Source organism: Candidatus Nomurabacteria bacterium, assembly GCA_023898525.1.
Taxonomy (GTDB): domain Bacteria; phylum Patescibacteriota; class Minisyncoccia; order Phycocordibacterales; family UBA918; genus OLB19.
On the sequence record CP060227.1, the window covers coordinates 632045 to 1087875 of the forward strand.

Consider the following 455831-nt stretch of genomic DNA (forward strand, 5'->3'; position numbering starts at 1 on the left):
AAATGCTTGCAATATCAGATATGCGTGCTAGTATAGCCAGACTTTAAATATAGATATTTATGGCAAAGAAATGCGACATCACTGGTAAAAAGACACAGATTGGCGGCAAGTACAGCAACCGTACTCGTGCGACTCAATTCAATCCGTCTGGAAAAACCAAGCGAGCACCAAACCTACAGAAGAAGCGTATTTACGTAGCTGAGCTAGGTAAGTCTGTTACGGTAACAGTTTCAGCTAAGGCTCTACGTACGATTGCAAAGAACGGTGCGTACAAGACTTTGAAAGAAGTAAACCTGGTGTAACCCACTTAAAAAGGCCGGCCCCGTAGGGGCCGGCCTTTTTAAGTGGGTTACACCCCCCCTCTACTCCTCTACCCACACATCCTTCCCATCGGTTTTAAATACTATCGTTCCTATATCAGCCGTGTTAAAAATGTCCACACCTCTGCTCTCAGCTTTTTCTATTACTTCCTTATGTGGGTGACCGTAGCGATTATCCTGACCGGCCGAAACAACCCCGTACTGAGGATCAACTGTATCTAAAAATTCATCAGCCGTTGAGGTACGCGAACCATGATGTCCAAATTTCAAAACTTCGCTCTCCAAAGCCTCGCCAAAAGTATCTACCAAATACTTTTCAATACTAACCGGTGCGTCACCGGTCAACATAAACTCCACTTCTCCATAACGTAGCTGAGCGACTATTGAAGAGGTGTTACTTTCTAAGTCTGTTACATCTCCAGCTGGCGACAAAATCAAAACTGAAGTTGATGCTCCCAGAGCCAATTGTTGACCAGCAGTCGCGTAACTAATGGCTGTTCCCTCGTTGCTAACTGCTAGGTTAAACGCGTCTATTGTCGCGGTTTCTCCTTCGTTATTTGTTCTAATTATGTTTGCAACCTCGTATCGCTTAAGCACATCTACCAAACCACCGATATGGTCTTTGTCGGGATGAGTCGCTAAGACCACATCCAAACTTCGATCAAAAAGCGGCATTTGTTTACCGAGCTCTCGTAATACAGCATTATTTGCTCCACCATCAATCAAAGCCTGTACTCCGTCTGGCGTTTCAATGTAAATTGCATCCCCCTGCCCCACATCAAGAAAAGTAACCGTTAAATATGGAGAGTCTGTGTTGTATGTGAACGCCTGCTCACTCATTCCACTATAAGAAGTGTTTATAAAACAACACAGCATTACAATCAGCAATGTCACTAAAACAAAAGATCTAGTTAGCAGAATAGAGTTAGACATTTATTTCTTTTTCCTCACAAGCGCATACAAAACCAGTGCCGAGATTGCTCCAAGTGTATCCATTAACATATCTTTTTGGGCATCCCAAATATCACCTTGTGAACCAAGGAAAGCGGCGCTTGCATCACCACCATAAGTAGCTGCAAACCACCACTCAAACATTTCATACACGGCCGCTACTGAAATTATAAAAAACAAAGGCGTGAGATACACCAACCAACGGGTATTAGCTAACTTTCTAACATTCAAATACTCAGCTAAAGCAAAGGCGTAAAATCCAACCGTGAAGTGAGCTACTCGATCATACATATTTCTTTCAAAACCAAACAGATCATTAAACCAATCAAACGGTACTCGCTCGAAAGTAAAGTATCCACCCACTGTATGCATAAATATCAAAACCGACATCAAGGCGTAGCTGGTATTAGAAAAACGTACGCCTCTAAAATACAAAACCACCAAGAAAAGTACGATCAAAAATATCGGTAAATTTTCAGCCAACCAAACATCGCGACTATAAGGCTCAATACCAAGCCAAATAAAAACTAACAAATAAGTTGCTAATAAAATTTTAGGAAACTTAGAATTATTTATCATTACTTAATTCTAACTAATGCTTTATTAAAATTACCAACTTTGTCACACTTTGCTTCACTAGAAATAAACTGATGTGATAGAATGAAGATTATCTGAGTGTTTACTAACATATATAAAAAGTTCTTTATCTATGAATTACGAAGCCAAACAATTCGACATTCCTGAACTTACAGGTATCAGTCAAGAAACCATCACCGAGCACCTTGGTCTCTATCAGGGATATGTTAAAAGTGTAAATCTCATCCGTGAAAAAATGGATGCCTACTGTAACGACCGAGACAACAATCAATACGCTATCAATGAAATGCAACGCCGGCTTGGTTTTGAATTTGGTGGTATGCGTAACCACGAGTATTACTTTTCTCAATTTGAAAATGGACCAAAGTCACTTCCAGACGGAAAGCTAAAAGATATGTTTATCGCTCGTTGGGGTGATGTCGACAACTGGTATCACTGCTTTGAACACCTTGCTCTTACCCGTGGCGTTGGTTGGGCTATGCTCTATATCGACCGACAAACCAACCAGTTGGTACAAACTTGGGTAGATGAACAACACCTTGGCCAACTAGCTGACCTTGATATAGTCCTAGCTCTTGATATGTGGGAACACTCATATATGCTTGACTACCCACCAAGCAAGAAGAAAGAATACATCACCGCTTTCTTCAATAACCTTAACTGGGAAGTGGTAGCTAGTCGGGTGGAATGCAAGCATGACTGTGATCCTAGCTGTGATTCTTGTAAGGCGGAGTAAAGAAAAACACAAACAGCCGGAGACAAAGTCGCCGGCTGTTTGTATGTTTATTACAATCCCAAAACTTTTTTTAGCATCTTGTCTACATTTGCTTGGTCAAATTCTGAAATATAACCCAACTCTCCTAAAATTACTTTTTTATCTAAAGTAGCTATCTTGTCACAAATAATACCTGATTTAACCTTAATTCCATTTTCTTCATTTGGATGCAAAACAACTAAACTTTTAACACCAGCAGTTTTTATTTTTGATGTAATAAAAACAACGATTACATCACTAGATTTCTCTTTGGAGATAATTAAAGCCGGTCTTACCTTACCTCCTGAAAGGTCAGTAAAAGGAAAAGGAACAAGAACAATCGTCCCTCTCTTATACATAACGCTTTTTTAGATCATCAACTGAATAAATATCAGGTTCATTCTCTAGAAAAGAAAAGCTTTCTGAATAGGTGTTCACATTGGTAATGTCACTAACGTCACTTCTGTACTCTGAAGGAAATTTGATCAGTAAAACCTCAGGGTTATTTCTGCGACCGATTGCAAAAACACCCCCCGTTTCTTTGACGGAGTCTATGAGCTTGGCAATTTGCTTTCTGGCATTTGTTGTAGTAATCATTTTCATACTTATATTGTACATTTTGTACAAAATATAGTCAACCTGCGTAAAGAGACAGTATTTATCGAAAGAAAATTGGTGTATCGGAAGAATCAGACTTACTTACTGTCTGATTTTTCTTTTTAGCTTCTTCCTTTAACCCAGTCACAAACTCATCTGTTTCTTCGACAATAGTCCAGTTACTTAGGTCGTCTATCTCTGATTTTTCTCCACTCTCTCTAGAATTAGAGATCAATTCAGCAGCTAGATCTCCTTGCCCCACCACTGGATATTTTTGGTAGAGATACCAAAGTGTAAAACCAAGTGTTATGTAAGCGACAGGTACAACAAGAAAAGAAAAGGTTGGTACCTCTGTGGCAGCAAAAGGTATCTCTGCAAACCAAAGTGCGACGCTATTGATATAAGTAAGCGACCAATAGGTCGGGATAGAAACTAATCAAGTCAACTTCATGGAGACAAACCCCAGCATCCCGGTAATAAAAGTAAGAAGCATCGCTACCGGTACCATCGGCAACACTAGAAGATTCACCAAAACAGACACTACAGAAAACTGCCCAATCTGATAAAGTAAAAGTGGCAATACGGCAATCTGGGTAGCGATGGTCGCTGTCAAGAACATCCGTGCTCCAGCTAGGTTGGGTATCTTGGTAAATAATCGCTCAAGCTGAGGAGTGAGTAGGATAAGTCCAAGCGTAGCCATGAACGAAAGTTGAAAACCAACGTCGTAAACCAAAAGCAGTGGGTTGAATAAAAGCATAATAAAACCAGCCACCAAGAGAGCACGAAGTACTAAGTAAATTCGCCCCGTCGCCTGCGCTATTAAAAGTAAGCTGGCCATAATACTGGCGCGCACTACCGTAGCCGACAACCCCACCAAAAGCGCAAAAGAAATGATAGCTAAAATACCAAACACTGTACGCCACCGCCTCGATAAGAAATACCCTAAGACCAACATCACAAATGCCACCACGAGCATAATGTTGTAGCCGGACAAAACCACAATATGAATGATTCCCGTTTTCCGAAAAGCTTCTTCGAGCTCATCACCGAGAGCCTGCTTTACCCCGAGCAAAAGCCCTTCACCAAGACCAACTGCCGGCTCAGCTATTACCTTTTCTAGATTATCCATAAAGGCAGACTTGAAGTTAAGGAGTTTAGAAATAACCAAGTTACCCTTATCATGGTCTACAACCTCAACCTCAGCAAAAGATATCTGGTATTCCACGCCCTGCGCTAACAAATATCCTTGGTAGTTAAAGATTCGTCCAAAGTCTGTTTCAAAATTTTGTGGTGCAGATAGCTTGCCGTTTACCTCTACCGCGTCACCATAAGCGACCGAAACATAGCGATCGGTAGTGACCAAAAGTACATCTGCACCAGTATCAACAAAAAGCCTAAGACTATTTTCTCTCTGGTCTGGCTCTTTTGTCACTACTCCAGTCAAAGTCATCTCTTCTCCCACTTGTTCTTTGAGAACCGACTGTCCAAACTCTGACTTTGTATATTCCGTCCGTACTACTCCAGACAAAAATCCCAAAACCATTACAGAAAACACCAACCACCCAATCAGCTCACCACCAAACAATCTTGATCGATACCAAAAAAGTCCGCCAAGCGCGGATAATAGAAGTATGAAGCCAAAAGTCGGTAAATTAAAGGTGGCAAACGTTGTGACAAGCACTCCCAAAGTGAAAGATAGGATAAAACTGTACAAATAATAAAACGACATAATAATTACTTAGTTCAAATTATAACAAGCGACTATATTTCCTATTACATTAATATAATTTTTTATTTATAAACTTAAAAAATTTGTTATTATATTCACTAAATTACAATTAACCGCAATCACCGCCGTGCTCAAGCTAATTACTGTAAATATAGAAAAAGAGAAACATTACGATACTGTACTTCCCTTTTTGGACAGAGAAGATCCAGATGTGATTTGTACCCAGGAAGTACCAAAAGGTTTTCTAACCCACCTAGAAAATAGAGGTTACCAGACCGCCTATGCTCCCATGGGTATATATGATGAAGATGGAATGAATAAAGAAATAGTAATGGGAGTAATGTTAGCGTCAAAATTTCCTTCTACCAGTAAAATAAATTACTATCATCGAGGCTCTCCAGAGATTGTTAAATATGAAAATGACAGAAAAGAAGAGACGGAATCTTATCCCTATATTATAACCAATATCGAAACCCCTTCTGGTATATACAATATCGCCACCACCCACCTTATGGACACCAAGGATGGTCATGAGGATGTTTTTCAGATAAGAGGTATGACGAGACTTCTAGAATTACTAGCCAAAGAGGAACCTCATATGATATGTGGTGACTTCAATATGCCTCGCGGTTACAATTCTTTATACGAAAAAGTTACTAAATATTACAAAGATAACATTCCAGCAAAATACAAAAGTAGCTTGGATAAAAATCTCCACAGGGCGGGAAATAAGGAGATAAAACAGCCGATCTTTGATGAGTATATGGTTGATTATATTTTCACTCAAACACCGTATGAAGCAAGGGACGTGAGGTTGGAATTTGGAGTTAGTGACCATGCGGCAGTGGTGGCTAATATTTTGAAAGTGACTGACTAAATATATAAAAAATAACCGCGCCTATGGTGTCCGGGCGCGGTGTGCTTGGTTGCGGTGTTTTTTACGCCGCTATAGATCTTTTTCTTGGAGTTGACACTTCAGCAATATTGCCCGTGCAAGCAGGTCTGCGTGTGAGTGTGATTTATTTAAGTCATCCACAATAGCATTAAGTTGGGTGAATGTTTCTGTGCGCTCATCAGGAGTAAAAGACCGAGTATTTAGTAGTCTGTTACCAATCCTACGAAGAGCAGCTTCTATTCTTTTCGTCGGTTCATGTACAACGGTACTCTTTTTTAGCATATAAGCCTGTGGATTCACTATAGTCTCCCTACGTTATTTTAAACTCAATTATTTAAATTGAGGCCAACGCAAACTTTAACAGATAAAACTGAATGTTGTCAACCCTTTGTACGATCTCACCACCTTTGAGACTCTATCTCATAATGTTCTCTATAATACTCCATGGGCGACAAAAGACCCAGTCCTTCATGCGGTCTCTCATGGTTATACCAATACAACCATTCATTCAGTGAATCATTGAAGTCAGGAATACTATCTCGAAGCAGGGATCGGTGATAAATAATGTGTTCTTCTTGAACGGTACGATTGAATCGCTCTATATAGGCATTCATCTTAGGACAACGTGGATAAGTGTGATAATGGTTGATGTTAAGAGTTAAACAAGCTTCGTGGAAGTATTTAGCGAATTCTGAACCATTATCAGTCTGTATCTCATCTATACTAAAAGGGGTATAGTGTATAAGTTGTTTTAGAAAGTCTCGAGCACTATTTGAAGAATGACTGGTATAAGTACGAGCGTAAGCAAACCGTCTTTCTATGTCTATGGCGGTGAGTATGTACCGTTTAGTGCCATCTATGTGTCTCACGATAGTGTCTATCTCCAAACCTTGTTTTTGTGGTCTTCTTTGTTTTTTAACCTTGGTTTTTCTTTGTTCTTTGTGTGTACCACTCTTAGCGTACCAAGAGAGCTTAACTGGATTCGGTAGTCTACCTAGTTCTTTAAGATCACTGATACAGCGATTAACATAGGAAACTGACACCTTGAATCCTTCCTTCTTCAATAGCGGTACCAGCTTTTTCCCACCAATCCGTGGTCGCTTAGTACGCCAGTTGATAATAGCTTGCTCTAGTGGTGGTGATATCTGTCTCACTCTTCGTTTCTTAGGAGCAGTACTCTTGGGGTCTAGGGCTTGGATATTACCATTACTATCATTTAGTTCTTTTTGCCATCTAAATAAAGTTGGTCTAGATACGCCAAAAGCATCTTTGGTGGTATTAGTACCATGTTTTTGCCAAAACGTGAGTATTTTAACTCTTCTTTCGACCTCCTGTTTGTTTTTCATTGTCTGCCACTTTAGAGCACTATCAGCCGCTTTGGCAAACCCTCTGGTGTTCCTTAAAATGTTATGTATTCTCATTACTCCTTATTTAAGGAGTCTCATATGTATGTGAGATTATTCACCCTTGGTATGGGTACTTATGTATTTCAAGCTTTGTCTGTGACATGTTTAAAATAATAAGAGGGTTAACATTCATTTCAAAACTCGTGTTTGAAATATTCGAATGTTAACCCTCTGCGCCCGGTCGCTTAGTTAGCTAGGGCGCACGCCGACGCGGCCAGTTACTTGAAAAATAAAAAATGACTATAGGCGTTTATGGACGCCGGGCCTGCTCTGCTTGTATGCATGGCTAGTACTCCTTTTTTGCAAGTTGATCTTTGCTTCCGACTCGGATGAGCCGGAAGCCCTTTTTTCTCTATTCTAAAAAATTTACTCTATCATCCGGATCTTTCGTCCAGAGGTCTTTAGGAGTTTTCTCTTAAAGACCTGTGTATCATAGCATACTTGAAATATTTGTCAAGGGTTGGTGAGGAGGGTAGAACCATAAAAGCGGAAAAATCCTTATTTATAAGGATTTTTCCGCTTTTATGGTTCTGTCTGTACGGGAAAAATCTCTTCTCGAAACCCTCTATCACGATGCATCTATGCAAAAAAGAATCCCCCAGACACGTGGTCCGGGGGTAAGGAAAAAATAATGAAAGCTGTTACTCAACAGCCTCAATAAGATATCACAATGTAAGATTATAGGCAAAATTGGAGGATGTAAAACGGTGTTTATTCTCCATCCATCGCTTCGTTAGCCAGTCTGTCCGCTTCTTTGTTCTGGGCTCTTGGGATGTGAACAAAAGAAAGGTTAGGAAAATTAGATACGCGTAAGTTATGTATTTCAATAAACATCGGTACCAATCCTGGTTCTTTAATCTGGTATTCAGCGTTAAGTTGCTTTTTTACCAACTCACTATCCATACGCATTTCAAACTGCATTTCTTTGGTTTTTTTTCCGTATATCTGTTTCAGAGTTTGTAGGGCCAACATTACACCGTAATATTCTGCAAAATTATTGGTAGCGTTGCCGATAGATTTTTTAACTTCTCGTACCACCTCACCATCCTTGGTAATTTGCACTCCGACTCCAGCTGGTCCTGGATTGCCACGGGCTCCCCCATCTGTAAAAGTCACTATTGTTTCCATATCGCTTGAGTGTAGCAGATTTCTACTAAAAAGACGATTAGCCTTTGTTTTATATGACATCAATCACTCGCAGTCGAATCTGCATCCGGCCCATAAAAAAGCTTTCTTCTAAGTGAGCCAATATTGATACGGCTTTAGCCGTGGTTGGGGTAACAGTAAAATTCTCTGGTAGTTTAAAGAAAGCAATCGCTTCTTTGGCCAGTCCGGTAGTCTCAAAAGTCAATTTGGTATGATCCTTGGCCTTACCAAATACCGTTACTTCTTCTGGCTTTACGTTACTTATAAGATAAAGAGGTTTGGCGTTATCGGCCCCAAACGGTGCACAAGCTCTCTGAGCTTTAAGTAATTGATTATTGATCATGTCTAAAGTAATTTCCATATCAACCGAAAGTGGTTCATGCACTACTGCTTCAGTACCTAGAGCCTCGTGGGCCTTTTGTAGAGCTTCGGTAAAAAAGTGTATTTTTTCTTCGCGCACGGTGAAACCGCCTGAAGCGTGATGTCCTCCAAACTCATAAAAGATTTCTGGAACAGCTTCCATTAATTTCACTACACTTACTTCTCCACCGGAACGACATGATCCTTTAAACATACCGTTGCCATCCTTGCCCCAAAGAAAAACCGGACGTTTGTATTCTTCCGCCAGCTTATTAGCCGACAAACCGACCAAAGACGGTCGCCAATTCGGATTACCCATGGCAAATACCGCTGGTATTTCTTCTAGTAATTCCAATCGCTTATGGAGCTCTTTAGTCATTTGGGATACTGCCGTCTTGCGCTCGGTGTTTAGTTTTTCTAGATGCAACATTCTCGCCTCTGCCTCACCTTCATCAGTGGTTGAAAGTAGAGTAAAGGCATCTTCTGGCGTATCCATACGCGAAGCAGCATTGATACGCGGACCGATAGTAAAACCAATGTCGTCTTCAGATAAATACCGTGGATCAACCTTTTGTTTTCTAAGAAGTTTTTGTAAGCCCGGCCGACGTGTCTTGCGTAAAACCCTTAGGCCATAATGTGCTAAGACTCTATTCTCACCACGAAGCGGCACCATGTCTGCTATGGTGGCGACCCCTACCATATCAAGCCACCATTTTTCCTGCCCAACATTTATCTCAAAGTTACCCCGAGCAATCAGAGCTTGTACCAGCTTATACATCACCGCCGCTCCGCAAAGACCAGTAAAAGGATAAGTGTTGCCAATTTTTGGATTTACCACCGCCACCGCTTCTGGCAATTTTTCCTTTGGTTCATGATGATCAGTAATAATCACATCTATACCTTGCTCTTTAGCCACTCGTACCGCTTCAAAATCCGTCGTACCGCAATCAATAGTGATTATCAGTGCTGGGTCACTGTCTTTATTAATGGACAAAACCGCTTTTTCACTTAAACCAAAGCCGTCATAATGTCGGTGTGGAATGTAATTAGAAAAATTTTCAAACCCAATCGCTTTAAAAAAATCATGGAGCACCACCCCGCCTGGAATACCATCACAGTCATAATCACTATAAATAACCACCTTCTCATCATCAGCAATAGCTCTTAGAATTCTCGCTACTGCCTTTTCCATATCATGAAGCAGGAATGGGTCATGGAGATGTTCGTCGTAAGAAGGGTTTAAAAATTTCTCCACCTCGTCTTTAGTTTTAAGGTCGCGGTTATAGAGTAGTTGACCTAGTGTTTTGTCGCTTACCCCGAGATCACCGAGCTCGTTGTCTAGAATAGCCTCCTTGACTGTAAATAGAGTCATTTCCTGTATAGTAGCACGGTAGCAATTTGCGGTATACTAGACACATTATGGATGATATTTTTTTGAAAATAATAAACCGCGAAATACCGGCGTATATAGTTTATGAGGATGATAAGGTAATAGCTTTTTTGGATATTAATCCAGTAAACAGAGGCCATGCTTTGGTGGTACCTAAAACCAAGTTCAGAAATATTTTAGACGGCGATTCAGAAGTATTGGCTCATATGATGAAAGTTGCGCAAAAGATAGCCCAAGCACAGATGAAAGAACTAAAAGCTGACGGTGTAACCATAGTTATGAACAACGAACCAGCTGGTGGTCAAGAAGTCTGGCATGCTCATTTGCATGTGGTACCGAGATTTGATAATGATGAGGCATATCAAAAACCAAGACATGTGGCTTGTACAGACGAAGAGTTTGTGGAAGTTAAAGAAAAGCTAAGCGAAGCTTTAGCTTAATAATCTGTACGAGATTTTAAACTCATGAATATTGTCACTGTAGATACTCACAAGACCATTAGAAAGCTAATGGAAAAAGGTTATACCGAAAAACAGGCGGAAGGTTTTGTTGAAGCTTTAACTGAAAGTGACTTAGTTACCAAAGATTATTTAGACAGTAAATTAACTGAGTTACGTCTAGATATAAGAGCTGAAATGTATAAGGCTCTTCTGATACATGGTTTGATAGTAGTAGCGACTATGATAGCTGTTGCTAAGGCTTTTTAGTTGTTGGAGTGTAGAATGAATGCAAAGGGCCGGAAGCGAAGCTTCCGGCCTTTTATCTTCCAACTTTACTAAGCTCGCAAAAGTTCAATCGCTGGTGTAGTACCGTGTTCTAGGAAAGTTAACATTGCTCCCCCGCCAATTGAAACAAATTCAAATTTTTGTGCCAGGTCAAGTTTATTGACCGAGGCGACTGTATCTCCTCCGCCAATCACGCTGATACCTTCTGCCCCAGCTACAATTCTAGCTAAGGCCTCAGTTCCTTCGCTGTAGCCAAATTCGTAGTTACCAAATGGACCGTTCCACAACACGGCACAGGCTTTTTCTAGATATGGCTTTAGCATCATGATGGTTTCTTCACCGAGGTCAAAGATTTTTTCATCGGGAGAGACACTGTCAGCTGACTTCGTACTTTTGTTTCCATCTGTTCCTTCTACTACCACATCTACCGGTACCATAAGTTTTTCACTCCACAAGAATGGGCTGTCTGCTAAAGATATGTCTGAAACTAAAGATTTACCAATTTCCAAACCACGCGCTTTCATTACATCGTGTGCTAAAGCTCCACCAATGAAGATGTGGTCATAAAGGGCGAGATATTTTTCTACTAAAGGCATCTTGGTTTCAAACTTTGCTCCTCCTAAAAGTAGAATAGACGGTTCACAGGGATTCATCATCTTAGTCAGATGTTCTACCTCTTCGGCTAAAGTCATGCCGGCATAAGCTGGTAAAAGTTTACCGACTCCATAAGTAGAAACATGTTCGCGGTGCGCGGCAGCAAAAGCGTCATTGACATAGATGTCACCAAAATTAGCAATGAACTCAGCTAGATCTTTGTCATTTTTCTCCTCACGCTTATCTTGCCTTAGATTTTCGCACATCACTATATCGCCTTCTTTCATACTGTCTCTGGTATCTGTGAATTTTGTTTCGGTTACCTTCCCTCCCCAAGTCATTGGTAACACCTCGGGTTGATTAAAGTAGTCAAACACTGGTTTTAAAGTCTCGTGTTCTTCGCGGCCAATATGGGAAATAATTATGGTTTTGGCTCCCTGTTCTCGCAAAAAACGCAAAGTAGGCATGGCTCTTTTTAGTCTGAAATCATCTCGAATTGTTCCATTATCAAGTGGTACATTAAGTGAAGATCTAACCAATACATACTTCCCTTTCAGATCTTGAACATCTGTAATCAATTTCAAATTCATATTCAAATTTATTTAAACTAATCAATCGCTGCTTTCACAATACCAGCAAATTCAGTCGCCTTTAGACTAGCCCCGCCTACCAAAAAGCCATTCATTCCACCTTGTTCGTGAAGATTTTTGGCCAAGCTGGCCTTGACTGATCCACCGTAAAGCAGATGAATGTTCTCAGCTGTCTTTCGATCATAAAGCTTGGTTAAGGTGCTCACAATAAATAGCTGCATCTCTTTCACATCTTCTGCTGTAGCTGTTTTGCCTGTACCAATGGCCCAGATTGGCTCATAAGCAATCACCACCTTTTTGAGTTCAGTTGAAGAAAGGTCTTCAGCGAGGGCTTTAATCTCATTTTCTACTTCACCGAAGAAAGCCCCTTGATCGTCGCGTGATCTTTCACCAATACAAACGATTGGAGTCATTTTCTTTTTCAAGACCGCTTTGATTTTAAGATTCACATCTTTGTCAGTTACTCCTAGCTTGCGGCGTTCAGAATGTCCGATGATCACATAACTTACTCCAAATTGTTCCACCATTCCCGGAGCAACCTCACCTGTAAATGGACCTCTTTCTTCATAAAATACATTTTGTACCCCGATTTTAACCTCATTATTTTTAACTGTTTTGGCTACTTCTGGTATAAAAATAACCGGTGGAGCGATTGCTACAATAGCCTCGGTAATCTTGGCTACTTTCTTTTTAGTTTCAGCAAATAAGGTTTTAGCGTCAGATAATTTGGTTGGATTTAATTTCCAGTTGGCTACAATCAGTGGTTTATTGGTCTTCATACCCAAAATTGTATCACATTAGCAGATAAACAAATTTACCGCGTTATTCCTGATACCAATCTCTAATGACAAAACCACCACTAGGACCGCCGGTAAAGACAACATTCATCAGACCAGTGTCGTAAGTAATATCTGAGTTATTACCGACTTCTATTCGGTGTCCAGTCACTGACTTTAAAAAGATTTGATTACCAATCTCAATTTTTCCGTGACCAGCGTACAAGAGTAGGTCACCACTGGATGACTGTCCTATGTTTATGGCCGTTACTGCTCCGCCCAACTCCGAAGATTCGTTTTGTGATAATAACATAATAAAAGATGATGGGTGACCAGAACCCTCAAATTCGGTTGAGTTGGCGATAGATATTTTGCTACTGCTTAATCTGTCTGCCGGGTTGTCAGCTATTAATTGGACACTTCGCCCGGTTAGTGACGGATCAACTTTTAGTTTTGGTCCTTGTTCTAATGATATATTACCGGTGACCCAAATTGATCCGGTAAGGGTCACTACGGTTGAAGCGCCAGTTTTGCGAATGCGTAAGTTACATTCAATTTTTACATTTCCAAGACTAGTGTCGCTGTCTATTAGATAATCTCCGCCTGAACACATTGAACTAGGTATAATTGATCCGTCCTCTATTATTTTATTTTCCCAGGCAGTTACTTCAGTATCATCAATTGGTAATGATGCTGGGTCAATTGTGGTATAGGGAGAGCTAGTTCCATCAACGGTATTGCCCGACCCGACATTGAAGTAAGCGTCCCCTTCAATGTGTGAGCCGTTTAAGGTATTAGCCCAAGCTGAACCGGTGGCGTGGATATTGGTAATTGAACCTGATGGTCCGGTGGAAACAGCGTCCCCTTTTATTAGTGAGCTACCCTGTCCGTTTATTGGACCGTTAGAAAAAGCGTTACCGGTGATCATAGCGCTGTTTGTTAGTTCAAATCCTCCGTTCCCAGTCTGTAGTCCATAGTTAAAGGCGGTTCCTGCGCCCAGTCCGAGGATGACGGTGTCTATTTTGTTGGTCCTGCCTACTTTAGCGTTTGTTTGTATTTTATATTCATCGCTGGCTGGAATATATGAGACTGTAGTGGTTGCTATGCCGGCCACTTCAGTGATAACGCTGTTAGTTAATGTTTCGCCGTCCATTAACCTAAAAGTAGCATCTTCCAAAGAAGATTCGGATGAGAGGTAAGTTTGTTTGGCTGAAGATAAGGAGCTGACTGCCAGCATATCACTTGTGATTGATCGACTAAGCAAGAAGGTTAAAGCGCTAGAAGCCATTACAAAAAACATTATAAAAAGTAACATAGCTGCCCCGGTTTGTGATTGTTTATTATGTACTTGCATATGAACCTCTGATTATAGCGCCACCGCTCACTGACCATGTCTCGGTTTGGTTACCGATATTGGCTTCTAAATCCAGGCGAACTCGGATCAGTTCCTTGTTGTTTAAGGTATAGTGATAAAAAGTTGACCCGACTACGTCTACATTGGCTGTAGTTAGAGTACTTTCTAAAACTCCATTTTTGTAGAGCTCTAATTGAGTGCCGTTTTTCATAATTTTAGTACTGTTTGCATCCTGGGTTAAAATTATTACACCAGCGGTAGATGAGGCGAGTACACTTCCGGCTAAGGTAAGGGTGTCAGCCTGCCTGGCTTCAATTAGTATTCTTTCTATAGCAGCTGTACCAGAAGCTAGTAATTCTTGTTTTAATTTATATTGCAGTAACAAATCGTTAAGAGAAAAAAGTAGACCAATAGCACCACCGCTAATCAAGACAAAAATAAATATATAAACTAAACTTTCTATTAAGGTAAAGCCGGCTTTGTTATTTTGTTTTAGATGTAATTTCATAGGCGGTGTTTATTATGGAGTAGGCAGATTAGCTAGTAATGCCTTGTAAGTGGTGGTAGATTTTCCATCAGACACATAAATAAAAACCTTTCTCATATCTACGTCAGCCGTTGCTCCCGGGGTGGAAGAGGCCACAATATCGTTTGAACCGTCACGGTAAGCATATTGTAGTGAGAAACTGCGAGTGTAGTCATTGTTGATTATTTCTGGAGTTCCAGAGATTGCTAAGGTAGTGGTTGATATATCAAGAAAATATGTAGTATCTAGAGACAGGCTGCTAATATTGGTCCAAGTTTCATCCCGTAGAAGTCGTATTATTTCGTAGCCTTCTTCTGCCAAGTATATTTTTTTTGTTTCACTCAAGATAGTGTTTCTTGTGCTGGAAAATTGTGTGACAGATAATCCAACAAAGATTCCAATTATAGTAATAATTGACACACCCAATATGACTTCAATTAATGAAAAGCCATTGTTATATTTTGTGGTCCAGTTCATTTCTTTTATTCTACCAGACCAGCTTCCTGAATAGTGATGGTGGTGGTGGAATTTAGAGCAGTGTCTCCCACTGCTATCGTGCCGGTGGCACTAGGAACACCGGTTAAGCGGGCAAACATAATATCGCTAGAACTATCTGATAACTGTGTCAGGAGATTGGTTCTCAAAAAAGTGAAAGTTAGATTGTTTGGGTCTGACGGGTTATATGAAGCACCTTCAAATACAGTAATGCTACTAGTTGCAACATGGACACCGAATTGTGTATCGGTTTCTGCCGAGAGAGTTTTTTGTCTAGCCTCTTTAATTAGAGAAGAAATTTCTAAAGCATTGGAGCGGGCTATTTGCAAATCTCGGTATTCTTTTAAAGACGAAAAACTCCAGAGAGCCAATAGAGTCATTAAAAGAAGTGTTACCAGCAGTTCAATTAATGTAAAGCCATTTTGCATAAGTTAAGGTTTATCCGCCAAGACCATCTGAGATTGAATAGATAGGAGATATAACTGCTAAGGCAAAGAAGCCAACACTGGCACCGATTACAACCATTAAAAGCGGTTCAATAATAGTCGACATGTCTTTAGTTTTTCTTTCCACCTCACCTTCATAAAAAACAGCTAACTCGCCCATCATGCCGGATATTTTTCCAGTTTCTTCACCCACCAAAATCATTTCTCCTACTAAAATAGGGTATAGCTCGGAATGTTCAATAAATGTGTCGGATAAAGCAGAGCCCTTTTCAACCGAATCGCGAGCCTGTTTGATGACTTTTTTGTAGTATACATTTTGAATAACATCAGTTGTTATTTCAAGTGATTGCACCACATCTACACCAGAATCAAGAAGAGAAGCTAAGGTCCGAGCGGTTTGGGCAGAGTTGGCCTCCTTAGCCATGGTACCGATAAGTGGTAGTCTGACTACGGTCCAAGAGAAAATCTTTCGACCGATTTTGGTTCTAAGAAAATAAATTACTCCCGCTACTAAACCTATTAAGCCTCCGATTGTAAGAAGAATATTGTTGTTAATAAAATTACTTAAAGCAATAAAAAACTTTGTTGAGGCCGGTAGTTCCATATCGCCATTCTCAAAAACAGAGAGCAGAGTTGGCATTACATAAATCATCATCAAGATTCCTATGACCACCATGATGGAAATAACAATAGCCGGGTAGATCATGGCACTTTTTATTCGTTTTTTCAGACTGGAAGATCGCTCCATCTGTATGGCAAGAGTTTGTAGTGCCTCAGCCAGTCGCCCGCTTTCCTCTCCGGCCCGCACCATGGCCACGTACATGTCGTTGAAGGTCTCTGGAAACTCTTTAAGAGCAGCATTAAACTGGTCACCATTGTTTATTTTTTCTACCAGTACCGCGATTGTTCCTTTTAAGCGCGGATTGTCTGTTTGTCTCTGGATAACTGACAATGATCTGGTTAGGGTTAATCCAGCAGTAATCATTGAACCGAGGTTTCGTGTGACCATGACCAACTCGTCAGCGGAAACTCGGCTAAGTAAGTAATTTATCTTTTCAATATTTAGCAATCTAACCAATTTTAAGGAAGATTCTTCTTCGATGCTTGCGACTTTGTGGCCGGCTTGTCTAGCTATATCATAAACAGCGTATCGGTCGTCAGCGGTAACGGTTTCGGTTACGTTTTTGCCCTCCTCATCTTCACCGGTGTACTTAAAGGTCGGCATATTTTATTCATTGATTACTCGTAGAACTTCCTCAATACTAGTGAGTCCACGAGCTGCTTTGTAGATACCGTCTTCTATCATAGTTAACATCCCTTCTTTCCGAGCTTGTTTTTCTATATCGTCACTGGTTTTTCCGGAAATAACCATTTCTTTTATGGTTGGAGAGACTTCAAGTACTTCATGTATACCCATGCGTCCCTTGTATCCATCTTCTGTTTCGCCTTTTTCTTTAGGTCGGAAAAATTCTACATCATTCCAAGTGGCATCATCTTTGATTATCTTTTCTTCTTTTAGAGTGTTAAGAACTATGTCCATGTCTACTCGATCGGCTAGTTCTGAGCGTTCTGATTTTGATAAAGTGTATGGAATTTTATCATCAGCTAATTTGCGGACTAAGCGTTGTCCAATCGCAACCCGTAGAGTTGAAACTAATAAGAAAGATTCAACCCCCATATCAATCAAACGAGCCACTGTTCCGGAAGCTGAATTGGTGTGGACGGTCGCTAGCACCAAATGTCCAGTCAAAGCGGCGTTTATGGCTAGGCTAGCAGTTTCCTCGTCACGAATCTCCCCTACCATAATAATGTCTGGGTCCTGACGCATTAGTGACCTGAGTCCAGCGGCAAAAGTAAAACCAATATCCGGCTTAACCTGGCTTTGGTTGATTCTAGGCATTTGGTATTCAATCGGATCTTCAATGGTTGAGATATTAACTTCTGGAGTGTTAAGTAAATCAAGTACGGTATACAAGGTGGTAGATTTACCGGAACCAGTTGGACCGGTTACCAATATAATACCGGTGGTAGCTCGGGTTGCTTTATGGATTCGATCCAAGGTAGAGCCGTGAAATCCAATTCCTTCAAGTGAAAAACCGCTACGGTTTTCTCTAAGTAGACGCATTACTATTTTTTCTCCGTAGAAAACCGGTAGCATAGAGACACGAAAAGCCACCTTTTGCCCGTCCATTTCCATCTTAAAGCGACCGTCTTGTGGTAAGCGCTTTTGGTCCAACTTCAGGTTAGACAAAACCTTTATTCTGGCCGCAATGGTGCCGGCGGCATGTTTTGGTAGCTTCATCGCGTCGCTTAATATACCGTCGATCCGATAACGTACAATCACCTCTTCCTCATTTGGTTCAATATGTATATCAGACGCACCTTGAATAATGGCATGTCTTAGTAAGGTGTCAACAATTCTCACTACCGGTAAATCTTCAGCGATTTTCTTGAGGTCTTTTTCACTCAACTCTTCCCCGTTCTCTTCCGCGATTACTTTTAGCGCTGAAGCATCTTTCATAATAATGTCACCAAATTCATCTTTTAGATTTTTCTGGTACTGACGCAGAGCAGTCCGCATTGATTCGGTGTCAGTGAGGCGTGGGAGGATTTTAAAGCCCACTTTCTTTTTAACAAAGTCAATCGCTGGTAGATCGTTGGTATCAAGCATGGCCACCTCAAGCTCCTTGTCGGTTTTTTTGTAAGCGATGATGTTGTGATTTCGGGCGACTGGCTCTGGTATCAGAGAAAGAATTTCAAAATCAATTTTAACGTTTTTAAGTGAGATAAAAGGAATACCAAGGACATACGACTCAATGCGTCGCATATCGTCTTCGGTCATATAGCCTTGTGAAATAAAGGCTTCAGCCAAAGTCCGACGCTCATCCTTGGCGACTTTTTCAGCAGACGCAATATCAGCCTTCTTGATGAGACCGGCATCAAGTACAAAACGTTTCAGTTGTTCATCTTGTATACGCACAACAATTCCCAAAGAGCTTTTAGGCCTCTTATGGTTCCATTGTATCATCAAAAAATTTTGTCTTAACAAAATTTACACAGGATAAGAAAACAGCTTACTTTTACTTAAGTAAGCTGTTTTTCATAAGACGAAAACCAATAACAAGTAAGAGGTCAAAAGTGGAATAACCACACTCCATGGCGTCAGTACTATTGTAAGAGCTATTACTGCAAGTACAGTAACAAAAATAAGAGCTAGGCACCCGGCAACTATAACTAAATGTTTATCGCTTACATGATGAAACCACAATCTCCCTCCTGTACCATAAAAAACATATACAGCTTTTCCTAAACTTTCTCGTAGATGTTTATAGAAAAAGATTTTAAAGTTGTGAAATTTTTCGCAAACCTTAAAGTTAAATTTCCAAATCAGATCATAAATAAAGAGACTTACTCCCCATCTTTTAAGGTCGACAAACATATCTTCAATAATTTTTCTCACTTATTTTCTCCTTAAAATAAAAGGACATGAGTCAAAAGCAAAACGATTCGTATTAAAGCATTTAAATAAATAAAAGCAACAAATTTTCCTAAATTTATACTAATCTGTAAAAACCAATGTTAAAATAACTACTATATGAAAGAATCTATACCAAACAATCAAGAAAATCTTACCCAAAATCAGACCTTTAGGTACATTTGTGGTTTGGTAGAAAAAACCCCAACAGAAATGTTGCGAATTTTAGAGGAAAAAGATACTGATAACCAAATATTAAATTTAATTACAAATTTAATGTCAGAATATGAAAAGAATGATCCTAATAGTCAACCTGTTAAGAATAAAGGGGGTATGGCTATTGCAGAGGCAATAAAAATGCGGAAAGAGACAGAAAACCAGTTTGTTGCGGTACTTGAATCTATACTACAGAAAGAGTAATCATACATTTTAGCTACGTAGCTTTACATTCCCTCAATCTGGTATATAATACAACCACTGATTGAATGCTCGGCGTCCGCCGGGCATTCTTCGTGAGGGTGAAATTATGTTGATAATAAAGGATGTTTTATCCATTGAAATTAGTTTTTAAAAGATAATCAAAGAAATACCATGTTTGACTTAAAAGTTATAAACTCGGTCTTGGCTGAACTTGAGGAAGAAAGAGGAATTCCTAAAGAAAGAATGATTGATGCGATCGAGCAGTCGCTCGCCACTGCCTACAAAAAGGAGTTTGGGAAGCGTGGGCAGATTATTACCGCTGACTTTGATCTGAATACTGGTGATGTTACTTTCAATCAGGTTAAGATCGTGGTTGATGAAAGTATGTTGAAGCCAGAGGCTAGTGAAGATGAAGAGGAGGTTGAGGCTGAGGTGGAAGAAACTGAAAGTGAAGAAGATACTAGAGTTCGGTTTGATGAAGAGAAGCACATAATGATCAATACTGCACGTATGATCAAGAAAGATGTTGAGTTGGGCGAAGAGTTGGTCTTCCCTCTTGAATCCAAAGATGAGTTTGGTCGAATTGCGGCTCAGACGGCTAAGCAAGTGATTGTGCAAAAAATGCGGGAAGCAGAAAAAGAAGCTGCTTTTGCTGAGTTTGGACAGAAAGCTGGCGATATCGTGGTTGGTCAGGTGCAGCGTTTTGAGCGCGGTAATCTATACGTGGATCTTGGTCGAGTGACTGCTCTCATGCCTTACGAAGAGCAAATTCCTAAAGAAAGATTTAAGCCGGGAGAGCGGATTCGCGCTATTTTGCTGGCTGTCGAGGAAACTCCGCGGGGTATTTTCTTGAAACTCTCACGTTCTCACCCTGATTTCCTTACTGGGCTATTTACCATTGAAGCCCCTGAGCTTCAGACTGGCGCTGTCGAGGTAAAGGCGGTTGCACGTGAAGCTGGTTCACGTTCTAAGATTGCTGTCTACGCTCAAGATCAACACATTGATCCGGTTGGTTCAATGGTTGGTCAGCGGGGTGTACGAGTATCAACTGTGATGAGTGAGTTGGGCGGTGAGAAGATCGATATCATCGAATGGTCACCAGAACCAGCTGAGTTTATTGAGGATTCATTATCACCAGCTGAGGTTATGGAGATTCAGATTGTGTCTGAACCTGATGAAGAAGCTGGTGAACGAGGACATGCGATTGCTATCGTTTCTCCTGATCAGCAGTCTTTGGCGATTGGTCGCGGTGGACAGAATGTTCGATTGGCGGCCAAGCTGACCGGTTGGAAGATTGATATTGTGTCAGCGCAAGGTGGCGAGGAACTGGCTACAGCAGACGAGACCGGGCACGTTGAGATTGAAGCTCCGGCTGACACTCCGGTTGGTGAGGACATTGATGTTTTGGAAAACGAAGATGCTACCACCACGAAAGAAGAGTTATCAAGCGATGATGAGCCAACTAAAGATCGTGACGTAAATCCTGATGATGAAGAGTTCGATGAGATTGACACACCGGAGGAGGCCGAAGCTGAATTAGCAGATACAGAAGATAAAAAATAATTTTTATGAATCTACTACATGATATAGACCCGGGAAATAAGGAAGCAATGAATGTTATTGTCGAAATTCCTAAATTTTCTAAGAACAAATACGAAATCGACAAAGAAACCGGTATGATCGCTCTTGATCGGGTGATGCACACAGCTCAGGACTACCCTTTTGATTATGGTTTTGTACCACAGACTTTGTTCGATGACGGTGATGCACTGGATGTAGTTTTGCTTACTACTTACCCACTGGCTCTGGGGATCTTGGTAAAGGCGCGTCCGGTCGGAATTATGGAAATGGTTGACGGGGGTGAACGTGACGATAAGGTGTTGGCGGTACCAGTAGACGACCCACGGTTTGATGAAGTACGAGATTTAAAAGACGTAAACAAGCACTTTGTCAAAGAAATGACTCACTTTTTTGAAACCTACAAGAAGGTGCAAAATAAGGAAGTGTCAGTCGGAGAGTGGCGTGGTAAAGAAGAAGCTATGCAAGCCTTTGAAAAGAGTCGCGAAATGTATGAGGCTGATAAAACCAAGGCGTAAATTATTGCGTAACTTAGCTTTTGTGTATACCCCTGTTTGCCTACGGCAAACAGGGGTATACTAATATTTAATGACTACCAAAAGTGCCTTTCTTTCTTCAATTATCGTATGTATAACCAGTATTCTACTAGTAGTGTTTTTTACCAGCTCGGTTGCAATAGCGCAGACTGGTGAAGAAGAAATGTCTTCAGCCACTACTACGGAAACTTCTTTAGAAGACGAAACTGCAAGTGTATCTACAACCACTTTAGCTACGACGACGAGTGTAAATTCTGGTACCAGTTCGTCGGTTGAGTCGGCGGCTGCTTTAAATCCATCAACTGTTACTCCCTCAGAATTTACTCTTAGCAAAAGCAAGCAACAACGTGTAACCAATCTTGCAGCCAATATAAGTAACCGGATGGAGGCCGCTATGGCAAGACATGAAAATATTATTAAGCGGTTAAATTCTCGCCTGTCAAAAATGGAACAGTCTGGGTTAAATACAGATGCTGCTAAGGTGCAGTTAGAGACCGCAGTCAATACATTGGCTGAAGCAAAATCAAGTATTCAAGATATCGATAAGCTGGTTTACAACACTGTCACCTCGGTTACACCAAAGGTGGAGTGGTTGTTGCTTCGTGATACATATGTAAATACAGCTGAGTTAATAAGAGAAACCCAAGCGGAGCTTTCGGATACGGTGACGATGTTAAAAACAGCTACTCTGATACCGGATGAAGTCGATGACAACAGCTTGTCTTCGTCGACAGAGTTCATTGAGTAATAATATTTTATGAAAGAAAAACCAGACTTACCTATCGCTAACATTACTATACCCAAGTATTTTTTTCTGACTGTCTTGATATTGGTGATGCTGGGTCTTGTTGTGGCTTGGTACTTATCGACCAAGCCGACGGGGGTAGCTGATATAGAGATAGTGCCAGCTCGTCCAACTGCAGAGGTAAACAAGGAGCCGGAGAGTGCAACCGCCTACGCTCAAGTACAGAGCTTTGGTGTGATGAGTACATCGGACGAGCTTTCGGCCATTGAAGCTGATCTTGAGAGTACCAATCTAGATGCTTTGGTTTCGGAGTTGAATGCGATTGAGGCGGAGCTGGAGTAAAATAAACCACCGCTTTGCGATAGCGGTGGAATTTCATTACAAAATCTATGGCCGTGTTAAATGTCGTTAAAGTGAACATTTAAACCATAGTATTCATTTATTATTTTTTTGAAGAATGCAGTCAGTGCTTCAAAGGCCCGACTGTCTCTTTTTTGATACGCGTTATTTACCAAGACGTAAAGTAGCGCGATCTTTTTATTACTGTCCAAAATAGCGCACAACGTTTCTGGCAAACCAGCCTTAGCTTCTTCTATATCAGACTCTGATATAGAGTTAAGTGTACGCACTAAGTCTCCGCTAAAAACTAAAGGATCATAAGTCTGCATTTTCGTTCTCCCAAAAATTCAGTTAGACAGACTGATAGTCTAACACTAAAATATAGATTGTCAATAGCAAAAAACCTTTGTTTTAATTTGCATTTATTTCAGATATCCGTACACTACCCCATACTATGTCTACACATTCACATAATCACAATATAGATTTTAAGACTGCTTTTACAGTCACTAACGAAGAAAAATCACAGGTAAAGATTACCGGTGAAATCCCTTATGAGGAACTGGCCAAGGAAAGATTAGCGGCTATTAAGTCACTAGGAAAAAATGTTGAAATAGACGGCTTTCGAAAGGGTCATGTACCCGAAGCTGTTTTGGTAAAACACATTGGTGAAATGGCTATTTTGACCGAAATGGCTGAACGTTCTATCTCCCACATGTACCCTCATATATTGGAGGAGCATAAGATCGACGCGATTGGTTACCCAAAAATCGAAATTACTAAGATTGCTCCCGAAAATCCACTGGGCTTCACGGCTACCGTAGCGATCATACCGGAGGTTGGGTTGCCTGACTACAAAAAAATCGCTACTGCTCACAATGCAGAGAAGGGGTCAGCTGATGTGACTGATACGGAGCTAGAGGACAAGATCAAGGATATACTGCGTCAAAAAGCAGCTTATGAGCGATTGCAGAAAAAAGCTGCTCAAAAGCCTGATTCGACCGAAGTAACCGACCTTCCTACTCCGGAAACTGTGAACAAGGAAGATGAAGAGCTTGATATTGCGGAATTAACCGACGAAGTAGCTAAATCGCTTGGTCAGCCGGGACAATTTACTGACGTGGCTGATTTCAAGGCTAAGTTGCGTGAGCATTTAGAAATAGAAAAAAAGCGTGAGGTAGCGGCAAACCATCGAGCAAAACTAACTGACGCTATTATTGAAATGAGTACTATCGAGTTGCCGCAGATCTTGATTGATTCTGAGCTCAACCAAATGTTTGCACAGATGGAAGAAGATTTGAAGCGGTCTAATCTCAAAATGGAAGATTATCTAAATCATATTAAGAAGACTAAAGAAGAAATCCAAAAAGAGTGGACTCCAGCCGCCGAAAAAAGAGCAAAACTACAACTAATCTTGAATGAAATTGCTAAAAAGGAAAAGATTATACCTGATGCGGAATTGGTAGAAAAGCAGGTAAAAGAATTATTGGAAATGTACAAAGATGCAGACGAAATGAGAGTTCGTACGTATGTCGGTACAATTTTAACCAACGAAGCAGTTCTGGCGATGTTGGAAGGAAGAGACGACGAAAAGAAAGAAGATAATAAAGATAAAAAGAAAAAGGATAAGGAGGAATCGAAATAATATGTGGTGAAAAAACTGGGCGTCCGTAGGGCGCCCAGTTTTTTCTTTACGTTCGCTCTAAATCTGCTAACATAATAACCATGGAAAATAAATCACAAACAGAAAAAATTCAATCTACCTTGGTACCGATGGTAATCGAAAAAACCCAAGGTGGTGAGCGAGCTTTTGATATTTATTCACGCTTACTCAAAGAACGAATCATATTTATAACCGGTCAGATTGAAGACCATATGGCTAATCTGGTGGTGGCGCAGCTTTTGTTTTTAGAGGCTGAAGATCCTAAAAAAGACATAATTATCTACGTCAATTCCCCAGGCGGTAGCGTAACGGCGGGTATGGCTATTATCGACACGATGCACCATATCAAGCCGGACGTGGCGACAGCTTGTGTAGGTATGGCAGCTTCAATGGGTTCCATGATTCTTTCTCAAGGAGCTAAAGGCAAGCGCTATATTCTGCCAAATGCTGAAGTGATGATTCATCAGCCAATGGGCGGCGCTTATGGGCAGGCTACGGATATCGATATCACAGCCAAGCATATCTTGAAGACTAGAGATCGTTTAAACAGAATGTTGGCCAAAGCTACCGGTCAAAAACTAAGTAAAATTGAGCAAGATGTTGAACGAGACTTCTTTATGGATGCTGAGGAAGCTAAAGCGTATGGTTTGATAGATCAGATTTATAAATAATCTATCTTTCATGAAGTAAAACAATAAAGGGCCGCGAGCTTCGCTCGTGGCCCTTTATTGTTTTACTGTCTCGTTTTATGTTTTACAACCTGCTATAATTTTGCTAAGGTACGCTCGCCTATCAGTCACGGTTGAAAAGACATTGATTTTACGAATATTTAGTAATTATATAAACACAGACCATGCCATCATTAACTACTGTGCTTATGCTCATTGCAATCCTTGGGCTAGGCATAGCTGCTGGCTACTATCTGCGCTATCTCCAGGCTCTGTCAAAGAAAACATCGATAGAAATAGAAATTAAGGAACGCCTAGTTGAAGCAGATAAGCATGCCATCGAAATAATCGAGAAGGCCGAGGAAAAAGCGTTAGTAATTGAGGAAGAGGCCAAAAAAGAAAGAAGGAGTCGAGAAGAAAAACTGGCTCTCAAAGAGGAACACCTTTTAAAAAGAGAGGATCTTTTTGATAATCGTCAGATTGATTTAGATTCACAACGTGAAGCTTTGCAAAGTAAAATCCAGGAAGTTAAAAGTATTAAACTTCAATTAGACGAAAGAAAAAACGAGATTGAAACTAAGTTTGAAGAAGTTGCTGGTCTATCTAAAGATGAGGCCTATAACTTAATTATCAGTAAAGTTGAAGCGGAACGGGCTGAAGATCTACGTCAACATATAGAAAAGATAGACCGCTTGGGTACAGAGAAGTTTGAGGCGGAAGCCCAGAATATTCTCCTGGCTGCTATTCATCGTCTTGGCAACAATATGCCTACTAATGTCATGACTTCGCACGTAGAGATTCCGAGTGATGACCTAAAAGGTAAGGTTATTGGTAAAGAAGGTCGTAATGTTCGAGCCTTTGAGCGAGCAACTGGAGTCGATGTTTTGATTGATGAAACACCCGGTTATATTGTTCTATCTTCTTTTGATCCGATTCGTCGTGAAATCGCTCGGGTTGCGCTTGAGGCTCTACTCAAAGATGGTCGTATCCAACCAGCTAAGATTGAAGAGTCAGTAGACAATGCCCGCAAGGAAGTGGCTACCATAGTAAGGAAGATGGGTGAAAAAGCCACTTATGACGCTGATGTGCCAAATCTTCACCCAGATTTAGTTAATATTGTCGGTCGGCTACATTTTCGTACTAGCTATGGTCAAAATGTGCTCTGGCATTCAGTGGAAATGGCTCATATTGCAGCGATTATTGCAGAGGAGGTGGGTGCTGATGTGGCGGTAGCTAGAGCGGGAGCTCTACTGCATGATATTGGTAAAACAGTCAGTCATGAGGTGGCAGGTACTCATGTGGAGATTGGTATTCGGATTCTACAAAAATACGGGGTTGATGAAAAAGTCATTTTGGCGATGCGAGCCCATCACGAAGAGTATCCATATGAAACCCCTGAGTCGATTATTGTTCAGGTGGCTGACGCCATCTCAGGGGGAAGGCCTGGGGCTAGACGTGACTCGATTGAAAATTATGTCAAACGCTTGGGAGATTTAGAGACCATTGCCACAGCCATCAAGGGGGTAGATAAAGCGTTTGCCATTGCCGCTGGACGGGAGGTGCGGGTTTTGGTAAATCCTGAGTCACTGACTGATTTTGAAACTCATACTTTAGCTCGCACTATAGCGACAAATATAGAATCAAAACTACGTTATCCTGGTGAAATCAAGGTCCACGTGATCCGTGAGACCAGAGTCATTAGTTACGCTAGATAAATCTTCTTTTAAGTAATAAAAACCCCACAGCGTAGCTGTGGGGTTTTTATTACTTTTTCGCCACGACAAAAGTTGTGTAATTAAATTTTAGATCTTGAATTGACTCTTCAATAATATCTAAGTCGTAGAGTTTAGCGCATTGTTTGGCGGCGATGATGGCGGTTGTTTCTGGTAGTAGGCCAGCCTGTAAATCAATGGCAGCTTGCGCTGTATCAGCATATGGCACTATATCCACTTCCGGCCACTTACGCTTTATGTACATTCGGCATTGTTTTAAGGCTTGATCGTGAGAAGAGATACTGTTTATTTGTGAGGCGGTAACCCCCTTTTTTACCAATAGAGTGTGGTGGATATCGAGTTCAAACATTTCTTCAATCTGGAACTGATATTTCGCCATAGCGTACACGGCTTCGATTACAATACCACCGTTACTATTTTCGATTGGAAATACACCGCGCTCAATGAGCCCTTCGTTTAGTTGATTCAAAACATTCTCGGCTGAAACAAGCGGCAAAATCACCCCTTCAGGTAAATTGTGCTTCTTTAAATACATCTCTCCGGCCTGCTCTGAAAAGCTGCCAGAAGCTCCCATTACACCAATTTTCATATCGCCACATCATAACACAACCTAACCTGGAAAAAGTTTCAAAAAAATTACAGCACAAAAAATGTAAACAGGTAAGACGTGGCAGCTTATATAGCTTGCTATATAATGTAGACAAGCCATTTTACAGGCGCGTGTGAGTAAAACCTCTACACATTTTAATCGCTCTAAAAATATAATTTTTCAGAATCTATGAATAAAGCAGACATCATCAGTGCCGTACATGAAGTACTTGGTTCAACAAAGGCTGATGCAGAGCGCGCAGTTGATAAAGTTTTTAGCAGTATTGAAGCAGCCATGAAAGATGGTGACGCTGTATCAATCGCTGGCTTCGGTATATTTGAAGCTAAGCTTCGAGCTAAGCGTGAAGCTCGTAATCCACGAACTGGTGAAACAGTTATGGTGCCAGCAATGCGAGTGCCAAAGTTCCGAGCTGCTAAGGCTCTAAAAGACTCAGTTAAATAAACCTGAGTGTAATAAGGAAAAAACTGGGCGCCCCGTAGGGGCGCCCAGTTTTTTCCTTATCCACACTAGTATCAGTAATCTAGTCATGATAAAATTACTAACGTAGCGGAGGTAATACGCTATGTGGAAATACGAAGTATTCCTCGCTATTTCCCATCACAATTGTAAAAATCCCCTCAGCCATGGGGATTTTTACTTTCCAACCTCTAAACCCCTTCATGTTACTATTAATTTATGTTTACAGTTATTATCAACGACTGTCGCGATGACAATGCGCGAGCTCGCCAGACCAGTCGGGTTGGATCACTGGCTTCAACAAACATCTCCTTTATTGGAGTGGATAGCGACCTAGAGGCTGGCATGCAACTAATTGACGTTCTTGATGCCACTACCGGCCGTGAAGGCTTGGTATTGGTTAATGTGGCCCCTCGTGGAGACCATGCCAGTAAATGGGAAAACGGCACCCCTTTTGCTTATTTTTGGTACAAAAAAACTCTAGTCATTACATCTGTCGATGGATTTGCTTTATCAGCTGTTAAAAAATTAAATTTAACGAACCAAATAAATTTGTTAGATATCCACGAAACTACAGAGGCTATGTTGAAGGCCAATTTTATTACAGAGGCAGAGGCGAAGCGCATTCCCTACAGTCAGTTTCGTAGTTTTGATTTTACTCCCAGAGCCGGTGTATTTATGATGCAAGGAAATCATCTGCCAAGTGCAAGTTTTGATTTAGATGACGTACCGGATTTACCAAGGGCTGTCTGGGCCATTGATAATTTTGGCAATTGTAAGACAACTCTAACCCCTGAAGATATAGATACGAACAAAGAAACGCAAACACGCTATGGCTCACTTCCCTATTTTGAAAAATTACGTGATTTATCTGACGGAGAAACAGCCCTTGTTAGAGGCAGCTCAGGCCTAGACGATACTCGTTTTCTGGCTGTAATTACTCAAAGACGCAGCTTTGCTAAAAATAACAACGTAATGATTGGTGATGATGTTTTCGAAGATAAGTCCTATTTTAGACAAGCAACAGAATAGAGATAATATTATATTAAACCACCAAATGAAACCATATAAGTATTTATAAAAGCTGGGATAACAAAAGCCAGTCCTATCATCGGCAGTACCACAACCGCTATAGTGGTCCACATAGTTATTAAAAAATACTTCCTTGTCTTTTCTACCGACTCATAAATAGCTTCTATTTTCTCTCCTTGTTGATCTAGTTGTTCTTTGATGGATCGTTCCATAATTAAAATATATTGTAACATTGTGTGTCATTTTTAAGCAAAAATTATAGGCGCAATTTTTAATTGCGCCTATATAAAACATATACAATTCTTCTATGAAACTTTTTTAAGTATAAAGAAATGTCCAGAACTATAACACGATGTTTCTTGATTAGTGCGGGGCTTGATATCATAAATACTTAAGCCAGAACCATGTAATGATTCTACATGAATTGTATATCTGCAATTCTCTTTTGTTATGATTTCAAAATTAAGCACAGCTAACATATTACCAAACTGGTCTTCAGTGTCAGCCAAATATAAGAGAAAAGCTAAGGCTTCCCCGGGTGACAAAAAGGCTAAATCTTCCTCTGCTCCCTCCTGGAAAATGTCTACGTCGTTTTTAGAACTCACTTGATTTGAATTTACAGTAACAAGTAATGGCTTAAATTTCCTACATACAGCATCCTCTTCGATAAGACCAAAAAAAGTTTCCAATATTTGTAACGGAGGGTATGATCCAAACCTTGGTTGCACCAAGTTATCAAAGACGTCAATCCCAGATATGTTTAGTATTTTTTTTAAATCATCAACTGAGTCCGGTATAGATATCAGCTCAAGAGTTTTAGTCATTATTTCCACCTCTCAAAAGTTATTTGTCGAATTTACACTAAATCTAGCAACTCTTATATCACAAAATACAAGCACTCGCTACAGCCATGTAGCGAGTGTGATATGAGGTTAAGCAATATTCCAGATAACCGCTCCTCTTCTAGCCTTTTCTTTTACAAACCGCCAGATCTTGGCATCATAAAAAGGAGCGGAGGGATACGGAGGGTATTCTCTAGCCACTTCCTCGGATTTTTCAATGACCGTGTACTCTACATCATGTAGCAAAAAACCCAAACTGACTCCACATACTTTAGTCTTTGGCCAAGCTTCTTTTAAACAGCCAAAAGTAGTCCCAGAACCAACCGCTACCCACACTTCTTCGGGAGAAGTAATTGTTTCTTTCGCCAATTTTATCAATTCAGTCCGAAATAACTCACAATTAAATCCGATTGGTAAGTGGAAGGCTTCATTCTCTCTAGCCCAATTTTTCACCAAGTTGCCCACTTCATGTTGTTTTCTGACTTTATTAGCAAAATGAAAGAAAACATTCGGAAAATCTTTTAGATACTCAGTTACGTATGTATATCTTGGGTTACCAGCTAAAAATATATGCGCTTCTTTTCCCATCTTCATCGCAGCTATAGCTAAAGCCAGACCAGAGTGACCATACTCATGGACCGCACAAGCTATTTTAATTTCTGAAATATGGCGCAAGGCCTCTTCCAGTGCCAAATGTTTAATTCCACCGGGAACCAAATCACCCCGTACCACCCTAAAACCATCTATTTTATGAACCGATAATTTATTCATCATCTTCTCCTACTAAAGTTAACCTACTTTTACTTCCTTCTGCTCTAAAGTCGTTGCCAATAGCTATAATTACTAACTCTGATAAAGCATCAATGGCATGTGGTACATTACTGGGAATCAAGTATATAAGACCGGCTTTCAAGTCAATCTTGGTATCAAGATAAGTCAAAATACCAAGACCGTATGTCACCACCAAAATATGCGATCCAACATGAGTATGAAGACCGACTTTTTCACCAGCGGCAAAGCGTATCAAGCTAGCACCAAAGGGTTTATCGCCGCTTTGGTCAAAAATTAACGACAATGCTGTTGCATCACTCTTTACCATTTGAATTGGTTGCTCGCCTTTCATCGGTGTTAGTACCCTATCCTTCATCTCTGCCCAAGTAGCTGATTGAAAATTATTAAATGCGTTCATAATTCTATTCTTGACTTTAAAACAGTCCACCAATATACTTACAAATAAATAACGAGTGGCAAATACCACCACAGAGTGATAAGGGTCACCATAAATAGCAAATATGGAATACCAAGAAATACTACAGACATTAGGCTTAGCCAAAAATGAAGCCAAGATTTACGAGACTTTGATTCGTCGCGGAAATTCTTCGGTTAGTACAATATCTGAAAAATCAGGGGTACATAGACGCAACGTCTATGATTCTTTAAATCGTCTTATGGAAAAAGGATTAGTTATTGAAGTAGTAGATTCCAAAGAAAACATTTATCAAGCAGTCGAACCTAGAAAATTACAAGAAATTTTAGCCGAAAAAACCAAGCAACTTGAAGCCGCCCTCCCCTCTCTCGATAAACTTTACTTTAGTACGCCATCTGAATACCGAGTACAAACCTACCGTGGCAAGGAGGGTTGGAAACAATACATGAGAGACATACTGCTGGTAGAAAAGCCTTTCTATTCAATTGCTGCTCAAGGAGCCTGGCTTGATGAACGAGTAACCAACTTCATCCCCGGATTTCTCACCGGGTTAAAGAAAAAGAAAATAAAAATGTATCATTTATTTGATTATGAAGTAAAAGCAGCTAGCCACCCGATTATTCAGCATGTAGGTAAACATTATAAGTTTTTACCAAAAAAGTACGCCACTACTTCCGGTATCGATATCTTTGGCGACCGAGTAAATATCATGCACCATCAATATCTCGGTCAAGTCGGTGAAGTTGATGAGATCATGTTTACTGTTATTCAAAATCAAAACCTAGCCGACTCTTTCAGAACCTGGTTTCAGTACATGTGGGACTTTTGTCCTGAGATTAAAGACTGATTAATATAAATAACAATTACCATCCAAACTCTGAATAAGTAATATTATTCCTATAATTTTCAATACCGGCTTTCATGAAGTCAATTGTGTTGTCTGGTAAATTATCTAAATCAAACCAATCAAGACCATCACATTTATGTGGCTCACAGTTTTTTATCTCGCCCTTGTATGATTTTGTGGTCATAAAAAAATCTACACGTACATCTTTCTTATTATCCCTATACATCACATGAACCACTTCCAGATCTTCTGGTTTTATATCAATTCCAATTTCTTCTTTTGTTTCCCTGGCACAGCCTTCCTTGGCTGTTTCGGCGTTCTCTATGTGTCCAGCGGGAACTCCATAAAACCCATCCATAAAACCGGTTTTGAAACGACGCCCTAATAGAATCTTATTGTCTTTAATTAACAGTAAGTATACTGAACCGACGCAAGTAAAATCTTTTTTCATTTCTACAAGTGTAGCAAATGCAAAACTTGAAGCAAGTTGCGCACAATACGGGTGTACTTTGGTTAACTTTTAAAGGTACATTATTATGAAAACAGACATTAACAAAGAACCATCATTCAGAGGAACTGGAGAAGACATTCCCCACGAAGGTGCGGAAATAATTGAAAGAAATGCCATCAACGCTGTCGTTTGTAACCCAAAAACAGGTAGATATATGCTATTAAAATGGAAAGATCTACCTTGGATAGCTTTTGTTTCAGGTGGAATTGAAAAAGGACAGACTGCCGAAGAAGCGGTCAGAACTGAAGTCAAGCAGGAAACCGGTTACATAAACCTTAAACTCATAAGCGTATTACCTCGCTACAATGCCTTGTTTTGGCACGGAGGAAAAAAGGTGAATTGATTAGCTAGATTTCAAATTTCTTATTTGAACTAATAGATTACGAAAAGGTTGAGGTTGATTCAGACGAACTGGCTCGTCATGAGGAGATTTGGCTAACTTTGGATGAACTTAAGAAAACAGATTTACAAGAAGGTCCACGATTCCTTTTGGATCATATAATTCAACAAGGATTGTAGCCCGCCTATCTGACACGATAAAACCCGCACGGTAGTAGATTGTGCGGGTTTTTGCTGGATTAGCTTTAGTTCATTGAGTCAAGCTCTAATAAAGATGTGATGTGTCGAATCACCAAAAGTATAAACTTGGATAATCTGATATGTTTTAAACGCAATTATTTTGCGATAAATCAGACACTTATACTTATCTGGTAATCCAAGCGGCTTTTCTTCTACAGTAAAATTATGGTGCCAGGTTATGATGTTCTTGTAGAATTTATCTAATAAAAGAACACTGGTTGGTAAAAAGACTATAAGCAAGGTTTTGGTCAGTGATAAATCACTGAAAAAATACAATGTTAAGGTACCCACGACCAATATTTCACACAGCCACCAAAATAACCTAAACCATCTAAAGTTTCTGAGCTCTATTATGAGCCTCAGCCACCCTGGTGCCACCCTGTAAGTAAAATATTCATAGCAAGTATCTGCAGGATGTAACCTTAAACTTTCCAAGTACACCCATTCTTGATCCAATTGCTCAGCTAATATAGCAGCTTCCGTTCTGGCCTCTTCTGTGTCTACATGTTCTGGTATACCCATTTTTCACTTCTCCTATTAGAAGTTAAAGAAAAAACAAATTACTACGTCTACTGACTGAGATTATACTATTTTGAGGGTTTGTAAAGATACAATGGCCAATAATAAAAAGAGTGTGAATCACGTTTGAAACACACTCTTTTGGTTTATTATTAGTGATGATGGTGAAGGCCTCCGGAAATTAAGCCAAAGGTAATACCACTAAGAATAGCTGACCAAATACCAAAAAATGGATCATAGACAGTGCCATACCCTGGGTAGGGGTCAGCAAATATTATCGGATCATTATAATATCCCCAGTAACCAGGCTGTGGCGGTATGTTGTATCCGTAGTCATAATAACCACCCATTCCTCCATAATAAGGATGAGGTGTAATAACACAGGCTGATGAAAATGACGCCATTATTAACACCGTAACAACAATTATTAATTTTTTCATGATGAAACCTCCCGTAAAAAGAAACGTTTAGAACAATTTTATCTTTATTTAATAGTTTAGTTTGGAAGAATTGTCAACTCATGTCTTTGAAATGATTAGTAAGTGTTACTTTTTTTATGGTGATTAGTTTTAAACATTTCCGCCAACTTTAAAACACTGGGAAATACATCAAGCTTCCTACAATCTTCCAAGTCAACAAAACGAAGTTCTGTACACTCGTCAGATGGAGTGAAGTTTAAATCTTCTAATGTAGTTTCGTATAAAACATTAGCAAACCTAACACCATCACTCTCTCGCCTATCTGTAAGAAAGTAACTGGGTGTATCCGCTACAAAAGTAACCTTAAGTCCTGTCTCTTCTTTAATCTCACGTTTTAGATCTTCTTGTGCTGACATACCCCAATCTAATCCTCCGCCAAGTAGTTCCCAGTTACCGTTTTCTTCTTTGGCAACAAGAAATTTGTTCTTGGTCTCATTTAGAACCAACGCCTTTACACTAACACGATAAAAACACTCGGGTATTGAACTCATATGAAAATATTTAGGTTTTTAAGAGGTGCCAAGACGCGTTGTCTCCGGCTCTGTGTGAAGATAGTTTACTTGATTTGATAGAAGATAGCAAAATTGTTTATTCAAAGAATATACCCCACCTTTCAAGGTGGGGCTATTTCGATACAATAGTAGGTAATGTCACCAATTATAAAAAAGTCACACAGTGCTAGTGAACTAGTCTACCACTTTGTTTTCCCTGTGAAATACAGAAGAAAGATATTTACCGAAGAAAACGAACCAACCCTGAAGGAGTTAGCTTTGGAATTAGAAAAACGTTACGAACTCCACTTTTTAGAGATAGGTATAGATAAAGATCATGTTCACTTTCTTATCCAAGCAATTCCAAGCTATGCTCCTTCGTATATTGCCAATACTGTTAAAGGAAACATTACTAAACGTTTTTTCTTGGCTCATCCAGAGGTAAAGATCTTTCTCTGGGGTGGTAACCTTTGGACTGATGGCTATTACGTTAATACTGTCGGTAACGCTAATATGTCTATTGTTAAAAACTACGTACAGAATCAAGGTTTACCTGAATACAAACAATTACACCACCAAACTCTCTCGTTGTTTTAACTTAAAACTCTCTTCATGTGCCACTGATACCCCGTGTCTTCAGGCCGGGGTAGTTCATTGACCCTATAAACCCCCAGCACAGCTGGGGTGTACATTTAAAGACAACGTCGTATTACGATTAAGTCCTCCCTGACAAGGGAGGACTTAATCGCTTAATACATAATACGTATGTCATATCACAAACGTACCATTAGAACATTATCACACTGTTTCTACGATCTGATATATCACATCGTCTGGACACCTAAATACCGAGGTAAGGTACTGGATAAACCAAAAGTAAAACAAGAAGTCAGTCGCACCATAGGTCAAATATGCAAATGGAAACAGTGGGAAATAATAGAGTTAAACATCCAAGATGATCATATCCATCTTATACTTTTAACTTCACCACGTTACTCCATATCGTATGTGATGCAAATAATCAAAGGAAAATCATCAGCTTGGATGAAGAAGAAAATCAAAAACACCGATAAACTCTATGATCGAGGTTCACTCTGGGCCAGAGGTTATTTTGTATCAAGTATTGGTCTAGATGAACACCTGATACGTCGCTACGTACGTCATCAGTACGATAAGAATCAACTAGAACAACCATCGTTGTTTAATCTCTTTAAGTGATGCTGGCATCGCCAGCTATTATGAAGCCACTGGACCTTAGTCCGGTGGTTTGTCACTTCCTGATGTAAATTTGTATAATTTTCTGTCGTCTGACCAGGTTTCTAATGTGCACTGAATATCACTAAAAACAATTATATACTCCCCTATCAAGGGGTACATATTTTTCATATATTTATAGTTTGGATATACTTCTGGTTCTTTTTTATTAGTCATAAAAGGTTGGGTATATTTATCATATATAAAATAATTCCAACTTAAACATGAGGCCACAATTTTACAGATTATTCTATAGAAATATCTTCTGGTTTCCAAAAACATCTGCAATGTTTACTTTTACAATCTCTAATATGAGCATTATTCATGACAAATGAAATTTCTTTAGGAGTAGAAAAAGGATATGCTTTTTGACTCATTTCCTTACATATGTCACAAACGTACTCATCCTCTGCAGTAAATAATCGAACGCTTTTTACAACTCCTGATTGTGACATATGCCTTATGTTGTTTCTAGCTTCATGTAGAGAACCCTCATAATCTTGACCATTATTTTTTAATGCCCATTCATGCATAATAAAAGGTAAATCTGATTTCTTAACCCATTTCTTTTCTCCAGAAACTAAAGTTCTTGCATAGATATCCTCACCACATTTTGGACATTTTTTCTTTCTTGTTGGATTACTTACGTCCGTATTGCAATAAGGACAATTTGTATATGTTTTTAAAACGGTTTCCTTTTTGAATAAGCCAAACATTATATATTGATTATAACAAAGCGGGTGAGAAGAATCGGTCACCTTCGCATCAATATTTTGTTCGACCAAGGGTCTCCAAAATATTGTGCTACGCGACCCCGTCGCTTCATACCGAAGCAAAAAGTGTTTTGCTTCAGGCTTCGCATGAAGCTCTTTTCGATTCTTCTCACCCGCACAAATGGCCGGCCGAAACGCGAAAGCGTTTCGGCCGGCCATTTGTGCGGGCTATTCAACGATGTTCGAACTTTTTTAATGAAAATGACCACCCCAAATTGAGGTGGCCAAGGAATTATTGGAATGGATTTTCCATTCCAAAAGTAATTAAAGGTGTTCCGTTATTGATTACATCTTTTGAAACACCGTATTTATCTTCATAGAGCTGGTCTACCGCGCAAAACTTTGCATCAGACCACTGAAACCCCAGTTTTTCAGACACTGTTCTCACAACATCCTCTGAAACACCCTCAACCTCCACGAATGAATCGAGAAATGGCCATGTGTCTATTGTCACTTCGACACCATCAAGCAACCAAAGCTCCCTCAAGGTTTCTTGATAAGCCTTTCGTACACACCCAAGCGACTCGAGCAAGAGTTCAGCGTTTTCGAATGAGTCCACTTGTACACAGACCTCTTTTTGGTCATGTATAGCATCACCTCCTACTGATTTAACACTGACTGTGATTTTATCTGACTCGTCTCGTACACGAGCCCATCCATTTACCACCTGCGAGGTTGCTGGAAGATTGAAAACACTTCTCTTCTGCAAGAATTCACTCTTTTGAAGTTTCGCTCCAGCAGATGAAAGTTTTTCTCTGATTATCTCTTTATCCACCTTAACAAAGGTAGCTTCGTATTCGATTTGCATATTTTCTCCAACTGGTTTCAAATTCTCCACAAAATTTATATCACAAATATTGTGTTTGTAAATATCTAGAAATTATTCGCACTTATCGAATGTAAAGTAACGGAAGTTCGACACATCGTAACCATAATTCTCAATAATTTTCTTTGGGTCTATAAAAAGCGCCTTGTTCCAATCTAATCCTAACTTTTCAGCAATATCTTTGACGTGTTGCTCTGTATCTCCCTCAATTTCAAGCATTGGTGGTATTTTTGGCCAAGAATCAATATCTAATACCACGCCATCAAACTTAATCTTTCTCCTCTTTTTCTGCTGAACTCTGAAAGGTATAAGTTCCATTTTTTCTAAAAAGGCTTTGAGCTGCTCTGGCTTATCTACTGTAAATTCTATTTCTTCTGCACCATCAATTGTATCTGCTGTGATTTGCTTGTGGGTAAAAATGTGTTTTCCATCATAGCTTCTAATACGTGCGTATCTTCCAGTAGGACTCCAAGTCAAATCCTTATCATAAAAAATTGTCTCCTCGAGCAAATGTTCACCCAAATCAACACCGCCAAGTGAAACAGCTTTTGCAACAATCTCCTCGATGTCTATCTCAATAAATCTTGCTTCTATTTCAGTTACCATATATCTCTTTAATTATCTCTTCTAATAACCATCATTTGTTTTGTGTCTCTAATACCAGCATTTGTCATACTGTCCATAAATTGACTGTACTCTTTGCGTTCAACAGATTCTGAAGACTCAATCACCAAAGATTTTTGTTCGTCTGAAAGCGAAACCACCATTTCTATCATTTCTCCAAGACTACGATAAGTATAAATTTCAGACCCCTCCCTTCTTTGCCAAGCGTCAAAAATAAAAGATTCCTGACCTAGTTCTTGAATAGCAGACTCAAGTCTTGACTGCTCGTACGCACCAGACTCGATTTCACCTAAAATATGTTTGAGTGATTCTCCATATTTTTGAAGTAACGCATAATCTAGAAAAGAAACGACGTGTCTCTGCATTTCTCGATGGTAGTGGACTGAAGCAACAGCCTCTGCTCCCTCTCCAATATTCCACATTTCATCAGATACCTGATTTACCTTAAGAAATTTCTCTCTAAAGCCACTATCAAAATTTTTTAAGAAGTCTATTAGCGCCGGATTATACTCACCAGATAACAACTCTTGTGAATTATCAGGCAGTCCAACATCACGATAAAAAATACGACCACCTTCAGTTAAGTGTGCCGTAAGCTTATCAAAAACTTCTCTCAAGTAGTCACTAACACTTACAGTTCCTTCAAGAAAATCTTTATTGTATGAGATAACTTCGTGAATAACCGCAGAAACATTTATCGCAGAAAATGACCTTTCCGCAAACGGAAGCGCTGTTAAATTGGCAGCTACTCCAAACACTTTATCTTCTGGCTTATGAACACGTCTAACTAATGGTTCTAGAATATCAATTGCATACACTTCTAAATCAGGGTCTTTTATATCACGTTTTATTTTTTCAACCCCTTGACCACCACCAACACCAACCTCCATAACCCGAACCGTTCCGTCAATCCTGGGTAGCGACTCAGAATCTAATGCTTTAATGAGCATTCCAACCTTTTCATCAATACCGCCTTTAAGCTGTTCAAGATATTCCGTGTCACCTTTTTCGTTTTTTGAGAAAGTTTCCATAAAAAAGCAGAGGGTACTAGCCCCTCTGCCCAATCATACTATGCTCATCACTAGAATGCCATTTTAACGACCATTTCTGTACATTGCTCAACTGAAAAACTCTTAGTGTCGAGCGAAACAAATGGCTGCTTTTCAAGAACCAAATTCCTGAACAAAGCTTGTGTTAAATCAAACTGTTTATCCAGAACTCTTTTGTCACCAGCATCCATACCTCGAGCAACTATCCGCTGGATTTGTGTGTCGGCGTCAGCCACCAAAAGTACAGTCAGGTCTGGTTTAAGAATGGTTGCAAAATCATCGTCAGTGACCGTTGCACCCATTACCTGATGATAAGTGAGTGTGCTAATCCAGTAGCGGTCACATATCACGTGTTTACCAGAACGCACTAACTCGGAAACCTCTTCTGAAGCATCCTGAATTGCATTCCGATAGAAAGCATAGTGTTCATCAGCACTAGCATCTCTATGCAACTTTTCGCTGTATTTTTGATACTTCTTCGGCGGCGTAGCATATGCAACCCCGCCAACCTTATCAGCGATACGTGTAACTAGCGTGCTTTTTCCTGTGCCATCAGCACCTTCAAGTACAAGGAACATTTTTCACCTCCAGATTTAAGGAAAATTTGCTAGCGTAAAAATAGTACAATAATTTTAATATGTCAATGTTTGTTTCTCAATCTCAGAAAGGACAGTTGAGACGGAGATTTTAAAATTGTCACCAACCTGAACCCTATATAAAGGTAGTTCAGCATCTTCAAACACATCATCTACAAGTTGGTCGCGTTCCATACGGCTAGGCTTGTTGTGTGAACTTCCATCCAGCTCAATTGCAATTAGTGGTGTCATCTTGTCGTTACAAATCAAAAAATCAACGTGTTTAGGTAGTATCTGGTTACGCCTCTGATAGTAACCATTTCCGTTCACTACATCCACTATGTCAGCTATACGCATTTTAGGAAAAATAAATAAATTGTCTGGTAGGCCAGATAGTAAAGATTGAAATAGAGCCATTTCACTATCGTTCATGACCACTGCTTTCTTTTTGTATTCACGTTGCTTTTCAATAACCACTTCTTTAACCACCTTTTGTTTAAAGGGCGAAATTAACTTAAAGAATAGCCACTTAATGAACAAAGCACAAAGCAGCAAGAAAATGACCAGAAAGACCAGATTGAAAAGTAGTTGTAGTAAGTTAGTTTCCATACCTGCTAACTATAGTATGTAGAACCAGAGGTAGCAATTACATACGCTGTGTGTAATGAAACCACGGTTACTAGTTAAGTTTGGAAATACAATCCGTAAACTACGAGAGGAGCGTGGTTTGTCCCAAGAACGGTTAGGTGAGATAGCCAAAGTTCACCGCACCTATGTAGGAATGATAGAGCGTGCAGAAAAGAACATCACTTTCACAAACATTGAAAAATTTGCAAAAGCCCTTAAAGTAGACATCAAAGACTTATTTTAAGGATGGAAACTGCAAATATACTAGACAGAAAACTTGCTGCTATAGAAACCAGTCAGACTGACACTGACTGTTTTAAGCATATCCACGGCTACATAAAATACATACTCGAAACACCAGAGCTGAAAGCAATTCTTGATACTGAAGAAAAAGATTTCTACAGAAAAGTTAAGTTCACAGATGACAATATCAAACTAGAACAAGCTAATTATTATCAAGCGTATTTTGTTGCATCGTACGTCCGTATTTATCTCCCAATCGAACACTACTGGAACAGCAACGAACAAGATGAAAAACAAGACCCTGTTGCACTGCTTTTAATTTGGGGGCCAAAACACCCACGAACTATGAAATGGGTGAACGGTCATGATTTCTTTTCTAAAAGAGAACAGCTCAAACAACTTAAAAGCTATTGGCAGTGGTTTGATGGTCAGCGTGATTTTTACATCAGTGAAATCAAAAACCTACACCTTGCCTTGATTACAGAATTATCTAAACAGAAAGCATTGCCAACTGTGGCCGATGAAAAGCCAGATGTTTTTCAGATGAACTTAGAAACAGGCGACTTTAATCTTGGTGGTGTTACTGGAACGTTGAACATAACAACCCAAGAATTTAGAGTGATGGCAAAATTATATACAGCACCCAATCATCGTATGCCATATCTTGATTCAAAGAATATACCCCACCTTTCAAGGTGGGGCTATTTCGATACAATAGTAGGTAATGTCACCAATTATAAAAAAGTCACACAGTGCTAGTGAACTAGTCTACCACTTTGTTTTCCCTGTGAAATACAGAAGAAAGATATTTACCGAAGAAAACGAACCAACCCTGAAGGAGTTAGCTTTGGAATTAGAAAAACGTTACGAACTCCACTTTTTAGAGATAGGTATAGATAAAGATCATGTTCACTTTCTTATCCAAGCAATTCCAAGCTATGCTCCTTCGTATATTGCCAATACTGTTAAAGGAAACATTACTAAACGTTTTTTCTTGGCTCATCCAGAGGTAAAGATCTTTCTCTGGGGTGGTAACCTTTGGACTGATGGCTATTACGTTAATACTGTCGGTAACGCTAATATGTCTATTGTTAAAAACTACGTACAGAATCAAGGTTTACCTGAATACAAACAATTACACCACCAAACTCTCTCGTTGTTTTAACTTAAAACTCTCTTCATGTGCCACTGATACCCCGTGTCTTCAGGCCGGGGTAGTTCATTGGTTAGATGCCTGAAAACAAATGCCACAGAGGCTTCAAAAACAGATAAAAGAATGCTTGGTACAGTGATTCGTAACATTAAAAGACAGCTTGGTATTCTTCCAGAAGATAAACGAGTGAACGAGGACATCTTCCATAATGAAATGAAGTTTGGCTATCGGCTTGAAATAAAAGGTTAATTTCTTTTCCATAACATTTCCATATCTTTTCCGTACCCTTTCGAGGGTCTTTTTTATATCGTGCTGGCATGAGTTTCAGCCAAGGATTAGTAGAACAGTACCAGCGATACATGGAACGTCGTTGTGGGGTTTGTATTACTCACGAACAGGCGCAGCTACACCTTGCTTCCTTAGCACGACTCTATACAGCAATTTCTTTTTCGCAAGACTCTGGCGGTGGTCGCGTGCGGCTTTCGCCTCACCCTCACCCCGAGGCGGGGTGAGGCGAAAGGCCGCGTCGCGGCCTTTCTGCGCAGCAGAAAGTGACTTGATTTTATATACACATAGTTCGACATCATTTATGAGTAGACCACGCACCAGTCATTACAAAATTGTTATTTCAGGACACATTGTTGAGGCAATGCAGTATGCCAAAGCAGTTGGCTACAGTCTTGAGTCAAGTAAAAAGCAGGCACCGTATCGCAAACGACGAGCTTTAGCTGAGCAAGAGATAACGGCTAGTTCACTCAGTCGGACAAAGAACAGGCTAATTCGATTGGTGAACGCTAATTGTTTTATGTGGACTGATATAGACGGACAGATAATTAAACCGCAGTTTCTGACCTACACTATCCACGAAAATATTAAGACAGTTGAACAAGCTAACCCGCTTTTCACCAACTACATCAAACGACTGAATTACCATACCTACGGCACTAAAGCATCGGTAATTAAATACGTGGTTGTGCCTGAGTTTCAAAAACGTGGGGCAGTTCACTATCATGCAGTGTTCTTTAACCTGCCTATGATTAACTCGAGGAGAGAATATAAAACGGGTGAGTTTGCAAAAGTTTGGGAACATGGATATATCAAAAAACGAAACATAAGCAAAGTACCAAATGTTGGTTTGTATATGACTAAGTATATGACCAAAGATGCCATGGATAGACGACTAGTTGGCAGAAAGAAATATTTTTCTAGTCGAGGCTTGTTAAAACCAGAGGTAATTACCTATGAACATTTAGCGGGGGATATGATGGACTACTTGTCAGAACTAAAACCAATGCACGCTTATATCACGTCACCTAATGATGAACGTCCGTTTGTTGAGAACCCTACTTTTTGCGCGACATACAATCTATCCACTGAACAGTTGCATGATTTACGAAATTTCTATACCCTCGATAGTGCTAACTTAAGGTAGCGTATGAAATACATCCTTTATTGTCGAAAATCACAAGAGTCAGAGGATAGACAAGTGCAGTCACTTGAGGCGCAAGAGCGTGAACTGAATGACTTTGCTAAACGTCATAGTTTGGACATTGTTGGTGTGTATCATGAGAGTCGGTCTGCTAAGACGGTCGGTCGTCCAGTATTCAATGAGGTGATTAAGAAAATACAATCAGGCAAGGCTGATGGTTTGCTTTGTTGGAAACTAGACCGCTTAGCGCGTAATTTCATAGATGGTGGGCTTGTCATTGACCTATTGCAGCACTCAGTCATTAAAAGTATTCAAACCCCTGCTAAAGAATATCTACCAACTGACCCTGTATATCTGATGGTGTTTGAGCTTGGCGTGGCTAATCAATTTTCTCGCGACCTGTCTGAAAACGTAAAGCGTGGCAATCGTGAGAAAATTCGCAATGGTGGCTGGCCTGGATTAGCACCTTTTGGTTATCTAAACGATAAGGCAGAGAAAACGCTTTATGTTGACCCCGACCGTGGGCCATACGTACAGCAGATGTATGAACTCTACGCCACTGGTTTGTATAGTCTTAAAGAGCTGTCCAATGAGCTTTATGAGCGAGGATTACGCACCAAGCAAGGCAACAAAGTCCATTGCGGTACCATCAGACATATTTTGCGTAACCCAATGTATCACGGCGTGATTCGCTACCGTGGCAGCTATTACCCAGCTAACTTTACTAGCATTACCACCAAAGACCTTGTACGACAAAAGCATGAACGTCATGGACGGTAGTGCAAAACCGCGGAAGCAAAAGCACCTCTTTCCCTTAACTGGATTGTTTACCTGTGGTGTCTGCGGATATGCCGTGACCGCAGAGAAACAAAAAGGTTACACGTACTACCACTGCACTAACGGCAAGGGAATTTGTGACCAAAAGAAACTATTCATTCGTGAGGAAAAACTTGATGAGCAACTGGCACCAATCTTTGATGATGTTGCATTTGACGAGGAACTAATTGAAATGATGTATCAGGCGGCACTTGAGCAAATGGAACATGACGACCAGTTCAACACCGCAGCTATTGAGAAACTAGAAAAGGAATTGGCCGCAATCAAACTAAAAGATAATCGCTTACTTGATGCTTTCTTAGCTGAAAATATTGAAAAGGATATTTACGATGCAAAACAGGCAGAAATAAAGCATGAACGGATTGCACTAGAGAAACAATTAGCTGGAATGCGCCAAAATCACCAAAACCCCTACGCAACTATCGAACGGGCAAAAGAGTTGTTTTTGTTTAGTAATAGAGCCAAATCTGAGTATGCGAATGCCGTTCCTGAGCGAAAACAAGAAATCGCTTATGAGTTACTATCGAACGCTTTACTGAAAGACCGAAAAATGGCTCAACCACAACTTAAAAGCCCTTACGATATGCTCGCAAGGACTCCTAAGAATGCTGATTTTGCAATTATGTGCGGGTGAGAAGAATCGAACTCCCGACTACTGCTTGGAAGGCAGTCGTTTTACCACTAAACTACACCCGCAAATATACATTTCATTTTTTCCTCTTTTGCGTGAGAAACTATAGCATTTTTATCCTAAAATTTCCACAAAACCTGATATACTTGTCTCTATGCATTATCTTGTCGACCTGGTTACGGCTGTACTTGTAGGATACTTGGCGTTTACTAATTTTTTGGCAGATAAACTAGAGGTTGTCTTTTTGGCTTCTGAGGAGATTACTATCCCGATAGAATATGGAGGAGAAATCACCCTTCCCTCTTTACCAGCTCCGATTGAAGAGGCTGGCTTGTCCGATCTTCTTTTAAAGAGTAAAGAATACCAGCAAGCGGCAACGATCGGCTCAAGTGTTAATCGTACTATTACCGACCCAGCAAAAGCTCTGGTTAATATTTATTGTACATTTACCAGCTCTAGCACTATACGTACCACTACCGGTACCGGATTTTTTGTTCACAGTGATGGTGTCATTATGACCAATGCGCATGTAGCTCAATATTTATTGCTTGATGACACAGATTTATTTGGTGAAGCAGAATGTTTAATCCGCACTGGTAACCCTGCTAAAGCTGAGTATGTCGCCGAGTTGCTTTATATATCCCCGAGCTGGATACAAAAGAACGCCAGCACCATCGATTCCTCGTCTCCGAATGGTACAGGAGAGCGTGATTATGCTCTTTTGTATGTTACGAAGTCGATCACAAATACACCTTTACCGGCAAGGTTCCCAGCCTTGGCGGTTAATATTGATTTACTGCCGGTCAGTTATCGGGGGCATAAAGTTCAGGCGGGTGGTTATCCGGCCACAGATCTATTAAATGGTGATACGAATAGCCCGCTTATACCTAAAATAGCTTCAACAACCGTTTCAGAGCTTTACACCTTCGGATCTAACTATGCTGATGTCTTTTCGGTTCGCGGTAGCGTGGTCGGGGCGGCGGGTTCCTCTGGTGGTCCAATCGTAGACGTAGACGGACGGGTTGTGGGTATGATTGTAACGCGTGGTGATGATAGTATTGATGGAGCCGGCAGCCTCAGGGCTATTACCCTTTCACATATTCACCGAACCATAATGGACGAGACTGGATTTTCATTGGCCAGAAATCTTGGCGGTAATCTAGAACAGCGTTCGTTGATTTTTTCACAGACATTAGCTCCTTTTTTGGTCAGAATACTTTCTGAGGAAATTAGTCACTAATTCACAGTTTTTATTTGATGTTACATTTAAGTGACGTTAACATACATGTCTACATAACTTTTGTTATAAGTTATGTGTGTGTTCTTTTAAACAATTGATCATTGTTTTAAGGAAACCGCGAGTATTTTAGTACTCGCGGTTTTCCTATTGTGTTGTGCCTACATGCTTAAATTCGTCCGATTTCACTCTGTTTGCCACCATTTTACTAAAATTAAACAGTATCTTATTTGACTGTATGTCGTCTTTAAATATTTCTTCTACAGCCGCACCGTCTGGTAAATACCCAGGAGATTCTTTTATTCTTCCCATCATATCGCCATAGGTTAGTTCTGGGTGAAATTGTACGGTGTAAATATTTTTCTTGTAGCGTAGTGCTGAAACTTCACACTTATCACCCCCGCTCATTAATAATACTGCGTTATCTGGAATCCGATCCAGTATATCTTTGTGCGCATAATGAGCATCAAAGGTATCAGGTAAATCAGTAAATAAAAAATACTCATTCTTATCAACTAAAAGCTTAACTTGGTGTGTACATGTCTTTTTCTGTTGTTCTGAGTAGCACACTTGGGCCCCGGCAAAAGCGCCTAGCAACTGATGTCCATAACAGATACCAAGGGTTGGGATATCATTATCAAAAATATATTGAAACAGTGGTCGTAATTGACCTAAAAGTTCGTAAGAAATACGTCTTTTTTCATCGTCTTCACAGCGATTACCATCAAAATCAAATTCTCCGGAACCACCCAAAATAACCCCATCATAGCCAGACATTATGACTTCCGGAAAATTCCAGTCGATAGTCTTATCTAGAGCGTCAATAAAGTCTACGTCTGTATTCCCTTTTATTTCACGCCGTATACAAGTCTGCTCCTGCTCAATTGAAGCTTGGTTTTTTCTGAATTGTATACTAAGGATTTTTTTCATGATAAAAATAAATTATAAACAAAAGTTGTGGTTGCGTAAAATCAAGGACTCTAAGTGACTGTTAAAACAAAAGAACCGACCTAAAGGTCGGTTCTTTTGTTTAAAGTATTCTAGCTACCTACACGCCAACCGACCAGCTTGTGTAGCTGAAAATCCAAAAGAGCACAATAGCAATAACTTGCTTTACTTCTGTATTTGGAACGGTTGTGGCAATAGCTTGCATAATTTCAAGTATAATCAGTTTTAGTTTACTGTCAATTTTTGCTCAAAATAAAACTTAGGTAATAGACTTTGTCAAAATAGTCTGGGTTGGGTAAGCAAATTCTATCCCTAGCTTTTGGAAGCGCTCCATCAAAGAGAAGTTGAATATTTGTTGCACATTAAGGTAATCGTTGTGGTCTGGTGATTCAATGTAATAAACAATCTCAAAGGTTAAAGAAAAATCGCCAAAGGTAGTGAAGTGGACTCTGTCTAATCTACCACCTTCCAGATTATTAAATATCTCTATCACTTCGGTTTCAATTTGCTTTAATTTCCCGAGCGGTGTTTCATAAAGTACACCAATTTTGGTCACTATGCGGCGCTCCTGCATTTTCTTGTAGTTATTTACTCGGGCGGAAGTCAGCTCCATGTTGGAAATAACTAGTTCCTCTCCTTGTAGAGTCTTTATTCTGGTTGATTTGACGCCAATCTTTTGAATGGTACCAGAGTCGTTTCCTACTACCACGAAGTCCCCAATCCGGAACGGTCGGTCCAAGTAAATAGAGAATGAAGCAAAAAGGTCAGATAAAATTCCCTGCAAGGCCAAAGCGACGGCCAAACCGCCTATACCTAAGCCGGCCAAGAGTGAGGTAACCTCAATTCCTAGGTTAGAAAGTATAAATAGTATACCTAGTACCCATAGTATGATCCGTGCTGCCAGATCCACCATATGAGAAGCGGTGGCTGATCCCGGATCTACTTCCCCATCACCGTCATTGTCTCTCTCTAGAAAGCGTGAAGAAAAGTAGCTCACAAATTTAAGAGCAATTTCTATCAACTGCCAGACGACTGCAAATAGAAAGACCGCGGTAATTGTTTTATCAAACCAATTTGGTACAGAAACCATTTGTAAGGCGAAGAATAGCGAGGCGATAGTATAGACCCAGACTCTGATTCCCTGCACGGCAGCGATAACCACATCATCGATATCGGTGCCGGTCTTGCTTGAAAGTTTATGCAAATGCTTTATCACTACATTGCGTATTACCCAAAAAGCAAGGGTGAGAACTATAAAAACAATAAAAGCCGCCAACCAAGAACCAACTTGTAGCTCACCTAATACAGGTAGAGTGTAGGTGGCATTGGACAGGGAGGCTAAAAAATTATTGGTATCAAACGGGTTCATAAATATGTGTAATATAAAAATTGAGTGTTAATTTAGTAACCCTAGCAAATACCAATAAAAATAACAACAAGCCACATCTTGTTGCTGATGTGGCCTTGGTTTAATTTAGTATAAGGGTTTTTAGTATGACTTCTTGACTTTCACGGGATGATCACTTATTCCTTCATGTTCGAAACATGGAAGTTTACGTTTACAGACACCATTGGTGTCAAAAAGTTTGTCACCTCCTTTTCCGACCAGGCCTTGATCTATCTTTTCGTAGGTTTGATCTGAATGATTAAGCACTACACCACTCACAGTTGAATCACCTTTTTTATCTGACATTTGCATTCCCCTTCTAAAATTATTTAAAGGACTTTCCTCTTACCCCGCAAGGGATAAGTATATTTTCAATCTATAATCGTTGTGATTACGGACTGATGAAAAATTTTTGTAAGAAAATTTTTCATCAGTCAACAATTCCTCTCTACCAGAAACAAAACCGGCCCTTTTTGGGCCGGTTTTGTTTCTGGTTGTTCTAAATATATTTTTATATATTTGAACCGACAAACCGACCCTGATCGCTGACAATCCACCCGAGCACGAGAACAATCACTCGCATGGTGCGCTTGAATGAGTAAATGTTTGTCGAATTACTCTGCATAAGTTTTAGTATATACCCATAAAGATGAGTGTCAAATATTTTTCCACTGCTTGATTATAAATATAACCGCACATGATCTGGTCGTGTGCGGTTATTGATTTGATAATATGGGAGTGCCTATTTGTCTCCATGGGTAGTCTCTCGTTGGATTATTTTTTGACGCGTTTCAATAAACTTTGCCATTATTTTTGCCCTCCTTAATCCTTCGTCAATAGGCTCTGTTGTGTCAGTTGGCAATTGGTTTTGAAATTGGTTAGTATCTTTTTTGTCCATTATCTTCCCCTTAAGTAGGATTATATTAAAAGAACTATATTCAGCCGTTTGATTACGGACTGATGAAAAATTTTCTTAAGAAAATTTTTCATCAGTCAATAAATTGTGAAGTAGAACAAAAATCCGGCCAGTGGCCGGATTTTTGTTCTACTTCGCATTTTCTTATTTCATTAAAAACAAAACCGACCAGCTCATAAAGCCAATAATAATGCTAATAATTGAAATAATTATTTGCGGTATAAAGCTATATGAAATGGTCGCTGTTTTCGCCCTCATCATTACAGTATATTTGGTATGTCTATTAGTGTCAAATATATGTACGATCTCACCACCTTTGAGACTCTATCTCATAATGTTCTCTATAATACTCCATGGGCGACAAAAGACCCAGTCCTTCATGCGGTCTCTCATGGTTATACCAATACAACCATTCATTCAGTGAATCATTGAAGTCAGGAATACTATCTCGAAGCAGGGATCGGTGATAAATAATGTGTTCTTCTTGAACGGTACGATTGAATCGCTCTATATAGGCATTCATCTTAGGACAACGTGGATAAGTGTGATAATGGTTGATGTTAAGAGTTAAACAAGCTTCGTGGAAGTATTTAGCGAATTCTGAACCATTATCAGTCTGTATCTCATCTATACTAAAAGGGGTATAGTGTATAAGTTGTTTTAGAAAGTCTCGAGCACTATTTGAAGAATGACTGGTATAAGTACGAGCGTAAGCAAACCGTCTTTCTATGTCTATGGCGGTGAGTATGTACCGTTTAGTGCCATCTATGTGTCTCACGATAGTGTCTATCTCCAAACCTTGTTTTTGTGGTCTTCTTTGTTTTTTAACCTTGGTTTTTCTTTGTTCTTTGTGTGTACCACTCTTAGCGTACCAAGAGAGCTTAACTGGATTCGGTAGTCTACCTAGTTCTTTAAGATCACTGATACAGCGATTAACATAGGAAACTGACACCTTGAATCCTTCCTTCTTCAATAGCGGTACCAGCTTTTTCCCACCAATCCGTGGTCGCTTAGTACGCCAGTTGATAATAGCTTGCTCTAGTGGTGGTGATATCTGTCTCACTCTTCGTTTCTTAGGAGCAGTACTCTTGGGGTCTAGGGCTTGGATATTACCATTACTATCATTTAGTTCTTTTTGCCATCTAAATAAAGTTGGTCTAGATACGCCAAAAGCATCTTTGGTGGTATTAGTACCATGTTTTTGCCAAAACGTGAGTATTTTAACTCTTCTTTCGACCTCCTGTTTGTTTTTCATTGTCTGCCACTTTAGAGCACTATCAGCCGCTTTGGCAAACCCTCTGGTGTTCCTTAAAATGTTATGTATTCTCATTACTCCTTATTTAAGGAGTCTCATATGTATGTGAGATTATTCAATATAAAAAAGAAAGCCGCGAGATAAATTCGCGGCTAAAAAGATACTGCAACACAATTGATCAGGCGGTCGCTACAGATGTGGCTAAAGCCGTCTCTGCCGGAGGTGATACTTTTAAATACTCAATATCACTTACAAATAGCCATTTTGCGTTATCTGCACATGAGTTATATAAGCCGAGATCTGGGTATAAGCCTATATCACCTTGACTGTTCCTGTAGAGTAGTAATATGGACCCTTTTGTCGTCTTTAAGCCCTCAAGTTTGAAGGTATCACCGTATACAAAGTAGTTCTCATCTTGTAACAGGTATTTCTGCAAGATATCTGAGTGAACAGAACAGATGGCATACATCAGTCCGTCAGGTAGTTTTTGCAGACTGCATTTCTCTGCCGAGTCAAATACATCTCCTCTATTCGCGATATTATCCTCAGACAATTTCTTAAGCTCACCAATTGAAAGACACTTAATCGAAACATTGATTATATCGACATTATTAACATTACTTAGCTGAAAAATCTGTTTTTGATTTTGTAAAGAATCAGCTATTATTACAGGTTGACTTGTAGAACCTACTCCTAAATGAACTGTTATAATTGGCCACATAAAATTCATGATCGTTCTCCTTTAAAATGCTGTTTAAAAAATAAATCTTTAATCACAGCCGTAGGTACTAATTTAAATTGTAAATAAGTAACTGCGGCTGTGATCAATAGTGCACATGGGAACGTCGATGTCTGATGATTGTGATAAGTTTTAAAGTACACTACTTCTTCCCTATCTGGGCAAGTTTTGGTCCGTCTTTGGTTACGGACCGGTGGAAAATTTTTAAGCTTAAAAATTTTCCACCGGTCAACAATCATAACTAACAAAAAAACCGGCTCTTGGCCGGTTTTTTTGTTAGTTTACACTCACTAATTAAAACAACCGACCGAGCCGCTCACCAAAAAACCAAAAATATACAAATGTACTCATTGGCTTCATGTTTACATCAGTTATTTTATTAGTCTGCATTGCCTTAAGTATATTCCCTTTTTAATAAGTGTCAAATTTAGTTTCGTCGGTCTGTTGTTGTTGTTTGGTCTGATGATTCAGTATTCTTAGTACTGGTGCCGGTGTCTTCATCAATTTCCATCGGTTCTGAACTGGTACTAGTAGTGCTGGTGGTAACTTCAGTCGTTGTAGCCGTATCTGGTAAGCCCGTCTCTTTATCAGCGTTTATGAGTTTAATGATTTTGTCTTCATCAGCATCAAGAGCTACCCAAGAATCTTGTAGTAGAGCGTGAATTTCATGAATTGATGATTCAGCTTCACCTAAGTCATACTCTTCAGATTCAGGATTCAAGTTGAGTGTGTCTAGCTTTTCTTCACTTTCCCTTACTACCTGACTAATTTTATCATTTATTTCTAGTGAATCACTCGTTTCCAAGGCTTTATTTATGTAAAGGATAAGTCTTTCACTTTCCTTGACCAAGGTTTGTACTTGCTCACGCCTTTCTTCTTCGGTAAGGGTTACAGGTACGATCTCATCTACGGTCAGAGTTTCTCTAACGTCAATATTGGTCATAAAGACAATCAGCTTCTGTATCTTCTGTAGCGTTTCAACTAGCCCTTCCCTAGTTTCAGTGGTGGCAGATTCTGGATCTTGGATCAAGGTTGCGGTTTTCCGTTCAATATCTTCTAATCGTCTTTTTATATCAGCTTTTTCTTCGTCAGTAGCATTTTCTTCAATATTATTTAAAAGCTCATAAGCTCGTGTCGTTTCACTTTCTACCCTACCTATCAAGCGCTCATATGATGGTAATTCTTCTGACTCAGAAAGATGCGACATAGCTAGAACATCTACAATCTTGTCGGTGTTATTTTTGGGTGTAGTGCTGGCTTTTTGAGTACTTTTCAGTGAAGTGGATTGGATATCCAGAGTAGTGTCTAGTTGAATGGTGGCTAAAATAGCTGCTTCTTCATCGGTTTGTTTTATGTTCTCTATTTCCTTTCTGGCGTTTTCGCTGTGTACACGAACCGCTTCTGCAACACTTTCTTCAATTTCTTCAGTCATCTTTCCCTCACTAGCCAGCAGTCTTGCTTCGGCAATACGGCGGTTTAGACGCTCTGTTTCCCAAACAACCTTATCGTAAGAGCTTCTAGCTAAAGTGCCACGGACTTCTTCGTTAAGATTTACTTTGACTGAGTACAAAACATCACCTGGCACAGCTCTCTCAGCTACATATGGTATAACCAAAACTAGGGTTGCCATCACTGCTCCAGACCATTGTAAAAACTTCCACTTATGAATATGTAAAGTCTTTACAACCATGTCTTGAGCAACATTTTCGGAAGAAATAACAGTATTTGTCTTAGGTAATGGATGGTATTCCATATACGAAACCAACCGCTCACGCAGCTCACGCTTTTCACCCTCTTTCATTTTGAGTGAGTCGGCTTTCTTATTTAATTGTTCGCTAAAGCGTTTCATTTTATTTTTTTCCTTTTTTTATTACCTCACTTTTTTCTTCCATCTTATCTCTCAACATCTTTAGCCCACGATGCAGTCGGACAGAAACCACATTTTCTGATTCTTCAATCAACTCACTTATCTCTTTTGGACCTAACCCATCCACAAACCTAAAGGTTATAACTTCTCGGTACGTATCTGGTAATTCAGCAAGCAATTCAAAAGCTTTTCGACCGTCAATTGTTGCTGCCAACGCTTCGGTATTATTTTCGGTCAAGTCAGCAAACGAACCCTCGTCCACTCCCTCAGCTTCAAATAATGAATCCAGTGATAACTCTTTTTGCTTACGGTATGAGTCAATTATCAAATTATTCAAAACTTTATATAAAAATGACCGATAAGCATCTATTTTGTGCCCTGCTCTAATGTATGTCCACACTTTAGTAAAAGTGTCTTGAACAATATCAATCGCTTTTTCACGGTTGTTAACACGAATAACAGCGTGGCGAAACAGTGCATCGCTATATTCATCGAAAGCTTTTAAAAAACTATCCTCTTGGCTTTCAGTTATGTCGTCTGTCTGTTTTCGACCCGCCATATGAAAACCATTATACAAGTAGACGTACCGATACCCTAATTCTTACTGACAACTTGAAAAATGATAAACTCTTAGTATTTTGATCTAATACCTTCTACTAATTCTGGGAATTCTGTTAATAGAAAGTGGTTTTTGTCCTCAAAAGACACAAGATTAGCCTCCTCTAGATGATTTCTGTAGTTTAAAAACTCCTCATAAGGCACTACGAAATCGTCTTTTGAATGCCATATATTCACCTCCTTAACCTGTTGACTTAAATCGGAGAGTTTGTCCATGTTAAATAGAAAACTAGCACAGTCTTCCCCGCTCGAATGAGGCTTGACCTCCCCGCTTGGTGCTCCTAAGATATATAGTGATTTTATTTTGTGGGGAAATTTATTTTCACTTAGATATTTGGCCAAGAACACCCCTCCGAGTGACCAGCCTACTAAGGTTACCTCATCCCTAATAAACTCAAGATGTCGCTCAAACCATATTTTCCACTCCTCATATCTGGCGTTTTGTTTGTTTGGCATGGAAGGTGAAAAAACCTCGAAATCGTCTCCTAAATCTTCAGCTAAAGTGGCCGGCCAAAAGCTTTTCGTTTCTGCACCAGGCAAATTCCTTATTGGCATTGTACGAAGTGCTTGGAGGAAATCCTCGTGTTTGGAGTATGAGTCACCGCCATGTATGTATAGTACTTGCTTTTTCATAACCACTCATTTCTGCGGAACAATATCACTAATGAAATAAGCATAATGGTACTAAATCCTAAGATGATGAAAAACATGCTTGGATTGTCTTGCATTGGCAATGCAACATTCATACCGTACATTGAGGTTATAACTAGTGGTATGGTCAAAAGAATTGTCAAAACAGTAAGTATTTTTAGGGCGTTATTAAGACGGCTGGTCATGATGGCCTCAATTGAACCGCGAATATTTTGAATGGTGGTAAGAACTGATCGGGCGGAATTTACCACCTGACTATTGGCTATAACCAGGTCTTGCATAATCTCTAGATCTTCTTCAAAAAAATGCATGTAACTGTTATTGCCTGTCACCTTCTGTAGCCAGGTGTTGGTCGGGACTAAAGCGTCTACCATATTATTGAGGCTACTTTCATATCCTACCAGTCTTTCGATATCCTTTGGTCCAATCCGACTAAGCCTTACACGGTCTTTGTGCACCGCTTTTTGCAGACGCTTGAGCTCGCGATCAAAAGAATTAGTAAAAATGCTCATCAAATGTATGAAAAACTTGGTTTTTTGGGTAGTGTGAACTGTCTCATGACCGGAAATTATTCGACTAAACTGAGGTACCTCTCGAATATGAATGGTCATGACAAAAGTACTGCCTACTACTATTAGTATAGGTGCGGTAACGTCAACCTGGTTTTGGTTCTCTGCTCGATACGGATACCTGGTAAAAAAGTAAGTAGCGTTGTCGGTCTTCTCCATTCTAGGTATTTCGTACAAGTCTTTAGCATCAGCCAAAATATCTTCATCTAGTGAAAACTTCTCTACTAGCTCACTCAACTCATTATCGGTAGGTTCTGATACATTGATCCAGACACCAGAACGTGGCTTATCGATTTGTTTTAGTGAGTCATCTTTAAGGGTACGGAAATAGTATGTGATCATCGTCTAATATAATGCCCTATTTAGAGGTATTTGCAAAATAGGTATCTGAATAAAATCTAGTTTAGAGAACATAAACACTCGCTTTTTTTTAAAATGAGTGTTATTATCATCGCACAAAAAAATAATCGGGGTGTAGCATAGTGGTAGTGTACGCGGTTTGGGGTTCTTTTTTAATTTCATAGCCTTTTTAGTTAAGTCGGGGTGTAAGCAAAAGCTTTCACCCCCGAGCTCGAAACTTAAATGCAGTTTGCGCTTAATTTCTCGCTCGGGGTGTAGCATAGTGGTAGTGTACGCGGTTTGGGACCGTGCGGCCCGGGTTCGATTCCCGGCTCCCCGACTTAGCCTGAAAGGTTATGAAATTAGAAAGGAATTAGTAATAGTAAACAAAAATTAACGTGACTCAAATAAAGAATTTGGGCAGTTCTTTATTTTAGTTTAAAAACAACAAAAATGTTCCACGTGAAACATATATTTATCGTTACACATGAAACGAAAATAAATATTTATACAATTATAATTGCAGCAATTAATCCAATATAACATTCGGTATATATTTTACCGTAGAAAACTTTTCACGTGGAACAACTTTTACAGCCACAACATCAATTTGCCAGTCTAAATCACACTTATTTTCTGTTAACCAGGATTCTATAGTTCTAGCCAGCTTTTTTATCTTAAATTCATGAACATTATCCTCCGGACGCCAAGTTTCATGTGTAACACCAGTTATAAGATCGGATTTTGTTTTATATGAAACCGTTTTTACCTCAATGAAATGTATTTTATCTGTTCTACGTGTAACAATGTCAATTTCACCCCATTTTTTAAGGTAATTGTATTGAACTACCTTAAATCCTTTGTTTTCCAGGTATTTACCGGCTAATTTCTCTCCTAAGTAACCTATTTCTTTATTTTTCTGCTTTTTGCTTAGATTCCGTTGCACATGGAACATTATAGCATTACTGCAAGTGTAATATTTCGTTTCTTATGGAACAATAATTATAACGTTCCACGTGAAACGCTTAATATTTAGAAATAATTGTTACATATATAAAGGACGTTATTTAAAGCCATATATTGTTTTGTCCTTTATAAAAGACATTGTCCGTTATCCACCTATACACTGTCTTTTCCACAGAAATCGTTGTTATTTATTTGTTGTCTCGTCAGCAAATACATTTCCACTATTGCGTACAATTGTTGCTTTATTTTCTCTAAAAAATAGTTTATTGTATCAGTAAAGGTCCCCCCCCGATGACAAGAACCCCTGGGTTCTTCCGCAAGGATAGTCGGGGGGGTCATTGTTTTTATATATTTAATAAAAATACTTTTCTCCGTTTCTAAAAATATCAAACTCACTCTTAACATTGTGCTTAATCTCGTTGTATGGACGTAATTCATTATCAGTCCATTTCTTTTTCATGGCCCAACAACAATAATCTGCTATTTGGCAATTAACATCTGACTTAGTCGAATGAAAATACATGTAGGGAACTAAACCAAAATGTGATTTTATATATTGCTTGATAGACTTAGTGACAAATTCTCTTTTTTTATTAGGTAACGCTTGATCTAATACTACCACGACCTTTTTTATACCTAAAGATGCTCGAATTTTTAAATATCGGTGACAGACATACTTCAATAAAGTTTCACATAATTGTTTATAAAATTTTTCGTGAACCTGTTCAGTTTTAATCTTTAAAAATCCAGTTTTACTACTTTCGGCCATAACTTCTTCATATAAAGTAAAATTGGCTTTTCTTTTCTCTGCTATAACACTATCTATTTCATAGTCTGGAAGATCTTTAATTTTTTCGTAAAACTTGTTGCGTACCACTTGTGCATCAACAGTGGCGTGAAAATATTCAATATTATAACCTTCACAAAGAAGTTCATAACGTGCAGAAAGAGGTAAGTCTCGTCTATTTAAAGGATGAATTGTACTAGCTGCGGTCAATATAAAAAACTTACTTCCTTTGTTTGAAAAAGTAAAATCACCTGATTCATCAATAAATATATAAAGTATATTATCTTTTTTCTCTTGTTCTGCCATAAAGATTAAAACATTATAGCAGTTTAGTAGCACGCCCCTTAGAACGAAACTTATACAGGGAGAATCGTCCCGGAATAGCGGCTATTTTGTTTCGTTTCACTCACAAAATAGACTCGCTTTCCTGGACGGCTTCTCCTCGTTTTGTTCGCTAAGAAAGCTCACAAAACATCGTCCGAAGCTTCGATTCTCCACGTAAAGCATGAAAATTTTGCTCTGGCCGTACGAACAAAAATGGCGCCAATTGTATCGATGTTTTTATAGAAAGAGGGAGAATCGGTCACCTTCGCATCAATATTTTGTTCGTTCTGCGAACTCCAAAATATTGTGCTACGCGACCTCGTCGTTCCGTTCTGATTCTTCGTACCTCAGAATCAGGCTTCGCACGGAACTCTTTTCGATTCTCCCTGGCCGCTACCAACGGCAAAGGCCCAGAAAGTATCCACTTTCTGGGCCTGCCGATTGGTGCGGCCAGGGAGAATCGAACTCCCGACTAATCCTTGGCAAGGACTCATTATACCACTTAACCATGGCCGCATTTTATATTTATTTTTGTAGGTCTTTTGAAGCTAACTCAAGCCAATGCATAAGCTTTTTCTTCAAAAGCGTACTGCCGATTATAGTATTACCAACGCCAAAATGCAACGCCTTTTTACTACCACCGTTAATAAATTGGTTTTTGTAAAATTGACTGACTGATAACTTAATCTTTCTACTCCAATGTTTCATCGCTTTTACCTCATCCATATCAGGGTAGAGAAGTAACCAAAATCTAAACGATGATTTTTCTACTCCCAAAAACTCCGTAGCGAATTTTATAAAAATACTATGCAGTTCAGTTTGGCCAGTGGTAAGGCGGATAAGGTTCTTGTGTTTCATATCACCCTCACACCTATAGAGCATTAGGCCAGAGACAAACAACGGGGAATTAAGGTAATGCTTATACTCAGTCTCTGCCAAACGCAAAATCTCCTTATATTGAGCCGTTCTTTCGGCATTTCGTGCTTTGTTTACCAGCTTTATTCTTCCTACATTATCTTTATACGCTCTATCTAGATTAGTCTTGGCTATACGTTTAGAAAACCCTTCATCTTTAAGCCAATTTGAGACCGTGCCACGCGAAACATCACAGATCTTAGCAATTTCGGTGTAAGTAAAACCACGTTTTCTAAAAGCTATAGCTTGTTCATATGCTTCTTTTTTATAAGTTACGCGTGAATTTACCATACCAAAGTTTGTATATTATATACTACTACAGTTGTTCATTTTTAGGTTATAAACAATGCATCCAAACAAAAAACCTCCCTACACGAGTTTTCGTGAGGGAGGTTGTAATATTAAGAAAGATATAATTCCATAAATCGAATTAAGAGCTTTCTTTTTACATCCAAAACATCAGGCACCTTATCGTAAAGTTCTTTCACCACCAGCCTATCCTTAGTAATTTCAGCTTCACGCAATACTAACTCAATAACCTTATCTTGCCAGATTTGTTGAGATTTTGTTCTCTTAGGTGATTCCTGATACTTTTTAAGAGCACTATCCAATGAAAGACATTCAGGAGCATTTCTTTGAGCATCTTCGTCAGCTAACTCAATCAGCCTATCATTCCATATTTTATTGCCAACTCCTCCGCCATAGTACCTTTGTGTTTTTTTAGCCGCTTCTTCAATAGAAGTGCATAGCGGAGCTTGTATGCGCGCATCCTGTTCATAGAGTTGATTTATATTAAGATACCATACGTTAAGTATCTCAGCGGGCGGCTCGGCACTTCCAAGGCGTAAGTAACCCATACTCCAATCCGAAAGGTATTTAAGTAGAGCTTGCCTTATTTCTGGATATGACTTATAACCACTTGCTTCTTTTCTTACAAGATCTATAGCCATCTGCTTGAAGTAATCTGAGACGTCTTTTTTTATACTCTTTAACCTATAGTACAAAATATAAGCTTCAATTGATTTGTCACACACATAATTCAATGGAAGTTCCAATAAACGCATTAAGGCTTTTTTACCAAGTTCTCCGTGTTCAATACCCATCCAAACTAATTCACGGGTATAAGAGAAAGGTATCTGTGGCAATACTCCGTCCACTTTCTGTGTACATAATGTCTCCGCACGCTTAAACCAAACCGAAACAATACTACTGCCACGCGGAGAAATTCTTATTTCATTTATCACTTCCTTTATATCCTTACAAGCTTTAGCCTTGATTGATATTCTTACCAACAGTAACACTTCATGTAACGTAGCAATATAATTCTTAATATCATCAAACATTTTAGTCTCCTTATTTTTAGAGAAATTTCACATTAACCACACAGCCATTTTCCGCAATTCTAATATCTAGTATTTTTACATATGACCGTTCTCTTATGGGTTTTATAATCATAAACGTATCATTCTTTGTTACTCTAATAGAATCGTTTATACCATAAGATCTGAATAGACGGGTGATGGTAACTGTTTTATTTTCATGACATCACGTAATCATCACTTGACTTATTTTTTCACCTATAAAGTTATAACCAGTATAAACACTACCTCCCAACCTCACTTCTTTAGTTTCACCCAAAGCCATAACAGGAAAGGTGAGCGCGAGTACAAAAAGAAATAACAGAAATTTAAGTTTCATTTTAGATCTCCTTCTTTTGTTAAAAACTCCAACATTTAAAGAAAATTGGAATTTTAGATTTTAGAATAGGCTACTGTTAATACTAAAATGCACAACATTATCATCGCCATGACTAATCTTATTAGGAACCCATATTTACTCTGTTCAGCATCTTTTTCCTTCAGTATATCTTTCTCGCCAGACAATGCCGCATCAATTCTCTCGAAATAAATATCGATCGCTCTGGAAATAAGTCCTGAAAGCACAAAAGCTAGAACAAATAGACAGTATTTTATAATATAAGCATATTCGGACATTTTTATCTCCTTTATTATCAATGAACCAGTCAACAAACTTCATGTATTGCTGACTTGGCAGTATTAGACCACGAAATAGTGTTTTTGCGGCAAGTGTGCGACAAAATTTTATCCAATAAAAACCTAAATTAACGTTATATTTGGTATTGTGTATATTATGTCGGTTTATATCGACAATAATTTGTATCAGTGCTATGCTTTCTCTATGGAAAAAGAGAGATTAATAAAGACTATTCATAAAGCTGGACTGTCTGAAAAGGCGGCGGCTGTTTATGTGACCCTACTCACCGAGGATGGCGCTTTTCCTTCTCATATAGCCAAACAAACCAAGATCAAAAGGAGTACCGTCTACGACATCTTACTAGAGCTTAGTATCAAAGGTTTGGTTAGTGAACTTAAAAAACGAAACAAAAGCTTTTATGTAGTAGAAAACCCCAAAAGACTTATCCGCCTAGGAGAAAAGAAGATAATTAACGCCAAAGAAGACCAGCAAATACTGCAGGATATCTTTCCGGAAATTGAAGGGCTTTATTCCGGAGTTACCAATCGACCAAAGGTTTCGTACTTTGAAGGAGTTGAGGGGGTAATGTCTATATACGGAGACCACTTAGCGACCAAAACAAAGTACGAGATGCTTGGGTTTGTAAATGTGGCTGAGCTAATGGAGTTTTTACCTCTAAAAGATTATCGGGAATACGTAAAAGCAAAAGAAAAAATCGGTATCACCACCAGAGGTATTATACCCGACACTAAAGAAGACCGTTCCTACGAAAAAACCGTCTATTTAACGGCCAAGAAAAAGATTATTCCAACCGTACGATATATACCAAAAGCGGACTTCAATTGGAAAGCCGACCTTACCATCTATGACAAAAACAAAGTCTCAGTGGTCACTTTTGATAAAGAAAGAATTACGGGCATCATTATAGAAAACGAGACAATTTACGGAATGATGAAAATGATCTTTGAACTGGCTTGGAAGGGAGCGGGGAAGTAGTTGGTTTATTTTCTTTATAAAAGACGAAAATCGAGTTTGTATTACATAAAAAATAACCGAGGAACGACCTTTTCCTGTCGCTACTCGCTCCTCTTTAAGGTCGCACCTCCGTTATTTTTTAACCACCCCTCACAAACTACATAGAATCCCACAAAAGATCATAAACAAGCTTATGAAAATCAGCTAATTCCTTGGATTCCATTACTATCGCCATTGATTCTTTCCATGAGGCAATTAGGACTTTGTTGTTGTAAACATTGATTTCCGGGCTAAAAGTCATTTTTTCTTCCGGTAAGAACTTAGTAGTGCGCATTTCCTCGCTGTCTTTACTAGCGCGGTCAAAAGAAGCTTCATTTTGGGGAAGGATGGCTCTAATATGAATATTCGCCTCAGCTCGGCGTTTGTAGTAATCGGGGAAGAAATTGGGGAGACCTTTGTGCATTTCCTCCACGTTGGCATAGGCTCGTATTAGTCCATCAGCTTGCAGAGAGTCTTCATAGGCCTCACGCATGCCTTTTTCACCCTCATAGAAACGGACTTTTGGCTTGTTGACCGAATGGAGATTTTGGATTGAGATCAATTTTGGCATTATTTTACTGACTTTCTCTTTCTGAAGGTCAATTTTTTTGCTAAATTCACGTTTTTCTCGCTCCAGATAATCAATAAGCTTATCCGGAGATAGGGCATAGTAGTAGGTTTTACCGGCTTTTTTGATCTTAGAAACCACCCCTTTATGCATTAGAGTCTCCAAAATATCATAAACCGTCGTTCGATTGACGTCGGTCTCTTTGGCTATCAGTGAAGCAGTAGCTTGATCGGACTTAATTATAGCTAAATATATCTCTACTTCTTTTTCAGAAAAACCTAATTCTTCTAATATTTCTTTTATCATTACCTCATCTTAGCAGATTGTTGTGGATTTGTCACCGACAGTTATTTATTGATATTTAAGGAGTAAATATACAGTATTACCATATAAATTTATATATACTCGACATTACTTAGTATTAAGTAATAAAATCATAATTAGTCAATAAGTTCTTTGACTAATTCTTACATCTAAAAGGAGACTGGCATGAATAATAAAGTATCTTCTTTTCCTTGGCCTTTAATGGTTTTGCTATTAATAACGGTTGGATTAGCGTTTTTATCAGATTATTACGACAACAACACCGAGCCTAGGAAAAGTTGTATTCCTAAAGAAACAAGAGTAAATATAACCTACTTCCCATGTACTGGCGAAAAACTCTTCGACAAATTAGAAGAGTTGGGTATTTCTAACGTATCCTGTGTAAATTGCACAGCAAGGGGATGTTACGTGACTTTGAGCAAGGAGAAGAAAGATGATCAAGAAATATAACTGGGTACTAAGTAAGGACATAGAAGCATATCTTTTATTCGTGCAATTCTGCGTATTGATGACATGTCTATACTATGCCCCTCCAAAACCTATAGGGCTTATTCCTACAATAATCTATATTTTAGGAGTAAACGCCACAGGATCATACGTTATGGCCGTGTTATTTTGGTTAGCCAACTGGAGAGAAAGGTTTATACCTCTAGTTATCTTTAGTGTTTCACTCACCATACTCTTTGTTTTATTGTTATTTATCCAAGGAGGTTATCATGCGTAGTGAGGACTATTGGGAAGAAGAACAAAAAATAGACAGGATCTACAAAGTCTGCATATGGATATGGTGTATATTGCCATTTGTAATAGCGGTGTGTTTTAACTTTCTACCAGATAAGACTGTTGGGAAACCGACTTACTTTTTAGTCACCGTATTGCTTATTGTGGCGATGCATACCTATTTCTTTGCCACAGTATCTCTCAAGGTGTATGTGTTTGATGTGCAAAGTAGCTCGTTAAAATGTCGCTTTATTGTACTCAATTGTATTAGTGTCTTGGGAACAGTTCTACTTTCTCTAGTATTGTTGTTGCTAAACTGGTTGTAATCAAAACCCAAGTTTGACCTTATAGTCAGACTTGGGTTTTATTTTGCCTCATATAGACTCTTGGTTAATCTTTCTCACCCATAACAAATTGACAACCATTTGGTCCGGCCGTGGTCGAATGCGGGGCATTGGCTGGAATATTTGCTCGATCTCCGGCTTTAAGTTCTTTTGTTTCACCGTTTATCGTCACTTCCAGCATACCTTCGGTTACAAAAAGCGCCACGTTATACGAATGAGTATGTGTTTCATGGGTAGCACCTGAAGCTTCACTTTCCTCGTAAATAGTTATGAAACCTTCTTTTTCTAGGGTTTGTATACAGCGCTCGGAGAGTTCCATGCTTTGATTCTACCACAAATAGCAAAGATTCTGTGTTTCACTTATAAAATAAACGTCTCAACGACTTTTTTGTTTAGTTTTAGTTAAAATACTGCTTTTCTACCTACCCCTATCGTGAGCGCTTGGGTAAAAAATTAAAGTTTCATAGGTGAGAAGAGGGTGAGGAACGGTTTATCTAAAAAAATACAGAATATTAAGTCAACATTCAAAATATTGACCGGCTCCAGGAGCAGTTATATATTATAAATATGAACAAGAGCTCTACTAAAAAAACAAAAAAAATAGTTGATTCCATAGAAAAAAAATATGGTGTTGATTTGCAATACAAAACAGACAAAGAACTTCACGATCACCTAAAGAAAAGTGGTGTTCCGTCACTTTCTCGTCTTCTTAAAATAGTTCATCAGTAATAAACTTATTCCATGGAGACTAACTTTATAGTCGATAATAAGTTAAGAAAACGCATAGAAGATTCGGTTGAATATATTTTGTTTCTATACATAACTACCGAAAATCACAAAAGTAACACCTACAAATCAGAAACTAACCGAGTAATAGTTTTATATTGTGTTGCCATAATGGAAGCGTTGATGTTTCTAATATACGAAGAACAAGAGAAAAGGATACAAAAGTTGGAATATAAAGAAAGTATTATCGTACCTAAAAAGTATAATCATAAAGATTATAAAAATGGTGAAGTAGTAATATCGGTACGGTGTAGTAAAGAAAAAACTGAACCAGAAATCGGTTTTGTGGAACTATTAGATTTTCTCAAGGACTGTAAAGTACTTAAAGAAGAAACTGTGACTAGAATTAAGAATATTAACCAGCAGAGAAATACGTTTCATCTTAGAAAGAATAACTTACCCGATTGTAGCAAAGAAGACGTTGAAGAAGCTCTCTCACTTCTTTTTTTAACGATAGAACACACCCCACGGTTTATAAGAAAAGGTAACTGACTACACTTTTCTTAATTTCAAATTCAAGCGGCTGGAATACTCGCCATTTTTAGCATCATATTTAAGACAAAGTTCTTCAGGTATCATTGGTTTTGAAACTTCAACCACTTCAAAACCAACACTTCTAAATATTCTTAAATATTCAGTCTCCGATCGGTGTACAGGATTTATCTTTATACCCGTATCGCCAATTTCGTCTTGATAACGTTTGTTATCAACACTTTCTAAAGAAAACTGTTTACAAATTTTGTCTGGATTAGGTACTGAAACAATTAAGAAACCATCAGTTTTGGTTATTTTATAAAGACGTTTCACAGTTGATTCCAAATCTTCGATAAACTGAAGTGAAAGTTTTGCAAAAATAACATCGTATACTCCCAACTCATATGGAACAGAGTCATTGCCATCCCAAACCACAAACTTAACTTCCGGATTTTTAATTCTTGCCATATCTATCATGGGCGCTACGTCTGTTCCTATAACACTGTCTGCTTTTTCAGTTAGTAGTGAAGTAAATTCTCCTGTCCCACAACCAAAATCCAGCATTGATCCAACATCGGCTGGCAATAGTTCCACAAGATCAGGAAAATTGACCTCGTACTCATACCAAGCCCAATCTCTATCAACGGCTTTTTCTGCGTACTCTGCAATAGTTTTGTTATCTAGCCATTCATTCATGGGTTTATGGTAGCATGCAATCTTTTTGTTTGATATAAATTTCACTATAAAAAGAATCTTGCCACCAGGACTCGGCGGCAATTCTAAGTAAAATCTATAGTTTGAAATGCCATTTTCAAATTACACCACATAATTCATATACTGTACGTATGTTGCAGGGGAAACTAGTTGATATAATACAAACACAAATAGCCTGCAGTAGTTGAAAATTACAGGCTGTTTGTAAATTTATTCAACGAGTGAATACTTCGAGTATACATCAAGTAAAAATTTGGTCAACGAGAGGTATTCACACATAAAACTTTGTAATAAATATGCAAACAAGAATACGAGGAAATAGAGATGGATTAAATAGACGAAACGAAAGTTACAATTTCAAAGGAAGGAATTATAGTAGATCTAAAATGGTAAAAAGGGTAGAGAGAGGACTTCATCCTGAAAATATGGTTGTAAAAATAAATAATCGTAAGTACGTTAAAGATAAACCAGATTCTTCAAAAAGGGATAATGTTAATCGTTAAGTAAAAACTTCCTTTTCGTATAATCAGGAATTATTTGTGGTCACGAATCACTAAGTATATTTGTTCGTCTACGACTCCAAATCTACTAAGTGTTCTCGACCCGCCAGGACTCGCTCCTTACAGGAGCAGTACCCCAATTGGCTGGATTGGTTCGCTCCACTCCCAATCCAGCTCAATCGGGCTTCGAGTCGTGCTACGGCTTTTTCTTCCACTATCGTTTCAGAAAAACCCTGCACCTGGCGGGTGCACAGAAAATGTTAAAGACCAGCGTTTTAGCTGGTCTTTAACATTTTCTGTGCACCCGCCAGGACTCGAACCCAGAACGACTGATCCGAAGTCAGTTGTGATATCCATTTCACCACGGGTGCATCTATTTATTTGCTTCCGCTATCTTTCAGTGTCTAACATCATACGGTAAATATAGGAAAAAGCAACGATTTTCTGTTACAATGACCACATGATCAATCCTCAAGATATACCATTATTTGTACGAAGAGTTGGAGACGAGCTAGAAAAAGCTGGTTTTGAGGCTTATTTGGTAGGTGGTTGCGTACGCGACCTACTTTTGGGTAAAAAGCCAAAAGACTGGGACTTCACCACCAACGCTCACCCAGACCAAATTCAAGCTATTTTTCCAGACAGTTTTTGCAATAATGACTATGGTACGGTCGGAGTGAAAAACAGTGATGAAGAAGCTGAAGCTAGTCTACAAGTAGTCGAAGTTACCCCGTACCGCAGCGAAGGGGAATACAGTGACAAAAGACGTCCAGACAGCGTTACTTTTGGTGTTTCTTTGGAAGAAGACCTAGCTAGACGAGATTTTACTGTCAACGCTATCGCTTACCGCATAAAAGACCAAAAAACCGTTGATTTATATGACGGAGTTGAAGATTTGAAAGCCAAACGCCTAAAGGCAGTCGGTGACCCAGACAAACGTTTTTCAGAGGATGCTCTTCGTATGATGCGCGCGGTCAGGCTAGCGGCTGAGCTTGATTTTGTTATAGAAGGGGAAACTCTTGCTGGTGTTACTAAAAACGCTGCATTACTCAAAGAAATAGCGATTGAAAGAATCACCACAGAGTTTGTGAGAATCATTGATTCAAACAACCCAATGCAAGGGATCGTCTTCCTAGAAAAGCTTAACTTACTTGAATATATCATTCCTGAACTACGAGAGGGGATTGGCTGTGAGCAGGGCGGTATTCACGCCTATGACGTCTTTGAGCACTTACTACGCACTATGCAAGCAGCGGCTGACAAGGGTTATTCCACCACCATGCGTATCGCCGCCTTACTACACGATGTAGGTAAGCCAGCCACTAGACGAACTGGCGGCAAGAACAAAATGTATACTTTCTTTGGCCACGAAGTGGTAGGAGCGAGAATGACAAGAAAAATCCTAGACCGCCTTAAATATCCACGCGAAGAGTCACAAATTATCGAAAAATTAGTACGTTGGCACATGTTTTTTGCTGATCCGGACCAGATCACACTATCAGCAGTGCGTCGCACTATTGTCCGAATCGGAGAGGATCAGATTCAAAACCTCCTTAATTTAAGAGTTTGTGACCGTATTGGTACCGGTAGACCAAAAGAGCAACCATTTAGATTCCGTAAATACAAAGCCATGGTAGACGAAGCGCTTCGTGACCCGATATCAGTCAAAATGCTGAAGATAAATGGCAACCGCATCATGGAAATAACCGCTGAAAAACCAGGGAAGAAGCTAGGTTATGTCCTCCATGCTCTTTTGGAAGAAGTGTTAAACGATCCTAGTAAAAACACCGGAGAATACCTAGAAACCAAGGTTTTAGAGCTCTATAAGCTACCTGAGGAGGAATTAAAGGCGTTAGCCGACGCTGGCAAAGAAAAACAAGCCGAGGAAGAAGCTGAGGCTCTAAAGGAGATAGCGAGGGAACATAAAGTGGGGTAAAAAAATCAGCACCCTCGTTTCTACAACAGAGGGTGCTTTTATAATGAATGAACAAATTGACTATAATAGGTAGTAAATACCTAGAATACCTATTATAATCCCTACCACTAACCAAAACTTGACACCTACTCGATTTTTCTGAGCCATCTTTTCCTCCCGAATAAACTGGTATAAGTAATTACAATTATAACATCTGCATAGTTAAATTATACAAAGAAAAAAGGCCTGGGGGAATCGAGAGTGAAGATGTGGTTTGTTTCACTGCCGATGCCCTCAGGCCTTTGATTAAGATGAGCTTTATATTATTGGTGGGTATCGTACCCAAGTTGGCGCTTATTTAAAATTTGAAGCTAACCTTGATCCAAAGCTCTACGTTGTTGTTTTGAGAAATAAATGTCTCTTATACATTATTTTGAAAGAGTTGTTCTTCAAAATTTAGGATAAGGATATTTCTCTTAGGTGGGATGTTATGAACATTTTTTGTTTTGAGTTATTGGAGGTAATCTCAATTGTTTTTATAATGTACTCTTTAAGAGGTATCTCCAGAGTTTTGTTTCAAAATTCATTTTGATACAAAACTCTGGAGATTCCTGCTCGCCCTCTCTGGGCCTACGTATATAGTATGTCCTTTATAAAAGTCTGTAAAGGACAGATGTGTGTATAACTGGGGATAACATTAGGGGCATGTCCTTTATAAAGGACATGCCCCTGGCAACGTTGTAATTCAATGTTATTACACAGCCAGCTCAATGGAGACCGGACAGTGATCTGAACCCATGACCTCAGCGTGTATCCTGGCGTATTTGACTAAGGGAACTAGGTCATTACTAATTAGAAAATAATCAATTCTCCAACCTACATTTCTAGCTCGGGCGTTGGCAAAATGAGACCACCAAGTGTAGTGACCGTTGTCCTTTTCGAATAGTCTTAGTGTGTCAACAAATCCACTTTCTACTATGTGGTCAAAACCGGTACGTTCCTCAGTGGTAAAGCCCTTTTTGCCCTTATTTTCCTTTGGTCTAGCGAGATCTAGTTCTGTATGGGCAACATTCAAATCTCCGCCAAAAATGACCGGCTTACTTTTTTGCAGTTCTAGTATATATGTTAGAAAAGCTTTATCCCAGGCTTCGCGCATGGGAAGGCGTGAAAGATCGTCTTTGGCGTTTGGGGTGTAGACAGAAGTGACGAAATAACCTTCAAATTCAAGAACAATTACCCGTCCTTCTTCGTTAGTGTCGCCGTATACATCTTTGAGGAAGAATTGTTTTTCTATATGTTCCGGTAGGCCGCAATAGACTTCAAGGGGGGTGTGTTTGGTAAAAATAGCGGTTCCTGAATAACCTTTTCGCTTGGCTGAGCACCAATATTCTTCATATTCTTCAAAATCAACCTCGATTTGGTCATGATTTGCCTTGGTTTCTTGCAAACATAGGATATCTGGCTGATGGTCTTTGATAAAAGCCTGCAAGGCTCCTTTTTTATAGACTGAGCGGATGCCATTTACGTTCCATGAGTAGATTTTCATGGGTATAATATAGCATAAAGGTGGGGTTCGGTGCCGTAGGCGCCGAACAAACGGCTTTTCATAATGGTGATTATTTAATATAATTATTGTTATATGGACAATAATCAAAATAACCAAGAAGCAGCTAGTGAAAATACTAGTAATACCACCAACACTGCGGAGAGAACAACGAGCAACGAATCATCCTACGTGTTAAATCACACTACCATGATGGCGTCTTTATCATATTTAGGTCCGCTGGTACTTATTCCGCTTCTAACTAATCGCGATAACCCTTTTGTACTCTTCCATATCAAGCAAGGATTGATAATTATCGCGATTGGTTTGATTGCACATTTCTTCTTTATGATTATGTGGCTTTATCCAATATTAACGTTGATTGATATAGTCCTTTTTATCTTTTCCGTTATAGGTATCCTTAATTCTCTACAAAAGAAAGAAGCACCATTGCCGTTTATTGGGCAATTGGCGACCCATATAAAACTATAATTGTCTCTTTACCCTTGTATTTAAATCTAATTATGATTTAATAACGGAAGCGAAACCAACTCCTTGAGGTAAGGTGTGAAAACATTGATCAGGTGAAGTGACGTTTTGTAGTTAAAAAGTATAAATAAAAAATAATGACAGGAACAATTGTTCGCAAGCGCGATAATGGTTATGGTTTTATCAAGCCAGACCAAGAGGGTGAAAAGGATGTATTCTTTCACGCTCAATCATTAGTAGATGTTGCTTTTGACGACCTACAAGAAGGAGACCGAGTTTCTTTTGATGTAGAAGAAGGTCAAAAAGGTCCAGCTGCTGCTAATGTTCGCCGTAGCGATACTCCAGCTCCAACTCCAGCTGCATAGTAGGGTTGAAAGCTAATAAACACAAAGCCGTGGTTTAACCGCGGCTTTGTGTTTATTAGTTTGGATGAAAAACTATTTGGACGTGTATACTTATAGTTAATGCTCTTTGTTTCGATCTTACATCACTATTTATTGTGGCATTATTCTAAGGCCTTCGCGGAGATTTTTCATGTTTGGAATAACTTTTTTTGGTTTGTCGTTCACTTTTTTTCACTGCCCCAACTTGTCAAATCTTATTTTGCACCTTGGAAAAGGATAGTTGAAGATCGTGGTAAAAAATTTAATTTTGAAGATTGGGCCGGGTATATCATTATTGGCATTGTTTCACGAATTATCGGGATTATTCTTCGTACGATAGTGATTCTGGTAGGAACAGCGTTATTGGTACTTCTTTGTGTTGGGATTGTTGTGGTTTATTTGTTTTGGCTTTTTGCTCCAGCTTTTTTGGTAGCTAGTTTGGTCTATGGTTTTGTTTTAATGTTTTCTTACTCATAATATTTAGGTATGTATACTCTGGCTGAAGACATAAAAAAATATGCACCTGTACTTTCATTAGTAAAGATACTTTCAAGGCGTACTCTAAGTACGTTACGAATAATATTTTTTACTCTAGCTGTCATCGCCGCTCTTGTAGCTGTCGGGTTTCATTACTTTATACCGACCGCACCAATTTCTTTGTTGTTAGGCATAAGTTTGATTTTTTCTGGTCTTTGGCTTGAGCAGCTTTTAATTTTTAGTTATCACAACAGCTACTATTTCTTTGGCCTCAATTCTATTATCGGTCTGGAAGATGAAAATATAGCTGGCGCAACTTATGAAGTGGCTGAGGCCATTGGTAGACAAAAAAACGACATTACTAAAGCCTTCTGCACTTCAAGGCTCGGGACTATTGTGCTTTTGCGGGCGGGGATTAGTGCCGATATGCTTGACACTTTCTTTAGGTCTCAGAGAGCTCTTATTTCTACTGATATGGTACCACTTCCGTCTAATCAGATTTTTACTTTGATTACGCTTGGTAAATATATTTTGCAGCAAGATAGTGCTTTTAAAAAACTGCTGAAGGAAAATGGTGTTGCCGACGAAATTTTTGTTGGTTCATTGGAGTGGGTTGTTGGTAGTCACTTACAAGAAAAACGTCTTGAACGCTGGTGGGGTAAGGATAATTTGTCGAAAACTCAAGGAATTGGTCGCGAGTGGGCCTTTGGTACTGCTTATATTTTGCAAAAGTTTTCTCGTAGTCTACAGGTTGGGGCTGTTTACTCTGGTTTGTCTGATGGTGACTCAGCTTTTACTAATGAAAAAATTGAGGAAATTGAGGTTGCTTTAGCTAGAGCAAAGGCGTCCAACGTACTTATTATTGGTGAAGCGGGCGTGGGCAAGATTGACTTGTTGCTTGAGGTCAATAGGCGGATTCGTCTAGGTAAGTCACTGAGTGCGATTGAGAACAAACAAATGATCCTACTTGATACCAGTCGTTTATTTGCTACCCATCATGACAAACAGGCTTTAGAACTAACAATCCTTCAGCTTTTTACCGAAGCAACAAAAGCCGGCAATGTTATTATGGTCATTGAAAATCTAAGCACTTTAATTCGTGAGGCTGAAGCAATGGGTGTATTTATTCCAGAACTGATTGACCCTTACTTGGCTACGGACAACCTCCATGTGGTTGCTACTGACACGCCCGGTTCTTATCATACACATCTAGAACCGCTCGGGGCTTTCGCTAGACGTTTTGCTGAAGTGTTGATTGATGAACCAAATCTGGCTAGTACTACCAGAGTACTCCAAGGAGTGGCGCTCCAAAATGAAAACCGTTATCAAACCTTGTTTACCTATGCCGCACTTAAGGCGGTCACTGAGTCGGCAGACCGCTATATTGTTGAAGGGAAGATGCCAGACAAGGCGATTGAGCTTTTGATTGATATTGCCACCAGAGCCAATCAAGCTGGGGTTGGTGTTATCACAGATGACTATGTTTATCAGGTGGTTAGTGACAAAACTGGTATTCCAGCTGGTCCAATAGAAGAAAAAGAACGTGACTTACTACTTAATCTGGAAGACAGGTTACATGAGCGGGTGATTGGTCAATTGGGAGCAATTGATGCGATTGCTGGAACAATGCGTCGGGCAAGAGCTGGAATTCAGTCAGCTGACAAACCAATTGGCTCCTTTTTGTTTCTTGGTCCAACTGGTGTTGGAAAAACAGAGACGGCCAAAGCCTTGGCCTTTGTCTTCTTTGGCGACGAAAATAAAATGCATCGTATTGATATGTCTGAATTTAGTGGGGAAGATGCCTTGGAGCGGCTTATTGGTAATGGTGAAGAGTCTGGAATATTACCAGACATGTTGCGTGAGCATCCTTACGCTGTACTTTTGCTTGATGAGTTTGAAAAAGGATCAAAGGCTGTGCATGATGTATTTCTTCAAATATTGGACGAAGGGGTGTTTACTGACGCTAGAGGTGAGAGAGTAAATGCTCGAAATACCATTATAATTGCCACCTCAAACGCTGGCAGTCAACTAATCATGGACACAATTGAACAAAGGAAAGAATTGTCGACCCTACAGCAAGAAATTGTTGACCATATTATAAAAGAAGGTATTTACCGTCCTGAGTTAGTCAATCGTTTTGATAATACAATAATATTTGAACCTCTCAAAATTGAAGAGCAGGGACAGGTGGCTGGTTTAATGCTTAAGGGGCTTTATGAAAGAATTAAGGACAAGGGGTACGAACTTGTTGTTACTCGCGATTTAATGGATGTCTTGGTGGAAAAAGGTTACGACCCGCAATTTGGAGCTAGACCGATGCAGAGAGTTTTGCAAAATCTGATTGAAGAAAAGGTGGCGGAAAAGATGATCAGCGGAGAGGTTAAAGAAGGTGATACTATTACTCTAACCAAGGCTGATTTTAGTGAGGCAGAGCTAAGTAACTAGTTTTTAAATATTTTAACACTTAAAAGTTAACAAGCTAATCATTATTTGATTAAGGATAATTAGTCAACCTTGGAGAACTAACATATAATATGTATATATGAAAAATATTATAGTTATTATTGTAGTTGCATTATTGGTAATTGGGGGGGCGGTTTTTTATTTTTATTCTAATCAAGACGGTGCTTCTTACACTAAAGATGAAACAGAAAAAGTTGTTGTTCCGGATGTTGAGCCGGTAACATCTGATGACATGGTTGATGAGTCAGCTACTGCAGTTGAAGAAATGGATAGTCGAGGACCGATTAGTACTATTGGAAAATCAGCTGGTGGCGAGGATATCTTAGCTTATCACTTTGGCGACGGTGACCAAGAGCTAATTTTTGTTGGTGGTATTCATGGTGGTTATTCATGGAATACTGCCCTAATGTCTTTTGAGATGATTGATTGGCTGAAGAGTAATCCTAGCGTAGTTCCCGAAAATGTAACAGTTACTGTTATTCCGGTACTTAATCCTGATGGTCTTAAAAAGGTAACGGGTACATCCGGTAAGTTTACCGCTGCTCAGGTTGTTGCTTCAGATGCGGTAAAGACGGAAGGGCGTTTTAATGCCGACAATGTTGACTTAAATCGTAATTTTGATTGCGAGTGGCAGCCGGTTGGTACCTGGCAAGACCGAGAGGTTAGTGGAGGAAAAACCGTTTTCTCTGAGCCGGAGACCCAGGCTTTAAGAGACTATGTAAAGAAGAATCAGCCGACGGCAGTTGTTGCTTGGTATAGTGCGGCTGGTGGTGTGTATTCATCTAGTTGTAAAAATGGTATCTTGCCTGAAACTAAGACACTAACTAATTTATTTGCTAAGGCGGCTGGTTACCCAGCGTATGAAGAGTTTAATTATTACGAAATAACCGGTGACATGGTTAACTGGTTAGCGGGACAGAATATTCCGGCCATTAGTGTTCTATTAACTACTCGTGAAAATACTGAGTGGAGCAAGAACAGGGCTGGTATTGAAGCGGTCCTTAAGCACTACGCTGAATAATGATAATGGATCAAGAACAAAAGAAATCACTGCCGCTAGTTATCGTTCTAATAATTGGTGCGATTGCTATAGTGGCCGCTGGATTTATGCTGGTGGAAAAGAAAAAATCAACCTTGCCAGAAGTGTCAGATATAAGTACTTCGACTATTATCACTAGTGATGATACTGAGCCTTCTAATATAAGTACGGTGGGGCACTCGGTGGAAGGAAGGGTAATTGAAAGTTATTCTTTCGGCACGGGTGACACAACACTTTTGTTTGTTGGCGGTATACATGGCGGTTATGAATGGAACAGTACTCTTTTAGCTTATCAGTTTATTGATGAACTGGAGACCGATCGGATTAAAGTACCAGATACATTGAAGATAGAAATTATTCCCGCTCTTAACCCTGACGGACTATATAAGATCGTTGGAAAAGAGGGACGTTTTACCGCCCAAGATGTAATTTCTAGTGACGTTAATGTAATCGCTACTGGACGCTTCAATGCCAATAACGTTGACTTAAATCGTAACTTTGATTGTAAGTGGAAGCCAACTAGTACTTGGCGTGGCAAGGAAGTGGATGCTGGTGACAATGCTTTTTCAGAACCAGAAGCGGCTGCTCTTAGAAACTTTGTAGAAAAGACAGATCCAGCAGCTGTGGTCTTTTGGCACAGTCAGGCTAACGCGGTCTATGCTTCAGAGTGTGAAAATGGAATTCTGCCAGAGACATTATCTCTTATGAATACATACGCTAACGCTGCACTGTATAAGTCAGTTGATAGTTTTGATGCTTATCCAATTAGCGGTGATGCTGAGGGTTGGCTAGCTTCTATCGGGATTCCGGCCATCACAGTAGAGCTTAGTTCTCGTGAGGGAATGGATTGGTCTAAAAACAAAAAAGGTTTTGAGGCGGTGGTGGGGTTGTATAGTATAGCGAGGTAGGGTGAAGAACGAATAAATTAAAACACCCCGCTGCCGTAGGCAGCGGGGTGTTTTAGTTTATTTAGACATCAAGATCGTCGGAGTTTTTACTGGTCTCTGAAGATGGTATGAAATCGTTTTTGTTATTTGGTGATTTATTAGTTAATCCTGCGTTTTGCTTTTCCAGTAGAGCGGTTGTGATAAACAGAACGCCAATTCCCAAGAAGGTAACGATACGCCACAAGAGTTCCATGCTCCAGACGTCGATGATTACGAGTCGTGCTACCACAAATATCAACAAGGCTTGACCAGCTCGCTTGTAGTCACCCCTTTTAGTTCTCTTGCCATATTGGTATAAACCGAGTCCAATTACTGTGAAAACAAAGAGAGAAAGTGCCACTGCCTTGTCGGGATTTAAAAATGAATGTGTAAGTGACCAAAAGTAGCCAACGGCAAAAAGTGAAGCGGTAATTAGAATGGTTTTGCTCCAGGATGTAACTTTTTCCCGATCTTCAGGGTTGGTGGTGCGATAATACTTGCGTAGACCGACCCCGATTAAGGTCATGATTGTTATAACTATAAACAGACCCAGAGGTTTTATTACCTCAGATTGTTCCCAGCCAGAGAAGTCAAAGGAATCAAAAGATAATAATAATGGCAAAATTAGTGCCAGAAGAGCAACGCCAACCCACTTAAGATTAGTTTGCAGAATGGTAAATAGTGAGATAAGAGCATAAAGAATAATAATGTAAGAGCTGTAGGTTAAAACAGAACCAACAGGGTACGGTAACCAGCTATCAAAAATAGCTGACAAAGCAATGAATATATATGATATCGTAACCACAATCATTACACCCAACGAGCGCTTAAGAGATTGATTGTATTCGGCCGTGAATATTTGAGTAAAGAGTAGGGTGCTCAAAATCATTACACCAAACATTACACCGACACCAAATCCGTGAATATGAAATATTCCCTCGCGCCAAGCTGGGGAGGTGAGGGAGGAAAGGCTGGCCATGATTGGAGGAATTAAGGTGAGACTGGTGGCTACAATTACTCGACTGGCTAGCTGACGATGAGTGGTGTAGTAAATTCCAGCGAGAGACATTAGTGCCCAAACAACATACAACATCACTAGGGCAGTATCGCCACTAAATATAGAAGAGGTGACTTGGGCTGACACACCTAAAGTGTAAAAATAACCAATGGCGCCAAATAGTCCGGCCAAGGGTCGGTTCCAGCGATAGACGGCCAAGGTTTTATTATGTGAAAGCCAAAGGGCACTGATGATAAACGAAGTCATAACTGAATAGAGGACAAAAGCGTCGGCGTGCAGGATTCCGTATTTCCAAGCGACTGTGTCGAAGGAAGAAAGAGAGGTGATGAGAGGTAATAGGTAGCCAAAAGCAACGAGGCGCATGACGCGTTCTGGTAAGCCAAGGTACGTGACGATAAAAAAGACAGCCGTAATTTCTATGGTGTAAGCTAAAATTTCTGTGAAGCCAGAGAATACAAAACTGGTGGCGATAAGGAGACTGACCAGTGAAAAGGCAATATAAGTCGCGGTGATGTTGATTGGATAATTTCGTACCAAGGACAAATAAGCTACTCCCGCTAGAGCAATAGTTGCAATTGTAGTGGCCAATCCTGCACTAAGGGCAATTTGTGAAGCAAAGAAAACAAAAACCAGACCGGCAATAGCTAGACTAAGAACATCGGTGGTGCGTGCTTCCTTGGTTTTTATAAAACTCATGGTTACGCTAACGAAAAATAAAATAGTAAAGATGACAACAAAGAACCAAAGAACATTACCGTTCATGTAACTCAGAAGTCCTAATTCATAAAAGCTGACACCCAACGTTAAGATCATCGACAGAGTTCGCCATTCTTGTTTGACGCCAACAAACAAAAGTCCAACCGATAAGATTAGTAGATAAGTGAGGATCCAAGCTCCTTCACCCGCGACTCCTACTAGCATTGGAATTAAGAGTCCGGCCAAGGCGGTCACGATTGCCAACCATTTGGTATTTGTTTGCCATGATACATATATAGTATAAACGAGACCAATGACAAGAAGACCAAGGGCCAATACTGGCGGTAGTGGTGTGGCGATAATTTTGGCAGTAAAAATGGTGGCACTGATGATTCCGGTACCAAGTGCGGTTAGTACTACATACTCAGTGGTTGATATACTGGCTCGATAAAAACCAACTAGATAGGCCAGTAAAGCCAAAACAAAGCCAAGTAGAAGCAAAACCAGTGGTGAGAAAACGCTTTCTACCACCGCGTAAGTTACCAGCCAAACCGCGCCCAAGAAAAAGATGATGCTACCGATCTTGATTAGTGTGTTTTCTCTAAACCAACTGACGAGAAAGAATTCCTTGTCTTCTTCCTTAGATGCAACTTCATGTACAACTTTTGGTGCGTAGTCTACTTCAGTTGAAGATGCGAACTGGTCAGGTGTATTGTCAGTCTCGGTTTGGGCTGGTGGAGGTGGTGTAAGTGGAACGTTCTCACGTTGTTCACTTACCAGATCTTTTTCGTCGGAAGCAACAGCGGTGGAAATCAAAGGCTTTATTTTTTTCTCTAGCTCATTGAACCTCTCCTTAAGTTTTAAGTGTGATAAAAATAGCGCGAATAATAAAATCGTTAATATAAAAGTCATGATAAATATAGATTATGCTTCTAGTATGAAACACGGATAAAGAATAGACAGTACTTTTTATCCCCAGTGAAAATGGAAAATGTGTGAGTTTGAAGTGTAAGGATGAAAAGCACCGCGCCTACGGCGCGGGACTTCCAAATAAAAATAACGAAGGTGCGACCTTGAGGAGAAGTCTGTGACGGAAAAGGTCGTTTTTTGGTTATTTTTATCAATATTCAATTCTTAGCACACATATCATATGTATAACCTTTTCAAAAATGCTATACTCTCGCCATTATGGAAACTTGGTTTATTTTTGCGGTTGTATCCCTCGTCTTTTCCGGACTTCATATTTTTGGACAAAAAGTAGGAGTGGCCCGAAACTATAATTCTAATTTACTAAATGGTGTCAGCTCTGGAATAGCTTGAGTTGTTACTTTTATAATAGCTGGTTTCGTTGAAGGTTATAGTGAGATATCTTGGATAATCTTAGGTTTCGCTTTACTTAGTGGAGTAATATATCTATTTAATTCCAATTTACGCATGGATTCTCTCCGTTATATAGATACTACAATTGCTTTACCAATACATAAATTTATCAGTCCGCTATTTGCTTTACTTATAGGAGCAATGGTATTCAACGAACACTTAACCATATCTGAATGGGCCGGTATACTCTTTGGAGTTTTAGTGCCGTTACTACTTATAAATAGAATTGAAAACAATCGACAGGAAAATTTAAAACGTGGATTAATTCTCATAATCATCAGTGCATTTTTATCTGGCATCGGAGCAGCAATTTATAAACTAGGAGCAAATTTATTTTCAGCTGTACTTTTGTTTGCCGGTATTGCAAACATATTACTAGCCACCGCTAGTTTAGTTTTACACAAAAATAATAGATCAAAATCTAACACCGTAGAAGTAAAACCGCTTGATAGTAGTTTTTTCAAACTAGCATTCATTATTGGTCTTATACAAATGACAGCTTTTACCACTTTAATGATGTCATTTTCACACAACGGACCTTTAGCTGTCGTCTACACCATCACCTCACTCTACATTGTTATCCCAATCGTACTTTCAATTATTTTTTATAACGAACACTGGAACACTAGAAAGGTGGTGGCGATTGTACTTTCTATCTTGGCGGTGGTGTTGATGGGGTAGGCTATAAATAAAAAGACAGCCTATGCAGGGATACGCATAGGCTGCTAAGTTCTCAGAGATCAAATCAATTACCGCTGTGTAAAACCTCATTGAGAGTTATTTTATTAGGTTTATCCTGAGCTTCAACTTGTCCTGTTAGACCATTGCGCCAGAAAGTTATACCGTCAACACTAGAAAGTTCCTTGGCTTTAATTTCCTCACCTTTGTAGAAGAGTTTCATACCAGCGGTTACATAAAGACCAGCTTCAATAACACAGAGATCGCCAAGTGATATACCTGTACCAGCATTAGCACCTAAAAGACATCCTCTTCCGATAGTGATTTTTTCTTTACCACCACCAGAAAGTGTGCCCATTATAGATGCACCACCACCGATATCAGTTTGATCACCAACCACTACTCCCGCTGAAATACGACCTTCGACCATAGAAGTTCCAAGTGTTCCTGCATTGAAGTTTACGAACCCCGCATGCATCACCGTAGTACCCTCTGCCAGATAAGCACCTAGTCTTACATTAGCAGCATTGGCTATACGAACCCCCGAAGGAATTACATAATCTACCATCCGAGGAAACTTATCCACTGCATTAATATGCAAAGGATGCCCTTGGATTTGAGCCTGTAGCTGTCTTTCCTCAAGTTCAGCCAGATGAATCGGTCCTTCATTAGTCCAAGCAAGATTTTTTAGTACACCAAAAATACCATCTAAGTTTATTTCATTTGGCTTAACCTTTCGATGGCTGAGTAAATGTAAACGCAAGAATGCATCAGACACAGTCCTAGGACCAGTATCATAATCAGGGACATCAATAAAGGTTACAACAACAACTTTTTTACGAACACTACTTTTCTCAAAGGCTTGCGCTGCTTCGTACATAGTCTTGATAGCCTCAATGTTTTCATGAAACTGACCATCTTTTATAAACGGTGCAAACTTGCTTAAAATTTTAGCAAGTATTTCACTACTGACCTTATAGGTTTCAGTACCATATACCCCGACCACATCAGCTAAAATAGCTGCAGTTCCGTAGCTACCTTTATATTGTGGTAAAGGAAAAAAGGTATCAAGTATTTCTCCATTTTTATCTACATGTGCTATTCCCAACCCAAAGGCTAGAGGTCGTCTGTAACCAGCACGCTTTTCAATTTGTGCTACAAACTGATTAAAATCATCTTTTGTGATAATTTCTTTATTCATTATTTTCTCCCGAAAATTTTGTTGGAAAATAACTGTCTTGAACAGCCGAAACAACAATACCACGTTTGTTATTTTTGTGCAGAAATTTAATATAGGTAACGCCTGAGGATAATGTGCTTATGCTAATAATTATTTTTTATGATTTTCTGGTTTGAACATGTCCGCTAACTTTGTTACTGAAGGGAAGACTTTGAGATTTGTAATGTCTTCTTTGCTAACAAATCTTATCTCTACACATTCATCAGATGGGGTGAAGTCGAGACTGTTGAACTTAGCTTCATACAAAACATTTACAATCCAAAAACCAAACCTTACACTTTTGTCAGTTACAAAGTAAGAAGGTCTATCTGCCATTTCAGTTATCAAGAGACCTGTCTCTTTTTTTACTTCGCTTGTTAACATTTTTTGTATAGTCTCACCCCAATCAAGCCCACCACCTGGCACATCCCAATAATCATCCTTATCCTTACAAATTAAAAATTTGTCTCTGGTTTCATTTAGCACTAGTGCCTTTACGCTTACTCGATAAAAACATTCTGGTATCTCGTTCATAGTTGATGGAGTATACATTGGTTATAAATTTACTCAAAATTATTTTTTGAAAATTAAATTTTGATTTTAGAATTTTAATTGAAATTTTCTACTTCCGCTTCGAGTGGAATTTTTTGTGGACGGCTCTTAGGTGTGCGTCAGTGACGTGAGTGTAGATCTGAGTGGTACCGATGTGTGCATGACCAAGGAGCGCCTGCACTGAGCGGAGGTCAGCACCGTTGCTTAAGAGGTCAGTCGCAAAACTGTGACGGATAACGTGCGGAGTAACTTTGCGTACAATACCAGCTTTGGCGGCGTAGCGTTTGAGAAGTCTTTGTACTGCGCGCGGGGAGATGCGTGCGTCCTCACCGACATGAGCCTTTTTACCGTAGCGAATGAAGAGAGCATCGTCCATGTCTTTGCGAGCCGCTAAATATTTTTTGATCGCTGACTTGGCTTCGTCGGACAAAAACACCACCCGGATTTTGTCACCCTTACCTCTGACGGAAAACTCATCACGAGACAAATCGATATCATCAATCGACAAGGAGCAAAGTTCAGAAATACGCAGACCGGTCGAAAACAGAAGTTCCAAGATAGCTCGGTCACGCTTACCTTCGAGGCTGTCCGTTGATGGTGCATTAAGAAGACGATTTAGTTCCACGGTCGAGATTAGGTCCAGTGAGCGCTCGGGAATTTTGGCTAACTCAATTCTTTCGGGTGATAAAGATTCTACACCCTGCTTACGTAAGTACTTGAGAAACGCGCGTAAAGCAATGAGATAATAGTTCTGAGTCCGACGTTTCATGGGTTCTGTTTTACCACCAATTTTGGTTCCGGCTTGACGGTTTAGGTAGAGTCGAAATTCACGCACCTGTTTCTCGGTAATATCTCTAGGGAGTTTTGCCTTACTAAAATCAAAAAATCTGGATATGTAGCGATCATAATTCTCCACCGTCTTTACACTTCGTCCCCTCTCGATTTCCAAGTACTCTAGAAATTGTTGTTTTAGTTCGACAAGCTTCATACCCACTATTATACATAGTAAAATTAACCATGGCTTTGACAGCCTGTCTAACTCTTGGCCTGACTTGCTTTTATTCTTTTTTTATGCTATAGTAATTCCAACCTTCGCGGTTATCACTGCGTACTCCTTATAGGCACTCACGGTGCGTATCTAGTATAAGAGAGACGTTTCACAAAAATTTTATGTTAACAAAAAGAGTAAAGGAGAATGTATTAAAGAGTAATCGTCGTCATGATGCTGACACCGGTTCACCGGAAGCTCAGGTGGCGCTACTCACCAGACAGATTGAAGAACTTTCAACTCACTTGCGCAAGCATAAGAAAGATTTTCACTCTCGTCGTGGACTATTACAGATGGTAGCCGACCGACGCAAACATCTTAAGTACCTAGAGAAGAAAGACGAGAAAGCCTATAAAGCTACTCTCAAGAATCTCGGTCTTAAGCGATAAAACATTATGCTCCGCTCTGGAGCATTTTGTTTTTTCGAGCTATAGTGTAGTCAGAAGGTTTTTAATAATTATAAAAAGTATTTTAATAAATTAATTCATGAGAATAATTAGACACCCCGATCAACGGGTGGCAATTTTGATAGACACACAAAACTTATATCACAGCGCGAAGAATTTATATAAGTCAAAAGTAAATTTTGGTGCGATTATAAAAAGTGCTTTGGGTGGTAGAAAATTAATTCGTGCCCTGTCTTATGTGGTCAACACTGAGAGTGGAGAGGAGAGTGCTTTCTTCGAGGCATTGGAGAAGGTTGGAATTGAGATCAAGACCAAGGACTTACAAATTTTTTATGGTGGCGCCAAAAAAGCCGACTGGGATGTGGGAATCGCGATAGATGCTGTCAAACTGGCACATAAAGTTGATTCAATAATTTTGGCTAGTGGTGACGGAGATTTTATTCCTATGGTGGAATATGTAAAAAGTCAGGGTTGCCAAGTTGAGGTGATTACTTTTGGCCGATCGGCTTCATCTCGTTTGCGAGAAGTGGTAGATGACTTTATCGATATGGATGAAAATCCGCAAGAATTTTTAATTGGCTACAAAACTGGACGTCGAAAAACAGGATCTAGAAAGCAGGTAAAAAAAAGACAGGCAAGAACTGATGATCTATAGAATTCTGAATCCAACACATAAAACGCGACTAGGCACTTGTGCCTAGTCGCGTTTTTGTTATGCTCATAGTTATTAGCGACAAGCTCTTTTGATTAGTAGATTTCAAAACCTTGAAATCTAAAACCAGAAGGGGTTGTCATAAGTAAAAAGAATAATCATGCAAAAAGAAATATTTACAACTAAACTTGGAGAGAAAACTTTGACTGCTGAGTTTAATGACATGACAGCGCAAGCTAATGGTTCGGTCATTATGACTTATGGGCAGACAGTCGTATTGGTAACTGCAGTTATGGGAAGTCGGGACACAGACCTACCATACTTCCCATTGTCGGTGGAGTTTGAAGAAAAATTTTATGCCGCCGGTCAAATTCTCGGCAGTCGATTTATGCGTCGTGAAGGTCGACCGAGTGACGAAGCGATTTTATCAGCTCGTATTGTTGACCGTACCATTCGTCCACTTTTTCCTTCTCATCTAAAAACTGATGTACAAGTAGTGGTGACTGTACTAGCGATGGGTGAAGATGATCCAGACGTTCTTGGGGTGATTGGTGCATCGTTGGCACTTAGTGTTTCTGATATACCTTGGCAAGGTCCGGTTGGGGCAGTTCGTATTGCTAAAAGTGCAAGTAAAGACGAACTTATAATTAATCCAACTTATAAGGAGCGTGATGCTGATGACCTAGAATTTGAGATTTTGGCTTGTGGTAAGGACGGAAAAATTAATATGATCGAAACTGGTGCTAACGAAATTAGCGAAGATAAAATAATCACAGCGTTGGAAGTCGCCTCGTCTCATCATTTGGTGTTAGAAGAATTTCAAACCAAAATTATTGAGAAACTTGGAAAAGAAAAACGTGTAGTGGAAGAGCCTGTTTTGCCAGAGAGCTTAGTAAGCTTATATAATTCAGTTTTTAAAACTCAGCTGGAAGATACTATGTTTAGTAATCGGGCCGGTAAAGATCATATATATGAATTAAAAAAAGATTTTCTAAAAGCCGTGGGAGAATTAGAAGATGATGTTAGCGAAAAATTGGCCGGGCATTTCTTTGAAGATATGATAGACCTAGAGCTTCACAAGGGTGCGGTGTTGAATAATAAGCGGGCGGATGGTCGAAGTATGGACGAGGTTAGAGAACTGTATGCACAAGCTGGGGGAGTATCACCGGTTCTTCATGGCTCGGGAATTTTTTATCGTGGTGGTACTCGCATTTTTTCTGCTTTGACTTTAGGTGGACCGGATGCAGCACAAATGATAGACACCATGGAGGAGCGTGAGGTGAAGAAGCGCTTTATGCACCATTATAACTTTCCTCCATTTTCTGTTGGTGAAACCGGAAGGGTTGGTGGATTTAATCGTCGCATGATTGGCCATGGGGCATTAGCGGAAAAAGCACTACAGCCAGTTGTGCCGGATAAAGATGCCTTTCCGTACACCATTCGGCTGGTATCAGAAACTATGTCAAGTAACGGATCAAGTTCGATGGGGTCAGTTTGCGCTTCGACCTTGGCCTTGATGGATGGTGGTGTACCAATCAAGCGACCAGTAGCCGGTATCGCCTCAGGAGTTATGATTTATGAAAACGGCCATGCTCTCCTTACCGATATCCAAGGACCGGAGGATGAATTTGGAGACATGGACTTTAAAGTAGCTGGGACCACAGAGGGAGTAACGGCAATTCAAATGGATGTAAAGGTTGATGGAATCAGTATACCTATATTAGGTGAAGCCTTGGAAAAGGCTCGGTTGGCACGTCTACATATATTAGATACCATGACCGCTACTATAGATACCCACCGACCGCACATTTCTCCGAATGCTCCTGAGGTAATTAGTTTAAACATATTACCAGAGCAAATTGGTTTGGTCATTGGTTCTGGCGGTAAGACCATAAACGCTATAAAGGATGAGTCAGGGGTGGAGGAAATCAATATTGAGGACGATGGCACGGTCTTTATTACCGGAAAAAATGGCACTACAAAACTAGCTAGTGACAAAATAAAGTCTCTTACCAAACGTTATGAGGTAGGTGAGCGAGCTGAGGCTACTGTAGTCAAAATAGCCACTTTTGGTGCTTTTGCCAAACTTGATGATTATAATGAAGGTTTGATACATATATCAGAAATTGCTCCAGAGCGGATTGAGTCAGTCGAAGGTGTGCTTAAGGTTGGGGATGTTGTTCCGGTCGTGGTTTCTAAAATTGAAGACGGTAAAATAGGATTGTCAATAAAGAAAGCAGATCCAGATTTTATGGCTAAAAAAGCCACAGGTAACTAGTAACAAATCAGCGTTTTTGTGAGATACTAGTAACAATGGACAATCAAGAAAAGACAAAGACAAAATTGTCAGGTCTTAGAACCTTCTCTTCTGACCAAGCCCGACATGAAGGTAAAATACAAGGTAAAACAAGCAAAGTAACACCTTCACTACAGGCTATTGTTGATAGTCATATTGAGAAAAATGACTCTCAGGATCTTAGGTCTGAACTTGTCAATTTACCGGCCAACTACAATACTGCTTCTGGTCCAAAAGCTCACGGTGGTGCCTCGTGGGTGAGTCTATCTGACACAGTTTCAGAAAAAAACCATACCAAGAATAATAAAGTGGTTATTGATAATGAGGGCGCTGGGTCAGCCACGATAATTACTGATACCAAGAAAGATCGCTTTAATGTATTTACTGCAACTATTGAATCAATCAAGAGTTGGTTTAAAGAAAAAAAGGCTGAGCGACAAGCAAAAAAAGCTCCTAAATATACTGTACCTGAAACCACTAGGCGAAAAGGTGTAATTCAAAAGGCCACTTCTCAAACCGGAAAGATTATATCTGGAGATCATGAAAATATTCAGGAGCGAATTCGTGAGCGACATAGCAAAAAACAGGATGAGCATAATGAGCATAATGTTCCAAACAAAACCAATAACACGGTAGATGATTCTCCTGAGACTATTTGGACACCAGACACTGATACCATGTATGAACTTCTTGAGGAGAAGACCGGAGAAGATGCTGTTGTTTCAGCTAAGCAGGAACAACCAAAAGGGTTTGTAACGACACAGAATGAAATTATAGTTAACAATCTAGATGAAGTAAAAAGGTCTGAAGCGAAACAGAAAGAAGCTCATACTAAAGCAGTGTCTAAGAAGGACTTGGTTGAAGAGCGAGAGGTTGATGACGGGTCAAAAGCGTGGGAAGCGGCAAGTAAGTCAGGTGAGGTTCAGGTTAGACCAGAATCACAAGAACAAGGGGGTGGTAAACCGGTTACATCAGATAAGAAAGAAGAGACCGCTTCGTCATCAGGTGTTTCCGCTACTTTAGCCGATCAGGTCTTACCAAGGTCCAAGGGACAACAATCTAATTCGTCAGCTCCTAATAGAGAGCACAAGGGCTTTTTCCTCTCAGCTAACACCAACACGGTTTCTTTTGTAGTGTCGGCTGTTTTTATCGTTTTAGTAGCAGGTGGTATCGGTGGTACTATTTGGTATCATAATAAGGATAAAATTAGTGTAGTACAGGTTGAGGAATACCCGCGAGTTATTAAAGCGGCTGAATTAAATTTGCTCTATCAACCAATAACCAACAAAGAAGACTTTATTCAGCGTATCATCACTGAATATGAGGCGGATGATTATACGGTTACACAGTTTGCCTTCACAACAACAGCTGAGAAAAACAACCTAATAAAACCCAGTGCACTTTTGTCATTCCTGGGTATTGAACTAGATAGTAACTTTAAACAATCTATCAATTACTTGTATTTTGGTGGGATACAATTCACTGATCCATACATCGCTCTTAAGGTGGCAGACAATGTTGCGGGAATTGGTGGTATGTTACTTTGGGAGGATACCATGCGTGATGATTTGGCTGATGTTTTCCAATTACCCACTGATGTTCCGGTTGTGACGGATACTTCCACCTCTTCCGAACAACTTTTGTTTATTGAGGAAAAGGATAAGTCGCAGGTCACTTATGTTGATGCTACTATTGGAGGGGTTGATGTTAGGGTTCTAAAAAATTCAAACGGTGAAGAAGAACTTATCTATGGTTTCTTAGATAGTAATACTATAATAATTACGAGAAGCAGTACTGCTCTTGGAAAGTTACTAACCTTAATTAACAACTAATATTATGACTGACATAAACGGCTACAAACAAAAATTAGAGGAACAACTCGTACAAATTACCGGTGAGCTTGAGTCTTTAGGGGTACAAGATAAGCAAACAGGTGATTGGATTGAAAGACCGGCAGATCACCAGGTGGAGGCTGATATGAACACCGAAGCTGATATATCGGAAGAACAAGAGGAGCGTCAAGCTACGCTGAGTGATCTTGAGATTGAATACAGAAATATAAAACGAGCTTTAGAAAAAATTGAAGCTGGGACTTTTGGAATTTGTGAAATTGACAATCATCCGATAGAAGAAGATCGCCTAGCTTATAAACCAACCGCTCGCACCTGCAAAGAACACATGAACGAAGAACAGAATCTGCCACTATAAGTTATAATATGTACTAATGAGCGTTGCCTTAGTACATACCATTCAACCACATATTCTATCTGGCACGTTAGTCAGAATTGAAGCAGACCTCGCCCGAGGTCTGCATTCATTTTCGATCGTAGGTTTGGCTGGCAAAGCCATCGAGGAGTCTAAAGATCGTATCAGTAGTGCTATCAAGCATTCGGGCTTTGAATCTCCTAAGAGCAAGAATCAAAAAATTACCATCTCACTGTCACCAGCTGACCTGAAAAAAGAGGGTCCACTTTTTGATCTGCCAATTGCCATTGCTTATCTGGAAGCGGCTGGAGAACTTAGCGGAAATCAGGATATTTTGTACGTAGGAGAACTAGGACTAGACGGTAGTCTAAGACCGATTCGAGGAGTCTTAAATATCACTATGGCCGCCAAACAAAATGGCTATAAGCAAATAGTTGTTCCATGGAATAATGCTAAAGAAGCAGCTTTAATAGACGGAATAGAAGTCTTTCCAGCTAAAACCTTAAGTGAAGTAATAAGGCATATAGATAAAAGTCACCCTGAACATAGTACTATAAATATTCAACCAACAACCAACCTAGACGATAATAATTGGACGGAAGGCAAGGTAACTCTAGAGGACATCAAAGGACAAGAAAGTGCCAAAAGAGCGCTTATCATAGCGGCCGCCGGCAGGCATAATGTTATTCTGGTTGGTCCGCCCGGTACTGGTAAGACTATGTTAGCCCGTGCCTTTCAGGGACTTCTGCCACCCTTATCTAGAGAGGATGCGTTGGCTGTCACCGCTATTCATTCATTAAGTGGCAGCGGGGAAGCTATTACCAGCACACCACCATTTCGTGCTCCACACCACACCGCTTCGCACACAGCCCTGGTTGGTGGTGGTACCAATCCTAAGCCGGGCGAAGTGACCCTAGCTCACAAAGGTGTTTTATTTATGGATGAGTTTCCCGAGTTTGAAAGACGAAGCCTAGACGCACTTCGCCAACCACTTGAAGATAGAGTGGTAAGTATTTCTCGTATTCAAGGCACTGCACTTTTTCCGGCTGACTTTATTTTAGTTGCGGCTATGAACCCTTACCGTGGTACTGAAGACGGGACTACTAACTTAGCTCGCGCTATGCAAGAGACTTACAAGGGTAAAATTTCCGGACCAATCTTAGACCGCATTGATCTTTGGATTGAAGTACCACATATTGATTATGAGACCTTGTCTAACTTGAAACGAACTATCGGAGAGACAGACAAAGCAAGAAAAGAAATCGCTACCGCGCGCACTCGCCAAAGTAACCGCTTCGCGGGCAGGGAAGCAAACACCAATGCCGAAATGACCAGTCGCGACATTGACCATACTATTACTTTGAGTACGGAAGTATCAGATCTTTTAAAACTTTCTTCCCAAAAACTAAACCTCTCACCCCGCAGTTATCATAGACTGATCAAAGTCGCTCGTACCATTGCCGACTTAGACGAAACTGATGACATAGGAACTAAGCATGTACTGGAAGCGTTGCAGTATAGAGTGCAAGTTTAGAATAAGGGTAATATTTGCTAGAATAAATGAAATGCCAAACCCTGAAAAACTAACCTTATTCCTAAATTATGATAGCGAAAGATTTGAAAATATTGACGAATAAAAAGATTTATATGGAACGAGTATTTAACTTAAAAACAAAAGATAACAAAAAGATCTATTGTTTTCACAACACTGGAACCAAAAAGAATAAGGCCGTAGCAGTGGCAGTGCATGGCCTTACAGGCAGTCCAAACGAAAGAAGCCTCTACAATGCAGCTCACAATTTCCCTAAAAAGGGTATAGATGTTTTTAGATCGGCATTTTACTGGTGGTCTGATAAAAAGCACCGTAAGTTAAGTGAATGCTCTCTAGCGACCCACGCTAATGACCTCAATACCGTTCTTAGATATTTACGACCCAAGTATCAAAATATTACTGTTATAGGTCACAGTATCGGTAGTATTGTAATTTTAAAGGCAGATAAATCGCTTTTTGACAACGTTATATTATGGGAACCATCGTATTTGGAAAAAGGAATAAAGCAGGAGTTAAGTAAAATTTAATTTAACAACCAACACTTTTGGTTGGTTAGAGATAGTTTTGAATATTTGTTAAGTGGAGAATTTGTTGATGAGTGGGAAAAATTTAATGCTAAAAACGAACTGGATATTGTTAGTAAACTAGAAAAGCCAATCAAAATCATTGCTGCTAAAAAAGGAATACTACTTAAGGGGAGTAGAGCTTATTACAAAGCCGCCAAAGAACCAAAGGAGCTCACCATAATAAACGGTGCTACTCACTGCTTTGACGAAGAGGGGACAGAAACAGAGTTGTTGAAAGAAACGTTATCTTGGATAAAGAAATATTCTAAGTAACATATGAAAACCCCGCGCCGTAGGTGCGGGGTTTTCATTTTATTTTACTTCCAATTCATTTAGGTTAGAAAGGGTTCTTTGCTCCACGGACTTCAAAGTGAAGATGGGGGCCGGTAGATTTTCCGGTGCTACCCATGGCTCCAATAGTCTGTCCTTGGCTGACGTAGGCTCCGACTCCAACATCGTTTCGAGAAAGGTGGGCGTAGAGGGTTTGAGTGCCATTTTTATGTTTGATTACAATGTATTGACCATAGCCTCCGTTCCAACCAGAACTCTTAGAAACAATAACTTCACCGGCCGCAGCTGCTCTAATAGTTGAACCAATTGATCCAGCTAAGTCTACTGCGTTATAACCGTGAATACCTTGTGTTTTTACTGCTCCGGGGGCTGGGTGAGTAAAGCCAGCGCTACTGGCGGAGGTAGAGCCGGAGGTTTTAGTCGGCTTAGCTGAAGTGGTTATGGCCGGAGCTGAATGAATAGCACCACCAGGTACAACAATCACAGAACCAACTTCAAGTCCATCAGCGCTGGCCAATTGATTATAAGAAAGAATTTCTTCAGCATCACCCTCGTATTTTTTAGCAATTGAATTTATGGTGTCACCTTTCTTAACTACGTGACGAACTCCGGCTATTGGCAAAATGATCAAAGTTTGTCCGGCACGGATACTGGTGGCTTTAGTCAAATCGTTGGCCCAAAGTATAGTGTTTACCGTTACTCCATACATCTCGGCTACGTGTGACAAGGTATCGCCTTCGCGAACGGTGTAGATGCTGATTTCACCGTTTGAAGTGCGATTCAAGGCGATCACATCTTCACCAACTGGTCCGGAAGATACCAAAACTCCATCATCGACTATTATTTCAGCTCCGCCACGTCCGCCAAGTGATGAATCAGGGGCTTGGTTGGCTGATAGTAAAGGAATATCAATTGGTGAAGTGGCTGCCGTGTTATTTGAATCTGTTTCAAGTGGGGTAGTTGAAGATTTATCAAAAAAACCAGCCTTTACTGACAAAGGAATTATGATTATTGAGAGTATAAATACATATTCAACTACGACGCTTAAGTTCGAATACGGTGCTCTTTTATATGTCGTCTGATTGGTTTCTGAAGAATTGTTATTAGAATCAGACTCTTGAATGTTAGGTTGAATACTAAATCTATTTAAGGACTCACCGCCACGCTGACACTACAGTAAATTTACCGGAAATAAAAAAGACGTAAAACGCCTCTTTTAAACTACTACCTTATCTAATTCAAGGTATGACTGTAATTTTACTAGACGTACAACCAATCGCAATTGACGAATTCACATTTTTCTTAGAAATTGTAGATAGGTCGTATTTAACTTTATTTTTAGCCTCGAAATATCTATTGACAAGTATGCGATAAAGTCTTGCAAAAATATGAGTCCAGGAACGCGTGATCAACAGGTTGTGAAGAGGGTGGCATGGTATAGTAGTGTTTCATGTCTGATCAACCATATTTAGAAGGGCTAAATTCAGCTCAACGGCAGGCAGTTTTGGCTACTGAAGGTCCACTTTTAGTCTTAGCTGGTGCCGGCTCTGGAAAAACTAGAGTAATTACTCATCGGATTGTTCATTTACTCCACCAAGGAGTTGCACCGTATAACATATTAGCGGTAACTTTTACTAATAAGGCGGCTAAAGAGATGCGCGAAAGGGTTGAGGTTCTAATAAAAAAGTATCCACCCAGTGAGCGAGCGGTTATTGATGCTCTGCCAACCGTTGCTACATTCCATTCTTTGGGGGTGCGAATCTTGCGTCAATATCACGAAACTCTTAATTTGCGTCGTCATTTTACTATCTATGATCGGTCTGACAGTTTGCGTACGGTCAAAGCGGCTTTGGAGAGGGGTGGTTATAATCCAAAAGAGTTTGAACCAAAAAAGATCTTAAGTAAAATCTCACGAGCAAAAGGTGACGCTAAAACGATCAGTGAGCTGCGCGAGTCTGCCAAAAGTTTGCCTGACCAAGTAGCAGCTACTGTGTGGGGTCATTACGAAGATATCCTTAAGCAAGAGCATGCTTTGGATTTTGATGATCTTCTCACTAAAACATTATCTTTACTCCAAAACTATCCTAAGGTTAGGGAAGAGTTGCAAAATAAATACAAATACATTCACATTGACGAGTATCAAGATACTAACGCCGTGCAGTTTTCTATTGCCAAGCAGTTGGCAGGAGAGGTGAAAAACATCTGTGTAGTGGGGGATATCGACCAAAATATTTATTCTTGGCGCGGTGCTGACATAAAAAACGTCTTGCAATTTGAGCGTGAATTTGCTGGCGCAAAAACAATTTTGCTTGAAGAAAATTATCGTTCAACTAAAACTATCATTGCGGCCTCAAATGATGTAATAGAAAAAAATAAAAACCGCGTGCCAAAATCGGTATTTACCAGCAATGATCATGGCGAAAAGATTACTCTCTATGCGGCTATGACAGGAATTGATGAGGCAGAGTACATAGCTATGACGGCGCAATCATTGATCGAAGAAGGGGTTAGTCCAGCAGAGATTGCGGTTTTATACAGAACTAATTTCCAGTCCCGGGCTTTAGAAGAAGCTTTCTTAAATTGTGCTGTGCCATACCAGCTTCTTGGCACTAAATTCTACGAGCGTAAGGAGGTTAAGGATGTTTTGTCTTATCTACGCCTAGCTCTAAATCCAGGTAGTACAGCTGATCTGGCTAGGGTTATAAATGAACCGACCCGTGGTATTGGTAAGGTGACAATGCTTAAAGTTATAGAAGGTCGGCGGTCAGAATTAACCGGAGCAACTCTTGAAAAAGTTAGTCGCTTTGATCAGTTAATGAGTGACATTGCAGATGAGGCTAGGACGAAACCTTTGTCTGAGACGTTAAAATTTATTATCAAACGGACGGGTATAGAAGCTGATTTAAAAAAGAAAGGGACAGAGGATGATTTGTCTCGCTTGGAAAACTTGCAGGAATTGGTCACTCTTGGCCAGCGTTACGATGAGCTTGGTCCGGAAGAGGCGGTTGAACAGCTCCTGGAAACAGCTAGTCTGCAAAGTGATCAAGACGAATTGAAAGATAAGGATGAACATGATGCGGTACGTCTTATGACCGTGCATGCGGCAAAAGGATTGGAATTTTCTTATGTATTTATCGCTGGATTAGAAGAAGGGTTGTTCCCGCATGAACGCTTGGATGATGCTGGGATTGACCATGAGGAAGAAAGAAGGTTGTTTTATGTGGCATTGACACGGGCTAGCAAGAAACTTTATTTAACTTACGCCCATATGCGCACTATCTACGGTAGTCAGCGGGTGAATATACCATCTTCATTTTTGAATGACATAAGTACAGAACACGTAGAAAGCGGTAACCCTAATGGTTATGGTGATTCTTCCGGCTACGAAACTACTATTTTTCTTGATTAAACTTAAGATTAAAGGGGCAAAACCTTCGGTTTTGCCCCTTTAATCTTGTAATTCTATACCTATATAATGTATGCTCAGCGTATGAATAGAAGTAAGGGTGGAGATAATGGTGTTGAAAATCAATCAGACAAATTTGTTCACAAAAAATCTTTGGGGCAGAATTTTCTTACCAGTGATGTGGTACCTAGGTGGATGTGTGAAGCCGCTAAGTTAGAAGCGGATGATGTGGTTTTAGAAATTGGTCCGGGAACTGGTATGTTGACCAGAGCTATATTGGCTCATGGAGCGCGGGTAATAGCTATCGAAGCTGATCAGCGGGCGGTGGAAAGTTTGAATAATACTTTTACTGATTACGTAAAAGAACAAAAATTAACAATAATTCATGGTGACGTCAGAGAGGTTACTCCTAACAACCTTGGTCTTAAAGATCATGGTTTTAAAGTTATCGCTAATATACCTTATTATTTGTCTGGTTATTTACTTCGGCAGTTATTGGAAACCGATATACAACCGATTAATTTGACCTTTTTGATTCAGAAAGAGTTAGCCGAGCGGATTGCTCGCGACGCAAAAGAGTCGATTTTGTCATTGTCAGTAAAGGCTTTTGGTTCACCGGTTTATATTAAAACAGTCACTAAAGGGCATTTTAATCCAAAGCCAAGGGTTGATTCGGCTATATTGAGTATTTATGACATAAACCGTGACAGTTTTCAGGCCTTGGATCTCAAGTTGTTTTTTCGGTTGGTTCATCTTGGTTTGGGTAATAAACGCAAGCAATTGTTAAGTAACTTAAGTCGCGAGTATGACCGTCCATTGCTTACCTCAATTTTCTCTTCTTTGTCTATACCAGGTGACGTAAGGGGAGAGGATTTGTCCATAGAGATATGGTTAAGGTTAGCAAAAGAACTATCGACGTCGAGAAACGTTATCGAAACAGAGCAATAACAACTAACTACAGAAAAGATTGTAGTCGTCTATACACAGAGAAGTAATTAGTACCGTGTGTTCCTGGTGTATTTACCTGCTATAATGTTTTTATGCTGCAAAAACTAGACTCAAAAATTATTGGTGCCTCTGTTATCGGGTTTGCCATGGTGGCCGGTGCTTTAGTAATAAATAATATGAATAGAGAGGTCGCACAAACCCCCTCAGAAGATGCCTCGCTGGCGGTTGTGAATGAAGCTCCACCTCGTAACTTCATTGAAGTTAAAGACTCGAACGATGATGGTTTGGAAGATTGGCAGGAAGAGTTTTTGTCAGCAGACAAGATTGTTATTTCCAGTACAACTGAGAATTATACTCCACCGACCACGATAACTGGACAGATGGGTATTACTTTAATCAGAGAATTGTTGTCATCTAAAGTCTATGCACCATTTGGTTCATCTAATGATGAAATTGTTGATGACTTAGTTACAAATTTAGCCGACAAAGCCAATGATAAAATATATGATCAGCGAGATATCACTGTCACAGACGATATGTCTGATGATAGTATTCGCAACTACGGTAATGCCTTAGCAGCAGCTATTATTGATAATGGTGTCAAAGGAGCTGAGACTGAGTCTGTGGTTCTTCAACGTATTATAAATGGTCAAGATGATAACGGTATCGAAAAACTTCAGACCTTAGCTGATATGTACGAGAAGACATTAAATGATACGTTGGCTATACTGGTGCCACGTTCTTTTGTCAAAGAGCATCTTGATCTTATTAATGTTTATAATGCCTTATTTTATGATGTTGATGCCATGGCTAAACTTGAAGAAGATCCAGCTTTAACCTTGATACGCATGAAGCGTTACGAAGATGATGTTAAGGGGTCTTACTATGCTTTTCAAAATGTTTATTTGGCACTAGAAAAACACGTGGAGGTCTTTAAGGAAAATGATCCGGCAATTATCTTTATACAGTTTAGTCCGGATTTTAAACGTCAATAAACTTGATATTATGCCCACCCTCCACCACCTCCTCCAAACCACCCTCACCTTCCTCTTCACCCTCACCCTCTCTTTTGTCAGTGTATACATCCCTCAACCATACCACCAAGTCAACCACGCCGAAGCCGGAGTCGCCACCTTCAGTGGTCAGTTGATGGGTCTGGCCGAACAAGCCGTCAGTGCCGCCGCCAACGTGATGTCAGCGGCTATTGAGTCGGTCATCAGATTCAAGGAACTAGTCTGGGACCCCTTAGCCTGGAGTGTGGCCAAGGGCATGATCGCTGTCATGACTGCCAGTGTGGTCAGGTGGATCAACTCCGGTTTCCAAGGTTCCCCCGCCTTTGTCCAAGACCTGGAATACTACCTCTCCCGGGTTGGAGACCGAGTCTTTGGTGAATTCGTCAACGAACTCGGTATCGCCCCCTTTGTCTGCCGCCCCTTTAGACTTGACCTCCAAATCGCCCTCAACATCGGCTACCAAAGACACTACCGCGCCGGTTACCCAATTGGCGCCACCTACTGCAGCCTCGAAGGTGCTCTTGCCAACATCGACAACTTTGTTAACGGTAGCTTCAATGACGGTGGTTGGGACACTTGGTACACTGTCACCACCAGACCCAACACCTATACCCCCTATGGTAACTTCCTCTCCGTCAGTGGTGAAGCGGCTCTCAGAATCAACAACCAACAAGTTAACGCCACCCGTTTCCTAAACTTCGGTGACGGTTTCATGTCCAAAGCCATCTGTTCCCAAATCCCCATCATCACCGGCGGAGCGATTACCAGAGAACGTTGTGCTGTCTCTACTCCGGGACAAGTCATCAACCAAACTCTTAACCACCACCTTGGGGCCGGTCTCGACAGCCTCATCGCCGCTGATGAGATCGGTGAGATCATTGGTGCTCTGGTGGGCCAACTGGCACAAAAGTCCCTGGAAGGCGCGGCCGGACTCCTTGGTCTCTCTGGTGGTACCGGCTACACCGACCCTAGCTACGGTACCTCCTACCTGGATGCTGCTATTACCGAACAAACAGCCAGTTCTGCCGAAGCGGCTATCATCACCAACGCCAGCTCCACCAACGCCTACAACCAAGCGGCCAACCAAGCCGAACAACAAGGACAACAAAGAGCTGATAATGCACAGGCGGGAGCGGATAGTACGACGAATACTGGTAATACCGAACAACTATTGCAACAACTGATAGACATACTGGGAAGCGGAACTGTGATCACCCCAACTGACCCTAACACCACCACCCCACCAATTGGTCTTAGTGGTCCAATTGGACCGCAACCAATCACTGCTACTCCACTTTCCAGTGGTACCATCTTCGCTGCCCCTAATGGTTCCGGTACCGCTTGCTCTGAGGCGATGCCGTGTGATATTTGGACGGCTATTGGTAAGGCAGGGGCGGGAGATGTGGTATTCCTAAGAGGGGGAACTTATCAGGTAACACAAAACATTCCTTTCTATAAACAAGGTACAGCCTCTAATCCAATAGTATTTGAAAGTTATCTGGGAGAGAAAGCGGTGTTTGACGGTAGTCAGCATGCGAAGGGGACTGGTGTACTTATACGAGTAAACGGAAAATACAATGTTCTTAGAAATATCGAAATTAGAAACATGCCAAGAGAAGGTATCTTTATAGAAGGTACAGACAATATATTGGATGGTGTATATGTTCATGGTAGCACCCTAGATGGCATCAAAGTCTTTAGTCCATACGCCAACTATCCGTACGGACAATACGGCTCTCGCAACACCATCCGCAACTGTATTGTCCACGACAGTTCTGATGCTGGATTAACCAGCGCCGGATTTGCTGACGGTGGACAGGCTGATGGTGTGTCAATAGCCTCTGGTGACAGTAACCGAGTGGAACATTGTTTGGTCTACCACAACTCTGATGACGGTATAGATGCTTGGCGTTCTACCAACACCTACTTTGGCTATAATATTGTTAGCTCTAACGGTATTGCTAGTGGTGACGGGAATGGTATTAAGGCCGGAAGTTCACAAGGTCAAAGCTTCAATACTCTGGCTGAACGTAATATTGTCTACTCTAACCGGGCTACTGCTCTGGACTATAATGGAGGTACTAATGCTACTTTCCGCTATAATACCACTTGGCAAAATGGTCAAGCCCACACCTTCGGCGACGCTATCAATTCTGCTACTGCCAACATCTCCTCTAACGAACCTCTTGGCTTCATCTCCTCTGGCGCTCAATCTAAAGTCACCAACAACTCCTGGCAACGCTCTGGCACCGTCCAGTTCATCAGCACCAACCCAAGCTCACCAGACTTCTTAAGACCAACCGTGGGTGGAGGTTTTGAGGACATTGGAGCGTATGCGCAGTAGTGTTCTAAAGAATAGTGAACTATTACTTTAATATCTGTGAGTGGTGTGATATATTTAAATAAGGAAAGTTGTTTGTGTTTCCTGCTCCTTTGACTATTTTTTTTGTGGAGGTTATCATGAATAAGAAAACACAAGGCGGTAGTGGTGGTGCTTTTCGACCTAATAATGATGGTATTTCGTCAAGCATCCCCGGGTTTTTAGGTTATGGTGGCTCAGCTTATGTTTGCGATTGCGGACAGTGCGGATATTGCCAGCAGAAGGCAAAAACTTGATTAATCGGCCTATTAAGAGGAAATCTCGGCTGTTTCGGCAGTCGAGATTATTTTATTTGTGGAGGGGTTTACCCCGCAAAAAGACAAAGTCTTTTTGCGGGGTAAACGGTTGCCGAATATCTCTAAATACCGTATAGTATCGACGTTAAGCCTATTTGGCTTTTTCTTTTCTCCAAGACCACGCATTTGTGTTCTGTTGGTATGAAAGGGAGTATCACATTATTAATAGATACATATATTAAGTATTAAGTAATTTTTTAGTAAATTTTATGGCACGAGAATTTCCAATTGATCGCATGCGCAACTTCGGTATTGTGGCGCACGTGGACGCTGGTAAAACTACTACCTCAGAACGCGTACTTTTCTATACCGGTATGAGCCACAAGATCGGTGAGGTGCACGATGGAGCAACTGTTACCGACTGGATGGAGCAGGAGCGAGAGCGTGGTATTACTATTACCGCGGCGGCTATTTCTTGTAACTGGTCAAAGACGATGGAGGCTGACCGCAAGGACAAGAGCAAAATGTTCACTTTCAACATTATTGATACTCCGGGACACATAGACTTTACAGCTGAAGTGAAGCGCTCCATGCGTGTGCTTGATGGCGCGGTGGTGGTATTTGATGGTGCAGCTGGAGTGGAGCCACAGACTGAGACTAACTGGGGTTACGCTGACGAAGCTAATGTACCGCGTATTTGTTTTATCAACAAGATGGACAAGCTGGGGGCTGACTTCGATGCTTCAGTAAAATCCATTCACGATCGTTTGTCTAAGAAAGCAGTACGTATCCAGCTTCCAATTGGAGCAGAAAATGACATGAGTGGAGTAGTGGATCTAATAACCATGAAAGCTTATCGTTTTGGTGGTGAGATGGGAATGGATGTAACTGAGGAGGAAATCCCGGCTGATTTGCTTGATGAGGCTAAGAAATGGCGCGGTGAGTTGATTGAAAAGGTGGTAGAGCATGACGACGCTTTGATGGAAGCTTATCTGGGAGGTGAAGAGCCGAGTCTAGAAGATCTTAAGAAGACTCTACGTAAGGCTGTGATTGCTAATGAGATATTTCCGATTATGACCGGTACTGCCCTAAAGAACATTGGTGTACAACTTGTACTTGATGCGGTGGTTGATTATCTGCCTTCACCGGTTGACTTGCCAGCGGTACAAGGGATTAATCCAAAGAATGATGAAGCGATTGAGCGAAAAGCTTCAGACGACGAACCTTTCTGTGCTCTAGCTTTCAAATTGCAGGATGACAAATTTGTTGGTCAGCTGGCTTTCTTCCGTGTTTACTCTGGTACAGTCAAGTCTGGTTCTTATATTCTAAACGCTTCAACTGGGAACAAAGAAAGAGTCGGACGTATCGTGCGGCTTCAGGCTGATAAGCGAACTGAAATTGAAGAAGTATACGCAGGAGAAATTGCGGCGGCCGTAGGTATCAAGGAGGTAAAGACTTCACATACTCTATGTGATGAGGCTAATCCGATTATTCTTGAACAAATTACTTTCCCAGAACCGGTGGTGGCCCTACGAGTAGAGCCAAAGACCAAAAATGACCAAGAAAAGATGAGTACTGCTCTAAAGCGCTTGTCTGATGAGGATCCGACCTTTAAGGTGTCTACCGATGAAGAAACTCTCGAAACTATTATTGCCGGTATGGGTGAGCTACACCTAGATATTATCGTAGATCGTATGAAGCGAGAGTTTGGAGTTGAGGCCAACATCGGTGCGCCACAAGTGGCTTATCGAGAGACTATCCAAGGTTCAGCTGAGGCAGAACACAAGTATGTCAAGCAGTCTGGTGGTCGTGGTCAGTATGGTCACGTGAAGATTCGTATCAAACCACTTGAGCCTTTAGCTGAAGATGAGACAGTGGCTAAAAATGTAACTCGTGAAGATCACTTTGAGTTTATTAACAATATTAAGGGAGGTGTGATTCCGCAGGAATATATTCCAGCTGTGATGAAGGGTTGTAAGGAAGCAATGGCTCGCGGTTATGTGGCTGGCTACAAGATGGAAGATGTATCAGTCGAGCTCTTTGATGGTTCTTACCACGATGTAGACTCCTCAGAAATAGCTTTCAAACTAGCTGGTATTAACGCTTTCAAAGATGCGGCCAAGAAAGCTAATGCGGTTATTCTTGAACCAATTATGAAGGTGGAGGTACGTACACCAGATGAATATATGGGTGACATCAATGGAAATATTTCTTCAAAACGTGGACAGGTTGAAGGAACTGAAGAAATGGGTGGACGAACTATTGTACACGCTAAAGTGCCACTGTCTGAGATGTTTGGTTACACCAATATTCTACGCTCTATGACCCAAGGTCGTGCCTCTATGACTATGGAGTTTGATCACTATGAAGTCGTACCACCAAACGTAGCGATGGAAATCAAAAAAGCTCGTGGTGTTAAGGATGAGGGATAGGAAAGAGTAAAACACTGACTAATGCAAAGAAAACCGCACACCCGAAGGGTGTGCGGTTTTCTGTTGGCAAATTAATAAGACCCCAGTTTTATTGGGGCCTACTTTAATTTTGGATTAAAAATCTAAATAGCCATTGGCTCATTAAGTAGTAGTGAATCAACGCGTCTTGCATAATAAACATATACAGTCACTACAACATTTACGAATATCAGTTATCACAATGTGTTGTTTGGTTACTGATACCCCGTGCCTTCAGGTCGGGGTAGTTCATTATATAGGAGTAAACTAACGTTGGGCTATACTTTTAAGGTTAGTAACTGTAGGTCTTGCAAATCCCTGAGACTTTGGTACTATTGCCGAACCGCATACAGCTTAGTCTGTTTTTGTGGAGCGAACATAGTACTGCTCTTTCACACGTTCTCCGTGTCCATTCTAAGCGCGATTGTTCTCGCGCCGCCTAGAATGTACGCTGGAGACACAGCTTTTTAGCGTCTGTGTGCGGAATTATAATTATTAATTTATCTTTCATAATATGGCAGATGCATTTGATCGTTCAAAGCCGCACATTAACGTAGGAACCATTGGTCACGTAGACCACGGTAAGACTACTTTGACGGCTGCAATTCTTAACACTCTTAACACTCGCGGTAATGGCTACTCAGCTAACGTGAAGGCTGTTGAGGATATTGATAAGGCACCAGAAGAAAAAGCTCGAGGTATTACTATTTCGCTCTCACACTCTGAGTACGAAACTCCAAATCGTCACTATGCGCACATCGACGCGCCTGGTCACGCTGACTACATTAAAAACATGATTACTGGTGCTGCCCAGATGGATGGCGCTGTACTTGTGGTAGCTGCCACTGATGGTGCGATGCCACAAACTCGTGAGCACGTTCTTCTTGCTAAGCAGGTTGGTGTACCAAAGATTATTGTTTTCTTGAACAAATGTGACATGGTAGATGATGAGGAAATGATCATGCTTGTTGAAGAAGAGCTTCGTGAGCTTCTAACTAATAATGGTTTTGATGGAGAAAATGCTCCAATCATAAAAGGTTCTGGTCTTAAGGCCCTTGAAGACCCTTCTTCAGAGTGGGGTGACAAGATTATTGAGTTGGCTGATGCTATGGATTCATACTTCCCAACACCGGAACGTGATCTTGATAAGCCATTTTTGATGCCAATTGAGGACATCTTCTCAATTGAAGGACGAGGTACTGTAGTAACTGGTCGTGTAGAGCGTGGTGCTGTAAAGGTTGGTGAAGAAGTAGAAATCGTTGGTATCAAGGATACTACAACCACTACCGTTACTGGTGTAGAAATGTTTAACAAGCAACTAGACGCTGCACAGGCTGGAGACAACGCTGGTATCTTGCTTCGTGGTACAAAGAAAGAAGATGTACACCGTGGTCAGGTATTGGCTAAAAAGGGTTCTGTAACTCCACATACTGAATTTGAAGCAGAAGTATACGTGCTTTCAAAGGATGAAGGTGGACGTCACACTCCTTTCTTCACTGGTTACAAGCCACAATTCTACATCCGAACTACTGACGTAACAGGAGATGTAACTCTAAACGAAGGTGTGGAAATGGTTATGCCAGGTGATACTGCAACCTTTAAGGTGAAATTAGTAGCTCCAGTAGCGCTTGAAGATCAACAAAACTTTGCGATTCGCGAAGGTGGTAAAACAGTTGGTGCTGGTGTGGTAACTAAGATTATCGCTTAAATTAATTTTTAGTTTAAACACAAAGTACTTATGGCAACAGATACTACAAAAAAAGACGTAAAGCCCGCTGCTGGTGAAATAAACAAGCTACGCATTAGGGTCCGCGCGTACGAAAATAAGATCCTTGATGCAAGCACTAAGCAGATAATTGATACAGCTCTTCGGTTTGACGCCAAAGTAGTTGGTCCGATTCCACTACCGACCGAGATTAAGAAATATACAGTCAACCGTTCTACGTTCGTGTATAAAGACGCGCGAGAACAATTTGAAATGCGAATGCATAAGCGAGTGATTGATATTCTTAATCCAAGTCCAAAGGTGGTAGAAGCTTTGACCAATCTATCTTTACCGTCTGGAGTAAATATCGATGTGAAGATGATGTAGTAGTGTTTGCCAAAACAAAACAAAAGCCCCGCGCCTACGGCGCGAGGCTTTTGTTTATTGCAAATATGTTGTATAGTTTTGGATACTTTGTTCTTTTTGAGGTCTGTTTATGGAAAATAAATGTGATAACTGTAGTGAGTTTGCATTAAATATATGTGAATGGGATGGTGATTGTATGGGCAGGGTTTATGTTTTTAGAGCATGTTCTAAAGAGTGCAAAGAAATTATTGTACAAAGATTACAGCAAGAACATTTATGCTCATCTGATGAGCGGGGTTTCTTTTGAGCGCTTTTTTTTCTAAAAAAAGCGCTCTTTGCTTGCAAAAGGTTGAAAAATCAGTATACTAGCCACAGCTTTTAAAGACCTACGTACAGGAGGTGAGAAATCACTCCTAGACCAATGGGCACAAACCGCGTGATTTACGTTGGACTTTGTGTTCGCGTAATCACGCGGTTTGTTATTGGGTCTTAGAGCTAATTATTAGTTTAGTTCACAGTAAATGAAATTCATTATTGGAACCAAGGCGGGCATGACCCAGGTCTTTGATGAAAATGGTGTGTGTAAAGCCGCCACTATTCTCAAAGTTGAACCAACTCGTGTTACACAAGTGAAGCGAGTGGACACTGATGGGTATGACGCTGTTCAGTTAGCTACCGGTGAACAAAAAGATCATCGAGTGGTGAAGGCACAAAAAGGTCACTTCGGTGCCGGGGTTCGTTATGTAAAGGAATTCCGACCAAAAGTAAATGAAGCTAACACTGTAGCGGATGTTGCAAAAGACTCAACTTTTGATGCGTCAATTTTCAGTGCTGGTGACACTATCGTTGTAAAGGCGGTATCTAAGGGTAAGGGTTTCCAGGGAGTGGTTAAGCGACACGGCTTTGCCGGAGGTCGTCGTACTCATGGACAAAAACACTCAGAACGTGAGCCGGGATCTATCGGAGCTACCGGTAACCGAGTGTTAAAGGGAACTAGGATGGCTGGTCGTATGGGTAGTGATACTATTACGATTAAAAATCTACGAGTTTTGCAGGTTAACCCTGACGAAAATATATTGCTCGTTTCAGGAGCAGTACCAGGTCGAAAAGGAACATTAGTAGAGGTGCGTGGCATCTAAGTTTAAGCATTAATATATGGACGCAAAAATATATTCAACCGAAGGTAAAGAGACTGGAAAGATTACTCTTCCGGAATCTGTCTTTGGCGTAAAGTGGAATGCTGACTTGGTGCACGAAGTAGTGGTTGGTATGCAGGCAAATGCTCGCGAGTCAGCTGCTCACACCAAGGATCGTAGTGAGGTAAGTGGTGGTGGTAAGAAGCCTTGGAAGCAGAAAGGTACCGGTCGTGCTAGACACGGTTCACGCCGATCTCCGATTTGGACTGGAGGAGGAGTGACTCATGGGCCACGAAATGAAAAGGATTATTCAGTCAAGATAAATAAGAAAGTACGAGCGAAGGCTTTGGCAACAGTGTTGTCTCGCAAGCTAAGTGACGCCGAGGTTATCTTTGTTGATTCTCTAAATTTCGCAGAGCCAAAAACCAAGGATGGCAAGCAGGTCATCAAGGCTTTGGCAACTGGAACTAACCAAGCTTCACTGGCTACTAAGCGCAAAAATACGGCGCTTGTAGTTCTTCCGACTCGTAACGAAGCGGTGGAACTTAGTTTCCGTAACTTTGGCAACATTGAAGTGGCGCAAGCCAAGGACATCAACCCAGTTGATCTTCTTACTTACAAGTACGTAGTAATAGCTGAGCCAGCTAGCAGTGTAGAGGTTTTCTCTAAGCGAGTGGGCGGTTCTGCAGTTGCTACTAAATAATTAATTAACTATGGCTCTCTTTAGTCGAAAAGAAGAAAAGAATGAAGAGCAAGCTAAGACTGCTGTGGTGGCTAAGGCTAAGGCCAAAGCACTACCGGTAGATTACAATCTTTCTGATGTAATCAAGGGTCTTAGAATTACTGAAAAAGCGGTAAAGCAAGGTGACCAGAATGTTTATACATTCAATGTAAACCGAGCTGCTACTAAGTTTCAGGTTCGTGATGCAGTCAAAGCGCTCTACAATGTGACGCCGGTGAAGGTTAACATCGTCAATAAAAAGCCAGCGGCGCGTTTGTCTGGTTCGAAAAACAAAATGGTGAAAGTACCAGGATCGAAAAAAGCTTACGTATACCTTAAGAAAGGTGACACAATCAATCTTGTTTAATTTAGCGAACTTCGCGAAAAAATTATTATCAGTTAGGAAGATAAGAGAATAATACTCACTATTTTCTAACCAAAAGTTATGAAAAAATATAAACCAACTTCGGCTGGTCGACGTGATGGGTCGGTCATCGAATATAAGAAAAAACTTACATCAACTGACAGTAATCCGTACAAGCGGTTGACTGTCGGAAAGAAAAATACCGGAGGACGAAATAGCCAAGGTCGTATTACTACTCACTACCGTGGTGCTGGTAACAAAAAGAATTATCGAATGGTAGACTTCCGTTATGATAAGAAGGATATTCCAGCTAGAGTAGAAACGATTGAGTACGATCCTAACCGCTCTGGTTTCATCGCTCTTGTTGTTTATAAGGATGGTGAGCGTCGCTATATTTTGGCGCCACAAAAACTAAAGCAGCACGATGAAATTATCACGTCTGAAAAGGCTAAGGTCAAAGTCGGTAATCGCTTACCACTTGGCACTATTTCGGTTGGTACTTTTGTCTACAACGTAGAAATCAAGCCGGGGGCTGGTGCTAAGCTAGCTCGTTCAGCTGGTAACTACGCTGAAGTGGTAGCACAAGATGACTCATACACTCTGCTTAAGATGCCGTCGACTGAAGTACGTCGTGTATCAGCTAGTGCTTGGGCTTCAATCGGTGCTGTATCAAACGAAGAGTACCGTTTGGTAGATATCGGTAAAGCTGGACGTGCTCGTCATAGGGGACTTCGTCCGAAGACTCGTGGTGCGGCTCGTAACGCAGTTGATCACCCACACGGAGGTGGTGAAGGACGATCACCACGTGGACACCGTCGTCAACGAACTAAACAAGGTCGTCCAACCGGAAAGGGACAAAAGACTCGTTCACCAAAGAAATACTCAAATGTATTTATTGTTTCTCGTCGCAAGCCAGGCCGGCTGATGGGCGGAAAAAGATAAAACAAAAAACCTACGCGAAAAGCGTAGGTTTTTTGTTTTAGCACTGTGCCTGCGCACAGTGCGTATCTTTTTCCGAGCCGCAGGCATGTTTTTATTTTATTTCCTAAAAATAAAAACGGCCGAGGCGGGGTCGCGAGTACTTACTAGAATTGGAGTGTTAACGAACAATTATAGTTAGTAACTTGTGACGAAAGAGGTAAACCAAAAAAACTTACACAGAAGTGTTTTTGTTGTGTTAGAAAATACTTGCTTTTGACCGTTAAAAATGTAAAGTGTTCCCAATAGACTCTATTCCAGAGTCCTTTTATGTTCCTTAAGGAGATCTTTATCATGAGTACAGAAAACCGAAAAGTCGTTAAGCTTGGTGATACTTTTGTTGCTTATATAGACGATAGTACTACTTGTGTTGGTATCGTTATTGAAAATGGTGTGGGTAGAAACAATGAGTCTTCACTGGTACTGGTATTAAGTTGGTTGACTACTACACCAAATCGTTTACCTGCTGCTGATGTTTTTGATAGACTTGGAGAAAGCTATGGATTTCCAACATTTAAAGAAATAAAAACGAGATTTATTTTCCCGTATACTTTTGAAAACGAAATTAAATTATGTGAAAAACAGAGTAATGAATGGTGGGAAGAATTTCAGGATGGAGTATTGCGTGAAGGTTGTAATTTGGTTGCGCGATATTTTAGTCCTAAAAATTCTTATGTGTTGACGTGTGTGGATGCTTCGCAGAAACTTATGCAAGGTATTGATCTTACTACAGACGATAAGTTTAAATATTTTGGAACGGAAAAACTTCTCCTGCTGTGGGCTGTGCTTTTTCGTAAATTTCCAGATAAAGTAATACAATATCCTACTGAATTCCATTCCCAATCCGATCATACGGTTTATCGTGTTACTCTTGAAGGAGAATCTGTTAAAATAAAAACCGAAACTCGAGTTTAATAAAAAGTTAGCCATAATACGTACAGTGTTATGGCTAATTTCTAAATCGTAATTACAATCACTACCCATACAACTCACTATGCGTCCCAATCGCTACAAACCTCACTATCTCATTTTTTTCTATAATTACATATATCGCTCTAGTATCTCCAGTCACATCTATACTAAAATAACCTCGCCATTTTCCGGAGAGTCGGTGATTACGCAGACTTGGATCTTGTGGGGTTTCAATAAATTTTTCTAAGACAACAATGACTTTCTTTTTTGTAGCTTTGGGAAGCTTTGCAAAGTCTTTCTCAAAACTTTTGGAAAGAATATATTGCATACTAGAGAGATTTTAGGTGAGTGATGAGGTCTTTTTCAGACTTGAATGGACCGACAAAGTCACCAGCTTCATATTCTTTTTGGGCTTGTTCCAAGATACTTTCTAGGTATGGGGCAGGGCGGTGATTGCTAGCGGAAAGGGTGATTTCTTTATCGCGAACAAATTGCTTAAGAAAAGCATTGATTACTGTACTGAGTGGTACACCAAGTTCTTCGGCTACTTTTTTAGCTTCTTTCTTCAGAGCTTTGTCGGTTTTTACATTTAGGATAGTGTGTGTATTCATATATACTAAAGTATATATTTTGGTATATATAGTGTCAAGTAATGACAGGAACATTTTTGTTAAACGGTATTAAAAAATAATTGAAAAAGAACTTAAAAAACAATTATGATACTATTTAATCAGAACTAATCTAATTGAACGGAGGGTTCTTTATGAGTGAAAAGGAGAAATTCATTGCTGATGTAATGATTCGTTATAACTGGAGCAGAAAGGATGCAGAAGAAACTTGGTCAAAGTCACAACTTATAAAATATTGGTTACTTTTTATTTTTGTTCCACTTCTTGCAACTTTTACCTCAGATTTTTTTGTAGTTAAGTCTGAAACCTTAATTGAATTTTTAGGTCAATTTTTAATTTGGTTTTTCTTGTCTTTACTGTGTTTGTATATGAGTTAGAGAGTAATAAAACCACTGTGTAGAGCAGTGGTTTTTATTTAATTATTTTAAAAATGTTTACCTCAACGCCCTCCGCCATCCAGCTTCCACTGCTTCTTTCTCCGTACAAAACCACTGCTCCCCTTTATCTTCGGAGATAATTGTCTTAGTGTAATATTGCTGTCCCGGTACGTGATAAATTTTTTCACCGCTTTTACTGATATTTCCTTTTATTAAGCAATTGGAAGTATTTGTTGTAACTACTTCGCTGGTATTGGTATTTTGGTTTGTATCTAACGTGTTGATGCTAGTAGGGCTAGCTTCAAAATTATCACAAGCACCATCTGCCCAGAGACCAACTTTGTTTTCTTTGGCGTAGGTTTCGGCGGCTTTGTACTTCGCTTGTCTATCATAGGGGAGGTTATAGGTATACTCATAGGCAAAACCAGAACGGATCATGGTTTCACCAAAGTCACTACTGTCTGGGAGGCTTATGTAGGCAAGGGTACGACCATATTTATCATAAGTACCTTGACTGTCATCGTAAGTAATAATTACTTTTTGGTCGCTCAGTAATCTTTTGGCTTCAGCAGAAGCTTCTCGGCCAAAACATTCTACTGTTTTTTCAGGATGAACTGTTTCGGGGGTATTGATACCAATTACTCGTATGGTTTCTATTTTTCCATTTAGGTCAACTTTGACCGTATCACCATCTACAACATACAGAACCTTGCCCCCGGTTCCACTTGTGTCGGATAGATTGTTCTGTGTCTCGATGCTGTTATTGCTTGTACTGGCGCCGCCTATAACCAAGGCCTCTTGTGAGGTGGGTTCTGGCTTCGTGTTGATGGTAGCCTCGGGGTTGGTTATCTCTGGTGGCTGGTTTTGTTGATCTTTTGGTTCAGGTGTTATGAGTGCCAAGACAAATAAAAAGGCAATAATATAAAAAGTTTTGTTTTTAAGTTTACCTAACATGCGGTAGTTGTCTTTGGCTAAAAGTTTTTATAAGTCTTATCATTTCTTCTACTTATTTCCAAAATATCTATTCTGTCGCGATTGGCTAAAAAGATTATACGAATTTTTTCTTTACGTACTCGAAAAACATCTGAATAACCAACCAACTTTTTTACATCGACCTGCTTTGTTTTACCCTCTTTTATGAGTTCAAGAATATCTGACAAGTCACTCAGTTCCTTGTTTGATAGTTTTTTAAGAAACTTTTCGTTTCTGTCCATGTGATTTTATTGAGGCTAACAATTCATCAATAGGCATACCTGTGCCAATTTCTTTAGGGAAGTCTACTATTGTTTCCCATCTTGTCTCGGAGTCATTATCGACTGGTGTTAATTTGAAAAGGGGGGTGGATCGGCGAAACACAGTTATAGACTCACCTTTGTTAACGCGAGCTATGTATTCTTCCATGTTCTCCCTCAACTCTTTTAAGCCAATCGTTTTAGTATTTTTTGCTTTTATAGGCATGATTAGTAAGTTTATCTTAAGATAAACTTTGGATCAATATCTATACTCCCGGTTTTTTCTCTCTTGTTCTAAAGCTAAAACCGGCTAATTTTTTGTGTAAAGAAAGGGTATGAAATATATGAGGAGCCAGCTCTCCGTTACAGTGTACCGCTACTTTTTGGGTGCTTTGGCCGCTGATAATCAATTCCATGCCGGCGGTAGTGAAGACTCCGGTTATATGACGTTTGCCGGTTTTGCTACGTCTTCTTTTAATAATTCCCGGAGAAACTAGAGTTACTCCAGGAATTGTTTCCAGTATTTGTACGACCCCCTCTGCCGTTTCGGTGAGGGTGGTGTGTGTCCCTCCACGAATTTTTTTCATGCTTATATAATGACATGAATTTGATTCTGTGTCTAGGATTTTACTAGTCTGAATTCAAATCAAAGACCACAGCGTATTACGCCGTGGCTTTTATAATGAGTTATTTCATCAATGGACTTTGTATCATCATTAGGTGTCGGTCTACCCACTTACCTTGTTTAAAAACTGACTTTGGTACAGTACCGATATGAGTGAAACCGCATTTTTGGTAACATTTCATACCGCGTGGGTTGGTGCTCAGGACAGATAGGGTTATAGTGCGCAACCCTCGTTGTTTGAAAGACCAGTAGAGCATGGTCTCAAGAGTTTGCGTGCCATAGCCGTTACCCCAGTACTCTTTGTTGCCAATAGCTATGCCGAAGGAACCTTCAAGATGAACATTGTTTATTCGGTCAATTCCTGTGGTACCAATCAGCTTTTGGTCTTTTCTGTGGTATATTCCCAGCTGCAGCTTTTTATCATTTTTGTACATTTTTGAAATGTAGTCCTTCTCAAACTCGGTAGTGATTGGAAATTCGCCGCCGTTTAGAAATTGGTTAACCTCAGGATCTTGAAACCACTCTAGGATTTTGTGTGCATCATGTTCTTCCAGTAAAACTAAGTCAAGGTCCTTGGTGGTTAGAAAAACTTGCTGCTTGGTTTTAATGATTGTACTCATTTAAAAGATCTCCTTATATATTTATTAGTAAAAACTGAAAGTCAAAATAAATAACCTCGACATCCAGTCGAGGTTATATTTTTTTAAATATAGAGACTTTTAATTAATTAAAACCATAACCACGACCAGATACCGGCGATGAACTTATCGTCATGACTGAATATGACACGATAAAGAACTCAGTAATCACTGAAGTGTTCTTAATTAGGTTGTGGTTAATAATATTTTGCATGTATTAATGAAGACGGGTGGCGTCGGGGTTTCTTACGGTTATTTGTTGTTAATCTTAATTAATAAGATGGTACAATAATGAGTAATAAATTATTTGTTAAGCCACGTTTTATCATGCAAGTTCAAAAAGTTTCGCTTTCAGTTTTAGTTATCAGCTTTGTATTCGCCTTGCTTTTCTTCCTAGCCCCATCTTTTTCTTATGCTCAAGCAGTGGAAGACTGTCAATTTAGCCGCACCTTGGAGGATGGGGTTGATGGTGAGGATGTGCGCTGTTTGCAAAGGTATTTAAATGCTTCTGGTTTTCAAATTGCGGAAAGTGGCCCGGGGGCACCAGGAGGTGAAACTTCGCTTTTTCGAACTTTGACCAGGGAAGCGGTGGTTAAGTGGCAGCAGGCTAAAAAGATAACCCCGGCTAGTGGAGTGTTTGGAGATAAGTCTAGAGCGGTCTATATGATGGATGTCTTGGCTAAACTTCAATTAGAAAAAAGTAAACAGGAAGCACCTTTGGTGACGATTAATCCTATATCTGTAGTTAAACCACAGCCGACTGTTGTGGCCCAAGTAACTAGCTCTAATACCAAGGACAAAGAAGAGGCAGAAAGACAAATAATATTTGTTTTGGCTATGATAATCGACGCTTACGAAGAAATAGGTAATATACGTAGTGATGATCCAGACGAAGCTGCAGATATTGATGAAGATGTACAGAGTGCTTTGAGAGACTTAGGTGATGTCCTCGAACAATACTTTGACGGAGAATTTAAGAGATCTAAAAGTTTAGCCCTTGATGTGCTGGATGATGCGACTGATTCTTTTGAGGACGCTGGTGGTGAGTCAGATAAAAGCAAGGCCGAAGATATCCTTGATGATGTCGAAGATTTATACAATGACATTGATGATTTGATTGACGAGGCAGAAGACGAAGATGAAGAAGTGGGTGATGCTCCTGACTTACTAGGTGAAGCGAAAGATCACTTGGATGATGCCAAAGATGCTTTCGATGATGGTGTATATAGTCAGGCTATTAGTGACGCGCTTGATGCTGAGGAGCTGCTAGAGGAAGCCCGTGGCGAGATAGATATAATTTCAGAAAATGATGCAGAGGCGTTTGTTGAAGATGTGCGAGATGAGCTAGGAAATGCTAGGGATGAGGTAAGTGACTCTAATGCAGACAGGGATGATGTAGAGGAAGCCGAGGGTCTTCTTGATAGCGCGGAACGTCGTCTAAAGAAAGCTGACATAGCTGTTGATGAAGAAGATTTTCGTAAGGCCGCTGATCTGGCGAAAGAGGCAGAGGAAATGATAGACGAGGCCCTTGATTTGGTGGATGGGTCAACAAAACGTGACGATGATGATAAGGCAGAAGATGCTTTAGATGATGCTAAGGATGAGCTGGGAGATGCTTGGAAAAAAGCAGAGAAGGCAAGTGATAAGGGAAAAAGTACTCGTAGTACAGAAAAGAAGTTAGCTAAGGCCGATGATCTATTGGACGAAGCGGGAGATGCGCTGGATGATGAGGATTATGATGAGGTGCTAGATTTGGTAGATGAGGCACTAGACTTGATTGATGAAGCTTTGGATGAGATTTAGGATTAAGTAAAATAATTCATAAAACAAAAAACGGTTTTCGCTTTGCGAAAACCGTTTTTTTCATTGTCGTATCATTATTTTTTATATATACTCTACGTAGATGTGGATAGTATTTTATACGTTTTTAAATTGTTTGGAGGCAATAGCTGTGAATACTTATGAACAAGCTTTACAATATAGAGCAAATTGTTTGAGGAAATTTGCTGACAGTCATCCAGAGTTGTGTGACCAGTCAGGGGAGGCTTTTTGGCCAATTCCGGTCATGATGTCGCTTATTTTTTCCAGAGGAATTAATTTATTGCAGGAAGAAATTGTTTAACTATACGCACAAAACAATTGGCCGTTAGCAGAAGAGGTGTCCAAGATAAGAAATTTACTGGTCAAATTAGCTGCTGAGGGTGATTTAGGGGAAGATCATGTCGCTCCTTATCTAGCAGATCATCCAACACTACCCTCTTCTTTTGGTGACGGTCATTTTTTTGAACATTATCAAAAAGTCTTAAAACTCAACGATCCATTTAAGATACTTGGTTTTTTATACAGTATTGAAGTTGGATCGCTCGAGTTTGTGAAAGTTTTGGTAGAGAGAGGCTTGGTTAAGGAAGGTGGTTTATTTGCAAAAATACACTTGAAAGTAGAGGAAAAGCATCGTAATTTAGCGATTTCAATTAGGGAAATGGTTATGCCTGAAACTTTTCGCAATAAATATAGGGCCGGTTTTGTGGGCGGTTGTGAGCTTCATGACGCTATGTATAAAAAAATAGCCAATAGTTAGAAGGTTGTCGGCTATGATTTAAGGCGGTTTTCGCTTTGCGAAAACCGTTTTTTTGTTGACTATATTAGTAAGTTTTTGTATTGTTTGGGCTGGTTTAATGTTATGAGGGTTTGTTGTAATGAGAAAGAGAACTGGTATATATTTCGGTTATTTTACAGATGTGAGATTTAAAAATGGAAGTTATCATTTTGAATTTACACATCATAAACATGTTAGTTTAATAGAAGTACCAATCGATATTGTCTGTAAAAAAAAGTGTGGATGATAGTTTTCAAGTTAAGCTTGTAATAACTAGAGAAAGGAGAGAACCTGTAAGGCAGTTAATAGTCGACAATACTTTGGTTGTTGTTGAATTTGAAGATGGAAACCTGAAGGAAGTATACACACTCAGTCCTCAGGGGGTCTATGGTATCCCTTCTAAGTCTTAGGTCTTAAGCCCGACAGTCGCAAAGCGACTGTCGGGCTTGTTCATTTCATTGACTTTTTTCTTTATTTCCAGTATTCTAGCAGGCGTTCCAACCTCAGTGAGGAATTAAGGATTCTATCTAAATCCTTATGTGTCACCTCACAAAAGTTATGAAGTTTAAGGGTTGGGAACCTCTGTTAAGGACGGCCGTTACCTTTCTTTACAAGAGGTTCCCAAAACGCACTGAATTTTTTATGAAAGTGTGTATTTATTCGTATTAGTTAAGTATATGTCACGATCACTCTATAAAGGACCATATGTAGATGAGAAGTTGTTGAAGAAGATCGCCGGAAAAAAACCCGGAGAGGGTGGTGTCATCAAAACTTGGGCTCGCGCATCAGTGATTTCGCCTGAGATGGTAGGCTTTACCTTTGGTGTCCACAACGGAAAAACTCATATTGAAGTTTTGGTAGCAGAAGAAATGGTAGGCCATCGGCTTGGTGAATTCTCTCCAACTAAGAAGTTCCATCGTCATGGAGGTAAGATGCAGAAAGAACTAGAACAGAAGAAGAAGGAAGCAGAAATTGCTGCTGCTAAAGCCGCTAAGTCTGCTGCCACTAGTAAGAAATAGTTTATGAAAGCAATTCTAAAAAATTACCGTCAGTCACCACGCAAAGTTCGTTTGGTCGCTGATGTGGTACGAGGAAAAAAAGTTGCTGACGCGCTAGCTACCCTACGATTTGTAGATAAGCGAGCGGCCGGCCCATTTGCAAAGGTGATTGAGTCTGCGGTTGCTAATGCTGTTCAGGCAGGTAAGCAAGCAGATAAACTCTTTGTTAAGAAAGTAGCGGTCGATAAAGGAATGGTATTGAAAAGATTCATGCCTCGTGCTCGCGGTTCTGCGTCACGCATTAACAAGCGAAATAGCCACATCTCAGTTGAGTTAGGTGAAAAATAATATTTATGACACACGTAGCACATCCATATGTACAACGTATTGGCGTAAATCGCGATTGGAAGAGTCGCTGGTTTACAGCTGATCCAAAGAAGTTTCGCGAGTATCTACGTTCAGATGCTGCTATCCGAAAGTTTCTTCATAAGAAACTTAAGGGCATGTCAGTTGATACTGTAGAGATTGAGCGAAATCAAAAAGAGGTTCGTATTATTATCAAGACTTCACGACCAGGTTTGATTATTGGTCGCAGTGGTGAAGGAGCAACTAAGCTAAAGAAAGAAATTGATCTATTACTTCGTTCACAAAAATTGACTGACAAACCGGAAGTCAAACTTGATATTGAAGAGGTTCGTTCTCCAGAGTCTAGTGCCAACATTGTTGGACAAATGATTGCTGAAGGACTAGAAAAACGTATTACTTTTCGTCGAGTGATGAAGCAGACCATTGAAAAGGTGATGGCTAATCGCGATGTTCAGGGTGTACGTATTATTCTTTCCGGTCGTCTTGGTGGCGCTGATATGGCCAGAAAGGAGGAATTAAAGAAAGGTCGAATCCCACTACAAACTTTGCGCGCTGATATTGACTTTGCTCGTGTTACTGCCAATTTGCCTTATGGTGCCATCGGTATCAAGGTTTGGATTTACCGCGGACAAGTCTTTGCCGATCGTCGTGGTGGTCAAGTTGAAGCCGCGACACGCGCAAATCACTTAGACCATAAAGCGTAATCATACTGAATTATGTTATTTCCAAAAAAAGTAAAACATCGCAAGTGGCAGGTTGGGCGCAAGAGTCCTGAGAAACTAAGTCGACCAGATACTCGTGGTATCACTGTTGCCTTTGGTACTTACGGACTACGCGCTACTTCACCGTCTCGCGTAAAATCAAATCAAATTGAAGCAGCTCGTCGAGTGATTTCAAGAACCTTAGGTAAGACCGGTAGAATTTGGATTAGAATTTTCCCTGATCAGCCAATCACTAAAAAAGCGGCTGAAGTACCGATGGGTAAAGGAAAAGGAGATCCAGAGTACTTTGTTTTTGAAGTACATCCTGGTCGAATTCTTTTTGAGGTCGAAGGAGTACCAGAAGATTTAGCTCGCGAAGCCTTTCGTAAGGCGGTAGCTAAGCTCCCATTACAAGGTAAACTCGTGCGTCGCGAAGAAACGACAGCGTAATAATCTGAGCTTATGATAAAAATGTCAGACATAAGAAGTAAGACGGATGCGGAGTTGACTGAGATCGTAAAATCCGCCCGTGAGACTGTTCGCGCTGAACGTTTCAAAGATAAATTTAGTCGAAAGGCCGGTGTGATAAATGATGCTAAGCAAGAAATTGCCAGAGCTCTAACTGAACTATCAGCCCGTCGTCGTAATAATGACGCCAAATAATAAGTATGACAACAGAAAATACAACAACTGTATCAAATCGTCGTACCTTGCGTGGCACTGTGGTTTCTACCAAAATGCAAGACACTATCACGGTAGCGGTCGAGCGTTATGTGAAGCATCCAAAGTACAAAAAGTTCATGCGACGCACGAAGAAATATTTGGTACACGATGCAGGTAATACTGCAAAAGAAGGAGAAGTGGTCGATATTAAAGAAGCACGCCCGTTTTCAAAGCGAAAGCGTTTTGAGCTCGTAAAGACAAAATAATATGATCCAACCACAAACAATAGTAAAAATCACTGACAACTCAGGTGCCAAAATAGGACGTGTTTTCAAGGTGCTAGGTGGTTCAAAGAAACGCTACGCTGAGCTTGGGGAGATGGTGGTACTGTCAGTACAAACAGCTGAGCCACGTAAGCAAGTGAAGAAAAAAGATGTTGTGTACGGGGTCGTCGTACGTCAGCGCAAGCCATTTCGTCGCAAGGATGGTTCCTATGTGAGCTTTGATGACAATGCCGTGGTGCTTGTCGATAAGGTTAAAAAAGAACCAAAAGCCAACCGTGTGTTTGGTCCAATTCCTCGCGAATTATCTGAGGCTGGTTATCAGAAAATAGTTTCACTTGCACCTGAGGTGGTATAAGTAGACTAGTTAAATAGTATAACTATGAAAATCAGAAAAGGAGATACAGTACAAATACTTGCCGGAAAAGATAAAGGTAAGACAGGAACAGTCCTAACCGCCTTACCTAGAACCGAACAGGTTATTATTGAAGGGGTAAATGTAGTCAAGAAACATCAGAAGAATCGTCGAACTCGTTCCCAAGGACAAATTATTGAGAAGAGCTTGCCGATACACGTATCAAATGTTGCCCTTATGGAGGGTGATAAGACTGTACGTGCCGGATATAGCTTTGAAGGTGAGGGTGAAAAGCGAAAGAAAATTCGCGTAGCTCGACCTAGCGGTAAGAAAATATAGTATGGAAACGATACAAACACGTATTAAAAATGCCTACGAGGCTATGAAAGGTGACTTTGGCTACAAAAATGTCATGCAGGCGCCGAAGATTGAAAAGATTGTGCTTTCAGTTGGTACTGGACGAGTACAAGACAAAGCAAGAATTGCTTTAATCCAAGATCGTCTAGCTCGCATCACCGGACAAAAAGCGTCACCTAGGCCAGCTAAGAAATCAATTGCTTCATTTAAGCTTCGCGAAGGTGATGTGATCGGTTACCAAGTGACTTTGCGAGGAGCGCGCATGCGACATTTTCTTGATAAGCTGATCAATATCGCAATCCCTCAGACTCGCGACTTTCACGGACTTAAGGTGACAGCGATAGACGATATGGGTAACTACACTATTGGAATCAAGGATCATACGATCTTTCCGGAGTGTAGTGATGAAGAGCTTAAAGATGTCTTCTCATTAGCTATCACTTTGGTGACTACCACCAAAGACAAGAAAGAAACTGAAGCCTTCTTGCGTCAGATTGGTTTGCCGCTTAAGAAGGAAGAAGAGGGTAAATAATAATTTGGTTTTTTTAAACTTGATTTTAGTTACCAAGACACGCAAAAACGCCGCCCATATATGGGCGGCGTTTTTGCGTACTTAAACCGATTATGAAAAAAGTAAAATACATGCTATATATAAATCAGATTAACTAGACATAAGGAGATGTTATGAGTTCTGATTATTTTCAGGGAGTAGTTCTGCTACTGGTGTGTTTGCTACTATTGATACAGCCTATTATGAAATGGTATGCGTACTATACACCAAAGTACAGGCCGACTTTAGGCGGATTAAGAGAGCTTTGGAAAGAGTTAAAAAAGGATGTTTTTGGAGTTACTTTAGAATTAAATGGTGAGAAGGTGTCTGAAAATAGACTAAAAGAACTGATTGAGTCTCGTGGTTATATGAGTTCAGATTGGTCGGCCATTTTTACATATATACCTAGTCTAGAGCAAGGGATGCATGGTTCAATTGATTTCCGTGCTCTAGATACTGAACCCAGGAAGATTCATTTTCGTTCAAGCCAAAGCAATACTACGGTAACTTCAAACTGGGCTTTTGGTCTTAGGAAAGACGATATAGAAAAATTTAAAACAATCGCTAAATATGGGATATCTTGTCCACCTCGGTGGCAGAAGGTTGTCTTCTATCTTGCACCGTCTTTTTATGTAAAAAAATATTTTCAAAGTTAAGTATAATATGTTCGTTTAAGCGCCGCGTTTACTGTGGCGCTTTTTCAAATCAGGGTTTAAAAAATGTTATTATATTATGCATTATGTACATAATATTTGATATCGGGGGGACAAAGACACGGGTGGCGGCAAGCGAGGATCTTAAGACTTATGGTACGCCACTAAAATTTGACACCCCACTAAATTATGGAGAAGCAATTGCGGTAATCAGTAAGGCAATAGAAGAAGTTAGTCAGGGTAAGGAAATTAAAGGAATGGCAGGCGGAATTCGTGGTCGACTAAGGCGCGACAAGAGTGGACTCATGGGTGAGGTGGTTTTGACCGATTGGGTGGACAAGCCATTGGTTGATGATCTAAGTAAGAAGTTTGGTGCGCCGGTTTTCATAGAAAATGACACGGCTATTGTGGGTCTTGGAGAGGCTGTTTTCGGTGCCGGGCACGGCTATGATATTGTAGCCTATCATACGGTCAGTACTGGAGTTGGAGGAGCTAGATTGGTTGGAGGGAAGGTTGATGTGGCTAGTATTGGCTTTGAACCTGGACACCAGATTCTAGATTTAGATCAGAGTATTTTTGGTAAAGAAACTTTGCATACACTAGAAAATCTGGTTTCCGGTACCGCTCTACAAGATCGTCGAGGAGTGAAGCCTTACGAAATAGACCAGTCTGATCCGGTTTGGGATGAGTTGGCTTATTATTTGGCGGTTGGTCTTCGCAACACCATTTTGTACTGGTCGCCGGACGCGATTGTGCTTGGTGGTTCAATGGTGGTGGGTGATCCGCGTATTTTTAGAGAGGATATTATAAAACATACCGAAAAAGTGCTAGACGGCTTTGTACCGTGTCCACCTATTCTTGATGCGACTCTAAAAGATGAAGGAGGTTTATATGGAGCGATAGCACTGTTGTCAGAGAAGCTTGGTAAGTAGGTTTGGTTTTAAAAGGTAAAAAAAGTAAGAGGGTAAAACAAGTAGGGTGGCCGAAGGCCGCCCTACTTGTTTTACATAGTAACAGCAATTAATACACGTAAGTATTGCTATAATTATCTTATGTCAAATCCAGAAATAATAAAGTATGTAAAACAGCAGCTATCAGCTGGGTACTCTAAAGAGAAAATAATCAAAGTTCTACTTTCAAGTGGTTGGAAAAAAGAAGATATTGACAATGCTTTTATAGAGGCTGAAGGAGGGGTTTATGAGTTAAATCAAACCGAAGGCATTACTGACTTACGGATAAATAACAGTTTGGAAGCTGCAGATAAAGAAGTTGTGGAGAAAGAAACTATTTCTGAGATAACTGAACCAAAGGCTAACTTAACACCGGTTTTTAGTATTAGCGACAGTAATTGCCGGAGTTACTTTGTTTGGGGTTATTCAGATTAGCTACAATCAATCAATAATATTTAATATTTTTAATCTCTTTGCCATACCAGCTTATGTGGTGGTCGGTATCTTGGTGTTTATATCACTGCGAATATTTAAACGTTTGTACAGAACTACAGGTAAATCCATCCGGTCTTTTTTGATGATTTTATCCACATACTTTTTAAGTATAATCGCTCTCATATATTTGTTTTATTTAGGAGTTGAACTCTATTCGGTTAACATACCCGGCACATCTATGTGGGGTTATTTCTTTGTAGCTGCGACTGCTGTACAGATATCTTATGCTGTATTTCATCTAGGTCTTGTCCTATTGATGGTTTTAATGATTAAGAACATTAAGAAAAAGCCAGTATCGGCATCGGCTGCTGAGTCGAGTCCAATGTTTGTGAAGATAAGTAATGTGACTATATCTATTGCTGTGTTGTTGCTTATTTATTTTCTGGGTTTGGTGTCTCCGCTTGCAAAAATGACGGGGTCGCAATCTTTATGTAGCCTCGTTTACCATACACATGTTAAGACAGAGTGTTTAACGGAAAACTCTATAAATATTAAGGATTCGGTTTATAAAACTGAAGCGGGTAATTTTGGTGTCATTGTCGATGATGAAATGATAGGTGATATTGAAGTGGTGGGCGATAAGATAGTTTATACTCTCGTGGAGCGTGAAATGGGCAATACTGTTGTATCTGTTGTTTATGATGGTAAGGTTTTGGGTGAATATGAGGCTGTATACAGACTTACAGACCTAGATGGCAAATTAGCTTACTTGATTGAGAATAAAACAGGATCCAGAAGCCCGTATACTCTATTTTATGATGGAGAAAAATATATGGATCTCAACAAAGATGTTTATGATTTAACAAATATAAATGGAAAGGTAGCCTTTAAGGTATATGATATGAATAACCCTTACGTATACTTTGATGGGAAGAATTATAACAATAATTATGTTTATGTAGATTTACTTATTGCTTATTCTGGTCAGCCAGCCTTTGTCGGCAAAAGAGATTCACAATATTATATTGCAATAGGAGACCAGGAGTTTGGTCCTTATTCAGGTATGGGTACTTTGGATGAGAAAGACGGACACTTGTTTTCATTAATTATAAATAACGGAGACCTACAGGCTTTTGTGGACGGACAAGTTGGTTGGATAGGAAAAAAGTATAATGATGATAAGATCACATCCTTTGCTAATAATAGTAGCTTAGGAAAGGTGAGAAGGATAGTTGATCTAATTGACGGTCAGTTATCAACTGTTGTCAGCAAAAACGGTAAGGGCGTATTAGTTGTTGGAGATCAGGAAGTGACAGAAGTAGCCTCTTATGATTCCGGACCATATATTATTGACGGCAAGTTAGGTTACTTGGCTTTAAATAGCGACGGTTCATCACAATTTATGATTGATGATCAGATGGTGCCTAATAATATCTTTAATGAGCCTGTCTATGATGTGGCTGTATCAAAGTCAGGTAAAATTGCTGTCCAAACCAAAGATAAAAATGACGTTATCAGGGTCTATGTTGATGGACAGATTGTATATGAAGGAGGTGCTAGTATTAACAGTATACAAAAAGGTATAAATTTTGTAGGAGATAAGTTGCTTTTTAGTATCACAGGAAGTGATGGGGTTTCGGATCTTTGGTATAACAACGCAATTATTAAAGGTAATTATCTAAATTTTAAACAAACTATTGCTTTGAATGATAAGTTATTGATTTTTGCAGAGAAAAAAGATGGTAAGGGTATTATTTTGTTAGAACAGTGATTTTAGTATGTGACTATAAAACAAGTGGGGCGGCCGAAGGCCGCCCTACTTGTTTTCTCAAACCAAAAGTGTAACATTGCAAATCTGAATAACAACTGGTTCTTTGGAGGGTAAGATGAAGATCAGAACCATGCTCCTACTGTTCTTGGTACTGCTATCACCAACCTGTGTTAAGGCAAAGATTGTTCACATAGAGCATTTTATATTAGTAGCCAATATAAATATTCACAGCCATCAGCTCCCTGGCTTAAGGTACTGTGTTCAAACTGTGAGCCGACCGGTTTATATAGATAACCTCGGTCACCCAGTCCTGGGTGTCAGAAAGGTAGAAATAAGGTGTCATAATTAAGTTAGTATATTAGGTGATAAGGTTAAGTAAAAATCCCCGACCGGTGCGGGGATTTTTTTAGTTATGAGCTGAGAGAAAGTATAGCTGCAACTCTTTCTTTCGTTTCGGTGTACGAATCATTTCCTGGATCTAACTCTATTGCCATTTCTATAAAATATAATGCCTCGTTGTTATTTTGTAATGACAGTATTGATCCCAAAACATAAGCAGCTTTGGCCAAGTTAAGCTTATGTTTCTCTTGGCAATCACAATCCATCTCTTTTGAGGTGTTGTATTCTTCAGAAGCGTTTCTAAAAGTTTGGCGGGCAAAGGCCTCGGCCTCTGTCTGCTTCCCTATAGATACAAAAGCGTGGATCTTGTCATAATGTACAATTACCTCGGAACAACTTTCTTTATAAATAAAAAACAACGAAATAATCAACGGCATTACAGCTACAAGAATCGTTATTATTTTCTTCATCAGCTTTTCCTTGTACTTAGTTGAACAGATTTACGGATAACAATACAACATAAAAGATAAAAAACAACCCCGAAACGAGTTCGGGGATTTTGGGTTTATATCTTATAGCTCTTTTATCTTTCCAGAAGGATAAGCGATAAATAAAGGTCTATGATCCTGGATTTTTATTGTATAAGGATCGACCTCTAATACTTTTATTGGTTTGTGAAGAATTTTCGATAATTCCAGAAAATTTTTATGGGAGCGAGGAAATGCGCCAAGATCCTCATAGTCTTTAATCTCTAGAGGTAGTTCAACTTCTGCATATTTAAGTGTATGTCTGTTCAATCCACCCCAACTAAAATTAAAAGGAAAGTTTCTAGGTACTGGCTCTGTTTGAGGGTTAAAAACCGGACGTAACATTTGTGGTGTTACTCCAATGGCTATTAGGAGATCTTCTAAATTAACGTCATAGTCTTCACCAATAAATATGTAGGTGTGCATGTCGATTCTATTGCAATGTGACTTTGCATCAAAAATAAGTATATCAGCCTCTACAAATTTTTGCCTTATTTCTACATACAGTTCAGCAATTTCTTTTGTATATTCATATCCCATTTCTTCTCCTTTCAATGAGTATTTGTAAAAAATTACATTTACGAATTTCCTTAAGTATTTAATAACGAATTAGTAGAAAAGTCAATGGTTTGTAATAGATTGAAACGATTGACAATACCTATATTTCTGATATTCTTCTTGGCAAGGCGATGGGTGGGTAACTCGTAAGAAAACCTGGCCGGAGCTGCTTGATTTGCCCAAATTTGAATAAATTTATGAGCAAATTAAGCGATTATCAGGAAGTAAGTCACGACAAACTACGTGATACTACTTCATAGAAATAACTAAATAAAAAGTGGCGAAAATTTCAGTAAAGGTTCGCGCTACGCGCGAACCAAAATTCGCTTCCAGAGTCGTAAGACGCTGTAAGTTGTGTGGTCGCAAACACGGATACATGCGGGATTTTGATGCCTGCCGAATCTGTTTTCGCGAGTTAGCCCATGAGGGACATATACCAGGTATAAAGAAATCATCATGGTAGGAGATATTATTGGCGACATGATCATTCGTCTAAAGAATGCCGGAGTGGTAGGTAAGAAAGAGGTAGAAATGCCTTACTCTAAGCTTCGTCATGCGGTAGCGGATAAACTGGTCGCAGCCGGATATATAGAGAAGGCCGAGCAACAAGGAAAGAGGGATAAGGTTCAAAAAACCTTAGTGGTGACTTTGAAGTATGAGGACGGACGACATCGAATTGATGGTGTTAAACGTATCTCAAAACCAGGTCGTCGCCTATACACAAAGGTCGCAAATATTCACAAAGTTAAGTTTGGTAAAGGGCATATGATCCTATCTACACCAGCTGGTATTCTCACTAATGAGGAGGCTAAGGCTAAAAATGTAGGTGGTGAACAGCTTTTTATCATTTGGTAAACGTATGAGTCGATTAGGAAAACAACCAGTAACCATTCCAGCCGGTGTCACAGTTACTTGTGATGGTGGATTACTAACGGTAACCGGACCAAAAGGTACTCTAAAAAGAGACGTTAAGTCAGATGTGGTATTTGCAATTGATGGTAATACTTTGACTCTAACACCAAAGGACACTCCAGACGCACCTGCTTTGTGGGGTACTTATGCCGCTCATGTACGCAATATGATCAAGGGTGCAACCGAAGGTTTCACCAAAATTCTTGATATTGAGGGAGTTGGGTACAGGGCTGAAGTTAAGGGTAATACTTTGGTACTTAACATGGGCTTTTCACACCCCGTACCGCTAGAAGTGCCAGAAGGATTGTCGGCTGTTGTCGAAAAGAGTTCTATCACTCTAAGTGGAGCTGATAAGGACTTGCTCGGGCAATTTGCTGCCAATGTACGTAAAGTACGAAAACCAGAGCCATACAAAGGTAAAGGAATTCGATACCGAGGAGAGTATATTATTCGCAAACAAGGTAAAAAGGCTGCGTAAGGCCGTAATTCAATTTGAGCTATGGAAAAAACACAGTATAAAAATACAAAGCGCGCCTCTCGTCACAATCGAATTCGCGCCAAGGTAACTGGAACAGCTGAGCGTCCACGACTAGCTGTCTTTAGAAGCAATCGCTTCATCTATGCCCAGCTAATCAATGATGTAACAGGGAAAACTTTAGCAGCAGCCGATTCTCGGAAAGTTGAAGGAAAGACTTTGACTGAGCGAGCTAATGCTGTTGGTACAGTAATTGCTAAAAAAGCTAAAGAAGCCGGAGTAGAAAAGGTGGTCTTTGACCGCGGAGGATATCGTTACCAGGGGACAGTAGCGTCACTAGCTGATAGTGCACGAGCTGGAGGTTTGGTATTTTAAAAAATTAAACTAAAAAATAATGTCAGAAACAAAACAGCAGGAAGCTACAACTGACTCAGTGTCAGAAGCAGAAGTGGCAACAGTCGCTTCGACCGATGCACCAGCTGTGCCTGAATCAGGAGAAAAAGGAACTGAACGAAACGGGCGCGGGCGCAGAGGTCAAGGAGGAAACGAAAGACGAGGTCAGCGTCGTCCCAGGCGTGGTGGTCGCCCAGAGAGGGTTCGCCCAGAATTTGATCAAAAAATTATCAGTATCCGTCGAGTTACTCGTGTGATGGCCGGTGGTCGTCGCTTCAGTTTTTCAGTGTCGATGGTGATTGGTGATAAGAAAGGTAAGGTTGGTGTTGGTATCGGTAAGGCTGGTGATACACAGCTAGCTATTGAAAAGGCGGTACGCGACGCTAAGAAGAACATGATTGTGGTGACTATGAACAAAGATAGTCATATTCCCCACGATGTACATACTAAGTATGCATCTAGTGAGGTGATGATTATGCCGGCTCCCGGTCGTGGGTTGGTGGCTGGATCTTCAGTGCGTACCGTACTCGAACACGCTGGAGTGAAGGATGTTACTGCAAAAATCTTTTCACGCAGTAAGAACAAACTTAACAACGCTCGTGCTGCAATCGAAGCACTTAAACTTCTAAGAAAAAACTAGTATGCAGTTACATGAACTAAAACCTACTTCCGTCAAAAAGACCGCCAAGCGTATTGGTCGGGGCGGAAAGCGAGGTAAGACTTCAGGTCGTGGTATGAAAGGGCAGACCGCCCGTGCTGGAAACAGTACTCGTCCAGAAATCCGCGAGCAGATCAAGAAGCTACCAAAGCTTCGAGGGCACGGTGTAAACCGCGCTCGCACTGTAAACAGCGGTAAGGAGGCAGTGGTGGTGGTGAACTTAGCTCGCTTAGAAGCAGTGTTTGCTTCAGGTGATACTGTTTCACCTAAGACACTGGTAGCCAACAAGGTGGTATCAGCAACTTCTAAGAAAGCTCCTCTGGTAAAGATTCTTGGGACTGGTGAAATCACTAAGAAATTAACGATTGAAAATTGTCAGATATCAAAATCAGCCGAGGAAAAGATCGAAAAAGCTGGTGGAAAGATTATAAAATAGGTAATATAAGGGTATGCAAACATTTTTTCGTAAGCTCACTCTAATCTTTACCGAACCAGCAATTCGCAATCGTGTTTTAGTGATTTTAGCCGCTTTGGTTATCTTTAGGCTTTTGGCTTCTATTCCAATTCCGGGCGTTGACCAAAACGTGCTACAACAATTCTTTAACAACAACCAATTTCTTGGTCTTTTGAACATCTTCTCTGGAGGTGGTTTGGCCAACTTGTCGATTGTGATGCTTGGTGTAGGCCCTTTCATTACAGCTTCTATTATCATGCAGCTTATGACAGTGATGTCGCCGAAGATAAAGAGCTTGTATACAGAGGAAGGAGAAGCGGGGCGGGCTAAATTTACACAGTACAGTCGTCTTTTGACATTGCCTCTAGCTATTTTGCAGGGATTTGGTTTTCTAACTCTTTTGCAAAGCCAGGGGGTCATTAGCGGATTGTCCACCTTTGACTTTATAGTCAACGTGATCTTGATTACAGCCGGTTCAATGCTGCTGATGTGGATTGGTGAACTTATCACTGAGTATGGTATTGGGAACGGTGTTTCCATCATCATCTTCGCCGGTATTGTGGCTACTTTGCCGTCTACCGTTAGTCAGTTGTCATTTACTTTTGACCAATCGCAGCTACCGCTTTACATTGGTTTCTCATTGGTGTCATTACTTATCATTTATGCGGTGGTAGTTATGACCGAAGCTGAACGTCCGGTGCCTATCACTTACGCTAAACAAAGCCGTGGGGGTATGACTTATGGAGGTAGCTCTTCATACTTACCACTTCGTCTAAACCAGGCTGGTGTGATTCCAATCATCTTTGCTCTTTCTATCTTGCTTTTCCCGCAAATGGTATTGAATATTCTCACGGCTTTTGATTTGCCGTGGGTGGCTGGAGCAAATGAAACCGTTACTGCTTTGATGAATAATCAATTTGTGTACGGTGGAATTTACTTTATCTTGGTATTTCTGTTTACTTTCTTCTACACAGCTATTACCTTTGACCCAGAGTCTGTAGCGAAGAACCTACAGCGAAATGGTTCGTATGTACCGGGTATTCGTCCGGGAGCACAAACTTCAGAATATCTCGGTAATTTGATCACTAGGCTGACCTTGGTCGGAGCGACTTTCTTGGGCATCGTGGCTATTGTTCCAATCGGAATGCAGATGGCAACCGGTATTGCTGCTTTAGCTATTGGTGGTACAGCCGTCTTGATTGTGGTACAGGTAGTACTTGATCTGATTCGTCGTCTTGATGCTCAGGTATCAATGCGTGAGTATTAGAGTCAGAACTCACACACCTAGCGAACTTCTTCGTTAAAACTATGAAAAACAAAAGGCCGGCCCCTACGGGGCCGGCCTTTTGTTTACAATTCATCATATATATGTTATAAAGTCTATCAGGTTTTGTTTTGATTAACTCCAACTAGGAGCAACTAAAATGGATAAACTATATCCTTTAATTGTGCTTGCGGGGACATTGGCTATATTCTTACCGGGAACCATTTATTATGCTTGTGAAATTATAAAATATATAGCAACACTCAAGGCGGGTAAATAACTTTATTAAAAAGAGTGACCAGAAGACTGTATTGTGATTAGCGATATGGTCTTTTTTGTTTCTAATACTTATCCTTAAAAGAATATCCCAAGGGTACGGCACTGTGAACTGGTTTCCAGGTGTCGGTCTTTAGCCACTGACGATAGGTATCAAATACAGTCAAGGCCACTGTTTGTGGGGAGTGTCGCGAGGTGTCGATGACTAAGTCAAAGTGTTCTGGGTTGTATGGGTCAACACCGTAAAGCTCTCGAAAACGTGAACGCTCAGTCTCCATACGATTCTTTACTTGCTTGGCTACACTATCCAGAGACTCAGCCACCTCACCGCTCTTGGTACGCATATTGTTGCTAACCGCGTCTTTGTAGATACGCACGGTGGCGACTTGGATATCAAGGTCTAGATAAACTTTAAATGATTCTGGTAACCAATAAAAGCCTAAACGTGAATCAATGACAATGTCTTTCTTATTTCTTAGTTTTCGCAGATATTCATCAATTTGCGTATCCAGGTTATGGTCATCGAGGGCTTTGGCATTGTATTCGGCTAGCGTCATCCCTTCGCGGGCCAAGATATTACGCACCATATCACCGGAAGAGTGTCTGGTATAACCTAAGAGTTCTGCTACTTTGTCGGCGGTCGAGGATTTTCCACTGCCTGGCTTGCCGGAAATTGTGATGATATGCTTTCGGTTCATGATGCTTGTAGCATACCATAAATATTGTTGCGAAGAAGGCAAAAAACTGGTACTCTCGGATGGCATGTTAGACAATATAAACGGCCATGTCTTGATTGTAATGGCGCCAACAGGTAGCGGGAAGGGAACTTTAATTAAAGAAGCTCTAAAAACATTTCCAGACTTATACGTTACTATTTCGTGTACGACACGGGCAATGCGTCCAGGTGAGGTTAATGGTAAGGACTACTACTTCATTTCATCGACTGACTTTGACCAAAAGATTGCTGACGGAGAATTTTTGGAATGGGCGACATTTGGTAATAATCGTTATGGTACTCTAAAGAGTGAGATTATACCGCGTTTACAGGATGGTCAGGTGGTGATTGCAGAAATCGATGTTCAGGGAGTTGAGCAGTTACATTCTCTTATAGCAAAAGATCACATCACGACAGTCTTTATTGAAGCGGGTGGATGGGAAAATCTCAAAGCGCGAGCGCTCGCGCGAGCTCAAATGAGTGAAGAGGAGCTACAAGCACGTTACGAACGTTATTTAGTAGAAGTAGCTTCGAAGGATATTGCTGACGTAATTATCGATAATTCAACAAATGATTTTACTCCTGCTAAAGTCGCTTTCTGTGAACTGGTTGAGTCATTGAGAAATCGTGTTTATAACGATTAACAGTTTGTTTGTATTTATTCATATACTAAAAATATGGAACCACTAACCTTAATATTTATCGGTCCGCAAGGTAGCGGCAAAGGAACCCAGATTAGCAAAATAAAATCAGTAATTACCAAGCTTGATCCAAATCGCAAGTTGCTCGATATACAAACCGGTCGATTATTTCGCACTCTTACTGATAAGCAAGATACCTTTGCGCAAAGAAAAATAAAAACCTCACTAAGTGCTGGAGTTTTGCAACCGGATTTCTTAACCTACGTTTTGTGGGGACAGGAAATGCTTCAAGAGTTAGATCCTGATAGCCATTTGCTAATCGATGGTTTTCCACGCACGGTGGCACAGGCAAAGACTTTAGCGGGAGCGTTTGAATTCTTTGAACGCAAAAACATTCACTTGATAAACTTAGATACACCGGAAGATATTGTTAAAGAGAGAATGAAAAGCCGAGCCAGAGCCGATGATACTCCGGAGTCGATTGAAAGTCGTTTGCGCTGGTATCGCGAGCACGTTTTGCCGGTAATTGAATACTACAGAGAAGCGTCTAACGTAACCGTTCATGACATAAAAGGTGATGAAAGTATAGAAGACGTGCACAAACAAGTTATGTTTGCCCTTAAATTAAACTAATTATGATTACCAAAAAAACACCGGAAGAAATTGAAATATTAAAAGAAGCTGGTTCAATATTAGCCAAATGTCTAAAAGAGTTGGCGAAAGAGGCAGTAGCTGGAAACACTACTTTAGATATTGATGATCGGGCGATGGAACTGGTCGAAGAGTACGGGGTAGAGCCGGTACTTTTGGGTTATCATCCTGGTTTTGCTGATCGGGCTTATCCAGCTGCTATTTGTGTATCGGTCAATAATTGTGTTCAACACGGTATTCCCAGCGAGGAGTTAAAGCTAAAGGAGGGTGATGTTGTGAATATTGACATGTCGATTGGTCACAAGGGAATGGTGGTGGACTCTGGTATCACTGTGGGTGTTGGTGAGATTTCTGCGGATGCGCGGAAACTTTTAGACGTCACGAGAGAAGCTTTAGCTCATGGCATAAAGGCAGCTAAGCCCGGCAATCACATCGGAGACATTAGTGCGACTATTCAAGAGTTTGTAGAGAGTCGCGGACTTTCGATAGTAGAGGAGCTGTGTGGACACGGAGTCGGGTACGCTGTCCACGAAGATCCAACTATTCCAAACTTTGGCAAAGCCGGTACTGGTCCCAAGATAGAGGTGGGGCATGTTTATGCGATTGAGCCGATTGTAAATTTCGGAAAGAAGGACGTGTACTTCGATGACGAAGGTGACGGCTACAGTGTCTATACCAAAGACGGCTCTATTTCTGCACACTTCGAGCACACTGTGGCGATTACTGAGAGTGGTCCGGTGATAATGACTAAGGAATAGCTTCAAAACTTAACTTTTGAAAGAGTCGGTGTATACTTTTGGTATGAATACTATCGCTATTGATACTTATAAGATGATAAATAAGCTTACGGCAAAAGGTTTTACCACTGAACAAGCTGAGGGTATTATCGAAACTATTACTGAGAGCGACCATGTAACTAACGGTTCGCTTAAAAGTATGCTCCAAGAGACAGCGCAGGAATTGAAACTAGAGATGAGAAGTCAACGAGTTAATACCATAAAATGGGTGGCCGGTATGCTGCTGGCTCAAGCCGCTTTGGTGGCAACTTTAGAAAGGTTGTTGGATTATACCAAGACCTGAACTGTAAGGGGGTAGTAATTATTTACTGCAAAATTAATTGCCTCGTTTAATCAATGTATTCAATTTCTACTTTTTGTTATAAAAACCGCCCTGTGTTTGGGCGGTTTTTACTGAGTGTCTAAAATTCAAAATATCAATAGACCGTTATCAAAATCTCTAAAGAAATTACAGACTCCAATAATAGCCATTGTCATTACTATCAAATCCAAGGATGAATCTAGGTTATGTCCAGTATAACAACCAGTATTAGCTTGATCGATAAGTAATTGGGCGCCGCCACTGGCGTTTGGTACTTTGATGTGAAATAATTTGCCATACAATCGTATTTCTAGACCGCTTGCTATCGGATCAAATTTACCAACTTTGTTGTTGGCTGCTTCCCAGGATGGTTCTGTCAGTAGACAGCGTCTCTTAAACAGATCTTTTTCTAGTTTCCCGAAAACAATAGTTTTTGCAATGCTATTAAGCAAATTAATCTTAGTGAGAATCGCTGGAGATAATTCTAGATTCAGATCCGGTTTAATATTATAGCTGCTGTAGCCAGAACCAGTAAATGTTTTCAGGAACATCTGCTGCTGGATGCTGTTTAACGCAAATTGGTTTTCTGATCCACCTGCTTGAGTTCTAAATGTTTCCGCAATACTTTGTGTCAGTATTGACAATGCTTCAGCCGCGCGATTGAGTTTCTGAAAATCAGGATAAACTGTTGCTGGAGCATGTGGTCTGTCGGGACCCAGAAAAGGAAGATAGATTGTAAATGAAACCGTATCACCACCAAAAGTCACCTCAACGTCATCGATACGTTTTAAAGTAAGTATCTGTGTTAGATCCGGGTTATTTAGGTCTAATAAAGCATTATACATAGACATGCTGGTAATCAATTTTATTCCTTCTTCCGTCACCTTAAACTTTGTAAATTCTGGACTACCATTAGCATTAGATAATATTGAATATGTCATCGACATCTCCTTTGTAAAAAGGGTTTTATGAAAATTGCTTCTGAGCGCTAGATTACCATAAAATTGTCTGGTGTAAATAAGAAAACCACCCGATGATGCTTGGGCGGTTTTGTGTTGCATTGTAGTCTTTAGGATTTATTTTTTTTCAATGTAAGTCTGTTTTAAAAACTTATCCCAAAATAGACTTAAAGCAACAAGTAAGATTACTTGTTGCAGAGTTGAGGTCAATCCAAAACTGCTGTAGATATTGCCGTTGGCCGATAGTGTATATGGCTGCAGATATGTTTCGCTTTCCGGATTGGGTATATTTACATTTAGTTGACCATTAACGATCTGAATTAAAAAACCGTTATTTCCTGAGTTGGACCGCTGTAATATATCATACCGAGCAGATGAATCATTTACCGTGAGTCTGGTGTGGTGTCGTAGCGCCTCTTTTTCACAATGACTAAGTAATTTTTTACCCCCTGGTGAAACGGCTCCACTAATAATTTCCATTGCTGGGTTTGTAAAGTTGACGATAAGATCCAGACTAACCCGATTGAGATTTCTAGTGGCCACCACCTCTACAAACATTAATTGTAGATCAGAACTTAACGCTAACTCTCTTATTTTATCTTGATCAGTAGTGTTTAATTCTACTATTAGATTGTTTAGGTTGCGCGTTAGGTTAGCTAACATTGATACTACCTCACCCAGGGCAAAGTTCGGGTATTGTTGATTACCTTGTTTTGCTTGACTAAAGTAAGGGAGTTTGATTCCAATTTCTGCCTGGTTATTCCCGTATAAGGTATCCATATTTTGTGGTTAAAGATACTCTTTAACTGATCGTTTCCTTGTCCATTTAAAACATGAATAAGCAATTTGTTGCTGATTATTACGACCAGGCCACTTTCAGTTGCAATGATTTTGTACATTTCTGGTATGTCACCATTAAGTTTTCCTAATTCCATCTTCCTAACTCCAAAAAAAAGTTATTGAAAACTACTTCCGCCAGCTAAATTACCACACATATAATTTAAAGCAATAGCTTGAATAATGGGCATTAAATAGCTATACTGCCAGTAAATTTTAAACAAATATTATGAAAAAATTACCACATCAAGAGAGGACTTTTATTATTTTAAAACCAGATACGGTTCAGCGTAGTTTGGTTGGTGAAGCGATCAAGAGAATCGAGCGAACCGGTCTTAAGTGTACAGCTATGAAGATGTTTGTGCCGGACGAGGAAAGACTGCTTAAGCACTACAACAAATCTGACGAGTGGTTTTTGAAAAAGGGAACTAACGTCGTGGAAGACCTTAAAGCTCAGGGTTTGCCGGTTGATAAGGAGCCGATTGAGTACGGCCGTGACATTATCCGTACTATCGTAACCTACATGACAGCCGGTCCGGTCGTGGCGATGGTTTGGGAGGGTAATCAGGCAGTCAAGGTCGTGACTAAGATTGTTGGTACCACTGAGCCTGCTACTTCAGATGTTGGAACTATCCGTGGTGATTATACAATTGACTCCTATGGGCACGCTTCATTTGAGAATCGCGCCGTGCGAAACTTGGTGCACTGTTCTGATGCGGTGGAGGAAGCCGAACGAGAAATTGCGATTTGGTTTACTGAGGGTGAGGTTATGCAATATGCTACTGCTCAAGAAAGGATTATGTATGATGTAAACTTGGATGGTAAGGATGAGTAATTGAGGGGTTGGGATGAGGAAATCAAAGACCGGAAAGCGAAGCTTTCCGGTCTTTGATTTTTATAAATTGCCTAAAAATACGTTCGGGTGTAAAATTACTGAAGGAACCACAAATAACGTATGTTCCGATTAAACATACACGCAGGGTTGCCAGCAGTCGCAAGTGATAATGAGAACTTTATGGAGAATTTCATAGAGATTTCAGACCTCATTTGGAAATGGTACCCACCTGGATTTTCCAGGAGCATGCGTAAGTGGTTCCCGTGAAAAAACACCTCGATGAGAGGTGTTTTTTCACGCTCATTTAGAGTATTATAAAGTTATGATTAAGAATATTTCTTTGTTGACAGTGGTTGTGTTGTGGTTAGTATTTGCGACGGCTCATGCTTTCTTCAAAACAACAGAGCTATATTGGTTTTATCTATGGCTTGATATCCCGATGCATTTGGCTGGTGGTTTTTTAGTGGTGATGACTTGGTTTGTTTTGCAAAGGAGGTTTATAGCGGGTGAAAAAATTTTTAGTCAAAAATTTTTTCACCCGCTCATCATCCTCGCCATCATGATGGTTGCTTGGGAAATATATAAATATATGATTGGCGATATTGTTATGGACAATTATGTATCCGATACCATCCTTGATCTGATAATGGGTACGGTAGGTGGACTAATTGCTTTTAAGTTATTCTTATCACGTACAATAGACAAATAATTTATGCAATCAACTTTAGGATTTTACGGAGGAGTAGGGTCGGTGACAGGGGCAAATTTTATGTTAGACACCGGTAAGGTGGCTATCTTGGTTGATTGTGGTTTGGTACAAGGGGACTGTTTTGCAATGGAGAAAAACGCTGAGCCTTTTGTTTATGATCCAGCTCATATTGATGTGCTACTGGTCACTCATGCGCACGCTGATCATATTGGTCGTATTCCTAAGCTGGTACGCGATGGTTTTAAGGGAGTTATTTATAGTACCGAGCCGACCAGAGAGTTAACTGGTGTGATGTTGCAAGACGCTCTTAAGGTAATGGAGTATGAGGCTAAGCGTTATGGGGTAGAGGTTTTGTATGATAAACACAACATCGACTCAGCGCTTGGACTGTGGCAAAGTGTTGACTACGAGGAAGTGATTGGCTTATCAGACAATGTTGAGGCCTGGTTCACCGACGCGGGTCATATACTAGGATCTGCTATGGTACATCTAAAACGAGGTGATAAGAAAATAGTCTTTACAGGTGATATCGGCAACATACCCCAACCGCTCCTTAAGGCGCCAGTTATCCCTAAGGATTATGATTATCTGGTAATGGAAAGTGTGTATGGTGATCGTTTGCACGAAGAGGTGGAAGAAAGAACTGCCTTACTTCGACATCATATAGAAGAGACACAAAAGAGAAAGGGAACACTGATCATCCCGGCTTTCTCCTTAGAACGTACGCAAGGTATGCTCTATGAAATTAACAACATGGTGGAAGCGGGAGAGGTTGATCCGCTGCCTGTCTTTCTTGATTCACCACTCGCCATTACAGTTACTGATATTTATCGTGGGTTTACTCGGTACTTAAGACCAGAGATACAAGACCAAATAAGAAACGGCGATGACATATTCGATTTTTCCGGTCTTAAGTTTACCGAAACTAAGAAAGATTCTGAATCAATTTCGCGGGTTGACGATCCAAAGATTATTATTGCCGGTTCTGGTATGAGTCATGGTGGCCGGATTTTAAAACACGAAAGAGACTATCTTGGTGATCCAAAGACAACTCTGCTTTTGGTTGGTTATCAGGCAGTGGGTAGTATGGGTAGGCTGCTCCAAGACGGAGCTAAGACTATAAATATAGACGGTAGCAAGGTGAAGGTGCGGGCTCAGGTGGCACAAATCCGTGGTTATTCCGGACACGCTGACCGAGACCAGCTTTTGGAGTTGGTGGCCCATGGTGGTGACAAAGCCAAACAAATATTTGTCACAATGGGGGAAGAGCGTTCGTCACTGTTTTTGACTCAGCGCTTACATGATTATTTAGGCTTAAATGCCGTAGCGCCGGATCTGAATCAGGAAGTAGTGATAGAGTTTTAAAAAACTAAACCCCCGTGCCGTAGGCGAGGGGTCAATCCATCTTTTATGATTTTTGTTAATATAACAAGCTCCTAATACACACACCATCAATAAAATCAGGCATAATCTCTACATTTCATTGCTATAATAATAAAATAACCCACATTATCTATGCCCACCCTCCACCACCTCCTCCAAACCACCCTCACCTTCCTCTTCACCCTCACCCTCTCTTTTGTCAGTGTATACATCCCTCAACCATACCACCAAGTCAACCACGCCGAAGCCGGAGTCGCCACCTTCAGTGGTCAGTTGATGGGTCTGGCCGAACAAGCCGTCAGTGCCGCCGCCAACGTGATGTCAGCGGCTATTGAGTCGGTCATCAGATTCAAGGAACTAGTCTGGGACCCCTTAGCCTGGAGTGTGGCCAAGGGCATGATCGCTGTCATGACTGCCAGTGTGGTCAGGTGGATCAACTCCGGTTTCCAAGGTTCCCCCGCCTTTGTCCAAGACCTGGAATACTACCTCTCCCGGGTTGGAGACCGAGTCTTTGGTGAATTCGTCAACGAACTCGGTATCGCCCCCTTTGTCTGCCGCCCCTTTAGACTTGACCTCCAAATCGCCCTCAACATCGGCTACCAAAGACACTACCGCGCCGGTTACCCAATTGGCGCCACCTACTGCAGCCTCGAAGGTGCTCTTGCCAACATCGACAACTTTGTTAACGGTAGCTTCAATGACGGTGGTTGGGACACTTGGTACACTGTCACCACCAGACCCAACACCTATACCCCCTATGGTAACTTCCTCTCCGTCAGTGGTGAAGCGGCTCTCAGAATCAACAACCAACAAGTTAACGCCACCCGTTTCCTAAACTTCGGTGACGGTTTCATGTCCAAAGCCATCTGTTCCCAAATCCCCATCATCACCGGCGGAGCGATTACCAGAGAACGTTGTGCTGTCTCTACTCCGGGACAAGTCATCAACCAAACTCTTAACCACCACCTTGGGGCCGGTCTCGACAGCCTCATCGCCGCTGATGAGATCGGTGAGATCATTGGTGCTCTGGTGGGCCAACTGGCACAAAAGTCCCTGGAAGGCGCGGCCGGACTCCTTGGTCTCTCTGGTGGTACCGGCTACACCGACCCTAGCTACGGTACCTCCTACCTGGATGCTGCTATTACCGAACAAACAGCCAGTTCTGCCGAAGCGGCTATCATCACCAACGCCAGCTCCACCAACGCCTACAACCAAGCGGCCAACCAAGCCGAACAACAAGGACAACAAAGAGCTGATAATGCACAGGCGGGAGCGGATAGTACGACGAATACTGGTAATACCGAACAACTATTGCAACAACTGATAGACATACTGGGAAGCGGAACTGTGATCACCCCAACTGACCCTAACACCACCACCCCACCAATTGGTCTTAGTGGTCCAATTGGACCGCAACCAATCACTGCTACTCCACTTTCCAGTGGTACCATCTTCGCTGCCCCTAATGGTTCCGGTACCGCTTGCTCTGAGGCGATGCCGTGTGATATTTGGACTGCAGCGGCTAAGGCCAAGGCGGGAGATGTGGTATTCCTTAGAGGGGGAACTTACAATATTACAAGGCGAATAACTATGGATAACCAAGGTACCGCCTCCAACCCGGTGATCTATGAGAGTTACCCAGGGGAGAAGGCGGTGTTTGATGGTAGTCAGCATGTAAAGGGGACTAATGTTTGGTTAAGAATCTCTGGCAAGTTTATCAAGTTGCGTAACTTAGAAGTTAAAAACATGCCAAGAGAAGGTGTGTTTATAAGTGGTACTGATAATATAGTCGAAGGTTTAAATGTTCATGGAAGTGGTCTGAGCGGTATACACATATTCAGTCCCTATGAAGCGTACCCTTATGGTCAATATGGCTCTAGAAACACAATTATTAACAATACTGTTTATGACAGTTCAGATGTAGGTCTTGCTTCTGGCGGTATTGGTAATGGAGGAAACGCAGATGGCATAAAGATTTCAAGTGGAGGTGATAACAAAATAAAGAACAATCTAGTATACAAGAACTCCGATGATGGTATTGACGCTTGGCGATCGACCAATACTTATATTGGTTACAATATTGTTCATTCAAGTGGTCTTGGAGATGGTGATGGTAACGGTATTAAGGCTGGAGGTAAGTCTCCTAGTTCAGGTACATATGTTGAACGAAATATATCATACTCAAATAAGTCAAGTGGTATTGATCACAACACAGGTGTTAATTTAACTTTTATCAATAATACTACCTGGAATAATCCTGTTGGTTATAGAATAGGTTCTGATACAAAAGCTATTAATAACATCGCAGCAGAAACCAGTATATTTGGTGTCGGTACCCAAACCAACAACTCCTGGCAACACTCCGATACTCTTCAGTTCATCAGTACCGACCCTAACTCACCTGACTTCTTAAGACCGACAGTTGGAGGAGGATTTGAGGATATTGGAGTGTATGGTACCGGTGGTGGTACTACTCAGACACCTACTCCACCAACCCCAACCCCTACTCCAATTGGTCTTGGTGGCCCAATCGGCCCACAACCAGTCACTGCTACCGCTCTAGCTAAAGGTACTATCTTTGCTGCCCCTAACGGCTCCGGTACCGCTTGCTCAGACGCTAATCCTTGCGACATCTGGACAGCAGTTGGCAAAGCGGGTGCAGGGGATGTGGTGTTCTTGAGAGGGGGAACATACAGGTTAAATGGTATTTTAGACATATCAAAGCACGGTACCGCATCAAACCAAACCCGATAACATTTGAAAGCTACCCGGGGCAGAAAGCGGTGTTTGATGGCAGTAATCATCCTCGTGGTGCTAATATTAAAATTAGAATTAGCGGTAGCTTCATTCATTTTAGAAATATTGAAATCAGAAATATGCCAAAAGAAGGTATAATGATTGAAGGTTTTTCTGGAACCCAAACAGCTGGTAACGACAATTTAATTGAGGGAGTTACCGTGCATAATAATGGATTGTCTGGAATACATGTATTTAGTCCTTACGATGAATATCCATATGGTGCCTTTGGCTCACGAAATGTTATACGAAATTGTACAGTCTATAGAAATTCTGATTATACTGGTGATCCTACTAGTGGCGGTAATGCAGATGGTATTAAGATATCTAGTGGTGATTCAAACCGTGTCGAAAACTGCATAAGCTATGAAAACTCTGACGACGGAATTGATGCGTGGCGATCTACTAATACTTACTTTGGTTATAATATTTCCTATGGAAACGGTATCAATAACCCAGGTCATGATGGTAATGGTATAAAGGCTGGCGGCATATCAGCGATTACTAATGGAACAATTGTCGAGAGAAACCTAATTTATAATAACCTAGGTTATGGTGGTATTATTCATAACAATGGTAAGGATCTGACATTTATAAATAATACTGTATGGAATAATGCGAATTATAGTATTGCTCATTCAAAAGAGGTGGTTAGTCGCAACAATATAGCTGTTGGACAGTTAGGGCCTAGTAATCCAGCGGTAGCTACCAACAACTCCTGGCAACGCTCCGGCACCGTAGAGTTCATCAGTACCAACCCAAGCTCACCAGACTTCCTAAGACCAACCGTCGGGGGAGGGTTTGAGGATATTGGGGTGTATGCGCAGTAGATACGGTAATTAATATAGAGTAAATAGTAGATAAGTAAAAAGAGCGCACCGCGCTCTTTTTACTTATTTACTTAACGTTCTCTACAATTCTTGCAAAAGCTTCTGGTCGGTCTTTTGCGATAGTGGCTAGAACCTTACGGTCTAGTTCAACATTTTTGTCCTTAAGTTGCTTTATAAAACGGCTATATTTTAGACCAAGAGCCATCAAAGCGGCGTTGATACGAACTGTCCAAAGGCGACGAAAATCATTCTTTCTATCCTTACGGTGGGCAAAAGCGTGTAGCTGTGCATGATAGATAGCTTCGCGGGCTACTCGCTTTTTCTTTGATCGTTGTAGACGATAGCCTTTAACTTCATCAAGAATATTGCGTCGTCTTTTCTGGGCCATTAGGCCTCCTTTTACTCGTGCCATATTATCTGTTTATTACTACTAAAATTTGAGATTACGCACCGGTCTTTGGTAGAAAACGGCGAGTAATACGCTTACTAAGGGTAAGAGTCTGGGCGCGTTTGCGGCGCAGGCGCTGCTGTCCGCTCTGGCGAGCGTTGAAGTGGTTTTGTCCGGGTTTACGAGCCACTAACTTACCATTTTTTGTCACTTTTATTCTTTTTGTGAATGATTTATTTGTCTTCATAATTTAATATCTTTGCTAGATTTGAAGTGACAGAACTATAGCGTATCTGAGCATCAATGTCAAAGCTTTTTCTAGCTTAAATCATCCCACCCTCAAGTAGGTCGTCCAGGCTCTTTTTCTTTGATTTTCCAACAATTTTTTCCTTGTTAGTAACTTCTTTTTTAGTATCAGCTTTTAGGACCGGTTTACTATTACCACCTTTTTGCCCAGCCATTCTTTCGAGTGTGATAGTGAAACCTTTAGGACTTTTTTTTATTTCGTCGGCTACTTTATATTCGGCTGGAATTATCTTTAAAAATCTGTCTAAACGCTCTTTGAGGAAGTTTTCTTCCATATATTTGTAGCGACCCCAGAGGAAGAGATCTATTTTTACTCTGTGTCCCTCTTCTAGCCACTCTGCCACCCGTTTAGCTTTTAGTTGTTGATCGTGTTCACCAGTACCAATTTTGACTTGAACACTCTTGGTCTCTGTGACATGGGACTTGGCCTTTACTTCACGAGCTTTTCGGCCGGTTTGATAGCGGTATTTACCAAAATCCATAATTTTAGCCACTGGAGGAGTCGCGTTTGGAGAAATTTCAATAAGGTCCAAATTGCGTGACTCGGCTTCTTTTAACGCTTCCGGCACACTCAAAACACCCAAGTTTTCACCTTCGGGTCCAACGACTCGCAATTCTTCAGCTCTAATAGCCTGATTGATACGAGTTCTATTTTTGTTGTAATTGGTGTAAGGTTTTGACAAGAAAATTTGGCTTAATGAATAATAATCTAGCTTTAACTGAGATGTGCCTTGTGAACTACTGATTTTTGCAGTACCAACGTCAGGCAACTATTGGTTGACAAACTTTACCATAATTGTCACTTTAAGCAACTACTTTTTAACAACATCATAGATATCGACATGCTGATAACTAATTAGGTATATACATCGGCTAATGGTGATACAATAAAGTTTAATATGTCTAGACTAAAGTCTAATGATGCTGAGACTGCAAAGCGTGCCCCGAGAAGGCAGGTCTCTAAAAAAACTACACCAAAAATCAAAAAGAAAGCAGTTCCTGCGCCAGCTCCCGCTATACCGATACCTAGGGTGGTTGAAGTTGATGGTGTTGATTCGACTTTTGAAAGAAAGGCTCCTACAACATTAGGAGTGTCAACCGGAAGTAAGTCTCGAGTTTCTAAAAGAGGAGTAATAATAGTTGCTGTGTTAATTGTTGTTCTCGGTGCAACTTTATGGATTGGTTTTTCGGATAAAGGCCAAATTGATGTTTCAGAAAAAATAGCTGAACGAAATGCTAAGATCGCTAGTGGTGATACAAGTTCAATAGAGGAGAGCCCTCGTGGTGGCAGTCAGGTTATTCCGGTTCAAAATACTACTCCGAGTGTTCCTAATGGCGGCTTGCGTGGGAGAGGAGTAGGTACAGCTAAGGTTAGTCAGCCACCGGTTGAGGATTCAATTGAATCTGCCAGCAGCACCGCTACTAGTACCGCAACTAGTACGGATGTTTCTACTAATGAAGAGGGTAATAGTACTTCAACTGAATCGGGTGCTACAGCCGGAGAAACTGAGGTGGTGAACGAGACTGGTGCGGATCAGGTTACTACTGAATAACATTCCATTTTTGTCAGTGTAATTTTTACGAGCCCTTCTCAGATCTTTTAGCTAAACAGGCAGTGCACTGACAATTAGCTCGACCAATGATTTCATCCAAATACCACTTGCCGTAGTTGTAAGTAATTTCATCTCCAACTTTAATTTTTTTAGTAGCGTATATAAAGATGTGTTCCTCCTTGTCGTCTATTTCTGGTTTGCTGTTTGGTTTACAGGAATGGTTTATATAACGAGCCAAGTTTTCCCGGCCCTTAGCATCAATTGTCCATTCGTCATTAAGCTCGAATAGATATTTACCGCCACGTCGGTTGGCTTCGTCTTCAGAAATTTTTTCACCGGTATACTCAATAATAAAATCACCTTTTTTAAAATCTCGATTAGCAAATAAACCAAGACCAGTGTTTGTTTTCTTTACATTTACGTCTATGTTTTCCATGATCTAAGTATTATAGTTCCTTGAGGTTTGTTTTTTGGATTGTTTTAAACAGGAAGAAAAAAATGCTGGCAATATTTTTGTTATCATTATCGGTATGAATCGGGTTCTTGAGAAGTACATTAGAGCAGCTGATTATTTATCAGCTGCCCAGATTTATTTGCGTGATAATTTTCTACTTAAAGAGCCGCTCAAGCGAGAACATATAAAACCCCGCTTGCTTGGACACTGGGGTACTTGTCCAGGAATAAACTTCACCTACGCACATCTCAACCGGGCTATCATTGAGCATGATTTACAAATGATGTTTGTGCTTGGTCCGGGACATGGCTTTCCGGCTGTGCAAGCCAATCTTTTTTTGGAGGGTACATTATCTAAATATTATAGTGATATTACTAAGGACAGTAACGGCATTGCCGAAATAGTTGGTCGTTTTAGTTGGCCGTACGGTTTTCCGAGTCATAGTAATCCAGAAGCACCCGGGGTGATTCTTGAAGGTGGAGAACTCGGTTATTCATTGTCGACTTCTTATGGTGCTGTTTTAGATAACCCTGATTTAATTGTTGCCTGTTTGGTTGGTGACGGCGAGGCAGAGACAGGACCGATCGCTACCGCTTGGCATTTAAATAAACTAATTGACCCAGCGACAAATGGTGCAGTTTTGCCTATATTACATCTCAATGGGTATAAGATTTCTGGCCCTACTTTCTTTGGTCGAATGAATAATGAGGAATTGGAAGCGCTCTTTAGAGGTTATGGTTATGAACCACACTTTGTTGACGCTTATACCGATGAAGATGTTCATGAGACTATGAAAGATACTCTTGATAGAGCCGTATCAGCCATTCGTTTTACTCAGCATTGTGCCCGAGAAGGTAGTCTGCACGACAATCCCCGTTGGCCGATGATTATCCTTCGGACTCCAAAAGGGTGGCATAGTATTGCTCAGATTCGTGATAAAAAAATTGAAGACAATCACTATTCACACCAGGTTATTGCTGATGGTGCTCTCCATAATGAGGAGGAGTTTGAATTACTTGAAAACTGGCTTCGTTCCTATAACTTTAATGAGCTGTTTGATGGTGAAAAATTTGACTCAGATATTGAGTCCCTAATACCAAGATCTGATCGCAGGATGGGGGACAATAAGCATGCTTTTGGTGGTGATCCCTACTATCAGCCACTCAATCTTCCGCAACTGACAGATTATGCAGTAAGTGCTACCTGTAGTTTGGATGACCCGATTTGTGGAGAGGTTAGCAGTATGGAAAAAATTGGTGCCTACCTTAGAGATACGATGCGTAACAATGAAGCTAATCGTAATCTTAGATTATTTTCTCCCGACGAAACTTACTCCAACAAGTTACAAGCGGTTTTTGAATATACTAACCGTACTTTTGTATGGCCGCACAAAGATTGGGACAGAAACCTGTCCCGAGACGGGCGTGTTATGGAAATGTTGTCAGAACACAGCCTCCAAGGTCTGTTGCAAGGCTATGTTTTAACAGGTAGGCATGGTGTGTTTGCTTCTTATGAGGCTTTTATACAAATTGTTTCCAGTATGGCTGATCAGTACGCAAAATTCCTAAAGATTGCGCGCGAGGTATCGTGGCGAGGGACGATTTCGTCTCTCAATTACATACTGACTTCAACTGGCTGGCGACAAGAACACAACGGCTTCTCTCATCAAAACCCTGGTTTTATTGATGGAGTTTTGCAGCGACAAGGCTGTTTTACCAATGTCTACTTTCCAGCTGATGCCAACACGGCCTTAGCAACTTTTAGGCAAATGCTTCAGTCTACTAAGGAAATAAATGTTTTAGTTTGTGCTAAACGACCGTTACCAATCTGGAGAACGGTCGAAGAGGCGGAAAAAGATGTTAGGGAAGGTATATCAATCTGGGATTTTGCTAGCGATGATGATCCTCACGTTGTCTTGGCGGCGGCTGGTGATTATCCGACACAAGAGGTGTTGGCGGCGATCAGTATTGTTCGCCGAGAACTACCGGATCTTCGTATGCGCTTTGTAAGTATTACCTCGCTATCAGCACTGGGTATGGGTAACTCAGAGTGTCGTATCTTAGCTCATTCTTTTGAGGATTACTTTACGGAGGATAAACCAATCATAATCAACTTTCATGGTTACCCGCAAACAATGAAGCAGGTATTGTTTGATTATGGTTGTGACGCTGGTCGGGTACGAGTTCATGGTTATGAGGAGTCTGGTTCCACCACTACCGCTTTTGATATGATGGTTCGTAATCGGGTTGATCGCTTCCATTTAGCTATGGAAATATACGCGCAGGCAGCTCATCAGGAGGTGACTGATGAGGAGACAGCCAGGCGTTTGACAGACTCCCTTCATGATAAGTTGGCTGAACACCGTACATATATTATTGAACATGGTGATGATCCAATCGAAATAGCAAATTGGGTATGGCATTCACGTTAATTGTAAATCCGGGCAGTTCCTCAAAAAAATTTGCTTTATACAAAGATGATAGTCTTTTAATAAATGCCTATGTTGAGGGAGGGGCTGACGGCTATTGTATCAGTACTTTTGTCAAAGGGGTTCAACATGAGCGCAAAAATCTAAATCGACATCTTTTTTTAGAAAGCTTGGTTGACTTTATAAAAACAGCTGAATCCTTGGGAATCATTACTCAGCGAGAAGAGATTACCAAAGCAGCGGTTCGGGTGGTGGCGGTCGGTACCTATTTTCAAGAACATAAAGAAATTTCTGATGAATATTTAAAAAAACTTCAGGCGCATGAAAGTGTAGCTCCGCTTCATATTCCTCATTTGTTGCAGGAGATAAAGGTTATTAAGAAAGAATTACCGTGGGCTAAATTGATTGGGGCGTCGGACAGTGCTTTTCATCGAACAATGCCAAAATTGTCCCGCAGTTATTCTTTGACAGATGAAGAAGCTGAAAAGTATGATTTGTTTCGGTTTGGTTTTCACGGGTTGTCAGTCTCGTCGGTTGTTCGTCGTACTCATGCTGTGACGGGCAAAGATCCGTTACGGGCGATTGTTTGCCACATCGGTAGTGGTGTTAGTGTTACGGCCGTAAAAGACGAACAAAGTTTTGATACCTCTATGGGATACAGTCCTGGTAGTGGTCTAATTATGGGTAGTCGAGCCGGTGACTTAGATGTCGGTGCGATGCTGTATTTGATGCAGTGTAAAAACCTAAAACCAATTGATGCCATAACTTATATGCAGACTCAAGGTGGGCTTTATGGTCTAACTGGTGAAAAAGACCTAAGGTTTCTACTTGAAAAAAGAGCACAAGGTGACACTCGGGCAGCTTTTGCGGTGGATAGTTTTGTATATCAGATCAGAAAGAAAATTGGTAGTTATATGGCGGCTTTGGGTGGGATTGATTTACTCATTTTCACTGCTACCGCTGGCGAACGGAGTCCGGTTTTGAGGGGGTTGGTCGTCGCGGGTCTTTCAGAACTGGGTGTGGAAATAGATGATGAAAAAAATGAGTTATGTGTCAGTCGAGATGGAATTATTAGTAAAATGGAATCAAAGATTAAGATTGCGGTTATAAAGACTGATGAAGCAAGCGAGATTAATTTTGTTAGTAAGGTTATTTAATAATCTAGCTAAAATTAATTGATGTTAAAATAAAACATGTCTCGAAGAACAAAAAATAAATACCCATTATTTGCACTTGCAGAAGCCGCTCTTGCTTTTTTGATTTTGTTTTCAATTTTGGTTGCACTTGTTTTATTTTATGATTTTTCAAATACCAACCTTGGCGTTCTATCATTCATTTTGGCGCTAACGGTCTCTGTTTTGATTGCCAAAAGTATTTATGATTTGGCAATGGAAGGAAGGCAAACATCAAGTGATTTTGGTTTACACAAAAACAGTTCTTCCAATACTCTACTTACTGAAGTTTATGACCGGAGCGTGGTAGCTTATTTGCTTCTCAATAAGCAAGGGAAGGTCGTTTCGGCTAACAAAGCAGCGGCTCGGCTTTTGGGGAGGTCATCTACTGCATTAAATGGAGCTTCTTTTTTTTCTTGTATCAATACAAGTCGGACCGAACATTTGATTTTACTAAAGGAGAAGTTTCGGAATGGAGTGGTGGTAGCTGAAGAAGAGATCGAAATCAGTCATGGCGCCGGATCCTACTGGGCACTACTATCTATATCATCATTAAAAAAGGAATCAGGTGAAAATCTAAGTTTGGTCACCTTACTTGACATAACTAGGCAAAAAGAAATTGATCTTGCTAAATCAGAATTTGTGTCTTTGGCTTCTCATCAGCTGCGTACACCAATAGCGGGTATGCGCTGGAGTGCTGAGTTGTTACTTATGGATGGGGCTGAGTCTCTGACCAAGCAACAGCAAAGGTATGTTGGGCGGTTGCTTTTGAATGTCGAGCGAATGGGAGATCTAGTTGACGACTTCCTACAAGTATCGAGGTTTGATTTAGGAACCAGAGTCATTCAGCCTGAGGTGGTAAAAATTCACGACCTGATGGATGATATTTTAAGTGAGCAAATAATTGTTGCCAATGGCAAGAATATTAAAGTTAAAAAAGAGTATGATGCTGATGTGTCTGAGGTTGTTACCGACAAGCAGCTCTTACGTATGATAATAACTAATATATATTCCAATGCACTACGCTATTCCCGTAGTGGCGGTGTCGTATCAGTTGCTTTTCGGCGCGAGAAAGACAATTTAGTATTCTCTGTTGAGGATACCGGAATCGGTATACCGCTAGTTGATCAGCCAAGGATATTCACTAAGGTTTTTAGGGCCAGTAACGCTTCGCGTGAAGTACCAAACGGGACTGGGCTCGGATTGTATATAGTGAAAAAAGCAGTCCAGGTTTTACGGGGTCGTGTTACCTTTGTTTCAACCGAAAATGTAGGGACAACTTTTACTGTAGTTATACCAATTGCTTTATAAAGAGTAGATGGTAATAGAACCTCAGTCCGAAGTATTATCTTGATTGGTGTTCAGTTTTCTCTCGATATTAGAAACGATGTCTTTAATACCGCACCTCGACTTATGGATGATATCTTCTTCAGCGATATTTAATTCTGGCGCGGACTCGGAAGAGAAATCAGAGGCGGTCAAAAAGAGTACCTTAGCTGTTTGGCCCCAAGTATCAGTCAATAATTTTTTTAGTAATTCTACACCATCCATATCTGGTAGTCGCAAATCAAGTAGTATCAAATCTGGTTTTTGGTGCAAAGCTGCCTCCAACCCCTCTTTGCCTGTTAAGGTTTTTAGGGTTCTATATCCTTTTAGGGTCAATATGTCTTCCAGAGAGTCGGCTAGATCAATTAAGTCTTCTATAATTAAAATAGTTTTTGGTACCATACTTAAATAAGTATACATTAATATGGGTGACGGGTACAATTAAGTGATTTTTTGCAAATAGGATAGTTCCAAAAACAAACTATATTTTGAGGTGGGTATAGACATTTACCATTATTCCAAATCAGAGTAAAATAGTGCGATATGAATAAAAAAACATTAGTGTATACGTTGGTAGTATTGGTAGCTGTGCTTTTGGTCGGTTACTTTTTTGTAAAGCCTATGTTGCAGGATCGTACAATAGTAACTGATACTATGCAGAGGATTGATAACAAAGATTTAGATTTTTCATTCGCTTTTCCAAGTGGTGAAGGAGCACTGACTTCAATTGAGTCAACACCGGAACAACTAGCTGGTACTCCATTACAACATATGTACGTCTTAATGGAAAACAAGGCTTATCTAGAATTTCAATCGGCTCCGTCTGGTCAGATGAAGACTCCGCCAGCCATCAGTGTGTTGGTGTTTAATGAGACAGAAGAAGATCAAACCGCTGCTACTGGAGCCCCCACTGCTTATGACAAGATTCGACTTTGGGCCAATAAGAACGATGGCTACACTAATATTAGTTCAGCTAGAGATGGTGTTGAGGAGCTAAAGATTGATGGTGTACCATCTGTTAGGTATGCAAACCAAGGCCTATACAAGCAGAATGTTTCAATTGCTCGCACTGGTGGCAGGTTTTATTTGATTGTTGGTCAGTACGAAACCGAGGGTGATTATCTCAGTACAGTTTACCAAGATTTGATAGACTCAATCATCTTTGAATAATTAAATTACGTAGAATATAAAACCGAAAACACACCCTAACTAATTGGTTTAGGGTGTGTTTTAATCTGTTCTTGCGTTTAGTAGTAGACTAAGATCGGTTGTGTTTACTTTGCCGTCTTGGTTAAAGTCAAATTGCGAATTGTGGCCAAGAAACTTAGACATAAAAATACTGATGTCAGCGAGTCCAATTTTGCCATCATCATTTAGGTCATAATTTGGTGTTTCTTCAAGAATTGTAACTAGGCTGTTTTTGTCTTCTTCTTTTCTGTCAGAGCCTAGGCTTAGGTTTTTTGACTGGGTTTCTAGTGAAATGTCGGTAAACAGGGCATCGATCGTCGGAGCTAGCTTAAGCTCAGAGCCAAAACCATCATGGGCCAAAACCATGGCGTTAACTATTTTTACTTCGGCTTGGCCAATATTAATCGGGACAAAAGTAATGGTGAGTAGAGTGTCTTTACCGATAAAGCCACCGGGCTTGGTGGTGCCACCAGCGAAGTTGATTGTTCCATCACCATTTTCATACCAAGGTTTCGTAACCCATAAGTCAGCAATAGATGTATTGTAATCTATAGAAGCCACCTCTAGTACTTCATTATTGAATTCAATTAATCCACTGTATGCGTTGGCGTTGGTACTGCTCTCAACTACTACTTGCACCGAAAAAGGTTTGTCAATTACTGAGACAGCTTTATTGGGTTCAAGTGCTATTGATGCTACTGGCTGGTCTGTTGTTGTAACAACGGCTGTCCAGACACCAATTAACCCGAGAATTGCAGCTCCTACTAGAAGTTGAGCAAGATTTGTAGATATCATATCATTTAGTATTTAGATAAAATTAATTCTAAATTACATGGTACTTTGTTTGTTGAAGATTAACAACTCTATTATGCAGGTGATATACATGTGCTATTATTCCTATATATGTTTTTCTTTAGCAGTAAACCAAAAAGAGTAACGAAGGAGGAGTGGGAGAAGATAAGAATTAACCTTTACGGAAAATTAGACGAAAGAGAGCGAAATGAATTAGAAAAATTTTTCCGGGCCGACTTATACGAAGAAGGAAGAGAGTCCGGCATCACCAGAGCCGAGTTTGAGGCGGGGATGGCGTGGCTCCGGGCCAACCCGCGTAAGCATGAGTTTGAGGAAAATGATTTGGAGCAAATCGAGAAGTACTTTGAGGAACACCTTAAAGATTAATTAATATTTTAAGGGTAAATATTAAATCTGTGCCGACTTACCGGGTTTGATAAGAGATTTGAATATTCCTTGTACTAGGAGTATGGTTGTAAGTATATGCTTAAGAATAAATACTTCTGGGGACTGGTTTTAATATTAATAATAGTTGGTTCTATTTTCTTCTGTATCGGTGGTAAGACTTTGCCGAGCAAGATGGTGGAAGGTGAGATTACTCTCTACCAAGTAGCTTTCAGTGGCGAGGTGGCGGACAGAGCTTACATAGATGTTCCGTTTAGGGTGGCGAGTGAAGCGGTGCGACACCTAAATATCGGTATTGATTTTAACGGTGATGGAGTGATTACTCCATCTGATGATAATAGTAATGAGTGGGTAGTAAGAAACGTTGTACCAATAATATCAGCTGGTGAACATTTGCGCTTCCTGATTGAGCTTAAAGGAAATGAGATTAAGGAGAGTGACAAAACTGAAGTGGTCTTTTTCTACTCCAAGGCACCGCTGCCTGCGGCAGCGGTGCAGTACGGAGAATCTGACATTAAGTTTACCTCTGAACGGGCTCGTATTACCTCAGTTCAAGTAGACAATATGCAAACTTCCTTATATGTAGACGAGGAGAATAACAAGCGTACCGGCCCTTCGGTTATCGACGCAAACGAGAAAGTTGTGGCAGATGATTTTTCACTAATAAATACAGCGAACTCTCAGACTGATCGCCCAGACTACTACAATGCCAGTCACGATGGGGTGCCGGACCAAGATCAAGAGTACAACGAATGTAGCCCAACTTCAGTCGCCAATTCCTTTACTTGGTTGGCTAAAGAATATGGTTTTGAGGACCTAATGCCGGAAGATATTGGTAGTACGATTGATGAACTCAAGGCTGACTTAGATTGGGACAGTGGGACTAATGATGAAGATATTATTCCAGGCAAGCAGATGTTTGTTGATAGGCACAATTTGCCGATTGAAGTACATCAAATAGGTTTGCAAAACGATCAGGATATTCATTATCAGATTTACGAAGAGTTAAAGAAAGGCCAAGCGGTAGAAGTGTCGCTACAGTTCTACAAGCGTGATGAAAATGGTAACAAGAAAAAAGCGGGCGGACATATGGTAACTGTCACTGGTGTGTCTGGTGGTCCTGATTTTAAAGGAATTCGTTTCAATGATCCGGCGACCGAACATGCCGAGTCTGGAAGTGGTGAGTTGTATGAGCTTAAAGGTAACAAGTTAAAAGGATTTTGGACTGATAAAGAAGTAGAGATTGAGTACGCTTATGCCCAGTCACCAATTACCAGTGTAACTGACGGTACTTGGGTAATGCCAAGCGGCAAGGCTTTCTTGGTGGGGCAGGATCATGTCTTGAATGCTGGTGGGGACGTAGTAGCTAAAGGTATTTCACGCTTTGGATTTTTTAACAGCTTTATTGATCACCCCGGTGATCATTATGTGGGAGATCGCTTTACAGTGGTGGCTACAGTGGTCATGCGAAATGGTGAGCGGCAGTATATGTTTTATACTGATGAGGATGGTAAAAGTCAGGCCTACTGGCACGCAGCAAAAGGTCCGTGGACTTTAGATGGAGTCATAACTGGCGGTGGACCAATCTCTCCGGGTCGCCTGGTAGGGCGTCCGACTGTAACAACAGTAAATGGTGATCGTTATCGACTGGAGCAGACTTATCAGTGTGTTGAGCCAGGCTTGGCCAAGGTTACCTACGAAGCCAATGTGACTTGGACGGTAGAGGATTCCGGTCAGCTTCCACCGGACATGGCGAAAAGGTACGAAGATCAATTGAAACCAGAAGCAACCTTCAAGATTAATTCACCGATTTTCCAATGTCTAACTCAAGACGTAGGCTTAATAGATGAACCGACAGGTCTTTCTTTACCAGAGCCTAAGCCAGTCTGCGAAGGGGTTGAAGAAAATCCGGAAGGTAAAGAAATAGAGGTCTTAAAGCTTGGTAAGGAGTGTTATCCAAAAGTGCAGTTTCATGTAGGGGGAGCAATGGATCCCTGTCAGGCTGAACATTGGCACGCCGGTGGCAAAGTATTTTCACTCTTAGGTACCGAGACAGAGGACCCCAACCCGAATGCTTGTGGCTTTGGAAAGTTAAGTGAAGTTAAAGTCGAGAAGATCAAAATTAGTCCTGACACCGCCGCTAAATTTCTTGGTGGTGTCCTAGATGATGCTCACAGTTCTCATGATGAAGGCGAAGTGGAATACACTGACTTTAATTATAACGGGTATAGTGATGGGTTTGATTATAAGGTAAACGGCAATATCGAGTACGGAGGGTACGATGTAGAAGTTAAGGGGAATTAATTGACTAAAATTTTAACGACTGGCTTATCCAAGTAAAGCAAGGGATAGTATGGATAGCGTGATGGCGATAGCTTTTTGGAGATTCCAATGCTCGTTGTAGAAAATTATCGAAAGTATAATTGGTATCAGTATATATAAAGAATGAATGGTTTGGACAATTCCTAAGGTGCCGCCTTTAGTATATGCGTATAAAACTAAGTAAAAAGCCAAACTAATAAAGATGGAGCGTAGTGAAGAGTGTAATATTAGTTTGAAATTAGAATCTGTTTTTATATGATTAAAAGTAGGTCTAAATCCCTGTTTAAAGATTATTGTAATTAAGGTCCCTATAAATACACCTACTGAAGAGTAAAAAAGTGCGACTAGAACTTGGATTCCGGAATCTATAACGAATTTACCCACGGCAGCAGCTAGGGCGGAAACTAAGGCGGTAAGGAGCACGAAAATTAGTCCAGCCTTCAAATTATTTTGCCGGCCGTTTTCGGCTTTGGTAATTAGCATAAGAGGCACGGTTAGTCCCAAGACCATTCCAAGCCACTCAGTTGAAGTGAAGCTTTCATTAAACCAAATAATGCCAAATATAATAGCTAATCCTGGAGAAAGTAATTTAAAAAGAGGGAAGAATATAGTGGAATCGACATGACGAAGAGCATACACTTTCATAATTCCTCCCAAAGAAGCAATTATTCCACCGATCGTCATCATTAAAGTAAAAAAATTAATTTGCCATATTGAATAATTTAGTATCAAGGCAATGGGTATGATGAGTATTGAAGATGATAGTCCGCCATAAAGTATGAAAACTTCAGCATTGTATCCACGACTTGCCGCTATTTTAAAGTAGAAATTACTGACTCCGGCCAGTACCGCAGCCAGTACTGCTGCTATAAACCAAATTTCCATCGAGTAAGTATAGCAGCCGTATTATGATAAGTTAATAAGGTTTACTTATTTAAAAAACACCCGTCACTTAAATAGTGACGGGTTAATGAATTTTTCTTATCATAATTTAAGCTCAAAAACGAATACTAACTTTAACACTACCTTTTACCAGATCTGGATCAGCGAGACGAGCGGTTACTTGACTGGTGAGGCGTAAGACCGGATTAATTCTCATACCAAAACCAAATGAACCATATTCATCGTTATTAGCTCGTCTAAGATTGCCGTGTAAGCTAAACAAGCTATTAAGTGGATATTGGTAAGAGACTGTTTTAGTCATAAAATCACTATTATTAGTATAGCGCCCCGTTAAGTTTATGTTCTGTCTTAAGTTGCCATACCTAAAATTCATCATGACTCTAGAATTATCGATAAATTCATCTGTGTCATCAAACCAATTAAAAATTGTTTGATTTGTTACGTTGCCGGATACAGCTAACGGAAACCTTGTCCGGCTTTGACCCAGATCAGGAAGTGTCAAATTCTCGTTATTTTCTAGTATAGTAAGTGAAGCGTTACTGTTGCCGATGTCTCTCGGCTCTGTTTTTGCTACAACGTTTTGTGTGCCATATATGAACAAAAATATTACATGAACACAGATAAATATACGTTTATACATTGGTTTATCCTGAAAGAACAAGAAATAACTAAACCCCATCTGATAAGCTGTCATAAAGCATTTAACTTTAAAACTAAAGCCAAATTAGTATTTAGACACTATCATTAGAGTGGTTCATCTAGTTGACGTGATAATCCGGTGTTTCTTACATTCTCCGCCCATAAAACTCCCAGAATGGTTTAAGTGCTGTATTGTTTAACAGCTTAATTCAATTAAGGTGTCCCATGCGGGTGGTAAAAATGGTGCTATACTCTGATGATGGAATATCTGCCAAACCTTAGCGTCGTTGTGCTATTTCAACTTATTTTCTTTATCGTTCACGCGGCGGTGGCTAAGGAAAAAGCTAACATTTTCAAATATTTATCTATTGGTATTTTGCTCGGATTGCCGTTTGGCATTGCTTTTGATTTCATTTTCGGCAAGTCAATTGGTGTGTTTGATTATGGGGCCGGTTTTGTGCTTTGGTTTTTGTTTGTAAATGGGTTTCTGTCGTACGGAATTATGATGGCTAATGTATTGTTGCTAAAACACTACTCACTGCTTCAGGTGTATCTCTGGTCCATTGCTCTTGGTTTCACTTATGAAGTTGTAAATTGGAAATTTCCGGTGTGGGAATGGACTTTTTCTTCCGAAACTATCGAATACTTGGTCGTGATTTTTGCCGCTTACGCCGGACTGACTTGGCTGATGATGGGTTGGCTGAGATTGGTGAGGGGTATTAAGTTTAAATTATTCTAGTTTTATTTTCCAAACCTCGCCAGAAGAAGTAAATAGCAATAAAGAAGACCGCTTGTAACAAAATGATTGTGTTCAAAAGGCCAATCTTATCAGCGATTAATCCAGTTAGGTAAGCGATGATAACGTAGATAATGCTACCACCTAGTCCGACCAAACTCCCCATGGTTGCCCGCTGTTCCTTAGTATATTTAGCTTGTAGCAGATCCTCGGTAGCAATTTCACGTACTCCATAGCTAATACTGGTAATTATATCCATAAAGAAGGCGGCTATAGGCGTATAAATAACAGCTAACACCGAAACTGATATTTTTTCAAAAATATTTAAATGCACCAGTGATTTTTTAATACCAATTTTCTCTACTATGAAATGGTTAGCATGCATAATTAATCCGGTGATAAAGCTACCAAAAGTTATGATTAGACTTACTAGCCAATCAGGCATAAGGGAAGAAAAGAAAAGAGAGCGAAAGCGGTATTCTGCGTTACCTACTCCCCGGGAAAACATTTTTCCTAAGCTCAAGTCTCTGAGCGAAGTGTTACTTTTAAATTCTTTTAATGCAGTCTTTAGATTGTAGTAAATATTACTTTTGTTTGGCTTGAATTTTTTAAGATCGGTCAATAATAATGATAAGACTAAACCGATAAACATAATAACTGCGGCGGCTAACAAAGTGGCACGAATATCGTAAAAATAAATAATAAGAGTACCAATAAGACCGGCTACTACTAAAGAATACATACCTTGAGCTCGACGTTTACCTTCAAACTTTTTATATAAATTTGTCTTTCCAGACACTTCTAGATTTTCATAGACAAAAGCTGAAATAGTACCACTACCGAGTGAAATGGATAATCCTACCAGAATAGCACCGAGTACTAGGTAGATAGTGGAGTCAGCAAGAGAGTAGAGTAGTACAGCTAAGAAGTTGGTCAGCATATAGAGAATTATGGTCTTTTTGCGTCCGATATGATCCGAGAGTATTCCGGTCGGTACTTCCATAAGGCTACTGGTAGCATGCATGATAGCGAACACGGTCATGCCTGTAGCATAGGAGTTTGTAATAGTGACAAAGAAAATGACTAATACTCCCTCAAAAGTTCTAAAGCTATACAAGAAAGCTAGAATATTTAAAAGTTTTAGATTTTTCTCAGCTTGCAATAACATATCCAAGGTCTGATTGTAGCATCTTTTGAAGAAAGTTTAATTTTTTAACAAAAAAGAACCCTCGTCGTAAAGACGAGGGTGTAACTTGAGATCTTATCAGCCAGATCTACACATTATCAGCAATATCGCACAGAAAATGGGGTCACAGAAAATGGGGTCAGCCACCATTTATTTTATATCTTCTTTCTATATATAAGGGAATTGAACCTCCAAGTTACTTAGCAGATTTTTTTACAAAGTAAAAAATCTGCTAAGTACCTGTAGGCTTTGAAACAGTGTTTAGACACTGTTTCAACAGCTGTTTTCAGTTCTAGGAAATGAACTGAAAACATGCCTGCGACCGTTTCAATTACCGCGCGAATGAAGCAGTTCATTCGCTCCCATCTACACTAAAAAACAAAAAACGCTCATTTGAGCGTTAATGTTTTAATTTGTGGAGATGGGGGAATCGGTCACGAGTTACTAAGTATAATCTTTCGCTCCGCTCAGATTCTACTAAGTACTCTCGACCCCAGCTCATTTGTGGCAAAGCCACATCATTCCGCTTTTCAATTCTCGACGCACAGTGCGCAGGCACTGTGCTCCATCTCCACAAATAATAAAAGCCCCAAAATGGGGCCTTATTAATTATTTGTGGAGATGGCGAGAATTGAACCCGCGTCCGAATTAGGGTGTGATCGTGAGTCTACAGTGCGTAGTTAGTTTTTTGGATTTAAAATCATTTGCTTATGAACTGACAAAACACAAATGACTCGAGTTGTTTAATTCTTAGAAACCTATGACAACGACAAAGGCTTCCAAAGTCTCGTGGCTATTCTACAAGTATCAGCGTATGAGACCTTTACTGAACCTGCATCATTCCGGCTAGCGTAAGTTTACGCAAAAGCGGGAGCGAATCCAAATGCGTTAGCATAAGGACTTGGTATTGCTTTTTTTGCAAATACAAAGTGGAACCTTTTAACGAATTGATTGCCTGTTTCGACACTGCACACAACCGACACGACTAACCGTCGATGCCTAGCATCCCCAGTCACGATTTTAGCGAAAGCCTTCGCTAAAATCGTGACTGGGAACGGCGTGTAGTTTTAAATTGTCAATTTACCACTTTTTTCATTATACCATATTTTGCCATTTTATACAAATGAGTGACCTTGAATCACCACCCTAATTGCACAGACCATCACTTCCAAAATATCTGATGTGGAGACTTGAAATTATGTCTCTTTCTAGGACGATGATTTATACGACGAACCGCTTCAGAAAGTTCTTGTGGAGTAATGGTGTTGAAATCCAAGTCTTTCGGAAAATATTGTCGAAGTAGCCCGTTAGTATTTTCATTGGTACCACGCTCCCAAGAGTGGTATGGATAAGCAAAGTACACAGTCATACTCGTTTGTTTCTCAAACCGTTCCCAGTCACTGAACTCGGTACCGTTATCAAAGGTAGCGGTCTTTCGTTTGTTTTTGGGTATACGCCTGAATTTTTCCACCGCCAGTTTAGTGAGTAAAGTAGCATTTAATTTTGGCAGAAGATACGCAATTAGATACCCGCTTCTGCGATCAACGAAGGTGACAATACGTACTCGTTTGTCTCTTCCCAGCATAGTATCTCCCTCCCAATCTCCCAAACGGGAGCGACGTTCAATAATGGGCGGTCGTTCATCAATACGACGTTTCTTGGCTCTTTCACGAACTTTTTCACGTATTTTGGTGCCTCGTTTGCGCCGATACTTGCCTTTCTGAGAACGAAGAAATTGTTTAAGGTGTGGAGCTCGTTCGTTAATGTATCGGTAGATAGTGCTCGCAGAGATGTCATCACGTACTCCGACTATCTGTTCCGGTGAGTAGTGTTGTTTTAATAATCGTTTCACTTCTCGTAATAATACTCCTTTGAGTATTCTAGTACCTTCCATAGCAATGATACGTGCCTGTTTTTTCTTTCTGCGAACCTCGCGAGCATCGTATCTATCCCGACCACCATACGCTTTAATATGTCTATTAACCGCACTTGGATCTTTGTTGATAATGTGCGCAATCTCCACTCCTGAGTATCCCGCTTTGAGCATACGTGAAATAACCGGCCAGTCTTCCGGTCCTATTTGTTTGTGTGACATACAAAAGCAGTATGTATGTCATCTTGACCTGTGCAATTAGGGTGCAAAGGATTGTGCAATTAGGGTGAGAATTCAGGGACACAAATTACTTATTGATTATTGTGGAAAATAACCTAGGAACGACCTTTTTCCGGAGCTCAATCGCTCCTCTCTAGGGTCGCACCTACTTTATTTTCATTATAGTACCTTTGGCAGATTTTATTGATTGCTATAATTCTCATCCTAATTGTGATGAAGGATGAGGGATGTTGAAAATAAATTACCCGGCAAACGCGTGAGCCTTTGCCGGGGGGTGGGTTCGTCTGAAATTATATTTATATTATACTGTAATTAGTGCATATCTTTTATCTGTTTTTTGTATATGTAATTATTACAGGTTATGTTTCTTGTGTAAAAGATTGCGGTAAAATCATAGCTCTTCATAATTCATAATAAAGTCTATCTTTTATTTTTTCGTATTTGCAATACTTACATTCTGTTATTACTCTATAGATATCCATTCCTTGTATATAGATTCTATGTAAAGCAAACCATCTTTTGCATTTCGGACATCTTTTCTCCCAGAAAATCATACACAAGGTAATAATTACTGGAACTAAAAAAATAGCAGTAAGTAAAAATTGCTCATCCATTTTGGAACCTCCTTTATTTTATTGACTCTTTAGAATACGCTCGATATTTCTCTTCGTATCCCGCTCTTTTAGCTTTTCGCGCTTGTCGGCTTTTTTCTTACCGCGTACCAGCGCGATTTGTAGCTTGATCTTTCTGTTTTTACTATACCACTTAATTGCCACTATTGTCAAACCTTGCTGTTCGCCTTTTTGTACTAGTTCTTTGAGTTCTTTTTTGTTTAAAAGTAATTTGCGGGTACGTTCTGGGTCGTAGTTTTTTGGAGTGTTGGGAATTTGGTAGGGACTGATAGAGGCACCAAGTAGCCAAGCTTCGCCACCACGAATTACAACATAAGCTCCATTTAGACTGGCTTTGCCATTTCTGATCGCCTTGACTTCAAAGCCATTCAAAACAGCCCCAGCTTCAAAGGTGTCCAGGATTTCAAAATCAAAAGTGGCTTTTTTGTTGCGAATATAATCAGTCATATTTATGTATATCCATAATACTATAGTGGTTGTGGGAGGATTGGGCAAATAAATATTAGTGTTTGGAATCGTATGTACTCGTAATATATGTATTTTTATGTATAATGCACGATACTATGTCAAAAACAGAAAAAGAAAAAGTGGAAACAACTGAAACTGATACAAATTCCGCTATTAATAATGAAAATAAACAAGATAAATCAACTGAGCCTAAGGCAGTCGATGATAAAAAAGGTGTTGATAAGAAAGGGCAAGAAAAGCCTGGGGCAATGAAAAGAATCCGAGGAGCTGGTCAACAGATGCCAATCGGCGCTGGAAACTTTTGGAACAACATGTTGTCGACAGTGTTGTTGCTGGTTTTGATTACACTAGTCTTCAGTCACCTGACTGATACACAACAGAAGCCGGAAGAAATTTCGCTTTCTGAAGTAGTGACGCAGGTAAAGGCTGGTGAGGTGAAGGAGATAATTGTGCGTGGTAGCAAGCTCGAGATTAACTATACCGACGAAACCCGTAATTCGGCTGAGACAAAGAGGGAAACAGACGCTTCTGTGACCGAGTCTTTGACAAATCTGGGAGTAACTACTGATCAGTTGAATGCCATAAAGATAGACGTACAACGTGAGACTGGTTTTGGCTACTGGCTTGGACAATTTGCACCGTTTATTTTCCCGCTGCTGTTTTTGATTATCATCGTTTGGTTTTTCATGCGGTCAGTTAAAGGGGCTGGTATGCAGGCTCTTAATTTCGGTTCAAGTAAGGCACGGATGATTGACCCAAATGACACCTCACAAAAAGTTACCTTTAAAGATGTGGCGGGGGCTAAAGAAGCTAAACAAGAACTTGAAGAGATAGTGGACTTCCTTAAAAATCCAAAGAAGTTCCTGGATATTGGTGCAGAGATTCCAAAAGGGGTGATGATGATGGGGGCGCCGGGTACCGGAAAGACATTGTTGGCACGGGCGGTAGCGGGAGAGGCTGGAGTGCCTTTCTTCTCTATCTCTGGATCAGAGTTCGTAGAGATGTTTGTGGGGGTTGGTGCTTCGCGAGTGCGTGACTTGTTTTCTATGGCTAAAAAATCAGCGCCGGCAATTATCTTTGTGGATGAGATTGATGCAGTGGGACGGGTTCGTGGTACGGGAGTGGGGGGAGGTAATGATGAGCGTGAACAAACCTTAAACCAAATCTTGGTTGAGATGGATGGTTTTGAGCCAAATGCAAAGGTGATTGTCATGGCAGCTACCAACCGTCCGGACGTGCTTGATCCAGCACTCCTTCGTCCTGGCCGCTTTGACCGACGGGTTACAATTGACTTACCAGACCGTAAAGACCGTGAAGAAATTCTAAAAGTGCATGCCCGCAAAAAACCACTTCAGGATGACGTGAATCTAGAGATAGTGGCGCAGCGTACACCTGGTTTTTCTGGTGCAGATCTGTACTCTCTCATGAACGAAGCGGCCATCTTAGCGGCCCGTGAAAAGAGAAATAAGGTTGGACAATTTGATGTTATCCGTTCAATCGAAAAAGTGATGCTCGGTCCAGAGCGTAAGAGTCATGTACTTTCTAAGCGCGAGCGATTGTTGACTGCTTATCATGAAGTAGGACATGCTTTGGTAGCGTCTGTCTTGCCTTATACTGATCCGGTGCAGAAAATTTCAGTCATCTCTCGTGGACGAGCGGCCGGTTATACTCTCAAGTTACCAGATGAGGATCGACGAATGCACACCAAGAAGGAATTCTTGGATGATATCGCAATGACACTTGGTGGCTATGTGACTGAAGAAATGATCTTTGGTGACTTGACTACCGGTCCAAGTAACGACTTGCAAGTGGTGGCGAATATGGCGCGAGACATGGTCACTAAGTATGGTATGAGCGAGCTCGGTCCGATTGCTTTTGAAGGGACTGGCGGAAGAATGATCGGTGGCGGTATGAGTGAGGATAGGGGTTACTCACCTCAGGTAGCTAAAGCAATAGATGATGAGGTGAAGAAAATAATCGAAGAAGGAAAAGAAAAGGCGCGAGAAATTTTGACGAAGTATCGCAAGGCGCTTGACGTTATTTCTCACAAGTTAGCTGAAGTAGAAACATTGGAAAGAGAAGAGTATGAAGCGCTCCTAAAGCAAGAAGGTGTTGAGATCAAAGATGTTTATAAGGAGCAAAGGGAAAAAGAGGAGAAAGTTGGTGACCCAACCAAAGCTCTAGAGCTTGACCCGGATGGTGACACTTTGGCGGATAAGTAAGATATTTTAAAAAGAATTGAAAAAACGGTCGCTTGCGACCGTTTTTTTGATAGTTCAATGAACTGTCTCGCCAAATTTCAGAGCGTCAATGATTATTTCTGATGGTATGGTTATATTGTTTTTTTCAATGAACTCTAATATTAATCTTAAGTGTTCTTCAGGCACTCCGTCAGATAATTCGTGTAACAGTTTGATTATAAAATTTTCTTTATCAATAATATCTAAACTGTTGTCCAATAAAGATTTAAAGTTAAAAAAAACTAGGGCAAAGGCTTGATTACTGTTATTGTTGTCTATAAATAGACCGTATAAGTTGTTGTTACCTATAAGATCTATTCTGCACGGATTCAGTTCACTGTATTCAACTTTTTCGGTCTGTACAAAAAGGCAGTCTAGGTCAGGTCTATAAATTGTCCCTTGCTCCAATATTAGTAATTGGTTGATTATTTCACTTTTATATATGTTTTCACCATATACATCATCATTATCACCAAAAAACGAAAATATATCTGCATTGTTCATGTACTTTTCCTCCTTGTATGAGATTGTGTTTATGTCCAAGGTTCAAACTCTTTTTACTCTATCACAAACTTAAAAAGTAAAAAAGCAGACCGTAATGGTCTGCTTATGTTTTGATACTGATCTTAATCTTCTTTTACAAACCAAAGTTTTGGATTTGTTAAACAAAGCCATAAACATTTTGTATAGTACAAGGTGATAGTTTTTAAATATTTTCTAGCTACTTTTTTTAGAAAGATAGACAAAATTTCCCTGAGCCACATTTCGGTTAGTAAGACTGGTACCAATTTTACATTATGCAAATCTTTTGGTAGGTCAAGTTGAAATCCGACTACCATGTCTGGAAAAGGTATGTGGTTGCAAGTTATTACTTCAAGACAACAACTAACCCTTTTGTATTTAAAAGACCAGCCAACTATAAAAACTTCAATTCCTTTTATACTTCGGTTTGGGTCACCTGATCTAACATAGCTAGCAAATGGTTTAAAAGGACCAAATTTATGATATTTTTTTACGAATTTGTAAAAGTGATCCCAAAGAGGACCTTCTTCCGCTATTACTGGTAATTTTTTTTCGTATACTATCGGTAAATGTTTTGTCTCCATTGGGACACCTCCTTGTTTTGGTTGAAAATAGTGCTTCCAAAAACTAATACTAGCATTATATTTGAGTGTAAGCAAAAAGATAGATTTAGTGGTTAGTTTAAGGTTGGTTGAAGTTTAACGTTGTGTTATGAGAAAATTCCCCTAGTATCTAAACACTTCACCATTGTATAATTCAAAGATATTTTAAAAATAAATTTATTTACTTCATGAAAATTATTGGCGGTTTCTTTTTAAGGGTGTTTGGTGCATTGATCTTCACAGGTCTTATTTTTATATTGTATGGTTGGCAGCAAGTGGCTTTGGCGGCGTCACTTAGTGATCTTGGTCCCCAGACAGTTGAGTCTACTCCTTTAAGTCAAGGGACTCTTTTTGTAGCACCAGACGGAAGTGGTACTAATTGTACAGAAGTGTCTCCGTGTAGTATTTGGACGGCAAACGGCAAGGTTGTGCCGGGTGACGTGGTTTTTTTGCGGGGAGGGACTTACGCTTTAGATAAAAAAGTAAATATGTACCACACAGCTACGGCTGCTAATCCAATAGTATTTGAAAGTTACCCGGGAGAGTGGGCGGTGTTTGACGGTGGTCAGAACGAAAAAGGGTTGAAAGTTTTTTTACAGCTAACTGGAAAACATATTCAGCTACGTAAGTTTGAAGTCAAAAACATGCCGGTCCAAGGTATCTGGATTGGTGGTACAGATAACTTACTTGACGGTATACATGTGCACCATAATGCTTTGAGTGGTATTCAGGTCTATAGCCCCTACGATCAGTATCCATATGATGCCTATGGTTCTCGAAATGTTATTCGCAACTGTACTTCTCATGACAACTCTGACGCTGGGCTAACTTCATCCGGCTTTGGTGATGGAAATAATGCTGATGGTGTAGCAATCTCTTCTGGTGAAGGTAATAGAGTTGAGCATTGTTTGGTCTACCATAACTCCGATGATGGTATCGACGCCTGGCGGTCAACTAATACTTATTTTGGTTACAATATTGTTCATTCCAATGGTTATGCTAGCGGTAATGGTAATGGTATAAAGGCTGGGTCATCACAAGGACAAAGTTTTGGTACTATTGTGGAGCATAACTTGTCATACTCAAATGCTGGATATGGTGGCATTATCCATAATGGAGGAGTAGACCAGACATATATTAATAATACGACTTGGAATAACGCAACTTACGGCCTGGTTTTATCAAAGGAGGTAACAGCTCTTAATAACGTAACCACAGACCCGCTTGGTCCAAGTAATCCAAAATACGCAGACAACAACTCTTGGCAACGCACCGGTACGGTGGAATTTATCAGTACCAACCCAAGCTCTTCGAGTTTCCTAAAACCAATAGCCGGTGGAGGTTTTGAAGATATTGGGGCTTATGCTGGAGTATCGAGTGGTGGGACAACAGTGTCTCTATCAGATCTGGTAGTGGAAAGTTTGTCGTACGACGAAAGTACTGGAAAGTTTACCGCAGTAGTAAAAAATCAAGGGGCGGCCGCTACACCAAGTAATAAGAGTATAGGAGTAGCCTTCTTGGTAGATGATATTGAAAAGGTCCAAGGGCAAACCTCTGGCCCGTTGGCTGTAGGAGCATCAGTGAGTATTGTTAGTGGTAGTGTTTATACAGTATCAGAAGGCTCACATACATTAACTGCCAAAGTTGATAGCAATGGTAATATTTCTGAGTCTAATGAATCTAACAATAATTTTAGTCAAGACATTACAATTGCCGGTTCGTCTTCAAATATCTCTGTTGGTACAATAGATGGCATCGGTCCACAACCCATCACCCCAACTCCTCTTAGCCAAGGTACTATCTTCGTTGCACCAAATGGTACTGGAGCTGCCTGTACTGACGCCAATCCTTGTGACATCTGGACTGCTATTGACAAAGCTGTAGCTGGAGATGTCGTTTTCCTTAAAGGTGGTACTTACCAAGTAACTAAGAACATTTACCTCAATAATATTGGTACTGCTTCCAATCCGGTGATCTATGAGAGCTATCCAGGACAAAAAGCGGTGTTTGATGGAGCTAGTCTGCTAAGAGGAAGCTGGACTCAATTATTAATCACGGGTAAATATATACACTTACGCAATATAGAGGTAAAAGGAATGCCTAGATCTGGTATTGAGATTAACGGTACTGATAATATCGTTGATGGTATACACTCTCATCATAATACTCTGTCTGGTATCAGTATATACAGTTCTCCTAATGGTGATGATAAGCCTAATGCTGGTTCCAGGAATATTATGCGTAATTGTATTGCGCACGATAACTCCGATGCTGGTTTAACTGGTAGTGGTTATAATGACGGTAATAATGCTGACGGTTTGAAGGTTCATAGTGGTTTTGATAATAGGGTTGAAAATTGTCTGGTCTACAACAATTCTGATGATGGTATTGATACTTGGGTGTCGGTGGGAACTTATGTTGGTTATAGTATCTTCTATTCTAATGGTTTAGCGGCAGGTGATGGTAACGGCATCAAAGCTGGAGGTATCAAAGCTGGCACTACTGTTCAGGGTAGAAACGCTTACATCGATCACAACATATCTTATTCTAATCGGAGTAGAGGTTTGGATACAAACCAAGGAAAAAATGTTACTTTCATCAATAACACCACTTGGAATAACGCTGCTAGAGGAACTTTTGCTGGTGATACTACAATGAAAAATAACATATCTACCGACACTAAAATTTGGTCAGTTGATGCTGGTATTCAAGTAAACAACTCTTGGCAACGCACCGGTACGGTGGAATTTATCAGTACCAACCCAAGCTCTTCGAGTTTCCTAAAACCAACAGCCGGTGGAGGTTTTGAAGATATTGGGGCTTATGCTTCTATGGTTTCGTCGAATTCGTCCAGTAACGGCAGTAACACACAAGGGACAAGTTTAATTAATAACACTACTTCTAATACGACTAACTCATTGTCGTCTGGTGGTGGTTCTGGTTCTTCTAATACAGCAAATTCAAGTAATGACAATTTATCTAATACTTCAACGGGAGATAGTGTTGCACCGACTGAATCTCCAATTACCACCAATAGTCTTAATAATTCAGTGATGGCAAGTACCCAGCCGATTTTAACTACCAAGATGGGTATTGGTTCAAGAGGATCAGAGGTCAAACTACTCCAACAATTGTTGAACAGAGATCCTGTCACTCAAGTGGCTGCTTACGGTGACGGCTCCAAGGGTAATGAAACTGATTTTTACGGAACATTAACCGCGGAAGCAGTTGGAAAGTTTCAAATTAAATATGGAGTATTGCAAAGCAGAAACGAAGAAGGTTATGGAAATGTCGGTCCTCTTACACTAGCAAAGCTCAATGCGGTGTTTTCAACTCCGAGCCCTTCCGCTGAGCTTGTTGGACAAGCTTTACTTATGCAGCAGATAAATGACTTACTAAATCAGGTGCGATATTTGCAGTCATTATTGGCCCAGAAAATGAACGGCAATATCGGGACTGTGTTTACTAGGAATTTAGCTTACGGATCAGAAGGTGAGGATGTTCGTCGGTTGCAAATAAAACTAAATACAGATTTGGAAACCCAAGTTTCGCTGACTGGTGATGGGGCACCTGGATTGGAGACGACTTTCTTTGGTAAGGGTACTGAGGCGGCGGTTAAACGCTTTCAAGAAAAGTACAACATTATTAATTACGGAACACCAGAGACCACCGGTTACGGAGCCTTTGGTCCGGCCACTAGAGTAATGATGGAGAGCTTGTATTAGGATTTGCCCAAAAAAGTTAAAGGTAGGAATTGAAACCGTACCCGAAGTCGAGTGCGGTTTTATGTTTGTTAAAGAATATCTTCTTTGACTATTAGTCCGTCTTCCATTCTTACTATCCGATTACAGTGCTTGGTATACTCTTCTTCGTGAGTGACCATAACTATAGTTTGACCTTGTTTATTTAAAAGACCCAATAGGTCAATGATGGCGGCACCGGAAACCGAGTCAAGATTAGCGGTCGGTTCGTCGGCAAAAATAATTTTAGGATTACCAACAATCGCTCTAGCGATGGCTACACGTTGTTGTTCACCACCGGATAATTGAGAGGGAAGATTCTCATCTTTCCCTTCAAGATCGACGGCGCTCAGCATATCGGAAGCCCTGTCTCGAGATTCGTCCCAGTCATTACCTTTCATTAGAAGGGGGAGCATAACATTCTCAATCGCGCTTAAGTCGGGTGCCAAGGCATAATCTTGGAAGATATAGCCAAGAGTATTAAGGCGGAATTCTGTTTGGTCACTTTCTGGTAGTTGACTGACATCAACGTTGTCGATAATGATGGTACCTTCGGTGGGATGATCAAGGACGGATAGCTGATACATAAGAGTGGACTTACCAGCCCCGGATTTACCCATGATGGCAATGAATTCACCTTCAGATACAGTAAAATCGACTCCTTTAAGTACATGGGTTGAGACATCGCCGGTAGTAAAAGTTCTATGAATGTTTTTTGCTTTTATTAGTTTCATAATATTTTTATTTTCTACCTAGGATAGAGTTAAGAGTGTTTTGTCTAGTGATCAGCCAGGCAGGTAAAAAGCCAGCAATCAAGGTGGTGAAGAAGAGAGTGACGAATTTATAAAAAGTGAGAACCGGATCAGCTACTAAGATACCTTCACTGAAAGGGAATTGTATCGGGTTGATCTCAAAATATGGGATTAGTACACCATAAGTTAGTAGGGCACCTAAAGCCGATCCAATTAAAGCGTAAAAAGCAGCTTGTAGAACATAAGCAATTTCAATTGCCCGCTCGCTAATACCTATACCTTTTAAGATACCAATATTACGGCGCCTTGATAAAGCGTTTATAAAAATGATTATGAAGATGGTAATGGAGGCAACTACTAAGCCAATTGAGCCGATAAAGTTACCGAGCAAATTAAAGGTCTTTTTTATATCAGCAATAAATTTTGGTGTTCCTTCTTCAAAGGTTTGGATTTTAGCGTATTCATCCAAGCCGCTTCTGACCAGTGCTTCTTTCACGTTAGAATTTTTAGTTGGGTCAGCGATTTTGACGGCTATCAAATCAGCGTTCTGGTCAATTCGTCCAAATAGTCTTCGAAACTCTCTTTCGGAAATATAGGTGTTTAAGTTTACGTCGTCGACTTTAGATTGCAAAATTCCTTTGACGGTAAATTCTTTCGATATGTCACCAGCCGTTAGTCTGACACTATCACCAGGGTGAACGTCTTCAATAGTTTCAAAAATGTCACCGTACAACTCAGCGTACTGACTTAGATAATAGGCGCCAATCAAAATCATACCTTCTTCGTTTGGGCTAAGATATTCTCCCTCCACGACAAATTCACTTAAATCTGATGTTTGATTTTCGGTTATGGGATCTACGCCGGATACTTTGACATTGGTTACATCAGCATCTCCTTTTAAATCCCTTCTTTCTTTGTAGTTGGCTTCCAATTCACCGACACCAAGGTAGCGAACAGATCTAGTGGTAACTTCTGGGTATGTATCGAGTTCACGGACTATGGCTTGGGTGTTTACTATATGATCTTCATCACTTTTGGCTGAGACAATTAAGTCACCCATGGAGTTTTCGCGAACAGCATTTTCGGCTCCGGTAATTAGTCCAACCAAAACACCTGATACCGCTATCAGGTTTAGAAAAGTCAGCATCATGACAAAAATAATTAGAGCTGTAGTCCAAAAGCTAGCTCGTTGAATCTGTCTAAAGCCAAGCAGTAGTCCGATTCTAAAAGTACGCATAAGTCATTACGGAGCAATTACCACATCGTTTTCGTTTAAGCCTTCAATTACGGCGTAGCCATCATTGCCGATAAAATCGACTGTTATCGGGATAGTAATTGCCGTGTTGTTTTGGGGGACTAGGACGGTGTAATTACCATCTTCTTCAGTTAAAAATCGTTTTGGTAAACGCAGGACATTTTTACGCTCTTCAACTATTATATTTATGTCAGCATTGAGGCCGCCGCGGAGCCAATTAACTGGTTCATCAAGAATCATGGTGGTCTCAAAATAGGAGACACCGGCAATTGTCTCTGCCAGCGGAGAGACAAAAGTTATGGTGGCGGTCAAGACTTCATCACTGTGAGCATCAAATACTAACTCAGCCTTTTGTCCTAAGGTGACCTTGGTTATATCGATTTCTGGAATTAGAGCATTGATTTCAAAAAAGTCATCAGCCACCATGGTAACAACCGGTTCAAGTCCGACCGTTTCGCCTAGAGCTGGTTTAATATCAGTAACCGTGCCAGCAAAGGGTGCGTAGAGTATATGGTCTTTAATTTGGGCACCGATACGAGCTAACTCAGCTTGTGATTGGGTAACTTTAGCTTCGTTTCTTTCTACGGCTTCGGTGCGAGGGTTGGCAGTAGTTAGAGTTTCGTTTTGTTTGGCTAATTCCAAATCTTGTCTTAAGGCATCTATGGTGTTGTTTTTGGTGGTAACTGCTAGATTATAGGCGTTTAAGTTGGTTACGTAAGAGCTACTTTCGGTATTTGGTATTTTTATTGTCCATTCAGAGTTACCGTATTTTGAGTTAGGATCAAATTGTATATACAAACCGCAGTTACCAAGTGGGGCAGCGCTGTTGGTGTAGGCAACGTGAGTTCCGCTTTCGAGGCCACTTAATACATAAGAGTATCCTGACTCTGCGTCAGAACGATAGGTTTTTAAAGTGTATTCTCCTTTCTCACAAGTATAGGTGCCAGTAATGGTGGGTGCGGTACTGTCTTCGTCGGAGTCGGTTGGTTGGGCTGTTAGGTTGCTTGATAGGAGAGTGCGGTAGGCATTGGTTACTTTTATTTCTTGCTCACGGAGGGCTTGCTCTAGCGCTTCTTCCGCTATCTTTACTTTTGTTTTAGCGATATCACGTTCTTCTGGACGAGCTCCGGACAGGGTTTCTTCTTGGTTGGCTTTAGCAATTGTTAGGTCTCCTACAGCTCTTTGATATTCAGCTTGTAAATCCTGGTGTTTTAGTGATATTAGCAAATCATCCTTTTTAACAGTTTGTCCCTTAGAAACATTGATTGATTCAACTATTCCGGAAATTGGGAAAGCCAGTCTGGCGGTTTTGGTAGCATCAACGGTACCGGAAACAGATATAATCTGACTAACTGTACCAACATCGACATTGGCTGTGATCCATTCAGGTGTACTGTTTTTGTGTTTGACAAAGTAAGAAACTGACAAGATTATCACAATTAAAATAATGACAATGTAGCGGGTTTTCTTATTAAAAAAAGTTTTCATGTATCCGTACAGTATAGTACAAATGCTAGAGGTTTTAAATCTTTCTTGTGGTTTCAAAACATAAAAATAGAAGGCGACACCTCAAAATATCTAGAGGTGTCGCAATTATGAGTGACTATAGGGCGGTATGTATGATGATGGCGATACCAGCGTATGAACAAAGATCTCCAGTGAAACGTAGGTATTTACCACCAAAAAACAAAGTTAAGCCTATTGCAAAAAGAACAACAACAATAATAAGCGTATCCATGTCTTATTCCCTCGTGTGTTAGTGTCAAAGATAGAGTATACATATAAGTTATGTATTTCAAACACGATTTAGTGTTGTAGTAATACACAAAAGATGGTGGCTTTGGTAAAAAAATCTACACTCCCACTGCTATAATAATAAAATAACCCACATTATCTATGCCCACCCTCCACCACCTCCTCCAAACCACCCTCACCTTCCTCTTCACCCTCACCCTCTCTTTTGTCAGTGTATACATCCCTCAACCATACCACCAAGTCAACCACGCCGAAGCCGGAGTCGCCACCTTCAGTGGTCAGTTGATGGGTCTGGCCGAACAAGCCGTCAGTGCCGCCGCCAACGTGATGTCAGCGGCTATTGAGTCGGTCATCAGATTCAAGGAACTAGTCTGGGACCCCTTAGCCTGGAGTGTGGCCAAGGGCATGATCGCTGTCATGACTGCCAGTGTGGTCAGGTGGATCAACTCCGGTTTCCAAGGTTCCCCCGCCTTTGTCCAAGACCTGGAATACTACCTCTCCCGGGTTGGAGACCGAGTCTTTGGTGAATTCGTCAACGAACTCGGTATCGCCCCCTTTGTCTGCCGCCCCTTTAGACTTGACCTCCAAATCGCCCTCAACATCGGCTACCAAAGACACTACCGCGCCGGTTACCCAATTGGCGCCACCTACTGCAGCCTCGAAGGTGCTCTTGCCAACATCGACAACTTTGTTAACGGTAGCTTCAATGACGGTGGTTGGGACACTTGGTACACTGTCACCACCAGACCCAACACCTATACCCCCTATGGTAACTTCCTCTCCGTCAGTGGTGAAGCGGCTCTCAGAATCAACAACCAACAAGTTAACGCCACCCGTTTCCTAAACTTCGGTGACGGTTTCATGTCCAAAGCCATCTGTTCCCAAATCCCCCTCATCACCGGCGGAGCGATCACCAGAGAACGTTGTGCTGTCTCCACTCCGGGACAAGTCATCAACCAAACTCTTAACCACCACCTTGGGGCCGGTCTCGACAGTCTCATTGCCGCTGATGAGATCGGTGAGATCATTGGAGCTCTGGTGGGCCAACTGGCACAAAAGTCCCTGGAAGGCGCGGCCGGACTCCTTGGTCTCTCCGGTGGCACCGGCTACACCGACCCTAGCTACGGTACCTCCTACCTGGATGCTGCTATTACCCAGCAAGCCGCTAGCTCCTCTGAAGCGGTGGCCCAAGCTGACCAACTCTCCAACAACACCTACAACCAAGCCGCCAACCAAGCCGAACAACAAGGACAACAAAGAGCTGATAATGCACAGGCGGGAGCGGATAGTACGACGAATACTGGTATTGATACTACTAATATAGACCAAGCTCTCCAGAATTTGATTGATATTCTTGGTGGGGGTGGGGGAACGGTTGCACCGACAGATCCGGTCATAACAGATCCTGTTCCGGTTGATCCGACTCCAGTTGATGATACCGGTCAATCTGGTTTGGCTTTCCCTGGAGCGGTAGGTTACGGTGCGCATGCTAAAGGTGGACGAAGTGGAGCAGTGATCTACGTAACAAATCTAAACGACTCAGGTCCTGGTAGTCTTAGAGCTGCTCTTACCGCCTTTGGTCCACGAACGGTTATTTTCAGGGTTGGTGGAACTATTGGACTTGAATCACCGATTGTAATCAAAAATCCATTTTTGACCATTGCTGGTCAAACTGCGCCTGGAGATGGAGTTCTTGTAAAATACAGTGGAGCAGGTGGTGGTTATACTACTCCACTTATAACAATTAATACACACGATGTGGTCATGCGTTATCTACGTTTACGTCGTGGACCAGGATTTATGACAGAATGTTGTGGCGATAACCTATCTTTAAGTAATGCTTCTAATGTCATTGTTGACCATGTTTCCATGAGTTGGTCGACCGATGAAAACACAGAAGCTTGGCCAGCTAATAATGTTACGGTTCAGTGGAGTATTATAACTGAAGGATTGATGCATGCTACACATTCACCTCTACCAAGTAGTGGTGGTCAAATACCAGACCACTCTTATGGAGCTATTTGGGGTCTTACAAGTAAAAATATAACAACCTACAGTAACTTGTTTGTTAATAATCTCGGTCGGAATGCGCTAATGGCTCCGAGAGACGGTGGAGATTTTCAATTTATTAATAACGTCATTCATAATGTGTGTTATGCCGCAGGATTTGACCAGTTGGGTTCAAAGTTGACCAGATTGGATGCGATTGGTAACACGATTCAGCTCGGTCCGAATTCTTGTCGCGCCGGTCGTCAGAACATAATGCTAATACGTACTCAGAAACCAGCTGATGGACTTTATGCTGATGGACCAAGAAGTGTTTACGTTAAGGACAATATTACTCCTAATAGAGCTGACGGCCAAGACGAATGGCTAGCAACCACGGATGGCTTTATAGGTCCTATCCCTGGACCTCTTTCAGAGCGTTCTCTTACTCCGCATAGCGGTATGCCTTCAGTGCCGGCTTTATCATCTTCTCAAGCAAGAGCAGCTGTTTTAGCCGGAGCTGGGGCTACTCTGCCTAGGAGAGACTCGGTTGATCAGAGGGCAGTAAATTATGCTCAAAATGGGGGTGGTAGATTAATTGATGATCCATCTGAGGTTGGTGGCTGGCCGGTCTTGAGAGGCGGTACACCTTATCCGGATGCAGATAAAGATGGTATGGATGATACTTGGGAAATTCAAAACGGCTTCGACCCAAATGATGGAACTGACGGAAACGGTGACCGAGATGGAGACGGGTACACAAACTTAGAAGAATTCCTTAACAGAACGACTCCATAAAGCTTTTGCTTTCTAAAATAAAACACTGGCTAGTAGCCAGTGTTTTATTTTGCCTGTGTCCGCCAACTTGGACTCGAACCAAGGACCACAGAGGTATATCGATTGAAAATTTCCTGTGTCCGCCAACTTGGACTCGAACCAAGGACCACAGAGGTATATCGATTGAAAATTTCCTGTGTCCGCCAACTTGGACTCGAACCAAGGACCACAGAGGTATAAGCTCTGCGCTCTACCAACTGAGCTATTGGCGGACACATTAAATTTTCAACGATACAATTCTTTGTCTCGAAAAACAAATGCTATCGCGCTTGTTTTCTCGACTCGAATTGTAAGCCTTCTGCTTGCTCTACACAACTCCGCTATTTGGCGGAAGAGTAGAACAGGTGAACTATACCGCGATTTTACAACTAACTCAACCGTGGATTTGGGCTATGTATAAAATAATCCACCCATTGCTTTTTTAGACAAAATGTATTTTACTAGAATTAGTCTGAACAAATAAAAGGAGGGACGAAAGACAATCAAAATAATGTTACTTAGTAAATACGTGTTGTTTTTCTTTAACCTTAATTCGATAAATAAAAGGGGGTGATTTAATTATGAGGCGCTTTTTTTCAATTCATAATGTAGTCGGGGTGGGGGGTGATACGACCTAGCTCCAGGTCACCTTGTTAATGGGAGTTGTTTTGAGTAACTAACAAAAGGCAGGACACCAACTCCTAGAAACTTGTACTGGCAGCCGTTTGATGATTTCAAGCGGCTGCATTTCGTATTTACTCCAAGTGCAAAGATTTCTCTAACGAACTAACTCGTTTGGCGATAAGCCGATGTTTTTCTAGAGCCTTGTCAGATTCAACTAATTTTCTAGCTTCGTTGCGAGCAGCTTCGACCAACCTCAGGTTTTTAATCGCTTCCATGCCAAGGTCGGATAGACCGGACTGTTTTTGACCGTAAAGTTCACCGGAGCCGCGGAATTGTAGATCGTATTCAGATAATTCAAAACCATTTTTGGCGGTAGTGAGGGCCTTGAGGCGGTCTTTGGTTTTTTGGCTTTTGCTTTCGGTGACTGCAAAACAGTAGGCTTGATGATTACCACGAATCACTCGACCACGTAATTGGTGAAGTTGAGCAAGACCAAAACGCTCAGCTCCTTCAATGATAATATTGGTGGCATTTGGTACGTTTACTCCAACTTCTACTACTGAAGTGGACACAAGTATGTCAATTTTGTGATCAGAAAAATCTTTCATAATTTTGTCTTTTTCTGTAGTTGTCATCTTGCTGTGCATGATAGCAATGCGATAGCCTTTGAATTCTTCTTTGCGCAGACGTTCGGCTTCGGTGGTGACGTTTTTTAGTTGTAAAGCATTTTCTTTATCCGGATCTGGCTCATCAATACGGGGACAGATGACATAAGCTTGACGACCGGTCTTTAGTTCTTCTTGTACATGTTCGTACATAGCTTTACTCTGTCCTGGACCGATGACTTTTGTAATGACTGGTTTTCGTCCACTCGGCATTTGATCGAGAAGAGTGATATCTAAGTCACCGTAGATAGTAAGGGCAAGAGTGCGAGGAATTGGTGTGGCGGTCATGGACAAAAGGTGTGGTAGGTAACCGTCTTTTTTGGCGAGCATTTTACGCTGGTTGGTACCAAAGCGATGTTGCTCGTCGATGATGACGTAAGCTAAATGCTTAAATTCGACACTTTTGTAGATAAGGGAATGAGTACCGATCAGGATCGGAATCTCGCCATTTTTAACCCACTTAAGAAGTTGAGCTTTAGAAATATTGGTGGGCTGGTCGGGATTTGTTTTTGATGGAAACTTTTGGCAGCCACTACTGGTTAAGAGCCCAATCTGAATCGGGAGATGCTTAAAATATTCAATAAAGCTTAAAAAATGCTGTTTAGCTAAGATTTCGGTCGGGGCCATATAGGCGACTTGGAGATTGCCGTACTCGAGCTTTTTACCCAAACCTTCCGGCGGGCGGGAGGTGACGACGGCGTAAGCGGTCGTGGCCGCGACTGCCGTCTTGCCACTACCGACATCACCTTCTAAAAGACGTGACATGGCGTGAGAACCACTAAAATCTTGGGTAATGGTTTCGATTGCTTTGCTTTGCGCTTTGGTTAATTTAAAAGGGAAGCGTTCAGTAAAAGCTTTTAGATGTTTTTTATCGGTATTTATTTTATAAGTAGTAGCCGCATTAGCTTCAGCCCGTTCGCGAGCTTTCTGGACTTGAATGTAAAAGACTTCAGAAAAAGCAAAGCGTTTGCGCGCGCTTTCGGCATGTTCTTTCTTTTTGGGTGAGTGTACCCAGACCAGAGCAGATTTTAATTCTGGTAGGTTGTATGGCTTGATTATTTCTGGTGGCAGCGGGTCGGTCATTTTTTCTAAAACACCTTTTTCAAAACACTTTAAGACAGTGTGGTAAAACCACTTACTGGTAACACCTTTAGTCTCACGGTAAATGGGGTAGAGGGTATCGTCTTCGACTTCAGTGCCTTTAAAAATAGTATCGTGACGGTCGATCGGGAGGTTGTTTAAGAGTTCGACTTCAGGATTGGAAATGTATAGTTTACTATCACTGCCAGCTACCTTACCGGCCAGCTTTACATATACACCCTCTTGATACATTTTGGCGATGTATGGTTGGTTAAACCACATAACTTTTATCTTGGCTGAACCGTCTTCGACATAAGCTTCGCCAATCGGAACTTTACTTCGCCACGCTTTGCGGGTGTTTAGTTTGGTTAGTTGGCCGTAGACAACGGCGTCTTGACCCTTACTCAGACCATTGATTGATTGAACGTCACTGATATTCTCATAGCGCACCGGCAGGTGATAGAGTAGATCCTCGACAGTGTTTATACCTAATCTCTGCAAGGCTTTTTGGTGAGGGTTGTCTAGACGAAAGTGAGTAGATAACAAGTCGTTTGGATTCATTGGTTCTATGGTAGCAGATTTATGGATTATATAAAAAGCAGAGATATAATTTTGCGTCTTAGGAATATTACTCAGTAATCCACTTAGGCTGTTTTGTACCAATCACTGCTGCATGGTGTATACTGTTCGTCTATTTAATATTTTACGTACATGAAGTCTGCGCCTAAGAAAAATAAACCTAAAGACTATAATAAATTAGCTCTAGCCTTGCATCAGAAATTAAAAGGAAAGTTGGTTGTTAACAGTAAGTCTACACTCAAATCACGTGATGATTGGAGTACTATGTACACACCGGGAGTCGGGGCGGTGTCGGCACACTTAGCCAAATACCCAAAGGAAGCTAATAAATACACAATCAAAAATAATACTGTCGCCGTGATTTCTGACGGGTCGGCGGTGTTGGGTTTGGGTAACATTGGACCAGTGGCAGCTTTGCCGGTAATGGAGGGTAAGTGTGCGATCTTCAAAGAGATGGCCAACGTTGATGCTTTCCCGATTGTGCTTGATGTGCATGACACTGAAGAAATAATTTTTGCTATCAAAGCCATTGCGCCGGCCTTTGGCGGTATTAATCTAGAGGATATTGCTGCTCCCCAGTGTTTTGTGATTGAGGAGAGGTTGAAAAAGGAGCTTGATATACCAGTAATGCACGATGACCAACACGGAACAGCGATTGTGGTTTTGGCTGGTCTTATCAACGCTTGCAAAGTGGTAAAGAAAAAGATTGAAGACTTGAAAGTGGTGGTTGTAGGGGCTGGTGCGGCGGGGCGAGCTACTGCCTTGCTGCTTAAAGAGGCGGGAGTGCAGAATATAATTGTAACTGATAGTAAAGGAATTATTTATAAAGGTAGAAGTGGCTTGGAGAGCTATAAGCGTCATTTGTCAGAGGTAACTAATCCTACGCGTATACAGGGTGACGTGATGGCGGCGGTTAGCGGAGCTGATGTGGTAATAGGAGTGTCTGGGCCGGGGACGATAGCACAAGCACACGTAGCGGCGATGGCGGAAAAGGCGATTGTGTTTGCAATGGCTAATCCGATACCGGAAATTATGCCGGAAGACGCGAAGCGAGCCGGGGCTGTAGTGGTGGCGACCGGTCGGTCTGATTTTGCCAATCAGGTAAATAACGCCCTGGCTTTCCCTGGGCTTTTTCGCGGTGCGCTTGATAAAGGGGTGAAGGAAATTACTGACAAGGTGAAATTGGCTGCTGCTAAGAAGATTGCCAGCTTAATCAAAAAACCAACGGCTGAGGAAATTATTCCGTCAGTGATGACTGATGGGTTGGTCAAAGCAGTGGCGAGTGCGGTGAAGTAAGAGTAGAGACAAACAAGCGGCTGAAAAGTGAGTGCGTACGCACTCACTTTTCAGCCGCTTGTTTGTCTCCCTCCCAACCCACTTGATAAACCCCACAAAAACTTTACACCACAAAAACGGGGATATTTGCTTGCGTAAAAAACTTCAAAATGGTATTTTCAATAGTGCTGGGCCACTTTCTTTGTAGTAGTGGAAGCTGGCACATGCACATTTCAGAAACTTTTTAAATTAACTTTGTTTTAGACAAGGAGAATGAAGATGAAGAAATTTACGAAACTGATTGCATTGATAGTTGCGGGGATTTTTGTGTTCGGAATCACGATTGCACATGCGAGCGCACCGGTGCCGGACAAGGAAATTACGGCTCTGGATACTACGTTGACTCCAACTTCGACTCAAATCCTGGTTACCACGGATGAAGACGAGAAAATAACGTTTGCGACCCTGGTGCCCGACCGAGCGGCGGCCATCGACGAGACTGATACGGCAAAATTCGCACTGACTCCTGCTGGCAAATACTTTGCACAATACACGGTGATTGAAGATGGAGGTGCGACAATGTCTGCCCGAATTGCCGGTTTAGTTGCCACGCCATATAGCTCTGCCGAAGCTTTCGTACATCCAGGTCAGTTAATTACGTCAACGGCCTAATCGTTTCGTTCGTTTGAATCAGTTTAGTACTGATTCACTAACCATAAAGAGCCGCTTGGTTTATATCCAAGCGGCTCGAATTTTTTATAAAAACAAAAAGCCACTGTTCATTTCAGTGGCCTTTCATAACTTAAAGCTTTAAATAATCAATCAGCTCTGACCTCCTTCGCTGACTGTGTAAGTTTTATAAGTTTGTGCCATTCATCTTGACACTCTAATGGTAAGTGTTTTTCGCCTCCATCAATAAGTGCATTAATGACATTAGGATAGTTTACGTCGTTTTCAAGATTCAATATTGCTGGCATAAATATTACTGCCCAAACATCGGAGATAGCTACCTGTGCTGGTACGTTGCTGAAATAATTTATATTTGTTATACGCTTGTCTTTAAAGTAGAGATTACCGTCATCGCTTATAACTATAACGAGCAGACTTCCCCAATATCTCACAAAAGCTGCATCCAATAGGTTTTTTATGATTTCGCCATAAATTTTGCTGTACTCTGTTGATATACTCATGTCTTTCTTCCCCCCAAAAAAAGAATTCATCAAAACATCCACCAATGACCAAATGGTCTAATAAAATATTGCCATTTTGGATAGAAAAGTCAATATTTTTACTGTGACTAGTCTTTTATGTGATATAGTTTGGGTATGAGTAAACTAATTTTAAGTACCACCGAATCAATCCCTAACCGTGAGATAATGGAGATTATTGGTATCGCCCGGGGGAGTACGGTGCGCTCGCGTAATGTAGCTCGTGACATTGTAGCGGTATTTAGAAATCTGGTCGGTGGAGAAATTACTGAATACACCAAACTTCAGGCCGAATCAAGAGAGCAGGCGCTACAAAGAATGGTAAAAGATGCAGAAAGTCACGGAGCTGATGCTGTGGTAGGAGTGCGGATAACTACGGCCATGGTGATGAATGGAGCGTCTGAGATACTGGCCTACGGTACAGCGGTCAAATTAAAGTAATTACAAATTTATGTTGTCTATAGAAACAATAATTTGGGGACTAATAATTGCCGGTGTTATTTGTGTGGCTATAGATCGCTATCAAGCTAAAGACAAAGAAGATTTTGAAGATAGGGATAACTAAATTTAGTATCAACAAAACAATGGTACAATAAAATAGTTGATTACGTCTAAGTTGGGGACTGGTTTGGCGTATTATTTTGGTGTTGGATTAATTTATAACATAGTTGCGATATGAAATCTTTTATTGGAAAAGTTGGCTACATAAAATTGACAACAATCGTCACAGGATTGTTGATTTTGTCAGTGTTATTTTTTTCCGCTACCGCTTTAGCGGCCGCTCGCACTTCTCCTTTTACGGCTGGAGAGACTCTAGACCCCGGAGCCGAATCTGTCGAACCTTGTGGTCCTCTGGATACTAATTGTTATGTCACAGCAGGTGGTTCATCTGTGTTTAGCGCCCTTACGGCCGCTACCTCTACTAATTCTATCGACAACACCAATTTCGCTCAAACCTGGAGTTGGTCAACTTTGGCGACCGGTACGGCTCTGACTCTTTCTTCCACCTCAACCCTGCTTACTTCTGGCGGTCTGCTAAGTGTTTCCCATAGCGCTGCTCCAGCTTCAAGTTGGACTGGGGACTTGGCTAAGATTGAATCTTCGGGTGGATCAACTGCAAATCTAGACGGCAATGTTCTCAAGCTCGGTTATACCGGCTCAGCTGATACTTCTGACGGGACAGTTTTGAATTTGACCAGTAGCCAGACCGGGGCCAACTCCCTAGTTGTTCGGATTAATGATGATGGTACTTATACTGACACCACACCTTTTGTTATTAATACCAGCGGCAATGTTGGTATTGGTACCAGTACTCCAGGGTCTAAATTGGTGGTCGGGGGAGATAGTGAATTTGGAGGTTTGCTAACTATGACTGGCTCAGTAGCTAACATTGCCCTCGGCTCCAACTGGCTTTCTGGTGATGGTGATGATGAGGGGGTTTATGTAAATAATATCGGTGACGTATCTATTGGTACAACTACTGACATAGCTAAACTTAATGTGGATGGGAGTATATATATGCCAAATAACAACGGTTTTAAAACTAAAGACAATACTGGTAATAATGTCACGTTATTTAATATGACTACATCCAATAACGTTTTGATAAACGGCTCTACGGTTAGTGGTAATATGGTACTTAATATACCGAATAGTAGCGGTGTATTTCAGTTTGAAACCGGAACCAGCTCTAACACTGTGATGAAAATTCTTAATAACGGAAACGTTGTAATCGGTACTACCACCTCATCTTATAAATTCGCAGTCGATGGTACCAGCTCATTCTATAACACACTAAATATGTCTGGCACGAATGCCAACATTGCTCTCGGTTCTAATTGGTTGTCAGGCGATGGTGGAGACGAGGGTGTTTACGTGAGTTCTAGTGGCGATGTATCGATAGGTACAACTACAGCTGTAAGAAAGTTGACAGTAGACGGTCATATTTTTGTGCCAAATAATTATGGTCTTACTACTAATGACAACGTTGGTAACGTTAGTTCTCTAATATCTATGTCTGGAGCTAACAATGTACTCGTAGGTGGTTCCAATGTTAGTGGTAGTATGAACTTCATTCTACCAAACGCGACTGGTGACTTTAGGTTTCAAACTACCGGTAGTTACACAGACAGAATGATTATTAAGAATGATGGTAATGTTGGTATTGGTACAACTACTCCATCATATAAATTAACTGTGGATGGAACCGTAGGTCTAAGTGGTCTGTCAACTGGAGCAGGAGCAGGAGCACTTTGTCTTTCTTCTAGTAGCGAAATAGTTTACTTGGCTGGTTCTTCTGCTTGTTCGGTATCCAGTGAGCGTTTCAAGCATTCTATTACATCTCTGGGTAGCGATTCTGGTCTGGCGGAACTGATGAAACTTCGTCCGGTATCGTTTGAATACAATGACAATATCGGTATATATGGTGAGCAGGTTGGGTTTATTGCGGAAGAAATGGACAAAATAGATCCTCGTTTGGTTATTTACGAAGAACCTAATAAGCCTTTCTCAGTAAAGTATGAAAATATAACCGCTATTTTGACTAAGGGTGTCCAAGAAATTGTATTAATTACTGGAGAATTTAAGGACTCACTGATTGCTTGGTTGGGCAATGCTTCCAATGGTGTTAAGAAATTGTTTGCTGGTGAAGTTTGGACAGACAAGCTTTGTGTTGGTGGTACTTGTGTGACTGAGTCAGAACTACAATATTTACTTAATAAAGACGATATTTCTCCAGAAGCCGACAATTCAGATAGTGACTCAAGATTAGGTTCTTCAACCAAGCAGCCGAAAAATGAAGAGATGACTAAAGATACCGAAGACGATAAAAAAACAGAATCTTCTTCAGATGAGTCAACAAAAGAAGAAACAGAAGAAGAATCAGATGACGAGGGCGGGGTTTTGAAAGATGAAGAATTGGCTGAGGAAGGCAGTGAGGAAACCGAAAATGTTAGCGAAGAGGAAGTGTTTGAAACAGAATCAGAGACAGTCGACGAACAAACAGAAAAAGTACTTGAAATAGCAGAGGAGGTTGTAGAAGAGGAAGAGGTGTCGGAACTTGAAGTGGTCGATACCAAGGATGATGAATTAGATACTTAATTATGGTGTATGTAATACAACTTACGCTGGCTTTATACATTGTGCTGACGGCCTTTGCTTCGGTCACAGTGTTGGCTTCTGAGACTAATGGTGTCATTCAAACCGGAAGTGCATCCAGCTTGATTTGTAAAGATGTTGCCTGTGCTACCTACGGTAATGTCAACTGGAAGCCGAGTGATAGTACACCAGTTAGTATCACCGACTCTGGCCTTACCGGATATATTTGGGGAGATGAGATTGGTTGGGTTAACTTGGCACCGACCGGAGCTGGTGTTTCCATCAACAGCACAACCGGTGAGCTGTCCGGTTACGCTTTTGCCAATACCGGAAGTTGGATTAATTTTAGCCCGACTGATGTTAGTGGCGGTGGAGATGTGGGTGTGACTATAGATAGCAATGGTCAATTTACCGGCTGGGCTTGGGTGTCTGGTGTTAATGGTGGTTGGATGAAGTTTGACTGCAGCTCTGGTTCAACTTGTGTGAAAACTGACTGGCGGCCGGTAGGTAGCCGTACTACAACTTCTTCCTCAGGTGGTGGTAGTACTGGTACTCGCATTAAAAAAGACGAGACATCGACCACGACTTCAGCTACAACCACTGCGACATCAACTGCCGACCAGGGTACAATGGGATCTACTGATAATAATAGTGCTGCCCCGATATACGTACCTCCATTTTATCAAAATAACACTGCACCATTACCACCTCGACCAGTTCAGATAATAAGCCAAGGGGAAGTAAATGGAGAAGAACAAACACCGACACCACCGGAAGATTTTGATACTTATCCAGATTTTTATAATGACAACAGTACTGGCGGTGATTTGCGTGATGAAACACAGGAAAAGATAACCAGGTTTTATCGAGAAATAGATCAGATTGAGCCAATCTATTATGGTGCCAATCATGTAAAGAGTTTCAATGCACCACTGGCGGTAAGGGAAGATCAATCAGCGCTCTTGGTGTGGGACTTTTCTGCAGAAAAAGGTGGTGTCGGAAAAGACAAGCAGGCGGTAGTAGTCGAAATTCCTAGCGGTGCGGTGGCTAGCCAAGTGACTTTCAATGTCGAGATGTTGCCGGCAAATGACTCTACTTCACCTAGGCAATCTAAAGAGGTAAGGGCCTATATTGTAGACGATATTTTGTACAAAGTTACCGCCACTGATGAGAGTGGTCAGCCAGTACATTCGTTTACCGAACCGATAAAAATCAGTTTGTTTTTACCGGGAGTAGCTTCGACTGAAAGCGGGGTAGGTGTGTATTACTTAGATGAAGAAAGAGCTACTTGGGTCCGTGTCTCAGGAGCGGTGATTTCTGACACGTCAGCTAATTTTATGATCGACCATCTAACACTCTTTTCTGTGATTAGTAGTAATATGGTTTTAGATGAGCTACCAGTCCGCAAGTCAGGTTTTGGTGATTATCTATTATTTATTTTGGCGTCAGCTGGATTTGCTGTGGTGTTAATTGGTCTATATATTTTCTGGCGTCGTAAAAGCAAAGCATAGTTTAGTTCAGGTAAAGTAAATTAATTTGCAGTCATCAAAAACTGTTTTAAAATAATCCAATATGGACAGGAATGAGTCAGAAAAAGAACTGAGATCAGGTAAGGGTTTGGCTCTATATAAGGTAATAATTGTAGGTACAATTATTGTACTGTGTGTAATGATTGCGTACCTTTTTATAAAGGACACTTCGTCTCAAGACTACATCTACGAGGCGGGTGAAAAGCAGACTAAGGAATTGGTTTCACTGGCTTCTAATCATATGGTGGTTCCCGATGAGACGCCGGAGGTGTATTTGATCCAGGAGCCTAAGCTACTGATAGCTGAACAATCTTTTTTTGTTGGCACCGAAAAAGGCGACTACCTGCTTATATTTCCTAAAGCAGGCAAGGCGATAATATACAGTCGAGACAGAGACATGATCATTAACGCCGGTCCGATCAATTTTGATAATCAATTTCCACCCACTCCACCACCTTCAGACATAGATTCGGCCAATAATGACATTCAAATTGCTACTACTACGAGTGGGGTGGAGTAAGGTATGATTAAAAAGTAAAGGTTAAGTTCCTCTGTTTCTTTAGTGAAATAACAATTTGAAATAATATCAGGTTTGGTATTTGATTATATTATTTTGATTGTTATTTGAGTTTTGTTTATATATACTACCAACATCTTAATACTAATTAAAAAATGCTATGGAAGATGAAAATCAGTCAGAGGAAGATTTGGTGGTAAAAGACAGTAACGGAAATATTCTCCGTAATGGTGATACTGTTTTGGTTATCAAAGATTTAAAAGTAAAGGGTAGCTCCACTGGGCTTAAGCGCGGAACAAAAGTTAAAAACATCCGGCTGACGGATGAGGAGGAAGGGGTTACTGGAAAGATTGAAGGAATGAAAGGAATTCATATTCGCGCGGAGTTTGTGAAGAAGGCTTAGGTATTAATATTAAGATAAGAAGATAAAGTATAAGCCCGTTTCGTGGAATCAACCACGAAACGGGCTTATGAATTAAATGCTTGCTTTAAGTAGGTGATTTGAAAATTGTGGCTGACCCCATTTACTGACTGACCCCATTTACACCCATTTACATTTACTTGACCCCATTTACTGCCACTGCAATATTTAACAGTGGTGGTTTTTTTGTGTGTGGAAGGGTAGTGGTAGATTGTATTAACCTTGGTTAAAATATTGGACTTTGTTATATGAAACTAGTACTATCGGAGCTAGAAAGTCATATTCATAAATCTAGAAAGGGAGAATAATATCATGTATATTCCGTACATTGGCATTACTGACTTTACAACTTTTGAGCAGGTAGAGCGTATGCTCGCGGTATTTAAGGAGAATCGAGAATCAGGAAAAATCGGCGACTTCATGTTGGTGTAATGATGAGCTATAAGACACTCCATGGACTAGAAACTAAATGGACTCAAGCATTTCCTCCCAAAGAGAAAATTGCAGAAATCTTTAGTTCACAAGAGACAACGAATTGTTTGCATTACGCTGACTACGACGCAATTCTTGTGTCTCAAAACCTTTGTGCAGCAATTGGTTATGGTGGCAATGGAATCAATGCTTTGCAACTCGATATGGTCTGGCCTAATCCGGAAGATATCGCAAATGCGATTAAAGTTTCAGGTAAGCAATTGGAGGTTATTCTCCAGGTAGGCAAGAGTGCTATCGAGCAAGCTAAGGACAATCCTCAAGAAATTGTTTCTAGAATTCGGGATTACGCTGGCATTATTCATCACGTTCTTCTCGATAAGAGTATGGGGAAAGGTCTTGGTATGGATGCAGTAGGTCTCATGCCGTTCGCTCAGGCTATTAGTAGGGAGTTTCCCGATCTGGGAATCGTTGCCGCGGGTGGACTTGGTCCAGAAAGTATTGGACTTGTTGAACCGTTGGTTAAAGAATTTCCCAATATCTCGATCGATGCACAAGGTAGACTTCGCCCAAGTGGCAGTGCCCTTGATCCAGTCGACTGGGATATGGCCGAGAAGTATCTCATTGAAGCTTTGAAGCTCTTAAGGTAAAAAGAAGCCCGTTACTGAAATGTCTAACAGTAACGGGTTTTTGTTTTTGGGTGGGGTAGAGTGAAAATGGTGACTGACCCCATTTATGTCAGGAATTGTTTGAAAAGACAAAAGCGCAACTTAAGCGTGACCAGATCGTGCGAGAAACAAAGGAGTTCGCTTTCACAAAACTGTTTACCTGCGGTCACTGCGGGTCGGGCATCTCGGCTGAAGAGAAGTGGAAAAAACTTAAAGATGGCGGAGCTAACAGATATATCTACTACTCCTGCTCAAGAGCAAGGGACAGAAACTGCAAAAACAAATATATACGTGAAGAAGACCTAATCACTGAACTACTAAAGATACTCGACAAAGTAGACATCAACGAGTTAGGGATGAGGAAAAAGCTGGAGGACGAGATTGCGAGATTTAATATATTTCAACGCTCAGTGTTGGGAGCCACTGAAAAGATAAAGACTGACACCGAGACCGATATCCGTAATTACGCTAAATGAACTACCCCGATGACAAGCATGCGGGGTATCGGCGTTGGACTAGGTAGTAAACAGTGAAGTCTGAACTGGTGCGGAGTGTAGCTGTTGGTATTCGGGATAACCTTGGTTTTTAACGTAATTGGTAATAATATCCATACTGGCATTACCCACTGTATTTGCATAATAACCTTCAGTCCAGAACTTTCCTCCCCAGAGTTTTATTTTTAGTTCAGGGTGGATTTTAAAGAGATGATTGGAGGTGATGCTTTTTATTTTCTTTACCGTATCAGAGAAACGTATGTTTGGAATTGTTTGTATTAAAAAGTGTACATGATCTTCGTCTATTCCTATTTCAAGAAAGTATATCTCGTAAGCTGGACCAAATTCCAAACATAAGTTTTTAAATGTTTTTGATATTGGTGGTGTAAATACATCTCTTCTGTATTTTACTGGGCATACCAGATGATAGATGAACAGAGTTTTGTTGTGTGGTTTTTTGATATGTTGTGGTTTACCTTTCATTACTGTTTAGTATGACAATGTTTCCCCCGATGACAAGCATGCGGGGTAAAGATGGAATATATTTTGAAAGAGGGTTCAACTGTTGAAAAGCGGGAGCTACTGGCAAACCTCAGATCGAGGATTGAATACAAAGATAAAACTTTGAAACTCATACTGGAATAGCGGTTCTAAAATTATTCTTCTAAAACATGTTAAAATAAGGACAATCTAGCAATTGTAGACTGAGATTGTGATGTGATTTTAGATATGTCTTCAAAAAATGTAAAAGCAAAACAACAATTATTGCCATGGACAAATGGCGAGCTAGAAGCTCTTTTAAGAGAGCTGATTTCCCACGGCTCTGAAGTTTCAAAAGTCGATTTTAAATTAGATCTAGAAACAAAGACTGCAGAACAGAAGGCTGAACTACTTAAAGATATTACCGCTATAGCCAATACGTATGACGACCATAATTATAACGATTACGGTTTTTTAGTTTATGGCGTTCAATCTAAAACTATAGTGGGAGTTACTAATACCGAAACAGACGCGGACAAGCTGCAGAATACTATAGAACAAATATTGAAAAGTTACATATCGCCAATGCCACAAGTGTATGTAACTAGTTTCGCTACTACTGATGGAAAAAATTGGGGTGCCGTGATTATACCGCCACGAAATACTAAGCCGCACATGTTTTTTAAAGATTTGTCATGTGCCTCTAATCAAACTAAGACAAGAAAACGAGGCGAATGGTTTATTCGTCGGGGCTCAACAACTGACCCTGGTTTTCCAGAAGATTTAGCATTGATAATGCAAAGACAGTTTGAACTCAAGCTCGATCCCTTAAGAGAGAGTATTAAAAGTTTACAGATAAGACTAGGAAAAACTGAAGAGCAATATAATAGTGCATTATTTAAATTAGTTGAGAGGGCGTTAAAGTCACTCCCTGAGGTCAAAGATGCGGATGCAGATATAACATCAGACCTTGGTGAGGCGCTTGGTATGGACTTACCGAGCAGATTAAAGCAAAAGCTTCGTACTCCCAAAAATGCAATAGCAGATGATCTTATTGCAGAAGTAAAATCAATTAAGGATTATATTGAGGGGGCAAATACTAATTTAACCTGGACCCCACAACTTAATAATCCTGAAGCAAATAAAAAAATCATAGAGGAGCTGGAGTATAAAGTTAGATCCCTTCAAATTGCAATTGCAACTATTGTATTAAAGGATGATAAGGAGATCTACACCGATGCACTACTTAAATCGATTAAGTTACTAGCTAGAGAAATAGAGATACCTTCAGGAACACAATATAACCGTATTGGCGAAGCCCTTCGATACTACCCACTTTGTATTATCTTATATACGATCTTTGTATGTGGAGTTTGTTCAAATAGAGGTGCGTTGCTCCGAAAAGTTTTAGATATTCCTATTAAACATCGTGATAGAAACATCGTAGTTCCCATAACAGACGTTTACTTTTATACATACGAAGTAAAGAAGCTTATTAATGACGCCTTTTCCCAACGTTGGTGTGAACCAGTAGCAGTTCGAATGCGACAGCTAATAACCGATAATATTGGGGACATGTTAACTGACTCTTCAGAGCTAGAGTATTTTTTCAAAGGCGAATTTGTCTTAGCCTTAACCAATATAGAAAAATGTATGAGTCGAGGTGAACAAGCTGAACATAGAGTTCCTTTGGGCGGACTCTACCTTTATCTTCATGAAGCAAATGATCCAATTGTTGATCTACTTCAAGAATTGCCGGACTGGTTAACAAAATTCTATAAATACCCGTTGAATGAAATATTAGACATGTTTGATAGAAATAGTCATAAAATGTCTGAAGCTGGATGTTTCGCAACTGGCATGCACGGAATAAAAACAGTTGATATATATCAGGCATCCCTAAAAAAGAAAGCTGCTTAGTTAAATTAAAAATCAACCCTACAAAATGGGTTGATTTTTAATTTAACTAGATGTATTCGGGTCACTCCGATACTTAGTTATCTTGGCGGAGACGCAGGGATTCGAACCCTGGAGGGCTTTGACACCCTACTTCGTTAGCAGTGAAGCGCTTTCGACCACTCAGCCACGTCTCCGTAATATTTTATTGTTTTGTAACTCTTTTACAACCTGAAGAGCGTTTGAGTATTAATCATTAATTCGTAATGGTCGCTATTCAGCTCCTTTCTTCATTGAACACTCAGCCACGTCTCCGTAATATGTTTGGACATGACTTCGTTCCACTCCCGATTATCTCGCTCTCGCATCGATAATTCGTTCTAGCGAACGACTGGATGAAATCTAAAGCAGTTTAGATTTCATAGCCACGTCTCCGTAATATTCTATTGTTCTGTAACTCTTTTACCTCTGTAAATATTTGGTCCTATCACTAGAACGTGGCCATAAGATAACATATTTTCGTTATCTGCGAAATGGGTGGTTTGGTGATCAGACGCCCCGCCAGCGAAGCTGGCGGGGCGTCTGATCTTAATGGGCCAATGCCACACAAATCAGTTCACAATCTTTTGGCAATTTTGGTCGCAAGGTCAGATAGGCGGATTTCATAGTGGCTCCAGTGGTGATTACATCATCTACCAAAATGACGCGACAACCGGAAAATTTAAAATCACTGTCTTTGTAGGAAAAGGCACCAATTAAGTTTTTCAAACGTTGCTGGCGGCTCAGTTTGGTTTGGGGTAGGGTATCACGGGTTTTGGTTAATAGTTTTTTTACTAAAATCAAATCGCCTTTTCTGCAGTAATCAACTATGCGGGTTAGTTGGTTGTAGCCACGACTTTTTTCGCGCTCGTGACTAAGTGGAATCGGTACTAAGATCGTCTTTTTAGTCGGCAAAGAAGTTATGTACTTGGTAAGGGTAGCAGCCAAAAGTCTGGCGGCTGGCTTATGGTTGTGAAATTTGTTGGCAGTGATAGCTGCTTTAACAAGCGGAAATTGGTATTTGGTCAAGGTAATACAGTTGGCGAAGGTCCCCTGGTCGTAAAATTGTAGGAATTGCTCAGTTGAAACATTTTTAATGTCCAAAACAGATTTTGGTTCCGGTAAGATCAAATCCAATATTTTAGAAAAAATATTCAACATACAATGAATAGTATACGATACAAACGTGTTAGAATAATTTAGATAATAGGCATATGAAACTTCTAAATCTTTTCAGCGATGTAACAGCCAAAAGCAGTGACTCTGATCGTGTGGTCGGTATTGATATCGGTTCATCATCAATCAAGGTGGTGGAAGTGCAAGAAAAGGGAGGGATACTGACACTCACCACTTATGGTGAGTTGCAGCTTGGTCCATATGCTAATCAAGAAATCGGCCAATCAGTGACTCTTGATGCCAAGAAGGAACAACAGGCCCTAGTTGATGTACTTCGTGAATCTGCGGTTAAAGCTAAGAGTGCTGTCTTCTCAATGCCGCTGGCTTCTAGTTTTGTTACTATGATTAATTTAGAAGCGGAACCAAAAGAGGACATATCAGCTAAGATTAGGGTTGAAGCTCGCAAATATATACCAGTACCAATTGGTGAAGTGACTCTAGACTGGGCGGAGCTTGAGGGTGATAAAGAAGCTGACGACAATGAGCGCAGTGTCTTGGTGGCGGCAATTCAGAATCAGGCTTTGCAGCGCTTTAATACGCTAATGAAATTTGCCAATCTTAAAGAACCACCAACTGAGATTGAGTGCTTCAGCTCAATTCGCGGAGTTTATCGGGAAGAAGAATCTGATATCGCTATCATTGACATCGGAGCAGTATCAACCAAGCTTTATATTGCAAAAAAAGGACTCCTACAGCGCATGCATCGTGTTAGAGCAGGGGGAGTAATTGCCACAAAGCGAATTGCTAGTCTGCTCGAATTATCTTTTGAAGAAGCCGAATTAAAAAAGCGTACCATCACTAAAGATGATCCTGATTTTCGTGAGGTTGAGCGAGCTCATCACAGTTCGTACGACAGGACTTGGCAGGAATTTAGACAGGTAATAAAAGAGTACGAAGATACAACTGGATCTAAGGTGGATACAGTTTACCTCTCTGGTGGTGGTGCAATTTTTCCAACCACCAAAATTATGATTCAAGACACAATGAGAAGAGATGTCTTGGCAGTTAATACTTTTAGCAAGGTTGCTTATCCGGCTTTTATGGAAGATATGGTTTTTGAGTTGGGTCCAACTTTCCACGTTGCTCTAGGGGCAGCCTTACGGGTTTTTGAATAAGTTTCTTTTGAAGCCGCGCATCCACATTGACTTTTGAAAGAAGTCTATAAAGTTTCTGTTTAGAGTTCTTCACAGGCCAAAGTCGCCTGCTGTCAAGAAACCAAGTATAATCTTTGTATGCCAGGATCATCTAACACATCGTTCATTCCTAAACGCAACCCGATTAAAGACAAGAGACGAAATGCTCCACGACCAGTTTTTATCGGGACACTCATAATTCGTATTTTCTTTTTCGCAATACTATTGTCGGCTGTAGGCGTATATGCTTATGAACGGTCATTGAATAATGAATACAATGCAGAGGTTAAAGCCTTAAATGATGCCATAGCTTCTTTCAATGACGAGAGTATGCAACAGGTGCTCGACATTGATAATCGACTATATCAAGCTCAGACAAGGATTTCTAATACAGCTTCAATCGCTACCATCTTTAGTGCTCTAGAAGCTGCTACCTTAAAATCTGTAAGGATCCAGAGTCTAAACTTAAAGCGGGTAGATGATAAACATATTACCATTGAATCACATATGGAGACTGATAGCTTTGATTCTGTTTTGTTCCAAAGGCATGTACTGGAAAATGACGATAAGTTGGTTATTTCTAAGATTGAAGACTTGGGCATAGTTAACAACACTAATGGTGAATCTGGTAGCTCAAAAAAGAATACGCCACTCAACGTAGCTTTTATAGCTGATGTTGAAGTGGATACATCTTTGGTTCCGCATCAGCCACTATCTTCTAGATTAAATATACCAACCGTAGGCACCTCTAGTTTACCGGCAGATACTGGTACTAGCTCAATACCGACCACTCAGGGTGCAGATTCTTCGGAAGAGGTTGAGGTAACTAATCAAGAAAGTATATGATTTTTAATTCACTTTTTTTCCAAATATTGTTAGCGGGGCTGGGTGTGGCAATTGGTTTTGTATATATTCAACCAGCCTTTGAGCGGATTGGAGAAGTTCAAGATGCTACTGCCAAGTACAAGTTTGAAAGAGAAAGAGTCTCTGAGGTTAATACAAAGTTAGCTAGTCTGGTAGGGCAGGTTAATGCCATCCCCAAGGCGGATCAAGCAGCCTTACTCGTTTATATGCCTGATAAGGTCGATAGTGTGGCTGTATCTCGTGATTTGTACAACCTATCCCTTATGTCTAGGGTAAATATGGTTGCGGTTAATTATAAAGATAATGAAAACACCACTACTATCACCGCTCCGGTTGATGGTAGTCATCGAACTATGCCAATACCGCATACTTTTGGAGTTAGTATAACCGGTAGTTACGACGACATAAAAGAATACTTAATGCTACTGGAGCAGTCCAATTACCCGCTTGAGGTACATAAGTTGGATATTACAAGTGAGCCTGAGGCAGAGCCAGAAAAAGAAACAAAGATTGTGTCGACTAAGGATGAGTTGTCTGCCTATTTAGAAGTGGTAACTTATTCACGTATTTAAGATTAAATTTATGAGTTCGGCATTAAAAAACATTCTAATACTACTTGTGATTCTGAGCTTTGCTTTTGTTGGCTATTATATGTTTGAGCAAAGTAACGATTTGGAATTAAATACCAATTCTAACAAGTTCGTAACAGCAGAAATGTTGGCTAATACCGAGCTTTTTATTGAGCGGAGTGCGATTCTAAGTCGGGTCATTATTGATACAACAATTTTTGATGATCCAAATTTTAATTCATATATAGATTTTTCACGCGATGTTGCTCCTCAGCTATCACGAAATAGCAACCCCTTTGCTAAAGCAGAGAAAACTGTAGGTTCAGGTGGTTTCTAAAATAGTTTATGAACCCTTTAGAAATTCTTCTAAGTCACGGTGAAGTTACCGAAACCGTTGTTCGTCAGGTTGAACAAACGGCCAAAGATTCAAATCGCTCTATTGAGGCTGTTCTCTTAGATCAGGGTGTAAGTAAAGACTCGGTTAGAAAAGCTTATTCCGAGTATTTTCAAGTACCTTTCTTTATCATTCCTGATAACTTTACTATTGCCGAAGAAATTCTTTCATATATTCCAGAAGAATCAGCTGTTCATTACAAACTGATCCCACTTATGTTGGATAATGAGGTATTGGTAGTGGGAGTTAATGATCCAGATGATTTACAAATTAAAGAAGTACTAAACTTTGTTAGTACAAAATACAACATTGCCTACAAGTTGGTATTCATGTTGGAGGACGATATTCTTGAGGTGCAAAGATTTTACGACAACCTCAAGGGTGAGGTGACCGATGCGCTTGAGACTCTGGAAGGCGAGTTGAATGCGGAAATTGCTGCAGAAGTGGAAGAGTCGTCTGGAGAGGATATAAAGGCGATGGAGCATATAGAGGAAGACGCGCCGGTGACCAAAATTGTGGCGACCATTCTTCGGTATGCGGTGGATGGCAGTGCTTCTGATATCCATGTAGAACCTAATGAAGTTAAGGTGATAGTACGTTTCCGTGTAGATGGTGTGTTGACTACTTCACTTGAGCTACCTAAAAATGTTCACATGGCGGTGGTGGCTAGGATTAAAATTTTGTCATCAATGCGCTTGGACGAGCGAAGAAAACCACAAGACGGTCGATTTTCTGCTACTTTTGATGGACGAAAGATTGATTTCCGTGTTTCGGTTTTGCCAACAAATCATGGTGAAAAGGTGGTGATGCGTATCTTGGACAACGAAAAAGGAATAAGGTCACTGGAGGAGGTTGGTATTTCACCTCATCTTTTGAATATTGTGAGAAATGCTATTAAAGAACCATATGGAATTATTCTGATATCTGGTCCGACTGGTTCAGGAAAATCAACTACTTTGTATGCGATGTTGTCTGAGGTTGATCGTTTAACAAAGAACGTACTCTCGCTTGAAGATCCGGTCGAATACAATATTGATGGAGTGAGTCAGTCTCAGGTAAGGCCGGAGATAGGTTACACCTTCGCCAATGGTCTAAGAGCAGCCCTCCGTCAAGACCCTGATATTATCATGGTTGGTGAGATTCGAGATAGGGAGACTGCGCAGCTAGCAATTCAGGCAGCTTTGACTGGACACTTGGTCCTCTCGACGATTCACACTAATAATGCAATTGGTGTGATTCCTAGACTTGTAGATATGGGGATTGATCCATATTTGATAGCTCCAACTCTAAGGCTGGCAATAGCTCAAAGGTTGGCTAGGCGAGTATGTTCGGAATCGGGTAGAGTTGAGTCTGTGGGTCCGAGTACTCAAATTATGATAGATGAAGCATTTAAAACCCTACCGCAAAAATATCTAAATCGTGTTCCAGAAAATCGCACTATAATCTATCCCGAACCATCTCCGGGTTGTGCAACCGGTCTTAAGGGGCGGGTGGCAGTGATGGAAGCTTTTGAGGTGAATGAAGAAATTCAAGATTTGATTTTAGGAAATGCCTCAGAGGATCAGATTTATCAGGTGGCCAGGCGACACGGCTTCATGTCGATGAAGGAAGATGCAATCATAAAAGCTCTAGAACATGTAATACCTTACGAAGAAATGAACGCTTTTGGTACTAAAATTGGCGTCGATTCTGATCTTGATGAAATGGCCGGAACTGTCGATAACCAAGTTATTACTGATGTCAGTACCGATATAATGGATATTAATGAAGATATTACTGGTTGATGATGATTTGTTTTTGCGTGACATGTATTCAACTAAGTTTTCCAGTTGTGGTCACGAGATAGAGACGGCCGAGAGTAGCGTTAAGGTTATATCTTTGTTGGGTCGGGGTAATACTTACGATGTTGCTCTACTTGATATGATTATGCCGGGAACAAACGGTATTGAACTATTGAATATTATGAATAAGAAATTTCCTAATCAGGTCAAGTACAGCATCTTTCTGACCAATCAAGGGCAAGACGAAGATATCCGTGAAGCAACTGAAGCGGGGGCGGTTGGTTACATCATTAAGGCTGATTCGGTGCCAAGTGAGGTGGTTAAAAAAGTTGAGGAGATAGTCAGTAAACAAAAAAAATAATTATAAAAATATGGCGGTAGATTATAAAAAAGAATTACAAGCATTAATTGATCTGTTGTTAGAGGAAAAAGCCTCTGATATCCACTTTTCGGTTGGGTCACACCCAATTATTCGCGTGTCGGGTACGCTTATTCCTCTGGTCAAGAAACCAATTTTGACTAACTCTGATATTGATGCTTTTGCTAAAGTGTTGATGCGACCGGATCAAATTGAACGATTGGCCAAACATGAGGAGGTAGACTTCTCCTACGAAAACGTTCAATCTGTTCGTTTTCGTGGTAATGCTTTTTTCCAACGGGGTAATAAGGCTATTGCCTTGCGTCTGATCCCTAATGTCATTAAGACTTTTGAAGAATTAAACCTGCCACCAATTTTAGAGAGTTTCACGCAACGTACCCAAGGCTTCTTTTTGTGTGTGGGACCGGTAGGTCAAGGTAAGTCAACTACACTGGCTTCCATGATCAATGTGATCAATAAGACGCGTTCAGAACATATTGTGACTATTGAAGACCCGATTGAGTATGTGTATGCTGAGGAAAAATCTTTGGTTGACCAAAGAGAAGTTGGTATAGACACCGGTAGTTTTCATGAAGCTCTTAATGCCGCTTTTCGTCAGGATGTGGATGTGATTCTGGTGGGTGAAATGCGTAACGCGGATACTATTTCAACGGCCGTAACTGCGGCTGAAACTGGTCACTTGGTCTTTTCTACTTTGCACACGAATGACGCAGCCCAAACTATTAACCGTATCATCGATTCGTTTCCTGGTGATCAGCAGTCTCAGATACGGGTTCAGCTTTCTAGTTCTCTAATTGCTATCTTTTCGCAGCGTCTAATCCCACACATAGCTGGAGGATTAGTTCCAGCATATGAGCTTTTGATCAACAACACCGCTGTCTCTAACCTGATTCGAGAGAACCGAATTCACGAAATACCATCAGTGATTGAGACCGGTCTTGAGCAAGGGATGATAGACATGAATCGTACCTTAGCTCGGTTAGTACAAAATGGCGATGTTACAGTTGAGAATGCTTTCACTTATTCGACTAACCCGAAAGGATTGGAACGTTTAATTTAATTTTTGATTATGCTTTTTAATTACGTCGCAGTTGATAATACCAATGCCCAACGTGAAGGAACGGTGGAGGCTGTCACCATAGACGCGGCAATTACAGCAATACAAAAACGTGGCTACACTGTAGTCTCTATCGATCCTGTTGAGCAAGATAAGGGTGGTTTAAAGGGGATGTTCAATATTGAATTTAAGTTTTTCAATTCTGTTTCTAATAAAGAAATTGTGATTTTGTCACGTCAGATCGCTACCTTATTCCAGGCTCACGTGTCACCGCTCAGAGTTTTTCGCTTGCTATCAGCGGAAATTGAAAACCCTCAATTAAAAAACGCCATGAACCAAATCGTCGAAGATCTACAGGGCGGCAACTCTATATCCAAAGCTCTTTCTAGTCACCCGCACATCTTTTCAACTTTTTATGTAAACCTAGTGCGGTCCGGTGAGGAGTCTGGATCTTTGGAAAAATCATTTGAATACTTGGCTGATTACTTAGATCGTTCCTATGAAATTATATCAAAAGCAAGGAACGCTCTGGTTTACCCAGCTTTTGTAGTGACTGTGTTTGTGGCAGTGATGAGTCTTATGCTTACGATGGTGATACCAAAAATCGCTGAGATATTAACCAGCTCTGGACAAGATCTGCCGATTTATACCAAGATCGTCATAGCTGTTTCAAATTTCATGGTTGATTACATCGGTATAATATTAATACTACTTTCAGTCGGCGGTATTATGTTGTGGCGCTTTATTCAGACTGATGTTGGTCGGAGAACTTTTGATGAGTTTTTGATTTCTATCCCATTTTTAGGTGACTTACAGCGCAAGCTTCTGCTCACACGTATCTGCGATAACTTAGCTACTATGTTGGAGCGTGGTATTTCTATGGTACAGGCGTTGGAAGTGACGGCTGACGTGGTTGATAACATGGTTTATCGCGAAATAATTGAAGAAGCTTTATCTGAGGTTAAGAGCGGACGATCTTTTGGTGAGTCAATTTCTGAATACCCTGAGATTCCCGGGGTCTTAACACAGATGGTTAAGGTAGGGGAAGAGACCGGTAGTCTTTCTGAAATCTTAACCACCCTGGCTAATTTCTATCGTCGTGAAGTTAATAACGCGGTAGATACCCTGATCGGTTTGATTGAACCACTCATGATTGTGATTCTTGGTGTTGGTGTTGGAATACTTTTGGCTTCGGTTTTGATGCCGATTTACGGCCTAACAAACGCTTTTTAGTGAACTTCCTTTCAAAAATTTACTACACTATCCACAAGTAAACTATTATAAGACACATAAGCTAGTATAATGAATAGTAGCCGACAACGTAGGCGTTTCCTGCTTACATATTATTCAGATACACAGCTGATATCTGGATCATTAAGTACAGGTATTAATATTTAATAATTCATTAACAATAAATATGAAAAAAACAATGTTCAGTCGCGGCTTCACGCTCATCGAACTCTTGGTCGTGATTGCTATTATTGGTATCTTGGCAGCGGTTGTTTTGGCTTCACTTAATGACGCACGAAATAGTGGTTCAGACGCTTCAATTAAGCAAAGTTTAGGCAATCTTCGCTCTCAGGCTGAAATAGTCTACAACACAAACAACTTCTCATACGCAAATGTTTGTTCTGATACCAAGGTGATCCAGCTTCTTGACGCAGCTGTATCAAATGGTCCGGCTACCGGACACTCATCAGCCGCGGTTTCTGCAACTAACGTTGCTTGTAATAACTCTGCTGGCGCATGGGCAGCAGCAGCTCCATTAAATGTAAGCGGCTATTGGTGTGTGGACAGTAGAGGAGTAGCTACCACAACAGCAGCTGCTACTATAACTTCCGGTACTGACTACGTGTGTGACTAACCAAAGGTACTAATAATTAATAGTTACAAAAACCGCCGAAGGCGGTTTTTGTTTTACGGTTCTGTCTGGGCAGATTTCGCCAGTTATTTAGATAACAAATGACGGGTGAGTGATATACTTTAGACACATGTTAAATTTATTTTCAGACTTGCCAAGTGATGTTGTTGTGTTCACGTTTATCTTTGGTGTTATCATTGGTAGTTTTTTGAATGTTGTTATCTATCGGCTGAATACTGGTAAATCTCTAAATGGCAGCTCTCATTGTCTCTCGTGTGGTGCTAAGTTAAGGGCGTATGAACTGATACCGTTACTTTCGTATTTGATACTGAAAGGTCGGTGTAGAAATTGCGGGTCTGTTATTCCAGTGCGGTATTTTTTGGTTGAGTTCCTAACTGGTATTTTGTTTGTGGGAGTGGTCATGTTTGTATCGGGTGTGTTTGCTCAACTCTTGTTTTGGTTTGTGATGGCTGTCTTGGTGGTGGTTGCTGTCTATGATCTGTACCATTTTATAATTCCAGACAAGCTGGTGTTATTGTTGGTGTTTGCATCGTTTGTGTATCAATTTTATCAGTTGATATTGGGTTTGTCGGCTATTGAATTTGCTTTTAATCTCGGAGCCGCTTTGCTTGGATCTTTTTTCCTTTTTTTGTTGTGGCGGCTATCTGATGGCCGTTGGATTGGCTTTGGTGACGTCAAATTAGCGTTTCCTTTGGGTTTGCTGGTTGGTTACGCTTGGGTGTTTTCATTAATAATCTGGTCTTTTTGGGTTGGGGCACTGGTAGGATTGTCATTATTGGTTTGGCAGAGGATTAAAACCCGTGGACAACCGCACTTACGTTTCTTAGCGCGAGAGCTTACAATTAAAAGTGCGGTACCATTTGCTCCGTTTTTGATCGTCGGATTTTTAATAGTATTCTTTTTTTCACTAGATGTTATCTCACTGGTAAGTTATGTTCCAAAGTAAGTATCGGTCATATAAACAAAACCATTTATTGAGTGGTGGTTTTGGTTTAGTTGAGATGATGGTTAGTATTGGAATATTAGTTTTAGTGATGAGTGTAATTCTGGCGAATCATCAAGCTTTTAATCATGCTGTACTCCTAAAAAGTCAGGCTTATGAAATAGCTTTTAAGGTTAGGGAAGCGCAGCTCTTTGCTGTTAGTGTGACCGGTGACTCTGGTGATTTTCGTAAAGTGTACGGCGTACACTTTAATGATAGTACCAGTAATGGTGTGTACAAAGTTTTTAGAGACAATAATGCGACCCAAAATTATTATTATGATTCTGTCAGTGAGGAATTTGGCGAGCAAGGAGTTTTAGACCCTAGGTTTGAGGTTTCGGATATTAGACTGCTTGGCAGTGCTGTTACACCAAATGATCTATCAATTATATTTACCAGACCAAATTTTGATGCCCGCTTTTTCACTGGACCACTAACAGAACCAGCTAATGTAACTGGGGCAGAGATCGATGTTCGTCTTCGTGGTTCGACTAGTCCAGTATATACAATTGAAATTACCAAAACCGGTCAGATTTCGGTAAAATAAGTTATAGATTATGCTTAATTCCTATAAGAAACAGTCGGGCTTTACTCTCATTGAGATGATTGTATCTTTAGGGGTGTTTGCTGTGGTTGTGACGACAGCAGTGGGTGCACTTTTAGCAATTATTTCAGCCAATAAACAACTCCAGGCTGAACAAAGTATTATGACCAATTTATCTTTTGCGATGGACACCATGACTAGAGAGATAAGGACTGGGTACAATTATTACTGCAACGCTTATGAGAATTATTCAGCTGGTGGCCCCAACAATATTTTTACTGACGGCAATGACCATGAGGGTGTGGCCGGGGCTAGTAAACGTGATTGTCCGCTGGGAAGGCAGCCGAGCACACATGAGCTGCAAGGAGTTTCTTTTTACGAGGGTGGACAGAGTATTACCAGCTCTGTTTCTAACTCACAACGCATAGCCTATTTCTTTGATGGTAACACCAAGGAAATAAAACGGCGAGTTGGAAATGGTCCGGCTCAGTCGGTTGTTTCGTCCGGTTTGGAGATTATAAACGCAGAATTTTATGTCACCGGTAGTGAACCGCAAAGTGAAAATGGCAATGATGTTAAACAACCGACAGTAACAATTTATCTGGAAGCAAAAGAGAAAAATAATCCAACCGGAAAGATTTATTCATTACAAACGACCGTAACACAACGAATTCTTGATCTATGAAATACAATAAGCAACAACAATCCGGTTTTTCTCTTATCGAAACTTTAGTGGCAATTTCGATTTTGTTGCTGGTTATTGTGGCGCCTATGACTATTTCGTCTAAGACAGCCAAGAGCTCCACTTTTGCCACTGAGCAGATACAGGCTTTTTTCTTGGCACAAGAAGGTTTGGAGTTAGCACAAGCAGCTCGCAACGAATTACAGCTCAAGTATTTTGAAGGTAGCCAACTAGACCCTTGGGGAGAGTTTGTTAATGGGGCAACTTACGCTGAATGTTTTAGTGGTAGCGGCTGTGGTCTGGAGTGGAGTAGTGCGGTAGCTGACAGTCTGGTTGTCAGTGATTGTGATACTGGTACAAAGTGTCGCATGTACTTGGGTGTGAACGATCGACAACATTTTACTTATAGCAGTAGTGGTACAACAATTCAGCCGTTTACCAGAAAAATTAGGATTACTGCCACACCGGGCGCTACCGACAGGGAGGTTTTGGTGACATCAACCGTAACGTGGCGTACGGGCTCGCTTGTGGCTGACCAAAAGGTTGAGCTTGATACTTATTTATTTAATACTTATGTCAATTAGTTTAAACACAAAACAGTCTGGTTTTGCTTTATTAATCTCTCTAATTGTGGTGGGAGTGGTTGTCTCGGTTGGCCTAACCATACTTGATTTGACCATCAAGCAACTATCTTTGTCTACTAACTCAAAGGATTCAGAGATAGCTTTTCATGCTGCCAATGCTGGGCTTGAGTGTGCTCAGTATTGGCGTATTAAAGAGGAAGATAATCTTGAGCAGGGTAATGATGTGGTGTTTGAATGTTTTGGTCAAACCTTACCAGCTACGTCTAAAGTAAATATTCCTTCCGCTGATTTGATAAAAGGAAATGCACATACTTATGATTTTAAGTTTACTTGGGGAGCTGCTTCACTACAGCGCTGTTCTGAGGTGCGGATGTTGCTTTTGACTTCTGACGATGGTTCAACCGGGGCTGGGGTTGATAATGTCTCAACTTATATACCAGGATATGTATCACCTAGTGGTAATAATAAGTTTGAGTGTGAACCGGGCGGCCGCTGCACTCTGACTTCGGTACGTGGTTATAATCAGTCGTGTGGTGGTGCATCTTCAGGTGTTTACGGTACCCTACAGCGAGAAGTTTTGCTAGAATCATAGGGTTATGAAAAATGATTCAGAGAGCCGAAAGCGCCTTAGTGAATTGCGTAAATTGGTTGATTATCACCGGCATCTTTACCACTCTAAAGATGCTCCAGAGATTTCTGATCAAGCCTACGACGCTTTACTGCGTGAGTTGGGGGCTTTAGAAGAAAAACTAGAAGGTAAGAAAAGTCAAATAAGTGAAGCGGTGGGAGGTGATGTCAGTAATGCTTTTGCTAAAGTAAAGCACGAGGTACCGCAGTGGTCGTTTGATAATGTATTTGACCTAAAAGAATTGACGGCTTGGGAGGAGCGTCTTTACCGCTATGTTCATAAGCAGGGCATGGAAGTGTCTAAGGTGGATTACGTGGTTGAACATAAGATTGACGGTTTAAAGCTGGTGATTGAATACAAGGCGGGCGAATTCTTTAGAGCTTTAACGCGTGGTGATGGTGAGGTGGGTGAAGATGTGAGTCATACTGCTCGTACTATTAAGTCATTACCTAAGCATCTTAAATATCCGGTTGATCTGATCTGTGTTGGTGAAGTGTGGATGGCGGCTGATGAATTTGAAAAATTAAACACTGAGCGTCAGAAAATGGGCGACAGTCTTTTTGCTAACCCGAGAAATGCCGCCGCCGGTTCGCTGCGTCAACTTGATCCAGCAGTAGCCAGGTCCAGGAACTTGTCACTTTTTGTCTATGATGTTGATCGATTTGGGGGGCGGGAAGCGAAGCTTCCCGCCCCCGCGACCCAGTGGGAAGAACTTCAACTCCTTAAAAAACTAGGCCTACCTACCAACTCCTACCCTAAGTGTTGCCGAACCTTGGCTGAAGTAGAGGAATATTATCAAGAGTGGAAGACAAAGCACGAAGATTTGCCTTACGGAGTTGACGGGGTGGTAGTAAAGGTTAATTCGGTAGAAGTTCAAACGGTAGCCGGCTACACTGCTAAGTCACCGCGGTTTGGTATTGCTTATAAATTTCCAGCCGTTGAAACCACTACAATCGTTGAGGACATCCAATTGCAGGTTGGTCGGACTGGTGTAGTTACTCCGGTGGCTCATCTGCGACCGGTTACGGTCGATGGTTCGACGGTGACCAGGGCTACACTTCATAACGAAGACCAAATCAAACGGCTGGATGTACGAGTGGGTGATACGGTTATAATTCGCAAAGCTGGTGACGTGATCCCTGAGGTGGTGATGGTTTTGCCAGAATTGAGACCGGAAAGCAGTCGACCATATAAATTCCCGAGGACAGTAAAAGATTGTGGTGGTGACGGTTTGATTGAGCGTATACCAGGTACCGCCGCTTATCGTTGTGTTTCACTTGACTCGGACTTTGTGCATAGGCAACGAATGTATTATTTCGTAGCAAAAGGGGCTTTTAATATCGATGGGGTTGGTCCGCGAATTATCGACGCTTTACTTGAAAATAATCTAATTAAGGATGCGGCTGACCTCTTTACCCTTACAGTGGAACAATTTCTATCTTTACCAGGATTCAAAGAAAGGGCAGCCCAAAATGCAGTGACTGCTATTCAAAATGCCAAGCGAGTCTCCTTAGCTCGACTTCTGGTTGGTTTATCAATCGAACATGTTGGCGAAGAAACAGCCCGGCTTCTGGCCAAGAATTTTCCAAGTATTGAAGCAATCTTAGAGGCTAAATATGAGGATTTGGTGGTAATTGATGGGGTGGGTGAGGTGATTGCGGATACTTTAGTCTCTTGGCAAGCGGACAAAGAAGAGCAGTCTTTGATCAAAAAGCTGCTGCCGCACTTAGATATTTATAATGATGAAACAGAGGTTGGAAGTGAGCTTGAAGGAAAGACCTTTGTATTTACTGGTACGCTGACAAAATTTACACGACCGGAGGCGCAAGATAAAGTTAGAAAATTAGGTGGAAACGTAGCTAGTTCAGTGTCGACAAAAACTGACTATGTAGTAGTTGGTGAGGCGGCTGGTAGCAAAGCCAAGCAAGCTCGGGATTTGGGGGTGACAGTCTTGTCAGAAGCAGAGTTTTTAGAGCTCGTGGCATGATTTTGTTTAAGATGCTATGATGCAACCATGAAGAAAGAAGATGTAGAACATTTAAGTCGGTTGGCTAGGGTAAGATTAACAGACTCAGAGCTGGCGGACTTTACTACCGACATATCGGATATTATTGATTATGTCAGTGTGGTTCAGAGTATGGCGGCTGGAGGTGAAAAAGAGACCGAAACAGAGCCTGAATTAGGTCCACGCTACAATGTTTTTCGTAGTGATGTGGTGACAAATGAGCCTGATGCTTATACTGAAGATTTGTTGCGGGAGATGCCGTACAAAGAAGGACGCTTCTTAAAGGTCAAGAAGATTTTACAAACTGATACTGAGTAATTATGTTGACGATTGCTGAATTAAGAAAAAAACTGTTGTCCGGTGAAATCACGGCGGTGGAATTGGTGAAAAAAACTTTGCAAGACATCCGCGAGAAAGATGAGAATATAAATGCTTTTATTGCAGTTTACGATGACGCAATTGAAGAGGCTAAAATGGCCGATGAGAGAATCGCTAAAGAAGGTGATAAAGTGCCACCTCTTTGTGGTATACCGGTAGCGATTAAAAATAATATTTTAATCAAAGGTAAGAAGGCTACGGCTGCCTCTAAAATGTTGGAAAATTACACCGCCACTTATGATGCGACTATTATTGCTAAACTAAAAGCGGCTGGCGCCATCTTGATTGGTGCTACTAATATGGATGAGTTTGCTATGGGTAGTTCAACTGAGAGCTCGTATTTTGGTGTGACCAAAAACCCGCTAGATCCAGAACGTGTACCGGGTGGATCTTCTGGTGGTTCGGCAGCGGCAGTAGCAATGGGTGTGGTGCCGGTAGCGATTGGTACTGACACCGGTGGATCAGTCAGACAACCAGCTAGTTATTGTGGTTTGGTGGCTTTTAAGCCAACTTACGGTGCAGTGTCTAGAAATGGTTTGATTGCTATGGGTTCTTCCCTTGATCAAGCTGGCCCGCTAACAAACACTGTGGCTGACGCAGAGGCAGTTCATGAAATTATGGCTGGACTAGATCCCCTAGATATGACGACTATCGCCCCTGATACTTATGATGAGGTTGTTATCAAGGATTCTTATACTATCGGTGTACCAAGACACTTTCTGGCTGATGGTGTCGATAAAGATGTTCTAGAAGTATTTGAGGAACAACTTAAAACTCTAGAGTCAGAGGGACATAAGGTGGTAGATATTGAACTGCCATTGTTTGAACAGGGTTTGGCTGCATATTATATAGTTATGCCGGCTGAAGTGTCTTCAAACCTGGCTCGCTATGACGGTATTCGTTATGGTTTGTCAGTAGATGGAGATACATTGCTGGATGTATATGAGAAAACGCGAGCCGAGGGCTTTGGGAAGGAAGTGAAGCGGCGCATTTTGCTCGGTACCTACGTGTTGTCGTCCGGTTATTATGATGCATATTACCGAAAGGCAGAATTAGTGAGGAGCAAAATGCGCCGCGAACTAAACGACGTTTTCACCTCAGTTGATGCGATTGTGTTACCAACTACTCCAACTCCTGCCTTTAAATTTGGAGAAAAGTCGAGTCCACTAGCTATGTATCGCGAAGATATATTTACCGTACCCGTAAATTTAGCTGGTGTTCCGGCTATTTCCTTCCCCATGGGTAAGGTTGAAAGGGAGGGTGTATCGCTTCCGGTTGGGGTACAATATATAGCACCACATGGCGGAGACGCTCGTCTCTTTAATATCGGTAAGCGATTGTACGATGAGCGGATCTAGAGTTGGTAAAACTTCATGGATTCAACTTTAAATACTACAACCACAGCTACCACTAACACCGGAGGGGTACCTCTAGAACCAGTTACGTTTGATGTTGTATCAGCAGTAGTCGGTCTAATTACTGGCACTTCGTACACCGGAGTGACTGATTTTTTTGGTGGTTTATGGAACGCGTTTGTTATCATATCCTACACACTTTCCATCATAATGCTTCTTATTTATGTTTACGCCGCTACTCAGTATCGGCAACTATCTAACTTGCGCTTAGAAATGATGCATAAAAGAGAGCGATTGTATGATGAGCAGTTTCGTAGCGGTCCAAGAAACAGTCGTTTGGAGGATATTGATAAGCATATAACTTCAGATAACCCAAATGACTGGAAATTGGCTATTATAGAAGCTGATATAGTCCTGGATGATGAATTAAAGAAAGTTGGGTATACAGGAACATCGCTTGGTGAAAGACTGCGTAGTATCAATACAGCCCAGTTGAACAGTCTTGACGATGCCTGGCAAGCTCATAAGGTGCGAAACCAAATAGCACACGGTGGAGCAGATTTTGTCCTGACTAAGCACTTGGCCGAAAATACCATCAAACAGTACAAGCGAGTTTTTGGGGAGCTGGGTATACGTTAATTCAGGTCCGGCATTTGTGCTAATTAATTTGTATAGAAATAGACCTTAAAGAGGAGCGGCTAGCGACGGGAAAGGTCTACCCTTGGTTGTTTTACTTGATTTTAATTAGCATAGGTCCCAGACATGTCATTGCTTTTTAGTAAAAAATGATGTATTGTGTTGACTTAAGGCTAATCACGTTAGTCTTTTTAATTTAGAGTACTGGAATAAATACGTAGCGGGGTGAGAAAGTGTCAAAACACTTTCGCAAGACCTTGCCTAGTATTTCTTGAGGCTACGAAAAGAAATACTGACAAGGTGTACAGATCCTGTAAGGATGAGGAGAGGAAACTTTTTCGTTCCAGATAAGGTAAAAATAAATACATAGCGTGACTAAGAGAGGTATCGAGCGAGAGAATTATATAGCTCTCATAACCTCCCTGGAGAACGCTTTTGTTTGAGGAGAGGTAAAAATAAATACATAGCGGGGTAGAGGAGAGGTACCTCGGGAGGCTCATAACCTCCAGACCCCGGTTCGATTCCGGGCCCCGCAACACTAAGAAAAAACCAAGAGTATAACTCTTGGTTTTTTCTTAGTGTTGCGGGGCGATAAAACTTTTGCTTAGCATTAAAAAATGTGTCCAGGTGAAAAAAATAATTTTAACTTTGCTATACTTTAACTCATTATAGACTAAATTAATTGTTGCTATTATGAATTACTCTATTTATAAAAAACCGCAAACAGCTGGATGTGTAAGTAACTCATTTAATTTAGCCATTACTAAAAGTGCGAGTTTTGTTCTCGCACTTCTGCTTATATTAGGGTCGTTAGAAAACGTTTCCTTTGCAGCTGTTCTTACTAATGGCGATGCTGGATATATTACCAACATTCAAACCCGTGATGGAAGTGATCTGTTTAGATCTGATGTACGAGAGGGAAGTGGTGGATTCTTATACGCATATGACATTCCCGTCCCACCTGGTGTTAACGGCCTCACCCCGCAAATCTCGCTACAGTACAACAGTCAGGGCAGTTCGGACCAAGATATACTTGGCTATGGTTGGAATCTTTCTATTCCATACATTGAACGGGTGAACAAACACGGCATCAATAAGCTCTTCGACCCCGCCTACGAAACCTTTTACTCCAGTCTTTCTGGTGAGCTTGTATTCGATGGGGTAGATTACCTCACAAAAATCAACCAAGGCGACTTCATGAGATATAGCCGATTAAGTAATGGGTGGGTTGTTACTACAAAAGACGGTACCGAATATCACTTTGGTTCTGACGTAGTAGCCCAACAGTCAGACCCGACCGATATCACTAACATTTCTCGTTGGTACCTCAGCTCGATTACTGACACTAACGGCAATATGGTCTCATATTCATACGTTAAAGACACTGGCGCAATTTATCCTAGTACCATCACTTACGGCCCATACACCATCGTGTTCACAACCGAAGCTGCTCCCACTCACTCGTCCTATAGTCTTGGCTTTAAGGTTGAACGAGATCAGCGTATCAATGCTATTGAAATAAAGGAAAATACCACAATCTTCACTCGACACGACCTAACCTACGCTACTGGTATCAATACTCAACGTGACCTTCTGGAGACAATTACTCAAACTGACGTTATCACCAACACTAGCTTACCGGCGGTGATCTTTGATTACGGCGGCGAAGAAATTCCTCATTGGCAGAGCGACAGTTCGTTTGTATTCCCAGAGCCAATGGGACTTCAAGACAACGGTGTTCGGTTTGGTGACCTGAATGGTGATGGTCTTACGGATATGATTCGATACGAACGATACTGGAACGACATTCCCTCTGCACGGTGGACAGCTCGTCGTGTACACATCAATAAAGGCAATGGTAACTGGGATATAGATGTCCCGTGGAGCTGGGATGATATTGAGACACCGTTCTTCTTACACATTAATGATGGTGTATTCAGTAACACCGATAAGCGTTACGACATGGGCGCGCGCTTAATCGATGTTAACGGAGATGGGCTAGATGACTTCGTCGCTGCTTACAACTGCCTAGACTGGAGTAGTTCAGACTGTTCAAATGCACCAAACTATATGAAGGAAATTCTAGGTCCAATCCAAATGGATGTCTACCTGAACTCTGGCTCAGGTTTTGTAAAAGACGGCACTAACTGGTTAAATTTGCAGGCTATGTCTAGTTGGGATTATTCTCCTGCTGATATGACCAATCCAGGCCGAGCATTTGTTGATGTGAATGCTGACGGCTTACCAGACATTGTTCAATCAGTCGCTACGCTAAACTTCGGCTCGCATCCAAGTGAAAATGTAGCTTCAAATATTTGGATAAACACGGGTAATGATTGGGAACTTTCATCCCTTACTCTTCCTGCGGCACTTGCCAAATATCCGTGGCACCCTAGTTACCCAAATCTTCGTAAATTCAGTGACTATGGAACTCGATTTGCTGACGTTAACGACGATGGGTTAATCGATGTTTTACGAGGATATCGACAGTCATTCAGTGGTAGCGTTAATACGTATACTGACGAAAAAACTGTATACATCAACACTGGTGATGGTTGGGAAGAAGACGTGTCTTGGAACTTACCTGTTGAGTTTGTTATTCAAGATCAAACTTCTGGTTATCAGATGTTTGATTTTAACGGTGATAAACTTCCAGATATTCTTCAATCGCACTACCATAACAATAATGGTTTTAGTTATAATTTATACCTGAACAAAGGTACTACATGGCATCTTGAGAATTACTCAGTGAACAGTACTCACTATCCAGTGTATCCTCAGCCACCTTTCCCGCTTACCAGGACAGCCGCTTATACAGGCGGTGGTGGTACGGCTATGATCGATTTTGATGGTGATAATCTACTTGACGCCTGGAATCTGTATTATCTAGACTTAGATGAAACTCAAAGCTCCGGTGGGAGTGTTTTCCTAAATACTTCAGATATTCCAGACCTAGTGACCTCAATCATTGATAAAAGCGGTTCCATTACTTCTATCAACTACGACGGCTACCTTGCTACTGTTCAATCAGACTATGTAAAAGTTGGTAACTCACCAGTCAATCCGATAGTGGTCACTCATAAAACCATCGATAATAACCACGGTCACACGGTCACTGAAACATATGAGTACAATGATGCTCATCAGTACGTCGAGGTGAGCGATATTTTTGATCGCAAATTTGCCGGCTTCGGAAAAGTCACCAAAACCACCGATTTAGGAAAAGAAACCACTTACTACCACCAAGGAAACGGCGTAGCGACTACAACCGAAGAGGGCATAGATGACGAAGCATTAATCGGGCAGGTTTATCGCACAGAAATAACTGATCTTTCTGACAATCTCTATACACTTTCTCGTCAAAATTTTGCCACCACTTCACTTGGTAACGGCAGTACGTTTGTAAAACTGGAAAGCGGTCTCAAGCTTGATTACGATGGTGATAGCGACAAGAAAGCTTCGGCCAACAGCTACACCTACGACAACACCAATGGCTCACTCCTTACCAAAACGGAGTGGGGAGAGGTGAGTGGAAATACTGACGGTACTTTCTCAGATACCGGTACCGACAAGCAAGTGACAACTATTGAGTACGCTACCAATGCGAACGGTATAGTTCTACCATCCAAGCAAACCTTGACCGACAACTCTGACACCAAAGTCCAAGAGTCTCGCTTCTACTACGATAACCAACCGCTTGGCACAGTTACTCTAGGTAACAAGACCAAAGAAGAGAATTGGCTAGGTGGCAGTAGTTATACAAACAAACAGTGGACATACAACAGCCTAGGGCTGGTAACCGCCGAAACTGATCCAGATGGTAATACCACCAACTATACTTACGATACCTATAACTTATATCCAGCTAGTGTCACCAACGCCCTCAATCAAACCACACAGTACGAGTATGACTATTCTTCCGGGCAAGTAGCGACCACCACTGACGCTAATGGCAATATTTTTGCCACCACTTACGACGGGTTTGGTCGACCGCTTACCGTTACATCACCTGACCCACAGACCGGTACTCCGGTAGTACAGACCGAGTATGTCTATACCGATACTCCCGGCAGTGTCAGTGTGCAAAAGAAAGATTATCTAAATAGCGGATTAGTTAAAAACTCGTATACTTTCCTAGATGGCTTTGGCCGAAAGATGCAGGAAAGGCAAGAAGCGGAAGGAATGGATCAATACGTGGTGCGTGATTATGTCTACGGAAGCAATGATCTTTTGGAAAAAGAGTCACTGCCGTACTTTGGTACCGGAGCGGCGAGAAGTGCTTCTACCACCAACGCAAACCTCTTAAGCACCTACGCTTACGATCCATTGGCTAGAGTAACAAGCGTAGCAACTGTGGTTGGTACGACCACTACCGCCTACGACCAATGGAAAGAAACCGTTACCGATACTGCCGGCAATGATAAGGTATTCCAGTATGACGCTTTTGGTCGATTGGCAGCCGTGACCGAAAACGAGGGAACCAATTCATACACTACCAACTACACTTGGAATAATCTCGGTAATCTGACCAAGATAACTGACGCCGAAAGTAATGTGCGAAATATAAGTTACGACGGACTTGGTCGCCGTACTAGCCTGGAAGATTTGCATGCACCAAGTGATAGTACTTTTGGAACTTGGACTTTTGCTTATGACAACGCTGGCAACCTGACCAGCAAGACTAATCCAGAGAGTCAGACTACCAACTACACCTACGACGCTCTTAATCGCCAGTTGACCGAAGACTACACCGGACAGACTGGTACGGAAATCACTTATACTTATGATACTTGTACGGGTGGCGTGGGGCAACTTTGTACCGCTGCCAATTCTTCCGCTACCACTAACTACACCTACACCCCAAACAACCTCTTGGCTTCAGAAGCTAAAACAATAAGTAGCAATACCTACACCACTAGCTATGAGTATGACCGCCAAGGCAACCAAACACTCATTACTTATCCAGATAATTCAGAAGTGAAGTACACCTTTAATAAAGGTGGGCAGGTAGACAAAGTGGAACAAAAAGAGGGTGGGGGAACTTTTGCAAACATTGTGAGTAATATTGATTATGGACCACATGGTCAGATGGAAAATATCGAATACGGCAATGGCTCTATAACTACTCGTACTTATGATGCGACCGAACTGTACCGATTGAAAAATATCCTCACCACTGCCACCAGTACCTATGGCACCGGCGGTCCGGGAGAGGAGCTTATAAGTATTGAAGCCAAACTGGCTTCACTTACCACTGAGCTCCCGCTTGCGACTACCAGTGAAGCCTTGGTGGTGGAGACGGTAGAGGAGCCGGTAGAGGAGATGGTCGCAACTTCTTCTGATCTTGCTATCGAACCGGCTACTTCAGATTCAACTACTGCAACTTCTACTAATATCGAAGCGACAAGTACAAACCAAGAAATAGCCGAAGCCGAACTCACCTCGACTACAACCACAACTGATGAGGTGGTGGAGACTAGCGAAATTGCCACCACCACCACGGTCGCTGCTCCAGACGCGACTACCACTGCGTCTTCGTCGTCTGAAACCGCTACCGGTACAGCTGACCAAGTGGTGAGTGTGGTAGAAGCTGATGTGGTATTTGATATACCTACCACCACTGCCACCAGTACTTTACCAGCAGTACCAACAGCTATTGCTTCTACCAGCAGTAACTCCACACCACCAGTTGCGGAAGCGGTGGTAGTTAATCAGGTAGTGGCTAAAAGCAAGCTAAAGCTAAAAATCAACAACGCCCACGAAGCCCGAATGTGGCAAAAATACCACCATGAGCGAGTAGCTGGATTAGAAGCAGAGGGAGCTAATCAGGCTGTGCTTGATAAAGCCAAGTATGCTCAGGATCAGTTGGAGTCATACTTAATTGAGGATGGTTATCTAAAAGAAAAAGGTGGAAGCGTAAAAGGACACGCTAAAGATTATGTAGAGAGCCAGGGTAAGAAACTTATAAGCAAAGTGGTGGACTTTATCTTACCGGATACCGTCCAAGCTTACCTATTTGGGTTAGAAGATTTTGAAAATTGTTCAGCTCTTCCGTGTACCTTTGACAACAATGTATCTTGGGGAGGGGTTACCCCGGCTTTAGATAACACCAGTAAGGTGGCTGGTGCGGATTCACTAAAAGAAACTGTGACTGGAGAAGGTTCCGGTGGCTTAGAGTTTGTTGATCAAAACACCGGCGAGATTTATGCTCAGTTTAAGGTATTTATTCCGAGTAATATGACTTGGGGACCTTCCGGTTATCATGGCATTCTTAGATTTGAAGATACGATCAACAACTCAGTTTTCTGGATGAATGTTGAGGATTGGGGCACAGCCAGACTAACCATGATGGGAGATGTTCTACCGTGGACTGACACCGGAATTGATTTGGTGAAAGGGGCGGTCAACACTATTGAAGTACGCTTTAAGACTGGAGCCACTAACGGCGATGTAGATATCTGGCTCAACAACACCAACGAAAGTGCACCTGACTACAACGGAAGTGGTACCCTAAACACCGGTACTGATAATGTTGACTATGTAATCGCCGGAGTTACTTATACTCCCGAAGCGATTAGTACCACCTACTTCGATGATATTGCTATCGACACTACCTTTATTGGTGAGCTAACTTCAGGTGGCCAACCGCCGGTGGTGCCATTTGTTGAGAATGTCCAAAACCTTTCCTATACCTACGACACTGTCGGTAATATTACCGAGATAGTAGACAACAGCGGTACCGACTCCGCCGGTACCATCACCTACACCTACGACGACCTCTACCGCCTTATCTCAGCTTCCACTACTAATGCTAGTACTACTCCATACCAAGAAACCTATACCTACAACAGTATCGGTAACGTCCTCAGCAAGTCTGATGTTGGTACGTATAGTTATGATGGTGGACAGAGTGGAGGAACCAGCTACTACATCTATGACGATAGCATCACTACCGGTTGGACAGACTGGTCTTGGTGGACTACCATCAACCCAAGCGCCACCTCTCCTGTCTACTCAGGACTCTATTCATTGGGGTTAGTATACACCCAACCCTGGGCTGGTATCTCTTATCACAACAACAGTTTCGACAGCTCACCATATGATAATCTAGAGCTGGCGGTTAATGTCGGTACCGACACTACAGCCAATCTCTACCTCTATTTCACCAACAGTGCCAGTACACCTTTTACCATCATTAACCTAAAAGACTACGTCACCGGCGGTTTCCAAGCCAACACCTGGCACAGCCTCACCATTCCACTTTCAGACTTAGGTTACCAAAACTATCAAGGCGCCACTGAACTAAACATAGAGACCGACCAAGCCGCGACAGTGAATTTTGACAGTATTCGTTTGACTAGTACCGGCGGAGGAGGAAGCTACGCCAACCCCCACGCTGCCACCACCATCGGCGGCACCACCTACACCTACGACCAAAACGGTAACCTCCTAACCGACGGTAATACCACTAACACCTGGAACTACCGCAACGAACTAACTGAGTCCACAAAAGCAGGAATAACGACCAGCTATGGATATGACCACAATGGTGATCGAGTGTTCAAGACTACTTCCGAAGGAACGACTTATTATCCTTTCGCTAATTACGAAATTACTGATACTGGTACTACCACAAAGCACATCTACATGGGTGACCAATTAGTTGCCACGATTGAAGGTTCTGGTGCTGGAGCGTTGACGTATTACAACCATCTTGATCATCTCGGTGGTACCAGTGTGGTAACCGATGGTATTGGAGCTATCACCCAAGAATTGGACTACTACCCATTCGGTGATACGAGGATAGATAATGAGTACGGAGACTTTAGACAACATATTCAGCACTCAGGTCACCAGAAAGACGATGAAACAGGACTCATCTACCAAGGTGCACGTTACTATAATTCTGGTATCGGACGATATACATCACAAGATCCAGCAAACTTACGAAATCCAGCGCAGTTCCTCTATGACCCACAACAGTTAAATACCTATGCGTATGCAAGGAATAATCCACTGAAGTACATTGATCCTACGGGGGAGAAGATTGAGCTTGTTTCTAGACCAGTAATTTCTTCTTATGATGCACATATGTTCTATCGAGTTACTCCAGATAATCCAGGCCAGATTTCTATTGATGGAATTCCTCAGGGCACTGAACAGTTTTCGATAGGGGCTTACAACCGAGGTGGTTTCTTAGGTATCGGCAATAAATTGACTCCAGAGTTTAGTTACGAAGGAGGTCCAGTGAATACTGACACCCCATACTTAAACGGGGAAAAGGCGCCTACAGCAAGTGTTGTTATCACACCACCAAACAACATGTCAGATACAGAGTTTATTAACAGTCTTGGTGCTTCAGCAAATAGTATCGACAAGACAGGTTATTATATGTTTGGTAAAACTGGTAAATTTGGTGTAGCTAATTCAAATAACTTCGTATACGAAGTTGGTAATAGGAGTGGTGTTGGTAATCAGGTCAGCTCGTTCAATTCAGGTGCATATACTCCAGGACAGAGTCAAGGAATCCCAACTGCAACATTGCTTGATAATATAAGGTCTAGCCTGAACAGTATTAAGGAGAGATTGTCCAAAAAAGATGATAGCGAATAAATAAATGATTATTATGAAAAAACAATTTATATCAGCATACCTAGGGTTATCTACAGGAATATTCCCCTTAGTGTGTTACAGAGTTTATGAGAATTATGGGATCAGAGGTGGTCTAAATGAAGTATTAGAGGGACTTTTGCTCTATTTACTTTTGTTCATTCCAATTTCTATCGTTCTAGTTTTAGCTGCAAAAGTGTTAGAAAAAATGAGTGTAAAATTGAATAATAAAATATTATTCCTAGTATCGTTGGCAATTGCTGTAATTTTCCTCTACTTGCTGTAGGTGACTAATCCATCTTAGCTATTACGGAAAAATGTAATTCTGACCCTTGGTCTGCATTCGGTATAGTTCCGCCAAGAACAACAGACTTATTGCCTTTGGTGACTTCAATACAATTATCTAAAAGTAATCTTCTCTTGGTATCAAAAGTGTTTGCTTTATTAAGCCTTAGTCTTAAGGTCGTGCAGTATTGAGGAAATGGGGTCAGCCACCATTTATGATAAAATAAATGAATGCCAAGAATAAAAAGAGTAGATGTTGGTGGTGAAGTATATCACGTACTAAATCGTGCTAATGCTCGAGTGCAGATATTTGATAACAAAAAAGATTATCAGCAATTTGAAGAAATACTTGAAGAGGCTATTGAAAAATACGAAGTACCATTACTGGCATATTGTGTTATGCCAAATCACTGGCATATGGTACTGCAACCAAAACAAGATGGTGATATGCAGAAATTTATTGGGTGGCTTTCTAATACGCATACTCGTAGGTGGCATGTTACAAAAGATACAATAGGTCAAGGTCATCTATATCAGGGTCGATACAAATCATTTATTTGCGAACAAGACCATCACCTACTTACAGTTCTTAGATACGTTGAACGAAACGCTAAAAAAGCAAATTTAGTCAAAAAGGCTGAAGACTGGCAATGGTCAAGTGTATGGAGAAGAGAAAATGGTACTTTAGAACAAAAGAAAATATTAAGTAACTGGCCTATATCTATACCAAGAGACTATTTAAATCTTCTTAATAAACCTATGAATGAGTCTGAAGAAGAGGCTTTAGAAAAATCAGAAGAAAGAAGTATACCTTTTGGAGAAGAGGAGTGGGTTAATAGAAAAGTTAAAAAGTATGAGATTGAACAAGTGTTACGGGGAGTAGGTAGACCTAAAAATGGTGGCTGACCCCATTTCTGACCCCATTTCCCCATTTCCACCATTTCCATTTCCGGAAAGGTGACATTATTCTGCATACATTAAAACACAGGAAAAACTTGCTAATATAACCATAAAATTGGTATATTCTTTTAACTATGCAATGTATTATTTTGGCGGCTGGCAAGGGATCAAGACTTAGGCCGATAACAGACACTATCCCTAAACCGTTAGTGAAAGTTGACGGAAAAACCCTGATGGATCACGTAGTAGGGGCGTTACCTAGTTCAATAAAGGAATTGATTATTGTTGTAGGTTATAAAGGTGACATGATAAGGGAATACTGTGGGGACAGCTTTTACGGACGACCGGTTACTTATTTGGAACAAAAGGAAATAAATGGTCCGGCCAAGGCGTTATGGCTCGCCAAAGATTTGATTAAAGGACGATTTCTTTTTATGTTTGCTGATGATATTCATGGTCGTGACGACATGGCGAGGGCGGTTTCTTATAGTCGCTCTATCTTGGCAACCACCAGTGACACTCCGGAACGCTTTGGTGTAATTGTTCGTAACCCTGATGGTACGATTGCTGATATGGTAGAAAAACCTTCATCCCCATCCTCCAATTTAGTTGCTACCGGACCAATGGTGTTGGATCAGCATATCTTTGATTTTGCTCCCGAGGCACCAATTAATGGTGAATATTTCATGCCTGAAATAATTATGCGCTATAAGGAGAAATATCCAATGGCGGTTGTGGAAGAGAACTTTTGGTTGGCGATTGGTTACCCTGAAGACTTGGAAAAAGCTGAAAAGAAGATACAATCACTATCTTAAATAATTTATTATGCAATGTGTTATCCTGGCGGCGGGAAAAGGAACCCGCATGCGGCCTTTAACTGAACAAACTCCAAAACCGTTAATAGAAGTCTGTGGCAAACCTTTATTGCAGCATATCGTCGAAGCTTTGCCTGATGAAGTCGATGAAATAATCTTAGTGGTTAATTATCTTGAGGAGCAAATAAGGCGACATTGCGGTCTGCATTACTGCGGTAAATTGGTTCAGTATGTGCACCAAGAGAACGCGGTTGGGGGGACTGGTGAGGCTTTGCTGGCTGCGGCGCCACTTATCGAAGGAAGGTTTATGTTTATGTATGCTGATGACATTCATGGGTCGTATGCTCTCAAAGCAGCTGTAACTTATCCTTATGCAATGCTTTCGGTGCAGCACGATGAACCACAGCATTTTGGTGTTTTGGATCTAAACTCGGACGGCACTCTCAAGGCTATTCATGAAAAGCCAGCAGAACCTACATCTAATCTTATAAACATCGGCGGGATGGTTTTGGACAAAAAGATATTTAAATATGATGTGGCACGGTCAGCGAATGGCGAATTGTATGTGACCGATATGGTAACGGCTTTTGCTCAGGATTATCCTGTTATGGTAGTGGAGCAATCTTTGTGGTTGCCGCTTGGGAAGCCGGAGGATATTTTGGCGGCGGAAAAAATGCTAGGGTGCAACCGGTAAGAGAGGTGCAAGAAATTGAAAAAAATAGAATTTTATAGTAATGTGTTGAGCACTGTCGATGTAGCTCAGTCGGTTAGAGCGTAGCACTCATAAAGCTAAGGTCGGAGGTTCGATCCCTCCCATCGACACAATGTAGCGAAGCGGAATTGCGGAGAGGGGAAGCGCAAGGTTTGCGTCTAGCAAACCGAGCAGGGATCGAACGACGGGATGATGTCAGTATACGAGCGAATGAGGCGATAAAACAATGTTTAAACATAGTTTTATCGCGGCACCATGTATTTTTGTGAGTGAAACTAAACAAAATACACCGGTAACCGTCAGGATGACTTCTTCTATCTTTTCGAAGCGGGATGCTTTGAAAATTTACAAAATCATGTATAATGCTAGGCACAAACTTTATTTACCGAGGAAAAAGAAGGTTTTTGATAAGTTTGTTGACTGCGGTGGTAGCTCAACTGGTTAGAGCACCCGCCTGTAGACGTGCAGCTTTTTGTGCGAAAGCCAAATTGAAACTCTCCGGGATATCGGTGAAGGCTAAGTCTTCTTGAAGATATGCGAATACCGAGGGAACCCTATACACAAAAAAACATAGTATAGGGGCTCCGTAGAGACTAGATACCGGGGTACCTAAACCCAGCACTGCTTTTAACTCTAAATATATTTAAAGTTAAAAGCAGTGCTGGACATGGTAAAGATATAGTCCACGCCTTTGTGAAAACATTGGAAGAAGTGCACGCGGGAGGTTGCGGGTTCGAGTCCCGTCTACCGCGCAGTTAGGTAAAAACAAAAAACCACCAATGCTTGGTGGGTTTTTGTTTTTAGGAAGCAAACTGCTTTGCTTTCGTACCTAACTGCTAGAAGGAGACATGCTGCTTTGCAACAGTTGGGTCCGGGTCAACAGTGTATTTATTTATTTTGGTACTTTAGACTCTGTTGAGATTTTAGAGAATTTTAGTAACGGTAGTTGGTTAAGGAAGGATATATCTAAGTTGCCACAAGCCATCTCAAAGGATTGAACTCTAGACCTTTGCATTACAATTGAGTAAATCAGTGTCGTAAAAGATTATTATGAGCCGACTCCGAGATTCGAACTCGGGACCTACGGTTTACGATACCGTTGCTCTACCTACTGAGCTAAGTCGGCGACGAATATAATGTTAGTATAGTCGGACTTTGATTTCAATTGATTTTTTGATAGGATAGGCAAACTGAATATTGCCAATGTAGCTCAGTTGGTAGAGCGCGTCCATGGTAAGGACGAGGTCTCCGGTTCAATCCCGGACATTGGCTCAAAATAAAAAGCACCCGTTTAGGGTGCTTTTTATTGGTATGCAGCTACTTGCTATTTATGGATAAATGTAGCATTATGTTGATTGTGAGTTAATACATGGAGGGTACTGAAATGAACTGGTTGACTCTTATTGGAATATTTGTGTTGGTAATTGGAATAGGAATTATCTGGACACAAATTGCGCTGTCTTTGAAGACAAGAAAAGAAAAAGAGGTGATGATGTGTGAAACTGAGGTTCGAAAGTTGTTAGAGGACCTTAAAAATACCGAACTCACCTTTAAGAGTGAAATAGATAGTATAATTACAGAGTATGATAAATATACTACCGATCAATTTGAAAAAGGTTTGCCAGATAGGCTTGCCTATATTAAGAAAATAAAACAGAAGCTTGAAGATATCAAGGACTCATCAGGTCAGGTTATGGGAGCTGCATGAAAATCCCTTGTTCACCAAATCATTTAAATCCCCACACATTGTTTGCGGGGATTCTTTTTTTACCCACATGTACGTGCAGGTAAGGTCGGTTTGGTGTACTCAAATTTGACAATTCAAGCAAAATGTCTGATACTCTGCGATGGGTTAGTTGAATACTGGGGTGCAACGATGTCATTGAGTTTGAGAGGCTAGAAAATGGAAGAAATTCAGAAACTTATGACGTATTTGGTGTTCATAGTAATTGCCGCTTTTTCGGCTTTAATTTTGCTGGGTTACATCAACGAAGTATTAGCATACGTCACTTTTTATTTATTTATGCTGATTTTACTTATTGTATCGGCTAAGATTTTGCGTTTGATTTGGGTAAACAAAAAAGAATGTTTGCCATAATAAAATACAAGAGCGTCTCTGTTTTTTATAGGGGACGCTTTTTTAAATAACAGTTGACAGATTACTTTAAATGGAATACTTTTCTGAATGGAACGTTTGTTTCTGAGTAAATTTTTATTTCAAAGGAGCAAAAAATGAAAGTATTTGATATACCAAGTATATGGGCAAGTGATTCATTTGTTTTTGTTTTTATCGTCGTGGTGTTTGTTATTCCTCTGGGAGCTGTAATTTTCCTACGAATCGTCAAAGAAGACTTTTTTCTAGAAAAACTTGCTGTCGATAGAAAGGAGATTGAAGAGGATATAAAAAAAGCACAAGATTGGGTAATAGAACATGGAGTTAATTTTCTAAAGGGATACCTGAATACTTTAAATGAAAAACTCAGTGGGACTGAGGGGATCGAAAACCCAAACCTATATGAGTTTGTTGTAGCGATATTAGTGCTAAAAAAAATTCGTGAAGAGCTTGATATTATTATTGATATTCAGACTAAGCTTTATAGAATAGAAGGACTTATAAAAAGCCAAGAAGAAGTTGGGTGTCTAGGTGATGGTAATATTGCTCTTGAATACAATAAGATTATCACCGGAAATTCTAATAAGCGAGGTGATTTGGCTAAAGAGTATAAAAATATATCACGCTTATACGACACTATATCTTATTGAAAAAGTTACACAGAAGGATTGCCGTTTAATAAAGCTGAGCCCATAAAAGATACTTAAAAATCCTTTTTATGGGCTTTTTCTTGTTGATAACTCAAAGGTATTTTTATTCCTATTTTAAATTTTTGTGATATTATGCGATTGGGTTGTAAAACCAAACTTAATTGGTCAACAATGACAGGTGTCCAAGGGGAGGGTTGACTTTTTATCTAATTAATTGTAGACTTAAAAAGAACCTTTGAAGGAGGATGTCATGAAAATTGTCTTACAAAAAGCAATTGATAAAATTGTACAAATTTACAATGTTTGGTCTGATTTTACTGATAATTTTATCAAAAACAGACCTCGCAAATTTTTAATCATTGTGTTTGGCACAATCTTTGCTGTTTCTGTTATGTTTCAAGGTGGTCTAGTTTCGGTTGGTGACTTAGTACAAACTGCGGTGGCTGCCGGTATATTGTCCTTGATATTATTTGTAATCATTGCTGGGCAGATAAGTCGCGATGTCGAGAGGAGTCGTGAGTGATCACCCTTCTCGAAAAAAATCCCTGTAACCTAATCTTTACGATCAAGGACAGGGATTTTTTAATTCCCGATTTTTTAATATTCTAAATTCTAATTAATGGGCGATGGGTCACATTTTTGCTATACTCGTAAACAATGAAAGATCCACAAGTACGAATTGCTGATATAGAAGCCAAGATGCTCGAACCGACTTTTTGGAACGACTCAAAAGCCGCGCAGGCCATGATTAAGGAACTGCAAGAGCTTAAGGATGCGGTGGAAGGCAAGGGTAAATACGACCGAAGTAACGCTGTTATGACCATAGTGGCTGGCGCGGGCGGAGATGATGCGGAAGACTTCGCGCGGATGTTGGTCGAGATGTACCGCGGGTATTGTACGAGTAAAGGATGGGAGATGGTGGTCTTAGATAGTAACACCAATGATCACAATGGCTACCGTAATATCACCATCGAAATACAAGGCAAAGAAGCTTACGGTACTTTGCGACACGAGTCTGGCGTGCATCGTCTGGTGCGTATCTCACCTTTTAATAGTAACGGTAAAAGACAAACTTCTTTTGTTTTGGTTGAAGTCTCACCACGGATTGATGATGTCAGTGCGGTGGAGCTTAAGGATGATGAGTTGGAGGTGAGTTTTGCCCGCGCCGGAGGCGCGGGCGGTCAAAACGTAAACAAGCGGGAAACTGCAGTTCGCATTGTGCATAAGCCGACCAATATCTCCGTTCATGTCTCTTCTGAGCGGTCACAACAGCAAAACCGTGAGCGTGGCCTGGCGCTACTGGCTGGTAAACTTTATGCGTTTTACGAAGCGCAGCGTGAGCGAGAGCTTCAAGGATTGTCGGTTGAGAAAACTCTCAAGATAGAGTGGGGTAGCCAGATCCGGTCTTATGTTTTACACCCGTATCAGTTGGTAAAAGACCATCGGACCGGCGTAGAGGTGCGTGATGTTGAAAAGGTTTTGTCGGGTGACATCAGTTCGTTTATAAGCGCTTCTCAGGGTAAAAATTAATATGGTATACTATCAGCTATGATTTACTTTGATAACGTTTTTAAGCTCTATGATGACGGACGTTCGACTGCTCTTCAAGAAATAACCTTTCAAGTTGCACCCAAGGAATTCGTTTCCATAGTAGGTCATTCAGGCGCGGGTAAAACCACGCTTCTCAAGATGATTATTGCTGAAGATCGTCCGAGTCAAGGTCAGGTTTTTTTTGAGTCCTTGGATATTCATAAAATTCCTCGCACCAAGCTCCCACACTATCGCCGCAAGATTGGCACAGTCTTCCAAGACTTTAAGCTCCTACCCAATAAGACCGCCTATGAGAACATTGCTTTTGCTATGGAGGCCAACGGGCGAACTGATGAAGAAATTGCGGAAAATGTACCGCAAGCATTGTCTCTCGTTGATCTTGATGACAAAGCTTTTAACTTCCCAAGCGAACTTTCCGGCGGCGAGAAGCAAAGAGTAGCTATCGCTCGAGCGATTGTTAATCAACCGGACATCATCGTAGCTGATGAGCCGACCGGTAACCTTGACCCAATAGCTACTTATGAGGTGGTACAGATCCTTCGCAAGATTAACGACCTTGGAACCACTGTCATTATGACTACTCACAATAAGGGTGTTATTGATGAGTTGGGACGACGAGTCATCACAATGGACGAAGGTCGGATTGTTCGTGATGACGCTAATGGTAAATACGTATTATAATTAATTTATGTTAACAGCTCTTCGCAGAATTACACGGGCAGGATTTGTAGGTTTTTGGCGCAGTGCCTATGTGTCTTTAGCCTCGATTTTTGTTATAACCATCACTTTGTTTGTGATTGGTTCAACTATGTTTATTAGTCAACTTTTAGATACTTCACTTAAAACAATCCAAGAAAAAGTTGATATTAATGTATATTTTGACGTAGCTGCTCCACAAGAAGAGGTTGATGCCATAAAGGCCGCCGTTGAAGCTTTGCCGGAAGTCTCCAGTGTTACCTACACTTCCCGTGAGGAAGCGTTGGCAAAATACCGCGAAAAGAACAAAAATAATGAGATTGCCCTGCAGGCACTGGCCGAACTAGACGAAAACCCACTAGAAGCAGATATTGCTATTCAAGCCAAGGAGACTTCACAGTACGAGAGTATCTCTCGCTTTATTGAAGAAAAACGAGCGGCTGAGTCGGTCCAGGCTCCGGTTATCAGTAAAGTTACATACAACGACAACAAAGATTCTATAGATACTTTGACTACTATTATTGATGCGGTAGAACGAGTTAGCTTTGCGATCATGGTGGTTTTGATTATTGCCGCTGTATTAATTACCTTTAACACAATTCGTCTGGCTATCTACACCGCGCGCGAGGAAATTTCTATTATGCGTTTAGTGGGAGCCTCCAACATGTTTATTCGTGGACCTTTCATGGTTCAGGGCTTTATGTATGGTTTGGTTGGTGGAGTCTTCGCTTTACTTATCTTGTATCCGATTACTGCTTGGCTTGGCCCGCGGACCGAAGAATTCTTTGACGGTTTCAATTTGTTAACTTATTTCATTAATAATTTCAGTGATATTTTCTTAACCTTGGTCGGTATTGGTATCGTACTTGGTTTATTCTCCAGTATTTTAGCAGTGGCTCGTTACCTAAGAGTTTAGTTAATCGTTATGTCTAAGACTAGAACCAGTAAAAAGCGCAAAGCGTCTAATGCTAAATATATTTTCGTAGTCGGTGGGGTAATGAGTGGGGTAGGTAAAGGTGTTACTTCCTCTTCTATTGCCAATCTTTTGCAGGCGCGCGGTTTGACGGTAACTGCGATGAAAATCGACCCTTATATAAACGTCGATGCTGGTACTATGAATCCTACCGAACACGGCGAGGTGTTTGTCCTCAAGGATGGTTTGGAGACTGACCAAGACATGGGTAATTACGAGCGCTTTTTAAACCAAGATTTACCGTCTATCAACTACATGACTACTGGAAGTGTGTATCTGTCTGTAATTGAAAAGGAGCGAAACCTTGGCTATGAGGGAAGGAACGTGCAGGTGGTGCCCGATATTCCGCTTGAGGTTATTTCAAGGATTAAAAAAGCTAGAGAGAAAGCTGGAGCCGATGTGGTGATAATAGAAGTGGGTGGCACAATCGGTGAGTACGAAAACATTCTTTTCTTGGAAGCGATTCGTATGATGCGAAGTGAGCAACCGGATGATGTGGCGGTGGTAATGGTGAGTTATTTGCCGGTACCGGGTAGTATTGGTGAGATGAAGACCAAGCCGACCCAGCACGCGGCCAGAACCTTAGGTAGTGCTGGGGTGTTTGCTGATATGATTATTGCTCGGAGCCCGGTCGATATAGACGAGAAGCGGAAAGTAAAGATAGCGACTTTCTGTGGAGTGAAAAAAGAGAATGTTATCTCTGCTCCTGATGTAAATAGTATTTACGATATCCCACTCAACTTCGAAGCTGATCATTTTTCAGAAAAATTATGCCGAATTCTAAAGTTACCACTCAAGAAATCAGCTGACCTTTCGGCTTGGAAACGTTTTGTAGCTAAGTCTAAAAAGGGTACCGATAAGGTCAAAATAGCAGTGATCGGTAAGTACTTCCAGTCAGGAGACTTTGTCTTATCTGACGTTTATTTGTCGGTCCTTGAGGCGATAAAATATTCAGCCTATGCTCAAGGTCTTATTCCTGAGATTACCTATCTATCGGCCGGGGACTTTGAAGATAAAAATAAGCTAAAACAACTTAAGAATTTTTCAGGAATTTTGGTCCCGGGCGGTTTTGGCTCGACCGGAATCGATGGTAAGTTAAAAGTGATTGAGTATGTACGTAAGAATAGGATACCGTACTTCGGTATTTGTTATGGTATGCAGTTGGCGGTCCTTGAGTATGCTAAAAATGTTCTAAGATTAGAAGATGCCAGTACGGCAGAGATCAACCCTAAGGCCAAACACTTGGTGGTAGATATTATGTCTGAACAGCGAGAAAATATTGCTACTGGTAATATGGGTGGTACTATGCGTCTGGGTGAGTATGAAGCGGTCATCAAGAAAGGTACTCATGCTTATAAAGCCTACAAGAGCTCAAGCGTAATAGAGCGCCATCGTCACCGCTACGAGATTAACGAGGAGCATATTGCTAAGCTCGAAGACAAGGGAATAATTTTCTCTGGCACTTCACCGGACTGTAGATTGATGGAGATTATGGAACTGCCAGCTAGTGCGCATCCTTTCTTTATGGGGGTACAGTTTCACCCTGAGTTGATCGCCCGACCACTGAGACCACACCCACTTTTCACGGCTTTTGTTAAAGCGGCTTACGAGGCTAAGTAGTTATTAATTATGGCAAGTTGGGCGGTCTATGCACTATTGGCGGCTTTCTTTGCTTCACTAGTAGCAATTTTTGGTAAGCTGGGCGTAAAGGATGTTGATAGTAACTTAGCGGTGGCAATTCGGACTGTCATTATTTTGTTTTTTGCTTGGGGGATTGTCTTGTTGCAGGGTAATGCGGGAGATATGTTCAAGATTTCCAAATACTCCATGACTTTTATTGTGCTCTCCGCTTTGGCGACTGGTGCTTCATGGATGTTCTACTATAAGGCCTTGCAACTCGGCGAGGTATCTAAGGTGGCACCGATTGATAAGTTTAGTATTGCGCTGACTATTCTTATGGCATTTATCATACTGGGTGAGAAGCCAACTTTTGGTACGGTACTCGGTGGGCTTTTGGTAACAGCCGGGGTGTTTGTCACAATTTATGTGAAGTAGACATAAAATCAATCAAAACAAAAAATAACAGAGGTGCGACCTTAAGGAGGAGCTTGTGACGGAAAAGGTTGTTCCTTGGTTATTGTTTTATACCTAATAAGTTGGTGATGAATTAAGATGATTTCTTTACTTCAAATTTGTCTTTAAATATGGTAGATTTATGACGCGCGGCCAAAGGCCGCGCGTCTACTAAAACAAAAATTGCCGGATCGTCTAATGGTAAGCAGAGCTTTCTTTCATCATTCGCTCGGACACAGAAGAGGTATTTTGTACAAATTTATATTCACCGCTGCCAGATCGTCTAATGGTAGGACTCCAGGTTTTGGTCCTGGCTATCTAGGTTCGAGTCCTAGTCTGGCAGCGGTGGATGGAAATACAAAATACCTCTTTTGTGTCTCTCGCTCATTCGAAAGTAGGTAAAACAATCTGGGAGATTGTTTTACGGGTTTTGCACCACAAGGGTATTTCTATTTTAATAGTCGTTTCACTCATTTAAAATAAGTCCACCACAAGGGTATTTCTATTTTCATGGTCGCTATCGCTTTCTGAAAATTAGGTCGTCCATGGTATTTAGGCTGAGACAGTCTGGGAGACTGTTGAAGAAGGTTGTCTAGTATTTTATGACAAAAAAAGGAAATAAAATACTGACAAACCAGTCTGTACTGATGCTGTAAGGATCGGGTCTTATTCAGACAGTCAATTAGTGATAGTATGAGATACTTTATGAGAAAAATTTTTGAAAAACTTAAAAATGCATACAACTCATTAGCTTCAAAATTGAAAAATAAGGGTGAAGATTCAAATTTCAGAGGTTCAGATCATCTGTTTAATTCAGGTGATATTTTTACAGCCAAAAATGATGAGCTAATGGATGCTTTAAGAGAGTTAGGGATAGGGCATGTTCCCAATGATATAGTCAGGCATCGACAAATAATTCGAGCGCTTACTATTGATAGCATTATCAATAGAAGGCATGTGGAGGCTCTCGAAAAGAAAAATACACAGCTGGCAGCCTTCAATATCATTCTTTCTATCGCGGTAATCCTTTTAACTGCTTGGGGACTTTTTATTTCACCACAAGCAAAGGTAGCCCAAAATGAAGTTGATAATTTTCAGCGTCAAGCACAGTCTTTTTGTGAAAATAATCCAAGAGGTTATTGGTCAATGTTGGGAGGGGGAGAAAAGGGTTGTGTTGAGATACTAGAAATGCTTGCTGAATAGCTCGCGATAGTGACCAAGTCCTAGTTTTTGTTTAATACTAGGGGTAAAATATATTGGTGATCGACGGGACTAGTCTAAGTTTAGAGAACAATTAATATTTCTGTAAAAGTGGCAATAATGCATGTTATGGTAAATAGTATAGAAATTAAAGACGTGAAATATTTTCTGGCTAATTTAATGGTAGTATTTATTGTGTTTATGGTACCTATAGCCTTTGCGTATGGGCTAAAAAAACAGGTGGATATATACGGGTTTTCTCCGATTGAAGAATCTGGTGATGTGTTAATAAAACATATTAAGGAACACTTTTGGGTATTTTCAATACTTAACATTGCTGAGGATTTTCCTTATTATAAAATTACGCCAAATGTAGACAGTGTTAGTCATGCTGTTGAGTATCTATCCTTAGACGGGGAAATTGTAGCGTATATCACATTTGATTCATTGAGTTGTTTGGTAAATGACACATATTCTGCAGAGGAGCTTTTTGGAATTGGTGATGATGTTGATTGGACAGATTGTGAATACGTAAAAAATTTTGGTTTCGCTCAAATAACCACTGATGAATATAAACCAAAGATAAATATCACCATAGGAGGTTTAGGGTTTATAATCATATTATTCGCTTTTTTTGTTACTTGGAATAGTTTAATACTGCTTGCTGTCGGTTCTTTAAAAGCGGTAAAGTCAATAGTTAATCGTGTGTTTGATTGGATTTTAACTACGAAATATTAACCATGAGATGTACCTTTTGTAGCAATACAATAGAAGTTGAGTTGTATACAGGTGATGTTGCTCATAAAAAATGTCAAACTAAAAATATGGTCACAGATAAATAGGGATAACTGGGGTCAGTATCCATTTCCAACCAACATCCTCCCAATTAACACAACCACCCATGCACCACCACATGAAACTACAACCAGACATGTTTAGATTCCATCTTTACCCCGCATGCTTGTCATCGGGGGAAACATTGTCATACTAAACAGTAATGAAAGGTAAACCACAACATATCAAAAAACCACACAACAAAACTCTGTTCATCTATCATCTGGTATGCCCAGTAAAATACAGAAGAGATGTATTTACACCACCAATATCAAAAACATTTAAAAACTTATGTTTGGAATTTGGTCCAGCTTACGAGATATACTTTCTTGAAATAGGAATAGACGAAGATCATGTACACTTTTTAATACAAACAATTCCAAACATACGTTTCTCTGATACGGTAAAGAAAATAAAAAGCATCACCTCCAATCATCTCTTTAAAATCCACCCTGAACTAAAAATAAAACTCTGGGGAGGAAAGTTCTGGACTGAAGGTTATTATGCAAATACAGTGGGTAATGCCAGTATGGATATTATTACCAATTACGTTAAAAACCAAGGTTATCCCGAATACCAACAGCTACACTCCGCACCAGTTCAGACTTCACTGTTTACTACCTAGTCCAACGCCGATACCCCGTATGCTTGTCATCGGGGTAGTTCATTAGTTTGTTCTGGAACCGAGAAAATTGAAATTCGTTTGCTTGATGAAAAGCGTCAGCAAATTTCCGTGGGTGACACTATCACTTTTACAAACGCAGATGAAAAGTCGGACACTGTTTTGGTAAGGGTGGTTGATTTGGTTAGATTCGATACCTTCAAAGATTTGTGTGAAGCTCATGACCCGATTCTCTATGGGTCTAAAAATACAGAAGAATACCATTTGATGTACAAATACTATTCTGAAGCAGAAGAACAAAAGTATGGTGTACTGGCAATACATTTGCAAATAATTTAATACGTGCCGCTAATAATTGTAATTTTGTTATACTAAAACCATGAACAAAGCCGAGAATTCTGGGGTAAGCACGCTCTGGTATGGGGGAATCAAGAGATTATCTTTGGTACTGAGACTAGTAACTGTCCGTGGCAATGATTGCTGTAAATATTTCTTTGAGGTTATAAAAAAACGGGCGCGGCCCGTTTTTCTAGTTACATAATATTAACATTAACTATACACGAATTGTAGTCAGTAATATCATGTGGTGATGATTTGGCTAATCCTTCGCCTGTTAATGGAAAAACCCATAAATTTTTGGTGCCGATCTTGTCAGCAATACTTATTAAATAAGCAATAGCCGGAATAGTGTCATTTACTGACCAGAAAGAACTGTCTTCACCTATCCTGTCAACGTGTTCTAAAAATTCGTTTAACGATAGAGCGATCGGTCTATGTCTTCTCTTAAGAGCCTGTTCCTTCTTTGCGTAATTGTGTATCCAAGAAGATAATTCACTTTTAACTAATCTAAGATGTCTACTGGTTGATTTTTTGAAAATACCTTCAACTATTTTTACTCTTACATAAGTTTCTAAGCCAGATAGTTTAGGATCAGAAAACATCTTTTCATACCACATAGCTTTATCAGACTGAGGGCTATGATAAATGCCGTGAGTATCAGTGAAATTATAAAATATAGTTTTTACTTCCAATCGAGGCACTCCCTCTTCACCTGGACACATGAACTCTGGACCCAGCAAAACCAAGTCAATAGTCGCTGTCATGTTTTTTCTCCTGTAAAAAAGTCTGCCCGTAGTCTATGCTTGTGGTGTCGTTTTGTCAAAAAGTGATAGATATTATATGCTAATAAAAATAATAACCTTTATGAACGAAATTGATTGGAATCAAAAATTGAAAGAAGCGCTTGATCGAACTGAGTTTATGGCGATCTCAACTATTTTTGAGGGTGAGACGTGGACGAATCCGGTGGCCTTTGCTTACGATGAGAAGATAAATCTATATTTCATTTCAAAGATGGCTAGCCGCCATAGTGAAAATATCCTCAAGAATCCAAAGGTGTCAGTGGCGGTCTACAAGACCGAACGTTTTGTATCCGGTGATGTCTTGGGGTTACAAATAAAAGGCGAGGCTAAACATCTAACAGATAAGGAAGAAATCAAAGCCGCTGCCGCTTACTATTTTGAACGAGGTCATGGTAATGATGAGTTTAGAAATAAAACAGCCGAAAGAGCTGGAGCTGAAGCTCCGTGGCAATTTTTTAAAGTAACGCCGATTGAAGTCTGGTGTTTTGATTCGAGAGAGTTTGGTAGTGAGAGAAAACTGACTCCGCTCGATATTATTGAATTGGGCTAAATGGTGTTTTTATAGGGTTATTAAAAAGCAACACCTACTTTTTAGTTTGTCTTAGTTTTAGATCTCCTTTTAACATACTTATATTCGCGCCAGGTGAGCCAGACGACAAATATATCAAAGACGGTGAGTAGGATAAGAAAAACTGAGTGGGTGTGAGTGTAGCGATAAATTTGGTAAAAGATAAAAGTGGTAAAGACGATCATGGCAGAAGGGAAAGCCCACAGCTGTTCGCGAAGCAAACCAACGGCCAAGAGGAGTTTTGTGACCCCGTGGCTAAGGAGATAGATTGCCGCAAAAAGTTGAAAATCAGCAGCCAGGGAAGGGGTATGGTTTAGAATAAAGTTGGCTAAAATATCACTAGGGTCTTCAATTAATTCTGATTGTATCAATTGCTTGATCAGGTCGGAGGTTGCTCCGTGGAATAAAAAAAGTATACCACCGATAATTTCCAGTATACCGTTTAGAGCTTTCAAAAAAACACTCCAGATGAATATCAGGTGAATGCGCTTTTCTTTCTCGACAGGATTTAGGTTAGACATGTGGTAAGTATACGATATGTCTTACGTTATGAACAATTGTTCGGTAAGTGATTTTTTGAGACAATTATAATTATGTCGAAAGGGGTATACGAACTAAAATCAAAGATACTGGTTTATCCAGGTATGTCGGGGTGGCGGTTTTTGGTTTTACCAAAAAAAGAAAGTGTAGAAATAAAAGAAAAGTTTGGAAAGCAAGCGAGGGGATGGGGTTCGCTGCCGGTATCAGTCACGGTAGGGAAAACGACCTGGGAAACCTCTATTTTTCCAGATCGTAAGTCAGGGACTTATATTTTGCCGCTTAAGGCAAAGATCAGAAAAGCGGAGGAGATATATGATGATGATACAGTGCGGTATGTGATGGAAATTAGTATTTAACTAAAATATAAAACTTGTAATCTTAATAAAGTAAAAAAGATATTTAGATAGAGGAAATAAGACTCCACAAAAAAACAGCAAGCGGCTTTTTCTTTATTTTAACAAAGCATCAGTACTATAAACTTGATATACTTTATCTATATGAAAACCCGACCAAAATTTATACCAAAACCAGGACAGGTAGATTTCACTAATATTAGGTGGGCGCCGGTTGTTAATTGTGTAGTTGAATATGAGGGTAGTTTTTTGCTGGTAAAAAGAAGTCAGGAGTTGAGACTTTATCCAAATTTTTGGAACGGCATTTCAGGATTTTTGGATGACGATCAGTGTCTGGAAGAAAAGGTAAGGAATGAAATAAAAGAAGAATTGGGACTGGATGAAAATGATGTTTTAGAAATAAGATTGGGTCAGATTTTTGATCAAGATGAGCCAAAATATAAAAAGACTTGGATAGTACATCCGGTTCATGTGAAGGTTAAGACAGATAAAATAACTTTGGATTGGGAGGCGGCAAACTACAAATGGCTTGAGTTTAGTGAAATTAAAGATCTAGATTTATTACCGGGATTTGATTTGGTACTGAAGTCGCTTTTTCCTGAGTCGTACTAAGATTATAGATGGCTTGTGGCTGTGTGCAGGTTGACATATTGTTACTAGTATGTTATTAGTTAGTGACACCGACGTGGTGTATTTTAAAGGAGGAAGTAGGATGTCTGCATTACGAGAAGCACTACAGCAAAAAGGTTTTTCGGCCAGTGACGCACAACTTCGTGAAATAGAGGAAGCTAAGGCGGTTGAAATTATGAAAGAGCAAGATGCTCAGCTTAAGGCCGGCAGATTTGAGGTTCAGAAAAAAGAAATTCTGGACAACTTAAATTCAACAAGTTCTATTAAAAAATTCCGTTCCTTAAGCCGTAAGTTATTGCTCATGAGTCCAGATTTGGTAGGAGACGTGGTTAAAATTGCTCACCAGAGAGGGGTCAAGAGACAGCCTAAGCAAGGCGGTACAGCTCTAATCGCACAATTGCTCGAGATACGAGAATTATTGCAAAAAAGGGATCTCACTGAAGCTGAGAAGACACGTATTGTTGATCGTACTCTCACAAAGAATTAATTGGAGGCTTACTGTGAATTACATAGGAGTAGCTCTCAAAATACCAATATGACCAAACGCCAACCGACAAAGTTGGCGTTTTTTATTTTTATAAAACAAAATCGAGATATAGCAATCTTTTATTGCTACGGGAGTGGGGTATCATAGAGGCATTAACGTCCAGTTTTAAAGTAAATACCGTATGTCAAAAAAGAAAAAACACAAAAAGAATAAGAACCTGTACTCACAGCCTGTTCAGGTTACCAACGAATCAGTTCAAGCTACTGCGTCTGATAATAATAGTGCCGAGCAAAAACTCCTAACGGCTGATGAGGGGTTTGATAAATTAGAGAACAAGCCGGTGGATTTGCTTGGTGGTAGCGGTTCTGTGGCAGAAGAAAATAAGACTGAATCAAGTACCGAGAACGAAACATCTACCATTGAGATGGAATTTAAGACTGAGGCAATAGCTAGTACTAATGAGGATAAAACCTCTGAACCAAAATCAGATTTGGTAGAGGTAATCAGTTCACCGACAGAATCAAAAATGGCAGATAATGAAACTGAGGATCAGACTACTAGTAACTTTGTGCCTTTTTGGATTGGTATTATTGTCGGCGCGATATTAATGTACCTATTTTTGTAGAATCACAGTGTTAGAGTGGTGTTTTTCTGCTATACAAAAACCGGAAGCTTTAGCTTCCGGTTTTTGTTTGTAAGTCTATCCAGACTTACTCTTTTTGAAACAATCAAGACATTTTAAGTTGCTGGTATCACGCGGATTGAAGGGGAGTGACGTGATAATAGCTCCGCAGCCGGCACATTCCCATTCACCTGAAAACCTAGGACGTTCACTGCTGGCTGGTACCATATCCGGAGCAAAGTCCTCGTGTGGAGGCGGTTCGGTAGCTACTTCTGCGTAATCTGGTATATCGTCATGCGGAGGCGGTTCTGAGATGTTGGGTGTTTCTGATATTTCTGGTGCTCGCTGGTCTTTGTCTTTACTTTTTTGTTTGGCGTAACAGGTGCGACAAGTCAGGCCTGATTCGCTTCTTGGTACAAACGGTAGTTCGGTTATTGGTCCACCGCAAGTACTACATTTCCAATTTCCTTGATGCATATTAATATAAATTATATAAAAATTATTAGTCGAGTATAACAAAATAGTTAAGACTCTGAAATGCAGATAAGAGGGTAATTTGTTATACTCGATTGATTAAAATAATTTTTAAGATATATGACCAAAGCGGAAATCTTTTTGAATAAAGTAAATGACAGGTTGTTCAAGTTGCATCGTAATTATGAACGGTTGTTTTGGGTGTCGTATATGGGTGATCATTCGGTTGATGAAAAGAAAAATAAAGCTTTAAATGAACTCGATGCTTTTCGCGGTAGTGAAAAACTTTTGGCTGAAGCGAAGCTTTTGCAAACTGAGATAAAAGATAAAAAACTTAAAGCCAGATTACAACATTGGGTAGACTACTTATCGCAACAACAACTAAGCAGCGAAGCTAAAGCTATAAAAGAAAAAGTTACTAAACTCGAAAGTCTAATAACCAAGAAACGTGCCGAGCGAGTGACTGGGTATATTGACCCAAAGACTAAAACATTTGTACCAGCTTCGGAGTTAAAGATGCGAATGATGATGCGGACCGACCAGGAAGAGAAGGTTAGAAAAGCTTGTTTTGCTGCGCTTGAGAAATTGCCGTTTGATTGTTTGGATGAATATGTTGAGATTGTAAAGTTGCGAAATGAGTTTGCTAGGACTCTCGGCTATAGTGACTTTTATGACTACAAGCTAAAAGCAGAAGATAAGATGACCAAGACAGAACTCTTTTTATTGTTTGATGATATTGCTGATAAGACCAAATCAGTCTTTGCTGACATACGAGACATGGAGAAGGAAATTAAAGGTTTGCGTAAACCGTGGAATTTTTCATACTTAATGGCCGGAGACTTTACCAAAGAAGAAGATCCTTATTTTCAGTTTGATGAGTCGCTTTTGCGGTGGGGGAGGTCTTTTGCAGCTTTGGGAATAGATTTTAAGGGAGGAAAACTACAGTTAGATTTGCTTGATCGAGAAGGGAAATGGAATAATGGATTTTGCCATTGGCCGGATTTGGTCCACTTTAAAGACGGAAAGAGAATATCTGGTTCGGCAAACTTTACTTGTAACGTAGTACCAGGGCAGGTTGGCTCAGGAGTGGCAGGATATAACACTCTGTTCCATGAAGGTGGTCATGCGGCACATTTACTAAACAGTGAACAACAGGATGTTTGTTTTAACCACGAGTATGCGCCAATGACAGCAGCTTGGGCGGAAACCCATAGTATGTTTATTGATAGATTATTTTCTAGTATAGAGTGGCGACAGCGGTATGCCAAAGATGTCAATGATAATGACTACCCGTTTGAATTATTTGTAAGAAAAGTCAAAAAGCTTGGTGTTTTAAAACCTACTAAGATTCTCTCGATAATATTTGTCGGTAATTTTGAGCGAGAAGTTTATGAATTAAAAAATCCATCCACTAAAAAAATAATAGAGATTGCCAAGAAAAATTATCGTAAGTATTACGACCATTCTGAGGACTCACTATGGGCTTTAAATATTCCTCATATTTACGCCTGGGATAGTGCTTGTGCTTACCATGGCTATGGTTTAGCGGAAATTGCTCTTAGTCAATGGCGAGAGTATTTCTATAAAAAATATGGCTACATAGTAGATAATCCCGAGGTTGGGAAAGAGATGAAAAAAGTTTGGCAACTTGGTTCAAGCAAGTCATTTACTGAATGTGTGAAATTGGCTACCGGTAAAAAACTCTCCAGCCAAGCTTTTATCAAGGCTGTTACTATGTCTCCTGAAAGAGAAATAGCCGAAGCGAAAAAACGACTAAGAAGAATGGAGTCAGTAAAACCGTACACGAAGCCGGTTGATCTAAAAGCGGAAATAAAAATGGTCCACGGTAAAAAAGTAATCGCCACCAATAAAGTGAGCTTTGAAGCCATGGCTAAAAAATATGGTGAGTGGGTGAAGGGAATGGCTAAGTCGGAAGGGTGAAAGTCATAAAAAAGTAAAGCAAAAAATCCCTGTGAGAGGGATTTTTTGCTTTACTGTCATTCTTAGCTATGTTAGTCTAGTTTGACAATGCAGAAAAAATATCTTGCTACTATAAATCTTTCCAAATTAGGCTTTCGCTATTTTCGGATAATGCTCGAGTCTAAGGCTTTTTCGCGTAAGTTTATTCAAGCGATGGTTGATCATCCAAATACTGGTTACATATTTGAAGGAAAAGGTTGGTCAGGAAAAAAGAAGGTCTTGGGACTTGGTATATGGGCGACGAGTAATAGTGAAATTGTTGATATTTCAAACCATATTAGAGCCATGATTCCAAAATCGTATAAAATTGCTTATCAATCAGAATTGACTAGGTTGGAATTTTTCACGGAAATTGAAGGTAAAAAAAGACAATTGGTACTTTTGGATGAACTGGACTATAAATTAAAGCTATCTCCTCATGAGCTCGATTATTTAAAACTCATTAGTATAGACCCAGCCTTGGAAGTTGATGTAATGGCTAGGCTTTTAAATGTGATACCGGAAAAGGTGACTGAGATAGAGAGTAAACTTAAACGTGAAAATGTTTATTATGGCTTGACCGAGAATAGGCAGTTACCTAAAGGCTATACAAAATTTTTTGTTGATACTACTTCACTTTCGATTGTGGAAGTGGATGAATATGCTGCGCTTTTAAAAAATGATAACAAGTGTGTGTACCTAGCACGCGGTAATGGAAAGTATAATTTTGAATTTGAGTATATAGTGACTGATAAAAAACAATTCAAGAAAAAATACGGAACTCTTCTGGAAATAAGTAAAAGTGTTCTTTTTCATAACAATATATATTCCAATTTGTTCCCACAGTCTAAATTTGTTAATACCAAGATTGTTCAGGAAGAATTCATTAAGTTAGCTAAGCAAAATAGTGAATATTTTGACCTTAGAAACTCAGAGTTATGGTACGTAAGTCATGATGGTGCACAATCGTATCTAGATATATATTCTGAGAGAGATTATGAGTCTGTAATGAAAACTGGTGAAGTAAGTCTATTTTCTGATTTGGCCAAGAATTTAATTAAGGATAATAAAAAGTTTAATATCATCGATCTTGGTAGCGGTGATGGTGTTAAAGGAAAGACTTTTATCGAGACTTTGGGTGAGGAAAAAGTAAAGTCATATTTTCCGGTTGATATACAGGAGTTGGAATTGTCACGAACAATGAAATCACATGAAGATGCTAAATACTCTATCCACCCAACGGTTTTGCGGTTTGAGAATCTGGCTTCTAGATTTCCGGTTGGGGCTAAAACTGATGAGATAAATATTTACGCTATATTTGGTGGTACCTATGGTAATTTTAAACGAGAAGATATAAATAGATATTTAAGTTCAATTATAAGAACAGATAAAGATAAATTAATTGTGGCAATTCCAATCAGAGGTAATTTATCTGAAAAAGATATATTAGCTACCTATCTAAACAAGACCACTGAACATGTTGCTTTTTCAGTTTTGAGACAAATTGGTTTTGATAAAAAAGATTTTGCTAAAAATATTGTTAACCAAGGTTATATACTGCAACAGAGATTTGAAGACGATTCTGTTGTCTTGTACTTTACTCTAGCTAAAGATGTTCGAATACTTGGTTTTACTATAGAAGCCGGAACTCGGTTTGATATTGTTACATCGTGGAAACCAACTTTGGCTGATTTTAAATCAGCTTTAGAAAAATCTTTTTCAGTTGATAAAATAGTTTCTAATAAAACATTTGCTTTAGCTGTCTGCTCGAAGAAATAAATTATTGTTTGCAAATTTAAAAGCCTCTTAATTTTATTAAGAGGCTTTTAAGAAAAAGGGAGGAACTCAATTCGGTCAAAATCAGCAGCGCGGTTTTTGTAAAAAACATGTGCGTTAAATTTTTCACCCTTGGCCATTTTTTCAAACCATTCACGGTCTGATTCGAGCATTTTGCCTAGAGGCAAATTGTCTATTTCGTACCAGTCTGGGATCATGTCAGCGGTTTCTACTGGGATACCGATAAAATGTTCGGTGCGGAATATGTGTACTTCAAAGTCGGGTGTATTAGCGTCAAAAAAAGTTATTACGCCTAACTTTTCAATTTTATCGACTTGTAGTTCTATATTTACTTCTTCCCAAACTTCTCTCAATAGACATTCTTCGATCGATTCGTCAGGTTCTACTTTGCCACCTGGTCCGTTTAGAGTATCGGTACCGATTTCACCTTTCTTCTTGTAACCAAGAAGAATCTTATTTCTTTTTACTATCAGAGCTAGGGTAACGATTTTCATAATATTCTCCATTAACTTGCCTCATTTGAGCATATAACTTTTTAAGATAATTGCAATGAGCTTTGTGTGGTAAGATGTTTTGGATTATGAAAAAAACAACTACGATTATTAACCTTGAACTGAAACATTATTGTGCTGATTTTTCAAAAATTAGGAAAGTTTTGTTGGAGTTGGGTGCGGTAAAAGATAGAGTAGTTAAACAAAAAGATTACTATTTTGTGTTACCGGAAGAAAAGAGTAAAAATAGAGCTCGCTTAAAGTTACGGGTCGAAGGAGGGGTTATGTATTTGGTGTACTATGAGCGACCAGACTTTATTTTTGGAAAAGATACAACTTCAGATGGAGGATATTTGGTGGTTGAAAAAGAAATGTTGAATTTTCTTAAACGTTCTCTTGGAGTGATAGCGGTGATAGAGAAAAAACGAGAAGTTTGGAAAAAGAAGAATACAGTGTTCCACTTGGATGAGGTAAAAGATGTGGGTGGCATATTTGAAATTGAGTTACAAAAAAGAGGAAAGATTAATGAAAAAGACCGTAAAGAATTTTCAATTTACCAAAACAAAGTCCTGCCTTACCTTGGTCCTGTGGTTAACGGTTCTAATATTGATTTAGTTAAGAAAACTCAAAATAAATAATTTGTTATAATTTACGTATGAAAACTATTTTAGTTGATGCTATATATTGTTTTGTTTCTGATGAGGGAGAAGTGTTCAAAGAAATGTACGACCTCTTGGAGACTTATCCAAACCCAAAGATTCTTTTAACCGGAGCTGACGATGAACAGTTTAAAAAATGGAATCTGGCCAATATGCCGTATGAAGTTTTTACCCTGAAGCATCAGCCGGAAAAAACTGACCCAGAATATTATCGTACGTTACTGAACAAATTTGGACTCACACCTTCAGAGGTAATTTATTTTGAGCATAATCCCGAAGCGGTAAAGAGTGCTGAATCGGTCGGTATTACTTCACGTGTTTATGACGATAATACAAAAGATCTGGTAGCCTTGAAAGAGTTTTTGGATTATAGCTTATAATGTGGCGTAAGTGCAGAAGGGGAGGTAAATAAATTTAAATAAGATAAATGAAAATAATAAAATTACTGTTTGACAGAGAACATTGGGTGGAGATCGCAGCGATAGTGGTGGTAGGTTTGGCTAGTTTACTTTTTTCTCTGGAGATCATATCAATACCAATTTTGGTAGCGGCTATTTTGCTCGGTGCTTACCCAATTGCTAAGGAAGCTCTTCTAGACCTGTTTACTAAGAAAAAAATTGGCACCGAGTTATTTATTACGGTAGCGGTGGCGGTCGCTCTCTTGGGTGGGGAGTATCTGGCTGGGGCTGTGGTCTTGATGATTATTTTGATCGCTGAATACATTGCTAGTGTTTCGGGAGAAAGAGCTAGGGCGTCAATCCGTGACTTAATTGGTACAGTACCAAAAACCGCTATTATTAAATGTGGTGACAAACAACTGACAGTTGACTTAGCTTCGATAAAAATTGACGACATAGTTTTGGTAAGGGCTGGCGATAAGATACCGGTTGATGGGGTGGTGGTGGCTGGTAACGGGTTTGCTAATCAAGCACCGATTACCGGTGAGAGTTTACCGCAGGGTAAGATGGTTGGTAGCGATGTTTATGCTGGTACCATATTGGAGTCTGGCGCTCTTGATATCAGAGTCACTAAGCTAACGGAAGACACGGTTTTCTCGAGAATCATTGCTCTGGTTGAGGAGGCGGAAAGTCGGGAGCCGTTGATTCAGAAGTTTACTGATCGGGTAGCGACTTGGTTGATTCCAATCGCCTTTGTATTTGTGGCGGTGGTCTATTATTACACTCAAGATATAAAGTTGATTATCGCGCTGTTGATCTTTACTTCTCCGGCTGAGCTTGGACTAGCTACACCTTTGGTGACTATATCGGCGGTGGCCAGAGCGGCGCGCGAGGGTATATTAGTAAAAGGTGGCTTGTATCTTGAAGCTTTGGCTCGGGCTGACACTTTCGTATTTGATAAAACTGGTACTTTGACACTGGGGGACTTGAAGGTAGATAAGATTCGGGTGTTTGACCGAAATTTTGATGAAAGGGAGGTATTGTCTATTGCTGCAGCGGCCGATAGTCGGTCTGGTCATCCTTTGGCCAAGACTATTGTTGAGTACGCTAAGGAGATAAATGTTTCGCATATTGCACCGACTGAGTTCGCGGTTTTGGATGGTCGAGGCGTAAAAGCAACTGTTGGCGGTAAACAGGTTTTGGTTGGAAATGTGACTTTAATGCATGAGAATTCTGTAGATCTGCCGAGTGACGTTAAAATTACTGATGACACGACTGTCTACGTGGCAATGGAGGGTAAATTGGTCGGGGCTATTTTAATTAGTAGTATTGTCAGGCCGGGAGCAAGAGCGGCTATCCAATCATTAAAAGCTGGCGGGGTGAAAAAAGTGATGATGCTAACCGGAGACAATGAGGAAGCGGCTAAGAAGATAGCCTCTCAACTAGCGATTGATGAGGTAAGAGCTGATTTATTACCGGAAGATAAAATTAAGATCGTAGACCAATTGCAGTCCGAAGGTCGGCTGGTAGCGATGGTGGGTGACGGTGTCAATGACGCACCGGCGCTAGCGGCTGCTAGTGTGGGGGTGGCTATGGGTTCAGTCGGGACCGGGTCAGCGATGGAGGCCGCCGATATAGTCTTAGTAAATGATGATCTGGAGAAACTGGCTCACGCTCGAGCAATCAGTAGCCGGGCTTATAAAACAATTCGAGAAAACATTTTTGTTGGAGTTGGAGTGGTGCATGTGGTGGGAATTATTCTGGTTTTAACTCATGTGATCGGTCCGATTCAGGCGGCAATTATTCACTTGGTGCCTGATACTTTAGTGTTTTTGAATTCTATTAAGTTACTGAAAGTTAAAATTTACTAAACCAGATTTATTTTTGAAAGAAATCTAGTTTCAAAATTAGCTTTATTTAATTTGTGCTATACTCGGTGTATGTTAAAAGAATTTGTAGTTAGATGTCGAGCCGTAATACTGCACGAAGGTAAGTTGTTGGTGGTGAGGCATGTTCATGATACATCGTACGTATGTTTGCCTGGTGGACACTTGGAGTTTGGAGAGGATGTTATATCCTGTCTGAAGCGAGAAATTGTCGAAGAATTGGGGATTGAGCCTGAGGTTGGACAATTGCTTTATGTAAATACTTTTACGGTTGGTGATATTAAACAACCGGTAGAATTTTTCTTTGCGGTTAAAAACTCAGCTGATTATCTGAAGATTGGTGAAAACGAAAGAACTCATGCTCATGAGTTAGAAGATTTTGAGTGGATTGCGCCGACTGATGGGGTTAGACTGTTGCCGGAAAAATTTGCTGAGGATTTTCGGGCTGGTCGCATAGACTTAGACAAGACTAAATTTTTGATGGGTTAAGATCTATGAATGAAGGACAGAAAATTAGATGGTACGCTTTTGACTTTGATGGTGTGATTGCCGAATATGAAGGTTTTAAAGGGAAGAATCATTTCGGTAAACCAAACAAAGTAATAGTTGAAACTATAAGAAGGTTAAAAGAAATGGGTCACAAGATCATTGTCTATTCTACACGAGGAGAAGAATTTCTTAAGAAATACTGTAGTGATAATAATATACCAGCAGATTATTTTAATAAAAACCCTGAGTTAGAAGGAGATAATCCAGGCAAACCCATAGCTTACGTTTATGTTGATGACAGAGCTGTTTGTTATAAAGGACAGGAAAGTGAACGGTTGCTAGAAGAAATTTTAAGTTTTAAAGCTTATTGGGAAAAATAAAACTTGACAACTCTGGTATGATTAAAGCATGGAGCACGTACATCATAGCGGGCATGGACATGGTTCTGGAACGGGTCATGGTTCTGCCGAGATTTTTTTGAAACGATTTTGGGTCGTAACTTTTTTGTTGATTCCACTGGTGTTCGCTAACCAGATGGTAATGCAGGCAGTAGGGCTTCAGGCTCATACTCTAAGTAAGTGGTTTGGTTTTTTTATTGCGACGGTGATATTTGGCTTTGCCTTAGTTTTTTTTGAACACGCTTGGCACGAGATAAAGGCTAAGCAGTACGGCATGATGACGTTGGTGTCGCTGGCGGTGGGAGCTGGGTATTTATTTTCGGTAGTGGCGACTTTTGTGTCAACACTTGAGGCTGATTTTTATTTAGAAATATCAACGCTTATTTGGGTGCTGATGTTTGGTCACTACCTGGAAGCCAGGTCGGGAGCGGCGGCGGGTAATGCTTTGTCAGAAGTAGCGAAGCTTCTGCCTAAAAAGGCGCATCGTTTGATTGGTGATAGAGAGGAGGAGATTGAGATAAGTGAGCTCAAGGTTGATGATTTGGTCCTGGTAAAACCGGGTGAAAAAATTCCAGCTGACGGTGTGGTTTCGTTGGGTGTAGCAAATGTTAACGAAGCTCTAATTAGTGGTGAGTCAAAGCCGTTGTCAAAAAAGGCTGGAGACGAAGTGGTGGCTGGGTCTATTTGTCTTGATGGTTCTTTAACTATCCGTCTAACTAGGGTCGGTGAACATTCAACTATCGGTCAGATTAAAAATTTGATCGCTAAGGCAGAAATGACTAAGCCTAAGTCACAACGGCTGGCCGACAAAGCGGCGGCAATTTTGACCGCGGTGGCGGCTATTACTGCACTTTTGACTGTTTTGGTGTGGTCGCTAATTTTAGGTGAGACTTTTGTTTTCTCAATTACACTCGCTATTACAGTTTTGGTGATTGCGTGTCCACATGCGCTTGGGTTGGCGATACCAACAGTCACTACCATAACCACCTCAATTGCAATTAAAAGCGGCTTTTTTATCAAAAATCTAGCCAAGCTAGAAGTACTGAAAAAGGTCAACTATGTTGTGTTTGATAAGACGGGTACTCTAACGACTGGAGAATTTGGTGTAAATGAAGTGGTGGCGGTTGGTGACGAAGTTGAAGCTAATGTATTAGCAGTAGCGGCATCGTTAGAACAACATTCATCGCATATTATCGGTCAGTCAATAGTAGCAGATGCAAAAAATAAGAACTTGCAGCTTCATCAAATTTTGAATTTCAAAAATATCGCCGGTAAGGGTGTACAAGCTGAGATAGATGAGGAGATATACGTGGTCGGTAACGTGGCTATGATGGAATCTTTTGGCGTCGAAATTGAAACTGTGAAAGAAAAATATATAGAATTATCGAGCAAAGGTAAGACGGTGGTGTTTGTGGCTAAACAAAAAAAGATAATCGGTCTTATCGTCTTGTCTGACGCTATTAAAAAAGAAGCTTTTCTGGCGGTTGAACGTTTACACGGTTTGGGTGTGAAGGTGGCTATGTTGACTGGCGATAATCAAGCGGTAGCCAAAGCCGTAGCTGAAGAGTTAAAAATTGATACGTACTTCGCCGAAGTTTTGCCGGAAGATAAATACCAGCATATTAAGTCTCTGCAAGAAAGAGGTGGAGTAGTGGTGATGGTGGGTGATGGTGTAAACGACGCTCCGGCTTTGACTCAGTCTGATGTCGGAGTGGCAATCGGCGCTGGGACAGATGTGGCGGTGGAGGCTGGAGATGTGGTGTTGACCCGCAACAATCCGGAGGATGTGGCTCGACTCATAATCTTGGCCAAAAAAGTTTATGTAAAAATGGTACAGAATTTAGTGTGGGCACTTGGTTACAATATCATTGCTATTCCAGCGGCGGCTGGTGTGTTCGCTAGTCAATTTTTCTTTGGCGGTTTTCTTTTAAGACCGGAAATCGGTGCTTTAATAATGAGTCTCTCGACAGTAATAGTTGTAGCTAATGCTCTATTGTTGAAGCGAGTCAATCTTAAGTAGTGGCACCAAGAGCAGAGGGTTGGTATAATTGCATTAATGACAACTAAAATCGTGGAAGTGGTAAGGAAAATAGCTTCTGCTTTTATTTTTGTGGCTTTTGCTAGTGTTCTGTTTTTTAGTCTGTTTCATTTACACAATATTGGTGTTACTGGTATGTCTGATTGTCCGTTTATGTCTCATCAAGAGACAGTTTGTCCGATGAGCTTGATTGATCATATTGAGGCTTGGAAGACTATGTATATAGCGGTCATGCCCACTATTGTTTTTGTGTTGATGGTTTTACTACTAGTTTCAATTGCTCCAAACTTATTATTTAGCTTTCCAATATTACGGGCATCTTTTATAAAACAACGACTGAGAGAGCTGACCTATACTTTTTATTCGCGATATTTACAAGAATTTTTTTCAGATGGTGTTTTAAATCCCAAGTCATTTTAAGTATTTCTGAGTAAATTATTATTAGGCTTAATTAAGATTTAAGATGAAATACGCATTAATTTTTATCGGTATAGCAATATTAGTGTTGGCTGCTGTGATTGGGTACGGTACATACAACGAATCAGACGATGTTTATCCGCACGGCACGATGATGGGTGGTAATTATGATTACAATCGTGAGGGCGGTGATTTGACCAAGCTTTTAGACGACACTGTACCTTTGGTTAAACCAACTGAAGTAGTTGAACTCAAAGATGGTGATACTTTTGATCTGACAGCTTCAATTGTGAAACGGGAGGTGGGAAATCGAATGATAAAAAGGTTAGCTTACAACGGTCAGATACCTGGTCCAATTATAAAAGTTGAGAAGGGGGCAAAGGTAACTGTAAATTTTAAGAATGAAATTGATATGGAAACAGCACTTCATTCACACGGTTTACGGGGAGACTACCGGTTTGACGGGGCCACTCCTTTGAGTCAAAAGCCAATTCCGGTTGGTGAAACTTTTACCTATGAACTTGAGTTTCCTGACGCTGGTATCTATTGGTATCATCCGCATGTGCGTGAAGATTATCAGCAAGAGCTGGGACTTTACGGCAACATGGTGGTGACGGAGCTGGGGTACTGGAACGAGGTTGGACAAGAAGAATATTTAATTCTAGATGATTTTCTAAAGGGAGGAGAATTTAGTTCAGAAAGTGTAACTCATACCATGATGGGCCGGTTTGGTAACACTTTATTGATTAATGACCGTTCTGACTATTCTTTAGAGGTAGAAAAAGGTAAGGTTACAAGATTGTATTTGACAAACGTTGCTAACACACGAACTTTCGACGTTACCTTACTGGGGGCTGAGGTAAAGTTGGTGGGAGGCGATAATGGTCGAATTGAACACGAAAAAATGGTTGACGATGTGATTATTGCTCCAGCTGAGCGCTATGTGTTGGAAGTCTTGTATTCAAAAGCTGGAACTTACCAAATTGTTCATCAAGGTAAAAAGATCGGTACAGTAATAGTTAGGGACGGAGGAGATGGTGAAATCGTACCGTTTGAGAAACTTCGTTCGAATGATGATTATCTAACTATTCGTCAGAGTATGTCTGATTGGTTAAGTAAAGATCCTGATAAGAAATTGAGATTAGATATAGAAGTGGCTGGTGATATGGTCGGTATGATGACTGCTTCTGATGATGAACATGGTGATGATGCAATGCGTGAACATTGTCGAATGATGCCGGATATGCCGGGCTGTGAATCATATTTGGAAGATGATGATCATAGCGGTGGTCATAATGACGGAATTGAGTGGGAAGATAACATGCTCATGATGAATAGCATGAGTACTGATAAAAATACTAAGTGGGTAATTGAAGATCAGGAGACGGGTAAGAAAAATAGTGATATCAGTTGGAATTTTGAAGCTGGACAGATGGTTAAAGTTTCTATTTACAACGATGAAAAAGGTTTACATCCGATGCAGCACCCAATTCACTTTCACGGACAGAGATTTGTAGTTTTGGCGGTTGATGGTAAAGCTAATGATAACTTACAGTGGAAAGATACGGTTTTGATCCCAAAAGGACAGACAGTGGACATTTTGGTTGATATGAGCAATAAAGGAGAGTGGCTGGCACACTGCCACATTGCTGAGCATATGCATGCTGGGATGATGTTTGATTTAATTGTTGAATAAAAAACTAATAAATCAGTCAAACAATAAAACCATCAGTTTAAACTGATGGTTTTATTGTTTGAGCGGCAAGAGATCCTTACTCGTGCTATAATGTGAAATGTCATTAAACAGTTTAGAAATTTTAGAATATTTATGTCAAAGACTATAAAAATATCCTATGTGGCGTTAGTTGTATCAATAGTTGGCCTTTTGGCCACTACTGTGTACGCTAATCATGCTTGGGGTAAATATCATTGGAATTTATCAACTCAGGATACTATTGATAATCCTTTAAAATTGGGGAATAACCTAACCTCAGTCGATTGGGATTCAAGCCTTAATTTAGCAGCGGTTGATTGGAATCAGTCAGTGATCAAAAATCAGATTGTAGCGGGAGCCGGTCAAACTAATTGTGATCCGGTGCTGGGTCAAGTGGAGGTGTGTAATGGTGAATACGGAAACAACGGCTGGTTAGGCATCGCTCAGATCTGGACCTATCGTGGTAAAGAAGCGCACATTGCTCAGGCGGTAACTATGATGAATGATACCTACTTCAATTTACCACAGTACAACACTAGCGCTTGGAAAAATATGGTTATGTGTCAAGAAGTCGGTCACACTTTCGGACTAGCTCATCAAGATGAAGATTTTTATAATCTAAACCTAGGTTCTTGTATGGACTACACTAGTGATCCAACTGGTATACTTGGTACTAACGGTACCTTAAACAACGAAAGACCAAACCAACATGACTATGATGAATTACAATTAATCTACGCTCACCTAAACGACACAACGAGTGGTGGTAGTAAGCCAGGTAAAGGGTCCGGTGGCAAGAAGAGATTGGGTTCGACTACTGTAAACCCAGCTGAATGGGGACAGGCAATTGCGCAAGATGCTCAAGGCAAGAATTCAGTTTATGTTAGAAATTTGGATAATGGAATGCAGTTGATTACTCATGTACTTTGGGTTCCAGGAGAAGAGCAGGATCATCATTAATTTATAAAACTCTAAGTTGAGTAGACCAAAAGCCGCGCCATTTTATGGCGCGGCTTTTGGTCTACCGTTTACTATTTGACATTAGTACGTCCGTACTAATATAATAATAGTAATGAAAGATTACAAAACTAAACTCTCAAGTTTTTATAATCAACATCAGCGGATGCCAACTTATAGTGAGCTCATGAGTTTGTTGGGTTATAAAAGTAAAGGGGCGGTGCGCTACTTGGTGGACAAGTTGGTCACTGGTGACTTACTGGCTAAGGATAAAATTACTGGTCGACTAGTACCGGGTAAGAAGTTTTTAGCTGATGAAAAAGTACCTCTCTTGGGCTTGGTCGAGGCTGGGTTTCCGTCTCCAGCTGAAGAAGAGGTGCAAGACACAATTAGCTTTGATGAATATTTGCTTCCTAACAAAGAGTCTACTTATATCCTAAAGGTGAAAGGTGACTCCATGATTGAGGCCGGTATTCGTGATGGGGATATGGTGGTGGTAGAAAGGAGGGGTGGTTATAAACCCGGGCAGATTGTGGTTGCTTCAGTTGATGGTGAGTATACTCTTAAGTATTTACGTAAGAAGGATAATCTTCTTTATCTAGAACCAGCCAACAAAAACTATAAGCCAATTTATGCCAAGGAAACCTTAACTGTCGATGCGGTGGTAACAGCGGTGGTTCGTAAATATTTATGACCTGGGGAACTTCAATTTTGTGGCCAAAAGCCATCCTTCATATTGACGGAGATTCATTTTTTGCGGCTTGTGAAGTGGCCAAAAAACCTCACTTAAAGGGAAAGCCGGTTGTTACCGGCCAAGAGAGAGGAATTGTCTCAGCCGCTACTTATGAAGCAAAGGCTCTTGGGGTTAAGCGGGGGATGAGCTTATCTGAAGTTAGGAGACTTTACCCGGAAGTGATTTTTTTACCGTCTGATTTTGAAACCTACCATCTATTTTCTCGGCGAATGTATGAGATTGTCAGGCGTTATACACCAGCAGTAGAAGAATATAGTATCGACGAGTGTTTTGCTGACTTGGGTGGAATGCAGCGGGTAAACAAAATGTCGTATGAGAAGATGGCAGAGCGAATCAAGTATGAACTTGAGCTGGAGTTAGGAATAACTTTTTCGGTTGGCTTGGCTCCGACTAAGGTTTTGGCCAAGATTGGTTCAAAGTGGCAGAAGCCATCTGGTTTAACTCTGATTCCGATGATTGAAGCTAATAATTTTTTGATTAAAACACCAATTGAGAGTGTTTGGGGGATTGGTGGTAGTACAGCAGCTTTTCTTTCAAAATACCAAATAAGAACGGCCCAAGATTTTGTTAACCTTAGTCAAGGTTGGGTGGAACAAAATTTAGCTAAGCCGATTGTAGAGGTCTGGCGGGAGTTGCGGGGGCAGGCAGTTTACAAAGTCGATGCTGCCGGTAGGCAAAGTTACCAGTCGCTCAGTAAGACAAAAACTTTTACACCACCGTCGACGGATTTTGATTACGTATTTTCCCAGTTGTCTAGAAATATCGAAAATGCTTGCCTTAAGGCTAGGTCTTGGAACTTGGTTACCGAAACAATTTTCTTTTTTCTTAAGACTCAGGATTTTAAATATCACGGTTGTGAGATAAAATTACCTTATCCGACAGCGGTTCCGCAAGAGATTATCTCGGCAATAAAGCCTTATTACCAAAAAATTTTTAGGGATAACGTGCGATATCGAGCCACTGGTGTAACTTTAATGAAGTTGCAAAGTGGTTTAGAAACTCAATTAGACTTATTCGGAGCTGTTACAAAATCTGAGGGTTTAACGAAAATATTTTCCAGTGTCGATGAAATATCAGCTCGTTATGGTAGACATACGGTTTTCTTAGGTTCTAGTTTGTTAGCTAAAAACGAGAGAAAATGGGGGAGTGAAGCAAAAGAACCGGCTAAGAATAATGATCTATTTAAAGGGGGGATGCCTAAACGACGATTAAATATACCGATGCTCGGTGAGATTGGCTAAGTTTTTGGGTAAGAGGTTGCAATTTTAAACGTCAGGAATAATATGTTAAGTACAATAGTTCTTTGTGTTGAATGGCGAATTAGTAGTTAGACAAACTTATTATGAATATGAAAATTTTAAAAAATACAATCAACATAGCTCTAATTGTTGCTCTGGTTATACCGGTAGCTATGTTTGTGACTGTTCCTAAAGCCGAGGCGGCTTGTAGTTACCAAGGGTTTATCAGTTCACATGGTAAATGTGCTAAATCTTTTAAGTCTGAACATTATTATGAACATGACGATGAAGACGAAGATGAGGGTGGTGACGATGGTTATCGGTACCGCAACTTTTACGGTGATGATTACTATAATTCACAAATCTCACGGTTGTTGGCTTTAATAGCGCAATTACAGGCTTTGTTAGATGTGCGTAATGGTACATCATATGGCGATAACGCTGAGATTGATGTTACTACCCAGTCTGCTATATCAATCAATGACGACAGTGCTACTTTGCGGGGAATTATTGATTTTAATAATTCTGAGACTGCTAGGGTTTGGTTTGAGTACGGTACTAGTCTAAATAACCTAAACCGAGAAACCTCTAAAATAAATCTCGACGACACTGACCCAAGTACTTTTAGTAAGACTGTGACTGACCTTGATGACAATACTCGATATTACTTCAGAGCGGTCGGGGAGGATGAAAATGGCGACGAAGATCGTGGTGTTCGCTTAAGTTTCATCACTGATAGAAGTGGTGCTTCAGGTAATAGTGATGAGCCTGTAGCCACAACCGAAGAGGCTGAAAATGTTGACGAAGATAGTGCTGAATTAAACGGTTCAGTTGATATGAACGACTTTGATAATGGCCGAGTCTTCTTTGTTTATGGCGAGGATGAGGGTATGGTTGAAGATGTTGAGGATGATTACGATAAGTACGTAGAGGTTGAGGAGTCTGGTGATAATTTACAAAAAGTGTTGGTAGATTCTGATCTGGATACAGATGATGATTATGCTCGGGTGGTTAACAGCCTAAATACAGATACTGAGCATTACTTTGCGATGTGTGTCGAGTATGAAAACGAAGATGGTGATGATGTATTGACCTGTGGTTCGGTTGAGAATTTTACAACTGACGATACTTCGGCTAATTATGAATATCCGACTGCTAATACAAGTGATGCTGACCTAGTAACATCGACTTCTGCTGAACTAAACGGTTCAGTTGATATGAACGACTTTGATAACGGTCGAGTTTTCTTTGTGTACGGCACTAATGAAAGTGAGATTTCAGATATTGCTGATGATTATGATACTTACACAGGAATTGTAGAAGATGAAAATCTTTTTAAGGTTAGTGTAGATGCTGATCTTGATGGAGTAGATTCATACACTGAAAAAGTTGAAGAACTTGAAGCTGATACTGAGTACTTTACCAGTATTTGTGTCCAGTTTGAGAATGAAGATAATGATGACACTCTAGTTTGTGGTGATGTTGAGAGGTTCAAGACTGACGCTAGCTAGTTGGTGGTTAAGTTGATAAATAAAAAACACCCGTTGGGTGTTTTTTATTTATGTCTACTATAACGGTGACATCTACCGTAATTAGTCAAAGAACTGTTATACAATATTCTTAATATGTTACGTTACTTATTTTTATTTTTGGTTATCTTTTTTGCTAACACAAATTTAGTGCAAGCTGAATCAATTAAAAATTTTGCCGCTGAGTATGTAGTACAAAAAGATGGGACAGTGGAGGTAGTTGAAACTATCGCTTATGATTTTGAGTCGTCCAGTCGGCATGGAATTTATAGGGACTTGGACAAAAAACACGCCCAACCACCGACTGAGTGGTATAAGACACGCTGGGTTGAAATTGATATTCTATCTGTTTTAAGGGACGGTTTAAATGAACCATATGTCGTTAGTGACTCCAACACCATGTTAAACATAAAGATTGGTGATCCCGATAGGACCATTACCGGTTTGCATACCTACAAAATCACATATCGGCTAATTGGAGCACTCTCTTACGGTGGTGACGGGGCCGAATTTTATTGGAACGTTACTGGTAACAACTGGTCGGTACCGATTAGTCAGGCGACAGCTTTGGTTCAAGGCGAGTCCTTGGGAATTTTGACTGACCAAAGTGCCTGTTATCAAGGACTATTAGGTAGTTCAAGCAGTTGTGATGTTAACGAGCGTAGAATAGATGGATCGGTCTTTTTTAAAGCTAGTTCATTAGGAGTCGGTTACGGCTTGACGGTGGCGACCGAGCTTGATCCGACCACTGTAGCTTTTTTGACCACGGAAAAGACATCATATTTCCCGCTCGTTCTTCTCCTGGTTACATTGTGGCTGATTTTCTTTAGCTATAAGGTTTATCGGTTTAGGACACAAGCCAAGACTAAGTTGCCGGTTATTGCCCAATATGAACCGTACGAAAATTACCTACCAATGTACACTGGCGTTTTATATGACGGCCGGTTGGATCCTAGAGATATCACTGCTGGAATCTTATATTTAGCAGAACAGGGTTTTATTAAGATCCGTAAAACAGAAAAGAAGGTCATGTTACTGTTTACTGTCGATGATTATGAAATAGTCCTAATGCGGCCGCTTTCGGAGATACCAACTAAGTTCTTGAGAGAATTATCCGGACTCTTGTTTGCTGAACATGATGCACCGCCGGCATCTGTGATGTTGTCTGGTTTGGCCAAGAACCGGACTGAAAATTATAAACTAGTCCAGAGTCTCAACTCCAGTTTAAAGAAAGATGTAATCAAGGCTGGATTTAAAATAAAAAGTTGGCCGTCATTTGGTTGGCTGCTCATAATTGCTCCGATTGTTATTTTTGCTGTTTTTATTTGGCTTGGCATGGTTGAGGAGGGAATTTTCTTGGCTTTTTATGCTCTTATTCCAACGATCATTTTGATTGTCCTCTTGCTTAGTGCTCGTTTGACCAGAAAGGGTTATGAGGTTGAGAATTATCTGGATGGCTTTCGTTTGTTTTTGTCAGTTACCAATAAGGAGCGTTTTGATTTTCATAATGCCCCAGAAAAAAGCCCTGAATTATTTATGAAATATTTACCGTACGCGGTGGCCCTCGGAGTTGAAAAGAAGTGGTCTAAGGTTTTTGAGGGAATTACCATTCCTCAGCCGGATTGGTATGAAGGTGATCATATTGGCACTTTTTCTGCTACTGAACTCACGAGTGACATCGCTGCTTTTTCCAGTGCTTTTACTGCCAACACCAGTTCTGGTACCTCAGGTTCATCGGGGGGTGGTTTTTCAGGTGGCGGAGGTGGTGGCGGCGGAGGTGGTAGTTGGTAGTTAAAATCTGTATTCAATAATCGCCTAGCTCACAAATTATGCTTGATAGATGGCCGGCTTCCAGTATTTGTTATATGATGCAAGTCATATGCAAGGTCAAGGTATCAAATTAATCTGTCTAGATTTAGATAGTACTCTAATTCCAGATAATAGTTGGTTTAAACTAAACTTGGCTTTTGGTATTACAGCTAAGGAGGATGAGGAAATGTTCAAAGCCTATATTTCTGGACAGTTGGAATATAGTGCTTGGTTAGACAAACTGGCGGCTTTGTATAAAGAAAGAGGTTTAGCTAACGCAGATTTGGCTAAAAAAGTGTTGTTAGATTATGAGCTGAAACCGGAAATTAAGGAAGTAATGGGCTATTTACGTGACCGAAGCTATAAGCTGGTAATTATATCTGGGTCTTTTTTGATGTTAACCAGGGCAGTGGCGGGTGAACTCGGTATTGATAGGTATGAAGCTAATACTGAATTACAGTTTTCTGAGAACGGTGATTTTATTGATATTAAGTCAGGGGGTGAGGAAAAATTTGCTAAGGTCAGGTATTTAGAAGCGGTATGTTCCGAATTAGGCATTACTTTAACAGAGTGTGCATGTATTGGTGACGGCCGCAATGATGCTGAGATATTTAAAAAAACCGGACACGGTATAGTTTTTGAGGGTCATGATTTTGAAGGTCAAGTTTGGAAAACAATAAAGAATTGGTCAGATCTTAAAAGTATATTTTAGTCAGTGAAATACAAACCATAAGCGGTACCGGGCAAAGCCCGGCGCCGCTTATGGTTTGTATTTTTTTCAACTTATTTACACCAATTCCAGTCTGACTTTCTTTACGATATCTTCAAGGCTACTTTGGGTTTTTATAATGTAGTCCGTGATATCGCTTGTGTGAGCCGAGGCGACATTTGTGACATCGTCCATAGCAGTTAATACTATAACTTTAGCGTTGCGACCCCAAGGGTCTCGACGAAGTCTTTTTAGAGTTTCGTGGCCGTCCATTACCGGCATGATTATATCAAGAAGAATCAGGTCGGGTTTTTTTTCAATTGCCATTTTTAAACCAGCTTCACCGTTATTAGCCACGTTGACTTGAAAACCGGCTTCACTTACAGCATCAGCCATCGCTTCACGAACGTCAGCTTCATCCTCTATAATCAGTACTGTTTTTTGCATATATTTAATCTTAGCATATCTAGAGAAACAGCATACGCAATATGTGTGCAACTTAAGTGTTCAAGACAGGGTTAGTTGTTATTATTAAGATAAATGAAGCTGGCTGATATTTTTGAACTCATACTAATAGTCTTGATACCTTTGGTCCTACCGATTGTCTGGTGGTTTATTTTGCCTGGAGAATCGTCGGGAGCTGTATTCATGACTGTATTTGTAGTACAAATTATTTTGACTTTTTCACTCTATCTACTTACGCGCAGAAACATACGTGTAACCTCAGCTGAGATAGCTGTCTATAAGAGTGACGCTAATGAACAATTTAATTCTATCTATGAGCGCAGTCCTATACCGTATGTCACCATCAATCAGACTGGTGAAATTATCATGTTTAATCCAGCTGCCGTAAATTTCTTTGAGAGCTCGACCGACTCAATTGTTGGACTCAATTTTTTTGACTTATTACTTGATGAACAGCCGGATAACTTATCGGTAGTAAAAGGCAAGGTTGATTCTGGTGTTACGGTAAATGATGAGGAATTGCAAATCCATACCACGGCCGGCAATATAAAATGGGCTTCATTATCCGTGTATCCATATGAAGTTAAGGATCAGAGACTGGTTTCAATCCAAGATATTACCGAGCAGAAAATTGTTGATGCGGCCAAATCAGAGTTTGTGGCTTTAGCCACTCACCAACTTCGGACTCCAATCTCTGCTATTCGTTTTAACGTTGAATTATTGCAGAATAAGATGAAAGGAACTCTAACTGAAGATCAGACAAAGTACATAAATAAAATAGACCGTAATATTGTCCGGATGATCGCCTTGATCAACGATTTTCTTAGTGTGTCGAAACTTGAAATGGGAACCTTTGCTACGAGTTTACAGCCAATTGATATGACTCAATTTCTAGATTCCATCGTGGATGAATATATTGAAAAGATTACTGATAAGAACATAAAGATGAGTCGTCATGACATACCGGCCAGTTTGTCTTATAACTCTGATTTAAGACTATTGCATATTATAGTTAGTAACTTGATGTCAAACTCGGTTAAGTACACAAGAGCTAGTGGTGAGATAACTCTAAGTTATGAATTGCATGACAACAAGACCATAGTGATAGTGGTGACTGATAATGGTATTGGTATACCAAGTAACGAAATCGATAATTTGTTTAGCAAATTCTATCGGGCCAGCAACGCGCAAGCTCAAAATACCGAGGGTACAGGGTTGGGCCTCTATATTGTGAAGTTGTCGGTTGAGAAACTGGGTGGAAAGATAGAGGTGGCGTCTGATACTGAAGTAGGGACTACCTTCACTGTTACCTTACCTTATTAGTGAAGATACTGTATGGTTAAGTTATAAAAACATGCTAGGATAGGTGGCATGAAAATTGAGTATGAGTATATATATGGTAAACACGCTGTCTTTGAGGCATTAGACAGGCGTCCGGATATTGTTGGGCAGGTTTTTTTAGATGAGAATTTTTCTGACCAGAAAATAATTAACCAGATTGAAAAATTAGAGCTGACGCCTAAACTGTTAAACCTTAAAAACCCACCACGTGGGATATCAGCCAAGGCTAGTCACCAAGGGGTGGTGGTGGGTATCGTGCCTGATCGCTTATTGGTATCATATAAAAAATTTGTTTCTGAGCTTGAAGTTTCTTCGGACACAGCTTTGCTGATTTTGGGTGAAGTTCAAGATCCTCATAACGTGGGGGCAGTTATTAGATCAGCGGCTGCCTTCGGTTTGGCTGGGGTTTTAATTCCTCCACATAATCAGGCTCCAGTTACTGGTACAGTTATAAAGGTCTCGGCTGGTATGGCTTTTCGAATTCCACTGGTTACAATCAGTAATGTGAACAGTGTGTCTCGTGATCTACAAAAGCGCGGTTTTTGGGTCTATGGACTTGACGGTGAGGGAACGGTAACAACTACTACCGAAACTTACGAAAAACCAACTGCTTTTATTTTGGGTAACGAAGGATCCGGACTCCGACAAAAGACCAAGGAATTATGTGATGACATAGTTTCTGTACCAATTCACGGGCGTTGTGAATCACTAAATGCTGCAGCGGCAACTGCTGTAGTGCTGGCCTCGTGGAGTGCCAAACACCCTAGCGCACTGATTGAAAAAATATGATAGTATATCGACAACGTTAAGTCGCATCTTGGTGGTAAGCGTTGGTTAATTTATTTTTTTAGCTGTTATTATTTTTATGGAAGAAGATAAAAAAAGAGTAGAAGAAGAGGTGTCGACTGGTGAAACCAGAGTTGATGAGACTCCGGTTGCTGGTTCAGAAGATAAGGCTGATTCTAGTTCGGTAACTAAAGCCAGCTCTAAGGGTAAGGGTATTTTGATATCCACGATTATTGCGGTAATTGTATTGGCTATTGGCTTAGTTTTTATGTTGGAGCGTGACGGTCGGATAAACACTGGTTTATTTACTGGTGTAATTTCTTACCTAGATGCTAGAGAACCGGTCGCTAAAGTTAATGGTGCAGTTATTCCTAAAAGTGATTTAGATAGTGGGGTACAACAGTTGGTGGAGATGGCTAAGTTGCAGGGAATAGAAGCAGACGAGGCAGCTATAGCTGAATTTCGTTCTCAAGCAATTGAAACCTTGGTTAACGGAGAACTTTTGCGTCAGGAGGCGGTAGAAAAAGGAATGACAGCTAGTGTTGAAGATATTGATGCAAGGTATAGTGAGATTGAAGATGGGGTTGGGGGTGCTGAAACTCTTGGCGTTAAAATGGCAGAATTCGGAATTACGGAAGAAAGTTTAAGACGCGATATTGAAAATGAGATTTTAATTCAGGCGTTGTTCGATACTGTTGTTAATAAAGATGAAATAGAGGTAACCGAAGATGAAATAACTGATTTCTACAATCAGTCAGGTGGTCTAGAAGCTGGCTTACCTGAGATTGATGAGGTTAAAGATCAGATAGTTGATCAGCTTAAGTTCAATAAGGAGCAAGAAGTGATCGGTACTTATATTGACGATTTGCGTGAAGGGGCTGAAATTGAGATTTTGATTTAACAGTCTTTCATTCAAGGAAAAAACCGAGGATGCTCTCGGTTTTTTTGTAGCCTAGCTGGGTGGGAAAATCGGGTGTTTTAACACCCGATTTTCCCACCCAGCTAGGCTACCTGTTATACTTAACTAATGACAAAAGATTTGGAAAAGATGGTTAGAAAAATTTCTAGAGATCCAGCTGAGCGCGTGGCCCTTTTGAGGTCGCTTTCTTTAGGAGAGCAGAGTGCTGTGTTTCAGGAACTGTCACCACACGTGCAACAGACCTTACTAAGTCAATTACGGATAACTGAAATAGTCGATATCATCGATCATTTGGATCCACGTCAAGCAGAAAATATTTTGCCGAGAGTTAAGAATGACAAACAGCGGTTGAAAATAATAAAGAAAATCAAAACTGAAGCTAGAGAAAAAATAGAATTCTTTTTACGCTTTCATCCAAAGGCGACAATGTCGCTCATTAGTTTTAACTATGTCCTACTACCGAGCAAGGCCAGAATCAATGAAGCGGCAGACGCGATTGAGGAACATTATCACGATACCGGTAAATTCCCAGAAGTCTTGATACACGATAATGGACAGTTGGTTGGTGAAGTTCCGATGTCTACCTTGGTGAGGTATCGCAACGGTTCAACTCTGAAAAAATATATCACACCAGTACAGACCATCACTTATCAGGCTGAGGTGGCCCAGGTTATTGATATTTTGACCGAATCAAAGCGTAAAAAGGTAGTTGTTCTTGATAATGATCAGAGTGTATTGGGGGTTATTTATGCTGATGAAGCATTGGAATTATTTGGAAAGTTGCCAGCTGAGTCCCTTTATAATGTTAGTGGTGTTGATGAAAATGAGCGGCCTTTTGATACGGTGTGGCGCAAGTTTAAAAATCGTTATAAATGGTTGATTTTAAACTTGGCCACCGCTTTTTTGGCTGGTTCTATGATTTCTTTGTTTCAGGATACTTTAGCCACTTTGGTCATTTTGGCTATTTATATTCCGATTGTGGCCGGTATGGGAGGTAATGCAGCTAGTCAAACTTTTGCGGTGATGTTGCGTGGGATAACTCTTGGGACTATATCTTTAAGAAATGGTATGCCGGCTATTTGGCGAGAGGTGGGTGCGGGATTTTTAAACGGTATTCTGATTGGTTCGATAGTGGCGGTGATTTCGGTGGTTTGGAATAACGACCCTCTTTTAGGGGTGGTGGTTGGGCTTAGTATGGTTGGGGCACATCTCATCGCTGGTTTCTTTGGAGCCTTTGTGCCACTATTACTAAAACATTTAGGTAAAGATCCGGCTGCCACTTCTACTATTTTTATTTCCACGGCTACCGACGTCTTTGGATTGTTTATTCTCTTGGGACTAGGAACAATGATCTTGTTGTAGTTTCTTACATTGATTTTATCTAAGTTCTAGATTATATTTTTTGACATGTTGTCTCAGGCCCTAATCTTTTCATTAGTCATAATGTCGATCTCTTTGGTTGGTGTGGTTTTTGTTCAAAAAACTACTCGTGACTTCTTAGAGAACAGATTATCATTCCTCGTTTCTTTTTCGGCTGGCGTTTTTTTGATCACGGCTGGGGCAATTGGTCTTGAAGTGTTCTCAGTGGCAACCTCTCCCTGGTTAGGGGCCGGCTTAATAATACTTGGTTATCTTTTGGCGTCTGGCATTCATTTTGTTTTACCGGAAACTCACCATCACCATGATAAGGATTGTCACAAAAAACACCACGGGGCTAAGCGTTTAATTATTGGAGACTCTCTCCATAATGCGGCTGATGGAGTAGTGCTGATAACTGCTTTTGGAGCATCGGCCACCCTTGGTTTTGCAGTAGCTGTCTCTATCATCATTCATGAAGCGTTACAGGAGATCTCTGAATTTTTTGTTTTAAAGCAGGCTGGTTTTTCAACTATGAAGGCTCTATTCATAAACTTTCTATCTTCCAGTACAATCCTTGTTGGTGTACTAATTGGTTATTACGCTTTGGCTTCAGAGACTGTTGAAATGGTCCTTTTGGCTGTGAGTGTTGGATTCTTTTTGCATGTGGTTATCCATGATTTGTTGCCGAAGCGGTCTCATCATGAGACGTCAAGTCAATTTTTTAAACATATGCTTTGGGTATTGTTGGGGGTAATTCTAATGTTTTCTGTTTCAACTTTCTTAAGCGAATCACATAACCACTCCGAAAGTAATTTGACAGAGTCTAGTCTAGATAATGAATATTAAGATAACTTTTGTTATAATTTCCAAACAATGTCTAACACTAAGTATTGGCCAACTTATTTTCTATTAGCTGTTTTAGTGGTTATGGGTGCAGTTTTCCTCTATCTAACTAATGAACATAATAAGCGCATGGAAACAATTGCGATTGGCGAAACCAATCGCCAGTTGGCTGAATCAAATCTAAATATACAAGATGGTGGTGTTACAGACACTAAAAATACCAAATCAGATGATTGGCATACAATTTATCCAGTGACAAAACCGTTGCGAATCGGAAACGTAGAGGTGGAGGCTTCGGTGGCTAAAACTTGGGCTGATCGTATTAAGGGATTGTCAGACACTCCCTATTTGCCTGATAATGTGGTCAAATTGTTTGTCTTTGATGCTGAGGCTGAGCATGGTATTTGGATGAAAGATATGAATTACGCAATCGATATTATCTGGGTAGACGAAAATAATAAGATTGTAGATATAAAAAAGAACGCCACCCCAGAAAGTTACCCAGAATCATTTACTCCATCTGTTCCAGCTCTATATGTAATAGAAACAGTTTCTGGTTTTGTTGATCAGCATCAGATTAGTATTGGTGACGAAGTGGCTAACGTTAAAAAGTAGGCGATTGCTTGAATCACCACCCTAATTGCACAGACCATCACTTCCAAAATATCTGATGTGGAGACTTGAAATTATGTCTCTTTCTAGGACGATGATTTATACGACGAACCGCTTCAGAAAGTTCTTGTGGAGTAATGGTGTTGAAATCCAAGTCTTTCGGAAAATATTGTCGAAGTAGCCCGTTAGTATTTTCATTGGTACCACGCTCCCAAGAGTGGTATGGATAAGCAAAGTACACAGTCATACTCGTTTGTTTCTCAAACCGTTCCCAGTCACTGAACTCGGTACCGTTATCAAAGGTAGCGGTCTTTCGTTTGTTTTTGGGTATACGCCTGAATTTTTCCACCGCCAGTTTAGTGAGTAAAGTAGCATTTAATTTTGGCAGAAGATACGCAATTAGATACCCGCTTCTGCGATCAACGAAGGTGACAATACGTACTCGTTTGTCTCTTCCCAGCATAGTATCTCCCTCCCAATCTCCCAAACGGGAGCGACGTTCAATAATGGGCGGTCGTTCATCAATACGACGTTTCTTGGCTCTTTCACGAACTTTTTCACGTATTTTGGTGCCTCGTTTGCGCCGATACTTGCCTTTCTGAGAACGAAGAAATTGTTTAAGGTGTGGAGCTCGTTCGTTAATGTATCGGTAGATAGTGCTCGCAGAGATGTCATCACGTACTCCGACTATCTGTTCCGGTGAGTAGTGTTGTTTTAATAATCGTTTCACTTCTCGTAATAATACTCCTTTGAGTATTCTAGTACCTTCCATAGCAATGATACGTGCCTGTTTTTTCTTTCTGCGAACCTCGCGAGCATCGTATCTATCCCGACCACCATACGCTTTAATATGTCTATTAACCGCACTTGGATCTTTGTTGATAATGTGCGCAATCTCCACTCCTGAGTATCCCGCTTTGAGCATACGTGAAATAACCGGCCAGTCTTCCGGTCCTATTTGTTTGTGTGACATACAAAAGCAGTATGTATGTCATCTTGACCTGTGCAATTAGGGTGCAAAGGATTGTGCAATTAGGGTGAGAATTCAGGTTGAGCGACTGGAAATTTTATAAAAATGTGGTATATTTATTTTGCATGGTGATCGCCCAGCACCATTTTTTGTTGTCATTTTAAATACACTGCGGTTTACGAAGTTACTTAAGTTTACTCAGCTTGTGTAAATGAATGATTACCAAAAATGGTGCTGGGAGGAAAGTCCGAACACACTCGAGCACCGAGCACTTTTTGGTGTAATATTCAACCGACATTATTTATTTTTTGATAATGTTCAAAAAGAAAATTGTATCGTAAAGTGCTCGGTGCTCGGAGCAGGGTAGCGGGTAACGCCCGTCACCGAGCACCATTTTTTGTTGTCATTTTAAATACACTGCGGTTTACGAAGTTACTTAAGTTTACTCAGCTTGTGTAAATGAATGATTACCAAAAATGGTGCTCGGTAGAGGTGCGAGCAGAGACGTCTTAAGCGAAAGCGATAAGAATTCCCTTCGGGAATAGTCGGTATGGTGACATATCGGGTGAAACGGCAAAATCCTTACTTGTGTGCAAGGTCGTGCCGAGCACTTTCTGGTGAAATGTCAGTTTTACATATTATTTGTTTAAGGATAATAAAATAAATTATGTAGAGATGTGTCACCAGAAAGTGCTCGGAGAACCGCATGAGGTGAATAGTAATATTCATCCTAGGTATATGATCACCCCGGGCTTAGGTGCTCGGACAGAATTCGGCTTATATGCCACAGACACCTCGCTTTAAAGCGAGGTGTCTGTGTTATAATCACAAAAAATATGGAAGAAAACATTTTTTTGCCGAAGCAAGCCAATCTCAACAAAGACGATGTTGGTAGTAATTGGTTGCAGACTATGGCTCGTTTTATTTTTATTTTGACAATTGGTTTGTTGCCTATTTTCTTTATTCCTAATGTTTATATAGCGTTAGGATTTACAAAAACCTATTTCGTTATTGTTGGAATTTTTGCCGCTTTAATACTCTTTGGTGTATCAATTTTGCGCCGGACTGAAGTAAGGTTTTCCTTGCCGGCAACATTAGTATTGTTTTGGTTGTTTGTCTTGATTTCTTTAGCCTCAGCTCTTTTATCTGGCGACAGAACCGATGCTATCTACGGTAACATACTAGAGGTTCACACTGTTGGCTTTTTTGTTTTATTAGGAGTTATCCTCACAATCACTATAGTTTTCGGTGAAAAAATGTCAGCCATAGCTAGATTGTTTATTGTTTCTATTTTCTCCACTTTAGCTTTGCTTGCTTCTCATTTGATTAGGCTTATGGCTGGTCCGGATGTATTGTCTTTTGGTTTATTTACATCTAGCGCTGACTCTTGGCTCGGAAGTTTTAATGATCTAGCTATTTATGCTGGAATGGTGATTCTAGTAACTCTTTTGGTTGTGCAAAGGATCAACCTAACTACTCTGGCTAAGAGTCTAGCGTCCGCGGTCTTATTTTTGTCTTTACTGTTTTTGGCTATAGTTAACTTTTCGGTAGTGTGGCTGATTGTTGGTTTGTTTAGTCTTTTTATTCTTCTTTATCTTTTATCTAAGGATACTTGGTTGCGTCGGGAAAACGAATCAAGTCACTTTGTACCTAAAGCCGCCTTTTTTATGACTGGTGCGGTAGTAGTGGTGTCTTTTGTGTTTATAATCGGTGGCAGTTATCTGGGAGTCAAAATAAATAATTTATCCAATATAAACTATTTGGAAGTCAGACCGTCAGTTGGGGCGACGGTTGATATTATTGGTTCAGTGTATAGCCAAGATGCTTTTTTGGGGGTTGGACCAAATCGGTTTGATGACGCTTGGCGTTTACATAGAGATCCGGTGATTAATCAAACCAATTTTTGGAACACCGATTTTGCAGCTGGCAACGGCTTTGTCCCTACTCTTTTTGCTACAACGGGAGTGGCTGGTGGTATGGCTTTTGTTATCTTCCTACTATCATTTTTGTATATTGGTTATCGTTTATTTTTCTCACCCAACCTTGAAAAGTTGGATCGTAACTGGTTTACGGTTGGTTTGGTCACTTTTTTCACCGCTATTTACTTATGGCTTATGACCATAGTTTATGTTCCTGGTGTGGTTATAATGATTTTAGCGATTGTAATGACTGGTCTTACTTTGTCAGTGTACAAAGTTTCGGTACCAAATAAGGATATTGTTATTGATGTGGTTAATAAGCGTCGTTATGGGGTGGTCTTAATGGTGCTAGTTTTGGTTGTTATTGTTGTTTCAAGTAGCTTGTTATTTAAGGTTACTAAACAATACTTGGCCCAAGTTAATTATGCAGACGCGGTAAGATCGGCTGAGTCAATTGGGCAAATGGACGCGATGTTGCAACATTCACAAGATCTTTTTGCTCAAGATCTTTTTGTAGCGGAACGAGCTAAATTAAGACTGGGAGAACTGTACCGTTTGCTGGCGATTCCTGAACCAACCGAAGAAGACATACAAGTCTTTCAGGGAACTTTGGTTGAGGGTATAAATATGGCTGAACAAGCTATATTGTTAGATTCAACTAACCCTGTAAACTACGCTCTTCTCGGTAGTTTTTACGGTCTACTTGACCCGTCTGAAACAGAGGAGTTGGTTAAGCGTCGGGATGGTTCTTTTAAGCAGGCTCAAAGTCTGGATCCGATCAACCCTAGTTACTCGGTATTATGGGCGCAGTTGGCAGCTAGGCAGGGTGATTACAATACTGCACGACAGCAATTAGGTGATGCGATCCAGTTAAAAAATAATTATACCGAAGCGTTATTCTTATTGTCACAGATTGATATCTTGGAAAAGAAGACAGATAATGCAATTGCGGTCACAAAATCAATTATAAACATTGAACCATATAATCCAACCAGGTATTTTCAGCTTGGTGTACTTTTAACAACGGCCGGTGAAGCTGAGAAGGCCGCTGAAGCTTTTAAACAAGCAATAGCTCTTGATAATAATTACGCTAATGCTCGTTATTTCTTAGCACTCAATTACTTGGATGCCGGTCGTAAAGATGAAGCGTTAGAGCAATTACGGATTGTTGAGATAACCAACCAAGACAACAGTGAGCTAAAGGCAATGATTAAAAGTATTGAGGCTGGGGAATTTGAAGGAGTAACTCCCGGGTTCACTGTTCCGGTAAATGATGGTAAGGTGGTTGAAACCCAGGGTGAAGTTACAACGGCCTCAGAGGTACCTGAAACCGACCTAGTTACTCCACTTAATCAGACGGTTGAACCGACTGAAGGGGGAGTTGTAAGTGAAACTGAATAAAAAGCATGGTAAAGAGAGTTTTAGAGTTAATGTACAGTGAAATACGCGGCTTACACCAAGCCGCGTATGTTCTTGCTTTGTTTGCGGTTGGTTCACAATTATTAGCCTTGGTGCGTGACCGCTTGTTGGCCCACAACTTTGGTGCCGGAAACGAGCTGGACCTATATTACGCAGCTTTTCGTATTCCAGATTTACTTTTTGCTTTGTTCGCCTCAGTTTTATCTGTCTATGTTCTGTTGCCGTTTGTTACGAAGGCTAAAGAGGAGTCTGGGGTTAGGGTGGCGGCGAACATACTAGGACAGATGTTCACTATGTTTCTAGTAGTGTATTCACTCTTTGCTTTTATATTATTTATTTTTGCTCCTTACCTAGTCTCTGTTTTGTTTCCCGGTTTTGGGTCTGATAGTGATACGCTGGTGACTTTACTGAGGGTGCTTTTGCTCCAGCCGTTTTTACTCGGCTTGTCTAGTCTGTTTAGTGTGGTCACTCAATTATCTCAACGCTTTATTTTGTATGCCGTTAGTCCGCTTATTTACAATATTGGTATTATTTTAGGAATTTTGGTTTTTTATCCATGGCTTGGCCTAGTGGGTCTGGTGGTTGGTGTGGTTGTGGGAGCGCTAGGGCATATGTTGGTACAGTTACCACTTATCGTTCGTAGTGAGTTTGCTTTTGGGTTGGTTAGATCTTTAGATTTTACGTTACTTCGTTCGGTTTTGTTGGTGGCTATACCAAGGGCTATTACTTTATCAATTCACCAGATTGTTTTACTGGTTCTGGTTGGTATGGCGACCCTGATGACGGCTGGCTCAGTTTCCATTTTTCAGTTTGCTTACAACCTGCAGTCGGTTCCGTTGGCGATTATTGGCATGAGTTACTCGGTGGCAGCTTTTCCGGTTTTGGCTGATTTATTTGCTCAAAAAAAACGGGATATTTTCAATATTCACGTCTACACCGCCTTGCGTCATATAATCTTCTGGTCGTTACCGATAATTGCTTTGGTGGTTGTCCTGCGAGCTCAGATTGTCCGAGTGGTTCTGGGTAGTGGAGCTTTCGATTGGAATGATACTAGACTTACCGCTGCTGTTTTGGCGTTATTTATTATCTCCCTTACGGCTCAGTCATTTATGTTGCTTTTGATACGTACTTTTTACGCTGGTGGTAATACCAGGTTGCCTTTAATTATATCTTTGATTGGTGCCAGCACAGCGATTGCTTCTGCTTATCTATTGTTGTATTGGTTTAATACTTCAGTAGCCATGCGTTCTACACTAGAGTCGTTGTTTAGGTTGGATGGGGTGTCGGGAACCGAAGTATTTGTCTTAGCCCTCGCCTTTGTGGTTGGTGTGATGCTAGAGATGGTCATATTGGTAATTGTGGCCACTTATAAATTTAAGCTGAAGTGGCAAGGGATTGGTAAAAAGCTTGTGGAAGCTGTCTTGGCTGCTCTGGCCGCTGGATTATCGGCTTACGCTACTTTGGTATTTATTGTCGATGGTATCAACCAAGAAACTTTTATCGGTATATTACTACAAGGTTTGATTGCTGGGATGGTTGGTGTTTTGTCAGCGGTTTTGGTGTACCGCATATTGCGCTCAGAGGAGTTGGATGAAGCTTGTCGTTCTCTACATGCCAAATTGTTTAAAAAGACCGTTATTGGTCCACAATAGCTTTACCCCTAGTTTTTAGAGCGGGAGTAGGGTAAAGTACAGAATACAAATTTATGGAACGACAAATTCGCAATTTTAGTATTATCGCTCATATTGACCACGGAAAATCTACTCTGGCTGACCGTATGCTTGAACTTACCAAAACGGTTGAGGCGAGAAAGATGAAGGACCAGGTTCTAGACTCAATGGATCTGGAACGCGAACGTGGTATCACTATCAAGATGCAGCCGGTTCGCATGAATTATCAGTTGGCAGACGTGTCATATGAGCTAAACCTTATCGATACACCAGGACACATAGATTTTTCCTATGAAGTCTCTCGGGCTCTAAAGGCGGTAGAAGGTGTGTTGCTCTTAGTTGATAGTACACAGGGAATACAAGCTCAGACCCTAACTACACTGCAAATGGCCCGTGAGCAAGGCTTAACCATCATCCCGGTTTTGACCAAGACGGACGTACCACACTCACGTCCTGATGAGGTGGGAGAGGAGGTGATGAATCTGTTGGCGTGTTCACGCGAGGAAATAATTTTAGTTTCCGGTAAAACCGGTGCGGGGGTTAATGAGTTATTAGAAAGGATTTGTCTTAAGATACCACCTCCATCTCCTAGCAAGCTCGACACTTATCGTGGTTTAATTTTTGATTTTCAGTATTCAAATCACCGGGGCATCATCGTTTTTATGCGGGTTTTTGATGGTATGGTAAAGAAAGGGGATGTGCTTAGGTTTAACGCCAGCGGTCGCAGTTTTACAGCGCTTGAAGTGGGGGTGGTGACCCCAAACGAAACTCCGGTTGATTCACTTCAGGCGGGGGACATTGGCTACATAGTAACTGGTATAAAAGAGCCAGGCGTGGCCACGGTGGGCGATACTTTGACTTTCGACAAGTCACCAGCTCCGTCTTTGACTGGATACATGGAGGCGAAGCCGGTGGTCTGGGCTTCCGTTTTTCCTAGTGAGCAAGATGATTTTACTATTCTGCGCCAGGCCTTAGAGCGTTTAAAGTTATCTGATTCTTCACTCTCTTACGAAGAAGAATCGTCTGGTGTTTTAGGTCGTGGTTTTCGCTGTGGTTTTTTGGGAATGCTTCATATGGAGATTATTGCTGAAAGATTGAGACGGGAATTTACCATTGATATCATCATTACCGCGCCTTCTATTTCCTACGAAATTACAGATAGTGACGGCGCGGTCGAACAGGTTTATGCCGCTTCTCGTTTTCCGGATCATGGCGAGAAGGTAACTATACGAGAGCCGTGGATATTGGGACAGATTATCTTACCGCCTGATTACATGGGATCAGTCTTGACGTTATTATATGAGCATGAGGCTATGGTTATTGACACCGAAATATTCGGTGATGGACGCAATCTTATCTCTATCGAAATGCCATTACGTGAACTGATGCGTAACTTTTTCGATAAACTCAAAAACGTAACCAGTGGTTACGCTTCATTGTCTTACGAAATAGCTGAACTTAGGCCGGCTGAGGTAGTCCGCTTGGATTTGTTGGTAGCTGAGGAGTTGGTACCGGCCTTTTCTAGAGTGGTGGGCGAGAGGCGGGCTGAATATGACGTTAGAGCCATGGTAGAAAAATTGTATGAGACGCTACCAAGGCAGCAGTTTGTAACGAAAATTCAGGCGAAGGTCAAAGGTAAGATAATTGCTTCTAAAACACTCTCAGCGCTTAAGAAAGATGTGACAGGGCACCTGTATGGAGGTGACATTACGCGTAAGATGAAACTGCGTGAAAACCAAAAACGTGGCAAGAAGAAAATGCTTGAACGTGGAAAAGGTAAAGTAAATATACCGCAGGAAGTCTTTATGAAGATGGTGAAGAGTGAGTAGGGACTGCGCTGCTGGTGAACATTTGACCGCTACCTGAAAAAACAAAGATCATACTAAGTATCAAAAGTACAGCGATGATTCCCCAGACCCACTTTATGACCCTCTTACCTCGTTTGGAAAAAAGTATACTCATAATGTTAGAATATTAGCACATGTTTGATTTTCATCAAAAGCGAAAATTTAGAACGGTGCTAAACTCTCGTGTTACTCAAGTGTTCATTTTTTTAGCGGCCATCCTTATTTTGTGGAGTGCCTATGACCGGTATTTGATTGCTAAGGAGATGTCGGAAAAGCGTCTAGCGGTAGAAAAGGAATTATCTGACTTAAAAGATCGAAAGGATAATTTGGAGAAAGAAGTGGAGTATTTGTCCAGCGAGAGGGGGATCGAAGCGGAAATGCGTCGCCAGTTTGATGTCGCTAGGGAAGGGGAACAGGTGGTGATAATTATGGATGACGATACTGCTACTACAGTCAGGCCTCTATCATCGACCAGTACCGATCAAGATAATAATCGACCTTGGTACAAATTTTGGTAATTTGATGGTATACTTAGCTTTACGTAGTTAAAAATAAGAAATAAAATAAAATATAAATTATGGATAAAGCAGTAACTATATATACGACCCCGACTTGTCATTTTTGTCACGCCGCTAAAGATTTTTTTAAGGCTAATAATGTAGAATTTACCGAACATAATGTGGCTGCTGACCATGATAAAGCCAAAGAAATGGTGGATATGACTAATCAGATGGGAGTACCGGTAATAAAGATTGGTGATGATGTGGTTATTGGGTTTGATGAAGGGAAAGTAAAGGAACTGCTTGGTCTGTAGTAATTTATCTAAATTTAAGTAAGTGAACTTTGATAAAGTAGAAAGCAAAAGCCCCGCGCCGTAGGCGCGGGGCTTTTGCTTTCTTGACTGTTAAACAAAAAAAGAACCTACCTAAAAATGTTTTAGGTAGGGTTACCAGTTGAGTTTTTTTGTAACGAAGTCACGTAAATACATGAGGTTTCTAGCTCTTCTGTTACCTGAGTTTTCACTGTGCGTGATTTTTTTAATCAGAAGTTTTTTGCCGTATACTAAAAGTATATTTTGGTGTCTTAAAAGCCATTCTTTCACAACCATTTCGTCACATAATGTGTCACCCATTTGTATTTGATTTAATTCTCGAAATGCCTCTATTACATGAATAGTAGCTAATTCTGGAAATTTACTTTCTAAATCAGCAAGACACTCTTTTCTGGCTTGTGAAAAATTACTAAGATCTACTTTGTGTCCTGTCAAAAAAGTTAGTAATTCGTATGACTCTTGCAGGGCACGATCGTGAATTACGCCAAGTACTGCTACGTATGAAAATTCTCCTTCTTTATGCATAGAACTAACTCCTCCCATAAAGAAAATCTAATTTAAAAACAGTAAAACCCTGTAAATAATGACATAAATACCATTCAAAGTCAAATAGAAATTGGTTTGTAAATAAACGTAGACTGATTATTTCTAGCTGGTACAATATCCTCTAACAGCATGACTAACTTCCTGCGTGACAACTTATATCTAATCGCTGTTTTTATCACAGGTGCCTGTGTGTTGGTGGTAGAAGTTGTAGCGGTTAGAGTATTGTCGCCTTACTATGGGAATACTATTTACACTGTCTCCAGCATTATCAGCGTTATTCTAGCGGCTTTGAGTATTGGTTATTATGTGGGAGGAAAATTTGCCGACAAGCATCCATCACCATACTGGTTCTTTCGCATTATTCTAGTTAGTGGTGTGGCTATTTTGGCTTTGCATTTATTGGGTATGCTGCTACTTCCACTGTTGAGTATCGGTTTGTCGTTGGCTAGTGGACCTTTGGTATCATCTCTCTTACTATTTTTTCTGCCAGCACTTCTTTTAGGTACCCTTTCACCATATGCCATAAAGCTGCAGAGTCTTAGATTACCAGACCAGGGTATTGGTGGAGTATCGGGAAAAATATTTTTCTGGTCGACGCTGGGGAGTATTATCGGCAGTCTTCTGGCTGGATTTGTTTTAATTCCGAAATTTGGTATTGATCATATTTTTATTGGTACTGGTTTGGTTCTATTTTGTCTTGGTTTAATACCATTAATATCTTTGGGTTATGCCCGAGAAAAGGTGGCTGCAGTTTTATTGTCTGTATTTATTATTATCCCAGCTATTATTTTTGGTTCACAGCTGTTTAGCGACGGGTTTATATATCAAAAAGATGGTATTTATGAAAAAATTACGATCTATGACGGTGAATATGAAGGTCGTCAGACTAGGTTCTTTCTTCAAGATAGAAGTGCCTCCGGAGCTATGTTCTTAGATGAAGCTGACCCAACCGATTTAGTTTTTAACTACACAAAGTATTATGACTTATACAAATTATTTAAACCGGAACTAAAAAACGCGTTAATTATTGGCGGTGGGGCTTATTCAATACCAAAAGCTTTACTTTATGAGGCTCCAGCGGTCAATGTTGATGTGGCTGAAATTGAACCAGCTTTGTTTGAATTGGCTAAGGAATATTTTGGGCTGGACGACAACCCTCGCTTAACTACTTATAGTGAAGATGGTCGAAGACTTCTTTTTGATAGTAATAAGAAATATGATTTGATTTTTAGTGACGTGTATTATTCACTATATTCAATTCCTGCCCACTTTACGACGCAGGAATTTTTTACAATTGCCAAAGACCGTATGTCTGAAAATGGAGTATTTATGGCAAATTTGATTGGTAGCTTATCAAGACAACAGCCGTCGTTAATTTTCTCAGAAATTAGAACCTTTCAAACTGTATTTCCTAATAGTTATTTTTTTGCAACTACTGACTCCGTAAGTATCGGGGTTCAAAATATTATAATGGTTGGTGTAAATGGTGATAAGAACTTGGATTGGAAGCAGGAGGGTGTTGAGACTGTCTATAATTACAGCGACTTGTCAGATAAGATTATAAACCTAGACCGCTTTGATTTATCAAAGTATACGATTATGACCGATAATTATGCGCCGGTCGAATACCTGACTACTGCAGTCCTGAAAAGAGCTGGAGACGAAGATGGTTTAGTCGACGGTGAGGAAGTATTAGCTTTGATCAAAGAACAGCTAGACTACGGCCCTCGTTATATTGGGTCATCGGGACACGATGAAGTTGAGAAAATGATCCTGGCTGAGCTTGGTGAACACACTGACAAGATTTTGGCTCAGACTTGGGATTACGTTGGTTCTGATCAGAAAGAATATGAGCTTAAGAATATTATTGGGCAACTTAATCCAGATTCGAAGAAACGTATCATTTTAGGATCCCATTATGATAGTAAGCGTTTGGCTGATAAAGATCTGTTTCATCCTGAGGCTCCGGTACCTGGAGCTAATGACTCGGCTTCAGGGGTGGGGGTTTTGCTCGAGTTGGCAAGGTTGCTAAATAATGCTTCCACTACAGTCGGAATAGATTTTGTTTTGTTTGATGGGGAAGAGGGTGATCCTTGGCAGGATGGTGATTACCAGGACTGGAAGCCTCTTGGCTCTACTTATTTTGCTGACAACCTTGAGGCTGTCTATGCTGAAGAGTCTTTACCAAAAATGTCTATCGTACTGGATATGGTGTGTGATAGCGATCTTAATATACATAGAGAAGGGTTGTCTATGAAATACGCTCCGAAGGAGACTAATAAATTTTGGCAATTGGCTAATAATCTAAGTCCTGGTGTATTTGTAGATAAGATGGAACTGGATGTCTATGATGACCACGTACCTTTAAATCTGGCTGGAATTCCAAGTGTTTTGTTGATTGATTACCATTTTCCTTATCATCACACAACTAAAGATACTTTAGATAAATGTAGCGCTGGAAGTCTAGAAACGGTAACCGAAGCAGTGCTTACTTTTGTGCGGAGTTTGGAGGAGTAATTTTACAGACTTTGCGCCTGCCTCAGACACCAGAAACTAGCTAAACGCTAGTTTACTCTGGTGCCTTCGGCAGGAACCCTCTCCGAGCCGGGGAAACTGTCGTGCCGTCACACATTCAGTTTCCCTTCGATTCCTGACAAAAGCAAAACGGTTTGCTTTCTCCGAAGGCACATTTAAAAAGCGTTTTTTTGGCGCAGGTTACTAATTCGCTGACGCTCATAAGTACCTGCTGCCCCAGCTCGCCTAATTTTACGCTAGGAAAGGCGCAAAATGTATGGCTCCGCTTCACAAACAAGCACGAAAGCAAAGCAGTTTGCTTTCTAAAACAAAAAAGCTTATCCGTCCGAATAAGCTTTTTTGTTTTACTTGTTTGTGCCTTCGGCAGGAATCGAACCCACATTTCCTCCTTAGGACGGAGTAGTTCTATCCATTGAACTACGAAGGCAATATAACAATATTAATTAGTGGCTATACTCTAACATAATTTGTGAAAATCAGTAGTCTCTTGGTATACTTTAAATATATTTTATGTATCAAGATGATAATGGTGAAATAAAGGAATTGTTGAAAGAAAATCAGCGTCTACTGATTGAAAATAATCAACTTCTTCACAAGATGCGGCGACATTCGATTATTGGAGCAGTTTTTCGATTGCTTTGGTTTGTATTTGTAATCGGTATTATTTTGTATGGATATTACCATTATGTAAAACCAAATTGGGAAAATCTAACTTCCAAGATCAGTGAATTAGAACAAGCTTCAAAAGAAGTGGGGGAAGCTAAAGAATGGTTTAATTCCCTCAACTTACGAGCCAGGTAAGTAAAAAGGTGCACAGGAAACCAGAAATTTAGACGGTTGAAATAAAGCTTCAAACAGGTTAGAATACCCTCACCTAAATAAATGCTTGGGTAGCTCAGTTGGTAGAGCGCTTCCCTGAAGAGGAAGATGTCGTCGGTTCGAGCCCGACCCCAAGCACTGGTATATAAAAAGTCTCTATATAGAGACTTTTTATATACCAGTGCTTGGGGAGGAAAGTGTTAATACACTTTCCGTTCGGGCTCGAAAAGCGCAGTCATGTCGCACGGAGCGGAGCGAGTACGACAGACGAGCTGGGGTCGAGAACACTTAGTAGATTTGGAGTCGAAGACGAACAAATATACTTAGTGATTCGTGACCGAGCCCGACCCCAAGCACACTTAAAAATCCCCGTTTAGGGGTTTTTGTGTACTTGGGGTAGTAAGGCACCTTCGTGCCTTACGTCGGGCTCGCACCACAAGAGTATTTCCATTTTTATACCCAAAGGGCACAAGTATTCCTTTCAGTCATTAAAAATTAGGTCAACCAGCGGAACAATGTGAGGAGTTTACGACGAACGAGTGAGCTACATTAATTTTTAGCGATTTTCTCAATTGTAGATTTTATTTCCCACCGTTTATATTACTCTTAACCCTCAACTGTGTACTTCGATGCTTATCAAGCTTAGGTAAACGAATTTCCAGCAAACCATGCTTTTCTTGAGCCTCTGATTCATCAATAATGACTTCTTCAGGTAATACTAGAGTTCTTGAAAAACTCCCCCAGAATAACTCGCGGTGAAAGTAATTGTCGTCGTTGGTTTCTTGATATTCTTCACGGATGCCACGAATGGTTACCATGTCACGGGTTATAGAGATGTCTAAGTCGGAAGGACTGACTCCAGCTACTAATGCTCGAATAATGATTGCATCGTTAGTCTGGTACATATCTACCGGTAGTTCACCTTCTTGAGGGGTGTGGTCTTGGGTATTTTCCTCTTGCCAATCGCTGTCTGTTTCATAAGGGGAATCGTCGTCGCTTTCGGTGTCTTCATCGCCAAAATGATGCTCTTCATCTAAAATACGATCATAATCGCTATCATCATCTCTGGAGGTAGAGCCAGTTAGTCGTTCTAAAAAAGAAGGTTTTTTCATATACGTTTACGTGAAGATGGTTTTTTGGTTGATTCGAGTAATTTGATCTTTTCAAACAGCAGGAATAGCATGATTATGCCCATCCAGACAAAAAGGAAGATGATCAGTATTCCTTCGCCACTTGACTCCATTATAAAAAAGTTAAACAAGGCATGCAATAAGACAGCAATGAATAACCCAACTGTACCGTAGATGAGTTTTGTAGAAGCTGATTTGTAGAAAGCGAGGGCGAGAAGGACTCCAATGGTGGCTGATGATAGAACGTGAAGTAGGGTAGAGCCAAGGAAGCGAAAAGAACCGGTGATGGCGGCAGTACTGTACTCACCATTAGTAAGAGGGTTTAGTATAAATAAAGTATTTTCCAAGGCAGCAAAACCAAGGGCAATTGTAATCATGTAGATGATTGGATCAATGGCTTCATCGACAGCCTTGTTCCATAGTATGACAAATAATGCTGCTACATACTTAAGTACTTCTTCAATTATTACCCAAACAAACATAACGTTAGAGCCATCGTATAAGTCGATAGCCATTTTTTGGAGGGGTAAAACTAAGGGTACTACCGCCATACCGGCAATAAATGAGATAGCTATTAGCAGGTAAGGCTCAGGGTGTTTATTGTCTTCCCGTAACCAAAACCAGAGCCAAAATAATGCTGGAATCAAGCCAAATAAGAAGGCAACAGCAAAATCAGTGGAACTTATATCCATTTTAATATTGTACCAGTTTTAAAATCGGTAATTTTTATAGTAGGGGATTATTTTGTTGCAGGTACTGAATTCCGACTTAGTAGTCTAGGTAAGCAGTGTGGCTTTGGTTAAACAATCTCAGCCAGTTACCATAGCGGTCATAGACAGCCGCTTGTTCTATTGGTGGAAGGGTAAGGTTTAGAATTGAAGTTGGGTAAACTTTGGTGGCGATTGATTCGTTAACTGGATTTTGTTCTGCTAAATCTTCTTCGGGGGTTGATACTGGTCCGGAAAATAGCCAGTCAGTAACATCAATTTGGTTTTTGTTAATACGGAAGAAGTCTATTTCTTGTTGTTGATCGGGGGTAAGAGGGAACTTGGTGATGTTACCACACATGATCTCGTTAATCGTCTTTTGGGTTGTAATATAAACGTAGCCTGAACTTCTTGTCATACCCCAAGGGATTAAGATATCTTCTTTATATTGTTGTTGAAACTCGGCAACAGCAACTCTGGTTGCATCATCAAAGACTCCTGTTATCAGTACATTATCCGAAATATGACTTTTGAGGAATTGTTGGAGTTTGATGACTTCTTCGGTGTTATTTACTTTGTTCTGCCTTAAATAGGTTGTGATATACGGGTCGCAGGTTGATACTGTAGTGTTGAGACCAAGTAGTTCCGCCTCAGCTAAGCTGCCGATCATTAATTTATGCTCAACTGGAGTACTTTCATAGAGGGTTCGGTACTTTGGTTGTTTGGTACCATGAACACCGATTAGTTGAGCGGTATTGGTAAATACTCCAGTTGCTCCTTCTGGGATTATAATAGAGTAGTCAATAGTTATTTCTTCACCATTTTTGATCGTGTCTAGAGGCCAAGATTGTTCGCTTAAGACATTTCCTTCTTCATCTCGTAGAACATCAACCAAAAGTGAGTCAAAGAGTGGTCCACCAAGACTGTGTAGCTTTACTGTGTAATTTACGGTATCACCAGGTGCGACAAAAGCTTTGTCAGCACTTTTGGCAACAGAGAACTTAGCTGCAAAGGTTTTGCTTGGACCTTCGTGTTGTTTTTGCTTCTCACCAACGTAAAGCAAGAGAGAGTCCTCATTGTCGGTATCGTTAGCGTCGGGTTGGTCGCCATAGACCCTTGAACTTAGGGGTAATGGTAGACGGTCATTAAGGCCGAAAGTTTCATGGGTTCTGGTGTGGACTGTGAACTCTCGAGTCTCGCCTGGTTCTATATCGCCAATTGCCCAATGTGTCTGGTTGTCGATATCGTCAGCATCTACTGGTGAGTCTGTAAAGTACAGGGAATTAAGGGGGAATTTGTTCTCTACAATCACGTTCCTAGCTACTGTGTCACCTCCGTTAAAGATAGTATATTTGTAATCAATCTGGGAGCCGGGTTTTACCTGGCTCCGATAGCCAGTGTTGGCTTCTAGTCCGAGCCATAGATCGGGTTGACCAAAGGCTAGATTACCACTCCAATTTCCGTAGATATTAAAGATAAGATTGGCCCAGTTACTACCAATTACATTGGTGTTCGCAACATTGACGATCGTGCTGTTGGCGTATGCGTCTCCGGTTTCAATAGTACCAGTCTCACTATCGTTGATTTGATTGTCACCGGTTAGAGCGTAAACATGAACATTGTTGGCAATGGTGGCATTGTTGGTTATTTTTCCGGCTGATGAAGCCGCTCCGGGTTGGCTGTTTGGGGCGTAATATAACCTTATACCTTCACCAGTGTTTTCCCACTGCATGCCTTCCGGTAAGCCAAATATTTCACCGCTCCAAGTACCATGTACGCGAATTAGCATACTGAAAGAATTAGTATTTAGAAGGTTTTGATTGATTAGGTTGTCGGTGTGTGAGATAGCTTGAGCATTACCGGTGGTTATGCTGGCCTCTTCGGTTGAGGAAGTGGTGTTGTCGCCGGTATTGGCTATAGTGGTTACATCATTAGTTACGCTGGCGGTGTTACTAATTTCGTATGAGCTAGCTCCACCTGTATTATTGGCAAATAAAGAAGTAAAGAAGTCACTGTTTGGCAGAACCAAAGACCCGGCCAAGTCAGCAAAGTTATCAAAGGTAAGGAGTAGGTAGTTAGAATCAATAATATTAGTGTTAGCCAAGTTTACGATATTAGCACTGGCATAAGCGGTACCAGTGTCTATGCTACCATTGTCTCCACTACTACTGTTGCCGCCAGTATTGGCGATGACGTCTATGTTGTTGTTTATATTAACGTCATTCATTATGTCTACCAATAAGGAGGCAGGGTCACATATGTCATAGGCACAGGAGGGTGAGCTTTCGGCTGTTTTAAATGACTTAAAGATATCGTAGAAGTTACTGCGTAAATCAAAGTTCTGATAACCCAATACGTTACGAATAAAATCAATCAAGCCGGTTGAGTTGATGATATTGGTATTTACAACATTAACTAAGTCTACGTACGAGACAGCATCACCAGTGTTGATTTCAAAGTTACCGCTTTCGGTAGTGTTACCGCCGGTATTGGCTGAGCTGGTGGCGGTGTTGCTGCTGGTGGCCGAGTTGGTCAAATCTACTTCTACCACAGTTTCGTCTGTATCGGTGTCTTCAGGATCTTCAATTACCGGATCAGATGAGGTTGAGGTAGTGCTAGCGGTAGGCGTAGCGGGTATTTCTACTTGATCAGTACTGGTTGCGTTTTGATGAACTTCCTCTCCTCCTTCTTCTGTAGTATTTTCTGTGGTTGTTGCTGCAAGGGTGGTTGAGGTGTTTATATCGACAGAGCTGGTAGCATTTTCGTTAGTTTTTTCTTCACTATCGGTGCTGTCTGTAGTGCTGGCGGTTTCAGTATCTTCTGCCACGTCTATAATAGTGTCTGTCTCGTCCATGGTGTCTTCTTGGTCAGAGGGTTCCTCTTCTGTGTTTGCTTCCACCACGTTGGTGTTTATTTCTGATTCCAGCTTAAGACCTGACACGGCATCGCCGGTGTCAATTTGTGTTTCATCTACCGGTGTCGAAGTCTGTTCTTCTGCGACCGGTGCTGGCTCTGGTGTCTCTTCGGTATTAGCTAGCACCACTAAAGGTGAGTATATCTGTAGTATTAAAGCAAATATTATCGCCGAAGATGTTAGGTTAGTTAAGATTCTGCTTAATCTATTGTTTAGTCTGAAGTTTTTCATAGTAAGACATGAGGGTTTGCAGCTTTGCGAGCAAGTCTAATAATCGGTTTAATTCGGTAAGTTTGTCATTAATACTGGTGTCCACTTTGGTATGACTAAGTCCATCTTCTGAACTATAGCTTGATTTATATTGATACGGTGTAGTACTGGATATAGTCGTATCCTCCACTACTTCACCGTTACTGATTGTTCTTACGTGAGTAGTACTAACTCCATTTGAAGCTGACACAGACACAGAATTACTAATAAACGTATCAGCCGATACTGAAATCGGGAAAAACACCACTAAAGATAATATTCCACCAATAATCTTCATAATAGACATAACTTATACCTCTCACCAAAATCTTGTCAACCTTGACCAGATCTTGGTAGAAGTAGGGTCTTTGACCCATCTTCTACGGATAAAGAAAATTTATCCTACCAGTTTATTTTCGCTGAATTTAGCGAGCTACACGTGTTACGTTACGGTTTACAACGTTGATAACTAGACCATCTGCTACAGAAGGACCAGTCATGATGTCTCCACCATTGTTTGAAGCACCAGAGTTTCCACCATTTCCTGCGTTAGCTGCACCACCCTTGTGCATGTGCTTGAACCACATTGCGCGAGTGTATGAAGTAGCGTCACCACCGTTTCCGGCTGCACCTGAAGTACCACCAGCGATCATGTTGTCACCAGTGTTGGCGTCTACACCAAGACCGTTAAGAAGAGTAGCGTTGTTTCCGCTCCAAACTGTGATGTCAGAACCACCTTTGCGGTTTTCACAACCACAATCTGTAGTAACTACTGTTCGGTTGCTGTTTACAGTGTTGTCAACAGTTCCGATAGCTCCAGCGGCACCAGTGAAGATAGAGCCACCGTTGTTAGACTCGCCAGTATCACCACCATTGCCTCCGTTTGCTCGGTTGCCAGTAGCGTCACCACCGTTTCCAGCACGTCCGGTGTTTCCTCCAAGAATACCGTTGTACCCAGTGTTGGCACCAACCATAACTTCATTAACAACCGTAGCATTGTTCTCGCTACTTACGCTAATATCGTTGCTTGATGGCATATGATGATTGTAGTAAGCAGCTGCCGGATTTGTAAGTGCAAGCATTCCAAGAGTAACAATGCTTCCAACAATAAGCATTGATCTTGTGCTGTTATAAGTTGAGTGTGTCATAAATAAATTTATTTATTAATCTAGATAATAATTTTGTGAGTCACTTTTCTATATAGATCTATTACTGGTTGAATAAATTTATATATAAGAATAACTCGTGAACAGGTACCAGGTACTGTCCACATAGAGATCTAAGTTTTGTTTACGGCACTCAGGCCTTTATGTGGAAAGGTCTTTAGTGAATTTACGGGTACAAAAAAACTTGCACGACAAGGCAAGTTGAAAAAATAAATATTAATGAATATGGGTGTACTGTTTGTTCACGTAAAGACATACCGGTTTCGTGTACAAAACTGTCCCCCTCAGAATGTAACGTTACATAATTTTATACCCACCACCCCCGCTGTCAATTTTTATCTGTTCCTTTTTAGTAGTGCAGAACAGAGTTTTTTATTTGTCAAAGGATGTTAAAATAGAATTAATCACGGATTAAAAAAGCATAGTCTCAACAACGATTTAATTTGAGATAGTTTTAAATAGACAAAAGCAAATTCCCGTAAAGGGCAGGCGTACGGGGGAATTGACCAAAGGTCAAAAGTACACCAGCCCTTTACGGGAATTTGCTATAAAAAAGCAGGACCAATTAAGTCCTGAAACTGTGTGCTTTTATATAATGAAATGAAGAATAATGCAAATGTTATTCACGGCATCTATGCTAATTAAAATCAACCAAAACAAAGAAAATAACCAAGGGTAGACCTTAAAGAGGAGTGCCTAGCGACGGGGAAAGGTCTACCTTTGGTTATTTTCTAGACAAATCTAGCGTATGCCTGTTCAAAGATTTTCTAAGACAAAGATAGATTACCGTCTGCTTTTGCTTCTTTAGAAAAATCTTCTGGAGAAAGGGCGGATTTTTCTCTAGCGTGGCCGGAGAGAGCGATCATAATACTATTATCGGTGGATAGGGCTGGGTCTGGTAGGTAAATGTTTAGTTCAGAAAAGTCTGTTTTTTTCTTTAAGTCTGTTATGGCTTGGCGAAGATGTTGGTTGGCAGATACACCTCCACCGACAATCAAGGACTTAACGGAATATTTTTCTATCGCTTGGGTTACTTTTTTTATCAGTACTTCTATTACCGCATCCTCAAAATCCCTGGCTAAAGCTTTCTTATTATCGTCTGTTAGTTCTCTGTCCTTAGTAGCGTAAAGTACAGCGGTCTTTAGACCAGAAAAAGAAAAATCCAAATCACCAGAATGAAGCATCGGTCTTGGTAGGTCGGTAAACGGTGGTAGTTGTTCCTTGTGGGCTTCTTCGGCTAAACGACTGATGATCGGTCCGCCTGGGTAATCTAGTCCGAGTAGGCGAGCGACTTTGTCAAAAGCTTCACCGACCGCATCATCTCGAGTCTGCCCGATTTTTTCGTATTGACCCCAGTCTTGCATAAGGACGAGTTCGGTGTGTCCTCCTGACACTAGAAGAGATAGGCTAGGGAAGGTTAAAGGAGCTATTTTGTGTCCATCAAAAACTGAAGCTAAGATGTGTCCCTCCATATGGTCGACTGGTACCACAGGTGTATTCCATATATAAGCTAGAGCTTTAGCAAAATTAATACCAACCCAAAGTGCAGGCTCAAGTCCTGGGCCAGTCGTGACCGCGATAAGATCAATTGGTGGTCGACCGTAAGAATTATAAAAGGTGATTACTTGGTCGGCTAAGCCATGTTCGCGCGAGAGTAAAGTATGGATGTGGTCTTTTTGATCTTCAGTTAAAGCGGGAGAAAAATTACTTTCAAGCTTAGCCTCCTTTAAGGCCTTCTCTAACATTGGTAACACGGTAGCGATGTGCTCGCGCTTAGCGAGGGCAGGGAAGACACCACCGTACTCACGGTGGGTGTCTATTTGGGAAAAGAGGGCATCGCCTAAAACTTCGTATTTAGAATTAGGAAAATCACCAACCGCTTCGATAATACTGACAGCGGTTTCATCACAGCTGGTTTCGATGGATAGGATTAGCATGAAGGTGTCCGATACAGGACTTGAACATTACATGTTCAGTACAGGTTGTCGATATTTTGGTCCAGGTATTCCCAAAATATCTGACTAACCTTTTCAAGTCCTGGGGCCAAAAGTAAAACTTTTCCTGGTAAAAAACCAGGAAATCTTTCACTTTGTGTCCGATACAGGACTTGAACCTGTGACCTCTACAATGTCAATGTAGCGCTCTACCAGCTGAGCTAACCGGACTTATGTTGGAGATGAGTATAACTTATTTGTGTTTATTTTAAAATAGTAAAGGCACCCTGTTGGGCGCCTTGTGGTTTTTGTTTTGTTTATTTTGGTATTCCTACGAAATATGTAGTATCTTTATGTTCTATTGTTTTTATAGGAATCAAATCTGTTTCTGTTTTGGAAACTCTGATTTTTACATTATTCTCTGGTCCATTTAAATTAAAGTCCAAAAAAGTTACTTCATTAAAGTTACCCGCTTCTATAGAAGTAGTAATTCTGCTTTCCAGTTCTGTTGTTATGGTTATATGCATTTCTATATCCTATTAAATCTCTCGCCAATGTAACACAGATATTTGATTTTGTAAAATAAGATTATTTATTTTTTTCAAAATATTCAACAAATTTCTCGTAAGTCTCGTCATACAGTCTCCAGTCTTCATCAATTAGCTTCTCTTTTTCTTCGTCGTTTATACGAGACAAGTCTTTAGCTCTACCGTAATCGATTACTCTAGGTTCCCCAGTTTCTTTGTCTATCATAATATTGCGTGCATATAAATCTGTATGAGCTATTTGATCAGTGGTGTGCATATGATCCAAAAAATCAGCTAAGTCGGAGAAAAAAGAATTAAGCGAAAAATTATCAGGAAGAGATTCTCTTCCGTTTATTACATGCTGCATGTTAACAGCACTTAATTCTTCCATTACTATGGCGTTTTTTTCTTCTCGTGATTCTGCAACAAAAACACTAAAAACGTAAGGTGATCTAGTCAATCCGTCATATTTAGTTCGTGACATTTTGTTTTGAAGATCAGACTCTTCTTTTGGTTCGTTACCTAAGTCAAAAAGGTGTCTTTGTGGATGGTTATGCCTCTCGTCTAGTATTTTAATGCATAACCCGCCAGGAAGATGGTAGAGTTTCCCAACCCCGCCTTCATCGATATAAAAGCGCTCTTGTTCATAAGATAATATTCTCTTTATACCTTCTTTTACAGCTTCAGCTGTTTCAGGATCAAGAGATTCCACTTTCTCTTTTAAATTAGGTTCAGCTGTGATAGATAAGTTTTCAAAACTCATATTGTTTACATATTATCATTTACCGTTACTATAATAAAGTGATGACAATTCTCTATCCCACCGAAACCCTGTACGCCCTTGGGGTTAATGCTTTTGATCCGGCGGCTTTGGCGGCTTTGTATGAGATTAAGGAGAGGGAGGAGGGTAAAGCGGTGAGTGTGTTGGTGCGAAGTGTGGAGGACGTGGAGCGGTTTGCGCATATGCCGCCAAAAGCGAAGCTTTTGGCGGCTAAGTTCTTGCCTGGTCCGTTGACTTTGGTCCTTAAGGCGCGGGACGAAGTCCCGCGCCACCTCCTGGCTCCTGATGGTACTCTAGGTTTTCGTGTTTCTTCTGATGAGGTAGCAAAGCAAGTGATTAATGATTTTATGAGTAAGTATGATGCTCCACTTACTTGCACCAGTGCCAATGTTAGCGGTTTTCCGACCTTGTCTACACCAAAAGAAATTTTAGAGCAATTAGGTGATAAGGCAGATTTGATTGATGAGATACATGATGGGGGCCCGCGAGTGGGAGCTGGCTCAACAGTGATCCGAGTGCTTGATGATAAAGTAGAAATTTTACGCCTCGGGGCTGTTCCAGAGTCTGCTATAAAATCAGTCTTGCGGCAATAATGTTGGGGCTAAAGACCGGTTTCCAAAAGCGGTGAATTACTGATTTATTGTAGAAAATAATATGCTAGCATTAATACATAGTTTTTATTCAAACTAATAATATTTATATAATTTCAATATGGATAAAATTTCGTTTAAAACAGCAGTTGTTGGTTTTGTAGTTTTAGCGTTTGTTTTTACTCTTGGTTACTACTGGGGTACGATAAACTAGATTTAAAAAATATAAAAACAGCCGCCCTATTTTGGCGGCTGTTTTTATATTTTTTAAATCTGCACAGTAAAGGGGATGCGGGTAAATTCTCTGGTATTCATGTTGGTGGTTCCAACTAATACAGAGATATAGGGAATTAATTCAGGAACCTGTTCTTTTATTGTTTCGAGTGAAAACTCTGCTAATGATATAGCCTTTTCTGCAGCTAAGCGACTTTCCATACCAACGTTATCACGATAAGCAGCTGAAGTCATAAGGAGAACGCCGTCTTTAGCTTCAATCCTGCCTAGTTTTATATTATCTAATAGTATACCAGCCGCTTTTTCAATTGGGTCTTTCAGATTGTAGCTATATGGTCCAATGATTAGGGCTTTGTTGTGAAAATGCAGCCAATCAAAACCTCTTCCGACGGCTAATACAAATTCTTTGTGATTTATTTCAGTGATGGGCCTACTTTGTTCGCGGATTTCTTTTATGTGTTTGGCGTTACCAGCTAGAAGTGGTAAAAGATCACTGACTATTTCTGGTGACATATCTGGGAATAGGGTGTTTATTCTGTTTCGAATATCATTTGAGCCAGCCTCCGTCATTTCTGACATATCCATTATTTCTCCATTTTCACCATGAATGATCAGGGTATCTTAGTCTGTTTCAATACCAACTAATATCGGATAGACAACTGAGTGGTGTAGACCAAACACTCTTTCAAACTGTTCTTTTAACTTCTTGGTTTCACTAAGGGCCAGGTCACAGTTATAACCGAAGCCTTTACAGCCAAGATGTTCATCGCTCTTTGAGTAGTGGTAGGTGGTAAGAACGATACTTTTTTTACCCTGAGATACCGCATAATCCACCCAGTCTTTCATGACTTGTCCAAAAAAGGGCCAACCAAGATCAAATTGACCACCTAAATTACGAAACGGTTGGATGATACCGAGCGGGGTTTTGGTTATGATTGGTAAGTGTAGTCTACCGTCCATACACTTCAAGACGGCTATTTCTGTTGGGTGTTTGGCACGGTATAGTCGACGTTCCAAGACGATGTCTGGGTTAGAGAAATTATCGCTACGTTTTTTATTGTGTTCCAAAAGCAAGTTTATCAGATTTTCATTTTGCATAAGTAAATATAATATTTTTACAACAGTATAGTATGGCATAAGGATAGATAAAATTCTATGTGTTCCTTCCTTGTTCGTTATACTCACTGCGGAAGCGGAGGGATTCGTCCCAGAATCACGGCTATTTTATTTCGCTTCACTCATAAAATAAGCTCGTGTTCTTGGACGGCTGCTCGCATGTTTACTCGTTTTTAAATACTCGTAAACATAAGCTGCGCAGCTTCGAATCCCTCACGTAAGCCAAGAAGTTGGCTTACTCGCTTCCGCAGTTTCCACTACGTTACAACTGCGGAAGCGGAGGGATTCGAACCCTCGATGCGGGGTTGCCGCATACGCGATTTCGAGTCGCGCGCCTTCAACCAACTCAGCCACGCTTCCTATTTAAATTAGTCAGTATAGTATCATATAATTAATATCTATTAATTAGCAAAGGAGACCAGAGCTATTGCTAATACCGATATAATGTGATATAGTTTTTTACTGTAATTCACCTAATAATTAATTTAAAATTATGTTTTCGCATACAGTTACTAACCGAATTGTTTCCCAGCTTTTAGTTGTAATTTTGATTGTAGCTTTTATTAGTATTGGTCCTTGGACCAATACCGCTAAAGCTGAGACCGTTACCTACAGTACGCCGATGAATAATCAGCAATATTTGGCGTTTCTTTATGGTCAATTGTTGCAGTTGCAAGTGCAGTTAGCTATTCTCATTAAACTGCAGGCTGAACAGACCGCACTTTCACCAGTAGAAAAACGTCGCTACGCTAACCCTTTTTATATGCAGGTTACTACTGATGCGGCATCAGCCGTGGGTCGAACAACTGCTGAATTGCAAGCAGAGGCCAATAAGGGTAGTTCTGGAACAGCGTTGGTTTGGTTTGAATATGGTGTTGGTAATTCGTTAAATAAAGACTCAGATAAAGTTGAGGTAAATTATAACTATACTCGCCAAACAGCTTACAAAATCAGAATTTCTGATTTAAAGCCGGATACTAGATATAGCTATAGGGCGGTGATAGAGGATGAAGATGGGAATATTGTTTTGGGGCAGATTAGAACTTTGACGACCGTAAAGCCAGCGGCAACGCTATCTTTTATCGGGCAGCCGGTAGTGGAAAGTGAAGGAGTGGAAAAGGTAACTAGAAGCAGTGCCGATGTTAAGGTGTTTGTGAGTATGAATGATTATGATAATGGTACAGTTTTTTATGTTTATTCTAAAGACCGTTCATCATTGACTGACTTAGAGGATGACTATGATAATTATGATGATATACCAACGGCAAGGGGTGCAAATTTAATTAAACAAAAAACCAGGGGAGAGGTAAATGAACGTACTACTGTGACTGGAAAAATTTCTCGTTTGACCCAGGCTACTAAATTTTACTACCGTGCCTGTGTGGAATACGAATATCGTAGTGACTTAGTCTTTAGGTGTAGTGATATTGAGTCATTTGTTACCGCAAACTAAGACAGAAAACTATTGACGCACTACTGATTTAATGTTATTTTTAATGAAGGACTGCTGCTGGCAAAAAAAATAAATAAAGTCCAAACATCTCCCTCCAAAAGAGATTTTAGATCTTGGTTTCCTCCCCTTGAGCCAAGGTCTTTTATTTTTTTGGCTTGAAAATTTTCGTCTAAATTTAGTTGTGGATAACTTCTGCTTGCACTATATTTTGGTTTGGTTATAATTAGGGCTGTTCCACTCGTTCATTATTGTTTCTTTTAGAATTTTTTTTAAAAATTCCATTTATTGTAAAAAATCTGGCCCCGGGCTGGATTTTTGTTTTTTTATATACTAGTTATTTTGTTTTTGATGAGAAATTTGTGTGTACAGAAAGACATGCAATAGTATTTGGTTCTCGGTATCATTGATGTCAATGAATGACACTAAGACACATCCTCGTAAAATCTCTAAATTTAAAATATTTGTGCGTGTTGTTTTGGTGGTGGTCCTGGTAATCGGACTGTTTAATGTTTTTAAACCATTGCCAACCAATACAAATTTAACTGGTGGTGTATTTTCGGTTCCGGATGATAGTGTAACTTTTTTAAGAGATAAAACTTACCTAGACAGCAACGGTCAGATTCAGTCAGAGCAGGAGATATTTGACGAGGTAATAAAAATGATTGAAGGGGCAAACCACTACATATTAGTAGATATGTTTTTATATAATGATTTTTTGGGTACTGCCACTACTTCATATCGTAGTCTGAGCAAAGAGTTGACCGAAGTATTGCTAAAAAAGAAAAAAGAAAATCCTGATGTAGTAATTCAGGTTGTTTCCGACCCGATTAATACCTTGTACGGTGAATACGCTTCGCTACAGTTTCAGACTCTTCGTGGAGCGGGGGTGGAGGTAACGTTAACTGACCTAACTAAACTTCGAGATAGCAACCCAATATACAGTGCTTTTTGGCTAACCTTTTTACAGTGGGTGCCAGAAAAGGCTGATCAAGGCAGGCTGGCTAATATTTTGGATGCTAATAAGACCAAAGTCGATATTCAAGCTTACTTAAACATACTTAATTTTAAGGCTAACCACCGCAAGGTTGTTTTGGCGGATTATGAAAGGGAAGGGAGACTTGGTGTTTCCACCCTCATAACCTCTGCCAATCCACATGATGGTTCTAGTCGACACACCAATACTGCGATTAAGGTAGATGACTGGTTGTGGCTGGATGTTATAAAAAGCGAAGAGGCAGTAGTGCGCTTTTCTGGCGGTGATTTTACACCTTTACCGCCAGAGTTGAGTGGAAATGTTGTTGATCTAGTCGGTGATACTAAAGTTCAACTGCTAACAGAACAGGCGATTAAAGCAAAAATTTTGGAAAAGATAAACGAACTTGGAGTTGGTCATTCCTTGGACATTAGCATGTTTTACATCTCAGATCGTGATATAGTCGAGACCTTAAAACAAGCTGATCAGCGCGGAGTTAATATTCGGCTATTATTTGATCCAAACAAAGATGCTTTTGGGCGAGAAAAAAACGGTGTCCCCAATCGACAGGTAGCTTATGAGTTGATGAGTAGTTCAAAGGGTAATACACAAGTGCGTTGGTGTAATACTCACGGTGAACAGTGTCACACTAAACTATTGTTAGCCAAGACTCCAATGCAAGTATCTTTGATTCAGGGCTCGGCTAATTATACGAGAAGAAATTTAGACAACTACAACCTAGAAACCAATGTCTTGGTGGAAGGTGAGGCCTCAACTTCGGCTATTGCAGCTAGTCAAAAATTCTTTGACGAACAGTGGGGAAATGAAGGTGGAATTGAATACTCATTACCTTATGAAGCTTTCAAGGACAGTAACCCTTTCCGAAAAATTCACTATCGTCTGTTTGAGTTTACCGGGTTTAGTAATTGGTAGTTTGGAGTTTGTGTGTATTACAATCGACTACAAGTGTCCAAGACAACAACAGTCTTTATTTAGGTGTGACTTTCTTTACTGCGCTGGTGAGCAGGCTTATATCTGCATCCACTTTTTTGTGGGGATTAAAGATGCGGTGCGGGTCAAATATTTCTTTAATTTCCAAAAAAACATCTAACATTTTTGGGGTAAACATTTTGTTTAGATAAGGGGTGCGGATCAGACCATCATTGTGTTCGCCGGTAATTGAGCCATGGTATTCTCCTACCAGCGTGTAGACACGGTCTGAGAGCTCATTGATAATTTTGATGAAGTCAGGTCGAGAAAAATCCATCAGAGGAATAATGTGAAAATTACCATCACCAACATGGCCGGCTACAGTATAGATAAGTTTGTATTCATCAAGAATCTTGTATAAACGAGGTAGAAACTCTGGAAGATGCTTTGGTTCAACCGACAGGTCGTCAATAAATGGTGCGGTATGCTTGCCTTTGACATTTTCACGTAATAATTTAAAACTTTCTCGGCGGATAAGCCAAAATTTATTAGCCTCTTCCTTATTAGCTGTTACGTGAATTGGTATATCGTATTTGTTACCTACAATGTGCCCAACGGTGCGAGCTCGGTTGGCTACCTCTTTATCATCGTCACCAACAAACTCAGCCATCAAGACTAATTTTGGTATACCGCCGGTAAGAATAAGTCTGGTCTCAGGCCAAAAATCACGAGCTAATTTAAAAATATTACCACCAAGGCGCTTAAATAACTTTGGAAATACGCGCAACATAACCCCAAAGGTTTTGTCGTCGTATGATTCAAAGCTTTCCGGTTTGTATTTTAATACAGTATTTATGATCTCACCTAGCTTAGGCCAGTGTTTTGGTCTTAAGAACATAACCAACATCCTGGACTCATTTTTTGGCTGGACAAGATCAAAAGTAATTTCGCTAATGAATCCAAGAGTCCCTTGCGAGCCCACAAAAAGTTGAGTTAGATCAAAAGTGTCAGCTTCTTTATCCCAGACGTTCCAGATACCATAGCCAGCTGAATTTTTGTTGACGGTCGGACGATTGGCTTTAATGGTATCGGTGTTTTGATGAATCAAATCCTCAACTCGGCGATAAATCTCACCTTCATAATCAGATTGAGATTTCTTAGCTTCAAGTTCAGGTCGAGAAAGTTTTTTGAATTCATACTCCACACCATCTTGTAAGACAACTTTAAGTGAGTGTACATACCGTTCGGTTTTGCCGTAGGTTAGTGATTTTTCACCGGCGGAGTTGTTGGCGACCATCCCACCGACAGTATTCAGTTCACGACTAGCGGTATAGCTAGGTAAAAGTGCTCCGTATTTTAGTGTTTCTGGTTCAAAGTCACGGTAGAAAACCCCTGGTTCGGTGGTGGCGTGTTTTTCGTCTACTTGTTTAATTTTGTTGAAATACCGCAAAAAGTCAACGACAATTGAAGTAGTCAGCGGTCCGCCAGACATGTCGGTGCCAGCACTTCGAGCGGTAAGGGACATTTGGCCACGATGGCGGTGCGTATAGTGAATTAGGGTGGCTAAGTCAGCCACGTCTTTAGGATAGACCACCACCTCTGGTTGTAAGTGGAAAATACTAGTATCTTCACTGTATTTTTCTAGTGTCCGAGGGGAATCATCCACATCACCTTTAAATTCTTTTATGAAATCTTCAGAGAATTGCATAAGAAAGATCTCTATTTGAAAAGATTAACCATAAAACTAGTATAGCTTAAAATCTAGTTGGAGATAAATCTGAAGAGTGTTTTGTGGGGATACTTTATATGATCGTTTAAAAGTTGTTTACTATATTTAGTAATACACAGAAAGACAAAAATACCAAAAAACTCATTTTTCCCACTGCTATAATAATAAAATAACCCACATTATCTGTGCCCACCCTCCACCACCTCCTCCAAACCACCCTCACCTTCCTCTTCACCCTCACCCTCTCTTTTGTCAGTGTATACATCCCTCAACCATACCACCAAGTCAACCACGCCGAAGCCGGAGTCGCCACCTTCAGTGGTCAGTTGATGGGTCTGGCCGAACAAGCCGTCAGTGCCGCCGCCAACGTGATGTCAGCGGCTATTGAGTCGGTCATCAGATTCAAGGAACTAGTCTGGGACCCCTTAGCCTGGAGTGTGGCCAAGGGCATGATCGCTGTCATGACTGCCAGTGTGGTCAGGTGGATCAACTCCGGTTTCCAAGGTTCCCCCGCCTTTGTCCAAGACCTGGAATACTACCTCTCCCGGGTTGGAGACCGAGTCTTTGGTGAATTCGTCAACGAACTCGGTATCGCCCCCTTTGTCTGCCGCCCCTTTAGACTTGACCTCCAAATCGCCCTCAACATCGGCTACCAAAGACACTACCGCGCCGGTTACCCAATTGGCGCCACCTACTGCAGCCTCGAAGGTGCTCTTGCCAACATCGACAACTTTGTTAACGGTAGCTTCAATGACGGTGGTTGGGACACTTGGTACACTGTCACCACCAGACCCAACACCTATACCCCCTATGGTAACTTCCTCTCCGTCAGTGGTGAAGCGGCTCTCAGAATCAACAACCAACAAGTTAACGCCACCCGTTTCCTAAACTTCGGTGACGGTTTCATGTCCAAAGCCATCTGTTCCCAAATCCCCCTCATCACCGGCGGAGCGATCACCAGAGAACGTTGTGCTGTCTCCACTCCGGGACAAGTCATCAACCAAACTCTTAACCACCACCTTGGGGCCGGTCTCGACAGTCTCATTGCCGCTGATGAGATCGGTGAGATCATTGGAGCTCTGGTGGGCCAACTGGCACAAAAGTCCCTGGAAGGCGCGGCCGGACTCCTTGGTCTCTCCGGTGGCACCGGCTACACCGACCCTAGCTACGGTACCTCCTACCTGGATGCTGCTATTACCCAGCAAGCCGCTAGCTCCTCTGAAGCGGTGGCCCAAGCTGACCAACTCTCCAACAACACCTACAACCAAGCCGCCAACCAAGCCGAACAACAAGGACAACAAAGAGCTGATAATGCACAGGCGGGAGCGGATAGTACGACGAATACTGGTATTGATACTACTAATATAGACCAAGCTCTCCAGAATTTGATTGATATTCTTGGTGGGGGTGGTACCATAATCACCCCAACTGACCCTAACACCACCACCCCACCAATTGGTCTTAGTGGTCCAATTGGACCGCAACCCGTCGCCGCTACTCCACTTTCCAGTGGTACCATCTTCGCTGCCCCTAACGGTTCTGGTACCGCTTGTACCGAAGTGATACCGTGTACCATCCAAACCGCGATTGATAAAGCTAGAGCCGGGGATGTGGTGTTCTTATTTGGAGGAACGTATCAAGTATCTAAAAATATCGACTTCAACAACCAAGGTACCGCTGCTAATCCAGTGATCTATGAGAGTTATCCGGGGGAGAAGGCGGTGTTTGATGGGAGTACTTCACCTCAATCAAGTTGGGCTCAGATGCGCATCAGTGGTAATTTTATCTACATAAGAGGAATGGTTATTAGGGAGATGCCGAAAAAAGGTTTAGAAGTCCTTGGAGCTGACAATCTAATTGAAGGTATGGAGGTTTATAACAATACTCTATCAGGTATTCAAATACAGGCTGGGGATGGAGCTGGTACCACAGTAGCGTCACGAAACATCATTCGCAACAATATTGTTCGAGACAATTCAGCTGCTGGTTTGTTCGAGGCTGTATACAACGATGGTGGTAATACAGATGGTATTGCTATTAGTTATGGTTATGATAATAGAATAGAAAACAATCTGGTGTACAGGAACTCTGATGATGGTATAGACACATGGCGAGGTGTTCGAAGTTATGTAGGGTATAACATTTCTTACTCAAACGGCATAGCTAAGGGCGAAGGTAATGGTGTCAAAGCTGGCGGATCTTCTCCAAGTAAAGATACGGTAGTAGAGCGCAACTTGGTATATTCAAACAAGAGCAACGGTATTAATTATAATTCTGGAGTAAACGTAACAATGTCATACAACACCACATGGAATAACGGATTAGTGGGTTACAAGGTTGGTTCAGATACTATTCTTACTAAGAATATTTCGTCTGGTGGAGTTGAGAAGAATGGTGCTGGTATCGAAAGCAACAACTCCTGGCAACGCTCCGGTACCGTCCAGTTCATCAGTACCGACCCTAACTCACCTGACTTCTTAAGACCGACAGTTGGAGGAGGATTTGAGGATATTGGAGTATATGCTGGGACCACTGCAGTTAGTCCTAGTCAACCTTCTACTGTGCCGGTGGACGTGTATCTAATCGGTGATTCCACTGTGTCTAGTGGTTCAGGTTGGGGTGATTTCCTTAAGGATTACTTACGAACTGAGGCAACTGTAATTAACGCGGCAATTAGTGGCAGAAGTAGCAAGTCTTACTACGATGAGGGTAGTTTCAACTCAGTTCGTAGCTCTCTAGCCCCTGGTGATTATTTACTAATCCAATTTGGACATAATGATCAGCATCTTGATGATATTCATTACACAAATCCAGGCACTGCACCGGCATACAACGGAACTTTTCGTGATTATCTCGAACTTTATATAAATGAGGCCCGTGCCAAAGGTGCAATACCGGTTTTAATTACTCCCGTCAGTCGCATGGTTTTTACCTCAACCGATCAACATATTCGATCACATGGAGAATACGCTCCAGCTGTTCGTAAGATTGCGGCTGATAACAATGTGATCCTTTTGGATCTAGAAGAACGTAGTCACCAGGTGTTCAATAATTTAGGAGAAACTCAAACATTACAACTATATGCCGGTTATGGTGGTACTTTTGATGACAGAACCCACTTCCCACCAGAAAAAGCATTCCGTGTTACTGAAATGGTAGTGACACTGTTGCGTAATTCGTCTAGTCTTCTGCGTGGATACCTGTTAAATTGATTGAGGTTCAGGGATGATAAAAACAACCACTCGCGTGCGAGCGGTTGTTTTTAGAATATTACATCTTCTCTACCATCATCATATTAGTTGCCCCAGGCTTTCCAAATGGCACGCCGGCTCCGATTATGAATAGGTCGTCGGCTTCGGCTATGTGATAGTTACGTAAAACGCGCTTGGCGCTCTGGCGAGCGGCGACCAAACTCTTTACTCTTTCGATCAAGACCGGCTCACAGCCATAAATTATCAATGCCTGGTTGTAAGTGACTTGGTTTGGGGTACAAACCAAAATCGGCACACGTGGACGATAACGGGCTACCATACGGCCTGTGTACCCACTCTCACTAAAGGCTACTATCGCTTTAGCTTTTACCGAGGCAGCGGTCTTCGCAATAGATTGACTAACGGCATCATAGACAGTTTTAGCTGAGAAATCCCAATCCGATTGATGTTGAATAAAAAACTGGTCAGCCTCCGTCTCGTGAGCAATTCTAGACATTATTTCTATGGTGTGGGCCGGATGTTCACCGACAGCGGTTTCGTCAGATAACATTACAGCATCGGTGCCGTCCAATATAGCATTGGCTATGTCAGCTACTTCGGCTCGAGTAGGGGTAGTGGAAACGCGCATTGAATCCAGCATCTGGGTCGCTGTGATGACGGGCTTTCCAGCTTGGTTGGCTGTGTGGATGATGTGTTTTTGTAGCATAGGTACATTTTCTAGTGGTGTCTCAATAGCCAAGTCTCCGCGGGCGACCATGATTACATCCGCTTCAGCGACAATCTCGTCAAGATTATCAATAGCAAATTTTGTTTCAATCTTAGCCACTATGTTTACTTTTCTAGTTTTCTCTGCCAAGCGTCGTAGTTGACGAATGTCGGCAGCACTGCGGACGAATGATAGAGTAACAAAATCGACACCTTGTTCCAAACCAAAAGCCAGATCTTTTTTATCTTTTGGGGTTAGGGAAGAGATAGATAGATTTGCTTCAGGAATATTCACGCCACGGCGACCACGGATTTGTCCCCCGACGATTACGGTAGTGTGAATTTCTGAGCCTTTAATTTTATCAACTAAGAGTTTTTGCTTACCATCGTTAAGATAAATGTACATGCCAACTTCAACTTCAAGCGGTAATTTGGCGTAGTTAACAAAGACACGTGTAGCTGTTCCCACACACCTTTTTGTTGTTAAGATAAGTGATTCGCCAGGTATTAGAGTGACTTGTTCGGTTTCAAAATCACCGATCCGGATTTTTGGACCTGATAGGTCTTGCAAGATAGCTATTGGTCGTTTGGCACGTTTGGCCGCGAGACGGGCATTTTTTATCAGTTCGGCATGAGTATTATGATCGCCGTGACTCATGTTGATGCGAGCAACTGTTAATCCAGCTGTAAGCATATTCTGAATCACTGGCACCTTATTTGAATTGGGTCCCAAGGTCGCAACAATTTTGGTCTTTGAATTAAAAGGTTGACTCATACAAAAGCGGTAATTAAAACGTAGTAAAGATTACCTAGTATAACATTTTGTGTGGAGACGTAGTCATGTTTTGTGACCCTAGACGACCTTGGATAGAACATTATTGAAAACTACGTTATATCCTGGCTATCGCAGATGGGGCTTGTCGTCTATATGCTAGAAGTTCAAGAATTAACAGTTTAAAAGTTATGTCTTTGATTGTAATTCATACCCTTATGTCTAGAGAATACTAAAGTAAATGACCAAAAACGTACCACCATAAACAAAAAAGCCTTCCTCGCTAATTACAGCGACTGCTACCTCCGCATCAACCGCACCTGCAAAAAGAAAGGAATTGGCCGCCACACTTACTACGATTGGCTTAAAAATAATCCTGTGTTTAAGAGACAAATGGATGAGAACTGCCGTAGATCAGAGCTATACAAAGGCAATGTTAGCTGACGAATAGGCACGAAACGGAGTATTGGGAGTCACTTTAGTTACCAAACTATTAGGTGTTAGTCGTTGGACGTACTATAACTGGAGGAATAATGACTTTCATTTTAATCAGCTAGTCGATAAGGAAATTAAGACTAAGAAAGGAAGTATTAGGAGGCTAAGACTATGTAAAAGAGTATCCACTCTACAAAAAGATGTAAACAAACCGTATGTTTGCTAACAGTTTTAAACATTTACGGGTTAAATTTAGACGGCCTAATCTTTACAGTTTGTACAATAGCCCGGATGGCTTACTGGTCGATTTATGTGCGACCTGCATTCACCTTGCAAACAAAAATACACCGCACTGTTAATATCAAAGTCTTCCGCCCATTCGGTATTGGGAAACTTACACTCGTCTGGCTTTCCTACGGGACAAAATCTAACGCTTATTTGTATAATTCTTTGACTCGAGTCATTAGGGTCTTCCCAGTTATCCCAGTCAAAAACACTGCCGGGCCAAGCTGCGTCAGGCCAATTATTATCTCCTGCCAAAAATTCTTCTAGTCCAGGAGGTAAGTCTCTATTAGTATCAGCTGGGTACTCACCGTATTTATTTTGGTACATTTGGATTGCCTGATTAAAAGATCTGAATTCTTGTTCAGCACGAACTAAATAGGCTACTTCTCGAGCTTTATTTACTTGAGGAAATACTACACTTGCTAGCACACCGATAATGGCGATAGTGATAAGTAACTCAATAAGGGTAAATCCAGACTGTTTCATAATGTTATTTTAGCATGTTGCATGTAAATACTATTCAAAGAATATTACCATCGCCTTTCAAGGCGGGGCTTTTTGTTACCATGTAGGTAATGTCACCAATTATAAAAAAGTCACACAGTGCCAGTGAACTGGTTTACCACTTTGTATTCCATATGAAATACAGAATCAAGGTTTATCAGAATACAAACAATTACACCACCAACTCTTCTTTGTTTTAACCCAAAAACTCTCTTCATGTGCCACTGATACCCCCCCCATGCCTTCAGGTCGGGGTAGTTCATTAGAAGTAAATCTGGTGCTCATTACGGTACTTATCATTGTGGAGTCAGTAATAACCCTGCAAGAAATCACAAGTATCACAGAATCGCAAAGGAAACCTTTGAAGCTCAAGTGAAGAAATTTCTAACTAAAATTGAGTTTACTGGAGAATACTTAGAAGCTTTTGAAAAGGTCTTGATAAATAAATATCGAGAAAGTGAGAAAGAGATAATACACACATCATCTTACGTGAACAGACACATAGCTGATCTCCAAGCAGAGCAGGCAATGATTATTGATAAACTGCCACTTGTCGAAAGTGTTATTGCTAGTAAGAAATTGGAAGAAAAGATAGAAGCACTTCAAATTGAAATTGACGGTGCTAGAGAGCAAAGAGATGATTTAGAAATAAAAGAGCACGACATTAGGTCTTATATTCGTAATGCAAGGTATTTAATGGAACACCAAAACTAGCCCTTACTTACAAGGTATCTGAAGAATTTAAACGAGATAAGTCTCAATTGGTGAACCATACCGCGCCACATCTCGAACTTTTGATACAAAACCGAATGATAGTTCAAAGAAAATATTCAAGTTGATACATGACAAAGAACCACCAGACAGGTCAGAACCAAAAGCGGCATAACCAAACTTTTTCATATCTATTATGTTATCAAGTTGAGTCTAATGTGATAAGAGGAGAAAAAAGTTGTTTCTGGTATAATTTAGATGGGCTAACGCTCATTTACTATTAATTTCATGTATATGATATTCATAGAAAAATTTGAGCTAGTTCCTACAATATTCGGCTAGTCATCCACAAAAGTGTGGAATTTGATCATTGCTAATCAGTGAGCAAGAGATCGTACACCATACTCTGACTTTTTTGTCTAGCGGTGAGTATGATACGACCGGGGCTAGAGCATGACGAATATCGTGATGTGGGAAGATGTATCATGTTGCATAAGCCCAAAAAGCAGTATACGGAATACTGCGGAACATAGCTCCTAAAAACCACCATAAGGTGGTTTTTAGTTTCTGGCTATTTAGCCTCACCTCTACATTCCAAACAATCACATTTAGGGAATGATTTGATTTCATCCAACCGACCCTCTTTTTCTAGTCTTAGAAAGATACGGTATAGAACAGCTAGGTAAGCTCTAAAATTCACCGTCGCTTTCTTTAATTCTTCGTCACTAGCGTCCGGCATGAAGTACCGTACAATTTCAGCGATTTCCGGTGGTGGTGGGTATTTTTTCATATTAGCAAGTAAAGCAAAATACAAAAGGGTAGGGAAGTTTTTAAAATACTTAAGTTGTGGTCATGCACTGCACATAAGTTATTGACTTTTATATTCAATCAGTGGTATATTATTGATACAAATTGACATTAGTCATCAATCCCTCCCTCAAAAGGGAAAGGGTTAAAAAATAAGAGCTCCCGTTGGGGAGTTTTTATTTTAGGTAATCCAATAAATCTCGTTTTATATTTGTAAACTCCCTTCCTCCTACTCTACCCATTAACTTAGTAATTCTATTGGCGTCCCATAACCTCATTTGCGTCAGCATGGCACATTGTTTGTTCCCTTTAAAAACAAAATGATGATAGTGTTTATTGTTTTTAATTTGAGTGGTTAAAGGTACTCCCCAAAATAAGCGGGTGTTAAATTCCATCTTTACCCCGCATGCTTGTCATCGGGGGAAACACTGTCATACTAAACAGTAATGAAAGGTAAACCACAACATATCAAAAAACCACACAACAAAACTCTGTTCATCTATCATCTGGTATGCCCAGTAAAATACAGAAGAGATGTATTTACACCACCAATATCAAAAACATTTAAAAACTTATGTTTGGAATTTGGTCCAGCTTACGAGATATACTTTCTTGAAATAGGAATAGACGAAGATCATGTACACTTTTTAATACAAACAATTCCAAACATACGTTTCTCTGATACGGTAAAGAAAATAAAAAGCATCACCTCCAATCATCTCTTTAAAATCCACCCTGAACTAAAAATAAAACTCTGGGGAGGAAAGTTCTGGACTGAAGGTTATTATGCAAATACAGTGGGTAATGCCAGTATGGATATTATTACCAATTACGTTAAAAACCAAGGTTATCCCGAATACCAACAGCTACACTCCGCACCAGTTCAGACTTCACTGTTTACTACCTAGTCCAACGCCGATACCCCGCATGCTTGTCATCGGGGTAGTTCATTTTTTTACAACCAACACCGGACGATTAAATACACCACCTTTTCCATTTTCTTCATGACCGACATTTACTCCTAAACTACACCACCATATATCACGCTCTTTGAAAGTTCTGTGGCTGGTTTTTGCATCTAATTTAGTTTTTATAATGTTCCACTTTTTGAAGTCCTTCATCCATATAGCATAAATAAAAGACATTAAAAGTCAAAGGTTTATTTCAATAGTTCGATTCCCGGTAGGGTTCAACCATTATTTTCAGTTGCTGCAACTTTTATACCCATAACCCAAAACACAACATCGCCCTTAAAATAAGGGCAATGTTGTGTTTTGGGTGACAATTTGCACTGGTGGCAAGTTATCTAGTCGTTGTGAACCATACCGAGCCACATCTCGAACTTTTGTTGCAAAATCCAGTAATAGCTCGAAAAAGATATTTAAACTTATACATGACAAGGAACCAGCTGGTAATGAATAGGAGAAACAAACTACTTAACACTATTTATGAATCTTTATACATACTCTCAAAAAATGTATAACCTGGATAGGATGGAGAAGATGCATCAATGGTAATTTCCATCACAACCTCATCGTCCTCTTGACTGCTATATTGTGTATGCTTTGATATACTGATGGTCGTATGTCTATCTCCCTTACATCAACTGAAAAAGAAGTTATCTATCTTGTCGCAGTGATTGAATCTATTGATTCAGTGGTTAACAATGTTATTTTTGAACTTATTGGAGATGATACTCAGTCACAAATCTTGTTTCGTGACGAAAATGCACAACGCTTGTTTAATATATATCTCGTAGACTTCCTGTCTACCACTGATAAACATAAACATGCACCTGTTCCAAGAAAGTCTTATCTAAAAGCACTCCATGAAATTACTGAAAACCCAACTTTTTCGAATGACATGATTAAAAATCTTAAACTCTCCGTCAATTCGTTTAAAGAATGGTTGGATGCAGAGGTGTCCGTTAAAGTCTATTTTCCTTCAATTAATTATGATGGTGAGATACGATTATCTAGATCGTTATTTATTAAAATGTGTGGAAATTTATCTAAACACAATATTCTGCGATCAGTGGGTATCGCGATAGATATTATGGATGTTTTAGAGAAGGAAGGTGTTCAGATTACAAAGGAAGAATCAATGTTTGTATTGAATGAATTCTATGAGTGGTTTCATGACGATATCCTCAACTATCACGGAACCACAATCGTAGAATTTCTCAACAATATTCGTTGGGATATTTACGAATACTTAAAGACTGAGCATCAAGGTAGTATTACTTGGGACTATAATTCTGACCCCAAGAGATATGCATACAACATCCCACCAGGAATAGAAAGTGATTTTGGAAAAAAGTGGTATTGGAGTCTTATGAACAAGGTTAAACATCCACCGCACATTAGACAATTCATAGCAACGGAATTTTCAAAAAATGGATTTTGACATACTAATCAAATGTATAAAAACACTACTCCCTTTACTTTACTGACTCAATCAAGTCTGAATTAGAGTCATATGACTGGTTCGATTCCCCTTAAGGTATGAAATTTTGAATCAAAATTTGCACTTTTGGTAATCAAAATATGGCTTATTTTAATGTTGGATGGATAGAAATGTTACCAAAAATAACATTCCTCTCTATGTGATGTATTAGCGCACCGCGCTCTAACTCACTACATCGCGAAGCGGTGAACCAACAACGCGCGGAGCGCGTGGTGATGCGGACGTGAAGCGTACGCATTCGGGAACCTCTGCGCGCCTCGCTGCCTCGCTCCACTCGGCCCCCAAAACCAAAGAAATTTCCTTACAATCATTTTTTCGGTGGAGGGGTCTGGGGAGGAGCCGACATAAAAAGGAAAGGATATTTCTTTGGTTTGGGATCGCCGCTTCGTCCTCCAAAAAGCTCCGTTTCAGTCTCCATTTATTTGAGAGTCTTCCACTTCGCTTTTCTCCGTACTCGCGGCGTGCGAGGCGCGCTCCCGTAGCGTACCCGCGTGGTAATTCTAGCGTTCGCTCACCACACTCTAGCACCTCCGCACTGCTCGCTCGCTTCGCTCGCGCGAGCTGCTGCGGTGCTTCCGTGTGTGAGCTTGGTGGCTTCGGTTGGGTTCGTGGTTTTCAAAGTGGTTTGCGCTGACGCGCAAGCAAGTCTGTATGTGCTTGTCCCACCCTCCCAATACGCGCACAAACAACCCCGCCTAGCGTCGGGGTTGTTGCTCCCTCTAATTCTTTTTTAGGATTTTTTCCTTTCCGACCAAGTTTAGGATTTTCGGGGAAGCGTCTTTTAGAGAAATCAATGTCAATTTCTTTTTCGCCCGTGTTATCCCGACTAAAAATTCACATATTTTATGATCAGTAAACTTCTTGGTGTCCTTATCTAAAATATGTTCATCATCTATTCCTACATAATACACAAAATCCGCAGAGAGTCCCTTGGAGCTCGTAACAGTAGTTAGCTCAACTTCTATAGCGTCTTTTTTATTTGACTCAAAACCTCTGACAATCTTTGTCAGGATATTTTTTAGATTAAAAATTTTACTAAATCGTTCTAACTCTGTCTTGCTCAGTTCTTTTTTGCCAGTTTTAACCTTTTTGAAAATATTGATATCTTCTTCTATTTTTCCTTTTATGCCATCATCTAGACAATTCCATATTTTCTTTTGTTTCTCATTACTTTCATTTATAACCTCCTTCCTTTTTGTCTCATCTAAATACAAGGGTAAAATCTTCCTAAGAGCCAAATTATCAGTCTTCCTTTTTAGAAGAATTTCGAATACTTCACATAGCTTCCTGTGTTTAATTTTATTTCGCTCCTCGTTAGAAAACAATTCAACACCAACAACGGTAAATCCTTTTTTCATCAAACCCTCATATACAGTTTGTTTTAGATATGATGGCGTTAAAATCAGTACTCTCTGTTTATCTTTGTACTCCTCAAGATCTTCTTCAATCATTTTTGACAATCTGTACGCAAGTTGATTTCCGATTACCGAGGGTACAAAAGTTATTTGTGCATATTTCTTACTTTCTTCATCTTTGTGTCCCTCTGGATACAAGAACTCCTTTTCCAGTCTTTCGTCCAAACATCCATTTGTTTTTGCATTCCGTATCAAATCATTAGTAGTCTCTATGATAACTTTTGGACATCTATAACAATAATCCAGCGAAAATCCTTCAGTGTCACCGTCGTTGTATAAACTTCTTATTTGAGATGGCTTTGCCTGTTTAAAATGGTACAGAGACTGGTCGTCATCACCAACTAAGATCACAGTACTCTGTTTGTTGAGAAATTTTATCAGCTCATACTCCGATTTATTGAAGTCTTGGAATTCATCAACTAAAATCAGATCGTACGTTGGTATCTTTGACTCATTTTGTTGAAAAAGAAGATTTGCAGCGTAAACAACTGAATTAAATGAATATAATTTTCCGTTTGAGCTGTAGAATTCCTTTCTCTGTTTGTAGAACTCTTTTTCGTTATCAGTCAAATCGTTATCATGAAACTTTTTCTCGTAGTTAATTTTACTGCCGTGAATAAAAGAGTAGTCTTCACTTATATACTTGTCTAAATCCTCATCTAAATCACAATCTTCTTCTTTGACGAGTATGCTTCTGGCGAAAGCATGTAATGTTGAGACATCAACGTTGGGAAAATCGTTAAACTCCTCAGATAAATCATCAATAAGTTTATTTATAAAAGATAATATAAGTATTTTCTTACCTTTATATTCCTCTGATTTAATTATAGTCCCAAATGTAAAACTTTTACCGGTTCCAGGTCCAGCTAATCCGACAAACAACTTTTTATCTGACTGTTTTATTTTTTCTAGAATATCAGTCATGGATTTATTTCTGAAACACGAACAAATGTTCGTGCATTATTAGCAAGAAATTGCTTTCTTTTGATTTGTTAACCCAAAAACCAGTCGCTTTGCAGTTGTATTGTCGCTTGATGATGTCTTCCTTGAGATCAAAACCAGCGTTTAGAAAGCGATCCATAACACGATATGCAAGCGGTTGATACATTTTTTGTCGACGGGTGTCACCAATCAGAATCGCACAAAATTTTCCTGGTTTTAAGACGCGGTACAGTTCTTTTGCAACCTTTTCCATTTCGTCGGCAAATTCTTCAATTCCGTGGATGTTTGAAAGATCTTCGTTAATTTCTCCTTCACTGTATTTGATTATGTCAGCGTAGGGCGGGTGTGTGAGAATAAAATCAATGCTCTCATTCTCGGCTTTGACGAGGTTGCGCGCGTCACGTTTTGCCACTTTTTGCCAAGCTTTGTTCTCAACGGGAAACTTCAAACTTTCTTTCGTTCGCTCCAAGGCAACATCGTTTACATCTGAACAAATGATATTGCGGTTGAGTATTTTTGCTTCAATCGCTGTCGTACCACCACCAATCATTGGATCAAGCAAAATATCACCCTCGTTGGAGTAACGGAGAATAAGATTGCGCGCGACTTCTGGTGACCAGTTGCCGCGCCAGTCTGACTTATGCGTTGCCCAATTCCCGCGACGAGGAAAAGCCCACACCGTCGTGCATTCAAGATCAAATTCATCGGGGTGTAGTTTCATTTCCTTTGCCATTGTTTTACCAAGTTAGTTCATTGAGTACGTCGTCCTCAAGCATTTTGAGATTAAAAACTTGACCTTTGTTGTGTTCAAAAGTTTCTTCAAGTGGTCGCTTTGTGGTTTCCCAGCCGAGTCCGTCTGTAACCCAAACAAAATCAATATCTTGTTTTGTTAGCTCGTCATATAAACTACGGAATTCGCCACACACCGCCTTTAGTTTTGAGCCACCTCCGTTATAGAAGTTTGTCTCAAACAATTTTAGTTTTTTGGTCTGTGGATTGTATACAGCGAAATCAAAGCTTCGTTCTGATTTATCGACATTTATTTCGTAGCTCCATTTGGCTTTGATGTCGGTTGCTCGTGCTTGGGCGATGTATTCAAAGCCACGTTTTTCTGAAAAATCTTTGACGTACGATTCCACAATTTCTTCCATGAGTGTTCCTCCACGGTTTTTTCGTCCGTTGCTATCCAACCCAACCTCGACTCCCATAACATAATCGACAAGATTTTTGATTCCATCTTTTTGGAAAAGGCGAGCAAGCCCAGATTTTTCGATAAACTCGAAATACTTTTCGGCACCATCTTCTCCGTTGGAGAAATCGAAAAACTCCGAATCTTTGGTGACCTTATCAAAAATCTCAAGTTTGTTTTCGCGTACTGCTAACAAGACAGGCAACGCTTTTACAATATCAGGATTTGATTCGTAGAGCTTTGCAAATTCTTCCGTTAGATTTTCCTTGCCGAGCAAGTAATTGAGTTTGTTTAGGGAAATCTCAAGATCAGTGGCGTTTGTGGTAACTTTGTCCCAATTTACAAAATAATCCCATGTTTTTATGGAGCTTTTGAAACCGTCCACCAGTTCTGTAAATGTTTTGTTCATATCATTCAGTAATTAGTTACTAATACCTCGCTAATCTTTCCGCGCTTTGCGGCGTTTGAGTTTATTGCACGTCCTGCAGCGACTTTCGACACTTTTACGCCTTTGATTCCCGAGTAGAGTTTGTTAATGAAAGGAGTGTCAGAGTTAGAAAGCATGACGTAACAACCGCGTTTGTGTAATTCGAAAAATGTATCTCTCAATTCCGCTTGCTCCTTGTCCAAGAATGAATCTGCAGTGTACGAAGTGAAAGACGCCGTCTTGCTCACGGGATAGTATGGCGGATCAAAATATACAAAGTCTTCTTTCTTTGCTTTTTTAAGTACCGCTTTGTAGTCTTGGTTTTTAACGGTGACTTTTTGCAATGCTTTTGACACTTTGCGCAAGTTTTCCTCGTCGCAAATTATAGGGTTTGTATATTTACCAAACGGTACATTGAAACCGCCTTTGCTGTTGACTCGGTACATTCCATTGAAACAAGTTCGGTTTAGGAAAATAAAACGTGACGCAACATCAATATCTGACAATGCTTTTGGATCCCTTGCGCGCACTTCAAGGTAATACTCTTTTTCGTATTTGTGTTTTTTGAGAGATTTAATCAGTGCATCAACGTCATTTTTAATGACGTTATAGGTTACTACAAGTTCGTTGTTTAGATCTGAAAGTTCTGCTTTTTTTGGGAGAAGATCGAAAAAGACAGCACCTCCACCAACAAACGGTTCAAAGTAAGTATTTGTGACAGGATCAAAATCATCTGGTGGGTATAACCCCATATCGCGGAATTGTTGGAGGAGTTGTCTTTTCCCACCAACCCATTTCACAAACGGCTTCGGCTTCTCATTAACAATTCGAGTAGCGTCCTCAAACAATCGTGTTTTGTCTGCATTATGGAAAACATGATGCGCGTAGATTTTGTTGATATTTAACTCATGTGCGAGTTTTGTGATTGTTTGTTGCGTAGTCATAACTTTATTTTAGCAGTTCTGTGGTGCTAACTCCGAGTACCTTAGCTAGTTTGGAAATTGTCTCAAGGGTGGGGTTTGTTTTTCCGTTTTCGATATTGCTGACATAACTGCGACTACAACCCATACCGCGCATAACATCACCTTGAGACATCCTTTTCGCTTCGCGAATCCTTTTCAAATTATTGCCGAGTTTTGTGGAATCATTCATTCACACAATTATACCCAACTCTTACATTATACACGACTATTATATTTTAGTATAATAGGGTAATGGTGGAGAAAATGATTTTTAGGGACTCATTGCGGCGATCCCAAACCAAAGAAATATCCTTTCCTTTTTATGTCGGCTCCTCCCCAGACCCCTCCACCGAAAAAATGATTGTAAGGAAATTTCTTTGGTTTTGGGGGCCGAGTGGAGCGAGGCAGCGAGGCGCGCAGAGGTTCCCGAATGCGTACGCTTCACGTCCGCATCACCACGCGCTCCGCGCGTTGTTGGTTCACCGCTTCGCGATGTAGTGAGTTAGAGCGCGGTGCGCTAATACATCACCAATCGAAACAAACTCGGGAGCAAGGCCGCCTGCGGCGGCTATGGGGGCAATATGGCGGCGGCGTGCCGCCGCGCCCTGGGCAAAAGCAGCCTTTGTTTCTGCCACGCACTGCGTAATCCCAAAGTGAAACCCAGTACATTATGAAAGAACTCAAACCAAAATATGTTCTCTACGCTCGCAAGAGTACGGAAGATGATGATAAACAAGTAATGAGTATTGAAGCTCAGTTAGTTGAGTTGCATGAGTTTGCGCGTAGAGAACAACTTGAAATCCTATCGGAGTTTCAAGAGTCAAAAAGCGCAAAGACGCCCGGGCGTGAGACGTTTGGTGAGATGATGGCGTTTATTGAAAATCATAACGAGCCACTTGGTATTCTCGCGTGGCACCCCGATCGTCTCGCTCGCAATTCGATAGACGGTGGGCGTATCGTGTATGCAGTGGACACAGGGAGTATCGCGTCTTTGCGCTTTCCGACCTTTTGGTTTGAGCCAACGCCGCAAGGAAAGTTCATGTTGCAAGTGGCGTTCGGTCAGTCGAAATATTTTTCGGATAACTTAGTAGAAAACGTGAAGCGTGGAATGCGCCAAAAACTTCGCCGTGGTGAATGGTTGACCAAAGCCCCGTTTGGGTATGTGAACAATCCAAAGACTCGCAATATCGAACCGCATCCTGTGTATTCAAAGATTGTGGTGCGGGGCTTTGAAGAATATGCCAAAGGCACATACACCATAGAATCATTGGCGAAGTTTTTGGCTGACCTCGGTTTGGAAACCAAGAACCGAACACCACTTGGCAAAGCTTCCATTGTGCGGATGCTTTCTAACCGAGCGTATATCGGATTTATCAAATACAAAGATGAATGGCACGAAGGAAGCTTTGCGCCGATTATCACTCCCACACTGTTTGAAGCAGTCCAAAAGGTGCTCGAAACAAAACGGCGGCCTCGGGTACAGAAAGAACCACATAATTTTCCACTCACGCAGTTTGCCGAGTGCGGTGAGTGTGGCGGCATGATAACTGCTCAGTACACTACTAACAGGCATGGTACGAAGTATGCGTATTATCGCTGTACTCAAAAGAAAGGATCATGCCGCCAACCGTACGTGGCCACCGCTTTGTTGGAGACACAAGTGAATGACATGCTTCAAACAGTTGCACTGCCGTCAGTGGAGATAGACAAGATTGATGGGTGGATTGTACGCTGGGAGCGTGAACAAACCGCTGATGACGGCAGTGCTGCCCGAGACCTTAAAAATGAGATTGCGAGCGTGCAAGAGAAGCTTGATCGCTTAGTTTCTCTGTACCTTGATGGCGATATAGAGCGCGATAGTTATCTCGACCGCAAAGACAAGCTGATGCGCGAAAAAACGACGCTCGCTGAGAAATTGAATGGTCTCGGGCGTGGGAGTGATAATCGGCTCCAACCCTTGCGGCGTTTCGTTTTGTCTTTAAGAGAAGCCGTGAATTTGATAGAGAGCGGTGAGATGCACGAAAAACGTGACTTTCTGAAAAAGCTCGGCTCTAACCCTTCTCTTAAAGACAAAACACTTTCATTGCACTGGGATGCACTTTGGGATGGCGTGGCAGAAACAAAGGCTGCTTTTGCCCAGGGCGCGGCGGCACGCCGCCGCCATATTGCCCCCATAGCCGCCGCAGGCGGCCTTGCTCCCGAGTTTGTTTCGATTGGTGACCCTACGGGGAATCGAACCCCGATTTGCAGGATGAGAACCTGCTGTCCTAGCCGTTAGACGATAGGGCCATGTTGTTTAATTTTGCTTTTTTGGTCAATATTGGTTTTGTGGTAACCGGTTCTCATTGCTGAGAACTTCTCCTATCACCTCGTAAACATCGGTGATTTCTTCCTGACGTCAGAACCGGATAAAAAGTTAATCACTTTTTATTATCCTAGCCGTTAGACTAAAAATGTCTGGGAGACATTTTTAGTTGGGTGCAATACTTAACTTGTAGTATCTACCAGGTGCTCTACTAATAATGGTAAAGAATACATCTGGGACACAATTTGGTTGAGTGAAATACTTAACCAAAATACCACATGTATGATTTTCAGACTTACTGTCTGGGAGATATTTTTTTGGTTGAGTGCAGCTACTGACAAACTATTAAGTATTTATCAGCGCATACATAGTAGCAAAAAATATGAAAAAGACCAGTAAAAATTATTTTTTTGTGCAGAATTTATTTTGACAGGTTAAGCACTGGTTTTACCTGGTTTATACATAAGTTATAGACAGACATATCCAGTACTTTTACACAGCTTTATACACAGAAAGCCTATAAATAAGGCTATTAGTTGGTTATTGACACCAGGAATGAGTGTGAGAAGCTAGTATTAGGTTTGTGCGGTGGTGGTGTATCTCTATACAACGCTCGATAAACGAGCAAAGCGCACAGACCAAAACTCTACGTTGTACAAAGCAAAAAGCGTCTCTCTGAGACGCTTTTTGTGTGTATTGTGAAGTTTAGCAGGGAAGGTGGCTATTTAGCACGTAAGTTAACATAAATATCCTCTAAAGCGCGTACAGCGTCTCCAGCGGCGATATTGTTTTGGTGGTAGAGAATAGTGGTACAGTCACCAGCGGCCCAGATGCCAGGAGTCTTGGTTTGCTGAGTCCATGGGTCGATAATAACTCGCTTGAATTCATCAAGTTCTACCAGACCGTCTAAATAATCAGTGTTTGGTATCATTCCGATCTCAACAAAAATTCCAGCCACTTCTAGGTTTTTGCTCTCACCGGAAGTTTTGTCTTTGTAAGTTAATCCAGACACAAAGTTATCACCGTTTACTTTTTCAACCTCTACATTGGTAAGTCCGGTCATGTTGGGGTGGGAAAGAACTTTTTCGACTGTCACCGGGTCAGCCTTATAGTTTTCGCTGCGTTGTAATAGGGTAACACTTTTGGCATAGGCTAGAAGTTGAGCTGCAGTTTCAAAAGCAGCATTACCACCACCAATCACAGCTACGTCTCGGCTGGAAAATAGCGGTCCGTCACAAGAGGCGCAGTAGGTTAGACCCTTGTGTTCAAATTTATCTGCATCGAAAGCTGGTAGTTGTCTTCGCTTTGAGCCGGAGGCGATTAGTATAGCCTTGGTCTGGTGAGTCTCACCGTTATCAAGAGTAATAGAAAAGCTTCCATCGTCAGGCTTGGTAATTTCTGTGACCAACGAACCGGCTTTGATGTCTACGTACTCGCCGGCGTATTTAGTGAGATGTTCTTTGAAATTTTGGGCTAAATCTGCACCGCTTATAGAAGGAGTTCCTATCCAGTTTTGAATATCTTCTGAGACAATACTTTGACCTCCCCATTCTTTGGTAATAAATAAAGTCTTTAGTTGTTTGCGTGAAGCGTAGACGCCGGCAGCGATGCCGGCTGGTCCACCACCGATAATTGTAAGTTCGAACATATCTGAAATTATTTTTGTAATGTAAAGGTTAGTTTACTATAGATAAGATAAAAATAAAACGCGCCGCTTTAGCGGCGCGTTTATAAGTCAATAGCTACATTTAGACTATTTTAGCTTTGAACGACGGAGGAAAGCTGGGACAGCTCCCCAGTCACCGTCATCGTCTTCATCAATCGGGTCAACTGGTTTTGGATCACGCTTTGGAATTTCTACATTTTTGCTAGGGGCAGAGATTGGTGTTTCGTTGATACTATCATCTTCAGTCTTGCGCGGGACTGACAATGAGTTAAATATCCTACCTTTATTAGATTCAATCGGAGCGGCGGCTGGTTCTGGTTCGACTGGTTTTTCGGTGGCTACTGGCGCAGCAACTGGGGCTCGTCTAGAGATAGTGTTTGAAGGAGAAAGCATCTCTTCCGGGAAGCCGGTAGCGATTACTGTTACCTTGAGCTCATTTTTCTTTAGTTTATCGTCTTTGATTGCTCCAAAAATAACACGAGCTTGTGGGTCTATTGATTCAGTAATTACTCTGGCCGCATCCTGAATCTCAAGCATGGCTAGATCATCACCGCCGGCAATAGCAAAGAGTACACCCTTGGCTCCATTAATTGAGACTTCTAGAAGAGGAGAGTTGATAGCGGCGCGAGCAGCTTCCTCAGATCTCTTTTCACCGCTTGAGATACCAACTCCCATCAAGGCTGAACCGGCATTTTCCATAACACTGCGAATATCGGCAAAGTCAACGTTAATAATACCCGGCATAGTGATAAGGTCAGAGATACCTTCAACCGCCTGTTTAAGAATGTTGTCACATTGCTCAAATGCGTTCCTTACCGTAGTCTCACGATCAACAATAGCAAGAAGACGATCATTAGGAATGGTGATAAGAGCGTCGACTTCTTTTTTGAGTTCTTCGATACCTTGAAGAGCCAAACGCATACGCTCCTGGCCTTCAAAGAGGAATGGTTTGGTCACGACACCAACAGTCAGTGCGCCACTTTCACGAGCAATTTTTGCTACTACCGGGGCGGCTCCGGTACCGGTACCACCACCCATACCACCAGTAATAAAGATCATGTCAGAGCCCTTGATAGCATTGGCAATCTCTTCCCGAGTTTCTTCAGCGGCTCGGCGTCCCATGTCAGGATTACCCCCAGCACCTAGACCACGAGTCAGGTTTTTCCCAATGTGAATCTTTTTCTTTGCGAGTGAGTGGTGAAGATCTTGAGCGTCACTATTGATGGCGATAAACTCAACTCCTTTTACTTTTGATGCCACCATGTGGTTTACGGCATTTTTACCAGAACCTCCAACACCGACTACGCGGATTCGTGCAAATGATTCTACGTCTGATTTAATTTGTTCCATAAAATTTTTTAATACGTTACCTCATACTCGTACCCACTCTAGAGCACACGAATAATATGATGTATGTATCATACAGTGTACAATCGCATCTGTCACGATATTGACTAAACTGATATTTATGTGATTGACAATTTAAAAAAATATTTTATGGGAGGAATTGATTGAGCCAAGCAAACAAACTTTTCTTGGTCTGCTTCACGATACCAACGGTGCTATTGTCTGGTGTGTCACTAGCTCCCCACATGCAAAGGCCATAGGTTACCGCCCAAGAGGCATCTTTGACTTTTGTATGTTTACCGATTTCTAAGGTGGCAGTGCGGGCTGGTAAAGACAGGCTATTTTTGGCCACATCTACAATACCAGAAGTACTTGAGCCACCTCCAGTCAGAATCACACCGGCTGGCAGAAGGCCATCTCGTTTGATTTTCTTTAAATGGTTATCAATTAGAGCAAAAATATTTTGTAGTCTAGATTGAATGATTTCGTCCAATCTTTTTTTTGAGAAAGTGGCGTTGGTTAGATTGCCTCGTTTTATTTTTTCGGCTTCTTCAATCGGAACCTTCAGACCAAGAGCAATATCGTTGGTGATGTCAGTGGAGCCAACGGGGAATATTTTTAGCGAGATTGGGGTGGAGTCTTCAAAGACAACAAGAGAAGTGGTTTCAGAGCCGATATTGACTAAGATGCACCCGGCTCGTTTTTGGGTTTTGCTTAAGAGAACAAAACTGGTTGCTAGTGGTGAGGCGATGACATCTTCAACGTAGACTCCGATACTTTCGATTGCAGAGATTAAATCGTTTACATGTTGTTCGTAGGTAGTGATAAAAAGTGTATCAACCTCTAATTTGGTGCCACGCATACCTTGGGGTCTGCCCAAGACCTCTGTTCCATCAACAGTGTAGCGGAGAGGAATGTTGTGAAGGATCTTTCGGTTTGGAATATGGTCGCTAATACGGTCTTCGCTATCTTGCATGACTTTGTCTAAGTCGGTAGAGGTTATTTCGGAGTCGGCCCGAGCCGGTATGATTTCACCACGTGAATAGACCTCTTCCAAACCAATGCTGCCGATAGCTACGTGAGCTTTTTTGACAATCACTCCTGCCATTTTTTCAGCTTGAGAGATAGCGCTTTTGATACTTCTTGAAACATCATCCGGCTGCATGATGTAGCCGCTTTTTAGTCCACGACTTTCGGCATAACCAGTACCAATGATCTCTGGAATCGGATTACTCTTGGTGTGTTTGGGTAGGCGAGCAATAGCCACCTTTATGTGGTAGGTCCCTACATCTATACCTGTGATAATTTGCTCAGCCATACAAAATAATAACTACACTATATCAAACCGCTTCATGTAGCGTTTTTCAAGTTGTTCCATTTTAACCCCATGGTCATATCCTTTCAAATGTAATAGACCGTGGATAAACAAAAAAGCAATATAGCCATCTTTGGTGAGATTGTACTGCCAAGCTTCTTTATTGGCTATTTTAGGACAAATGAATATTTCGCCATTATTTTCATCTAAAGGAAAAGATAAGACATTGGGAACATAGTCTTTTTTTCGATAATTAATATTTAGTTGTTGCGCTCGTTTCTCACCAACAAAAGTAAGAGAAAGGGTGTATTTTTTGCCAAGAATGGCTTCTTTTATATTTTGATAAGGGAACGAGGGGTAATGCTTGATAGTTGAGGTGATTGAATAAGTGTCAGTACTCATAACCTATAGTATCGCATAGTAAACGGCAAACAAAAAGCCTCCTCTGGTAGAGAAAGCTTTTTGTTTGTGGGTTGGACTTAGCGACGGTATGACTTTTGCTCTGGAATCTTTCCAAGCTTAAGTAGACTTTCGTAAGTTTCCTTCTTTATCAATTTTTTCAACTTAGCCATGCGCTGCACGTTTCGACTCTTGATGCGGCTGTAATAACGGCCAGAGCGTACTTTTGGTACTATACCAGCCCCTTGTACTCGCTTGGTAAAGCGGCGAATAACATTTGCGCTGCTTTCGTTGTTATTTTTTTCAACTTGAACGTTTGTTGCCATATGTGGGAAAGAGCATAACATTTAGCTGAGGAAACCGCAAGTTGTTAACTCGCACCTCAAATTTGCTCTGTTTTTCGTTAGAATTTCGGGTGAAAAACATATTTTCGTTACAAAAGCAGGGGTTCGCGAAGCGAACCCCTGCTTTTGTATATTTAAACTAACTAGTAACCAGTTGACGCTTAAGTTTCCTAATCATTTGGTCGGTAGAGATATTCTCTTGATTACGATCTTGCATGTTGCGTAGAATCACGGTTTGTTCTATAAATTCCTTTTGGCCGATTATAATTGAATATTTTACACCACGCGCCTCCGCTTCGCGTAGTTGGGTAGATAGAGAGTCGCTGGACAAATCATGTTGAACCGGTATACCGGCGCGACGTAATTCGTCAATTATCATCAAGCTGCGTACCTTGGGTCCAAATCCAAGTTGAACCACATAAACATCAGGACTGGTTTTTTTGCTCTTAGGTAGACGGGAAGGGGTCTTGGTCGGGCTTTTGAGGGTAATAATAGTACCTACTGCTGGTATACGATTTTTTAGCTTACGAAAGACAAATTCATCATAACGTCCGCCGTGTACGGATAGTTTTTGTGATTCGTTGTCTGCATTTTCGACATCTCCTATAGCAAAAAGGGCATCTGAATAATATTCGTGGTCACTAAGCATCATTGGGTCAATTTCGTAAGGAGTTTCGGTCATGTCTAGGTATTCAATGATCTCACGGAAGTGTTTGCGGCTCTGGTCACTCAGAAACTCAAGTGGTTTTGGTGATTTATAAGCCAATTCGTGATCTTCTTCAATTAGTTGAACTAGTGATTTAAAAGGGTGGACTTTCATTAGTTCGCGGGCGGTGGCCGGCATGACATCAAGGCGTTTTTTTAGGAAATTAGTTAGTTCACGGTTGTATCTAGTGATTGATTCGTTGTCGCCGAGTGAATTAATACGGACGGTTGCATCTCCATGGCCCAGTTCTTGCATTAGTGAACGGCTGGTTTGAATCAGTATTGCTTCAGCGATGCTCTTGGGTACATTAAATATGTTAAAAGAGACAGTTGTGTCTTCTGAGTTAAAGGGTTGGTCTAAAGAGTAGAGTAGGACAGGAGCATCAAGTGCGTAGAGATTTTTTTCGCAAAAAGTAGCGATAGAATTAGTTAACAAGCCGTTGCTAGCATCTGAATATCTTTCGTCATCGGATATGTTGTGGGACAATGAAGTATTGCAGTTTTTACACAAAGGATTATTTTTGAAGCTATCAGCCGTACGGAAACCAAAATGTTCAGCTGTGTTGGTGGCAACTTTTAGGAATTCTGTAGGTGAATACTTCATAAGAGAGTTTTAATGGGAATTATTAATTACATCATCATCAACTGCGCCTGGGAAAATACTAGCTGTGCTAGGTGGAAAAAGTCTGAGAAAGGCTTTACCAATAATCCTTTCTTCCTGCAGGACACCCCACATTCTTGAATCAGAGCTTTCGTCACGGTTGTCTCCCATAACAAAATACTCTCTTGGTCCCAATTCTTCTGTTAGAGAGTTTGGATCACGCATAGACTTGATATAAGGTTCATTTAGGACAAAGCCTTCAGGGTAGTCTTTGTTTTTTATGGTTACCGTTGAACCGTCAATTACTACTGTTTCACCTGGTAACCCGATCACTCTTTTGATAAAGAATTTTGATGGGTCCCTAGGGTAACGAAAGACGATTACGTCACCGCGGTCTGGTTCGTGTAGGTAGTAGCTGACTTGGTCAATTATTAAGTATTCTCCAGTATGAAAAGTTTGTTCCATCGAGGCACCGGAAACTATGAAAGGCTGAGCAATAAACATTCTGATTGGGATGACGATCAGTAGGGCAATTACGGAAAATCTGACAATTTCAACAAATGGATTTTCCTTATGTACAATTTCGGTGGTTTGGTTATTAGATTCAGGATTTTTGTTAGTTTCGTTTTGTGGTGATGGGTTCATACGCGAAATTTTTTACTATTATACTTTAATGAAAAATTAAAAACAAATTTTTCATGATTTTAAAAAGCCCCGCGCCGTAGGCGCGGGGCTTTTTAAAATCATGACCTAATTTTCCAACCTCTTTTAAAGAGTTGAGTAACCAAAATTCCAAGTCCAAGAACTAATCCAGCGATTATAACGATACCAATATTGGTGTTAGCTTCGCTAACACCAATCATGCTATAGCGCACTGCGTCGGCAAAATAAAAGAAGGGATTTAGTTCGGTCATGGTAGCGGCGGTTTCTGGCAGAAATGTAATAGAGTAGAAAATTCCCCCGAGATAAGTAAGGGGAGTGATAACGAAAGTATTAAGAACTTGTAGTTGCTCAAAGTTTTCAGCCCAGAGCGCCACAATGATACCGAGCATAGCAAAAATAGCGGCAATGGCACTGACATATAAAATAAATAAGACAGGATGAAGAAGGGTAACGGCACCAAAAATAAAGCCAACTGCAAGAATAAGAAACGATACTAAAATAGCACGAGTAATGGCACTACCAACAAAACCAATTAGCATTTCGAGGTATGAAAAAGGGGTGATTAGAATCTCTTCAATGCCGCGAGTAAAGCGCATAAAGTAAAGTGAGGAAGAAGAGCTAGCAAAAGCGGAGTTAATGACAGACAGCATCAAAATACCAGGAAATACAAAAGCAATGTACGAAACTCCGGCAATTTCAGTAATCTGTGAACCGATCACGAGGCCAAAGATGAATATATATAAGGCAGCGGAAATCACTGGTGCAGCTAGGGTTTGGATAGCTACCCGAAAAGTACGCTTTACCTCGCGCTCAAACATAGTGAAAAGACCAATCCAATTTGTTTTCATAATTATTCTTTAGTGATTTTTAAATAAGCGTCTTCCAGCTTTTGTCCGTTTTTGATGAAGTTTTCTTTAGTGTCGTGAGCGACTATCTTTCCGTGATTGATGATAGCGATGTCGTTACAAAGGTACTCTATTTCTTCTAGGTAGTGTGAAGTTAAGATGATAGTGGTACCTTTTTCGTTTATTTCTTTCAGGTACGCCCAGAGGTCGTGACGCTGCTTGATGTCGACACCAGCGGTTGGTTCGTCGAGTATCAAGAGTTGTGGTAAGTGAACTAAGGCCCGTCCGAGCATAGTGCGACGCTTTAATCCGCCCGATAACTTCTGAAAGCGTACGTTGCGGTGTTCTTCAAGGTCGAATTGTTTGATAAGTTCGTCGATTCGTGCTTGTCTGGTGCTTTTATCTATACCGTAGTAGCCACCCATAAAGTCCATTAGTTCGGCAGGGGTGGAGAAGATGTCGACATTGAACTCTTGAGGTGAAAGTCCGACTTTGGTACGCGCTAGTTTGTATTCTTTTACCACATCGGTACCGTCAACAAATATTTGCCCGGAAGTAGGTTGAGAGATGCCGGTGATACAGTGAATGGTGGTACTTTTGCCGGCGCCATTTGGCCCCAAAAGACCAAAAAAACTACCTTTTGGGATACTAAGGGAGATATTATCTACCGCCAGCTTGGCTTTGTCACCTTGGCCGTAGGTTTTGACTAAGTTTTCTATTTTGAGAATAGGTTCTGACATAATATTGATAAGAATAACATAACTTAATATGAATAAATAATCATGGCTTTAACTCTGGTTTCATGTACAATAATTCAAATATGCACTACATCGTTGGTTTAGGAAATCCAGGAGAAAAGTATGAAATGACCCGTCATAATGTCGGGTGGTTGGTATTGGATTACTTTATTACCAAGACAGGTCTATCAAGTCCTGTTTCTAATTCTGCGGTGGCGGGACGAATTTCAAACGGGTTTATAGGCGGTAAGGAGGTAACACTTTTGTACCCAGAAACCTTTATGAATAATTCTGGTACAGCAGTCAAAAAGCTGGTGTCGAAAGCAGAAATAGACAAGCTGGTGGTTGTTTATGATGATATTGATTTAGCAGTTGGAGAGGTAAAGGTTTCAGTTGGGAAGGGCGACGGTGGGCATAATGGAATAAAATCGATAATCGGTTTGCTTGGGAGTAAGGATTTTGTGAGGGTGAGGGTTGGTATTGCTCCGGTTAGCTTCTGGACTGGTAAACCAAAACGTCCTACCGGTGGAGCTTTGCCAAAGTTTGTGTTGAAGGAGTTTAGTAAAAAGGAAGCTGAAAAAATAGAAGGAGTGAAGGAAAAAGCTTACACTGCTTTGAAAATAATTATAGAAAGCGGGGTAGAAAAGGCGATGAATGAGGTTAATTGATGTAAGGATATATGGAACAAAACACCCTGCGCCGTAGGCGCGGGGTGTTTTGTTACTCTGATTACTGCATTTACTACGCAGTCTCGTCAGTATTAGCTTCCTTGTATGACAAAGTCATCTTTTGTTCATTTGGTTCAAACAAAGTGATCTTGAATTTGTACACGTTACCAAGTGATAGAGCGCTTTTTAGAGCGGCTTCGTTTTCAAACTCTGATACGTGTACCAAGCCAGCCACACCTTCTTCGATAGAAGCCAGAGCACCGTGTTTGTTGTATTTGATAACAACCGCCTCGACAACCTGGTCTTTTTTGAACTTCTTGCTAGCTTCTGCCCATGGGTTTTCGCGTAGTTGCTTGATGGAAAGTGAAATCTTGTCATCCTTTACCTCTATTACTTTCACTTTTACCTTGTCTCCGACTTTGTATAGGGTGCGAGTGTCTTCAACTAAGCCCCAATCTAGCTCAGAGATGTGTACTAGACCTTCAAGGCCCTGCTCAACTTTCACAAAGATACCGAAGTCTACGGCTCCTGTTACTTCACCGGTTAGGACATCTCCCACTTCATATTTACCAACTTTTTCTTCCTTCTCTTCTTTTTCTTGCAGACCTTTTTCTGAGAAGATTAGCTTGTGTTCCTTTTGGTCAGCAGTGATCATTACTACGCTCAAATGCTTACCAACTAGATTGTTAAGTGAACTTAGGATTTTGTCCTTGTCACCGTCAGATACTCGTGGATAGTTGTCGGCTGAAAGCTGTGAGGCAGGTAAAAAGCCTTGGATACCTTGCCAGTCGATGATAAGGCCACCTTTGTTTGCTTCTTTTACCTCAAGACTCATAACGGTACCGCGCTTAACTGCTTCTTCGGCGTCAGCCCAGATTAGGGCTTGACGAGCCTCCTTAAGTGATAGTTCGATGTATCCATCCTCGTTTTCTGGAGTTACCACCTTAGCTGCTATAGTGTCGCCGATTGATACTTTGCGTAGTACGTCTCGGGCGTTCATGTACTCGCGACCGAAGATAAGACCGGTACCGAAAGGTGGCAAGTCAACATAAACCCTGGCGCGACCAATCGCTGAAACTGTTCCTTCAACTAGCTGCCCTTCTTTTGGAGCGGTAGGAATATTGCTAATAAGTGACTGCATTACACCGGTGTCGGTGCTGGTAGCAGTGATTGTGCTATCTGACATTTTAATTTTTTAAATTATTCCGACGACGCGCGTCTGTACAACCGGTTCTCGAGAGGGCATAGGCACGAAAAATCTTTGATTTTTCGTGCCTATGCCCATGCCGTGTTCTTGAGTACAGGGTTAAACGTGTGCCGTTAGACACTAATAATTACCTCAAAAAGGTTCGACTAATATAGTATGAAAAGTGTTTTATGTCTAGCTTAAATATATAAAGATAAAAGAGACTTTTGCAATTACTACTGCAAAAGTCTCTGATAAATGTCTTGGGTAAAATTACGTCAGACTAGTCACGTCATCTGTGATACTCCAGTATTTGACTCCATTAGGGATTCCGTCTGCGTAGCGTCTATCCTGATCTGTACCAAGACTTCTGCGTAACAAGCTCAGTATGTTATTAACCCAATCTTGAAATTGATCATTCGAAAGATGTGGTAATTCTTCTGTAGTGTTAAAAAATCCTAGTGAAATTCTACGTTTGTGTGGAACTAGGTAGGATAAGACAATTCTGTAATTTCCCTGATCACCAGCCTTTTGAACCTCAAGGTTCTGTTTTGAGCCACTGAGGTGATTATTTAACAATTGAGCCATTTGAATTACTAATTCTTTACTTATTTGTTTTTCGAAAACAATTTCGCCAGCAACTAGGGTAGAAAAAACATCTATTTTACTCATGGTAATCTCCTGTAATGTGGAGGTAGGCATGCCGGATGGTCATGCTTTTGCATTATACATATAATGATTATATATGTCAAGATAATGTACGATCTCACCACCTTTGAGACTCTATCTCATAATGTTCTCTATAATACTCCATGGGCGACAAAAGACCCAGTCCTTCATGCGGTCTCTCATGGTTATACCAATACAACCATTCATTCAGTGAATCATTGAAGTCAGGAATACTATCTCGAAGCAGGGATCGGTGATAAATAATGTGTTCTTCTTGAACGGTACGATTGAATCGCTCTATATAGGCATTCATCTTAGGACAACGTGGATAAGTGTGATAATGGTTGATGTTAAGAGTTAAACAAGCTTCGTGGAAGTATTTAGCGAATTCTGAACCATTATCAGTCTGTATCTCATCTATACTAAAAGGGGTATAGTGTATAAGTTGTTTTAGAAAGTCTCGAGCACTATTTGAAGAATGACTGGTATAAGTACGAGCGTAAGCAAACCGTCTTTCTATGTCTATGGCGGTGAGTATGTACCGTTTAGTGCCATCTATGTGTCTCACGATAGTGTCTATCTCCAAACCTTGTTTTTGTGGTCTTCTTTGTTTTTTAACCTTGGTTTTTCTTTGTTCTTTGTGTGTACCACTCTTAGCGTACCAAGAGAGCTTAACTGGATTCGGTAGTCTACCTAGTTCTTTAAGATCACTGATACAGCGATTAACATAGGAAACTGACACCTTGAATCCTTCCTTCTTCAATAGCGGTACCAGCTTTTTCCCACCAATCCGTGGTCGCTTAGTACGCCAGTTGATAATAGCTTGCTCTAGTGGTGGTGATATCTGTCTCACTCTTCGTTTCTTAGGAGCAGTACTCTTGGGGTCTAGGGCTTGGATATTACCATTACTATCATTTAGTTCTTTTTGCCATCTAAATAAAGTTGGTCTAGATACGCCAAAAGCATCTTTGGTGGTATTAGTACCATGTTTTTGCCAAAACGTGAGTATTTTAACTCTTCTTTCGACCTCCTGTTTGTTTTTCATTGTCTGCCACTTTAGAGCACTATCAGCCGCTTTGGCAAACCCTCTGGTGTTCCTTAAAATGTTATGTATTCTCATTACTCCTTATTTAAGGAGTCTCATATGTATGTGAGATTATTCAGATAAAAATATCTTTATCTGACTAATTTTTATTATATTTCTTTGCCAAAATTCACTAGTCTAGTATGATAGTGGCACTATGGTAATTACACATCACGGAGGGCAGTGCTTTAAAGTTTCGTTTGGCGATACAACTTTAGCTTTTGACCCAATATCCAAGAAATCCAAATTATCGCCGGTTAAGTTTGGTTCAGATATAGCCTTTGTTTCTCTTAACCATCCAAATTTTAACGGCGTTGACCAAGTTACTCATGGTAGCAAAGAACCATTTGTCGTAAATGGTCCAGGTGAATACGAGTTTGGTAATGTAACTGCAAGAGGTTTTGGTACCAAGACTGTTTATGAAAAAGTGGATAGATACAACGTTATTTATCAGGTGCGGTTGGAGGATATAAATATTGTTTTTCTGGGAGCCTTGAGTGTAGCTGAAATTGATCCGAAAATTCTCGGCGAACTAGGTGATGTTGATGTCTTATTTGTACCGATTGGTGGCGGTGATGTTTTGGATGTGCCGCAGGCGTCAAAGTTGGCGGTTAAGCTCGAGGCAAAGCTCATAATACCGATGCATTATGATCAGACCGCTCTCAAAGCCTTTTTGAAAGAAATTGGTGCCGAAGGAGTCAAGCCGGTCGAAAAACTCACGATTAAGAAAAAGGATGTTTCGGCGATGGAAGGGGAAGTTGTGACTTTTAAGATTTAAGGTCTATAGAATTGTTGTTTAGCGTGGTATAAATATTAGATTATGTCTATCTTGGCTCGTTTTTTTCGTTATATGCGCAGGCAGCCTAAGCATGTTAGGAGTAACTACGCCTTAGCGATTGCTACAAGCTTTACCGGTGTGGTAGCTCTGGTGTGGTTTGTGACCTCGATCAACCAAGGAATGGTAAGTAGCGCTGAATATGCTAAAAGTGAAGGTAATTCACCGTTTCATAATCTACTTGAGCAGTCAAAAGAGCAATTTGCGAATGTTAAAGAAGCTTTTAAGACTAGTGAAGCCAAGGAAGAGGTTGTGGCAGAACGGTCTACTGCTGAGTCAGGTGACAATCAGCTCGATATAACCCTAAATCAGGAAGACTTGGACATCGCTCGATCCAAAACAGAACAAGCCGACGAATATGCAGCTAGTGCTACAAATACTTCAAGCATGACTGGGATAGCTTCCAGTTCGGGAACTGTGAAAAATGAGTCAGTAAATCAGCCGGCCTATCGGGAAGTGCAGATTATGACCACTTCTGGTAATCAAAATCAGAAGACTCCAAACTCTACTACTCCAGCCGAAGGTTCGTTTTAGAGTAGAAAAAGATATGTTATACTCTCTTATTGTTTAATATTCCTGCTATAATTTAGTTAACTTATGCCGAAAAAGACAATTGCTGCTGAAACACCAGAATCGCCACGAGGGATTGTGACACAAAACATCACCAGTGAAATGGAGAATGCGTACCTCGATTACGCTATGTCGGTGATCACGCAGAGAGCACTACCTGATGTGCGTGACGGTCTTAAGCCGGTACATCGTCGCATTCTCTACTCAATGCGTCTCAATGGTCTTACGGCTAGCGCTAAATTCAAAAAATCAGCTACGGTAGTGGGAGATGTGCTTGGTAGTTTTCATCCGCATGGTGACTCTTCAGTGTACGAAGCAATGGTTAAGTTGGCTCAGGATTTTGCTACCCGATATCCGCTGGTTTTGGGACAGGGAAACTTTGGTTCAATTGATGGTGATTCTCCAGCAGCCTATCGTTATACGGAGGCTAAAATGTCCAAGTTGGCTGAGGAGATGCTTCGTGATTTAGAAAAAGATACTGTCGATTGGCGACCCAACTTTGATGGTACTAAAAAAGAACCAATAGTTTTGCCGGCTGCGGTACCAAACCTGCTTTTGATGGGATCGCTTGGTATTGCGGTGGGTATGGCGACTAATATTCCGCCGCACAATCTCCGTGAAGTGGCAAGTGCGGTAGCTCATCTGATTGATGATCCTGAAGCTTCAACTGATGATCTTTTGAAGCATATTAAGGGTCCTGATTTCCCGGTTGGAGCGGTAGCCTTTAATCAAAAGGATATTGCGCACGCTTATGCCAATGGTAAAGGGGGTGTGACGGTGCGGGGAGAGGCGGAGATTGTCGAAGATAAGCGTGGTGCCTTTTCAATCGTGATTACTTCTATCCCGTATCGTGTAAATAAGGCTGATTTGCAGGTTAAAATTGCTGATTTGGTGCGTGATAAGAAGATTGATGGTATTCGCGATATGCGCGATGAGTCGACTTCTGACATTAGAATAGTGATTGATTTAAAGACGGGAGCACAGCCGCAAACTGTTCTAAACAAACTCTACAAACACACTCAGCTTGAAGACACTTTCCACTACAATATGGTGGCCTTGGTTGATGGTATTCCACAGACCCTATCATTAAAAGCAATTCTTCAAGAATATGTTAAGCATCGAGCTGAAGTAATTCGCCGTCGTACCGCCTATGATCTTGGTAAGGCTCGGGATCGTGAGCATATTTTGCTTGGTTTAAAGAAGGCTTTGGATCATATTGATAAGATCATTAAATTGATACGGGCGGCTAAAGATGTGCCGACTGCCCACGCAGCTTTGATGAAAGAGTTTAAGTTTTCCGCTATTCAGGCACAGGCTATTTTGGATATGCGACTCCAAAAGTTGGCTGGACTGGAGCGTAAGAAGATTGAGGATGAACTAAAAGCTATTCAGAAACTAATTAAGGAGCTTGAGGCAATCCTAAAAAGTAAGGCTAGGATGATGAAGATAGTCAAAGACGAATTGATGGAAATTTCGGACAAATACGGGGATGATAGGCGAACCAAGATTATTAAAGGCGGGGTAAAACAATTATCACAGGAAGATCTGGTTCCGGATGATGAGAGTGTATTGGTTTTGACTGCGGGTGGGTATGTAAAACGCACTAATCCTGATGAATATCGTACGCAAAAGCGTGGCGGGGTTGGGGTGGTAGATTTAAATACCAAAGAAGAGGATGTTGTTACGACACTACTCACCACTTCAACTCATAGTGATTTGTTGTTCTTTACTGATAAAGGTAAGGTCTATCAGAGCAAAATGTACGAAATTCCTGAAGGTCGCAGGGCTACTAAAGGTAAGTCAATAATGAACTTTCTATCCATGGCAGCTGATGAACGCATCACTTCTGTTTTGCCGGTACGTAAAGACGAGTGGGCTGGTGAATGGAATCTAATTATGGCGACGAAAAACGGCGTGGTAAAGAAAAGTGACGCCGGTGCCTTTAAAGATGTGAGACGAAGTGGCTTGATTGCGATTACTCTCAAGGACGATGATTCATTGATTGCAACAAAATTTGTTGGTAAGGGTGATGAATTATCGTTGGTTACACTTAAGGGGCAATCAATTCGCTTTAAAGAATCTGATGTTCGTCAGATGGGGCGAACCGCTGCTGGTGTAACAGCAATGAAGCTCGGCAAAGGTGATATTATCGTGTCAGCTGATGTGATAAAGAAAGGGGAGAAGGATTCAGAGATTTTAATGGTGACTGAGCATGGTTACGGTAAGACTACACCTACTAAAGAATATAAAGTTCAAAAGCGTGGCGGGTCCGGTATCAAGACAGCTAAGGTGACCGACAAGACAGGCCTTATCGTGGCTGGAATTGTTTTGCGTAAAGAAGAAAGAGTGGAAGGTGAATTGGTGATTATGAGCCGAAAAGGACAGGTTATAAAATTGCCTCTCAAAGACGTGCCAACTCTAGGACGCCAGACACAAGGGGTACGGGTAATGAAGATGCGCGAGGGTGACGCGATTGCTAGTGTGGTGTTTGTTTAGATAGAGCACTGTTGAGTAAAAAGGGCGGCACCGTAGGTGCCGCCCTTTTTACTCAACAACCAGCTATTTCCCTATGTCTCTATATGTATTACAATAATCACAAGTATGAATTTTGTTACACTAGGACGTTTTGTAGTGCCAGAGGTAGTGGCTACTCATTTCAATATTAAGCCCGGTGATAATGTGGCTGACTTTGGGGCCGGTAGTGGTTTTTATCTTAAGATTTTGTCCAACAGTGTTGATGACGGAAAGGTCTATGCTATTGATATTCAAAAACAATTAGTTGAAAAATTAGGCGAATACATCAGAATAAACAATCTACCCAATGTCCATCCTTTGTGGTGTGATCTGGAAGAAGAGGGGGGAATTAAGTTACCGGACGATGCTCTGGACGCTGGTATTCTAGTAAATACGTTATTTCAATTTGAGCAAAAAGAAGCAGCAATAGCCGAAATAAGTCGAGTCATAAAGCGTGGCGGACTTTTACATATTATTGATTGGTCGGAATCGTTTGGCGGGTTGGGTCCACAGCCAAATGATGTGATTACCAAAGATGATACGGTCGCTCTCTTAGAAGCCAATGGTTTTTTGTTGGAATCAGAATTTCCAGCCGGAGACCATCACTATGGTGTCACTTTTAGAAAATTATGAAATTACGTCCTTTTGAATTAGGTTTGATTATAGTGTTTGCAGTTTTGTTATTGGGTTCAATAGTTTTGTTGCGAACGTATGATATTGGTGACGAACCAACGGATCCAGCCTTAACCACCGGAGTAACGGTCTGGGGTACTTTACCGGCAGACACATTTGAGAGGATATTACTTGACCTGGCTGGACAGAATGATGTTTATCGGAACGTTACATATCGTTATGTACGTGAAGAGGATTTTGATAATGAGTTGTTGAACGCCTTAGCTGACCAACAGTCACCCGATATGGTGCTTATGTCTAGCGAAAAATTGGTTGAGCATAGAAACCGCTTATTCCCTATATCTTATGAAACTTTTCCTGAGCGTGATTTTAGGAACCTATATGTTGATGGAGCCTCAGTCTTTGCACTAGATAATGGTATATACGGTTTTCCGATTGCGGTTGATCCACTGGTTATGTATTGGAATCGAGATATATTTTCCAGTAATGGGTTTCTTACCCCACCTACTACATGGGAGGATTTGGTAAATAATATAGCTCCAGTTATAACTGAGAGAGATTTCAATCGCAACATTGACCGAGCGACCGTCGCTATGGGTGATTTTAATAACGTCAAAAATGCTTTTCCAGTCATATCTATGCTTTTGGCTCAGGCTGGTAGCAAGTTTGCCATACCGAAAGGTAATTTGTATACATTAGATTTAAATATTCGTTTAGATGGTTCAACCGGAGCGTTTACCAACACCCTTACTTTTTATAGTAATTTTAGCAATATAAATAATACCCTGTATAGTTGGAACCGCTCCTTACCACTTGATCGCGATATGTTTTTAAGCGAGGATCTAGCTCTGTATTTTGGTTACGGCAGTGAAGCTCGTGATCTGGAGGCAAAGAACCCTAACCTAAGTTTCGATATAGCTGAAGTTCCCCAGGCGCAAGACGCAAGTAACAAGCGAACTTATGGTAAATATTACGGCTTCTTTATACTAAAGGCAGCGCCAAACAAGGCTGGAGCTTACTCAGTAATACAAACTTTAAGTCAGCCTGCTTTTGCCAAACGCATAGCTGACACTAATAACTTGGCGCCTGTACACCGTAGTTTACTGCAACAAGGTAGTAACGATGTCTATGGTCGGGTTATTTATAGTTCTGCATTTAACACCAAAGCTTGGCTTAACCCCGATCTTGATCGTTTAGATGATGTGTTTACAAAAGCTTTGGAGGATATTAGTGCAAATCGCCGTGATATAAACAGTGTGGTGGGGGATACTAATATTCGTCTGCGGCAGATTTATTAATTTTGTATTATGTCAACAATAATCAGTCTAAATAGAATAAAATTTACTGCATTGTTATTTGTTTCTTCCTTCCTGGAGGTTACTTATGTTCAGGCGGCTGCGCCTGGTGTCGGTGCTACACAAGTTACCTTAGAAAATCCTCTAAATGTAGATTCTATTGAAGAGTTATTACAACTGATATTACAAATAGTTATAACTATTGCCACCCCGATAGTTATATTCTTTATCATCTACGCTGGCTTTCTATATGTAACGGCTAAGGGTAATGCAGAGCAGACTCAAAAAGCGACCAGAGCCCTCACTTACGCCATAATCGGTGGGGTTTTGATAATCGGTGCGGTAGTGATTGCGGGTATAATTAAAAACCTAGTCCTGTCATTCCAATAGTTAATTTATTTTCATAGCCTATGCCAACAACCCCTCCGTCCACTTTTAGTGAATTAGTAAATATATTTATAGGCCTAATAAACATATTAATTCCCACTATATTAGCAATTATTTTTCTTTTTTTAGTTTGGAAGATAATTGATGCTTGGGTAATTAACGCTGGTGATGAGAAGAAGCGAGAGGAAGGTAAAACTTTAGCCGTTATAGCAGTAATTGTGTTCGTCTTGATATTGACTACTTGGGGTATTGTGGCGATGTTAAGACAATCTCTTTTTGGCATCTAATTTAGTGCTTATAGTTTTATACACAGTTTACGAAATTGACCTAGTAATATTAGTAAAAAAGGTTATAATTTTTCCAGGTCTTATTAGTTTTAGATAATATTAATAATTATATATATGCAACGTTTTAAATTATTCGCGAGTTCTGCAGCTATGTTTGCATTGCCATTAGCTTTTGCGTCAGCGCAGGGTGGTTTAGCAACAGATGGTACAGGCGGTCCGTTTGAGCTTCTATTGGCTAACATTCTAACTTTCACGAACGCTGTTCTTATCCCATTCATCATTGGTATTGGGTTCTTAGTCTTTGTCTGGGGAATGTTCCAATACTTTATTGCTGGTGGTGCTAATGATGAATCTAAGGAAAAGGGTAAGAGTCTTATGATTTGGGCCACTCTAGGCTTTGTTCTTATCATCATCTTCTGGGGTGTTGTTAACTTGCTTACACAAAGTACAGGTTTGCAGGACAACGACATTCTGTCTGTACCAACTGTTCTAGAGTTGTAAGAGTTGGTTTAGTGTTTGCATTACACACAACAAAAGGGCCCTTAGGGCCTTTTGTTGTGTGTAACTGTCTAAAACCAGAGGGATTTGTAGTACAATAATTTAGTCTATGTCACCTCAACAAAAAGTAGCCGAAGAGACAGGAGATTTCGTCAATAAACTCAATGACATAATACTTTTTCCTTTAATTGCTCTTTTGTCAGCTATTGCCTTTTTGGTTTTTATTTATGGCTTGGCTGTTTATGTATTTAATAGCAACAACGAAACTGCCAGATCAGAAGGGAAGAAGCATATCATGTATGGCATTATAGGGTTGGTTGTTATGATTTCTGCCTACACACTTCTGTCGATAGCTTCTAATACCTTTGGCATGAATAGGCAGCTCGACTGCGCTGATAACTTCCAACCTGGTTGTGAAGAGGTGTTTAAGGTTAAGACTGAGTAATGTATTTGTATAAAAAAGGACCACCTTCCTGATGCTTGATCTGGTTGGTGGTCCGTTTGCTAAGAACATGGATTTTTGTGTAGGCTTCCCAAACGCAGGGTTACCTGTAGTCTTACCCACATCGTTCCGTTGTCGGTTAATTTCCTAAACGAGTCTGGAGCGATGCGCCATTGTATAACTGGGCTTCGAGGCGTGTTTATTTGTTCAAACATAACTTCAAAGGGCAATTTTTTAGGCTCCAATACCTTATCGCATGCCCAAAAAGCCAAGACCTCATTAGGTCGTCTTTTCATGTGCTCTGGTCCTGGAGTTGGTACACGAACTTCCACTATTTTGTTGATAGGTACTGCGTAAGTTTCTGTGTCGCCATCTTTTCCGTTGATAAACTTAAAAACAACTGGCTCAGTATCAATTGAGACGGTTTCTTTGTTATCACCGCTGTCTTTGTAATAAATGGAGTAAGCTATACTAAGTATAATTCCACATAGTACAAGTACGATAACCCAGAACAAAGCCCAACTCACCGAAAGAGAACCTTTGTTTTTCCACCATCCGTAGATGATGGAAATAACCCACAGAGCAACGACAATTTTCAGTATCCATAGTACAGTACCTGTCCATTCACCTAAGTATGTGCTTAGGTATGCACCTGGTTGTGAAGTGGTAAAGTCACCAAAAAAAGATAATAAAGAAGAAATATTTATGTCGTCATAAAAAATCCACACTACGATTAATAAAAGTGCCAAAAACTCTGGTAGAAGATAGGGTTTATTTTTTGTCCAAACCCCAACGTTCTTAGTTGAGTTACTTACGGCACTTGTGTTATTGGGTTGTGTGTAGATAATATATATGACTATTATTGTGAGAACAATAACAGCTGCTATCTCTGGCCAATAGCCCATTTCTTACCTCCAATTGATTAAAATATTATTAAACAACAATTTATTAAAATTATACATAAAAATATATAAATGTCAAATAAAAGAACCGCTTTGACACTAAATGTCAAAGCGGTCAAATAGCAGATTGAATCTATCCACTTTTATTTCTATTTTTTGTTTCCAGCAAAATTGCTTTTCGTATAGTATCTGCTTCTTCATCTTTATTATCTTTACCAGATGTATTGATACTAACGATAGCACCTTCTGGAGCAGCTTGTACTGTACGAATTGTAGACTCTCTTTGGTATACCATCTTACCTTCTTCCGTTTTTATGGCTTCTGTAATCCTTTTTGTTGCTTCAGCTTCAGCTTCAGCTTGAGTTGTACGGCTTTTAGCATCTGCTTCTGCTTTAGCTACGGCAGATAAAGCTTCAGCAAGTTTTGGGTCTAGTATATCTTGGTCATATATGGCTGCATATTCTAAATACATGCCTATTTCCCTAAGTATTGGAACTCCACTTTCACTTTTGAAGTTTAAGCTTTCGGCACCTCTTGCTAGACTTTCTTTGAGCTTTTCTTGGTCACCTAAGGCTATTAACGCATCGCTAAGTTCAGTTTTATGTTCTGACATTAGTGTTTCTTGGTATGTTTTGCTCATGTAAAAATTTCTAGCAATACCTTGTGTTAAACTAGAGATTCTTGTATACCAACTTTCGCCTGGTGATACTGCAAAGGCTGCTAACCATGGGTTTGTAACTTTTGCTATGATGTGTATAGTTACTTTCATTTTAACATTATCCCGCGTCTCTACAATAGGAACTATCACAAAGACATCAAATGGCATAACTCTTAAATGATTACTGTAGCCACTAGATTGAACTATTTCACCTTTTTCTAACTTCAAATAGTCTAGTTTATAGATCCTGGGAGCCCTCCATGGAGGGGGTCCTGCGAAAATCATGCTGTTTGTTTTAAATACTATAACCTTACTAAGCCACCATAGATATCTCACTGTGAAAAAGGGGATCATGTATATATCCCATTTAGGAAGTGGAAATATGGAAGTGATACCATAATTATCCTCTGGAATTACGTTATACTCTTTACCTGCCTTAAGTGTGTCAGGTAGATCGCTAACATCCTCCTTTGGAACACCCAATGTGTGGCCTTGGTAGTTCATTATAAACATCACAGGCCTATCATCTTTGACTAAGATTACGGCTAGTCCGGGTGTAAAACCTATATACCAGCCCTTTTTCTCGTTGGGTATTATTCTACCATCTTCCCCTTTAGTATAAGGTTCAGCTTTTAGGTATGGAGCAAAAATCATTGCTAATACAGTGATGCCACCGATTACATAAATAGGTAGTTTTATATACCAAATAATCAGGAATTCAATTATCCATTCCATGACAAACTCCTTTTTAAAGATCTGAAAACGTGAATATTCTGATAAAAAATCAGTTTAATCACACAAAATTTTGCGACTTATACAATACCACAAAATACATGAAAAATCAAGGATTTGCGTGCGGAGGTGGTTTGGTGTGAGGTGTGGGAGGTGTAAGGGGGTGCAAAACCGTAGGTTTTGCACCGTATATTCATTTTCTCTTAACCTAATCTCCCTATGGTTTTTTTTGGCCTTGGCTGACTTTATTAGGTCAACTGTGCTAACTAAAATCAAGAAAAGTAAAGACAATAACGGAGTGGCGACCTTAAAGAGGAGCGATGAGCGACGGGAAAAGGTCGTTCCTCGGTTATTTTCTATAGAGATAAATTAGTCATGTGTGTCAGTTGCTAAGTTGCGCTTGGTTGGTCTCTCTGGTACCATTTTGCTACTTAAATTGAAACTATGAAAAAGACATCTATCAAACGTGATTTACGCTCGAGAGAAGAAAAGCGTCAGGCGGTGTTGGCTGATAAGCGACCGCGTACCACCGTCTCTTTTTACCGCTATGTAAAAATTGCTGACCCTGAAGCCTTTCGTGAACGATTGCTCGAAAAATGGTCAGAATTGGATTGTTTGGGGCGTGTTTATGTGGCTTACGAGGGTATCAATGCGCAGATGAATGTACCGACCGAAAATTGGTACAAGTTTGATAAATGGGTACAAGATCAACCCGAGCTGACTGGAGTGCCATATAAGATAGCTGTAGAAGAGGGAAAGAGTTCTTCTTTCTATAAACTCACTATTAAAGTACGACCAAAAATTGTGGCAGATGGTCTCGATGATGGAACTTTTGATGTAACCAACACTGGAGAATATTTGACCGCCAAAGAGATGAATGAATACATAGAAGATCCAGATGCGGTAATTATTGATATGCGCAATGCTTATGAAAGTGAGATTGGTCACTTTGACCGCGCAATTACACCAGACGTTGATACTTTCCGTGAAGAATTGGCGGTTACGCCAGAGCTCCTGGCTGAGCATAAGGATAAAAAAGTGGCTCTGTACTGTACTGGAGGGATTCGCTGTGAGAAGGCAAGTGCCTGGCTAAAACACAAAGGTTTCAAGAATGTAAAGCATCTAAAGGGAGGAGTTATTGACTACAAGCACCAGGTAGAAGAGGAAGGTTTGGAAAATAAATTCCGAGGTAAAAACTTTGTGTTTGACGAGCGTCTCGGAGAGCGGATAGGTGACGAAGTTATTTCACATTGTCATCTCTGTCAAAAGAATAAAAGTGATACTCACTATCACTGCCAGAATCAGATTTGTCACGTACTCTACTTGGGCTGTGATGATTGTATGGAAAAGTACGACGGTTATTGCTCTCGTTGGTGTCAGGTTACCGACAAACTACCAGCTGGTTTCAAAAAAACCTTTGCTCGCTACTACAACCAATACTTCCGCGGTAAGCAATTCAAAAAAGCCCGCCTACGCTCAGTTTAAAATTTTTATTCATACACCACCCCCGAGGTCTTTCCTCGGGGGGTGGTGTATTTTTATAATGCGTTATAATGAGCGAATGAATAATTTAAGTACAGATACAGAAAAGTGGGCTAAAGAATTAGAAGTGGCAAAAGGGATTGCATATGAGGCTGGTGAGATAATGCGAAAGTATTTTGATGGAGATCAACAGCTAGAGAAAAAAGAGGACGGATCTCCGGTGACTATTGCGGATAAAGAGATAAATTCAATGGTAATTAAAAGTTTGTCTGAGAAATTTCCAGAGGATGGAGTGGTTGGTGAGGAAGAGAGTACCGCTGAGTACGGTGAGGGGCGCAGATGGATTTGTGACCCAATAGACGGAACATGGGCTTTTATTACTGGAGTCCCTACCTGTATGTTTTCGCTGGCTTTAGTAGAAGACGGTGTGCCTGTGGTGGGTGTGGCGTATGATCCTTTTTTGGATAGGTTGTATTATGCCACTATACATAGCGGTGCTTACTGCAATGATACGAAGATATATGTTTCGGATAGAAAGCTTGAAGACGGGGTTATTGCCATAGCTGACAGTTTGAGTAAAATCAGGAAGAGCAAGTTTTCCTACTTGGATAATATATTATCTAGAAATTTAAAGACTGTTCCTCTAAATGGAGCTGTTTATAAGGGTTGCCTGGTTGCTACAGGGAGGTTAGTTGGTTATCTTAGTGAATACATAAATACTCACGATGTTGCAGCGGCACACTTGATTACTGAGGAGGCTGGTGGGAAGGTAACTTCTTTTTCTGGTGACAAGTTGGACTATAAAAAGTCATTTAAAGGAGCGGTGTTTTCAAATAAAGTAACGCACCAAGATATATTAGATCTCCTTAAAGACTGATTTCCATCTCTTGCTTATCTTGTATAATGAAAACAATGAAGACCAAATATAAAAAATATCTTGACTATATTGAGGAAAACCAAAAAGACTTAACTTTTTATTTACCGGAGGATAAGGGTATACACCTTGGTTTACCAAATCCTTTTATTGCTCCCTCGGCCGCTTCTGGAATTTATGAAAATGATCAGTTCTATTGGGATAGTTATTTTATAATTCTTGGTCTTTTAGAAACCGACCAAGTGGAAATGGCAAAGGGTATGACTAATAACTTAGTATATTTATGCAATCGTTTTGGAATTGTGCCGTCACGTAATCGCTACTACAACCTTGGTACCTCGCAACCACCTTTTTTGAGCTCTATGATTATGGCAGTGTACGAGAAGACCAAAGACAAAGCTTGGTTAGAATATGTAGCTAAAGTGGCGGAAAAAGAATTGAAATATTGGGTTGATGGAAAAAGAGTGCACAAGGTGCATAAAGGCTTGTCTCGTTATTGTGATCACTTACATACTGATGATACTGCGGAGCACGAGTCCGGTTGGGATATGACTTCACGTTTTGAAAAACGGTGTTTAGACTTTTTGCCGGTAGATTTAAATAGTCTTCTCTACAAATATGAAAATGATTTATCGCAAATGTACAAAATACTAAAAGATAAGGATAAAGCGGTTAAGTACAAAGAGAAAGCGAAAAATAGAAAAGAGACTGTAGATAAGCTAATGTGGAATAATGAAAAGGGCTTTTTCTTTGATTATGATTATGTAAACAAGAGGCAAAGTGATTTTTGGGCTATCTCTGGCTTTTATCCTTTGTGGACAGGTTTGGCTAGTAAAGCTCAGGCGAAGAAGATGTTGGAAAATATTAAAGTATTTGAATGTGAAGGGGGGTTAGCCAGTACGCAAAGAGAAAACTTGGCTGGGGATTATAAGCAGTGGGATTATCCCAACGGCTGGGCTAACCAACAATGGATTGTGATTAAAGGTCTTTTAAACTATGGTTTTAAGGATGAGGCTAAAAGACTGACCGATAAATGGCTTGAAACAAATCGCAAGGTTTTTGATAAAACCGGTACTTTTTGGGAGAAGTATAATGTAGTGACGGTGGGTGTAGGTAAGAGTGGTCGGTATCCTACTCAAGAAGGTTTTGGTTGGACTGATGCGGTGTTTGTGAAATTGGTAGGGGAGTTTGATAAGTAAAATGAGTAAAGGATATAGGTTTGGTGGTTTTGATGTGACTAATAGCGTGTTTGCTGAGTCTAATGGTTATTTGGCAATGTATAATATAGCGCCTATAGTGCTAGGACATGTGCTTATTGTCCCTGAAAAACTAGTTGCATCACTTAACGATTTGTCAGAAGATGAACTCGCTTCCTTCTTTTCTTTTTCTCGCAAAGTTACTAAGTTTGTTGTAAGAGAGTTTAAAGCAACTGGTTTTGATTGGACGATTCAAGATGGTGTATCAGCGGGGCAGACTGTGTCACATTTACATCTTCATATAATACCGAGAGTAGAGGGAGATTTTGAGAGTCCAGGGGATTGGTATCCGGCATTTAAAAAGTCGGTTGAGGAAAATATTGATTCAGAAAAGAGGGAGAGGTTCAGTGAGGAGGAGATGAAAAAGGTGGTTTCTTCGTTGTGCGAACGATGGAATAAACTTGAATCACTTATCTAAATCAAGTATTGATTCATTTACATACCCTTTATATCTTTCTTTTTCCTCTTCAGGTAATTCACTATAGCTTAGAACTTTTCCTCGACAGCTCTTTCTTCCACATAAACATTTTCTGTCTTTCCAAGATACCTCACCTTGAGTTGGGTGTATAAAAGTCGGTACAATCATAGCATAATCAATAGTCACTTCCTCGTCCTTAGCTATATCTCGCATGGCTACAAAAAGAGTTCTGTCTTTGATTCCCATATTTGGTTCGCAGGAGTGACATATAAATTGAGAGAGATTACCTTCGGGTATTTGTGGATCTATAAAAAGAAATTCATTAGCATTTTTATTGTAATCAACTAGTATTGTGTATAGTGTTGCGTATTTTACTACGGGTCCATATGGTATAAATATCAAATCTCCTTTCTTGAAATCACGTTTTGCATAAAGACTCATTCCGTATATTCCAGTATCTTTTGCGTATATATTGTCTTCTGTCTTATACATATTTTCATTTTTTTATGTTAAAAAATTTTTCTATATCAATTTCTTTTAGGTTATAGAGTTTATTTTCGTCTGCATCGTAAAAATGGTTTTGGTATCTATTTTTCTCATCGTCAAGATTAAAAATATTTTTTTGCATAAGATAAGTTTCTGTTGCTAGTGGTTTACCTGGATATGCTTCCAGAACCCATTGTTCATGGTTGTTTATTATTTTGTTTTCAAAAGAAACAATTCTTTTTTTAATTAGGTATAAAAAAAGCGATTCTTCCAAAATAAAGTGTGCTTGTTCTTGGGTAAAATCCTTACCGGAATCAAAAGCAATACATTTTTGCAAAAATCTGTCGTTCTCGTATGTTTCAAGGACTTTTTGCCAGTAACCCAAAAAAATATCAGAAAAGTCTATCATTGCTTGTCCGTATGTTTTGAAAGTGAAAAAATCTGAAACCCAAGCTGTATCCTTTTTTAAAATATTTAAAAGGCCGTTTCTATGCTGTGTCATCAGTGCTAAATAGCGTGAACGTAAATCTTTAGGACTCTCTTTGGCTGTAAGTAGATATAAATAATCACCGTACAATACCGTTACACCAACTCCTGAAGTCTTTACTATTTTTGAGTCCAAGTGTTGTAGGTACTTAAAACAATTCTCTGCACTTTGAGCATTACTAATTCTACTTAAAGATATAGGTAGAAACAGCATTCCTCTTTCTTGTGGGAGTCGGGAAATGTCGTGAAATAAATTTGCTTCCATAAAATTATTACTAAGATAACATAAAGTGATTAAATAGACATCTTGATAATAATACAAAAACCGCCCGACTAATCGTCGAGCTGATTTTTGTACTAGTGCGCGGGATAGGACTTGATTCTTATAGAATCTGTACAGGTTGTCGATATTTTCTTGCAAGTATTCAGAAAATATCTGACTAACCTTCTTAAACAATTATTAAGAATTGTTTAAGCCCCCACAGATTGCTTATTGTCCCTGTGCTTTATAAAAAACGAACACCGTGCGCGGGAGAGGACTTGGTCACCTCGCTAAGTATTTTTGTTCGCCTTAATCGGCTCCAAAAAGTACTAAGCTCCTCGACCCCAGCTATTTTAATTCTCCAAGTATTCGAATTAAAATTACGCTTTTCAAGTCCTCAGTATCCTTGCAACAAGTATAATAAAAACCAGCAATAAGCTGGTTCCTATTATACTAGTGCGCGGGAGAGGACTTGAACCTCCACAGATTGCTCTATTAGTTCCTAAGACTAACGCGTCTACCAATTTCGCCACCCGCGCATTTGGGATGTAGGGGAGAGTATATCATGAAATTAAGATTTGTCTAAATCTTATGGTTTTTTTGGGTTTATTTGTAGGAGATTACTGTAAGATCGTTTTTCCATTTTCTTTATCAAAAAGAAAGTTTATTACGATGTAGGCTAACCCTCCAATTTTAACAAGATGTTCCAATACAAAAGCAAAAACTAGTCTCTCATCAGAAAAACCAAAGCCTTTAAACTCAAATCCTAAAAGAAGAATAAGTATGGAATCAAATAATATTACAAATAATATGGCAACAAGTAACCAAAATGACCACTTTTTTCTCATTGAGTTTATGTCTTGTTCTCTTTCGCGTTGTATCTCTGCAAGGTGTTTTATATTTTCTTGTTCGTCTCTTTGTTTTCTAGTGTCGGTGGCTATAAAATCAACCAAGACGTCAGGACGTTCTTTGAAAGCGTCTAAGAGCTCGTTACGCTTGTTTTTATCCATCGTAGTCTATATTTCATTACTTCATTTGATACTCCAAACATTTTTGCAAGTATTTGGTAGTCACTTTCGTTCAAGTCATATTTTTCCATTGTGTGTGTTAACATTTTTTCAGGAACAAGCAAATTTGCTGCAAAACAATTTGCTTCTTGTTCAAGAGGGTCTTTATCTATTGGGGTTGCAAAACGATAAAGTACATCAAATTCAGATGGTTTATGTTTAAGTTCCATATGTCCTAATTCGTGAGCTATAGTAAACATTCTTCTTGATGGAGAATCGTCAAAGTTTACATATATAGTTTTTGTATTTGGATCATAAAAGCCTGACACTTTATTTAGGTTATCATCGTGGTTAGGTTTAAAATATTTAATAGTCACACCTTCTCTCTGTGCTATTTCTTCTACAGGTACTATCGGTTCTTCAATATTGAAGTTTTCTAATAGGTTAGCCGCAACCTGCTCCGCTTTTTTGTAATCAGGTTTATACATAAATATAGTTTTATTATATCAATATTATAGAAAAAATATCGACACACTGTATGTTTATGGTAATAAATATATTGGGTTTTGTTCGCACTAGTAATTGCTGTAAAAAAGCATACTAACTCCAAAAGCAGTAAATACAGCTCCTCCAAAAACAACAGACAAGGTGTCCTCATTAAATATACCAAAGAAAGTCAGTAGCAAACCAAATATGATTGAAATAGTATATATGATTTTCATACTTTATTATGTGCGCCTTCAAGGGCTCGAACCTTGGACCGTCTCCTTAAGAGGGAGCTGCTCTACCAACTGAGCTAAAGGCGCCTGTGTGCCGAGAAGTTTACAATAAATTTATGATTTAAACAAGGATGAAATGAAAATATACTAGAAGTATCTAGTATATTTTCATTTGTGCCGAGGGCGGGACTTGGTCACTCTCATGGATATTTATTTCGTCTTCGACTCATAAATATCTCATTCGCCCGACCCGGACTCGCTGCTTCGTCGCGCATGGAAGGCGCTCCTCAGATCGCTCGTCTTTCAATTCCTGTCATCTTAACTACATAAATTAAAGGATAACAACAAGAAGTTGTTATCCTTTAATTTTGTGCCGAGGGCGGGAATTGAACATTACATGTTCAGTACAGGTTGTCGATATTTTACTCCAAGTATTCGTAAAATATCTGACTAACCTCTTCAATTCCCTAGGGCAAAATAAAAATACCACTAGAAGTATCTAGCAGTATTTTTACTTGTGCCGAGGGCGGGAATTGAACCCGCACGCCGTTTGAAAGGCAAGGGATTTTAAGTCCCTCGTGTCTACCGATTCCACCACCTCGGCATGTTTTTATTTTGTTTTCAAACTCTATCTAAGTGAGATAGATTGATTACTCGGAACTTAAACAATTCCCTGTAAAAGTGTCTCCCAGACACTTTTACCTACCAATTCCATTTGTATTAACTTTTGAATCTTTGAAAGTTAATAACGGGAATCGGTCACACTCATGGATATTTATTTCGTCTTCGACTCATAAATATCTCATTCGCCCGACCCGGACTCGCTGCTTCGTCGCGCATGGAAGGCGCTCCTCACATCGCTCGTCTTTCGATTCCCGCCCAGGACTCACGAATTTGCGCCTCCTCGGAGGTGATGCAAATTCGTGAGTCCTGGGCGGGAATCGAACCCGCGCATGGCGGTTTTGCAGACCGCAGCGTTACCACTTCGCCACCAGGACTAAAAATGTATCCACTACTTTAGCATTATTGTGAAGGTAAGAAAAGTATAATATTTGGTTTATGATTCATCTTCCTCAATCTTCCGAGCAATCTCATCAATATCTTGGCGGTGGCGTTCGCCATAATCAACACTAAACTCTAGAAAAGGGATGATTTTAAGGTTACTTTTCTTTTTGATATAGCTTCTTAGGTCACTACCGGTGCGTTTTAGGAATATCAGCGCGTCTTCTTCGCGACCGTCTGGTATAGTGGTGAAGAAGATGGTCATACGACGATAGTCAGGCGAAGAGCTTACTCTGGTGACGGTTATTAAGGGGTCGGTATTAGCTTCGTGCTGGATATAACTAGCGGCCAGCTCTCTGACTAATGATTCTACTCTTTGGTGTCGATCGGACATGGTGGTAATAGTTAAGATTAGGTAATGACAAGATCGTATGGTTCTAGATAGTCGCCGGGTGCGATGTCAGCTTTGGTCTCAAGTTGCATACCAAATTCTCCTTCGTCGATCTTCTGTACGTCGGATTTTTGTTGCTGTAGGTTTTTGATAGTTCCTTTACCTACTTCTATGTCACGGCGGACAATGCGGACTTTTTGTCCCAGCTTTATATGTCCTTCTTCTACTCGACCACCAAGCACATGGGTGTTTTTCTGAGTACTGAAGTGTTTTAGTACTTTTACTTTTCCAGTGAAGACTTGTTCCTCCATCTTTGGAGTACGGTTTTTAAGGGCGGTGTTTAACCAGTCTGAGAGTTCATAAATAATGTCAAAAGTATCAATCTCTACTCCTAGACGCTCAGCCAGATCGGCCGCTTGTCGCTCTACTTTTACGCCAAAACCGACAATAATAGCATCTTTGGTGGCACTTACGTTTTGTACGTCATTGGCGCTAATATCACCTACGCCAGTATCTATTATTCGGACACTGATGCGTTCTGAGGTAAATTTGCTAAGTTCATGTTCGATAGCGTCAATAGCCCCGATGTTTCCGGCTTTGATAAGAATCGGAATGGTTGGTAGAGATGATTTGTGTGGCGCTGTTGTTTCTTTGCTTGTTTCTTTGGTAACAGCCGCCTCGGCTTCCTTTTTGTTTTTAACAGTGAAAAAAGTGGTGCCAACCGGTGGGACTTTATTGAAACCAACGATCCCAACTGGTGTAGATAAACCAGCTTCTTTGATAGATTTGCCTAGGTGGTCCTCCATTATCCTAACTGGCGCAAAAGCGTCTCCTGCCACTACAAAAGACCCGCTTTTTAAAACCCCGTCTTTGATGATGAGAGTAGCTGTGTTACCACGTTTTGGATCAACGTTACCTTCAATCACTTGACCGGTAGCAGGAGAGTTGGTGTCACCGGTGATTTCGATCAGGTCAGTCGCTAGGATAACTAGATCAAGTAAATCATCAACTCCTTCGCCAGTCTTAGCAGAAATACCGACCCAAGGAATATCGCCACCCATGCCTTCTATGTAGATTTCGTTTTCGATCAAACTGGTTTGGGTACGAGTAACATCTGCACCTGGTTTATCGATCTTGTTTATCGCTACTACAAAAGGAATATCAGCTTGTTTGATTGATTCTAGGGCCTCTAGGGTCTGTGGCTTTACTCCGTCTTCAGCGGATACGACCAAAATCGCTACATCAGCTACGTCAGCACCACGCAAACGCATTTTTTGGAAGGCTTCATGACCGGGAGTATCAAGAAAGGTCATGGCTTCTTCGTTACCTTCTTTGGTTTTGTGAGTCACTACATAGGCTGAAAGGTGCTGGGTAATTCCACCAGCTTCTTTGTCTACAGTGTTACTCTTTCGAATATAATCAAGCAGGGTGGACTTGCCGTGGTCGATATGACCCATTACCACTACGACCGGCGGGCGCTTGATTACATTTGATGTGTTGGCTTTGGTATTTTTCATAATAATAAATGTATAGTAAAAACGCCTTTAGAGGCGTAGCTAATAACTAAAAGTACAGGGAGTATAGCAGAGATTTACATATTTTTCACCTTATGTCATGATTTTGTCATGAATAAGTCAGAAACCACTAAAAAGAGGATTTATTTGGATAATGCCGCTGCTACTCGTGTAAGGAAGGAGGTGTTGGAATCAATGATGTCGTTTTTGACGGAGGATTTTGGTAATGCTAGTTCTATTCATGCGGAGGGCGTGCGCGCCTCGCGAGCAGTAGACGAAGCCAGAGTCTCGGTGGCGCGCACGCTTGAGATCAAACCCGAAGGAATAGTTTTTACCGGTAACGGTACCGAAAGTAACAACTTGGCTATTTTAGGTTACATCAAACATTTACATCTAGACAAAAATGTACCATATGAAGAGATGGAGGTGGTGACTACCAGAATAGAACATCCTTCAATTAGCGAAGTGATGAAAGAGCTTGAGAGTCTGGGGGTGGCGGTGCGGTATGTAAAAGTGAATGAAGAGGGAATTATTACTCTGCTGGCTCTACAGGAGGCTTTGTCTAACAAAACCGTGTTAGTCACTTTTGCTTACGCCAACAGTGAGGTGGGTACAGTACAGCCAGTACATAGACTAGTGCGAGCGATTCGTAAGTATGAGGAGGGGGTTGGTCATGAAATAGTTGTGCATCTAGACGCTGCGCAAGCGCCGCTCTGGCTACCGTGTGCTTTTAAACAACTTGGAGTCGATATGATGGCGCTTGATGCGGGGAAATGCCATGGTCCGAAAGGGGTAGGACTCTTGGCTATGCGAAAAGTGATAGCACTTCGGCCGATTATATTTGGCGGTGGTCAAGAAGGCGGTTTGCGACCTGGTACCGAGAATGTAGCGGGGATAGTAGGTATGGCAAAGGCTCTAGAGCTGGCTCAAGCTGATTATAAGGAAAGAGTGGAAAAAGTAGCAGGACTTCGCGATGAAACGATAAAACTCTTAGAAGAGAAAGTGGTAGGTGTGGTCTTGAATGGTGCTGTAGGTGAGAGTAGGTTAGCTAATAATATAAATATTTCACTCCCGGGATTTGATACCGAGTACGCGGTAGTGTATATGGATGCGCAGGGGATAGCTGCTAGCACCAAAAGCGCATGCGCGGGAGCGGGCGGCGGCGAGAGTGCGGTGGTAAAAGAACTGACCGCTGACGCCGCCCGCTCCCGCTCCACCATCCGCTTTTCATTAGGTGAAGATACGACTATGGAAGATTTGGAGTACGTAGTAGATGCTTTAGTAAAGTTTTGCGACCGGATGAGGGGTTGATTTATGTTTTATTTTAGCTATATTTAAACAAGCATAGATGTGTAATATTCATTAGAATTACAGGAGGTGGATAAATGAGTATTTTAAAAAATTATTTACGTTACGTTCTAGCGCTCCCTTTTTTGTTTGTTTTGTATATGTTTTTTAGTGGTGCTAATACACCTTATGTAAATGAGCAAGATATGTACAGGGCTAGTGATACATACGTAGTTAATCTTACGTATGTTGACGAAGAGAATGATAGAATTTATTTTGACTTGATAGATTATAATAAAAAATTATTTAATGGTCGTAGGTTTATATTGATTACAGATTCATCTGGACCAAAAGAATTCGATTTTTATACCATAAATGGTGAACTTGTTCTCATTGAAAATGATAGACTAGACCTTATCCTAAAAGTGAGAGGGATAGATTGATTGTGGGGGCTGTCTACTAATTTTGTAGATGGCTCTTTCATTATCTCCTCACCAGCGTATAATAAAAATAGGTTACCAGATTCTAACTTTTTAAATATGAACTTATTTTGGATTATATTTCTTGTAGCTATTGTTTTGATTTCTTTCTTACGGGAGGTGAAGCAGTATGAGCGAGGGGTAGTACTTACCATGGGGCGTTATACAAGCTTGCGTAAGCCGGGTTGGAGTATTATCGTGCCGGTATTTCAAAAAATGTACAAAGTAGACCTGCGAGTAAAGGCGGTTGATGTGCCGGACCAAAAGGTGATTACTAAAGATAATGTATCGGCCAGTATCAATGCGGTGATTTACTATCGGGTGTCTGATGCGGCTATGGCGATACTGGAAGTAGAGGATTTTCGTTATGCGGTGTCACAGTTGGCACAGACTACGATGCGAAATGTGGTTGGTGGTGCGGAGCTTGATGAGGTTTTATCACAGCGGGAAAAATTATCGACTCAAATTCAAAATATTGTTGATGAAGAAACTAATCAATGGGGAATTAAGGTAGATAACGTTGAACTAAAAGACTTTTTCTTACCAGAAGATATGGAGCGAACTATTGCCAAGCAAGCCGAAGCAGAAAGGGAACGACGATCAGTGATTATCAAGGCAGAAGGAGAGGTGGTAGCGGCGGAGAATATCCAAAAAGCCGCTAGGATACTTTCTAGTGCTCCAGGCGCTTTGCATCTAAGAACTCTTCAAACTCTAAATGACCTATCGTCAGATCAGTCTAATACGGTGGTATTTGCTACACCAATTGAGGTACTAAGAGCCTTTGAGGGAACGAAAGAATGGCTACAGGCCAGTGTGGCGGAGAAGACTAAGGATAACTAGAATAAGTTAGGAGTGACAAAATGTCTTATTAGATTTAATATTTTTTAGATATGAACAAACATCTAATTCAGGGAGACCCGCGCTCAACCAAACATACTGATATTCAGCAAACGCCACACAGAGTCGCGCCGCGTCTTAAAGAGGTGGTAAAAAATAAGGGGACAAAAGAAGGGAAAAAAGAGGCGAAATAATAATAGAAAACTTATAAAAAGTAATATTGTTATTATGAAAATATTTCGAACATGGAGGTTTTTATGGTGGGAGGTGAGTTTGATCAAGATCTGTCTTATTTCACTAGGGATTTTGATTGGTGTGTATTTTTATGATTACTTAGTTGGTACTGAGTGGTTGTGGTGGATATTATTTGTATTAACAGCTATTTATTTTGTAGTCAGGTTTTTTAGGGACGAAGAGGAGACTTGATTTTGCTATGGATGATACCAAAATACCCGAAAAGTCTGGTTACGGAGTAGATGTGGCACTTAGGCGGGCGGATGACTTGGATCGGAAAATGATTGGTCATGTGCTTAAAAAAGATGATTCAAAAGTGCTTGATCTTGGGTCTGGAGCCGGTGGACAGTCGGTACGGCTTTGTCTCGCAGGTGCTTCTGTAACGGCGGTTGATATAGATGATTACAGTGATGAATTTCTTAAGTTAAGGGAGGAAAACAATTTGTTCTTAGATCAGTTAAAGTTTATTCAAGGCGACATTAGAAATTTAAAGGAAATACTAAAAGGCGAGAAGTTTGATGATTGTTGTCTGCAGCGAACGATTCATTATTTGTCGTATCAAGAGGCAGAAAAGTTTTTAAAGGAATTGAGAGGAATGGTTAGTGATCGTTTGTATATTTCTGTGACCGGCTTAGGCACTGCGATTGGTGAAAAGTATCCAGATAGAAAAAAGTCTGTTTCCGAACGCTTTGCCAAATTACCTGATGAAGAGGCGGAAATTTTTAGTGTGCAAGCGCCGGTTTGTTTATATACAGAAAAAGAATTTATAGAGTTGTTGCAAAGTTCCGGCTGGCAAATTTTGGAATCTTCGGTGTCGCAGTTTGGTAATATCAAAGCGGTGTGCTTTTAATTATTACAATTTTTAGTAAATAAAGTAACCGAGGAACGACCTTTCTGTTGTCGCTCGGGCTCCTCTTTAAGGTCGCACCTTCGTTATTTTAATGTATAATTAAAATATATGGGCTTAATTAGTTTGTTATTAGCAGCTGTTTTGGTTGTTTTTGGCGTGGTTTATATCTTTGATGATAGTGGTAGCACTGCTAGTAAGAATGTTTTAGAAGAAAGAGTAAATACTGAACAGACAGTTGATGATATGGTGAAGCAAGTGGTTCCAGATTATATATCGGAGCAGTCATCTGCTAAAGCCGGTAACAGAACTCTTGACTTGAGTAACCAAGGTCTAGCTAAGGTGTCGATAGATATTTTTTCTAAAACCGAACTCACTACCCTCAACCTCTCGCATAATAATCTAAGTGGAGCTCTACCAGCTGAGGTTAGGCATTTACAAAATTTGCAAGTTTTAGATTTGAGTGACAATAACTTTACCGGGGTACCAGCAGAAATTGGTCAGCTAACTAATCTTGAGTTGCTTGATCTTTCAAATAATCCTATTACCGGCTTACCATACGAATTAGGAAACTTAAGTAACCTAAAAACTTTGAATTTAAGTGGTACAAATTACTCCAAGCAAGATTTAGAAATTATAGTTGAAAAACTACCAGTGGATGTGAAAATCATTACTAATTAGCATCGGTGAAAGGTGCGGGTTTGACCCAGACGTATTTTTGTTGCAATATAGAGATACGAAACACAGAATGTGGTGGCGGTATGGTTAGACACACGGTTTTTCTGATTTCTAAGCAGTGTATCGTATAATTAAATTATAGTTATGCCTAATTTTCAAAATTTTACATCAAAGGCCAAGGAGGCAATTCGAAAAGCGCACGAGTTGGCGATTGAACGTGGGCAAAATCATGTTAGTCCGATTCATTTACTGACTGCTTTGTCGATGCAGGATGAAAGCATGGTTATTTCAATTTTAGATCGTCTGGATATTGATGTAATTGCTTTTACAGATATGCTTTTGGAGGCTATAGAAGTGGAGGAAATGCAATCTACTATTTCTCCTTCTTATCAGCTTTATCTAACACCAGAGCTGGCTAAAGCGCTTGAGTACACTGTTCGTATCTCTGAGCAAATGGGAGATTCATACATTGGAGTTGAGCATTTGTTTATTGCAATATTGGAGTACCCTGGACCGGCAGTTGAGCTACTCCGGAGAGCGGGAATTGATAAAGAGAAAGTGTTACGCACAGTGAAAGAGATTCGTGAACATAATGTTACTGACGCGCAAACACCTAAGAAGTATCGAGCTTTAACCAAATACTCCAGAAATCTAACTAAGTTGGCTCAAGAAAACAAACTCGATCCAGTAATCGGTCGCGATGTCGAGGTGCAGCGGGTAATCCAGATACTCTCTCGTCGCACCAAGAATAATCCGGTTCTGATCGGAGAAGCTGGAGTGGGAAAGACTGCGATAGCTGAAGGTCTGGCCCAGCAGATAGTGCTTGGTTATGTGCCAGAATCAGTTAAGGATAAAGAGATTCTTTCGCTGGATCTGGGTCTTTTGGTGGCTGGAACAAAATTCCGCGGAGAGTTTGAGGAGCGGCTAAAGGCAGTTATGAAGGAAGTGGAGGCTTCCAGCGGATCCATTATTCTTTTTATTGATGAATTGCATACGATTGTCGGAGCTGGTCAGGCTGATGGATCAATGGATGCTTCCAATATGTTGAAGCCGGCTCTGGCTCGTGGAGAGATTAGGGTCATTGGTGCCACTACTCTCAAGGAGTACCAAAAGCATATTGAAAAGGATCCAGCTTTGACACGTCGTTTTCAGCCGGTCTTTGTAAATGAACCGACACCGGAGGATGCGGTAGCAATTTTACGTGGTTTGTCTGAGAAGTACGAGTTATTCCATGGTGTGCGTATCACCGATGACGCTATTGTGTCAGCGGTTGATTTATCTTCACGTTATATTACTGATCGTTTTCTACCAGATAAGGCGGTGGATTTGATTGACGAGGCGGCTTCGGCACTGAGAATCTCTCTGGAAAATAAGCCGGATGAGTTAGTGGTAGCTGATCGTCAGGTGCGTCGATTGGAAATCGAGCGTGAGGCGCTGCGTAAGGAGGTAGAGATATCTGAAAACAAGAAGAAGATAAAAGATCGCATCAAGGAGATAGAAAAGGAAATTGGTGAACTGAAAGAGAAGACTTCAGCCATGGAAACTAAGTGGAACAATGAAAAATCAGCCCTGGGCGAAATCAGTAAGTTAAAGAAGGAACTCGAAGAGCTCCGAATAGAAGCCGAGACCGCGGAGGCAATGGCTGATTTGACTAGAGCGGCTGAGATTCGCTACGACTCTATACCGAAGGTGCAAAAGTCGCTGGATGACAAGATGAAGCGTCTCAAGAAGTTGCAGCGTAGTCGTCGTTTACTAAAAGAAGAGGTAACAGAAGAAGATATTGCCGGAGTGGTATCACGTTGGACCGGCATACCGGTATCACGCATGCTAGAAGCTGAAGCTAAGAAATTGTCACGTATGGAAGAAGTGTTGCGTACTAAGGTCGTCGGGCAAGATCATGCGGTTAAGCTGGTAGCTGATGCGATTAAACGCTCTCGGGCGGGCATTGCTGACCCGAATCGACCAATTGGCTCATTCCTATTTCTTGGTCCAACCGGAGTAGGTAAGACAGAATTATCACGAGCTTTGGCTGAGTTTATGTTTAATGATCCTGACGCTTTGCTGCGGATCGACATGTCGGAGTTTATGGAGAAGCACGCGGTCTCTAAGATTATTGGTTCACCACCTGGTTACGTGGGACATGAAGAAGGGGGCTCAATTACTGAACGGGTGCGACATCGTCCTTATTCAGTAATTCTGCTTGATGAGGTGGAAAAGGCTCATAAAGAAGTATTTAATATTCTGCTGCAAGTACTGGATAGTGGTCATTTGACTGACGCTAAGGGGCGTAGAGTAAACTTCCGTAATACAGTGATTATCATGACTTCTAACATTGGGGCTGAACATATTGATAGGATGTCTACCTTTGGTTTTGCGACCGATAAGGGAGAAGAGGCACAATATGTGCAAGCCAAAGACAAGGTCATGGACAGTCTTAAGGCTTATTTCCGACCAGAATTTCTCAACCGCTTGGATGAAATTATCGTCTTTGATCTATTATCACCCGAGACCTTGCGTAGTATTGTTTCGATTCAGATTGAGGATGTACAATGCCGCTTAGAAAAGAAGGAAATTATCCTTACCATGACGGATGATGTGCTCGAATATCTGGCCAAAGAGGGGTATGATCCTAAGTTTGGTGCTAGACCGCTAAAACGTCTGATTCAAAGCAAGATACTAACTCCAGTAGCTAATATGATGGTGGGTGAAGGTATGTTGCAGCGTGGATCTGTTAAGGTAACCATGAAAAAGGGCGAGCTTAATTTTGAGGTAAAAAGAAGTGGTCAGCGGGCCAGAAGTAATTCACGTAAAAAAGCTGGCTCGAGTAAACAGAAAGAGACGGTATCTGTGTAGATAATGGTGTGACCACCCATAATAAAAGGCGTTTCCCGTAGGGAAACGCCTTTTATTATGGGTGACTATGACTTGGTACAAACAGAGGCGATGGTAAATAAGTCACTCATGTCTACACCGCGCCTCGTGCTATTTGACTGAAGGTTGATGCTATATTGGTCTCCTGGTTCTATTGGGGCTGAACCTTTTTGTTCGGTGGAGGTTACGTGGTCCTTACTTATATACCAATAATATACACCTTCGGTGGTACGTACAGTATCTAGTCTCAAAACGGTGCTTGGGGTGTTAAGGAGAATGTCTACAGTGCTGCCTTCAAGGTATTCAGGATGCCACTTAACTTCTACAACATCACCATAACAAAATATTTCACCACCCAAAGGATAAATTAAGGATTGCTTGTTTGGAGTGTTTGATTCTTGGTAATCAGGGTACAAGTTTACCTTCATTGGCGGCGGGTTGTATGACGGGTCTATGGTTACTGGTGGCGGTTGATTACTTCCGATTTCTTGAGGAGTAGCAGCAGGAGGATTGGTAGGTTGTATGGGTGTCGTGGTATCAAGAGAATCGTCGGTCTCAGTAATCGTCGGTGTAGGTTCTGGTGTTGTGGCTTGATTTGGTGTCGGGCTTGGTTCTGGTTTGTTTTCACTGTAGGAGGTAGTTGGTTGTATAGGTGTGGCAGGTTCTGGTGAGTCCCGCTTAAGTAAAATATAAACAGATGCAGAAGCGATAATGACAATAAAAAGTACCGCTGCAATCATCATTACAATAACAGCTCTTTTTTTCTCTGGGGCCAAAGGTGCAGCGGGTGGTGTGGGTGGTGGTGGAGCCGGAATCGGCTCATCTTGATCTGGGTTATTTTCTACCCCAACAACCTCTTCTGGTGTAGAGGTTGACTCTTCTTTGGTTTGATTTGTATTCATATAAAAAGTTTATCATAGAGATATATGGTATGGTATATGGGGTGTTGGGTATGCGTAAAAAAACCTGTCAAGGGCGTGTTGGGAGGTTTTCAGTTTGCTTTACAGTCTATTTATCCCAAGCATCTTGTATAAAACAAGTTTTTAGTAGCATATCTATTTCTGGTTCATGCAATTTATTATAGTTTAGTTATCTATAATAACCTGCTTAAATAAAGTTACCTATGTGTAACCTAAAACACTATTATATAAGTCTGACTATTATATTTAGGGGAGAAATAGCATATATACTGAATATTCCAATAGACGATAATAGTTTAAGAAGAAGGAGTATCATTATAGGAGATATAACAAAATACAAGCTGCGTGCAATCTGGGGAGATACAGTTTGTCTATGTTTAGCTAAAAACCACAAATGTGGTGCAATTAGTAATCCTGCTGTATAGTCACCTAATAAACTAATTACGCCAAGCTTTATTAGAACTACGAGTAGTAATAAATATACAGATAAAAAATAATAGTATCGTTTGTTTTGTAAATCTCTTCTAATACCTGTGATAAGCAAAGATAAAATTAAATACAGATCAAATATACTGACTGCTGAATTTATTACTTGCGTTCCACTAAGATATGCAATTACTACTAGCAATAATGCAATAGAAAGATATTTAACCAAAATTTTATGTTCGTGTGACATGAAAGCAATGCTAAACCAATGTTCTTATTTATAGTTATTCTATAATAGCTATAAATAAACAAATAATCCACAATCCACCAATTTAATGTATTGGAATGCGCATGGGGGAAGGATTGATCCTGACAGTCACCAATGTATTTTGTTCCAAGTATTCACAAAATACACAGTGCCGCGATAAAATAATGTCCAAACATTATTTTATCGCCTCGTTCGTGACAAAGTCACATCACTTCGACGCATACATTAGAAAACACTTCAAACAAGGATTTGGTCACTCTCGTGGATATTTTGCTCGCAAGCTCCAAAATATCACACTCCATTGACCTCCACTCGTCGCTACAATTTTTCGTACCTCAAAATTGGCTTCGCAGCGACTCGGTTCAAATCCCTCCCGGCGCTACAAACGACAACAGCCAAAAAGTAACTACTTTTTGGCTGGTCATTTTGTGCGCCGGGAGGGATTTGAACCCCCGTAGGGCGAAGCCCGTCAGATTTACAGTCTGATGCAATTGACCACTCTGCCACCGACGCATATTTATAATTTTGTAAGAACGCTTAGTTTCTACTATGCGTTCGACCTTATTTCCTCCTTTGGTCTTGCTCGTCAAAGCTTCGCAATGACTCACATCGACCAATCTGCTCGCATTCGCTCGCAGACCAGATGAAAAGTGAAACTGTTCACTTTTCATCTGGTCTGCCACCGACGCATATGTATTTGTGTACCGTAAGTATTCTTAGAGACACGTAGGCTATAAATTACCACAACCTGTGCGTTTTTAAAAGGGCTGGCTAATGGTACCATATAAAATAACATGTGGAGAATTCTTTTGGTTGTAGTGTTGATTTCGTTACCAAGTATATCTAGCGCGGCTGGACTGGTGCCTTGTGGCGGTGTTGGTGAGGAGCCTTGTCAATTTTGTCACGTCTCGCAGCTCGTAAATAATGTGACAATCTGGCTCACAGCTGCCCTGACTTCAATTCTTATTCTAGTAATCGTGGTAATGGGTCTACATTTAGTAACTTCAACTGGTGAGGTTGACTCAAAAACCCGCGCCAAAAGATTTATCTCTACCGCTATCGTTGGGTATATCATATTCTTGGCGGCGGCTATGATTGTTGATTTTGCTATGAAGCTAATGGTGGATAACGCAACTTATGGTTTTTGGAACAAAATTCAGTGTATAGAACAGCCGGTGGCACAAGAGGCTAGGTTATCTGCTTCTGGTTATAATGATCATATTATGACCAGTAATGAGATCAAAAATATTCCAATTACCGGACCGGTAGCTTCTATGATCACACAAGCAGCTAACAATAATGACTTAACCGATCCTAAAAAACTTTCCTATTTCCAAGCTATAATTGCTCAGGAATCATCTAACTGCACGAATAAGGTGGGGACGGTGGCTTATGGTTGTGGACAGGTAACGGTTGATACTGCACGTCAGCTGGACCCGTCATTGCGTGGTATGAGCGATGAGCAAATAAAAAATAAATTAATAAATGATAATGCTTATAACCTAAATCTGAGTGCGGCTAATTTTAATCGGTTACTTGGGTTGTATGGTGGTAATTATGACTCTGCTTTGGCGGCTTATAATGGAGGGTATATGGCTAACCAGCCAAGCAGAGACTGTCCTGGTCTAAATCGGTGGGAATGTGTCTGGGACAGTCCGGGTTGTTATGGTACTAATAACACAGACTGTAAGGTAAATGAAGGTTATAAAGAGACCAGAAATTATGTGACAAATATTAACAACGCCGTAAACCTAAAGTAATTAATAAATTATCTATGTCTAAAAAAAACATAATCAGCTCAAGTTTAATTGCCTTGATTTTGGTTGGGTGGATTAGTTCTGTAGAACCTGTGCAGGCGGCCTTTGTCCCTTGCGACGGCGTTGATTGTAGTTTATGTAATCTGGTTGACATGATTAATCTAATAATCCTTTGGTTGTTTGGGATAATCTTCCTTATCTTTGCGGTTATAATGCTGGTGGCTGGGTTCGGCTTAATTACGGCTGGAGGCAATCAAACAGCTCTAGATGAAGCCAAAAAGAAATTCCAGAACGCGGTTATCGGTATCATAATCGTTATGGCGGCTTGGCTCTTGATTGATACCATTATGAAAGGCTTGCTTACCGACGGTGAAATAAGTGGCTACGGCCCATGGACTGATGTGCAGTGTCAGCAGCAGACTGTTCCAATCGAACACGGAGAATTGGGCTACGCTGGAGGTACGCCGCCGGATCCAAATATTACTGCCGAATGTACAGACGATGCAGCTTTGATGGCTAAGTACAAAGGTTCACCGGTTGGTGTAGAAGCCCCAGGGCTTAGGAAAATGATTAATTGTTACAGGGCTGATCAGAATATTGAGAAGGTGTTGGATACAAACCAAATTTTCACTGTTGATAGAACACATGAACGTTGTAGCTTAACCAACGGTAATCCGGTTTGTGGCCCTTGTAGTCACAGCAATAATTCTATGCACTATGGTCGTGGTAGTGGACAGGGAGCACGAGCAGTCGACTTTAACGCCAGAGGAGTTTCTGAGTCAACTCTCTTTGGTTTGATCAGAGAGCGACAAAAGGTGTGTGGTGGTACGTTAAATTACGAGAATAGCCATACACATATTAGTTTGTAGTGGTTCACGTAATTTGTTTAACGTTGCGGTCACAGGTCACTAAGCTTGCTCCAAATATTCGCAATTTACTAAGTATCTTTGATTCGTAAAGCAGTGTCTAAACGCTGTTTTACCAGCTGTCGTATCTGCTTCGCTCGGTGCGACATGCTTCCGGCTCACGCTCCAGCATAAAAGTGATGAAGAGTACTCGGCGGTCACGAGTTACTAATTATTTTATTTCGTTACACTCATAAAATAATAAGTACTCGCGACCCCGGCTCAGCTGTTTTTATTTCTGGAAAGGGAAATAAAAACATGCTTCCGCCTCCCGCTCGAGCACGAAAGTGACGCAGGTCACTTTCTAAAGAAAAAGTACAATGCTGTTGCATTGTACTTTTTCTTTACTCGCGCGGGCCCACGAGGACTCGGTCACTCTCATGGCTATTTGTTTCGTCTATATAACTCACAAATAGCTCATTCGTTCGACCCTGGCTTGTCGGCCCAAAGGGCCCCGACTTCGCCTTTCGGGTCCTCGTGGATCCTCGCTCGCAAAACAAAAGTAACCCTATTCGGGTTACTTTTGTTGCTCGCGGGCCCACGAGGACTCGAACCTCGGCCGCTGGTTTTGGAGACCAGCATTCTACCACTAAACTATAGGCCCTTAAAATGTCTGGGAGACATTCTAAGTTGAGTGAAAAACTTGGTTTGTCATACCTCATTATCACTCTACTTGCATACCTCTATTATGTGTCCGGGATAAAATTTGTTGAGTGAAATACTTAATCTGTTTAATTTAATATAGCACTATACTCACAAATCTCTCTTATGTGTCTGTAAGACATCTAAGCTGAGTGCAACACTCATTTATCTTGCTGTATTAAACAACAAGTGACAGTAATAGTAGGCGAAAGCCGGTGATTGGTCAAGAAATAACCAAGGGTTACCCTTGAGGAGGAGCTTGCGACGGAAAAGGGTAACCCTTGGATATTTCTTTCTAGTTGTCTAGAAGAGTTTTAACTTCCTCTTCAAGTTTATCAACATCAACTGGGAATTTTTTCCAAATTATGTCTGAATCAGCTTTTAGCCAGGTATATTGACGTTTGGCGAATTGTCTTGATTTGATTATGATTAGCTCCTGCATTTCTGTGTAAGTAATCTTATTTTGTAAGTACTCTGTAATATATCTATATTCTAGGCCAAAACTTATTAGTTTGTCTGAAGAGATACCTTGCTCGAGTAAGTTTTCTACTTCGTCCACCATGCCTTTCTTCAGCCGGTTTTCCAGTCTGGTTTTTATTCTTTTTTCCAGATCTGCTTTGTCGATATCAATTCCTAGGATTACCCAGTCATAAGGGGTGGATACGCCTTTGTCCGCACTAGGAACTTTACCCAGAGACTCAATTATCTCCAAAGAGCGAATTAGTCGTCGACGATTGTGTTCGTCTATAGTCTTGGCTCTAACCTCATCCTTTTCCAGTAATTTTGTAAAAAGTTCTTCGTTAGAAAGCTTTTCCAACTCAGCCCTTAAAATAGGGTTTGGCGGTACCGGCGCGGCCGCTTTGCGGCCGCGTAAAAGCTCCAGCCAAAAAAAAGTACCACCAGTCACGATAGGTAATTTATCTCGCTTCAAAATGTTTTCAATAGCCGCTTTCGCGTCACGTGAAAAATCGGCGCCGGTATATGTTTCTTTAGCTAGGTTCGCTATATCCAGTAGGTAGTGAGGCACGTCTCTCATCTCTGGGGTGGTTATTTTACCAGAGCCAATATCCAGACCTCGGTACACTTGTCTAGAGTCAGTAGAAATAACCTCGCCACCAAGGCGAAGTGCAAGTTCCACTGCTAAATCAGACTTGCCCGAAGCGGTTGGTCCAACAATGGCTAGGACTTTTGGTTTGGTCATACAGGGGAGTGTAGCATATTTTTCTATTTATTTTGGTGATAATAAAATTCCCAGACTAAGCTGGGAATTAATAATTGGTGACAGGTCTTATGTTTAACAGTGTCGCTGCTGTTTTTCGACGACACTAATATTTTCTAGTAGAGTACGCCTACTTTCTTTTTCTTGTTTTAAGTACTTACTATGGTGTGGCCAGAAGAGAGCTTTTTTCTGCTCTTCTTCTGGCATTGAAAGAACGTCTTCGTAGTAGGAAATCCATCCTTCCGTTTTTTTGAGGTCACTTTTTAGTTGTTCGAGTGTCTGCTCGTTGTGTTGGCAGTCGGTAGTATATCTGCCAGTTGCGCTACAAGCGGATATTAAAAAAAGTGCTAAAATTAACAAAAGACCAAGACCAAGTTTTTGCATTATTGAAATCTCCTCTAAATGTTGAACTTACTGCTTAAGCAAATCATATAAAAGGCCAATTGTCAATATTAAATTTTATAAGCTTCATGACATAATAGGCACTGTTTTGTTTGGAGGATAAAGTGCTTAGAAAAATACCAGATCTAGTTGATTTATTTGCAGAAAAAGTAAGAGAAAAATTGTCAGACTTTGTAAATACTCGTGTCGGTCAGTGGTTTATGAGTTTACCTCTACTTGGTCCAGTTATTTTTTTACCAGTACAGTGGACTGCTTGGACTACTGAAAATATAGCTGAATTTCAGGATATAACCTGGCCGTTAATGATTGTATCTAATATCTCTGTTTTTATAGGTCTATGCTTCAATGGTGATTGGCGACTTAGATTGAGTTTGATTTTTTGGATACAAACTATGGTCTCCATTACTTTAGCTGGTTGGATAAGAGGTTAGAAGAAACCGCTCATAATGAGCGGTTTTTTATAGTGGGCGTGGAGGGAGTCGAACCCTCAATCCTTGCGGAACACGATTTTGAGTCGTGCGCGTATACCAATTCCGCCACACGCCCATCTGTATCTCAGAGTGTACCAGATTTGCTGAAAAATAAAAGTTATAAACAGTGGCACTTATTACTGTATGGTACAATAGTCAAATAATAGCGAACGCAAGTTCGGAGGTAATTAATTACGGTTTTTAGTATTGTATGGCATTTCAGGGAGATTCAATTTTTTGGGTAGAAGTAGAAAAAATAGTTCCAAATCCGTATCAACCACGGCGCGAGTTTGATGAACAAAAATTGCAGGAGTTAGCTGAATCAGTCCGAATGTACGGGATTTTGCAACCACTTACAGTTACTAGAAACGAGGTTCAGCGTGGAGACGGAACTTTTTATACTGAATATGAGTTGGTAGCAGGAGAGCGACGTTTGCGAGCGAGTAAATTGGCTGGACTGACTCAAGTGCCGGTTATTATTCGTGATGGTGAAAACAACGATCAAGAAAAACTAGAACTAGCTATTATCGAAAACTTGCAGCGTGAAGATCTTAATTCTGTTGATAGGGCTATTGCCTTCAAGCAGCTCGCTGATACTTTTGGACTCTCTCATTCGCAGGTGGCCAAGAAGGTTGGTCGTAGTCGTGAATATGTCTCGAACTCCATTCGTCTTCTTGGCTTGCCTGACTATATGCTGAGCGCTCTTCGTAAAGGGGAACTCACAGAAGGGCACGCCAGAACCCTCTTGATGCTTAATGATAAGCCGGAAGAGCAAGATGTGGTGTTTCGAGAGATTCTACTCAAGAAACTGTCAGTTCGCGAGCTAGAGAAGATTGTTCGTAAAATTGCCACTGATAAAGTGAGAAAAAAAGCCCCAGGTGAATTTGATACTGAACTCATTGAGATGGAGAAAGAGTTTATGGAGACCTTGGGAACCAGGGTGCATATTCAAAAAACTGAGTACGGTGGACAGCTAACTATCGATTATTTTTCGGTTGATGACTTGGAGATGATTTTGAAACGCATGAAAGATGATCATATAAAAATGCAACTTGGGGCGAGTGGGGATATTTCAAAGTTGGAAACACACACGCCACTCACCACGATAAAAGAAGATGAAACCGTGTCATCTAAGGTTGATGAGGAAGAGTTAATGCATCAAGAATTCGATGAGATTGGTTTACATATACATGACGATGAAACTCGTAATAGTGTTTATGTTCACAGAGACCAAAGTCACACTCAAGAAAGTAGTAATACTTCAAATCTATCTGACGATGAAAAACCGGATGTGACCGATGTGCAGCCAGAGCCTGTCTCTGTGTCTGACACTGACACACCAACTTCTGCACCTAAGGTATCGGGCGATCATTATCCTAGGGCTGATTACGGCAATCCAATGCCTCAGTCACCAGAATCGCCGGTGTTATCACCGACTCAAACCGATGTACAGCAACCGAGTCCGGCTTATGCTCCTGTTAAGTCAGCTTCTGAAGCGGTTGGAGTAGAGGTAAATCATAACGAATCTGAATACATCAAACCGACGGTAGAATCTTCTGTTTCGTCTTTTCAGTCAGATCAGAACGTATCCAGTAATCCAACAAAACCGCCAGTAAAGAATACTGACGATAGTGATTTATATTCAATTCGAAACTTCACAGTTTAGTGTCTTAATTTTTCTTCCTCATCCAAAGCTGTTCTAATACGTCGTCTAGCTAGCGAGGTGCGAGCTGAGATTAGCCATTTTTCAGTTGGTTTCGCGGATTTTCTAGTCTCAATCTCTACAATATCGCCGTTTTTTAGTTCAGAATCCAGAGGAATTAGTTTTTTGTTGACTTTGGCTGCAAAGGTTCGTTCACCAATTTCCGAGTGAATGGCATAGGCAAAATCTATCGGGGTAGCACCGACCGGTAAATCAACTACGTCGCCGTTTGGAGTAAAGACAAAAATCCGGTTCGAAAAAAAGTCCCTCTTAATGTCTTCAATAAAGTCAGCGGTAGTTGATTTTTCTTTATCATAAGTTTGACCGATTTGTGATATCCATAGTGGTATTTTGTCTCTATGAGGAGTGCTTCTGATTTGGTAATGGTCTATAGCATCCTGGCTCTTAGAAAATGGTCTAAACAGACTTGGTATAAGACTCATAAAGATTGACGAAGTAGAGGCTTTTTCACCAGTTAAGGTTGGTTCTTTATAGGTTATATGTGAAGCCACGCCAAACTCTGCTTCGTGGTGCATTTTGCGAGTTCGGATCTGGATTTCCATAATCAAACCATTTTGGGAGGTAACGGTAGTGTGGATGGATTGATAGCCGTTTGGTTTTGGAAAAGCAATATAATCCTTCATTCGGCCTGGTAAAGGACGCCACAACTCGTGAATAATACCCAGTGCTCGATAACAATCTTCAACTGTCGGTACGATAACTCGCATAGCTAGAAGATCATAAACACCGTTTATATCCCAGTCTTTACGCTTTAGTTTATGATAAAGACTGTATAAGCCTTTGACCCGGTATGAGGTACTAAAATCTAGAAGCTTAGCGTCCGCCAACTTCTTCTGCAAAACTTTCCTTTCTTTTTCTAGAAGTTCGTTTGATTTACCGGTCTTTGATACTAAGAGTTCTTGAACTTTAGTGTATTCATCTGGGTATACATAAGCAAAGGCCAAGTCCTCTAGCTCCTTGCGAATCTTACCCATACCAAGGCGGTGAGCAACTGGAACATAGATCTCGAGTGTCTCACGAGCGATCCTGGTTTGTTTTTCGGCTGGTACATATTTAAGGGTTTGCATATTGTGGAGTCGGTCCGCCAACTTTATGATTAATACCCTGATGTCTTGGCTGGTAGCTACAAATAGTTTTCGTAAACTCTCGTTGTGGCGGTTTGCTCCGTAATAGCGGACTGAACCAAGTTTGGTGACACCGTCTACCAAAAAAAGTATTTCATCGCCAAATAGATTACTAATATCTTCCGGAGTAGTATTGGTGTCTTCTACTGTATCGTGTAGTAGTCCGGCGGCAATGGTGCGAGCTCCCATGTCCATGTTAGCCAAAATCATACCTACTTCTGCCAAATGGTTCATATATGGTTCTCCCGAGTATCTTTTTTGCTCAGCGTGAACTTTTTCTGCATAGGCAAAAGCATCTTCTACCAATTTAATATCCTCCTCAGAAGGATTTTGCATGCGAGCTACTATGTCTTTTGCGGTCATGGGTTAATTGTATGGGGGAGTGAGAGATATGGCAAGTTTTGTAGTAAATATGAGCCGCGAATTTCATTCGCGGCTCAATATACAACTGGTTGAAATCAAATCAAAGCGACCAATTTTCCCATTCTGGAAATAATTCAAAATAATAATCAGGAACAGCTTTTTGCAGTTGTCTAAACGAAATCATTTCCGGGTTTGGACATCTCATGCAACGTCCGACAAAACCTACATACACTACACCTTCTTCATCGACAGGGGAGACGATTATATGTCCACCATCAGCCACTACATGCTCTAGAGCGTGTAGCTGGACTCCGCGATACATATTTTGGGTTACTTTGTCAGTTTCCTTGACTAAGGCATACCCTTCGTTTTCTTCTCCCGATCCTGCGCCGCCGTCTAAATACATAGAACAGCGGAGTGAGCCGGGTAGAGATTTTGGGACATTATCAGCACCACCAAATCTACCATCAGAAGTTACAAACCACTGATGATGAACAAGTCCACCCATTCCTACTTTATGATTTTGCCAAAGTTTGAAAGCATGATTGTCGTTGGGTAAGTTACCCCAAGGGAAAGGATAGCCTAGGTTGGCAGAAAGTAATTCACTGTGTGTGGCAAGTCTAAAACCGTCAGGAATAGTTTGCGATGGATTTCTTAGTATTACTAAGTTACCGCCGGGTAAAACAATCATTTCTTTACAGTTCATGATTAGACCTCTTTGTTTAAGATATGGAACAAAAAATAACCGTTACTATACTACTCTTTGCTTGTTTAAAATAAAATAGTGTTGTATTGTTACGACAACATGGAAAATAATCTATTACAAAATCTAGGTATCAGTCCAGAAGAAAATAAGCTTTATATAAGTATGCTTTCATCAGGGTCGGTGACAGCGGGGGAGTTGGCCAAGCAGACTGGCTTACCACGGCCGTCGGTCTACACCGTTTTAGACAGATTGATCACCAAAGGTTTGGTAACAGAATCAAGAAAAGATAATAAAAAGATCTTCAAACCGATTCATCCTGATAAGATAATTAATCTATTTGAAGAAAAGAAAAAAGATTTAGAATTGTCTGAAAGTGAATTTAAAAAAGCTTTACCTGATATCCGCTCACTATTAAGTGATTATTATGTGTCACCAAAGTTAGAAATTTTTGATACTAAAGAAAGTTTGGAAAGAGTGCTCAAGGATATGCTTTTGTATCGAAATATCGAGACTGAAGCCTTGTGGCCGATTCAAACTATGATTGAGACTCTGTCGCCACGCTTTTTTGACTTACACAATCGAGAGCGAATAAAGCGAAATATTTCAGTACGAGCGATTTGGCCGGAAAACCAAGTGGTCAATTTTAAAACCCATCCTTATCTAGGATCGGGCGAAGATTTTAACCGCGAGATAAGAATCGCTCCCGGTAACATTGATTTTTCCATGGGTTACTGGATTTATGGCAAGAAGATTGCTTTTTTATCCTCCAGACAGGAGAGTTTTGGTTTTATTATCGAAAGCGCTGAGTTGGCTAAGACCTTGCGGTCGCAATTTGATATTGTTTGGAAACAGTCTAGAGCGGTAAAAATGAAGCGGGGTGATGTGGAGAGGTTTGTGAGGTCGTTGAATTCTTGAATCCCCACCTGAAACGCACAAACCCGTGCTTGAATAGTTTTGTTAGAAACCAATTCAATAACACGGGAATATGCATCAGCATCTTAATCAATCAGACCGTGCTTGTATAGCCGCTCTTTTAAGAAAAGAATATTCATACAGTGCTATAGCTAGGGTACTTGAAGTACACCCAAGCACTATTAGTCGCGAAGTGAGAAGGAATAGCAGCGGAAGCTATAGAGTCCATCACGCACAGCGCTGTGCGAGATTGAGACGAGCAAACGCTCGGACAATGTATCGCACCATAGACACTAATGTGGTGCTAGAGCAGCACATCATCGATGGACTCAAACAAGATTGGTCGCCAGACCAAATAGTGGTGCGTTGCGGTGTTTCATCAGTGAGTTCAATCTATCGGTATTTAGAAAGACAGCCACACCTCAAGCAGTACCTGAGACGCGGTGGCAGACGCAGGCGAAAGTACGGTACCAAACGCATACCAAGCAGGTATCAAGCCAATAAACGTTCAATTCATGAGCGACCACCGATACAGAGTATCGGTCATTGGGAGGGTGATACCGTGCTCGGGAGTGAACGGAAGCTACGTATTGTGACGTACGTGGACAAAGTCAGTGGCTATTTGATTGCCGCAAAGACTTCAGGTGGTGCCGACGCGATACATGCGCAAGCTAGAAAACAGTTTAGACATATGCCGTGCAACTCAATCACTTATGATAATGGAACCGAGTTTGCCTTGCATCAGATGATTGAGCGAGACTGCAATACCAAAGTGTATTTCGCCGACCCAGGAGCACCACATCAACGTGGTGCAAATGAGAACTGCAATGGACTCTTGCGGCAGTATTTCCCGAAAGGCACATCGTTTGCTACGATAACTAACAGCGACGTGCAGCGTGCCGTTCGAAGACTAAACAACCGACCGCGCAAACGTCTCAACTATTTAACACCACGGGAATTCTTAGAAAAAGAAGGTGTGCATCTCAGGTGATTATTTACTATTAAATCTTGCGTAAACAACGTTTATGTGGTATAAAAGTAATGAATCTACTGGTCTTTTATAGATTTTTCTAAAACTTTTTGGAGAATAACATATGATTGAGTCAGAAAAACTGATAACAAAAGTTGGTCATCCTCAAAAATGGAATAAAGCAAATCGTGCTCGCATTGAAAAATATTATTCAATTTTTTGTGCGAAATCTTTACTTAACACTGTTATGGATCAAAATGAAGATGGGATTTGTGGTGGACCTGAGTTTGAGCTTGGGTTTGATCCTGAGGCTGAGTTTGGTCCTGATTATGAGTTTGATCCTGAGTTTAGCTGTGAGTCTGATGATGAACGCTGGCTGGAAAAAGTATTACCTGTTATTTGGTTATGTATACTTGATGGCGACGGCTTACCTGACGAAGACTTTGATACAAGTTATGTGTTGCAAGAATACGATTTGGCAAAACTTTCCTATATTTTTACTCTTTCCAAAGAAAAGAAGGATTATTATATAGGTTTTAAGGTCGCTGAACTATTTGTTCGTGCTAATCACTTCGATAAAATTTATGAATTACTTGAGTTGTGTATACGGTCCGGCTCTAGCTATTTGTATAGTACTGCAGCAGAAAGTATTCTATTTTTATGGGGTATAGAAGATCACTTTATTAAAGTGGACCGTACACAATCTTTAATTTGTATCATGATTGATAATTCTATGAATTATAATCTTGGTTTAGATGCAGCTGCTTTAATTTCTCTGATACAAGATGGTGACCTGAAAAAAAAGCTTGCTAGAAGTTTTCATGCGAAGTTTCTTTTTAATGGGGAGTTTTTAGATTACTTCAAATCCTTAGGTTTAATGAAGTTGATTAAGTCCTAAGATTGATTTGAATCAGCACCCGCAGAACAGAATTGTTTTGCGGGTTGTTTTATTATCACCCCTGTTTCAATAACTCCACCGCCACTTCTAAAGTCAAATCTTCGGTTTTGATTTCGTCAGGGATACTGATGCGTTTGAAGCCTTTTTTGAGATAGCGGCCGGATTTTGATTCGAAGACATTGACCAGCTTTCTGGTCGCTGGATTTACACCTAGCTCTTTAATCAAAGTTTCACCTTTACGGGTACCTTTTGGCTCTTTGTAGATTTCGAGCGCGCGTTCGTAGGTGACGGTGTAGGGGTTGTCATCACCTTTTAGAGAGCGAAAATCACCAGCGTGAGCCAAGTATGGACCGTACTGGCCGGTATTGGCTACGATAGGCTCACCAGTGGTAGGGTGCGCGCCTAGTTCGCGAGGCAGGGTTAGATACATCACTGCGTCTTTTAGAGTGACGTCTTCTGGCTTGACGCCAGCTGGTAGGGAAGCGCGTTTTGGTTTGGCTTGTTTTTTACCTTTTACTTTTTCCGGAGTTTCACCAAGTTGAACATAAGGGCCGAACTTTCCGTTCATAACAAAAATCGGTTCGCCAGTGTCTGGGTGGTTGCCGATTGGTTCGTCTGGTTTCATTTCGCTACCATCTATCAGTCTCGCTCCGTTACAATCAGGAAAGCGACTACAAGACAAGAAAGTTCCGGCTTTACCAAGCTTGATGATCATATCAGCACCACAATCCGGACAAGGAAAACCTTTTGGTCCTGGGCCGAGGTTGGTTAGTTTTTCGATATCTTCTTTATCGGCTACGGCCTTTTGGAATGGTTTATAAAAATCTTTTAGAGTCTTGGCGTACTCGCGGTCACCTTCGGCTATTTCGTCGAGCTCAGTTTCCATTTCACTGGTAAAGGTGTCGCTGATGTAGTCAGCAAAATGTTGCTCAAGGAATGAAGAAACCACGTCGCCGGTGTCGGTCGGAATCAGAGTACGACCTTCTTTGGTGACATAACCACGATCGGTAATAGTCTTCATAATAGAAGCGTAAGTAGATGGTCGGCCGATACCGCGTTTTTCGAGTTCTTTGATCAGACCAGCTTCGGTGTAGCGGTTTGGTGGTTGGGTTTGTTTGGCTTCGATGTCGATCTTCTTTAGATCAAGTGGGTCACCAGTGGTTAGTTTTGGCACTTCAGTATCTTCGCCACGAGCGGTAGTGTCGACCTTAAGCCAACCATCAAAAATAATGCGAGAACCGGTGACAGCAAAGTCAGGAATGGTTTCCTTAGCATTATCGATATTAGCGGTGATCTTGGTGCGTTTGGCGATCGCGTCAGACATTTGTGAGGCTACGGTACGTTTCCAGATTAATTCGTACAAAGCTTTTTGATCGGCGGTGCTACCGGCACTACGAATAGCAAAGTTGGTCGGGCGTACAGCTTCGTGGGCTTCTTGAGCGGATTTGCTCTTTGTTTTGTATTTTCGTGGTTGAACGTAGTCTTTACCATACTCTTTGTTTAGTAGAGCTAAGATTTGTTTTTCTGCAACGGCGCTGATGGTCGTACTGTCGGTACGCATGTAGGTGATATGTCCGGCTTCGTAGAGTTTTTGCGCCGCGCCCATGGTGCGAGATGGCGCAAAACCTAGGCGGGTTGAAGCGACCTGTTGCAAAGTAGAAGTAGTGAAAGGTGGACGCGGCGTACGCTTGACCTCGGTCTCTTTAAGACCGGTAACTTTCCATTTGTTAGCTTCACCGACTTTTTTGATTCTTTTTGATTCTTTCTGCTCCTTTGGCTCAACCGAACAAAGGAAAGGAATGTTAGTCTTACCAGCTTTCATGTCAGCGGTCAGGGTGAAGTAGTCTTCTGGGATAAAGGCGCGAATTTCTCGCTCGCGTTCCATCACGATACGAAGAGCCGGGGATTGTACGCGACCAGCCGATAGACCGTAGCGAACTTTTTTCCAGATAAGGCCAGATAGGTCGTAGCCTACTAGGCGGTCGAGTACGCGACGGGCTTCCTGGGCTTCTTTTAGGTGGAGGTCAATTTTGCGTGGATGAGCGATGGCTTCTTTGACAGCATCTTCGGTAATTTCGTTGAAAACCACTCGCTTGAGGTTTTTGTTTTCTTTTTTTATTAGTTCAGCCACGTGCCAAGCAATCGCCTCTCCTTCACGGTCGGGGTCGGAGGCGAGTAGTACGGCATCAGCTTTTTCGGCGGCGGCTTTTAATCCATCGATTACTTTGCCTTTACCGGGGGAAATAATGTAACGCGGTATAAAACCGCCCTCGATGTCGACGGCGTCAGTATTGCTTTTTGGTAGGTCGCGGACGTGTCCAATAGAGGACATAACCTTATAATCTTTGCCTAAATATTTTTCGATGGTCTTCGCCTTGGCTGGAGACTCAACGATTACTAAAGTTTGTTTACTCATATATTAGTCCTGTAACAAATACTAGGAATGAGGAATAAAGTCAACTGTTAGGGTGTTGAGGGGTGTTTAGAATAAATAAATATCGACATAATTTATTTGTTATGTTACCTTCTCTTCAGATTAACAAAGAGAGGTGATTAAAATGGCAGAAGCAAGAATAGGTTGCAATAATGATTTAAAAAACCAAGGAAAAGATTGTTATTATGTGTCTCGTGAGGAGTATAGTTTTAAAGTGAATAGAAATGTTTCTAAATATTTACATAGTGATGGTATTTGGAGAAGGAGTACATCGTAATTATTAACGATGAAGAAATTTTTTCTGGTTACTTTCCGACTAGAGAAAGTGCTCAGAAAGCTCTTGATAAAGCATCATAAATTTTAATACTATTTTCATTTGATTTCACAAAGAAAGCCATGTTCGCTACATGGCTTTTATTTTTTACCGATTCTACAACTCAGATACTAGATTTATAATGTGGTGAATCATACTTTACATACCCCTGCATTTCCATATTCATCAGCAATATTCCAGCTTCTGCAGTTGGGATATTTAGTTGTCTGATAAAGAAAAATGAGGAATAAAGTCAACTGATAGGGTGTTGAGGGATATCTAACATTATAAATTGTTGAAGTTCCTTGTTTAAAAAAACGCTTATATTCCGAATATTTGGATAATATAAGCGTTAGATATAAATATTATTTTAGTTTAATTAATTTTATTCTTTTTCTCATTCTTTCTTCTTCCTCTTTACGTATATCTTTGTAATACTGACCGCTTTTTCCATAATCTAAGGCATTTGCACATAAAAAAAGAAAACCTAAAAATAAAATAATGAAAATAGTAACCAAAAAACCTTCAAGTGAAATGGTTCCATTCATATTTCCCATTAAGTGAACGGGTGGTACTGGCATGGTTATACCCCTGTAGTTGTTTTTTATCAAAAGAATCCGATTGGGTTTTAGCACAATTGTTCTAAAAAGTAAACAACCAATAAATCTCAAATTGTACAATGATAGTAAGACATTTCACACTTTACATACCCCTGCATTTCCATATTCATCAGCAATATCCCAGCTTCCGCGACTGGGATATTTAGTTGTCTGATCAAGGTGTCGCGGTCGAGGGGTTCGTGGAGGAGTTTGATAACTTTTTCCTCGAGTTCTGAAAGTTTTGGTCTAGCTTTTTGCTCGGCTTTTTTCTCTTCTATATTTAAGGCAAGGAGGATGTCGCTAGCGTCGGTGACCATGGTGGCGCCGAGTTTTAGAAACTGGTGGGTACCATGAGAGTTTTTGGAAAAGATACTACCAGGGACAGCTAGTAGCTCGCGATTGTAGTCGACTGCCATACGGGCGGTGATTAGGGTGCCGGACTTGGCTCTGGCTTCTATTAGTATCGTAGCGTGTGCTAGACCGGCCATAAGACGGTTTCTTTGGGGGAAGGTCCACGGGGCGGAGGCGGTTGTAGGTGGTAATTCCGACATCAGACCGCCGCCGCCCTCCACAATCCTCCTTGCCAAACTCTTATGACTGGCAGGATATAAAACTTTTTCATCCAGTCCACTACCAGGTACGGCTAGGGTGTACAGATTATTCTTGAGGGCGGCTTCGTGCGCTAGTCCATCTATGCCGAGCGCGAGGCCGGACACAATCCCGACCGGGTAGCCAGCCAGTCCAGAAATAAGGTGCTCAACTACTTGCTTGCCGTAGGTGGTGTATTTTCGCGAGCCAACTACCGCTAGAAGCTTTAGTTCTCTCGGTGGCATTTGTCCTTGGTACCAAAGCTGCTTGGGCGGGTCGGGAATTTCGTGAAGAAGCCCAAGTCCTTTGTCTTTAAAATCACTGGGATTTAGTTCTTTTATCTCACTTTCCATAAATAAAGTTTAGCACGCTGTATGTTGATTATTTTAAATGGTAGATGTAGAGTAAGATAAGAATAAGTTCGTTTAATTTTGAGATATTCTTAAAAACTGAACTCGTTCTTTTTTGGAGATTCTTATGAATGGTACCAATATATTAAAGCTATTCACTACTGGAGAACAAATATATGATCGTGTTCGTACTTGGGATTTATCAAAGATAAAAGAATACGTTGTAAGTAAAGGGTTGTGTACAGATTCTGAAATAGACGCTATTGAAGCTGAGTATAAAAGATATTTGGCTATATGTTTTACGTTTCCGGAACAAGCATTCCCTACACCTGCAAAGATTGATATTTTGTGGCATCAACATATTTTGTTTACGCAAGACTATGCGGATATGTGTGAAATTACTGGCGGTCGTTTTTTACATCATTTCCCATTTAGTGATGACAAGATGTTTAGTTTACTTGATAATCAATTACTTAAACAAAAATATGTTGATATGTTCGGTGAAAAACCAAATAGTTTATGGGATTGTTAATGGTTTATGTAGCCCGAATCCAAATTGTGAGGGTAAATCCTAGTTAAAATATTTTCACTCTTGACTTTTTTGTTGAGAGTGAATTTATATATAATATATACAAATTATGAATACAAAATGGACAAGTTATTATTCAAATACAAATACAAAAAGCGCTCGTCCCTTGCTTGTTGAGGCCATGCCTTATGTAAATAATGGTAAATATGCACTTGATTTAGGTTGCGGTGCAGGTAACGATACTATTTTTTTAAGAGAAAACGGTTTTACTGTGACTAGTGTAGATAGTTCATTAGAAGTTAAAAAGTATATTCCGGATGTAATAATTTCTACTTTTGAGGATTTTTCTTTTTCCACTGATAAATACGATATTGTAAATGCTCAATATTCATTACCTTTTAATTCACCAGATAGTTTTCATAAAGTGTTTGATAAAATAACTAAGTCACTAAGGTTAGGAGGAATTTTTGTCGGTCAATTTTTTGGTGATAGTGATGAATGGTCCAAAAATAAAGACATGTCTTTCTATACAAAAGATAAAGTGTTGGAGTTTTTTAATCAGTATCATATCCATGTATTCAGAGAAAAAAAGGAGAATGGTAGATTGGCTTCTGGTGAAGCAAAATTTTGGCACGTTTTTAGTATTATTGCTGAAAAAACAAATTAAATTTATAGTTTAAAGATTTTCAGGTTAAGGTATAATCATAAAGATTAAAATAGGGCTATAATTGCATTTATGTTAGATATTAAATTTATTCGCGAAAACGCAGATTTGGTGAAAATGGCAGCCAAGAAAAAGAAGATCAATGTTGATATTGATAAGTTAATCAGTCTGGATGACCAACGGCGGGAGCTGATGACGGTGATTGAAGGGAAGCGGGCTGAACAAAACCGTGTATCAGCTGAAATTGCTCAGTCAGGAGCTGACGAGAATAAACGAAATGAATTGATCCGAGAAATGCAGGAGCTAAAGACTGATCTTCATATTAATGAAGAAGACTTGAAGCCGGTGATGAAAAAATGGCAAAAACTGATGCTACAGGTCCCAAATATTCCAGACATGTCTGTACCGGACGGCGATAGTGACGCAGATAATCAAGAAATCAAGACTTGGGGGGAGCAAACAAAGTTCTCGTTTGCGGCTAAAGACCATGTTGAGCTAATGACTAAGCATCAATTAGCGGATTTTGAGCGTGGTGTGAAGGTGCATGGTTTTCGTGGCTATTTCTTGCGCGGTGATGGAGCGCGTTTGTCTTGGGCGATTTGGAATTATGCCAATCAGTTTTTTCAGGCTAAGGGCTTTGAACCGCTGCTGGGTCCGACGATTGTGCGTAAAAGTAATTTATACGGTACCGGCCATCTACCAAACGATGCCGAGGATGTCTATAAGACTCAAGACGATGACTATTTAATCGGGACGAGCGAAGTGTCGACTATGGGCTTTTATGCTGATGAGATTATTGAGCAGTCACAATTCCCAATCAAATTCTTATCTTTCTCTCCTTGTTATCGACGAGAAGCCGGTAGTCATGGTAAAGACACAAAGGGTCTGATTCGAGTACATGAGTTTAACAAGGTGGAACAGGTGGTTTTTTGTGAAGCTTCACACGAGGAGAGTGTAAGATTGCATGAAGAAATTAATCGTAACACTGAAGAATTTATTGAATCTTTGGGTATTCCGTATCGCACGGTAGTGAACTGTGGTGGTGACTTGGGACAAGGACAAGTGAAGAAATATGATATTGAGCTTTGGGTACCAGGTGAGAAAACTTATCGAGAGATCAGCTCAGCTTCCTACTTCCACGACTTCCAAACTCGTCGCTTCAATATCCGCTATCGTGACGCTGAGGGTAAGATGCGCTACGCTCACTCTCTAAACTGTACTGCCATCCCAACTCCGCGTATCTTGGTCTCCTTGATCGAAAACTTCCAGCAAGAAGACGGTTCAATCGTGATACCGGAAGCGCTACGACCATTTATGGGTAAGGATAAGATCGGATAGTATGGCAACAATTGAAGATTTTGAAAAGGTTGATATCAGACTAGGGAAGATTGTCGAGGTGCAGGATTTTCCGGAGGCGCGCAAACCAGCGTACAAACTAAAGATTGATTTTGGTGAGGAAATAGGTGTGAAAAATTCGAGTGTACAGCTCGTGGGTACTTATGAAAAAACGGAACTGGAAGGGCTTTTAGTAGCGTGCGTGGTAAACTTTCCACCTAGACAAGTTGGTCCGTTTATCTCTGAGGTTCTGACTTTAGGCTTTAAAAATCAGGCTGGTGACGGGTATGTGTTGGTGACTCCATCTAAGGAGACGGTAAGGGTGGGTGATAGGCTGTGTTAAAAAACTCCCAGGGTAAACCGAGAGTTTGTGTTCAACAATAATTTATTCAATTTGCTCTCGCTCTTTGCGAGAGGTGAATAACCAAATGAGAATAAATAATATGTAAATTGCAATTCCAGATAATACTACCTTAAATTGGTCTAACATTCTTCTTTCTCCTTGTACATTACTCAATCTCGGCTTCGCCAAAAAATCCTGCAATTTTTTTTGGTGCGACAAGAATAATTACTGATAGTAACAAAAGTGCTGCTAAAGCCTTGTAGTCATATTTAAAGATCATTTGATGCCTCCCAGTAGAAATTTACTGTGATTTATTTATAACACATCTACAGATTATGTAAAGCGTTTTTTGAGCAAATAGGGTGTTTTTGAAAAGATGGCAAGGATTTTGGTCCTTGTATTTACCAGATTACAAAGTGATAATCATGTCGCTATTGGATTTATTTTAAGAATCGTGGTATAAACCAAAAGTATTCATAACTCTCAAAAAGGAGGAAGACATGAATATATTGAAGATATTGGTCTCTAACCGGATAGCCCTTGCACATTCAATAGTGTTTTTATGCACAGGGAGTCTTATACTTAGTTCATGGTTTAGCACACCGCTACCATTTATCGGGTATGTTCTTTATCTGATTATAATTAATTATGCAGAGTATGTTCACTGGCGGGATATGAACCCAGTTCCTCTAAATAAACGCTAATTCTAGTTCAAAAACTAGTTAAAGTCCTTGATATTTTTATTGGGGACTTTGTTTTTTATTAAAGTAAGTATAAGCCTAAAAGTACAAACGGTAATAAACGAAAAAGCCGGCTCCTAAAAATACAGTGCCGGCTTTTGCTTTGTCTCATGATTCCTCTATCATCTTTACCTCTGCGATGGCAGCGGCGGTTTCAATGGTTTTGAAACTTTGCGCAGCGGCAGAGTTAAGAGAGGTAAATGCTTCGGTGAAGAAGTGAGACAAAGCCCATAGAATTATAATAAAACCAATTGCTTTAAACATATTTGTGGATGTTAAGACCCCGACGACACTTGTTATTAATAAGTGTCAAAAATAATAAAGATGGGGCGCAATTGATTTGAAGAACCAGCTGACGGCAATATACCACAAATTTTAAATATTGCAACTGTAAAGTCCTGAATTCTCACCCTAATTGCACAATCCTTTGCACCCTAATTGCACAGGTCAAGATGACATACATACTGCTTTTGTATGTCACACAAACAAATAGGACCGGAAGACTGGCCGGTTATTTCACGTATGCTCAAAGCGGGATACTCAGGAGTGGAGATTGCGCACATTATCAACAAAGATCCAAGTGCGGTTAATAGACATATTAAAGCGTATGGTGGTCGGGATAGATACGATGCTCGCGAGGTTCGCAGAAAGAAAAAACAGGCACGTATCATTGCTATGGAAGGTACTAGAATACTCAAAGGAGTATTATTACGAGAAGTGAAACGATTATTAAAACAACACTACTCACCGGAACAGATAGTCGGAGTACGTGATGACATCTCTGCGAGCACTATCTACCGATACATTAACGAACGAGCTCCACACCTTAAACAATTTCTTCGTTCTCAGAAAGGCAAGTATCGGCGCAAACGAGGCACCAAAATACGTGAAAAAGTTCGTGAAAGAGCCAAGAAACGTCGTATTGATGAACGACCGCCCATTATTGAACGTCGCTCCCGTTTGGGAGATTGGGAGGGAGATACTATGCTGGGAAGAGACAAACGAGTACGTATTGTCACCTTCGTTGATCGCAGAAGCGGGTATCTAATTGCGTATCTTCTGCCAAAATTAAATGCTACTTTACTCACTAAACTGGCGGTGGAAAAATTCAGGCGTATACCCAAAAACAAACGAAAGACCGCTACCTTTGATAACGGTACCGAGTTCAGTGACTGGGAACGGTTTGAGAAACAAACGAGTATGACTGTGTACTTTGCTTATCCATACCACTCTTGGGAGCGTGGTACCAATGAAAATACTAACGGGCTACTTCGACAATATTTTCCGAAAGACTTGGATTTCAACACCATTACTCCACAAGAACTTTCTGAAGCGGTTCGTCGTATAAATCATCGTCCTAGAAAGAGACATAATTTCAAGTCTCCACATCAGATATTTTGGAAGTGATGGTCTGTGCAATTAGGGTGGTGATTCAAGAGTGTATTGGTAACTAGACTAATTAAAATCAAGTAAAATAAGGGAATAACGGAGGTGCTACCTTAAAGAGGAGCGATGAGCGACGGGGAAAGGTTGTTCCTCGGTTATTTTCTATACAAATTAATTAGCACAGGTGCCTTTCTAGTATTCTATATACTCTGAATATTCAGCTACCGCCACACACTTTTCGTGTGATAACATAAGCGGATGAAGTTTAGTCGTGCGAAGAAAAAAAAGACCTATTTAGCACCCGAGAAGTGGCTTATTATTAAGCAGATTGCGTTAGGGGTGCTTTTGTTTACTCTACTTGGTCTTATAATTACCGGTGTTTGGTATGGTACTCGTGTTTCTTCCTTAACGATTAGCGATGTGACTGTGTCCGACGGTCAAACGATTCGTGCGGAAACAGTTAAAAAGATAGCTGCGCAGGAATTGGTTGGTGAATATTGGCATTTAGTGCCACGGCAATTTTCTTGGTTTTATCCTCAAGAAGATATCATAGAAAAGGTACAGGAAATTGAACGTATTAAGGATGTGGCGGTGGAAAGAGTTTCGGGAACAGAGATCCGTATAACTTTTAGTGAATATGAGCCAGACGCATTGTGGTGTGATGAAGACGACGGCGAGTGTCACTTTCTAGATGACCGGGGCTTTGCCTTCGGCAAAGCCCCGGCTCTAGCCGGTGAAAGTCTTCTTCGCTACTACAAAGCGGGCGAAGGGCCTCGTGCACAAGAAAACATCACTACCACTCTGGATTATTTGAGCACAAAGAAGATGGTTGACTTACTAAAAGATATTGATTGGTATGTAAACAGGGTTGAGATTGATGCGGTTCGCGATGTATTTTATTCATTGTCCGGTGACAGTGAACTTCGTGCTTCTCTTACAGATGATCCGATTGAGACTTTCGATTACTTTCAAACCCTTATCCGCTCTGAGGAATTTACTCATCTAAAACCCGGTAATTTTAAGTATGTCGACCTGCGCTTCGGCGAGAAATTGTATGTTAATGAAGAGGTGGGTGTGGAGGATGAAGTGGCCAGTAGTACCGATCCTGTGAACGAAGAAATGTCTGAGTTGCTGGAAGAAGTGGATGAGGAGGAATAACTGGGAGAAGTTGACACTCAGTGATAATAAACTATTCTTTACACAGCTTGGTCTGGATGGAGGTCTTAGATAATGAAGCTTAAACTAAACAAATGCCCTCACTGTGCCGCTCCACAACTTTATAAGAGCCAGGAAGTGGTTTTGATAAAAAGTGAACCAAAGGTTGGTGGTAACGGAACGGACTTTTGGGTTGAGTGCGGTTGTTGTAGGACGCGGTCTGGGAAGTGGGATACAGAGCATAAAGCACAATATCATTGGAATAGAAGAAATAAGGAATATGATTCTAGTGAGTTGGCAGAGTGTGGTTTTTTGTAAATTTAGAGATAAAAAAGTAAACGCTGGTTTTAAACAAATCAAAACCAGCGTTTTCATATTATATTGACACTGCTCGATATTAAGTGTACTTTTTTGGCAGATGTAAATGTAGAAAATAATTCTAAATATCCTAAAAAGGAGGACTGATATGGATATTAATCGTACTTTGACTTACTGTTTTATCTACTTAATGTTTGTATTTACATTTTTTCAGATCTGGGAACCTGTGTTTACTGAGTATTCCAGACAGAAAGACAAAGCAACGGAAGAAATGTATGCGCTTGTACCAGACATTAGTTTGGTTCAGTTGCAGGATAATTTGAGTGAGATAAGATGCTTACTGGATAATGGTGTTGGAAGTCGTCCAGAAGCAAAATTCGAAACTCTTTTTCTAATAGAGAAATCTGAACAGTCTATTGCAAAAATGACGTGGCAGGCAAGAACAAAAGGCTATAGCTTTGAAAAACTTCAGTATTATCAAGAGGTTTTGTCTCACTACCGGTATGAATTTAGTAGTCTTCAAAAGTACTACCAGGCTGAATTCGGAGTAGATAAAATGATGAGTGCTGGTAAGGATTATCTGACTCGTACTGATGGAGGGGTAAAGAAGTATCCTGTAATTGACTATTCGACAGTCCAACCTTTGTTTCTACAGGCGTACGTTCATACAATCGTGCCTGCAATGCTCTTTTTTATGCTTCGTCTTTATCAAAAAGGACTTAGTGTTGCTTTGGAGCTTTGGAGGGTGATGTTGTGGTCTTTGATATGGTTTGTTGGTGTATGGAAATACCCAAGAAACATTCTTAGAGCTGAGCAATTGCGAAGTATGTGCAGGTTTGTTGGTGGTCTAATCTCTGTATTAGTGTCTATATTGCCAATGTCTAGTCTAGTGAAGGCGGCTGATAAAAAAAGGTAGGCCTAAGCAAGATGAATCATCTGTGCAGCTTGATAATTATGCTTTTGCTGACATTGTGACTGGTCCAAGCTTGAGCGACGGTTTTTTTGCAAGGACTACACGTCTAGGTACTACGGTAAACACCCTAACTCCATTTGGTTTTCGGGGTGAAGTAGAGCTTATCGATATTGATAAGTCGGGAAGTAATTTCCTAAGACAGGCTTACTTTCAGTACGATACTGGTTCGTGGAAACATAGGTTGGGGCGATTGTTTCTCGGGGCTGGTTTTTCTACACCACCACCGTTTAAATTAAGGACAGTTAATTATCCAGGTTCTCCATACAATTTACATGCATGGGGAATACAAACACTCGGCAATCTTTCAGATACTACAAGCGCTGTACTGGATATTTCTACTAGAAGCGGAGTAGCTTTTTCGGATCCAGGTAGTTTTGGTGGATTGGAAGCTTCGGGAAGGATTCAGTATGAAATAAATTCTTCTTCTCTAGCTCCTTCTTTTCAAGTTGGGCAAGGTTTCTACCGTGTAGGGATTGATGGTACTTATAAGTTTTCAGATAAGTTTGATGCTTATGGTGCTGTTCATTTGGCAAAAGAGGGTGGATTGTTGAAAAAAATTGGACATCTGTTCGTAGGCTGGAAAGTATTTAAGGGTGTTGAACTTCATACTCAAATAATCTATCGTCAAAAGCAGAGTATTTGGTGGACTAATGGTATCAGGCTGTCGGATCCTTCTGATAAGTTTTCGATAACTTTGGACCATGAACATTCTTTGGTGGAAGGGGTACCTTCAGGAACCTTTGTCCGCCTTCAGTTTGTTTATTAAGAAAACAATAAGTTTTAAAAGGTGAACAGCATCTCGTGCTTTTTGGCGAGGTGCTGTTTTTTCTTAAATGGTAGACACGTCATTGACAGTTTTAATAAATAATGTGATTATATCAGGCGTATTTTTAAAAAGGAGTACCTTAATGTTTTTTGGTTATGCTAAGTTTATGCAAGACGAGTGGCCCAGCATAGAGCTTGTGATAGATGGAATGGGAGGGGTAGAAGTTGTTTTGGTTGATGATGAGCTTATAAAAGCGGCTTCAAAACTTATTTATGAATACCGTAAATTGAATGGTGTAAAAGATTATAACGAAGCTGAATATCGTAGATTAAAACGTCATAATAATGAACATACCTATACTTTTAATAGTGAATATAGTTTTAAAAGTATGCGTATGCATGCCGCACAAAAGCTTAAACAAGAAATTAATGTATGTAAAAAACTTTTGAAAATTAGAAGAAACGTTACTAGGCATTATGCTAAGAAATACGATTCCATTTTCGAAAAAATAACTATAGATCTACAAAGAAAGGAAGAGGTTATGAAAAGAGTAAAAGAGGTTTTAGATACCTCTGAGATTTATGAACTTGAATAATTCATCCTTTTAATTAACGAATCACATGACTTAGCTGGTTGTGTGATTTTTTATTATTTCTATAGAATATCCTTTTGAATTATGGTAAAACAAACATCTATGAACTTCTGGGAAAAGTTACCAAAACCTTTTTATATATTGGCGCCGATGGCGGATGTTACGGACGCGCCTTTTCGGCGTGTGATCGCCAAATACAGCGCGCATAAGCGGGCAGATGGAACCGACGGTGGTCCTGACGTGACTTTTACTGAGTTTGTGTCGGCAGATGGCTTGGCGCGAGCGACTCCAGAGGGAAAAAAGAAGCTAATGGCCGATCTCATTTATACTGATACAGAGCGACCGATTGTAGCGCAGCTTTTTACTAGCAATGAAGAACATATGGAGGCAGCGGCTAGGCTATGTCGTGAGCTGGGGTTTGATGGGGTGGATATCAATATGGGTTGTCCAGATCGGTCAATCGAAAAGCAGGGTTGTGGCTCAGCGATGATAAAAAATCCAGAAGTAGCAAAGAAGATTATTCGGGCGGCCAAGCGTGGGGCAAAGATGGGTGAGATAGACGGAATTCCGGTGTCAGTCAAAACTCGCCTTGGCTACAACCGTGACCAGCTGGAGGAATGGTTGCCGGTAATCTTGGAAGAAAAACCTGCAACTATTATCCTTCATGGCCGGACTCGTAAAGAAATGAGTAAAGTACCAGCACGTTGGGAAAGGATAAAGCGAGCGGTTGAGCTTCGTGATGAACTACAAAAGGGTCTTGAACATAAGACATTGATTGTTGGTAATGGGGATGCTTTGTCGCTCGAAGATGCGCGCCAGAAAGCGGAGCTTTCTGACGCTGACGGAGTAATGCTCGGTCGAGCGGTTTTTGGTAATCCGTGGCTATTTCATCCGGAAAAAGACGCTAGTAATGTGCCTATAGAAGAAAAACTACGGGTGATGGTAGAACACTCGGAATTATTTGCTGGACTTCTACCTTTCAAAAACTTTTCTATTATGAAAAAACATTACAAAGCCTATGTTAAAGACTTTCCTGGAGCGCATGAACTTAGAAATAAGTTAATGGAACAAAATACCGCGGGTGAGGTAAAAGAGGTGGTTGGAGATTTTCTGTTAACCAGGTAATTGCTGTGCAGGGTTTTCCACCACTGTTTTACATAACTACTTTGAATACTTGTTAGAATATACTGAAGATGGATGAAATATTGCACGCCAACATTTTTTTCTTTGTTGCTACTGTAGCGACGGTTGTTTTTATGATATTGATTTCTGTTATTCTCTATCATGTTCTAAGGATAATCAAATCTATCAGGCGTATTATTGAAAAAATTGAAGCTGGAAGTGAAATCTTGGCTGGTGATATCTCTGATCTTAGAGCGCAGTTTATGAATGGTGGGTTTATTTCTCGTCTCCTGGCACTCTTTATGGGCTTTAGCAATTCTTACCATAGTGACGACGATGAGGAAGAGGATCGGCCAAAAAGGCGATCTTCAAGAAAGAGAAGGGCTAGAGTAAGAGACGCAGATGATGAATAATTTTAATAATTTTTAATATTTAAATTTAAGTATGGCAACAAACAAGAAGGGGGGTAATAAAGATAACGGACTAGGAGTGGCAGTAGGACTGGGAGCGGTGGCAGCGGCTGTCGGGGCGTACTTTATGTATGGTAGTAAAAAAGCGGCTAAGAACCGCAAGGCGGTAAAGAGTTGGATGTTCAAAGCAAAAGCAGATGTTTTGGAAGCGCTTGAGAATACGCAAGACATGACCAAGAAAGAGTACGAAAAATTAATTGATACCGTTGGTACTTCATATGCCAATATTCAGAGTGCCACTAAAACAGATTTGGCTGGTTTTAAAAAAGAAATGAAAGAACACTGGCTTGAAATTGCTAAGACAGCAGCACCAAAGAAAGCTCCGGCTAAGAAAAAGCCAGCTAAAAAAGCAGCACCAAAGAAAGCTCCAGCTAAAAAAGCAGCTAAGAAGGAATAAATTATTAGATTTAAAAAGAACCGCGCCGTAGGCGCGGTTCTTTTTAAATACACACCCTGTTTTTCATCCTGAATCACAGATGTTATTATAATCTTATTATGCATAGAACTTTGGGTCTAGTTACTTTTTTAGTTGTGTCCGTTTTAATGCTGTTTAATAACGACAGTGTATTACCTAATCAGCAACTGGCTTCAGCCGCTGCTTCTTTCGCTGAGCCACAATTTTGGATTGCTGAAGATGCGAAAAGAGAAATTTCAGAATTACCGGTGGCTGATTTTGCTATTTTTGACGCTATAACTGGTGAAATCTTGGTCACTAAGTCTAAATATGGTAATCAAAAGCTTCCGATTGCTTCGGTAACTAAGCTAGTGACCGCTAGTGTAATTAATGATGATCTTGATCTAGGAGTAATGACAACGATCACTAAGGCTGATGTCGACACTGAGGGGCGGTCGGGTAAGTTAAAGGTAGGTGAAGAATATACTTATAGAGAGCTGCTTTTCCCGCTACTCTTGGAGTCATCAAATGACGCGGCGACAGTCTTTGAAAGAGTTACTGGTGGTGACTTAATAAGTGCTATGAATTCCTTTGCGCAAGGTCTGGGAGCGGCTAATACCTCTTTTGCAGACGCTTCTGGATTATCAAGTAGGAATGTGTCGACTGTCAGTGATTTAGCGTTAATTACTTCGTATTTATACCAAAACCAATCTCATGTTTTGGATATCACAAAACTGTCACAGTACATTGGTCCGTACACTGGGTGGGTAAATAATAATCCGGTCTTAGGAAGTGATTATGTGGGTGGCAAGCATGGCTACACCGAAGCCGCTAATCGTACCATAGTTTCTCTATTTAATGAGGATTTCACAACTGGAAAAAGAGTGGTTGGTTATGTGGTGCTTGGTAGTGATGATGTACGCTCTGATGTTGCTACTCTTCGTCAGTTTGTTGCTCAGGCGGTTAAATATGAATAATCTGTTATACTAGTCTCTATGACAGAACACGGAGCGTTATATAGAAAGTACCGTCCGCAGACATTTGCCGACGTACGTGATCAGGATCACATTGTTAAAGTTTTAGAAGGAGCGATTGAGAAGGGTGAGATACCCCACGCCTTACTTTTCTCGGGTACTCGCGGTACTGGTAAGACTACGCTGGCGCGTATATTTGCCAAAGCTATTGGTACTAAGAGCGTCGATCTCTACGAGATCGACGCTGCTAGCAATCGTGGTATCGACGACGTGCGCGAACTAAAAGAAGCGGTACATACCGTCCCGTACGAATCAAAATACAAAATATACATTATTGACGAGGTGCACATGCTGACCAAAGAAGCATTTAACGCGCTCCTTAAGACTCTAGAGGAGCCACCAGCGCACGTGGTGTTTATTTTAGCGACGACTGAGGAAGAAAAACTTCTCGACACTATTCTGTCTCGCTGTTTGGTTTTTCGTTTCCGCTCTCCATCGCGTGCGGTCTTGGCCGATACGGTGACTGATGTGGCGAAGAAAGAAGGTTTCACTCTGTCCACTGAAGCGGCTGCCTTGATCGCGATTGCGGCCGACGGATCTTTTCGTGATGCTTTGGGTGTGACACAAAAGGTGATTATGGCTTCGGGAGATGAGATTGGTGACGTCGATGAGGTAGCTGAAATCATTGGCGCACCAAAGCGTGAAATTATCACTGATTTGCTACGATCACTGCATGATAAGAATGTCGAATTGGGTCTAGAGGCGGTTGCTAAAGCAACCGCCTGCCACACGGACGTCAAACTCTTACTAAAACTTCTTCTAGAACACGTACGAGCTGTAATGTTGCTGCGTAATCGACCTCAAGATCAATCGGTCCTGGAATCGTACAATACCGATACTCAGACTTTACTTAATGGTTTTGCCAAAGAAGCGACTAATTCTCTAAACTCCCACTTACTATTGAAGCTAATTACCGCCGCTGAACAGTCCACCCGCTCACCACTACCGTATTTACCCTTGGAGATTGTGGTGGTGGAGCATTGTGAGAAGGTTTAATCTTTTATTATGAGAAGGGTATATATAGTTAGGCATGGATTGACTAATAGCGATGCACAGGGTCTAGTACAAACAGCTGATTCGGCTTTGTCAGAAGAGGGGATTAAACAGGCGGAGGCCCTGGCTGAACGTTTTTGTCATCTTAAGTTTGACCATCTGCTAGCCAGTGATTACAAGCGGGCGGTAGAGACAGCTGAGTATATATCCGCCAAAACTAAGAAGAAAGTTGAAACTTCAAAGTTGCTGCGAGAAATGCGTCGTCCTAGTCAGTACCAAAATAGTCCAAGTAGTTCACCCGAATACCGTGCCTATCTAAAATTAGCCGATGAAAATGTGGCGGATAAAAATTGGCGTATGGGTGACGGTGAGAATTTTTACGACGTACTTGAAAGGATTAAAGGACTCTTTTCATTAATTGAGGCAAGTGACGGCGATTTTGTTTTAATTACACACGCTCGGATGACAAAGTTAATTACACTTTATGTGATGATGAAAAAACAACCAGATCCCCTTGTGTGGCGGATAGTGATGAATAACGTTATAACGACAAATACCGGTATAACATCCCTTGTGTTTAATGATAAGCATGGTCACTGGCAACTTGAGAGCTTTAATGATAAGGCACATTTTGCAGAATAATAATTTAGATAATTAAGAAAATATGGATGTTTACCTTATACGCCATGGAGAGACTGATGGAAATGTCGCCAGACGACACCAGCACGACAAGACCGATATAAATGAGATCGGTACGGCGCAAACTAAAGCGATTGCTAAAGCTATAAAGCGAATCAACCCAACTCATATTGTGACCAGTACCAATTTGCGAGCAGTGGAGACAGCGAAACTGATTATAATCACTTGTGAACTAGACCTGATACCAGAGACCAGCACGGCCTTTGAAGAGATACGGCGACCAAGCTGGCTCATTGGCAGTAGTCATTTTAGCCTTATTTCAGCCCAGTATATGTGGCATTGGTTTTTTGATTATAAGTTGAAAGGGGAGATGGAAACCTATACCCCTTTCCTTGGACGTATTATTGAAGCTAAGCGGTATTTAGAATCATTGCCAGACGATGCGCGAGTAGTTGTAGTATCGCACTCAGTTTTTATCAATATCTTTCTTGAGCACCTTTGTGTTGAAAAAAGAATGAGTTTTTGGCGAGCGATGAAGCGTCTCTGGAAGGTATTTACCATGCCTAATACTAGTATGATTCATCTGCGTCACGTGCATTCTGAGGGTGGTTGCCACTGGGAAATTGTGTCTGATAGGGTTAAGTAAAATAATCCTGAGTAACTAATGTAACCATAGTGCATATCCTACACTTGAAACTTACGCTCATTATGGCACTATAGTGCGACGTGCACTATTTGTAGCACAGATTTATTTTTGCCGGATCGTTTGGTAGTAGGACTCCGTAAAACAGTCTCCCAGACTGTTTTACCTAGTACTGTCTATCGGTTTTGATTGGTTGAAATAAACCATGAGCAAATAATAAATCACAACAAACAACATTGCCGGATCGTCTAATGGTATGTGAACATACAAACTGCGTTCGTACGGAAACAAAAGAGGTATTTTAAATATTCATGTCTATCGCTGCCGGATCGTCTAATGGTAGGACTACGGTTTCTGGTACCGTCTATCGGGGTTCGAGTCCCTGTCCGGCAGCGATGGTCGGGAATTAAAATACCTCTTTTGTTTTTCTCACTCACATTGTTTGTTGTTTTAGGACTCCGTAAAACAGTCTCCCAGACTTTTACCTAGTACCGTCTATCGGGGTTCGAGTCCCTGTCCGGCAGCAAATGTAAAAAGAATAGCTTCTACCTTATTTTTGGAAGTTTTTATATGGTCTATGTACAAAATTATTGTGATAAACTGATATTGCTATGCCAAAAAAGAAAGAGATTGGTCCAATGGTCATTTACCAAACAAAGTCTGGTGCGCTTGAATTGCGTGGGGATGCGAAGAAAGAGACTTTGTGGGCGACTCAAGCTCAGATTGCACAAGCATTTGATGTTGATGTACGTACTATAAACGAGCATATAAAAAATATTTATAAGACTGAGGAGCTGTTTGAGAAGTCAACTATCCGGAAATTCCGGATAGTTCAAACTGAAGGGAAGCGTACGGTTAAACGTGAAATGAATCACTATAATCTAGATATGATTATTTCGGTTGGTTATCGAGTAAACAGTAAGAAGGCGACTCAATTTCGTCAATGGTCCACCAAGACACTTCGTGAACATATTGTCAAGGGTTACACTATAAATCGTAAGCGAATAGGACATAATTACGATATTTTTATGAAGGCTGTAGCGGACGTTCAGGCACTACTACCTGAACATGTCACTCTTGACCCTAAGACAGTACTTGAACTTATTAAGGAGTTTGCTTCAACGTGGGTTTCACTTGATGCATATGACAAAGAATCTCTAGAAATCAAAGGGGTGACCAAAAAGCGTGTGACGCTTGTGGGTGCGGATTTACGCAATGCGATCAATGAGCTTAAGTACGAACTTGTGCGTAAAGGTGAGGCTGCTGATATATTTGCGTCTGAACGTAGAGAGGGAGATGTGGAAGGTATTGTTGGAAATGTTATGCAGTCTTTTGATGGAAAGTTCGTATATTCTACAGTAGAAGAAAAAGCTGCTCATCTTCTATATTTTATGGTCAAGAATCACCCATTCATCGACGGAAATAAAAGGTCTGGTGCTTTTGCGTTTGTATGGTTTCTTAGAAAGACAGGTGTACGTGGAGCTAAAAATATAAACCCAGCAGCCCTCACAACCCTAACTCTTCTTATTGCAGAAAGTGATCCAAAGCAAAAGGATCAAATTGTTGCTTTGGTAACTCAAATGTTGAAGTAGTGGGAGTTTTTAATATTAAAGTAGCTAATGTGATGTGGGTGTTGATGGGCAGGTATGGGTAGACTTAGATACTGCCAAGGAATATATGGAATCAAAGTGTTAAAAGGTTCTCAATCTACACCAGCTTTTGATATACTTACATGCATGAAAACAGCAATCATTATTCACGGAATGCCTGGCAAGGAAGGATATTTTAATCCAGAAAACGACGCTGAATCTAACTGTCATTGGTTACCTTGGATTCAAAGACAGCTTATTGTAAATGGTATTTTAGCTCAAACCCCCGAAATGCCTGAGCCTTATACTCCAAATTATGAAAAATGGTTTTCACTGTTCTCTCAATTCAAGGTGGATGAGCAAACAGACCTTATTGGACATAGTTGCGGGGCAGGATTTTTACTACGCTGGCTTAGTGAAAATAAATTATCGGTCGGTAAGTTGGTTCTTGTTGCTCCATGGATGGATCCAGATAATGAACTGGGAGACGATAATAGTTTTTTTGACTTCGAAATAGACCCTGAGTTGGTTCAAAGAACTAAAGGAATATACACCTTTAATTCTTTAGATGACGATCGTGCTGTTCATGAAAGTGTTAGAAATATTCTTGAAAAACTACCTAAAAGCAATTTGATTGAGATGAAGAACATGGGACACTTCACTTTTTCTTCTATGCGCACGAGAGAATTTCCCGAACTTGCTACTGCTTTACTCAAATAAGCATTTATGTAGTTGTTTACTGAGTAAAACACGAAGGAGTGATGAGAGGAGGGTTGGATAATTGTAGTTGCTCCTAGGCTGGACCTCGTGGTAAATACTTGGTTTGTGAGGATTACGGAGCGATAAGGATTGTTGATGTTGGGGTTTGAGGGTGTTTGGCGAAAATGGTGGCTGAACCTGTTTCTGTGACCCCATTACTGCTATTTCCCTGTATAATCTAGTATAGTATAGTTGCTAAAATTATTCATAATAATGGAAATATTCTATTTACAACCTTAAATAACATGCCAAATGAAGTTATCTTTTTTTTAATTTTATCAATTGACCTCGCACTTATTCTTTTCGCATTTAGACTTGGAAAGGAGTGGTTGTTCGCTGCAATTGCAGCGAACATGATTATTGTGAATTTTACATCATCTTTGCTTATTCCATTATTTGGCTTTGTTGCAAGTGCGGCTGCTGTTACATATGCAGCAATTTTTTTAGCAACAGATATTCTTACTGAGCATTATGGAAAGAAAGAAGGTTATAAATCTGTATGGATTGCATTCACAATGACATTGCTGTTTGTAGTTATAACGCAGTTAGTTTTATCATTTGATTCTATTTCTGACACAGCGTCTCTTAGTGAGTCGATGAGAAAAGCGTTAGAAGCAAGCCCCAGAATTGCTTTGGCAGGATTAACGGCATACCTTGTCGCTCAGAACTTTGATATTTGGTTTTATCATTTAATTCATTCAAAAACTGGTCCGAGACTTCTTTGGCTTCGCAACAACTTGAGTACTATGGTTTCTCAAGCGATTGACTCTGTTATATTTTTCTCAATTGCATTTGTCGGAGTACTTCCATTTGTAGTAATTGTACAACTTATTATAACTGGGTATGTAGCAAAGCTTGTGGTGGCTGTTATTGATACTCCTTTTGTTTATTTAAGTTATCTGATTAAAAAGAAGTAAAGTAAACGGTAGTAATAGGAAAATGAGGATAAGTATAATGTTTTAACATTAGAGTGTTAATTCTCTCGAGGTCCATCCTAGGGGTTCCCCCAGGATGGACCTCGGGGTCTGTAAGGATAATGGAGCGATAAGGATTGTTGGTGCTGGGGTTTGAGGGTGGGTGATGTAGCCGTGGTACCTGTGCTAATTAATTTCTTTAGAAAATAACTGAGGAACCACCTTTTCCCGTTGCTCTCACCACTCCTCTTTAAGGTCGCACCTCCGTTATTTTCTTTATTTTACTTGATTTTAATTAGCACAGGTGCCAGCCGTAATGGTTGACATAAGACATTATTTGTGTTATCTTATGGTTGGCAATTTCGCCTACAAACAGGAGAAATAAATGTACAAAAAACTATGTGCAATTTTAATTTTCGTAGCAATATTTTTGTCCGGCTGTTCAACAGAGTCAATTAACGGAGGTGAAGTTGGTGTTATCCAAGATAAACCCTTTTTCTTTGGAAATGAAGGTTTTCGAGAACATGTTGAACCGCAAGGTAGAGTTGTTACCTGGCTCACTTCAGATATTCACAAAGTATTCATAGCACCACAAACGATACGGATATCTGTAGATGATCTAATGTCAAAAGATAAAGTACCTTTAGATTTTGACATTGCCGTAACCATAGAATCAACTAGTCCGGAAACTGTGTGGAAAATGCTTAGTCAGTACGGTGGAGGAGTCACACATACATTTAACAAGTTTGTCTTACAAGGCACCTACACACAAGAAGGTGTTTTAATTAGGCCAACAGGTGAATTTATGAGTCACCTTCGCGATAAGGTAAAGACTTACGCAATGGACGAGTATGTAGTAGGTCAAACAATGGAAGGTAAGACATCTTCTGCCAGTAAGGACACAGAAGAATCTCTTGTTTCTTACGTTAATAGTTTTTTGGAAAGCAGAGGTGTTGAAATCAGGGTTGTGAATATAGCTTTAGGAAGAGCGATACCTCCACAGGGTGTAAAAGACTCTATGGAAAGGACTGCAGAGCAAATACAAAGAGTGAGAACAGAAGCAGAAAGAGAGCAGGCTGAAATCTCACGAAAGAATGCAGAAAAGGCTGCAGCTGATGCAGATAAACAATATATGGAAGAACTTGGTATAACTTCTGAGCAGTACTTAAAAATCAGAGAACTGCAGATGGTTGAAAACGTTTGCGGTAAATCAGCAAAAGATCTAAAAGATAATGATCAACAAGGTAATAAACCTCGTTGTATGCTGGTTTATGGCCAAGCCTTACCAACAATAAGTACATCAATGGATTAAAATTTCATTGTTAAATCCCCGACAACCTCGGGGATTTATTTATGTTTTTGTAGTTTTTACTTTATTTTGTCCCGAGGGTAACCCTCGGGATAGGTTTGGTTTGTGAAGAAGGTGGAGCGATAAGGATTGTTGATGCTGGGGTTTGAGGGTGGTTGGTGAAAATGGTGGCTGACCCCATTTACTCATTTACTCATTTACTCATTTACTGGCTGACCCTATTTACTGCGTTTATCCCATTTATCATTATGTATATATCAAAGATGACGGATATACCACCATTTAAACTTTTACCTTGTCTGTGAGTTTACAATTTATAATTATGGCGTATATTAGATATATATGGAAGATAATTCTTTGGTTTTTCTTTCGAGTCATATAGCTCTGAGCTTTGAAAAGCCTTTACTCTCACCTGAAAACCATTATGTTGATTTGAATACCAAAATGAAGGGTATTTTTGGTGATTCTCCCGATATTAATCCAGTACCATTTGTAAGTAACGATAGAGAATTATTAGATTCTCCTGTGGTTCAGGCTGTGTCAGAAGATGGTAAATATCAGTTAAATATAGCCAGAGGCAGAATAGACTTCTATAGACATGCAACACTTAACGAGATTGCATTTTCTGACACAAAAGAAGATTTCTTAGCAAAAGCGTTACAGATTACAGAAATAACAACATCTTCTTTGGGTGTAAAGTGGATGGGCTTTGTTGTTGCTTATATTTACGTAAATAATAATCTAAAAACTGTATCTCACAACGTTTTAAATTCAGATATCGTAGATATAAATCCTGGAGATTCAAATTCATTCTTTGCTAGAAATACTAACAAAATAAATGTGGGTAAAGTTTTATCAAACAACTTAATTGCAATTGGGTCTGGAACTGCCAGTAAGGAAAAACAAGAGCCGGTACAAGGTATTATGATAAATCAAGATTTTAACACAAGAGCTTCAGAGAATATTATTGATAAGGACTTTGTTAAATTATACATTGATGAATCAGAAAAACTTATTAAGGTAGGTGAAGTTTTAAGAATCCTAAAAATTATTATATGAGTCTAGCTATACAGAATTATTCTTACAATACATCTGGCAAGACAGCTTTCAGAGATTTTTTTGTAAATGATAGTACTGCTGGCATACCTAGTCCTTATGCTAAGAGGTTTATTTATACAAATCGTTATGATTACGTACATTCATTTAAGCCAGAGGGTCCTATTTTTGATACCGATATTAGTAGAGGAAAAAAAGCGTCTGAGCTAAATAAAAAAATAGTTTCAAATTATTTAGATGCTTTTCAAATTGAAAATTCAATAATAAAACCAGAAAAAGTTAGAAGTTTTTTGATTAAAAACAGAAGTATTTTTGGTAAATTAACCAAGTTGATAACACTTGCTCTGGCAGATTATCAAGATTTGATAGAGAGTATATGTTTGAGGGTTTTAGCTGATGAATCAGGTAAGCAGGAGTTTGTACTAGTTGAATTTAATTTGAACGAAGAAATTGATGTAGATGATTCAATAGAGATAGATGATGATTTTAAGTATAAAAACCCTGATTTGTCCAATAATCTAATAAATTTTGATTTTGTATAATGTCTTTTGATTGGAATAATTATTTAGAGTTAGCAAAAGTTTTAAGAGATGACTCTACAGTTGTAACAAATAATTTAACTGAAGCACAGCAAAGGTCGTCGGTCAGTAGAGTATATTATTCAGCTTATAATTTAGTTCTTTCTCACGCAAAAACCCTAGGCTATTCTTTCCCGTACTTAAGAGATTCTAAAACAGGTAAACCTCTTACGGGTTCCCATGCTGATCTGATACAATTTTGCAAAGACCATACAGATCCTGTTATTAACAATATAGCCCGAGATCTTGAGTCTTGCAGGAATTCTAGAGTAATAGCGGACTACGAAGATGATTTTCCCGAATTAAATAAGAAAAACAAAATTGCGATTAAAAAAGTAACGAGGATTTTAAAAGTGCTTAATCCATAGATTAGCTTTTTTATTACTTGGTTTTAAATTACAAATAGGTAAAAAACAACAAGCAACTAAAATCTACTCTCTACTCTTATTGCAATAAACCCCTACCTAAATTACTATAATGTACACACGTATACTAACAGTAATAATTTCAAATAAAATATGTCCTTACTAAACACTCTTAATCTTTTGTTTGCTTCTGGTGGACTCGTTTTGGCGGTGGTGACCATTGGCTTGTATGTAGATTATTTCTATAACCAAAGTAAGTTTTTTGACCGTTGGCTGGCTCGGTTTGCTTGGTCGATTGTTATGGTGACTACTATCGGTAGTGTAGCTATTACACTTCTATACTCGGAGTATTTTGGTTTTGTGCCATGTTCACTTTGTTGGTTGCAACGGATTGCCATGTATCCGCAGGCTTTGCTTTCGGTGATGGCTTTCAGAATGAAGGAGCGCGTATTTTTCCCGCTATACAGTATTGCTTTGTCGGTATTTGGTTTTGTGGTCGCTGTCTATCACTACATCTACCAAATGCAACCAAAAGAAGAATTGGCTAACGGCGTCATGCCTTGCTTGGCTGATGGTTCGGCTGACTGTGCGACTAAGGTGATTGATATGTTCGGCTTTGTGACCTTCCCGCTATTGTCCGCGATAACTTTCGCTTTCTTGATTGTGGTGTATTTGAATATGCGGAGGGGAGGGAGAGAATAGGTCTTCACTTTTTCGTTTTTATCCTTAGAACTAAACAGGCTAGGGAAAATAAAATTAGCGCATTAAAAAACAACCGGATGAACGGTTGTTTTTTTAATGCGCTTATTCGTTGCCGCTTCCTGCCACATCATCACCTTCAGGCTGTCCAACTCCATCGTCGGGTTCAACAGCTGGGTTCTCTTCACGATCTTCCATATATTTATTCTAAATTTTATATACGAATAAAATTCGACCGTCACTCTTACTATTATACACGATTGATTGTTATGTATTGAGTTGTTAATTTAATTATGTATTTAGTAAAATTGGCTCTAGCTCAAAGTTAATATATAATCACAGCATGAAAAGGATAATAATTTGCTGTTCAATATCAGTATCTGGTGACGTTTTACCTATTAAAAAAGATTTAGAAAAAATGGGTTTTGCAGTAGAAATTCCTTTTGGTGTTCAACAATATATTGATAACGGATATAAACATATAAGTGAGACTGAAAGAATGCAGAATAAAATAGATATGGATTTAATTACTCGCTACTACAAAAGGATACAGGATAGCGATTATGTACTTATTATAAATACAGAGAAGGGGGGGAAAGAAAATTATATTGGTGGAAATACCTTTCTTGAGATGGGATTTGCTCACGTTCTAGGTAAACCTATGTTTGTTTTGAATCCATTGCCAGAAGTTTCTTATCGGGATGAGCTAGAGGCTATGAACTTAAAGGTTATTAACGGTGATTTGGGGTTGATAAAGTAGTTTTGCATCCAATAAGATCCCTGTTGATTTTTTGTTATAATACAAACTAATGAACAACTTCTCGCACCAAGCTTTAGAACTAAAAGAAGAATGGCCTTTGGTCTATACGGCCATGTCTAAGCATTTGTTTTATTACCGAATGTTTATTTCAAAATACGTGTTGGAGCAGAGCGCTGTACCACTGAATCCTTTTATGGTGTTTGACTACTTTATGCTTGATGTTGTTGATCGGGATCTGGTGCGACAGGGTAACAACAGTATGGTCAGGCGGAGTGATGAAATCTGGGTGTTTGGTCCGGTTAGTAACGGGGTTTTGGCTGAAGTGCAGATCGCTAAAGAGCAAGGAAAACCGGTGAAGTACTTTAAAACAGATAAGCCTCATACCATAATTTCGATAGATAAATTGGAAGTGGAAATGGAAGATGAGGTGAAGGAGTTTAGGGAGAGTCTGTAATGTTTTATTTAGGTATTTTATTAACTTACATTAACCTGAGTCAAAGTGATTTAAATCTGCTAAACTTATATTAATGGCAACAAAAATCGCTAGTGGTGTGGTGCATACTGTACCTAAAGACATGAGAGAGGCCCTCACTGCTTCTGAAAAGATAAGTGAAGCGTGGAATAGTCTTACTCCATTGGCGCGGAATGAGTGGATTTGTTGGACAATTTCGGTCAAAAAGTCAGAAACTAGAAAGGACCATATAAAAAGAATGAGTCATGATATCACTCATGGTAAACGACGTCCTTGTTGCTGGCCAGGCTGCTCACATCGCTAATTTTAAACTTTTAATTTTCAAACTTATTTAGTAACATAGGGTATGAAAAAGTTTTTAATCTTACAATTACGTCCCGAAGACGAAACTTCAGATAATGAATACGAAGCTTTTTTGAAGTTTGGTGGTCTTAAGGCCGAAGAAACTGAGCGGATTCGCATTGAGAAAAATGGTATTCCAGAACTAAATTTAGATAATTACTCAGCGATTATTGTTGGTGGGAGTCCGTTTGATATCAGCACTCCAGAAGACAAAAAAAGTGCTGTCCAGAAGAAGATCGAGGCTGATTTTAAAAAATTGTTTGACGAAGTAATTGGGAGGGATTTTCCTTTTCTTGGGGCTTGCTCCGGTAATGGGCTTTTGGGCAATTATTGTGGAGCGACTATTTCTAAAAAGTATGGCGAAGCGGTGGGTGGAGTTGATATTATTTTGACTGAAGAAGGGAAGAAAGATCAGTTGCTGGTCGGTCTACCAGAGACTTTTCGGGTGTTAGTGGGACATAAAGAGGCGTGTGATTCGACTCCTAAAGGCGCCGTATTATTGGCCTCTAGTGCTACTTGTCCAGTAGAGATGTTTCGAGTTAAGAACAATGTTTACGCTACCCAGTTTCACCCTGAGGGTGATGCCGAGGGTTTTACTGTTCGTATCAATATCTACAAACACCACGGATATTTCCCGGCTGAAGATGCTGAAAAGTTGATAGAAGCGGTAGAGAAAGAAGATACTCCGCATGCTCAAGAAATATTGCGTCGATTTGTGGAGATATTTCGAAAGTAATTATTTAAGGCAGAAGTCTTACAAATCGTCTTTTGCCAATTTTTAGTACAGTTGGTTTTGTGACCTGGCCTGGTAATTCGGCAATTTTTTCACCGGTTTCCATGTCTCTAATACTACCGGCCTGCAGGAGACGTCTTAATTCACTCTTGGATTCTACAATCTTCTCACTTAAGAGGTTATCTACATACGGAGCTGAAAACTCCGGTATGTCTTCAGGAACCTGACCTTTTTGGAAGGTTTCGACAAAATGATTTTCTGCCTGTTTGGCCCCGTTTGCTCCGTGGTACATACTGGTTATTTCATGAGCTAACCTCATCTTTGTATCACGCGGATTGGTTTCTTTGGCAAAAATTCCAGAAATTTCACTTAAGGGCACGTTGGTGCAGTCAATAAAGAGCTGATGCATGTTTTCGTCTGGCTGGGCCATGATGGCTCCATACATGGTTTCGGCGTCAAAGTCGAGAAAAACACCGGTACCTTGTGATTTTGACATCATTTTTTCACCAGTTTTTGGGTTTTCTAAGAGAGTGGTTATAAAAACAAATTTGTCCTTATCTTTGAGCTTTTTTAGCAGAGTGCGACCAGCCAGAGCGTTGAATTTTTGATCAGAGCCACAGACTTCCATATCAACTTCCATAGCGACTGAGTCGTAGCCTTGCATTAGTGGGTAGAAAAGTTCGTGCAAATAAAGTGGCTTATTTTCAGCTAAGCGTTTTTCAAACATGTCGCGTTCAATCATCTGCTGGACAGTGAAGTGTGAAGCTAGACCTATAATATCTTCAAAATTAAGGGCGGCCAACCAATCGTGGTTGTACAAAATAGTGACCGGATTTTCTTTGTTATCGATATCTATAATTGGTCTGATCTGATTCAGCCAGGACTTGGTGTTCTCTACTACTTCTTCTCGGGTAAGTTGCTTGCGCGCGCTGTCACTTTTGTCGGTGGGGTCACCGATTCGAGAGGTAAAATCACCAATTAAAAAGATGATTTCGTGGCCGAGCTGACGAAATTTTTCAAGTATAAGGTAATTGGTTGCATGACCGATGTGTAGGGAGGTGCCGGTCGCGTCGGTACCAATGTACATTTTTAAGCGTTGTCCAGACAAAAGCTTTCCTCTAAGCTCTTCTTTGCTTGGTAAAATCTCTTTAACTGATCTTTGGAGTAATTCCTCGATCTTGTTTTTGTCAGTATTTACTTCCATGATGTTTAATTTAATGAATTTCAATATAGCATATAACGGTGAGTGTTTGAAATGCGGCTTGGTGTAGTTTTGATATACTAATTGTCATGAAATTCCCAAAAGACATTTTGATAATTGATTTTGAAGGCTTAAAGAAGCCTGTCCAAATCGGTGCGGTTTTATTAGATAAAGAAACGTTAGAAGAGAAAGATCATTTTCTTTCTTATATTTATGCTGATTTAGATGGCTATGTAAGTTCTGTTTCTGGTATTTCGCAAGACATGATTGATGGCGCACCGAAACAAGCTGACGTAGGAAAGGTGTTTTATGAAAAATTTGGTACAGATGTGTTTTTATCAGCTTTTGTGCAAGATCTTGATATAAGCCATCTTAAGAAGTTGTTAGCTGAGGCCGGCTTTGAATTTAAAGAGTATGATTTTCGTATTTTAGACATATGGCCAATTGCCTATACTTATTTACTAAAACAAGAATATCAGGGTGACTATCGCTCTGATCCTATATTTAGAGAATTTGGCATAAAACCACGCGGGCTACATAATGCGCTAGAGGATTGTCGTATTGCGGCTGAAGTTTTACGTATAATTCTAGAAAAGAAAAATAATTAGTGTGAGAAATCTTGAATAACTATTACAGGAAAACAAGTTATGAAAATATACGTATCCCACTCAAATCAATTAGATTATGAAAATGATTTATATATTCCTATACGTCAGTCTAGATTAAATAGTGAACATAAATTTGTTTTACCACACGAAGGCGGACAGAATATTAATTCTAAAGAGGAAATAAAGTCTAGTGATTTATTTATTGCTGAAGTATCTTTTCCTTCAACTGGTAGTGGGATAGAGATTGGTTGGGCTGAGTCCTTTGGAATTCCGCTTTTGTTTATATATAAAAAGGGTAATAAAGTGCCTGGCTCATTAAAGTTTTTGTCTGGAGAGTTTTTAGAATATGAAAATTCTGATGATTTTATCGAAAAAATAACCAATTATCTAGAAAATATTAGCTAGAAATTGCATTTAAAAAATGAAAAAAGGGATAAAGTTACCAAAAAAGTTTTTTGAGCGGGAGGCGGATGTGGTGGCGCAAGAGCTTTTGGGGACGATACTTTGCGTACGGGTAGGGAATGAGGTGGTGCGACTGCCGATTACTGAGACCGAAGCCTATATGGGACCACATGATCTAGCTAGTCATTCGTCTAAAGGACGGACTAAGCGGACTGAGGTTATGTATGGTCCGGCTGGGGTGATCTATGTGTATTTGATTTATGGTATGTATCATATGTTGAATTTTGTGACCGGTGCTGATGGAGCGGCGGTGTTGATACGTGGAGCTGGTAAGTATGATGGCCCCGGGAAGCTTACCAAGGTACTTGCTATTACTAAAGAGAAAAGTGGATTATCATTAGGGGAAGAGAGTGGGTTGTGGGTGGAGGCGCGGCCTACGGCCGCGCCTCCTTCTCACCAAGTCACACCTCGTATTGGTGTCTCCTATGCCAAAGTATGGGCAGATAAGCACCTAAGATTCGTGATTGACAGTGAATGAAATTGAAGAATGTTTTGGTTATTTTTGATATCATTATTGAATATAAATTGTCAGCATAAAATTACATTTATGAATTATATTGTAAACAGAGTCTCTCTTAGTGTTATCTTATTAGGACTATTAGTTCTTAGTTATCCAGCTTATGCTCATGAGCGTGGTGTACTGGAAGTGGAGGTTGGCAGTGGTGTGGATGGAGCTGTATCTGCTCATGATACTGACTTCACTGATGATAGTGATAGTGGTACGGTGGCTGAGATAGATACTAAAACTACTATTGAAGCTAATATGTCTGGTTCAAGAGACAATGCTGAGGTTGGTGGAACCGAGGATATAAATATCGGTGTTGGAGAACAAAAATCAGCTGACAAGAGCAAAGAGGACAAGGAAGAAGGTGAAGAGGGTGAAGATGGGGAAGGGATGGGGCATGCTTCAATGGTGTCTGTCTCAGCTAAAGAAATACGAGGTTGGGATCCAGAAGAGAAAAGAGAGTTTCTGACTACTGTAAAGACTCATGCTGAAGTGAAGTCCAATCAGGATCTAGAGAATTTTGCAAAGGGCGTTATGGTAGAAGATGAGGAGGTGGAAGATATTGAAGTTACAGAAAAAAGTGTGAGTGTTAAGTATAATGTACCAGCTAAATTCCTTGGTCTTTTCAAGTCCGAAATTGAACAAGAGACCACTGTTACTTTTGGCGATGGTGAGCATGGGAAAGTCAAAGTTCGTTATCCTTGGCACCGTATTTTCTTCAAGGTAGACAAACAAGTGCAAGAAGAAGCTTTGACAGAGATTTTATTGCCAGAAATTGATGACGAAGTGTTGGTAACGGCGGAAGGGGAGGCTGTCACACCGGCCGCTAAAGCAAGTATTGTGGCGCGCGTGGTGGCAGCTTTGAAGTTGAATTCCTAGATTAAACTAGACTAAATAAAATATAAGTAAAAACATCCCTGATTGGGGTGTTTTTTGTTCTTTAAGAAATCTTGCAAAGCTCTATATGTTAAAATAAATTTAAAGATTTTTTGTATGACAAAGGAAACCAGCTTTAAGTTACCCTATGCTCTGTCATTAGCTTTACAGCTAGGCTTTCTGATTGTTTCTTCAGTGGTGGGTTTTTTGGGGGTTGGGTTGTGGCTTGACAGTGTTACCGGTAAGGGTCCGATTTTTCTTTTACTTGGGATCATTGTTGGTGTTGTTACTGGTGTTTATGAGTCATATATAATGGTAAAGCCATTAACAAAATCAACTGAAACTAAAAGTGGAAATGAGCTGGAAAATACATGATAGATATTAACTTACAAGCCGAATATGTACTTGAGATTTTTGGGCTATCAGTTACCAATACCTTTTTGACTACTGTCATAGCCAGTTTACTACTTATCTTTGCCGCCTTGTTGTTCAAGGTACTTTATAAATCTGATGTAAATAAAAACGTCTTTGTTAAAGGGTGGCATATTGTGATCTATGAGTTATTAAAGTTGGCTGACGCTATAACTGGAGATAGAAAACTCTCACGTCGTTTGCTGCCGCTCATGGCTACTTTGTTTTTGTTTATTTTTACCACTAATTTAATTGCTTTACTGCCAGGATTTTTAGGTTCTTTGTATGTTGTGGTGGGTGAAGATTATTTGTCTTTATTTCGTTCGCCCAACAGTGATTTGACTACTACCACGGCCTTGGCTTTGATAGCGGTATTTTCTATTCAGTATTTTTCCATAAAGACTTTAGGGTTTGTTAGTTATGTAAAAAGATTTTTAAATTTTACCGGTATCTTGCCATTCATTCTAGGTTTGTTTGAAGCGTTGTCTGAGCTGTTGCGGGCCTTGTCTTTTTCTTTTCGTTTGTTTGGAAATGTGTTTGCGGGAGAGGTGTTGTTGATCGTCATCGCCTTTTTAGTCCCTTATATATTACCGGTACCGTTTATGGTGTTGGAGGTGTTTGTTAGTGTTATTCAGGCCTTTATCTTCTGTATACTAACTCTTACCTTCATCAGGCTTAGTGTGCAGAGTGATTTGAGAGGATAACTTTTTCAAAATGGCTAGCTTGGTTTGTTATACTGATTATTGTAGTAGGGGAAATTAATTTTTTATGACACAAGATCCATCAGCATTCACTATGGCAATTGGTGCAATTGGTCCGGCACTAGCTATCGGTATGATAGGTGCAGCGGCGCTTTTGGCGATGGCAAGAAATCCCGAGATTGCCGATAAAATCCAGGTGGCGATGATAATTGCTATCGCCTTTGCCGAAGCTATCGCTATTTACGTATTGGTTGTTGCTTTGATCCAAAAGTTTGTTGCTTAAGCGCTTGTTGCGCTAAAAGAATTTTGCTTCTTTTTTGTATATGCAGCTTTTAGGTATTTTAGGGATAGATATATGGTTGTTAATTGCGCAAATTGTTAATTTTGCGCTTTTGTTGTGGGTTTTGACAAGGCTTGTATATAAGCCTCTGATAAGGCGGATTGAACAGGACGAAGATGTTATTGCTAGGGTAAAAGAGGCTGAGATAGCGCTAGTAGAGAAAGAAAAGAAACTAGAAGGTAAGCAAAAACGCTATGAAACTAGAGTAAAAAACAAGGCTAAATCAATAATCGCTGAAGCTGAAGAGATTGCTGTCGAGGTAAAAGAGAGAGCAAAAGAAGAAACTGAGCGAGAGAAGGCGGCGGTTTTAGCTCAAATCCGCCAGCGTTTAAGTGAAATAGATAAAATATGACTAAAGTAGCTGACTCAGGAAAAATTGTAACTTTTTACGCTGGTGTAGCGACTGTTGAGGGTTTGGTTGGAGTTTCCATACATGAAGTACTAAACGATAAAAACGGTGAGCCGGCGGCAGTAGTAATCGGATTTACTTCCAAACACGTGGAAGCACTGTTTATTGATGAAAAATTTAATATCGCAGAACCGGTTTATGCCAGTGGTCACCCATTTTCAATTTCAGTTTCAGACGCTTGGTTGGGACGAGTGGTTGACGGACTAGGGCGACCAATTGATGAATTTGCGCCAATCCCTGAGGGGAAGGAAATGTCGGTATTTTTACAGGCTCCGCCAATAATTCACCGCAAGCCTATTACCAGACCGTTAATAACCGGAATTAAGATCATCGATGCCACTTTGCCACTTGGTCGCGGACAGCGTGAGCTTATAATTGGAGACAGGAAGTTAGGGAAAAGTACTATTGCCACTGATATAGTTTTAAATCAAAAAAACGCTGAAGAGCCAGTGTACTGTATTTATGTTTTATGTGGTCAACGTACCACTAAGTTGGTGGAACTTAAAAATCAGCTTGAAAAAAATAACGCTACTGTCTATACGACTGTTGTGGCCGCTTTGGCCAGTGATTCGTACTTAGCTCAATACTTGGCTCCGTTTGTCGGCTGTACTCTGGCTGAGCATTTTCGCAACACTGGTCGCGACGCTCTGATTGTTTATGATGATTTGTCCAAACACGCCAAGGTTTATCGAGACATTTCGCTTGTTCTAAAGCGTGTACCTGGTCGCGAAACTTACCCTGGTGACGTTTTTGCTCTCCATGCCACTTTGCTTGAGCGAGCGGCACAATTGTCTGATGATCAAAGCGGCGGATCTCTAACAGCCTTGCCTATCGTGGAAACGTTGGAAGGTGATATTACAGCTTTTATACCAACCAACATTATTTCCATTACTGATGGTCAAATTTATCTGGAGCATGGTTTGTTTAGAAAAAAGTTTTTACCGGCGGTAAATGTCGGGTTGTCAGTATCTAGGGTTGGGGCGGTAGTTCAGCCACCGGTTCTTAAATCAGTTTTAGGAGGGATTCGTTTGGCCTTAGCGCAACACAAGGAATTACAAAAACTCTCACAGCTAGAAACGGTAGTTAGCGAAGAAGCTAGAGTTAACATTCACCGTGGTGATCTGTTACTTAAAATTTTGACTCAACCAAAGCACACCTTAGTCACCTACCCTGAACAAACTGTTTTATTTTATGCAGTAGAGAATGGTCATTTTGATGATTTAGTGGAGGAGGAGTGGGCTGACTTCATGCATCTGTTTTTAGATTTGCTTAGAAGTCGTTATCAAAAAGTTTTGGGAAGTATCGCGTCCGGTGTTTTTGATGATGAATTGAAGGAAACAATTAAAGCCATTGTCGCTGATTTTAAGGAAGAATTTGTGGTGCAAAAAAAATCTGTATGAAAAGTTACTTACAATATAAACAAACAGTCGCTGGATACCAAGATGTTTCAGAAACCATAAAAACCCTCGAAAAGATTTCGACCGGGAAGCTTCATAATCTAAAAAAGCAGATAAAGGAAGCAGAAAATAGGGCTAAACTTCTCTCTGGCTTATACCGACGACTGTCATTTTTAGATAGTAAGTTAAATGTTCCAGCTTCCGCAAATTCGTCGGTAGACAAGAAAAAGTTAACAGTAGTTGTTACCGGTCAGCTTGGTTTGGTTGGTGATATGTGGCACAAGTTGCATAAATCGGTAACCGACTCATTTGCTGCCGGTGAAGATCTGCTAGTTCTCGGTAGTAAGGGTAAGGTTATGTGGTCTACAGAAAGGGTAGGCTCTATTTCGTTTCGCGAATTATCACTTCTTGAATCCACTGATGCGGAAATCAATACTTTAGCTACCGATCTTAATAATTTTGTTACCAACGGAACTTACGATATTATAGATCTTATGTACCTTCATTCGAATTCAGTTACTGAACAAGTTCCGCTTAAGCTTACTCTGTTGCCGGTTTTACTAAGTGATGCCGGTGAAGCTAAAGAAGAATCTGTTGGATATCCGATAGTTGATGGTTCAATTAGTGAGCTAGTAAGTATTTTGTCTGAGAAATATTTGGCTGGGGTAATTTACCAGGTCTTATTGGAAACCGCGGTGTCGGAACATGCGGCGCGGACTATTACATTGGAGCATGCGGCTGTTAAGACTGAGGATTTAATTAAAGCTGAAGGTCGAAGCTTTAGACGAGAAAGGAGAAGGCTTAATACAGAAAAACAACTAGAGCAATTCGCTATCTTAAAAGGTGTATGAGTAATATAGTTGGGACAATTACAAGTATTCAGGGTGGAGTGGTTAGTGTCACTTGTGATGGTGGTGCGCCTAGGCAGCACTCATTGCTCCAGAGTGTTTCGTCTGGCGTAAGGTTGGAGGTGGTAGAGCAATATGATTCCACTACGGCTAGAACAGTAGCTTTGTCGCCATTTGAGCTTTTAAAACAAGGTGAAGCAGTGGAATTGGTTGATGATGCAATTAGGGCGGCTTTTGGTCCAAACATGATCGGACATGCTTTTAATGTCTTTGGTGAGACAATTGATGGTTCTGTTTGTGATATGGAGCATTATTTACCAATACACAAGTCAGAATCTGTGGCTAACTTAGCAGCCGGTCAGGCTGAAGTGGGTATATTTGAAACTGGCATTAAGGTTATCGATGTTTTAACTCCTTTTCGTTTTAGTGATCGAGTTGGTCTTTTTGGTGGGGCTGGGGTTGGAAAAACTGTACTTATGACTGAACTTATACATAACACCAGTATGGCTAAGTCCAGTGCAGCGGTATTTGCGGGAATTGGTGAACGTATCCGTGAAGGTAATGACATGTACAGTACTCTAAAATCGCTCGGTATCATGGAGCATGCCGTATTGTATCTGGGTGAGATGGATAAATCAGCGGGAGTTAGGTCACGTATTGGTCTCACGGCTGTAACTGCTTCTGAGTATCTTCGTGACCACTTAGATAGAGACGTTTTTCTTTTTATTGATAATATATTTCGTCATTCTATGGCTGGTATGGAGGTGGGGGCCATGTTGGGGCATGTACCGTCCGAACTCGGCTATCAGGCAACTTTGGAATACGAAATGGCGAGTTTACAAGAGAGAATTCAAAGTGTTAATGGTAAGCATATAACTTCTTTGCAGGCGGTTTATGTACCAGCTGACGATATTACTGATCCAGCGGTAGCTACTATATTCTCTCATCTCGATACCTCTATAGTTTTATCTAGAAAGGTGGCAGAAAAAGGTATTTACCCTGCTATTGACGTACTAAAGTCCAGCTCGGCTGCTCTCGATCCGGATTTTGTTAGTGAACGGCACTATAAGATAGCAACTGATATTTTAGTGACCTTCCAAAAATACGAAGAATTATCTCACATTATTGCTATTTTAGGAATTGAGGAGATATCTAAGGCCGATCAAGTGGTTGCTAAGCGCGCTGAAAGATTACAAAGGTTCTTTACACAACCACTACATGTTACCGAGCACTTTACTGGTAAGCCTGGTGTCTCAGTTTCTTTGGATGAGGCGCTGACTGGTTGCGAAAAGATATTAGCTGGAGAATTTGATGAAGAACCTCTAGAATCTTTGTATATGATAGGCTCTTTACCAAAAAAGAAAAAAAGTTGATTATGAAATGTACAATATCAACCGCTACAAAAACTACAGTCATTGATGAAATAGCAAAAGTTACTGTTCCCACACCATCCGGTCAAATTGAAATTAGACCAGGTCATGCTGAGTATTATGGAGCAACAACCGAAGGTGTGTTGGTGGTAACTGATAAGGATAGTAAAGAAGGGAAGTATAGCCTGGTGTCGGGGATTTGCGCTGTTAAGAAAGATATTATAACTATATTGCAGTAATGTAGCGAAAGTCTACAAAAGTGAAAGCTGAATGTATAAAAAGTTTATAAAAGGAATTGAATAGCTTCTTCCCAGCTTGAAAAGATTTCTTTTGGGTGACCTTTCTTGAGTATATAATCTGGATGATATCCAAAACTAACAGCATATGATACTAACGATACCTTGTTTGCCTCATTCAGATCACCAAGAGTATCAGTAATAAACAATGCTTCTCTCAACCTTATTCCTTCCATTTGTGCCAAATGCTTAAACTTTTCAACTTTAGACTCATGAGTTTCTTTGCCTAGTACATGACCAAAATAGTCTCTTATACCGGCGTCCTCTAGTACTCGACTTATAGCTGATTCAGAATTACTAGACACTATATGCATAGCATATTTTGAGTACAACTTCTCTACATGTGGGAGAAAATTTTTAATGTGGTCGGCTGTTAATCTCTCACTATATTGTTTAAAAAAGGATTCTTTTGTTTCTTTTGTAAAGGAAACGCTAGGGTTTTCATAAACATTTCCCATATGATGATCAATTCTATACCTACTCTCTTGGACCTCTGGGTGCAATTCTTTGATTATTTCGTAATTGAATTCAAACGTATCTCCAATTACGCCATCAAAATCAAAAATCAGTATTTCTTTCTTATTTTTCATAGATATATCTTATGCTCCATCTCGTTTGTAATAGGTTACTGGCAAATATCAAGATTGTAAATGTCAGAAGTGGCATATAGCCATTGAAAATTACTTTTAAAAGCGTGGACAAGTGTATTTTACCCGAGGTTTTATAGCGTACTATATATACAATACTGCTTATGAAAAAAATGTTGGTTGCCTTTGGTTTATTGTGTCTACCATTTTTTGTTTCCGCCCATACCAGATGGTTTGCTGAAGAAGAATTAGAACCGTTCCATACTACCGAACCGACCGTCTTATATTTGGCAGTGTGGGCTGTTATCGCTATTACTATTTTATACATGGCGGTTAAATTTCATGAAAAGGGAATTTTACGCTTGGCTTGGCTAAAACCTAAAAAACCACATGCTTATGAAAGAGCGGCTTCCACCTTTACGATGGTGGCTGGTAGTTTCTTTTTGATTGCTGGGACACATGAATATTTATTTTCCCCAAATCAGTCAATTGAAGCCGGTGTACCGTATTACTTAATAGTAGTGCAGATATTTATAGGTCTAGCGTTTTTATTAGGGATTGCCACTCGGACTTCTGCAATTATCTTGGCTCTGACTTGGTTGTCTACTTTCTATTATCTTGGTTATGTTTCGGCCTTGGAGGATGTTTGGGTTTTGTCCACGGCAATCTTTATAGCGATTATGGGTAATGATTACTTCTCCCTTATTTCGTTTTCGTACTTCAAAAAGGTGTTCAAGCCGTTTAATAGATATGCGTTGTCTATTCTTAGGTTAGGGACTGGTGCGACACTGGTAACTCTTGGTTTTACTGAAAAACTTTTATCACCCGAATTTGGAATGAACTTCTTAAAGTTGCACGACTGGAACTTTATGCAGGCTCTTGGTTTACCATACTCTGATTATTTATTTGTACTTTCGGCTGGTTCGGTTGAAATCTTGCTAGGGCTACTGTTGATTCTCGGTCTGATGACTCGCATAGTGGCTTTGGTAATTGCAATTATATTTACTATACCGCTCTTTATTTTAGGTCCAATTGAGCTGGCTGGCCACTTACCGCACTTTGCCGCTGTAGTTTTGCTTTTGATATTCGGAAGTGGCGGAAGATTTATGTTCTTCCATAGATATAATGATTCCAAGGTTAGGGTTTAGTGCAAGTTAGTACCACCTGGTCAATTTTACGGCTGAAATCTTCGGCTAGGCGGTTTATACTATTACTATGAGTACGAATTATGTTATTTCTAGTAAACCGTTAATTGTGGGCGGTTCAGACCAAAAATATGTTCTGACCATACGTGACTTACCGGCTGATGAGAAACCGCGGGAAAAATTAGTCAAACATGGTCCGTCTGTTTTAACCGCTGTGGAGTTATTGGCAATTGTATTAGGTCAAGGTACAAAAAAAGAAGAGGTTTTTAGTATGGCAAACAGATTGGTGCAAGAATACGGTGAGCGCAATATTTTTACTCAAACAGATGCTAAAACCTTGGCCGAGAACTTAGAGATACCGTTAATAAAAGCACTGCAAATCATCGCTGTTGGTGAACTCGGTAGACGTTTCTTTGAGAAAAAGAAAAACGGAGCAACAGTTATACGAACGGCCAAAGATGTATTTGACTATGTAGCAGATATGCGGGCTTTGCCAAAAGAATATTTACGGGGCATTTATCTAAATAGTCATTATCAGGTAGTGCACGATGAAGTGATTTCTATAGGAACCGTCGACGCCAATATCATTCATCCTCGGGAAGTATTTAGACCGGCTCTTTCTTACTCAGCTTCTGCTCTTATTTTGGTCCACAATCATCCTTCCGGAGTATTATCACCAAGCCAAGAAGATGTATTGGTCACGGCGCAAGTCAAGGAAGCCGGTCAGTTATTGGGGATCGAGCTTATTGATCATGTGATTGTAACGGTCGATGGTTTTAGTAGTATGTTGTCTAAGTAGTATTATGTCTGTTATTGAGAATGACTTTTCTTACCAAATAAAAGTTGCTTATTGGTTGGTTCGTGATGCCGAAAATGAAGAGGATACACGTTTGAATTTTCATGTTAAAAGTGGTGACTATTTTTCTACTCTAGCTACAATACTCGGTTTTATAGAAGAGAAGGTAGGGGAACAAGATTACGGTGGTAGCTTGGACTATGAATTAAACGTATTAAAACGAATGAAGAAAGACTTACTTTATCTGAATGATAATTTTGATATAACACGAAAAAATAACAATAAAGCTGATCTAGAGTAGTGCTATAATTTGTTTATGGAAAGCGTACCTCAGGTGCTAATTGGATTAGTAGCTATCACTCACTTGTACTTTTTTTGGTTTGAGTTTTTTGGGTGGTCAAAAGCCATAACTGTTTTATATAAACAAGAGTTACCCGAAATTTTTCAGTTACCGACTAAAGTATTGATGACAAACCAAGGCTTGTACAACGGTTTTTTAGCGGCCGGTTTGATTTGGACATTTTTTATTTCTGATCCCTTGTGGCACACCAGAATCAGTGTTTTCTTCTTGGTTTGTGTAATCGTGGCGGGGACTTTTGGGGCAATGTCGCTAGGGAAAAGAGTTTTTATGATGCAAGCTCTGCCGGCAATTCTGGCCTTGGCAGCCATCTGGTATCTTTAGTCAAGTTACTTTTATAATGTAAAGTTGACTTTACTTCCTGTACGTAGATGTTTATAATATATACATGAGTGATAAGAATTTAATTTTTATAGTGATACTGGCTGTGGCCGTTATTATAATCATCTGGTTCCTGTCAGCTAAATCACCTGTCAATAATACCAATCCAATGCAAAATATAACTAACAATCAAATAGAAACTCCTACCGATTCTCAGAGCGTTGCCACTGCTACGGCACTGTTGGCTAACGGCTGCTTTTGGTGTGTGGAGCATGATCTAGAGGAAGTGAAGGGAGTTATCAATGTCGAGTCTGGTTATGCTGGTGGGTCAACTGAGAATCCTACTTATGAAAATTACGCTGCTGGTGGACATAGAGAGGTGGTGCTGGTAACTTATGACCCAACCCAGGTTAGCTACGCCAATTTGGTAGAGCATATCCTTAAACACGGCGATCCAACTGATGCTGAAGGGTCTTTTTATGACCGCGGTCCTCAGTACACACCAGCGATTTATTATGAAAACGAAAAGGAAAAAACCACCGCTTTAGCGGTAATTAAAGCAATTGATGGATTGCATGTTTTTGCTGATCCGCTGCCGATTGTTGTTATACCGCGAGTGCAATTTTGGCCAGCAGAAGAATATCATCAGGATTACGCCAAGAAGAATCCTCTTCGTTATAAGTTTTATCGTAGTTCATCAGGCAGGGACAACTTTATCGAAAAGCACTGGGGTGACGCAGCTGGCGAATTTTCGGTGACTGATTTACCAGTAAAGGACAGTGCCAAGGTTATCTACAATGAAAATTACTGGGATGGTTACCAAAAGCCGTCTGAAGCTGAACTGCGTTCCGTGTTGACCGATTTACAGTACAAAGTGACGCAAAAGGAGGGTACTGAGCGACCATTTACTAATGTTTATGATAAGAATTATGAGCAGGGAGTATATGTAGATATTGTGTCGGGCGAACCATTGTTTTTGTCCACTGATAAGTACGACTCCGGTACCGGTTGGCCGTCGTTTGTAAAGCCGATTTCAGATGAGGCGGTTACGCTGGAAGAAGATAATACTTTATTTACTTCGCGCACTGAAGTACGTTCTGCACATGCGGATTCACACCTTGGACACGTGTTTGACGATGGTCCTACTGATCGGGGTGGTAAGCGGTATTGTATGAATTCTGCTGCTTTGAAATTTGTTCCTCTAGCTGATATGGAAAATGAGGGTTATGGGTATTTGTTACCGCTTTTTGAGTAGAGAAAGATAGGGAGGACGGTGAAGGTAAAAAGAGAACCCCACTTTGGATGGGGTTCAGATGGCATTATCTATACTGTCACTCACTTATGACGGTACGGTTTCTACCTGTATTTTTGGCTTTGTATAAAGCTTCGTCTGCTCGTTTGATGACACTATTAACCGTTTCAGTGCTCCTATTGGTTTTTATAAAACTTGCAACCCCACAGCTTATGGTTACTTCGCGTTTGATTTCTGAGCCGTTTAGCCTGGATGTGTCTATCTTGCTTACATCCTGACGAATACGTTCAGCTATTTTGCTGGCAGCTTCGCGATCACCGTCTACAATGACTGCAAATTCTTCACCGCCATAACGAGCAGCTACATCATGATCTCTGATGTTGCTGGTTATACACTTCACAACAGCTTTAATTACCAGATCTCCAAAAGGATGACCAAGAGTGTCGTTTATGGTTTTAAAATTATCTATGTCAACCAGGACTAATGAAGTCGGGCTACCATTACTGTGAAGGTGTTGTGCAAACTCTAACATTTGCTCGTCAAAAAACTTGCGGTTACTCATCTCTGTTAAAGGATCGATTCTCAAGGCTTGTTCAAGCTGCTTTTTTAAATGGATTATTTGAAGCTCCTTAAGAATATCATCCCAGATTTGCCTATTGAGCAGTGGACATTTTGGTTTCACCAGATCTCCATACAATTCTTTCATATAGAGTAGTCTTTGTGTGTACAAATAGTCCACTTCTTCTTTGTTCAAATCACATTTCTGCGCAAATTTATACACTCGCTTGCTAGGATCACCATGACTGATTTTCCTACTACAACCTGATTGGTTCATGAGATCTTCTCCCTGAATGTTTAAGTCCGTTTGGACAATACCATAAATAACATACATTGACTAGAGCTTTTTTGTACCTACAACCAGTTTTCCGACGAAACATTCTCTGCTATGCTTAAGAGTAATTATTAGCATTTATTTAAATGTATGACTAAAAGAAATATTATTATAGTGGCGGCGGTGGTGATTCTGGTTATCGCTTACTTTTTGGTAGTTGGTGCTAACAGAACAGAAAATTTGAGTAACGGTATAAGCGAAGTTGTGACCAAGGAGCAGATGGAGGAAAAGAAAAACTTATTAGGACAAGGTACTTTGAATGATCTTTTAATGCGTAACGAAAACCTAGAGTGTACCATTAAGTATAAAAAAGATGATGTGTCAGCAGGAGTGGTTGAAGGTTCGTACTTTACCAGTCAAGAGCGCTTGCGTGGAGACTTTGTTTTTACTGATTCAGGCATGCAGATTGTTTCATCAATGATCATGAAAGACGGGGTGATGTACACTTGGTCTGAAATCGATGGGCAAAAATATGGGATGAAAATGATGGTTGGTGAGGTTGAAGATAGTGAAGTGGAGACCAGAGAGGCGGTGCCACTTGATAAAAATGTCGAGTATGATTGTCATCCTTGGATGAATGTTGATAGTAGTATCTTTGAAGAGCCTAAAGACATTATTTTTAGAGATTTTGGAGATGTGACGAATACCGGTATGGAGTACGGAAATATCTATAATAATGGTGAGGCGAGCGGTACCATTGATATGGAGGCAATGATGCGGGAGATGGAGATGAGGTATGGTGAGTAAGTAGACCAAAAACGGCCGGCAGCTACGCTGCCGGCCGTTTTTGGTCTACTTCTGATAGGGGTCTTTTTCAGCATAAACAGTAATAGTGCGACGTTTACGAGCTCGACCGCGAAAAGCGTGTTTGTGTGATCGGTAGATTTTGTGAACGATAAATTTCTCAGACAAAAAATTAAGCAACTCTTCCTCGCTGTAGACAAATTCTGCTACACCCATGACTGGGTGGATGTAGGTTCCTTCTTCGGTGGCGGCGTGATCTTTTAAGAGGCGACGGGTATGGAGGTCGTCGTCTTTAAGAAAAGTTTTCATAAAGAGATAACCGCCCGGCTTAAGGCTTCGGTGGATTTCGTCCCGTAAGGTTAGTCTTTCTGCCTGATTAAGAAAGTGTGAAGTCATCATATCAAGTGCCAAGTCTTGTGATTCTGGTTCAATTTCCAGTGCTCCGGCGATACTACGTGCTTTGTAGCTCAGCGGCAGTCCTTTTGAAGCAGCTACCGCTTGGGAAATAGCAGCGGCTGATACGTCATAGCCAATACCTTTGCAGCCAAAGGTTTGTGATAGGTAGATGAGGTTACGGCCATTACCACAGCCAACATCAAGTACGCTAGCTTCAGGACCTAAAATGTCCATCCTGTTTCTCCTGTCCAGCCAACGAGTGAATTTTTCCAAATCGGCACTTGGTTTGGTGGAGAGCTTAAGGTGCTCCGGTTTGCTGTATTCGGAATCCCAAAAGGTGGCGCCGTGCTGCTTGCGCTTTTTCTTGCGGGTAAAGTTAGGTTTGATAGCCATTTGTAGGGTATTAGAACACAAAAAACGTTTTTCATAAAGGGATTACACAAGTGAGATGTAAAACTACCAAGGATATTTGTTAATTGTGACGTTAAGCAAATTGGTGGATATTAAAAATTACGGCCCTAAAAGTATAATTTTTTAGGACCGAATTAAGCAATTAGAATAATAAATCATGTGGTATAAAGCCACTTTCTCTCTATATTGTAAGCAGCAATAAGGGACATGCACATAAGTAAACCCGTTTGTGGGCTAACTGCTCCATAGTTAATGTGTATCCAGTTAGTTAGAAACATAATGGTAATTAATATGGCTTGTCCCGAAATCATTAGCTTAATAGCATGCGAGGGGGGGTTTACCGTAAGGATAAATATGCCTTGTGCAATAATCAATCCGCATGACAACGCAAGCGCTGCCTGAAATGATTCAGAAACTACGCTGGTGCCTGTTCCTAGTAATAATCCTATAACCACCATCTGCATGAAAGGGCGTGCAAATATAAAGAACAATTTTGGTTTCATTAATTATTTCTCCTCAGAAGAATTAATTGGACATTTCACATTTAACCAGCTATTAACACTCGTGTCAACCTCAACTTTTTGTTTTTAAATAAGTGTAAGAGAACCATTTTGCAATCTCCACAATTACTACATTTAGTAGTATCCACACGATTACAAATAATAACCAAGGTAAGGTTAGAGCACTGGTATCAAAGATGTTTTGGAAGAATGGTATGTATAGCGTCATTATCAACAGAGATAGTCCTCCTATTACTCCCAATAACAGTATTTTATTTTCAGTTAGTGAATACTTATAAATCGGTAGTTCTAAATTTCTAAAAGAAAAAGCGATAAGTAATATATACGAACCAAAACAAGCAAAGATAACATTTTGAGCGGTCTCTAATGGAACATCAAAGTCCAGTAAGGCGACATATAAGAAGAAAAGTAAGGTGGAGGTGAAAACTCCAACACCGATGGTTAAAAATTTAACCGATGAGTCAAAGAAGGTTTTGTTTGGCCTGTCTTTAGTTACAGCCTGTTTATCAAAAGCGTAGGCAATGGATGGAATGCTACCAGTAAATAGGTTGACCCATATGATCTGAATGGCCGACAAGGGCATGGCTAAGCCGGCAATAATGGCTCCGCCGATTAAGAACACCTCATCTAAGGAATTGGACATAAGATAGACAAAAATTTTACGGATATTTTGGAGCATTCTTTTGCCTTCTTCTATCGTAGCAACAATGGTTTTGAAGTTGTCATCAAGTAAGACTAGGTCAGCTGTACTTTTGGCCACGTCACTGCCGGAACCGACCGCAATCCCGATGTTGGCGGCTTTAAGTGATGGTGTATCGTTTACACCGTCGCCGGTCATGGCAACAATTTCGCAACGGGCTTGGTAGAGTTTGGTAATGCGAAGTTTGTCCTCCGGCGCTACTCGAGCAAAGATCTTTACGTGATCAAGGGCAGCAGTCAGTTCTTCGTCGTTCATTTGTTTTACTTGACTACCAGTCAAGATACTATGCTCTCCAACTTCCCAATTTAAGTCCTTGGCTACACTAAGGGCGGTGCCGGGCAGGTCTCCGGTGGCCATAACTACTTTAACTCCGTATGAATCAATCTTCTTCAAGGCGTCCAAGACTTCTGGTCTGATTGGGTCGTAAAAACACACTACTCCAACAAAGGTAACGTCGGTAACGTCTTTTGGTGTAATTTCTGAATCAGTATCTTTGGGTGACATTAGTCCAATTCCCAGGACACGGCGCCCGTTTTGGCTAAGCTGTTCAATCACCTCGCTGGTTTTTTGATGTTCGTCACTGTCTAGACTGGAATGATTTAACAAGACGTCTGGTGCTCCTAAGATTACGTGCGGATTTTGTATATTTTTAAAATTCTTTGGGAGAAAGTGGGTGGATATGCTATTTACAGAAAACTTGTATTTTGAACTAAACGGTATAACGACTTTTATTTCACTTTTTTCCTTCTGTTTAAATCTGATCCCGTGCATCGCGGCACTCTGGACGATGTTTTTCTCTAAAATTGATCCCGTTATTACCCAGTCTTTGGGGTGTAGATCTTCGTCCTCGATAACTACATCAGTGCTACATAGAGCTAGGGTCAGCAACTCTTTCTGATTTTCTGAGTATCTCTCTCTGGTACCGGTGAATATAGGTTTTGCTACCAGATCCTCCTGACCGATAATATCAACCAGCTCCATCTTAGCTTGAGTTAAGGTGCCGGTCTTGTCGGTCATGATTAGGGTGGTTGAGCCTAGGGTCTCGGCGGCGGTTAGGCTGCGCATGATGCCGCGTTTTTTGGCAATTTGTTCAACACCAATGGCTAAAACGGCCGTAAGGCCAATCGGTAAGGATTCTGGGACGGCTCCAACGATGATCGCTATTGATATCAGGAGCATGTCAATAACTGGTTGTTCCTGAAGCAGGCCGAGGATAAAAACCAGCAATACTACCGCTAAAATAACTACCACAATCACCTTGGTTAGTTTTTCCATCGCTATTTGGAGTGGAGTCTTTTCGGTTACGGTGGTGGCTACCAGTTTGGCCAATTTACCGATCTCGGTTTGGTTACCGGTCGCGGTAACAATAGCATAAGCTGAACCAACAACCGCCAAGGTTCCAGCGTAGATCATGTTTGTCCGGTCGGCCAGTAAAGTGGTTTCTGAGATTGTTTCAATTGATTTGGCTTCTGGTATAGATTCGCCAGTTAGTAGCGATTCGTCTACGGTCAGACCGTTTTCCTTAATAATGCGGGCGTCAGCTGTGATACGGGTTCCTCGGGTAATATGTATTAGGTCACCAGGCACTAAGAGTCTGGCGTCAACCTCGCTTTCTTTTCCGTCTCTAATTACTCTGGCTCGGTCCAAAATATATGATTTTAAATCAGCAATAGCCCGTTCGGCTTTGTATTCCTGAAAAAATCCCAAAATAGTATTTACTACAATTGCAAAAGATATAACCAGCGCGTCTGCCCATTCGTTCAGGGTAACGGTTAGGGCCACCGCTATTAACAAGACGATTATCAGGGCATTATTAAATTGGTGAAAAAAAATCTTAAGAGCCCCACGAGTATTATCGTCGGTAAAAATATTATCCCCATATAGAGATAGGCGGTCTTCGGCTTTTTGGCTGGTTAAGCCAAGGGTTTGGTCGGTACTTAGCTCCTTGGCTAGTTGTGTACTGTCTTTTACCCAAGGGTTTATTAACTGGTTCATAGCCATGATCTTAGTTTAACAAAAAAACCAATAATAAGTACTTTATTTTAGTACTATATGTGGTTTTCTCGTTTGGTGTAGTCCTTATATGCTACAATTATGGCTATATGAAAAATCCGTGGGTAATAATTGGAGTAATTGTATTAGTATTAGTAGGAGGTTTATTCTTGTATTCTGGCAGTAATGGAGAAAAAAATAATGAAGGAGTCGATGCTACCAAGGTCTACACTAAAGGTAATCCAGAGGCATCGGTAAGACTGGTCGAATACAGCGATTTTCAGTGCCCGGCCTGTGGCGCTTGGCACCCAATCATTAAAGAGGTTTTAAGTAATGTTCAGGAAGACGTCGTCTTTGAGTACAAGCATTTCCCTTTACCAATGCATGGATTTGCTGAGGCGGCCGCTAGGGCAGCCGAAGCTGCTGGACAGCAAGGTAAGTTTTACGAATACCATGATCTTTTGTTCGAAAACCAGTCAATCTGGTCGACCAGTGGTAATCCCACATCAATGTTTATCAAATATGCTGAAGAGCTTGGTTTAGATATAGACACATTTAAGCGTCAGATGAAGTCGTCGCTGTTGGTGGACAAAATTGCAAATGATGTTAAGGAAGGACATGAGCTTGGGATCACTGGAACACCAACTTTCTTTATTAATGGTGAAAGGGTGGTATTTGGTCCTAATATGACCACCGGAGAAGCGGTCAATCAGCTTTATCAACAAATATCCAATGCCGCTAATCCAGAGGTGCAATTTGAATTAAATCTACCGAATTTACCTGAAAATACCAATTAATTTGTCAAGACTTGATTTTTGTTCATTTTTGTTCTTTTAAAATTATCTGACAAAAAATGTAGTATGCTGTTTATTCAAAATTTATTAACGGCGAAGATAAGATTTTAGATTATTTATATCTAAACTTTATGCAAGAAGAAAACATTCAAGACGATACGTCACCAAAGTCAAAACCAGAAAAAAATATTTTGGTGTACGTTATGAGTATCCCGCCGGGAACAATCAAGAGTATACGTGAATACGAAAAAGTAGCCGGTAGCAAATTTAGGGTAATGCTGCTTTGGGATTCAAGGGTTAGGGGATTGCCGGAAAGGCTCGAGGTGATTAAGGATCTAGATCTAAGTTTAAGCTGTGACTTAGGAAAATCGGACGAAATAGCCAAGGCCCTTTTGCCTTATCAGGACGAACTCCTGGCTATAACTTGCAGACAAGAACAGAGTATAGCTAGATTTGCTGAGGTTATACCTCATGTACCTTACCTATCTACGCCAACCACAGAATCATTGCGTTGGGCCAGTGATAAGTACATGATGCGAAAGCGGTTACAAATTTTTGATCCCAAAATTAACCCTAAGTTTACCTTGGTAAAAAACAACACCAAGAAAGAGCGAGAACGAATAGTTAAGAGTATCGGTTTTCCTATGATGATTAAGCCGACTAACATGGCCGGTAGTCTTTTGGTGTCCATTTGTTACCACGAGGAGGATTTAGAAAAATCTTTACGCACCACCTTCAAAAAGTTACGAAAAGCCTACGCTTTGGATAAGCGAGTGGAGGAGCCAAAACTTATTGCTGAAGAATATATGGACGGCGATATGTATTCAGTTGACTCTTATGTTGGTCCTCGAGGTGGTATTGAGCATTGCCCGTTGGTTAAGGTTGTGACTGGTAAAAAAATTGGACACGATGATTTTTATGGCTATCTTCAGATTACTCCACCGGTGTTCAAAAAAGAGACGATTGAAAAAGCCGAATTGGTTACCAAAAAAGCTATCCACGCACTGGGACTTAGAAACACTATGACTCACACTGAGTTGATGAAAATTGATGATGAATGGAAGGTGGTGGAGATTGGGGCTCGTATGGGCGGTTTTAGACATCTGCTACACAGTTTGACCTGTAATATTGACCACTCTCTAAATGATATCTTAACTAGAATTCCGCAGAAAGTGACCGTTTCTAAAAAATGCAACAGTTATGCCTGTGCCATGAAGTGGTTTGCCAGTGAAGAGGGTAAAATAACCGAAATGAAAGGCATTAAGAAGATTGAGCAATTACAATCATTCCATAGTATAGATGTAAATAAGAAAATCGGTGATCGAGCGGTTTTTGCTAGAAATGGTGGGCGTTCTGTCTTTAATCTTATCTTGCATAATGCTGACCGGTCTAAACTTCTGTCTGATATCAGACGAGTAGAACAATTAGTGGAGATAAAAGTCTCTTCGCGCAAGAAAGGTGGGGAAGCCGCTAAACAATAGTACCTATATCTGGTAAGATGGTGGTAAGTATGATGCGCACTCGTGATTTTTTGCTGTTTCTACTGTCGGCCGGATTTTTGGTGTTGGCGATTTTAATTACAGCGAAGGATGATGAGACTAATCAGGAACCGGTAAAGTTGTTTGAAGATGGTGTAGAGGAGACTATCTATTCAGCAACGGTTGATGCATTTTCAGAATTAAATCGTGCCGAAAATTTGGCTCACATGCGAGAGAAATTGGCTGAAAATGGAGTTAGTCAGCAGGTGGCATCCGCCATATCAGCTACCTTGGAGACTTCAACTGATTTGCCGCTAATAGACAATGTGGATTTGGAGGATGAGGTTGCTGATGAGAACGAGCCGCTTTTATGTGCAAATTATCATACTGCAGCGCCACTTTGGACACCACAAGGTTTGTCATTTGAGGTGGTCGAAGGAGCGCGCATCTTGTATCGTCATAATGATATAGCTACTTCAGGAAATCAGCTTAATGGTGAGATGGTTTTACAGCTACCTCTTAGATCTACAGCACAATCTGCTCCCAGTTGTATATCAACTGACGTGGTTGGTGTAGCTCTTGATGGGTCGTTGATAAGAAACAACGAGCAGAATTTGTACTCTATTTTTGGTGCTGATTCACTAATCGGCTATGCTCTTGATGGGTTTCCAATTTATGGTTTAAATGAGACAGTTAAAGCCGATCGTTGTGGTGGCCTTGGTGTAGGTGGTCAGTACCGGTATTACTTATCATCGGAACGTACTAGTGTGCTAGGTTGTTTTGCTGGTGTGCCGGTTAATCTATAATAAACATGCCTACCCTTATTTTTGATATTGAAACAGTGGGAGAGAACTGGAGTGGCTTAGATGAAACAACTAAATCCGTTTTAACACACTGGCTGGATAAGACCAGTCGCACGACTGAAGAAAAAGAACTAATGCTTAAGGATATTAAGTCAGGGCTGGGCTTTTCACCTTTGACGGGCTTTGTGGTAGCGATTGGCCTTTATGATTTGGAGAGACGGCAAGGGGTGGTCTACTACACTGGATCAGGCGAAGAAATTGATGAAGAAATTGATGGCTATGTCTACAAACAACGAACTGAGAGTGAGATGATTAGTGAATTTTGGGATGGAGCTAAACATTATGATACTTTCGTTACTTTCAACGGCCGTTCGTTTGATGTTCCTTTTTTGCTACATCGTTCAGTGGTGCATAGCGTTAAGCCGACTAAAAATTTAATGGAGGGACGATATCCAAATCAGCAAAAAAGTTGTCGACATGTTGATCTGCAGGATGAGCTAACTTTTTTTGGGGCGATGTATCGTCGGCCAAGTTTGCATCTTTTCTGTCGTGCTTATGGGATAGATAGTCCAAAGGCAGAGGTGAGCGGTGATGATGTCGCGGAACTTTTTCTGGGAAAAAAGTTCCGCGACATCGCTCTATACAACGCCCGCGATGTAGTAGCAACTACTGCTCTTTACGAAAAATGGCACGATTACCTGCGGTTTGATACTGAGGAAAAGATTGATTTTTGAGTAATATTGTGGTTTTATTTAATTAGCTTACTTATATTTATAGAACATTACATTAATGGTGGGGGGTAAATATGTTCTTTTCCAAAATTACAAATTTTTTCAGGCCATGGTGGGAAGTAGTTGATCGTGACGAAGTTTCTGAGCAGTATGGAATAAAGATAACGGGTGATCCGACTGCTTGGCCCAAATGGATTTTAATTTTATGGCGCTTTCAGCACAAGTGGTGTATCTTCGAAGTTGAAAATAATGATGAATCATACTGGGTTTATTTTGTAGATAGAAAAACTAGTATGATGTATCGAAAGGAGATAATTGGCAAATATTTTGCTGCTCGTATACCAAAACAAGACATTAGGTTTGTGGCGGTTAACACTTTTAATCTAGAATGTTCGTTTAAGATAAGAGTTGTCGAGACTTGTCTCAGTTATTTGGAGGTCCACGATCATAAATCAGATTTTCCTGGGCTTGAGCTCATTTAATTTTTAACTGCCTGTTTGAGAAAGCTGTGTGTTAACTCATACAGCTTTTTGTTATACTTATTCTACTATGGCTGAAAAAAAATTTCCCGAAGGATTTTATTGGGGCGCGGCTACTTCCGCTTTTCAGGTTGAAGGTGGAATTGAAAATGTTGATTGGTCTAAAGCTGCCAAAGAAGGTAGGGTACCGGTCTGTGGCAGAGCTTGTGATCATTATCATCGCTATGAAGAGGACTTTGATATTGCTAAAGAACTGGGTCATACCGCTCATCGTTTTTCAGTTGAATGGGCGAGGATTGAGCCGGAAGAAGGAAAATTTAATGAAGAAACTATCCTGCATTACCGGAAGGTTTTGGAAGCGCTGCATAAGCGTGGAATTAAACCGTTTATTACTCTGTGGCACTTTACTTTACCGCTTTGGTTTTCTGAATCAGGGGGTTTTGAGCGTAAGGATGCCCCTGAAATATTTGCTCGTTATTCAGCCTTTGTAGTATCAGGTCTTGGTGATCTTTGTGGACACTTTTCAACCATGAATGAGCCAAATGTTTTTGGTAGTAATGGTTGGCTTAGAGGTTCCTGGCCACCTTTTAAACGTTTCTCTCTGACTGATATGGTGGCGATAACCAATTCGGGTCGCCAGCATGAAGCTAAAGCCAGTAAAGGTATTAAACCTTTGTTTTTGTATTTTAAAGTGATGAAAAACTTGGCTGATGCACACAATCTGGCTTATCAAGAGATAAAAAAAACTTCGCCACAAACTGAAGTTAGTGTTGTTAAGCACGTTATAGTTTTTGACGCTAATTGGAATCCTTTTAATAAACTGGCAGCTAAATTCGCTAATTATATTTGGACGCACAAGTTTATGAAGCGTGTATATAAACACTGCGATTCCATAGGTTTGAATTATTATTTTTATACTCAATTTGGAGATAAAAGACAATGGCGAAAGACAGATATGGATTGGAATTTTGCACCGGAAAGGATTTATGATGCTTTGATTATGCTTAGTCGATACAATAAGCCATTGTTTATTTCTGAAGCTGGGTTGGCCGATGCGTCTGATTCAGGTCGAGAGGAGTATATAACAAAGCAAGTAGCAGCTACTTGGCAAGCCATTCAAGAAGAGGTAGATGTTCGTGGTCATTTATATTGGTCACTCTTAGATAATTACGAGTGGGCGCTGGGCTTTGGAAAAAGATTTGGTCTTGTTGAAGTTAATTACGATACGCTAGAGAGAAAAATCCGACCATCCGCCTACGTGTATAAGAAAATCTGTGAGGAAAATGGGGTGGTAGAATAAAGTCATGTCATGGATATTGTTGGCTACTATTGGGCAATTTATCAACGCCATTGTAGCCTTTTTGGACAAATACATAGTGTCAGATGAAAAGGCTTTACCGCGTCCGTTTGTGTACGCTTTTTATTCCTGTCTTTTGACCGGTTCTTGGCTTTTGGTGTTTTTTGCCGGCTACATTCCGGTTTTGACTGCTATGGGTATACCGACTTTTGAAAATATCCAAAAACCAACCATACAAGTGGTCGGGATGTCGACTTTAGCGGCCTATACGTTCTTTATGGCTCTGGTGTCGCTTTACGATGCTTTAAAACAAAATGAAGCAGTTAATGTAATGCCGGTAGTTGGTGCAGTGTCGGCCCTTATGACTTTTGCTATGAGCTATCTGTTTTTGGGTACGGGTTTATCTCCTAATTTTATGTGGGGTGTATTGGTATTGGCTCTTGGTACTTCTTTGGTTACCCAAAGCATGCCCAAGCAGAGCACTATCTTAATTGTTTTTCACAGTGGTCTGTTTTTTGCTCTACATTTCATCGCCATGAAGGGGCTTTTTCTGGAAACAAGCTTTGATGATGGTTTCTTTTGGTCTAGAGTTGCTCTCGTATTATTTGCTCTATCACTACTTTTGGTACCGGTCTATTACGAAAAGGTTAAGGAGCACACGAAAGGAACTAGTCCAAAAACTGGCTTCTTAATCATATTCGCTAAAATTTTAGCCGGTATTGCTGCTTTTTTACTTCTAAAAGCCACAGATCTCGGTGATGTGACGGTGGTGCAGGCTCTGGATGGGCTTAAGTTTGTCTTTATTTTACTCATTACCTTATTCTTTGGTTCACTCATGCCACAAACCTGTGTCAAGGTTGATACTCGGCCGCGAAGAGTGTTTCGTCAGGTGTTGTATGTCATGGTGATTACTGTTGGTTATTTCATTTTGTTTTTATAGATAGGTTATGTATTGGTTTAAAAAAGCAGCTCTCATCTTAGTGTTCATTGTTTCCTTTTTGGCGTTACTTACGCTCTTCCTGTCTTACGAAAAGAAGCCTGAAACCATTACTTATGGTATGTCGTTTAATGTTCTTTATGCGAAAGAGCTCGGTCTTGATTGGCAGGAAACATATGATGCGATTTTAGACGACTTAGGGGTTAGACATCTGCGGTTGGCAGCCCACTGGCCGATGGTGGAACCGATTAGGGGTGAATATAACTTTACCGAACTGGATTATCAGTTAGCTAGAGCAAAGGAAGTAGGAGCCGATGTTATTTTAGCGGTTGGACGACGGTTGCCACGCTGGCCAGAGTGTCATGTACCAAATTGGGCGAAGCCGCTTGATCTTGAAGAAAGAAATGCCGAACAGCTGGAATACATGAGGCAAGTAATAGAAAGATATAAAGACGACCCGACCATAAAGTACTGGCAGGTTGAAAACGAACCCTTTTTGGAGTTATTTGCTTATGAGTTTTGTGGCAAGCTTGATGTCGGGTTTTTAGAAGAAGAGATTGCCTTAGTGCATGAACTTGATCCGACTAGACAAGTCATTGTGACTGATAGTGGAAACTTGGGTATGTGGAGTGGTGCTTACAAGCGGGGCGATATTTTCGGCACCAGTGTCTATGTGCATTTTTGGAATCCTGAACTTGGTCAATTTCGGACTTTGCAGCCAGCTTGGGTTTACCGAGTCAAAAATAATTGGAACGCTATGATTTATGGAGAAAAACAAACGTTCTTGATTGAATTATCGGTGGAGCCATGGTTGGTAGCACCGATCTCTGATGTTCCTATTGAAACACAGTTTTCGCGTATGGATTTAGAAAAATTTGAAGATATCTTAAAATATGCTGAATCTACTAGATTTGATAAACAATATCTTTGGGGTGCAGAATGGTGGTATTGGCTTAAAACCAAAAAACGTCCTGAAATGTGGGAACGAGGACAGGAGTTATTTCTGAAAGAAAATTAAAAACCTTGCGTACAACTAAGTTACAAGCTAAATAATTTAAATATATGCAATTACGACAAATCTTTCTTACTATTTTAGTTAGTAGTTTGGTAACCTCCCTGATTTTGATCGGGTATGAATCTAGGTCAAATACTGGTATGCAGGTTGTTAGTGGTGATGTAGATCAATCAAACATAACCGACTCTTATATGCCAGAGAACGAGCAAATTATCTCGATGATAGAACACGTAAATCCAGCTGTGGTTTCGGTGGTGGTAACTAAGGATGTTCCGATTTATGAACGCTATTATGAGCAGTTTGATCCTTGGGGTTTGTTTGGAGGATTTTCTGTACCACGAACGCGTGAGTTGGGTACCGAAGAGAAGGAGGTCGGTGGTGGTTCAGGGTTTGTTGTAAGCGACAACGGCTTGATTGTCACTAATCGGCATGTGGTAGATGACCCAGAGGCGCGTTATTCAATTTTAACTAATGATGGAGTAGCTTACGATGTGGAGGTGTTGGCTCGGGATCAACAGTTAGATATCGCTGTATTAAAAGTGCTTGATCTGCCTGAAGATGTGGTCTTACCTTCTCTTTCCTTTGGTGATTCTGAAAGTCTTAAGCTCGGGCAGCGGGTAGTAGCTATTGGAAATGCTTTGGCTGAATTTAGAAATTCAGTGTCAGTTGGTGTGGTATCTGGGCTGGCTCGCTCGATCACTGCTACAGACGGTAGTGGGAGGAGTGAAAATCTAGATCAGGTTATACAAACTGACGCAGCTATCAACCCCGGTAATTCCGGAGGCCCGCTTTTGGATATAGATGGTAATGTGATTGGGGTTAATGTTGCTACCTCACGCGGGGCTGATAACATCGGTTTTGCTTTGCCGGCTCACGTGGTGAAAGGGGTAGTAGAGTCAGTCAAGGAGCATGGTAAGATTGTGAGACCGTTTCTAGGTGTGCGTTATGTGATGATTGATCCAGAGCTCCAGAAAAAGAATAATATTACTGTTGATTATGGTGCTTTGATTGCTAGGGGTGAGTCACGAGATGAGTTGGCGGTTATGCCAGGCTCACCGGCTGACAAGGCTGGTTTGGTAGAAAACGATATAATATTATCAATTGATGGAGAAAAGTTGGGTGATAGCGATTTGGCTACTATCTTGCGGTCCAAGCAGGTAGGGGACACAATAAAACTTACGATTCTTCATAAGGGAGTAGAGGAAACTAAAGCTGTTACGTTAATAGAAATGCCAAACGGTAATTAATACAAGTGATTCTGTTGGTCAAGGTGTTATAATTATCAGCGATACTGCATAAAGTATCGCTGATAATTTTATGCCAATGGATAATCTCAAAAAGGAATTTAATCAAGTGTCTAAAACTGTGGCTAAGGAAGCTTTGCAAACAGCCGATATTTTAGAGTCTGGTGTAGAGAAGACTGTCACTGATGTAGATCGCTATGTTGAGCCGATTCGCCTTACAGTTTTTAGGCGGTACCCGATTTTGTTTTCAGTGTTGGTTTTATCTGGCGCGGTTATCACTACGTTAGGTTTCGAATATATACTTCATCGCTACAGTATTTTGGTTAATCACCCTTGGTTAGTCTTCTTAACCGGTCTGGTCATACTGACTTTTACCGGTGGTTTGTATAAAAACCTTAAAAATAAATTATGAGTTTCTGGCGGTTTGTTTTCTCTTTTTTATATACCCGTAACTGGTACAGTGGGCAAATGGAGTTATCCCGTCCAAGAGTCGCTTTGTTTGGTTCGGCCTTGTTATTGATTGTGCTCGCGCTACTCCTGATTTCGTTATTGCAAACGCCAATTGAATATAACGCTGCTTCTATATGAAAAGATTTCTAATAACATCTGCTACCTTACTCATTTTAGCGATAATAATTGTAGTATTAGTACATTATTACATCCAAACTACCTTGTAGAATTAAGAGCAACTCTTTTAGTTTTTTTAGACATAAAACGGCCAAAAATACATTATCATTGGTATAGTGGTAATCACAATAATTATCTCAAGTGGTAAGCCGACTCTTGTATAGTCATTAAAGGTATAGCCTCCCGGTCGCATTACAATCGTATTGGATTCGTGTCCAATCGGAGTCAAAAAAGCGCAGGAAGACCCGATAGCAACTGCCATCAAGAAGGGGTCAACTGATACTTGCATACTTTGTGCCACCAAGATGGCTATTGGAGCTGTTACTACTGCAGCAGCGGTGGCATTCATGAAGTCTGCGAGCAGCATAGCAATGATAAGAACAATTAACAGCATTATCATTGGTCCGACAAAGGTGTGGATGCTGAGGAGACCGGTCGCTAGGGCCTTAGCGGCTCCGCTTTTAAGAAGGGCGTCTCCAAGAGTAATCATTCCAGCTAGTAGGATTAGTACTGTTTGGTCAATACTTTCGTAGGCTTGTCTTAAAGTAATAGTTTTTAAAAGGATAAGCAATACTGCAGCGACTAAGAATATTACTGGTAATGGAATAATATTGAAGGTGGCAATCAAAATAGCAGTGGTTGAAACGGCTAAGGTGGTGAAAATCGAGGTATCGCGTCCCAGTATTACTTCTTCTTGGCGGTCAATTTGTAATAATTGCATAGATTCTATGGTTGATTCAATTGAGTCTATACGTCCTTGTAATAGTAGGACATCATTTGGCCAAAAAGTGGTGCTCGCTAGCGGTGTTTCTAGTCTACCTTCTCGGCGATAGAGACTGATAAAATTTGTACCAAAGCGCTTTGGTAACGGGATGCTGTCCCAGGTTCTACCAATTATCTTTGAGTAGGTTGGCACCATTACTTCTATCGTAGCGTAGTCATCTTCATTGGTAACAAACCGTTCTTTAGCTCTTAGTCCCACTAAATTTAGATTTAAGAGGCTGGTTTGATCGGTCAAGGCCTCCAGTTCACCTTTTAATATTAAATGGTCATTGGCCATAATTTGTGTCTGGTTAATGTCAGCTAGCATAGTAGCGTGTCGGTAAACAGCGACAACTTTTAGGTTGTGGTGACTGCGTGCTTCTACTTCGTGAACATCTAAGCCAATTAAGTCAGAATCATTCGGAACTGAAACTTCGGTTGTAAAAAAACGCAGAATATCGTTGTCATTATTATTTTCCCGTTGCTTTACCGGAATCAGCCGCCAAGAAATAAAGATAAGAAAGATAACTCCAATTAAAGCCACTGCTCCACCCACGTAGAAAAAGTCAAACATAGCGAATGGTGAACCTATCGCATCAATTCTAAAATCTGAAATCAGTATGTTGCGCGGAGTTCCAATTAAAGTCGTGAATCCACCTAAGTGAGAGGCAAAGGCAAGTGGCAGCAGGAAAAGAGCAATTGATTTATTGCTTTTTTTAGCTAAATAAATAGCTATTGGTATAGTAATAGCTAAAGCACCGGCATTATTTATAAAAGCAGATAAAAAAGTAACGAATATTATAAGTAGAGCCAAACCAATCATTGGTCTGGTGTAAAACCAGGTCATTCGTCTGGTGAGTGCGTCAATAATCCCGGAGCGAATAAAAGCTTCGCTAATGACAAACATGGCCGCGATAATGATGATGGCCGGATGACCAAAATTAGCGAATACTTCTTCATAGCCTAGAACACCGCTGGCAATAATCGCGAGCATTATAAGGATGGCTACAATATCGTACCGGATGCGGTTTTGTAAAAAAAGTGCTACGGCACCGGCTAGAATAATTAAAGCTAAGGCTTGCGGAAAAACGGTCAAAATGGCAGGTGTCATATAGGTGATATAGAAAAATTAGTAAATGTATGTTATAGTATGCGACATTATAATTACAGATAAACTATAACATTCATTTAGGGTTTTTTTGTCCATTATTCGTAAGATATTGTGTATTGATAAATAACCTAAATTATTAGCCAATTATGAAACGTTTACTAATATTTGCTTTTGTCCTGCTCTTGTTGCCGGCTGTTGCTTGGGGCTCTTCTGTCATGAGAACTGGGGAACTGGTTTCATTGTCACCTGATCAGATTGTTGAGGGTGATTTTTATGGCATGAGTGACAATGTTGCTGTTTCTGGTACGGTGACCGAGGATCTCTTAGTTTTGACTGGTGATTTGTCTATAAACGGAAATGTTGGTGCTGATTTAGCTGCTTTGGCTGGACAGGTGAATGTACATGGTCTTATTAGTGATGATGCTAGAATTGTGGCTGGTGAGGTTATGGTGGATGGTGAAATTAAGGGTGATTTGGTGGTAATCGCTAAGTCCCTTAAGGTGTTACCAGAAGCTAAGATTGGCGGCGACATTCTTTTCTTTGGTGGTAGTGCCGATATAGCGGGGGTGGTTGGTGGTAGTGTACTTGGTTACAATGAAAAACTTCGCATTGATGCCGAGGTTGGTCAAGGGATAGATGTGACCACCAAAGGTTTAGTTCTGGGAGACAAGGCTGATATCGGCGAAAGTATAAAGTATGTTAGCGTTACCGAGATAGTTAGATCCCAAAATTCCCATGTGACCGGCAGTATTGTGCGAAGCGATCCGGTATTTGAGGAAAAAAGCGTCGCTCGTGATGTTTTAATTCCTTTTTTAATTACTACCTTTGCTGCTCTAGTATTGTATCTATTCTTCAAGAGCTTTATTCAGAGAGTGGTGCTCAACTCGCAACAACACGCCTTACGCAACATATTGGTTGGCTTAAGTGTGGTATTTGCTGTCCCGATGGTGGCCATGATTCTGGTGTTTAGCACCCTTGGTTTACTGCTTGGTATAGCACTCATGTTTATATATTTGACCCTACTAGTCGTTAGTTTTGTGCTTGCTGGTATTATTACCGGTTCATTTATCACCAGACCCCTTACGAAGACCGGCGAGGTTTCGATACCATTTATTGTATTAGGTGTATTTTCTATTCATGCCTTTGTCTATATACCGGTTGTCGGTTTCATAGTATTGCTTGCTGTGCTTTTGATGACAGTGGGCTCTGTTAGTGTTCAGTTATATCGTCTGTTGCGTAATTAATCTAGAGAGTAATCATAAGCTATTTTCCCTCTGTGCTTTTGTGGTAGTATTTACTAATGAAAAAAGTGGCTTTTTTTGATATCGACGGTACGGTTTTTCGTTCAAGCTTACTCATCGAATTAGTGCATTATTTAATAAAAGCCGGGGTTTTTCCGTCTGATGCGGTTGATGAATTTGAGTCAGATAAAATATCCTGGCAAAATCGTGAGGGAGCTTACGGAGTTTACGTGGATTCGGTGGTTAGAACCTATCTCAAACACATAAAAGGTGTACATTACGGTGAATTAGCGGATATTGGTAGACAAGTGGTAGCGATTCAAAGTCGGCGTGTTTACCGTTATACTAGAGATCTAATTAAAAGATTAAAGAACGAAGATTACTACATAGTAGCTATTTCTCAGTCTCCTAAAAGAATTTTAGACGATTTTTGTACCCAGTATGGTTTTGATAAGGTCTATGGTCATATCTATGAAATTGGTCCACAGGATCGTTTTACCGGTGTGGTGACAAATGAACACTTGATTAAAAATAAAGCTAATATTTTAAAGAGAGTTTTTGACCGTAATCCTGATTTGGTCAAGAAAGATTCTTTGGCAGTAGGGGATACAGAGAGTGATATACCACTGCTTGAATTGGTTGATAATCCAATTTGTTTTAATCCAAACCAAGCTCTATACAATCACGCCAAAAGAATGAAGTGGGAAGTGGTTGTGGAGCGTAAGGATGTGGTTTATCATCTTTAATTATCTCAGCACTTTAGGGTTATCGGGTGCATAGTATATGCCCAACATACCCATGGCGCCAGTGATGGGTTCCGGGTAGGGATTTGAATAAGTGGCGGTAATGGTTATCTGGTCTCCGGCTTTTACACGAAATGACTCTTGGCCGTGAATAGTGTTGTACCCGTATGGTCGGTCAGCCTTTTTGGTGTCGTAATGTTTCAAGGGTTCTCCGTTTAAATACACGTCCAATGCCTGACCACCCTCCCAACCATGTAAATGGGCGCCCATATAGACAATCGCACCATCACCAGGGAAAGTGTATGACGAAAATGATTCGGTTGATGGTGTGCTTGTGCCGGCTATAAATTCATCTGTATTAGCTGGGACTGTAAATGTCGATCCGCATCCTTCTTCCATAATAGCTAAGAAAATAAAATCGACGGGTTTTAAGTTATTAATTTCTTCTTCGGAGGCTAAGGTCATGGTTATTTTGGTTGAAACATCCTTATATTCCTTGCCAAAACCGACTGGTGGTAGTGGGTTATGAAACATGGTTGATAACTGCAGAAATGTATTTTTCGGTATATACTGCGCGTAGCCATCCGGTAGCACTGCTGAAGGATTATACATACTGTCCTCACCGATGCTGAGAATCGGTCTAAAGGCATTACATTTTTCATTATATTGGTCTAGTCGGCGCAAATCAGCGTGGTGCAACACAGTGTCGTCTGCATTTTGTAAATTAAAAGAGATTTTTTTGATCCAGAGGTCATATGGATATGATACCTTTTCTGAGTAAGAAAATTTGTGATGAGTAGCCTGCATCATAGAGTCACCATGAGTGTGTTCGTGTGGGTGGAGTTCAGGAATAATTGCTGTCGCTAATTCTACAGTCCTTGGTATGTTGTCTTTTGTGTCTTTTGGTGTTTCAAATGAAGCAGTTAATATTACTGCAATTGTAATTATCAGGACTGGTGCGATATATTTCATATTTTTACCAAATTAATTTATTCATAGTACCATTTTTTAAGTTCTATTTTGTATCGGTAAGCCTAATGGTGGCAAAAATTCCGGTTGTCATGATTAAAGCTAAGATAATAAATATAAGGTTGAATGGTAAAAATATGAGGGCTAAACTACCGAGACCGGCTCCAATCAAATTACCGAGTGGTCTGGTAAGACGGAAGAAGCTTATCACGTTGGAGTCGTCACCCTGAACATGCTTAAAGAAATAGCTTTCTGAGGTGACCTCAACCAGACTGGCTCCAATTCGACTTACAAACATCAATACCATCCAAGTCAGAATATTTGTAGAATCAGTAAAGGTTATTGTTGCTGAAGCCAAGGCTAAGAATAAAAAGCCGGTGGCCATCATCTCCTTTTCGCCAATTTTTTCGTCGGCTAACCGTCCGGCTGGGTACTCAACTAAGATAAAAGCAAACAAGCCAGCTGCGATGATTTTACTAATACCACTCCAATCAAAACCGATTTCAGTCGCTAGATATAGAGGGATATAAATAACAGCCCAAGTAAAAAATAACTGTAATAGAAACTGAGCGTACATCACAATTTTTATATCAAGGTTTTTCAGTGAGTTTATTAAAACAGTTCGTATATCAATTGCTTCGTAAGGTGGATCGTAAAAATGTCTAAATCTTGCCACTACAAGTATAAATATCAAAAAGGCTATTCCAGCGGCAGAGAAGTAGACTTGGGGTAAGTTATTGTCGCCGCCTACAATATAACCCATGGTTAAAGGGGCGCAGAATGAGGCTACACTCATTAAGGATAAAATAATACCGCGTCGGCTACCCGTGGAATGCTCATCGGTACCGATTAGAGTTTCAAGGAAAATATCAATATTTAAATAGATTTGTGGGAAGGTGGCCATATAAAGGGCAAAGGCTACTACGGTGAGTGTGGGGGTTGGGGCAAAGCCTAAGAACAACAATAATATAATCAGGCTGAGTATTAAGATTAGTATATAGGCAACGTTACCGATTTTTCGCAGAATGTTTGAAGAAAGTAAAATAAGTACTATTGCACCAAATGAACCGGTTGCGTAAACAAGGCCAACGTATTCGGCTGGAATAAACTGCTCTAGATAGGTAGAACCGATAAAGGCGGTTAGTAGAGTCTGAAAAGCAAAAATGGTCGATAACAGATAAATCAGAGCAAAACTAATTGCTTTGTTTGGCTTCTCAGTTAAAAATAAGTGTCGGTAGTTATCCATGACTTTGGCTACTGTAATATGTAGTGTACTAGATGTGACGGTAAAGTTGGTGTTTGATTGGTGAAAAATGTGGAGACAATAAGGGCACGAGACGAAGTCTCGTGCCCTTATTGTCTAAGTTTCTACTTAAATTAAATTCCAATCAAAACCGGAATCACCATTGGGGTTTTATGAGTCTTTTGCATTAAGAAGCCACTCACGACATCGGTCAATTGTTCCTTAACATAATCTAGGTCAATCGGGTTCATATGTTCTGTTTGTTTTTCAACCGTTCGTTTTATTAGGACTCTGGCTTCAGATAGAAGTTGTTGATTTTCACGTAGGTAAACAAACCCTCGGGAAATAATATCTGGTGACTTGCGTAACTTTCCAGTCTTGCTGTTCACAGTCGCAATAATTACAAACATCCCATCTTGCGCCAGACTCATACGGTCTCGTAAGACCACTTCTTGCCTAGCTCCAACTGTAAAGCCGTCTACCATCAAAAGTTCGGTTGGGATCTTCATTGGTTGTTTGATTATTTCCGAACCATTTTTGATATCTATTATGGTTCCGTTGTCTGGAACAACAATATTTTCTTTCGGAAAACCATTCTCTATCGCGGCGTAGGTTTGGCTTTTTAGGTGGAAATGGTGTCCATGGACTGGGATTAGGTACTTAGGTTTGATTGTCTGATGTACCCAGACCAGTTCGCCGGCGTTACCGTGCCCTGAAGAGTGGACGTGAGAACCTTTATAGTTAACAACCTTTACGTTTTTACGGTAAATATTGTCCTTTAATTTCTGTACTGCTATCTCATTGCCTGGAATAACCGAAGAAGAAAGAACGATCGTGTCACGTTCATTTAAGGTAACAAACTTATGTTTGTCGGTGGCCATACGCATTAGGGCAGCGAACTCTTCTCCTTGTGCTCCGGTCGAAAGGATAACGATCTTGTCGCTAGGGTAATCCGCCATGTCACCGGCATTGATAAAGGTGCCTGGCTTAACCTTCATGAGGTTAGCTGCGATGGCAATATCAATGTTGGTCTTAATACTACGTCCCTCAAGCACTACTTTTTTTCCGGTTTCTTCACAAGTGCTAATAATGTTTATTAGACGATCAAATTGTGAGGCAAAGGTTCCGATGATAAGGCGACCGGTAGCGGCTTTAATAATATTTTCCAAAGTCTCGTATACTTTACTTTCAGAAGCCGAAAAACCTTCTCGATCAGCGTTGGTTGAGTCACAAAGGAGAGCTAGGTTATTGTTTAGACCAACTTTTTCCCAAGAAGCCCTTTCTTCAACCACAACCTTTCCGTCTTCGTGAACTAGCTTAATATCACCAGTAATAACAACATCGCCATGCTTAGTTTCTACGCATACTCCCATGGCGTCTGGTATAGAGTGGGTGACGCGGAAGGTTTTGATTTTAGTTTTACCGACGGTAAAGCTTTCGCCTTCGCTAATCACGTTGATTTTAACCGGTTCCATATGAGGAAACTCTTCTTGACGCTTCAAAATCATAAGTGATGTTAGGTACTGAGTGTAGATTGGCGGGTTACCAATACGTTCCATAATGAAAGGAATGCCACCAATATGGTCAAGGTGTCCGTGAGTTACGACTAAGGCACGAATTTTGTGCTTTCGTTCCTCTAGATACTGGGTATTAGGCAAAATGTAATTGATGCCAGGAGCGTTACTTTCTTCTGATACAAATTGAAAACCGGCATCGATAACAATAATATCGTCCTTGGTTTCAATTATGTTCATGTTACGACCAATTTCTTCTACGCCAGAAACAGGGATGATACGTACTGTGTCTTCGTCGGTTATCTCAGGGATAATTGGGTGTTTTTCAGTTGTAATATTTAGTCGATGAGTCAATGATGGAGCTGCTGTTGGACGCCTCCTTTGAGCGTGACGTCTACGACCACCGCTTCGACCAGAGGTTGATTTGCTAACAGTAGTAGCTCTATCAGTTTGTTTGCGAGCCGGGTTGACTTTTTGGGTGTTATACCTGCCCGCTGGTCTGGCGCCTTGTCTTTTTGTTGTACTACCTCCTCGTCGGTAGTTAGGTTTATTGTTTTTTGTTTCTTTTTCTCTGTTCATAAATAAAATTATTATTAATTATTTCTTAAATATTTCACATTTAATTATTCAAAAATTGACCATATTTTCTCACTTTTTGTGTGCCAGTTAGCGATATCTGTAAATCTATCTGTCGGCTTACTAAAACTGTTAATTGGTGTGATTTGTATATCCTTATTTACAACGTAGGTCACGTTAGGGGCAAACAGGAAGATCGCTGGTAATTCATCGACTATGATGTCACTTATTTCTGAAAGTATTTTGTTTCTTTCGTCATCATCTTTTGTCACTCTGGATTTTTCCAGTAGTTGGTCCACTGTTACGTTTGTGTATTGGGTGATATTTAACCCAGGATCATCTTTTTGTGAAGAGTGCCAAAATGGATATAGGTCTTGAATACGGTTCATATCTAGACCGAACAATAAAGCCTGAAAGTCTCGTGGTCTGATAACAGATTTCACTAGTCCTGTTTGTTCATATTGTTCTATTTGCACCTCAACTCCAAGTTTACGCCAATTCTCAGCCACAATAGCGGTTGTTTTGTCGAAGATTTCTGTGTTGCTGGTGCGGATGGTTACACTAAGTGTTTCTTTTGATTTATCAATCTCTTTTTCCCAAAGTCCTACTGAGGACTGTGTCCAACCACCCTTAATCAGTATTTCACTAGCTAAAGCAATTGAAGAAGTGGGGCGGTTGTCTGAATCAGTGTTTATAGATTCTAACTTATTTGCAGAAATAAGAATAGGTTGATTTGTGGGAACACCGTGGCCACCTAGTACCTCGTTAACAATCTGTTCTCTGTCGATGGCTACATTAAGTGCTTGTCTAGCCGCTTTATCTCGTAAAGCTGGAGATTTATTTTGGTTGAAAAATATTCCAAAAATCCGTGGTAGCGGCTCAGATATTATTTGTACCGCTTCTGGGTCAAGCTCAGAGATTACATTTGTGGGTAGAAATACGGTATTGGTTATCTCTTTATTTAGAAAGGCTTCAGTTAAGTCATTTTCGTTTGGATAAAAACGAAGTTCCATCTTATCCAAGGCGATTTTAGAGGTTGGACTCAGTTCATAGCTGGAAATGAGACCTGAACTGTTGTGTTTGGTATCCTTAATTGCGAATAGTCCAGAGCCAATAGGTTCGGTATTATATTGACTGAAGGGTAATTGCTCAATTGGCAAGTCGCCCCAGATATGGTAAGGCATGACACCGACGGTTAGGTTTTCAATAAATGGTGCATAAGCTTCTTTAAGGATAATATTTAATTCGTATTCGTTGATCTCCTCAATAGCAACATCACTCCAGACGCCCTGCAACGGACTGCGTAGGATTGGATTTTTAAACAAATCAAAGGTGAAAACAACGTCACGAGCAGTTAGTGGCTTGCCGTCATGAAAGGTGTTGTCTTTCTTAAGTATAACGTGATAAATGAGACCGTCATCGGAAATTGTTACACTTTCAGCTAGGTCGGGTTCAAGGTTGCCTGTGCTATTGCTTCTTAGTAGGCCGCTGTAGACTAAAGCGACGGTATCCTGGTCAGCTCTGGTCAGAGCTAGGGCTGGGTTAACAAACCTTGGTATACCTACAATACCCTCAATAACTTCACCTCCATCGGCCGGTACAGACATGCTGTATTTGTCGTTTAGGGTTAGGAGCAAAAATATACCAGACCCAATAATGACAAAAAATAATATTCGCAAAATCAGTCGGTCACTAGGTCGCTGTCGTTCAATCAGATCAAGTAGTCTATCGACAATTGAAAAACGTTCAAGACGAGTACGCATAATGCATGAATTTAGCAGTCTATCGTCTTAGATAGACTGGTTTTGACTTAGAAATAACTCTAGTTGATAAGTAAGTTACGTGGATTTTCCGCTTTAAACAAGGATATTCAAGAAAGTAGCGATTACAAACAAAACAGCGACTCCAACTGAAAATTGGAATAAGAATAGCTCAGCCCCGCGACGCTTATGAAACGATGCGCTGAAGTTGTCACCACCAAACGCTCCACCCAAGCTTGAACCTCTCTGTTGGAGAAGGATTCCAGCGATAAGCAAAATGGAGAGAATAATCTGTACGTATGGCAATGCCGGTTGCACTGTCTGTATGATTTCCATGTGCAAGTATGGTAGCAGAAAGATTCATTGAGTGCAAGGTGACGGTGTTGTGTGTTGACGGAAACATTTTTGACACGAAATAAAGCTCGCTTTATAATGCTGGCACCACGGAGGTAGTATACGATTTTTTGATGTGGTTTTTATGATGTTTTAAAATTTGTTATTTTAATCAGAACTTAATTATTTATTGAAAATTTATGTCAGAAGATTCAAAAAAAGTAGTGAGCCCAATTAAGCCACTTGGAGACAGGGTGATCGTGCGTCCACTTAGTGATGAAGAGGCTGGTAACACTTCTGCCTTTGGCATAATTATTCCTGATACAGCCAAGAAAGATAAGCCAGAGCAAGGGGTTGTGATAGCGGTTGGTGCCGGAAAGTGGGATGAAGACGGAGAAAAACGTATACCAATGGAAGTAAAGGAGGGTGATCGAATTGTTTTCTCTAAGTATGGCTATGATGAAATAAAGATTGGTAACGATGAATACTTTATTGTCTCAGAAAGTAGTGTTTTAGGTATTATTAGCTAGTTATTTAGATATTAGAAACGAAATTTTATGGCAAAACAGGTTATTTTTGGAGAGGAAGTAAAAAAGAAACTACAAAGAGGGGTGGATACAGTAGCTGACGCTGTTAAGGTGACACTTGGTCCACGAGGACGAAATGTGGTGCTAGATAAGAGTTTTGGCGGTCCTACCATCACTAATGACGGTGTATCAATTGCAAAAGATATTTCCTTAAAGGATAAGTTTGAGAACATGGGGGCGGAGATTATCAAGGAAGTAGCCAACAAGACTAATGAGCTAGCTGGTGATGGTACTACTACCGCTACTGTTCTAACTCAAGCTTTGGTAAGGGAGGGACTTAAGCAAACTACTATGGGTATCAATTCTATGGCAGTTCGCACCGGTATGGAACATGCTGCCGCTGATGTGGTTGAAGCCTTGCATAAAATGGCCACCAAAATCAGCTCAATAGATGAAATTAAGCAGGTAGCGACTATTTCCGCTGAAAACGCTGAATTAGGGGAAAAAATTGCCGAAACTATCGATAAGGTTGGAAAGGATGGGGTGGTGACTGTTGAAGAATCACAGTCTTTCGGTATCGAAACAGAACTGACAGAAGGAATGGAGTTTGATAAAGGGTATGTTTCTCCATACATGGTGACTAACCCTGAGCGTATGGAGGCTGAGTACAAGAATGCTCAGATTCTTATCACTGATAAGAAAATTTCTTCAGTTCAGGAAATCTTGCCACTACTCGAAAAAATTGCTCAGACCGGCAAAAAAGAGTTGGTAATAATTGCTGACGATGTGGAAGGTGAGGCGTTGGCAACTTTTGTGGTCAATAAGCTTAAGGGTGGCTTCTCAGTATTGGCAGTAAAAGCGCCGGGTTACGGTGATCGCAAAAAGGAGGTTTTGGCAGATATTGCGGTTATGACCGGTGGGCAAGTAATTACCGAAGATGTTGGTCTAAAGCTTGAGTCTGTCGAACTTTCACAGCTCGGAAAGGCTGATCGGGTGGTTGCTACCAAGGATAATACAGTAATGGTTGGCGGAGCTGGTGAAAAAACTGCGATTGACGATCGGGTTAATGCCCTCAAGGCTCAGTTGGAAAGTACATCATCAAAGTTTGATAAGGAAAAGCTTGAGGAAAGAATTGCTAAATTGGCTGGTGGTGTGGCGGTGATTCGCGTCGGAGCTGCGACTGAGACAGAAATGAAATATCTAAAGCTGAAGATTGAAGATGCTGTAAACGCTACTAAGGCGGCAATTGAAGAAGGTATCGTGCCTGGTGGTGGAACCTCATTAGCTCGAGCGGCAGCAATTGTTGAGAAAGAAGTTTTAGCTAAGAAAAATTTAGATAAGGAAGAACTGATCGGCTACAGTATTGTACTTAAGGCTCTGGAGGTGCCGCTAAAACAAATTGCTGATAATACTGGCAAGATTGATGGTGCGGTGATTGTACAAAAAGTGAAAGAGGCGGGTGGAAATGCTGGTTATGATGCAGCTAAAGGAGAGATGGTGGACGACATGATCAAGGTTGGTATTATAGATCCGGTCAAAGTAGAGCGGGCAGGTGTGCAACACGCTGTATCTGCAGCTGGTATTCTTTTAACCAGCGAATGTGCGGTAGCGGATGAACCAGAACCGGAAAAGCCAGCTATGCCTGATATGGGTGGTATGGGAGGAATGGGTGGAGGGATGTATTAATAGAACTTAATTCTGTAGAGTTAAACAAAAAGCGCGGTTTTCCCGCGTTTTTTGTTTATGGCTGATTAAACTTATGATATAATTAACCGCAATTGATGTTTATAAAAGTTTAGGTAATAATATTATATGAGTTGGATTTTAATTGGAGTAATAGCTGTAGTTGTATTGTATGTTATTTATGCATACAACAACTTTGTAAGGCTGGTGCAGCGCACCAAAGAGGCGTGGGCAGACATTGATGTGCAGTTGAAGCGTCGCTATGACCTTATTCCAAACCTAGTGGAGACAGTTAAGGGTTACGCTTCTCACGAACGAGCGGTCTTTGATGAAGTGACAGAAGCGAGAGCTAAGGCAACTCAGGTGCATGTTGATCCGACCAATATTACGGCGGAACAAATCACTGCTATGGCTGGTGCGGAGTCGGCTCTTGGCGCCTCTCTAGGTAAACTTCTGGCTGTAGCCGAAGCTTATCCTGACCTAAAGGCAAACCAGAACTTTGCTCAGCTTCAAACTGAACTAACGGATACCGAAAATAAGATTCAGGCTGCCCGTCGTTTTTATAACGGTAATGTTCGCGACTTGGCTATCGCTTTGCAGCAATTCCCTTCAAACATTATTGGAAAGACTTTTAATTTCAAGGAGGAACAGTACTTTGAGTTGGAAGAGGGTAGCGAGGAAAAAGAGCCGGTCAAAGTATCTTTTTAGATTTTAAACTATGTCTGAAATTACCCGTATCTACTACAACAAACTGGTTCGTGACAATATACCAGACATGATCCGTGCCAAACGCCATGAGTGTGAGACAACACAAATAACTGATGTGCAGGAGTTTCAACAGGAGCTTTTCAAGAAGATTAAAGAAGAAGCCGCTTCTTTGTCGATGGCCCGCACTAAAGAAGAGTTCTTGACCGAGTACGCTGATCTCATGATGGTGTTAAACACCATCATGCAACAGTTGGAGATTACAGCCGACGATGTAAAAAAGGCTAAGGAGAAAAATTATTTGAAAAAAGGCGCTTATAAGCACCGTCAATTCCTTAAATGGTCAGCTGATGTCTCATATGAATCAAATGAGAGTCCGCAAGGTATACCATTATAGTCCCTAGCATTTTAGCGCTTGGTCCCTTAGTAGTATGAAAACTTATAAGACTCTGCATGTTTGGGGAAAGAGTGTTGATTTAGTTACCTATCTTTATTCAGTAACGCAAGATTTTCCTGAAACCGAGAAATTTGGACTAGTTAGTCAGATGAGGAGATCTGCGATTTCTATTCCCAGCAACATAGCTGAAGGGCATGGACGTAAATCTGATGCTGAGTTTGTTCGGTTTTTTAAAAATAGCTTTTGCTTCTAGTTCTGAGCTTGAAACCCAATTAATAATTTCAGAGCGTCTTGGTTTTATCTCAAAGCAAAAGTTTGATAAAATAGAATCCAAATTGACTGAAGTCAGAATGATGTTGAATAAATTTATATCTAATTTACAAAACACTGTGCTAAGCGCTAAAGACTAAAGAACTAATAGCTAAAAATATGTCAACTATCTACACACAACAAGATAAAAATGTTCAAAAGACTTGGTTTTTAATGACTGCCTTTTTAGTAGTGGTTATTGCTATTGGCTATGCGGTCAGTTGGTATCTAGAGTCACCGGTTATTCTTTATGTGGCGGTTATATTCGCCCTTCTGATGAATATTGGCAGTTATTGGTTCTCCGATAAACTAGTCCTTAGTATGACTGGTGCTAGACCAATAGAAAAAGCTCAAGCACCGGAGCTCTACAATATTGTAGAGAATCTTTCTATTACAGCTGGTCTACCGATGCCAAAGATTTATATTGTTGATGATCCTGTCCCCAACGCCTTTGCTACTGGTCGTGACCCTGAGCATGCAGTCGTTGCTGCGACCACTGGTCTTTTAAGTATCTTAGACCGTAATGAGCTTGAAGGGGTGATGGCTCACGAGCTGTCTCATGTTGGTAATCGTGATATGTTAGTCATGACAGTGGCGGTAGTTTTGGCTGGTTTTGTGGCCATTTTGGCTGACTTCTTTGCTCGTACTTTGATGTATGGTGGTAATAACCGCGATCGGCACCCTGCTTTCTTGATTATCGGTATTGTTGGTATTATTTTAGCACCATTCGCAGCGAAGTTAATCCAGATGGCAATCTCCCGTAAGCGTGAGTATTTAGCTGACGCATCGGGCGCTTTGCTGACCCGTTATCCTGAAGGTTTAGCTTCAGCGCTAGAGAAAATCTCAGCACACGCCCACCCGATGCGTCGCGCCTCTCATGCTACCGCTCATTTATTCATATCCAATCCGTTTGGCCAAGAGGGGAGAAAATCGTTTGGTCAGAAGTTGAGCGCCTTGTTCTCGACCCATCCACCGGCCGAGGATCGGATAAGGATTTTGAGGGAGATGGGGAGGTAGAGAGAGTATAAATGGAGAGATGGCTATTAAATCTAAACCGCTTTAGATTTAATCCGATCGTTCGTTAGAACGAATTGCCGATGCTTTAGCGAGGTAATAGGGAGTGTTAAATGAAGAAATGAGCGACTAGCGAATATTCTGAATTAATGTTTAATACTCAAATGCTCTGCAGGTAGTAAAATAGTTACCAAACAATAAAATATTACGGAGAGATGGCTGAGTGGCTGAAGGCGCACGCTTGGAAAGCGTGTATACGTGAAAGCGTATCGGGGGTTCGAATCCCCCTCTCTCCGCTGTTTAGAGCTAGCACGAGACATTATGTTACTTAAAGGAAAAGAACTATTAGATCGAGCAGATGAACTTGGTATAGATACCAAGGGTGATTATATATATCAGTCCAGTATGGGACGACGTGATGCTGATGAGTATGAATTGCAACGCAGAGTTATAGAAGCAGAGAGGAGTATTAGAGAATCCAAACTCTGGATCATTGCTGTAGTGTCAGCCGCCGCATCAGTAGTCAGTGCAGCTACGGCTCTTGTTGCAATACTTTTAAATTAGGCGCTCGAGACACTATCAAACTCAATTTAAAATATAGCTGAATCCGTCAAACAGGGCTTGACCGCCCACGGTTCTAACTCGAGACTGCCAGCAGACGAACGAAGTGAGGGAAGGTGAGAGGGGGCGCAGCTTTTCGTTTAGAAAAGCGTGGCGCGGATTCGAAGCTGTTTTGAGATAGATTATAAGGAACGAAATAATCTATCCAAAACGGGTACTGAACATGTAATGTTCGAATCCCCCTCTCTCCGCATTAATGTTTAATTATTATATTTTTTATAACAATTAAACATTAAACTAAGAAGATGGGGGATGAGAAGCAAGGTGCTGGAACTTATATTTATAACGAGCTTGCGAGTATATAAATAAAGTTGCAGTGAATCCCCCTCTCTCCGCAGACTAGCGGACTCTCTTGCAATAAAGTTCCAAGAAGCTATATTGCCATACTTTATAATAGTGCTATCATGAATAAATAAATACTCTTTATGTGGTTAAAGAGGGTGGTTTTGTGTTTAGTAAGTAAAAAAGAGGGTGGATAAATTGGTAAATTATTTAATAAATTATAAATTATGGATGAGAAATTTTTAAAGCCGTACGACCATACTGGAGTCGAGGACAATATCTATAAAAAGTGGGAGGAGTCGGGATATTTTAATCCGGATAATTTACCTGGTACCCGTGAAGAAAAATACAGTATCATTATGCCGCCTCCAAACGCCAACGGTCGTCTGCACGCCGGACACGGTACAGATATTACTCTGAAGGATATTTTGATCAGATATCAGCGTATGCAGGGCAAGAAGACTCTGCTTTTGCCCGGTTCTGACCACGCAGGCTTTGAAACGCAGGGTGTTTACGAAAAGAAACTGCAAAAGGAAGGTCGTTCACGCTTTGGGATGGAGCGAGACCAGCTCTACAAAGAGATTTACGACTTCGTGATGGAAAATAAGCACATTATGGAGGATGATGTGCGCAAGCTCGGGGCCTCTTGTGATTGGTCTAGAAATACGTTTACTTTACAGCCTGATGTGGTTTCTAGGGTGCAGGATACATTCATAAAAATGTTTGAAGAAGGTCTTATCTATAGAGGTCTGCGTAGTATTCACTGGAATCCAAAGTTCCAGACTTCTTTGTCTGATATAGAGACAGATTTTGAGGAAAAGAAAGACTCTTTTTATTACTTCCAATATGGTCCGTTTGTGATTGGTACCGCGCGTCCGGAAACCAAGTTCGGTGACAAATATGTAGTAGTGCATCCTGACGACAAGCGTTATGCTGAGTATAAACATGGTCAAACCTTTGAAATAGAATGGATAAATGGCCCGATGACCGCTACGCTTATCAAAGACGAAGCGGCAGACCCTGAGATGGGTTCGGGAGCCATGACTATCACTCCGTGGCATAGTGCGGTCGACTTTGATATTGCCCAAAAACACAACTTAGAGGTAGAGCAAATAATTGATTGGAACGGCAAACTACTACCGATTGCTGAAGAATTTGCCGGCATGCGTATAGAAGAGGCGAGGCCAAAGATAGTAGAAAAGCTAAAAGAAAAAGGACTTTTGGTAAAAGTAGATGAGGACTATACTCACGCTGTACGTATCTGTGAACGAACCGGAGTAGTGGTAGAGCCACAGATAAAAGAGCAGTGGTTTGTAAAGATGGAGCCGCTTACCAAAATGGCGCTAACCTCGCTGGATAAGGGAGAGTATAAGTTTATCACCGAACAACACGAGAAGATCTTTCGTCACTGGATGAATAATCCAATGGATTGGAATATTTCCAGGCAAATCGTGTGGGGGATCCGTATACCGGCGTGGTTTAAGGGTGAAGAGATAAAGGTGGCGAAAGAGTGTCCAGGCGAAGGTTGGGAGCAAGATCCTGATACTTTTGATACTTGGTTTTCATCTGGGCAATGGCCGCTTATGACACTCGGTTATCCGGGCGGCAAAGATATGGAGTATTATCCGACTTCGGTGATGGAAACGGGTGCCGACTTGGTGTTTAAATGGGTGCCACGTATGATCATGTTTGGTCTTTATTTGACCAAAGAGGTGCCGTTTAAAGACATTTACTTCCACGGTATGATGCTTGATGCAAAAGGTAAGAAGATGAGTAAATCCAAGGGTAATGTATTGTCGCCGATTGATTTGGCGGCTGAGTTTGGTACCGACGCTACTCGCATGTCGTTTGTGGTGGCTAATCCGCCAGGAGCCAATATGCCCCTATCTAAAGATAAGGTGCGCGCCTACAAGAAATTTGCCAATAAGCTTTGGAATATCAGTCGTTTTACTTTTGATAATATAGCCGGAGTCGATTTTAATGAGGAAAAGGAACTGCTAGCGGTCGACGAGGAGCTTATTGCTAATCTTAAAGACGCGGTCAACGGGGCGGCACAAAATATCGAAAAGTATCGCCTAGACTTGGCAGCCGATGCATTGTACCACTATGCTTGGCATGATTTTGCTGATAAGATTCTAGAAGATTCAAAACCAATTCTAAATGGAGAGGATGAAGAGCAGAAGCTTTCCAGACAACATGCTCTGTATCAAATACACGCCAATATATTAAAAGCTCTACACCCATTTATGCCGTTTATTACCGAAGAGATCTGGCAATCAGTCCCGGCCGGCTACCTGAAAAAAAGTGAACTGTTGATGGTAGAATCGTGGCTTGAATAATCCTCAATAAAGTTTATGCAAGCAGCAGATACTCACAACTTTCACGATATAAATAAACTCCCTAAGGAATATGGGATTCTGGTTTTTCCAATTTCTATTTCTCGAGCGCAGAATAAAACTGGTCAAGAACCGGATAAGTATGTGGAATATCTTAAATATTTTTCTCCGTCTAAGGTCTCTGCTCCAAAAGCAGGTGTAAATTTTGTTTACAGTGACTCTCTGTATCTACATTCTGATGAAAGGGCTAGTGTTTTGAAGTACAAATTTATGAATATTGTGCTAAACCACAAGAACTCCATGCAAAAACTGCTTTTTAAAGAACGTCAGAATTTCCAAATCCAGCATGCTTTTTCTTACGAGGTATGGAATCAGTTTTATCTAAGTTACGATGGTAATTTTGCGTCTGATCTAGCAAGGTTTAAAGAGATTTACAATTCGGATGAGAGATTTTTGAAATATCTAAAAGAAGACGCTGATTTTGTGGGGCGCAAACTAGATGAAAACCAAATCAATTTCTTTTTAGAGGAACACTTAATGATTTATTTAAGCTCAAAAAAGAAAATATCATTACCAAACGAATACATTATGGGGCGTGAGCAATGGGTGTTATGGGCTTATCCCGGTGTACCACTAAAGGCTCAGCTCTATACTTATCAGCTGAATCCCCTAAATCTGGACGCGCCAGAGAATCCCTATCAAAATCATTCCTATGATCTAGAGTCAAAGGTTCTGACCGATGCCCTTAAGGTCGACTTGGATAGTTATAATTACAAATACCCCAAGCAGTAAGTTTTATAGTTTTGTAATAAAACTTTGAGTAAATATATTTTTGGGTACCTCAATTTCTATCATTTTATAAAGCTCTGGGGGTACACCGATGTCTGCGAGATAAAGTTTGCCTAAGTATTCCTTCGCTGTTGTGGATTTAAAACCAGTTTTTGGTAGCGCAAGCGTCATAGTGATGTCGGCTCTTATACAGGGATTAAAAGATTGACCACTGGTGGTGTCTAACCCAGATGGGGTGTCTAGCGAAAGAATAGGTGTGTTAGAAGAATTAGCAGTAGTAATAAGCGAGGCGTATTCGTCCTCAGGATTTCCGGTAAGTGAATAGCCAATCAAAGCGTCGATGATTAGATCGAACTCATCAAAATTGAGCTTAGACTGAGCTGTTACTACATTTAGACCAATTTCCTCCAGAATATCTAGCTGCCGGCGTGTGGTTTTACTCAGTCCATATTTGCTGGTGGCCAGGACGATGGTTACCTGAGCTCCGTGATTCTGGAGGTGCCGGGCGGCCGCTAACCCACCACCACCGTTGCCGCCGGTACCGGCTAACACTATTACTTTTCTGCCACTGCTATCACCAGCAAAAAATTCATTCTTAGCGATTTCTGCTAGGTTTCTTCCCGCGTTTTCCATCATTTGTAGCAAATCAATTCGAAAATACTGAATCATTAAGTGATCAACTTCGCGCATCTGGTCGGTGGTAATGTATGGTATTTCCATATGTGTTTTTAATAATCCTAGACCAAAAACATCAATTTGTCTAAGAAAATTGTTATTTTGCTGTCTTGGGTATGGTATAAAGAAAACAGAACAGTTTTTTTGAGGAGAACAATAATGAAAATACTCATATTTAACAGGGAAGTAGATTTGAGTGGTAAGAATGTCGTATTTACACCAGAAAACCCCTCTGATCTGATACAGAATAACCTGCCGCAGATTGTTGGTTGTAAGTTAAGGGTTAGGTCCGGTTCTGGGAATTTTAATCTGTGTGTAAGTGACCACAGGCTGCAAATATACGTTATGGCAGGAAGTGGTTCTTATATAAAACAGTTAATCGACGGTTCTTTTATGGAGTCCAAAGTAGACATAGGGGACGATTTTGTGGTAGAGATAGGTATGAAACATCGGGTAATTCCTGATAGAAGGGGTTTGTTGCTATGGGTTGATGTTATGATAGAGTAAAATAATAAAAACTAAATAGTAAAGACCTGGCGACGTTATGTCTCTGGGTCTGAATTGTTTTAGTAAGTATATTGATTTGCCAACTATGCTAATTAATTTGTATGGGAAACAAACGAGGAGCGACCTTTTCTTGTCGCTCATCGCTCCCTTTAAGGTTGCACCTCCGTTATTTTCTTTGTTTTAATAGATTTAATACTATAGGTGCCGGCTTAACTATGAATAATCTCACATACATATGAGACTCCTTAAATAAGGAGTAATGAGAATACATAACATTTTAAGGAACACCAGAGGGTTTGCCAAAGCGGCTGATAGTGCTCTAAAGTGGCAGACAATGAAAAACAAACAGGAGGTCGAAAGAAGAGTTAAAATACTCACGTTTTGGCAAAAACATGGTACTAATACCACCAAAGATGCTTTTGGCGTATCTAGACCAACTTTATTTAGATGGCAAAAAGAACTAAATGATAGTAATGGTAATATCCAAGCCCTAGACCCCAAGAGTACTGCTCCTAAGAAACGAAGAGTGAGACAGATATCACCACCACTAGAGCAAGCTATTATCAACTGGCGTACTAAGCGACCACGGATTGGTGGGAAAAAGCTGGTACCGCTATTGAAGAAGGAAGGATTCAAGGTGTCAGTTTCCTATGTTAATCGCTGTATCAGTGATCTTAAAGAACTAGGTAGACTACCGAATCCAGTTAAGCTCTCTTGGTACGCTAAGAGTGGTACACACAAAGAACAAAGAAAAACCAAGGTTAAAAAACAAAGAAGACCACAAAAACAAGGTTTGGAGATAGACACTATCGTGAGACACATAGATGGCACTAAACGGTACATACTCACCGCCATAGACATAGAAAGACGGTTTGCTTACGCTCGTACTTATACCAGTCATTCTTCAAATAGTGCTCGAGACTTTCTAAAACAACTTATACACTATACCCCTTTTAGTATAGATGAGATACAGACTGATAATGGTTCAGAATTCGCTAAATACTTCCACGAAGCTTGTTTAACTCTTAACATCAACCATTATCACACTTATCCACGTTGTCCTAAGATGAATGCCTATATAGAGCGATTCAATCGTACCGTTCAAGAAGAACACATTATTTATCACCGATCCCTGCTTCGAGATAGTATTCCTGACTTCAATGATTCACTGAATGAATGGTTGTATTGGTATAACCATGAGAGACCGCATGAAGGACTGGGTCTTTTGTCGCCCATGGAGTATTATAGAGAACATTATGAGATAGAGTCTCAAAGGTGGTGAGATCGTACAAACTATTGACTGTACGCTTGAATTATGGCAGTGTTCTAAGTGAAAGTTTTTTAAATCACCGAAAAAGGGGAATTAAATGATGAAAATATCTTTTAAAAAAGTCCTAATAGTCATCGGTTTATCCGCATTAATATTCGCGTTATATGAAGTCAATAGCTTTCTGGAAGATTTGGTTGCTGAAAGAGATGGTGCTACTATTTCCTACCCAGTGAACGGCGAATTTTCTTGGGAAGATTGATTGATAACATATTTTGTCTTGTCTTAGAAATAGGAGGATAATATGACTTACCCAAAGAGGTTGACCTTTTTTATGCTAATTCTTCTCTGTTTATATACCTTTCTTATTCTAACGTCACACGTAATTCACATAGAAAACGACGTCTCCAAAAGGGAATGTGAGGTAGGTAGGGTTATAGGAATAGACACTGAGATTAATTTTGATGATGATGGTGTAGGTAGTGGCTGGCAGTCATTGGTTAAAATAAAACTAGAACAAGAGGTTGTTGAGGTCTATCTACCAAATCTCACTGATCTTCTATCTTTTGAATTGCATGATCTGGTAGACTACTGTCATGGAGGCAATGAAGAAGAAAGGGTTAGAAAGGTTTGTAATTCTGCTTGTGTTAGTGTCTAATACAAAAAACTACAGCGCAGTTGTCTACTTACAGACACTGCGCTGGTTTCATTATACTCATTCTCCGATTACAGGTGGAGGTAGTTTGCGATATGGTCTCAAAGTTCCAGAAATGTTGGTTAGGACTATTATAAAATAGCACCAACGCTTAAAAGAATGAAGGTACACTTTTACAACATAATTACCACCCCAAATTCTTTCCTGGTGTATTTTTAGTGTAGTTGCCGTTCTTTCGACGTCAACACTATCTGTACCTATTAACGACACTATGTGTACTTTATAGACCTCAATTATTTTACTCATTATAGTTTCTTGTACCGCCGCATCGTATGATTTTGTATTCATAACAATCTCTCCCTTAACTTAAAATTAAGAATTAAATCTAAAGCGGGTTTAAACTACAAACCACAGTAATTGTACGATAATCGAATATCATTGTCTATAGTTTAAAACGCTTGATAGGTTAGTATTTTCCTATTATGCTAATATATGGAGTACGGGTATTAAATTTTCCAAACCTAAAGTGGAGGAAGAGACATGAGTTACATCTTAAATTTTTTACGGTGTAAAAAACCTAGATTTCGTCCGGTTGATAAATGTGTTAATCAATATGAATTAGAATTGATTTTTAAAAAACATAGGGATTACATAGCTGCACAATTTTATAATAACTATTCTACGTTCAATTATAAAAGTGCCTGTGATGAAGATGGGGCGAAATTTAAAGAGTCTATCATAAAGAGTTTGATTGAAAGGTTTGCGAAACTCTTAAATTCCAGTGAAGTTTCAGGTGCGCAGCTCGAAGTGTGGGTAGGTGATGTTTTTCGATTCTGTTATAACCCGATGACCGGCAATATGTTACCTATCTCAGCCTTTGCCAATTGGCTTAGAGGCTTACATCCAACTATCTAATAATGAGCCCATATAATCGGCAGTACACTAGAAGTAAAAGTGTACTGCCGTTTTCTGTATTTACAAAACAACCCAGTTTGTGATTAAATTATAATAATTTTTTCGTGGGGGAGGTCAAAATGCATATAATACTTTGGAGTATTTCGATCATTGATCTTTGTTTTGTACTTATTTTCCTTGGGCTGACGATTTATAAAAATGTAATCCTAGTTAAAGAAAAGGGTGATATTGAAGCTGATGATGTCAGGCTTGGACAGTTTCAATTAACTTTCTTGTCCATGATCGTTGTCACTACAGTGATTTTGATTGTCGTCTGGACTTGCGCCTACTTAGCAGGTGATCTTAACTCTGTTTGTGACGGGTGTGAGAGGTATTTGACAAATGTCCATTCTGATTAATAACCAAAGGCCGGTTTTGCTCGCGCAAAACCGGCCATCTTTTATTGTGACTAACGTGGTTAAGTAGTCTGGAGTCGCAAGTCTTGAATTCCTCTGTCTCCCTTTTTAACGTTGGGGAGCATACTTCTTTTCACTTCTATTTCTCCACCTATTTCGTCAAATAAAAGAACACGTTCGTCGTTGACATGATGAACTAGCCAGGTTTCGGAATATTCTGCCGAATTTAAGCCATCCATACTTGTACAACTAAGGTTTTCTTTGCACATAATTGTCTCCCGCATTTTTGTAAAAAAGTATGTGTCAAAACTCTATGCGTAAATATGTCACAAAAAGACCGCATTGAAAAGATGTTATCTAAATATTTGTGTGTTGTATTAAAGCTAGTTAACAGGTTAGGAACCGTTAAGGCACAGTTTATACCCGAGTTATACATGGGTTATGTACAGGGGCTGGGGATAAAATGAGACTTATTTTTAAGTATTTTGAGTCATTTTATCCCCAGTTTTTGCCTATTTGAGAGCTGTGGATTTGGTTGTTTTTGACAATTGGCCAAGTGTGTCCTTGGTGTTTTAAACTACTATCATGCAGTGGCGAAACGGGTTGTATGCGTTTTACCTCCGCGTTTTTAAAAGTGTAATTAGTAGGGTTAATTAATTTATACAACTTAATATTTATGAAAAAAATTATTACAAGTTTGGGAATGATTGTCTTCGTAGGAGCGGTCGTTGTTGGAGGAACGGGGGCCTTCTTCAGCGACACCGAGACTTCAACCGGCAACGTGTTCACGGCTGGGGCTATTGATTTAAAGGTTGATAGTGTTGGTCATATCAATGGCTTAGTTTGTCATGATGATACTGATGATGAGACAGATAACTCACGTTGGATTCCTGAAGATCAGGTGGTCTGGAACCCTGACACAGAGCAGAATGAACTAGCGGGTGACGCTAATGTACCAGCTGCTATCGATGAGTACAACGAAGCCAATCCAGCCAATGTACCGCAAGCTGGCGAACCTTGTGGTAGTACTTGGGCTTTGACTGATTTGTTGGATGGAGTACACACTTTCTTCAACTTTGATGATATCAAGCCGGGCGACGAGGGTGAAAACACGATTTCACTACACATAGACAACAACGATGCTTGGATGTGTGTTGATATTGATATCACCAAAAACGATGACGTGTCTTCAACCGAGCCAGAGCTTGAAGATGGTGATGTAGAAGAGGAGGGTACTGATGATTTTGATGGAGAATTGGCACAACACATGAACTTCTTTGCTTGGCTAGATGATGGGGACAATATTTGGCAAACAGATGAACTGCCACTGTTTACAAACACTTCAGGTCCAGCAAGTGATGTGCTAGGTGGACGAACCTACGCTCTAGCCGACTCAACTACCGGTAACGGGCCGATTGCTGGTGGTGAAACACATTACATCGGTCTAGCTTGGTGTGCCGGTGAAATAGACGCTTTAACACCGGGAGTTATCCTTTGTGATGGCTCAACTATGGGTAACGAAGCCCAAACGGACATGATGGAAGCTGATATTGCTTTCCGAGTGGAGCAGGCTCGAAATAACGGTGACTTTACTTGTGTGGGGCGAGATGTTCAGTTACCAGCTCCAGCATTGACTATAGATAAAGAAGTTACATTTTCTAGTTCAACTATAGTTGGTGTGGAAGTTAGTGATTTTCAGTTAGTTATAACTGGACCTGATGCAGCAACAACCACAACTATATTGAGTGACGAAGTCAAAGCTGAAGGATTGGCAGCTGGTGTCTATACTATCAGTGAGGTTTATTCTGGCGACCCATCTGGAGTGGTTTGGGACGCTCAGTTTAGTGGAGCTTGTTCTGAAATAGGAGATTCTGATGATGGTACTATTACTTTAGCAAATGGGGATGATCTTCTTTGTAACATAACAAATGTAATTTCACCAATTCAATAATAATACCTATTTAGCCGTTCCGAATTTCAGCTTTATGGCTGGAATTTGGCGGGCTGAAGGGGGAATCAGTGTGATTGAGGTTTAAAAACGTATTTATTCAGCCTTAAAAACTTAACTATGCGACGAATATTCTTGAGTTTAGTGATGATTACAGTGGTTGGCGGGGCACTGACCTTCGGGGCAACTAAGGCCTTCTTCAACGATTCCGAAACTTCGGTAGCTAATGTATTAGCAGCCGGAGCGATTGATCTTTTGATCGACAACGAGAGCTACTATAACGGTCTTTTTAATGAAAATACCTCTTGGGAAAAGAAGGATTTGACCATTGAGAAATTCTTTGACTTTGATGATGTAAAGCCGGGGGATTATGGTGAGGATACTATATCGGTACATGTCGAAAATAACGACTCATACATGTGTGCTGATGTGACTTTGACTTCCAATAACGAAAACGGGCAGACTGAGCCGGAAGCACTGGTAGACCAAACTACCGGAGAAGATGAGGGTGAGTTAGCTGGTTTAGTCAATTTTATCTGGTGGGCTGACGATGGAGATAATGTACTGGAAGATGATGAGGAAGTTATCTCCGGTCCGGGGCCAATCGGGGCTTTGCCACTAAATGAACCGTACTCAATCACACTGGCTGATGCCACGAAGAATATATGGAACGAGGATCAGCTACCCGGTCCGGTAAATGGTGCCGAAACCTACTATATCGGCAAGGCTTGGTGTTTTGGTGAAATAGTACCTGATCCGCTTCCGCAAGACGGCGAAGCTGACGACTGGTCTCCGGCCGATGACAATAACGGCAATCAGAAGTCAGGTGAGCCGTCTGATGGTGGTTTCCTTTGTAGCGGGGCTGAGCTCGGCAATGAAAGTCAGACTGACTCGCTGACTGCTGATGTTGCCTTCAGTGCTGTGCAAGCTCGTCATAACCCCAACTTCATGTGTGAGCCAGTTGATCTGACTTGTGATCCGGAGCAATCATATGCAACTAAGGTAGTGGCCTTTTCACAAGGAGTTCGCAGAAACGGCACTCCGGTAGACCCGAGTCGCTCAAATCCAACTTTTGCTCTTGGAGCGCCACAGAGTGCTGGAACGTCGTTTGATAATCCAGTGGTTCCAAACAGCTTCTTTAGTCTAGGATTCAATCCAGACGCACAGCAGCTTGAAGGTGGTTGGATCGTAGTTGAGTTTGAAGATGGATATATTGTGGATGGTCCAGGTAATGACCTTAGAGCTTGGGAAGTGACTGGTGGTAATAGTTATCCAGTCGAAAAGATAAAGATTGAAGTGAGTCAAAACGGCTCAGATTGGCACTTGGTATCCGCTAGTTTAGATCGGGATGTAGAGGCAGACTTGGCTTCGTCTGGTTTAGCGTGGGCCAAGTATGTCAGAGTGACCGATGTATCACCACGCGCACCGTTTGAAGCAACTGCTGATGGTTATGATTTGGATGCTTTCAGTGCACTTAACTGTGCTACGTTGCCACCAAATATATAAAAGAGGAGTGGTCTAAAGGGAGAGGGAGGTTCAATAACTTTCATTATATATGCCAAAAATATTCTACCAAAAAGGAGTTAAAATCACGCTTTTAGGTGGAATTTTGGTGTTTCTTGTGGTGATCTTGTCGGCTAGTGGTGTCAGTGCAGGCTATACCTTTGCGACCTATAACGATGGTTATGATGGTAAACACAAAAAAAGTGGTCATGGTAAGGGTCTGGAACTCACGATTGACAGCCGCGCTGTCTACAATGGAGTTTTGCAACCTGCTTTGACTTGGGACTTAAAACACCTAGTACCGGGAGTGGATCACTTCTTTGATTTTGACGATGTGAAGCCGGGGGATATGGGCGAGCATACCATCAGTCTTCATGTGAAGAAAAGTGCCGCTTATGCCTGCTTGGATTTTCAGAACTTGGTAGATGATGAAAATGGCATGAACGAGCCGGAAGCGCTGGTAGACGATGAGGAGGGTGGAGAATTGTCGCAATATCTTGAGTTTTTTGGTTGGCGCGACGATGGTGATGGAGAGTTTGAGGTTGGAGAGAAGGTGTTGTTTGGTTTGGAGGATCAGGCGGCTAGTGTTTTGCTAAATGACACGACTTATCCAATCGAGGATACTTATACCGGTAAGAGCTGCAAGATGAACTCGGTTAATTATGTGGGCATAATCTGGTGTGCTGGAGACCTTATGGTAGACGTCGACACGGCCGAAGTTAGTTGTAGTGGAGAAGGGTTGGGCAATGTCATACAGACCGATTCTATGAGTGTGGACGTGCGCCTAAGAGCAGTTCAATCTAGCTACAACAACGGTTTTAGGTGTTCTGCAAAATCAAAGCCAAAGAAACCAAAGGGTAATAATGGTCACGGTAACGATGAGGATCATAATGATGACTCAAACCCCGGCAATTCTAATGACGAAGATGATCATACTGATGATGATGGAGTGCCTCCGGGTCAGGAAGAGGAGATTGAAAGTGAGCGTTTTACTCGAGTTAGTGATTTGCGTCGAGAATCGCCAAGCTTCCGCAATAATCTATGGAGTAATCTAGCCGTCTTAATGGGTCGAAATATGTAATATGAAAGCTTTTTTCTCAACAATATTATATACACTGTTTGGTCTCATAGTAATTGGTTTGACGGTGTTGTTTGTGGCACCTGCTACTCCTCTACTCTCTGGTTTTGATGTGAAGATTGTAAAATCAGGTTCGATGGAACCGCAGATTATGACTGGAGCAGTAGTCGTAATAAAAGAGAGTGTACAGTACGGGGTTGGAGACATTATTACCTTTAACAATACTGATACTGAGATTCCAACTACCCATCGTATTGTTGGTACCGAGAGTGTTGATGGAGTTAGTTATTTTGTCACCAAAGGGGATGCAAATGAAGAGCGGGACATGAGTCTGGTGGCGGTCGGTGATGTTATTGGTAAGGTGATGGTTAATGCGCCTTACGCCGGTTATGTACTTGACTTTGCAAGGCAACCGCTAGGTTTTGTGCTTTTGGTGGGGATACCAGCGCTTTTAATTGTCTTGGATGAATTGGTGAATATCTGGCAGGAGGTTAAAAGAATGCGCAGACCTAAAGTAGCTAGGAAAGTTACGACACCACTGGAAGTGGCTCCTTATAGTCCAAGGGGACTTGATAAAACGCGGCCGGCTAAGCTAATGGATATAACTCCTATTGTAAGAAACGAACTGGGTGCTAGGGAGGAGGTAAAAGCAGCTACACAGCCTCGAATGTATCATGATATTAGACCAAAGATGTCCGCTTTGGTCACATCGGTGCTTGTGTTTGCGCTCGTGACTGGTTTTACTAGTCTGGAAGACATATCAACTCTGTCTTACCCGATGGATATTGAGGCCAGTTTGGATAATTCTATGCAAGCTAAGCGGGTTGATTTTTCAGTGTCGCCCACTACTTCCGAGATAGATTTTTCTATTGAGAAGGTAACTAATATCGAGGTGATTGTTACGCCAGACGGGGTTTCGGCCACTGAATTGGTTTATGATGTGGCGGTGGAGAAGGTAAGTGGTGATTCTGCTTTTTGTGATGATGTACTCGTAGATGCAGAATCGCCACTTATTTACGCCGATCAATTTAAAAATCTAGCCGATAGTGGAGTTTCTTTCATCGGTTCCTGGCCACTTAATTTTTCGATGGCAGGAGTACATAATTCAGGAGAGACTTGTAGCTTCAATCTAGTGTTTAACGGATATTTGGCTGGCACTGATGGTATGACCGGCTATATTGATACGGAGATAGTGAGTCTGAACTTTATAGCTGAAACCGCCTTGCCGCTTGTACCAAGTTCGAGTCCTCAAGCTACATTCACAGCTTTGCTACCGGTTGGTACTTCTACTCCACAACCCGGAGCGATGTCGGAAGAAGTCTCGGGAACATCTTCTACTGCTAAAGAGGCAAGTTCTACTGAAGAGATTATTGACTCTGAAATTACTGGTGAAGGAGAGGGAAGAGAAGAAAATAACGACAATGATCAAGGAATTGTGGTTGAGGAAAAGGTACAAGAACCACCTGTAGAGGATATAGAGGAGGTAAAGGATAATACTGGCCAAGAAGCAAAAGAGGAAGAGAATACACCGGAAGACGAAGAGGTTGTGAGAGAGGAGGCTCAAGATACAGAAAACGAGGCGGTAGAAGTTCCGCAAAAAGAAACTGCTAGCGTGGTGGATGATGAGACTAGAGCAGGTGTTGGGCTTTAGTACCTATAAGTATAAAAATACGTCCGTCATTTGAATGTGACGGACGTTTTTCTCAAGGATAATTTGGTTAAAAAAATTAATCAGATCTATCTTGTAGCTCTAGTATAAGAGCTTTGTGTGATGTGATGCTTGTTCTGAAACCTGTATGATTTAATACATTATCTACCCAACTAACCTCATTGTTGTTTACTGTAATCTTGCAGCCCGCAGGAACCAGTGCTTTTCTGGTAAATATACAGTACACGTACTGAGGTTTGTGGTCATCACCATATTTGATTCCTGTGATTTGCACATCACCAGGCTCTGGTGTTATTTCTTGGGTTTGAAATAACTGTAAAAGCAAGTCTGTTATATAATTCAGAAAGATTACATCTAACTGTTTGTTTTTTAAAATAGCATTGCTACAATGGTTTGAATGCTCCATTTTTATCTCCCCTTTCACTATTTGTTTTAAAAAAACTGTACCTTGAGATACAGGTACTTTATACCACACCTAACTAGACTTTACAAACTCCATGTTGCGTAAAAATATTGATCGTAATCTATAATGATAGAGTTATTACTTAACTAACATTTACACATACCACGTCTCGTACCAGTCTTGTAATTGCAGAAGGACTCTTTCTAGCTCTTTTCCTTTATCAGTAAGTGAATACTCCACTCGGGGAGGTATTTCACTGTAAACTTTTCGTCTGATTAGGCCTGACTTTTCAAGCTGTTTTAGGGTTACGGTCAAGGTTCCGGTGTTTAAATTACCTAGTACTTTTCTTAGCTCGCCAAAACGTAACACCTGATGCTTTAAGAGTTCGTTAAAGATTAAAATAGAATGCTTTTGTCCAATTATGCCAAGTGCCTTACGAATAGAGCAGTCCTTATTGAATTCTATCCCCACTTCTTTTTCTTTCTTCATATTTGTAACACAATAAAACTTTAGTGAACTAAATTAGGTTGCTAAATTATAGCTACTTTAAAACATAAATCAATAGGCATATACTCTGTGGACATGTTGCTAACATGATTTTAAAAAAATTAGAAAATCTTAAATATGAATAATAAATTTTTAGTAGGTGGTATTATCGTTGTCGTTTTGATCGGACTGTTTGTTTTTGTCAATAATGATAAGGCTGAAGTAATGGTCGACAATAACGATCAAAAAACACAAGAGACAAAGGAAGTCGTTAAGACTAATGTAGTTAATGGTCATGAAGAGATCAATCATCATTTAAAAGAAGCTCAAGTGACAAGAGAGTCAAACTCACTAACAGCAGATTTTACTTCTCTGGGAGTAATGCCACTTTTGGGTGAAAGTGGAGCGGTTGGTTATGGTGTAATTACTGATAAAGGAACTGATCAAGTGATTGTTTCCACTACCCATGCGGGCGTCTTGGATAGCGAAACGCAGAAAGATGCTTCTGATCCGGTGTGGCACAACCATATTGTAAGACTAGGTGAAGTGGCTCTTTGTGGTGAAAACCCAGGTGTAATTGACATAACCTTCGAATCTCCGGGTGACGTCACGGTAAAAGAGCGTGGGTTGGTTGTGGCAAAGGTACCGGCTAGCTTTAGTGGTACTCATAGTTTGACTAGCCAAAAAATATCTTTTGCTCCAGGTACAGACGTTAAAGGGGTTGTGCAATTTAATTTAGAGCCAAAGTTTAATGCTGAAAATGAATTGCAAGCAGTCTGTGTAACTCATATAGAAGAAATCGACTTTGATGTATTATAGTAGTATTGAGTATGGACTCAAAAAATACTATCAAAGATAAGGTGTGTGTTGAGGGTGTCTGCGAAATAGAGACTACCGAAAATAAAGATGTTACAACCATGGAATTAGTGGTAGCTGAGTGGTTGAACACTGATGGAAAGGAAATAAAATTGTCTGAACTTAAAGGCAAGGTTGTATTAATTGAGGTGTTTCAAATGCTGTGTCCAGGGTGTGTTACTCATAGTTTGCCACAAGCAAAGCGTTTGCATTCAATCTTTAGAGATAGGGAAAAAGTGGTGGTGCTTGGTCTGCATTCGGTTTTTGAGCACCATGAAGCGATGCGGAAAGAATCATTACACGCTTTTCTTTCAGAATTTCGGTATGATTTTCCAGTAGCTATTGATCAACACAAAGACAATGATCGTTTACCAGAGACTATGAAAAAGTTTGATTTAAATGGTACTCCTTCCTTAATCATTATTGATAAAAAAGGAGAATTGCGTGAGATTGTTTTTGGTGCAATTGATGATTTAGTGTTAGGCATTAAAATTGGAAAACTCTTAGCTGAGTAAGTTTCCCATTGTTTAGTGATATAATATTTTCATTATTAGTTTTCTTATCTAATTGTATGAAAAAATACTACACAGCTAATATCGAAGAAGAAACACTCCAGAATTCGGATTACCGCCGAGTTTTGTACACGGCTCGCTATATGCAACTGGTTTTGATGAATGTGAGGCCAGGTGAGGAAATTGGTAATGAAATCCATGGTCTAGACCAGTTTATTAGAGTGGAGGCTGGCAAGGGTAAGGTGATCTTAAATGATAAAGATGAATATGAGCTACCGGCTGACCATGCGCTTATTATTCCGGCTGGTACTTGGCATAATATAATTAACGAAGGAGAGGAAGAGTTAAAACTTTATACTATTTACTCTACTCCGGAACATAAAGATGGTACAGTACAACCAACCAAGGCGGATGAGAAAGAGGAACATTTTGATGGAGTCACGACCATGGATCGAGGATAGTGGTTGGGTAGAGGCTTAGAGTGGAAAATGCCCGGCGCCTATGGCGCCGGGCATTTTCTTGTTATAACCAATGCTATAATTTATATTATGATACTCATGACCAGACAAGATACACTTAGCGTACTTATTACTTTTGTTATTGGCTTAGTGGCTGGTGGTTATTATTATATAACCGGATTTTCATTTAAGGATTCTGACGTTTCTACGAAAGATACCTACAGCGATTTCGCAATTGTGGGAAAGGCTTACGGAAATTGTCAAAGTGATGGCTGTTTATCATTTCAATTGTTGTCAGACGGCACCTATCGAGTATTGCTGAACAAGGCTGACGTTGGAGAGGTTAGTAAGGAGGGAGTGGTACCGAAAACTCTAAGAAAGGAATTAACTGACAATATAGAGACACTTGCTTTGAAGCAGTTATCTAAGAAAGTTTCAACCAAGAACTGTTCTTCAATGGAGGGTGGGGTTGACTATAATTTTAAGATCACTCGCGCTGGAACTGATTATGAATTAGATACTTGCAAAACTAATATCAACTACAACACTGAGGCTTGGTCTAGTCTTGCAAAACTATGGAACTATTTTGAAACTATAGAATAGCGAAAGATTTTATCAACTGGTACGTATAAATAATTGTGAGAAGTGAGATTCTCACAATCTTTTTTTACTTGGATAAATTGAAAATTGAATATGCAATCAAAATCATTACTAATTGCACTAGCAGCCTTTGCAGTTACGGCTACCGGAGTACAGGCATATATAGGAATTGATGAGTTAAATAAGGCTGGATTTTCTCGCGATCAAATTGAAGCTTTTTCGCAAGCACGTGAATACCGTTCAAAAGGAGAGGATGAAAAAGCTAGAGATGTATTGCTAGAGGCTGGTGTAGACGAAGCTAAGTTGGATAGTTTACGTCAGATATCTAGGGAGTCACACATGAAACTTCATAAAACCTTAGAGGATTCTGACTATGAAGGATTTAAGGCGGTAATCAGTGGTTCGCCATTAGCTGACATCATAACGACCAAGGAAGATTTCTTGCAATTTAAGGCTGCTCATGAGATGAGGCAAGAAGGTAATTATGAGCAGGCAAAAATTATATACAATGAACTTGGGCTAACTAAAGACGCTAAAGCAGGTCATTATAAGTCTAGCCACAATACTCAACATAGGTATTTTGATCTAACAGATGAACAGCGTGATGCTCTTAGAGCAGCTCATCAAGCAAACGACCGAGAGACTGTGCGAGCGATTCTTGAGGAGGCGGGTTTGGTGGACAGTAATAGTGTATAAGCAGGTTGTCCGTAAATAGAATATGTTTGCGTGTTATGTGCTTTAGTGCTTGATCACGAGGGGGGGGTAGTGAACAACACAAAAGCGTCGCGTCCTTTAGGGCGCGACGCTTTTCTGCTATCATTATCTAATGAAATTAAATTATCTTTTTCTCCTACTAATTTTTCTCTTACCAACAGCTACTACGCAAGCCTATAATCCGGTTATTAACATCGTTACAGTCCCGTATTCGGTTACGGCGGTTGGCGGCAGCTTGTCACTACAAAGAGAATTTTTGGGCGAGTTAAAAAACGATCCGCATATGTATGAATTTGTAGTGGGTAGTTCAACAGAACTATACTTGCGTTTAGCTCAACTTGAATCAGATAAGCTGGTCCCTTTTTCCTTGATTCTAGTACAACAAAATGAGAATCGTGGTGGAGTTACTGAAATTGGTCGCACGAACAACGTAAAAGCTAAGTGGGAGCCAATCCACGATGATTTGCTAGGTCTTACCATGGACTATTCAGATCCTTTTGTTGTTACCCTAAAGCCGGGTGTTTATAGAGTAGAAGTCAGTACTCCTGATAATGTTGGTAAATATGTGCTGATCGTGGGACAAGAGTCAGTTGATAATGGGTACTTTAGTGAACTCTCCAATGTACGTACAATCCAATCTTTTTTTGGAAAATCAATGTTTTCAATGCTTAAGTCAAGTTACGTTTATTATCCGATTGGTATTGTAGTCTTATTAATTGTCATTTATCAAACCTGGCGCCGACGACAGCAAATAAGTAACATCAATCATGCTTAAATTTATCGTAATAGTTATATTCATTACTATTTTTGCCTGGTATGCTAACCAAGCTTTTAATGGTGGTTTATGAAAATAAAAAATGATAAAACTTGGTACGTCTACATGCTGAGATGTTCTGATGATACTCTATACACTGGAATAACCACCAATCTTGGCCGTCGGATAAACGAGCATAATGAAGGAAAAAGCGGTGCTAAGTACACTCGCGCTCGCCGCCCGGTTGAGTTGGTTTACAGCGAATCTCTACATGGTCGCCAACTAGCGAGTAAAAGAGAAGTTGAGTTGAAAAACTTTACTAAATCTGAAAAAGAGAAAATCTTGACAGATTATAGATATTCTGCAATAGTTTGATTTGCGCACGTCAGTAATTCATGGGAGGTAATAAGATGCTAGCGAAGCTAGATGTTTTGATTGAGGAATTGGGTATGGTACTTTATGTACTGCTGGTTCTGGGTGTGATTGGGTTCATTGGGTTGGAGGTTTATGAAAACTGGGATTTTTACAAAGCCGTCTTAGTTGTTTCATTCCCTGTTTTGGTCGCAGTCTCGTTCTTCATTTTAGTTGTCTGTAGCAGTTAAGTTAAGTATAGACAAAGTTAGGTTTTATCGGTATGATAGTGGCACTTTTGGGCGCGTTTGGCTTCATTGGTAATACGCGTCCTTTCTCGTTTAAGGATTATGGTAAGCGGGTAATGGAGGTTTTAATATTTTAATTTTAATCATTTTTTTATATATGGCACAGGAAATTCGTAATATCGCTATCATCGCACACGTAGACCATGGTAAAACTACTTTGACTGATGCTTTGATGGAGCAGACTGGGGCACGTGAAGGAGAAAGCTCAATGGACAGTAACGCGCTAGAGCGTGAGCGTGGTATTACGATTTATGCCAAAAATACTTCAATCGAGTATAAGGGTACTAAAATCAATATAGTAGATACACCGGGTCACGCGGATTTTGGCTCTGAGGTGGAGCGCGTCTTGCGCTCTATTGACTCAGTTCTTTTGGTGGTAGATGCGCAGGAGGGTCCGATGCCACAAACTCGCTTTGTACTCAAAAAATCACTAGAACTAGGACTAAAGCCAATAGTAGTCTTAAACAAGATCGACAAGCCGGCCGCTGACCCAGAGCGAGCTGAGGAGCAGGTGTTGGAGCTCTTCTTGGAATTAGGGGCTGATGATGATCAATCGGACTTTACGGTGGTATACGCAATTGGTCGTGATGGAGTAGCTAAGCGCAAGATGGAAGATGAGCTAAAAGACCTATCGCCACTGCTTGATGTGATATTGGAAGAGGTGCCAGCCGCTCGTGCTTATACAGAAGGTGAAAATCTGCGTGCTCAGGTGTTCAATCTTGGTTATGACAACTTCCTTGGACGTCTGGCGATTGCTCGCATCTACGAAGGATCTGTGAAGGCGAATCAGCCTTTGTTTATAAAGCATAAGGGTACCGAAACCGGAAAAGGTAAAGTGGTAAAACTTTCTACTTTTAAGGGTATACAGAAAGTCGATGTTCAGGAGGCTTTTGCTGGTGATATTGTGATGATTGCCGGATTTGCTGATATTAATATCGGAGATACTTTGACTGATAGTGAGTCAGCTGAGCCATTACCAGCGATTGCGGTAGACGAACCAACCATTGCTTTGCAGTTTATGCCTAACTCTTCACCTTTCGCGGGACGAGAAGGTAAGTATGTAACTTCACGTCAGATTCGTGAACGTTTAGAAAGAGAATTGGAGATAAACGTGGGTTTGCAGGTGGACTTCTCTCAAGGTGACACTTTTGAAGTGCGAGGACGTGGTGAAATGCATATTGCAATTTTGCTTGAAAATATGCGTCGTGACGGTTATGAACTAGCGGTGTCGCAACCGCAGGTAATTATTAAGGAGGAAGAAGGACAAAAAATGGAGCCGTTTGAGGAAGTAACGATTGATATACCTGTAGAATTCCAGGGCGCGGTGATTGAGCGTCTTGGAAATCGTGGCTTTGTCATGATGAATATGGTGCCACACGACAATCAGGTAAGACTTATTTTTGAAGGGCCAACTCGCGGACTTCTAGGCTATAAGAATCAATTTATCGTTGATACCAAGGGTGAGGGTATTCTGGCTTCTCGTGTACTTGGTTTTCGTCCTTATGCTGGTGAAATCAAAAAACGCCAGGTTGGCTCAATGATATCAATGATTCAAGGGAAAGCGCTTGGTTTTGCTTTGTATGGACTACAAGATCGTGGTCAGCTATATATCGGAGCCGGTACCGAGGTGTATGAGGGTATGGTGATTGGTAACACTTCCAAGGGTGAGGAGATGACGGTAAATCCAACCAAAGGTAAGCAGCTCACTAATATGCGTGCTTCTGGCTCAGATGATGCTATTAACCTAGTGCCACCAAAGACCATTACTATCGAGCTTGGGCTGGAAATCATGGCGGATGATGAATATTTAGAGATTACACCGGAAAGCACCAGACTACGCAAGGCTTTACTGAAAGAAAGTGAGCGAAAGAGAGGGAAGTAATTTGGTTTGTAGAGGTAAAAAATAGGGCGGAACCTACGGTTCCGCCCTATTTTTAATCTAGTCATATAGATGATTACGTGTTATAAATTGCAATAGAAGCACGATTATATCAACTAAATTAGGAGAACATAAGAATGTTTGAATTAAAAGACCAACATTTTAATGAGATTTTAGGTTTTTTAAAAAGTAGGGGTATGCTTATCATAGATGTTTGCTCGGATAAGCGGATGTCTGATAATAAAAGTACTAAAATTTTAGTAGCTCCAGAAATGGGTCTTTACACAGAAGATCAATTGAATGAGCTTATGCAAAAGCTGCGGGCACTTGGAGAAGATTACACTGTTGTCGGTAAAGATTTTCATTTGTCACCGCTTGGTAACTTCTGTTATGGAACTCTGTCTATAACCTACAATACCTATTTGCAGCAGAGTGAGACAAGGGTAACTGTGTTTGTTTACCCGGACCACTTTCTAAGTGTATTGGGTAAAAAGTACAGAAAATACGATATATTTTATCCTATGTGGAAGTTTAGTATATACAGAGTTCTGATGACGTTACGGAATCTTTTAACCAACATCTAGAACTGTATTGAAAGACGGTCTCACTTTGGGACCGTTTTTAATATATGGCTTATAATTCCAGACTTTTTAACAAAACCTGCAATTCTTCACCACCTATCTTTCGATACTGATTTGGCTTTAGACTTCCTAGTTCAATATTCATGATTCTAACTCGCTTCAAGTTTTGGACTTGAAATCCCAAAGCGGCACACATGCGACGGATTTGATGTTTTTTACCTTCGGTAATAGTTAGTTTAAAACGCTTGTTATTCTTTGGATTTGCTTTTGTTTTAGCAGGCTTAGTTTTGTAGCCTTCTATGTCGACTCCGGTTTCCATGAGTTTAGTAAACATTCCAGTTACAGGTTTATCAACCGTTACATCGTACTCTTTTTCATGGTTAGCTTCTGTGTCCAATAGTGGTCCAGTTAGGCGACCGTCGTCCGTTAGAATCATTAATCCCTCAGAATTTTTGTCCAGGCGACCAATCGGATTTACTCCGGTTATTCCATAATCTTTTTTGAGTCTGGTGGCTATATCAATCTCATGCTCAGCTGGTGAGTGGGTAATAACACCGCGACCTTTGTAATAAGCTAAATAGGTATGTTTTTTAGGCTTACCAATGAGCTCGACAGTGTCACCCTTCGCTACTTGCTGTCCAAGAGTAGCTTTTTTGCCGTTTATCAATACTTTTCCAGACTCAATCAAAGCATCTGCCTCACGTCTGGAGGCAACTTTTTGTTCAGCTAGATATTTATTTATCCTCATCGGAAAATTCATGCCTATAGATTGCAATAAAAAAAACAATATTGCAAATTTGAACATGGCACAAAGGAGGTCAGTAATTATTTTGTCTTTTGTTTGAAACTATGCGACCATAATAAATAGGCTTTATGCAAGACAATCCACCAACTGACATAGAATTGGTAAAAATGACGCTGCAACAGCGTAGTTCGTTTGGTTTTATTGTGGATCGTTATGAAGCCAAGCTCAAACGTTACATTAACCGGCTTGGTGTAAGGAATCCTGACGATCAGTTGGATGTTTTGCAGGAAATATTTATAAAGGCCTATAAAAATCTTAATAGTTTTGATACTTCATTATCTTTCTCAGCTTGGATTTATCGTATTGCTCACAATGAGGCAATCAGTTGGTATCGTAAGCATAAAGTTCGTCCTGAAGGGCATATGATTGCGGATAGTGAGGAGGTGTTGGGTTTAGTGAGTTCGTCTGCGGATGCACCTGACCTAGTCTTTGATCAAAACATAAATGCGGAAATATTAAATAAAGCCCTGCATAAGATTGACGAAAAATATCGCGAAGTTTTAATTTTGCGGTATTTTGAACACCTAGAATACGACCAAATATCAGATGTATTAAAAATCCCCATTGGTTCAGTCGGTACTTTGTTGCATCGTGGTAAAAAACAACTTTATGATGTACTAAATCATGAATCTATACGTATTACATAAAAAATATGGAAGATAAAACCAAAAATGAATTAAGACAAGTGGTTTTGGATAAAATTACTGAAAATGAAGTCCAGCCAATACCAAGAATAATGTTCACTGCTCTGGATGTTTTGATGTGGCTTTTGTGGATGCTGACGACACTTTTTGGTGCGTTGGCGGTGGCTGTGGTGATGTTTGTGGTTCAATCTCGTTGGTACTCATTCTACGAAGCTACTCATGAGGACTTTTTTACCTTCATGATAGAGGTCTTGCCGTATCTATGGATCTTTGTTCTGGTTTTTGTGATATTTTTATCTATTAAGCATATTAGACACACTAAGAGTGGTTATCGGTACCCAGTGGGGCTTGTGTTGGTTGTAAGCGTAACTTCAAGTCTCTTTGGAGGTTTAGTCTTACACCTTATGGGGGTTGGTTTTGGTGCAGATCGTTGGTTGGGGTTGGTCATACCGGCTTATGAGTCGCAAGAAAGAATGGAAAGGAATCTATGGCAACAACCGCAAAGAGGTCTTTTGGTTGGTCATGTACAAAATAAGGATCTAGATAAACCAGCGATGGCGATATTATTTGAGGATATTGATGGAAGAAATTGGGATATGGGGGTTTCAGATCTTAATGAGGAAGAGCTTGAATTTCTAGCTGCTGGTAGTAACGTGCGAGTCGTGGGGCAGGTTTTGCGTATATCTCCACCAAAATTCTATGCCTGTGCTGTTTTTCCGTGGACGTTTGATAATCCAAGAACCATTTCTGAGTTGAGGGAAACAAGAGAGAATATGATATCAAGAATGCTCCGTTACCAGGATACCAAAATAACAGATATAGATAACAAGACCAGTTTAAGTGCAGTTTGTGCTCAGATTGCGCCGGTGCATCGCCTGCATTTTCAATAATCTATCTCAAATTAAACTTTTCCCCAACATTTTTTGCTTGTCTTAAGAGTTTCCTAATATAATCAAAAACATATTAGTCTTAATCAGGTTCTTTTATGCATAATCAATCAATATCGTGGTTTTACCTCAGTTTGTCCATAGCTTTGGTACTTTCACTTTCTTTTTTATCAAACTTATTGTTGGTGGAAGCGGCAGATGAGGTGTTGTTTTCTCAGGAAACAGAAAGTGTTAGTAACAGCTCTAGCTTTATTTCACCAAGTATCGACGCTAGTGACTATAGTGAGTTGGAATTTAGTTTTACCTATGATTCAACCAAATTAGACTTCGGTCCACCACAAGACAGCTTCTCTTATGGTTATAGTATTGGTGGACAAGAGTTTGTGCTGGGTACTGTGCTAGGTTTAGCTGGTAGTAGTACAGACGAGCATGGCATTATAAATACACTCTTACCTCCTGAGGCAGCTGTTCCAAATATGGCCTTATTTATAAAGGTGGAGGCGAACTCAGGCGCTTCAAGCGACAAAGTTGTGATAACAAACATCTCTCTTCAAGGTACAGCAGCAGCCGCTACAGACATGTGTCCTAATATTGAAGGTAACCAAGCTGAAGTACCAGCGGGTTATGAGGTTCTGGACGGAGGAGACTGTCAAATGATCGAAATTGTCGATGAATCAGTCGACTTATGTCCTAATTTAGATGGTTTGCAGGAAGTTGTGCCTGATGGTTATGAGCTAGTGGATAATATCTGTACGATAGACGATCTGGAAGACGATTCTGTTGTAGAACCAGTGTCTGGAGATGATGACGAAGGGACGCAAGATGATGAAAGTATAGTTGATGAAGGAGAGAAAGACGTTGATGGTAAAAATCAGGAGGATGAAGATGGCCAGATAGGAGATCAAGAGACAGAGGAATCTGACGGGGTGAGTGGTCCAAGTGAAGAGTCAGAATCAGAAGATAGTTCTTCAGACAGTGACACTGGGTTATGTCCACCAGGGTATGCTAAATGGGTTGATCGCTTAAATGGCGGAAGTTTTTGGCAAGCCGACGATGTATATCAATCAGTGATATTGGTGGGGCGTGGTCATGCAAATAGGCGTAATTATGGCGTTAGTCGTCACGTCTATATTCCAGGACCAACCGAGGTTGGTGACCGGTATTACAATCGATTTGCGAGAATATCCCATGTTTGCGTGAGATAACTTAATTCTCAATAAGATCTAAATAGATAAAAAACGAGACTTTTTGTCTCGTTTTTTAATACTAAGTAAGAAAAATCATTGTAATACGTCATCGGTGCTACAATATAAATATTATGAATAAAAAACACATTTTTGGACTGAAAAAGCAAATTGCTTTAGTATTTACACTGTCAATTCTACCTTTTCAGTCAGTTGCTGCGTCTGGAATAGAAGTTTCTGGCTGGATACCGTGGTGGCAAGATGAGGCGGGAATCCAAAGTGCAACTAAAAATATTAAAAAGCTAGACACAATACGCCCCTTTGTTTATGAGATTGATAACAAGGGAGATATCATTGAAAAAACTGACATCCACAGTGATGAGTGGGAGGATTTTTTGAGGATTGCCAAGAGAAATAATGTAGAAGTCGTGCCTACAATTTCCTGGTTTGACGGGCAGCAAATCCATGAGACTTTAAGTGACAGGAAGCTAAGGAAGGCCCATATAAACGATATTGTGCGTTTGGTAAAATCAGAAGGATATGATGGAATAGAGATTGATTATGAACAAAAAGAGGCTGAAACAATAGATTATTTCTCAACTTTTCTAAAGGAGCTTAATAGAGCTTTGGGAAACAAAGATCTCAGCTGTGCAATAGAGGCTAGGACTCCACCAGAGGACCGTTTTAGGACGGTCCCCGAGGTACTAGAGTACGCCAATGACTACAAGGCGATTGGTCGCTACTGTGATCATGTGGAGATTATGGCCTATGACCAGCAGAGGGCTGACTTAACTTTAAATTCAGCCCGGGCCGGTGTTCCTTATATGCCTGTAGCGGATAAAGATTGGGTTGAAAAAGTCTTAAAATTAGCTCTCAAGGATATTCCGGCAGATAAAATCCAGCTTGGCATTTCCACCTATGGTCGTGTTTGGGATGTTTCCGTTGCGCCAAATTGGTATCGAGATTATAGGTTGGTCGCTACTCTCAATGTGCCTAGATTACGAGAACTTTCTAAGGAATATTCAACTCCAAGAGGTCGGACTAGTAGTGGAGAGATGATATACAGTTACTTTCCGGTGACGTCACCATATGTCGGTCTAACAGTCCTGCCTATACCGTCTGGTACACCTAAGGGTTTTGAAAATGCAGCTAGAGCCCTAATGTTTGCTGATATCACAAAGCAAGAAGTGGTGGTCCGGTTTGCAACTTACTCTGATGCTGGTGCGGCTAAGGATAAAGTAAAACTAGCTGATAAGTATAAAATAGGAGGTGTTAGCTACTTCAAAATTGATGGTGAAGAAGATCCGAAAATCTGGCAGCTACACTAAAACAAAACCTGCAAAAATAAGGATATAATATATAAAAGACATAAAGGACACCATAAAAATGGTGTCCTTTATCAATGTATAATCGTTGAGTAGTCGTTATGTTAATACTAGAATTATAATTATTAAGGCGGCTAAAATAAATAAATGTAGCTTCTTGTAAAAGATAACACTACCTACGCCAGAGTCTGTTACATGAAAATTTGAAATTTAATGGATTATGATTTTAGGACCCTGGATGGAGATTTGATTATTATTATAAAGTTATAGGTCACTCGCATTTATGCAAACTAGTGTTAAAGTTTGTTAGCGACAATTGTATTTGATACTACTTCATGACTCTGACTTCTATAATCTTGTATTATGGGAATTTATATAGTTATCTTTATTACTTTTGTCTTATTTAGTAGAACTTATCAACAGCACGAATCAGACAGTTTGTCTTAACTTGGCTATAATGTCTATCAGACGATTGAAGTGATGCAAAATAATTGGCTGAGACTTTTCAAAAAATTATCTAGCATCTCTCCACAACAGACTTCAATCGGCCAGTTCTATAAATTTTGAGCATCTCAAGATTATAGGACTTTAAGTTATTTAGTAATTTTAATATAAATAAATATGTTCGTAATACCAACAAATGTTGGCTTTACGCACCGGGTAGTCGCGATGCTCGTTGCGTGTGCGGTGGTGCTCTGGTCACTCGGAGCCTACGGAATTGCACAAGCAGCTAACCTTACAGATATTAGTAATACTTTAAGCGACTCGGGTCCAAGTGTGACATCAAGTCACGATATCAAGTTTAAGCCCGCATCAGGATTGGGAGCAGGTGATACAATCAGTATTATTTTCCCATCTGGCTTTACAGGAGTGGCTTCGACGTTAGTGGGGGACATCACCGTAACAGTAGATGGTGGCGGTGCCTCGCCAGGCGCGTTCTCAGCAGTAGGTCAGACGATATCGTTTAATAACATCACGGCTACTTCTACGCAAGAAGTACGAGTAGTTGTTAACGATGGAATAATCACCAATCCGGCTGGCATTCAGTCCTATGAGTTTCAGGTAACCACACCTCTTGATTCAGGTAGAATGAGAGTAGCGATTGTAGATTATGTTACCGTTAGTGCGATTGTAAATACCAGCTTTGACTTTACAGTGTCCGGCCTAGCAACATCTACAGTAATTAATAACGCTACCACAACCGGACTTTCTTCAACTACTACAATTCCATTTGGAGTTCTGTCAGCCGATACAGTTTACATGCTTGGACAGGAGCTAAGAGTTTCAACCAATGCGATTAATGGCTTTGTAGTAACAGTTCAGCAGGATGGAAACCTACGTTCATCCACCCTAGCTGATATTGATGGGTTTAGTGATGGTACATATGTCGATACTCCGACAGCTTGGAGTGCTCCAGGAGACTCTCTTCTCGATGAGAATACATGGGGACACTGGGGTCTAACTTCAGACGATTCTGATTTAAATTCAAATGAATTTAATGTTGGAACTGGCGGGGACAGATGGGTCGCGGCTAGCACTACTCCACGTCAGATCTTCTCTCACAACGGTCCTTCCGATGGAACGACTCAAGATTATGGTCTGGCAAAGGTAGGTTACCAAATAGAGGTGACACCACTTCAGGAAGCGGCAGATGACTATCAAACAACTTTGATGTACATCGCTACTCCAACATTCTAGTTAGCTAGGTCTAATTAACAAAAAAACCACATATATGTGGTTTTTTTGTTAATAATTAAAACTTCGGGATTGTTGTAGATGGTATTATTAGAAAATTAAATTATGAAAATCACATATAACCTGCGAACTTTACTAGTAATAACCTTATTAGCCTTTTTTTATTGTATATCTTTTGTATCAATTGCATTTGCTCAGGACGGTGTGGCTGGAGTGGGGATCAAGCCGGCAATAATTGAAGGAAAGATGGAGCTTGGTGAAACCAAGTCTTATACGGTGGAGTTGAAAAATCTTAGTGAAGCAGATCAAACTTTTTATTTATCTAAAAGAGATATAGAAGATGTAGGGGCTGGCGGAGTACCAAAGTTTGCTACTCAGCACTCTGAACAGTCAGGTTATGAGTTAGGTGATTGGGTTACACTTAATGAATCTTCTATCTTCATTCCGGCTGGAGATACTGCTAATATAAGCTTTAATCTTGATGTACCGGACTTTGCTTCGCCCGGTGATCACTTCGGGGCTATTGTAGTTTCGGTTGAACCGCCTGATATACGTAGTAGTGGTGCCAGTATCGGATATGAAGTAGCCAATATTATAAGTATAAGAATCGGTGGTGATATTGTTAATTCAGCTATGATCCGTCAGTTCTCGACGAGTAAGTACTTGTACTCAAATATTGATGTTGATTTTCTAGTTAAGATTCAAAATGATGGGAATACATTTATTAAACCCATTGGTCCGCTTGAGGTCACCAACATGTTTGGTAAAAAGGTTGCTCAATTAACATTTAATGAGTCACAGGCTAGAGTGCCTCATGCTGGTATTAATCCAGACAATAAGTCTGTCAATGTACGTGACTTTGAGATTTCTTGGAAAGATGACGGAACTGGCTTTGGAAGGTATGAAGCTGTACTTAGTGCTAGTTATGGTGATGATGGAGAGCGTAATACTATGTTTAGTACGGTGACTTTTTGGATTCTACCTATGAATATTGTCGGGCCGGCTCTATTTGTCTTGGTAGTTGTACTTTTGTCTGTGTACTTTGGAGTAAAATTATACATAAGAAGAACCGTGTCCATTATGACAGCCGGCTCAGCTAGAAAATTGGTACGAACTAGGCAAAGAGGTCAATTTCCAGTATTTCTGGTCTTTATATCAATGTTAGGCATAACCGCACTGTTTCTTATTGTGCTACTGCTGCTGTTCTCTTAATGATATAATTTAAGTTAATGAAGACTACGTTACAAAACTCTACCTATCATAGTTTGTTGCGCGTATTCTCAGTTGTTTTTGCAGTAGTGCTAGTGTTTGATAGTGGGGCTTTGATTCCTGCTACAAAAGGCTTATCTACTTCTACTCAGGAATATCTGGCCAATGTGGTTGGTGTTCAGGTTGGGGTTTCTCCGACTGAGGTTAATCAGCTAACTGCTCGTATTACCGAATTAGAGGGTGAACTAGAAGCGAAAGATAGGGAAATTGCAGTTAATTTTAATGAACCGAGTAGTAATGGCATGGACAAATCTACTCTCATTATCAGTATTATTCTGTTTATACTGCTTATACTCATACTTCTAAATTACGTTTTAGATTTCATTAGGTCGCGTGACAGGTTAGCTTTATAGTATTAAAGTAACAGCT

Annotated in this window: 475 protein-coding genes, 25 tRNA genes, 1 other RNA gene and 3 pseudogenes; 322 read left to right on the forward strand and 182 right to left on the reverse strand. The window is 40.6% G+C overall.

Annotation, left to right across the window (positions count from 1 at the left end; translation table 11 throughout):
* Positions 1-59 precede the first annotated feature (59 nt).
* On the forward strand, positions 60-302 hold the full coding sequence (gene rpmB, locus H6779_02970) for a 50S ribosomal protein L28 (GenBank protein USN87352.1): 243 nt from the start codon (positions 60-62) through the stop codon (positions 300-302).
* A gap of 60 nt (positions 303-362) precedes the next feature.
* Here the strand turns inward: rpmB and H6779_02975 are convergent, their stop codons facing one another.
* Positions 363-1160 carry an MBL fold metallo-hydrolase gene (locus H6779_02975; protein USN87353.1) on the reverse strand — a complete coding sequence of 266 codons (798 nt, stop codon included), beginning with the start codon at positions 1158-1160 and terminating at the stop codon, positions 363-365.
* A 93-nt stretch (positions 1161-1253) separates the two neighbouring features.
* On the reverse strand, positions 1254-1850 hold the full coding sequence (locus H6779_02980) for a DUF2238 domain-containing protein (GenBank protein ID USN87354.1): 597 nt from the start codon (positions 1848-1850) through the stop codon (positions 1254-1256).
* Between the two features lie 130 nt (positions 1851-1980).
* Between H6779_02980 and H6779_02985 the strand changes: the two genes are divergently transcribed.
* Complete coding sequence (locus H6779_02985) at positions 1981-2604, forward strand: superoxide dismutase (GenBank protein ID USN87355.1); 624 nt, start codon at positions 1981-1983, stop codon at positions 2602-2604.
* Positions 2605-2654: 50 nt separating this feature from the next.
* Here H6779_02985 and H6779_02990 read toward each other — a convergent pair whose 3' ends face one another.
* The 4 genes from H6779_02990 to H6779_03005 form a co-directional block, all read right to left on the reverse strand.
* Complete coding sequence (locus H6779_02990) at positions 2655-2981, reverse strand: type II toxin-antitoxin system PemK/MazF family toxin (GenBank protein USN87356.1); 327 nt, start codon at positions 2979-2981, stop codon at positions 2655-2657.
* Positions 2974-3225, reverse strand: a complete 252-nt coding sequence (locus H6779_02995) for a hypothetical protein (protein USN87357.1) — start codon at positions 3223-3225, stop codon at positions 2974-2976. Before H6779_02995 ends, H6779_02990 begins: the two co-directional genes overlap by 8 nt.
* Before the next feature lie 55 nt (positions 3226-3280).
* A complete protein-coding gene (locus tag H6779_03000; GenBank protein USN87358.1) occupies positions 3281-3484 on the reverse strand; it encodes a hypothetical protein in 204 nt (67 codons plus the stop codon).
* A gap of 171 nt (positions 3485-3655) precedes the next feature.
* The gene (locus H6779_03005) at positions 3656-4948 is read right to left on the reverse strand and encodes a ComEC/Rec2 family competence protein (GenBank protein ID USN87359.1); all 1293 of its coding nucleotides are present in this window, start codon (positions 4946-4948) and stop codon (positions 3656-3658) included.
* Between the two features lie 190 nt (positions 4949-5138).
* Between H6779_03005 and H6779_03010 the strand changes: the two genes are divergently transcribed.
* Entirely contained in the window at positions 5139-5825 is a 687-nt protein-coding gene (locus tag H6779_03010; GenBank protein ID USN87360.1) for an endonuclease/exonuclease/phosphatase family protein, read from the forward strand.
* A gap of 416 nt (positions 5826-6241) precedes the next feature.
* Here the strand turns inward: H6779_03010 and H6779_03015 are convergent, their stop codons facing one another.
* From H6779_03015 to recJ, 3 genes are all read right to left on the reverse strand, one after another.
* The gene (locus H6779_03015) at positions 6242-7264 is read right to left on the reverse strand and encodes a transposase (GenBank protein USN87361.1); all 1023 of its coding nucleotides are present in this window, start codon (positions 7262-7264) and stop codon (positions 6242-6244) included.
* Positions 7265-7960: 696 nt separating this feature from the next.
* Positions 7961-8377: a ribonuclease HI family protein gene (locus tag H6779_03020; protein ID USN87362.1), complete on the reverse strand. Its 417-nt coding sequence runs from the start codon at positions 8375-8377 to the stop codon at positions 7961-7963.
* 49 nt (positions 8378-8426) lie between these two features.
* The gene (gene recJ, locus H6779_03025) at positions 8427-10127 is read right to left on the reverse strand and encodes a single-stranded-DNA-specific exonuclease RecJ (GenBank protein ID USN87363.1); all 1701 of its coding nucleotides are present in this window, start codon (positions 10125-10127) and stop codon (positions 8427-8429) included.
* Positions 10128-10174: 47 nt separating this feature from the next.
* Here recJ and H6779_03030 point away from each other — a divergent pair, with 47 nt between their 5' ends.
* Positions 10175-10585, forward strand: coding sequence for an HIT family protein (locus H6779_03030; protein USN87364.1), 411 nt, complete (start codon positions 10175-10177; stop codon positions 10583-10585).
* Between the two features lie 24 nt (positions 10586-10609).
* Entirely contained in the window at positions 10610-10852 is a 243-nt protein-coding gene (locus H6779_03035) for a hypothetical protein (GenBank protein ID USN87365.1), read from the forward strand.
* Positions 10853-10920: 68 nt separating this feature from the next.
* Here the strand turns inward: H6779_03035 and pgk are convergent, their stop codons facing one another.
* Genes pgk through H6779_03075 form a run of 8 tightly spaced genes read right to left on the reverse strand, consistent with a single transcriptional unit; the run spans position 10921 to position 18679 of the window.
* Positions 10921-12054, reverse strand: coding sequence for a phosphoglycerate kinase (gene pgk / locus H6779_03040; protein USN87366.1), 1134 nt, complete (start codon positions 12052-12054; stop codon positions 10921-10923).
* A 17-nt stretch (positions 12055-12071) separates the two neighbouring features.
* Complete coding sequence (locus H6779_03045) at positions 12072-12833, reverse strand: triose-phosphate isomerase (protein ID USN87367.1); 762 nt, start codon at positions 12831-12833, stop codon at positions 12072-12074.
* Between the two features lie 43 nt (positions 12834-12876).
* The gene (locus tag H6779_03050) at positions 12877-14184 is read right to left on the reverse strand and encodes a hypothetical protein (protein ID USN87368.1); all 1308 of its coding nucleotides are present in this window, start codon (positions 14182-14184) and stop codon (positions 12877-12879) included.
* Positions 14171-14692, reverse strand: a complete 522-nt coding sequence (locus H6779_03055; GenBank protein USN87369.1) for a prepilin-type N-terminal cleavage/methylation domain-containing protein — start codon at positions 14690-14692, stop codon at positions 14171-14173. The genes H6779_03050 and H6779_03055 overlap by 14 nt, the downstream gene beginning before the upstream one ends.
* 12 nt (positions 14693-14704) lie before the next feature.
* Entirely contained in the window at positions 14705-15187 is a 483-nt protein-coding gene (locus H6779_03060; protein ID USN87370.1) for a prepilin-type N-terminal cleavage/methylation domain-containing protein, read from the reverse strand.
* Positions 15188-15192: 5 nt separating this feature from the next.
* Positions 15193-15633 carry a prepilin-type N-terminal cleavage/methylation domain-containing protein gene (locus H6779_03065; GenBank protein USN87371.1) on the reverse strand — a complete coding sequence of 147 codons (441 nt, stop codon included), beginning with the start codon at positions 15631-15633 and terminating at the stop codon, positions 15193-15195.
* Positions 15634-15643: 10 nt separating this feature from the next.
* Entirely contained in the window at positions 15644-16876 is a 1233-nt protein-coding gene (locus tag H6779_03070) for a type II secretion system F family protein (GenBank protein USN87372.1), read from the reverse strand.
* Between the two features lie 3 nt (positions 16877-16879).
* On the reverse strand, positions 16880-18679 hold the full coding sequence (locus H6779_03075) for a type II/IV secretion system protein (GenBank protein USN87373.1): 1800 nt from the start codon (positions 18677-18679) through the stop codon (positions 16880-16882).
* Between the two features lie 567 nt (positions 18680-19246).
* Here H6779_03075 and H6779_03080 point away from each other — a divergent pair.
* The 5 genes from H6779_03080 to H6779_03100 all read left to right on the forward strand — a co-directional run bounded on the left by H6779_03080 (position 19247) and on the right by H6779_03100 (position 22747).
* Complete coding sequence (locus tag H6779_03080; GenBank protein ID USN87374.1) at positions 19247-19546, forward strand: hypothetical protein; 300 nt, start codon at positions 19247-19249, stop codon at positions 19544-19546.
* Positions 19547-19717: 171 nt separating this feature from the next.
* The gene (nusA, locus tag H6779_03085; GenBank protein USN87375.1) at positions 19718-21109 is read left to right on the forward strand and encodes a transcription termination/antitermination protein NusA; all 1392 of its coding nucleotides are present in this window, start codon (positions 19718-19720) and stop codon (positions 21107-21109) included.
* A 5-nt stretch (positions 21110-21114) separates the two neighbouring features.
* Positions 21115-21642, forward strand: coding sequence for an inorganic diphosphatase (locus tag H6779_03090; GenBank protein USN87376.1), 528 nt, complete (start codon positions 21115-21117; stop codon positions 21640-21642).
* A gap of 70 nt (positions 21643-21712) precedes the next feature.
* Positions 21713-22408: a hypothetical protein gene (locus H6779_03095; GenBank protein USN87377.1), complete on the forward strand. Its 696-nt coding sequence runs from the start codon at positions 21713-21715 to the stop codon at positions 22406-22408.
* Positions 22409-22417: 9 nt separating this feature from the next.
* Positions 22418-22747 (forward strand): hypothetical protein, encoded by a 330-nt coding sequence (locus H6779_03100; GenBank protein ID USN87378.1) that lies wholly within the window; start codon positions 22418-22420, stop codon positions 22745-22747.
* 56 nt (positions 22748-22803) lie between these two features.
* On the opposite strand, the gene H6779_03105 is transcribed toward H6779_03100, so the two are convergent.
* Positions 22804-23073 carry a hypothetical protein gene (locus H6779_03105; GenBank protein ID USN87379.1) on the reverse strand — a complete coding sequence of 90 codons (270 nt, stop codon included), beginning with the start codon at positions 23071-23073 and terminating at the stop codon, positions 22804-22806.
* 125 nt (positions 23074-23198) lie between these two features.
* Here H6779_03105 and H6779_03110 point away from each other — a divergent pair, with 125 nt between their 5' ends.
* The 3 genes from H6779_03110 to rny all read left to right on the forward strand — a co-directional run bounded on the left by H6779_03110 (position 23199) and on the right by rny (position 26790).
* Positions 23199-24389: a trigger factor gene (locus H6779_03110; protein ID USN87380.1), complete on the forward strand. Its 1191-nt coding sequence runs from the start codon at positions 23199-23201 to the stop codon at positions 24387-24389.
* Between the two features lie 80 nt (positions 24390-24469).
* The gene (gene clpP / locus H6779_03115; GenBank protein USN87381.1) at positions 24470-25078 is read left to right on the forward strand and encodes an ATP-dependent Clp endopeptidase proteolytic subunit ClpP; all 609 of its coding nucleotides are present in this window, start codon (positions 24470-24472) and stop codon (positions 25076-25078) included.
* Between the two features lie 182 nt (positions 25079-25260).
* Positions 25261-26790 (forward strand): ribonuclease Y, encoded by a 1530-nt coding sequence (gene rny / locus H6779_03120; protein ID USN87382.1) that lies wholly within the window; start codon positions 25261-25263, stop codon positions 26788-26790.
* A gap of 49 nt (positions 26791-26839) precedes the next feature.
* Here the strand turns inward: rny and H6779_03125 are convergent, their stop codons facing one another.
* Entirely contained in the window at positions 26840-27397 is a 558-nt protein-coding gene (locus tag H6779_03125) for a prephenate dehydratase (GenBank protein ID USN87383.1), read from the reverse strand.
* A 189-nt stretch (positions 27398-27586) separates the two neighbouring features.
* Here H6779_03125 and H6779_03130 point away from each other — a divergent pair, with 189 nt between their 5' ends.
* Together H6779_03130 and H6779_03135 are read left to right on the forward strand one after the other, a co-directional pair.
* On the forward strand, positions 27587-27859 hold the full coding sequence (locus H6779_03130) for an HU family DNA-binding protein (GenBank protein ID USN87384.1): 273 nt from the start codon (positions 27587-27589) through the stop codon (positions 27857-27859).
* Positions 27860-28093: 234 nt separating this feature from the next.
* Complete coding sequence (locus tag H6779_03135) at positions 28094-28906, forward strand: hypothetical protein (protein USN87385.1); 813 nt, start codon at positions 28094-28096, stop codon at positions 28904-28906.
* An 8-nt stretch (positions 28907-28914) separates the two neighbouring features.
* On the opposite strand, the gene H6779_03140 is transcribed toward H6779_03135, so the two are convergent.
* From H6779_03140 to H6779_03155, 4 genes are all read right to left on the reverse strand, one after another.
* The gene (locus H6779_03140) at positions 28915-29118 is read right to left on the reverse strand and encodes a hypothetical protein (GenBank protein USN87386.1); all 204 of its coding nucleotides are present in this window, start codon (positions 29116-29118) and stop codon (positions 28915-28917) included.
* 93 nt (positions 29119-29211) lie between these two features.
* Positions 29212-29730, reverse strand: coding sequence for a hypothetical protein (locus H6779_03145; protein ID USN87387.1), 519 nt, complete (start codon positions 29728-29730; stop codon positions 29212-29214).
* A 108-nt stretch (positions 29731-29838) separates the two neighbouring features.
* On the reverse strand, positions 29839-30522 hold the full coding sequence (locus H6779_03150; GenBank protein USN87388.1) for a hypothetical protein: 684 nt from the start codon (positions 30520-30522) through the stop codon (positions 29839-29841).
* A complete protein-coding gene (locus H6779_03155; protein ID USN87389.1) occupies positions 30512-30937 on the reverse strand; it encodes a cupin domain-containing protein in 426 nt (141 codons plus the stop codon). The genes H6779_03150 and H6779_03155 overlap by 11 nt, the downstream gene beginning before the upstream one ends.
* Positions 30938-31040: 103 nt before the next feature.
* On the opposite strand from H6779_03155, the gene H6779_03160 reads away from it, so the two are divergent.
* Positions 31041-31802, forward strand: coding sequence for a TrmB family transcriptional regulator (locus H6779_03160; protein USN87390.1), 762 nt, complete (start codon positions 31041-31043; stop codon positions 31800-31802).
* A 16-nt stretch (positions 31803-31818) separates the two neighbouring features.
* Here H6779_03160 and H6779_03165 read toward each other — a convergent pair whose 3' ends face one another.
* The gene (locus H6779_03165; GenBank protein USN87391.1) at positions 31819-32253 is read right to left on the reverse strand and encodes an NUDIX domain-containing protein; all 435 of its coding nucleotides are present in this window, start codon (positions 32251-32253) and stop codon (positions 31819-31821) included.
* A gap of 85 nt (positions 32254-32338) precedes the next feature.
* On the opposite strand from H6779_03165, the gene H6779_03170 reads away from it, so the two are divergent.
* A complete protein-coding gene (locus tag H6779_03170) occupies positions 32339-32656 on the forward strand; it encodes an NUDIX hydrolase (protein USN87392.1) in 318 nt (105 codons plus the stop codon).
* Positions 32657-32910: 254 nt separating this feature from the next.
* On the opposite strand, the gene H6779_03175 is transcribed toward H6779_03170, so the two are convergent.
* The 3 genes from H6779_03175 to H6779_03185 form a co-directional block, all read right to left on the reverse strand.
* Positions 32911-33414 (reverse strand): hypothetical protein, encoded by a 504-nt coding sequence (locus tag H6779_03175; protein USN87393.1) that lies wholly within the window; start codon positions 33412-33414, stop codon positions 32911-32913.
* A gap of 149 nt (positions 33415-33563) precedes the next feature.
* Positions 33564-33851, reverse strand: coding sequence for a hypothetical protein (locus tag H6779_03180; GenBank protein USN87394.1), 288 nt, complete (start codon positions 33849-33851; stop codon positions 33564-33566).
* Between the two features lie 95 nt (positions 33852-33946).
* Positions 33947-34381 (reverse strand): NUDIX hydrolase, encoded by a 435-nt coding sequence (locus H6779_03185; GenBank protein ID USN87395.1) that lies wholly within the window; start codon positions 34379-34381, stop codon positions 33947-33949.
* A 156-nt stretch (positions 34382-34537) separates the two neighbouring features.
* On the opposite strand from H6779_03185, the gene tnpA (H6779_03190) reads away from it, so the two are divergent.
* Positions 34538-34978 carry an IS200/IS605 family transposase gene (gene tnpA, locus H6779_03190; GenBank protein ID USN87396.1) on the forward strand — a complete coding sequence of 147 codons (441 nt, stop codon included), beginning with the start codon at positions 34538-34540 and terminating at the stop codon, positions 34976-34978.
* A gap of 168 nt (positions 34979-35146) precedes the next feature.
* Positions 35147-35599: an IS200/IS605 family transposase gene (gene tnpA / locus H6779_03195; protein USN87397.1), complete on the forward strand. Its 453-nt coding sequence runs from the start codon at positions 35147-35149 to the stop codon at positions 35597-35599.
* A gap of 281 nt (positions 35600-35880) precedes the next feature.
* On the opposite strand, the gene H6779_03200 is transcribed toward tnpA (H6779_03195), so the two are convergent.
* From H6779_03200 to H6779_03225, 6 genes are all read right to left on the reverse strand, one after another.
* Positions 35881-36351, reverse strand: coding sequence for a hypothetical protein (locus H6779_03200; protein USN87398.1), 471 nt, complete (start codon positions 36349-36351; stop codon positions 35881-35883).
* A 289-nt stretch (positions 36352-36640) separates the two neighbouring features.
* Entirely contained in the window at positions 36641-37216 is a 576-nt protein-coding gene (locus H6779_03205; GenBank protein ID USN87399.1) for a class IV adenylate cyclase, read from the reverse strand.
* Between the two features lie 72 nt (positions 37217-37288).
* A complete protein-coding gene (locus H6779_03210) occupies positions 37289-37840 on the reverse strand; it encodes a CYTH domain-containing protein (protein USN87400.1) in 552 nt (183 codons plus the stop codon).
* Between the two features lie 8 nt (positions 37841-37848).
* Positions 37849-38889: a methyltransferase domain-containing protein gene (locus H6779_03215; GenBank protein USN87401.1), complete on the reverse strand. Its 1041-nt coding sequence runs from the start codon at positions 38887-38889 to the stop codon at positions 37849-37851.
* A gap of 50 nt (positions 38890-38939) precedes the next feature.
* Complete coding sequence (locus H6779_03220) at positions 38940-39485, reverse strand: AAA family ATPase (protein USN87402.1); 546 nt, start codon at positions 39483-39485, stop codon at positions 38940-38942.
* Positions 39486-39539: 54 nt separating this feature from the next.
* Complete coding sequence (locus H6779_03225) at positions 39540-39914, reverse strand: DUF2726 domain-containing protein (GenBank protein ID USN88298.1); 375 nt, start codon at positions 39912-39914, stop codon at positions 39540-39542.
* Positions 39915-40146: 232 nt separating this feature from the next.
* Between H6779_03225 and H6779_03230 the strand changes: the two genes are divergently transcribed.
* The 8 genes from H6779_03230 to H6779_03265 all read left to right on the forward strand — a co-directional run bounded on the left by H6779_03230 (position 40147) and on the right by H6779_03265 (position 44405).
* Positions 40147-40353, forward strand: coding sequence for a helix-turn-helix transcriptional regulator (locus H6779_03230; protein USN87403.1), 207 nt, complete (start codon positions 40147-40149; stop codon positions 40351-40353).
* 2 nt (positions 40354-40355) lie between these two features.
* Positions 40356-41111, forward strand: a complete 756-nt coding sequence (locus H6779_03235; GenBank protein ID USN87404.1) for a hypothetical protein — start codon at positions 40356-40358, stop codon at positions 41109-41111.
* The gene (gene tnpA, locus H6779_03240) at positions 41077-41517 is read left to right on the forward strand and encodes an IS200/IS605 family transposase (GenBank protein ID USN87405.1); all 441 of its coding nucleotides are present in this window, start codon (positions 41077-41079) and stop codon (positions 41515-41517) included. Before H6779_03235 ends, tnpA (H6779_03240) begins: the two co-directional genes overlap by 35 nt.
* Positions 41518-41550: 33 nt before the next feature.
* Positions 41551-41754 (forward strand): hypothetical protein, encoded by a 204-nt coding sequence (locus tag H6779_03245; protein ID USN87406.1) that lies wholly within the window; start codon positions 41551-41553, stop codon positions 41752-41754.
* A gap of 68 nt (positions 41755-41822) precedes the next feature.
* The gene (locus H6779_03250) at positions 41823-42017 is read left to right on the forward strand and encodes a hypothetical protein (protein ID USN87407.1); all 195 of its coding nucleotides are present in this window, start codon (positions 41823-41825) and stop codon (positions 42015-42017) included.
* 77 nt (positions 42018-42094) lie between these two features.
* A complete protein-coding gene (locus H6779_03255) occupies positions 42095-42937 on the forward strand; it encodes a hypothetical protein (protein ID USN87408.1) in 843 nt (280 codons plus the stop codon).
* A 3-nt stretch (positions 42938-42940) separates the two neighbouring features.
* Positions 42941-43714, forward strand: coding sequence for a recombinase family protein (locus H6779_03260; protein ID USN87409.1), 774 nt, complete (start codon positions 42941-42943; stop codon positions 43712-43714).
* Entirely contained in the window at positions 43695-44405 is a 711-nt protein-coding gene (locus H6779_03265; GenBank protein USN87410.1) for a recombinase zinc beta ribbon domain-containing protein, read from the forward strand. Before H6779_03260 ends, H6779_03265 begins: the two co-directional genes overlap by 20 nt.
* On the opposite strand, the gene H6779_03270 is transcribed toward H6779_03265, so the two are convergent.
* A tRNA-Gly gene (locus tag H6779_03270) sits at positions 44397-44467 on the reverse strand. The genes H6779_03265 and H6779_03270 overlap by 9 nt on opposite strands.
* Positions 44468-44556: 89 nt before the next feature.
* Here H6779_03270 and H6779_03275 point away from each other — a divergent pair.
* Positions 44557-45642 (forward strand): trypsin-like peptidase domain-containing protein, encoded by a 1086-nt coding sequence (locus tag H6779_03275; protein ID USN87411.1) that lies wholly within the window; start codon positions 44557-44559, stop codon positions 45640-45642.
* A 144-nt stretch (positions 45643-45786) separates the two neighbouring features.
* Here H6779_03275 and H6779_03280 read toward each other — a convergent pair whose 3' ends face one another.
* The 9 genes from H6779_03280 to H6779_03320 form a co-directional block, all read right to left on the reverse strand.
* Positions 45787-46569 (reverse strand): type 1 glutamine amidotransferase, encoded by a 783-nt coding sequence (locus tag H6779_03280; GenBank protein ID USN87412.1) that lies wholly within the window; start codon positions 46567-46569, stop codon positions 45787-45789.
* A gap of 277 nt (positions 46570-46846) precedes the next feature.
* The gene (locus H6779_03285) at positions 46847-47956 is read right to left on the reverse strand and encodes a mechanosensitive ion channel family protein (GenBank protein ID USN87413.1); all 1110 of its coding nucleotides are present in this window, start codon (positions 47954-47956) and stop codon (positions 46847-46849) included.
* A 120-nt stretch (positions 47957-48076) separates the two neighbouring features.
* A complete protein-coding gene (locus tag H6779_03290; protein ID USN87414.1) occupies positions 48077-48286 on the reverse strand; it encodes a hypothetical protein in 210 nt (69 codons plus the stop codon).
* A 911-nt stretch (positions 48287-49197) separates the two neighbouring features.
* Positions 49198-50220 carry a transposase gene (locus H6779_03295; protein USN87415.1) on the reverse strand — a complete coding sequence of 341 codons (1023 nt, stop codon included), beginning with the start codon at positions 50218-50220 and terminating at the stop codon, positions 49198-49200.
* A gap of 103 nt (positions 50221-50323) precedes the next feature.
* Entirely contained in the window at positions 50324-50866 is a 543-nt protein-coding gene (locus H6779_03300) for a hypothetical protein (GenBank protein ID USN87416.1), read from the reverse strand.
* Positions 50867-51311: 445 nt separating this feature from the next.
* Positions 51312-52733 (reverse strand): hypothetical protein, encoded by a 1422-nt coding sequence (locus tag H6779_03305; GenBank protein ID USN87417.1) that lies wholly within the window; start codon positions 52731-52733, stop codon positions 51312-51314.
* Position 52734: 1 nt separating this feature from the next.
* Positions 52735-53310, reverse strand: a complete 576-nt coding sequence (locus H6779_03310) for an RNA polymerase sigma factor (protein ID USN87418.1) — start codon at positions 53308-53310, stop codon at positions 52735-52737.
* A gap of 71 nt (positions 53311-53381) precedes the next feature.
* A complete protein-coding gene (locus tag H6779_03315; GenBank protein ID USN87419.1) occupies positions 53382-54002 on the reverse strand; it encodes an alpha/beta fold hydrolase in 621 nt (206 codons plus the stop codon).
* Positions 53999-54931 (reverse strand): magnesium transporter CorA family protein, encoded by a 933-nt coding sequence (locus H6779_03320; protein ID USN87420.1) that lies wholly within the window; start codon positions 54929-54931, stop codon positions 53999-54001. The genes H6779_03315 and H6779_03320 overlap by 4 nt, the downstream gene beginning before the upstream one ends.
* Positions 54932-55197: 266 nt before the next feature.
* Between H6779_03320 and H6779_03325 the strand changes: the two genes are divergently transcribed.
* Positions 55198-55268, forward strand: a tRNA-Pro gene (locus H6779_03325).
* Between the two features lie 189 nt (positions 55269-55457).
* Here H6779_03325 and H6779_03330 read toward each other — a convergent pair.
* From H6779_03330 to H6779_03350, 5 genes are all read right to left on the reverse strand, one after another.
* On the reverse strand, positions 55458-55874 hold the full coding sequence (locus tag H6779_03330; GenBank protein ID USN87421.1) for a YraN family protein: 417 nt from the start codon (positions 55872-55874) through the stop codon (positions 55458-55460).
* A 372-nt stretch (positions 55875-56246) separates the two neighbouring features.
* Positions 56247-56987: a DUF3800 domain-containing protein gene (locus tag H6779_03335; protein ID USN87422.1), complete on the reverse strand. Its 741-nt coding sequence runs from the start codon at positions 56985-56987 to the stop codon at positions 56247-56249.
* Positions 56988-57447: 460 nt separating this feature from the next.
* A tRNA-Gly gene (locus H6779_03340) sits at positions 57448-57521 on the reverse strand.
* A gap of 9 nt (positions 57522-57530) precedes the next feature.
* On the reverse strand, positions 57531-58211 hold the full coding sequence (locus H6779_03345) for a helix-turn-helix domain-containing protein (protein ID USN87423.1): 681 nt from the start codon (positions 58209-58211) through the stop codon (positions 57531-57533).
* A gap of 110 nt (positions 58212-58321) precedes the next feature.
* Complete coding sequence (locus tag H6779_03350; protein ID USN87424.1) at positions 58322-59263, reverse strand: hypothetical protein; 942 nt, start codon at positions 59261-59263, stop codon at positions 58322-58324.
* An 856-nt stretch (positions 59264-60119) separates the two neighbouring features.
* Here H6779_03350 and H6779_03355 point away from each other — a divergent pair.
* Positions 60120-60911 carry a hypothetical protein gene (locus tag H6779_03355; GenBank protein ID USN87425.1) on the forward strand — a complete coding sequence of 264 codons (792 nt, stop codon included), beginning with the start codon at positions 60120-60122 and terminating at the stop codon, positions 60909-60911.
* Between the two features lie 136 nt (positions 60912-61047).
* Here H6779_03355 and H6779_03360 read toward each other — a convergent pair whose 3' ends face one another.
* A complete protein-coding gene (locus H6779_03360) occupies positions 61048-61803 on the reverse strand; it encodes a BlaI/MecI/CopY family transcriptional regulator (protein ID USN87426.1) in 756 nt (251 codons plus the stop codon).
* A 183-nt stretch (positions 61804-61986) separates the two neighbouring features.
* Here H6779_03360 and H6779_03365 point away from each other — a divergent pair, with 183 nt between their 5' ends.
* The gene (locus H6779_03365; GenBank protein ID USN87427.1) at positions 61987-62271 is read left to right on the forward strand and encodes a hypothetical protein; all 285 of its coding nucleotides are present in this window, start codon (positions 61987-61989) and stop codon (positions 62269-62271) included.
* Positions 62272-62931: 660 nt separating this feature from the next.
* Here H6779_03365 and H6779_03370 read toward each other — a convergent pair.
* Positions 62932-63204: a cupin domain-containing protein gene (locus H6779_03370; GenBank protein ID USN87428.1), complete on the reverse strand. Its 273-nt coding sequence runs from the start codon at positions 63202-63204 to the stop codon at positions 62932-62934.
* Positions 63205-63452: 248 nt separating this feature from the next.
* On the opposite strand from H6779_03370, the gene H6779_03375 reads away from it, so the two are divergent.
* A complete protein-coding gene (locus H6779_03375; GenBank protein ID USN87429.1) occupies positions 63453-63614 on the forward strand; it encodes a hypothetical protein in 162 nt (53 codons plus the stop codon).
* 12 nt (positions 63615-63626) lie between these two features.
* Complete coding sequence (locus H6779_03380; GenBank protein ID USN87430.1) at positions 63627-64163, forward strand: hypothetical protein; 537 nt, start codon at positions 63627-63629, stop codon at positions 64161-64163.
* Here H6779_03380 and H6779_03385 read toward each other — a convergent pair whose 3' ends face one another.
* Positions 64164-64841: a methyltransferase domain-containing protein gene (locus H6779_03385; protein ID USN87431.1), complete on the reverse strand. Its 678-nt coding sequence runs from the start codon at positions 64839-64841 to the stop codon at positions 64164-64166. It abuts the gene before it with no gap.
* A gap of 817 nt (positions 64842-65658) precedes the next feature.
* Positions 65659-65730, reverse strand: a tRNA-Arg gene (locus H6779_03390).
* Positions 65731-65819: 89 nt separating this feature from the next.
* Here H6779_03390 and H6779_03395 point away from each other — a divergent pair.
* The gene (locus tag H6779_03395) at positions 65820-67295 is read left to right on the forward strand and encodes an HD domain-containing protein (protein ID USN87432.1); all 1476 of its coding nucleotides are present in this window, start codon (positions 65820-65822) and stop codon (positions 67293-67295) included.
* Positions 67296-68028: 733 nt separating this feature from the next.
* On the opposite strand, the gene xth is transcribed toward H6779_03395, so the two are convergent.
* Positions 68029-68820, reverse strand: coding sequence for an exodeoxyribonuclease III (gene xth, locus H6779_03400; protein ID USN87433.1), 792 nt, complete (start codon positions 68818-68820; stop codon positions 68029-68031).
* 93 nt (positions 68821-68913) lie between these two features.
* Here xth and H6779_03405 point away from each other — a divergent pair, with 93 nt between their 5' ends.
* The 6 genes from H6779_03405 (at position 68914) to H6779_03430 (ending at position 74576) form a co-directional block, all read left to right on the forward strand.
* Positions 68914-69309: a hypothetical protein gene (locus tag H6779_03405; protein USN87434.1), complete on the forward strand. Its 396-nt coding sequence runs from the start codon at positions 68914-68916 to the stop codon at positions 69307-69309.
* 134 nt (positions 69310-69443) lie between these two features.
* On the forward strand, positions 69444-69671 hold the full coding sequence (locus tag H6779_03410) for a cold shock domain-containing protein (protein ID USN87435.1): 228 nt from the start codon (positions 69444-69446) through the stop codon (positions 69669-69671).
* A gap of 99 nt (positions 69672-69770) precedes the next feature.
* Entirely contained in the window at positions 69771-70166 is a 396-nt protein-coding gene (locus H6779_03415; GenBank protein USN87436.1) for a hypothetical protein, read from the forward strand.
* A gap of 9 nt (positions 70167-70175) precedes the next feature.
* Positions 70176-72611, forward strand: a complete 2436-nt coding sequence (locus H6779_03420; protein USN87437.1) for an ATP-dependent Clp protease ATP-binding subunit — start codon at positions 70176-70178, stop codon at positions 72609-72611.
* 97 nt (positions 72612-72708) lie between these two features.
* Positions 72709-73650, forward strand: coding sequence for a hypothetical protein (locus tag H6779_03425; GenBank protein ID USN87438.1), 942 nt, complete (start codon positions 72709-72711; stop codon positions 73648-73650).
* 5 nt (positions 73651-73655) lie between these two features.
* Positions 73656-74576: a hypothetical protein gene (locus H6779_03430; protein USN87439.1), complete on the forward strand. Its 921-nt coding sequence runs from the start codon at positions 73656-73658 to the stop codon at positions 74574-74576.
* A gap of 61 nt (positions 74577-74637) precedes the next feature.
* Here H6779_03430 and H6779_03435 read toward each other — a convergent pair whose 3' ends face one another.
* Positions 74638-77220 carry a DUF2339 domain-containing protein gene (locus H6779_03435; protein USN87440.1) on the reverse strand — a complete coding sequence of 861 codons (2583 nt, stop codon included), beginning with the start codon at positions 77218-77220 and terminating at the stop codon, positions 74638-74640.
* Positions 77221-77640: 420 nt separating this feature from the next.
* On the opposite strand from H6779_03435, the gene H6779_03440 reads away from it, so the two are divergent.
* Entirely contained in the window at positions 77641-78369 is a 729-nt protein-coding gene (locus H6779_03440) for an EamA family transporter (GenBank protein ID USN88299.1), read from the forward strand.
* Between the two features lie 64 nt (positions 78370-78433).
* On the opposite strand, the gene H6779_03445 is transcribed toward H6779_03440, so the two are convergent.
* The 3 genes from H6779_03445 to H6779_03455 form a co-directional block, all read right to left on the reverse strand.
* Positions 78434-79567 (reverse strand): tetrahydrodipicolinate N-succinyltransferase N-terminal domain-containing protein, encoded by a 1134-nt coding sequence (locus H6779_03445; GenBank protein USN87441.1) that lies wholly within the window; start codon positions 79565-79567, stop codon positions 78434-78436.
* A 129-nt stretch (positions 79568-79696) separates the two neighbouring features.
* The gene (locus tag H6779_03450; GenBank protein ID USN87442.1) at positions 79697-80119 is read right to left on the reverse strand and encodes an NUDIX hydrolase; all 423 of its coding nucleotides are present in this window, start codon (positions 80117-80119) and stop codon (positions 79697-79699) included.
* An 88-nt stretch (positions 80120-80207) separates the two neighbouring features.
* Positions 80208-81125 carry a tyrosine-type recombinase/integrase gene (locus H6779_03455; protein USN87443.1) on the reverse strand — a complete coding sequence of 306 codons (918 nt, stop codon included), beginning with the start codon at positions 81123-81125 and terminating at the stop codon, positions 80208-80210.
* Positions 81126-81307: 182 nt separating this feature from the next.
* Between H6779_03455 and rpsO the strand changes: the two genes are divergently transcribed.
* From rpsO to H6779_03495, 8 genes are all read left to right on the forward strand, one after another.
* Entirely contained in the window at positions 81308-81574 is a 267-nt protein-coding gene (gene rpsO, locus H6779_03460; GenBank protein ID USN87444.1) for a 30S ribosomal protein S15, read from the forward strand.
* 97 nt (positions 81575-81671) lie between these two features.
* Complete coding sequence (locus H6779_03465; GenBank protein ID USN87445.1) at positions 81672-82247, forward strand: NYN domain-containing protein; 576 nt, start codon at positions 81672-81674, stop codon at positions 82245-82247.
* 157 nt (positions 82248-82404) lie between these two features.
* On the forward strand, positions 82405-84522 hold the full coding sequence (locus H6779_03470; GenBank protein ID USN87446.1) for a polyribonucleotide nucleotidyltransferase: 2118 nt from the start codon (positions 82405-82407) through the stop codon (positions 84520-84522).
* 35 nt (positions 84523-84557) lie between these two features.
* Positions 84558-86372 carry a hypothetical protein gene (locus H6779_03475; GenBank protein ID USN87447.1) on the forward strand — a complete coding sequence of 605 codons (1815 nt, stop codon included), beginning with the start codon at positions 84558-84560 and terminating at the stop codon, positions 86370-86372.
* A gap of 4 nt (positions 86373-86376) precedes the next feature.
* Positions 86377-86748: a hypothetical protein gene (locus tag H6779_03480; protein ID USN87448.1), complete on the forward strand. Its 372-nt coding sequence runs from the start codon at positions 86377-86379 to the stop codon at positions 86746-86748.
* Between the two features lie 16 nt (positions 86749-86764).
* Complete coding sequence (locus H6779_03485; protein USN87449.1) at positions 86765-88279, forward strand: YifB family Mg chelatase-like AAA ATPase; 1515 nt, start codon at positions 86765-86767, stop codon at positions 88277-88279.
* A 68-nt stretch (positions 88280-88347) separates the two neighbouring features.
* A complete protein-coding gene (locus H6779_03490; protein ID USN87450.1) occupies positions 88348-88824 on the forward strand; it encodes an alpha/beta hydrolase in 477 nt (158 codons plus the stop codon).
* A 45-nt stretch (positions 88825-88869) separates the two neighbouring features.
* Positions 88870-89136 carry a hypothetical protein gene (locus tag H6779_03495; GenBank protein ID USN87451.1) on the forward strand — a complete coding sequence of 89 codons (267 nt, stop codon included), beginning with the start codon at positions 88870-88872 and terminating at the stop codon, positions 89134-89136.
* A 64-nt stretch (positions 89137-89200) separates the two neighbouring features.
* Here the strand turns inward: H6779_03495 and H6779_03500 are convergent, their stop codons facing one another.
* A complete protein-coding gene (locus H6779_03500) occupies positions 89201-90151 on the reverse strand; it encodes a peptidoglycan DD-metalloendopeptidase family protein (protein USN87452.1) in 951 nt (316 codons plus the stop codon).
* Between the two features lie 453 nt (positions 90152-90604).
* On the opposite strand from H6779_03500, the gene H6779_03505 reads away from it, so the two are divergent.
* From H6779_03505 to H6779_03560, 12 genes are all read left to right on the forward strand, one after another.
* Positions 90605-92563 (forward strand): UvrD-helicase domain-containing protein, encoded by a 1959-nt coding sequence (locus tag H6779_03505; GenBank protein USN87453.1) that lies wholly within the window; start codon positions 90605-90607, stop codon positions 92561-92563.
* An 81-nt stretch (positions 92564-92644) separates the two neighbouring features.
* Entirely contained in the window at positions 92645-93508 is an 864-nt protein-coding gene (gene rsmA, locus H6779_03510; GenBank protein USN87454.1) for a ribosomal RNA small subunit methyltransferase A, read from the forward strand.
* 92 nt (positions 93509-93600) lie between these two features.
* Positions 93601-94503: a hypothetical protein gene (locus tag H6779_03515; GenBank protein USN87455.1), complete on the forward strand. Its 903-nt coding sequence runs from the start codon at positions 93601-93603 to the stop codon at positions 94501-94503.
* Between the two features lie 10 nt (positions 94504-94513).
* Entirely contained in the window at positions 94514-96865 is a 2352-nt protein-coding gene (locus H6779_03520) for a right-handed parallel beta-helix repeat-containing protein (protein USN87456.1), read from the forward strand.
* Between the two features lie 541 nt (positions 96866-97406).
* On the forward strand, positions 97407-99569 hold the full coding sequence (gene fusA / locus H6779_03525) for an elongation factor G (GenBank protein USN87457.1): 2163 nt from the start codon (positions 97407-97409) through the stop codon (positions 99567-99569).
* A gap of 532 nt (positions 99570-100101) precedes the next feature.
* Entirely contained in the window at positions 100102-101295 is a 1194-nt protein-coding gene (tuf, locus tag H6779_03530) for an elongation factor Tu (protein ID USN87458.1), read from the forward strand.
* Between the two features lie 30 nt (positions 101296-101325).
* On the forward strand, positions 101326-101679 hold the full coding sequence (gene rpsJ, locus H6779_03535; protein ID USN87459.1) for a 30S ribosomal protein S10: 354 nt from the start codon (positions 101326-101328) through the stop codon (positions 101677-101679).
* A 500-nt stretch (positions 101680-102179) separates the two neighbouring features.
* Positions 102180-102797, forward strand: coding sequence for a 50S ribosomal protein L3 (gene rplC / locus H6779_03540; protein USN87460.1), 618 nt, complete (start codon positions 102180-102182; stop codon positions 102795-102797).
* A 16-nt stretch (positions 102798-102813) separates the two neighbouring features.
* Positions 102814-103497, forward strand: a complete 684-nt coding sequence (gene rplD / locus H6779_03545) for a 50S ribosomal protein L4 (protein USN87461.1) — start codon at positions 102814-102816, stop codon at positions 103495-103497.
* A 10-nt stretch (positions 103498-103507) separates the two neighbouring features.
* On the forward strand, positions 103508-103882 hold the full coding sequence (locus tag H6779_03550; GenBank protein ID USN87462.1) for a 50S ribosomal protein L23: 375 nt from the start codon (positions 103508-103510) through the stop codon (positions 103880-103882).
* Positions 103883-103960: 78 nt separating this feature from the next.
* Complete coding sequence (gene rplB, locus H6779_03555; protein USN87463.1) at positions 103961-104821, forward strand: 50S ribosomal protein L2; 861 nt, start codon at positions 103961-103963, stop codon at positions 104819-104821.
* Positions 104822-105151: 330 nt separating this feature from the next.
* Positions 105152-105772, forward strand: coding sequence for a hypothetical protein (locus tag H6779_03560; GenBank protein USN87464.1), 621 nt, complete (start codon positions 105152-105154; stop codon positions 105770-105772).
* 61 nt (positions 105773-105833) lie between these two features.
* On the opposite strand, the gene H6779_03565 is transcribed toward H6779_03560, so the two are convergent.
* On the reverse strand, positions 105834-106097 hold the full coding sequence (locus H6779_03565) for a type II toxin-antitoxin system mRNA interferase toxin, RelE/StbE family (GenBank protein ID USN87465.1): 264 nt from the start codon (positions 106095-106097) through the stop codon (positions 105834-105836).
* A gap of 1 nt (position 106098) precedes the next feature.
* On the reverse strand, positions 106099-106380 hold the full coding sequence (locus H6779_03570; protein ID USN87466.1) for a type II toxin-antitoxin system RelB/DinJ family antitoxin: 282 nt from the start codon (positions 106378-106380) through the stop codon (positions 106099-106101).
* A gap of 152 nt (positions 106381-106532) precedes the next feature.
* Here H6779_03570 and H6779_03575 point away from each other — a divergent pair, with 152 nt between their 5' ends.
* Positions 106533-106775 (forward strand): hypothetical protein, encoded by a 243-nt coding sequence (locus H6779_03575; GenBank protein USN87467.1) that lies wholly within the window; start codon positions 106533-106535, stop codon positions 106773-106775.
* 57 nt (positions 106776-106832) lie between these two features.
* Here H6779_03575 and H6779_03580 read toward each other — a convergent pair whose 3' ends face one another.
* The 5 genes from H6779_03580 to H6779_03600 all read right to left on the reverse strand — a co-directional run bounded on the left by H6779_03580 (position 106833) and on the right by H6779_03600 (position 109252).
* Entirely contained in the window at positions 106833-107729 is an 897-nt protein-coding gene (locus tag H6779_03580) for a thermonuclease family protein (protein ID USN87468.1), read from the reverse strand.
* Positions 107730-107746: 17 nt separating this feature from the next.
* A complete protein-coding gene (locus tag H6779_03585; protein ID USN87469.1) occupies positions 107747-107989 on the reverse strand; it encodes a hypothetical protein in 243 nt (80 codons plus the stop codon).
* Positions 107964-108233: a type II toxin-antitoxin system prevent-host-death family antitoxin gene (locus H6779_03590; GenBank protein ID USN87470.1), complete on the reverse strand. Its 270-nt coding sequence runs from the start codon at positions 108231-108233 to the stop codon at positions 107964-107966. The genes H6779_03585 and H6779_03590 overlap by 26 nt, the downstream gene beginning before the upstream one ends.
* Before the next feature lie 40 nt (positions 108234-108273).
* Positions 108274-108594 carry a hypothetical protein gene (locus H6779_03595; GenBank protein ID USN87471.1) on the reverse strand — a complete coding sequence of 107 codons (321 nt, stop codon included), beginning with the start codon at positions 108592-108594 and terminating at the stop codon, positions 108274-108276.
* Positions 108595-108694: 100 nt separating this feature from the next.
* Positions 108695-109252: a GNAT family N-acetyltransferase gene (locus tag H6779_03600; protein USN87472.1), complete on the reverse strand. Its 558-nt coding sequence runs from the start codon at positions 109250-109252 to the stop codon at positions 108695-108697.
* Positions 109253-109561: 309 nt separating this feature from the next.
* Between H6779_03600 and H6779_03605 the strand changes: the two genes are divergently transcribed.
* The 15 genes from H6779_03605 to H6779_03675 all read left to right on the forward strand — a co-directional run bounded on the left by H6779_03605 (position 109562) and on the right by H6779_03675 (position 119946).
* Positions 109562-111073: a peptidoglycan-binding protein gene (locus H6779_03605; GenBank protein ID USN87473.1), complete on the forward strand. Its 1512-nt coding sequence runs from the start codon at positions 109562-109564 to the stop codon at positions 111071-111073.
* A 355-nt stretch (positions 111074-111428) separates the two neighbouring features.
* Complete coding sequence (locus H6779_03610; protein USN87474.1) at positions 111429-111848, forward strand: hypothetical protein; 420 nt, start codon at positions 111429-111431, stop codon at positions 111846-111848.
* 695 nt (positions 111849-112543) lie between these two features.
* Positions 112544-112885, forward strand: coding sequence for a 30S ribosomal protein S19 (gene rpsS / locus H6779_03615; protein ID USN87475.1), 342 nt, complete (start codon positions 112544-112546; stop codon positions 112883-112885).
* A 3-nt stretch (positions 112886-112888) separates the two neighbouring features.
* Positions 112889-113212: a 50S ribosomal protein L22 gene (rplV, locus tag H6779_03620; protein ID USN87476.1), complete on the forward strand. Its 324-nt coding sequence runs from the start codon at positions 112889-112891 to the stop codon at positions 113210-113212.
* A 5-nt stretch (positions 113213-113217) separates the two neighbouring features.
* On the forward strand, positions 113218-113934 hold the full coding sequence (rpsC, locus tag H6779_03625; protein USN87477.1) for a 30S ribosomal protein S3: 717 nt from the start codon (positions 113218-113220) through the stop codon (positions 113932-113934).
* A gap of 12 nt (positions 113935-113946) precedes the next feature.
* Complete coding sequence (rplP, locus tag H6779_03630) at positions 113947-114381, forward strand: 50S ribosomal protein L16 (GenBank protein ID USN87478.1); 435 nt, start codon at positions 113947-113949, stop codon at positions 114379-114381.
* 12 nt (positions 114382-114393) lie between these two features.
* A complete protein-coding gene (locus H6779_03635; protein ID USN87479.1) occupies positions 114394-114594 on the forward strand; it encodes a 50S ribosomal protein L29 in 201 nt (66 codons plus the stop codon).
* A 5-nt stretch (positions 114595-114599) separates the two neighbouring features.
* Positions 114600-114860 (forward strand): 30S ribosomal protein S17, encoded by a 261-nt coding sequence (rpsQ, locus tag H6779_03640; GenBank protein USN87480.1) that lies wholly within the window; start codon positions 114600-114602, stop codon positions 114858-114860.
* Between the two features lies 1 nt (position 114861).
* Entirely contained in the window at positions 114862-115233 is a 372-nt protein-coding gene (gene rplN, locus H6779_03645) for a 50S ribosomal protein L14 (GenBank protein USN87481.1), read from the forward strand.
* A gap of 24 nt (positions 115234-115257) precedes the next feature.
* Positions 115258-115569, forward strand: coding sequence for a 50S ribosomal protein L24 (gene rplX / locus H6779_03650; GenBank protein USN87482.1), 312 nt, complete (start codon positions 115258-115260; stop codon positions 115567-115569).
* 1 nt (position 115570) lies between these two features.
* On the forward strand, positions 115571-116119 hold the full coding sequence (gene rplE, locus H6779_03655) for a 50S ribosomal protein L5 (GenBank protein ID USN87483.1): 549 nt from the start codon (positions 115571-115573) through the stop codon (positions 116117-116119).
* Positions 116120-116340: 221 nt separating this feature from the next.
* Positions 116341-116793 (forward strand): hypothetical protein, encoded by a 453-nt coding sequence (locus H6779_03660; GenBank protein USN87484.1) that lies wholly within the window; start codon positions 116341-116343, stop codon positions 116791-116793.
* Between the two features lie 83 nt (positions 116794-116876).
* Positions 116877-117722 carry an ROK family protein gene (locus tag H6779_03665; protein ID USN87485.1) on the forward strand — a complete coding sequence of 282 codons (846 nt, stop codon included), beginning with the start codon at positions 116877-116879 and terminating at the stop codon, positions 117720-117722.
* A gap of 120 nt (positions 117723-117842) precedes the next feature.
* Positions 117843-118175, forward strand: a complete 333-nt coding sequence (locus tag H6779_03670) for a hypothetical protein (GenBank protein USN87486.1) — start codon at positions 117843-117845, stop codon at positions 118173-118175.
* A gap of 238 nt (positions 118176-118413) precedes the next feature.
* On the forward strand, positions 118414-119946 hold the full coding sequence (locus H6779_03675) for a hypothetical protein (GenBank protein ID USN87487.1): 1533 nt from the start codon (positions 118414-118416) through the stop codon (positions 119944-119946).
* Positions 119947-120356: 410 nt separating this feature from the next.
* On the opposite strand, the gene H6779_03680 is transcribed toward H6779_03675, so the two are convergent.
* Positions 120357-120755, reverse strand: a complete 399-nt coding sequence (locus H6779_03680; protein ID USN87488.1) for a hypothetical protein — start codon at positions 120753-120755, stop codon at positions 120357-120359.
* 102 nt (positions 120756-120857) lie between these two features.
* Entirely contained in the window at positions 120858-121367 is a 510-nt protein-coding gene (locus H6779_03685) for a hypothetical protein (GenBank protein USN87489.1), read from the reverse strand.
* A 280-nt stretch (positions 121368-121647) separates the two neighbouring features.
* On the opposite strand from H6779_03685, the gene H6779_03690 reads away from it, so the two are divergent.
* Genes H6779_03690 through secY form a run of 7 tightly spaced genes read left to right on the forward strand, consistent with a single transcriptional unit; the run spans position 121648 to position 125529 of the window.
* Positions 121648-121833 (forward strand): type Z 30S ribosomal protein S14, encoded by a 186-nt coding sequence (locus H6779_03690; protein ID USN87490.1) that lies wholly within the window; start codon positions 121648-121650, stop codon positions 121831-121833.
* The gene (rpsH, locus tag H6779_03695; GenBank protein ID USN88300.1) at positions 121824-122225 is read left to right on the forward strand and encodes a 30S ribosomal protein S8; all 402 of its coding nucleotides are present in this window, start codon (positions 121824-121826) and stop codon (positions 122223-122225) included. Before H6779_03690 ends, rpsH begins: the two co-directional genes overlap by 10 nt.
* Positions 122226-122229: 4 nt before the next feature.
* Positions 122230-122760, forward strand: a complete 531-nt coding sequence (gene rplF / locus H6779_03700; protein ID USN87491.1) for a 50S ribosomal protein L6 — start codon at positions 122230-122232, stop codon at positions 122758-122760.
* Between the two features lie 21 nt (positions 122761-122781).
* Positions 122782-123132 (forward strand): 50S ribosomal protein L18, encoded by a 351-nt coding sequence (locus H6779_03705; protein ID USN87492.1) that lies wholly within the window; start codon positions 122782-122784, stop codon positions 123130-123132.
* A 19-nt stretch (positions 123133-123151) separates the two neighbouring features.
* Positions 123152-123790, forward strand: a complete 639-nt coding sequence (locus H6779_03710) for a 30S ribosomal protein S5 (GenBank protein ID USN87493.1) — start codon at positions 123152-123154, stop codon at positions 123788-123790.
* A gap of 1 nt (position 123791) precedes the next feature.
* On the forward strand, positions 123792-124244 hold the full coding sequence (rplO, locus tag H6779_03715; protein USN87494.1) for a 50S ribosomal protein L15: 453 nt from the start codon (positions 123792-123794) through the stop codon (positions 124242-124244).
* A gap of 13 nt (positions 124245-124257) precedes the next feature.
* Positions 124258-125529: a preprotein translocase subunit SecY gene (gene secY, locus H6779_03720; GenBank protein ID USN87495.1), complete on the forward strand. Its 1272-nt coding sequence runs from the start codon at positions 124258-124260 to the stop codon at positions 125527-125529.
* Positions 125530-125867: 338 nt separating this feature from the next.
* On the opposite strand, the gene H6779_03725 is transcribed toward secY, so the two are convergent.
* Positions 125868-126500, reverse strand: a complete 633-nt coding sequence (locus H6779_03725) for a cytidylate kinase family protein (GenBank protein ID USN87496.1) — start codon at positions 126498-126500, stop codon at positions 125868-125870.
* 64 nt (positions 126501-126564) lie between these two features.
* Between H6779_03725 and H6779_03730 the strand changes: the two genes are divergently transcribed.
* From H6779_03730 to H6779_03745, 4 genes are read left to right on the forward strand one after another with little or no spacing between them, the layout of a single operon-like run.
* Positions 126565-127161, forward strand: coding sequence for a guanylate kinase (locus tag H6779_03730; GenBank protein ID USN87497.1), 597 nt, complete (start codon positions 126565-126567; stop codon positions 127159-127161).
* A 33-nt stretch (positions 127162-127194) separates the two neighbouring features.
* A complete protein-coding gene (locus H6779_03735; GenBank protein USN87498.1) occupies positions 127195-127791 on the forward strand; it encodes a nucleoside monophosphate kinase in 597 nt (198 codons plus the stop codon).
* 2 nt (positions 127792-127793) lie between these two features.
* Positions 127794-128567: a type I methionyl aminopeptidase gene (gene map, locus H6779_03740; GenBank protein ID USN87499.1), complete on the forward strand. Its 774-nt coding sequence runs from the start codon at positions 127794-127796 to the stop codon at positions 128565-128567.
* Positions 128568-128610: 43 nt separating this feature from the next.
* Complete coding sequence (locus H6779_03745) at positions 128611-128889, forward strand: hypothetical protein (protein ID USN87500.1); 279 nt, start codon at positions 128611-128613, stop codon at positions 128887-128889.
* A gap of 125 nt (positions 128890-129014) precedes the next feature.
* Here the strand turns inward: H6779_03745 and H6779_03750 are convergent, their stop codons facing one another.
* Together H6779_03750 and H6779_03755 are read right to left on the reverse strand one after the other, a co-directional pair.
* Entirely contained in the window at positions 129015-129968 is a 954-nt protein-coding gene (locus tag H6779_03750) for a hypothetical protein (GenBank protein USN87501.1), read from the reverse strand.
* Positions 129969-129983: 15 nt separating this feature from the next.
* On the reverse strand, positions 129984-130646 hold the full coding sequence (locus H6779_03755; protein ID USN87502.1) for a hypothetical protein: 663 nt from the start codon (positions 130644-130646) through the stop codon (positions 129984-129986).
* 286 nt (positions 130647-130932) lie between these two features.
* Between H6779_03755 and H6779_03760 the strand changes: the two genes are divergently transcribed.
* The 5 genes from H6779_03760 (at position 130933) to H6779_03780 (ending at position 137256) form a co-directional block, all read left to right on the forward strand.
* Complete coding sequence (locus tag H6779_03760; protein ID USN87503.1) at positions 130933-131538, forward strand: nucleoside-diphosphate kinase; 606 nt, start codon at positions 130933-130935, stop codon at positions 131536-131538.
* A 322-nt stretch (positions 131539-131860) separates the two neighbouring features.
* Positions 131861-132247: a hypothetical protein gene (locus tag H6779_03765; GenBank protein ID USN87504.1), complete on the forward strand. Its 387-nt coding sequence runs from the start codon at positions 131861-131863 to the stop codon at positions 132245-132247.
* Positions 132248-132250: 3 nt separating this feature from the next.
* The gene (locus H6779_03770) at positions 132251-133612 is read left to right on the forward strand and encodes an MBL fold metallo-hydrolase (GenBank protein USN87505.1); all 1362 of its coding nucleotides are present in this window, start codon (positions 132251-132253) and stop codon (positions 133610-133612) included.
* 150 nt (positions 133613-133762) lie between these two features.
* A complete protein-coding gene (locus tag H6779_03775) occupies positions 133763-136384 on the forward strand; it encodes a right-handed parallel beta-helix repeat-containing protein (GenBank protein ID USN87506.1) in 2622 nt (873 codons plus the stop codon).
* 122 nt (positions 136385-136506) lie between these two features.
* Entirely contained in the window at positions 136507-137256 is a 750-nt protein-coding gene (locus H6779_03780) for a right-handed parallel beta-helix repeat-containing protein (GenBank protein ID USN87507.1), read from the forward strand.
* Between the two features lie 67 nt (positions 137257-137323).
* Here the strand turns inward: H6779_03780 and rplT are convergent, their stop codons facing one another.
* The 3 genes from rplT to infC form a co-directional block, all read right to left on the reverse strand.
* The gene (gene rplT, locus H6779_03785; protein USN87508.1) at positions 137324-137668 is read right to left on the reverse strand and encodes a 50S ribosomal protein L20; all 345 of its coding nucleotides are present in this window, start codon (positions 137666-137668) and stop codon (positions 137324-137326) included.
* A 31-nt stretch (positions 137669-137699) separates the two neighbouring features.
* Positions 137700-137891, reverse strand: a complete 192-nt coding sequence (locus H6779_03790; GenBank protein ID USN87509.1) for a 50S ribosomal protein L35 — start codon at positions 137889-137891, stop codon at positions 137700-137702.
* A 76-nt stretch (positions 137892-137967) separates the two neighbouring features.
* Entirely contained in the window at positions 137968-138720 is a 753-nt protein-coding gene (gene infC / locus H6779_03795; protein ID USN87510.1) for a translation initiation factor IF-3, read from the reverse strand.
* A 129-nt stretch (positions 138721-138849) separates the two neighbouring features.
* Here infC and H6779_03800 point away from each other — a divergent pair, with 129 nt between their 5' ends.
* A complete protein-coding gene (locus H6779_03800; protein ID USN87511.1) occupies positions 138850-139503 on the forward strand; it encodes a hypothetical protein in 654 nt (217 codons plus the stop codon).
* 25 nt (positions 139504-139528) lie between these two features.
* Here the strand turns inward: H6779_03800 and H6779_03805 are convergent, their stop codons facing one another.
* Entirely contained in the window at positions 139529-139939 is a 411-nt protein-coding gene (locus H6779_03805) for an SET domain-containing protein (protein ID USN87512.1), read from the reverse strand.
* Positions 139940-140033: 94 nt separating this feature from the next.
* On the opposite strand from H6779_03805, the gene H6779_03810 reads away from it, so the two are divergent.
* Genes H6779_03810 through H6779_03820 form a run of 3 tightly spaced genes read left to right on the forward strand, consistent with a single transcriptional unit; the run spans position 140034 to position 144868 of the window.
* On the forward strand, positions 140034-142388 hold the full coding sequence (locus H6779_03810; protein ID USN88301.1) for a phosphoketolase family protein: 2355 nt from the start codon (positions 140034-140036) through the stop codon (positions 142386-142388).
* Positions 142373-143542 carry a hypothetical protein gene (locus H6779_03815; GenBank protein ID USN87513.1) on the forward strand — a complete coding sequence of 390 codons (1170 nt, stop codon included), beginning with the start codon at positions 142373-142375 and terminating at the stop codon, positions 143540-143542. Before H6779_03810 ends, H6779_03815 begins: the two co-directional genes overlap by 16 nt.
* Positions 143543-143578: 36 nt before the next feature.
* A complete protein-coding gene (locus tag H6779_03820; GenBank protein ID USN87514.1) occupies positions 143579-144868 on the forward strand; it encodes a PAS domain-containing protein in 1290 nt (429 codons plus the stop codon).
* A 21-nt stretch (positions 144869-144889) separates the two neighbouring features.
* Here H6779_03820 and H6779_03825 read toward each other — a convergent pair whose 3' ends face one another.
* On the reverse strand, positions 144890-145285 hold the full coding sequence (locus H6779_03825; protein USN87515.1) for a response regulator: 396 nt from the start codon (positions 145283-145285) through the stop codon (positions 144890-144892).
* A gap of 141 nt (positions 145286-145426) precedes the next feature.
* On the opposite strand from H6779_03825, the gene H6779_03830 reads away from it, so the two are divergent.
* Positions 145427-146053: a hypothetical protein gene (locus H6779_03830; protein ID USN87516.1), complete on the forward strand. Its 627-nt coding sequence runs from the start codon at positions 145427-145429 to the stop codon at positions 146051-146053.
* Positions 146054-146113: 60 nt separating this feature from the next.
* Here H6779_03830 and H6779_03835 read toward each other — a convergent pair whose 3' ends face one another.
* Positions 146114-146866 carry a hypothetical protein gene (locus H6779_03835; protein ID USN87517.1) on the reverse strand — a complete coding sequence of 251 codons (753 nt, stop codon included), beginning with the start codon at positions 146864-146866 and terminating at the stop codon, positions 146114-146116.
* 108 nt (positions 146867-146974) lie between these two features.
* Between H6779_03835 and H6779_03840 the strand changes: the two genes are divergently transcribed.
* Positions 146975-147250, forward strand: coding sequence for a hypothetical protein (locus H6779_03840; protein ID USN87518.1), 276 nt, complete (start codon positions 146975-146977; stop codon positions 147248-147250).
* A gap of 96 nt (positions 147251-147346) precedes the next feature.
* Positions 147347-149572: a C39 family peptidase gene (locus H6779_03845; protein USN87519.1), complete on the forward strand. Its 2226-nt coding sequence runs from the start codon at positions 147347-147349 to the stop codon at positions 149570-149572.
* Positions 149573-149596: 24 nt separating this feature from the next.
* Here the strand turns inward: H6779_03845 and H6779_03850 are convergent, their stop codons facing one another.
* Positions 149597-150475: an EamA family transporter gene (locus H6779_03850; protein ID USN87520.1), complete on the reverse strand. Its 879-nt coding sequence runs from the start codon at positions 150473-150475 to the stop codon at positions 149597-149599.
* 112 nt (positions 150476-150587) lie between these two features.
* Positions 150588-151187, reverse strand: coding sequence for a hypothetical protein (locus H6779_03855; GenBank protein USN87521.1), 600 nt, complete (start codon positions 151185-151187; stop codon positions 150588-150590).
* A gap of 204 nt (positions 151188-151391) precedes the next feature.
* Between H6779_03855 and H6779_03860 the strand changes: the two genes are divergently transcribed.
* Positions 151392-151871, forward strand: a complete 480-nt coding sequence (locus tag H6779_03860) for a hypothetical protein (GenBank protein ID USN87522.1) — start codon at positions 151392-151394, stop codon at positions 151869-151871.
* On the opposite strand, the gene H6779_03865 is transcribed toward H6779_03860, so the two are convergent.
* From H6779_03865 to smpB, 4 genes are all read right to left on the reverse strand, one after another.
* Positions 151858-153042 carry an MFS transporter gene (locus H6779_03865; protein USN87523.1) on the reverse strand — a complete coding sequence of 395 codons (1185 nt, stop codon included), beginning with the start codon at positions 153040-153042 and terminating at the stop codon, positions 151858-151860. The two genes, H6779_03860 and H6779_03865, sit on opposite strands and share 14 nt — an antisense overlap.
* A 625-nt stretch (positions 153043-153667) precedes the next feature.
* Positions 153668-154064: a transfer-messenger RNA gene (ssrA, locus tag H6779_03870) on the reverse strand.
* A 152-nt stretch (positions 154065-154216) separates the two neighbouring features.
* Positions 154217-155149 (reverse strand): IS30 family transposase, encoded by a 933-nt coding sequence (locus tag H6779_03875; GenBank protein USN87524.1) that lies wholly within the window; start codon positions 155147-155149, stop codon positions 154217-154219.
* Positions 155150-155799: 650 nt separating this feature from the next.
* Positions 155800-156246 carry an SsrA-binding protein SmpB gene (smpB, locus tag H6779_03880; protein USN87525.1) on the reverse strand — a complete coding sequence of 149 codons (447 nt, stop codon included), beginning with the start codon at positions 156244-156246 and terminating at the stop codon, positions 155800-155802.
* A gap of 332 nt (positions 156247-156578) precedes the next feature.
* Between smpB and H6779_03885 the strand changes: the two genes are divergently transcribed.
* On the forward strand, positions 156579-158489 hold the full coding sequence (locus H6779_03885; protein ID USN88302.1) for an ATP-dependent metallopeptidase FtsH/Yme1/Tma family protein: 1911 nt from the start codon (positions 156579-156581) through the stop codon (positions 158487-158489).
* Between the two features lie 54 nt (positions 158490-158543).
* On the opposite strand, the gene H6779_03890 is transcribed toward H6779_03885, so the two are convergent.
* Together H6779_03890 and H6779_03895 are read right to left on the reverse strand one after the other, a co-directional pair.
* Entirely contained in the window at positions 158544-159011 is a 468-nt protein-coding gene (locus H6779_03890; protein USN87526.1) for a hypothetical protein, read from the reverse strand.
* 122 nt (positions 159012-159133) lie between these two features.
* A complete protein-coding gene (locus tag H6779_03895) occupies positions 159134-159613 on the reverse strand; it encodes a hypothetical protein (GenBank protein USN87527.1) in 480 nt (159 codons plus the stop codon).
* A 206-nt stretch (positions 159614-159819) separates the two neighbouring features.
* Here H6779_03895 and H6779_03900 point away from each other — a divergent pair, with 206 nt between their 5' ends.
* A complete protein-coding gene (locus tag H6779_03900) occupies positions 159820-163356 on the forward strand; it encodes a right-handed parallel beta-helix repeat-containing protein (protein ID USN87528.1) in 3537 nt (1178 codons plus the stop codon).
* A 68-nt stretch (positions 163357-163424) separates the two neighbouring features.
* Here H6779_03900 and H6779_03905 read toward each other — a convergent pair whose 3' ends face one another.
* Genes H6779_03905 through H6779_03915 form a run of 3 tightly spaced genes read right to left on the reverse strand, consistent with a single transcriptional unit; the run spans position 163425 to position 166866 of the window.
* Complete coding sequence (locus H6779_03905) at positions 163425-164105, reverse strand: ABC transporter ATP-binding protein (protein USN87529.1); 681 nt, start codon at positions 164103-164105, stop codon at positions 163425-163427.
* A gap of 7 nt (positions 164106-164112) precedes the next feature.
* Entirely contained in the window at positions 164113-165360 is a 1248-nt protein-coding gene (locus tag H6779_03910; GenBank protein ID USN87530.1) for an ABC transporter permease, read from the reverse strand.
* Positions 165361-165366: 6 nt separating this feature from the next.
* Entirely contained in the window at positions 165367-166866 is a 1500-nt protein-coding gene (locus H6779_03915) for an HlyD family efflux transporter periplasmic adaptor subunit (protein USN87531.1), read from the reverse strand.
* Positions 166867-167274: 408 nt separating this feature from the next.
* Here H6779_03915 and H6779_03920 point away from each other — a divergent pair, with 408 nt between their 5' ends.
* Complete coding sequence (locus tag H6779_03920; GenBank protein ID USN87532.1) at positions 167275-169917, forward strand: hypothetical protein; 2643 nt, start codon at positions 167275-167277, stop codon at positions 169915-169917.
* A gap of 178 nt (positions 169918-170095) precedes the next feature.
* Here the strand turns inward: H6779_03920 and H6779_03925 are convergent.
* Together H6779_03925 and recG are read right to left on the reverse strand one after the other, a co-directional pair.
* Positions 170096-170168: transfer RNA gene (locus H6779_03925), tRNA-Ile, on the reverse strand.
* 522 nt (positions 170169-170690) lie between these two features.
* Complete coding sequence (gene recG / locus H6779_03930) at positions 170691-172865, reverse strand: ATP-dependent DNA helicase RecG (GenBank protein ID USN87533.1); 2175 nt, start codon at positions 172863-172865, stop codon at positions 170691-170693.
* A gap of 150 nt (positions 172866-173015) precedes the next feature.
* Here recG and H6779_03935 point away from each other — a divergent pair, with 150 nt between their 5' ends.
* Both H6779_03935 and H6779_03940 read left to right on the forward strand, forming a co-directional pair.
* Positions 173016-174179 (forward strand): NADP-dependent malic enzyme, encoded by a 1164-nt coding sequence (locus tag H6779_03935; GenBank protein USN87534.1) that lies wholly within the window; start codon positions 173016-173018, stop codon positions 174177-174179.
* A gap of 252 nt (positions 174180-174431) precedes the next feature.
* On the forward strand, positions 174432-174830 hold the full coding sequence (locus H6779_03940) for a hypothetical protein (GenBank protein USN87535.1): 399 nt from the start codon (positions 174432-174434) through the stop codon (positions 174828-174830).
* 146 nt (positions 174831-174976) lie between these two features.
* Here H6779_03940 and H6779_03945 read toward each other — a convergent pair whose 3' ends face one another.
* Positions 174977-175348, reverse strand: a complete 372-nt coding sequence (locus H6779_03945; protein ID USN87536.1) for a hypothetical protein — start codon at positions 175346-175348, stop codon at positions 174977-174979.
* A gap of 135 nt (positions 175349-175483) precedes the next feature.
* On the opposite strand from H6779_03945, the gene H6779_03950 reads away from it, so the two are divergent.
* From H6779_03950 to H6779_03980, 7 genes are all read left to right on the forward strand, one after another.
* Positions 175484-175807 (forward strand): YbjQ family protein, encoded by a 324-nt coding sequence (locus H6779_03950; GenBank protein ID USN87537.1) that lies wholly within the window; start codon positions 175484-175486, stop codon positions 175805-175807.
* A gap of 234 nt (positions 175808-176041) precedes the next feature.
* On the forward strand, positions 176042-178465 hold the full coding sequence (locus H6779_03955; GenBank protein USN87538.1) for a tail fiber domain-containing protein: 2424 nt from the start codon (positions 176042-176044) through the stop codon (positions 178463-178465).
* 2 nt (positions 178466-178467) lie between these two features.
* Complete coding sequence (locus H6779_03960) at positions 178468-179973, forward strand: hypothetical protein (protein USN87539.1); 1506 nt, start codon at positions 178468-178470, stop codon at positions 179971-179973.
* A gap of 61 nt (positions 179974-180034) precedes the next feature.
* Positions 180035-180511, forward strand: a complete 477-nt coding sequence (locus H6779_03965) for a hypothetical protein (protein USN87540.1) — start codon at positions 180035-180037, stop codon at positions 180509-180511.
* Positions 180512-180668: 157 nt separating this feature from the next.
* Positions 180669-180911 carry an alkylphosphonate utilization protein gene (locus H6779_03970; GenBank protein ID USN87541.1) on the forward strand — a complete coding sequence of 81 codons (243 nt, stop codon included), beginning with the start codon at positions 180669-180671 and terminating at the stop codon, positions 180909-180911.
* A 653-nt stretch (positions 180912-181564) separates the two neighbouring features.
* Positions 181565-182008, forward strand: coding sequence for a hypothetical protein (locus H6779_03975; protein ID USN87542.1), 444 nt, complete (start codon positions 181565-181567; stop codon positions 182006-182008).
* Between the two features lie 95 nt (positions 182009-182103).
* Entirely contained in the window at positions 182104-182502 is a 399-nt protein-coding gene (locus H6779_03980; protein USN87543.1) for a recombinase zinc beta ribbon domain-containing protein, read from the forward strand.
* A gap of 39 nt (positions 182503-182541) precedes the next feature.
* Here H6779_03980 and tnpA (H6779_03985) read toward each other — a convergent pair whose 3' ends face one another.
* Positions 182542-183003: an IS200/IS605 family transposase gene (gene tnpA / locus H6779_03985; GenBank protein USN87544.1), complete on the reverse strand. Its 462-nt coding sequence runs from the start codon at positions 183001-183003 to the stop codon at positions 182542-182544.
* A 246-nt stretch (positions 183004-183249) separates the two neighbouring features.
* Here tnpA (H6779_03985) and H6779_03990 point away from each other — a divergent pair, with 246 nt between their 5' ends.
* Positions 183250-184920: an ATP-binding protein gene (locus tag H6779_03990; GenBank protein ID USN87545.1), complete on the forward strand. Its 1671-nt coding sequence runs from the start codon at positions 183250-183252 to the stop codon at positions 184918-184920.
* Between the two features lie 83 nt (positions 184921-185003).
* Here the strand turns inward: H6779_03990 and H6779_03995 are convergent.
* Positions 185004-185093, reverse strand: a tRNA-Ser gene (locus tag H6779_03995).
* 391 nt (positions 185094-185484) lie between these two features.
* Positions 185485-186096, reverse strand: a complete 612-nt coding sequence (locus tag H6779_04000; protein USN87546.1) for a ComF family protein — start codon at positions 186094-186096, stop codon at positions 185485-185487.
* 53 nt (positions 186097-186149) lie between these two features.
* Between H6779_04000 and pilM the strand changes: the two genes are divergently transcribed.
* The 25 genes from pilM to H6779_04125 all read left to right on the forward strand — a co-directional run bounded on the left by pilM (position 186150) and on the right by H6779_04125 (position 213396).
* Entirely contained in the window at positions 186150-187226 is a 1077-nt protein-coding gene (pilM, locus tag H6779_04005; protein ID USN87547.1) for a pilus assembly protein PilM, read from the forward strand.
* 117 nt (positions 187227-187343) lie between these two features.
* Positions 187344-188090, forward strand: coding sequence for a hypothetical protein (locus H6779_04010; GenBank protein USN87548.1), 747 nt, complete (start codon positions 187344-187346; stop codon positions 188088-188090).
* Entirely contained in the window at positions 188087-188680 is a 594-nt protein-coding gene (locus H6779_04015; GenBank protein USN87549.1) for a hypothetical protein, read from the forward strand. Before H6779_04010 ends, H6779_04015 begins: the two co-directional genes overlap by 4 nt.
* Before the next feature lie 10 nt (positions 188681-188690).
* Positions 188691-189014, forward strand: coding sequence for a hypothetical protein (locus H6779_04020; protein USN87550.1), 324 nt, complete (start codon positions 188691-188693; stop codon positions 189012-189014).
* An 8-nt stretch (positions 189015-189022) separates the two neighbouring features.
* On the forward strand, positions 189023-190855 hold the full coding sequence (gene tadA / locus H6779_04025; protein USN87551.1) for a Flp pilus assembly complex ATPase component TadA: 1833 nt from the start codon (positions 189023-189025) through the stop codon (positions 190853-190855).
* A complete protein-coding gene (locus tag H6779_04030) occupies positions 190836-191213 on the forward strand; it encodes a response regulator (GenBank protein ID USN87552.1) in 378 nt (125 codons plus the stop codon). Before tadA ends, H6779_04030 begins: the two co-directional genes overlap by 20 nt.
* 10 nt (positions 191214-191223) lie before the next feature.
* Positions 191224-192291: a type IV pilus twitching motility protein PilT gene (locus H6779_04035; protein ID USN87553.1), complete on the forward strand. Its 1068-nt coding sequence runs from the start codon at positions 191224-191226 to the stop codon at positions 192289-192291.
* Between the two features lie 9 nt (positions 192292-192300).
* Positions 192301-193521 carry a type II secretion system F family protein gene (locus H6779_04040; GenBank protein USN87554.1) on the forward strand — a complete coding sequence of 407 codons (1221 nt, stop codon included), beginning with the start codon at positions 192301-192303 and terminating at the stop codon, positions 193519-193521.
* A gap of 184 nt (positions 193522-193705) precedes the next feature.
* Positions 193706-194152, forward strand: a complete 447-nt coding sequence (locus tag H6779_04045) for a type II secretion system protein (GenBank protein ID USN87555.1) — start codon at positions 193706-193708, stop codon at positions 194150-194152.
* A 127-nt stretch (positions 194153-194279) separates the two neighbouring features.
* The gene (locus H6779_04050) at positions 194280-195116 is read left to right on the forward strand and encodes a prepilin peptidase (GenBank protein USN87556.1); all 837 of its coding nucleotides are present in this window, start codon (positions 194280-194282) and stop codon (positions 195114-195116) included.
* On the forward strand, positions 195103-195699 hold the full coding sequence (locus H6779_04055; GenBank protein ID USN87557.1) for a prepilin-type N-terminal cleavage/methylation domain-containing protein: 597 nt from the start codon (positions 195103-195105) through the stop codon (positions 195697-195699). Before H6779_04050 ends, H6779_04055 begins: the two co-directional genes overlap by 14 nt.
* Before the next feature lie 10 nt (positions 195700-195709).
* The gene (locus H6779_04060) at positions 195710-196381 is read left to right on the forward strand and encodes a type II secretion system protein (GenBank protein USN87558.1); all 672 of its coding nucleotides are present in this window, start codon (positions 195710-195712) and stop codon (positions 196379-196381) included.
* Complete coding sequence (locus H6779_04065; GenBank protein ID USN87559.1) at positions 196378-196962, forward strand: type II secretion system protein; 585 nt, start codon at positions 196378-196380, stop codon at positions 196960-196962. Before H6779_04060 ends, H6779_04065 begins: the two co-directional genes overlap by 4 nt.
* Positions 196952-197554, forward strand: coding sequence for a hypothetical protein (locus H6779_04070; protein ID USN87560.1), 603 nt, complete (start codon positions 196952-196954; stop codon positions 197552-197554). Before H6779_04065 ends, H6779_04070 begins: the two co-directional genes overlap by 11 nt.
* A gap of 4 nt (positions 197555-197558) precedes the next feature.
* Entirely contained in the window at positions 197559-199577 is a 2019-nt protein-coding gene (gene ligA, locus H6779_04075; GenBank protein ID USN87561.1) for an NAD-dependent DNA ligase LigA, read from the forward strand.
* A 27-nt stretch (positions 199578-199604) separates the two neighbouring features.
* Positions 199605-199913 carry an aspartyl/glutamyl-tRNA amidotransferase subunit C gene (locus H6779_04080; protein ID USN87562.1) on the forward strand — a complete coding sequence of 103 codons (309 nt, stop codon included), beginning with the start codon at positions 199605-199607 and terminating at the stop codon, positions 199911-199913.
* A 2-nt stretch (positions 199914-199915) separates the two neighbouring features.
* On the forward strand, positions 199916-201331 hold the full coding sequence (gene gatA, locus H6779_04085) for an Asp-tRNA(Asn)/Glu-tRNA(Gln) amidotransferase subunit GatA (protein ID USN87563.1): 1416 nt from the start codon (positions 199916-199918) through the stop codon (positions 201329-201331).
* A gap of 15 nt (positions 201332-201346) precedes the next feature.
* Entirely contained in the window at positions 201347-201967 is a 621-nt protein-coding gene (locus H6779_04090; protein USN87564.1) for a hypothetical protein, read from the forward strand.
* A gap of 462 nt (positions 201968-202429) precedes the next feature.
* Positions 202430-202500 (forward strand) — tRNA-Met (locus H6779_04095).
* Positions 202501-202657: 157 nt separating this feature from the next.
* Positions 202658-210577, forward strand: coding sequence for a VCBS repeat-containing protein (locus H6779_04100; GenBank protein USN87565.1), 7920 nt, complete (start codon positions 202658-202660; stop codon positions 210575-210577).
* Between the two features lie 13 nt (positions 210578-210590).
* Complete coding sequence (locus H6779_04105) at positions 210591-210860, forward strand: hypothetical protein (protein ID USN87566.1); 270 nt, start codon at positions 210591-210593, stop codon at positions 210858-210860.
* Positions 210861-211090: 230 nt separating this feature from the next.
* Positions 211091-211765, forward strand: a complete 675-nt coding sequence (locus H6779_04110) for a transposase (GenBank protein USN87567.1) — start codon at positions 211091-211093, stop codon at positions 211763-211765.
* A gap of 128 nt (positions 211766-211893) precedes the next feature.
* The gene (locus tag H6779_04115; GenBank protein ID USN87568.1) at positions 211894-212574 is read left to right on the forward strand and encodes a nucleotidyltransferase family protein; all 681 of its coding nucleotides are present in this window, start codon (positions 211894-211896) and stop codon (positions 212572-212574) included.
* A gap of 10 nt (positions 212575-212584) precedes the next feature.
* Entirely contained in the window at positions 212585-213268 is a 684-nt protein-coding gene (locus H6779_04120; GenBank protein USN87569.1) for an NTP transferase domain-containing protein, read from the forward strand.
* Positions 213269-213322: 54 nt separating this feature from the next.
* Positions 213323-213396: transfer RNA gene (locus H6779_04125), tRNA-Met, on the forward strand.
* A gap of 943 nt (positions 213397-214339) precedes the next feature.
* Here H6779_04125 and H6779_04130 read toward each other — a convergent pair.
* Positions 214340-214412 (reverse strand) — tRNA-Thr (locus H6779_04130).
* Between the two features lie 73 nt (positions 214413-214485).
* Between H6779_04130 and H6779_04135 the strand changes: the two genes are divergently transcribed.
* From H6779_04135 to H6779_04205, 15 genes are all read left to right on the forward strand, one after another.
* Positions 214486-214558 (forward strand) — tRNA-Thr (locus H6779_04135).
* A gap of 97 nt (positions 214559-214655) precedes the next feature.
* Positions 214656-214994, forward strand: a complete 339-nt coding sequence (locus H6779_04140) for a hypothetical protein (GenBank protein USN87570.1) — start codon at positions 214656-214658, stop codon at positions 214992-214994.
* 195 nt (positions 214995-215189) lie between these two features.
* Positions 215190-215384 (forward strand): hypothetical protein, encoded by a 195-nt coding sequence (locus H6779_04145; GenBank protein ID USN87571.1) that lies wholly within the window; start codon positions 215190-215192, stop codon positions 215382-215384.
* Positions 215385-215518: 134 nt separating this feature from the next.
* Positions 215519-216049: a hypothetical protein gene (locus H6779_04150; GenBank protein ID USN87572.1), complete on the forward strand. Its 531-nt coding sequence runs from the start codon at positions 215519-215521 to the stop codon at positions 216047-216049.
* Between the two features lie 250 nt (positions 216050-216299).
* Positions 216300-216572, forward strand: coding sequence for a hypothetical protein (locus H6779_04155; protein USN87573.1), 273 nt, complete (start codon positions 216300-216302; stop codon positions 216570-216572).
* 134 nt (positions 216573-216706) lie between these two features.
* Positions 216707-217579 (forward strand): PCRF domain-containing protein, encoded by an 873-nt coding sequence (locus tag H6779_04160; GenBank protein ID USN87574.1) that lies wholly within the window; start codon positions 216707-216709, stop codon positions 217577-217579.
* Positions 217580-217597: 18 nt separating this feature from the next.
* The gene (ftsE, locus tag H6779_04165) at positions 217598-218281 is read left to right on the forward strand and encodes a cell division ATP-binding protein FtsE (GenBank protein ID USN87575.1); all 684 of its coding nucleotides are present in this window, start codon (positions 217598-217600) and stop codon (positions 218279-218281) included.
* Positions 218282-218288: 7 nt separating this feature from the next.
* A complete protein-coding gene (locus H6779_04170; protein ID USN87576.1) occupies positions 218289-219212 on the forward strand; it encodes an ABC transporter permease in 924 nt (307 codons plus the stop codon).
* Between the two features lie 9 nt (positions 219213-219221).
* A complete protein-coding gene (locus H6779_04175) occupies positions 219222-220889 on the forward strand; it encodes a CTP synthase (protein ID USN87577.1) in 1668 nt (555 codons plus the stop codon).
* Between the two features lie 9 nt (positions 220890-220898).
* Positions 220899-221324 (forward strand): EamA family transporter, encoded by a 426-nt coding sequence (locus tag H6779_04180; GenBank protein USN87578.1) that lies wholly within the window; start codon positions 220899-220901, stop codon positions 221322-221324.
* A gap of 290 nt (positions 221325-221614) precedes the next feature.
* Positions 221615-221685 (forward strand) — tRNA-Gln (locus H6779_04185).
* 362 nt (positions 221686-222047) lie between these two features.
* Positions 222048-222545, forward strand: coding sequence for a hypothetical protein (locus tag H6779_04190; GenBank protein ID USN87579.1), 498 nt, complete (start codon positions 222048-222050; stop codon positions 222543-222545).
* A 126-nt stretch (positions 222546-222671) separates the two neighbouring features.
* Positions 222672-223280 (forward strand): hypothetical protein, encoded by a 609-nt coding sequence (locus H6779_04195; protein ID USN87580.1) that lies wholly within the window; start codon positions 222672-222674, stop codon positions 223278-223280.
* Between the two features lie 259 nt (positions 223281-223539).
* Positions 223540-224001: an IS200/IS605 family transposase gene (tnpA, locus tag H6779_04200; GenBank protein ID USN87581.1), complete on the forward strand. Its 462-nt coding sequence runs from the start codon at positions 223540-223542 to the stop codon at positions 223999-224001.
* 78 nt (positions 224002-224079) lie between these two features.
* The gene (locus tag H6779_04205) at positions 224080-224337 is read left to right on the forward strand and encodes a hypothetical protein (protein USN87582.1); all 258 of its coding nucleotides are present in this window, start codon (positions 224080-224082) and stop codon (positions 224335-224337) included.
* Positions 224338-224531: 194 nt separating this feature from the next.
* On the opposite strand, the gene H6779_04210 is transcribed toward H6779_04205, so the two are convergent.
* Positions 224532-225101 (reverse strand): hypothetical protein, encoded by a 570-nt coding sequence (locus tag H6779_04210; GenBank protein USN87583.1) that lies wholly within the window; start codon positions 225099-225101, stop codon positions 224532-224534.
* Positions 225102-225201: 100 nt separating this feature from the next.
* Between H6779_04210 and H6779_04215 the strand changes: the two genes are divergently transcribed.
* Positions 225202-225690, forward strand: coding sequence for a pyridoxamine 5'-phosphate oxidase family protein (locus H6779_04215; protein ID USN87584.1), 489 nt, complete (start codon positions 225202-225204; stop codon positions 225688-225690).
* A 41-nt stretch (positions 225691-225731) separates the two neighbouring features.
* Here H6779_04215 and H6779_04220 read toward each other — a convergent pair whose 3' ends face one another.
* On the reverse strand, positions 225732-226229 hold the full coding sequence (locus tag H6779_04220; GenBank protein USN87585.1) for a DUF2127 domain-containing protein: 498 nt from the start codon (positions 226227-226229) through the stop codon (positions 225732-225734).
* 72 nt (positions 226230-226301) lie between these two features.
* Between H6779_04220 and H6779_04225 the strand changes: the two genes are divergently transcribed.
* From H6779_04225 to H6779_04240, 4 genes are all read left to right on the forward strand, one after another.
* A complete protein-coding gene (locus H6779_04225) occupies positions 226302-226604 on the forward strand; it encodes a DUF1905 domain-containing protein (protein ID USN87586.1) in 303 nt (100 codons plus the stop codon).
* Between the two features lie 141 nt (positions 226605-226745).
* Positions 226746-227213, forward strand: coding sequence for an NUDIX domain-containing protein (locus H6779_04230; GenBank protein USN87587.1), 468 nt, complete (start codon positions 226746-226748; stop codon positions 227211-227213).
* A 49-nt stretch (positions 227214-227262) separates the two neighbouring features.
* Positions 227263-227718, forward strand: coding sequence for a hypothetical protein (locus H6779_04235; protein ID USN87588.1), 456 nt, complete (start codon positions 227263-227265; stop codon positions 227716-227718).
* A gap of 181 nt (positions 227719-227899) precedes the next feature.
* Complete coding sequence (locus H6779_04240) at positions 227900-228343, forward strand: hypothetical protein (protein USN87589.1); 444 nt, start codon at positions 227900-227902, stop codon at positions 228341-228343.
* Between the two features lie 75 nt (positions 228344-228418).
* Here H6779_04240 and H6779_04245 read toward each other — a convergent pair whose 3' ends face one another.
* On the reverse strand, positions 228419-228817 hold the full coding sequence (locus tag H6779_04245; GenBank protein USN87590.1) for a hypothetical protein: 399 nt from the start codon (positions 228815-228817) through the stop codon (positions 228419-228421).
* A gap of 117 nt (positions 228818-228934) precedes the next feature.
* Between H6779_04245 and H6779_04250 the strand changes: the two genes are divergently transcribed.
* Both H6779_04250 and H6779_04255 read left to right on the forward strand, forming a co-directional pair.
* The gene (locus tag H6779_04250; protein ID USN87591.1) at positions 228935-230755 is read left to right on the forward strand and encodes a M2 family metallopeptidase; all 1821 of its coding nucleotides are present in this window, start codon (positions 228935-228937) and stop codon (positions 230753-230755) included.
* Positions 230756-230842: 87 nt separating this feature from the next.
* Complete coding sequence (locus tag H6779_04255) at positions 230843-232552, forward strand: L-histidine N(alpha)-methyltransferase (protein ID USN87592.1); 1710 nt, start codon at positions 230843-230845, stop codon at positions 232550-232552.
* A 47-nt stretch (positions 232553-232599) separates the two neighbouring features.
* Here H6779_04255 and H6779_04260 read toward each other — a convergent pair whose 3' ends face one another.
* Entirely contained in the window at positions 232600-233064 is a 465-nt protein-coding gene (locus H6779_04260; protein ID USN87593.1) for an 8-oxo-dGTP diphosphatase, read from the reverse strand.
* A gap of 86 nt (positions 233065-233150) precedes the next feature.
* On the opposite strand from H6779_04260, the gene H6779_04265 reads away from it, so the two are divergent.
* From H6779_04265 to H6779_04330, 14 genes are all read left to right on the forward strand, one after another.
* Positions 233151-233699: a CYTH domain-containing protein gene (locus H6779_04265; GenBank protein USN87594.1), complete on the forward strand. Its 549-nt coding sequence runs from the start codon at positions 233151-233153 to the stop codon at positions 233697-233699.
* A 17-nt stretch (positions 233700-233716) separates the two neighbouring features.
* Positions 233717-234100, forward strand: coding sequence for an HAD-IA family hydrolase (locus tag H6779_04270; protein USN87595.1), 384 nt, complete (start codon positions 233717-233719; stop codon positions 234098-234100).
* Between the two features lie 47 nt (positions 234101-234147).
* Positions 234148-235989 carry a cadmium-translocating P-type ATPase gene (cadA, locus tag H6779_04275; GenBank protein USN87596.1) on the forward strand — a complete coding sequence of 614 codons (1842 nt, stop codon included), beginning with the start codon at positions 234148-234150 and terminating at the stop codon, positions 235987-235989.
* A gap of 69 nt (positions 235990-236058) precedes the next feature.
* Entirely contained in the window at positions 236059-236493 is a 435-nt protein-coding gene (locus tag H6779_04280) for an NUDIX domain-containing protein (protein USN87597.1), read from the forward strand.
* Between the two features lie 5 nt (positions 236494-236498).
* Positions 236499-236873, forward strand: a complete 375-nt coding sequence (locus H6779_04285; GenBank protein USN87598.1) for an HAD family hydrolase — start codon at positions 236499-236501, stop codon at positions 236871-236873.
* Between the two features lie 28 nt (positions 236874-236901).
* On the forward strand, positions 236902-238911 hold the full coding sequence (locus tag H6779_04290) for a heavy metal translocating P-type ATPase (protein ID USN87599.1): 2010 nt from the start codon (positions 236902-236904) through the stop codon (positions 238909-238911).
* 36 nt (positions 238912-238947) lie between these two features.
* Positions 238948-239349 carry a hypothetical protein gene (locus H6779_04295; GenBank protein ID USN87600.1) on the forward strand — a complete coding sequence of 134 codons (402 nt, stop codon included), beginning with the start codon at positions 238948-238950 and terminating at the stop codon, positions 239347-239349.
* A 43-nt stretch (positions 239350-239392) separates the two neighbouring features.
* Positions 239393-241042 (forward strand): multicopper oxidase family protein, encoded by a 1650-nt coding sequence (locus H6779_04300; protein ID USN87601.1) that lies wholly within the window; start codon positions 239393-239395, stop codon positions 241040-241042.
* A 132-nt stretch (positions 241043-241174) separates the two neighbouring features.
* Positions 241175-242020, forward strand: a complete 846-nt coding sequence (locus tag H6779_04305) for a hypothetical protein (protein ID USN87602.1) — start codon at positions 241175-241177, stop codon at positions 242018-242020.
* Positions 242021-242132: 112 nt separating this feature from the next.
* The gene (lexA, locus tag H6779_04310; GenBank protein ID USN87603.1) at positions 242133-242711 is read left to right on the forward strand and encodes a repressor LexA; all 579 of its coding nucleotides are present in this window, start codon (positions 242133-242135) and stop codon (positions 242709-242711) included.
* Positions 242708-244012 carry a DNA polymerase IV gene (locus H6779_04315; protein USN87604.1) on the forward strand — a complete coding sequence of 435 codons (1305 nt, stop codon included), beginning with the start codon at positions 242708-242710 and terminating at the stop codon, positions 244010-244012. The genes lexA and H6779_04315 overlap by 4 nt, the downstream gene beginning before the upstream one ends.
* A gap of 107 nt (positions 244013-244119) precedes the next feature.
* Entirely contained in the window at positions 244120-245520 is a 1401-nt protein-coding gene (locus H6779_04320) for a hypothetical protein (GenBank protein USN87605.1), read from the forward strand.
* A 114-nt stretch (positions 245521-245634) separates the two neighbouring features.
* Positions 245635-247329 (forward strand): DUF2207 domain-containing protein, encoded by a 1695-nt coding sequence (locus tag H6779_04325; protein USN87606.1) that lies wholly within the window; start codon positions 245635-245637, stop codon positions 247327-247329.
* 88 nt (positions 247330-247417) lie between these two features.
* Positions 247418-248059: an HAD family phosphatase gene (locus tag H6779_04330; GenBank protein ID USN87607.1), complete on the forward strand. Its 642-nt coding sequence runs from the start codon at positions 247418-247420 to the stop codon at positions 248057-248059.
* Between the two features lie 75 nt (positions 248060-248134).
* Here H6779_04330 and H6779_04335 read toward each other — a convergent pair whose 3' ends face one another.
* On the reverse strand, positions 248135-248503 hold the full coding sequence (locus H6779_04335; protein ID USN87608.1) for a response regulator: 369 nt from the start codon (positions 248501-248503) through the stop codon (positions 248135-248137).
* 93 nt (positions 248504-248596) lie between these two features.
* On the opposite strand from H6779_04335, the gene H6779_04340 reads away from it, so the two are divergent.
* The 6 genes from H6779_04340 to H6779_04365 all read left to right on the forward strand — a co-directional run bounded on the left by H6779_04340 (position 248597) and on the right by H6779_04365 (position 254384).
* Positions 248597-249844, forward strand: a complete 1248-nt coding sequence (locus H6779_04340) for a PAS domain S-box protein (protein ID USN87609.1) — start codon at positions 248597-248599, stop codon at positions 249842-249844.
* 48 nt (positions 249845-249892) lie between these two features.
* Positions 249893-250651: a 23S rRNA (guanosine(2251)-2'-O)-methyltransferase RlmB gene (rlmB, locus tag H6779_04345; GenBank protein ID USN87610.1), complete on the forward strand. Its 759-nt coding sequence runs from the start codon at positions 249893-249895 to the stop codon at positions 250649-250651.
* Positions 250652-250727: 76 nt separating this feature from the next.
* A complete protein-coding gene (locus H6779_04350; protein USN87611.1) occupies positions 250728-251549 on the forward strand; it encodes a SurA N-terminal domain-containing protein in 822 nt (273 codons plus the stop codon).
* A gap of 126 nt (positions 251550-251675) precedes the next feature.
* Positions 251676-252929, forward strand: a complete 1254-nt coding sequence (locus H6779_04355; protein USN87612.1) for a magnesium transporter — start codon at positions 251676-251678, stop codon at positions 252927-252929.
* A gap of 81 nt (positions 252930-253010) precedes the next feature.
* Positions 253011-253772, forward strand: a complete 762-nt coding sequence (locus H6779_04360) for a ZIP family metal transporter (GenBank protein USN87613.1) — start codon at positions 253011-253013, stop codon at positions 253770-253772.
* A gap of 27 nt (positions 253773-253799) precedes the next feature.
* Positions 253800-254384 carry a DUF192 domain-containing protein gene (locus H6779_04365; GenBank protein USN87614.1) on the forward strand — a complete coding sequence of 195 codons (585 nt, stop codon included), beginning with the start codon at positions 253800-253802 and terminating at the stop codon, positions 254382-254384.
* A 37-nt stretch (positions 254385-254421) separates the two neighbouring features.
* Here H6779_04365 and H6779_04370 read toward each other — a convergent pair whose 3' ends face one another.
* On the reverse strand, positions 254422-255354 hold the full coding sequence (locus H6779_04370) for an IS30 family transposase (protein USN87615.1): 933 nt from the start codon (positions 255352-255354) through the stop codon (positions 254422-254424).
* Between the two features lie 833 nt (positions 255355-256187).
* Between H6779_04370 and H6779_04375 the strand changes: the two genes are divergently transcribed.
* The 5 genes from H6779_04375 to H6779_04395 all read left to right on the forward strand — a co-directional run bounded on the left by H6779_04375 (position 256188) and on the right by H6779_04395 (position 263020).
* The gene (locus H6779_04375) at positions 256188-258671 is read left to right on the forward strand and encodes a tetratricopeptide repeat protein (GenBank protein USN87616.1); all 2484 of its coding nucleotides are present in this window, start codon (positions 256188-256190) and stop codon (positions 258669-258671) included.
* A gap of 5 nt (positions 258672-258676) precedes the next feature.
* A complete protein-coding gene (locus H6779_04380) occupies positions 258677-260341 on the forward strand; it encodes a hypothetical protein (GenBank protein ID USN87617.1) in 1665 nt (554 codons plus the stop codon).
* A gap of 53 nt (positions 260342-260394) precedes the next feature.
* Complete coding sequence (lepA, locus tag H6779_04385) at positions 260395-262188, forward strand: elongation factor 4 (protein ID USN87618.1); 1794 nt, start codon at positions 260395-260397, stop codon at positions 262186-262188.
* Between the two features lie 152 nt (positions 262189-262340).
* Positions 262341-262724 carry a septum formation initiator family protein gene (locus tag H6779_04390; protein USN87619.1) on the forward strand — a complete coding sequence of 128 codons (384 nt, stop codon included), beginning with the start codon at positions 262341-262343 and terminating at the stop codon, positions 262722-262724.
* Between the two features lie 59 nt (positions 262725-262783).
* Positions 262784-263020 (forward strand): glutaredoxin family protein, encoded by a 237-nt coding sequence (locus tag H6779_04395; protein ID USN87620.1) that lies wholly within the window; start codon positions 262784-262786, stop codon positions 263018-263020.
* Between the two features lie 132 nt (positions 263021-263152).
* On the opposite strand, the gene H6779_04400 is transcribed toward H6779_04395, so the two are convergent.
* Positions 263153-263563 (reverse strand): hypothetical protein, encoded by a 411-nt coding sequence (locus tag H6779_04400; protein USN87621.1) that lies wholly within the window; start codon positions 263561-263563, stop codon positions 263153-263155.
* 150 nt (positions 263564-263713) lie between these two features.
* Here H6779_04400 and H6779_04405 point away from each other — a divergent pair, with 150 nt between their 5' ends.
* Positions 263714-266101 (forward strand): fused MFS/spermidine synthase, encoded by a 2388-nt coding sequence (locus tag H6779_04405; GenBank protein USN87622.1) that lies wholly within the window; start codon positions 263714-263716, stop codon positions 266099-266101.
* 373 nt (positions 266102-266474) lie between these two features.
* Here H6779_04405 and H6779_04410 read toward each other — a convergent pair.
* A tRNA-Arg gene (locus tag H6779_04410) sits at positions 266475-266546 on the reverse strand.
* An 83-nt stretch (positions 266547-266629) separates the two neighbouring features.
* Between H6779_04410 and H6779_04415 the strand changes: the two genes are divergently transcribed.
* Positions 266630-266920, forward strand: a complete 291-nt coding sequence (locus tag H6779_04415) for a hypothetical protein (protein USN87623.1) — start codon at positions 266630-266632, stop codon at positions 266918-266920.
* Between the two features lie 83 nt (positions 266921-267003).
* A tRNA-Phe gene (locus H6779_04420) sits at positions 267004-267076 on the forward strand.
* A gap of 443 nt (positions 267077-267519) precedes the next feature.
* Here H6779_04420 and H6779_04425 read toward each other — a convergent pair.
* The 9 genes from H6779_04425 to H6779_04465 all read right to left on the reverse strand — a co-directional run bounded on the left by H6779_04425 (position 267520) and on the right by H6779_04465 (position 276328).
* Positions 267520-268050 (reverse strand): Hsp20/alpha crystallin family protein, encoded by a 531-nt coding sequence (locus H6779_04425; GenBank protein ID USN87624.1) that lies wholly within the window; start codon positions 268048-268050, stop codon positions 267520-267522.
* Positions 268047-268760: a PrsW family intramembrane metalloprotease gene (locus tag H6779_04430; GenBank protein USN87625.1), complete on the reverse strand. Its 714-nt coding sequence runs from the start codon at positions 268758-268760 to the stop codon at positions 268047-268049. The genes H6779_04425 and H6779_04430 overlap by 4 nt, the downstream gene beginning before the upstream one ends.
* Positions 268761-268836: 76 nt before the next feature.
* A complete protein-coding gene (locus H6779_04435; protein USN87626.1) occupies positions 268837-271920 on the reverse strand; it encodes a peptidoglycan-binding protein in 3084 nt (1027 codons plus the stop codon).
* Positions 271895-272236, reverse strand: a complete 342-nt coding sequence (locus H6779_04440; GenBank protein USN87627.1) for a hypothetical protein — start codon at positions 272234-272236, stop codon at positions 271895-271897. The genes H6779_04435 and H6779_04440 overlap by 26 nt, the downstream gene beginning before the upstream one ends.
* 127 nt (positions 272237-272363) lie before the next feature.
* A complete protein-coding gene (locus H6779_04445) occupies positions 272364-273086 on the reverse strand; it encodes a hypothetical protein (protein ID USN87628.1) in 723 nt (240 codons plus the stop codon).
* Between the two features lie 785 nt (positions 273087-273871).
* Positions 273872-275041 carry a tRNA (adenosine(37)-N6)-threonylcarbamoyltransferase complex transferase subunit TsaD gene (gene tsaD / locus H6779_04450; GenBank protein USN87629.1) on the reverse strand — a complete coding sequence of 390 codons (1170 nt, stop codon included), beginning with the start codon at positions 275039-275041 and terminating at the stop codon, positions 273872-273874.
* A 155-nt stretch (positions 275042-275196) separates the two neighbouring features.
* Positions 275197-275269 (reverse strand) — tRNA-Val (locus tag H6779_04455).
* Positions 275270-275355: 86 nt separating this feature from the next.
* A complete protein-coding gene (locus H6779_04460; GenBank protein USN87630.1) occupies positions 275356-275565 on the reverse strand; it encodes a hypothetical protein in 210 nt (69 codons plus the stop codon).
* A 61-nt stretch (positions 275566-275626) separates the two neighbouring features.
* Positions 275627-276328 (reverse strand): protein kinase, encoded by a 702-nt coding sequence (locus H6779_04465; protein ID USN87631.1) that lies wholly within the window; start codon positions 276326-276328, stop codon positions 275627-275629.
* A 41-nt stretch (positions 276329-276369) separates the two neighbouring features.
* Between H6779_04465 and H6779_04470 the strand changes: the two genes are divergently transcribed.
* Positions 276370-276939 carry a threonylcarbamoyl-AMP synthase gene (locus H6779_04470; GenBank protein ID USN87632.1) on the forward strand — a complete coding sequence of 190 codons (570 nt, stop codon included), beginning with the start codon at positions 276370-276372 and terminating at the stop codon, positions 276937-276939.
* A 264-nt stretch (positions 276940-277203) separates the two neighbouring features.
* Here the strand turns inward: H6779_04470 and H6779_04475 are convergent, their stop codons facing one another.
* The 3 genes from H6779_04475 to H6779_04485 form a co-directional block, all read right to left on the reverse strand.
* Positions 277204-277755 (reverse strand): hypothetical protein, encoded by a 552-nt coding sequence (locus H6779_04475; protein ID USN87633.1) that lies wholly within the window; start codon positions 277753-277755, stop codon positions 277204-277206.
* Between the two features lie 36 nt (positions 277756-277791).
* Positions 277792-278268, reverse strand: coding sequence for a hypothetical protein (locus H6779_04480; GenBank protein USN87634.1), 477 nt, complete (start codon positions 278266-278268; stop codon positions 277792-277794).
* Positions 278269-278557: 289 nt separating this feature from the next.
* Positions 278558-278646: transfer RNA gene (locus tag H6779_04485), tRNA-Ser, on the reverse strand.
* A gap of 133 nt (positions 278647-278779) precedes the next feature.
* On the opposite strand from H6779_04485, the gene H6779_04490 reads away from it, so the two are divergent.
* The gene (locus H6779_04490) at positions 278780-279739 is read left to right on the forward strand and encodes a hypothetical protein (GenBank protein ID USN87635.1); all 960 of its coding nucleotides are present in this window, start codon (positions 278780-278782) and stop codon (positions 279737-279739) included.
* A gap of 412 nt (positions 279740-280151) precedes the next feature.
* Positions 280152-281645: a phospholipase gene (locus tag H6779_04495; GenBank protein USN87636.1), complete on the forward strand. Its 1494-nt coding sequence runs from the start codon at positions 280152-280154 to the stop codon at positions 281643-281645.
* A gap of 55 nt (positions 281646-281700) precedes the next feature.
* Here H6779_04495 and H6779_04500 read toward each other — a convergent pair whose 3' ends face one another.
* Positions 281701-283350 carry an FAD-binding oxidoreductase gene (locus tag H6779_04500; GenBank protein ID USN87637.1) on the reverse strand — a complete coding sequence of 550 codons (1650 nt, stop codon included), beginning with the start codon at positions 283348-283350 and terminating at the stop codon, positions 281701-281703.
* 206 nt (positions 283351-283556) lie between these two features.
* Here H6779_04500 and H6779_04505 point away from each other — a divergent pair, with 206 nt between their 5' ends.
* Positions 283557-286583, forward strand: a complete 3027-nt coding sequence (locus tag H6779_04505; protein ID USN87638.1) for a right-handed parallel beta-helix repeat-containing protein — start codon at positions 283557-283559, stop codon at positions 286581-286583.
* A gap of 58 nt (positions 286584-286641) precedes the next feature.
* Here H6779_04505 and pyk read toward each other — a convergent pair whose 3' ends face one another.
* The 3 genes from pyk to H6779_04520 form a co-directional block, all read right to left on the reverse strand.
* Entirely contained in the window at positions 286642-288063 is a 1422-nt protein-coding gene (gene pyk / locus H6779_04510) for a pyruvate kinase (protein ID USN87639.1), read from the reverse strand.
* A 219-nt stretch (positions 288064-288282) separates the two neighbouring features.
* A complete protein-coding gene (locus tag H6779_04515; GenBank protein ID USN87640.1) occupies positions 288283-288453 on the reverse strand; it encodes a hypothetical protein in 171 nt (56 codons plus the stop codon).
* A 303-nt stretch (positions 288454-288756) separates the two neighbouring features.
* Positions 288757-289269, reverse strand: coding sequence for a type II secretion system protein (locus tag H6779_04520; protein USN88303.1), 513 nt, complete (start codon positions 289267-289269; stop codon positions 288757-288759).
* Between the two features lie 387 nt (positions 289270-289656).
* Between H6779_04520 and H6779_04525 the strand changes: the two genes are divergently transcribed.
* Positions 289657-289998 (forward strand): hypothetical protein, encoded by a 342-nt coding sequence (locus tag H6779_04525; protein USN87641.1) that lies wholly within the window; start codon positions 289657-289659, stop codon positions 289996-289998.
* 27 nt (positions 289999-290025) lie between these two features.
* On the opposite strand, the gene H6779_04530 is transcribed toward H6779_04525, so the two are convergent.
* Positions 290026-290184 carry a hypothetical protein gene (locus tag H6779_04530; protein ID USN87642.1) on the reverse strand — a complete coding sequence of 53 codons (159 nt, stop codon included), beginning with the start codon at positions 290182-290184 and terminating at the stop codon, positions 290026-290028.
* Between the two features lie 382 nt (positions 290185-290566).
* Positions 290567-290785: a hypothetical protein gene (locus tag H6779_04535; GenBank protein USN87643.1), complete on the reverse strand. Its 219-nt coding sequence runs from the start codon at positions 290783-290785 to the stop codon at positions 290567-290569.
* Positions 290786-291248: 463 nt separating this feature from the next.
* Here H6779_04535 and tnpA (H6779_04540) point away from each other — a divergent pair, with 463 nt between their 5' ends.
* Entirely contained in the window at positions 291249-291710 is a 462-nt protein-coding gene (gene tnpA / locus H6779_04540) for an IS200/IS605 family transposase (protein ID USN87644.1), read from the forward strand.
* 39 nt (positions 291711-291749) lie between these two features.
* Here tnpA (H6779_04540) and H6779_04545 read toward each other — a convergent pair whose 3' ends face one another.
* Entirely contained in the window at positions 291750-291923 is a 174-nt protein-coding gene (locus H6779_04545) for a hypothetical protein (protein ID USN87645.1), read from the reverse strand.
* A 463-nt stretch (positions 291924-292386) separates the two neighbouring features.
* Here H6779_04545 and H6779_04550 point away from each other — a divergent pair, with 463 nt between their 5' ends.
* Complete coding sequence (locus H6779_04550) at positions 292387-293208, forward strand: hypothetical protein (GenBank protein USN87646.1); 822 nt, start codon at positions 292387-292389, stop codon at positions 293206-293208.
* 779 nt (positions 293209-293987) lie between these two features.
* Here the strand turns inward: H6779_04550 and H6779_04555 are convergent.
* From H6779_04555 to H6779_04575, 5 genes are read right to left on the reverse strand one after another with little or no spacing between them, the layout of a single operon-like run.
* Complete coding sequence (locus H6779_04555) at positions 293988-295607, reverse strand: ATP-dependent helicase (protein USN87647.1); 1620 nt, start codon at positions 295605-295607, stop codon at positions 293988-293990.
* Positions 295608-295611: 4 nt separating this feature from the next.
* On the reverse strand, positions 295612-296358 hold the full coding sequence (locus H6779_04560; protein ID USN87648.1) for a site-specific DNA-methyltransferase: 747 nt from the start codon (positions 296356-296358) through the stop codon (positions 295612-295614).
* Between the two features lie 4 nt (positions 296359-296362).
* Positions 296363-297223, reverse strand: a complete 861-nt coding sequence (locus tag H6779_04565) for a type II restriction endonuclease (protein ID USN87649.1) — start codon at positions 297221-297223, stop codon at positions 296363-296365.
* A gap of 5 nt (positions 297224-297228) precedes the next feature.
* Positions 297229-298185, reverse strand: coding sequence for a DNA adenine methylase (locus tag H6779_04570; GenBank protein ID USN87650.1), 957 nt, complete (start codon positions 298183-298185; stop codon positions 297229-297231).
* A gap of 4 nt (positions 298186-298189) precedes the next feature.
* On the reverse strand, positions 298190-298393 hold the full coding sequence (locus tag H6779_04575; GenBank protein USN87651.1) for a helix-turn-helix transcriptional regulator: 204 nt from the start codon (positions 298391-298393) through the stop codon (positions 298190-298192).
* 480 nt (positions 298394-298873) lie between these two features.
* On the opposite strand from H6779_04575, the pseudogene H6779_04580 reads away from it, so the two are divergent.
* Both H6779_04580 and H6779_04585 read left to right on the forward strand, forming a co-directional pair.
* A pseudogene (locus H6779_04580) lies at positions 298874-299341 on the forward strand (recombinase family protein).
* 204 nt (positions 299342-299545) lie between these two features.
* A pseudogene (locus tag H6779_04585) lies at positions 299546-299881 on the forward strand (recombinase zinc beta ribbon domain-containing protein).
* A gap of 536 nt (positions 299882-300417) precedes the next feature.
* On the opposite strand, the gene H6779_04590 reads toward H6779_04585, so the two are convergent.
* The 10 genes from H6779_04590 to H6779_04635 all read right to left on the reverse strand — a co-directional run bounded on the left by H6779_04590 (position 300418) and on the right by H6779_04635 (position 309133).
* A tRNA-Glu gene (locus H6779_04590) sits at positions 300418-300492 on the reverse strand.
* Between the two features lie 737 nt (positions 300493-301229).
* A complete protein-coding gene (locus tag H6779_04595) occupies positions 301230-302156 on the reverse strand; it encodes an FAD-dependent oxidoreductase (protein ID USN87652.1) in 927 nt (308 codons plus the stop codon).
* Positions 302157-302261: 105 nt separating this feature from the next.
* Positions 302262-303524, reverse strand: a complete 1263-nt coding sequence (ftsZ, locus tag H6779_04600; GenBank protein ID USN87653.1) for a cell division protein FtsZ — start codon at positions 303522-303524, stop codon at positions 302262-302264.
* A gap of 145 nt (positions 303525-303669) precedes the next feature.
* Positions 303670-304839: a cell division protein FtsA gene (gene ftsA, locus H6779_04605; GenBank protein USN87654.1), complete on the reverse strand. Its 1170-nt coding sequence runs from the start codon at positions 304837-304839 to the stop codon at positions 303670-303672.
* Between the two features lie 12 nt (positions 304840-304851).
* Positions 304852-305238 (reverse strand): rRNA maturation RNase YbeY, encoded by a 387-nt coding sequence (gene ybeY / locus H6779_04610; protein ID USN87655.1) that lies wholly within the window; start codon positions 305236-305238, stop codon positions 304852-304854.
* A 77-nt stretch (positions 305239-305315) separates the two neighbouring features.
* On the reverse strand, positions 305316-305561 hold the full coding sequence (locus H6779_04615) for a 30S ribosomal protein S21 (protein ID USN87656.1): 246 nt from the start codon (positions 305559-305561) through the stop codon (positions 305316-305318).
* A 157-nt stretch (positions 305562-305718) separates the two neighbouring features.
* Complete coding sequence (locus tag H6779_04620; GenBank protein USN87657.1) at positions 305719-306888, reverse strand: ATP phosphoribosyltransferase regulatory subunit; 1170 nt, start codon at positions 306886-306888, stop codon at positions 305719-305721.
* 9 nt (positions 306889-306897) lie between these two features.
* Positions 306898-307530: a signal peptidase I gene (gene lepB, locus H6779_04625; protein ID USN87658.1), complete on the reverse strand. Its 633-nt coding sequence runs from the start codon at positions 307528-307530 to the stop codon at positions 306898-306900.
* A gap of 98 nt (positions 307531-307628) precedes the next feature.
* Positions 307629-308396: an ABC transporter permease gene (locus H6779_04630; protein ID USN87659.1), complete on the reverse strand. Its 768-nt coding sequence runs from the start codon at positions 308394-308396 to the stop codon at positions 307629-307631.
* A gap of 2 nt (positions 308397-308398) precedes the next feature.
* Complete coding sequence (locus H6779_04635) at positions 308399-309133, reverse strand: ABC transporter ATP-binding protein (protein USN87660.1); 735 nt, start codon at positions 309131-309133, stop codon at positions 308399-308401.
* Positions 309134-309195: 62 nt separating this feature from the next.
* On the opposite strand from H6779_04635, the gene H6779_04640 reads away from it, so the two are divergent.
* Complete coding sequence (locus H6779_04640; GenBank protein ID USN87661.1) at positions 309196-309798, forward strand: aminoacyl-tRNA hydrolase; 603 nt, start codon at positions 309196-309198, stop codon at positions 309796-309798.
* Between the two features lie 73 nt (positions 309799-309871).
* Here the strand turns inward: H6779_04640 and H6779_04645 are convergent, their stop codons facing one another.
* From H6779_04645 to H6779_04655, 3 genes are all read right to left on the reverse strand, one after another.
* Positions 309872-310984: a S1 RNA-binding domain-containing protein gene (locus H6779_04645; protein ID USN87662.1), complete on the reverse strand. Its 1113-nt coding sequence runs from the start codon at positions 310982-310984 to the stop codon at positions 309872-309874.
* A 273-nt stretch (positions 310985-311257) separates the two neighbouring features.
* Positions 311258-311656: a hypothetical protein gene (locus tag H6779_04650; GenBank protein ID USN87663.1), complete on the reverse strand. Its 399-nt coding sequence runs from the start codon at positions 311654-311656 to the stop codon at positions 311258-311260.
* Positions 311657-311750: 94 nt separating this feature from the next.
* Complete coding sequence (locus H6779_04655; protein USN87664.1) at positions 311751-312773, reverse strand: transposase; 1023 nt, start codon at positions 312771-312773, stop codon at positions 311751-311753.
* 121 nt (positions 312774-312894) lie between these two features.
* On the opposite strand from H6779_04655, the gene H6779_04660 reads away from it, so the two are divergent.
* The 9 genes from H6779_04660 (at position 312895) to H6779_04700 (ending at position 320201) form a co-directional block, all read left to right on the forward strand.
* Positions 312895-313515 carry an MBL fold metallo-hydrolase gene (locus H6779_04660; GenBank protein USN87665.1) on the forward strand — a complete coding sequence of 207 codons (621 nt, stop codon included), beginning with the start codon at positions 312895-312897 and terminating at the stop codon, positions 313513-313515.
* A gap of 42 nt (positions 313516-313557) precedes the next feature.
* Complete coding sequence (locus H6779_04665; GenBank protein USN87666.1) at positions 313558-314106, forward strand: hypothetical protein; 549 nt, start codon at positions 313558-313560, stop codon at positions 314104-314106.
* Positions 314107-314169: 63 nt separating this feature from the next.
* Positions 314170-316638, forward strand: a complete 2469-nt coding sequence (gene gyrA / locus H6779_04670; protein USN87667.1) for a DNA gyrase subunit A — start codon at positions 314170-314172, stop codon at positions 316636-316638.
* Between the two features lie 105 nt (positions 316639-316743).
* Complete coding sequence (locus tag H6779_04675) at positions 316744-317289, forward strand: methyltransferase domain-containing protein (GenBank protein ID USN87668.1); 546 nt, start codon at positions 316744-316746, stop codon at positions 317287-317289.
* A complete protein-coding gene (locus H6779_04680; GenBank protein ID USN87669.1) occupies positions 317286-318587 on the forward strand; it encodes a carbohydrate ABC transporter substrate-binding protein in 1302 nt (433 codons plus the stop codon). Before H6779_04675 ends, H6779_04680 begins: the two co-directional genes overlap by 4 nt.
* Before the next feature lie 9 nt (positions 318588-318596).
* Positions 318597-318974, forward strand: a complete 378-nt coding sequence (locus H6779_04685) for a hypothetical protein (GenBank protein USN87670.1) — start codon at positions 318597-318599, stop codon at positions 318972-318974.
* Between the two features lie 20 nt (positions 318975-318994).
* Positions 318995-319258 carry a hypothetical protein gene (locus H6779_04690; GenBank protein USN87671.1) on the forward strand — a complete coding sequence of 88 codons (264 nt, stop codon included), beginning with the start codon at positions 318995-318997 and terminating at the stop codon, positions 319256-319258.
* A 114-nt stretch (positions 319259-319372) separates the two neighbouring features.
* The gene (locus H6779_04695; protein USN87672.1) at positions 319373-319759 is read left to right on the forward strand and encodes a hypothetical protein; all 387 of its coding nucleotides are present in this window, start codon (positions 319373-319375) and stop codon (positions 319757-319759) included.
* Positions 319760-319865: 106 nt separating this feature from the next.
* Positions 319866-320201, forward strand: a complete 336-nt coding sequence (locus H6779_04700; GenBank protein USN87673.1) for a hypothetical protein — start codon at positions 319866-319868, stop codon at positions 320199-320201.
* A 59-nt stretch (positions 320202-320260) separates the two neighbouring features.
* On the opposite strand, the gene H6779_04705 is transcribed toward H6779_04700, so the two are convergent.
* Together H6779_04705 and H6779_04710 are read right to left on the reverse strand one after the other, a co-directional pair.
* The gene (locus H6779_04705) at positions 320261-321103 is read right to left on the reverse strand and encodes a hypothetical protein (protein USN87674.1); all 843 of its coding nucleotides are present in this window, start codon (positions 321101-321103) and stop codon (positions 320261-320263) included.
* Between the two features lie 130 nt (positions 321104-321233).
* Positions 321234-322493 carry a hypothetical protein gene (locus tag H6779_04710; protein ID USN87675.1) on the reverse strand — a complete coding sequence of 420 codons (1260 nt, stop codon included), beginning with the start codon at positions 322491-322493 and terminating at the stop codon, positions 321234-321236.
* A gap of 441 nt (positions 322494-322934) precedes the next feature.
* Here H6779_04710 and H6779_04715 point away from each other — a divergent pair, with 441 nt between their 5' ends.
* The 4 genes from H6779_04715 (at position 322935) to H6779_04730 (ending at position 326520) form a co-directional block, all read left to right on the forward strand.
* Positions 322935-323975, forward strand: a complete 1041-nt coding sequence (locus tag H6779_04715; GenBank protein USN87676.1) for a rhodanese-related sulfurtransferase — start codon at positions 322935-322937, stop codon at positions 323973-323975.
* Between the two features lie 76 nt (positions 323976-324051).
* Positions 324052-324849 (forward strand): inositol monophosphatase, encoded by a 798-nt coding sequence (locus tag H6779_04720; GenBank protein ID USN87677.1) that lies wholly within the window; start codon positions 324052-324054, stop codon positions 324847-324849.
* A 35-nt stretch (positions 324850-324884) separates the two neighbouring features.
* Entirely contained in the window at positions 324885-326045 is a 1161-nt protein-coding gene (locus H6779_04725) for an alpha,alpha-trehalase (GenBank protein USN87678.1), read from the forward strand.
* A gap of 1 nt (position 326046) precedes the next feature.
* Positions 326047-326520, forward strand: coding sequence for an HIT family protein (locus H6779_04730; GenBank protein USN87679.1), 474 nt, complete (start codon positions 326047-326049; stop codon positions 326518-326520).
* Here the strand turns inward: H6779_04730 and H6779_04735 are convergent.
* The 11 genes from H6779_04735 to infB all read right to left on the reverse strand — a co-directional run bounded on the left by H6779_04735 (position 326509) and on the right by infB (position 332390).
* Complete coding sequence (locus H6779_04735; GenBank protein USN87680.1) at positions 326509-327012, reverse strand: SET domain-containing protein-lysine N-methyltransferase; 504 nt, start codon at positions 327010-327012, stop codon at positions 326509-326511. The two genes, H6779_04730 and H6779_04735, sit on opposite strands and share 12 nt — an antisense overlap.
* A 4-nt stretch (positions 327013-327016) precedes the next feature.
* Entirely contained in the window at positions 327017-327757 is a 741-nt protein-coding gene (locus H6779_04740; GenBank protein ID USN87681.1) for a hypothetical protein, read from the reverse strand.
* A 454-nt stretch (positions 327758-328211) separates the two neighbouring features.
* Positions 328212-328293, reverse strand: a tRNA-Leu gene (locus tag H6779_04745).
* A gap of 81 nt (positions 328294-328374) precedes the next feature.
* Entirely contained in the window at positions 328375-328764 is a 390-nt protein-coding gene (locus tag H6779_04750; GenBank protein USN87682.1) for a hypothetical protein, read from the reverse strand.
* Entirely contained in the window at positions 328734-329249 is a 516-nt protein-coding gene (locus H6779_04755; protein USN87683.1) for an ImmA/IrrE family metallo-endopeptidase, read from the reverse strand. Before H6779_04755 ends, H6779_04750 begins: the two co-directional genes overlap by 31 nt.
* 87 nt (positions 329250-329336) lie before the next feature.
* Positions 329337-329483, reverse strand: a complete 147-nt coding sequence (locus tag H6779_04760; GenBank protein USN87684.1) for a hypothetical protein — start codon at positions 329481-329483, stop codon at positions 329337-329339.
* An 11-nt stretch (positions 329484-329494) separates the two neighbouring features.
* Positions 329495-329567 (reverse strand) — tRNA-Lys (locus H6779_04765).
* 431 nt (positions 329568-329998) lie between these two features.
* A tRNA-Leu gene (locus H6779_04770) sits at positions 329999-330084 on the reverse strand.
* Positions 330085-330406: 322 nt separating this feature from the next.
* Positions 330407-330478: transfer RNA gene (locus H6779_04775), tRNA-Cys, on the reverse strand.
* A 59-nt stretch (positions 330479-330537) separates the two neighbouring features.
* Entirely contained in the window at positions 330538-330876 is a 339-nt protein-coding gene (locus H6779_04780; protein USN87685.1) for a ribosome-binding factor A, read from the reverse strand.
* A gap of 17 nt (positions 330877-330893) precedes the next feature.
* Positions 330894-332390, reverse strand: coding sequence for a translation initiation factor IF-2 (infB, locus tag H6779_04785; protein USN87686.1), 1497 nt, complete (start codon positions 332388-332390; stop codon positions 330894-330896).
* 108 nt (positions 332391-332498) lie between these two features.
* Here infB and H6779_04790 point away from each other — a divergent pair, with 108 nt between their 5' ends.
* The 8 genes from H6779_04790 (at position 332499) to H6779_04825 (ending at position 339602) form a co-directional block, all read left to right on the forward strand.
* Positions 332499-333698 carry a cysteine desulfurase gene (locus H6779_04790; GenBank protein ID USN87687.1) on the forward strand — a complete coding sequence of 400 codons (1200 nt, stop codon included), beginning with the start codon at positions 332499-332501 and terminating at the stop codon, positions 333696-333698.
* A gap of 137 nt (positions 333699-333835) precedes the next feature.
* Positions 333836-334117, forward strand: a complete 282-nt coding sequence (locus tag H6779_04795) for a hypothetical protein (protein USN87688.1) — start codon at positions 333836-333838, stop codon at positions 334115-334117.
* A 96-nt stretch (positions 334118-334213) separates the two neighbouring features.
* On the forward strand, positions 334214-334993 hold the full coding sequence (locus H6779_04800) for an SPFH domain-containing protein (GenBank protein ID USN87689.1): 780 nt from the start codon (positions 334214-334216) through the stop codon (positions 334991-334993).
* A 50-nt stretch (positions 334994-335043) separates the two neighbouring features.
* Positions 335044-335184: a hypothetical protein gene (locus H6779_04805; protein USN87690.1), complete on the forward strand. Its 141-nt coding sequence runs from the start codon at positions 335044-335046 to the stop codon at positions 335182-335184.
* Between the two features lie 34 nt (positions 335185-335218).
* On the forward strand, positions 335219-335416 hold the full coding sequence (locus H6779_04810; GenBank protein USN87691.1) for a hypothetical protein: 198 nt from the start codon (positions 335219-335221) through the stop codon (positions 335414-335416).
* A gap of 7 nt (positions 335417-335423) precedes the next feature.
* Entirely contained in the window at positions 335424-336074 is a 651-nt protein-coding gene (locus H6779_04815; GenBank protein ID USN87692.1) for a class I SAM-dependent methyltransferase, read from the forward strand.
* A gap of 108 nt (positions 336075-336182) precedes the next feature.
* Positions 336183-336752, forward strand: a complete 570-nt coding sequence (locus H6779_04820) for a leucine-rich repeat domain-containing protein (GenBank protein USN87693.1) — start codon at positions 336183-336185, stop codon at positions 336750-336752.
* 141 nt (positions 336753-336893) lie between these two features.
* Complete coding sequence (locus H6779_04825; GenBank protein USN87694.1) at positions 336894-339602, forward strand: AAA family ATPase; 2709 nt, start codon at positions 336894-336896, stop codon at positions 339600-339602.
* Between the two features lie 65 nt (positions 339603-339667).
* Here the strand turns inward: H6779_04825 and H6779_04830 are convergent, their stop codons facing one another.
* From H6779_04830 to H6779_04840, 3 genes are all read right to left on the reverse strand, one after another.
* Complete coding sequence (locus tag H6779_04830; GenBank protein ID USN87695.1) at positions 339668-340522, reverse strand: hypothetical protein; 855 nt, start codon at positions 340520-340522, stop codon at positions 339668-339670.
* A gap of 241 nt (positions 340523-340763) precedes the next feature.
* Positions 340764-341216: a hypothetical protein gene (locus tag H6779_04835; GenBank protein ID USN87696.1), complete on the reverse strand. Its 453-nt coding sequence runs from the start codon at positions 341214-341216 to the stop codon at positions 340764-340766.
* 447 nt (positions 341217-341663) lie between these two features.
* A tRNA-Tyr gene (locus tag H6779_04840) sits at positions 341664-341747 on the reverse strand.
* A gap of 281 nt (positions 341748-342028) precedes the next feature.
* Here H6779_04840 and H6779_04845 point away from each other — a divergent pair.
* On the forward strand, positions 342029-342994 hold the full coding sequence (locus H6779_04845; protein ID USN87697.1) for a lytic transglycosylase domain-containing protein: 966 nt from the start codon (positions 342029-342031) through the stop codon (positions 342992-342994).
* Positions 342995-343008: 14 nt separating this feature from the next.
* On the forward strand, positions 343009-343860 hold the full coding sequence (locus H6779_04850) for a hypothetical protein (protein USN87698.1): 852 nt from the start codon (positions 343009-343011) through the stop codon (positions 343858-343860).
* A gap of 569 nt (positions 343861-344429) precedes the next feature.
* Here H6779_04850 and H6779_04855 read toward each other — a convergent pair.
* The 3 genes from H6779_04855 to H6779_04865 form a co-directional block, all read right to left on the reverse strand.
* Positions 344430-344500, reverse strand: a tRNA-Trp gene (locus H6779_04855).
* A gap of 333 nt (positions 344501-344833) precedes the next feature.
* Positions 344834-345739: a tRNA (adenosine(37)-N6)-dimethylallyltransferase MiaA gene (gene miaA, locus H6779_04860; protein USN87699.1), complete on the reverse strand. Its 906-nt coding sequence runs from the start codon at positions 345737-345739 to the stop codon at positions 344834-344836.
* A 93-nt stretch (positions 345740-345832) separates the two neighbouring features.
* Positions 345833-346141, reverse strand: coding sequence for a hypothetical protein (locus H6779_04865; protein USN87700.1), 309 nt, complete (start codon positions 346139-346141; stop codon positions 345833-345835).
* 110 nt (positions 346142-346251) lie between these two features.
* On the opposite strand from H6779_04865, the gene H6779_04870 reads away from it, so the two are divergent.
* The gene (locus H6779_04870; GenBank protein USN87701.1) at positions 346252-346590 is read left to right on the forward strand and encodes a hypothetical protein; all 339 of its coding nucleotides are present in this window, start codon (positions 346252-346254) and stop codon (positions 346588-346590) included.
* Between the two features lie 33 nt (positions 346591-346623).
* Here H6779_04870 and H6779_04875 read toward each other — a convergent pair.
* Positions 346624-346705: transfer RNA gene (locus tag H6779_04875), tRNA-Leu, on the reverse strand.
* Between the two features lie 135 nt (positions 346706-346840).
* Here H6779_04875 and H6779_04880 point away from each other — a divergent pair.
* The gene (locus H6779_04880) at positions 346841-348295 is read left to right on the forward strand and encodes a ParB/RepB/Spo0J family partition protein (GenBank protein ID USN87702.1); all 1455 of its coding nucleotides are present in this window, start codon (positions 346841-346843) and stop codon (positions 348293-348295) included.
* Here the strand turns inward: H6779_04880 and H6779_04885 are convergent.
* Positions 348292-349839: a bifunctional (p)ppGpp synthetase/guanosine-3',5'-bis(diphosphate) 3'-pyrophosphohydrolase gene (locus tag H6779_04885; GenBank protein USN87703.1), complete on the reverse strand. Its 1548-nt coding sequence runs from the start codon at positions 349837-349839 to the stop codon at positions 348292-348294. The genes H6779_04880 and H6779_04885 overlap by 4 nt on opposite strands.
* Before the next feature lie 100 nt (positions 349840-349939).
* The gene (locus H6779_04890) at positions 349940-350545 is read right to left on the reverse strand and encodes a hypothetical protein (protein ID USN87704.1); all 606 of its coding nucleotides are present in this window, start codon (positions 350543-350545) and stop codon (positions 349940-349942) included.
* 99 nt (positions 350546-350644) lie between these two features.
* Here H6779_04890 and H6779_04895 point away from each other — a divergent pair, with 99 nt between their 5' ends.
* The 3 genes from H6779_04895 to H6779_04905 all read left to right on the forward strand — a co-directional run bounded on the left by H6779_04895 (position 350645) and on the right by H6779_04905 (position 353325).
* Positions 350645-351460, forward strand: a complete 816-nt coding sequence (locus H6779_04895; protein ID USN87705.1) for a helix-turn-helix domain-containing protein — start codon at positions 350645-350647, stop codon at positions 351458-351460.
* A 70-nt stretch (positions 351461-351530) separates the two neighbouring features.
* A complete protein-coding gene (locus H6779_04900) occupies positions 351531-352448 on the forward strand; it encodes an IS30 family transposase (protein USN87706.1) in 918 nt (305 codons plus the stop codon).
* A 103-nt stretch (positions 352449-352551) separates the two neighbouring features.
* Entirely contained in the window at positions 352552-353325 is a 774-nt protein-coding gene (locus tag H6779_04905) for a hypothetical protein (GenBank protein ID USN87707.1), read from the forward strand.
* Between the two features lie 55 nt (positions 353326-353380).
* Here H6779_04905 and topA read toward each other — a convergent pair whose 3' ends face one another.
* From topA to dprA, 3 genes are all read right to left on the reverse strand, one after another.
* The gene (gene topA, locus H6779_04910) at positions 353381-355741 is read right to left on the reverse strand and encodes a type I DNA topoisomerase (GenBank protein ID USN87708.1); all 2361 of its coding nucleotides are present in this window, start codon (positions 355739-355741) and stop codon (positions 353381-353383) included.
* A 696-nt stretch (positions 355742-356437) separates the two neighbouring features.
* A complete protein-coding gene (locus H6779_04915) occupies positions 356438-356743 on the reverse strand; it encodes a hypothetical protein (GenBank protein USN87709.1) in 306 nt (101 codons plus the stop codon).
* Complete coding sequence (dprA, locus tag H6779_04920) at positions 356740-357612, reverse strand: DNA-protecting protein DprA (protein ID USN87710.1); 873 nt, start codon at positions 357610-357612, stop codon at positions 356740-356742. The genes H6779_04915 and dprA overlap by 4 nt, the downstream gene beginning before the upstream one ends.
* A gap of 124 nt (positions 357613-357736) precedes the next feature.
* Between dprA and H6779_04925 the strand changes: the two genes are divergently transcribed.
* From H6779_04925 to H6779_04940, 4 genes are all read left to right on the forward strand, one after another.
* The gene (locus tag H6779_04925; GenBank protein USN87711.1) at positions 357737-358141 is read left to right on the forward strand and encodes a hypothetical protein; all 405 of its coding nucleotides are present in this window, start codon (positions 357737-357739) and stop codon (positions 358139-358141) included.
* Positions 358142-358247: 106 nt separating this feature from the next.
* Positions 358248-358805: a methyltransferase domain-containing protein gene (locus H6779_04930; protein USN87712.1), complete on the forward strand. Its 558-nt coding sequence runs from the start codon at positions 358248-358250 to the stop codon at positions 358803-358805.
* Positions 358806-358874: 69 nt separating this feature from the next.
* The gene (gene serS / locus H6779_04935) at positions 358875-360140 is read left to right on the forward strand and encodes a serine--tRNA ligase (protein USN87713.1); all 1266 of its coding nucleotides are present in this window, start codon (positions 358875-358877) and stop codon (positions 360138-360140) included.
* 1 nt (position 360141) lies between these two features.
* Positions 360142-360480, forward strand: a complete 339-nt coding sequence (locus H6779_04940) for a tRNA-binding protein (GenBank protein USN87714.1) — start codon at positions 360142-360144, stop codon at positions 360478-360480.
* A gap of 848 nt (positions 360481-361328) precedes the next feature.
* Here the strand turns inward: H6779_04940 and H6779_04945 are convergent.
* Positions 361329-361484, reverse strand: coding sequence for a hypothetical protein (locus H6779_04945; protein USN87715.1), 156 nt, complete (start codon positions 361482-361484; stop codon positions 361329-361331).
* A 210-nt stretch (positions 361485-361694) separates the two neighbouring features.
* On the opposite strand from H6779_04945, the gene H6779_04950 reads away from it, so the two are divergent.
* The 25 genes from H6779_04950 to H6779_05070 all read left to right on the forward strand — a co-directional run bounded on the left by H6779_04950 (position 361695) and on the right by H6779_05070 (position 381284).
* Positions 361695-362627 (forward strand): IS30 family transposase, encoded by a 933-nt coding sequence (locus H6779_04950; GenBank protein ID USN87716.1) that lies wholly within the window; start codon positions 361695-361697, stop codon positions 362625-362627.
* 237 nt (positions 362628-362864) lie between these two features.
* Positions 362865-363764, forward strand: coding sequence for a hypothetical protein (locus H6779_04955; GenBank protein USN87717.1), 900 nt, complete (start codon positions 362865-362867; stop codon positions 363762-363764).
* A gap of 463 nt (positions 363765-364227) precedes the next feature.
* On the forward strand, positions 364228-364995 hold the full coding sequence (locus tag H6779_04960) for a hypothetical protein (protein ID USN87718.1): 768 nt from the start codon (positions 364228-364230) through the stop codon (positions 364993-364995).
* Between the two features lie 22 nt (positions 364996-365017).
* The gene (locus H6779_04965; GenBank protein USN87719.1) at positions 365018-365818 is read left to right on the forward strand and encodes a hypothetical protein; all 801 of its coding nucleotides are present in this window, start codon (positions 365018-365020) and stop codon (positions 365816-365818) included.
* Between the two features lie 166 nt (positions 365819-365984).
* Positions 365985-366413, forward strand: coding sequence for a hypothetical protein (locus tag H6779_04970; protein USN87720.1), 429 nt, complete (start codon positions 365985-365987; stop codon positions 366411-366413).
* Between the two features lie 81 nt (positions 366414-366494).
* On the forward strand, positions 366495-367535 hold the full coding sequence (locus H6779_04975) for a tRNA-dihydrouridine synthase (GenBank protein USN87721.1): 1041 nt from the start codon (positions 366495-366497) through the stop codon (positions 367533-367535).
* A 68-nt stretch (positions 367536-367603) separates the two neighbouring features.
* Complete coding sequence (locus tag H6779_04980) at positions 367604-367945, forward strand: hypothetical protein (protein ID USN87722.1); 342 nt, start codon at positions 367604-367606, stop codon at positions 367943-367945.
* A gap of 31 nt (positions 367946-367976) precedes the next feature.
* Positions 367977-368399, forward strand: coding sequence for a hypothetical protein (locus H6779_04985; protein USN87723.1), 423 nt, complete (start codon positions 367977-367979; stop codon positions 368397-368399).
* 98 nt (positions 368400-368497) lie between these two features.
* A complete protein-coding gene (locus H6779_04990) occupies positions 368498-369373 on the forward strand; it encodes a D-alanyl-D-alanine carboxypeptidase (protein ID USN87724.1) in 876 nt (291 codons plus the stop codon).
* An 18-nt stretch (positions 369374-369391) separates the two neighbouring features.
* Entirely contained in the window at positions 369392-370426 is a 1035-nt protein-coding gene (dnaX, locus tag H6779_04995) for a DNA polymerase III subunit gamma/tau (protein ID USN87725.1), read from the forward strand.
* A 9-nt stretch (positions 370427-370435) separates the two neighbouring features.
* A complete protein-coding gene (locus tag H6779_05000; protein ID USN87726.1) occupies positions 370436-371065 on the forward strand; it encodes a histidine phosphatase family protein in 630 nt (209 codons plus the stop codon).
* Positions 371066-371087: 22 nt separating this feature from the next.
* Positions 371088-371708 (forward strand): histidine phosphatase family protein, encoded by a 621-nt coding sequence (locus tag H6779_05005; protein USN87727.1) that lies wholly within the window; start codon positions 371088-371090, stop codon positions 371706-371708.
* 319 nt (positions 371709-372027) lie between these two features.
* Positions 372028-372098: transfer RNA gene (locus H6779_05010), tRNA-Gln, on the forward strand.
* A gap of 218 nt (positions 372099-372316) precedes the next feature.
* Positions 372317-373297: a virulence protein RhuM/Fic/DOC family protein gene (locus H6779_05015; protein USN87728.1), complete on the forward strand. Its 981-nt coding sequence runs from the start codon at positions 372317-372319 to the stop codon at positions 373295-373297.
* A gap of 144 nt (positions 373298-373441) precedes the next feature.
* The gene (locus H6779_05020; protein USN87729.1) at positions 373442-374014 is read left to right on the forward strand and encodes an alpha/beta hydrolase; all 573 of its coding nucleotides are present in this window, start codon (positions 373442-373444) and stop codon (positions 374012-374014) included.
* A 284-nt stretch (positions 374015-374298) separates the two neighbouring features.
* Positions 374299-374970 carry a queuosine precursor transporter gene (locus H6779_05025; protein USN87730.1) on the forward strand — a complete coding sequence of 224 codons (672 nt, stop codon included), beginning with the start codon at positions 374299-374301 and terminating at the stop codon, positions 374968-374970.
* Positions 374971-375352: 382 nt separating this feature from the next.
* Entirely contained in the window at positions 375353-376279 is a 927-nt protein-coding gene (locus tag H6779_05030) for an SPFH domain-containing protein (GenBank protein USN87731.1), read from the forward strand.
* A 339-nt stretch (positions 376280-376618) separates the two neighbouring features.
* Positions 376619-377335, forward strand: coding sequence for a hypothetical protein (locus tag H6779_05035; protein ID USN87732.1), 717 nt, complete (start codon positions 376619-376621; stop codon positions 377333-377335).
* A complete protein-coding gene (locus H6779_05040; GenBank protein USN87733.1) occupies positions 377332-377874 on the forward strand; it encodes a hypothetical protein in 543 nt (180 codons plus the stop codon). Before H6779_05035 ends, H6779_05040 begins: the two co-directional genes overlap by 4 nt.
* A complete protein-coding gene (locus tag H6779_05045) occupies positions 377874-378278 on the forward strand; it encodes a hypothetical protein (GenBank protein USN87734.1) in 405 nt (134 codons plus the stop codon). Before H6779_05040 ends, H6779_05045 begins: the two co-directional genes overlap by 1 nt.
* A gap of 150 nt (positions 378279-378428) precedes the next feature.
* Positions 378429-378977: a disulfide bond formation protein B gene (locus H6779_05050; protein ID USN87735.1), complete on the forward strand. Its 549-nt coding sequence runs from the start codon at positions 378429-378431 to the stop codon at positions 378975-378977.
* A gap of 340 nt (positions 378978-379317) precedes the next feature.
* Positions 379318-379734: a hypothetical protein gene (locus tag H6779_05055; GenBank protein USN87736.1), complete on the forward strand. Its 417-nt coding sequence runs from the start codon at positions 379318-379320 to the stop codon at positions 379732-379734.
* Positions 379735-379783: 49 nt separating this feature from the next.
* Complete coding sequence (locus H6779_05060) at positions 379784-380188, forward strand: hypothetical protein (GenBank protein USN87737.1); 405 nt, start codon at positions 379784-379786, stop codon at positions 380186-380188.
* 73 nt (positions 380189-380261) lie between these two features.
* Positions 380262-380510, forward strand: a complete 249-nt coding sequence (locus H6779_05065; protein USN87738.1) for a YdeI/OmpD-associated family protein — start codon at positions 380262-380264, stop codon at positions 380508-380510.
* A gap of 42 nt (positions 380511-380552) precedes the next feature.
* Complete coding sequence (locus H6779_05070; protein ID USN87739.1) at positions 380553-381284, forward strand: glutamine amidotransferase; 732 nt, start codon at positions 380553-380555, stop codon at positions 381282-381284.
* 4 nt (positions 381285-381288) lie between these two features.
* Here the strand turns inward: H6779_05070 and tyrS are convergent, their stop codons facing one another.
* Positions 381289-382485: a tyrosine--tRNA ligase gene (gene tyrS / locus H6779_05075; GenBank protein ID USN87740.1), complete on the reverse strand. Its 1197-nt coding sequence runs from the start codon at positions 382483-382485 to the stop codon at positions 381289-381291.
* An 86-nt stretch (positions 382486-382571) separates the two neighbouring features.
* Between tyrS and H6779_05080 the strand changes: the two genes are divergently transcribed.
* The 12 genes from H6779_05080 (at position 382572) to H6779_05135 (ending at position 390648) form a co-directional block, all read left to right on the forward strand.
* A complete protein-coding gene (locus tag H6779_05080; protein USN87741.1) occupies positions 382572-383090 on the forward strand; it encodes a 3'-5' exonuclease in 519 nt (172 codons plus the stop codon).
* A 39-nt stretch (positions 383091-383129) separates the two neighbouring features.
* The gene (locus H6779_05085) at positions 383130-383495 is read left to right on the forward strand and encodes a hypothetical protein (GenBank protein ID USN87742.1); all 366 of its coding nucleotides are present in this window, start codon (positions 383130-383132) and stop codon (positions 383493-383495) included.
* Positions 383496-383511: 16 nt separating this feature from the next.
* Complete coding sequence (locus tag H6779_05090) at positions 383512-384030, forward strand: DNA-3-methyladenine glycosylase (protein USN87743.1); 519 nt, start codon at positions 383512-383514, stop codon at positions 384028-384030.
* A gap of 69 nt (positions 384031-384099) precedes the next feature.
* Positions 384100-384936 (forward strand): hypothetical protein, encoded by an 837-nt coding sequence (locus tag H6779_05095; protein USN87744.1) that lies wholly within the window; start codon positions 384100-384102, stop codon positions 384934-384936.
* A 114-nt stretch (positions 384937-385050) separates the two neighbouring features.
* Positions 385051-385308, forward strand: a complete 258-nt coding sequence (locus H6779_05100) for an AtpZ/AtpI family protein (protein USN87745.1) — start codon at positions 385051-385053, stop codon at positions 385306-385308.
* Positions 385305-386048: a F0F1 ATP synthase subunit A gene (locus tag H6779_05105; protein USN87746.1), complete on the forward strand. Its 744-nt coding sequence runs from the start codon at positions 385305-385307 to the stop codon at positions 386046-386048. Before H6779_05100 ends, H6779_05105 begins: the two co-directional genes overlap by 4 nt.
* Before the next feature lie 64 nt (positions 386049-386112).
* The gene (locus H6779_05110) at positions 386113-386328 is read left to right on the forward strand and encodes an ATP synthase F0 subunit C (GenBank protein ID USN87747.1); all 216 of its coding nucleotides are present in this window, start codon (positions 386113-386115) and stop codon (positions 386326-386328) included.
* Positions 386329-386368: 40 nt separating this feature from the next.
* Positions 386369-386737 carry a hypothetical protein gene (locus tag H6779_05115; GenBank protein USN87748.1) on the forward strand — a complete coding sequence of 123 codons (369 nt, stop codon included), beginning with the start codon at positions 386369-386371 and terminating at the stop codon, positions 386735-386737.
* Complete coding sequence (locus H6779_05120; GenBank protein USN87749.1) at positions 386734-388194, forward strand: F0F1 ATP synthase subunit alpha; 1461 nt, start codon at positions 386734-386736, stop codon at positions 388192-388194. Before H6779_05115 ends, H6779_05120 begins: the two co-directional genes overlap by 4 nt.
* A complete protein-coding gene (locus tag H6779_05125) occupies positions 388191-389042 on the forward strand; it encodes a F0F1 ATP synthase subunit gamma (protein USN87750.1) in 852 nt (283 codons plus the stop codon). The genes H6779_05120 and H6779_05125 overlap by 4 nt, the downstream gene beginning before the upstream one ends.
* Positions 389039-390412 carry a F0F1 ATP synthase subunit beta gene (locus H6779_05130; protein ID USN87751.1) on the forward strand — a complete coding sequence of 458 codons (1374 nt, stop codon included), beginning with the start codon at positions 389039-389041 and terminating at the stop codon, positions 390410-390412. Before H6779_05125 ends, H6779_05130 begins: the two co-directional genes overlap by 4 nt.
* Positions 390413-390414: 2 nt before the next feature.
* Entirely contained in the window at positions 390415-390648 is a 234-nt protein-coding gene (locus tag H6779_05135) for a hypothetical protein (GenBank protein ID USN87752.1), read from the forward strand.
* Positions 390649-390692: 44 nt separating this feature from the next.
* Here H6779_05135 and H6779_05140 read toward each other — a convergent pair whose 3' ends face one another.
* Entirely contained in the window at positions 390693-391295 is a 603-nt protein-coding gene (locus H6779_05140) for an HAD-IA family hydrolase (GenBank protein ID USN87753.1), read from the reverse strand.
* Between the two features lie 161 nt (positions 391296-391456).
* On the opposite strand from H6779_05140, the gene H6779_05145 reads away from it, so the two are divergent.
* From H6779_05145 to msrB, 5 genes are all read left to right on the forward strand, one after another.
* Positions 391457-392440: a DoxX family membrane protein gene (locus tag H6779_05145; protein USN87754.1), complete on the forward strand. Its 984-nt coding sequence runs from the start codon at positions 391457-391459 to the stop codon at positions 392438-392440.
* Between the two features lie 67 nt (positions 392441-392507).
* Positions 392508-393236: a DNA repair protein RadC gene (gene radC, locus H6779_05150; protein ID USN87755.1), complete on the forward strand. Its 729-nt coding sequence runs from the start codon at positions 392508-392510 to the stop codon at positions 393234-393236.
* A gap of 4 nt (positions 393237-393240) precedes the next feature.
* A complete protein-coding gene (locus H6779_05155; protein USN87756.1) occupies positions 393241-393534 on the forward strand; it encodes a hypothetical protein in 294 nt (97 codons plus the stop codon).
* 15 nt (positions 393535-393549) lie between these two features.
* Positions 393550-393915, forward strand: coding sequence for a DUF1304 domain-containing protein (locus tag H6779_05160; protein ID USN87757.1), 366 nt, complete (start codon positions 393550-393552; stop codon positions 393913-393915).
* Positions 393916-393979: 64 nt separating this feature from the next.
* Positions 393980-395167, forward strand: a complete 1188-nt coding sequence (gene msrB, locus H6779_05165; protein ID USN87758.1) for a peptide-methionine (R)-S-oxide reductase MsrB — start codon at positions 393980-393982, stop codon at positions 395165-395167.
* Positions 395168-395243: 76 nt separating this feature from the next.
* Here msrB and H6779_05170 read toward each other — a convergent pair whose 3' ends face one another.
* Entirely contained in the window at positions 395244-396056 is an 813-nt protein-coding gene (locus H6779_05170; GenBank protein ID USN87759.1) for a GGDEF domain-containing protein, read from the reverse strand.
* 90 nt (positions 396057-396146) lie between these two features.
* Between H6779_05170 and H6779_05175 the strand changes: the two genes are divergently transcribed.
* Positions 396147-396803 carry a hypothetical protein gene (locus H6779_05175; protein ID USN87760.1) on the forward strand — a complete coding sequence of 219 codons (657 nt, stop codon included), beginning with the start codon at positions 396147-396149 and terminating at the stop codon, positions 396801-396803.
* 45 nt (positions 396804-396848) lie between these two features.
* On the opposite strand, the gene H6779_05180 is transcribed toward H6779_05175, so the two are convergent.
* On the reverse strand, positions 396849-397589 hold the full coding sequence (locus H6779_05180) for a class I SAM-dependent methyltransferase (GenBank protein ID USN87761.1): 741 nt from the start codon (positions 397587-397589) through the stop codon (positions 396849-396851).
* A 591-nt stretch (positions 397590-398180) separates the two neighbouring features.
* Positions 398181-400823 (reverse strand): HAD-IC family P-type ATPase, encoded by a 2643-nt coding sequence (locus tag H6779_05185; GenBank protein ID USN87762.1) that lies wholly within the window; start codon positions 400821-400823, stop codon positions 398181-398183.
* Positions 400824-400930: 107 nt separating this feature from the next.
* On the opposite strand from H6779_05185, the gene H6779_05190 reads away from it, so the two are divergent.
* The 10 genes from H6779_05190 to H6779_05235 all read left to right on the forward strand — a co-directional run bounded on the left by H6779_05190 (position 400931) and on the right by H6779_05235 (position 410010).
* Positions 400931-401617, forward strand: coding sequence for a thioredoxin domain-containing protein (locus H6779_05190; GenBank protein USN87763.1), 687 nt, complete (start codon positions 400931-400933; stop codon positions 401615-401617).
* A 128-nt stretch (positions 401618-401745) separates the two neighbouring features.
* Positions 401746-403095: an ATP-grasp domain-containing protein gene (locus H6779_05195; GenBank protein USN87764.1), complete on the forward strand. Its 1350-nt coding sequence runs from the start codon at positions 401746-401748 to the stop codon at positions 403093-403095.
* 29 nt (positions 403096-403124) lie between these two features.
* Positions 403125-403898, forward strand: coding sequence for a hypothetical protein (locus H6779_05200; protein ID USN87765.1), 774 nt, complete (start codon positions 403125-403127; stop codon positions 403896-403898).
* Positions 403899-403903: 5 nt separating this feature from the next.
* The gene (locus tag H6779_05205) at positions 403904-404629 is read left to right on the forward strand and encodes a ribonuclease H-like domain-containing protein (protein USN87766.1); all 726 of its coding nucleotides are present in this window, start codon (positions 403904-403906) and stop codon (positions 404627-404629) included.
* A 71-nt stretch (positions 404630-404700) separates the two neighbouring features.
* Positions 404701-405108, forward strand: coding sequence for a hypothetical protein (locus tag H6779_05210; GenBank protein ID USN87767.1), 408 nt, complete (start codon positions 404701-404703; stop codon positions 405106-405108).
* Positions 405109-405175: 67 nt separating this feature from the next.
* Positions 405176-406405: a glycoside hydrolase family 1 protein gene (locus tag H6779_05215; protein USN87768.1), complete on the forward strand. Its 1230-nt coding sequence runs from the start codon at positions 405176-405178 to the stop codon at positions 406403-406405.
* A 4-nt stretch (positions 406406-406409) separates the two neighbouring features.
* Positions 406410-407342, forward strand: coding sequence for a hypothetical protein (locus H6779_05220; protein ID USN87769.1), 933 nt, complete (start codon positions 406410-406412; stop codon positions 407340-407342).
* 7 nt (positions 407343-407349) lie between these two features.
* Positions 407350-408357 carry a beta-galactosidase gene (locus tag H6779_05225; GenBank protein USN87770.1) on the forward strand — a complete coding sequence of 336 codons (1008 nt, stop codon included), beginning with the start codon at positions 407350-407352 and terminating at the stop codon, positions 408355-408357.
* A gap of 188 nt (positions 408358-408545) precedes the next feature.
* Positions 408546-409601 (forward strand): trypsin-like peptidase domain-containing protein, encoded by a 1056-nt coding sequence (locus tag H6779_05230; GenBank protein USN88304.1) that lies wholly within the window; start codon positions 408546-408548, stop codon positions 409599-409601.
* 76 nt (positions 409602-409677) lie between these two features.
* Positions 409678-410010, forward strand: a complete 333-nt coding sequence (locus H6779_05235) for a hypothetical protein (GenBank protein ID USN87771.1) — start codon at positions 409678-409680, stop codon at positions 410008-410010.
* A 291-nt stretch (positions 410011-410301) separates the two neighbouring features.
* Here the strand turns inward: H6779_05235 and H6779_05240 are convergent, their stop codons facing one another.
* Positions 410302-412098 carry an SLC13 family permease gene (locus tag H6779_05240; GenBank protein ID USN87772.1) on the reverse strand — a complete coding sequence of 599 codons (1797 nt, stop codon included), beginning with the start codon at positions 412096-412098 and terminating at the stop codon, positions 410302-410304.
* 146 nt (positions 412099-412244) lie between these two features.
* Between H6779_05240 and H6779_05245 the strand changes: the two genes are divergently transcribed.
* Together H6779_05245 and H6779_05250 are read left to right on the forward strand one after the other, a co-directional pair.
* On the forward strand, positions 412245-413342 hold the full coding sequence (locus H6779_05245) for a hypothetical protein (protein ID USN87773.1): 1098 nt from the start codon (positions 412245-412247) through the stop codon (positions 413340-413342).
* 56 nt (positions 413343-413398) lie between these two features.
* Positions 413399-414085 carry an HAD family phosphatase gene (locus H6779_05250; protein ID USN87774.1) on the forward strand — a complete coding sequence of 229 codons (687 nt, stop codon included), beginning with the start codon at positions 413399-413401 and terminating at the stop codon, positions 414083-414085.
* Here the strand turns inward: H6779_05250 and H6779_05255 are convergent, their stop codons facing one another.
* From H6779_05255 to secG, 5 genes are all read right to left on the reverse strand, one after another.
* Positions 414086-415054 carry a hypothetical protein gene (locus H6779_05255; GenBank protein ID USN87775.1) on the reverse strand — a complete coding sequence of 323 codons (969 nt, stop codon included), beginning with the start codon at positions 415052-415054 and terminating at the stop codon, positions 414086-414088.
* Positions 415055-415097: 43 nt separating this feature from the next.
* Entirely contained in the window at positions 415098-416297 is a 1200-nt protein-coding gene (locus tag H6779_05260; protein USN87776.1) for an MFS transporter, read from the reverse strand.
* A 131-nt stretch (positions 416298-416428) separates the two neighbouring features.
* The gene (locus tag H6779_05265; protein USN87777.1) at positions 416429-418387 is read right to left on the reverse strand and encodes a ribonuclease J; all 1959 of its coding nucleotides are present in this window, start codon (positions 418385-418387) and stop codon (positions 416429-416431) included.
* Between the two features lie 44 nt (positions 418388-418431).
* Positions 418432-420147 carry a hypothetical protein gene (locus tag H6779_05270; protein USN87778.1) on the reverse strand — a complete coding sequence of 572 codons (1716 nt, stop codon included), beginning with the start codon at positions 420145-420147 and terminating at the stop codon, positions 418432-418434.
* A 93-nt stretch (positions 420148-420240) separates the two neighbouring features.
* Entirely contained in the window at positions 420241-420480 is a 240-nt protein-coding gene (gene secG, locus H6779_05275) for a preprotein translocase subunit SecG (GenBank protein USN87779.1), read from the reverse strand.
* A gap of 197 nt (positions 420481-420677) precedes the next feature.
* Here secG and H6779_05280 point away from each other — a divergent pair, with 197 nt between their 5' ends.
* The 10 genes and pseudogenes from H6779_05280 (at position 420678) to H6779_05325 (ending at position 429143) form a co-directional block, all read left to right on the forward strand.
* Positions 420678-421007: a co-chaperone GroES gene (locus H6779_05280; protein ID USN87780.1), complete on the forward strand. Its 330-nt coding sequence runs from the start codon at positions 420678-420680 to the stop codon at positions 421005-421007.
* 27 nt (positions 421008-421034) lie between these two features.
* On the forward strand, positions 421035-422690 hold the full coding sequence (gene groL, locus H6779_05285; GenBank protein USN87781.1) for a chaperonin GroEL: 1656 nt from the start codon (positions 421035-421037) through the stop codon (positions 422688-422690).
* A 126-nt stretch (positions 422691-422816) separates the two neighbouring features.
* Entirely contained in the window at positions 422817-423395 is a 579-nt protein-coding gene (locus tag H6779_05290) for a LemA family protein (GenBank protein USN87782.1), read from the forward strand.
* Positions 423396-423405: 10 nt separating this feature from the next.
* The gene (locus tag H6779_05295) at positions 423406-423789 is read left to right on the forward strand and encodes a nucleoside triphosphate pyrophosphohydrolase (protein ID USN87783.1); all 384 of its coding nucleotides are present in this window, start codon (positions 423406-423408) and stop codon (positions 423787-423789) included.
* A 34-nt stretch (positions 423790-423823) separates the two neighbouring features.
* A pseudogene (locus H6779_05300) lies at positions 423824-424199 on the forward strand (four helix bundle protein).
* 19 nt (positions 424200-424218) lie between these two features.
* Complete coding sequence (locus H6779_05305) at positions 424219-425115, forward strand: zinc metalloprotease HtpX (GenBank protein ID USN87784.1); 897 nt, start codon at positions 424219-424221, stop codon at positions 425113-425115.
* A 206-nt stretch (positions 425116-425321) separates the two neighbouring features.
* A tRNA-Ser gene (locus tag H6779_05310) sits at positions 425322-425408 on the forward strand.
* A 25-nt stretch (positions 425409-425433) separates the two neighbouring features.
* A complete protein-coding gene (locus tag H6779_05315; protein ID USN87785.1) occupies positions 425434-425676 on the forward strand; it encodes a hypothetical protein in 243 nt (80 codons plus the stop codon).
* A gap of 566 nt (positions 425677-426242) precedes the next feature.
* Positions 426243-428354, forward strand: coding sequence for a valine--tRNA ligase (locus tag H6779_05320; GenBank protein USN87786.1), 2112 nt, complete (start codon positions 426243-426245; stop codon positions 428352-428354).
* A gap of 15 nt (positions 428355-428369) precedes the next feature.
* A complete protein-coding gene (locus H6779_05325) occupies positions 428370-429143 on the forward strand; it encodes a hypothetical protein (protein USN87787.1) in 774 nt (257 codons plus the stop codon).
* 3 nt (positions 429144-429146) lie between these two features.
* On the opposite strand, the gene H6779_05330 is transcribed toward H6779_05325, so the two are convergent.
* Positions 429147-429860 carry an NAD(P)H-hydrate epimerase gene (locus tag H6779_05330; GenBank protein ID USN87788.1) on the reverse strand — a complete coding sequence of 238 codons (714 nt, stop codon included), beginning with the start codon at positions 429858-429860 and terminating at the stop codon, positions 429147-429149.
* A gap of 36 nt (positions 429861-429896) precedes the next feature.
* On the opposite strand from H6779_05330, the gene H6779_05335 reads away from it, so the two are divergent.
* The 3 genes from H6779_05335 (at position 429897) to H6779_05345 (ending at position 432247) form a co-directional block, all read left to right on the forward strand.
* Positions 429897-430322, forward strand: a complete 426-nt coding sequence (locus H6779_05335; GenBank protein ID USN87789.1) for a hypothetical protein — start codon at positions 429897-429899, stop codon at positions 430320-430322.
* A gap of 259 nt (positions 430323-430581) precedes the next feature.
* Entirely contained in the window at positions 430582-431604 is a 1023-nt protein-coding gene (locus tag H6779_05340; protein USN87790.1) for a transposase, read from the forward strand.
* A gap of 289 nt (positions 431605-431893) precedes the next feature.
* Positions 431894-432247, forward strand: a complete 354-nt coding sequence (locus tag H6779_05345) for a hypothetical protein (GenBank protein USN87791.1) — start codon at positions 431894-431896, stop codon at positions 432245-432247.
* 57 nt (positions 432248-432304) lie between these two features.
* Here H6779_05345 and H6779_05350 read toward each other — a convergent pair whose 3' ends face one another.
* On the reverse strand, positions 432305-432592 hold the full coding sequence (locus H6779_05350) for a hypothetical protein (protein USN87792.1): 288 nt from the start codon (positions 432590-432592) through the stop codon (positions 432305-432307).
* 192 nt (positions 432593-432784) lie between these two features.
* On the opposite strand from H6779_05350, the gene H6779_05355 reads away from it, so the two are divergent.
* Together H6779_05355 and H6779_05360 are read left to right on the forward strand one after the other, a co-directional pair.
* Positions 432785-433159 (forward strand): hypothetical protein, encoded by a 375-nt coding sequence (locus tag H6779_05355; GenBank protein ID USN87793.1) that lies wholly within the window; start codon positions 432785-432787, stop codon positions 433157-433159.
* Positions 433160-433278: 119 nt separating this feature from the next.
* Positions 433279-433557: a hypothetical protein gene (locus H6779_05360; protein USN87794.1), complete on the forward strand. Its 279-nt coding sequence runs from the start codon at positions 433279-433281 to the stop codon at positions 433555-433557.
* A gap of 59 nt (positions 433558-433616) precedes the next feature.
* Here the strand turns inward: H6779_05360 and H6779_05365 are convergent, their stop codons facing one another.
* Positions 433617-433793 carry a hypothetical protein gene (locus H6779_05365; protein ID USN87795.1) on the reverse strand — a complete coding sequence of 59 codons (177 nt, stop codon included), beginning with the start codon at positions 433791-433793 and terminating at the stop codon, positions 433617-433619.
* 437 nt (positions 433794-434230) lie between these two features.
* On the opposite strand from H6779_05365, the gene H6779_05370 reads away from it, so the two are divergent.
* The 4 genes from H6779_05370 to H6779_05385 all read left to right on the forward strand — a co-directional run bounded on the left by H6779_05370 (position 434231) and on the right by H6779_05385 (position 439734).
* Positions 434231-435505 carry a hypothetical protein gene (locus tag H6779_05370; protein ID USN87796.1) on the forward strand — a complete coding sequence of 425 codons (1275 nt, stop codon included), beginning with the start codon at positions 434231-434233 and terminating at the stop codon, positions 435503-435505.
* Positions 435506-435622: 117 nt separating this feature from the next.
* Complete coding sequence (locus H6779_05375; GenBank protein ID USN87797.1) at positions 435623-437008, forward strand: hypothetical protein; 1386 nt, start codon at positions 435623-435625, stop codon at positions 437006-437008.
* A gap of 49 nt (positions 437009-437057) precedes the next feature.
* Positions 437058-438086 carry a hypothetical protein gene (locus H6779_05380; GenBank protein ID USN87798.1) on the forward strand — a complete coding sequence of 343 codons (1029 nt, stop codon included), beginning with the start codon at positions 437058-437060 and terminating at the stop codon, positions 438084-438086.
* A gap of 1 nt (position 438087) precedes the next feature.
* A complete protein-coding gene (locus H6779_05385) occupies positions 438088-439734 on the forward strand; it encodes a signal peptidase I (protein USN87799.1) in 1647 nt (548 codons plus the stop codon).
* 76 nt (positions 439735-439810) lie between these two features.
* Here the strand turns inward: H6779_05385 and H6779_05390 are convergent, their stop codons facing one another.
* Positions 439811-440158 (reverse strand): hypothetical protein, encoded by a 348-nt coding sequence (locus H6779_05390; protein ID USN87800.1) that lies wholly within the window; start codon positions 440156-440158, stop codon positions 439811-439813.
* 150 nt (positions 440159-440308) lie between these two features.
* On the reverse strand, positions 440309-440644 hold the full coding sequence (locus H6779_05395; GenBank protein USN87801.1) for a helix-turn-helix transcriptional regulator: 336 nt from the start codon (positions 440642-440644) through the stop codon (positions 440309-440311).
* A gap of 135 nt (positions 440645-440779) precedes the next feature.
* Between H6779_05395 and H6779_05400 the strand changes: the two genes are divergently transcribed.
* The 10 genes from H6779_05400 to H6779_05445 all read left to right on the forward strand — a co-directional run bounded on the left by H6779_05400 (position 440780) and on the right by H6779_05445 (position 447656).
* Positions 440780-441460, forward strand: coding sequence for a hypothetical protein (locus H6779_05400; GenBank protein USN87802.1), 681 nt, complete (start codon positions 440780-440782; stop codon positions 441458-441460).
* 98 nt (positions 441461-441558) lie between these two features.
* Positions 441559-442011 (forward strand): TlpA family protein disulfide reductase, encoded by a 453-nt coding sequence (locus H6779_05405; GenBank protein USN88305.1) that lies wholly within the window; start codon positions 441559-441561, stop codon positions 442009-442011.
* Between the two features lie 56 nt (positions 442012-442067).
* Entirely contained in the window at positions 442068-442469 is a 402-nt protein-coding gene (locus H6779_05410) for a cupin domain-containing protein (GenBank protein USN87803.1), read from the forward strand.
* 96 nt (positions 442470-442565) lie between these two features.
* Positions 442566-443069, forward strand: coding sequence for a hypothetical protein (locus H6779_05415; GenBank protein ID USN87804.1), 504 nt, complete (start codon positions 442566-442568; stop codon positions 443067-443069).
* 90 nt (positions 443070-443159) lie between these two features.
* A complete protein-coding gene (locus H6779_05420; GenBank protein ID USN87805.1) occupies positions 443160-443762 on the forward strand; it encodes a hypothetical protein in 603 nt (200 codons plus the stop codon).
* Between the two features lie 130 nt (positions 443763-443892).
* Entirely contained in the window at positions 443893-444555 is a 663-nt protein-coding gene (locus H6779_05425) for a hypothetical protein (protein ID USN87806.1), read from the forward strand.
* A gap of 69 nt (positions 444556-444624) precedes the next feature.
* Entirely contained in the window at positions 444625-444909 is a 285-nt protein-coding gene (locus tag H6779_05430; protein ID USN87807.1) for a GIY-YIG nuclease family protein, read from the forward strand.
* Between the two features lie 35 nt (positions 444910-444944).
* Positions 444945-445136 (forward strand): hypothetical protein, encoded by a 192-nt coding sequence (locus tag H6779_05435; protein ID USN87808.1) that lies wholly within the window; start codon positions 444945-444947, stop codon positions 445134-445136.
* Positions 445137-445290: 154 nt separating this feature from the next.
* Complete coding sequence (gene typA, locus H6779_05440; protein ID USN87809.1) at positions 445291-447075, forward strand: translational GTPase TypA; 1785 nt, start codon at positions 445291-445293, stop codon at positions 447073-447075.
* A gap of 134 nt (positions 447076-447209) precedes the next feature.
* Complete coding sequence (locus H6779_05445; protein ID USN87810.1) at positions 447210-447656, forward strand: hypothetical protein; 447 nt, start codon at positions 447210-447212, stop codon at positions 447654-447656.
* 49 nt (positions 447657-447705) lie between these two features.
* On the opposite strand, the gene H6779_05450 is transcribed toward H6779_05445, so the two are convergent.
* Positions 447706-448401, reverse strand: coding sequence for an rRNA pseudouridine synthase (locus H6779_05450; protein ID USN88306.1), 696 nt, complete (start codon positions 448399-448401; stop codon positions 447706-447708).
* A gap of 125 nt (positions 448402-448526) precedes the next feature.
* Here H6779_05450 and H6779_05455 point away from each other — a divergent pair, with 125 nt between their 5' ends.
* The 7 genes from H6779_05455 to H6779_05485 all read left to right on the forward strand — a co-directional run bounded on the left by H6779_05455 (position 448527) and on the right by H6779_05485 (position 455815).
* On the forward strand, positions 448527-449105 hold the full coding sequence (locus H6779_05455; protein USN87811.1) for an RNA polymerase sigma factor: 579 nt from the start codon (positions 448527-448529) through the stop codon (positions 449103-449105).
* A 5-nt stretch (positions 449106-449110) separates the two neighbouring features.
* Entirely contained in the window at positions 449111-449992 is an 882-nt protein-coding gene (locus tag H6779_05460) for a hypothetical protein (protein ID USN87812.1), read from the forward strand.
* A 95-nt stretch (positions 449993-450087) separates the two neighbouring features.
* A complete protein-coding gene (locus H6779_05465) occupies positions 450088-451194 on the forward strand; it encodes a hypothetical protein (GenBank protein ID USN87813.1) in 1107 nt (368 codons plus the stop codon).
* Between the two features lie 113 nt (positions 451195-451307).
* Positions 451308-452501 carry a hypothetical protein gene (locus H6779_05470; GenBank protein ID USN87814.1) on the forward strand — a complete coding sequence of 398 codons (1194 nt, stop codon included), beginning with the start codon at positions 451308-451310 and terminating at the stop codon, positions 452499-452501.
* A gap of 618 nt (positions 452502-453119) precedes the next feature.
* Entirely contained in the window at positions 453120-454196 is a 1077-nt protein-coding gene (locus H6779_05475; GenBank protein ID USN87815.1) for a hypothetical protein, read from the forward strand.
* Between the two features lie 102 nt (positions 454197-454298).
* Entirely contained in the window at positions 454299-455405 is a 1107-nt protein-coding gene (locus tag H6779_05480; GenBank protein ID USN87816.1) for a hypothetical protein, read from the forward strand.
* Between the two features lie 17 nt (positions 455406-455422).
* A complete protein-coding gene (locus H6779_05485; GenBank protein ID USN87817.1) occupies positions 455423-455815 on the forward strand; it encodes a hypothetical protein in 393 nt (130 codons plus the stop codon).
* Positions 455816-455831: the final 16 nt, after the last annotated feature.

Excerpts from the sequence above, each read along its gene's own strand:
- H6779_05085 (USN87742.1), top strand. The coding sequence starts at position 383,130 with ATGAAAATATACGTATCCCACTCAAATCAATTAGATTATGAAAATGAT.
- H6779_03220 (USN87402.1), bottom strand. The coding sequence starts at position 39,485 with ATGTTCCTTGTACTTGAAGGTGCTGATGGCACAGGAAAAAGCACGCTA.
- H6779_04530 (USN87642.1), bottom strand. The coding sequence starts at position 290,184 with ATGAAAAAGTTTGGTTATGCCGCTTTTGGTTCTGACCTGTCTGGTGGT.
- H6779_05250 (USN87774.1), top strand. The coding sequence starts at position 413,399 with ATGAAAAAAGTGGCTTTTTTTGATATCGACGGTACGGTTTTTCGTTCA.
- H6779_03475 (USN87447.1), top strand. The coding sequence starts at position 84,558 with ATGGACAATCAAGAAAAGACAAAGACAAAATTGTCAGGTCTTAGAACC.
- H6779_03415 (USN87436.1), top strand. The coding sequence starts at position 69,771 with ATGCTCTTTGTTTCGATCTTACATCACTATTTATTGTGGCATTATTCT.
- H6779_04890 (USN87704.1), bottom strand. The coding sequence starts at position 350,545 with ATGAACTGTAAAGAAATGATTGTTTTACCCGGCGGTAACTTAGTAATA.
- H6779_03905 (USN87529.1), bottom strand. The coding sequence starts at position 164,105 with ATGAAACTAATAAAAGCAAAAAACATTCATAGAACTTTTACTACCGGC.
- H6779_04360 (USN87613.1), top strand. The coding sequence starts at position 253,011 with ATGTCGATCTCTTTGGTTGGTGTGGTTTTTGTTCAAAAAACTACTCGT.
- H6779_04440 (USN87627.1), bottom strand. The coding sequence starts at position 272,236 with ATGAAGATTATTGGTGGAATATTATCTTTAGTGGTGTTTTTCCCGATT.
- H6779_04680 (USN87669.1), top strand. The coding sequence starts at position 317,286 with ATGAAATTACGTCCTTTTGAATTAGGTTTGATTATAGTGTTTGCAGTT.
- H6779_05130 (USN87751.1), top strand. The coding sequence starts at position 389,039 with ATGAGTAATATAGTTGGGACAATTACAAGTATTCAGGGTGGAGTGGTT.
- H6779_03450 (USN87442.1), bottom strand. The coding sequence starts at position 80,119 with ATGAACGAGATACCAGAATGTTTTTATCGAGTAAGCGTAAAGGCACTA.
- H6779_03200 (USN87398.1), bottom strand. The coding sequence starts at position 36,351 with ATGTTTGGCTTATTCAAAAAGGAAACCGTTTTAAAAACATATACAAAT.
- H6779_03305 (USN87417.1), bottom strand. The coding sequence starts at position 52,733 with ATGAAACGCTTTAGCGAACAATTAAATAAGAAAGCCGACTCACTCAAA.
- H6779_04720 (USN87677.1), top strand. The coding sequence starts at position 324,052 with ATGAATAATTTAAGTACAGATACAGAAAAGTGGGCTAAAGAATTAGAA.
- H6779_04715 (USN87676.1), top strand. The coding sequence starts at position 322,935 with ATGAAAAAGACATCTATCAAACGTGATTTACGCTCGAGAGAAGAAAAG.
- H6779_03780 (USN87507.1), top strand. The coding sequence starts at position 136,507 with ATGCCAAAAGAAGGTATAATGATTGAAGGTTTTTCTGGAACCCAAACA.
- H6779_03300 (USN87416.1), bottom strand. The coding sequence starts at position 50,866 with ATGTGGCCAATTATAACAGTTCATTTAGGAGTAGGTTCTACAAGTCAA.
- H6779_03775 (USN87506.1), top strand. The coding sequence starts at position 133,763 with ATGCCCACCCTCCACCACCTCCTCCAAACCACCCTCACCTTCCTCTTC.
- tuf (USN87458.1), top strand. The coding sequence starts at position 100,102 with ATGGCAGATGCATTTGATCGTTCAAAGCCGCACATTAACGTAGGAACC.
- H6779_03125 (USN87383.1), bottom strand. The coding sequence starts at position 27,397 with ATGAAAATTGGTGTAATGGGAGCTTCTGGCAGCTTTTCAGAGCAGGCC.
- H6779_04330 (USN87607.1), top strand. The coding sequence starts at position 247,418 with ATGCAAGGTCAAGGTATCAAATTAATCTGTCTAGATTTAGATAGTACT.
- H6779_02985 (USN87355.1), top strand. The coding sequence starts at position 1,981 with ATGAATTACGAAGCCAAACAATTCGACATTCCTGAACTTACAGGTATC.
- H6779_03375 (USN87429.1), top strand. The coding sequence starts at position 63,453 with ATGAACAAGAGCTCTACTAAAAAAACAAAAAAAATAGTTGATTCCATA.
- H6779_03020 (USN87362.1), bottom strand. The coding sequence starts at position 8,377 with ATGGAAACAATAGTGACTTTTACAGATGGGGGAGCCCGTGGCAATCCA.
- H6779_04375 (USN87616.1), top strand. The coding sequence starts at position 256,188 with ATGGAAGAAAACATTTTTTTGCCGAAGCAAGCCAATCTCAACAAAGAC.
- pgk (USN87366.1), bottom strand. The coding sequence starts at position 12,054 with ATGAATTTGAAATTGATTACAGATGTTCAAGATCTGAAAGGGAAGTAT.
- H6779_05315 (USN87785.1), top strand. The coding sequence starts at position 425,434 with ATGTTACTTAAAGGAAAAGAACTATTAGATCGAGCAGATGAACTTGGT.
- H6779_04090 (USN87564.1), top strand. The coding sequence starts at position 201,347 with ATGGATTCAACTTTAAATACTACAACCACAGCTACCACTAACACCGGA.
- rpsC (USN87477.1), top strand. The coding sequence starts at position 113,218 with ATGACACACGTAGCACATCCATATGTACAACGTATTGGCGTAAATCGC.
- H6779_03990 (USN87545.1), top strand. The coding sequence starts at position 183,250 with ATGTCTTCAAAAAATGTAAAAGCAAAACAACAATTATTGCCATGGACA.
- rplC (USN87460.1), top strand. The coding sequence starts at position 102,180 with ATGAAATTCATTATTGGAACCAAGGCGGGCATGACCCAGGTCTTTGAT.
- H6779_04245 (USN87590.1), bottom strand. The coding sequence starts at position 228,817 with ATGCATCAAGGAAATTGGAAATGTAGTACTTGCGGTGGACCAATAACC.
- rpsO (USN87444.1), top strand. The coding sequence starts at position 81,308 with ATGTTAACAAAAAGAGTAAAGGAGAATGTATTAAAGAGTAATCGTCGT.
- H6779_05045 (USN87734.1), top strand. The coding sequence starts at position 377,874 with ATGTCTTTTGATTGGAATAATTATTTAGAGTTAGCAAAAGTTTTAAGA.
- H6779_03580 (USN87468.1), bottom strand. The coding sequence starts at position 107,729 with ATGTTAGGTAAACTTAAAAACAAAACTTTTTATATTATTGCCTTTTTA.
- H6779_04895 (USN87705.1), top strand. The coding sequence starts at position 350,645 with ATGGAAAATAATCTATTACAAAATCTAGGTATCAGTCCAGAAGAAAAT.
- H6779_05195 (USN87764.1), top strand. The coding sequence starts at position 401,746 with ATGCAAGAAGAAAACATTCAAGACGATACGTCACCAAAGTCAAAACCA.
- H6779_03175 (USN87393.1), bottom strand. The coding sequence starts at position 33,414 with ATGGGTATACCAGAACATGTAGACACAGAAGAGGCCAGAACGGAAGCT.
- H6779_04555 (USN87647.1), bottom strand. The coding sequence starts at position 295,607 with ATGACTGATATTCTAGAAAAAATAAAACAGTCAGATAAAAAGTTGTTT.
- H6779_04220 (USN87585.1), bottom strand. The coding sequence starts at position 226,229 with ATGTCTAACCTAAATCCTGTCGAGAAAGAAAAGCGCATTCACCTGATA.
- H6779_03320 (USN87420.1), bottom strand. The coding sequence starts at position 54,931 with ATGATCACATACTATTTCCGTACCCTTAAAGATGACTCACTAAAACAA.
- recJ (USN87363.1), bottom strand. The coding sequence starts at position 10,127 with ATGACTCTATTTACAGTCAAGGAGGCTATTCTAGACAACGAGCTCGGT.
- H6779_04320 (USN87605.1), top strand. The coding sequence starts at position 244,120 with ATGAAAATTTTAAAAAATACAATCAACATAGCTCTAATTGTTGCTCTG.
- H6779_05245 (USN87773.1), top strand. The coding sequence starts at position 412,245 with ATGAAACGTTTACTAATATTTGCTTTTGTCCTGCTCTTGTTGCCGGCT.
- H6779_03055 (USN87369.1), bottom strand. The coding sequence starts at position 14,692 with ATGAAATTACATCTAAAACAAAATAACAAAGCCGGCTTTACCTTAATA.
- lepB (USN87658.1), bottom strand. The coding sequence starts at position 307,530 with ATGAACCCATCACCACAAAACGAAACTAACAAAAATCCTGAATCTAAT.
- H6779_03470 (USN87446.1), top strand. The coding sequence starts at position 82,405 with ATGCAAAAAGAAATATTTACAACTAAACTTGGAGAGAAAACTTTGACT.
- H6779_04115 (USN87568.1), top strand. The coding sequence starts at position 211,894 with ATGCAATGTATTATTTTGGCGGCTGGCAAGGGATCAAGACTTAGGCCG.
- H6779_04400 (USN87621.1), bottom strand. The coding sequence starts at position 263,563 with ATGCATAAAGAAGGAGAATTTTCATACGTAGCAGTACTTGGCGTAATT.
- tnpA (USN87397.1), top strand. The coding sequence starts at position 35,147 with ATGTCATATCACAAACGTACCATTAGAACATTATCACACTGTTTCTAC.
- H6779_04405 (USN87622.1), top strand. The coding sequence starts at position 263,714 with ATGACTAACTTCCTGCGTGACAACTTATATCTAATCGCTGTTTTTATC.
- H6779_05370 (USN87796.1), top strand. The coding sequence starts at position 434,231 with ATGAAAAAAATTATTACAAGTTTGGGAATGATTGTCTTCGTAGGAGCG.
- H6779_05485 (USN87817.1), top strand. The coding sequence starts at position 455,423 with ATGAAGACTACGTTACAAAACTCTACCTATCATAGTTTGTTGCGCGTA.
- H6779_04940 (USN87714.1), top strand. The coding sequence starts at position 360,142 with ATGGCAACAATTGAAGATTTTGAAAAGGTTGATATCAGACTAGGGAAG.
- H6779_04880 (USN87702.1), top strand. The coding sequence starts at position 346,841 with ATGGCATTTCAGGGAGATTCAATTTTTTGGGTAGAAGTAGAAAAAATA.
- H6779_03680 (USN87488.1), bottom strand. The coding sequence starts at position 120,755 with ATGAAGAAAATAATAACGATTCTTGTAGCTGTAATGCCGTTGATTATT.
- H6779_03360 (USN87426.1), bottom strand. The coding sequence starts at position 61,803 with ATGATAAAAGAAATATTAGAAGAATTAGGTTTTTCTGAAAAAGAAGTA.
- H6779_03255 (USN87408.1), top strand. The coding sequence starts at position 42,095 with ATGAGTAGACCACGCACCAGTCATTACAAAATTGTTATTTCAGGACAC.
- H6779_05410 (USN87803.1), top strand. The coding sequence starts at position 442,068 with ATGAAAAAATACTACACAGCTAATATCGAAGAAGAAACACTCCAGAAT.
- H6779_04210 (USN87583.1), bottom strand. The coding sequence starts at position 225,101 with ATGACAGCGACTATTGACTTGGTTTTGCTGGGTCCAGAGTTCATGTGT.
- H6779_03875 (USN87524.1), bottom strand. The coding sequence starts at position 155,149 with ATGTCACACAAACAAATAGGACCGGAAGACTGGCCGGTTATTTCACGT.
- H6779_04500 (USN87637.1), bottom strand. The coding sequence starts at position 283,350 with ATGCAATTCTCTGAAGATTTCATAAAAGAATTTAAAGGTGATGTGGAT.
- H6779_04425 (USN87624.1), bottom strand. The coding sequence starts at position 268,050 with ATGAAAAAACCTTCTTTTTTAGAACGACTAACTGGCTCTACCTCCAGA.
- map (USN87499.1), top strand. The coding sequence starts at position 127,794 with ATGATTACCAAAAAAACACCGGAAGAAATTGAAATATTAAAAGAAGCT.
- H6779_03465 (USN87445.1), top strand. The coding sequence starts at position 81,672 with ATGAGAATAATTAGACACCCCGATCAACGGGTGGCAATTTTGATAGAC.
- H6779_03265 (USN87410.1), top strand. The coding sequence starts at position 43,695 with ATGAACGTCATGGACGGTAGTGCAAAACCGCGGAAGCAAAAGCACCTC.
- H6779_03030 (USN87364.1), top strand. The coding sequence starts at position 10,175 with ATGGATGATATTTTTTTGAAAATAATAAACCGCGAAATACCGGCGTAT.
- H6779_03800 (USN87511.1), top strand. The coding sequence starts at position 138,850 with ATGTCTAGACTAAAGTCTAATGATGCTGAGACTGCAAAGCGTGCCCCG.
- H6779_04040 (USN87554.1), top strand. The coding sequence starts at position 192,301 with ATGCTTTTTAATTACGTCGCAGTTGATAATACCAATGCCCAACGTGAA.
- H6779_04445 (USN87628.1), bottom strand. The coding sequence starts at position 273,086 with ATGACACACTCAACTTATAACAGCACAAGATCAATGCTTATTGTTGGA.
- H6779_03825 (USN87515.1), bottom strand. The coding sequence starts at position 145,285 with ATGGTACCAAAAACTATTTTAATTATAGAAGACTTAATTGATCTAGCC.
- H6779_04460 (USN87630.1), bottom strand. The coding sequence starts at position 275,565 with ATGCATATAACCATAACAACAGAACTGGAAAGCAGAATTACTACTTCT.
- H6779_04000 (USN87546.1), bottom strand. The coding sequence starts at position 186,096 with ATGTTGAATATTTTTTCTAAAATATTGGATTTGATCTTACCGGAACCA.
- tadA (USN87551.1), top strand. The coding sequence starts at position 189,023 with ATGAACCCTTTAGAAATTCTTCTAAGTCACGGTGAAGTTACCGAAACC.
- H6779_03130 (USN87384.1), top strand. The coding sequence starts at position 27,587 with ATGAATAAAGCAGACATCATCAGTGCCGTACATGAAGTACTTGGTTCA.
- H6779_04235 (USN87588.1), top strand. The coding sequence starts at position 227,263 with ATGTTATTAGTTAGTGACACCGACGTGGTGTATTTTAAAGGAGGAAGT.
- H6779_05325 (USN87787.1), top strand. The coding sequence starts at position 428,370 with ATGCAAGCAGCAGATACTCACAACTTTCACGATATAAATAAACTCCCT.
- H6779_04790 (USN87687.1), top strand. The coding sequence starts at position 332,499 with ATGAATAAGTCAGAAACCACTAAAAAGAGGATTTATTTGGATAATGCC.
- H6779_05330 (USN87788.1), bottom strand. The coding sequence starts at position 429,860 with ATGGAAATACCATACATTACCACCGACCAGATGCGCGAAGTTGATCAC.
- H6779_03095 (USN87377.1), top strand. The coding sequence starts at position 21,713 with ATGACTACCAAAAGTGCCTTTCTTTCTTCAATTATCGTATGTATAACC.
- H6779_05155 (USN87756.1), top strand. The coding sequence starts at position 393,241 with ATGTCTGTTATTGAGAATGACTTTTCTTACCAAATAAAAGTTGCTTAT.
- H6779_03570 (USN87466.1), bottom strand. The coding sequence starts at position 106,380 with ATGAATACACACACTATCCTAAATGTAAAAACCGACAAAGCTCTGAAG.
- H6779_03295 (USN87415.1), bottom strand. The coding sequence starts at position 50,220 with ATGAGAATACATAACATTTTAAGGAACACCAGAGGGTTTGCCAAAGCG.
- H6779_04225 (USN87586.1), top strand. The coding sequence starts at position 226,302 with ATGTCGAAAGGGGTATACGAACTAAAATCAAAGATACTGGTTTATCCA.
- rplO (USN87494.1), top strand. The coding sequence starts at position 123,792 with ATGCAGTTACATGAACTAAAACCTACTTCCGTCAAAAAGACCGCCAAG.
- H6779_04010 (USN87548.1), top strand. The coding sequence starts at position 187,344 with ATGCCAGGATCATCTAACACATCGTTCATTCCTAAACGCAACCCGATT.
- H6779_05060 (USN87737.1), top strand. The coding sequence starts at position 379,784 with ATGAACAACTTCTCGCACCAAGCTTTAGAACTAAAAGAAGAATGGCCT.
- rplP (USN87478.1), top strand. The coding sequence starts at position 113,947 with ATGTTATTTCCAAAAAAAGTAAAACATCGCAAGTGGCAGGTTGGGCGC.
- rplX (USN87482.1), top strand. The coding sequence starts at position 115,258 with ATGAAAATCAGAAAAGGAGATACAGTACAAATACTTGCCGGAAAAGAT.
- H6779_03385 (USN87431.1), bottom strand. The coding sequence starts at position 64,841 with ATGAATGAATGGCTAGATAACAAAACTATTGCAGAGTACGCAGAAAAA.
- H6779_02975 (USN87353.1), bottom strand. The coding sequence starts at position 1,160 with ATGAGTGAGCAGGCGTTCACATACAACACAGACTCTCCATATTTAACG.
- H6779_03070 (USN87372.1), bottom strand. The coding sequence starts at position 16,876 with ATGCCGACCTTTAAGTACACCGGTGAAGATGAGGAGGGCAAAAACGTA.
- H6779_05115 (USN87748.1), top strand. The coding sequence starts at position 386,369 with ATGCAGCTTTTAGGTATTTTAGGGATAGATATATGGTTGTTAATTGCG.
- H6779_04780 (USN87685.1), bottom strand. The coding sequence starts at position 330,876 with ATGTCCGATCGACACCAAAGAGTAGAATCATTAGTCAGAGAGCTGGCC.
- H6779_04170 (USN87576.1), top strand. The coding sequence starts at position 218,289 with ATGTTAACAGCTCTTCGCAGAATTACACGGGCAGGATTTGTAGGTTTT.
- H6779_05070 (USN87739.1), top strand. The coding sequence starts at position 380,553 with ATGAAAAAGTTTTTAATCTTACAATTACGTCCCGAAGACGAAACTTCA.
- H6779_03185 (USN87395.1), bottom strand. The coding sequence starts at position 34,381 with ATGAGTTCAATACCCGAGTGTTTTTATCGTGTTAGTGTAAAGGCGTTG.
- rpsS (USN87475.1), top strand. The coding sequence starts at position 112,544 with ATGTCACGATCACTCTATAAAGGACCATATGTAGATGAGAAGTTGTTG.
- H6779_04105 (USN87566.1), top strand. The coding sequence starts at position 210,591 with ATGAAAAAACAATTTATATCAGCATACCTAGGGTTATCTACAGGAATA.
- H6779_03730 (USN87497.1), top strand. The coding sequence starts at position 126,565 with ATGTTAGACAATATAAACGGCCATGTCTTGATTGTAATGGCGCCAACA.
- H6779_03770 (USN87505.1), top strand. The coding sequence starts at position 132,251 with ATGCAATCAACTTTAGGATTTTACGGAGGAGTAGGGTCGGTGACAGGG.
- dprA (USN87710.1), bottom strand. The coding sequence starts at position 357,612 with ATGGAAAGTGAGATAAAAGAACTAAATCCCAGTGATTTTAAAGACAAA.
- lepA (USN87618.1), top strand. The coding sequence starts at position 260,395 with ATGGAACGACAAATTCGCAATTTTAGTATTATCGCTCATATTGACCAC.
- H6779_05145 (USN87754.1), top strand. The coding sequence starts at position 391,457 with ATGAAAAAAATGTTGGTTGCCTTTGGTTTATTGTGTCTACCATTTTTT.
- H6779_03080 (USN87374.1), top strand. The coding sequence starts at position 19,247 with ATGAAAGAATCTATACCAAACAATCAAGAAAATCTTACCCAAAATCAG.
- H6779_04980 (USN87722.1), top strand. The coding sequence starts at position 367,604 with ATGGATGAAATATTGCACGCCAACATTTTTTTCTTTGTTGCTACTGTA.
- H6779_04100 (USN87565.1), top strand. The coding sequence starts at position 202,658 with ATGAATTACTCTATTTATAAAAAACCGCAAACAGCTGGATGTGTAAGT.
- H6779_03860 (USN87522.1), top strand. The coding sequence starts at position 151,392 with ATGGAATATCTGCCAAACCTTAGCGTCGTTGTGCTATTTCAACTTATT.
- H6779_03015 (USN87361.1), bottom strand. The coding sequence starts at position 7,264 with ATGAGAATACATAACATTTTAAGGAACACCAGAGGGTTTGCCAAAGCG.
- pyk (USN87639.1), bottom strand. The coding sequence starts at position 288,063 with ATGAGTCAACCTTTTAATTCAAAGACCAAAATTGTTGCGACCTTGGGA.
- H6779_05295 (USN87783.1), top strand. The coding sequence starts at position 423,406 with ATGTCTGAAATTACCCGTATCTACTACAACAAACTGGTTCGTGACAAT.
- H6779_03260 (USN87409.1), top strand. The coding sequence starts at position 42,941 with ATGAAATACATCCTTTATTGTCGAAAATCACAAGAGTCAGAGGATAGA.
- H6779_04260 (USN87593.1), bottom strand. The coding sequence starts at position 233,064 with ATGAAAATCGTTACCCTAGCTCTGATAGTAAAAAGAAATAAGATTCTT.
- H6779_04970 (USN87720.1), top strand. The coding sequence starts at position 365,985 with ATGCAAGACGAGTGGCCCAGCATAGAGCTTGTGATAGATGGAATGGGA.
- H6779_03755 (USN87502.1), bottom strand. The coding sequence starts at position 130,646 with ATGGATACCTTATACGGGAATAACCAGGCAGAAATTGGAATCAAACTC.
- ftsE (USN87575.1), top strand. The coding sequence starts at position 217,598 with ATGATTTACTTTGATAACGTTTTTAAGCTCTATGATGACGGACGTTCG.
- H6779_04660 (USN87665.1), top strand. The coding sequence starts at position 312,895 with ATGGTAATTACACATCACGGAGGGCAGTGCTTTAAAGTTTCGTTTGGC.
- H6779_05105 (USN87746.1), top strand. The coding sequence starts at position 385,305 with ATGATAGATATTAACTTACAAGCCGAATATGTACTTGAGATTTTTGGG.
- H6779_05430 (USN87807.1), top strand. The coding sequence starts at position 444,625 with ATGAAAATAAAAAATGATAAAACTTGGTACGTCTACATGCTGAGATGT.
- rplN (USN87481.1), top strand. The coding sequence starts at position 114,862 with ATGATCCAACCACAAACAATAGTAAAAATCACTGACAACTCAGGTGCC.
- H6779_05395 (USN87801.1), bottom strand. The coding sequence starts at position 440,644 with ATGAAGAAAGAAAAAGAAGTGGGGATAGAATTCAATAAGGACTGCTCT.
- H6779_03890 (USN87526.1), bottom strand. The coding sequence starts at position 159,011 with ATGAACAATGCAGATATATTTTCGTTTTTTGGTGATAATGATGATGTA.
- typA (USN87809.1), top strand. The coding sequence starts at position 445,291 with ATGGCACAGGAAATTCGTAATATCGCTATCATCGCACACGTAGACCAT.
- H6779_04665 (USN87666.1), top strand. The coding sequence starts at position 313,558 with ATGTCTATCTTGGCTCGTTTTTTTCGTTATATGCGCAGGCAGCCTAAG.
- H6779_04695 (USN87672.1), top strand. The coding sequence starts at position 319,373 with ATGCAACGTTTTAAATTATTCGCGAGTTCTGCAGCTATGTTTGCATTG.
- H6779_04535 (USN87643.1), bottom strand. The coding sequence starts at position 290,785 with ATGAAAAAATACCCACCACCACCGGAAATCGCTGAAATTGTACGGTAC.
- H6779_04050 (USN87556.1), top strand. The coding sequence starts at position 194,280 with ATGTTAAATTTATTTTCAGACTTGCCAAGTGATGTTGTTGTGTTCACG.
- H6779_04160 (USN87574.1), top strand. The coding sequence starts at position 216,707 with ATGAAAGATCCACAAGTACGAATTGCTGATATAGAAGCCAAGATGCTC.
- H6779_04755 (USN87683.1), bottom strand. The coding sequence starts at position 329,249 with ATGTATAAACCTGATTACAAAAAAGCGGAGCAGGTTGCGGCTAACCTA.
- H6779_03075 (USN87373.1), bottom strand. The coding sequence starts at position 18,679 with ATGATACAATGGAACCATAAGAGGCCTAAAAGCTCTTTGGGAATTGTT.
- H6779_04065 (USN87559.1), top strand. The coding sequence starts at position 196,378 with ATGAAATACAATAAGCAACAACAATCCGGTTTTTCTCTTATCGAAACT.
- H6779_03155 (USN87389.1), bottom strand. The coding sequence starts at position 30,937 with ATGAACGCATTTAATAATTTTCAATCAGCTACTTGGGCAGAGATGAAG.
- H6779_04795 (USN87688.1), top strand. The coding sequence starts at position 333,836 with ATGTTTTTTAGTGGTGCTAATACACCTTATGTAAATGAGCAAGATATG.
- H6779_04045 (USN87555.1), top strand. The coding sequence starts at position 193,706 with ATGAAAAAAACAATGTTCAGTCGCGGCTTCACGCTCATCGAACTCTTG.
- H6779_03150 (USN87388.1), bottom strand. The coding sequence starts at position 30,522 with ATGATGAATAAATTATCGGTTCATAAAATAGATGGTTTTAGGGTGGTA.
- ftsZ (USN87653.1), bottom strand. The coding sequence starts at position 303,524 with ATGGAACAAATTAAATCAGACGTAGAATCATTTGCACGAATCCGCGTA.
- H6779_05420 (USN87805.1), top strand. The coding sequence starts at position 443,160 with ATGCAATCAAAATCATTACTAATTGCACTAGCAGCCTTTGCAGTTACG.
- H6779_05135 (USN87752.1), top strand. The coding sequence starts at position 390,415 with ATGAAATGTACAATATCAACCGCTACAAAAACTACAGTCATTGATGAA.
- H6779_04475 (USN87633.1), bottom strand. The coding sequence starts at position 277,755 with ATGGATATGTCAGAAATGACGGAGGCTGGCTCAAATGATATTCGAAAC.
- H6779_03975 (USN87542.1), top strand. The coding sequence starts at position 181,565 with ATGGTCTGGCCTAATCCGGAAGATATCGCAAATGCGATTAAAGTTTCA.
- H6779_05210 (USN87767.1), top strand. The coding sequence starts at position 404,701 with ATGTTCTTTTCCAAAATTACAAATTTTTTCAGGCCATGGTGGGAAGTA.
- H6779_03935 (USN87534.1), top strand. The coding sequence starts at position 173,016 with ATGAAGTCTGCGCCTAAGAAAAATAAACCTAAAGACTATAATAAATTA.
- H6779_05235 (USN87771.1), top strand. The coding sequence starts at position 409,678 with ATGGATAATCTCAAAAAGGAATTTAATCAAGTGTCTAAAACTGTGGCT.
- H6779_04810 (USN87691.1), top strand. The coding sequence starts at position 335,219 with ATGAAAATATTTCGAACATGGAGGTTTTTATGGTGGGAGGTGAGTTTG.
- H6779_03910 (USN87530.1), bottom strand. The coding sequence starts at position 165,360 with ATGCGTACTTTTAGAATCGGACTACTGCTTGGCTTTAGACAGATTCAA.
- H6779_03790 (USN87509.1), bottom strand. The coding sequence starts at position 137,891 with ATGAAGACAAATAAATCATTCACAAAAAGAATAAAAGTGACAAAAAAT.
- rplB (USN87463.1), top strand. The coding sequence starts at position 103,961 with ATGAAAAAATATAAACCAACTTCGGCTGGTCGACGTGATGGGTCGGTC.
- H6779_03855 (USN87521.1), bottom strand. The coding sequence starts at position 151,187 with ATGACAGCTTATCAGATGGGGTTTAGTTATTTCTTGTTCTTTCAGGAT.
- H6779_03405 (USN87434.1), top strand. The coding sequence starts at position 68,914 with ATGGACAATAATCAAAATAACCAAGAAGCAGCTAGTGAAAATACTAGT.
- H6779_03915 (USN87531.1), bottom strand. The coding sequence starts at position 166,866 with ATGAAAACTTTTTTTAATAAGAAAACCCGCTACATTGTCATTATTTTA.
- H6779_03490 (USN87450.1), top strand. The coding sequence starts at position 88,348 with ATGATAGCGAAAGATTTGAAAATATTGACGAATAAAAAGATTTATATG.
- H6779_03230 (USN87403.1), top strand. The coding sequence starts at position 40,147 with ATGAAACCACGGTTACTAGTTAAGTTTGGAAATACAATCCGTAAACTA.
- H6779_04640 (USN87661.1), top strand. The coding sequence starts at position 309,196 with ATGTACAATAATTCAAATATGCACTACATCGTTGGTTTAGGAAATCCA.
- H6779_03065 (USN87371.1), bottom strand. The coding sequence starts at position 15,633 with ATGCAAAATGGCTTTACATTAATTGAACTGCTGGTAACACTTCTTTTA.
- H6779_04335 (USN87608.1), bottom strand. The coding sequence starts at position 248,503 with ATGCAAAAAACAGTACTGATTATAGAGGATGAAGCTGACGTTCGTGAA.
- rlmB (USN87610.1), top strand. The coding sequence starts at position 249,893 with ATGAAAATTGAGTATGAGTATATATATGGTAAACACGCTGTCTTTGAG.
- H6779_04280 (USN87597.1), top strand. The coding sequence starts at position 236,059 with ATGTTAAAAGAATTTGTAGTTAGATGTCGAGCCGTAATACTGCACGAA.
- H6779_05170 (USN87759.1), bottom strand. The coding sequence starts at position 396,056 with ATGTATGTTATTTATGGTATTGTCCAAACGGACTTAAACATTCAGGGA.
- H6779_03135 (USN87385.1), top strand. The coding sequence starts at position 28,094 with ATGTTTACAGTTATTATCAACGACTGTCGCGATGACAATGCGCGAGCT.
- H6779_03845 (USN87519.1), top strand. The coding sequence starts at position 147,347 with ATGCTTAAGAATAAATACTTCTGGGGACTGGTTTTAATATTAATAATA.
- H6779_05240 (USN87772.1), bottom strand. The coding sequence starts at position 412,098 with ATGACACCTGCCATTTTGACCGTTTTTCCGCAAGCCTTAGCTTTAATT.
- H6779_03395 (USN87432.1), top strand. The coding sequence starts at position 65,820 with ATGATCAATCCTCAAGATATACCATTATTTGTACGAAGAGTTGGAGAC.
- H6779_04340 (USN87609.1), top strand. The coding sequence starts at position 248,597 with ATGAAGCTGGCTGATATTTTTGAACTCATACTAATAGTCTTGATACCT.
- H6779_05160 (USN87757.1), top strand. The coding sequence starts at position 393,550 with ATGGAAAGCGTACCTCAGGTGCTAATTGGATTAGTAGCTATCACTCAC.
- H6779_05320 (USN87786.1), top strand. The coding sequence starts at position 426,243 with ATGGATGAGAAATTTTTAAAGCCGTACGACCATACTGGAGTCGAGGAC.
- H6779_05345 (USN87791.1), top strand. The coding sequence starts at position 431,894 with ATGACTTACCCAAAGAGGTTGACCTTTTTTATGCTAATTCTTCTCTGT.
- rny (USN87382.1), top strand. The coding sequence starts at position 25,261 with ATGCCATCATTAACTACTGTGCTTATGCTCATTGCAATCCTTGGGCTA.
- H6779_04975 (USN87721.1), top strand. The coding sequence starts at position 366,495 with ATGGTAAAACAAACATCTATGAACTTCTGGGAAAAGTTACCAAAACCT.
- H6779_03675 (USN87487.1), top strand. The coding sequence starts at position 118,414 with ATGTGGGGTTATTTCTTTGTAGCTGCGACTGCTGTACAGATATCTTAT.
- H6779_04705 (USN87674.1), bottom strand. The coding sequence starts at position 321,103 with ATGGGCTATTGGCCAGAGATAGCAGCTGTTATTGTTCTCACAATAATA.
- H6779_04595 (USN87652.1), bottom strand. The coding sequence starts at position 302,156 with ATGTTCGAACTTACAATTATCGGTGGTGGACCAGCCGGCATCGCTGCC.
- H6779_04390 (USN87619.1), top strand. The coding sequence starts at position 262,341 with ATGTTTGATTTTCATCAAAAGCGAAAATTTAGAACGGTGCTAAACTCT.
- H6779_05230 (USN88304.1), top strand. The coding sequence starts at position 408,546 with ATGCCAGAGAACGAGCAAATTATCTCGATGATAGAACACGTAAATCCA.
- rplF (USN87491.1), top strand. The coding sequence starts at position 122,230 with ATGAGTCGATTAGGAAAACAACCAGTAACCATTCCAGCCGGTGTCACA.
- H6779_05475 (USN87815.1), top strand. The coding sequence starts at position 453,120 with ATGTTCGTAATACCAACAAATGTTGGCTTTACGCACCGGGTAGTCGCG.
- H6779_03600 (USN87472.1), bottom strand. The coding sequence starts at position 109,252 with ATGAGTACAATCATTAAAACCAAGCAGCAAGTTTTTCTAACCACCAAG.
- H6779_04925 (USN87711.1), top strand. The coding sequence starts at position 357,737 with ATGAATGGTACCAATATATTAAAGCTATTCACTACTGGAGAACAAATA.
- H6779_04560 (USN87648.1), bottom strand. The coding sequence starts at position 296,358 with ATGGCAAAGGAAATGAAACTACACCCCGATGAATTTGATCTTGAATGC.
- H6779_04285 (USN87598.1), top strand. The coding sequence starts at position 236,499 with ATGAATGAAGGACAGAAAATTAGATGGTACGCTTTTGACTTTGATGGT.
- H6779_05340 (USN87790.1), top strand. The coding sequence starts at position 430,582 with ATGAGAATACATAACATTTTAAGGAACACCAGAGGGTTTGCCAAAGCG.
- recG (USN87533.1), bottom strand. The coding sequence starts at position 172,865 with ATGAATCCAAACGACTTGTTATCTACTCACTTTCGTCTAGACAACCCT.
- H6779_04480 (USN87634.1), bottom strand. The coding sequence starts at position 278,268 with ATGCAAAATGAAAATCTGATAAACTTGCTTTTGGAACACAATAAAAAA.
- H6779_04950 (USN87716.1), top strand. The coding sequence starts at position 361,695 with ATGTCACACAAACAAATAGGACCGGAAGACTGGCCGGTTATTTCACGT.
- H6779_03505 (USN87453.1), top strand. The coding sequence starts at position 90,605 with ATGTCTGATCAACCATATTTAGAAGGGCTAAATTCAGCTCAACGGCAG.
- H6779_04830 (USN87695.1), bottom strand. The coding sequence starts at position 340,522 with ATGAATACAAATCAAACCAAAGAAGAGTCAACCTCTACACCAGAAGAG.
- H6779_03920 (USN87532.1), top strand. The coding sequence starts at position 167,275 with ATGCCCACCCTCCACCACCTCCTCCAAACCACCCTCACCTTCCTCTTC.
- H6779_05100 (USN87745.1), top strand. The coding sequence starts at position 385,051 with ATGACAAAGGAAACCAGCTTTAAGTTACCCTATGCTCTGTCATTAGCT.
- H6779_03665 (USN87485.1), top strand. The coding sequence starts at position 116,877 with ATGTACATAATATTTGATATCGGGGGGACAAAGACACGGGTGGCGGCA.
- H6779_03660 (USN87484.1), top strand. The coding sequence starts at position 116,341 with ATGAAATGGTATGCGTACTATACACCAAAGTACAGGCCGACTTTAGGC.
- H6779_03850 (USN87520.1), bottom strand. The coding sequence starts at position 150,475 with ATGGAAATTTGGTTTATAGCAGCAGTACTGGCTGCGGTACTGGCCGGA.
- H6779_03215 (USN87401.1), bottom strand. The coding sequence starts at position 38,889 with ATGGAAACTTTCTCAAAAAACGAAAAAGGTGACACGGAATATCTTGAA.
- H6779_05110 (USN87747.1), top strand. The coding sequence starts at position 386,113 with ATGACACAAGATCCATCAGCATTCACTATGGCAATTGGTGCAATTGGT.
- H6779_04350 (USN87611.1), top strand. The coding sequence starts at position 250,728 with ATGGAAGAAGATAAAAAAAGAGTAGAAGAAGAGGTGTCGACTGGTGAA.
- H6779_05290 (USN87782.1), top strand. The coding sequence starts at position 422,817 with ATGAGTTGGATTTTAATTGGAGTAATAGCTGTAGTTGTATTGTATGTT.
- H6779_05255 (USN87775.1), bottom strand. The coding sequence starts at position 415,054 with ATGAAATATATCGCACCAGTCCTGATAATTACAATTGCAGTAATATTA.
- H6779_02995 (USN87357.1), bottom strand. The coding sequence starts at position 3,225 with ATGAAAATGATTACTACAACAAATGCCAGAAAGCAAATTGCCAAGCTC.
- H6779_03420 (USN87437.1), top strand. The coding sequence starts at position 70,176 with ATGTATACTCTGGCTGAAGACATAAAAAAATATGCACCTGTACTTTCA.
- H6779_05360 (USN87794.1), top strand. The coding sequence starts at position 433,279 with ATGCATATAATACTTTGGAGTATTTCGATCATTGATCTTTGTTTTGTA.
- H6779_04490 (USN87635.1), top strand. The coding sequence starts at position 278,780 with ATGTTTTCGCATACAGTTACTAACCGAATTGTTTCCCAGCTTTTAGTT.
- H6779_04395 (USN87620.1), top strand. The coding sequence starts at position 262,784 with ATGGATAAAGCAGTAACTATATATACGACCCCGACTTGTCATTTTTGT.
- H6779_04545 (USN87645.1), bottom strand. The coding sequence starts at position 291,923 with ATGAAGGACTTCAAAAAGTGGAACATTATAAAAACTAAATTAGATGCA.
- H6779_03205 (USN87399.1), bottom strand. The coding sequence starts at position 37,216 with ATGCAAATCGAATACGAAGCTACCTTTGTTAAGGTGGATAAAGAGATA.
- H6779_03515 (USN87455.1), top strand. The coding sequence starts at position 93,601 with ATGCTGCAAAAACTAGACTCAAAAATTATTGGTGCCTCTGTTATCGGG.
- tyrS (USN87740.1), bottom strand. The coding sequence starts at position 382,485 with ATGGAAGTAAATACTGACAAAAACAAGATCGAGGAATTACTCCAAAGA.
- H6779_04250 (USN87591.1), top strand. The coding sequence starts at position 228,935 with ATGACCAAAGCGGAAATCTTTTTGAATAAAGTAAATGACAGGTTGTTC.
- cadA (USN87596.1), top strand. The coding sequence starts at position 234,148 with ATGAAAATAATAAAATTACTGTTTGACAGAGAACATTGGGTGGAGATC.
- H6779_04845 (USN87697.1), top strand. The coding sequence starts at position 342,029 with ATGTGGAGAATTCTTTTGGTTGTAGTGTTGATTTCGTTACCAAGTATA.
- H6779_04865 (USN87700.1), bottom strand. The coding sequence starts at position 346,141 with ATGCAAAAACTTGGTCTTGGTCTTTTGTTAATTTTAGCACTTTTTTTA.
- H6779_03840 (USN87518.1), top strand. The coding sequence starts at position 146,975 with ATGTTTTTCTTTAGCAGTAAACCAAAAAGAGTAACGAAGGAGGAGTGG.
- H6779_04630 (USN87659.1), bottom strand. The coding sequence starts at position 308,396 with ATGAAAACAAATTGGATTGGTCTTTTCACTATGTTTGAGCGCGAGGTA.
- H6779_03970 (USN87541.1), top strand. The coding sequence starts at position 180,669 with ATGGAAGATGAAAATCAGTCAGAGGAAGATTTGGTGGTAAAAGACAGT.
- H6779_03765 (USN87504.1), top strand. The coding sequence starts at position 131,861 with ATGATTAAGAATATTTCTTTGTTGACAGTGGTTGTGTTGTGGTTAGTA.
- H6779_04015 (USN87549.1), top strand. The coding sequence starts at position 188,087 with ATGATTTTTAATTCACTTTTTTTCCAAATATTGTTAGCGGGGCTGGGT.
- tnpA (USN87405.1), top strand. The coding sequence starts at position 41,077 with ATGTCACCAATTATAAAAAAGTCACACAGTGCTAGTGAACTAGTCTAC.
- H6779_04675 (USN87668.1), top strand. The coding sequence starts at position 316,744 with ATGAATTTTGTTACACTAGGACGTTTTGTAGTGCCAGAGGTAGTGGCT.
- H6779_03225 (USN88298.1), bottom strand. The coding sequence starts at position 39,914 with ATGAACGATAGTGAAATGGCTCTATTTCAATCTTTACTATCTGGCCTA.
- H6779_04435 (USN87626.1), bottom strand. The coding sequence starts at position 271,920 with ATGAAAAACTTCAGACTAAACAATAGATTAAGCAGAATCTTAACTAAC.
- pilM (USN87547.1), top strand. The coding sequence starts at position 186,150 with ATGAAACTTCTAAATCTTTTCAGCGATGTAACAGCCAAAAGCAGTGAC.
- H6779_04215 (USN87584.1), top strand. The coding sequence starts at position 225,202 with ATGAACGAAATTGATTGGAATCAAAAATTGAAAGAAGCGCTTGATCGA.
- H6779_02990 (USN87356.1), bottom strand. The coding sequence starts at position 2,981 with ATGTATAAGAGAGGGACGATTGTTCTTGTTCCTTTTCCTTTTACTGAC.
- H6779_04575 (USN87651.1), bottom strand. The coding sequence starts at position 298,393 with ATGAATGATTCCACAAAACTCGGCAATAATTTGAAAAGGATTCGCGAA.
- H6779_03945 (USN87536.1), bottom strand. The coding sequence starts at position 175,348 with ATGAGTATATCAACAGAGTACAGCAAAATTTATGGCGAAATCATAAAA.
- H6779_04190 (USN87579.1), top strand. The coding sequence starts at position 222,048 with ATGAGAAAAATTTTTGAAAAACTTAAAAATGCATACAACTCATTAGCT.
- H6779_05205 (USN87766.1), top strand. The coding sequence starts at position 403,904 with ATGCCTACCCTTATTTTTGATATTGAAACAGTGGGAGAGAACTGGAGT.
- H6779_04685 (USN87670.1), top strand. The coding sequence starts at position 318,597 with ATGTCAACAATAATCAGTCTAAATAGAATAAAATTTACTGCATTGTTA.
- H6779_05140 (USN87753.1), bottom strand. The coding sequence starts at position 391,295 with ATGAAAAATAAGAAAGAAATACTGATTTTTGATTTTGATGGCGTAATT.
- H6779_05215 (USN87768.1), top strand. The coding sequence starts at position 405,176 with ATGGCTGAAAAAAAATTTCCCGAAGGATTTTATTGGGGCGCGGCTACT.
- H6779_05025 (USN87730.1), top strand. The coding sequence starts at position 374,299 with ATGCCAAATGAAGTTATCTTTTTTTTAATTTTATCAATTGACCTCGCA.
- H6779_03960 (USN87539.1), top strand. The coding sequence starts at position 178,468 with ATGGTGTATGTAATACAACTTACGCTGGCTTTATACATTGTGCTGACG.
- H6779_04565 (USN87649.1), bottom strand. The coding sequence starts at position 297,223 with ATGAACAAAACATTTACAGAACTGGTGGACGGTTTCAAAAGCTCCATA.
- H6779_04900 (USN87706.1), top strand. The coding sequence starts at position 351,531 with ATGCATCAGCATCTTAATCAATCAGACCGTGCTTGTATAGCCGCTCTT.
- H6779_04070 (USN87560.1), top strand. The coding sequence starts at position 196,952 with ATGTCAATTAGTTTAAACACAAAACAGTCTGGTTTTGCTTTATTAATC.
- H6779_03100 (USN87378.1), top strand. The coding sequence starts at position 22,418 with ATGAAAGAAAAACCAGACTTACCTATCGCTAACATTACTATACCCAAG.
- H6779_03235 (USN87404.1), top strand. The coding sequence starts at position 40,356 with ATGGAAACTGCAAATATACTAGACAGAAAACTTGCTGCTATAGAAACC.
- H6779_05015 (USN87728.1), top strand. The coding sequence starts at position 372,317 with ATGCCAAAAAAGAAAGAGATTGGTCCAATGGTCATTTACCAAACAAAG.
- H6779_05190 (USN87763.1), top strand. The coding sequence starts at position 400,931 with ATGAAAAATCCGTGGGTAATAATTGGAGTAATTGTATTAGTATTAGTA.
- H6779_04030 (USN87552.1), top strand. The coding sequence starts at position 190,836 with ATGAAGATATTACTGGTTGATGATGATTTGTTTTTGCGTGACATGTAT.
- H6779_04465 (USN87631.1), bottom strand. The coding sequence starts at position 276,328 with ATGAGTTTTGAAAACTTATCTATCACAGCTGAACCTAATTTAAAAGAG.
- H6779_04945 (USN87715.1), bottom strand. The coding sequence starts at position 361,484 with ATGTTTAAAGCAATTGGTTTTATTATAATTCTATGGGCTTTGTCTCAC.
- H6779_04905 (USN87707.1), top strand. The coding sequence starts at position 352,552 with ATGATTGAGTCAGAAAAACTGATAACAAAAGTTGGTCATCCTCAAAAA.
- H6779_05030 (USN87731.1), top strand. The coding sequence starts at position 375,353 with ATGTACAAAAAACTATGTGCAATTTTAATTTTCGTAGCAATATTTTTG.
- miaA (USN87699.1), bottom strand. The coding sequence starts at position 345,739 with ATGACCAAACCAAAAGTCCTAGCCATTGTTGGACCAACCGCTTCGGGC.
- radC (USN87755.1), top strand. The coding sequence starts at position 392,508 with ATGAGTACGAATTATGTTATTTCTAGTAAACCGTTAATTGTGGGCGGT.
- H6779_05020 (USN87729.1), top strand. The coding sequence starts at position 373,442 with ATGAAAACAGCAATCATTATTCACGGAATGCCTGGCAAGGAAGGATAT.
- H6779_03745 (USN87500.1), top strand. The coding sequence starts at position 128,611 with ATGAATACTATCGCTATTGATACTTATAAGATGATAAATAAGCTTACG.
- H6779_04735 (USN87680.1), bottom strand. The coding sequence starts at position 327,012 with ATGTATAAGACAGAAGACAATATATACGCAAAAGATACTGGAATATAC.
- H6779_05405 (USN88305.1), top strand. The coding sequence starts at position 441,559 with ATGGAATTAGTGGTAGCTGAGTGGTTGAACACTGATGGAAAGGAAATA.
- H6779_04175 (USN87577.1), top strand. The coding sequence starts at position 219,222 with ATGTCTAAGACTAGAACCAGTAAAAAGCGCAAAGCGTCTAATGCTAAA.
- H6779_02980 (USN87354.1), bottom strand. The coding sequence starts at position 1,850 with ATGATAAATAATTCTAAGTTTCCTAAAATTTTATTAGCAACTTATTTG.
- rpsQ (USN87480.1), top strand. The coding sequence starts at position 114,600 with ATGACAACAGAAAATACAACAACTGTATCAAATCGTCGTACCTTGCGT.
- rpsJ (USN87459.1), top strand. The coding sequence starts at position 101,326 with ATGGCAACAGATACTACAAAAAAAGACGTAAAGCCCGCTGCTGGTGAA.
- H6779_03430 (USN87439.1), top strand. The coding sequence starts at position 73,656 with ATGGATCAAGAACAAAAGAAATCACTGCCGCTAGTTATCGTTCTAATA.
- H6779_03110 (USN87380.1), top strand. The coding sequence starts at position 23,199 with ATGTCTACACATTCACATAATCACAATATAGATTTTAAGACTGCTTTT.
- H6779_03940 (USN87535.1), top strand. The coding sequence starts at position 174,432 with ATGAAGATGAAGAAATTTACGAAACTGATTGCATTGATAGTTGCGGGG.
- H6779_03310 (USN87418.1), bottom strand. The coding sequence starts at position 53,310 with ATGGCGGGTCGAAAACAGACAGACGACATAACTGAAAGCCAAGAGGAT.
- H6779_03520 (USN87456.1), top strand. The coding sequence starts at position 94,514 with ATGCCCACCCTCCACCACCTCCTCCAAACCACCCTCACCTTCCTCTTC.
- H6779_03895 (USN87527.1), bottom strand. The coding sequence starts at position 159,613 with ATGGAGACAAAACATTTACCGATAGTATACGAAAAAAAATTACCAGTA.
- smpB (USN87525.1), bottom strand. The coding sequence starts at position 156,246 with ATGACTGATTATATTCGCAACAAAAAAGCCACTTTTGATTTTGAAATC.
- H6779_05040 (USN87733.1), top strand. The coding sequence starts at position 377,332 with ATGAGTCTAGCTATACAGAATTATTCTTACAATACATCTGGCAAGACA.
- H6779_04930 (USN87712.1), top strand. The coding sequence starts at position 358,248 with ATGAATACAAAATGGACAAGTTATTATTCAAATACAAATACAAAAAGC.
- rplE (USN87483.1), top strand. The coding sequence starts at position 115,571 with ATGGAAACGATACAAACACGTATTAAAAATGCCTACGAGGCTATGAAA.
- ftsA (USN87654.1), bottom strand. The coding sequence starts at position 304,839 with ATGGCTGAGCAAATTATCACAGGTATAGATGTAGGGACCTACCACATA.
- H6779_04960 (USN87718.1), top strand. The coding sequence starts at position 364,228 with ATGGATATTAATCGTACTTTGACTTACTGTTTTATCTACTTAATGTTT.
- H6779_04885 (USN87703.1), bottom strand. The coding sequence starts at position 349,839 with ATGACCGCAAAAGACATAGTAGCTCGCATGCAAAATCCTTCTGAGGAG.
- H6779_03445 (USN87441.1), bottom strand. The coding sequence starts at position 79,567 with ATGAATAAAGAAATTATCACAAAAGATGATTTTAATCAGTTTGTAGCA.
- H6779_04295 (USN87600.1), top strand. The coding sequence starts at position 238,948 with ATGACAACTAAAATCGTGGAAGTGGTAAGGAAAATAGCTTCTGCTTTT.
- H6779_05480 (USN87816.1), top strand. The coding sequence starts at position 454,299 with ATGAAAATCACATATAACCTGCGAACTTTACTAGTAATAACCTTATTA.
- H6779_04655 (USN87664.1), bottom strand. The coding sequence starts at position 312,773 with ATGAGAATACATAACATTTTAAGGAACACCAGAGGGTTTGCCAAAGCG.
- rsmA (USN87454.1), top strand. The coding sequence starts at position 92,645 with ATGAATAGAAGTAAGGGTGGAGATAATGGTGTTGAAAATCAATCAGAC.
- H6779_05035 (USN87732.1), top strand. The coding sequence starts at position 376,619 with ATGGAAGATAATTCTTTGGTTTTTCTTTCGAGTCATATAGCTCTGAGC.
- H6779_03950 (USN87537.1), top strand. The coding sequence starts at position 175,484 with ATGAGTAAACTAATTTTAAGTACCACCGAATCAATCCCTAACCGTGAG.
- H6779_05280 (USN87780.1), top strand. The coding sequence starts at position 420,678 with ATGTCAGAAGATTCAAAAAAAGTAGTGAGCCCAATTAAGCCACTTGGA.
- H6779_03140 (USN87386.1), bottom strand. The coding sequence starts at position 29,118 with ATGGAACGATCCATCAAAGAACAACTAGATCAACAAGGAGAGAAAATA.
- H6779_05445 (USN87810.1), top strand. The coding sequence starts at position 447,210 with ATGTTTGAATTAAAAGACCAACATTTTAATGAGATTTTAGGTTTTTTA.
- tsaD (USN87629.1), bottom strand. The coding sequence starts at position 275,041 with ATGCTAATCCTATCCATCGAAACCAGCTGTGATGAAACCGCTGTCAGT.
- H6779_03725 (USN87496.1), bottom strand. The coding sequence starts at position 126,500 with ATGAACCGAAAGCATATCATCACAATTTCCGGCAAGCCAGGCAGTGGA.
- tnpA (USN87581.1), top strand. The coding sequence starts at position 223,540 with ATGAAAGGTAAACCACAACATATCAAAAAACCACACAACAAAACTCTG.
- H6779_04760 (USN87684.1), bottom strand. The coding sequence starts at position 329,483 with ATGAAAATCATATATACTATTTCAATCATATTTGGTTTGCTACTGACT.
- H6779_03635 (USN87479.1), top strand. The coding sequence starts at position 114,394 with ATGATAAAAATGTCAGACATAAGAAGTAAGACGGATGCGGAGTTGACT.
- H6779_05050 (USN87735.1), top strand. The coding sequence starts at position 378,429 with ATGTCCTTACTAAACACTCTTAATCTTTTGTTTGCTTCTGGTGGACTC.
- H6779_04495 (USN87636.1), top strand. The coding sequence starts at position 280,152 with ATGAATGACACTAAGACACATCCTCGTAAAATCTCTAAATTTAAAATA.
- H6779_04325 (USN87606.1), top strand. The coding sequence starts at position 245,635 with ATGTTACGTTACTTATTTTTATTTTTGGTTATCTTTTTTGCTAACACA.
- H6779_03165 (USN87391.1), bottom strand. The coding sequence starts at position 32,253 with ATGAAAAAAGATTTTACTTGCGTCGGTTCAGTATACTTACTGTTAATT.
- nusA (USN87375.1), top strand. The coding sequence starts at position 19,718 with ATGTTTGACTTAAAAGTTATAAACTCGGTCTTGGCTGAACTTGAGGAA.
- H6779_04300 (USN87601.1), top strand. The coding sequence starts at position 239,393 with ATGAAATACGCATTAATTTTTATCGGTATAGCAATATTAGTGTTGGCT.
- H6779_05265 (USN87777.1), bottom strand. The coding sequence starts at position 418,387 with ATGAACAGAGAAAAAGAAACAAAAAACAATAAACCTAACTACCGACGA.
- H6779_03710 (USN87493.1), top strand. The coding sequence starts at position 123,152 with ATGTCAGAAACAAAACAGCAGGAAGCTACAACTGACTCAGTGTCAGAA.
- H6779_03565 (USN87465.1), bottom strand. The coding sequence starts at position 106,097 with ATGCAATATATTCTTTCCAAAAGTTTTGAGAAAGACTTTGCAAAGCTT.
- H6779_03575 (USN87467.1), top strand. The coding sequence starts at position 106,533 with ATGAGTGAAAAGGAGAAATTCATTGCTGATGTAATGATTCGTTATAAC.
- H6779_05220 (USN87769.1), top strand. The coding sequence starts at position 406,410 with ATGTCATGGATATTGTTGGCTACTATTGGGCAATTTATCAACGCCATT.
- H6779_03560 (USN87464.1), top strand. The coding sequence starts at position 105,152 with ATGAGTACAGAAAACCGAAAAGTCGTTAAGCTTGGTGATACTTTTGTT.
- H6779_03145 (USN87387.1), bottom strand. The coding sequence starts at position 29,730 with ATGACTAAAACTCTTGAGCTGATATCTATACCGGACTCAGTTGATGAT.
- H6779_05400 (USN87802.1), top strand. The coding sequence starts at position 440,780 with ATGAATAATAAATTTTTAGTAGGTGGTATTATCGTTGTCGTTTTGATC.
- secG (USN87779.1), bottom strand. The coding sequence starts at position 420,480 with ATGGAAATCATACAGACAGTGCAACCGGCATTGCCATACGTACAGATT.
- H6779_03830 (USN87516.1), top strand. The coding sequence starts at position 145,427 with ATGAATAAAAAAACATTAGTGTATACGTTGGTAGTATTGGTAGCTGTG.
- H6779_03705 (USN87492.1), top strand. The coding sequence starts at position 122,782 with ATGGAAAAAACACAGTATAAAAATACAAAGCGCGCCTCTCGTCACAAT.
- H6779_05095 (USN87744.1), top strand. The coding sequence starts at position 384,100 with ATGAATTATATTGTAAACAGAGTCTCTCTTAGTGTTATCTTATTAGGA.
- H6779_03670 (USN87486.1), top strand. The coding sequence starts at position 117,843 with ATGTCAAATCCAGAAATAATAAAGTATGTAAAACAGCAGCTATCAGCT.
- H6779_04365 (USN87614.1), top strand. The coding sequence starts at position 253,800 with ATGTCTAACACTAAGTATTGGCCAACTTATTTTCTATTAGCTGTTTTA.
- secY (USN87495.1), top strand. The coding sequence starts at position 124,258 with ATGCAAACATTTTTTCGTAAGCTCACTCTAATCTTTACCGAACCAGCA.
- H6779_05180 (USN87761.1), bottom strand. The coding sequence starts at position 397,589 with ATGGCTATCAAACCTAACTTTACCCGCAAGAAAAAGCGCAAGCAGCAC.
- tnpA (USN87544.1), bottom strand. The coding sequence starts at position 183,003 with ATGAAAGGTAAACCACAACATATCAAAAAACCACACAACAAAACTCTG.
- H6779_05270 (USN87778.1), bottom strand. The coding sequence starts at position 420,147 with ATGCGTACTCGTCTTGAACGTTTTTCAATTGTCGATAGACTACTTGAT.
- H6779_05455 (USN87811.1), top strand. The coding sequence starts at position 448,527 with ATGCAAGACAATCCACCAACTGACATAGAATTGGTAAAAATGACGCTG.
- H6779_04110 (USN87567.1), top strand. The coding sequence starts at position 211,091 with ATGCCAAGAATAAAAAGAGTAGATGTTGGTGGTGAAGTATATCACGTA.
- H6779_05080 (USN87741.1), top strand. The coding sequence starts at position 382,572 with ATGAAATTCCCAAAAGACATTTTGATAATTGATTTTGAAGGCTTAAAG.
- H6779_03365 (USN87427.1), top strand. The coding sequence starts at position 61,987 with ATGAATAATAAAGTATCTTCTTTTCCTTGGCCTTTAATGGTTTTGCTA.
- H6779_03380 (USN87430.1), top strand. The coding sequence starts at position 63,627 with ATGGAGACTAACTTTATAGTCGATAATAAGTTAAGAAAACGCATAGAA.
- H6779_05390 (USN87800.1), bottom strand. The coding sequence starts at position 440,158 with ATGGAGCATTCAAACCATTGTAGCAATGCTATTTTAAAAAACAAACAG.
- H6779_04820 (USN87693.1), top strand. The coding sequence starts at position 336,183 with ATGGGCTTAATTAGTTTGTTATTAGCAGCTGTTTTGGTTGTTTTTGGC.
- H6779_03595 (USN87471.1), bottom strand. The coding sequence starts at position 108,594 with ATGAAAAAAATTCGTGGAGGGACACACACCACCCTCACCGAAACGGCA.
- H6779_03735 (USN87498.1), top strand. The coding sequence starts at position 127,195 with ATGGAACCACTAACCTTAATATTTATCGGTCCGCAAGGTAGCGGCAAA.
- H6779_03160 (USN87390.1), top strand. The coding sequence starts at position 31,041 with ATGGAATACCAAGAAATACTACAGACATTAGGCTTAGCCAAAAATGAA.
- H6779_04230 (USN87587.1), top strand. The coding sequence starts at position 226,746 with ATGAAAACCCGACCAAAATTTATACCAAAACCAGGACAGGTAGATTTC.
- H6779_04080 (USN87562.1), top strand. The coding sequence starts at position 199,605 with ATGAAGAAAGAAGATGTAGAACATTTAAGTCGGTTGGCTAGGGTAAGA.
- H6779_04815 (USN87692.1), top strand. The coding sequence starts at position 335,424 with ATGGATGATACCAAAATACCCGAAAAGTCTGGTTACGGAGTAGATGTG.
- H6779_03750 (USN87501.1), bottom strand. The coding sequence starts at position 129,968 with ATGCAACACAAAACCGCCCAAGCATCATCGGGTGGTTTTCTTATTTAC.
- H6779_05425 (USN87806.1), top strand. The coding sequence starts at position 443,893 with ATGAAATTAAATTATCTTTTTCTCCTACTAATTTTTCTCTTACCAACA.
- H6779_03590 (USN87470.1), bottom strand. The coding sequence starts at position 108,233 with ATGCCTATAAAAGCAAAAAATACTAAAACGATTGGCTTAAAAGAGTTG.
- rplV (USN87476.1), top strand. The coding sequence starts at position 112,889 with ATGAAAGCAATTCTAAAAAATTACCGTCAGTCACCACGCAAAGTTCGT.
- H6779_04550 (USN87646.1), top strand. The coding sequence starts at position 292,387 with ATGTCTATCTCCCTTACATCAACTGAAAAAGAAGTTATCTATCTTGTC.
- H6779_03050 (USN87368.1), bottom strand. The coding sequence starts at position 14,184 with ATGCAAGTACATAATAAACAATCACAAACCGGGGCAGCTATGTTACTT.
- H6779_03285 (USN87413.1), bottom strand. The coding sequence starts at position 47,956 with ATGAACCCGTTTGATACCAATAATTTTTTAGCCTCCCTGTCCAATGCC.
- H6779_05365 (USN87795.1), bottom strand. The coding sequence starts at position 433,793 with ATGGATGGCTTAAATTCGGCAGAATATTCCGAAACCTGGCTAGTTCAT.
- gatA (USN87563.1), top strand. The coding sequence starts at position 199,916 with ATGTTGACGATTGCTGAATTAAGAAAAAAACTGTTGTCCGGTGAAATC.
- H6779_04805 (USN87690.1), top strand. The coding sequence starts at position 335,044 with ATGAACAAACATCTAATTCAGGGAGACCCGCGCTCAACCAAACATACT.
- H6779_03435 (USN87440.1), bottom strand. The coding sequence starts at position 77,220 with ATGACTTTTATATTAACGATTTTATTATTCGCGCTATTTTTATCACAC.
- H6779_04060 (USN87558.1), top strand. The coding sequence starts at position 195,710 with ATGCTTAATTCCTATAAGAAACAGTCGGGCTTTACTCTCATTGAGATG.
- H6779_03900 (USN87528.1), top strand. The coding sequence starts at position 159,820 with ATGAAAATTATTGGCGGTTTCTTTTTAAGGGTGTTTGGTGCATTGATC.
- H6779_04430 (USN87625.1), bottom strand. The coding sequence starts at position 268,760 with ATGGATATAAGTTCCACTGATTTTGCTGTTGCCTTCTTATTTGGCTTG.
- rplT (USN87508.1), bottom strand. The coding sequence starts at position 137,668 with ATGGCACGAGTAAAAGGAGGCCTAATGGCCCAGAAAAGACGACGCAAT.
- H6779_03355 (USN87425.1), top strand. The coding sequence starts at position 60,120 with ATGGAAAAAGAGAGATTAATAAAGACTATTCATAAAGCTGGACTGTCT.
- dnaX (USN87725.1), top strand. The coding sequence starts at position 369,392 with ATGACAGAACACGGAGCGTTATATAGAAAGTACCGTCCGCAGACATTT.
- H6779_04415 (USN87623.1), top strand. The coding sequence starts at position 266,630 with ATGTATCAAGATGATAATGGTGAAATAAAGGAATTGTTGAAAGAAAAT.
- H6779_04955 (USN87717.1), top strand. The coding sequence starts at position 362,865 with ATGAAGTTTAGTCGTGCGAAGAAAAAAAAGACCTATTTAGCACCCGAG.
- H6779_04690 (USN87671.1), top strand. The coding sequence starts at position 318,995 with ATGCCAACAACCCCTCCGTCCACTTTTAGTGAATTAGTAAATATATTT.
- H6779_04635 (USN87660.1), bottom strand. The coding sequence starts at position 309,133 with ATGTCAGAACCTATTCTCAAAATAGAAAACTTAGTCAAAACCTACGGC.
- H6779_05200 (USN87765.1), top strand. The coding sequence starts at position 403,125 with ATGATGCGCACTCGTGATTTTTTGCTGTTTCTACTGTCGGCCGGATTT.
- H6779_04145 (USN87571.1), top strand. The coding sequence starts at position 215,190 with ATGGAAGAAATTCAGAAACTTATGACGTATTTGGTGTTCATAGTAATT.
- H6779_05090 (USN87743.1), top strand. The coding sequence starts at position 383,512 with ATGAAAAAAGGGATAAAGTTACCAAAAAAGTTTTTTGAGCGGGAGGCG.
- xth (USN87433.1), bottom strand. The coding sequence starts at position 68,820 with ATGAAAATCTACTCATGGAACGTAAATGGCATCCGCTCAGTCTATAAA.
- H6779_05260 (USN87776.1), bottom strand. The coding sequence starts at position 416,297 with ATGGATAACTACCGACACTTATTTTTAACTGAGAAGCCAAACAAAGCA.
- H6779_04725 (USN87678.1), top strand. The coding sequence starts at position 324,885 with ATGAAGACCAAATATAAAAAATATCTTGACTATATTGAGGAAAACCAA.
- H6779_03805 (USN87512.1), bottom strand. The coding sequence starts at position 139,939 with ATGGAAAACATAGACGTAAATGTAAAGAAAACAAACACTGGTCTTGGT.
- H6779_05375 (USN87797.1), top strand. The coding sequence starts at position 435,623 with ATGCGACGAATATTCTTGAGTTTAGTGATGATTACAGTGGTTGGCGGG.
- H6779_04740 (USN87681.1), bottom strand. The coding sequence starts at position 327,757 with ATGGAAGCAAATTTATTTCACGACATTTCCCGACTCCCACAAGAAAGA.
- H6779_04355 (USN87612.1), top strand. The coding sequence starts at position 251,676 with ATGACAAAAGATTTGGAAAAGATGGTTAGAAAAATTTCTAGAGATCCA.
- H6779_03280 (USN87412.1), bottom strand. The coding sequence starts at position 46,569 with ATGAAAAAAATCCTTAGTATACAATTCAGAAAAAACCAAGCTTCAATT.
- H6779_03210 (USN87400.1), bottom strand. The coding sequence starts at position 37,840 with ATGGTAACTGAAATAGAAGCAAGATTTATTGAGATAGACATCGAGGAG.
- H6779_04270 (USN87595.1), top strand. The coding sequence starts at position 233,717 with ATGAAAACTATTTTAGTTGATGCTATATATTGTTTTGTTTCTGATGAG.
- rplD (USN87461.1), top strand. The coding sequence starts at position 102,814 with ATGGACGCAAAAATATATTCAACCGAAGGTAAAGAGACTGGAAAGATT.
- H6779_03035 (USN87365.1), top strand. The coding sequence starts at position 10,610 with ATGAATATTGTCACTGTAGATACTCACAAGACCATTAGAAAGCTAATG.
- H6779_03410 (USN87435.1), top strand. The coding sequence starts at position 69,444 with ATGACAGGAACAATTGTTCGCAAGCGCGATAATGGTTATGGTTTTATC.
- H6779_04650 (USN87663.1), bottom strand. The coding sequence starts at position 311,656 with ATGAGTAAAATAGATGTTTTTTCTACCCTAGTTGCTGGCGAAATTGTT.
- rpmB (USN87352.1), top strand. The coding sequence starts at position 60 with ATGGCAAAGAAATGCGACATCACTGGTAAAAAGACACAGATTGGCGGC.
- H6779_03585 (USN87469.1), bottom strand. The coding sequence starts at position 107,989 with ATGGACAGAAACGAAAAGTTTCTTAAAAAACTATCAAACAAGGAACTG.
- H6779_05470 (USN87814.1), top strand. The coding sequence starts at position 451,308 with ATGAATAAAAAACACATTTTTGGACTGAAAAAGCAAATTGCTTTAGTA.
- H6779_03885 (USN88302.1), top strand. The coding sequence starts at position 156,579 with ATGTTGTCGACAGTGTTGTTGCTGGTTTTGATTACACTAGTCTTCAGT.
- H6779_03820 (USN87514.1), top strand. The coding sequence starts at position 143,579 with ATGTCTCGAAGAACAAAAAATAAATACCCATTATTTGCACTTGCAGAA.
- H6779_05000 (USN87726.1), top strand. The coding sequence starts at position 370,436 with ATGAGAAGGGTATATATAGTTAGGCATGGATTGACTAATAGCGATGCA.
- H6779_05125 (USN87750.1), top strand. The coding sequence starts at position 388,191 with ATGAAAAGTTACTTACAATATAAACAAACAGTCGCTGGATACCAAGAT.
- H6779_03760 (USN87503.1), top strand. The coding sequence starts at position 130,933 with ATGAAAAAATTACCACATCAAGAGAGGACTTTTATTATTTTAAAACCA.
- H6779_05350 (USN87792.1), bottom strand. The coding sequence starts at position 432,592 with ATGAATACAAAATCATACGATGCGGCGGTACAAGAAACTATAATGAGT.
- clpP (USN87381.1), top strand. The coding sequence starts at position 24,470 with ATGGAAAATAAATCACAAACAGAAAAAATTCAATCTACCTTGGTACCG.
- H6779_05305 (USN87784.1), top strand. The coding sequence starts at position 424,219 with ATGTCAACTATCTACACACAACAAGATAAAAATGTTCAAAAGACTTGG.
- H6779_04150 (USN87572.1), top strand. The coding sequence starts at position 215,519 with ATGAAAGTATTTGATATACCAAGTATATGGGCAAGTGATTCATTTGTT.
- ybeY (USN87655.1), bottom strand. The coding sequence starts at position 305,238 with ATGAGTACTGACACTTATTCAATCACCTCAACTATCAAGCATTACCCC.
- H6779_03455 (USN87443.1), bottom strand. The coding sequence starts at position 81,125 with ATGAAGCTTGTCGAACTAAAACAACAATTTCTAGAGTACTTGGAAATC.
- H6779_05225 (USN87770.1), top strand. The coding sequence starts at position 407,350 with ATGTATTGGTTTAAAAAAGCAGCTCTCATCTTAGTGTTCATTGTTTCC.
- H6779_05175 (USN87760.1), top strand. The coding sequence starts at position 396,147 with ATGACTAAAAGAAATATTATTATAGTGGCGGCGGTGGTGATTCTGGTT.
- H6779_03350 (USN87424.1), bottom strand. The coding sequence starts at position 59,263 with ATGTTTGATGATATTAAGAATTATATTGCTACGTTACATGAAGTGTTA.
- H6779_04140 (USN87570.1), top strand. The coding sequence starts at position 214,656 with ATGGAGGGTACTGAAATGAACTGGTTGACTCTTATTGGAATATTTGTG.
- H6779_05005 (USN87727.1), top strand. The coding sequence starts at position 371,088 with ATGGATGTTTACCTTATACGCCATGGAGAGACTGATGGAAATGTCGCC.
- H6779_05380 (USN87798.1), top strand. The coding sequence starts at position 437,058 with ATGCCAAAAATATTCTACCAAAAAGGAGTTAAAATCACGCTTTTAGGT.
- H6779_03005 (USN87359.1), bottom strand. The coding sequence starts at position 4,948 with ATGTCGTTTTATTATTTGTACAGTTTTATCCTATCTTTCACTTTGGGA.
- H6779_04620 (USN87657.1), bottom strand. The coding sequence starts at position 306,888 with ATGAAGTATTCACCTACAGAATTCCTAAAAGTTGCCACCAACACAGCT.
- H6779_03955 (USN87538.1), top strand. The coding sequence starts at position 176,042 with ATGAAATCTTTTATTGGAAAAGTTGGCTACATAAAATTGACAACAATC.
- H6779_04305 (USN87602.1), top strand. The coding sequence starts at position 241,175 with ATGTCAAAGACTATAAAAATATCCTATGTGGCGTTAGTTGTATCAATA.
- H6779_04645 (USN87662.1), bottom strand. The coding sequence starts at position 310,984 with ATGTCAGATAGCACAATCACTGCTACCAGCACCGACACCGGTGTAATG.
- H6779_03550 (USN87462.1), top strand. The coding sequence starts at position 103,508 with ATGGCTCTCTTTAGTCGAAAAGAAGAAAAGAATGAAGAGCAAGCTAAG.
- H6779_04615 (USN87656.1), bottom strand. The coding sequence starts at position 305,561 with ATGGCAACAAACGTTCAAGTTGAAAAAAATAACAACGAAAGCAGCGCA.
- H6779_05450 (USN88306.1), bottom strand. The coding sequence starts at position 448,401 with ATGAGGATAAATAAATATCTAGCTGAACAAAAAGTTGCCTCCAGACGT.
- H6779_05055 (USN87736.1), top strand. The coding sequence starts at position 379,318 with ATGAAAAGGATAATAATTTGCTGTTCAATATCAGTATCTGGTGACGTT.
- H6779_05415 (USN87804.1), top strand. The coding sequence starts at position 442,566 with ATGACCAGACAAGATACACTTAGCGTACTTATTACTTTTGTTATTGGC.
- H6779_04315 (USN87604.1), top strand. The coding sequence starts at position 242,708 with ATGACCTGGGGAACTTCAATTTTGTGGCCAAAAGCCATCCTTCATATT.
- H6779_04750 (USN87682.1), bottom strand. The coding sequence starts at position 328,764 with ATGGATAAAAACAAGCGTAACGAGCTCTTAGACGCTTTCAAAGAACGT.
- H6779_03485 (USN87449.1), top strand. The coding sequence starts at position 86,765 with ATGAGCGTTGCCTTAGTACATACCATTCAACCACATATTCTATCTGGC.
- msrB (USN87758.1), top strand. The coding sequence starts at position 393,980 with ATGAGTGATAAGAATTTAATTTTTATAGTGATACTGGCTGTGGCCGTT.
- H6779_04255 (USN87592.1), top strand. The coding sequence starts at position 230,843 with ATGCAGAAAAAATATCTTGCTACTATAAATCTTTCCAAATTAGGCTTT.
- H6779_04985 (USN87723.1), top strand. The coding sequence starts at position 367,977 with ATGGCAACAAACAAGAAGGGGGGTAATAAAGATAACGGACTAGGAGTG.
- H6779_04800 (USN87689.1), top strand. The coding sequence starts at position 334,214 with ATGAACTTATTTTGGATTATATTTCTTGTAGCTATTGTTTTGATTTCT.
- serS (USN87713.1), top strand. The coding sequence starts at position 358,875 with ATGTTAGATATTAAATTTATTCGCGAAAACGCAGATTTGGTGAAAATG.
- H6779_04850 (USN87698.1), top strand. The coding sequence starts at position 343,009 with ATGTCTAAAAAAAACATAATCAGCTCAAGTTTAATTGCCTTGATTTTG.
- H6779_03275 (USN87411.1), top strand. The coding sequence starts at position 44,557 with ATGCATTATCTTGTCGACCTGGTTACGGCTGTACTTGTAGGATACTTG.
- H6779_03250 (USN87407.1), top strand. The coding sequence starts at position 41,823 with ATGAGTTTCAGCCAAGGATTAGTAGAACAGTACCAGCGATACATGGAA.
- H6779_03335 (USN87422.1), bottom strand. The coding sequence starts at position 56,987 with ATGGCAGAACAAGAGAAAAAAGATAATATACTTTATATATTTATTGAT.
- H6779_04035 (USN87553.1), top strand. The coding sequence starts at position 191,224 with ATGGCGGTAGATTATAAAAAAGAATTACAAGCATTAATTGATCTGTTG.
- H6779_03605 (USN87473.1), top strand. The coding sequence starts at position 109,562 with ATGAGTAATAAATTATTTGTTAAGCCACGTTTTATCATGCAAGTTCAA.
- H6779_04380 (USN87617.1), top strand. The coding sequence starts at position 258,677 with ATGGTAAAGAGAGTTTTAGAGTTAATGTACAGTGAAATACGCGGCTTA.
- H6779_05355 (USN87793.1), top strand. The coding sequence starts at position 432,785 with ATGAGTTACATCTTAAATTTTTTACGGTGTAAAAAACCTAGATTTCGT.
- H6779_04265 (USN87594.1), top strand. The coding sequence starts at position 233,151 with ATGAAAAAAACAACTACGATTATTAACCTTGAACTGAAACATTATTGT.
- H6779_03810 (USN88301.1), top strand. The coding sequence starts at position 140,034 with ATGAATCGGGTTCTTGAGAAGTACATTAGAGCAGCTGATTATTTATCA.
- H6779_05185 (USN87762.1), bottom strand. The coding sequence starts at position 400,823 with ATGAACCAGTTAATAAACCCTTGGGTAAAAGACAGTACACAACTAGCC.
- H6779_03180 (USN87394.1), bottom strand. The coding sequence starts at position 33,851 with ATGAAAAAATTAATAATTGTTGTTACGGTGTTAATAATGGCGTCATTT.
- H6779_04055 (USN87557.1), top strand. The coding sequence starts at position 195,103 with ATGTTCCAAAGTAAGTATCGGTCATATAAACAAAACCATTTATTGAGT.
- H6779_03815 (USN87513.1), top strand. The coding sequence starts at position 142,373 with ATGGCATTCACGTTAATTGTAAATCCGGGCAGTTCCTCAAAAAAATTT.
- H6779_03480 (USN87448.1), top strand. The coding sequence starts at position 86,377 with ATGACTGACATAAACGGCTACAAACAAAAATTAGAGGAACAACTCGTA.
- groL (USN87781.1), top strand. The coding sequence starts at position 421,035 with ATGGCAAAACAGGTTATTTTTGGAGAGGAAGTAAAAAAGAAACTACAA.
- gyrA (USN87667.1), top strand. The coding sequence starts at position 314,170 with ATGCCGAAAAAGACAATTGCTGCTGAAACACCAGAATCGCCACGAGGG.
- H6779_05435 (USN87808.1), top strand. The coding sequence starts at position 444,945 with ATGCTAGCGAAGCTAGATGTTTTGATTGAGGAATTGGGTATGGTACTT.
- H6779_04730 (USN87679.1), top strand. The coding sequence starts at position 326,047 with ATGAGTAAAGGATATAGGTTTGGTGGTTTTGATGTGACTAATAGCGTG.
- H6779_03170 (USN87392.1), top strand. The coding sequence starts at position 32,339 with ATGAAAACAGACATTAACAAAGAACCATCATTCAGAGGAACTGGAGAA.
- H6779_04570 (USN87650.1), bottom strand. The coding sequence starts at position 298,185 with ATGACTACGCAACAAACAATCACAAAACTCGCACATGAGTTAAATATC.
- H6779_03835 (USN87517.1), bottom strand. The coding sequence starts at position 146,866 with ATGATATCTACAAATCTTGCTCAACTTCTAGTAGGAGCTGCAATTCTC.
- H6779_03965 (USN87540.1), top strand. The coding sequence starts at position 180,035 with ATGGACAGGAATGAGTCAGAAAAAGAACTGAGATCAGGTAAGGGTTTG.
- H6779_03090 (USN87376.1), top strand. The coding sequence starts at position 21,115 with ATGAATCTACTACATGATATAGACCCGGGAAATAAGGAAGCAATGAAT.
- H6779_05460 (USN87812.1), top strand. The coding sequence starts at position 449,111 with ATGGAAGATAAAACCAAAAATGAATTAAGACAAGTGGTTTTGGATAAA.
- H6779_05385 (USN87799.1), top strand. The coding sequence starts at position 438,088 with ATGAAAGCTTTTTTCTCAACAATATTATATACACTGTTTGGTCTCATA.
- H6779_04120 (USN87569.1), top strand. The coding sequence starts at position 212,585 with ATGCAATGTGTTATCCTGGCGGCGGGAAAAGGAACCCGCATGCGGCCT.
- H6779_03045 (USN87367.1), bottom strand. The coding sequence starts at position 12,833 with ATGAAGACCAATAAACCACTGATTGTAGCCAACTGGAAATTAAATCCA.
- H6779_03315 (USN87419.1), bottom strand. The coding sequence starts at position 54,002 with ATGAAAAAGCAAGTACTATACATACATGGCGGTGACTCATACTCCAAA.
- H6779_04370 (USN87615.1), bottom strand. The coding sequence starts at position 255,354 with ATGTCACACAAACAAATAGGACCGGAAGACTGGCCGGTTATTTCACGT.
- H6779_03425 (USN87438.1), top strand. The coding sequence starts at position 72,709 with ATGAAAAATATTATAGTTATTATTGTAGTTGCATTATTGGTAATTGGG.
- H6779_04825 (USN87694.1), top strand. The coding sequence starts at position 336,894 with ATGCCTAATTTTCAAAATTTTACATCAAAGGCCAAGGAGGCAATTCGA.
- infB (USN87686.1), bottom strand. The coding sequence starts at position 332,390 with ATGAAAAATACCAAAGCCAACACATCAAATGTAATCAAGCGCCCGCCG.
- H6779_04180 (USN87578.1), top strand. The coding sequence starts at position 220,899 with ATGGCAAGTTGGGCGGTCTATGCACTATTGGCGGCTTTCTTTGCTTCA.
- H6779_03060 (USN87370.1), bottom strand. The coding sequence starts at position 15,187 with ATGAACTGGACCACAAAATATAACAATGGCTTTTCATTAATTGAAGTC.
- H6779_04710 (USN87675.1), bottom strand. The coding sequence starts at position 322,493 with ATGGAATGGATAATTGAATTCCTGATTATTTGGTATATAAAACTACCT.
- H6779_04990 (USN87724.1), top strand. The coding sequence starts at position 368,498 with ATGCATAGAACTTTGGGTCTAGTTACTTTTTTAGTTGTGTCCGTTTTA.
- H6779_03370 (USN87428.1), bottom strand. The coding sequence starts at position 63,204 with ATGGAACTCTCCGAGCGCTGTATACAAACCCTAGAAAAAGAAGGTTTC.
- H6779_04020 (USN87550.1), top strand. The coding sequence starts at position 188,691 with ATGAGTTCGGCATTAAAAAACATTCTAATACTACTTGTGATTCTGAGC.
- H6779_03105 (USN87379.1), bottom strand. The coding sequence starts at position 23,073 with ATGCAGACTTATGATCCTTTAGTTTTTAGCGGAGACTTAGTGCGTACA.
- tnpA (USN87396.1), top strand. The coding sequence starts at position 34,538 with ATGTCACCAATTATAAAAAAGTCACACAGTGCTAGTGAACTAGTCTAC.
- H6779_05120 (USN87749.1), top strand. The coding sequence starts at position 386,734 with ATGACTAAAGTAGCTGACTCAGGAAAAATTGTAACTTTTTACGCTGGT.
- H6779_05065 (USN87738.1), top strand. The coding sequence starts at position 380,262 with ATGGCAACAAAAATCGCTAGTGGTGTGGTGCATACTGTACCTAAAGAC.
- lexA (USN87603.1), top strand. The coding sequence starts at position 242,133 with ATGAAAGATTACAAAACTAAACTCTCAAGTTTTTATAATCAACATCAG.
- H6779_03290 (USN87414.1), bottom strand. The coding sequence starts at position 48,286 with ATGCAAATGTCAGATAAAAAAGGTGATTCAACTGTGAGTGGTGTAGTG.
- H6779_05465 (USN87813.1), top strand. The coding sequence starts at position 450,088 with ATGCATAATCAATCAATATCGTGGTTTTACCTCAGTTTGTCCATAGCT.
- H6779_04195 (USN87580.1), top strand. The coding sequence starts at position 222,672 with ATGGTAAATAGTATAGAAATTAAAGACGTGAAATATTTTCTGGCTAAT.
- topA (USN87708.1), bottom strand. The coding sequence starts at position 355,741 with ATGAGTAAACAAACTTTAGTAATCGTTGAGTCTCCAGCCAAGGCGAAG.
- H6779_04835 (USN87696.1), bottom strand. The coding sequence starts at position 341,216 with ATGTCACACGAACATAAAATTTTGGTTAAATATCTTTCTATTGCATTA.
- H6779_04240 (USN87589.1), top strand. The coding sequence starts at position 227,900 with ATGTCAAAAAAGAAAAAACACAAAAAGAATAAGAACCTGTACTCACAG.
- H6779_04470 (USN87632.1), top strand. The coding sequence starts at position 276,370 with ATGACAATTCTCTATCCCACCGAAACCCTGTACGCCCTTGGGGTTAAT.
- H6779_04700 (USN87673.1), top strand. The coding sequence starts at position 319,866 with ATGTCACCTCAACAAAAAGTAGCCGAAGAGACAGGAGATTTCGTCAAT.
- H6779_03345 (USN87423.1), bottom strand. The coding sequence starts at position 58,211 with ATGGTAAATTCACGCGTAACTTATAAAAAAGAAGCATATGAACAAGCT.
- H6779_04155 (USN87573.1), top strand. The coding sequence starts at position 216,300 with ATGAAAATTGTCTTACAAAAAGCAATTGATAAAATTGTACAAATTTAC.
- tnpA (USN87644.1), top strand. The coding sequence starts at position 291,249 with ATGAAAGGTAAACCACAACATATCAAAAAACCACACAACAAAACTCTG.
- fusA (USN87457.1), top strand. The coding sequence starts at position 97,407 with ATGGCACGAGAATTTCCAATTGATCGCATGCGCAACTTCGGTATTGTG.
- H6779_04290 (USN87599.1), top strand. The coding sequence starts at position 236,902 with ATGGAGCACGTACATCATAGCGGGCATGGACATGGTTCTGGAACGGGT.
- ligA (USN87561.1), top strand. The coding sequence starts at position 197,559 with ATGAAAAATGATTCAGAGAGCCGAAAGCGCCTTAGTGAATTGCGTAAA.